At 46.6% G+C, this 461,373-nt stretch carries 319 protein-coding genes, 4 pseudogenes, 1 riboswitch and 1 other annotated feature (2 of these 325 running past the window's edge); of the genes and pseudogenes, 271 read left to right on the forward strand and 52 right to left on the reverse strand.

Annotated features, from left to right (window positions below):
• From ACFVS2_RS03000 to ACFVS2_RS03030, 7 genes are all read left to right on the forward strand, one after another.
• A protein-coding gene (locus ACFVS2_RS03000; protein WP_390230707.1) for a DMT family transporter crosses the window boundary here: on the forward strand, positions 1-507 show its 3' portion. Its footprint begins 348 nt before the window's first position; the window shows 507 of its 855 coding nt (coding positions 349-855); the start codon falls outside the window, past its left edge; it ends in the stop codon at positions 505-507.
• A gap of 101 nt (positions 508-608) precedes the next feature.
• Positions 609-1,493 (forward strand): YitT family protein, encoded by an 885-nt coding sequence (locus tag ACFVS2_RS03005; protein ID WP_390232380.1) that lies wholly within the window; start codon positions 609-611, stop codon positions 1,491-1,493.
• Between the two features lie 152 nt (positions 1,494-1,645).
• On the forward strand, positions 1,646-2,428 hold the full coding sequence (locus tag ACFVS2_RS03010; RefSeq protein ID WP_390230710.1) for an IclR family transcriptional regulator: 783 nt from the start codon (positions 1,646-1,648) through the stop codon (positions 2,426-2,428).
• A 12-nt stretch (positions 2,429-2,440) separates the two neighbouring features.
• Positions 2,441-3,088 (forward strand): pyroglutamyl-peptidase I, encoded by a 648-nt coding sequence (pcp, locus tag ACFVS2_RS03015; protein WP_390230713.1) that lies wholly within the window; start codon positions 2,441-2,443, stop codon positions 3,086-3,088.
• A gap of 16 nt (positions 3,089-3,104) precedes the next feature.
• The gene (gene pxpB, locus ACFVS2_RS03020; protein ID WP_173617795.1) at positions 3,105-3,821 is read left to right on the forward strand and encodes a 5-oxoprolinase subunit PxpB; all 717 of its coding nucleotides are present in this window, start codon (positions 3,105-3,107) and stop codon (positions 3,819-3,821) included.
• Positions 3,818-4,825 (forward strand): 5-oxoprolinase subunit C family protein, encoded by a 1,008-nt coding sequence (locus ACFVS2_RS03025; RefSeq protein ID WP_390230717.1) that lies wholly within the window; start codon positions 3,818-3,820, stop codon positions 4,823-4,825. Before pxpB ends, ACFVS2_RS03025 begins: the two co-directional genes overlap by 4 nt.
• 3 nt (positions 4,826-4,828) lie before the next feature.
• Positions 4,829-5,593, forward strand: a complete 765-nt coding sequence (locus ACFVS2_RS03030; RefSeq protein WP_390230719.1) for a LamB/YcsF family protein — start codon at positions 4,829-4,831, stop codon at positions 5,591-5,593.
• Between the two features lie 4 nt (positions 5,594-5,597).
• Here the strand turns inward: ACFVS2_RS03030 and ACFVS2_RS03035 are convergent, their stop codons facing one another.
• The 3 genes from ACFVS2_RS03035 to ACFVS2_RS03045 are packed head-to-tail and all read right to left on the reverse strand — an operon-like array spanning position 5,598 to position 9,322.
• Complete coding sequence (locus tag ACFVS2_RS03035; RefSeq protein ID WP_173617792.1) at positions 5,598-6,731, reverse strand: GerAB/ArcD/ProY family transporter; 1,134 nt, start codon at positions 6,729-6,731, stop codon at positions 5,598-5,600.
• Between the two features lie 21 nt (positions 6,732-6,752).
• Positions 6,753-7,796: a Ger(x)C family spore germination protein gene (locus ACFVS2_RS03040; RefSeq protein WP_390230722.1), complete on the reverse strand. Its 1,044-nt coding sequence runs from the start codon at positions 7,794-7,796 to the stop codon at positions 6,753-6,755.
• Positions 7,797-7,846: 50 nt separating this feature from the next.
• A complete protein-coding gene (locus ACFVS2_RS03045) occupies positions 7,847-9,322 on the reverse strand; it encodes a spore germination protein (protein WP_390230725.1) in 1,476 nt (491 codons plus the stop codon).
• A 155-nt stretch (positions 9,323-9,477) separates the two neighbouring features.
• Between ACFVS2_RS03045 and cdaS the strand changes: the two genes are divergently transcribed.
• The gene (gene cdaS, locus ACFVS2_RS03050; RefSeq protein ID WP_173617789.1) at positions 9,478-10,092 is read left to right on the forward strand and encodes a sporulation-specific diadenylate cyclase CdaS; all 615 of its coding nucleotides are present in this window, start codon (positions 9,478-9,480) and stop codon (positions 10,090-10,092) included.
• Positions 10,093-10,195: 103 nt separating this feature from the next.
• Here the strand turns inward: cdaS and ACFVS2_RS03055 are convergent, their stop codons facing one another.
• Positions 10,196-11,422, reverse strand: a complete 1,227-nt coding sequence (locus ACFVS2_RS03055; protein WP_390230729.1) for an aminopeptidase — start codon at positions 11,420-11,422, stop codon at positions 10,196-10,198.
• A gap of 247 nt (positions 11,423-11,669) precedes the next feature.
• Between ACFVS2_RS03055 and pepF the strand changes: the two genes are divergently transcribed.
• Positions 11,670-13,469 carry an oligoendopeptidase F gene (gene pepF / locus ACFVS2_RS03060; protein ID WP_390230732.1) on the forward strand — a complete coding sequence of 600 codons (1,800 nt, stop codon included), beginning with the start codon at positions 11,670-11,672 and terminating at the stop codon, positions 13,467-13,469.
• A gap of 80 nt (positions 13,470-13,549) precedes the next feature.
• Positions 13,550-13,879 (forward strand): MGMT family protein, encoded by a 330-nt coding sequence (locus tag ACFVS2_RS03065; RefSeq protein WP_390230735.1) that lies wholly within the window; start codon positions 13,550-13,552, stop codon positions 13,877-13,879.
• Here ACFVS2_RS03065 and ACFVS2_RS03070 read toward each other — a convergent pair.
• A complete protein-coding gene (locus ACFVS2_RS03070; RefSeq protein WP_048032795.1) occupies positions 13,876-14,235 on the reverse strand; it encodes a Lin0512 family protein in 360 nt (119 codons plus the stop codon). The two genes, ACFVS2_RS03065 and ACFVS2_RS03070, sit on opposite strands and share 4 nt — an antisense overlap.
• A gap of 167 nt (positions 14,236-14,402) precedes the next feature.
• On the opposite strand from ACFVS2_RS03070, the gene ACFVS2_RS03075 reads away from it, so the two are divergent.
• Complete coding sequence (locus ACFVS2_RS03075) at positions 14,403-16,367, forward strand: ATP-dependent DNA helicase (protein WP_390230739.1); 1,965 nt, start codon at positions 14,403-14,405, stop codon at positions 16,365-16,367.
• Between the two features lie 42 nt (positions 16,368-16,409).
• Here the strand turns inward: ACFVS2_RS03075 and ACFVS2_RS03080 are convergent, their stop codons facing one another.
• Positions 16,410-18,026, reverse strand: a complete 1,617-nt coding sequence (locus ACFVS2_RS03080; RefSeq protein WP_390230742.1) for a multicopper oxidase family protein — start codon at positions 18,024-18,026, stop codon at positions 16,410-16,412.
• A 117-nt stretch (positions 18,027-18,143) separates the two neighbouring features.
• On the opposite strand from ACFVS2_RS03080, the gene ACFVS2_RS03085 reads away from it, so the two are divergent.
• The 4 genes from ACFVS2_RS03085 (at position 18,144) to ACFVS2_RS03100 (ending at position 22,517) form a co-directional block, all read left to right on the forward strand.
• Positions 18,144-18,416 (forward strand): hypothetical protein, encoded by a 273-nt coding sequence (locus ACFVS2_RS03085; RefSeq protein ID WP_255322385.1) that lies wholly within the window; start codon positions 18,144-18,146, stop codon positions 18,414-18,416.
• 113 nt (positions 18,417-18,529) lie between these two features.
• Positions 18,530-18,724, forward strand: a complete 195-nt coding sequence (locus ACFVS2_RS03090) for a hypothetical protein (RefSeq protein ID WP_390230746.1) — start codon at positions 18,530-18,532, stop codon at positions 18,722-18,724.
• A 662-nt stretch (positions 18,725-19,386) separates the two neighbouring features.
• The gene (locus tag ACFVS2_RS03095; protein ID WP_390230749.1) at positions 19,387-21,456 is read left to right on the forward strand and encodes an acyltransferase family protein; all 2,070 of its coding nucleotides are present in this window, start codon (positions 19,387-19,389) and stop codon (positions 21,454-21,456) included.
• Between the two features lie 173 nt (positions 21,457-21,629).
• Entirely contained in the window at positions 21,630-22,517 is an 888-nt protein-coding gene (locus tag ACFVS2_RS03100) for a DMT family transporter (protein WP_173617781.1), read from the forward strand.
• 71 nt (positions 22,518-22,588) lie between these two features.
• Here ACFVS2_RS03100 and ACFVS2_RS03105 read toward each other — a convergent pair whose 3' ends face one another.
• From ACFVS2_RS03105 to ACFVS2_RS03115, 3 genes are all read right to left on the reverse strand, one after another.
• Positions 22,589-23,116, reverse strand: coding sequence for a GNAT family N-acetyltransferase (locus ACFVS2_RS03105; protein WP_390230753.1), 528 nt, complete (start codon positions 23,114-23,116; stop codon positions 22,589-22,591).
• A gap of 135 nt (positions 23,117-23,251) precedes the next feature.
• Positions 23,252-24,190: an alpha/beta hydrolase gene (locus ACFVS2_RS03110; protein ID WP_390230756.1), complete on the reverse strand. Its 939-nt coding sequence runs from the start codon at positions 24,188-24,190 to the stop codon at positions 23,252-23,254.
• A gap of 173 nt (positions 24,191-24,363) precedes the next feature.
• Entirely contained in the window at positions 24,364-25,674 is a 1,311-nt protein-coding gene (locus ACFVS2_RS03115; RefSeq protein ID WP_390230759.1) for a helix-turn-helix domain-containing protein, read from the reverse strand.
• 397 nt (positions 25,675-26,071) lie between these two features.
• Here ACFVS2_RS03115 and ACFVS2_RS03120 point away from each other — a divergent pair, with 397 nt between their 5' ends.
• The 23 genes from ACFVS2_RS03120 to ACFVS2_RS03230 all read left to right on the forward strand — a co-directional run bounded on the left by ACFVS2_RS03120 (position 26,072) and on the right by ACFVS2_RS03230 (position 55,518).
• Positions 26,072-27,004, forward strand: a complete 933-nt coding sequence (locus ACFVS2_RS03120; RefSeq protein WP_390230762.1) for an ABC transporter permease — start codon at positions 26,072-26,074, stop codon at positions 27,002-27,004.
• A gap of 3 nt (positions 27,005-27,007) precedes the next feature.
• Entirely contained in the window at positions 27,008-27,952 is a 945-nt protein-coding gene (locus ACFVS2_RS03125; protein WP_390230765.1) for an ABC transporter permease, read from the forward strand.
• A gap of 28 nt (positions 27,953-27,980) precedes the next feature.
• On the forward strand, positions 27,981-29,000 hold the full coding sequence (locus ACFVS2_RS03130; RefSeq protein WP_144615850.1) for an ABC transporter ATP-binding protein: 1,020 nt from the start codon (positions 27,981-27,983) through the stop codon (positions 28,998-29,000).
• Entirely contained in the window at positions 29,001-29,948 is a 948-nt protein-coding gene (locus ACFVS2_RS03135; protein ID WP_390230769.1) for an ABC transporter ATP-binding protein, read from the forward strand. It abuts the gene before it with no gap.
• A 36-nt stretch (positions 29,949-29,984) separates the two neighbouring features.
• The gene (locus ACFVS2_RS03140; protein ID WP_390230772.1) at positions 29,985-31,613 is read left to right on the forward strand and encodes a peptide ABC transporter substrate-binding protein; all 1,629 of its coding nucleotides are present in this window, start codon (positions 29,985-29,987) and stop codon (positions 31,611-31,613) included.
• A gap of 80 nt (positions 31,614-31,693) precedes the next feature.
• The gene (locus ACFVS2_RS03145; RefSeq protein ID WP_390230775.1) at positions 31,694-33,496 is read left to right on the forward strand and encodes a S9 family peptidase; all 1,803 of its coding nucleotides are present in this window, start codon (positions 31,694-31,696) and stop codon (positions 33,494-33,496) included.
• A 5-nt stretch (positions 33,497-33,501) separates the two neighbouring features.
• Positions 33,502-35,520 carry a S9 family peptidase gene (locus ACFVS2_RS03150; protein WP_390230778.1) on the forward strand — a complete coding sequence of 673 codons (2,019 nt, stop codon included), beginning with the start codon at positions 33,502-33,504 and terminating at the stop codon, positions 35,518-35,520.
• Positions 35,521-35,655: 135 nt separating this feature from the next.
• Entirely contained in the window at positions 35,656-37,005 is a 1,350-nt protein-coding gene (locus ACFVS2_RS03155) for a spore germination protein (RefSeq protein WP_390230781.1), read from the forward strand.
• Positions 37,002-38,072 carry a GerAB/ArcD/ProY family transporter gene (locus tag ACFVS2_RS03160; protein ID WP_390230784.1) on the forward strand — a complete coding sequence of 357 codons (1,071 nt, stop codon included), beginning with the start codon at positions 37,002-37,004 and terminating at the stop codon, positions 38,070-38,072. The genes ACFVS2_RS03155 and ACFVS2_RS03160 overlap by 4 nt, the downstream gene beginning before the upstream one ends.
• 1 nt (position 38,073) lies before the next feature.
• Positions 38,074-39,171: a Ger(x)C family spore germination protein gene (locus ACFVS2_RS03165; RefSeq protein ID WP_390230787.1), complete on the forward strand. Its 1,098-nt coding sequence runs from the start codon at positions 38,074-38,076 to the stop codon at positions 39,169-39,171.
• 298 nt (positions 39,172-39,469) lie between these two features.
• A complete protein-coding gene (locus ACFVS2_RS03170) occupies positions 39,470-40,849 on the forward strand; it encodes a M20/M25/M40 family metallo-hydrolase (protein WP_390230790.1) in 1,380 nt (459 codons plus the stop codon).
• A gap of 174 nt (positions 40,850-41,023) precedes the next feature.
• Positions 41,024-41,995, forward strand: a complete 972-nt coding sequence (msrA, locus tag ACFVS2_RS03175) for a peptide-methionine (S)-S-oxide reductase MsrA (protein WP_390230793.1) — start codon at positions 41,024-41,026, stop codon at positions 41,993-41,995.
• Between the two features lie 96 nt (positions 41,996-42,091).
• Positions 42,092-43,669 carry a glutathione ABC transporter substrate-binding protein gene (locus tag ACFVS2_RS03180; protein ID WP_390230795.1) on the forward strand — a complete coding sequence of 526 codons (1,578 nt, stop codon included), beginning with the start codon at positions 42,092-42,094 and terminating at the stop codon, positions 43,667-43,669.
• A gap of 96 nt (positions 43,670-43,765) precedes the next feature.
• Complete coding sequence (locus ACFVS2_RS03185; RefSeq protein ID WP_390230798.1) at positions 43,766-44,668, forward strand: M15 family metallopeptidase; 903 nt, start codon at positions 43,766-43,768, stop codon at positions 44,666-44,668.
• Positions 44,669-44,748: 80 nt separating this feature from the next.
• Positions 44,749-45,396 carry a TetR/AcrR family transcriptional regulator gene (locus ACFVS2_RS03190; RefSeq protein ID WP_007726477.1) on the forward strand — a complete coding sequence of 216 codons (648 nt, stop codon included), beginning with the start codon at positions 44,749-44,751 and terminating at the stop codon, positions 45,394-45,396.
• A gap of 240 nt (positions 45,397-45,636) precedes the next feature.
• Entirely contained in the window at positions 45,637-46,152 is a 516-nt protein-coding gene (accB, locus tag ACFVS2_RS03195) for an acetyl-CoA carboxylase biotin carboxyl carrier protein (protein WP_390230802.1), read from the forward strand.
• A 31-nt stretch (positions 46,153-46,183) separates the two neighbouring features.
• Positions 46,184-48,307, forward strand: coding sequence for a methylmalonyl-CoA mutase family protein (locus ACFVS2_RS03200; RefSeq protein ID WP_390230805.1), 2,124 nt, complete (start codon positions 46,184-46,186; stop codon positions 48,305-48,307).
• Positions 48,307-50,478: a methylmalonyl-CoA mutase gene (gene scpA / locus ACFVS2_RS03205; RefSeq protein WP_390230808.1), complete on the forward strand. Its 2,172-nt coding sequence runs from the start codon at positions 48,307-48,309 to the stop codon at positions 50,476-50,478. Before ACFVS2_RS03200 ends, scpA begins: the two co-directional genes overlap by 1 nt.
• Positions 50,475-51,527, forward strand: coding sequence for a methylmalonyl Co-A mutase-associated GTPase MeaB (meaB, locus tag ACFVS2_RS03210; RefSeq protein WP_390230811.1), 1,053 nt, complete (start codon positions 50,475-50,477; stop codon positions 51,525-51,527). The genes scpA and meaB overlap by 4 nt, the downstream gene beginning before the upstream one ends.
• A 4-nt stretch (positions 51,528-51,531) precedes the next feature.
• Complete coding sequence (locus ACFVS2_RS03215; protein ID WP_390230815.1) at positions 51,532-53,097, forward strand: acyl-CoA carboxylase subunit beta; 1,566 nt, start codon at positions 51,532-51,534, stop codon at positions 53,095-53,097.
• Between the two features lie 22 nt (positions 53,098-53,119).
• The gene (locus tag ACFVS2_RS03220) at positions 53,120-53,569 is read left to right on the forward strand and encodes an acetyl-CoA carboxylase biotin carboxyl carrier protein (protein WP_173617761.1); all 450 of its coding nucleotides are present in this window, start codon (positions 53,120-53,122) and stop codon (positions 53,567-53,569) included.
• A 14-nt stretch (positions 53,570-53,583) separates the two neighbouring features.
• Positions 53,584-54,930 (forward strand): acetyl-CoA carboxylase biotin carboxylase subunit, encoded by a 1,347-nt coding sequence (accC, locus tag ACFVS2_RS03225; protein ID WP_390230818.1) that lies wholly within the window; start codon positions 53,584-53,586, stop codon positions 54,928-54,930.
• A gap of 90 nt (positions 54,931-55,020) precedes the next feature.
• Entirely contained in the window at positions 55,021-55,518 is a 498-nt protein-coding gene (locus tag ACFVS2_RS03230; RefSeq protein ID WP_390230821.1) for an SRPBCC family protein, read from the forward strand.
• A 75-nt stretch (positions 55,519-55,593) separates the two neighbouring features.
• Here the strand turns inward: ACFVS2_RS03230 and ACFVS2_RS03235 are convergent.
• Positions 55,594-55,919 (reverse strand): annotated as a pseudogene (locus ACFVS2_RS03235) (alpha/beta fold hydrolase); the annotation flags it as partial.
• 195 nt (positions 55,920-56,114) lie between these two features.
• Here ACFVS2_RS03235 and ACFVS2_RS03240 point away from each other — a divergent pair.
• Genes ACFVS2_RS03240 through ACFVS2_RS03250 form a run of 3 tightly spaced genes read left to right on the forward strand, consistent with a single transcriptional unit; the run spans position 56,115 to position 58,070 of the window.
• Positions 56,115-56,450, forward strand: a complete 336-nt coding sequence (locus ACFVS2_RS03240; protein WP_390230824.1) for a hypothetical protein — start codon at positions 56,115-56,117, stop codon at positions 56,448-56,450.
• A gap of 25 nt (positions 56,451-56,475) precedes the next feature.
• Positions 56,476-56,850: a hypothetical protein gene (locus ACFVS2_RS03245; RefSeq protein ID WP_390230827.1), complete on the forward strand. Its 375-nt coding sequence runs from the start codon at positions 56,476-56,478 to the stop codon at positions 56,848-56,850.
• A 23-nt stretch (positions 56,851-56,873) separates the two neighbouring features.
• Positions 56,874-58,070, forward strand: coding sequence for an MFS transporter (locus ACFVS2_RS03250; protein WP_390230830.1), 1,197 nt, complete (start codon positions 56,874-56,876; stop codon positions 58,068-58,070).
• A gap of 13 nt (positions 58,071-58,083) precedes the next feature.
• Here ACFVS2_RS03250 and ACFVS2_RS03255 read toward each other — a convergent pair whose 3' ends face one another.
• On the reverse strand, positions 58,084-58,683 hold the full coding sequence (locus ACFVS2_RS03255; RefSeq protein ID WP_390230833.1) for a TetR/AcrR family transcriptional regulator: 600 nt from the start codon (positions 58,681-58,683) through the stop codon (positions 58,084-58,086).
• A 180-nt stretch (positions 58,684-58,863) separates the two neighbouring features.
• On the opposite strand from ACFVS2_RS03255, the gene cyoE reads away from it, so the two are divergent.
• The 5 genes from cyoE to ACFVS2_RS03280 all read left to right on the forward strand — a co-directional run bounded on the left by cyoE (position 58,864) and on the right by ACFVS2_RS03280 (position 65,866).
• Positions 58,864-59,787, forward strand: coding sequence for a heme o synthase (gene cyoE / locus ACFVS2_RS03260; protein ID WP_390230836.1), 924 nt, complete (start codon positions 58,864-58,866; stop codon positions 59,785-59,787).
• A 232-nt stretch (positions 59,788-60,019) separates the two neighbouring features.
• Positions 60,020-60,244, forward strand: coding sequence for a hypothetical protein (locus tag ACFVS2_RS03265; protein WP_390232383.1), 225 nt, complete (start codon positions 60,020-60,022; stop codon positions 60,242-60,244).
• A gap of 150 nt (positions 60,245-60,394) precedes the next feature.
• The gene (locus ACFVS2_RS03270; protein WP_390230839.1) at positions 60,395-62,299 is read left to right on the forward strand and encodes a putative thiazole-containing bacteriocin maturation protein; all 1,905 of its coding nucleotides are present in this window, start codon (positions 60,395-60,397) and stop codon (positions 62,297-62,299) included.
• Positions 62,296-64,236: a TOMM precursor leader peptide-binding protein gene (locus tag ACFVS2_RS03275; RefSeq protein ID WP_390230842.1), complete on the forward strand. Its 1,941-nt coding sequence runs from the start codon at positions 62,296-62,298 to the stop codon at positions 64,234-64,236. Before ACFVS2_RS03270 ends, ACFVS2_RS03275 begins: the two co-directional genes overlap by 4 nt.
• 22 nt (positions 64,237-64,258) lie before the next feature.
• Positions 64,259-65,866, forward strand: a complete 1,608-nt coding sequence (locus tag ACFVS2_RS03280; protein ID WP_390230845.1) for a SagB family peptide dehydrogenase — start codon at positions 64,259-64,261, stop codon at positions 65,864-65,866.
• 40 nt (positions 65,867-65,906) lie between these two features.
• On the opposite strand, the gene ACFVS2_RS03285 is transcribed toward ACFVS2_RS03280, so the two are convergent.
• Entirely contained in the window at positions 65,907-67,652 is a 1,746-nt protein-coding gene (locus ACFVS2_RS03285) for a cysteine desulfurase-like protein (RefSeq protein ID WP_390230848.1), read from the reverse strand.
• Between the two features lie 281 nt (positions 67,653-67,933).
• On the opposite strand from ACFVS2_RS03285, the gene ACFVS2_RS03290 reads away from it, so the two are divergent.
• Complete coding sequence (locus ACFVS2_RS03290; protein WP_390230851.1) at positions 67,934-68,440, forward strand: GNAT family N-acetyltransferase; 507 nt, start codon at positions 67,934-67,936, stop codon at positions 68,438-68,440.
• 82 nt (positions 68,441-68,522) lie between these two features.
• Here ACFVS2_RS03290 and ACFVS2_RS03295 read toward each other — a convergent pair whose 3' ends face one another.
• A complete protein-coding gene (locus ACFVS2_RS03295; protein WP_390230854.1) occupies positions 68,523-69,350 on the reverse strand; it encodes a DUF1308 domain-containing protein in 828 nt (275 codons plus the stop codon).
• Between the two features lie 256 nt (positions 69,351-69,606).
• On the opposite strand from ACFVS2_RS03295, the gene ACFVS2_RS03300 reads away from it, so the two are divergent.
• From ACFVS2_RS03300 to ybaK, 15 genes are all read left to right on the forward strand, one after another.
• Positions 69,607-70,218, forward strand: coding sequence for a DedA family protein (locus ACFVS2_RS03300; protein ID WP_390230857.1), 612 nt, complete (start codon positions 69,607-69,609; stop codon positions 70,216-70,218).
• Positions 70,219-70,402: 184 nt separating this feature from the next.
• Positions 70,403-71,887 (forward strand): amidohydrolase family protein, encoded by a 1,485-nt coding sequence (locus ACFVS2_RS03305; protein WP_390230859.1) that lies wholly within the window; start codon positions 70,403-70,405, stop codon positions 71,885-71,887.
• 184 nt (positions 71,888-72,071) lie between these two features.
• Positions 72,072-72,914 carry an ABC transporter ATP-binding protein gene (locus tag ACFVS2_RS03310; RefSeq protein WP_390230861.1) on the forward strand — a complete coding sequence of 281 codons (843 nt, stop codon included), beginning with the start codon at positions 72,072-72,074 and terminating at the stop codon, positions 72,912-72,914.
• Positions 72,847-73,602, forward strand: coding sequence for an ABC transporter permease (locus ACFVS2_RS03315; RefSeq protein ID WP_390230863.1), 756 nt, complete (start codon positions 72,847-72,849; stop codon positions 73,600-73,602). The genes ACFVS2_RS03310 and ACFVS2_RS03315 overlap by 68 nt, the downstream gene beginning before the upstream one ends.
• A gap of 30 nt (positions 73,603-73,632) precedes the next feature.
• Positions 73,633-74,628 carry an aliphatic sulfonate ABC transporter substrate-binding protein gene (locus ACFVS2_RS03320; protein ID WP_390230865.1) on the forward strand — a complete coding sequence of 332 codons (996 nt, stop codon included), beginning with the start codon at positions 73,633-73,635 and terminating at the stop codon, positions 74,626-74,628.
• An 80-nt stretch (positions 74,629-74,708) separates the two neighbouring features.
• Positions 74,709-75,569 carry a tryptophan 2,3-dioxygenase gene (kynA, locus tag ACFVS2_RS03325; protein WP_390230867.1) on the forward strand — a complete coding sequence of 287 codons (861 nt, stop codon included), beginning with the start codon at positions 74,709-74,711 and terminating at the stop codon, positions 75,567-75,569.
• Positions 75,570-75,769: 200 nt separating this feature from the next.
• Positions 75,770-76,870: an ATP-binding protein gene (locus tag ACFVS2_RS03330; protein WP_173617740.1), complete on the forward strand. Its 1,101-nt coding sequence runs from the start codon at positions 75,770-75,772 to the stop codon at positions 76,868-76,870.
• Positions 76,831-79,233: a DUF5682 family protein gene (locus tag ACFVS2_RS03335; RefSeq protein ID WP_390230869.1), complete on the forward strand. Its 2,403-nt coding sequence runs from the start codon at positions 76,831-76,833 to the stop codon at positions 79,231-79,233. The genes ACFVS2_RS03330 and ACFVS2_RS03335 overlap by 40 nt, the downstream gene beginning before the upstream one ends.
• A complete protein-coding gene (locus ACFVS2_RS03340; protein ID WP_390230871.1) occupies positions 79,218-80,357 on the forward strand; it encodes a VWA domain-containing protein in 1,140 nt (379 codons plus the stop codon). Before ACFVS2_RS03335 ends, ACFVS2_RS03340 begins: the two co-directional genes overlap by 16 nt.
• A 19-nt stretch (positions 80,358-80,376) precedes the next feature.
• Positions 80,377-83,844: a DUF4132 domain-containing protein gene (locus tag ACFVS2_RS03345; protein WP_390230873.1), complete on the forward strand. Its 3,468-nt coding sequence runs from the start codon at positions 80,377-80,379 to the stop codon at positions 83,842-83,844.
• Positions 83,845-83,846: 2 nt separating this feature from the next.
• Complete coding sequence (locus tag ACFVS2_RS03350; RefSeq protein WP_390230876.1) at positions 83,847-85,505, forward strand: hypothetical protein; 1,659 nt, start codon at positions 83,847-83,849, stop codon at positions 85,503-85,505.
• 24 nt (positions 85,506-85,529) lie between these two features.
• Positions 85,530-85,820 carry a hypothetical protein gene (locus ACFVS2_RS03355; protein ID WP_390230879.1) on the forward strand — a complete coding sequence of 97 codons (291 nt, stop codon included), beginning with the start codon at positions 85,530-85,532 and terminating at the stop codon, positions 85,818-85,820.
• Between the two features lie 148 nt (positions 85,821-85,968).
• Positions 85,969-87,909, forward strand: coding sequence for an ABC transporter substrate-binding protein (locus tag ACFVS2_RS03360; protein WP_390230882.1), 1,941 nt, complete (start codon positions 85,969-85,971; stop codon positions 87,907-87,909).
• A 301-nt stretch (positions 87,910-88,210) separates the two neighbouring features.
• The gene (locus ACFVS2_RS03365; protein ID WP_390230885.1) at positions 88,211-89,788 is read left to right on the forward strand and encodes a glutathione ABC transporter substrate-binding protein; all 1,578 of its coding nucleotides are present in this window, start codon (positions 88,211-88,213) and stop codon (positions 89,786-89,788) included.
• A gap of 115 nt (positions 89,789-89,903) precedes the next feature.
• The gene (gene ybaK, locus ACFVS2_RS03370) at positions 89,904-90,383 is read left to right on the forward strand and encodes a Cys-tRNA(Pro) deacylase (protein WP_390230888.1); all 480 of its coding nucleotides are present in this window, start codon (positions 89,904-89,906) and stop codon (positions 90,381-90,383) included.
• 39 nt (positions 90,384-90,422) lie between these two features.
• Here the strand turns inward: ybaK and ACFVS2_RS03375 are convergent, their stop codons facing one another.
• Positions 90,423-91,247 (reverse strand): hypothetical protein, encoded by an 825-nt coding sequence (locus ACFVS2_RS03375; protein WP_390230891.1) that lies wholly within the window; start codon positions 91,245-91,247, stop codon positions 90,423-90,425.
• A 387-nt stretch (positions 91,248-91,634) separates the two neighbouring features.
• On the opposite strand from ACFVS2_RS03375, the gene ACFVS2_RS03380 reads away from it, so the two are divergent.
• The 5 genes from ACFVS2_RS03380 to ACFVS2_RS03400 all read left to right on the forward strand — a co-directional run bounded on the left by ACFVS2_RS03380 (position 91,635) and on the right by ACFVS2_RS03400 (position 96,107).
• The gene (locus ACFVS2_RS03380) at positions 91,635-92,351 is read left to right on the forward strand and encodes a helix-turn-helix transcriptional regulator (protein ID WP_390230894.1); all 717 of its coding nucleotides are present in this window, start codon (positions 91,635-91,637) and stop codon (positions 92,349-92,351) included.
• Positions 92,352-92,496: 145 nt separating this feature from the next.
• Positions 92,497-93,477 (forward strand): ABC transporter substrate-binding protein, encoded by a 981-nt coding sequence (locus tag ACFVS2_RS03385; protein ID WP_390230897.1) that lies wholly within the window; start codon positions 92,497-92,499, stop codon positions 93,475-93,477.
• Between the two features lie 76 nt (positions 93,478-93,553).
• Complete coding sequence (locus ACFVS2_RS03390; RefSeq protein ID WP_390230900.1) at positions 93,554-94,579, forward strand: helix-turn-helix domain-containing protein; 1,026 nt, start codon at positions 93,554-93,556, stop codon at positions 94,577-94,579.
• A gap of 188 nt (positions 94,580-94,767) precedes the next feature.
• A complete protein-coding gene (locus tag ACFVS2_RS03395; protein ID WP_390230907.1) occupies positions 94,768-95,559 on the forward strand; it encodes an SDR family NAD(P)-dependent oxidoreductase in 792 nt (263 codons plus the stop codon).
• Between the two features lie 89 nt (positions 95,560-95,648).
• Positions 95,649-96,107 carry a VOC family protein gene (locus ACFVS2_RS03400; protein ID WP_390230910.1) on the forward strand — a complete coding sequence of 153 codons (459 nt, stop codon included), beginning with the start codon at positions 95,649-95,651 and terminating at the stop codon, positions 96,105-96,107.
• A 107-nt stretch (positions 96,108-96,214) separates the two neighbouring features.
• Here ACFVS2_RS03400 and ACFVS2_RS03405 read toward each other — a convergent pair whose 3' ends face one another.
• Positions 96,215-96,649 carry a VOC family protein gene (locus ACFVS2_RS03405; protein WP_390232386.1) on the reverse strand — a complete coding sequence of 145 codons (435 nt, stop codon included), beginning with the start codon at positions 96,647-96,649 and terminating at the stop codon, positions 96,215-96,217.
• A gap of 90 nt (positions 96,650-96,739) precedes the next feature.
• Positions 96,740-97,642, reverse strand: coding sequence for a glutamate biosynthesis transcriptional regulator GltC (gene gltC, locus ACFVS2_RS03410; protein ID WP_007718045.1), 903 nt, complete (start codon positions 97,640-97,642; stop codon positions 96,740-96,742).
• Positions 97,643-97,766: 124 nt separating this feature from the next.
• On the opposite strand from gltC, the gene gltB reads away from it, so the two are divergent.
• The 3 genes from gltB to ACFVS2_RS03425 all read left to right on the forward strand — a co-directional run bounded on the left by gltB (position 97,767) and on the right by ACFVS2_RS03425 (position 105,610).
• Entirely contained in the window at positions 97,767-102,380 is a 4,614-nt protein-coding gene (gltB, locus tag ACFVS2_RS03415) for a glutamate synthase large subunit (protein WP_390230914.1), read from the forward strand.
• A 127-nt stretch (positions 102,381-102,507) separates the two neighbouring features.
• The gene (locus tag ACFVS2_RS03420) at positions 102,508-103,587 is read left to right on the forward strand and encodes a WG repeat-containing protein (RefSeq protein WP_390230917.1); all 1,080 of its coding nucleotides are present in this window, start codon (positions 102,508-102,510) and stop codon (positions 103,585-103,587) included.
• 64 nt (positions 103,588-103,651) lie between these two features.
• Positions 103,652-105,610, forward strand: a complete 1,959-nt coding sequence (locus ACFVS2_RS03425) for a hypothetical protein (protein WP_390230920.1) — start codon at positions 103,652-103,654, stop codon at positions 105,608-105,610.
• 97 nt (positions 105,611-105,707) lie between these two features.
• Here the strand turns inward: ACFVS2_RS03425 and ACFVS2_RS03430 are convergent, their stop codons facing one another.
• Positions 105,708-105,920 (reverse strand): glycine zipper domain-containing protein, encoded by a 213-nt coding sequence (locus tag ACFVS2_RS03430; protein WP_370642742.1) that lies wholly within the window; start codon positions 105,918-105,920, stop codon positions 105,708-105,710.
• A 192-nt stretch (positions 105,921-106,112) separates the two neighbouring features.
• Between ACFVS2_RS03430 and ACFVS2_RS03435 the strand changes: the two genes are divergently transcribed.
• Positions 106,113-106,535: a VOC family protein gene (locus tag ACFVS2_RS03435; protein ID WP_173617723.1), complete on the forward strand. Its 423-nt coding sequence runs from the start codon at positions 106,113-106,115 to the stop codon at positions 106,533-106,535.
• Positions 106,536-106,610: 75 nt separating this feature from the next.
• Here the strand turns inward: ACFVS2_RS03435 and ACFVS2_RS03440 are convergent, their stop codons facing one another.
• From ACFVS2_RS03440 to ACFVS2_RS03450, 3 genes are all read right to left on the reverse strand, one after another.
• A complete protein-coding gene (locus ACFVS2_RS03440; RefSeq protein ID WP_390230923.1) occupies positions 106,611-107,939 on the reverse strand; it encodes a GntP family permease in 1,329 nt (442 codons plus the stop codon).
• Positions 107,940-107,964: 25 nt separating this feature from the next.
• Entirely contained in the window at positions 107,965-109,506 is a 1,542-nt protein-coding gene (gntK, locus tag ACFVS2_RS03445) for a gluconokinase (RefSeq protein ID WP_144615740.1), read from the reverse strand.
• A gap of 195 nt (positions 109,507-109,701) precedes the next feature.
• Positions 109,702-110,568 (reverse strand): MurR/RpiR family transcriptional regulator, encoded by an 867-nt coding sequence (locus tag ACFVS2_RS03450; protein ID WP_390230926.1) that lies wholly within the window; start codon positions 110,566-110,568, stop codon positions 109,702-109,704.
• A 171-nt stretch (positions 110,569-110,739) separates the two neighbouring features.
• On the opposite strand from ACFVS2_RS03450, the gene gnd reads away from it, so the two are divergent.
• Both gnd and ACFVS2_RS03460 read left to right on the forward strand, forming a co-directional pair.
• On the forward strand, positions 110,740-111,636 hold the full coding sequence (gnd, locus tag ACFVS2_RS03455; protein ID WP_069845130.1) for a phosphogluconate dehydrogenase (NAD(+)-dependent, decarboxylating): 897 nt from the start codon (positions 110,740-110,742) through the stop codon (positions 111,634-111,636).
• A 186-nt stretch (positions 111,637-111,822) separates the two neighbouring features.
• Entirely contained in the window at positions 111,823-112,608 is a 786-nt protein-coding gene (locus tag ACFVS2_RS03460; protein ID WP_390230929.1) for an enoyl-CoA hydratase/isomerase family protein, read from the forward strand.
• On the opposite strand, the gene ACFVS2_RS03465 is transcribed toward ACFVS2_RS03460, so the two are convergent.
• Positions 112,609-113,313 (reverse strand): MerR family transcriptional regulator, encoded by a 705-nt coding sequence (locus ACFVS2_RS03465; protein WP_390230931.1) that lies wholly within the window; start codon positions 113,311-113,313, stop codon positions 112,609-112,611.
• Positions 113,314-113,490: 177 nt separating this feature from the next.
• On the opposite strand from ACFVS2_RS03465, the gene ACFVS2_RS03470 reads away from it, so the two are divergent.
• Positions 113,491-114,756: a class I SAM-dependent methyltransferase gene (locus ACFVS2_RS03470; protein ID WP_390230934.1), complete on the forward strand. Its 1,266-nt coding sequence runs from the start codon at positions 113,491-113,493 to the stop codon at positions 114,754-114,756.
• Between the two features lie 5 nt (positions 114,757-114,761).
• Positions 114,762-117,347 carry a metallophosphoesterase gene (locus ACFVS2_RS03475; protein ID WP_390230938.1) on the forward strand — a complete coding sequence of 862 codons (2,586 nt, stop codon included), beginning with the start codon at positions 114,762-114,764 and terminating at the stop codon, positions 117,345-117,347.
• 53 nt (positions 117,348-117,400) lie between these two features.
• Here ACFVS2_RS03475 and ACFVS2_RS03480 read toward each other — a convergent pair whose 3' ends face one another.
• Both ACFVS2_RS03480 and ACFVS2_RS03485 read right to left on the reverse strand, forming a co-directional pair.
• On the reverse strand, positions 117,401-118,813 hold the full coding sequence (locus ACFVS2_RS03480) for an alanine/glycine:cation symporter family protein (RefSeq protein ID WP_390230941.1): 1,413 nt from the start codon (positions 118,811-118,813) through the stop codon (positions 117,401-117,403).
• 43 nt (positions 118,814-118,856) lie between these two features.
• Positions 118,857-119,834 (reverse strand): glutaminase, encoded by a 978-nt coding sequence (locus tag ACFVS2_RS03485; RefSeq protein WP_035291144.1) that lies wholly within the window; start codon positions 119,832-119,834, stop codon positions 118,857-118,859.
• A gap of 267 nt (positions 119,835-120,101) precedes the next feature.
• Here ACFVS2_RS03485 and ACFVS2_RS03490 point away from each other — a divergent pair, with 267 nt between their 5' ends.
• From ACFVS2_RS03490 to ACFVS2_RS03520, 7 genes are all read left to right on the forward strand, one after another.
• Positions 120,102-121,364 carry an ATP-binding protein gene (locus ACFVS2_RS03490; RefSeq protein ID WP_390232389.1) on the forward strand — a complete coding sequence of 421 codons (1,263 nt, stop codon included), beginning with the start codon at positions 120,102-120,104 and terminating at the stop codon, positions 121,362-121,364.
• A gap of 4 nt (positions 121,365-121,368) precedes the next feature.
• A complete protein-coding gene (locus ACFVS2_RS03495) occupies positions 121,369-122,301 on the forward strand; it encodes a response regulator (protein ID WP_390230944.1) in 933 nt (310 codons plus the stop codon).
• A gap of 151 nt (positions 122,302-122,452) precedes the next feature.
• Positions 122,453-123,202 (forward strand): alpha/beta fold hydrolase, encoded by a 750-nt coding sequence (locus ACFVS2_RS03500; RefSeq protein WP_390230947.1) that lies wholly within the window; start codon positions 122,453-122,455, stop codon positions 123,200-123,202.
• Positions 123,203-123,209: 7 nt separating this feature from the next.
• Entirely contained in the window at positions 123,210-123,809 is a 600-nt protein-coding gene (locus ACFVS2_RS03505; RefSeq protein WP_390230950.1) for a TetR/AcrR family transcriptional regulator, read from the forward strand.
• A 215-nt stretch (positions 123,810-124,024) separates the two neighbouring features.
• Entirely contained in the window at positions 124,025-124,687 is a 663-nt protein-coding gene (locus ACFVS2_RS03510) for a GntR family transcriptional regulator (protein WP_390230953.1), read from the forward strand.
• Positions 124,688-124,698: 11 nt separating this feature from the next.
• Positions 124,699-126,036 (forward strand): serine hydroxymethyltransferase, encoded by a 1,338-nt coding sequence (locus ACFVS2_RS03515; protein WP_390230956.1) that lies wholly within the window; start codon positions 124,699-124,701, stop codon positions 126,034-126,036.
• Positions 126,037-126,182: 146 nt separating this feature from the next.
• Positions 126,183-126,671 carry a MarR family winged helix-turn-helix transcriptional regulator gene (locus ACFVS2_RS03520; protein WP_390230959.1) on the forward strand — a complete coding sequence of 163 codons (489 nt, stop codon included), beginning with the start codon at positions 126,183-126,185 and terminating at the stop codon, positions 126,669-126,671.
• A 12-nt stretch (positions 126,672-126,683) separates the two neighbouring features.
• Here the strand turns inward: ACFVS2_RS03520 and ACFVS2_RS03525 are convergent, their stop codons facing one another.
• Positions 126,684-127,580 (reverse strand): NAD-dependent epimerase/dehydratase family protein, encoded by an 897-nt coding sequence (locus ACFVS2_RS03525; RefSeq protein WP_390230962.1) that lies wholly within the window; start codon positions 127,578-127,580, stop codon positions 126,684-126,686.
• A 189-nt stretch (positions 127,581-127,769) separates the two neighbouring features.
• On the opposite strand from ACFVS2_RS03525, the gene ACFVS2_RS03530 reads away from it, so the two are divergent.
• The 7 genes from ACFVS2_RS03530 (at position 127,770) to ACFVS2_RS03560 (ending at position 134,992) form a co-directional block, all read left to right on the forward strand.
• On the forward strand, positions 127,770-128,756 hold the full coding sequence (locus ACFVS2_RS03530) for a substrate-binding domain-containing protein (RefSeq protein ID WP_390232392.1): 987 nt from the start codon (positions 127,770-127,772) through the stop codon (positions 128,754-128,756).
• 64 nt (positions 128,757-128,820) lie between these two features.
• Complete coding sequence (locus tag ACFVS2_RS03535; RefSeq protein WP_390230965.1) at positions 128,821-129,789, forward strand: sugar phosphate isomerase/epimerase family protein; 969 nt, start codon at positions 128,821-128,823, stop codon at positions 129,787-129,789.
• Between the two features lie 11 nt (positions 129,790-129,800).
• Positions 129,801-130,859, forward strand: a complete 1,059-nt coding sequence (locus ACFVS2_RS03540) for a Gfo/Idh/MocA family protein (RefSeq protein ID WP_390230967.1) — start codon at positions 129,801-129,803, stop codon at positions 130,857-130,859.
• A gap of 23 nt (positions 130,860-130,882) precedes the next feature.
• The gene (locus tag ACFVS2_RS03545) at positions 130,883-132,220 is read left to right on the forward strand and encodes an extracellular solute-binding protein (protein WP_390230970.1); all 1,338 of its coding nucleotides are present in this window, start codon (positions 130,883-130,885) and stop codon (positions 132,218-132,220) included.
• 109 nt (positions 132,221-132,329) lie between these two features.
• The gene (locus tag ACFVS2_RS03550) at positions 132,330-133,640 is read left to right on the forward strand and encodes a carbohydrate ABC transporter permease (RefSeq protein WP_390230973.1); all 1,311 of its coding nucleotides are present in this window, start codon (positions 132,330-132,332) and stop codon (positions 133,638-133,640) included.
• A 12-nt stretch (positions 133,641-133,652) separates the two neighbouring features.
• Positions 133,653-134,480, forward strand: a complete 828-nt coding sequence (locus ACFVS2_RS03555) for a carbohydrate ABC transporter permease (protein ID WP_390230976.1) — start codon at positions 133,653-133,655, stop codon at positions 134,478-134,480.
• A 20-nt stretch (positions 134,481-134,500) separates the two neighbouring features.
• Positions 134,501-134,992, forward strand: coding sequence for an SRPBCC family protein (locus tag ACFVS2_RS03560; RefSeq protein WP_390230979.1), 492 nt, complete (start codon positions 134,501-134,503; stop codon positions 134,990-134,992).
• 78 nt (positions 134,993-135,070) lie between these two features.
• Here ACFVS2_RS03560 and ACFVS2_RS03565 read toward each other — a convergent pair whose 3' ends face one another.
• Complete coding sequence (locus ACFVS2_RS03565) at positions 135,071-136,480, reverse strand: sigma-54 interaction domain-containing protein (RefSeq protein ID WP_390230982.1); 1,410 nt, start codon at positions 136,478-136,480, stop codon at positions 135,071-135,073.
• Between the two features lie 231 nt (positions 136,481-136,711).
• On the opposite strand from ACFVS2_RS03565, the gene pdhA reads away from it, so the two are divergent.
• The 5 genes from pdhA (at position 136,712) to ACFVS2_RS03590 (ending at position 142,006) form a co-directional block, all read left to right on the forward strand.
• On the forward strand, positions 136,712-137,779 hold the full coding sequence (gene pdhA / locus ACFVS2_RS03570; protein ID WP_390230985.1) for a pyruvate dehydrogenase (acetyl-transferring) E1 component subunit alpha: 1,068 nt from the start codon (positions 136,712-136,714) through the stop codon (positions 137,777-137,779).
• Positions 137,776-138,759 (forward strand): alpha-ketoacid dehydrogenase subunit beta, encoded by a 984-nt coding sequence (locus tag ACFVS2_RS03575; protein WP_390230988.1) that lies wholly within the window; start codon positions 137,776-137,778, stop codon positions 138,757-138,759. The genes pdhA and ACFVS2_RS03575 overlap by 4 nt, the downstream gene beginning before the upstream one ends.
• Before the next feature lie 17 nt (positions 138,760-138,776).
• Positions 138,777-140,078 carry a dihydrolipoamide acetyltransferase family protein gene (locus ACFVS2_RS03580; RefSeq protein WP_390230991.1) on the forward strand — a complete coding sequence of 434 codons (1,302 nt, stop codon included), beginning with the start codon at positions 138,777-138,779 and terminating at the stop codon, positions 140,076-140,078.
• Positions 140,079-141,524, forward strand: a complete 1,446-nt coding sequence (gene lpdA, locus ACFVS2_RS03585) for a dihydrolipoyl dehydrogenase (RefSeq protein WP_390230993.1) — start codon at positions 140,079-140,081, stop codon at positions 141,522-141,524. It begins immediately after the preceding gene.
• Between the two features lie 131 nt (positions 141,525-141,655).
• Positions 141,656-142,006 carry a VOC family protein gene (locus ACFVS2_RS03590; protein ID WP_173617698.1) on the forward strand — a complete coding sequence of 117 codons (351 nt, stop codon included), beginning with the start codon at positions 141,656-141,658 and terminating at the stop codon, positions 142,004-142,006.
• A 141-nt stretch (positions 142,007-142,147) separates the two neighbouring features.
• Here the strand turns inward: ACFVS2_RS03590 and ACFVS2_RS03595 are convergent, their stop codons facing one another.
• Entirely contained in the window at positions 142,148-142,738 is a 591-nt protein-coding gene (locus ACFVS2_RS03595) for an NAD(P)H oxidoreductase (protein ID WP_390230996.1), read from the reverse strand.
• Between the two features lie 239 nt (positions 142,739-142,977).
• Here ACFVS2_RS03595 and ACFVS2_RS03600 point away from each other — a divergent pair, with 239 nt between their 5' ends.
• Positions 142,978-143,322: a winged helix-turn-helix transcriptional regulator gene (locus ACFVS2_RS03600; protein ID WP_047069284.1), complete on the forward strand. Its 345-nt coding sequence runs from the start codon at positions 142,978-142,980 to the stop codon at positions 143,320-143,322.
• Between the two features lie 30 nt (positions 143,323-143,352).
• Complete coding sequence (locus tag ACFVS2_RS03605) at positions 143,353-144,336, forward strand: serine hydrolase domain-containing protein (protein WP_390230999.1); 984 nt, start codon at positions 143,353-143,355, stop codon at positions 144,334-144,336.
• Positions 144,337-144,399: 63 nt separating this feature from the next.
• Here the strand turns inward: ACFVS2_RS03605 and ACFVS2_RS03610 are convergent, their stop codons facing one another.
• Positions 144,400-145,785, reverse strand: a complete 1,386-nt coding sequence (locus ACFVS2_RS03610; protein ID WP_390231002.1) for an MFS transporter — start codon at positions 145,783-145,785, stop codon at positions 144,400-144,402.
• Between the two features lie 210 nt (positions 145,786-145,995).
• On the opposite strand from ACFVS2_RS03610, the gene ACFVS2_RS03615 reads away from it, so the two are divergent.
• Positions 145,996-146,475 carry a MarR family winged helix-turn-helix transcriptional regulator gene (locus ACFVS2_RS03615; RefSeq protein ID WP_390231005.1) on the forward strand — a complete coding sequence of 160 codons (480 nt, stop codon included), beginning with the start codon at positions 145,996-145,998 and terminating at the stop codon, positions 146,473-146,475.
• A 109-nt stretch (positions 146,476-146,584) separates the two neighbouring features.
• Positions 146,585-147,079, forward strand: coding sequence for a YdhK family protein (locus ACFVS2_RS03620; RefSeq protein ID WP_390231008.1), 495 nt, complete (start codon positions 146,585-146,587; stop codon positions 147,077-147,079).
• A 91-nt stretch (positions 147,080-147,170) separates the two neighbouring features.
• Here ACFVS2_RS03620 and ACFVS2_RS03625 read toward each other — a convergent pair whose 3' ends face one another.
• The 3 genes from ACFVS2_RS03625 to ACFVS2_RS03635 all read right to left on the reverse strand — a co-directional run bounded on the left by ACFVS2_RS03625 (position 147,171) and on the right by ACFVS2_RS03635 (position 150,347).
• Positions 147,171-147,641 (reverse strand): GbsR/MarR family transcriptional regulator, encoded by a 471-nt coding sequence (locus tag ACFVS2_RS03625; protein ID WP_173617693.1) that lies wholly within the window; start codon positions 147,639-147,641, stop codon positions 147,171-147,173.
• Between the two features lie 125 nt (positions 147,642-147,766).
• The gene (locus ACFVS2_RS03630) at positions 147,767-149,161 is read right to left on the reverse strand and encodes a M14 family zinc carboxypeptidase (protein WP_390231011.1); all 1,395 of its coding nucleotides are present in this window, start codon (positions 149,159-149,161) and stop codon (positions 147,767-147,769) included.
• Positions 149,154-150,347, reverse strand: a complete 1,194-nt coding sequence (locus tag ACFVS2_RS03635) for an MFS transporter (RefSeq protein WP_390231014.1) — start codon at positions 150,345-150,347, stop codon at positions 149,154-149,156. Before ACFVS2_RS03635 ends, ACFVS2_RS03630 begins: the two co-directional genes overlap by 8 nt.
• Before the next feature lie 212 nt (positions 150,348-150,559).
• Here ACFVS2_RS03635 and ACFVS2_RS03640 point away from each other — a divergent pair, with 212 nt between their 5' ends.
• From ACFVS2_RS03640 to ACFVS2_RS03755, 24 genes are all read left to right on the forward strand, one after another.
• Positions 150,560-152,626 carry a sigma 54-interacting transcriptional regulator gene (locus ACFVS2_RS03640; RefSeq protein ID WP_390231017.1) on the forward strand — a complete coding sequence of 689 codons (2,067 nt, stop codon included), beginning with the start codon at positions 150,560-150,562 and terminating at the stop codon, positions 152,624-152,626.
• Positions 152,627-152,849: 223 nt separating this feature from the next.
• Entirely contained in the window at positions 152,850-154,100 is a 1,251-nt protein-coding gene (locus ACFVS2_RS03645; RefSeq protein WP_390231020.1) for an MFS transporter, read from the forward strand.
• A 162-nt stretch (positions 154,101-154,262) separates the two neighbouring features.
• Positions 154,263-155,039 (forward strand): enoyl-CoA hydratase/isomerase family protein, encoded by a 777-nt coding sequence (locus ACFVS2_RS03650; protein ID WP_390231023.1) that lies wholly within the window; start codon positions 154,263-154,265, stop codon positions 155,037-155,039.
• A 21-nt stretch (positions 155,040-155,060) separates the two neighbouring features.
• Complete coding sequence (locus ACFVS2_RS03655; RefSeq protein ID WP_390231025.1) at positions 155,061-155,828, forward strand: 3-hydroxyacyl-CoA dehydrogenase; 768 nt, start codon at positions 155,061-155,063, stop codon at positions 155,826-155,828.
• 34 nt (positions 155,829-155,862) lie between these two features.
• Positions 155,863-156,630 (forward strand): electron transfer flavoprotein subunit beta/FixA family protein, encoded by a 768-nt coding sequence (locus ACFVS2_RS03660; protein WP_390231028.1) that lies wholly within the window; start codon positions 155,863-155,865, stop codon positions 156,628-156,630.
• Between the two features lie 22 nt (positions 156,631-156,652).
• Positions 156,653-157,621, forward strand: coding sequence for an electron transfer flavoprotein subunit alpha/FixB family protein (locus tag ACFVS2_RS03665; protein ID WP_390231031.1), 969 nt, complete (start codon positions 156,653-156,655; stop codon positions 157,619-157,621).
• Between the two features lie 220 nt (positions 157,622-157,841).
• Positions 157,842-159,239, forward strand: coding sequence for an aldehyde dehydrogenase family protein (locus tag ACFVS2_RS03670; protein ID WP_390231034.1), 1,398 nt, complete (start codon positions 157,842-157,844; stop codon positions 159,237-159,239).
• 32 nt (positions 159,240-159,271) lie between these two features.
• Positions 159,272-160,873 carry a long-chain-fatty-acid--CoA ligase gene (locus ACFVS2_RS03675; protein WP_390231037.1) on the forward strand — a complete coding sequence of 534 codons (1,602 nt, stop codon included), beginning with the start codon at positions 159,272-159,274 and terminating at the stop codon, positions 160,871-160,873.
• 26 nt (positions 160,874-160,899) lie between these two features.
• Entirely contained in the window at positions 160,900-161,943 is a 1,044-nt protein-coding gene (locus tag ACFVS2_RS03680; protein WP_390231040.1) for a zinc-dependent alcohol dehydrogenase family protein, read from the forward strand.
• A 138-nt stretch (positions 161,944-162,081) separates the two neighbouring features.
• Positions 162,082-163,989 (forward strand): alkyl/aryl-sulfatase, encoded by a 1,908-nt coding sequence (locus tag ACFVS2_RS03685; RefSeq protein WP_390231043.1) that lies wholly within the window; start codon positions 162,082-162,084, stop codon positions 163,987-163,989.
• A gap of 232 nt (positions 163,990-164,221) precedes the next feature.
• Positions 164,222-164,638 (forward strand): PaaI family thioesterase, encoded by a 417-nt coding sequence (locus ACFVS2_RS03690; protein ID WP_390231046.1) that lies wholly within the window; start codon positions 164,222-164,224, stop codon positions 164,636-164,638.
• A complete protein-coding gene (locus tag ACFVS2_RS03695; RefSeq protein ID WP_390231049.1) occupies positions 164,635-165,816 on the forward strand; it encodes a CaiB/BaiF CoA transferase family protein in 1,182 nt (393 codons plus the stop codon). The genes ACFVS2_RS03690 and ACFVS2_RS03695 overlap by 4 nt, the downstream gene beginning before the upstream one ends.
• A 168-nt stretch (positions 165,817-165,984) precedes the next feature.
• On the forward strand, positions 165,985-167,166 hold the full coding sequence (locus tag ACFVS2_RS03700; protein WP_390231052.1) for a lipid-transfer protein: 1,182 nt from the start codon (positions 165,985-165,987) through the stop codon (positions 167,164-167,166).
• 25 nt (positions 167,167-167,191) lie between these two features.
• Positions 167,192-168,385 (forward strand): acyl-CoA dehydrogenase family protein, encoded by a 1,194-nt coding sequence (locus tag ACFVS2_RS03705; RefSeq protein ID WP_390231055.1) that lies wholly within the window; start codon positions 167,192-167,194, stop codon positions 168,383-168,385.
• A 55-nt stretch (positions 168,386-168,440) separates the two neighbouring features.
• Positions 168,441-170,045, forward strand: a complete 1,605-nt coding sequence (locus tag ACFVS2_RS03710) for a long-chain-fatty-acid--CoA ligase (RefSeq protein WP_390231058.1) — start codon at positions 168,441-168,443, stop codon at positions 170,043-170,045.
• Positions 170,042-170,449: an FAS1-like dehydratase domain-containing protein gene (locus tag ACFVS2_RS03715; RefSeq protein ID WP_390231061.1), complete on the forward strand. Its 408-nt coding sequence runs from the start codon at positions 170,042-170,044 to the stop codon at positions 170,447-170,449. Before ACFVS2_RS03710 ends, ACFVS2_RS03715 begins: the two co-directional genes overlap by 4 nt.
• 13 nt (positions 170,450-170,462) lie before the next feature.
• On the forward strand, positions 170,463-170,843 hold the full coding sequence (locus ACFVS2_RS03720) for a MaoC/PaaZ C-terminal domain-containing protein (RefSeq protein WP_390231064.1): 381 nt from the start codon (positions 170,463-170,465) through the stop codon (positions 170,841-170,843).
• Positions 170,844-170,861: 18 nt separating this feature from the next.
• A complete protein-coding gene (locus ACFVS2_RS03725; RefSeq protein WP_173617674.1) occupies positions 170,862-172,106 on the forward strand; it encodes an acyl-CoA dehydrogenase family protein in 1,245 nt (414 codons plus the stop codon).
• A gap of 15 nt (positions 172,107-172,121) precedes the next feature.
• Positions 172,122-172,865, forward strand: coding sequence for an SDR family NAD(P)-dependent oxidoreductase (locus ACFVS2_RS03730; RefSeq protein WP_390231068.1), 744 nt, complete (start codon positions 172,122-172,124; stop codon positions 172,863-172,865).
• 2 nt (positions 172,866-172,867) lie between these two features.
• Entirely contained in the window at positions 172,868-173,326 is a 459-nt protein-coding gene (locus tag ACFVS2_RS03735; RefSeq protein WP_390232395.1) for a MaoC family dehydratase, read from the forward strand.
• A gap of 28 nt (positions 173,327-173,354) precedes the next feature.
• The gene (locus ACFVS2_RS03740; RefSeq protein ID WP_390231071.1) at positions 173,355-174,506 is read left to right on the forward strand and encodes an acyl-CoA dehydrogenase family protein; all 1,152 of its coding nucleotides are present in this window, start codon (positions 173,355-173,357) and stop codon (positions 174,504-174,506) included.
• A gap of 36 nt (positions 174,507-174,542) precedes the next feature.
• Positions 174,543-175,358 (forward strand): SDR family NAD(P)-dependent oxidoreductase, encoded by an 816-nt coding sequence (locus ACFVS2_RS03745; protein ID WP_390231074.1) that lies wholly within the window; start codon positions 174,543-174,545, stop codon positions 175,356-175,358.
• An 84-nt stretch (positions 175,359-175,442) separates the two neighbouring features.
• Positions 175,443-177,488 (forward strand): (Fe-S)-binding protein, encoded by a 2,046-nt coding sequence (locus tag ACFVS2_RS03750; protein WP_390231077.1) that lies wholly within the window; start codon positions 175,443-175,445, stop codon positions 177,486-177,488.
• A 215-nt stretch (positions 177,489-177,703) separates the two neighbouring features.
• Positions 177,704-178,552 carry a VOC family protein gene (locus ACFVS2_RS03755; RefSeq protein WP_390231081.1) on the forward strand — a complete coding sequence of 283 codons (849 nt, stop codon included), beginning with the start codon at positions 177,704-177,706 and terminating at the stop codon, positions 178,550-178,552.
• Between the two features lie 129 nt (positions 178,553-178,681).
• On the opposite strand, the gene ACFVS2_RS03760 is transcribed toward ACFVS2_RS03755, so the two are convergent.
• Entirely contained in the window at positions 178,682-179,311 is a 630-nt protein-coding gene (locus ACFVS2_RS03760) for a hypothetical protein (RefSeq protein WP_390231084.1), read from the reverse strand.
• Positions 179,312-179,746: 435 nt separating this feature from the next.
• Here ACFVS2_RS03760 and ACFVS2_RS03765 point away from each other — a divergent pair, with 435 nt between their 5' ends.
• Positions 179,747-181,225, forward strand: a complete 1,479-nt coding sequence (locus tag ACFVS2_RS03765) for an Lsa family ABC-F type ribosomal protection protein (RefSeq protein WP_390231087.1) — start codon at positions 179,747-179,749, stop codon at positions 181,223-181,225.
• A 162-nt stretch (positions 181,226-181,387) separates the two neighbouring features.
• Positions 181,388-181,978: a dihydrofolate reductase family protein gene (locus ACFVS2_RS03770; RefSeq protein ID WP_390231090.1), complete on the forward strand. Its 591-nt coding sequence runs from the start codon at positions 181,388-181,390 to the stop codon at positions 181,976-181,978.
• A 61-nt stretch (positions 181,979-182,039) separates the two neighbouring features.
• Here the strand turns inward: ACFVS2_RS03770 and ACFVS2_RS03775 are convergent, their stop codons facing one another.
• Positions 182,040-183,005, reverse strand: a complete 966-nt coding sequence (locus ACFVS2_RS03775; protein ID WP_390231093.1) for a DHH family phosphoesterase — start codon at positions 183,003-183,005, stop codon at positions 182,040-182,042.
• Between the two features lie 86 nt (positions 183,006-183,091).
• Positions 183,092-185,104, reverse strand: coding sequence for a sigma-54 interaction domain-containing protein (locus ACFVS2_RS03780; protein WP_390231096.1), 2,013 nt, complete (start codon positions 185,102-185,104; stop codon positions 183,092-183,094).
• 249 nt (positions 185,105-185,353) lie between these two features.
• Between ACFVS2_RS03780 and ACFVS2_RS03785 the strand changes: the two genes are divergently transcribed.
• The 7 genes from ACFVS2_RS03785 to ACFVS2_RS03815 all read left to right on the forward strand — a co-directional run bounded on the left by ACFVS2_RS03785 (position 185,354) and on the right by ACFVS2_RS03815 (position 193,578).
• A complete protein-coding gene (locus ACFVS2_RS03785; RefSeq protein ID WP_390232398.1) occupies positions 185,354-186,964 on the forward strand; it encodes a glutathione ABC transporter substrate-binding protein in 1,611 nt (536 codons plus the stop codon).
• A gap of 29 nt (positions 186,965-186,993) precedes the next feature.
• On the forward strand, positions 186,994-187,914 hold the full coding sequence (gene nikB / locus ACFVS2_RS03790; protein ID WP_017248436.1) for a nickel ABC transporter permease: 921 nt from the start codon (positions 186,994-186,996) through the stop codon (positions 187,912-187,914).
• Positions 187,915-187,931: 17 nt separating this feature from the next.
• Entirely contained in the window at positions 187,932-189,476 is a 1,545-nt protein-coding gene (locus ACFVS2_RS03795; protein WP_390231099.1) for an ABC transporter permease, read from the forward strand.
• A 10-nt stretch (positions 189,477-189,486) separates the two neighbouring features.
• Entirely contained in the window at positions 189,487-190,452 is a 966-nt protein-coding gene (locus ACFVS2_RS03800; protein ID WP_390231102.1) for an ABC transporter ATP-binding protein, read from the forward strand.
• Positions 190,453-190,471: 19 nt separating this feature from the next.
• A complete protein-coding gene (locus tag ACFVS2_RS03805; RefSeq protein ID WP_390231105.1) occupies positions 190,472-191,437 on the forward strand; it encodes an ABC transporter ATP-binding protein in 966 nt (321 codons plus the stop codon).
• Positions 191,438-191,472: 35 nt separating this feature from the next.
• Positions 191,473-192,828, forward strand: a complete 1,356-nt coding sequence (locus tag ACFVS2_RS03810) for a M20/M25/M40 family metallo-hydrolase (RefSeq protein WP_173617659.1) — start codon at positions 191,473-191,475, stop codon at positions 192,826-192,828.
• Positions 192,829-193,002: 174 nt separating this feature from the next.
• Positions 193,003-193,578, forward strand: coding sequence for a hypothetical protein (locus ACFVS2_RS03815; RefSeq protein WP_390231108.1), 576 nt, complete (start codon positions 193,003-193,005; stop codon positions 193,576-193,578).
• A gap of 113 nt (positions 193,579-193,691) precedes the next feature.
• Here the strand turns inward: ACFVS2_RS03815 and ACFVS2_RS03820 are convergent, their stop codons facing one another.
• The 3 genes from ACFVS2_RS03820 to ACFVS2_RS03830 form a co-directional block, all read right to left on the reverse strand.
• Positions 193,692-194,063: an ArsR/SmtB family transcription factor gene (locus tag ACFVS2_RS03820; protein ID WP_017248440.1), complete on the reverse strand. Its 372-nt coding sequence runs from the start codon at positions 194,061-194,063 to the stop codon at positions 193,692-193,694.
• Positions 194,064-194,498, reverse strand: a complete 435-nt coding sequence (locus tag ACFVS2_RS03825; protein WP_173617657.1) for an SRPBCC family protein — start codon at positions 194,496-194,498, stop codon at positions 194,064-194,066.
• Positions 194,499-194,668: 170 nt separating this feature from the next.
• Positions 194,669-195,649, reverse strand: coding sequence for a LysR family transcriptional regulator (locus tag ACFVS2_RS03830; protein ID WP_390231113.1), 981 nt, complete (start codon positions 195,647-195,649; stop codon positions 194,669-194,671).
• A gap of 158 nt (positions 195,650-195,807) precedes the next feature.
• On the opposite strand from ACFVS2_RS03830, the gene ACFVS2_RS03835 reads away from it, so the two are divergent.
• The 8 genes from ACFVS2_RS03835 (at position 195,808) to ACFVS2_RS03870 (ending at position 204,159) form a co-directional block, all read left to right on the forward strand.
• The gene (locus ACFVS2_RS03835) at positions 195,808-196,590 is read left to right on the forward strand and encodes an enoyl-CoA hydratase/isomerase family protein (RefSeq protein ID WP_390231116.1); all 783 of its coding nucleotides are present in this window, start codon (positions 195,808-195,810) and stop codon (positions 196,588-196,590) included.
• A 33-nt stretch (positions 196,591-196,623) separates the two neighbouring features.
• Entirely contained in the window at positions 196,624-198,171 is a 1,548-nt protein-coding gene (locus tag ACFVS2_RS03840; protein ID WP_390231119.1) for a class I adenylate-forming enzyme family protein, read from the forward strand.
• 1 nt (position 198,172) lies between these two features.
• Positions 198,173-199,759: a long-chain-fatty-acid--CoA ligase gene (locus tag ACFVS2_RS03845; RefSeq protein ID WP_390231122.1), complete on the forward strand. Its 1,587-nt coding sequence runs from the start codon at positions 198,173-198,175 to the stop codon at positions 199,757-199,759.
• 131 nt (positions 199,760-199,890) lie between these two features.
• Entirely contained in the window at positions 199,891-201,069 is a 1,179-nt protein-coding gene (locus tag ACFVS2_RS03850) for a lipid-transfer protein (protein ID WP_390231125.1), read from the forward strand.
• Between the two features lie 25 nt (positions 201,070-201,094).
• Complete coding sequence (locus ACFVS2_RS03855) at positions 201,095-201,910, forward strand: SDR family NAD(P)-dependent oxidoreductase (protein ID WP_390231128.1); 816 nt, start codon at positions 201,095-201,097, stop codon at positions 201,908-201,910.
• A gap of 31 nt (positions 201,911-201,941) precedes the next feature.
• A complete protein-coding gene (locus ACFVS2_RS03860) occupies positions 201,942-202,400 on the forward strand; it encodes a MaoC family dehydratase N-terminal domain-containing protein (RefSeq protein WP_390231131.1) in 459 nt (152 codons plus the stop codon).
• A 27-nt stretch (positions 202,401-202,427) separates the two neighbouring features.
• Positions 202,428-202,835 carry a MaoC/PaaZ C-terminal domain-containing protein gene (locus ACFVS2_RS03865; RefSeq protein ID WP_017248449.1) on the forward strand — a complete coding sequence of 136 codons (408 nt, stop codon included), beginning with the start codon at positions 202,428-202,430 and terminating at the stop codon, positions 202,833-202,835.
• Positions 202,836-202,962: 127 nt separating this feature from the next.
• Positions 202,963-204,159 (forward strand): acyl-CoA dehydrogenase family protein, encoded by a 1,197-nt coding sequence (locus tag ACFVS2_RS03870; RefSeq protein WP_390231134.1) that lies wholly within the window; start codon positions 202,963-202,965, stop codon positions 204,157-204,159.
• Positions 204,160-204,236: 77 nt separating this feature from the next.
• On the opposite strand, the gene ACFVS2_RS03875 is transcribed toward ACFVS2_RS03870, so the two are convergent.
• Entirely contained in the window at positions 204,237-204,929 is a 693-nt protein-coding gene (locus ACFVS2_RS03875) for a response regulator transcription factor (RefSeq protein ID WP_390231137.1), read from the reverse strand.
• A gap of 151 nt (positions 204,930-205,080) precedes the next feature.
• Between ACFVS2_RS03875 and ACFVS2_RS03880 the strand changes: the two genes are divergently transcribed.
• From ACFVS2_RS03880 to tyrS, 14 genes are all read left to right on the forward strand, one after another.
• The gene (locus ACFVS2_RS03880; protein ID WP_390231140.1) at positions 205,081-206,025 is read left to right on the forward strand and encodes an alpha/beta hydrolase; all 945 of its coding nucleotides are present in this window, start codon (positions 205,081-205,083) and stop codon (positions 206,023-206,025) included.
• Between the two features lie 18 nt (positions 206,026-206,043).
• Positions 206,044-207,447, forward strand: a complete 1,404-nt coding sequence (locus tag ACFVS2_RS03885; RefSeq protein ID WP_390231143.1) for a DUF1254 domain-containing protein — start codon at positions 206,044-206,046, stop codon at positions 207,445-207,447.
• A 24-nt stretch (positions 207,448-207,471) separates the two neighbouring features.
• Positions 207,472-208,911 (forward strand): DUF1254 domain-containing protein, encoded by a 1,440-nt coding sequence (locus ACFVS2_RS03890; protein ID WP_390231146.1) that lies wholly within the window; start codon positions 207,472-207,474, stop codon positions 208,909-208,911.
• Positions 208,912-209,046: 135 nt separating this feature from the next.
• Complete coding sequence (locus ACFVS2_RS03895) at positions 209,047-210,705, forward strand: flavin-containing monooxygenase (protein ID WP_390231149.1); 1,659 nt, start codon at positions 209,047-209,049, stop codon at positions 210,703-210,705.
• A 46-nt stretch (positions 210,706-210,751) separates the two neighbouring features.
• Complete coding sequence (locus ACFVS2_RS03900; protein ID WP_390231152.1) at positions 210,752-212,251, forward strand: aldehyde dehydrogenase family protein; 1,500 nt, start codon at positions 210,752-210,754, stop codon at positions 212,249-212,251.
• Positions 212,252-212,283: 32 nt separating this feature from the next.
• Entirely contained in the window at positions 212,284-213,312 is a 1,029-nt protein-coding gene (locus ACFVS2_RS03905; RefSeq protein ID WP_390231155.1) for an alcohol dehydrogenase catalytic domain-containing protein, read from the forward strand.
• Between the two features lie 306 nt (positions 213,313-213,618).
• Positions 213,619-215,094, forward strand: a complete 1,476-nt coding sequence (locus ACFVS2_RS03910) for a protein adenylyltransferase SelO (RefSeq protein WP_390231158.1) — start codon at positions 213,619-213,621, stop codon at positions 215,092-215,094.
• A 109-nt stretch (positions 215,095-215,203) separates the two neighbouring features.
• A complete protein-coding gene (locus ACFVS2_RS03915; protein WP_390231161.1) occupies positions 215,204-216,022 on the forward strand; it encodes a hypothetical protein in 819 nt (272 codons plus the stop codon).
• Positions 216,023-216,132: 110 nt separating this feature from the next.
• Complete coding sequence (locus ACFVS2_RS03920; RefSeq protein WP_390231163.1) at positions 216,133-217,095, forward strand: AAA family ATPase; 963 nt, start codon at positions 216,133-216,135, stop codon at positions 217,093-217,095.
• Positions 217,096-217,109: 14 nt separating this feature from the next.
• Positions 217,110-217,748 (forward strand): RNA ligase family protein, encoded by a 639-nt coding sequence (locus tag ACFVS2_RS03925; protein WP_390231166.1) that lies wholly within the window; start codon positions 217,110-217,112, stop codon positions 217,746-217,748.
• A 135-nt stretch (positions 217,749-217,883) separates the two neighbouring features.
• Positions 217,884-218,945 carry a suppressor of fused domain protein gene (locus ACFVS2_RS03930; protein ID WP_390232401.1) on the forward strand — a complete coding sequence of 354 codons (1,062 nt, stop codon included), beginning with the start codon at positions 217,884-217,886 and terminating at the stop codon, positions 218,943-218,945.
• Positions 218,946-218,981: 36 nt separating this feature from the next.
• Positions 218,982-220,646 carry a DUF6138 family protein gene (locus ACFVS2_RS03935; RefSeq protein ID WP_390231169.1) on the forward strand — a complete coding sequence of 555 codons (1,665 nt, stop codon included), beginning with the start codon at positions 218,982-218,984 and terminating at the stop codon, positions 220,644-220,646.
• 276 nt (positions 220,647-220,922) lie between these two features.
• Positions 220,923-222,458: an ATP-binding cassette domain-containing protein gene (locus ACFVS2_RS03940; protein ID WP_390231172.1), complete on the forward strand. Its 1,536-nt coding sequence runs from the start codon at positions 220,923-220,925 to the stop codon at positions 222,456-222,458.
• A 75-nt stretch (positions 222,459-222,533) separates the two neighbouring features.
• Positions 222,534-222,763 (forward strand) — a binding site (T-box leader).
• Between the two features lie 57 nt (positions 222,764-222,820).
• A complete protein-coding gene (gene tyrS / locus ACFVS2_RS03945; protein ID WP_452101526.1) occupies positions 222,821-224,089 on the forward strand; it encodes a tyrosine--tRNA ligase in 1,269 nt (422 codons plus the stop codon).
• 58 nt (positions 224,090-224,147) lie between these two features.
• On the opposite strand, the gene ACFVS2_RS03950 is transcribed toward tyrS, so the two are convergent.
• The 4 genes from ACFVS2_RS03950 to ACFVS2_RS03965 all read right to left on the reverse strand — a co-directional run bounded on the left by ACFVS2_RS03950 (position 224,148) and on the right by ACFVS2_RS03965 (position 227,724).
• Entirely contained in the window at positions 224,148-225,359 is a 1,212-nt protein-coding gene (locus ACFVS2_RS03950; protein WP_390231176.1) for an MFS transporter, read from the reverse strand.
• 31 nt (positions 225,360-225,390) lie between these two features.
• Positions 225,391-226,206, reverse strand: a complete 816-nt coding sequence (locus ACFVS2_RS03955) for a MerR family transcriptional regulator (protein WP_390231179.1) — start codon at positions 226,204-226,206, stop codon at positions 225,391-225,393.
• A 140-nt stretch (positions 226,207-226,346) separates the two neighbouring features.
• Complete coding sequence (locus ACFVS2_RS03960) at positions 226,347-226,802, reverse strand: hypothetical protein (RefSeq protein ID WP_390231182.1); 456 nt, start codon at positions 226,800-226,802, stop codon at positions 226,347-226,349.
• Positions 226,738-227,724, reverse strand: a complete 987-nt coding sequence (locus tag ACFVS2_RS03965; protein ID WP_390231185.1) for a hypothetical protein — start codon at positions 227,722-227,724, stop codon at positions 226,738-226,740. The genes ACFVS2_RS03960 and ACFVS2_RS03965 overlap by 65 nt, the downstream gene beginning before the upstream one ends.
• A 74-nt stretch (positions 227,725-227,798) precedes the next feature.
• On the opposite strand from ACFVS2_RS03965, the gene ACFVS2_RS03970 reads away from it, so the two are divergent.
• The 19 genes from ACFVS2_RS03970 (at position 227,799) to ACFVS2_RS04060 (ending at position 282,598) form a co-directional block, all read left to right on the forward strand.
• The gene (locus tag ACFVS2_RS03970) at positions 227,799-228,215 is read left to right on the forward strand and encodes a MarR family winged helix-turn-helix transcriptional regulator (RefSeq protein ID WP_390231188.1); all 417 of its coding nucleotides are present in this window, start codon (positions 227,799-227,801) and stop codon (positions 228,213-228,215) included.
• Positions 228,216-228,218: 3 nt separating this feature from the next.
• Entirely contained in the window at positions 228,219-229,409 is a 1,191-nt protein-coding gene (locus tag ACFVS2_RS03975) for an MFS transporter (protein WP_390231191.1), read from the forward strand.
• A 259-nt stretch (positions 229,410-229,668) separates the two neighbouring features.
• Entirely contained in the window at positions 229,669-230,817 is a 1,149-nt protein-coding gene (locus tag ACFVS2_RS03980) for an AI-2E family transporter (RefSeq protein WP_390231194.1), read from the forward strand.
• A gap of 708 nt (positions 230,818-231,525) precedes the next feature.
• The gene (gene tycA, locus ACFVS2_RS03985) at positions 231,526-234,804 is read left to right on the forward strand and encodes a tyrocidine non-ribosomal peptide synthetase TycA (RefSeq protein WP_390231197.1); all 3,279 of its coding nucleotides are present in this window, start codon (positions 231,526-231,528) and stop codon (positions 234,802-234,804) included.
• A 93-nt stretch (positions 234,805-234,897) separates the two neighbouring features.
• The gene (gene tycB, locus ACFVS2_RS03990; protein ID WP_390231200.1) at positions 234,898-245,667 is read left to right on the forward strand and encodes a tyrocidine non-ribosomal peptide synthetase TycB; all 10,770 of its coding nucleotides are present in this window, start codon (positions 234,898-234,900) and stop codon (positions 245,665-245,667) included.
• A gap of 104 nt (positions 245,668-245,771) precedes the next feature.
• The gene (gene tycC, locus ACFVS2_RS03995) at positions 245,772-265,235 is read left to right on the forward strand and encodes a tyrocidine non-ribosomal peptide synthetase TycC (RefSeq protein ID WP_390231203.1); all 19,464 of its coding nucleotides are present in this window, start codon (positions 245,772-245,774) and stop codon (positions 265,233-265,235) included.
• Positions 265,236-265,318: 83 nt separating this feature from the next.
• Complete coding sequence (locus ACFVS2_RS04000; RefSeq protein WP_390231206.1) at positions 265,319-267,100, forward strand: ABC transporter ATP-binding protein; 1,782 nt, start codon at positions 265,319-265,321, stop codon at positions 267,098-267,100.
• A gap of 2 nt (positions 267,101-267,102) precedes the next feature.
• Positions 267,103-268,902 (forward strand): ABC transporter ATP-binding protein, encoded by a 1,800-nt coding sequence (locus ACFVS2_RS04005; protein ID WP_390231209.1) that lies wholly within the window; start codon positions 267,103-267,105, stop codon positions 268,900-268,902.
• Positions 268,899-269,606: a 4'-phosphopantetheinyl transferase family protein gene (locus tag ACFVS2_RS04010; RefSeq protein ID WP_390231212.1), complete on the forward strand. Its 708-nt coding sequence runs from the start codon at positions 268,899-268,901 to the stop codon at positions 269,604-269,606. Before ACFVS2_RS04005 ends, ACFVS2_RS04010 begins: the two co-directional genes overlap by 4 nt.
• 30 nt (positions 269,607-269,636) lie before the next feature.
• Entirely contained in the window at positions 269,637-270,365 is a 729-nt protein-coding gene (locus ACFVS2_RS04015) for a thioesterase II family protein (RefSeq protein ID WP_390231215.1), read from the forward strand.
• 51 nt (positions 270,366-270,416) lie between these two features.
• Positions 270,417-271,994 carry a proprotein convertase P-domain-containing protein gene (locus ACFVS2_RS04020; RefSeq protein WP_390231218.1) on the forward strand — a complete coding sequence of 526 codons (1,578 nt, stop codon included), beginning with the start codon at positions 270,417-270,419 and terminating at the stop codon, positions 271,992-271,994.
• A gap of 212 nt (positions 271,995-272,206) precedes the next feature.
• A complete protein-coding gene (locus tag ACFVS2_RS04025; RefSeq protein ID WP_173617623.1) occupies positions 272,207-272,635 on the forward strand; it encodes a MarR family winged helix-turn-helix transcriptional regulator in 429 nt (142 codons plus the stop codon).
• Between the two features lie 334 nt (positions 272,636-272,969).
• Positions 272,970-274,082 (forward strand): NADH:flavin oxidoreductase, encoded by a 1,113-nt coding sequence (locus tag ACFVS2_RS04030; RefSeq protein WP_390231221.1) that lies wholly within the window; start codon positions 272,970-272,972, stop codon positions 274,080-274,082.
• 271 nt (positions 274,083-274,353) lie between these two features.
• Positions 274,354-276,093: an ABC transporter ATP-binding protein gene (locus ACFVS2_RS04035; RefSeq protein WP_390231224.1), complete on the forward strand. Its 1,740-nt coding sequence runs from the start codon at positions 274,354-274,356 to the stop codon at positions 276,091-276,093.
• Positions 276,090-277,964 (forward strand): ABC transporter ATP-binding protein, encoded by a 1,875-nt coding sequence (locus ACFVS2_RS04040; protein ID WP_390231227.1) that lies wholly within the window; start codon positions 276,090-276,092, stop codon positions 277,962-277,964. Before ACFVS2_RS04035 ends, ACFVS2_RS04040 begins: the two co-directional genes overlap by 4 nt.
• A gap of 139 nt (positions 277,965-278,103) precedes the next feature.
• Positions 278,104-278,895: a citryl-CoA lyase gene (locus ACFVS2_RS04045; protein WP_390231231.1), complete on the forward strand. Its 792-nt coding sequence runs from the start codon at positions 278,104-278,106 to the stop codon at positions 278,893-278,895.
• 36 nt (positions 278,896-278,931) lie between these two features.
• Entirely contained in the window at positions 278,932-280,080 is a 1,149-nt protein-coding gene (locus ACFVS2_RS04050) for an acyl-CoA dehydrogenase family protein (protein WP_390231234.1), read from the forward strand.
• A 235-nt stretch (positions 280,081-280,315) separates the two neighbouring features.
• Positions 280,316-281,737, forward strand: a complete 1,422-nt coding sequence (locus ACFVS2_RS04055; protein ID WP_390231237.1) for a serine hydrolase domain-containing protein — start codon at positions 280,316-280,318, stop codon at positions 281,735-281,737.
• A 24-nt stretch (positions 281,738-281,761) separates the two neighbouring features.
• Positions 281,762-282,598, forward strand: a complete 837-nt coding sequence (locus ACFVS2_RS04060; protein WP_390231240.1) for a M55 family metallopeptidase — start codon at positions 281,762-281,764, stop codon at positions 282,596-282,598.
• A 52-nt stretch (positions 282,599-282,650) separates the two neighbouring features.
• Here the strand turns inward: ACFVS2_RS04060 and ACFVS2_RS04065 are convergent, their stop codons facing one another.
• Positions 282,651-283,313: an S-layer homology domain-containing protein gene (locus ACFVS2_RS04065; RefSeq protein ID WP_390231243.1), complete on the reverse strand. Its 663-nt coding sequence runs from the start codon at positions 283,311-283,313 to the stop codon at positions 282,651-282,653.
• Between the two features lie 149 nt (positions 283,314-283,462).
• Here ACFVS2_RS04065 and ACFVS2_RS04070 point away from each other — a divergent pair, with 149 nt between their 5' ends.
• The 4 genes from ACFVS2_RS04070 to ACFVS2_RS04085 all read left to right on the forward strand — a co-directional run bounded on the left by ACFVS2_RS04070 (position 283,463) and on the right by ACFVS2_RS04085 (position 287,906).
• Positions 283,463-285,178 (forward strand): helix-turn-helix domain-containing protein, encoded by a 1,716-nt coding sequence (locus ACFVS2_RS04070; protein ID WP_390231246.1) that lies wholly within the window; start codon positions 283,463-283,465, stop codon positions 285,176-285,178.
• A gap of 94 nt (positions 285,179-285,272) precedes the next feature.
• A complete protein-coding gene (locus ACFVS2_RS04075) occupies positions 285,273-286,259 on the forward strand; it encodes an ABC transporter substrate-binding protein (protein WP_390231249.1) in 987 nt (328 codons plus the stop codon).
• A gap of 34 nt (positions 286,260-286,293) precedes the next feature.
• A complete protein-coding gene (locus ACFVS2_RS04080; protein ID WP_390231252.1) occupies positions 286,294-286,869 on the forward strand; it encodes a nitroreductase family protein in 576 nt (191 codons plus the stop codon).
• A gap of 188 nt (positions 286,870-287,057) precedes the next feature.
• The gene (locus tag ACFVS2_RS04085; RefSeq protein WP_390231255.1) at positions 287,058-287,906 is read left to right on the forward strand and encodes a M15 family metallopeptidase; all 849 of its coding nucleotides are present in this window, start codon (positions 287,058-287,060) and stop codon (positions 287,904-287,906) included.
• Positions 287,907-287,987: 81 nt separating this feature from the next.
• Here ACFVS2_RS04085 and ACFVS2_RS04090 read toward each other — a convergent pair whose 3' ends face one another.
• Positions 287,988-288,647, reverse strand: a complete 660-nt coding sequence (locus ACFVS2_RS04090; protein ID WP_173617611.1) for a C40 family peptidase — start codon at positions 288,645-288,647, stop codon at positions 287,988-287,990.
• Positions 288,648-288,794: 147 nt separating this feature from the next.
• Between ACFVS2_RS04090 and ACFVS2_RS04095 the strand changes: the two genes are divergently transcribed.
• The 4 genes from ACFVS2_RS04095 to ACFVS2_RS04110 all read left to right on the forward strand — a co-directional run bounded on the left by ACFVS2_RS04095 (position 288,795) and on the right by ACFVS2_RS04110 (position 292,023).
• Positions 288,795-289,481: a response regulator transcription factor gene (locus tag ACFVS2_RS04095; RefSeq protein WP_390231258.1), complete on the forward strand. Its 687-nt coding sequence runs from the start codon at positions 288,795-288,797 to the stop codon at positions 289,479-289,481.
• Positions 289,482-289,493: 12 nt separating this feature from the next.
• A complete protein-coding gene (locus tag ACFVS2_RS04100) occupies positions 289,494-290,858 on the forward strand; it encodes a sensor histidine kinase (RefSeq protein WP_390231261.1) in 1,365 nt (454 codons plus the stop codon).
• 200 nt (positions 290,859-291,058) lie between these two features.
• Positions 291,059-291,298 (forward strand): glutaredoxin family protein, encoded by a 240-nt coding sequence (locus ACFVS2_RS04105; protein ID WP_390231264.1) that lies wholly within the window; start codon positions 291,059-291,061, stop codon positions 291,296-291,298.
• Between the two features lie 110 nt (positions 291,299-291,408).
• Positions 291,409-292,023 (forward strand): MarR family winged helix-turn-helix transcriptional regulator, encoded by a 615-nt coding sequence (locus ACFVS2_RS04110; protein WP_390231267.1) that lies wholly within the window; start codon positions 291,409-291,411, stop codon positions 292,021-292,023.
• An 88-nt stretch (positions 292,024-292,111) separates the two neighbouring features.
• Here the strand turns inward: ACFVS2_RS04110 and ACFVS2_RS04115 are convergent, their stop codons facing one another.
• Positions 292,112-293,008, reverse strand: a complete 897-nt coding sequence (locus ACFVS2_RS04115) for a LysR family transcriptional regulator (RefSeq protein ID WP_390231270.1) — start codon at positions 293,006-293,008, stop codon at positions 292,112-292,114.
• 103 nt (positions 293,009-293,111) lie between these two features.
• On the opposite strand from ACFVS2_RS04115, the gene ACFVS2_RS04120 reads away from it, so the two are divergent.
• The 4 genes and pseudogenes from ACFVS2_RS04120 to ACFVS2_RS04135 all read left to right on the forward strand — a co-directional run bounded on the left by ACFVS2_RS04120 (position 293,112) and on the right by ACFVS2_RS04135 (position 294,839).
• Positions 293,112-293,795 (forward strand): MOSC domain-containing protein, encoded by a 684-nt coding sequence (locus ACFVS2_RS04120; RefSeq protein ID WP_390231273.1) that lies wholly within the window; start codon positions 293,112-293,114, stop codon positions 293,793-293,795.
• Positions 293,796-293,831: 36 nt separating this feature from the next.
• Positions 293,832-294,056: pseudogene (locus tag ACFVS2_RS04125) on the forward strand (molybdopterin cofactor-binding domain-containing protein); the annotation flags it as partial.
• Positions 294,005-294,397, forward strand: a complete 393-nt coding sequence (locus ACFVS2_RS04130; RefSeq protein ID WP_390231276.1) for a glycosyltransferase family protein — start codon at positions 294,005-294,007, stop codon at positions 294,395-294,397. The pseudogene ACFVS2_RS04125 and the gene ACFVS2_RS04130, both read left to right, overlap by 52 nt.
• A gap of 23 nt (positions 294,398-294,420) precedes the next feature.
• A pseudogene (locus ACFVS2_RS04135) lies at positions 294,421-294,839 on the forward strand (ribosomal maturation YjgA family protein).
• On the opposite strand, the gene ACFVS2_RS04140 reads toward ACFVS2_RS04135, so the two are convergent.
• Positions 294,836-295,450: a flavin reductase family protein gene (locus ACFVS2_RS04140; RefSeq protein WP_390231279.1), complete on the reverse strand. Its 615-nt coding sequence runs from the start codon at positions 295,448-295,450 to the stop codon at positions 294,836-294,838. The pseudogene ACFVS2_RS04135 and the gene ACFVS2_RS04140 sit on opposite strands and share 4 nt — an antisense overlap.
• Before the next feature lie 118 nt (positions 295,451-295,568).
• Between ACFVS2_RS04140 and ACFVS2_RS04145 the strand changes: the two genes are divergently transcribed.
• The 4 genes from ACFVS2_RS04145 to ACFVS2_RS04160 all read left to right on the forward strand — a co-directional run bounded on the left by ACFVS2_RS04145 (position 295,569) and on the right by ACFVS2_RS04160 (position 299,325).
• Positions 295,569-295,895, forward strand: a complete 327-nt coding sequence (locus ACFVS2_RS04145; protein WP_390231282.1) for a winged helix-turn-helix transcriptional regulator — start codon at positions 295,569-295,571, stop codon at positions 295,893-295,895.
• A gap of 112 nt (positions 295,896-296,007) precedes the next feature.
• Positions 296,008-296,580 (forward strand): cupin domain-containing protein, encoded by a 573-nt coding sequence (locus tag ACFVS2_RS04150; protein ID WP_390231285.1) that lies wholly within the window; start codon positions 296,008-296,010, stop codon positions 296,578-296,580.
• Positions 296,581-296,764: 184 nt separating this feature from the next.
• Entirely contained in the window at positions 296,765-298,585 is a 1,821-nt protein-coding gene (locus ACFVS2_RS04155) for a PAS domain S-box protein (RefSeq protein ID WP_390231288.1), read from the forward strand.
• Between the two features lie 107 nt (positions 298,586-298,692).
• The gene (locus ACFVS2_RS04160) at positions 298,693-299,325 is read left to right on the forward strand and encodes a YczE/YyaS/YitT family protein (RefSeq protein WP_390231291.1); all 633 of its coding nucleotides are present in this window, start codon (positions 298,693-298,695) and stop codon (positions 299,323-299,325) included.
• Positions 299,326-299,348: 23 nt separating this feature from the next.
• Here ACFVS2_RS04160 and ACFVS2_RS04165 read toward each other — a convergent pair whose 3' ends face one another.
• Entirely contained in the window at positions 299,349-300,566 is a 1,218-nt protein-coding gene (locus ACFVS2_RS04165) for an MFS transporter (RefSeq protein ID WP_390231294.1), read from the reverse strand.
• A gap of 248 nt (positions 300,567-300,814) precedes the next feature.
• Here ACFVS2_RS04165 and ACFVS2_RS04170 point away from each other — a divergent pair, with 248 nt between their 5' ends.
• From ACFVS2_RS04170 to ACFVS2_RS04240, 15 genes are all read left to right on the forward strand, one after another.
• A complete protein-coding gene (locus ACFVS2_RS04170; protein WP_390231297.1) occupies positions 300,815-301,888 on the forward strand; it encodes a PAS domain-containing sensor histidine kinase in 1,074 nt (357 codons plus the stop codon).
• A complete protein-coding gene (locus tag ACFVS2_RS04175; RefSeq protein ID WP_390231300.1) occupies positions 301,885-302,529 on the forward strand; it encodes a response regulator in 645 nt (214 codons plus the stop codon). The genes ACFVS2_RS04170 and ACFVS2_RS04175 overlap by 4 nt, the downstream gene beginning before the upstream one ends.
• A gap of 132 nt (positions 302,530-302,661) precedes the next feature.
• Positions 302,662-303,861 carry an FAD/NAD(P)-binding oxidoreductase gene (locus ACFVS2_RS04180; protein WP_390231303.1) on the forward strand — a complete coding sequence of 400 codons (1,200 nt, stop codon included), beginning with the start codon at positions 302,662-302,664 and terminating at the stop codon, positions 303,859-303,861.
• Between the two features lie 66 nt (positions 303,862-303,927).
• Positions 303,928-304,470 (forward strand): DUF1641 domain-containing protein, encoded by a 543-nt coding sequence (locus ACFVS2_RS04185; RefSeq protein ID WP_390231307.1) that lies wholly within the window; start codon positions 303,928-303,930, stop codon positions 304,468-304,470.
• Between the two features lie 26 nt (positions 304,471-304,496).
• Positions 304,497-305,915 (forward strand): MBL fold metallo-hydrolase, encoded by a 1,419-nt coding sequence (locus tag ACFVS2_RS04190; RefSeq protein WP_390231310.1) that lies wholly within the window; start codon positions 304,497-304,499, stop codon positions 305,913-305,915.
• Positions 305,916-305,946: 31 nt separating this feature from the next.
• Positions 305,947-306,738, forward strand: coding sequence for a sulfite exporter TauE/SafE family protein (locus tag ACFVS2_RS04195; RefSeq protein WP_390231313.1), 792 nt, complete (start codon positions 305,947-305,949; stop codon positions 306,736-306,738).
• A 122-nt stretch (positions 306,739-306,860) separates the two neighbouring features.
• Positions 306,861-306,965: riboswitch (SAM riboswitch) on the forward strand.
• Positions 306,966-307,074: 109 nt separating this feature from the next.
• The gene (locus ACFVS2_RS04200) at positions 307,075-308,007 is read left to right on the forward strand and encodes an ABC transporter permease (protein WP_390231316.1); all 933 of its coding nucleotides are present in this window, start codon (positions 307,075-307,077) and stop codon (positions 308,005-308,007) included.
• Positions 308,008-308,011: 4 nt separating this feature from the next.
• Positions 308,012-308,959 carry an ABC transporter permease gene (locus tag ACFVS2_RS04205; RefSeq protein WP_390231319.1) on the forward strand — a complete coding sequence of 316 codons (948 nt, stop codon included), beginning with the start codon at positions 308,012-308,014 and terminating at the stop codon, positions 308,957-308,959.
• Positions 308,960-308,972: 13 nt separating this feature from the next.
• Positions 308,973-310,007: an ABC transporter ATP-binding protein gene (locus ACFVS2_RS04210; protein ID WP_390231322.1), complete on the forward strand. Its 1,035-nt coding sequence runs from the start codon at positions 308,973-308,975 to the stop codon at positions 310,005-310,007.
• Positions 309,989-310,945 (forward strand): ABC transporter ATP-binding protein, encoded by a 957-nt coding sequence (locus ACFVS2_RS04215; RefSeq protein WP_390231325.1) that lies wholly within the window; start codon positions 309,989-309,991, stop codon positions 310,943-310,945. The genes ACFVS2_RS04210 and ACFVS2_RS04215 overlap by 19 nt, the downstream gene beginning before the upstream one ends.
• Positions 310,946-310,972: 27 nt before the next feature.
• A complete protein-coding gene (locus ACFVS2_RS04220; protein WP_390231328.1) occupies positions 310,973-312,604 on the forward strand; it encodes a peptide ABC transporter substrate-binding protein in 1,632 nt (543 codons plus the stop codon).
• A 212-nt stretch (positions 312,605-312,816) separates the two neighbouring features.
• Complete coding sequence (locus tag ACFVS2_RS04225) at positions 312,817-314,079, forward strand: aminopeptidase P family protein (protein ID WP_390231331.1); 1,263 nt, start codon at positions 312,817-312,819, stop codon at positions 314,077-314,079.
• A 194-nt stretch (positions 314,080-314,273) separates the two neighbouring features.
• Positions 314,274-314,528: an aspartyl-phosphate phosphatase Spo0E family protein gene (locus tag ACFVS2_RS04230; protein ID WP_390231334.1), complete on the forward strand. Its 255-nt coding sequence runs from the start codon at positions 314,274-314,276 to the stop codon at positions 314,526-314,528.
• A 126-nt stretch (positions 314,529-314,654) separates the two neighbouring features.
• On the forward strand, positions 314,655-316,145 hold the full coding sequence (locus tag ACFVS2_RS04235) for an aminotransferase-like domain-containing protein (protein ID WP_390231336.1): 1,491 nt from the start codon (positions 314,655-314,657) through the stop codon (positions 316,143-316,145).
• 44 nt (positions 316,146-316,189) lie between these two features.
• A complete protein-coding gene (locus tag ACFVS2_RS04240; RefSeq protein WP_390231339.1) occupies positions 316,190-317,122 on the forward strand; it encodes a D-alanine--D-alanine ligase in 933 nt (310 codons plus the stop codon).
• A gap of 61 nt (positions 317,123-317,183) precedes the next feature.
• Here the strand turns inward: ACFVS2_RS04240 and ACFVS2_RS04245 are convergent, their stop codons facing one another.
• On the reverse strand, positions 317,184-317,741 hold the full coding sequence (locus ACFVS2_RS04245; protein ID WP_390231342.1) for a helix-turn-helix domain-containing protein: 558 nt from the start codon (positions 317,739-317,741) through the stop codon (positions 317,184-317,186).
• Positions 317,742-317,867: 126 nt separating this feature from the next.
• On the opposite strand from ACFVS2_RS04245, the gene ACFVS2_RS04250 reads away from it, so the two are divergent.
• From ACFVS2_RS04250 to ACFVS2_RS04270, 5 genes are all read left to right on the forward strand, one after another.
• Positions 317,868-318,824 (forward strand): PLP-dependent cysteine synthase family protein, encoded by a 957-nt coding sequence (locus ACFVS2_RS04250; RefSeq protein WP_390231344.1) that lies wholly within the window; start codon positions 317,868-317,870, stop codon positions 318,822-318,824.
• A 265-nt stretch (positions 318,825-319,089) separates the two neighbouring features.
• Complete coding sequence (locus ACFVS2_RS04255) at positions 319,090-320,022, forward strand: MerR family transcriptional regulator (RefSeq protein WP_390232407.1); 933 nt, start codon at positions 319,090-319,092, stop codon at positions 320,020-320,022.
• Positions 320,023-320,118: 96 nt separating this feature from the next.
• Positions 320,119-321,738, forward strand: a complete 1,620-nt coding sequence (locus ACFVS2_RS04260) for an ABC transporter substrate-binding protein (protein WP_390231347.1) — start codon at positions 320,119-320,121, stop codon at positions 321,736-321,738.
• Between the two features lie 27 nt (positions 321,739-321,765).
• The gene (locus ACFVS2_RS04265) at positions 321,766-323,214 is read left to right on the forward strand and encodes a serine hydrolase domain-containing protein (RefSeq protein WP_390231350.1); all 1,449 of its coding nucleotides are present in this window, start codon (positions 321,766-321,768) and stop codon (positions 323,212-323,214) included.
• Complete coding sequence (locus ACFVS2_RS04270) at positions 323,211-324,296, forward strand: serine hydrolase domain-containing protein (RefSeq protein WP_390231353.1); 1,086 nt, start codon at positions 323,211-323,213, stop codon at positions 324,294-324,296. Before ACFVS2_RS04265 ends, ACFVS2_RS04270 begins: the two co-directional genes overlap by 4 nt.
• Before the next feature lie 47 nt (positions 324,297-324,343).
• Here ACFVS2_RS04270 and ACFVS2_RS04275 read toward each other — a convergent pair whose 3' ends face one another.
• Positions 324,344-326,401 carry a LuxR C-terminal-related transcriptional regulator gene (locus ACFVS2_RS04275; protein WP_390231356.1) on the reverse strand — a complete coding sequence of 686 codons (2,058 nt, stop codon included), beginning with the start codon at positions 326,399-326,401 and terminating at the stop codon, positions 324,344-324,346.
• Between the two features lie 187 nt (positions 326,402-326,588).
• On the opposite strand from ACFVS2_RS04275, the gene ACFVS2_RS04280 reads away from it, so the two are divergent.
• From ACFVS2_RS04280 to ACFVS2_RS04415, 28 genes are all read left to right on the forward strand, one after another.
• Entirely contained in the window at positions 326,589-327,014 is a 426-nt protein-coding gene (locus ACFVS2_RS04280) for a VOC family protein (RefSeq protein WP_390231358.1), read from the forward strand.
• 69 nt (positions 327,015-327,083) lie between these two features.
• Positions 327,084-329,747 (forward strand): IPT/TIG domain-containing protein, encoded by a 2,664-nt coding sequence (locus ACFVS2_RS04285; RefSeq protein WP_390231361.1) that lies wholly within the window; start codon positions 327,084-327,086, stop codon positions 329,745-329,747.
• A 340-nt stretch (positions 329,748-330,087) separates the two neighbouring features.
• The gene (gene fdhF, locus ACFVS2_RS04290) at positions 330,088-333,039 is read left to right on the forward strand and encodes a formate dehydrogenase subunit alpha (RefSeq protein WP_390231363.1); all 2,952 of its coding nucleotides are present in this window, start codon (positions 330,088-330,090) and stop codon (positions 333,037-333,039) included.
• On the forward strand, positions 333,039-333,518 hold the full coding sequence (locus ACFVS2_RS04295) for a helical membrane plugin domain-containing protein (RefSeq protein ID WP_390231366.1): 480 nt from the start codon (positions 333,039-333,041) through the stop codon (positions 333,516-333,518). The genes fdhF and ACFVS2_RS04295 overlap by 1 nt, the downstream gene beginning before the upstream one ends.
• The gene (locus ACFVS2_RS04300; protein WP_173617570.1) at positions 333,515-333,910 is read left to right on the forward strand and encodes a phosphate-starvation-inducible protein PsiE; all 396 of its coding nucleotides are present in this window, start codon (positions 333,515-333,517) and stop codon (positions 333,908-333,910) included. Before ACFVS2_RS04295 ends, ACFVS2_RS04300 begins: the two co-directional genes overlap by 4 nt.
• 14 nt (positions 333,911-333,924) lie before the next feature.
• The gene (locus tag ACFVS2_RS04305; RefSeq protein ID WP_390231369.1) at positions 333,925-334,275 is read left to right on the forward strand and encodes a Na-translocating system protein MpsC family protein; all 351 of its coding nucleotides are present in this window, start codon (positions 333,925-333,927) and stop codon (positions 334,273-334,275) included.
• Between the two features lie 29 nt (positions 334,276-334,304).
• Positions 334,305-334,472 carry a hypothetical protein gene (locus ACFVS2_RS04310; protein ID WP_390231372.1) on the forward strand — a complete coding sequence of 56 codons (168 nt, stop codon included), beginning with the start codon at positions 334,305-334,307 and terminating at the stop codon, positions 334,470-334,472.
• Positions 334,473-334,497: 25 nt separating this feature from the next.
• A complete protein-coding gene (moaA, locus tag ACFVS2_RS04315) occupies positions 334,498-335,526 on the forward strand; it encodes a GTP 3',8-cyclase MoaA (protein ID WP_390231375.1) in 1,029 nt (342 codons plus the stop codon).
• Entirely contained in the window at positions 335,486-336,799 is a 1,314-nt protein-coding gene (locus ACFVS2_RS04320; RefSeq protein ID WP_390231378.1) for a molybdopterin molybdotransferase MoeA, read from the forward strand. Before moaA ends, ACFVS2_RS04320 begins: the two co-directional genes overlap by 41 nt.
• Before the next feature lie 164 nt (positions 336,800-336,963).
• Positions 336,964-339,216: an ATP-binding cassette domain-containing protein gene (locus ACFVS2_RS04325; RefSeq protein ID WP_390231381.1), complete on the forward strand. Its 2,253-nt coding sequence runs from the start codon at positions 336,964-336,966 to the stop codon at positions 339,214-339,216.
• Positions 339,217-339,481: 265 nt separating this feature from the next.
• Positions 339,482-340,144 carry a TetR/AcrR family transcriptional regulator gene (locus ACFVS2_RS04330; protein ID WP_390231384.1) on the forward strand — a complete coding sequence of 221 codons (663 nt, stop codon included), beginning with the start codon at positions 339,482-339,484 and terminating at the stop codon, positions 340,142-340,144.
• Positions 340,131-341,015 (forward strand): amidohydrolase family protein, encoded by an 885-nt coding sequence (locus ACFVS2_RS04335; protein ID WP_390231387.1) that lies wholly within the window; start codon positions 340,131-340,133, stop codon positions 341,013-341,015. Before ACFVS2_RS04330 ends, ACFVS2_RS04335 begins: the two co-directional genes overlap by 14 nt.
• Entirely contained in the window at positions 341,002-341,772 is a 771-nt protein-coding gene (locus tag ACFVS2_RS04340) for an enoyl-CoA hydratase/isomerase family protein (RefSeq protein ID WP_390231391.1), read from the forward strand. The genes ACFVS2_RS04335 and ACFVS2_RS04340 overlap by 14 nt, the downstream gene beginning before the upstream one ends.
• A 26-nt stretch (positions 341,773-341,798) precedes the next feature.
• Positions 341,799-343,364 carry an AMP-binding protein gene (locus ACFVS2_RS04345; protein WP_390232410.1) on the forward strand — a complete coding sequence of 522 codons (1,566 nt, stop codon included), beginning with the start codon at positions 341,799-341,801 and terminating at the stop codon, positions 343,362-343,364.
• A gap of 25 nt (positions 343,365-343,389) precedes the next feature.
• Entirely contained in the window at positions 343,390-344,469 is a 1,080-nt protein-coding gene (locus ACFVS2_RS04350) for a M42 family metallopeptidase (protein WP_173617562.1), read from the forward strand.
• Between the two features lie 42 nt (positions 344,470-344,511).
• On the forward strand, positions 344,512-346,155 hold the full coding sequence (locus ACFVS2_RS04355; protein ID WP_390231394.1) for an ABC transporter substrate-binding protein: 1,644 nt from the start codon (positions 344,512-344,514) through the stop codon (positions 346,153-346,155).
• 31 nt (positions 346,156-346,186) lie between these two features.
• The gene (locus ACFVS2_RS04360) at positions 346,187-347,488 is read left to right on the forward strand and encodes a serine hydrolase domain-containing protein (protein WP_390231397.1); all 1,302 of its coding nucleotides are present in this window, start codon (positions 346,187-346,189) and stop codon (positions 347,486-347,488) included.
• Between the two features lie 46 nt (positions 347,489-347,534).
• Positions 347,535-348,473, forward strand: coding sequence for a nickel ABC transporter permease (nikB, locus tag ACFVS2_RS04365; RefSeq protein WP_390231400.1), 939 nt, complete (start codon positions 347,535-347,537; stop codon positions 348,471-348,473).
• Position 348,474: 1 nt separating this feature from the next.
• A complete protein-coding gene (locus tag ACFVS2_RS04370) occupies positions 348,475-349,359 on the forward strand; it encodes an ABC transporter permease (protein WP_173617558.1) in 885 nt (294 codons plus the stop codon).
• Positions 349,360-349,395: 36 nt separating this feature from the next.
• Entirely contained in the window at positions 349,396-350,391 is a 996-nt protein-coding gene (locus ACFVS2_RS04375; protein ID WP_390231404.1) for an ABC transporter ATP-binding protein, read from the forward strand.
• Entirely contained in the window at positions 350,388-351,371 is a 984-nt protein-coding gene (locus ACFVS2_RS04380) for an ABC transporter ATP-binding protein (protein WP_390231407.1), read from the forward strand. The genes ACFVS2_RS04375 and ACFVS2_RS04380 overlap by 4 nt, the downstream gene beginning before the upstream one ends.
• Before the next feature lie 67 nt (positions 351,372-351,438).
• Positions 351,439-352,281, forward strand: a complete 843-nt coding sequence (gene dapF / locus ACFVS2_RS04385) for a diaminopimelate epimerase (protein ID WP_390231410.1) — start codon at positions 351,439-351,441, stop codon at positions 352,279-352,281.
• Between the two features lie 240 nt (positions 352,282-352,521).
• Positions 352,522-353,088: a dihydrofolate reductase family protein gene (locus tag ACFVS2_RS04390; protein WP_390231413.1), complete on the forward strand. Its 567-nt coding sequence runs from the start codon at positions 352,522-352,524 to the stop codon at positions 353,086-353,088.
• A 200-nt stretch (positions 353,089-353,288) separates the two neighbouring features.
• The gene (locus tag ACFVS2_RS04395) at positions 353,289-353,774 is read left to right on the forward strand and encodes an SRPBCC family protein (protein ID WP_390231416.1); all 486 of its coding nucleotides are present in this window, start codon (positions 353,289-353,291) and stop codon (positions 353,772-353,774) included.
• Between the two features lie 13 nt (positions 353,775-353,787).
• Positions 353,788-353,916 (forward strand): hypothetical protein, encoded by a 129-nt coding sequence (locus ACFVS2_RS04400; RefSeq protein ID WP_390231419.1) that lies wholly within the window; start codon positions 353,788-353,790, stop codon positions 353,914-353,916.
• Positions 353,917-353,930: 14 nt separating this feature from the next.
• The gene (locus ACFVS2_RS04405; protein ID WP_173617552.1) at positions 353,931-354,245 is read left to right on the forward strand and encodes an ArsR/SmtB family transcription factor; all 315 of its coding nucleotides are present in this window, start codon (positions 353,931-353,933) and stop codon (positions 354,243-354,245) included.
• A 241-nt stretch (positions 354,246-354,486) separates the two neighbouring features.
• Positions 354,487-355,719 carry a peptidase T gene (pepT, locus tag ACFVS2_RS04410; RefSeq protein ID WP_390231422.1) on the forward strand — a complete coding sequence of 411 codons (1,233 nt, stop codon included), beginning with the start codon at positions 354,487-354,489 and terminating at the stop codon, positions 355,717-355,719.
• Positions 355,720-355,809: 90 nt separating this feature from the next.
• Positions 355,810-356,865 (forward strand): NAD(P)/FAD-dependent oxidoreductase, encoded by a 1,056-nt coding sequence (locus ACFVS2_RS04415; protein ID WP_390231425.1) that lies wholly within the window; start codon positions 355,810-355,812, stop codon positions 356,863-356,865.
• Between the two features lie 133 nt (positions 356,866-356,998).
• Here ACFVS2_RS04415 and ACFVS2_RS04420 read toward each other — a convergent pair whose 3' ends face one another.
• Together ACFVS2_RS04420 and ACFVS2_RS04425 are read right to left on the reverse strand one after the other, a co-directional pair.
• Positions 356,999-357,619, reverse strand: a complete 621-nt coding sequence (locus tag ACFVS2_RS04420) for a GNAT family N-acetyltransferase (RefSeq protein ID WP_390231428.1) — start codon at positions 357,617-357,619, stop codon at positions 356,999-357,001.
• Positions 357,616-358,407, reverse strand: a complete 792-nt coding sequence (locus ACFVS2_RS04425; RefSeq protein ID WP_390231431.1) for a MerR family transcriptional regulator — start codon at positions 358,405-358,407, stop codon at positions 357,616-357,618. The genes ACFVS2_RS04420 and ACFVS2_RS04425 overlap by 4 nt, the downstream gene beginning before the upstream one ends.
• A gap of 198 nt (positions 358,408-358,605) precedes the next feature.
• On the opposite strand from ACFVS2_RS04425, the pseudogene ACFVS2_RS04430 reads away from it, so the two are divergent.
• The 31 genes and pseudogenes from ACFVS2_RS04430 to ACFVS2_RS04580 all read left to right on the forward strand — a co-directional run bounded on the left by ACFVS2_RS04430 (position 358,606) and on the right by ACFVS2_RS04580 (position 393,670).
• Positions 358,606-359,202, forward strand: a pseudogene (locus tag ACFVS2_RS04430) (class I SAM-dependent methyltransferase).
• Positions 359,203-359,497: 295 nt separating this feature from the next.
• The gene (locus ACFVS2_RS04435; protein WP_390231434.1) at positions 359,498-360,511 is read left to right on the forward strand and encodes an alpha/beta hydrolase family protein; all 1,014 of its coding nucleotides are present in this window, start codon (positions 359,498-359,500) and stop codon (positions 360,509-360,511) included.
• Positions 360,512-360,645: 134 nt separating this feature from the next.
• Positions 360,646-361,398 (forward strand): GNAT family N-acetyltransferase, encoded by a 753-nt coding sequence (locus tag ACFVS2_RS04440; protein ID WP_390231436.1) that lies wholly within the window; start codon positions 360,646-360,648, stop codon positions 361,396-361,398.
• Positions 361,399-361,488: 90 nt separating this feature from the next.
• Complete coding sequence (locus tag ACFVS2_RS04445) at positions 361,489-361,764, forward strand: hypothetical protein (RefSeq protein WP_390231438.1); 276 nt, start codon at positions 361,489-361,491, stop codon at positions 361,762-361,764.
• A 279-nt stretch (positions 361,765-362,043) separates the two neighbouring features.
• Positions 362,044-364,233 (forward strand): catalase/peroxidase HPI, encoded by a 2,190-nt coding sequence (gene katG / locus ACFVS2_RS04450; protein WP_390231440.1) that lies wholly within the window; start codon positions 362,044-362,046, stop codon positions 364,231-364,233.
• Positions 364,234-364,559: 326 nt separating this feature from the next.
• A complete protein-coding gene (locus ACFVS2_RS04455) occupies positions 364,560-365,354 on the forward strand; it encodes a hypothetical protein (protein ID WP_390231443.1) in 795 nt (264 codons plus the stop codon).
• A 91-nt stretch (positions 365,355-365,445) separates the two neighbouring features.
• Positions 365,446-366,099: a response regulator transcription factor gene (locus ACFVS2_RS04460; protein ID WP_173617542.1), complete on the forward strand. Its 654-nt coding sequence runs from the start codon at positions 365,446-365,448 to the stop codon at positions 366,097-366,099.
• A complete protein-coding gene (locus ACFVS2_RS04465) occupies positions 366,100-367,536 on the forward strand; it encodes a sensor histidine kinase (protein WP_390231447.1) in 1,437 nt (478 codons plus the stop codon). It begins immediately after the preceding gene.
• 265 nt (positions 367,537-367,801) lie between these two features.
• The gene (locus ACFVS2_RS04470; RefSeq protein ID WP_390231450.1) at positions 367,802-367,933 is read left to right on the forward strand and encodes an FDLD family class I lanthipeptide; all 132 of its coding nucleotides are present in this window, start codon (positions 367,802-367,804) and stop codon (positions 367,931-367,933) included.
• Between the two features lie 84 nt (positions 367,934-368,017).
• On the forward strand, positions 368,018-371,224 hold the full coding sequence (locus ACFVS2_RS04475; protein WP_390231453.1) for a lantibiotic dehydratase: 3,207 nt from the start codon (positions 368,018-368,020) through the stop codon (positions 371,222-371,224).
• Positions 371,205-373,079, forward strand: coding sequence for an ABC transporter ATP-binding protein (locus ACFVS2_RS04480; RefSeq protein WP_390231456.1), 1,875 nt, complete (start codon positions 371,205-371,207; stop codon positions 373,077-373,079). The genes ACFVS2_RS04475 and ACFVS2_RS04480 overlap by 20 nt, the downstream gene beginning before the upstream one ends.
• A 16-nt stretch (positions 373,080-373,095) precedes the next feature.
• A complete protein-coding gene (locus tag ACFVS2_RS04485; RefSeq protein ID WP_390231459.1) occupies positions 373,096-374,496 on the forward strand; it encodes a lanthionine synthetase C family protein in 1,401 nt (466 codons plus the stop codon).
• A gap of 18 nt (positions 374,497-374,514) precedes the next feature.
• A complete protein-coding gene (locus ACFVS2_RS04490; protein WP_390231462.1) occupies positions 374,515-375,108 on the forward strand; it encodes a flavoprotein in 594 nt (197 codons plus the stop codon).
• A gap of 189 nt (positions 375,109-375,297) precedes the next feature.
• The gene (locus tag ACFVS2_RS04495) at positions 375,298-376,017 is read left to right on the forward strand and encodes a lipoprotein BA_5634 family protein (protein ID WP_390231464.1); all 720 of its coding nucleotides are present in this window, start codon (positions 375,298-375,300) and stop codon (positions 376,015-376,017) included.
• Between the two features lie 26 nt (positions 376,018-376,043).
• Positions 376,044-376,730 (forward strand): ABC transporter ATP-binding protein, encoded by a 687-nt coding sequence (locus ACFVS2_RS04500; protein WP_173617539.1) that lies wholly within the window; start codon positions 376,044-376,046, stop codon positions 376,728-376,730.
• 24 nt (positions 376,731-376,754) lie between these two features.
• Complete coding sequence (locus tag ACFVS2_RS04505; protein WP_390231467.1) at positions 376,755-378,737, forward strand: ABC transporter permease; 1,983 nt, start codon at positions 376,755-376,757, stop codon at positions 378,735-378,737.
• A gap of 84 nt (positions 378,738-378,821) precedes the next feature.
• Complete coding sequence (locus ACFVS2_RS04510) at positions 378,822-379,520, forward strand: response regulator transcription factor (protein WP_390231470.1); 699 nt, start codon at positions 378,822-378,824, stop codon at positions 379,518-379,520.
• A 4-nt stretch (positions 379,521-379,524) separates the two neighbouring features.
• Entirely contained in the window at positions 379,525-380,760 is a 1,236-nt protein-coding gene (locus tag ACFVS2_RS04515) for a HAMP domain-containing sensor histidine kinase (protein ID WP_390231473.1), read from the forward strand.
• 430 nt (positions 380,761-381,190) lie between these two features.
• Entirely contained in the window at positions 381,191-381,520 is a 330-nt protein-coding gene (locus ACFVS2_RS04520; protein WP_390231476.1) for an ArsR/SmtB family transcription factor, read from the forward strand.
• On the forward strand, positions 381,517-381,915 hold the full coding sequence (locus ACFVS2_RS04525) for an SRPBCC family protein (RefSeq protein ID WP_173617535.1): 399 nt from the start codon (positions 381,517-381,519) through the stop codon (positions 381,913-381,915). The genes ACFVS2_RS04520 and ACFVS2_RS04525 overlap by 4 nt, the downstream gene beginning before the upstream one ends.
• Positions 381,916-381,931: 16 nt before the next feature.
• Positions 381,932-382,303, forward strand: coding sequence for an iron chaperone (locus ACFVS2_RS04530; protein ID WP_173617534.1), 372 nt, complete (start codon positions 381,932-381,934; stop codon positions 382,301-382,303).
• Between the two features lie 320 nt (positions 382,304-382,623).
• The gene (locus ACFVS2_RS04535; RefSeq protein WP_390232413.1) at positions 382,624-383,043 is read left to right on the forward strand and encodes a ribosomal maturation YjgA family protein; all 420 of its coding nucleotides are present in this window, start codon (positions 382,624-382,626) and stop codon (positions 383,041-383,043) included.
• Positions 383,044-383,087: 44 nt separating this feature from the next.
• Positions 383,088-383,696 (forward strand): DUF4304 domain-containing protein, encoded by a 609-nt coding sequence (locus ACFVS2_RS04540; RefSeq protein WP_390231480.1) that lies wholly within the window; start codon positions 383,088-383,090, stop codon positions 383,694-383,696.
• Positions 383,697-383,923: 227 nt separating this feature from the next.
• Positions 383,924-384,394: a hypothetical protein gene (locus ACFVS2_RS04545; protein ID WP_173617532.1), complete on the forward strand. Its 471-nt coding sequence runs from the start codon at positions 383,924-383,926 to the stop codon at positions 384,392-384,394.
• Between the two features lie 560 nt (positions 384,395-384,954).
• A complete protein-coding gene (locus ACFVS2_RS04550) occupies positions 384,955-385,212 on the forward strand; it encodes an autorepressor SdpR family transcription factor (protein WP_007729097.1) in 258 nt (85 codons plus the stop codon).
• 16 nt (positions 385,213-385,228) lie between these two features.
• Positions 385,229-385,852: an SdpI family protein gene (locus ACFVS2_RS04555; protein ID WP_173617531.1), complete on the forward strand. Its 624-nt coding sequence runs from the start codon at positions 385,229-385,231 to the stop codon at positions 385,850-385,852.
• A gap of 1 nt (position 385,853) precedes the next feature.
• Positions 385,854-386,609, forward strand: a complete 756-nt coding sequence (locus ACFVS2_RS04560) for a CPBP family intramembrane glutamic endopeptidase (protein ID WP_173617530.1) — start codon at positions 385,854-385,856, stop codon at positions 386,607-386,609.
• 237 nt (positions 386,610-386,846) lie between these two features.
• Entirely contained in the window at positions 386,847-389,966 is a 3,120-nt protein-coding gene (locus ACFVS2_RS04565; RefSeq protein ID WP_390231485.1) for an efflux RND transporter permease subunit, read from the forward strand.
• Between the two features lie 24 nt (positions 389,967-389,990).
• Positions 389,991-391,325: an efflux RND transporter periplasmic adaptor subunit gene (locus tag ACFVS2_RS04570; protein ID WP_390231488.1), complete on the forward strand. Its 1,335-nt coding sequence runs from the start codon at positions 389,991-389,993 to the stop codon at positions 391,323-391,325.
• Between the two features lie 21 nt (positions 391,326-391,346).
• Positions 391,347-392,129 (forward strand): linear gramicidin aldoreductase LgrE, encoded by a 783-nt coding sequence (gene lgrE / locus ACFVS2_RS04575; protein ID WP_173617527.1) that lies wholly within the window; start codon positions 391,347-391,349, stop codon positions 392,127-392,129.
• Entirely contained in the window at positions 392,129-393,670 is a 1,542-nt protein-coding gene (locus tag ACFVS2_RS04580) for an aldo/keto reductase (protein WP_390231491.1), read from the forward strand. The genes lgrE and ACFVS2_RS04580 overlap by 1 nt, the downstream gene beginning before the upstream one ends.
• An 84-nt stretch (positions 393,671-393,754) precedes the next feature.
• On the opposite strand, the gene ACFVS2_RS04585 is transcribed toward ACFVS2_RS04580, so the two are convergent.
• Both ACFVS2_RS04585 and ACFVS2_RS04590 read right to left on the reverse strand, forming a co-directional pair.
• Positions 393,755-394,519: an ABC transporter permease gene (locus ACFVS2_RS04585; protein ID WP_173617525.1), complete on the reverse strand. Its 765-nt coding sequence runs from the start codon at positions 394,517-394,519 to the stop codon at positions 393,755-393,757.
• A 1-nt stretch (position 394,520) separates the two neighbouring features.
• Positions 394,521-395,456 carry an ABC transporter ATP-binding protein gene (locus ACFVS2_RS04590; protein WP_007729116.1) on the reverse strand — a complete coding sequence of 312 codons (936 nt, stop codon included), beginning with the start codon at positions 395,454-395,456 and terminating at the stop codon, positions 394,521-394,523.
• Between the two features lie 499 nt (positions 395,457-395,955).
• Here ACFVS2_RS04590 and ACFVS2_RS04595 point away from each other — a divergent pair, with 499 nt between their 5' ends.
• From ACFVS2_RS04595 to lgrD, 4 genes are all read left to right on the forward strand, one after another.
• Entirely contained in the window at positions 395,956-402,786 is a 6,831-nt protein-coding gene (locus ACFVS2_RS04595) for an amino acid adenylation domain-containing protein (protein ID WP_390231495.1), read from the forward strand.
• 28 nt (positions 402,787-402,814) lie between these two features.
• Entirely contained in the window at positions 402,815-426,022 is a 23,208-nt protein-coding gene (gene lgrB, locus ACFVS2_RS04600; RefSeq protein WP_390231498.1) for a linear gramicidin non-ribosomal peptide synthetase LgrB, read from the forward strand.
• A 4-nt stretch (positions 426,023-426,026) separates the two neighbouring features.
• Positions 426,027-449,240, forward strand: coding sequence for a linear gramicidin non-ribosomal peptide synthetase LgrC (lgrC, locus tag ACFVS2_RS04605; RefSeq protein ID WP_390231501.1), 23,214 nt, complete (start codon positions 426,027-426,029; stop codon positions 449,238-449,240).
• Between the two features lie 74 nt (positions 449,241-449,314).
• Positions 449,315-461,373: the 5' portion of a linear gramicidin non-ribosomal peptide synthetase LgrD gene (lgrD, locus tag ACFVS2_RS04610; RefSeq protein WP_390231504.1), read on the forward strand. The gene runs 3,193 nt beyond the window's last position; only the first 12,059 of its 15,252 coding nucleotides appear in the window; the start codon lies at positions 449,315-449,317; the stop codon falls past the right edge of the window.

The following is a 461,373-nucleotide window of genomic DNA, read 5'->3' on the forward strand; positions in this document are numbered from 1 at the left end:
GTACCGGGATGGCTGGGGGTCATTTGCATCGTGATGGGAGTCTTCGCCATTAGTGGAATGATTGGCACAGATCGTCAGGCTCAACCAGTGAATCCGCTTGCCCTGCGATACGCTTTTGCTGTCGGACTATGCATTACAGGGTACACGTTAACCGACAAGCAAATCGTACAACAATTATCTCCATTCGCTTTATTGGAAATAACGAACTTTGCCTGTCTGATTGTCGCGGGGGGCTTCGTTTGGAAGAAGGGACTCATCCGCCGTGAGTGGCAAAAAAACTGGCGAACGATTGTACTCGGTGCCGTCCTTTCACCAGGCTCGTATTTGTTGTTTTTGTTTGCCATGACATTGGCACCACTGGCAGCTATCGCGCCCATTCGTGAGGTAAGTACGGTTTTTGGTACGCTGCTCGGGGTCTTCTTGTTAAAGGAGCGACAACGCGTATGGCGACTGTCCATGTCTTTGATGATCACGATTGGCATTATTTCCATTGCCGTTTGGGGCTAAAGGATGATGAAGAGTCGGCTGGGAGAAATCCTGGCTGGCTATTTTTTTTGCTACCAGGGAATGATGAAGTGGTAAGAAAAAAACGGCTAAGGATGATCAAAATGGATGCAAAAGCAATTGCTCCGATCACTCATAAGCGGACGAAAAAAAGAAGGATCGCAATAAGAGCTCTCGTAATCATCATTGGAGCTTTGTTGGTGGCAGTCGGACTGGAAATCTTTCTGGTCCCAAACAACATCATTGACGGTGGTGTAACCGGTGTTTCCATTATGGCCTCAAAGCTGACAGGAGGCCCTCTCGGATTATTTTTATTCCTGCTGAACCTGCCCTTTTTACTTATTGGCTACAAGCAAATTGGCAAGACATTTGCCATCTCTACGCTGTTCGGTGTCGTCGTGATGTCGTTGGGAACGAGCTACCTCCATCATGTCCCTAGCTTGACGGACGATTTGCTTCTCTCGGCGGTTTTTGGTGGGATTATCATCGGAATCGGAGTGGGACTCGTCATTCGCGCGGGCGGTTCCTTGGATGGAACGGAAATTGTTGCGATCCTGATGACGAGGAAAAGTCCGTTTTCGGTCGGCGAAATGGTCATGTTTTTTAACATTTTTATTTTAGGCAGTGCCGGCTTCATTTTTGGGTGGGACCGGGCCATGTACTCGTTAATTGCTTACTACATCGCTTATAAAATGATCGATATTACCATGGTCGGGCTCGAGCAATCAAGATCTGTATGGATCATCAGTGATTATCCAGTCGAAATTGGCGATGCGTTAACCGCGAGACTGGGGCGGGGAATTACCTATTTGAATGGAGAAGGAGGTTACTCCGGAGATGTCAAAAAGGTCATCTTCTGTGTCATCACCCGATTGGAAGAAGCGAAGCTGAAATCCATCGTGGAGGAAATCGATTCCTCTGCATTTTTGGCAATCGGTCATATTCATGATGTTTCTGGTGGACGGTTTAAGAAAAAGAATATTCATTAGCCAACGAGCTGAGCCCCCTTTTCCCGTAAGTTGAACGGCGAGAAGGGGGTTAAAAATGTATTGACCGCGATGACAGAATTATTTTACGATTACTTTATACCAAAATACAAAATGCCATTCCGTATTTTGGGACGAAAAAGTGGTGATGAAAAATGGAAAAAACAGCAAACCGAAGTGTGTTGAAAACACTGGAGTTTTTAGAGTACTTCATCGACAACACTGAATTGAGTCTGGCTGAACTCGTGGAATTGTCGCAAATGCCGAAAAGCACGGTATTTCGGATCATCCAGACCCTTGAAATGCGTGGTTTCGTCTCCAAAACAGCGAACCATCAACCACCCAAGTACCAATTGGGCTTGAAGTTGCTCGAATTTGGAAACATCGTGGCACAGCGATTGGAGATCAGAAAAATTGCGCTTCCGTACATGCTGCAATTACGTGATAGCGTCGAGGAAGCAGTTAATTTGATTATTCGGGATCAAGATGAAGGAGTTTACATTGAAAAAGTTGATACACGTGGCTACGTGCGGGTATATACCCAAGTGGGGCGAAGGGCGCCGCTGTATGCCGGAGCGTGCCCGCGGATTTTGTTATCATTCATGCCAGATGAGGAAATTACCGCTTTCTTGAAGCGGGTTGAATGGAAGAAGATCGCTCCAGGTACCAATACAGATGAGCAACTGTTGTGGAAATGGATACACGATGCGCGTGAGAGGGGTTACACCGTGAGCTACGGTGAACTGGAACCGGATTCTGCGGCTTTGGCAGTCCCCATTCGTGATTTTACGGGACAAGTTATTGCTGGCTTGAGCTTAGCTGGCGCCACTTCACGTTTTACGGAGGAGCGATTGGGATATTTGATCCAGGAGACGAAAGCAGCGGCGAAAAGCATCATGAGCCAGCTGGGATATACGGAAGCAATCACAGGCAAATAGGAGGAGTACGACATGAAAACGATTCTTGTAACAGGTTTTGATCCTTTTGGGGGTGAGTCTGTCAATCCAGCATGGGAGTCCGTAAAAGAGCTAGGAAAGATCGAGTCTGCGCATTATCAAGTGGAATTACGTCAAATCCCTACTGTTTTTGATAAGTCGATCGAACAGCTTTATGCAGCGATTGAGGAAACCAAGCCGGACATCGTGATTTGCATTGGACAAGCAGGCGGACGTGTCGATATTGCGGTGGAGCGCGTCGCAATTAATGTGAACGATGCTCGTATTCCAGACAATGAAGGAAATCAACCCATTGACACGCCGATTCGGGAAAATGGACCTGTTGCGTACTGGTCTACCTTGCCTATCAAGGCCATCGTCCATGAATTAAGAACGCAAGGGGTACCTGCATCCGTGTCACAAACGGCCGGAACATATGTGTGCAATCATCTTTTTTATGGATTGATGCACTATCTAGCCGAAAATCACGCATCAACACGCGGGGGATTCATCCATATTCCATACTTGCCCGAGCAGGCTGCAAAGCAGGCAGAACAGCCAAGCATGGCGCTGGAAACGATTGTGAAAGGGTTGCAAATTGCGATCGAGGCAACGATTGCGCATGAGCAGGATATGGTTGTGGGTGGCGGACAAATCAGTTGATCAAGAGGGGAAACGAATGAAGAACTATGAATTTTCTCCACTTAGCGATTCGGGTGTGATTGTCAAGCTAGGGGATGTGATTGATCAAAGGACGCATGAGATTGTCGTTATGTTCACGGATTATCTTCAGGAGAATCCTTTTCCGGGAATGCTGGAGATCGTCCCCGGTTTTACCACTGTTACGGTCTACTATGATCCGATCATTCTTGCACAGCAGTCTCCCCACGACCTGATGCCTTATGAGAGTGTTCTCGCAATCCTTGACCAAATGTTCCAAACGCTCACTGTCACATGCAAGGCAGAGTCTAGGCTTGTTGAGATTCCGGTTTGCTATGGCGGAAGCTTTGGACCGGATTTGGACATCGTCGCGCAACAGAACAGTCTCACACGAGAGGAAGTCATTGCGATTCATTCCTCTGCCGAATATTTGGTCTATATGATCGGATTTGCTCCCGGTTTTCCGTATCTCGGTGGAATGGATGAACGGTTGGCGACCCCACGTCGCTCCTCACCGCGCCTCTCGATTCCGAAAGGCAGTGTAGGAATTGGCGGATCGCAAACGGGTATATACTCAGTCGAGACTCCAGGCGGATGGCAAATTATCGGAAGAACACCACTCAGCTTATTTCAACCAAACGAGAGTCAGCCGAGTCTTTTGCGTGCTGGAGACAAAGTTCGTTTTCATCCAATCTCCGAGCAGGAGTATGAGGCTGGGAAGAAGGTGTTTCCATGAGCATAGAGGTTGTTTCGCCAGGGCTTTGTACAACCGTGCAAGATAGGGGCAGGTACGGGTATCAGCGGCACGGAGTCAATGTCGGTGGTGCCATGGACACGCTCGCCTTACAGATGGCTAATATGCTGGTCGGCAATCATCGCGATGAGGCAGTACTAGAGTTGACCATGAAGGGACCGACACTCTTGTTTCAAAAGGACATGCTGATTGCGATCTGTGGTGGCGATTTCAGTCCGACCATCAACAAGAATCCAATCAATTCCAATCGAGCGGTCTGGGTAAAGAGTGGAAGCAGGTTGCAGTTTGGCCACGCGAAACAAGGCTGTCGTGCCTATCTCGCCGTTGCTGGTGGATGGGATGTGCCGATCGTGATGGGTAGTCGCAGCACGAATCTGCGAGCGGGATTCGGGGGATTGGCAGGTAGAATGCTGCAAGCAGGTGATAGACTCGAACACAACCCACAAAGCTCGTTCAGTTTGTATCTCGCAAAGCAATTGGAACAAAAAGCACGAGGCGCTGCTTTTTCCAATACGAATTGGTTTATTCCTTTCGGTTACATGACAAAAAGTCGGGAAGGGATAGTCCGGGTCATTCGTGGCGATCAGTTCGATGATTTTACATCAGAAAGCCGTCAAAGCTTTTTCGAACAGGCTTTTCAAGTATCTCCTCAATCAGATCGGATGGGGTATCGCTTGACGGGACCGACTCTTGCCCTCACATCTCCACTTGAGCTGATTTCTGCTGCTGTTACGATGGGAACAATTCAGGTTCCCCCAGACGGTCAGCCGATCATCCTGATGGCAGACAGACAAACAATCGGCGGATATCCCAAGATCGGTTATGTGGCGACTGTCGATTTGCCGATCATCGCTCAGTTGCGACCGGGAGAAACGATGCGTTTCCAGGAGATTTCTCTACATGATGCGCAGCGGGCACTGTACGAACGAGAACGAACCATGAATGAGATCAAGTTGGGAATGGAACAGACTGTAGGGAGGAGGTAAAACATGAAGAGCGTAGATCTAAACTGTGATATGGGAGAGAGCTTTGGCGCTTACCGGATTGGAAATGACCAAGCCATCCTTCACTATGTCAGCTCGGCAAATGTCGCTTGTGGTTTCCATGCTGGAGACCCAGGAACGATGAGGAAAACGGTGCAAATGGCTTTGGAGGCAGGCGTCGCAATCGGTGCCCATCCCGGATTCGCTGATTTGGTCGGCTTCGGTCGCCGCAACATGGAGATTTCCCCTGAAGAGGCGTACGATTTAGTCGTGTACCAAATCGGCGCCCTGCAAGCGTTTGTACGGGCAGAAGGGGGCGTCATGCATCATGTGAAGCCTCATGGAGCCTTGTACAATATGGCAGCCACAAGACCCGCTCTGGCCGAGTCTATCGCGTTGGCCATCTACAAAGTAAATCCGGAACTGGTGTTGTATGGCTTGGCGGGAAGTGAGTTGACGCGTGCAGGGGAAAAAATCGGTCTTGCTACGGCGCACGAAGTGTTTGCCGACCGTACGTATCAGCAGGATGGTACGCTGACACCGCGCAGTCAGCCGAATGCGATGATTACGGACCAACAGCAATCCCTACAGCAAGTCATTCGTATGGTAAGCGAGGGACTCGTCCTGACCCAGAAAGGCGTGGATATCCCGATTCAGGCAGATTCGATTTGTATTCACGGCGACGGTGCTCATGCGTTGGAATTCGCGCAGAGCATCCGAGAAGCTTTGGCAGGAGCAGGCATTACAATCGCAGCACGATTTGCTCGATAGACATCTATCGGGCTTTTTCTGTTTCCGCCCCAGGAGTCTGGTATCGTGCGGTACTTCGTTTTTTTCCCCAGAGGAGGAAGAGCAAGAACAACAGCGGAATATAGCCATAAATGAAAACGAGACTAACTTTCCCATAAAAATCGAGTGCCAAGAGCAAAGGAGTGGTACCTTCGAGCAGATAGGAACCCATTGCCAATGATACTAGGATAAGCAAAAGGGCCCGGATTTGACTGATGCCAAATATCTGTTTCATTCCTCGGGTAACCCCCCATAGATTGAGACAAATGTTTGGCAAAATCACGAAGAGCCAAAGAGATATCACAATGAACTCCAATCGCTGCAAAATCGGAATTTCTACGATTTTGAGCATGGTCAAGGTCGGCCAAATAATCTTATCCAGTTCACCATGGCTAAACATGAGGAATGTCACGATAGCGACGGCTACATACAGGAGCGTGCTGAAAAGAACGCCAGCGTGGGCCCATTTTTGCGAGTGAGCTGCTCGTTTGATAAATGGGTAGTAGAAGAACAGTAATTCAAAGCCCATATAATTGATGACAGCGTCTTTGGCAGACGCGAATAAGGAGGGGAGGTTATGCGAAAACATCGGGAACAAGTTATTCGGGTGAGCGTACTCGAATGGGAATAAAAACAAAGGAAGCATCAAAATCGCCGGAATCACCACACCGAAAAAGCAGACGCCCGTAACCGTGCGAAAACCACCAGCGACAATGTACAGAATGAGGACCAAGATAATCAGCGTCGTGCTCCAGGTATGCATGAGAGGGAAAATAAATTGCTTCACAATACTGACGTAAGAACGCAAGATGAGAAAAGCAGCCATCCAGACGTAGATCAATACGACTAAGCTCATCAACTTGCCTAGCCATTTTCCAAAGCAGAGCTCGTGAAGGGAGAACAAATCATGGCTGCCCGCATTCAACATGGAATAGAGCATCCAAACAATGAGATGGATGCTTGCCCCGGCAAGTAGAAGGGAGATCCAGGCATCGTATCCGGCATGGGCTACGATTGTCCGTTGAAACCCTAGTATCCCGACCCCCACGATATTGGCATGCACGAGAAAGAATACAAAAAAAGGTGAAACCATAGCGCTTTCCCGAATGGAAGTACTCACCTGATCCCTCCTGGTTATTCATTACTCACCTGTTTGCTCCAGCTTAACCGAAGCTGTCACTGCGATTTTCATCTCTGGATAAATCTTTTTGAAGTGCGAGTAGTTCCACGAAGCGCTTCGACTACGAACCAAATCACCAAATCCAACCGGGTCAACTTCAAGCTTCTGTAAATGCTTCACAAAGCTCGTCGCCTCCTTTTGCAGGTACGAGGAAAGTTCTTTTTCCATTTGATATAGGACTTGTGGATTGGATAATTGCAGCCACTTCGAATAATCTTTGATTTGCCCATTTACCGTGAGCTTTACCATAATGCTTGGGACAGGCTCTGACGTCTTGATAGTGAATGCGGCATGGGAATGAAGATTTTTCAACAGTCCGGATTCTTTTCGATTGTTTATCGTCACTTCAAATGGAATTTGACCACTCTTGGCTTTTTCGACCATGATTTTTAACAAAAAGCTCTCTTTCGAATGGATGCGATGCACGAATTTGTCATCGCGAAAAAGCGCGAGACCATCCAGCTTCACTCTGTCGTTATGCATCACGAAATAGGGAAGGTAAGGATCACGGCCCTCGCCGTATAAATTGAACAAGAAAATATGCAGGTTGGTCTTGGGCAAATTCAGCGTTTTGATGTTTTGAGCGACACTATCAGAGATGAAAAAAGGGACTTGCATATGACGGATGCCCTTCAATATCGTCAATGCCTTTGGTTCCGCCACACCGAGTTGAAGGCGAAAACCAATAGAGGGATCGCGGCAAAGTGTATGTACCAGCGTTTCCACTCCGTTTTCAGCATATTTTGTCCCGACAATGACGGAGCGCAATTGTCCTAGCTCTACTTGAGAAGGCGTGATGGCATTAAAATCAGGGAGGATCGTAAATAAATTCGAGCTTTTTGTTTCCAGCAGCTCTACCTGTGTCTTTTCCTTTCCGTACACGTGAGTGATGGCCGCACCTTTAATCTTTTGATCTTCGATATCGAGCCCCAGTGAATGAATCAGCTGTACTTCGCTAACGATTCGAGTCGAAGAGCAGCCAGCCACGATCCATATCAATAACACCAGTATCCATTTCCTCTTTGCAACCATGGTTTCCTCGATGGCTCCTTCATCTATTCATCAATGTCTCTTTTCTGAGTGGCCTTGTCAGGATCGTATCTCCACTGTGAGATGACGCGCATAACAGCAGACCTTCTGGCCGTTCTGCTGTAGGAGGAGCGAATAAAGCTGTCCGCGAAACTACGTCTGCGAAAAGGGAAAAGCGGAGCCAGGTAAGGTGTTCCTAACGATTTAAGCTGAAGAAGATGAGTCAGCATGAACATGAGACCGATGGCAATCCCAAGCCCGCCCCAAATTCCAGACAAAATAATGAGCGGGAAGCGCAGGAAACGGATCGTATTTGACATTTTGTAAATGGGGGTGGTGAAAGAGGCGAGCGCCGACAGAGCAACGATGATCAGCAATATATTACTGGTCAAGGCTGCTTCTACAGATGCTTGACCAATGACGATTCCACCTACGATTCCAAGAGTCTGCCCGACCTTTGTCGGGAGCCGGGCACCTGCTTCTCGCAAGAACTCGATCGTCAGCTCCAAGAAAAGCACCTCTAAAACAGGGGGAAACGGGACGTATTTCCTCGATAAAATAATCGGAGCCAGCATGTCTTGCGGAATCATTTCCAAATGGAAAGTGAGAACCGCCGTATAGGCAGGTGTCATCAAAATAGAAAAAAGCACACCAAAAATGCGAATCAACCGAAAGAGGGACGATAAGATCCACGGTAAATAATAATCCTCGGGAGAAATGAAGAAATCAAAAATAGTAGTTGGACCTGTAATGACATACGGAGATGCATCGGAAATAATCACGATTTGTCCGAGAGTTAACGCATAGATGACCCGGTCAATCCTTTCTGTAGACAGAAACAATGGGAAAGGAGTATTCGAATTATCACTCATGATTTGATCGAGCTGTGATGAATCAAAAATAATATCGAAGTCGATCGTCTGTAGTCTTTGCTCAACGGTTTCAATGTGCTGAGGATTCGTAATACCAGACAAATAGACAACGGCGATGCGCGTATGAGAGAGCGTCCCTAAGGTTAACTCTCGAATGATTAATTTGGGTGTGCTGATTTGTTGACGGATGAGATGCAGGTTGATATCAATGTTTTCAACAAAGCCTACCTTTGGTCCAACGACACTAAACTCGTTTTCCGTGTCATTGTCAGTTCGCAGTCCTTCGGTCGGATTGGACAGATTGATGAGGGCGAAGAACTGTAGATTGTCTTTCGATTGGATGGCAGCATAACCCGTCATGATTTTGGAGACGACTGTCTGTATGTCGTCTGTATAAACAATATCCTCCACATAGATAAAGCGGGAAAAGTGGCGCAGGTCCGTGATCGATTCATTTGCTTCCATACGTTCTTGAAGGGGGCGCAAGAGATTTTTTTGCAGTAGCTCTGTTTTTATTAAGGTTTGATAGTACGAAATAATAAAAGGACATTCCTCGTTCAGCAGGGGATAATACTTAAAATCATTCGAGTCTTGTGCGATGGAAAGAAACTCATTCCATTCCGTTATCATCTCGGTTTCGCTCCATAAGCTGTTGATCATTTGTGTTTTACTATGTCCGGTTTGCAGTGGAATTATCATCTAGGAAATAGAATGATTTCCTATTGGGAGGGGAACAATCAAACAAAGAACGAAGCGTGAAGAGAAATTGAAATTGAGGGGTTCATATGCTGGAAGTTAATTGTGATACATCATCGCTGAAGGCTGAATTGCTGCAAGAGCTGAGGGGAATATCCGTTACGTTGGATGAGAGCATACATGCGTTAAAAGATGAAAACGAATGTGTGCTCGGGACGTTTGATCAAATACGGACGAAGTTTAGCCGACTCGAAACAGTAGCAGCCTCCTTTTATTTACAATGCTATCTATCACCCTATACGGAAAAATATCTGGATTTATCCAAGGCTGTGCAGCACTTGGCCAAAAGGCGCCAAGGAGCACTGATTGTCGTTGAGCGTGAGGACCCGCTTGATCTGCTGTTGCAAGCAGGCATACCGATTGGGGCCACGATGAGCCATTCCTTGCTGGAATCGATCTTTTATCCTGGAAGCCCTTTGCATGATGGGGCCGTCCTGATTCGGGAAAATCATATCGTTTCCGCGGCCAATGTACTGCCATTGTCACAGGTTGTGGTAGGGGAAAAAAAACTGGGAACCAGACATCGTGCTGCTTTGGGCTTGAGTGAGAAAAGCGATGCGCTGATCGTTGTGGTCTCTGAGGAAACGGGGAAAGCGTCCTTTGCCATGCAGGGACACTTGTATCCGATTATTTCCCCTTCATGAAAGCGCTCCACGAAAATCCGTTGTATCCGAGAAAAAAAGAGGCTGGATTTGTCATGGTGATGACATAAATCCAGCCTCTCGCTATGCCATTCTCAGGTTAGATTCAAGCCCAATTTCCGTTGCGGAAGAGTGGTTCACGCTTGCCGTCAGCTGTTTCTCCATCAATGTTCATCTCGGCGGAACCAATCATGAAATCGACGTGAGTGAGGCTGATATTGATACCGCGGCTAGCTAGTTCCTCATTGCTCATGTCAGCGCCACCTTCAATATTCACACTATAAGCGTTACCGATCGCCAAGTGGTTGGACGCATTCTCATCAAAGAGGGTGTTATAGAAAATGATATCTGATTGTGAGATAGGGGACAGATGAGGAACCAATGCCACTTCCCCCAAATAATGCGAGCCTTCATCTGTTTCAATTAATTGCTTTAGGGATTCTTCTCCCTTTTCAGCAGTTGCCGAGACAATTCTTCCTTTTTCAAAAGTCAGCGTAAAATTCTCGATCAAATTCCCATGATAGCTCAAAGGCTTGGTGCTGCGAACGGTTCCGTTGACGCCTTCTTTTAATGGCGCGGTGAATACTTCTTCTGTCGGCATATTGGCCATGAAGGAGGCACCGTCTTTATTTACGCTCCCGCCGCCAATCCAAATGTGATTGGAAGGAAGCTCAATCGTCAGGCTGGTACCAGGAGCTTCGTAATGAAGGTAGCGGTACTGTTTGGCATTGAGCTGATCCACCTTGCTGTTCAGTGTCGCATGATGGTCATGCCAAGCTTGGACAGGGTCATCCATATCTGCGCGAGTGGCGCGGAAGATCGCATCCCACAGGGCAAGCTCCTGTTCCTCTTGTGACAAATGCGGGAAGACCATAGCGGCCCATGCAGGTGATGGAACTGCAAGCACGCACCAGCTCACTTTATCGGACATGGTATAGCTGCGGAATTTATGGAGAGCTTGACCAGCTGTTTTGTTGGCAGTAGAAATGCGGTCAAGACTTACACCCTTCAGCAAATCGGGATTCGCTGCAGAAATGTAAAGAAATGCCGCGCCATTTTCCGCCATTTCCTCTAATCCCTGTACCTTCCATTGCGGGTATTCACGAAACGCTTCTTCAGGAGCCAAATCATATTTCATCCGTGTGAGTTCATCGTCGGTCCACTCAATATGTACGTGCTTGGCACCCGCTTCATACGCTTTTTTGGCTACCTTTCTCACAAAAGGAGCAGTAGATAGCGGAGCTGTTACTACTAACGTTTGCATAGGTTGTACGTTCACGCCGACTTTTACAGCGAGATCAGCGTAACGGTCAAACAAGGTTTCAAAAGACATGGTTCATTTCCTCCTTTTAAGAACAAAAGGCTTACTTGCACTCTATCTATTTTACCTTCCCCTCCGAAATCACCTGCTTATGATTTGAAAGAATTTCCTAGGAAAGCGCAGAAAAAGACAGATTACGGCCTAATTCGAGCAAGTTATCCACTTGTTTATTTTGGTTAATTGTAGGAAAATTCAAATGAAAAGGCAATTTTATTACATAAAAAATATTTTATTGGCCGAACTAAAGGAGGCAGTCAGAGTGAAGACAAGACAGACACGTGATCAAGTCGCTGTCGAGTATACGTGGAACCTGAACGATCTGTTTGAGAGCCAGGAAGCGTGGGAGCAAGAATTACTAGAAATTATACAGCATCTGCCTGTCGTCACTGCATTCAAAGGTCAGCTGCATACAAGTGGAGAGACGTTGTTGGCATGCTTGGAGGCAAACGAGGCGATCAATGTTCGGGCGAATATCGCAGCGACGTATGCCAGACTGCGGTCGTCTGAAGATGGGACGAATCCACAAAACCAAGCGAACTCTGCACGGGTAGGGGATGTATTGTCCCAGCTGAACGCTGCGCTTTCTTTTATACCTTCCGAGATTTTGGCTTTGCCTGAAGGAAAAATCGAGAGCTTCTTGAAGGAAGAACCAGGACTCGAAATTTTCCGCAAAAGCTTGAATGATTTGCTGGAAACAAAGCCGTACCGACTGTCTGCCGAGACGGAAGAAGCGTTTGCGGCGATGGGCGAGGTTTTCTCGGCACCATACAACATATATGCACGTGGAAAGCTTTCGGACATGTCATTTGCACCCGTCCATGATGGTGAGGGAAATGAACGTCCAGTATCCTTCGCGCTATTTGAGACCGATTATGAAATGTCGTCCGATACTGCGCTGCGCCGTGCTTCGTACGAATCTTTCTCGAAGACACTCGCTTCATACCAAAACTCCTTCGCTGCGGTATACGCGACAGAAGTGAAAAAACAAACCGTCATGTCTCGTCTGCGTGGCTATGAGACCGTAACGGACATGCTTCTTAAGCCACAGCAAGTTACACTGGATATGTACCACAACATCCTGGATATCATCGGGAATGAACTCGCTCCGCACATGCGACGCTATGCGAAGCTCAAAGCAAAAGAGCTCGGCCTCGAAAAACTTGCCTTTTGCGATTTGAAGGCACCGCTTGATCCAGAATTCAGCCCGCCGATTACGATTGAAGAAGCTGGGCAAAAGATATTGGCATCCTTGCAAGTGATGGGACCAGAGTACACAGCGATTATGGAAAAAGCACTGAATGAACGCTGGATCGACTACGTAGACAACGTGGGCAAATCGACAGGTGCTTTCTGCTCAACGACATACAGCAAGCACTCTTACATTCTCATTACGTGGTCAGGAAATATGCGTAGTGCTTTCACGCTGGCTCATGAGCTGGGGCACTGCGGACATTTTATGCTGGCGACAAGGGAGCAAAGCTTTACGAACTCTCGTCCATCGCTGTACTTTATCGAAGCGCCTTCTACACTCAATGAGCTCTTGCTCGCGCAGCACATCGTGGAGCAATCCGACGATCCTCGTCTGAAGCGTTGGGTCATTTTGCAATTGATGAACACGTATTACCACAACTTTGTCACGCATCTGCTAGAAGCGAGAATGCAACGAAAAGTGTACGAAGCAGCGCAAAAAGACGTACCATTGACTGCCAAACAGCTCTCCGAATGGAAAGGGCAAGTGCTCGCAGACTTCTGGGGTGATGCCGTTGATTTGGACGCTGCCGCGAGTCTTACATGGATGCGCCAACCGCACTATTACATGGGGCTGTATCCGTACACTTACGCAGCTGGTTTAACCGCTTCTACAGCAATGGCAGCGAGCATCAAGCAAGAGGGACAGCCTGCCGTTGATCGTTGGATCGAGGTGCTTAAAGCCGGGGGAACACTAACGCCGCTGGAGCTAATGAAAAAAGCTGGCGTGGATATGTCAGAACCGCAGCCAATCCGCGAGGCTGTCGCATATGTCGGCAGTCTGGTTGACGAGCTGGAAAGACTGTTTTAACCTGATAAAAGAAGAAAAGGCTTGTGATCGCGAGGAATCACAAGCCTTTTGATTTGATTAAGCAAGAAGGAGTAGTCATCATGACCGAATTTACGCAGCGCGCACTAAAAATCATTGCCGGGATTCCAGCGGGCCATGTCATGACGTATGGGCAAGTTGCTGCGTTGTCCGGGAGTCCGAGAGCTGCCAGACAAATCGTTCGCATCCTTCATTCCATGTCCAAAAAGCACAAGCTTCCTTGGCATCGGGTCATCAACGCCCAAGGAAAGATCGGATTGCAAGATTTGGATTCGTTCACGCTGCAAAAAATGGCGTTGGAAAGTGAAGGGATAGTCGTGTCAGCAGCAGGAGAAATAGAGTTGGAGCGTTATCAGTTTCACCCACATGTAGTGGATGAGCCGGTATTCTAGTATCCTACCTCTACGGAAGCAATGACGATATAGGCAAGGTCGTTCTTGTCCTCTTTTTCAGCGATCACGACGCCGCTGCTCGTCAGCATGCCGCCATCGACGATCTCGAAGGAGACTTCCCCGTAAGGCAGTGCTTTACGAACCGTTTCCAAGTCGAGCTTGTCCTTGTCAGCAGGAACGGCAAGTCTCACATTTACTTTCATGTTATGGATATCGTTTCCTGGCAGGACAGAACGCAGTCCAGGCATCGAATTATGATGGATGGCATTTTGAACAGCGCGGACTGCGGCTTTGGTGACGTTTTGTCCATGCATGTCGATACCCATTCCTATTTCAATAAACATTACTTTTTCCATTGGCTTGTTCACTCCTGTTTCATTCTACTTTTCTACCATCCTTATCTTACCACGAAAAGGAATGGTTTTTTCTCTCATCTGTATTGTGTTTATCGTCAAGACATGTCATCATAACATGTTGGCATCTATGCTTGACGATTCTTTTCATTATTGGAGGCCGGTCACAATTGGAACGTTATCCTTTTGCCTACGATCCGTCCCAGCCGTTCATCTCTCAGGTGAGTGATTGGGTAGCGGACGTTTTTTATGAAGTATTGCCTGAGGCTGGATTCGAGGTGCGTGATGAGCAAATCTACATGGCCTTTCAGCTTGAACGGGCTTTTATAGAAAAGCAAACGATTTTTGCAGAGGCGGGAGTAGGCACGGGAAAAACATTGGCTTACTTGCTGTACGCCATCTGCTATGCACGATATACGAGAAAGCCCGCCATCATTGCCTGTGCGAATGAGTCGCTGATTGAGCAGCTCGTAAAACCGGAAGGCGATATTGCCAAACTGGCTCGCCATCTCAACCTGACGATTGACGCGAGACTCGGAAAATCTCCGGACCAATATGTCTGTTTGCGCAAGCTGGATGAGGCGAGATTCCAGCCTGAGACAGGGGAAGCTTTCCAGCATATTTATCAAGAGCTGCCATCATTTGTTCATACACATGAGGCCTTGCAGTCGTTTTACCCGTACGGGGATCGAAGCACCTATCCTGACCTGGATGACCAAGAATGGGCGCAGATGAACTGGGATACTTTTCAGGATTGCTTTGTGTGCGACAGACAGCACCGCTGTGGGCAGACTCTTTCCAGAAATCATTACCGGCAATCAGCCGATTTGATCATTTGCTCCCATGACTTCTATATGGAGCACGTGTGGACCTATGAGATCCGCAAGCGCGGAGGTCAGCTACCATTGCTGCCACCGCATAGCTCGGTCATTTTTGACGAGGGTCATCTGCTGGAGCCTGCTGCCCAAAAAGCACTGACGTACAAGCTGAATCACTCCGTGTTCGAAGAAACGATTACACGTGTCTTGAAGGGTGAGATCAGGGAAGAGCTCGCTATTGCCATTGAAGAAGCCATTGCTCAGAGCGAGGAGATGTTCTCCCGATTGAACGAAGAGAGCAAGGCTGTGATGGGCTCCAACCGCAAAGAAATTCACTTTCATCCGGAACTCATTGCAACCATCCACCGTTTTACAAATCTCGTCAGTTGGATTGAAGAAGAGCTGGCGTTAGAGGGTGGTCTGTATACATTGGACGAGTTCCAACTGCGAATTGTCGAAGAGCATCTGGAAATGATGCAGCTAGCACTGGGACTTTTCCAAGACCCCGATCACGTCATTTCCTGGATGAGTGAAGAGATTACAGGGCCAACCTTGGTCGTCATGCCAAAAAAGGTGCAGGAAGTACTGGAAGAGCGCGTATTCTCTCAAAAGATGCCGATTGTCTTTTCGTCAGCGACTCTATCAGTTGATGGAACATTCAAGTATGTGGCGGACAGCTTGGGCATTGAGCAATACCTGTCGTTCTCGGTGGCTTCTCCGTACGAGTACGACAAGCAAATGGAGGTTTACGTACCGACACTCTCTGCGATCGACTCATTTGCGGAAAAAATGAGCCAGGCTACCCAATTGCTGCAAAAATCAGCGGGTAGTGCGCTGTTGTTGTTTTCCTCCATGGAGGAATTACAGCAATTCAAGGCGGCAATCAAAAACGAGCCTTCCTGTACGGATCTGCGATTCTTGTTTGAAGGAGATGCGGAAATCAGCCATCTGATCTCTCAGTTCCAAAACGACGAGAAAAGCAGCCTTTGTGCGGTGAGTCTGTGGGAAGGGCTAGATGTTCCGGGGCCATCGCTGTCCAATGTGATCATTTGGTCACTGCCATTCCCGCCGAATGATCCGGTGTTTACAGCAAAACGAAAAAGTGCAGCGAATCCTTTCGACGAGGTAGATATGCCTTACATGCTGCTGAGACTGCGTCAAGGCATCGGGCGTTTGATCCGTTCGAGAGAGGACAGCGGTTTGGTATCGATCTTGAGTCCGCAATTGAGCCAAAATGACCAGCTGAGACAGCAAGTTCAGGATGTTTTTCCGACTGGCGTAGAGTGGAAAACGTCTTTGAACGGTGTATTGGCGTAATAAAAAAGCAGGAGCCTGGGTGGCTTCCTGCTTTTTTTATGGTTATTCAGGCATGTTGCCGACAGTAGGGTCAACGACGAAATCTGGCTTGAAGCCTTCATATTTTACTTCGGATACCATTCCTTGCGCAGCATGGCCCAAATCGTGGCAGTGGAACATCCAGTCTCCTGGATTGTCAGCTTCAAAGGCGACTACATAAGATTCACCCGGCAAAATGTTCAGTGTATCTTTGACCAGAGGGGAGCCTGTGATAGGCTGTCCGTTTTTGCTTAATACTTGGAAGAAATGTCCGTGCAAATGCATCGGGTGGATATCTTTTGGTGATTTGTTCACCATCGTGACTTTGACCAGATTGCCTTTTTTGACGTTGAGTGGAGGGACATCCGGGAACGTTTTTCCATTGATGGTAAAGGCCATTTTTCCATCTGCCGTCTCCGTGTTCAAATCCATTTGATACGTGATGTCATACTTTTGCTCTAGTGTGAAGCTGCTTTTTGCCGCCTCGCCGTATTTGGTAATGTCTATCGTTGGCATGTCACCAGCTTCAGATTTGGCTGTTTTTGTTTCCGAGCCTTCGTAGACGATGGGTACGACAAGCGACTTGGCGCCTGGATTTGTGCTGCGCTCCTCTAATAACCATTTACCAGGATTGTTTGCGACAAATTCGAGATCATATCGTTCTCCTGGCCCGATATTGAGGAGTTGGCCTCCTACGAGGGGTGGATTATTGATGGGTTGCCCGTCTGTTGCTACGATTTTAAATTCATGACCTTGCAGGTTCAGCTTGTGGTTCAAGTATCCGGCATTGATCAGGCGGATTCTGACCTTCTCTCCCTCTTTAACAGATAGAGGCTGGATTGCCGGGCCTGTTTTTCCGTTCACTGAAAAGATCGTATACATCAACGGCATCATCTCAGCGTCACTCATAGGCATCTGCGTACCGGCCATGTTGTGACCACCAGAGGACGAGCTATCGGAAGAAGGGGCACTCATGCCGTGGCTCATACCACTTCCGTGCATTTCCGCCATGCTATCGTCCTGCATCCATTCATCCAGAACGAGGGTAAAGTCCTTATCAGCTGGCTCGGGGGTAGTCGGTTCTACCACTAGTGAACCATACAAGCCTTTGTCTACCTGCTTGGCGCTGTTTTGATGCGAGTGGTACCAGTATGTCCCGGCAACGTCCACCTTGAATTTGTAGGTGAAGCTTTCGTTTGGTTTTACGGCATTTTGGGTTACGCCAGGGATTCCGTCCATGTTATTCGGGACGGGTAAGCCATGCCAGTGAATGGTGACCGGCTCGGGCAATTCGTTTTTCAACGTTACACTGATGGTTTCCCCTTGTTTGACACGAAGCTGTGGACCTGGAACGGTGCCATTGTACGTCCATGCGTTTTTCATGGTCTTGTCATCAAGGTGGAGCATATTTTCTTTTGCCGTAAGGGTAAATGTATTGCCTGTAAGCACCTCCATCGACGAGTCGCTGGATGCAGACATTTGTTGCGGTTGCGTTTCTGTTGTTGTTTGTGGGGAAGAACTCATGTTGTGTCCGTTATGATCCATCGTGGTATTGTCAGTGGCAGTGGAGCATGCGGATAACAGCAAAACGCCACCTAGAACCAAGGGATAAGCCCATGGGCGTATTTTCCGTTTGTTCATGTGCACTTTTCCTCCTTTGAGCTGTTGGAGAAAGCGTACCAAACGATTGTGTAGAAAACATGAAGACGGGATGTATGACACTTCTGTTACGCATTGTGCAAAAATGGGAAAGTAAGCGTGAACAAATGCTATAATGGAGTATCGTACATACAAGTAATCAGTAGAATCGGACAGGGATGGTGTTCACGTTTGGGTAACGTAGATTTTGCGAGCTTGCCTTGGAATGTTTTTTGGGTTGGAGTCGCTTACTTTTTGGTCACAGGAGTCTTTTTCTGTCTTGGATTTATGCGGTTGCTTTCCGAACGGGTGAAAAGTGGCATCGTATGCATGGTGATTGCGGTTGTCAGCGGTGGTTTTTTCTTGAATTATTTGTTTACTCATCATATTTAACTTAGGATAATCAAGCGAAAATCCTCGTCGGTGCTGGTAATCGATGGGGATTTTATTTTTGTCTTGTGTTTCCCGTTTCGATTGGCGAAAATGGTAGTGATAGGGGAATGACCGTGGTTGATGTGCTTTACTTCGGGGGATACCGATTCCAAAGCAATTCCTCACAAATTGGAAGAGACGATACATACAAGCTTTTGGATTTGGCATTACATCAAGCAGAAACTTATTGGCTCAAAGGTTTATCAACTAATGACAATCAGGAATGTCAATACAACTCTCAAAAAATTAAAACGGATGCAGGCTATTGATCCGTAAATCTTTTGTGACAAGTAAACACGTTGCATTTTGCATCTGACAGTGGTGGTCTGCGATGATCTACATTCGTGAAGCTGATGGGGGAAAGTATACCAGCAGCTTCTTTTTTTGTCCCGCGTTTTTACCGGGAAAAAACATGTTCAGAATGTAAACAGTTTGTAACGAGTTATCCCCCGAAACCGTCATATAATCAGGTTACAAACAACTATTCAGCAAGAGTCTAACGTAAGACAAGGACCGGGTAATTTCCTTGTGAGACCATCCAATATAAGGAAGGTGTGGTGCATATATAAGGGAGTAAGTGACCAGAAAACAACGAGATAGTGAGTAGTTCATCACATCCTGAATACGGGCAACGATGATGGGAAGAATTCATTTTCCATAAAGATAATGAACGAGACCAACCCCGTTTTCGCACGATTCCAGAAACAGGGGTTTTTGCATTCATAGAGCACGCAATTCCCGATGTGTAATGACTGCCCCCAACAACAAATGATGAAAACAGAACGGAAGTAAAAGGGGAGAATGCAGATGTTTTGCATGGCGAGCACGAAGAATCACCATAAAAAAATGAAAAGGACGATGGGTACGAAAAGAATCAATAATCAGAACGAATTAATCACTCGCCAACATGCAACGATAGGAGGCCACCAGCATGCCTGAACCGATCAAAGGCTCCAGCAGCCGATACATGGCTGGGATCGACGGGCTTCGTGCACTGGCGGTACTCGCAGTCATTATTTATCACTTGAATTACGACTGGGCACCCGGGGGATTGCTGGGTGTCGGTATTTTCTTCGTTTTATCGGGATATTTAATTACAGACTTATTAATTGCAGAATGGAATCGGAATGGCAGACTCGACATGAAAGACTTTTGGTTGCGCCGTGCCAAAAGACTGCTCCCAGCGCTTTTCCTCATGCTGTTTGTGGTAGTGGCAGGGGTGGCTATCTTTTCGCCAGACCAGTTGGATACCATCCGCGGAGATGTTGGAGCAGCCGTTCTGTACGTGAGTAACTGGTGGCTTGTTTTTCATGACGTTTCTTATTTTGAAAAATTCGGTCCACCTTCACCATTAGGTCATCTGTGGTCATTGGCAGTAGAAGAACAATTTTATGTCATTTGGCCGCTGGTACTCGCTCTAGGACTAGGCTTCCTGAAGCGCAGGGGGCCAATCATGATCATTACTTTGGCGCTGGCTGCACTATCCGCCATCTCCATGGCCGTTTTGTATGAGCCAGGTCTTGATCCGAGTCGTGTTTATTACGGAACGGACACACGGGTATTCGGGTTGTTGATCGGTGCCGCACTCGCCATGATGTGGCCGAGTCGCTTGCTTACGACGAACATTTCACAAAAAGCGCGGATTACGCTTGATCTAAGCGGTCTCTTGAGCTTAGGGATTCTTTTGTACAGCATTTGGAACACGAATCAATATGATGATTATTTGTACGAGGGCGGGCTAGTCCTCTTGTCGGTTGTCAGTGCCGTGCTGGTCGCAGTACTCGCACATCCTGCAAGCAGCTTGGCAAAATGGATGGGCTGCAAGCCATTGCGTTGGATCGGCGTTCGTTCTTACGGGATTTATTTGTGGCACTACCCTGTTATCGTTTGGACGAATCCGTTTTTAGCGGAAAGGGAGTGGATGGCGGTACCTGGAGCGGTTTTGCAGCTCCTCGCGAGCATTTTGCTGGCATCGTTGTCATGGAAATATCTCGAAGAGCCTATTCGCTACGGTGCCTTAGGCAGAATCTGGCATCGTTCCAATAAGGCCGGACAGAAAACAAAACGGTTAAACCGTGTATTGGCTACTGGTTGCGCGATTGCTCTTTGTGTCACGTATTATGGGATCGCTTCGCTCACGTCAGATGCGACCGCTGGAAATGTGACGCAGCCAACGCAGACGGTCACTGAGACAAAGGTCCCCGACAAGCCACATGGTCCTGAGGTACCAATCGTAGAGAAGAAGCCGGAAACGGTTCAAAAACCAGCTACTCCACCTACAAAGCCGAAAAACGAGCAGAAGCCAAATAACAACGCACAAAAGCAGAAGCCTGTGGAGAAGCAGAAAGATTCGAATGCTTCCAAACAGCCTGACCAAAAACAGGAACCGCTAAAAGCGATAGGCTCCGGTAAAGGAATCACGGTGATTGGTGACTCTGTCATGCTTGATGTGGCTCCTCACCTGGAGAAGCTATTGCCAGGAATCGTCGTGGATGCCAAAATCGGAAGACAAATGTCGCAGGCTCCTGACCTGATTGCCCAGCTCAAGGCAAAAGGGCAATTGGGAAATCGCGTCGTGATTGAATTGGGCTCAAATGGCGCATTTAGTAAAGGGCAGCTCGATAAGCTGCTGCAATCGCTGGATGGTGTCGAGCAAATCATTCTCGTCAACTCTCGCGTACCTAAACCGTGGGAAAGCGTCGTGAATAAGATGCTGGCGGAAACTGCTGCATCCCATCCGCATGTCGTTCTTGTGGATTGGTATACGGCAAGTGAAGGGCAAAGCTCTTACTTTTACAAAGACGGTGTTCACCCGAATAAGGAAGGCTCGCAAAAATACGCGGCACTCGTGGCGAGTGCAATCGCGCCGACAGAGCCAGAGAAGAAGCCGGAAGTGAAAGAGGAAGAGAAAGCGGAAGAGACGGCAGTAGAAGAGGCAGGGCAGATGGAAGGGGCACTAGAGGCAACTGAGGAACCCCCTTTGGAAGAAATGGTACAATAAAACAAGGGAAGACCAGTGAACCAACTCGTTCGCTGGTCTTTTTTATGTGACAGTGCGTACAACCTAACATAATTTCCATCAAACTATAGCAGATCAGCTCATGGACTTTTTTCGCACTCTCCTGTACGATAACTAACGAAAGAATAATGCATCGGGTGAAAGAAGGAACATTCATGATTCGGTCGTACTTGCTGTTGCTTTTTTGTGTGACGCTGTGGGGCAGTAATTTTGTTTTTGGAAGCATGTTGGTCAAAGAGTTTCCTCCGCTATTTTTGGCAGATGTACGCTTGCTTTTCACATCTATGTTTCTGATCACTTACGCGTGGCTGACCAAAAAATTCGTAAAAATCACCGCTCGTGAGCTAGGACTTCTTGTATTGCTCGGATTGATCGGGACGCTGGCGAATCAAACGGCCTATTTCAACGGGCTCTTGACGACAGACGCGACAACGGCATCGTTGATTCTGTCCTTGGCGCCGATCGTCACCGCAGTGTTGGCCTCTTTGTTTTTGAAGGAGCAGTTTACCTTGCGTATGAAGATTGGGTCTGGCTTGGCTCTCTTGGGAACATTCTTCGTAGTCGGTATTGGGGCAGGACTCTCCATTTCCAAGGGAGTCTTTCTCATTGTGATTGCTATGGTCACATTCTCGTCTTCTATGATCATCATTCGCAAACTGACGCAAACCGTGCAGCCTTTTATTGCCACCGTGTACTCGACGACGGTTGGTACGTTGTTTTTGACTCCTGCGGCGCTGTTGACGATCGAGCCAGGGGCGCAGATCAGCCACGAAGTGTGGGCATGGGCGATGCTCATTTTGACCGCGATCCTCATGCAAGGAATATGTGGAATCGTCTGGAATCAACAATTAAAAGTGGTAGGGACCGGTAAAGCAGCTATTTTCCTAAACTTGCAGCCCTTTGTAGCGATGCTGGTCGGGTTTTTACTGCTTGGTTCGCAGGTGACGTCGATTCAAGTGGGAGGCTCCTTGTTGATTGTCGTGGGTGTGATTGTTGCCAGTGTTCAAAAGAAACAATCTGTTCAGCCATCTAAATCGGTATAGAGCTTACGTGCTCATAAGAAAAGGACCTGTTGCGCAGGTCCTTTTTTGCATGGAAGGAATACGAATGGACGCTATACGAATTTGTACATCAGGACATCATCTGCGTATTCATTCTCAGCCAGCTTGAATTCTTTCACTTTTCGTCCTTCTTCCACAAATCCAAGGCTTTTGTATAAAGCAATCGCTCTCAGATTGTTGGAGAACACCCCTAAGCTCACTTTTTCAATGAGCGGATGTTGCTCAGCCCAAGCTAACAACTCCTTCAATAAAACCTTGCCGATGCCCTTATTTCTGTGAGCTTTCTGGATCATCATCGTGATCGAACCTGTATGAGACAAACGGTTGCGAGCCGGAGAAACGAACACGACCATGCCAGCCAATTCATCGTTTATTTCTGCTACGAACATGGTTTCCCTGTCATTGGCGATGATGTTTTGTATCCACTCAAGCTGCTGCTCCAAGGTTTTGTCGAATTCTTCGGAAACAGCAATAAAATATTCCCCTTCATAAACCACATCACGCTGCAAAGATAAAATGGCTGCCGCATCCTCGATACGAACGAAGCGAATGGTCACTTGGTCGTCTGTATGTCTAATCAATGATTTCACCCTTCCCAAAGAAAATCCCCTTCTTTCCATCGAACATGGCTCTCTGGAAAAAGGAAGCGCAAGCAGTCGAGAAAGGAGAGGAACATCCCCTGTTCGCAGGCTTACGCTTTGTTTATCCAATATGGCCTACATTTTGAATGCTTTTCGTAATTGTGCCGACATCTCATCCAACGATTCTTGCGCTTGCTTGATGGAGGTATGGAATCCGATGAAGGAATGGATCAAGCCTTGTTCATTTCGATAGACGACATCGACACCGCTATCGCGTAGCTTGTCTGCATACGTTTTTCCGCCATCTCGCAAAGGGTCGTATTCGGCTGTAATCACCATGGCAGGAGGAAGACCAGTGAGATCGGCTCCGTTGATCGGATCAAGATATGGATTTTGGAGATCGACAGGTGGTAGATAATGAGAGAGGAACCAATTCAGCAATTCCACATCCATCAAATAGCCACTCGCATTTTCCTGCATGGATGGATAGGGAGCGGTGTCCACAATTCCTACCGCTGGATAGATTAATAATTGAAAAACGATAGGCGGGCCCTGACGCTCTTTAGCCATGAGACTCACGACTGTGGCAAAATTACCTCCGGCGCTGTCTCCGCCTACTGCTATCCGCGTTGGGTCAACCCCAAACTGATCAGCATGGTCAAAAATAAATAGGAGAGAATCATAGGCATCTTCCACTCCTGCAGGAAAAGGATGTTCAGGAGCGAGCCGATAATCGATAGAAATGACCACGCATTTTGCGTTATTTGCGAAGTTGCGACATACCGAGTCTACCGTTTCGAGATTGCCGATCACGAATCCGCCTCCATGATAGTACACGAGTGCAGGGAAGGGTGCATGTCCTTCTGGTGTGTATATACGAATCGGAATAGAACGACCTTCTAAGGGAAGCGATAGATCCTCTACCTTTTTTACCTGTTCACGTTCCTCGCCTGAAGCTCGGTTTTGATCAGTCGCCATTCGCATAATCTGTGGTGTCAATTGGTTGAAATCAACATCATGGCGTGAACGGTTGAAGACGTCTAATATTTGTTGAATCTGTGGATGAACGGGCATGTGTATGACCCCCTATTCGTATAGTATTTGGATAGCTTACATGCATGACCAGAATGGAAAGAGGAAAGAGCTGAACCTCTGAGAGAAATAACACGAGAAAAAAGCGCAAGCAATGATCCACAAAAGAAGTTTTCTGGAAATCACAAGCTTACGCCTTTCTCATGGAGAAACAATTAAGTAGTTTGTGGGGAGGGGAGTATGCGATAAATCTTCCGTGGGCGCCCCCGGTTCGTTGGCGTTTCTTCCCCAATGAGCTCAATGATGTTGTGCTCTGCAAGATCACTTAAAATTCTTCGCGCATTGCGAGGGGTCATGCCCATCCATTCTGCGATCATCGAAGCGCTGATATATTTTTGCCCCAGCGCTTTTTGGACAGAGAGGATTTTGTTAAAAGTCGTAATGCTGACACCGGCTTTTTTCAGATTTTCGCTGATTTCTTTGTCCTGTGTCCAATATTCGTAGCTGATACTGTTCGACTGACGCAGCGGTCCTTCAATCGAACCGTCATGGTCAACGAGGATCACGGCATCCTTATGGTTTTTGGCGTGACCGAGAGCGAGCTGTGCATTGCGCTCTGCAGACAATGCTGTGACACCAAAACCGATTCCCATATTCGCATGTGAATGGGTGAGCAGCTTGATTTTTTCCAATAGGATCGTGGGATGAAAATCTGGATTGTCTTCATACGATCCGCGGGTGGAAAAAATAATGAACTTGGAATTGCCGACCGCGACGAAGCTACCGGAAATCGACTCTGTGTAATCGAGTACGAGCTCTTGCAGCTTCAAGTCGAGGCGCCGTAGCTCGTACGCGTTTGCAGGTTCGTTTACGAGCTTTTCCATGTCGGATACCTCAATCAATTGAACAGCAATTTGGGAGCGCTTGAAGTGGAGCGTTTCACCCTCTTGCAGAATTTGCTTGAAAATCTCTCGAAATATAAAGCGCGTGAAGCCCATTCGGTATACTCTGATTCCTTGTCGCTTTAATTCTTCGGTGACGAAAAGCGTTCCCGTGACACAAGCGTCTACCTTGCCTTCTTGGATAAGGAGGGTGTGATAGGCTACCAATTCAGATCTCTTTCTGAATTCTTTATACGGCTTTAGGTATGGATTCTCACAGTGTAGGCCCAATTCCTCTAAAGTCTCACGAAAATGTGCTTCCGAAATGGTATCGAAGCTCACGCGATCTAAAGAAAAACCATCGCGGTATACCAATTCGAGCAATACTTTGGTCAGGACACTTGAATTGACTTGCGGATAAAAGGCTTTTTTCTTGCCGATATGCGCTTTTGCCATCGAGTAGGGGGCGACTCCAGAGAAGAACCAGATGTCTGTTTCCATATCATTTTCGGCTATATAGACAGGTACTTGTTCCACTCCTTGATAAATAAAGGAGGTGAGCAGGATGTGATCGGAAAACTCACGTCCCACAGCTACCATTGCATCTACTGAATCTTTTGGACCGACTATGCCAACTTTTATCATCAAAATGTCCTCCAAAAAAGTTAAACTACGGGATAAACAATTCGTCAGGAAGGAGACCCATCCTTTTTTCGGCATTCTAGTATGCCAGTCTTTCTTATATAGACTAAATATAACCCATCAAATGGGCATGCGAGCTGTAGCGACCACGAAATTTTAAATAGGGATGTTTTAGGGAAAAATTCCGTATTAATAGTTGTATATTTGACAACTTTCAGCAAATTCCTTTATGAATCGATGCAAAAAATAAAAAAATCAGAATTGACATTAAATAATTACGGCACTATATTGTTGAATTAAGGAATGTTTTAGGTTAATTTCCGTTAAAGGTTTCTTAAAAGGAGGGTACGTTGAATTTTCTTAATCTTTTTGCAAGTCTGGACTAGGGGGCTCTTATAAGATGTCACGTTATTTACTTAAAAGAATTCTGATGATGGTACTCACCTTGTGGATCATTGTAACGTTGACCTTTAGCCTGATGCATATGATCCCTGGTGATCCATTCGCGTCAGAGTCAGATCAGTTGCCCGAGCAAATTTTGCTGAATCTGCGTGCCAAATACAATCTAGATGAACCGCTGCCGATGCAGTATTTACTTTATCTAAAAAGTTTGGTCATGCTCGATTTAGGACCTTCTATTAAGTCGGAGACACGCGGTGTCAATGATATGATCAAAGATGGCTTCGGAGCATCTGCACTGATCGGTTTGCAAGCCATAGCGTTTGCCCTTTTTTTCGGACTTTTATTCGGAACAATTGCGGCATTAAACCGAAATACCTGGATTGATTATGCGGCAATGGTCATGGCCGTATTAGGAATTGCTGTACCCAGCTTCATTATGGCGCCATTGCTCATTAATTACTTGGCAATCAAATGGCCGTTATTCCCAGTAGCGACGCTTACCAGCTGGAAACACTCGGTTCTGCCTTCACTCGCACTTGCTTTTGGACCATTAGCCATCATTACACGCTATATGCGTACGAGTATGATCGACGTGATGAACCAGAATTACATACGGACCGCTGAGGCAAAAGGAATTCCGACTTTTCTGATAGTGATCAAGCATGGAATCCGCAACGCGATTTTGCCGATCGTTACGTTTATGGGACCGCTTATCGCGGGGTTGTTAACCGGAACGTTCGTCGTCGAAAAGATTTTTGCCGTACCGGGGATCGGCAAGTACTTCGTCGATGGTATTTTCAATCGAGATTATCCCGTTATTCTGGGAACGACAGTATTCTACAGTGCCATCTTGGTGCTCATTATCTTCTTGATTGATCTGGCCTATATGTTCATCGATCCACGAATCAAACTATCGAGCAGGGGGAGGTAGCCAATGGCGGTAGATCAATCAGTAAATGAGTTGTTTCGACCTAGAGCTCAAAAAGCAGATGGACAGATCGCTAAGATGCGACCGAGCCTGACTCATTTTCAACAAGTAACAAGAAAGCTCGTCAGAAACAAGCTGGCTATGGTGGGTTTGACCCTGATTGTTTTGCTGATGGCCATGGCGATAATTGGTCCACATCTCGTTTCGTACAGCTATTCCGATCAGAGTCTCTTGAATGCGAATCAGGAAATTTCGAGCGAGCATTGGTTCGGAACAGATGAGCTGGGGCGCGACATGTTTTCACGGACATGGTACGGAGCGCGAATTTCACTCATTATCGGAATATCGGCAGCGTTAATTGACTTGGTCATCGGAGTGACCGTTGGCGGTATTGCTGGATACATGGCCGGTCGAGGCAAAAAGGGAGACCGAATCGATACAATCATCATGCGATTGATCGAGGTCTTGTACGGTCTGCCGTACCTACTCGTGGTGATCATGCTGATGGTTGTCATGGAGCCTGGAATTGTTACCATCATCATCGCGTTGTCCGCAACCGGTTGGGTAGGGATGGCTCGTCTCGTTCGGGGGCAAATCCTGCAATTGAAAAACCAGGAGTTCATCATGGCTGCGCAAGTGCTGGGTGCCAAATTCCCTCGCATTCTGTTACGCCACCTGATTCCGAACACGATCGGAGTCATCATCGTGAACTTGACGTTTACCATTCCGTCGGCGATATTTGCAGAATCTTTCCTCAGTTTCTTGGGATTGGGTGTGCAAGCGCCAATCGCTAGCTGGGGTACGATGACTAACGATGCACTCGGCGTCATTTTGACAGGGGATTGGTGGAGACTTTTCTTCCCGGCCTTGATGATTTCTTTGACGATGTTTGCCTTCAACGTCTTCGGTGATGGCTTGCAGGACGCATTGGACCCAAGAATTCGCGAGTAACCTCGCCACGAAGATAGGAGGATCAGACATGGCGGATCATTTGCTACAAGTAGAAAACCTCCGCGTACATTTCAAAACGTACGGTGGAGAGGTACAGGCTGTACGGGGAGTTACCTTTCATGTTGATCGTGGCGAGACGCTTGCGGTAGTGGGAGAGAGCGGCTGTGGGAAGAGTGTAACCGCCCAAGCGATCATGGGCTTGATCCCGAACCCGCCGGGAAGAATCGTGGATGGTCAGATTCGTTTTGATGGAAAAGTCATCACGGGGATGAGCAAGAAGGAATTGCTTTCGGTTCGTGGAGCTGAGATTGGGATGGTCTTCCAGGACCCGATGACGGCACTGAACCCGACGATGAAGGTTGGCGCCCAGATCGTAGAGGGATTTGTTCGTACCCATCAGGTCAGCAAAGAAGAGGCACGTAAAAAAGCGATGGAGATGCTTCGACTGGTCGGTATCCCCGATCCGGAAAAACGAGTCGATCAATACCCGCATGAATTTTCCGGGGGAATGAGGCAACGTGTCGTCATCGCGATTGCACTCGCCAATAATCCAAAACTCGTCATTGCAGATGAACCGACGACAGCATTGGATGTAACGATTCAAGCACAAATATTGGACTTGCTCCGAGAATTACAGGAAAAGCAGCAGCTCTCCATCGTGATGATTACACATGATTTGGGTGTCGTAGCCGAAATCGCGCACCGGGCCGTGGTTATGTATGCAGGAATTGTGGTGGAAACAGGCAAGGTAGAGGACATTTTCGCAAATCCGAAGCATCCGTACACATGGGGCTTGATGCGCTCTCTGCCGCGGATCGATGGTGTGGAAAAGGAACGACTGGTACCGATTGAGGGAACGCCGCCAGATTTATTCCACCCGCCAAAAGGTTGTCCGTTCGCTCCGCGTTGTCAGTTTGCGATGGAAATATGCGAGCAGCAAATGCCGGACGCTTCCACATTCACCGAGGGTCACCAAGCTGCATGTTGGCTACATGATCCACGGGCACCGAAGCTGGAAGAATTGGTGGCAGCAGGGAGGCAGACTTAGATGAGCCAAGCGTTGGTTGAAGTCAAAAATCTAAAAAAGCATTTTGAGATCGGTAATGGGATTACGCTTAAGGCAGTCGACGGCGTGACCTTCACGATTAATCGCGGCGAGACGCTCGGATTAGTAGGCGAGAGTGGCTGTGGAAAGTCGACGTTGGGCAGAACGATGATTCGCCTCTATGAAAATACAGATGGAGAAGTTTTGTTCAAAGGCAAAAATGCACATCGCTTAAAAGGGAAAGAGGCAGAGCAGTTCCACCGCGACGTCCAAATGATTTTTCAAGACCCGCAAGCAAGTCTGAATCCGCGAATGACCGTCATGGACATTATTGCGGAGGGCTTGGATATTCACGGCTTGTCTCGTGGTGCAAGAGCGGATCGGGTCAAAGAATTGCTGGAGCTGGTTGGTTTGTCTAAGGAACATGCGAACCGATTCCCTCATGAATTCAGCGGTGGCCAAAGGCAGCGGATCGGGATTGCCCGGGCACTTGCGGTCGAACCGGAATTTATCATCGCGGATGAACCGATTTCAGCGCTTGATGTGTCGATTCAAGCGCAGGTCGTGAATCTATTAGAAGACTTACAGCAGGACAGGGGGCTGACTTACTTGTTTATTGCCCACGATCTGTCCATGGTGAAGCATATTTCCACTCGAATCGGAGTGATGTACCTCGGCAAAATGGTAGAAATGGCAAACAGCTTCGAGCTATACGCAAAGCCACTTCATCCATATACACAAGCGTTGCTGTCCTCCATTCCGATTCCTGATCCGACAATCAAGCGGGAGCGCATCATTTTGCAGGGCGATTTGCCGAGTCCTGCCAACGCTCCGAGCGGTTGTGTTTTCCGAACAAGATGCCCAAAGGCCATGGAGCAATGCGCGGCACAGATTCCTGAATGGCAGGAAGCCGCACCAAACCATTGGGTCGCTTGTCATCTCTATCAGTAGTTCGATTTTCTATCTTAAAATATAGGGGGAAACAACGTGAAGAAATTAGCTGCCTTTGCCCTGTCGCTCTCGCTCGTCATTCCGGCTCTAGCTGGTTGCGGCGGTAGTGGCGAGTCAACATCGACTGGAGGTACCACTACCCCAGGCGTTGCTGCCAAACAAGAAGTTGTGTTCAATTCCAAGTCCGAGCCACCAGATTTGAACCCACTCACGTCAACGGATACGACGTCCTTCTGGATCATGGATCACTTGGGGGAAGGTCTGTACACCAAGGACAAGGATGGCAATCCAATCTTGGGAGTAGCGAAGGAAGTGAAGCTGTCGGATGACAAGCTGAAGTATACGTTCATTTTGCGCGATGATGCGAAGTGGACCAATGGTGAGCCGGTTACCGCAGAGGATTTTGCCTACACGTATATGAAGCATCTTGATCCGGCAACAGCTTCGACCTCTGCTTATCTGCTCTACTACATCAAAGGTGGAGAAGCGTACAATAAGGGTACTGGAAAAGCAGAAGATGTAGGCATCAAGGCAGTCGATGCAAAAACGCTCGAAATCGAGCTGGTCGCACCTACCTCGTACTTTGACAAAATGCTGGCTACCCGTTACTGGCACCCAATCAACAAGAAGCAAGCAGAAGCGAATCCAAAATGGGCAGCAGATGCAGACAGCTACATCTCCAACGGCGCTTACAAGCTCGTTTCCTGGAAGCATGACTCCGAGCTCGTAATTGAAAAGAACGAGCATTATTGGAACAAAGCTGACGTAAAAATGGATAAGATCACATGGAAAATGGTGAATGACGCCACGACTGCCTATCAGATGTACAAGAGTGGCGAGCTCGACTTTAACAAAGAGATGCCGTCTGACATCCTCGCGCAAGAAAAATCGAGCCCAGATTTCAAATCCGTTCCTTACTATGGTACGTACATGTACATGTTTAACGTAACGAAAGAACCGTTTACGAATAAAAAGGTCCGTAAAGCTTTCGCAATGTCGCTCGACCGTAAAGCGCTGTCCGAAATGGTAAGCCAAGGCGGAGAGACACCAGCGTACTCCATGGTACCTCGCGGAGCGGTACAACCAAACGGAAAAGACTTCCGCGAAGAGGGCGGAGACTACTTCAAAGAAGATTACGAAGCGGCGAAGAAGTTGCTGGCTGAAGGTATGCAAGAAGAAGGCTGGTCCACACTGCCAGATGTTACACTCATGTACAACACCGATGAAAGCCACAAGAAAATAGCGCAAGCGATCCAAGAAATGCTCAAGAAAAACTTGGGCGTAGAAGTGAAAATGACAAACCAAGAGTGGAAAGTGTATCTGGATACAACGAAACAAAAGAACTATCAAATGGGCCGTATGGGCTGGGTAGGTCAAATCAACGACCCTGCGTTTAACCTTGACTACTATTTGGGTGAAAGCCCGAACAACCGTACTGGTTGGGTGAACAAAGAGTATGATCAGTTGAATATGGCGGCAAAAGTTGAGCAAGACCCGAACAAGCGTATGGAACTGCTTCACCAGGCAGAAGCCATTTTGATGGATGAAATGCCGTTCATTCCAGTTTACCACTACCAGCAAAACTATTTGGTGAAACCGAATCTGGAAGGTCTCAATTTCCCAGTTAACGCGTTCCCAAGCGCTCGCTGGGCAACCAAAAAATAGAAAAAAAGAGGAGCTTCTCCTCTTTTTTCTCTTTACATACTCCAAGGAACATCTAGTAAAGCAGGAAAGGATGATTTCTCGTGATTTTGGACTATCTGCAAGTGAAATCCGCGTATCAATTGAAGGTGGTACCGCAGCGTAGAGAGATTACCTTTTTAACGAAGCTGACAGGTATCGCGCAGTTGTGGCGCTGGAAGGAAGATTCCAACCGCTCGGAGCAAGTGACCTTTTTGCCTGATCGTGTGGTAGCAGTTGACCATTCCCCGTGCGGAACGAAAACGATTGTCGGTATGGACAACAAGGGAGACGAGCGGCAGCAGTTCTTTTTGCTAACGGAAAATGGTGCAGTTGTGAAGCCGCTGACAGATGCTCCTGATTATTTTCACTATTTGGGAGGCTGGTCTCCGTGTGGGAAAAAGATCGCGTGGTCCAGCAATCGTCGCAATCCGCGCAGCTTTGATATTTTTGTGCAGGATGTCGAGAGTGGTGCGTATGAGGAAGTCTTCCGCTACGATGGGCGCACAGATCCAATCGATTGGCTACCAGACGGGACAGGACTCATTTTCAGCGTGCAGGAGACCAACATTGACAATTGCCTGTATATGTTGAATCTACAAACGAAGGAAGCACAAAAGCTCGCCATTTGCAGCAAACATGCGCGCTACCATTCCTTGGTACTGTCTAAAGACGGCCAAACGGGATATCTCGTAACCGACCGCGATGAGAACACGAAAGCGTTGTGCCGCTTTTCACTGCGTACAGGAGAGCTGGACAAACTGGTGCACGACCCAAAATGGGACATCGAGGAGGCCAAATTATCTCCCGATGAGACGCTTCTTGCCTTCACTATCAATGAAGGAGGCTATTCCGTTCTTGCTCTCTATTCCTTGACAGAGCAACGCTGGGAGCGGGTGGAGGAAGCACCACGTGGAGTGATCTCTTCCTTGGCCTGGGTGAGTGATGATCAGCTCGCTTTTACGCTGAAAAGCCCTACACTTCCAGGAGACATCTGGACGTATACCATTTCGGAGCAAACCAGCCGACGTGTGACGAACATTGGTCAATCCGATGCTCTGGAAGATAAACTCATCGAGCCAGAATTGTGCACGTTTCGCTCTTTTGATGGCTTGGAAGTGCCGTATTTCCTCTATGCCAAAGATACATCCGAGAATGCCGAGAAAAAACCAGTCGTCGTCTACGTCCATGGCGGGCCAGAGAGCCAAATTCGACCGGAGTATCATCCTGTTTTTCAGTTTTTGGCGAACGAAGGCTTTACGGTGGTAGCACCGAATGTTCGCGGCAGCATGGGCTACGGTCGGGAATATGTCCAGCTCGATGATCGCCGCAAGCGAATGGATTCTGTAGCAGATTTGGCTTGGCTGGTCAAAGATTTAGGCAACCGTCCAAGTGTTGACCCGAATGCGATCGGTATCATGGGCCGTAGTTACGGAGGATTCATGACATTGGCAGCGCTTACGCATTACCCTGACCTGTGGACCGCAGGTGTTGATATTGTGGGGATTTCCCATTTCAAAACCTTTCTGGGGAACACCGGGGCATGGAGACGGAGATTGCGTGAGATGGAGTACGGGTTCCTCGGCGAAGACGATGACTTTTTTGAAGAAATTGCTCCTTTGAATCATTCCCATAAGATCACGGCTCCGCTTCTCGTATTCCACGGGCGCAATGATACGCGTGTTCCTGTCAGCGAAGCAGAACAGCTCGTAGCGGACATGCGAGGCAGGGGGCAAGAAGTCGATTTGCACATTTTTGAGGACGAAGGTCACTTTACCGAAAAGCTGGATAATCACATCACGTTAAATCAAAAGATTTCCCGGTTCTTTTTAGAGCAACTTGCATCCACCAATAAAATCGAGGAGTGATTAGGATGACGCAAGCAAAAAGAGGCATAACGGCTGAGGACTTGTATCAAATGCGGTACGCGAGCGATCCGCAGCTATCACCAGACGGAAAAACGCTTGCCTATGTGGAAAATCAAATCGATGAGTCCCACGCATACCAAAATCACTTATTTTTACGCAAATTGGATGTAGATGACCCACAACCATTGACGGCTGGCTCCCGCGACACCTTTCCGCGCTGGTCGCCAGATGGTTCAAAGATTAGCTTTGTTTCGAATCGATCTGGAAAATCACAGATTTGGCTGATCGATGCAAACGGAGGCGAAGCAAGGCAGCTCACGCGTTGCAAAAACGGCGTCAGCAATCCGACTTGGTCACCTGACGGCAAATACATTGTCTTCTCGTCGATTCTGGATGAAGGTGAAACATTCGCAGACCTCGAGGGAACTGAGGAGAAAGAAAATCCCAAAGCCATTCAAGTCGGAAGAATGAAGTACAAATCCGATGATCTTGGGTTCATTTACGAGAAAAACAAGCAGCTGGCCATTGTTCATGTAGAAACAGGCGAGGTTACTCCACTCAGCGATGGCCCGTACAATCATACAATTGGGTCCTGGTCGCCGGACGGAAAATGGCTCGCCGTTACTGCGAACCGAACAGAAGACCCTGATTTTCAGCATAGTGTTGACGTTTTTCTCATCCCTTCTGAAGGGGGAGAATGGAAAAAGCTGACCAACAGCAAAGGGATTTTTGCCTATCCAACCTGGTCACACGACGGTAAGAAGCTAGCGTATATCGGAAGTGAATTGGACACGCATTTGTACGCAGCACAGAAGCGCATCTGGGTATATGATTTTGAAAAGGGCAACTATACTTGCATCACAGATGATTGGGACGTTCAGGTGGGCGATTCCACCATCGGGGACATGCGCTCGCCAGGTCACCCGAATCCAGGCGCTGTATGGACAGCAGATGGAAGAGGTATGTATTTCATTGCAAGTGAGAGAGGAAATTCCGGCATTTATCACGTAACGCTGGACGGACAAGTCACGAATGTTGTAGCGGGCAATCGGAATATTTACGGCTTTTCGCTGCATGAAAACGAACAAACGGTGGTTGTTGCCATCAGTGACCCGTTTACGCCGGGCGACTTGTATCAAGTGTGCCTGAAAGACAGAGGAGAAAAACGTCTAACATCGCTGAACGAAGAGCTATTTGCTGGCATTGAGCTCCCTGTTCCAGAAGAAATGGAGTTTGTCGCGAAGGATGGCTGGAAGCTGCACGGTTGGATGCTCAAGCCTGTCGGTTTTGAAGAAGGAAAAAAATATCCGATGGTTCTGCAAATTCATGGCGGGCCTCACTCTATGTACGGAAATACGTTTTTCCACGAGTTCCAGCTGCTCGCTGCAAAAGGCTACGCCGTACTCTATACAAATCCGAGAGGGAGCTTTGGCTACGGAGAGCGTTTTGTCCAGGCTTGCTGCGGTGACTATGGAGGGAACGATTATAGCGATTTGATGACGGCCGTGCAATATGCATGCGATCAATACGATTTTGTCGATGAGGCTCGCTTGGGTGTCGCAGGCGGCAGCTACGGTGGCTTTATGACGAACTGGATCGTCGGTAAAACCAATCGATTCAAAGCGGGTGTAACAGATCGGAGTATTTGCAACTGGGTAAGCTTTTACGGTGTCAGTGATATCGGTTATTTCTTTACTGCCGAAGAGATTCAGGCAAATCCATTCACGAATCCGGAAAAAATGTGGCAGCATTCACCAATTCGCTTGGTAGAGAACATCGAGACGCCTCTGCTGATCATGCATGGAGAACATGACTACCGTTGCCCGATCGAACAGGCCGAGCAGCTTTATGTAACATTGAAGCATCAAGGTAAGGCACCGGTGTCATTTGTCCGTTTCCCGGGTGCCAGTCATGAACTATCCCGCAGTGGTGATCCTCGGCAACGCGTGTTGAGACTGCAATATACGTCGGATTGGTTTGACAGCTATTTGACTTTAGACAAGAAAGTAAAAATAGCGGAATAATCGTAAACCAGTCAAACACGTTATTTTGTGTTTTGACTGGTTATTTCTATGTCCATTTTAGAAAGGGATTACTTGAATGATATAAATAACAAGCGAGCATAATATGGAAAAAGAAACCACAAAGGAGTGTTTCCTTTGATTCAACTAGAGGAGATTGACAGTCAACTCCGAGAACTGAGTGAAACACAAGATTTTGAAATACAGCATCTTACTAATGGTGACCTTTCCATAGCATTATACTTTTATTCATCTTTGATTAATTCGAAGCTGATTCAGGAACGTATTTCGGAACCTTTCTCGACTTGTCATTCGTATAGTGAAATGAAAAACATCTTAGATGCGGAGCTTTTTTGTGAGCAGGTTCTAGACGAAAAGGAAGTGATACCGAAGCTTCTAGAGGGTTATTCTTTAATCACTATAAATGATACGTTTTATTCCTTTTACTCATCCAAGGTCATCAACGACAAAGTAGATTACGCTAAAAATGAAGCTTCTGTACAAGGGCCACCATTTGCGTTAACAGAAGATAGCTATGCAAACATCAACCTAATACGAAGACGTTATGCTTCCTCCAATCTAATGGTGAAGGAAAAAGAGGTTGGAAAAAAACCAAAAACAAAATTGTATGTTTTGTATGACAAGCATGTCGTGAAAGAAACAGTTTTGCAGGAGCTGTTACAAAAGATTGACGATATTCAAGATGAGTTTATTCAAGCTTCTGGACAGCTTGAAAATTTATTGTCTCAAAAGAAATTTAACTTTGTACCTTTGATGCTCGTCTCAGAAAGACCCGATCGAATTGTCTTCAGTCTCTCACAAGGAAAGATTGTCATTTTGGTCAATGGATCACCTTTTGCGTTAATAGCTCCCGCTGTATTTTACGATTTTATGTCTGCGATGGACGATCGGTATCAAACGTATTGGATAGGGATAGGTCTGGTCATCCTTCGCTATATTTCATTATTCCTCACCATATGTCTCCCTGCGATTTACATAGCAGTCATTTCTCATAATCCAGAGATCTTCCAAGTACAATTCGCATTGTCAATCGCAGGGAGCCGCGCTCCAGTCCCATATTCCTCATTCGTCGAAGTTCTATTTATGCTTTTCCTGATTGAGGTGCTAATCGAAGCCAGTATTCGTTTGCCAAAGTATATTGGTTCAACGGCTACAACGGTGGGTGGATTAATTTTAGGACAAGCAGCGCAAGAAGCAGGTCTGGTCAGCTCTGTCATGATCATTATTACATCAACTGTCGCGATTGCTAATTTTGTCGTGCCGATCAACGAGATGAGCTTTGCAATCAGGCTGGTAAAGTATCCATTAATCGTGTTTGCTACTTTATTCGGTATCCTGGGACTCATGTCAGGTGTTTTTTGTTTCTTGGTGTATTTAGTCAATCTGAGAAGCTATGGTGAACCCTTTTTTCGACTCCAATTCGGTGAGCATGCATCAACCAATTCGAAAAAGAGGATCTCTGGATGATGAATCGTTACTATTATTATCCATTTATTTTATGTATGCTGGTAAATACCATTTTTTATGTACCCGTAATGTTAGTGGAGTATCGATTTCAAGGTGCATGGCTAGCGATCCTCTTCGCGATTGTGTTTGGATCGACACTGGCTTATTTGTTTACTAGGACAATGGGTCAGTTCCCAGGTCAGGGGTTACCTGAAATTTTTGAACAACGATTACCTGTGATGCTAAGCTCCGTAATTAGCTTCTCTCTGGGACTCCTTTGGATAGTCGCTGGAGGGGTGGTTCTAATTGCATTTTCATATATTGCCAAAATGTTTCTGAATCCATCTATTCCCATTGAACAGCTCCTTTTCTGTTTAATTATCGTAAGCTGTTATGCAGCTACTCGCTCGACGGCAGCGATCAATTATTTATCCGAGATTATTCTGATATTCATTCTTCCAATCGTCGTTTTCATCTTATTTAAAGCACTCCAAAGTGAAACGTTTGAGTGGAATGCGATTATGGTCACGACGGAGTACATCTTTACGATTCCTTCTTGGAATACACTGTCAACAGCGATGTTTTGCTTTACAGGATATATGACACTGATTGTGTTAAACAGGTTTTTTACTTGGAGAATATCACTAACCCATTTTTGGTTAGTACCGGTTACAGGGGCGATCACATTGTTGAGCACCTTCCTTATTCCGATTGGTATTCATGGTACACAGGCTGTAGAAAATTACCTTTACCTTTGGGTGAATACAGTTGACTCGCTTCGAATGGAATTTGGATTTATTGAACGAGTCGTCTTCTATTATTTAATCGTTTACGTTGCGGTTACTCTCTTGTTTATCTCGATGAGCTGGCATATTGGTACAGAGTTAGTCGGTAGTATTTTTCGTGGCCAATCCAAACGATATCGATGGATCATTGTTGGAGTCGTGGGTATCGCAACTTGGTGGTACGGGCGTTTGACAAATGAAAAGCAGCTGATTATGGTAGCGGAGCAGTGGTTTATGGTTCGGTTTATGATGGAGCTCCTGTTGGTTCTTCTGATGGTTTTGATAGGAAGGAGGAAACAGTAACATGCGTAGAAGGATAGGTGTGCTTTTCGGTGTGCTTTTCGTTTTGCTTTTGTTTGGGCTGAGTGGATGTGGATTCAAAGATATAGATAAACGATTTTTTGTAGTAGCGATAGGAATCGATCAAGGTAAAGAAAAGCAGTACAAGGTCTCATTAAAACTGGCGATTCCCACACATCGAATAGAGCCGGGGCATGCTGCGTTTCAAATCATTTCACAGGAAGCTGACACCATTTCTGAGGCGTTAGAACTCATGAATTCCAACGTGGACAAAGAACTTGATTTGGGGCATTCAAAGATTTTTATTATCGGAAGGAATCTAGCGAATGACGAGATCCTCACAACAACAGATTGGATATTTAGAGGGAGTGATGTGCAGAGAATTGAGTATATGGCACTTGCGAATCCGTCAGCAGAAGAGATATTAGAAGCGAGTCCCAGATCTGAACGTGTTCCAGCAGACTCTCTTATTCTAAGCTTTGGACATGAGAAAATAGGATCGTCTTTAGCTGTAACAGAGTATTTATATGACTTTTACAATAGAATGTTCGAGTTGGGAAAAGACCCTTTTTTGCCTATTGTTTCAAAAAAAGGAAAGTCATTCGAAGTGAATCAAGTGGCTTTGTTCAACAAGAAAGAATTAAAGATGGTCATTCAACCAGGGCAAACAGAATTGTTTAGCCAGCTTGTTCGAAAACCATCTAATTTTGTAGTCAGCGTAAAAAAAGATCATCTTCGATACTCACTATTGATTCAAAGCTTTACATATCGCTATCAGATTCAGACCCCCAAACAGCAACCGCCAATTCTGCAAATGGACATTAAAGTAAGAGGGCGAATTCAGGAATCTAATCAAGCTTTATTTGATAAGAATTGGGGAGAAATAGAAAGGGTTGCGGAGAAGAATATTGAAAATCGATACAAGAACCTGTTGGAGAGTATGCAGAAGCATCAAATTGATCCGATTGGATTCGGACTACATTATATGGCTAGAAATCATTATGGCAAGAAGGAGTGGGAGTTGTGGCAGGAAATATATTCTAAAATGAGGTTTAACATTACAGTTGATTTGGAGATTGAAAGCACGGGAATCATTAAATGATGGGTGGCATACAAAACCTTGATTGAAACAGAAATCGAGGTTTTGTAAAAAATGATGGATTATCGTAATAATTCGAAACGTATTCTTTGGTCCTCAAAGGAAAAGCGGAGCCAAATTCTAATAAAAGGAAGGATAATTATCACTCTTTACAGAAGATTTGGAATCAGGATGTTCCGATCATCTCTCTTTATTCAGACAACGATTTTTCTGCGATATCGAAAAAGGTAATGCATGGAGAGCTACAAATGTTCGGATTCCATCATCAATTGGAAAAATGGTCAGTAGGAGGAGCGCAATAATGAACAAAGAACAAGTCGTAGGCATTGTGCAAGAAAACTTGCCACAAGCAATCGAGAAGCTGAAGCAATATTTGAGATTTCCTACCGTGTCCGCACAGCATAAGGCCATCCCAGAGACAGTTGAATACGTGGTCAAGATGATTCATGAGGTTGGCGGAGAGACAAAGGTACTCGACAATCTTGGCGGCAATCCAGTCGTGTATGCGTTTTTTGCTGCAGGCAGTGAAGGAGACGCCAGCAAAACGATCCTGTTTTACGATCACTATGATGTTCAACCACCTGAGCCGTTTCATGAGTGGAACACAGAGCCGTTTGACCCGACGATAATCGATGGAAAGCTGTATGCCCGTGGTGCTGCCGACAATAAAGGTGACCTCGTAGCGCGTCTGACGGCGATTCACATTTTGCAGCAGCAAGCAGGCGGTTTGCCTTGCAACATCAAGTTCCTGATCGAAGGAGAAGAAGAGATCGGCAGCCCGAATCTGGAGCCATATCTTCGAGAGTACAAGGATCTTTTCCAAGCGGATGCCTGCATTTGGGAATTCGGTGGAAAGGACGAAAATGAGCGAATCAGCATGGTTGCCGGGATCAAAGGAATGGCGTACCTAGAGCTGACATGCGTTGGGGCAGATATCGACATGCACTCCTCTGTCGGTGCGTATGTAGACAATGCAGCGTGGCGCTTGGTACAGGCATTGACGACGATGAAAAATCAGCAAAACGAGATTTTGGTCGAAGGCTTCTTCGATGGGATCGAGGAACCAACAGCGGATGAAAAGAAAGTCGTTTCTGAATTGCCGTTCAGTGAAGAGGCGACAGTAGCGCTATTCGGTTTGAAACGCCCACTGATTACCGCGGCAAACAATGTGGACCCACGAGAAGCCATGGTTTTTCATCCGACCATGACCATTTGTGGTCTGGATAGCGGCTATACAGGAGAGGGCGCGAAGACTGTTCTGCCGAAAAGCGCGAAGGCCAAGTTGGATTGCCGCCTTGTCCCAGGACAAGATCCACAGCACATCATGAATTGCATTGAGAATCATTTGGAGAAGCATGGTTTTACGGATATTACCGTCACCATGATCAACGGGCAAAAAGCGTATCGCTCCGATTTCCACCATCCATTTGTTTCTCACGTACTGGATTCAGCACGCGTCATTTACGATCATGAGCCAGTGCTTTCTCCAAACGCGGCAGGCACGGGTCCGATGTATATTTTCGGTGAGCAGCTGAAGCTTCCGGTTGTCAGTACAGGGGTAGGCTGGGTTGGCTGCAAAGTACATGCGCCGAACGAATCCATCCGTTTGAAAGACTTCGAGGAAGGAATTGCCCATATGGTTGTCATGCTCTCTGGATTTGCCAAAGCGCTGTCAGAGTAGCAACATACGAGTGAAGGATCAGGCAATTCTATAGCGAAAAGGGGACCTTTCGTGTAAAAAGGTCTCCTTTCCTTTTTGGAACCCTCTCGCAGCACTTCCAGAGTGGACTTTGCTTTTGTAAACCATGTACAATCGTAAATGATAGTGTACATACTTTTACAGGAGGCGAAATGCGTGAACAGCGATACACATCCATTCGAAATCGCAACCTTTGCAGGCGGATGCTTCTGGTGCATGGTCAGTCCGTTTGACAAGATGCCAGGCATTGAAAAAGTCGTCTCCGGCTATACAGGCGGTCATGTCGAAAACCCAACCTATGAACAGGTATGCTCTGATACGACGGGGCATTATGAAGCCATCCAAATCACATATGATCCGTCTCTCATCTCCTACGAGGAATTGCTGCAAATGTTCTGGAGACAAATCGACCCGACTGACGCAGGTGGTCAATTCGGTGATAGAGGTCAATCGTATGCGCCAGCGATCTTCTATCATAATGAAGAGCAAGAAAGTCTTGCGCTGAAATCAAAGCAAGAGCTGGATGCGAGCGGTCGTTTCCAAAAGCCCATTGCAACGCTGATTTTGCCAGCCAAGCCGTTCTATCCAGCGGAGGAATATCATCAGGACTACTATAAGAAAAATCCGGTCCGCTACCAATACTACCGCGCGGCATCAGGCAGAGCGAAATTCACCAAGGAAGCATGGCGCGACCGTACGAAGCAAGAAGAATTGAAAAAAATCTTGACCCCGCTCCAGTACGAGGTGACGCAAAATAACGGGACAGAACGTCCATTTACGAACGAATTCTGGGATCACAAGGAAGAGGGCATCTACGTAGACATCGTCTCCAACGAGCCTTTGTTCAGTTCCTTGGACAAGTTCGATTCCGGCTGCGGGTGGCCATCCTTTACCAAGCCATTGCAAGAGGAAACCGTAACCGAGCATGTGGATTTGACACATAATATGATTCGTACAGAGGTTCGTAGCAAAGATGCAGATTCTCATCTCGGCCACGTTTTCGAGGACGGTCCTGGAGAAAATGGATTGCGCTACTGCATCAATTCAGCCGCATTGCGCTTCATTCCGAAAGGTCGTTTGGAGGCAGAAGGCTTCGGGGAGTATAAACGATTATTTGAAAAAGAATAGAGTGTGGACCGCTACTCTCCGGGAAACATGGGAGAAGGGCGGTCTTTTTGCTAAACATACAACTAGGTAAACAGAAGAGAATGCAGGGAGGGTCCAATGTACACGCAGAAATCCTTTCACAGACTAATTGGACTGTTACTCGCAGCAATCATCGCCATATCAGCCTGTTCTTTCGGTCAGGAGCCGCCCCACAACAATCAAATCGTACCGACACCCCAAAACGTTGCTGAGGGTGGGACGTTAATCATTGCGCGTATGTCGGATGCCGCAAATCTCGATCCCCATTTTATTTTGACGATTAATGAGGCGAGTGTCGTCCAAGGAAAAGTGTATGAAGGGCTCGTCAAACGAGATAGGAACATGAACATTCAGCCACAGCTGGCAACGGCATGGAAACAAATCGACGATCTTACTTGGGAGTTTACTCTCCGACAAGGTGTTGTTTTTCACGATGGGACTCCCTTTCATGCACAGGCGGTCAAGAAAACATTTGATCGTGTATTAGATCCGGCGGTGGCTTCTCCACGGGCAGCCATGTTCGAAAAAGTAAAACAGGTAAGGGTCATCGACCCGTACAGAGTACAATTCATTCTTCATAAGCCATTTGCTCCTTTGCTTTCTATTTTGGCCAGTCACGAAGGGAGCATCATCAGCCCCACTGCGATCGATAAATACGGGCGGGAATTATCGCATCACCCGGTTGGTACTGGTCCTTATCAGTTCCAATCATGGGAGCCTGGCAGTCAAATTACCTTGAGCAAAAACCAGTCCTATTGGGGCGAGGCTGCTACGCTTGATCAAGTCGTCTTCAAGGTTGTTCCAGATGATGCGGCTCGCATTGCGATGGTCGAGAATGGAGAAGCACATATTGCAGAGTCCATCCCTGTCATGGAGCTGGATCGAATTCAAGCCTCCAATCAGATGCGTGTGTACCGCAGTGATGCGCTCGGGACGGAGTTTATCGGGTTTAATGTATCACGTCCACCACTGAATGATATCCGTGTGAGGAAAGCCATCAGTATGGCGATCGAGACGGGAGCGATCATTAAAGGGGTGTATAACAACGTGGGAACGAAGGCGAACTCACCGATTGGACCACATGTGTTCGGCTACAGTCCGACTGTGAAAAGCTACCCGTACGACATCAACCAAGCGCGTCGGTTGCTCGCAGAGGCGGGCTATCCAGATGGTTTTCCTATTCAAATGATTACCTACAACAGACGGGATCGAATCTTGGTTGCCCAAGTGATACGGTCGCAATTAAAAGGGATCGGCATCGACGCGGAGCTAAAAGTCGTCAGCTACGATGAGTTTGTCCGAACCATTGAGAAAACGAAGGATCATGAGATTTTTGTCAGTGGCTGGGCAAATGCAACCGGGGATGCCGACTACAATCAATACAATTTATTTCATACATCGGGTGGCGGGGCTGGTAACAGTTTTCAATACAGCAATCCCGAGCTGGATCGTCTCATCGAGGCTGGTCGTATCGAAACAGATCCTGCCAAAAGACTTTCCATCTACGCAAAAGCACAAGACGTGGAGCTGCAAGATGCTTTGGTCGTGCCGATTCGCAATCTGGAGAATTTGGCTGTGATTAGCAACCATATTCAGGGCTTCTCCATCAGTCCAGCGGGTTACTTAAATATCGAACAGGTCGTGATTTCTCGATAAATCATGTAACGAAACGCCGGTCAATTATGTCATAATAGGTACGTACTTTTATTACCTACATAATTGGATCAGCTCCAAAACGAAAGGAACGTTACAATGAGAAGTTTTCGACACCGACTTTTGCATCCGCTTGTACTCGTAACGGCAATGACATTTGTGTTGTCTGGATGTAACAGTACAGCTGCTCCACAAGAACCACAGACACCATCATCCGTGGAGACGCCAACTCCTCCAAAGAAAGAAGAAGAGAAGCCAAAGGAGGAGAACACGCCTCCACCGGCTGAAACACCAAAGCAAGAACAACCGGATCAACCCCAGAAAGCGAAGCCAACGGAAACGAAGCCGGCAGAAAAGCCACCAGCGGGTCAGCCACCTGAGCTGTCGTTCCCGGACATCGAGGTCGTGGGTGAGCCTGAGAGTGTTGCTGTACTGGTGAACAAACAACGCAAGCTTCCAGAGAACTATCAGCCAAATGATCTAGTGTTTCCAAACGTTCCTTACTTGCTCCCGGAAAAGAGCGAGAAACGCAAAATGCGCAAAGAAGCAGCTGGTGCGCTTGAGCAGTTATTTGCGGCAGCTCAGGCTGACGGTGTCCAGTTAGCTGGCGTATCTGCCTATCGCTCCCACGCCTACCAGAAAGCGCTGTTTAATCGCTATGTAAAAAAAGACGGCGTAGAGAAGGCACGGACTTACAGTGCCGTTCCTGGGACGAGTGAGCATGAAACGGGACTTGCGATTGACGTCTCCGGTAAGGATGGCAAATGTGCAGCAACGAGCTGCTTTGCCGGAACCAAAGAAGCGAATTGGCTGGATGAAAACGTCGAGAAATTTGGGTTTATCATTCGCTACCCAGAGGGAAAAGACGCGATTACTGGTTATATTTATGAGCCGTGGCATTTGCGTTATGTAGGGGCCGAGATCGCACAAGAAATCGGAGAAAAAGGGATTACGCTCGAAGAATATTCAGGTGCCGTTCCTGTTTCCACACCAACGAATTAAGGAAGAAACGCCGATCTCTCACCGAAGAGAATCGGCGTTTTTGCTATGTAGTTATGCTATAATGTTCACGGGTGAAGATAATGGTCGAAAAATCAATCAGAGAACGTATTATTGAAACATCCATGCGCTTGTTTGAAGCAAATGGCTACCACAAAGTGACTGTGGATCAAATTGTGAAAGAAAGCGGAACTTCGAAGGGAGGATTTTACCACAACTTCAAATCAAAAGATGAACTCCTCTACATCATTCATGATCAATTTATTACGTATGTGCTGGAAAAAGCGGAGGAAGCTTACGAGAAGTGGGATACTCCGACAGAACGTCTGCAAGCCATCGTAAAATCCTTTGTTATGATGATTGATCTGTACCGTTCGCAGGTTACGATTTTTTATCAGGAGAGTTTGTTTTTAGCTCCGGAGTACTACACGGATATTGAAACGAAACGGGATCGCTATAAAAAAATCATGTTCACCGTCATTTCGGACGGGATCGAATCGGGTGAGTTCCGCCCGGAGCTGCCTGTGCCGATTGTGTCCATGGCTATCTTTGGCATGGTGAACTGGATTTACAAATGGTATCAAAAGTCAGGGACGTACTCGATCGAGCAAATCGCGGATATTTATGCAGATATGGTTCTTCATTCCGTTTTGAAATCAGAATCGATGGAAAACCCGGCATTTCAACGTTTTTTCCTGCAATCACAAGAAAATCCCTTCAAGCCATTGTAGGGGTGCTAACAAGGATCATGCGGCTACACTCAAGCTTTTCGATAGGAGACAGGGGCATAGTCGCTTAATGGTCCCTTATTAAATACCTTGATCAGACCAACTAGTTGGTCTGTACTAGTATTCTGACATTTGTTATAATATCGAAAAGACCAACTGGTCGGTCTTGCGCAATCACATAAGACCAACTAGTCGGTTCGTGAGGTTGTGCCAGTCAGATTCGGGAATTGGGGAGGAATAGTCGTGCTTACCATTTACGAATTACGAGAACTTGTGAAGCTATTGGAGCAGACGGACATAGAATCTTTTGAGGTAAATGATGAAGATTCTTCTTTGCGTATCAAACGAAGAAATGGGAATCAAGTCACAGCCTTACATCAGACCCCCGTACAAAGTAAAAGCGCACCAATCGTGACGGCGGCACCCGTTGTTCCTTTGCCTAAAAAAGAAACGATTGAGCGTCCAGTCGAAAAAGTCCCTGTGGAAGTCCCTCAGAAATCGGCGGAAGTGACGGAAAACTTGTACAAAATCTCTTCACCCATGGTCGGTACCTTCTATGCAGCACCTGCAGTTGACGCAGCACCATACGTATCCGTAAACGATCGGGTAGAGCCAACTACCATTGTCTGTATTGTCGAGGCCATGAAGCTGTTTAACGAGATTGAAGCAGAAGTAAAAGGAGAGATTGTCCAAGTCTTGGTGGAAAACGGTCAGTTGGTCGAGCATGGACAGCCGTTATTCCTGGTGAAGCAAGCGTAATGGAGCAGCTTTTAAGGGGAGGACTGGAAGAGTGAGCAAACATATATGGTTCAAGGAATTCTCCGTTCCCACGTACGAGCAATGGCGGGAAGCGGCAGAAAAATCGCTAAAGGGTGCATCCTTTGATGCCAAGCTACTGACGTATTCGTACGAGGGGATTGTTCGCCAGCCAATCTATCGGCACGAAGATGTCGAAACATTGCCGCATCTGGAAGCGCTACCAGGTGAGGCGCCTTTTCATAGAGGGAATCAGCAACCTGACGAGCAAAAGGAACACAAATGGCATGTCTGTCAGGAAATCATCGCAATGAGTGCCGAGGCATTCAATCAGGCAGCCGTAGACGATTTAGGGCGCGGGCAAACGATGCTGCATCTGATGGTGGATCAAGCGACATTGGCTGGAGTTGATCCTGATGAAGCACTGTCAGATACGATTGGTCACAAAGGCGTATCTGTTTTTTGCCGAGAGGATGTAGAGCAGGCATTTCAAGGGGTGAAGCTTTCAGAGGTCCCTCTTTACGTGAACACGGGAGCGCTTGGCTTGCCTATATTTTCGCTCCTTTTGGCACATGTTGAAGCGACAGGCCAACAAGTCTCCGAGCTTCGCGGATGCATCGGGCAAGACCCTGTAGCGGTTCTGCTCACAGAGGGCAAGCTCCCTTGTTCCTTGCAGACAGCTTATAACGCCATGGCAAGCATGACGAAATGGGCAAAAAATCATGCGCCAGCGCTGAAAACGATCCTGGTTCAAAGCAATCCTTATCAGGATGGCGGCGGAAACGCCGTAACCGAGCTGGCTTTTTCACTGACCACAGGGGTCGACTATTTGCAAGCGATGCTTGAGCGGGGGCTGTCCATAGAGGATATCGCACCACGGATGCAGTTCTCATACTCGATCGGCTCAGATGTCTTCATGGAAATCGCGAAGCTGCGTGCTGCAAGAATGCTCTGGTCAAACATCGTGGAGGCCTACGGCGGATCAACGGAAGCTCAAAAGATGACGATTCACGCCAGAACTTCGGCCTGGACGAAGACGATTTACGATCCGTATGTCAACATGCTGCGTTCCACGACAGAAGCGTTCTCAGCCGTTATTGGTGGTGCAGACAGTCTGCATGTATCCGCATTTGACGAAGCGATCCGCCCTGCCAATGAGTTTTCAAGAAGAATTGCCAGAAATACGCAAATTATTTTGCAAGAAGAAGCGCATTTGGCAAAAGTGATCGATCCTGCGGGAGGTTCTTGGTACGTAGAATGGCTCACAGATGCAATAGCGAAAAAAGCATGGGAGCTGTTCCAGCAGGTAGAAGCGCAAGGTGGCATGCTGAGCGCATTAGAAGCAGGCTTCCCACAAGGCTTGATCGCCCAGATCGCGGACCAAAAAGCAGCGAGCATCGATACGCGTAAAAAGCGTTTGGTTGGAACGAACATGTATGCCAATACGGCTGAGCAGCCACTGCAGGCCGAGAGACTTCCGAACATTCACGAAGAGCGAGTAGCGGAAGCACGATCCCTTCGGATGAAACAGGACGCGACTCTCGTCTCCTCAGCGCTCGATGAGTTGGCGAAACATACGGATGAGCTCGTGGCACATGCAGTAAAAGCAGTGCTTCATGGAGCGACTGTGGGAGATATCGCCAAAGCCATGAGCCGAGATGATTCTGTGGAGACAATCATCCAGCCACTCCGTATTCACCGGGCATCTGAGCGCTTTGAAGCCTTGCGGATGCAGGCTGATGATTTTTTGAAAACAACAGGCAAAAGACCGACCGTGTTCTTGGCGACGATGGGGCCAGTGGCAAAGCATAAGGCCCGAGCAGATTTCGCGTCAGAGTTTTTTGCAGTTGGCGGCTTTGATGTATGGGGCAAGCAAGCATTCTCTACCACCGTAGAGGCGGCTGAAGCTGCGGTGGCATCGGGTGCGTTGATCACGGTCATTTGTTCGGACGATGCGAGTTATCCGGAGCAGGTACCGCCATTGGCGCAAGCAATCAAGCAACATGTACCACAGATGGTGGTTCTGTTGGCTGGCTTGCCTGACGTAGAGCAGATGGCTACTTATAAGGCGGCAGGTGTAGATGATTGCATCCACATGCGTTCCAATTGCTACGAGATGCTACGAGAACTTCAGGAGCGGATAGGAGTGGGCTCATAATGAAGCGACCTGATTTTTTAAATATGGCTTATCAGTCCAAACGAGATGTGTCTGACTTGTTTCCCCAACTGGGTGCAAACCCACAAGGAAAGGAGCAAATGTGGCAGACGCTGGAGCAGATCCCTGTAAAACCTCTTTACACAATGGAAGATGTGGAGGGCATGGATCACCTCGGCTACATGCCTGGTTTGCCCCCGTATACGCGCGGACCGTATCCGACGATGTACGTGACACAGCCGTGGACGGTTCGCCAATATGCCGGATTTTCTACGGCGGAAGAGAGTAACGCTTTTTACCGACGGAATTTGGCTGCGGGACAAAAAGGGCTGTCGATTGCCTTCGACCTCGCGACGCATCGCGGCTATGACTCGGATCATCCCCGGGTAGTCGGTGATGTCGGGAAAGCAGGCGTGGCAGTTGACTCCATTCTCGATATGAAAATTTTGTTCGATGGTATCCCTCTCGATAAAATGTCTGTCTCCATGACGATGAACGGAGCCGTTTTGCCTATTATGGCGTTCTATATCGTGGCAGCCGAAGAGCAAGGGGTATCGCAGTCGGAGCTTACCGGAACGATCCAAAATGACATTTTGAAGGAATACATGGTTCGGAATACTTACATTTATCCGCCAGAAGCGTCGATGAAGATCATTTCCGATATTTTTGCCTACACCTCCAAGCACATGCCCAAATTCAACAGCATCAGTATTTCAGGCTACCACCTGCAGGAAGCGGGTGCGACCGCGGATATTGAATTGGCCTACACGTTGGCAGATGGCTTGGAATACGTTCGTACTGGCCTTGCAGCAGGCATCGACATCGATGCGTTTGCGCCACGACTGTCATTTTTCTGGGCGATTGGTATGAACTACTTCATGGAAGTGGCGAAAATGCGGGCAGGCCGCTTGATTTGGGCCAATCTGATCAAGCAATTCCATCCAAAAAACGAAAAGTCGATGGCACTGCGGACGCATTCGCAAACGTCTGGATGGAGTTTGACGGAGCAGGACCCGTATAACAACGTGGTGCGGACGTGCATCGAGGCCATGGCCGCGGCTCTGGGGCATACCCAATCTCTTCATACGAACGCACTGGATGAAGCGATTGCGTTGCCGACAGACTTTTCGGCTCGGATCGCGCGGAATACGCAGTTGTTTTTGCAGGACGAAACAGAGATAACCAAGGTCGTCGATCCGTGGGCAGGTTCTTATTACGTCGAGTCCTTGACTGCGCAGCTCGTGGAAAAAGCGTGGGCGCACATCGAAGAGGTCGAAGCACTTGGCGGTATGGCAAAAGCAATTGAGACAGGATTGCCGAAAATGAAGATCGAGGAAGCGGCTGCACGCCGTCAGGCACATATCGATTCGGCGAAGGAAGCCATTATTGGTGTGAACAAATACCGTCTGGATAAGGAAGATCCGCTTGAAATCCTCGAAGTCGACAACACAGTTGTCCGCGAAGCGCAAATCAGACGTTTGCAGGAGCTGCGCAATAACCGGGATGAGGCGAGAGTGCAAGCTACTCTTCAAGCCATTACAGAATGTGCGAAAACGGGCGAGGGCAATCTGTTGGAGCTGGCCATTGAAGCGGCGCGAGCAAGAGCTTCTTTGGGAGAAATATCGGATGCCTATGAAAAGGTCGTGGGGAGGCACAAGGCGGTCATTCGCTCCATTAGCGGTGTCTACAGTTCCGAATACGCAGATGCCGATGAGGTAGCGGCTGTGCGCAAGATGGCAGACGAATTCGAGCAGTGGGAGGGCAGACGTCCCCGTATTATGATCGCGAAAATGGGTCAAGACGGACATGACAGGGGCGCGAAAGTGATTGCTACTGCTTTTGCGGATTTAGGCTTTGACGTCGATATCGGCCCGTTGTTCCAAACACCTGAGGAAACAGCGAAACAAGCAATAGAAAATGACGTGCACGTGATCGGCTTCAGCTCGCTTGCGGCAGGACATAAAACATTGCTGCCACAACTGGTGGAAGAGCTCAAGAAGCTGGGACGCGAGGATATTGTCGTCGTCATAGGTGGTGTGATACCGGCGCAGGATTACGCCTTTTTGCGAGAGCATGGTGCCGCAGCTATCTTTGGGCCAGGAACAGTCATTCCTGTAGCAGCCCAGCACGTTCTGCAAGAGATCGTGTATCGCCTGGAGGCTGCTGGACAATGACCGGGGGCAAGGCTGACAAGAATTTCTTGAACGTTTCCTCCAAGGCGCGCCTCCCACGCTTATCGGTGGAGCAATACGTCACAGGTGTACGGGAAAATAACCGAACCGTTTTGGCGCAGGCAATCACGCTGGTCGAGAGCAATGCTCCCGCTCATATGGATATGGCACAAGAGGTGATCAAACAGCTGCTTCCTCATACAGGTCAATCCGTACGCATAGGGATATCCGGTGTGCCAGGTGCGGGCAAGAGCACGTTCATTGAAGCATTCGGCAGTATGCTTTGTGAAAAAGGTCATCGAGTCGCTGTTTTGGCCGTTGATCCGAGCAGTACGGTTACTCGCGGGAGCATTCTCGGCGACAAGACGCGGATGGAGCTCTTGTCACGCAATCCACAGGCGTTCATCCGACCTTCTGCCACGGGTGGCACACTAGGTGGAGTCAATCGGAAGACGCGAGAAACGATGCTGATCTGTGAGGCAGCAGGCTATGATGTGATTTTGGTCGAGACGGTTGGAGTCGGACAGAGTGAGACGACAGTCAGGTCCATGGTGGATTTCTTTTTACTGCTGATGCTGACAGGCGCGGGCGATGAACTGCAAGGAATCAAAAAAGGCATCATGGAAATTGCGGATGCGCTTCTGATCAACAAAGCCGATGGTGAAAACCGCACGCGTGCCTTGATCGCCAAAGGTGAATACAATCGTGTTCTGCATTACTTGCAGCCGGCAACCACTGGCTGGGAGACGAAGGCATACATGTGTTCTTCGCTGACAGGGGAAGGCATTGAAGATATTTGGGAGGTCATCGGTCAATTTCGTGAAACCACAGTCCAATCAGGCGGCTTCGAGTCAAGACGCAAAGCGCAGCTACTCGATTGGATGCACAGTATGGCTCAGGACTACTTGCGCGCGACCTTTTTTGGCAATCAGCAAGTAGCCGAGCTGCTTCCCGCCATTGAGGGGGCCGTTGCGAGTGGCGAGATTTCACCGACGAGCGCCGTACAGCAATTAGTGGCGATCTATGAGAATGCGATCATGAAAAAGGAATAGAGAGATGGTGGCCCTTATGAGCAACAATATGTACGAAAAAATTGATGAATTGATGGAACGTAAATATAAAATCCAGCTTGGTGGCGGAGATGCTCGTATCGATGCACAACATAACCGCGGCAAGTTGACTGCACGTGAGCGGATCGAGCTTCTGCTTGACCCAGACACCTTTATGGAGCTGAACCCGTTTATTGAGCATCGTGCTACACATTTTGGTCTCGACCAGATGGAGGCACCGGGCGAAGGTGTCGTGACGGGCTACGGAAAAATCAACGGTCGTCCCGTCTATTTGTTCGCGCAGGATTTCACGGTATTTGGCGGTGCTCTGGGTGAGATGCACGCGATGAAAATTGCCAAGGTAATGGACTTGGCAGCGAAAAACGGCGCTCCCTTTATTGGTCTGAACGACTCTGGCGGCGCACGCATTCAAGAAGGGGTAAGCTCGCTGGATGGCTATGGCACGATTTTTTACCGCAATGCCATTTACTCCGGTGTGATTCCGCAAATCTCTGTCATTCTCGGACCGTGTGCGGGAGGAGCGGTTTACTCTCCAGCAATTACGGATTTCGTTTTCATGGTTGAGAAGACGAGTCAAATGTTCATCACAGGTCCAAAAGTGATCGAAACCGTTACCGGTGAAAAAATATCCGCGGAGGATCTAGGCGGAGCCAAAGTCCATTCGACGGTGAGCGGCAATGCCCATTTTACGGCAGAAACCGAACAGGAAGTATTGGAAGGAGTGCGCAGGCTACTCAGCTTCCTGCCACAAAACAATCGTGATCGCGCACCTGTGATAAAAGCAGAAGAGAATAATGGATGGCAAGAAGAGCTTCTGGAGCTCGTACCTGCTGAAAGCACCAAAGTATACGATGTGCGCAAGGTTATCGAAAAAATTGTGGATCACGGTGATTTCATGGAAGTTCAGCCGAACTTTGCCCGCAACATCGTCATCGGTCTGGCGCGTATCGATGGACACAGTGTTGGCATTATCGCCAACCAGCCGAAGGTCATGGCAGGAGGACTGGACATTCATTCATCGGATAAGCTGGCACGGTTCATCCGTTTTTGCGACTGCTTCAACATTCCGCTGCTGACCTTTGAAGATGTCTCTGGCTTTTTCCCGGGAATCAATCAGGAGCACGGAGGGATTATCCGTCATGGGGCGAAAATCTTGTATGCATACTCAGAAGCAACGGTTCCCAAAATCACCGTGATTCTGCGCAAAGCATACGGAGGGGCTTATGTGGCGCTCAACTCCAAGTCCATTGGAGCAGATGTCGTATATGCATGGCCGAATGCAGAAATCGCCGTCATGGGTCCCGAGGGGGCAGCCAACGTCATTTTTGCAAAGGAAATCGAACAAAGTGAGGACCCGGCTGCGACTCGCGCAGAGAAAATTGCCCTCTACCGAGAAAAGTTCGCCAATCCATATGTCGCGGCAAGTCTCGGGATGGTGGATGATGTCATCGATCCGCGCGAAACGCGCCAAAAGGTGGCGCAAGCCTTGGAAATGCTCAGAAACAAACAGGAAGATCGTCCGTACAAAAAGCACGGGAATATCCCACTTTAAAAAAAGGAGCTCTGATCTTGCTATGAAGCTGCATGAACTGCGTGAATTCATCAAGCTGGTGAATCAGTCTTCCATTGAGGAGCTGGAATGGGAGAAGGGCAAGACCCGCATCGTGATCAAAAAAAGCGCACCAGTCGAAGTTGTGGCTGTGAATGCGCCTGTACAGGTGGGCGAAGTGGAGCATGGCTATCAGGAGGCAGCCGCCACTGCTGAGTCCGTCAATGTCGTTGCTGAGGTGCCCAAGGAAGTGACACAGCAAGTTATGTCTCCGGGAGTAGGACTGTTCTATGCGGAAGTGACAGTAGGGCAGACTGTTCAAGTAGGCGAAAAAGTTGGACGCTGCACGGCTGATGCTCTTCAGCTTTCTGCCGACATTACATCCCCTGTTAGCGGCATCGTCACGGAAATTCTCGTCGTGGATGGTCAATTTGTCGATTACGGAAAAGCATTGCTCGTTGTCAAAACTAAGTAGGAAGGAGTGCGCCTATGTTTACGAAAGTATTGATTGCCAATCGCGGCGAAATCGCGGTCCGCATTATTCGCGCTTGTCAGGAACTAGGGATACGTACAGTCGCTGTCTTTTCTGAGGCGGACCGGGAAGCATTGCATGTAGAATTGGCGGATGAAGCGTATTGCATCGGACCTACGGCGTCCAAGGACAGTTATTTGAACATGGCACGGATTATGACAGTCGCTCTTCACACAAAGGCTGACGCTATCCATCCAGGCTATGGTTTCTTGGCGGAAAATGCTTCGTTTGCCCAACTTTGCCAAGATTGCTCGATTACCTTTATCGGTCCCGATCCCGAAGCGATCACCAAAATGGGTGACAAATCCGTAGCAAAAGCAACGATGAGTCAAGCGAATGTTCCCTTAGTTCCGGGCACAGACGGCTTGATTGATGACATCGATGAGGCATTGCAGGTGGCGGAGAAAACCGGCTATCCTGTCATCGTAAAAGCAACGGCTGGTGGCGGCGGCAGAGGCATGCGCGTCGCTTCTGACGCCGATGAGTTGTCCAAGGCGATTCGGCAAGCCCAGAAAGAAGCGGAGACGGCATTCGGTAACGCTGGCGTGTACTTGGAAAAATACGTGGAAGAGCCACGGCATGTGGAGATTCAAATCATGGGCGACAAGCACGGCAGCGCTGTGTACTTGGGAGAGCGGGATTGCTCCATCCAACGTCGTCATCAAAAGCTGGTAGAGGAAGCGCCATCTCCGGCGCTGGATCAAGCGCTACGCGAGCAAATGGGGCAAGCTGCGGTGGCGGCAGCCAAAGCGGTTTCGTACCACGGAGCGGGTACCGTTGAATTTTTGTTAGACAAGCATGGCCAATTTTACTTCATGGAAATGAATACACGGATTCAGGTAGAGCATCCCGTGACAGAGATGATCACAGGGATCGACTTGATTAAAGAACAAATATCTGTCGCAGCAGGCAATCCGTTATCCTTCTCACAAGAAGACGTGAAAATTAACGGATGGGCGATCGAATGCCGAATCAATGCGGAGAATCCTGCGAAAAACTTTATGCCATCACCAGGGAAGGTCATCAATTACTTGCCGCCTGGTGGTTACGGTGTGCGCGTGGACAGTGCGGTTTATCCCGGCTACGAAATCTCTCCCTTCTATGACTCAATGGTAGCCAAGCTGATCGTTTGGGGAACAGATCGAAACGAAGCATTGGCTCGTATGAAGCGGGCGCTAGGTGAGTTTGTCATCGAGGGCGTGCATACGACGGTTCCCTTCCATGAGAAGCTGATGGAGCACCCTGACTTTGTCGCAGGTAATTTCGCTACGAACTTCTTGGAGAAACATACGCTGGAATTGTAAAGAAAGAATAGATGGAACAAGCTGCGGGGTTATCGTGGCTTGTTTTTCTTTATAATAAAACGAGGAAAAACACAAAAAGGAGCCATGTAAATGAGGGAGTATTCAACGATTGCACTAAACATGACCAGAAATTTTGATGTCCCACCTGAAAAAGTGTTTGATGCATGGCTGAATCAAGAGATGATGAAGAAATGGTTTTTTACATTGGAGCGAACCAATAAAGTGGCACAAAATAACCCCCAGGTAGGAGGAACATGGGAAATTGTTGATCACCGAGACGGGAAAGATTATCGCGCGATAGGAGCGTACATTGAAATTAATCGTCCAACGAAAATCGTCTTTACTTTTCAGATGCCGCAGTTTAGCGATTCTACCGATACCTTAATCGTGGAGCTAAAAGAAACGCAGCAAGGCAGTGAAATGACTTTTACGCAAAACATCGTCGTTCCACATGAGGAAAATTGGACGCAGGCAGATATCGAACAAGCATTGAAAGAATACCACGATGGTTCGGAGCACGGCTGGAATCTCATGTTCATGGGACTAAAAGAATTAGTGGAAACAGGAAAAATTAGCTATCAAGGCTAAACAAGGTCATGCTTTAGAAAGGGGGGATCAGAGATTTTCTAATATCTCTTCCCCCTTTTGCGCGTGCATTGGCTATTATTTCAACTCGTCAAGAAAGCTTCTTACAGCCTGATACACGCAGCAAAGCTTGCAAGCTTTGTGTTTGGTCTTTGGGTCACCATGCGTTCCGAAAAATAATCGACCGCTCGAACGCCGACTTCTTCGAGAGATTTCCTTAGATCGTGTAAAGAAGGGGAGCGATGTGGGAGTTTTTCTGCAAAGGATAAGTCGGCCATCATTTCTACACCGATATCTTCCACAATGTCTGTGTTCACAAGCTCAGGATAATGAGCGGCAAATTGATAAGCGTTGACGCCTCCTAAAGAATGCCCGACGATCGTAACAGGAGCTCCATCCAACAAAAAGTACGAAGGTGTGCAGGCTTGCGAGGCTGAACTTTGGCTTGCATCCATGCTGCATGTGCGGCAGGATGGAAGTGGTTGGTTGGAAGGAAATGTAGCGAGAAGTGACTGTGCAGCATTCGACTGAAATATTGGACGGCATAAAAACTTATTTGGCAGAGCTGATAAACATTTACTCGCAATGAGGAGGTAGCTATGGCATTACCCAAAAAAGGAACGCGGGGGATAACGGTAGGAGAGCAGCGATATCGTTGGGTCATTAGCCCAGCAGCGAAGGGGCTGCTCGCGTTGACGATCCAGCACAATGAAGGTTTAGGGCAATTGATTCGGGTGTATGTAAAATCAGATGTGAATGACTTTTGGGCAGAGTTTCCACTTGTGCAGCATTTGGATATGAGAGTGTTAAAGCCAGCGGACGTCGCGGCTATCATTGAAGAGGCGATCAAGCTGGGGTGGCAGCCTGACAAAAAGGGGGCGCCTTTGAGCTTTGATTTCATTGGTAGTACGCTCGTCAAAAAAGGGGATACCTAGCAATACCGGGGAGGGGTTGATCAGCATGTGTCGATATGGGATGTATGGTCCGTATAAACAAATATACGCCTGTTTCGCTTGCCGAAAAGTGTTCAAGCAAACCTCCAAGTATGAGTTGACGGAGGAAGAATGGACCAAGATCAAGCATAGCTGTCCGCAATGTGGTGAGGGAATGAAGGATATGGGGCATGATTTCAAGGCCCCGAAACAAACGGATGTGAAGCAATGGAAAAAGGTTGAAATCCTCTATCAGCATGGGTTTACCTATCATTCCTGTGGTTGTGGTGGCCCAGGCTACCGACCAGCCCAATTAAATGAAGTGAACGAATTTCTCGAAAAGAACAAGCGGTTCAAAACAGAGGGAGAGAAATTGCTGAATAGACTCACAGTAAGAATGTAAAAGCGAGCAGGGGGCGGGGGATAGTGGCAACATTCTTTTTGATCATGATTTACTTGTCGTTTATCAGCTTGGGCCTTCCTGATTCGTTACTAGGGGCAGCTTGGCCGGTCATGCAAGCAGAATATGGTGCGGCATTTGGTATGGCAGGTGTGATTAACATTGTGATTGCGTCTGGAACGATCGTATCTAGCTTGATGAGTGGTGCATTAATAAAACGATTGGGGACAGGACAGATCACGCTGATTAGCTGTTTGATAACGGCGGCGGCCTTGCTCGGATTTTCTTTTGCCCCTTCGATTATATGGTTGATGGTATTGGCATTGCCGCTGGGACTAGGAGCTGGCTCTGTGGATGCTGCTCTGAATCATTATGTGGCCACGCATTATCATGCCCATCATATGAGCTGGCTGCATTGCTTCTGGGGTGTGGGTGCTACGCTTGGCCCCATTATTATGTCTGGCTTCATGCGCGATCATGATTTATGGCGGAATGGATACTTGACCATTTCTCTCATTCAATTTGCGTTAGTCGTACTTCTAGCGCTTACACTTCCTTTATGGAAACGAATGGAGAACGTGCAAAGTCATGCTGTCAAAGAGTCACAGGTTCAGCCGTCTCGTGGGCAGAGCGAACAACCGTTACGGACAAAAGGCGTCAAGCTGACTTTGCTAACCTTTCTCTTCTATTGTGGGGCTGAAGCCTCGGTGGGATTATGGGGGAGCAGCTTTTTGGTAAATGGGAAGGAGCTACCTGCGGCTGTAGCAGCGGTGTGGGTAGCCATGTATTACGGTGGCATTACTGTGGGGCGATTTATCACGGGCTTTGTTACCTTCAAAGTGAGCAACCGCGTCCTGATTCGAAGTGGGCTTCTCGTATCATTCGCTGGGGCAACGCTGTTGATGTTGCCATTACCGACCTTCAGTTCGCTAATCGGTTTTCTGTTGCTCGGGTTAGGCTTCGCTCCGATTTATCCCTGTATGCTGCATGATACCCCTGAACGCTTTGGGAAAGAGCAGACACAAAAGCTGATGGGCTATCAGATGGCGGTTGCGTACACGGGTGCCACACTTTTGCCTCCGTTGCTGGGGTGGCTTGCTGCACAGACGACCGTTTCTATTTTACCGTTTTTTACAGCCTTCTACATTGCGTTCATGCTATATGGTTCTGAGAGAGTCAATCGAATCATGAAGCAACGGGCTGCCCAATCAGAAACGTTCTAGCATGTGGCAATCGCTATTTTGATGATATCATGTTTTGCAAAGCTTTTCCGTATAAAGACTGGGGCACCTGGTCGCCGCTAATGTAAGAAAAGATGCTCATGCCATTCTCTAGAGCAAGAATCGTCCATGCCATTTCATCAGCGGATAGAGTAGGGCCACTTTCTTTTGGCATCAAGGTCTGTATCGCCTTGGAAAGATGCTGTACCGACTCTATGATCATGTTCGACCATCGCTTTCGAACAGACTCTTCGCGCATGGCGTAAAGCAAAAATTCCAGGTTCAGCATGTTCCACGTGCGATTTTGTTGCTGAACGGACATAAAATAGGCGTCCATGGCTTCTATAAAATGCGATAATGATGGCTGGTGATCAATTACGTGATGGATATTGGAGACATGTAATTGCATCTGACCTTCCAAAATAGCGAGAAAGAGATCTTCTTTGGACTGGAAATGAGCATAAACTGCTCCTTTGGTAAATCCAGCATGGTCTGCGATTTTATCAACGGAAGCCCCGTGGAAGCCTAACTGAGCAAAGGTCTCAATGGCTGCGTCAATGAGCAATTGCCGTGTTTCCTGTTTACGCTCTGCTTGGGTTAATCTGCGTCTGTTCATTCGCCCGCCTCCTTCTCTTGACAATCATACCATATAGAATTAACATTCCATGTAGTATTTAAATCCTTATTGGTATGTAAGATACAAATGGCAGTTTTGTAGGATTTAACCGTCTACTATGTCATGCTATTTTGGAGTACGATAGATATAGATCATCTAGTAAGAGGGGACAGTGTACGAATGCAGAGGGAAGAAAGCGTTGCAACGCGGAATCGGCCTATGTCCAATATTTTGGCGCAAACGGTTAAGACGGGGATTATCAAATCGAATCTGATTCCGATGTTTGCCGGATTAACATTGGCTTTATATACGTATCACTTCAGTCTATTAGATAAGCTACCAGAAATCTTATTTGCTACAATCGGCTCTATTTTAATCATGGGCGCAGCGGGTGCTTTTAATAACGTGTATGATCGCGATATCGATTCTGTCATGGAGAGGACGAAGAACAGACCTACGGTGACAGGAGACATATCAACGAAGACAGTTTTATGGCTAGCATCCCTAATGACGATTATTGGCTTGGTGGCTCTCGTCTTGGCATCACCGTTGGCTGCTATTATGGGTTTTCTCGGACTGTTTTTTTATGTCGTGCCTTATACGATGTGGACCAAAAGAAGAACGGTTTACAATACGGAGGTAGGAAGTATTTCTGGCGCAATGCCGCCGCTTATCGGTTGGGCTGCCATTCATCCAGATATCACGCATCCTGCGATCCTTGGTCTCTTTATCATCATGGTCATTTGGCAAATGCCTCACTTCTATGCGATTGCGATTCGCAAGCATGATGAGTACAAGGCGGCTGGGGTTCCTATGTTGCCCGTGGTCAAAGGTGCAAGACGTACCTACATTCAAACAAATGTGTATTTGGTTATATTAATTGCTAGCAGTTTTCTATTTTGGTCATTAAGTGCTGGTCTTACGTTTATGGCCCTGCTCCTGAATATTTTATGGCTGGTTCTGAGTGTTTTTGGATACCGGAAAATGGATTCACAGAAATGGTCGAAAACGATGTTTATTTATTCGCTGATTCATATGACGGTGCTGTTCTCGACGGTGATTATTTACTCACTCATGGGCATTATCTTCAAACTGTATCAGTGATCATCCAAGCTGCCTTCACTTTGAGGGCGGCTTCTTTTTTTGTCAGGGAACCTTGCAGCATAGCGGGTTTTTCTCATGTTCCACCAAAAATGGGCGCATGATCTGTGCACGAATACCCAACGTCACTTCATAAATCTAGAGTAGTTCCATGAAGTGGCGGAGGTGAAAATGAATGGATGAGTTCAAAAAAGAGCTAAAAAAATTGAAGTCTTCTGAAATAAAAGGGGATCGAATGCAGCGTTGGGACAAAGAAAAAATGAATGAAGCGACGCTAGTTCGAAGTAGATGTGGCGGATGTGGCAGATGCCACAGATGTAGTTGTGGTCGTTGCAGTCGCTGCTCTTGCTCCTGCAGCTGTAGCTGTTCCTGCTCCTGCAGTTGCTCTTGCAGTTGCTCTTGCTCTTGCAGCTGCTCTTGCTTCTTCCCATGCTTTATCGTGTTTAATGACGATTTATAATCCATACGTAAATGAAGCCCCTGCCCCAAATTGTGTCTTGGCAGGGGCTTTGTTTTTCCAACTGGAATGTGAGACAAAGAGTGATACATAAAATAGCTGTGACATGTCTTGTTGCAAATTGGTTTAGTTCACAACGTTAGGGGGAGGAGAATGGATAAGCTGAATCCTTCGATGCGCATAAAAGTGAAGCGGGATACAGTGTATGTACCCGATTCAGACGGAAGTGTGTATTTTCGCAATAACATCGGAACTTTCCGCATGAAGGGTGACATGATCGATCGATGGGTAGATCAGTTATTTCCCATGTTTAATGGTGTGCATACGTTGGAACAATTGACCGACGATTTGCCGGAAGAATACCAGCAACAAATTTTCCAAGTGGCCGGTACACTTTTAGAAAATGGATTCCTTCAAGATGTGAGCCTGGAGAAACCACATGAACTATCACCAGAGGTCATGTCGAGGTATGCAGCGCAGATTGAATATTTGGATCAGTTAGGTGGATCAGGAGGGCATCGGTTTCAAAAATATCGAACGGAAAAAGTATTGGTGATCGGGGCAGGTTCCTTTCTCCTTTCTGTCATCCATGCATTGCTGGAATCGGGATGCGTTCAATTCCATTACGCCATCACCAATGAGACTTCGACCAATCGTGAGCGGCTAGAGGCGATTATCGAACATTCGCGTAGGAAAGATCCACACGTGAAGCTGGATGAACGCAAGCCGACGTCGTGGGAGGGTGCCGATTGGTCAGCGACCATCGAGCCTTTCACTGGTATTTTGTACACATCAGCAAACGTAAACAAGGGCGAAGTAAGTGTGATCCAGTCCGCGTGCAGAGAGCGGGAGAAGGTGTTTGTTCCGGCGTTATTTGTCCAGCAAAAAGGTATGGTAGGGCCGCTGATTCATCCACAGTCAGAGGCTTGCTTTGAATCGGCTTGGCGTCGTTTACATCGACAGGCTTTGTGTGCGGACCCTGAGCAACATCCATATTCAATGACTGCAGCAGCCATGCTGGCGAACATCGCTGTTTTTGAATGGTTCAAATACGTTTCAGGTGTCAATGAAGCAGAGGACCCAAACAAAATTTATTTGTTAAATCTGGAGACGTTGGAAGGAAGCTGGCAGTCATACATGCCTCACCCAATGCGAAAAGAAGACATGAGCATGGAGGTATTGGATGAGAAGGAGCTTGAATTGCGGATATCCAAAGAGGCAGAACAGAAAGAAAGTCTATTGTCTCTGTTTCCGTCATGGACCTCCCCTGATACCGGAATTTTTCACAGCTGGGATGAGGGAGAGCTTACGCAGCTACCACTGACACAGTGTAGGGTGACAGCAGTCGATCCTGTGGCAGATGGTCCCGCAGAGCTATTGCCAACAGTTGTATGCGCAGGATATACCCATGACGAGGCGCGTAGAGAAGCAGGATTGCTTGGAGCAGAGATGTATGTGGAAAGAATGGTGAACCACCGCAACATCGGAATTGGAGCAGGGGAAACGGCAGCAGAAGGTTTATGTCGGGCGTTACAGCATTGTTTGACACTCACGTATGTGTCAGAAATGAAAGGACGACAACCAACGGCTAGACCTGTGCATGTTGACTCGATTGTGGATGAACAGTCTCAGTTTTATGTACGATCTTTCGCTACATTAGGTGAGAATCTGACGATTGCAAAAGGTCATGAGGTGTGCGGATTTCCGGTGTTTTGGGTGGAAACGCGCACGGGATGGTACGGGAGTATTGGCTTGCTAGAGCGAGATGCATTGCGAAAAGCGCTGATGTATGCCCTGCATCAGATTCAGATGCCAACAAATCATGTGTCCAAGTATGTACTGACAGCGCAATCTGTCGGCTTGACGGGTGAAGCCATCGAACTTGCACGCAGTAGCGTTCAGGAAGAATCGGAAAAAGAGGTCTGGAAACAAGCGGTTGAGGTACTGGCGCTTCAACAGCTTTCTCCTCGAGTCATGAATGCCGCGATAGAGCCTTTCCTAGAAGAAGACCTTGGCGGTGTATTCGCCTTGCTGCTTTCGCGGGAGGTGCTTCAATGAGCGTTGACATTCTTGTAGTTGGAGACGGAGTCCTGGCGGAGCTGGTTTCAGAACATTTGAGCAAGGACTATCGCGTGTGGCAGAGTGAAAACATGGAATCTGCGACAAGTGGAGCAGATTTGGCGCTCTTGTTGCACGATGCGTACGATCCTGCTTTGCATTTGCAGGCAGAAAAGCATTTCCGAAAAGCGAATATTCCATGGTTGCGCGGTTTCGTTTCGTTCGGGGAGGCAATCGTAGGCCCTTTGGTTCGTTCTGGTCAAACAGGGTGCTCCCAGTGTGCAGATATGCGGCGATTGATGGCGGGACGCGATCGCAAAGAGATGTGGAAGGTACAACATATGCTGAGGGAGAAAGGCGGCATACCCCGTGATCCATGGTCATCTCGCTCAGGGTTGTTACAAGTGGCATACCATGTCAGTGCGGAGGTTGAACGTATAGTAGAGGGCAGGCAAGCCCAGTTATCCGAACATATCCAGTTTATTGATTTGCAAACATTGACCAGCACGCGCCACTTCTTTTTGCCCAATCCTGTATGTCCGGTATGCAATCAGCTGCCTGAGGATTCTGAAGAGCAGGCAAGAATACGCTTGAAGCCTATTGTAAAGCAAAGTCCGGACAGCTACCGGACAAAATCCATAGCCTCTTTGAAGCAAGCTCTCACCAACGAATATTTGGATTCCCGAACTGGGTTTTTGAATGGGAAAGTACGTGATCTTGTCTCTGTGTTCGCAGATGTAAGTGTCAATCTGCCGTTATTTTCACATGACGAGGGCACGGCCGGCAGGTCTGTTTCATACGCGGATAGTGAGATAACGGCGATTTTGGAAGGAATGGAAAGATATTGCGGGCTGATGCCGCGTGGCAAGAGGACGATGGTGCGTGACTGCTATGCAAACCTTGCGCCGCATGCCCTTGATCCGACAACGGCGGGGACCCATTCAGAAGAGCAGTATGCCCTGCCAGATTTTCCTTTTCAGCCGTTTGATCCCAAGCGAGAGATGAACTGGGTATGGGGTTATTCCTTTAAAGAAGAGCGACCCATTCTTGTACCTGAGCTCATGGCCTACTACAGTATGGGATTCGGGGAGGGAGTTGTATTTGAGACCTCCAATGGCTGTGCGTTAGGCGGCAGTTTGGAGGAGGCGATTTTTTACGGAATCCTCGAAGTGGTTGAGCGAGATGCTTTCTTGTTGACCTGGTATGCTCAACTGCCATTACCACGTCTCGATCCCGCTACGGTCAATGACCAGGAATTGCTTCTTCTAATTGATCGGATGCAGACCGTTACCAATTACGATTTGTACTTGTTCGATGCGACAATGGAAAATGGAATTCCCGCTGTATGGACGATTGCGAAAAACCGCGGAGAAGAAGGCTTGCACCTCGTTTGTGCAGCAGGAGCGCATCCGGACCCCATCCGCGCTGTAAAAAGCTCCATTTACGAAACGGCTGCCATGCTCATGACTTTGACAGACAAGTACGAAACGAACCGAGACAAATATTTACACATGCTCCATGATTCGTCCCTAGTGAAAAAGATGGACGACCATGCGATGCTTTACAGCTTGCCGGAAGCAGCGGGGCGCTTATCCTTTCTTATGGATAATTCACGTCCGATGGTCTCTTTCGCTGAACAATTTCCTAGAAGAAACCAGCATCGTGATCTCACAGACGATTTGCGGGAGTTGCTCGGTGTGTTCCAAAAGGTAGATCTCGATGTCATTGTGGTAGATCAAACGACACCAGAGGTAGGGCGCCACGGCTTATCTTGCGTACGCGTATTGATTCCTGGCATGCTCCCGATGACTTTTGGCCAGCATCTCACGCGAGTAACGGGATTGAAAAGAGTATTGGAGGTCCCTGTGAAGCTGGGTTACACGAAACAACCACTACGTGTAGACGAGTTGAATCCTTTTCCACATCCGTTTCCATAACATGCATCTGGGAGTGAGCCGGATGAGTCTCGAAAATTTCTTGTACCGCCTTCATTTTGATACGGAAAACGCCAGGCCAAGTGATCTCGAAGTGGATTGGGGGGATGCGCCACTGACATACAAGCTGTACAGGGGCCTACCTGTTATCCCGCTTCCAGAAGACGTCCCTCTATCGCTCGCAGATCATACGGTTTCGCAAGAGATGTCTCTTCCTCAATTGGGCGCTTGGTTATGGTATAGTTATGGCCTCATCCAAATCAGCCAATCGTTGTTAACCACAACTCCGGCAGATGTAGGATCTGAGTCGTTTGTGTCGCTTGTAACCAATCGAAGACCAGTTCCGTCTGGAGGGGCGCTCTATCCGAGTGAGCTGTACGTGTATTTAAAGCTGTCTAGTATTCCTTCAGGTCTATACCACTACGATGTGGCCCATCACAGACTTGTACAATTGCGCGAAGGGAATTTTGATCACTTCCTAAGCCGAGCACTTGGCGGCAGTTGCCCGGTACATGCTTGCTTTGGAGTTGCGTTCGTATCCACCTATTTTTGGAAGAACTTTTTTAAGTATGATGAGTTTTCCTATCGACTGCAGGGCCTCGATGCTGGAGTACTGCTTGGACAATTGCACGAAATGGCAAACCAGTTCGGTGTAACGACTGCGGTACACTACCAGTTTCTAGATAGAGCGATGAATACACTTCTAGGATTGTCTGCCGATCAAGAGAGTGTATACGCAGTAGTTCCCTTATCGCTTCAAATAGAAGGGGAGAGGCATTCGCACTCAACCGCACATTGGGCAGAGCGAGGTGAGGAGACGGCAAGCGAGTTAATCCGAGAACTGCCTGAACAAAAGCATGTGCATATGATGCGCTCAAAAAGAATGAGAAAATATACTGCGCTCCTACAAATGAATCAAGCTGCCATGCAGGAATCTACCCATTCGATTACACGTTATTCAGATCAGTTGGAAAGCAAGTGGCTTCGTCGTTCCGATGAGCGAATTCTTCTCCCGCGTTTGCAGAAACCAAACTATGATCTGGCGCAATATTGCCGGGAGCGTTTTTCGCCGGAAATGGACTTTATCAGGAGAAAAACAGACCAGGATCAGGTAGCGCGTATCGTGGAAATGACGATGAGTGCTCTATCGTATGGCAATGATTTGGGGAAAAATCAAGAAGTAGCGTGGAGTAGGCTTTCTCTCTTTGTAAGCATTCATCAGGTAGAAGGGATACGAGATGGGGCATACGCTTACGAACCACTGGAGCACGCTCTTTATCCGATTGTCTATGGAGATTTACGAGCACGCCTTCAAGACGGAATGACCCTGGACAACGTGAATTTGTATCAAGTGCCGCTCTGCTTTCATGTGGCGGGTAAACGCGATCATTTGATCAATCAGCTAGGGCTTAGAGGGTATCGCATCCAGCATTTGGAGGCGGGAATCGTCGTGCATCACTTGCTATTAGCAGCGTTCACGTGTGGAATGGGTGGTCATCCGTTACTCGGATTTGACGTGGAAAATTGCGACGATCTATACAACCTAGAGACAGAAGAGAAAACCTGTTTGATCCAAATTCCGGTCGGGCATTATCGCCCCCGCGCCAGATTTCAGGGCGGGCTTCATGGATAAAAATGTGGAAGACCCGAGTCGCGTTGACCCGGGTCTTGAATTATGCCCTTATGATCGCTTTGATACCTTGAATGAAACGGTCAATTTCCTCGTGGGTACTGTACGGTGCCAGCCCTGCTCGTATCCAGCCGCCACTTTCACTGATTCTCAAACAATTGGCGAGTGTTGTCGCATAGAAGTCCCCGTCCGCAACGAATATGCTATGCTCCTCGCACAATCGCTCACATATTTCTTGGGGAGTAAACCCTTCGATCCTAAAAGCGATCGTTGGTGTTTTCGGAACATCTTCACACGCTTGATAGATGGTGACACCATTCATTGCGCCTAGTTCTTTTCGCAGCTTTTCAGCCAACTGATTTTCATAGGCTTCGATCACCTCATAACCAGAGCGGATTTTTTCAGCGAAGCTATCACCGAAACCAAGCGAAGCTACAAATTCGATAGCGGGTCTGATTCCAGCGATCCCTTCATGATTTTGTGTTCCGGTCTCCAGTTTATCTGGATAAGAAACGGGGGCAGGAACCAGTTTGTAAACATCGAGTGCTTCAAAAATTTCTTTGCAAATGACAGCAATTCCCACATGAGGGCCAAAAAACTTGTAAGCAGAACAGAGCAGGATATCGGCTCCAATTTCGTCACGATGGATAGAGAAGTGAGGGACTGCATGCACGGCGTCGACAGCGACAATGACTCCTTTTGCACGTGCTTTTTGGGAAAGGGTAGCGAGATCATGGATCGTTCCGACAGCATTGGAAGCAAGCCCGACTGCCACAAGTCTGGTCCTAGAAGTAAGTAGGGTATCGAGCTCATCTAGTGGTAACGTAAGTGTCTCTTTATTCACCTTTAACCACCGAACGGTCATTCCGCGATCAGCGGCAACAGTCAGCCACGGATCTACATTGGCGCGGTGATCCATTTCGGAGACGATGATCTCATCCCCTTCTTTCCAATGTCGACCTAATGCACGTGCAATCGCGAAGGTCAGGGTGGTCATATTCGCCCCGAAGGCTACCTCCAGCGGCTTCACGTGGAAAAGGTCTGCTACGGCTTGCTTCGCATCTGCAAGGATGGCTTCTGTCTCCTTGCTTGTTGGAAAAGAGCCGTGTAAATTCGCTCCACCTTTCGCCATATAGCGATAGATCGCGTCCATGGAGGATTTTACGACTTGCGAGCCGCCTGGACCATCGAGATAAACAACTGGTTTGCCTTTGTAAATTCGTTGTAGCGCGGGGAATTGCTCCCGGACTTTTTCAATGGGGAAATGTCCTGATGCAACTTCTAATCGCCAATCATTGGAGCGCATAAAACTTCCTGGAGGGTATTCAAAGATGCATTCTGACTGCAGAGTGAAACCGAGCTTACGGCAAATCGCATTGGAGGCAGGGTTGTCCACGGAGGGATAGGCATGAATAAACTTGTGTCTTCGTTCTTGGTTGATGCGTGTGATGAGTGAAGCTAAAGCCACAGAGGCAATTCCTTTCCCTTGAAAGGAGGGGAGGACGCTCCAGCCTACTTCGTATACGTTTTCCCCTTGCCAGATGCGGTCCCAATAGCCGATGCTTCCGACAGGGGTGTGATCTGGCAGCAGTACGATGCTGAACATCTTGCTCGTAAGCTGTCCGTCCTTATTGATGTATCGTTCGTGCCGAGCAAGGAGCTGCTCCTCCGTCTCCGGGCCTCCAAGATGCTCCATCATGGCAGGCGCATTCAAAAGGCGCAGCAAGGGAAGATCGTGATCCGCCCAGGGCTCAATGCGGACAAGCTCAGTGTTTAGCGTTGTGGACATGTTCTCACTCCTTACCAACTGGATTTCCGTGGTGTCCGTCATCATTCGTTATCTCTCATTATTCGGAAAAGATTCCAATTAATCAATCTTCAATTCATTCTGAGAAAAGGAGATGGAAAATTATGCTATAATGGTTGGTGCCCGATTGATTCTTACTATCGGAGTATGTATAAAGTAGCTGAGGTGTAGGAATAGACCCTTTCTGAAAAAACATATGGAAAAGTAAATCCAACGTAAATACCGTCACCGACAATGAAGGAAAGAGGAAGGGGTACCAGTCCATGAATGAAAAGAGCATTCATACACAACGGCTCATATTGATTCCATTTACACATAGAATAGCGACGAATATTTTGCAAGAAAATTACGAAGAGTTATTGGATATGGGGCTTACATTAGGCAAAGGATGGCCTGATGAGGATGCGATGGAAACGATACCCAAAATCATCAAAGCACTCGAACTCACAGGGGAACCGACAGGATTTGAATCGTGGATGATTATTACAAAAGATGGCATGAAGATCATCGGTGATGTAGGGTTCAAGGGAGGCCCGAATGCGGAGGGAGAAGTGGACATCGGCTATGGAATAATTGAAGCCGAGCGAAAAAAAGGCTACGCGTACGAGTCGGCAGAAGGCCTAGCGAAATGGGCGTTGTTGCAGCCAGATGTGAAAAAGATTACGGCGAAGTGCTTGCTAGATAACGTAGATTCCGCAAAAATATTAGTCAAAATGGGCTTTGCAGAAATAAAGAGGGACGACACATTGATTTACTGGTCTAAGCAGTAGGGAATAGCACGACAGAACAGAACCAGAGTGAAACACGAAAAAAAGGACGCACACATGGCAGTCCTTTTTTTCGTGGAGAACATTAGTTGCTGGAATTTTCTATGGGAATGTTGTAGATATGTTTCGTCCCATCTTTATACGTTAGCTCGAGTACACCTGATTGAAGGGATGGACCTTTTGCTTTTACTTTTTTCTTCGTGGTAAACTCTCCTGACTTCGAGTCAATTCGCAACGTAATGAGCGTATTAAAGACCTGAAGCGTTACGCGCTTGATTTCCTTATTAGAGACTTTTCCTGTCGCATTGATTTCGTAATACGATTTAGGAAGCTCACTCGCTTCAGCCTGGAGCTCAATCTCATCTGGATGGAGAGCTAGCCCTGCAAGAAATTGCGTCTGCATCTTTACGAGTTCCTCTTTGCGTTCCTTATCTTCCGGTCCAACGAGGATGCGCACAGAAGAATTCACTTGAAAATAGTCTGGCGTAAGATCATCCGGCAGTTCATCTGTTCGGAAATATTCATCTTGCTCGATCGTTCTCCCGGGCTTTAAGGTTCTCTCCTTGATGTCCGGGGTGCAGGCAGGTTCGTCTTCAGGGTAGGGAAGCTCCCAAGAGTCTCCAGAGGCATACGCTTCTAGTCGTGTTGTCACACCATAGCAATGAGCAGTCGTGTACGTGATCGGTTTCCGCGAAATATTGGTGACAACCGTATTTACGTGGTACATTGGTGAGTCGTATTTTGGATTGTCGATTTCAGTAACGGTCGTTTGAAACCGAAGTCCTTCTTTCTTGAATGGTTTCTCAATGTATAGTGTGCCAGTTACTTTTGGTGCGGCAGCGTTTACATCAACGGCACCAGCGGTCATAAACAGTAACAGACATACAAAGGAATAGACAAACTTGCGAAACATGCCGTTTTCACCTCCTAAAGATATCAACTTTGAGTTATGTGATGTGGTTGGTACCCTCCCAATATTCCACATATTCCCTTGAATTGCAATATTATTTAAAAAATAGTCTGCATGAAAATTTTCAATGGAAGGGTAACCCAAGACCTCCTTGTTTCGTATTGAAATAAAGGAAAAGATTATCGCTTTTCATTGAACTATGCAACGCGTGTCTCTATACTGGAGAGATAAGCATTGGTAGATAATTGTGAGGGATAGCATGCAGAACTGGATGACCCAAATTATTGAACAATATAGTTACTTCGGTATCTTACTGATGATGGCACTGGAAAACATCTTTCCACCCATACCTTCTGAGGTGATTTTGACCTTCGGTGGATTTATGACGACGCAATCATCCTTAACGGTTTTTGGCGTAATCTTGTCAGCTACAATCGGTTCGGTGATCGGGGCCATCATGCTCTATGGAATCGGTTATTACCTAGACGTCAAAAAAATAGAGAAGATCGTAGAGAGATGGGGGCATCTTCTGCGCATTAAATCGACAGATATCCATAAAGCGAATGAATGGTTCGACCGATACGGGTACTGGACGATCTTTTTTTGCCGCATGATCCCATTAATCAGAAGCCTGATTTCCATTCCTGCTGGTATGACCAAAATGAATTTCCCGCTGTTTTTGCTGTTTACAACACTCGGTACGCTTATTTGGAACATCGTCCTAGTGATGGCAGGTCACTTATTGGGGGAATCGTGGGAAGACATTCTGTACTATTTCGATCTCTATTCCAGTGTCGTTTATGCTGTACTCGCATTTGCGGGGATAGCGTTCCTCATTTTTTTCCTCCGCAAACGAAAAGCGGATGCCTAAAACCTCCAAACCATCTTTCCTTCAAGGGAAGGTGGTTTTTCCATTTGGAAGCAACAGGTAAACATATTATAAAAAGTTGTAATTTTCTTGCAAATACAAGTTGTCGAAATTGCAGTAAGGTGTAGGGAGGGGGAGTAGGTGACATAGGCACCGCCCTTATTCTTGAAGCTGGGGGAGATGCATCTTGATCGATTTGTTACTCGTAAACGGTGTAGTCATTACTATGGACAAAGATCGTCGGGTATTGCAGGACGGGGCTGTCGCTATTGATAAAGGGAGAATTTTGGAGGTAGGCGACTCTCAACTTCTAAAAGACAAGTATCCCGCGCAAAAGGTAGTCGACTGCGCGCATCATTGTATCATGCCAGGCTTCATTGACGCACATGGTCATGGCGGACATTCGTTGTTCAAAACGATTGCGACGGACAATATCAACGACTGGATGCCAATCATGACTAACACTTACAAGCACTACGTGACAGATGACTTCTGGTACTACGAGGGAAAGCTGTCAGCACTGGAGCGGCTTAAAGCTGGGATTACAACAGGTGTTAGCGTCCTGGGCTCGATGCCGCGCTCAGATGATCCGATCTTTGCCTTGAATCACGCCAAAGCGTACAACGAGGTTGGCGTTCGCGAAATCGTAGCGACAGGTCCATGTAATCCACCGTGGCCGCATCCCTTCAGCCGCTGGGTCGATGGACAAAAAGTAACGAAGGAAGTCACCTATGAGCAGGTTCTCGCTGGGGCAGAAGCCGTGATCGAAGCCTTGAATCATGCGAATAACGATAAAACCAGAGCATACATAACTCCATTTGTCATCGTGACCTCTGTCAATCCGTCCTATCCGACGCCTGCTGACCAATTGTTTGGCTTAACCGATTTTGACCGGTACCAAGCTCGGAAAATCAGGGAGATTGCGAAAAAGTACGACACGCGCATCCATTCCGATGCTTTTGGCGGCATGATTCACCTCGCGATTCAAGACAAAGAGTACGCACTGCTCGGTCCAGACGTACACTTGCAGCATTGTCGGGGAATATCTTTTGACGAGGCGAAAATTTTGGCCGAAACAGGAACGAATGTGAGCGCTTCTCCTGGTTTTGGTCAAATCAATGCACGCACCCCCATTACGGAATTGCTGGAGATGGGAGCGACCGTTGCGATCACGACGGATGGCACCTCGCCGATGACTCCTTTTGACATGTTCCAGGCCATGCGCAGAATGCAGCTGCTGCAACAAGCGGCGCTGCGTGATTATTATTACCTCCCGCCGGGCAAGCTGCTGGAAATGGTAACGATTGATGCGGCACGCTGTGTCGGCTGGGATGACGAGCTGGGGTCGCTTGAGGCTGGTAAAAAAGCGGATGTCATTACTGTAAATATGCATCAGGCCCACTTGAATCCAGAGAACATGCATGTCCATCGTGTTGTCTATCAGGCAGTCGGTGGAGATGTGAACCATGTCATCGTTGACGGTGAGCTGATCATGGACGAGCGCCGTGTTTTGACAGTGGATGAAAAGCAAATCCTCAAAGAAGCGAATGAAGAGGCGAATCGGACGATCGAGCGGGCAGGTCTGGAAATCTACATGCAGCCAAGTAAGTATTTCTGGGGGCATGCGCGAGCTTATTTGGATGAGAGAAGATTCGATCCGACGAAGTTGTAGGTAAGTAGTTAAAGAAGACGACGAAGTGTAATGTTGCACATAAAGCTTTGATACCGCATTGAATAGGAGAAGGTGCCCGCCGCCTTCCCTTTTTTATTGGATTATAGTTGACAAAAACGATAGGATTAATCATTATTTATTCATAATCCCCATCGACTAAGTTGGAATAAAAAGAGGTGCAGTCATGTATCTGACTATTAATAATGTTACGAAACATTTCGTGAATGAGCAGAAACAAAAAGTAAAGGTGCTGGATGATATCAATCTTGAAGTGGAAAAGGGCAGCTTCGTTTCCATTGTCGGCCCCTCTGGCTGTGGAAAGTCGACGCTGCTCTACTTAATAGCTGGATTGGATCAACCGGATAGCGGTGACATACACGTTGCTGGCAACAAAGTGAATAAGCCCGGTCCAGACAGAGTCGTGGTTTTTCAAGAAGCGGGATTATTTCCATGGCTGACGGTTTTGGAAAATGTTACATACGGGCTCAAGTTGAAAAAAATGTCTGCTGCGAAAGCCAACGAGAAGGCGCTGGAAGTGCTCAAAATGGTCCATTTAAGCAAGTATGTTCATTCCTATCCCCATCAGCTCTCAGGCGGGATGAAGCAACGTGTAGCCATAGCTCGGGCGCTTGTCATGGAACCTGACATTTTGCTGATGGATGAACCATTCTCGGCGTTGGATGAACAGACGCGGATGGTTCTTCATAAGGAGTTGCTTGAGATTTGGCGAACGACCAAGGTCACGATTTTTTTCGTCACCCATAATATCCGGGAGGCCGTTCAGCTTGCGGAGAGGATTGCCGTTTTTGCCACACGCCCCGGAAAAATCAAGGAGATCATTGCGGTTCCTGCCATGCGCGATGGAGTCATGCCGGACAGTGTGACATTAAACACGGAGCAGAAGGTGCTTTCGATCCTGCAAGAAGAGATAGAAAAGGTGCTGAAGGAGGAAATGGGCAATGACTACAGCTTTAAGACGGGTCATCTTCATCGCTATGATAGCGGCGATATGGGAAGTCACATCTAGATTATCTGGGTTGCCATCGTTCATGTTTCCCAGCTTGACCCAGATTTTCGAAACACTCGTAAATGGATTGATAAGCGGGCAAATTACCGCCGCGATTGGAAAAAGTTTGGGACGAATCCTGTTGGGCTTTTTCATTGCCATTATTCTCGGACTGATATTGGGTTACTTCATTTGGAGATACAAACTCGTAGAAGATACGCTTGGCTTTGTGGTGACAGCGCTTCAGTCTATCCCGAGCATTGTCTGGTTCCCGCTTGCGATAATCTGGTTTGGCTTAAATGACTTCTCCATTTTGTTCATCGTGACGATCGGGGCGACCTGGACGATGACGGTCAACGCGACCAGCGGTTTCAAAAATGTCCCACCGCTATATCAGCGGGTAGCCAAGACGTATGGTTCGACTGGCTTTCACTTTGTACGAACAGTCATTCTACCTGCATCCGTACCGCAGATTATCTCCGGACTTCGAATCGCATGGGCATTTTCCTGGCGGGCACTCATGGCTGGTGAATTGCTCGGGGGTGGCGGTGGTCTCGGTCAATTGCTCGAGATGGGACGTTCACTTGGACAAATGGATTTGGTGATATCTGTCATGATCATTATTGCGATCATCGGTACCATCGTTGATAATGTTGTCTTTTCACGCATCGAACGCAACGTTCAGATGAAGTGGGGAGTCCATTCATAAAAGAAAAATGGCTAAGGAGTGTGTCGTCACATGTTTAAAAAAGTGTTTAGTACCGTTGTCGCATCCCTATTATTGATGGGGATTGTGAGCGGGTGCTCTACTGGCGGAGCAGAATCCTCTGAGAAGGAAATAAGGATTGGATATTTCCCAAACTTGACCCATAGCGCAACGATCATCGCGCTGGAAAAAGGCTATTTTAAGGAAGCATTCGGTGCTGATATGAAGATTCAAACAAAAACGGTCGCCAATGGCGGATTGTTTATGGAAGCAATGGCAACGAAGGCGATTGACGTAGGGACGGTGGGGCCAGGGCCTCTTTTGAACTTTTATGTCAAGCATCCCGGGTATCGTTTGATTTCAGGTGCGGTCAATGGCGGAGCTGTGCTCGTCATGAATGGTTCAACCAATATTAGTGAACTAAAAGATTTAAAAGGCAAAAAAATCGCGATTCCGGTAATCGGCAGCACACAGGATGTCATGCTCAGAAAAGCACTAAATGAGGTTGGCCTCAAACCGACAACGAATGGTGGAGATGTGGAACTGTATGCGGCGGCGCCAGTAGATACGGCAGCATTATTCGTGCAAAAATCCGTTGATGGTGCAGCAACTCAGGAGCCGTGGGGATATGTACTTGAGAATCAGGCAGAAGGAAAATTGCTTCTGGACTGGGATCAATTCGCTTGGGGGAAAGAATCAACCAATACTGTGGTAGCAGCCAGCGATGAATTTTTGAAACGAGAAGGATTGGCAACCGCCTACCTGCAAGCACATAAAAAGGCCGTCAAATTCATTCAGGAAAATCCCGAAGAAAGCCAAGACCTGATCATCAAGCATTTGAAAAATCTGACTGGCAAAGAGTTGAGCAAAAAAGAAGTGCAGGCAGCCTTTTCTCGTCTGGAAGTAACAACGGAGGTCAATGAAAAAGTCATTCAGGAAATGGCAGATATTAGCCAGGAAGCCGGTTATATTTCCAGTAATAAAATCGATGGCTTAATCGATTTGAAATATTTAGAAGCAGCGAAATAAAATCGGGTGAGAAGGAGGGAGGTTCAGCAGGAGGAACGAGGGGTGGAAAGGAATTAGATGGGAAAGGAGGTCATGCCGCGATGAGACCACATGAACAAGGAAGTAATCAACCGAGCGACACTTCATTGGAGACACAGGTTCATACTGATTTCCAAAAAGAAATGAGTTACGGCGATTACTTACAGCTCGATCAAATCTTGTCGAGTCAACAATGTCAATCTACCCATCATGATGAAATGCTGTTTATTATCATTCATCAGGTGAGTGAGCTATGGATGAAACAAATTTTGCACGAACTGTCAGCAGCAAATGAGTGCATTTGCAACCACGATCTGGAGCCTGCTTTCAAAATGTTCGCGCGAGTCTCGCGTATCCAGCAGCAATTGATTAAATCGTGGGATGTCCTTTCTACATTGACGCCAGCTGACTACCTCCAGTTCCGTGACAAGCTGGGTCATTCGTCCGGTTTTCAATCCTATCAAAACAGATTCATCGAATTTACGCTAGGATATAAGAACCAGCATGTCCTAGCGGTGTATGCGCATCAACCAGAGCTGCACGCCCAAATGAGTGCGGCCTTGCAGCAGCCCAGCATTTACGATGCGGCGATCAGGGAGATGGCTGCTCGTGGCTTGCCGATTGATCCGGAATGTTTGAATCGCGACTGGTCACAGCCTTATCAACCAAATCAAAGTGTAGAGCAAGCCTGGCTGACCGTATATCGAAATGTGAACCAGTATTGGGATCTGTACGAGTTGGCAGAAAAGCTGGTGGATATCGCCAGCCAGCAACAACAATGGCGTTTTAACCATATGACGACAGTCGAACGCATTATAGGACAAAAGCCGGGAACAGGAGGGTCATCAGGCGTCATGTACTTACGCAGAGCACTCGATCACCGTTTTTTCCCGGAGCTTTGGAGCTTGCGGACGCTGTTATAAAAAAACTCTTCAAAAAAAGCGAGAAAAGCGTCTTGGGGACCCAGGGCGCTTTTTCGTATGTAGTACTCAATTCACATCTTTTCACATATCTTTCCTAATATTGGGTACAAATACCCTTCTTTTCCTAACAAACATATGTTTTCATTTTTTATAGTATACCTTATTTTTCAAGTACAACCAGAAATGGAGTGGGCATTTGGATGGAAACAATGAAGCCACCTATGGAAGTGTTATATGCTAAACAGCTGAATGCGCTGCGATCCCATGATACAGGGACAAAACCTCCCAATTGGCTGATGTCGCCCAGAGCTGTGCGCGACTTTATTTTAGGAACGGATGAACCTCTCTCTTATGAGGGCGAAAGTATACCGATTACGAAGAAGTTCTATGGAGACGATGTGCTTATTGAGCGTGCAATCGTCACATTGGCAGGCAATCGTGGCTTGATGCTCGTCGGTGAACCTGGAACGGCAAAGACGATGCTGTCTGAGCTGCTGTCTGCGGCCATCTCCGGTACGAGCACGAATACGATCCAAGGCACCGCAGGAACGACAGAGGATATGATCAAATACTCTTGGAACTACGCGATGCTGCTGGACAAAGGTCCTTCTCTGCAAGCGCTGGTTCCTTCGCCGCTATACACCGGTATGAGCAAGGGGATTATTACGCGATTCGAAGAAATTACCCGTTGTCCGTTTGAGGTTCAAGATGTGCTGATTAGTATTTTGAGCGACAAGGTGATGAACATTCCCGAGCTGGCAGACGGCATCGTGTTTGCGAAGCCCGGTTTTAATATCATTGCAACAGCGAACTTGCGGGACAAGGGCGTTAATGAAATGAGTAGCGCGCTCAAACGACGTTTTAACTTCGAGACAATCGCGCCGATTAATCATGTGAAAATGGAAGCACAAATTATCGAATCCCAAGCAAAAGTGATTCTGGAGCAAAGTGGCGTAAACATCGAAATCGATCGGGATGTGGTTGAGATATTGGCGACGACCTTCATGGAGTTACGTATGGGCGAGACTAAAGAAGGATTCAAAATCGATTCCCCTCAATCCGTGATGAGTACAGCCGAAGCCGTATCCGTCTATGTCCAAAGTGCAATGACGTCCCATTACTATGATGGCAGGCCAATATCCATGGATCGACTGGTACAGAACATGCTGGGAGCGGTCGTCAAGGAAAACCAAAAGGACGCAAATATCCTGAAAACCTACTTTACCAAAGTGGTCAAAGAACGGGCAAAGGAAGAGGGTCTATGGGGAACTTATTACAACGAGAAGAAATGGATCAAGTAAACGGTCAAGACCGCTTCATAAAGTCATTCGTCGAAGAAGAGGTCTACAACCTCAGCAAACAGGTCGTCTATTTCCCGGTTCGTCATCATAGTCCTGCCTGCGCATTTCATTTGAAAAAAACGATCGAAGAGTATCAACCGGAAATCATTCTGATTGAAGGCCCGGACCATAGCAATCATATCATTCCGATCTTGACGGATGAACGGACGAAGCCTCCTGTGAGCATTTATTACGCGTACGCCTCAGGAGAGCAAAAATACGTCTGTTACTTTCCGTTTCTTCTGTATTCGCCGGAATATGTAGCCTTGGTCGAAGCAAAACGTCGGCAGATACCTGCTGCTTTCATTGATCTAAGCTACGGAAGTCGCCTCGAAAGCTTGGAAGACGGTCATGATTTGAAAAAGAAGAATGAAAAGCTGTCCTATCACGATGAGCGCATGCTGGCAGGCTCGCAGTTTATTCAACGACTGTGCCAGACGATGAAATGCCGGAACTTCGATGAGCTGTGGGAAAAGGTTTTTGAGATTGATGGTATCCGCAAAAAGACGCAGGATTTCGTCAAGGATGTCTTTGCTTATTGCTACCTGTCTCGAAAATGCTATGATGACGCTGCTTTGGAAGCGGAAGGCGATTTGATTCGTGAGGCGCACATGCGTCAAAAAATTGCAGAGGCCAAGCAAAAGCATGCGAGAATTCTCGTGGTTACCGGGGGCTTTCATACATACGGACTCATCGAGGAACGTAAGACTTCCTATAAGATACAAAAGGTGCAGGAAGAAAAAATATATCCGATGGTGTACACGTACCAGGAAGCAGATCAGTTGAATGGATACGCAAGCGGGATGCCGTACGTTCACTACTACGAGAGTGTGTGGAAGGCTCTGGAGAAGAAGGAGCGTGCTCCTTTCTCGAAAAGCGCCTTGATGTACCTCCCGCAACTGCTCAAAAGACTGCGTGATAAGGGAGAAACGACGTCGACTGCGGATGCGATCGAAGCGTACAGCCTCATGAGCGGCTTGGCAGTCATGCGGGAAAAGGCCGAGGGCGGTGCCTATGAGTTGATCGATTCCGTTCTCTCTGCTTTTACAAAAGGCGAACGCTCGATTGCTACATCACAGCCGATCGAGATATTGCGAGAGTTGTTGACAGGAGACGGAATCGGTGAGGTTGCCCCAAATTCACTGGATGTGCCCATCGTTCGCGATTGCAAAGACAGATGTAAATCGCTAAAGCTTGCGATCACGACAACAGGGCGCAATCAGAAGGTGTTAGAGCTGTATGCCAAGAAGTCGCATCGCGAAGCCAGCCAGTTTTTTCATTGCATGCAGTTCTTGGGTACAGAATTTTGCGCTAAAGAAGCCGGACCAGACTGGATGAATAACCGAAATGTCAATCTTGTCCGAGAAACATGGCGCTACAGCTATTCCTCGTTCGTAGAAGCCCGTCTGATCGAGAGCTCGGTCTACGGTGGGACGGTGAAGGAGGCAGCTGCGCATAAGCTAGCCGATATGGTAAAAGAATTGCCGCAGCACCAGAGCCATGAGCTGGCAAAATGGCTTTTGATGGCGGTCGTTATGGGTTTGGAAGAGTTGTCGGAACGACTCTTTGAATCTGTACAAGAGTCCGTTAAGCAGGATGGACATTTTCTCTCTCTTTGCAAAACATTGAAGACACTCACGATTCTTTTGGAGCAAAAACGGTTGTTCGGTCTTATCGAGACAGAACGGCTGGAGAGCTTGGTGGAAGAAGTATATTACCAGGCTGTGACCAAAATCGTCGAGCAGGGAAACCCGAACCCCAACGAACTGGATGAGTTGGCTGATCAGCTCAAATTCCTCTACATGCTGAGTGAAAAGAGACAGGCGGATGATTCCCGAGAGATTTTCAGTGATCAACTTCTGGAGTTGCTGCGTAACGACAAGCTCCCCGCGAAACTGGAAGGGGTAGTGGTCGCGATCTTGTGCAATCTCGAAGTGATCGAACGCGCAGAAATCTCCAGACGTGCGCGTGCCTATATGTTCGGGTCGCCTGAGCAAATGCTGCATACCGCTGCGTATTTACATGGCGTTTTTATCGTGGCTCGTGACTACCTCTTTCATCAAGAAGAAATCTTGCGCGATCTGCATCAGATGATTACATCCTTGGCGTACGACGACTTTTTGCAAGTGGTGCCTGAACTACGATTGGCGTTTACATATTTTAGCCCAATGGAAATTAGTATGCTCTCGGAAAAAGTGGCAGCTCTCTTCCAAACGACGGTGGAACAAGTCACGAATCCAGTCATCGATGAGCGTACCTTGCGTGATGCCCGCATGCTCGATCAAGCGATCAAGGAGGAGTTTGCCAAATGGAACCTGATTTGAGCCGCGAAGCCTTGAACCGCTGGCGGTTGTTATTGGGCTCTCATGCCGAGGAATCATTGGAAGGCAGCGGGGTCTATCAATCATCCGAGTTTTCCTATCAGGAACTAGACTCGATTCTTGAATTTTTATACAACCGTGAATACGGAGAAGAGCAAGGCTATCGAAAAGAAGGTGGCAGGGGAGATTCGGCATTGACGGTTCCCTCCTGGCTGAATAAAATCCGCAAGCTGTTTCCCAAAAAAACGGTAGAAATCCTCGAGCGGCAAGCTCTGGACCGTTATAACATGACAGAGCTGTTGACAGATAAAAAAGTGTTGGAAAGCATGGAGCCCAACATGACCCTCTTGAAAAACATCCTCCAATTTAAAGGCAGGATGAAAGGAGAGGTCGTGAAAAGTGCAAAGGAAATTGTACGCAAGGTCGTAGACGATCTGCGGCGTCAGCTTGAAAATGAGGTGCAGACCAGCATTGTCGGCAAACGCAATCGCCACAAACGCGGCTATACGAAGTCGATGAAAAATCTGGATGTCCATAAAACGATTCGTAAAAATTTGAAAAACTATGATCGCAAAAATAGTCGTTTTATCATCGATGAGCTGTATTTCCACAGCAATATCCAGCATCACAACAAATGGAACATCGTCATTGTCGTGGACGAGAGCGGCAGTATGATGGACTCTGTAATTTACAGCTCCGTTATGGCAAGTATTTTTTACAAGCTCGCTGCCTTGAAGACGCATTTGGTTATTTTTGATACGAAGGTCGTTGATTTGAGCAGTAGACTGGATGATCCGGTCGATGTGCTGATGAGTGTGCAACTTGGTGGGGGGACTCATATTGCCCAAGCGCTCAAATACGGAAGAACACTGCTCGAAAATCCATCGAAGACGATATTTATCCTCGTCAGCGATTTGGAGGAAGGCTATCCGATCAAGGAAATGTATCGCCAAAGCAAGGAAATTATAGACGCGGGCTGCAAGTTTTTAGTGCTTACAGCTTTGGATTTCAATGGCAACGCTACGTACAACCAGCATGCTGCAAGGGTATTAAGCGATATGGGAGCAAATGTCGCCGCGATCACGCCCGATGAGCTCGCGCAATGGATTGGTAAGGTTATCAAATAGAGAGAAGGAGGAGTAAGGAATGGTTTTACGAAAGACAGATCTGAATCCAGTTACGAAGAAATTTGTGGAGGAGTTTATCAGTGCAAGTGATCGAAACAAGCATTTGTACGATCAAGTCGCTGATTACGTTGCAGGTGACACAGACGAATGCCCGGCAATCGCAGAGGACCCGCGGTTTTACAGCTATACGGTTCGATCCGAATTTGACAAGCTGAAAAAACGCGGCGAGGAGTTGGCCTTCTATCGAGCAGCTGTGCTGATCTACAAGGCTAGCAACCGTTTTTACGATAAGAAAAATGTGATGGATGAGTGCTTCCTAGATCAGATCGAACTTCAGGGGATGAAGGACATCGGTGATGCTGATATCCGAGCAAAAGATCAGAAAGCATTGGAGGCCATGAGAAAAACGATCGAGCATTTCGGACATGCGTTGTTTGCCGAATTTTTGTTAAAAGCCGCGGAGGATTATCGCGTAAGTATCAGCCGTGATTACTCCTCGACATTTGATCGGGCCGAATTTTTGCTATTCATTTCGTACGCGTACACGATTTCTCCGAGCTTATTGGAAGAAGCAAAAGAAAAGCTGATGCCGAGCTACTATTACCTGATTACAGGTGATACACGCGAATATATAAAAGAGCTGCATACCATTACAAAAGAAGTCGTGACAATGCAGTTTTCGAGCAACAATTTACTGACCAACGAGTCGTTGTACCCGTCATACGTCAAAGAGAAAAAGGCTGCGCTGCGGGAAAAGTATTATCCAGGAGAGCAAGTCAAGGAAGGCTCCCTTTTGAACCAGAAACATTTGAAGCGTTCTATGGAGCTGGTCAACAGCTTACTGTATTTCCGCATTCACGTCAAAGGCGGGATCAGTGCATTCCTGAAGAAGGAAGAGGAGATAGATCGGGAGCTGCACGATACCTTGCAAATCATTTTTGACATGTTCCCGCTTGATATCTTGTCCGAAGATAAGAGACTCGCTGACCTCGTACACATGGATGAGCCTTACGCTCTACTGCTGGGCCTGCGTGAGCATTTGCTATCCCCACCGACCAATTGGGAACAAGTGAAGCAGCTGGTACTGGAAGACGTAACCAAATCAAGACGAGCGCTTGAGATTGCTTCGATCCCGATGGTCAAGGGATTCTTACACAAAACGCTGGCGGCAGAAGGCGTGGATCTCTCTGATTTCCAGCCATCTTTGGAAGGGATTATTCAAGACGCGCTACGACGTGCGAAGGGCTCTACAAAGCTGGCGAACTACTTGGATGATAAAGCTGTCCTAGAGGATGTGCTCGAGCATGTGCATCTGGAGGACGTACAACTCGTAAGACAGCAGATGATCCTGCTGAGCTTCTTACCTGTGGACCATCCGTTTATTGCAAGACTGATTCCCTTCATGTGCCAATACAAAGACAAGTCCAATCGCAGAGTAGGTCATATGTGCTTCACTCATGCGTTCCAGGATCGATTGACCGCCTTCATCGATCATTACCGGAATGACAAAGCTGTAGATATTCAGACTCTTTTTAATCAGATTTTGTCAATCAAGGAGACACACTATTATTACACAGACGTCAATGAAGAGGTGTATCGTTCGTTGATCGTAGCGAATCCGGAAATGAGTCTGGCTCAATTTGACAAGCTGGAAACGGAGCTTCGCGTGTTTGTGACTCAAACCCTATTAGCGGCAAAGGAGACGCTGTCAGAGGAATTGCGCAACCAAGCGATTCTGCTCGGGGTGGCTGACAGCTCGAAGAAAGTGAGCGGCCTTGCTGGTGCAGCGTTTCTTCAGGCCAAAGACAAGGAACTATATTTGCACGTCTATCAAACGGAGAAAAAAGCAAAGGTCAAGGAAATGGCGCTGGATGCCATTCGCTCCCTGGACAATAACAAGGAGATTTTCCAGGAGCTACTGACAAATGAAAAAAGCAGCAAATTTAAAACGCTGCTGCAAACATTTATCGACGCCGAGGAGCAAGGGCCAGATGCGAGTTTGACCCATTTGGGCAACCTGACCGACAAGCGCAAACTCACACGGATAAAATGGATGCCACTGGAGCGCATGCCAGTCCTTCGCGACCAAGACGGCAACGAGCTGGGGCAGGAAGTAATGGAGTACATGCTCACCGCTTCGATCGATTTCCCGACAGCGCCAAACCAGTTGGTACTTGACTTGAAACCGTCTTTGCAAGCGGCATCTGTTGCTGACTTTACTACAGAAGTTTTGCGCTCATGGCTCGATAATGGGGCAGTCGCCAAAGAAAAATGGGTCATGCCACTCTGCGTCGCTTTCGGAGATCGACGTATAGTCGATACGATTGGTCAGTGGGTTAAGGAGTGGACAGATCACTCTCGCGGAGCTTTGGCTGCGGATGGCGTGCGTGCCCTGTCGTTCTCGAATGATTTGACTGCGCTGCGCCTAATCGACCAGATCAAGCGTACGATCAAAAACAGGCAAGTCAAATCAGCAGCAGAAGAGGCGCTTTCTATGGCGGCTGCGAATCAGAACATTTCCGCGATGGAGCTGGAAGACCGACTGGTCACCACGCTTGGCTTCGATGCGTCGGGCAAACAAGTGTTTGACTACGGCGACCGCACCTTCACGGTCAAAGTCAGCAATGAGCTGGAGCTGGAAGTCACGAACGACAGTACAGGAAAAGCGGTAAAAAATCTGCCTGCACCGTCCGCGAAAGACGATCAGGAAAAGGCAGAACAAGCGCGATTGACTTTTGCTCAATTGAAAAAAGACCTGAAAAATATGGTGAAAGTACAATCTCTTCGTCTGGAGGAGTCGCTGTCCAAATCGCGTTATTGGTCAACGGCAGCATGGAAACGTCTCTTTGTGGAGAACGTGTTGATGCAAAAATTCGCAATCGGGCTCATCTGGGGTGTATACGAGGACGGAAAGCTCGTAGATACGTTCCGCTATATGGACGATGGGACATTTAACACCGTGGACGAGGATGAGTATGAGTTGGCAGATGAGCAGCTCATTGGTTTGATTCACCCACTGGAGCTGGACGAAGAGTCGTTGAACGGCTGGCGTACCCAGCTAGAAGATTACGAAATTACCCAACCATTCGAGCAGTTGAATCGAGAAGCGTTCCTCCCAACGGAAGAAGAATTAAAAGCCAATGAATTGCTCCGACTGCCTGTTGAATCGTATTCACCTACCGCTTTTGCGAAAATGATGGAGAAATTCGGCTGGGTCAAAGGAACACCGCTTGATGCTGGTTATTATTATGAGTTTTACAAACTGTATGACGGAATGGTGGCTGAGCTGAAAATCAGCGGGGCGAGCATTTCGTATTGGGAGGGCATGGAGGATGTGAAGCTGGAAGCGATGGCTTTCTATCCGAATAAAGATGCCGAATACAAGCATTTTTACTTCAAACCAGTGGATCGGCTGAAGCTCACCGATATTCCAACACGCATTTTCAGCGAAACCGTCTACGATGTCATGCGTGCAGCAGGAAAATAACGATGGCGGATTTTACATCGGAATTTCATCGGTTTATCGCGCTGTGCAACGAAGAGTATCTGATCAAATACGCGAATAAAGGAATTTACAATCGTTCGATCAAGGAAATGGAAAAAGGAATGACCGTTTCCTACGAGTTCGGGGATGATTACGTCGAGTGTGCGCTGTCAGATGACAGCGTATGCCGACTTCATGCAGATATTAATCGTTTTTCCTGCTCATGTCCCTCTGACAAGATATGCAAGCATGTCATCATCGCCATCGTCAACTATGCTCAAAACCATTTGCAAGCAGGAGCAGAGAACGAGGAAGAGCTGGAGACCTACAAGCCTGACTTTAGCTGGCTGTTGCAATTGCAGCCGTCTCACATCAGTAAGGCCTTTACCCCAGCGCAGATAGAGGAAGTGCTGTTTCGCCTCGACTATTTCGAGGAGATGGAGGTCGTTGAAACATCCTTTTTAACGATCACATTGCGCACCCAAGATATATCCGTATCTTTTGACAGTGAATCGGAGATCGGGAAGAGTATGTGCACCTGCAAGGCGAAGGGCAATTGCTTGCACAAGCTAGAGGTCATTTTGCGCTATCGGGCCATGCATGAGCTACAGGATCGTGAGCAGTTACAAGCATCCGTAACCGATGTCAGCTACGAAACTGATGTCGTAGCTGAAGCCAAATCGCTGATCGCAGAGATTCTTGGCATCGGCTTGGCGAAGCTATCCCAGACGATTTGTACACGGCTGGAGCTGCTTGCTATTGCTGCGCATAACGGCAATCTTCCCCGCGTGGAAAAGGACATTCGCGGCGTTCATGGGGAGCTGAACTTATTTTTTCAGCGTCATGTCAAGTTTTCAACGGAAGCGCTGCTCGACCGACTTTCCCGGGTGTATCTTAGTTTGCTTGCTCTAGAGAAGACCGATCACACCGAAGCGAAAAAGCAGCTGCTCGGTAGCTTTAAGAGTAAGTACCATATGGTTCCACAGTTAAGTCTGTATGCTTTGGGAGCAAATCCATGGGAGACGCGGTCGGGGTACAAGGGGATTACGTATTACTTTTATTCGCTTTCTGATCAACACATCTATACGTATACAGAAGCGCGCCCCGTGTATTATGAAGGCATATCCTTTTCCTTTAAGGATAGCTATAAAGGCAAGGTACCTTGGGGCGGGTTGATCTCCATGGAGGAGCTCTCCCATTCACAGGTCATCCTGACACAGGCGAAGACGAACCGGGAGCAGCGCTTGTCTTCCAGTGAAGAGACGCGGCTAACTGTCGTTCCCAGAGACAATATCGAAGAGCTGGATCTCGGGAAGGTGTTCGTTCGCGACTGGTCGAGTGACTGGAAGGACGCGGCAGGCGATATGTTTGAAACTGCGTTGGACTCGGTTTTTCTATTGAAAGCGAACAAGTTCAACCAAGTCGATTTCGATCAGAAGACGCAGCAGTTGATTCTGACGATCGAAGACGAGCAATGTCATTCTCTCCAATTGAGCATTTCCTATCAGGGGGAATTCGCCCGCAATATACGTCATCTCGAACAAAACAAACGGCTGCTAGAGCTGCGCGATGTGTATTTGCTTGTGCAAAAAATAGGAGATGGACTTTATCCGATCAGCATCATGCAGGGGAAATCGCTGACGAGCTTTAAGTTAGATCTATAACGGTGAGGGAGAGGGCGTAAAATCATGGAGGAGTTATATTCCTTTACCGAAAAGCTGACTGATTGGCAGGAACGCTTGTTACTCAAAGGAATCCATAAACTTGACAAGCAAGATTTGCAGGAGCTGAAAAAACTGCAAGAGCTTGCGTCCGAATACGATATGAGCTTCCTCGGCTCATTGATAGAAGACCTACATGTGGAGGGCAATCGCTATTTGCAGGAAGTAAAAGCGGATGCGGAGTTGTTAACGCAGCAGTATTTGTATGTGGTGCAGTACGTCAATATGATGAAAAAGCCTTTGACTCGATCATCGTAATTCGGGTGTAGGATAAGGAAGAGAGATTCTTGAAGAGTCTCTCTTTTTTCTATGGTTTAAACGTAAATTTGACGGTGAGAATTATTATCAATAAAATGGTAGAAAAAGAGAGGGATGGGCAACCAGAAGGAAATGGAGGATAGATGGGATGAGGATAGAAGACTTCGCTCTATACTGGAATTATGCCACAATCAAAATCATAGATGTTCGAAAGCAGTATCAAAATGGAGGCGAAAAACTGGCATCGTATCGGTTACCGACGAGCGGGTTTCTCTATAGCACGAAGGGGAGTGCCCAAATTTATTTGGATGGTATGAATGTTGACGTCAAACCGTTTACGGTCTTGCATGCGGGCAAAGGTACTCGCTTGGACATTCATTTGACCGCCGAGGAGTTCACTTATTATCTCATTTTGTATAAGGCTGTCGTGTCTTTTCCTTGGCCATGGCGAAATGATCGTGTCATTCTACGGGAAGAAGCAAGCGCATTTCATCGAATCTATGAGCTAAAGCCAGATCATCCTTTAGAGATGTTTGACCTCGTGCATCAGATTTACGAGGAATGGCAGTGCTCCAGCCAATTGCAAAAGTTCCACGTTAAGGCGCTTTTTCACCTGTTTGTTCATCAGATCTTGCGACAATTGCAAGAGCAAGCAGGCCATACAGATAAGCCCGATGTGGTCGAGCTTGTCATTTCCCATATACATACTCACTACCAAGAGCCACTTACGCTTGATTCACTTGCGCAGCATTTTGGGTACAGTGCCAAGAATTTATCCAGGATCTTCAAAAAACAGACGGGTAACAGCTTAATTGACTTTGTGATCCAAGTGAGAATTCAAAAGGCCAAGGAGCTATTGCTTCATACAGAAGCACCGATCCAAGAAATTGCTGAAAAAATAGGCTATACGGACAGGCTATACTTCACGCGTATCTTTAAAAAGCTAACGGGAACTTCACCCGGACAATTCAGACAACGAGGTGCACGGGAGATAGATAAGGAAAAGCGTCCATACAGATTGCGTGGATTGTCCATTGTTATGACGGGTGCTCGACGGTATAGTAATGACGATTGTGAGAATCATTATCGTTATGGTGGAGAGGAAGATTCATCCATGTACAGTCGTAAAGTGCCTATGGTGGCTACCTTGTTGTTTTGCTTTGCGCTCGTATTGAGTGCATGCACCACGAGCTCAACTACAACCAGCACTACGGGAGTCGGACAAGCCGTTCAACAAACGGATGCAGTTGAAAACAACAACCTGACTCGAAAAGTTTCGACCATAAAAGGGGAAATCGAGATCCCAGCAGAACCGAAGCGAATCATCGTGGATCTGTATTTGGGAAGCTTCATCGCCTTGAATGTAAAGCCAATTGGAACGCCAGAGCTGAATCTAAAAAATCCGTACTTCGCTGAGGCTTTGGCAGGTGTAGAGAATATCGGGGAATACGAAAACATATCGCTGGAAAAAATGCTCGAGCTCCAGCCAGACTTAATTGTAACGGGAAATGAAGCAGCCTATGAGCAGTATAAAAAAATCGCGCCTACAGTAGTTGTTCCCTTTGGAGAACTGAAAAACGTCCATGAAGAGATTACCTTTGTAGGAAACCTGCTGGGGAAAGAAAAAGAGGCAGCAGCTTGGTTGGCTGAATACGATCAGCGTATTGCCAGCGCCCGAGAAAGGGTTGCAAAGGTAGTCCCATCAGACGCTACGTTCTCGATCATGCAGGATTGGGGTAAAAACACAGGCGTGTTTGGGGATAATTTCGGAAGAGGCGGACAAGCCGTTTATTCAGCGCTTGGATACAAACCACCCGCAGCGGTAGCCAAAGAGGTTATGGAGCAACAGTCCGTTGAAGTGTCGAGTGAGGTGCTGCCTACTTTTGCCGGCGATTACATCATCCTGACATCCGATGAACGAAGCATGGCCGATTTGCAGGCAGACCCTATTTGGGGAACACTTGATGCAGTAAAAAATAATCGCGTGTACATTTGGAAGAAAGATAAATCTTGGTATTTCGATCCGATTGCAACCTTATCGCAAACAGAGGAGCTAGCAGATTGGCTTGTGACCACGCAGAAGAAATAGGGTAAAGCTAGAACCCGGATAGTCGATTGTATCAACCTATATTATCCTTTTTTGGAAAAGGCTTGATGCCTGTGAACGTGTGGGACGGGAAGAAAGTCAGACTACGCGCCGGCGTTCATTTGTCAGATAATCTTTGAATCACTCTCTCGCTGCCAAAGGGGAGAGTTTTTTGTTTATATACAAAGTTGTAAAGAAACTGAAAATAAAGGTAAACAAAGTGAAAATATAATGACTGAATATTATCTAAAATAAAACATGTTTGAATGCTAAAACATTTGCAACAAGAATTGGGGGAACACAGATGAAAAAGAAGAGCTTTTATCACACGCTGATTGCCATGACAATCGCAGTATCTGCGGCTTTGGCTGGGTGTTCGTCGGGGCAGGATGCGTCCACTAGCGCGGGACAAGCAGGGGGTACTGCGGAAGCAGGTAAAACAGGAGGAACCCTCGTCATTGCTCGTCTGTCCGATGCGAACAACCTCGATCCGCATTTCCTGTCCCAAATCCCTTCAGCAGCAATCGTTCATCACAAAGTATACGAAGGGCTTGTCCGCATGGATAAAGAAAGCAAATACGTCCCATCCCTGGCAAGTGAGTGGAAGCAGCTCGATGACTTGACGTGGGAGTTCAAGCTGCGCCAAGGCGTGACGTTCCATGATGGCGCACCTTTCAATGCGGAAGCGGTAAAGGCAACGATCGCTCGCGTTCAGGACCCTGCCGTTGGCTCCAGCCGGATTAATATGTTTGAAGCAATTAAAGAAGTGAAAGTAGTAGATGAGTACACGGTACAGTTTCTTCTGAATTACCCGTACGCACCGCTCTTGTCTGTTTTGGCGAGTGCAGAGGGAAGCATCATCAGCCCGAAGGCCATTGAACAATATAGAAAAGATTTGAGCAAGCATCCAACCGGTACAGGCCCGTACAAATTCGAAAAATGGACGCCAGGTCAAGAAGTGGTTCTCGTGAGAAATGATAGCTACTATGGCGGTAAACCAAATCTGGATAAAGTCGTTTTCAAAACCGTACCGGAAGACACAACTCGCCTTGCCATGGTTGAGACAGGAGAAGTTCAAGTGGCAGAAAACCTGCCTGTGACTGACATCGATCGCGTACAAAATTCTCCATCAATGCAATTGGGTCGATACCCTGGGTTCTCTGTCGATCACATCGGATTGAATACAAAGAAAAAGCCTTTTGATGATGTGCGTGTCCGCCAAGCCATTGCCCACGCAATCGACAAGAAGACCATTATTGAAGGTGTTTACAACAGCGTGGGAACGCCAGCTCACTCCTCGATTACACCAGCGATGGTTGGGTACAGCCCGAATGTAAAAGACATTCCGTATGACGTCGAGAAAGCGAAGCAATTGCTCGCCGAGGCTGGATATCCAAACGGCTTCAAAGCAAAAATCGCGTTGAATGATAACAAAGCGCGGATTAGCGTAGCAGAGGTTTTGCAGCAACAGCTGAAGCCAATCGGTATTGACCTGCAACTGGATGTCATGGAATTCGGTGCGTATATTGAGGCAGCATCCAAAGGGGAGACTGACCTGTTCATGAGCGGATGGGGAAATGCTACGGGAGATGCCGACTACAACCAATCGAACCTGTATCACTCGAAAGCGCATGGCGCACCTGGTAATCATTCCTTCTACAACAATCCAGAAGTAGACAAGCTGATCGACGAAGGACGCAAAGAAACAGACGCAGAAAAACGGAAGCAACTCTATGAAAAAGCACAACAAATCGAAATGAACGAAGCACCGCTTATTCCGTTCCGATTCTCCGAGAACTTGGCGGCCATTCAAAAGAATGTACAGGGTGTATGGATTAGCCCGGCAGGCCATATCGAGATTGACGAAGTAACGATTCAATAATACGAGGCGCCGCTGACATGCTTGTGTCAGTGGCGTTTTTTGGTTGAAAAGTAGAACGCCATCCCCTAAGATAGATTATATTTTGTTGACCAGCGTGTAGCGGAGGTGGAATGGCGTGAAGCAAGGAAAAACGAATGCGATGCGGATATTGGATAAAGAAAAAATCGCATACACCATGCTGACATATGCAACGGATGATGGGAAAATCGACGGAATCGCTGTCGCCCAAAAGATCGGTCGCGAAGAGAACGTTGTCTATAAAACCTTGATTTCGCAAGGGACGAGCAAATCGTATTATGTATTTGTCATTCCCGTTGAAGCCGAGCTTGATCTCAAAAAAGCGGCGAAAGCAGTCGGAGAGAAGAAGATCGAGATGATTCCCGTGAAGGAGATCACCAAAGTATCTGGCTATATTCGTGGTGGCTGTTCGCCAGTGGGGATGAAGAAATTGTTTCCGACGGTGATCGATCAACGAGCACAATCGTTAGAGACGATCATCGTCAGTGGCGGAAACATTGGCGTCCAGATCGAAATGGCAGTAGAGGGCTTGTTACAAGCAACGAAAGGCTCCTTGGCAGATGTATCTACAATCTAAAGCAAAAAGGCCACGGCATTAGCTGTGGCCTTTTGTTGTTTAGGGAAAAAGTCCCTTCCAGACTTGAATAGGGGTGTCGCATGAGCAGCAGTTCAATTCACCAGCAAGATAAGGAAGGTGGGCAAGCAGCGTTTTATCCTCAATCACAAGCGCACGTTGGTATAATCCCTGAAGTCCGCTGTCGTTTGTCATGTCCGGTCTTTTGGAGATGATTAAAAATCGTTCCGTTGTACCGTGAGAAACGGGATCGTCTTCGTAAGCGAACAAAATCTCCTCTTCCTCATCTGGCCATAAGTAGATAGACTGATCGCACGTCGGACACACTGTTACATATTCGTCTCCCGCCGAAAAGGTGAGAAGCATGTTGGCAATGTCTTTGTCCCCACGAAATGCAGCGTCCGCAGCTAATATGTAGCGCTTGTCTGCATCATGCTCTCCCATCCGTGCTAGGTGAAGGATTGATTCTGTCTGCTCTGTCAGTGATAGAATGGCACATCGGTATTCACGATAGATCTCTCTGATGGTCTCTTGATCCAATAATGGTGTCTGATCTCGTAAAAACTCCGAGGGCACATCCATTTGAGTCGCATTTTCGCTACTGGCTTCGAAAATGCCACAGGTTATGAAAATGTCCAACAGAATATCGGGGCTCTCTGTTTTTAGAGCGATCTCTACTAAATAGGGAACTGAAGCATATGTACATGGATAAATGGTATTTTGATGATACAGAAGCTCCCAATACAACTCTTCTTTTTCCTCGGAAAAATAGTCGTGCTGAATATGCTGGATGAGCGCAGGGATACGATCAGAAAAACCATAAGGACCTTGTAGCTTATCCCATATAGAACTTGCGAAATCTAGCATAAGAACATCACCTCTCTTGCTGAAATGAGCTACTATTCCCATTATCATAGTAAAATTTTCCTCAATCCGCTATAATTTGAGAATGATTATCATATGCATTTTTCGCATCGGATGGGGTGAACAGCGTTGAGTTGGACAGATATTCAAGAAAACTTTCATCTTTTTTTCGACAGAATGAATCTGGAACCGCAAAATGTGGATCAGAAAACCAGTCTGACCCTTCACCCAGATATGGGGGAGGGGTATGTTCGTCGGTTTCTTCCTCGGTATGATATGGAAGTTGTTGTATCCGACTATACATTTTACCGATCACAGAGAATCTCTCTATCTACGAAAAGTCCTATGGTAGAGCTTAATTTTTGTTTAAAAGGGGAAAGAGGCATAAGCGTGCAAGGCAAAGAGCACCAGTTGCTGCCAGGACTTTGCTCACTTCAATTCATGTCAGAAGTGGAAGCGAGGTTTGAATATGTTGGAAATGAGCCGTTCTGCATGCTTGGCATCGGTATTCCTGTGTCGACCTTCCATTATTTTATGGAGGAGTCGAATGGAGGGCGTTCCATTGAATTCGGGCAAGTTCTTGGAAAACAATCGTTTCGTATCTTTCAGGAAAAGCTGTCTCCTGCCGCTTCCGTTGCACTCCAGCGTGTGATGCAGTACGTCGCCAAACCGGGAACGAAAAAGATCGAGATGGAAACAGGCGTTTTGGGACTGCTTTCGATGGCGTTTCAATCCTTTCTGCTTGATAGCAAAACGGAATCTGTTCCCTTATCGAAAAGAGACAAAGAAAAGATCGTGCAAGCAAGGGAGATCATGTTGGAATACATGGCAGACCCGCCTTCATTACTGGAGTTGTCCCGGATGATTGGTTTAAATGACTACAAGCTGAAGATAGGTTTTAAAGCAATGTTTGGTACGACCGTTTTTGGCTACTTGCGAGAAAAGAGGTTGGAAAAAGCCTTATTTTTACTTCAACAAGGGGAAATGAATGTGACGGAAACCTCGAGTGCCATCGGATATACGAATACAAGCTACTTTGCGGAAGCATTCCGGGAGAAATATGGTGTCAACCCAAACGTATTCGTGAGACGATCCACTAACAGGTAGGCTCAGTATCCCGATAACCAGCAAACTATTCCGTCTACAGGTAGTATGGCTAACCGACCAGTAGTATCATTTGGGTCGTTGATAACGAATCTCATTTGCATATTGGTTTATGTAAGAGAGCCTCAAAAAGGAGAGAAGACGGAGTATGCAGCGACAAGGTACAATTCTTATGGCCCTTGCTATCATTTTAGTCCTGATGATAACAGGATGCGGTGGAGGATCGAGCCAACAAACAAGTGCACCAACTACGAACAAACAAGTGGGACACCAAGACTCAACGCCTGTAAAGAGCGAAAGTGCTTTTCCGCGTACGATCTCGCATCTATCAGGTGAAACGATCATTCAGGAAAAACCAGTGAAAATCGCGACGCCGTACATTGCTTTTGTTGACTACTTGGCCGTTTTGGATGAGTATCCGATTGCTGCCCAAGGTGTATCGACCATTTCGGCGAATTTTCCCAGTCTCAGTAAACGAGTGGCGGATAAAAATATCATCGATCTAGGGATGGAGGTTGATCTGGAGAAGCTGCTGGCTGTTCAGCCTGATGTCATCATTGCCGCAGATGACATGCGCGACCAATACGAAAAATTATCGCAAATTGCACCAACTGTCATCTTGCCACAGGCTGGGGATTGGCGTGAAACCCTGCAACAAATGGCTACCATTATTGGAAAAGAGGAGAAGGCTACGAATGTGCTGGCTGAGTTTGATCGAAAATCGGGGGCATACAAAGAGCAGCTCGCTTTTCGCAGTCAAGAGTCAGTCATGTTCGTCATGTACAGAGGGAAAGAGCAGTTCATTACTTGGAATGATGGACGTTTCGATCCATTTTATGATGGACTTGGCTTAAGACGAACAGAAGGGGCCAATGAAAATGGACAGCTTTCACTGGAGAGCCTCGCGCAATTAAATCCAGACCATCTGTTCGTCATCAATAATTGGCAAGCGCCGATCCAAGGTGGAGTGAAAGAGGCCTTGAAAGGAAGCAACGTCTGGAATAGCTTGAATGCCGTCAAAAACAGCCGGGTCTATGAATTGGCAGACCCTTCGTTACCAGGACCGATGGCTCTAGCGAAAATAGACGGGATTGAAGAGATCATGAAAGCGATGGGGAAGCAAAAATAACGGGTACGTTTGCCTTCATGTATACTTAATCATAATCGGAACGAATCGGTAAGCAACTAAAGGAGATTCATACGTAATGAAATCAGACCGAATAAAATTCCCAGCGGGATTTTGGGCGGGATTACAACGACTAGGGATTGCTCCCCACGACCTAGTTTACAAAGCGCGCCTGCCGATCACCGTTCTTACAGAACCAGCCGTAGTCACCACTGCCCAATATTTCAGAATCTGGCAAGCTTACTCCGATCTAGTTGGTGACATTGCAACCGGAATCATCAAGCTTTCAACCAACTTTGAAACGGCACAATACCCACCGACTGTTTTAGCGACTTACCATGCTCGTGACTATCGCGACGCGCTTAATCGAATGGCCCGGTACAAACAACTGTGCCCTCCGGAAAGGTTGCGTATAACAGAGGAGGGCGAGCACTGTACAATCGAGTTGGAGTGGATGCACAGCGAGCAGCCCGGACCACCAGTTCTGGTTGGAACCACGCTAGCCTTTCTCCTAGAACTTGGGCGACGGGGCACGGGCAAGCGTTTAACTGCACAGTCCGTGGAATTTTCTCACTCGATGGGGGATGTAACTGTCCTTGAGGCTTACTTCGGTTGCTCGATTCCGATTGGTGCCACCGTTAACCGATTAACACTCTATCGACGCGATCTGGACCGCCTCTTTCTTTCGTATAACAAAGAATTGCTGGAGATTTTGACACCTGTATTGGACCGATCATTGGATGAAGAGAGCAGTCATTCAATTGCTGAGATGGTCAAGTGGATTTTGAAGCGAAGTCTAACTGGAGGCCGCCTTGATATTCGAGCTGTTGCGAGCGAACTGGGCATGAGCGATCGTACCTTGCAGCGCCGTCTTACGGATGAATGCACAACGTTCAAGCAACTGCTGACACAGGCTCGGCATGAACAGGCACGAGAATACTTGGCCGACCCCAAGCTAGATATAAAAGAAGTGGCTTTCTTAATTGGATATGAAGATCAGAACTCGTTTTACCGGGCCTTTCGCCTTTGGGAAGGCGATACACCCTCCAATTGGCGTTCCGAATATTTTCGGGTCAATCCCGCCGTCAAAGAATTTCCAAGCTGACCGATTTCAAGCAGGTCTACTATTTTCCGGGTTTCTATATTTGGCGGGTTCAGCAAGAAATTTGGCGTTGTACGCTAGTTACCGAACGATCCAGAACAAGTACGATAATCTCTATCCGGAGCACAAGGATGTTCCAAGATGAACTTCTAGTCAGCTTACCGTGAATGACTACAAAGGAGACAAGTGTTATGGATATGGGATTAAGGAGCAAAACTGCTTTCGTAACTGGATCGACGAAAGGGATTGGGAAAGCAATTGCCATTGAGCTCGCCAGAGAAGGCGTCAATGTCCTCGTAAATGGACGGAATGACGAAGAGGTAGAACGAATCGTAAATGAATTGAAGTCGGAATTCCCGGCTACTTCTCCACAGAATGCTACGGCCGATATTGTGGATAGGCAGCAAAGAGAAGCTTTATTTGAGAAATATCCTCACGTGGATATTCTTGTTAACAATATGGGTATTTATGAAATCATGTCCTATGAAGACGTTGACGATGAAGTATGGGAAAAATACTTCCGAACAAATGTCCTTGCCGCGAATGCATTATCTAAATTTTACTTACCTACCATGTTGAAGAACAATGATGGACGAATCATCTTTATAGCAAGTGAAGAAGCGATTATGCCTTCAGGGCAAATGCCTCAGTATTGCATGACGAAATCTATGCTATTATCACTGTCAAAAAGTCTATCTAAGCTAACGATAGGAACAGAAGTCACATCCAATACAATCATGCCAGGTCCAACACTTTCCGAAAATGTATATCAAATCATTGATAGTCTGTTTCCTGATGATATGGCATTTTCGGAAAAAGAGAATCAATTTATGGCTGCAAACCTGCCCCAATCCGAATTACAGCGGTTTATCAAGCCTTTTGAAATAGGTAGGCTGGTAGCGTTCGTATCCAGCCCTTATGCAACCGCATTTAAAGGTTCACCAATTCGTATGGACGGGGGCATGGTGCCAACTATTTTTTAACATGAATTCCATATTTGCGATCAGAATTGCCAATGTTTCCATACATATGATACGATAATGTTGAAAAAAGACAAGAGAGGATGTCCAGTATGATTAAAGGATTATACGAAGCGCATTTACCTGTCAAAAATCTCTTGAGATCCATTGAGTTTTACAAACAGTTGGATTTGGAACTCGCCCATCAGACTCCTACAATTGCTTTCTTTTGGATTGAAAAAGGGCGCAGCTGGTTAGGATTATGGGAGACAGACCGGGTAGATACTCCTTACCACGTTTCGTTACGTCATGTTGCCTTTCAAATTGATCGCAAAGATATGGATGAAGCGAAGAAGTGGTTGGAACAGAAGGGGATAGAGGTAACAACGAGCTTCGGTTTCCCACCAGAAAAACAGCCGCTTGTATTGCCAAATAACCCCCAAGCTCACGCTGCTATTTATTTTGAAGATCCTGATGGCAACTTACTGGAATTCATCGCACCCTTACGAATTGATTTTGAGGAAGCCTTCAAAATGATGACGCTAGAGGATTGGAATAAAAGGGAAGGATAGGAAAGATTTTTCAAACGGGGAGACACTTGTGAAAAGCTACTAGCTGCGACTGTAAGGAAGATACTCAAAAGTCCTGATGCATCTGTTCATCAGGACTTTTTCTTTGCTTACTCTGTTTGGAACGAACCGAAAATCTCCAGGTAGTGTGCATTGTACATGATGCCGAGGACATTCCCAAAAGGATCAAGGACAGAAGCCGTTATGAATCCGTCACCACGCTGGATCAGGGGTTCGTACTCTCTTGCTCCCATAGATAAGAGCTTATCCAGTACGAATTCGATATCGTCGACGTGCCAGTACATCACAGCGCCACCCGGACCAGGTACCGCCGCAGCAGGTGCGAAACGGCGATCAATGAGGCCAAGTTCGTGTTTGTAGTCTCCAATGCGAAACTCGACATAGGCGAGCTGTCCATCCGGCCCAGACCGCTCGAAGTACGGCGCAATGCCCAGTAGTTCCGTGTACCACTTTTTTGCCGCCTGCACATCATCCGCCCAATAACTAATCGTAGCAAAGCCCCGCAAGGTTTGGGTGTGACTCATCATCGAAATTCCTCCTTCAAATGGATGGTACTTCCGATTATAAGGATCGACTACTGACAACTGTCTGTCAGTAGTTTGAATTACTTTCCCTTAACTGTACTTACTCAGTACATCAAAAAACTCTTTCAGAAAATGATAAAAAAGCTTTTCAGAAGGGGGCAGCTCACGGTTGTTAGGAATGATAATGCCCACTGTTCGCGTCACCAATGGCTCACTTATCGGGATTTTCACGGTCTCACGGGGAACGTTATCTGTTAACGTTAGCTCCGGCAATAATGTGACGCCCAAGCCAGCCGCCACCAATCCTTTAATGGCATCGATATCTTCCCCTTCAAAAGCAACTTTAGGAGAAAAGCCCATTTGTGAGCAAGCATTGACTGCGATATTGCGGAGGATGAAACCGGGTGGAAACAACACGAATGTATCTTCCTGCAACTGACTGAGACGCAAGCTTGGCTGCTTGGACAGCGGGTGCTTCGCGGGCAACAACGCGACTATATTTTCAGCGAAGAAGATGTGGCTGCGCACATTTTTTTCCTGAGTGGGAACGGGTCCAAGAAAAGCCAAGTCGATTTCACCGTTGATGACCGAATCGATCAGTCCCTGATAAGAGCCTTGCTTTAATTGAAAGCCGATGTCCGGATACCTGGCGCGAAAACCAGAGATGACCGTCGGAAGGGGATTGGCAGCGAGGCTGCTCGTAAAGCCTACCCGAATCGTGCCGCGTGACGGGTCGAGGAACTCCTCAATCTTCTCCTTTGCCTTCTCGATTTCGTTCATCGCCATTTCGACGTGTTGCAAAAAGATTTTTCCAACTGCCGTTAGCTTGATATTGCGACCTTCACGAAGGAACAGCGACACACCGAGTTCTTCCTCCAGATTGGCGATTTGCCGACTGAGGGCAGATTGGGCGACGTGCAAATGATGTGAGGCTTCGGTGAAGTGCTCTCGTTTGGCAACCTCGATGAAGTATTGAATCTGTCGTAGCTCCATGAATACCCCCACCTTACCTATTGATCTCGATTTGAGATAGATTTTGCATAAATTATATATTGTTTGTATCGTTTCACTCAATCTAAAATTAACATACCAGAGAGAGCAAGGAGAGTGGAGATACATGACGACACAAGGAATGCCTGCTAAGCAAGGTCTGTACGATCCGATTTTCGAACATGACGCTTGCGGAATTGGTTTTATTGCCAATTTGAAATCGAAATCGACGCATGATATGGTCCGAAAGGGTCTGAAAATTCTGTGCAAACTGGAACACCGCGGCGGTCAAGGCAGTGATCCAGAAACGGGAGACGGTGCAGGGATTTTAACGCAAATTCCCCACGCCTTTTTCAAAAAGACCTGTAAAGAGCTGAATATCACGCTGCCGGCGCCAGGCAAATACGGTGTAGGTATGCTGTTTCTTCCGATGGATGAAACGAAACGGCAAAAGTATGAAGATCAGCTGGAGGCGATAGTCGCGGCAGAGGGACAAAAGCTACTCGGCTGGAGAACAGTACCTGTCGATGCGACGAAAATTGGCAAAACGGCTGTAGCGAGTCAGCCCTATGTCCGCCAAGTATTCATCGGAGCCAGCTCGAATATACAGGACCAACTGGCATTTGAACGGAAGCTATACGTTATTCGCAAGCAGGTGGAACAGGCAACAGGTGCTGATTTTTACGCCGCTTCCATGTCTTCGCGTACGATTGTCTATAAAGGATTGCTCACACCAGGACAGCTAGATGCTTTTTACCTTGATTTGCAAGATAATTCTTACACTTCTGTTTTCTCGGTCGTTCACTCGCGTTTCAGCACGAACACATTCCCTACATGGGAGAGGGCACACCCGAACCGTTATTTGATTCACAACGGGGAAATCAACACCTTGCAAGGAAACATTAACTGGATGATGGCTCGTGAAAAAATGTTCCAGTCCGATGCGTTTGGTGCTGATTTGGCAAAAGTGGTGCCAGTCATTGATATGGCGGGCAGTGATTCAGCGATTTTGGATAATTGTGTAGAGTTTTTCTCGCTGGCAGGCCGTTCCTTGCCGCATGTTGCGATGATGATGATTCCTGAACCGTGGGATCAGGATGAGCGAATCGACGAAAATAAGAAAGCTTTTTACGAGTATCATAGCTGCCTCATGGAGCCGTGGGACGGTCCAACAGCTATTTCTTTCACGGATGGCAGACATATCGGCGCGATTCTCGACCGAAACGGATTGCGACCAGCGAGATACTATGTGACATCAGATGATACGATTATTTTCTCATCAGAGGTTGGAGTTCTCGAAGTACCAGATGAAACAATTGTCCAGAAAGGACGGCTTAGCCCTGGACGAATGCTGCTTGTCGATCTCGAGGAAGGCAGAATCGTATCAGACGAGGAAATCAAGCAAAAAATCGCAAGCGAACAGCCATATCGGGAGTGGGTGAAAAACAACCTGCAGGCTATCGAGGATTTGCCGGTAGCAGGACGCACGGAGGAGTTGCAAGGAGATAGCCTGCTTGCGCACCAAAAAGCATTTGGCTATACACAGGAGGAAGTCGACAAGGTACTTGCCCCGATGGTGGCTGAGCAGAAAGACCCCATTGGTTCGATGGGCGTAGACACACCCCTCGCGGTATTGTCTGATCGCGCACAGCTTTTGTACCACTATTTCAAACAGTCCTTCGCCCAAGTCACGAATCCGCCGATTGATGCACTACGGGAGGCCTGCGTAACATCGACCCATACTGTGCTTGGCGCGGAAGGAAACCTCTTGGCACCGGATGCGAGCAATTGCCGCAGAATTCGTTTGACCAATCCTTTGATCTCCAATCAAGACCTGGCGAGGCTTCGCGCCAACCCATACCAAGAGTTCAAGGCGAAAACCTTGTCGATGCTCTTACCGGCACAAGGGGGAGAACAGGGGCTAGAGCTGGCACTTGATCAATTATTCGCTGCGGCGGATGAAGCGATTGCTGCTGGTTACTCCTTGCTGATTTTATCAGATCGCGGAATGAATCAAGATTTGGCTGCGATCCCCGCCTTGCTGGCTGGAAGTGGACTTCACCATCATCTCGTCCGCACAGGGACACGAACCAAAGCGAGCATCATCATCGAATCCGGAGAACCGCGTGATGTACATCAGTTCGCCATGCTGATTGGTTACGGTGCCGACGCGATCAACCCATACGTCGCCATCTCAACTGTAAACAATCTGGTTGTATCGTCTAAGCTGAAGGATCTCACTAGCGACGAAGCAGTCGAAGTGTATCTGCAAACAGCTGTAGAAGGTGTCGTAAAAGTCATGTCCAAGATGGGTATCTCGACCATTCAGAGCTACCGCGGCGCACAAATTTTTGAAGCAGTGGGCATCCATTCTGCCGTCATCGATCGCTATTTTAGCCGTACGCCTTCTCAGATTTCGGGGATTGGATTGGATGTAATTGCGCAAGAGACTTTGCTTCGCCATGCAAAAGCATTTTTGCCAGAGCATTCCGAGGAAGCATTGGAGGCAGGCAGCGATTTTCAGTTCCGCCGTGACGGTGAGTTCCACCTGTTCAATCCGAAGACGGTTCATGCCCTGCAAAAAGCTTGTCGGGAAGGCAGCTATGAGCAGTACAAAATCTATGCGGAGCAAGCGACAGCACAGCAATTCGTAGCCCTGCGACATTTGCTCGATTTCAAGTCCAATCGACAGCCGATCCCGCTGAACGAGGTAGAATCTGTTGACTCTATTGTTCATCGTTTTAAAACGGGGGCAATGTCATACGGCTCTCTTAGCAAGGAAGCGCATGAGACCTTAGCAATTGCCATGAACCGTTTGGGTGCGAAAAGCAACAGCGGGGAAGGTGGCGAAGATTCGGCACGTTACATCATGGATGAAAACGGAGATTTGCGACGCAGTTCGATTAAGCAGGTCGCATCAGGACGCTTTGGCGTATCCAGTCATTACTTGGTCAACGCCTCTGAGATCCAAATTAAGATGGCACAAGGAGCAAAGCCGGGCGAAGGCGGTCAATTGCCAGGAAGCAAAGTCTACCCATGGATTGCCGAAGTACGCGGATCGACACCAGGAGTTGGACTCATTTCGCCGCCGCCTCATCACGATATTTATTCGATCGAGGATTTGGCACAGCTGATTTTTGACTTAAAAAATGCGAATCCACGTGCACGAATCAGCGTGAAGCTCGTATCCAAGGCTGGAGTCGGAACGATTGCGGCTGGTGTCGCGAAAGGTCTCGCAGATGTCATTGTCGTCAGTGGACACGATGGCGGCACAGGCGCTTCCCCAAAATCAAGCATCAAGCACGCAGGACTGCCATGGGAGCTCGGACTTGCTGAGACACATCAGACGCTGTTGTTGAACCAGTTGCGTGACCGTGTGGTTCTGGAAACGGACGGCAAACTGATGACCGGACGCGATGTCGTCATTGCAGCTCTACTCGGTGCGGAGGAATTCGGCTTCGCAACGGCACCACTTGTTTCCATAGGGTGTGTCATGGCTCGCGTATGCCACCTGGATACATGCCCAGTGGGTGTGGCGACACAAAATCCCGAGCTGCGCAAACGGTTTAAGGGCGATCCGCAGCACGCCGTGAATTTCATGCGTCTCGTTGCCCGTGAAGTTCGTGAGATCATGGCGGAGTTGGGCTATCGCTCCATCGAGTCGATGGTCGGTCAGAGCCATGTGCTGAAGATGAGCGACAAGGCAAAAGGACACTGGAAAGCCAAGCATGTTGATTTGTCCGCGCTCTTGTTCCAACCGGATGTCTCCGAGGAAGTGGGCCGCTATCATCAACGCAACCAAGATCACAAGCTGGAAGAAACGCTGGACCGTCAAAAACTGCTCAAGCTGTGCAAGCCAGCATTGAATAAACAGCAGCAGGTAGAGGCAAAGCTCGCCATCACCAATACGAATCGCGTGGTTGGTACGATCCTGGGCAGCGAGGTAACCAAACGCTTTGGCGAGCACGGTCTGCCGGAGGATACAATCCGCCTGCATTTTACTGGCTCGGCAGGTCAAAGCTTCGGGGCATTTGTTCCACGAGGGATCACTCTTCATCTCGAGGGAGATGCGAACGACTACGTAGGAAAAGGGTTGTCAGGCGGCAAAATTGCGGTCGCACCATCGAAAAACAGCAAATTCGCTCCCGAGCACAACATGATTATCGGAAACGTTGCGTTCTACGGAGCGACGTCTGGTGAGGCGTATATCAACGGGATGGCTGGTGAGCGATTTTGCGTTCGCAACAGTGGAGTGACGGCAGTCGTTGAAGGAGTAGGCGACCATGGCTGCGAGTATATGACTGGAGGACGCGTCGTCGTTCTCGGCCCCGTCGGCAAAAACTTTGCAGCAGGGATGTCAGGCGGTACAGCGTACGTTCTGGCTGAGGATAAAGAGAAGTTTGCTGCGATGTGCAATCAAGAGATGGTACTCCTGGAGGCACTGGAAGATCAACGGGATATCGCTCGAGTCAAACGCTTGCTGGAAAACCACGTCAGCCACACAGGCAGCCGTCATGCACAAGCTTTGCTCGATGAGTGGGAACGTACCGTCCAACAGTTTGTCAAAGTCATTCCAAAAGATTACAAGCAAATCGTCTCCACGATGGAGGAGTTGGAGAAATCCGGTATGAAGCGTCAAGAGGCGATTTTGGCCGCTTTTGAAATGAGCCAGAAGAAAGGCGATGCCAAAGCACCGAAAAAGAAAGCGCCCGAGCAACCCTTTGTCTCTGTGGGCAAATAAGGAGGATAGCCGATGACTTATGTTGTGAGTCGTCGGCTTTTTCTTTTGGTAACCAATCCCTTGTCCATGACGTCATAGGTGTAGGTGTAAGATTTTGCTAATAAGCCAGCGAAAGAAGGGATCATGGATGAAACGATGCACCATCATGGCTGTATCCATCGCTGCTCTACTATTTTCGCCAGTCATCGCCTCCGCCAAGGAAGGCGTGATCAACAGCAAGGGAGAATGGAGCGTGGCACCTACGTTCGAGGAAGTGAAGGACACGGGTGGACTCTACGCTGCTACACTGGGAGACAGTCCAGCCAACCAATCTTGGGGTTTCATTGATCAAAGAGGAAAGTGGGTAATTAAGCCTCAATTCTCGTACGTGGGTTCCTTCGCTGCCAACGGACTTGCGCCTGCTACACAAAACCTGAAATACGGTTATATCAATAAAAAGGGAGAATGGGTCATCAAGCCACAGTTTGACTATGCCGCCGATTTTTCCTCGAATGGACTCGCTGAGGCTCGCATAAAAGGTAACACGGAATACGGTAAGATCGGTTATATCAACAACAAGGGAAAATGGGTCATCAAACCGCAGTTTCATCCCATCGAACAGGAGAAAACCATAGTAGCGGACCGTTCCTTCTCCTCGAATGGGTTAGCTTGGGCATACAAGGATGGAAAAGTCGGCTTTATCAATGCGAAAGGCCAATGGGCGATCAAACCGCAGTTTACATATGCGAGTTCGTTCGGTGCAGACGGCTTGGCAGTTGCGGATCAGAATGGAAAATTGGGCTTTATTGACGGAAAAGGAGGCTGGGTGATCAAGCCACAATTTGATCAAGCTAACAAATTCGTCAATGGGATAGCCAAGGTAATGATCAATGGTAAGGTGGCGTACATCAACGAAAAAGGGAAGACATTGCTCAAGACAGCCTATACCGATGCAGGCGACTTCCATCAAGGTCTGGCATGGATTGTGTCAAACGGAAAGGTTGGTTATATCGACACCAAGGGAAAACTAGTGATTAACCCTAGCTTTGAACCCGATTATGGAATGGATACGAGCGCAGGCGACTTTCAGTCAAATGGCTTGGCACCCGCCTTGTTAAACGGGAAATGGGGCTTTATCAACAGAAAAGGAGCATGGGTCATCAAGCCGCAGTTTGCTTGGGTGAGGAGCTATTCTCCAGCAGGCTTTGCGGTGGTCGGTGTCCAGTAACGATTTCTTTCAATCGGATTGGGAAAGTAGACAGATTTTGGTATGATAAGAAAAGATTCGATAAATGATCGTACTGGCAGGTGATGTGATGTTTTTCCAGAATCAAGATTCGCAATCAAGTTATCGCCAAACCCCTGAAAATTCTTCTCTATCCCCAAGCACTAAAAACTCAACGCCACATGTCTTGCAGCTCGCCAAAAAAATCGGAAACAAAGCCATGACCCATTTACTCCAAATGCAAAGAAATAACCAACCCGTCATACAAGGCAAATTCAAGGGTATTGAAGCAACCGATTACAAAGCAGATGGGTATAAAAACAATCAAAATAATGAAGGTCAGTTTACTGCTGTGCAAGCAGATAAAGGCCTGCCTACCTTTTTTGGCGTGTTGAAAGATACATATGGTGAGGACAACGTAAATAAAAGTTTCTTTTCCAAGACAGAAGTATTAGGAGATACATGTGATCGTCCTCATTCCGTTACGGCTATCGTAAAAAAAGGCACATCGAGAAAGGATCGTAAAGGCGATCCTGTTGTAAGTGCGATCGGCAATTTGGGTACAGAAGAGCGAATGATACGGGATGGAAAAAATGATGCAGCCAAAACCGCATACGATGGGGGGCACTTGGTCGGTTATCAGATTATCAGAGGAATCGAAGCGAACCAAGCGTGGAATATAGCCCCGCAAGATGTGAAAAATAACGAGCATTCTTATAATAATACGATTGAAAAAATGCTACGTGGAGCGGGGAAAGGTACAGAGTATACGTACTCTGTTGAGGTGAAATACGATCAATGGAACTTTAGTGTGGATCAAGAGCAATTGGTAAAGCTAGGTGCTTTGAAACAGGTTGATTCAACGAAGCCATGGGAAATTCAGCTACCAGTCCGGATTCCCTTTAAATGGGATGCAAAGGCGGATATGACCAAGAAAGATGAAAAGAAATGGAAATTTGCCAGTCCAACAGAGGGTGAATCTTCTTTCGAACAGTTTTCTCAAACAATGGATGAAGGTAATTTGGATTTTACAAGAAAAAGCCACACCGCAAGATTCAATCTCGCATTTTCCGATCAGGACGGCAATGAGGAGCTCTATGACATTGATTCCAATAATTTCGATTCAAAGAGTGTGAAAGGGATACGCTACTCCATGCATCAATCATTACCTACAGACTTTTTGAAAAATCAAAAACCGGTAGAATGGATGGGAGACGAAGCGAATGCAGTTGCTCATTTTGGTGAGGTTAATAAGGGGCAAGCTTCGTCCACGAATATTTTTGAAATCATGCCAGCCAAACTGAAACGAAACAAAATTCTTATCGATGAGATTGAAGAAATGGGTGATGTAGAAAAGCCTGAAAAAATGAGGTTTATTCCAGAAGGGATTTCTCAGTTAGATGGACGTGATGAGAAAAAATGTGTATTTATTTATCAATTAGATAAAAACAAAATTCGAAACGAATACATGACTCTTAAGAAAATAGAGGCGGATTACTACCCGTTTTTTGATGTACAACAAGAAGAAGAGGAAAAGTTTGAGAAAGAAAAGGAGGAGTTCGATAACATAGCATATGAGTTCGCTACATGTATGGAAGATTTAGACAATAAGAAAAAGGATGAGATTGAAAGTATTCAGCAAACGATGGCCCAGTATCGCAAAATACTAGAGGCACAGACCCTAACTCTAACACGGATAAAAAACCATCGAATAGGTAGGAATTTATATAAGGAAACAGTGAAAGAGATCTATCCACTATATAAAGAGAAAATATTGTGTAGCTTACAAGTATTACGAGCAATAACTGGTTATGATTCTGACATCGAATATGATAATGGTGATAAAAAATCAGATAGTAAAAACAAAACGAATATGAATGGTAAAAGAACGCTGGAGGCTAGGGAAGATAAGCGCAAAAAAAGAAAAGATGATAAGGAACAACAACAAGAATATAAAAAGATAATCGAAAAAGCGACAGGGAAGTATTTGCGAAAATCAGTAGAAGATTATTTAAATAAGAAGTAAAGAGGAGTAAAGCAATGAGTATGTACGGTGAGAAATGGGAAGAGGTGCAGGTTTTTGCCCCTGCACCCCGATTTGTCAAGCCTAGTAGAAGCTTGCTTTATTCTGCTCGGTCCCTATCGGCATCATTTTTCGCAACATCCCACGTGTCATTGCCGTCAGCCGCCACATTTTCTCCCATTTCGTTGCCAAGTGCACCCCCGGCAACCGCACCTGCAATGGTACCCAGAGGCCCTAAAATAGAACCTACGGCAGCACCTACTGCCGCACCGCCAACTGTTCCTACAGCTTCAGTAGCTCCACCGCCTGACATGTTCGCTTCGTTGTTGTCAGCGTTGTCAACAGCATCGTTGTGATTGCGTTCGTTGTTAGTAGCCAAGATTGTCACTCCTTTGATTAGTGTTGGGAAGCTCTGCTATAGTATTCGTGCAGCCCCAAGGAATAGGTTTCCCTAAATACATCATTTAATTCCAAAAATAACCTTGTAGCTGGAGGTACCAAGAAAATGATTCAATCCATCGTCAATATCACTTTAGTCGTCAAAGATTATGATGAAGCCATTGAGTTTTATACCAAGAAGCTCCATTTTACCTTAGTGGAAGATACGTATCAGCCAGAACAGGATAAGCGGTGGGTTGTCGTAGCTCCACCTGGTTCTGTTGGCACGACGATCTTGCTTGCAAAAGCATCCAAACCTGAACAAGAGCTATTTATCGGGAATCAGACTGGTGGGAGAGTTTTTCTCTTTTTAAACACAGATGATTTTTGGAGAGATTATCATGAGATGGTCGCAAGAGGAATCCAATTTGTGAGAGAGCCAAAAGAACAGCCGTATGGAATGGTGGCGGTCTTTCAGGATTTATATGGCAACCTGTGGGATTTGCTAGAGCTGAATGAAGATCATCCGATTGCCAAACGAATGAAGTAGCGAGTTACCCAGCCAGACAAAAAACAGGTCTTACCTCCAGCGAAGTGGATGGAAAGACCTGTTTTTCATTTCATGTTATACGATATAGGACAGTCCCATGATCAAAATGATTGCCACAACAGAAAGAATGGTCTCCATTACTGTCCATGTTTTCAATGTATCTTGCACAGACATATTGAAGTATTCTTTGATCAGCCAAAATCCGGAATCATTTACGTGAGACAGGATGAGGGAGCCAGAACCTGTTGCCAGTACCAAAAGCTCTGGGCTTGTTCCAGGGACTTGCAGCGCGATCGGACCTACGATACCTGCTGCCGTCATCATGGAGACGGTTGCAGAACCAGTTGCCACACGGATCAAGGCAGCGATCAGCCAGCCTAGGAAAATAGGGGAGATCGCAGACGCAGTAGCGAGCTCAGCAATATAGTCACCCACACCGCTGTTCAGCAGTACTTTGTTAAATGCGCCACCTGCACCGATGACGAGCAAGATTGTCGCGGTTGGGGCCAAGCAATCATTTGTGAATTTGAGAATATCGTCTTTAGTAAAACCACGATTGAACCCGAGCGTCCAGAAGGAAACAATCACGGCAATCAACAGAGACGTAATCGGGCTTCCGATAAAATCAGCCCATTGGCGAATGGTATTTTCTTTTGGTAGAGTCACATCTGCAACCGTAGCAGACAACATCAACAGCACAGGGAGCAGGACGGTGAAGACGGTGATCCCAAAGCTAGGCAAATCACGCTCGGATTTTGGCTCAGCCAACTGGGAAGCGAGCTCTGGAGAGATGCTGGTCTTGACTCGTTTGCTAATCCAACTGCCGTAGAGCGGTCCTGCAATGATCGCGGAAGGTAGCGCGACAATGATCGAGAGCAAAATCGTTTTACCGACGTCCGCCTGGAACAGATCGACAGCGGCCATAGCAGCAGGGTGCGGCGGCACGATTCCGTGAACGATAGACAGGCCAGCTACGAGCGGAATTCCGATTTTGACAAGCGAGACACCTGTTTGTCTCGCAATCGTAAACACGAGTGGAATCAAGAGAACAAAACCAACCTGGAAAAATACCGGAATCCCTACGATAAACGCGACGAACATCATGGCCCAGTGTACGTTTTTCTCACCGAAGCGATTGATGAGAGTACGGGCAATGCGTTCGGCACCGCCAGATTCTGCCATCATTTTGCCAAGCATAGTTCCCAAGGCAAGCACGATCGCGATAAAGCCGAGAGTGCCACCCATTCCATCCTTGATCGAATCCACAACTTTTACAAGCGGCATGCCAGATGCGATTCCCACAAATCCAGCGGCCAATAACAACGCAATAAATGGGTTCAGTTTGAAGCGAGTAATGAGAACGAGCAGAAAGATGATGGACAGCAGTGTAATGACGAGTGGCATGACGAACCCTCCCTAGTTGTTGTCTCTAGTTGTTCAACCGCTTTTGGAATTCGGCTATCAGCTTGTACTCTTCCAGCAGGTTGTAATAAACACGCTCGTATATATAGAAAAGCTCCAAATAGACACTGGATCGTTCCAAATCAGGCTCATGGCGATGCGAAATATGAATCATCTTTTTCACATCTTGCAAATGATCCATTGCCCCCAATGCATGCATTGCCAAGAGAGCGGCACCAAAGCTCGAGCTTTCATGACTCTCCGGAATCAGCACTTCATAGCCGAACATATCGGACATAATCTGGCGCCATTCCCGCGAACGTGCGAATCCACCCGATGCACGGATTTCCTTGGCTCCACCTGCCAGGTCGCGCAGGGCGATACCGATGCTGTAGACGCTAAACAAGATTCCTTCGAGAACAGCTCGGATAAAATGCTCGCGCTTGTGATGGAGGCCGATACCGAAGAAGGAGCCTCTTGCTTGGGCGTTCCAGTACGGAGCTCGTTCGCCGGATAGGAAGGGGAGAAAGAGCAACCCGTCTGCACCAGCTCGAACATGCTCAGCAGCTTGAATCATGACTTCATAGGGATCAACGCCGAGCTGTTTGGCTTTTTCCACTTCGGGCCAACTGAATTCGTCACGGAACCAGCGAAGCATGATCCCACCGTTGTTCGAGGGTCCGCCAATCACCCAATGGTTTTCCGTCAGCACGTAGCAGAAAGTCCGTCCTTTTGGATCGGTGATCGGCTCTGGAACTACGGTTCTTACAGCGCCACTCGTGCCAATGGTGATGGCTACTTGTCCGTGATCAATGGCACCGATGCCGAGGTTGGCCAAAACTCCATCACTGGCACCGACAACGAAAGGCGTATCTGGATCGATCCCGATCTCTTCCGCATAACGAATCTTCATTCCTCGCAGGATATGAGTAGTTGGTACAGGCTCACTGAGATGTTGCTTGGAAATGCCTGCGACTTGCAGCGCCTCCTCATCCCAGTCGAGCTTTCTCAGATTGAACAGCCCCGTAGCGGAAGCAATGGAGTAATCGACGATATACTCACCAAAAAGTCGATAAATGACATACTCCTTGATCGAAATAAACTTGGCTGCCCGCCGAAACGTATCTGGCAAGTTCTCCCGTAGCCACATGATTTTGGGCAGTGGAGACATGGGATGGATGGGCGTGCCCGTCGCTAAGTAAATCTGATGACCGACACCGTCCGCTTTTAGTCGATCTGCTTGTGCCACGCTCCGATTGTCAGCCCAGATAATGCTGTTCGTCAGAGGATTGCCACTCGGGTCGACAGCGATCAGACTGTGCATGGCAGTAGAGAAGCCAATACCACCGATCTCGCTTTTGGCAATGCCTGCATGCTCCAGTGCTTGCTTCAATGCTTGGATGACAGCAGCAAAAATCGTCTCCGGCTCTTGCTCAGCCCAAGACGGCTGGGGAACGAGTAGCTGATAATCGATATTTCCCGTACCACGGATGGCGCCGGAAGGAGTGAAAACAATTGCTTTGGTACTGGTTGTCCCGATATCAAGCCCGATAAAGTAGGTTTGCGTCATAGAAGTCACCCCTAATTGAATACGCTTTCAACGTGTTGTCATGGAGATAACGCGATTATATAGAAATTTTTTTCATTTGTTAAGCATTAAGAAAAAAATTATTTCATAATTGAACACTTCACACGTTGCTTGTATGATTTGCATTTTTCTCCTGCAAGTTGCAAGAGGAGGCAAGCAAAAGAAAAAACGCCTGATTTACAGGCGTTTGAGTGAGATGGCTTCGCGGATGTGCTGGATATTGGCGATCGTATCATCCTGCCGCCGTAAGGATACGGCTACATAGAGCAGATCAATTAAGCTGAGCTGAGCAAGCCTGGAGGACAGGGCTTCTGTACGAAATACCGTTTCGCGTGAAGTCGTGTATAAGCACATGTCTGCCAGACGCACGAGAGGAGATTTCCCATAGCTGGTGATGCCGATTGTTTTTGCTCCGGCTTCCTTGGCAACCTGTAGGGCTGCCAAAATATCTTTATTGGAGCCAGAGTGGGAGATGCCTACGACGACAGCACCTTTGCTAAGGAGAGAGGCGGACATCACTTGATAGTGTGCATCAGAATGATAGAGACAAGGGATGCCTGTCCGCATAAATTTGTGGTACGCATCCTGCGCGATGACGGCTGAGCCTCCGGAGCCATAAAACTCGATCCGGCTTGCGTTTTCCAAACAGGAGACGATTTTCATTAACTCATCTTTATTGATAATCTGCTGTGTGTCCCGAATCGTCTCGATATTCGCTGTGAAAATTTTTTCAGCAATCGCACTGACGTCATCGTCGTCGAGATTGATTTCTTGGTGAATCGTTTGCTTCGGATTCGTGACTTCACTCGCCAAGGCGATTTTGAATGCTTGGTAGCCGCGAAAGCCAAGTCTGCGACACAGACGAAATACGGTAGCATCTGCACACTGGCATTGGTCGGCTAGCTCCGTGATAGAGAAGTGAATAATTTCACTGGCATGCTCCAAAATATAGTCGGCGATCTGTTGTTCTTTCCCGCTTAATTGCGTATAGATGGCGCGTAATTGCGTGAGCACCCGAGGAGCATGCGGGGTGGAAGCGTTCATCAATAGGTACCTCCTAACGTTCCATTGTGAATCTGTACTGATAGTATAAGGAAAACAAGACTCCTTTTCATAGGTTCGAAAAAATTTTCTTCATTTTTGATGAAAGATGAAAATTTTTGTCTTATAATACGTGGTAATGGATATGATCCAAAAAGGAGTGACGTACACGATATGAAACTGGCGATCCTCGGATTAGGAAAAATGGGGTACAATCTCACGCTTAATTTGCTCTCGCATCAGCATGAGGTCGTAGCCTATGATGTAGATTCTACGCGTGCAGAAGAGTTGAGTCATGAAGGTGCGATTCCAGCATTTTCGGTGGAAGACGCTGTGGCGAAGCTGCCGACACCTCGCGTAATATGGCTGATGGTACCTGCAGGCGAGATTGTGGATCAATTGGTTGATCAACTCTCTACCTTGCTAGCTGCCGGAGATATCGTCATTGACGGTGGAAACTCTCATTACAAGCAATCGTTAGATCGCTATGCTCGCTTAAAGGAAAAGGGCATTCACTTCATGGATGCAGGTACGAGCGGAGGCATGGAGGGAGCGCGCCACGGAGCATGTATGATGATTGGTGGAGATCGGGAAGCATTCACTCATATTGAGCCGATGATTCGGGACATTAACGTCGAAAACGGATATTTATACGCAGGGGAAGCGGGCAGCGGCCACTTCTTAAAAATGATTCATAACGGAATCGAGTACGGCATGATGCAGGCGATCGGGGAAGGCTTTGAGGTACTTGCGAAAAGTCAGTATAACTACGATTTTGCTGAGGTCGCACGCGTGTGGGCAAATGGTTCCGTCATTCGAGGCTGGCTGATGGATTTAACAGAGCGAGCTTTTCGAAAAGACGCCAAGCTCGATGAAATCCGTGGGGTCATGCATTCTTCCGGGGAAGGAAAATGGACGCTGGAAACCGCGCTGGATCTACAGGCAGCTACACCTGTGATTGCGATGTCCTTGCTGATGCGTTACCGTTCGTTGGACGAGGATACTTTCCACGGAAAAGTGGTCGCAGCCTTGCGCAATGAATTTGGCGGACATGCCGTAGAAAAGAAATAAGAAATGGGATGACCGTAAAGGTGCTTCGGTGGTTGGAGCTCCGGGGTCATCCTTTTTTGTTTTGCATATGGAAGAAGAAGGAATTTTCAATCGTATAGCAAAGTATGCAGGTATCGCCCAAAAGTTTGCCTGGTCGAAAAGTGCTTTTTTATTCAGTAGCTTCTAAAACGATGGGAGGATGGAAAGATGAGCGTTGAAGAGGTTGTTTTGTACAAGAATGAGAAAGGAATCGTGACCCTTACGCTAAACAGGCCAGAGGCATTGAATGCATTGAACCGAGATATCCTTAATCAGCTTTCGACCATCTTAGACAGGATCAAAACTGATCCCAGTGTGAAAGCGGTCATCCTTACAGGGGCGGGAGAAAAAGCTTTTTCGGCCGGCGCCGACATCTCGTATCTGCATCAGGCGACACCGCTGGAAGTAAGGGATTTTGCTCAGTTGGCCGTTTCAGTGACCAGTCAAATCGAATCGTTGGGAAAAGTAGTCGTTGCTGCAATGAACGGCTATGCGTTAGGCGGGGGCCTTGAGATCGCAGAATCGTGCACGCTGCGTATTGCGGTTCATCATGCCAAAATGGGACATCCCGAAGTACGAATTGGAGCAGTGGCGGGCTTTGGTGGAACAACCAGACTCCCTAGGTTAATAGGAAAAGGCCGTGCAGCGGAGTTGCTCCTTACAGGATCAGCGATAGATGCGGATGAAGCATACCGAATGGGACTGGTAAATCGGGTCGTTTCGCGTGAGCGGCTACTGGCAGAAACAGAGGAGGTTCTCCAAGAAATTTTGTCTCAGTCTCCGCTGGCAGTGAAACTAACGTGGGATGCGATTCATCGAGGGAGTAACCTGACAGTAGAGGAGTCCGCACTTCTAGGCGCAGACTACTTCGGACTCGTGGCATCCACTGAAGACTTCCGGGAAGGAACCAAAGCTTTCTTAGACAAGACTCCACCGCGTTTTACAGGGAGATAATCACAAGAGCTTCAATACCTCACACAATTCAACCAACCGTCTAACACCGTACATCTGATGGCGATTGCGATCGTGAATGCTCCTGATCGCATCTGCCGTCACTTTTTTTGCTTGCTCAATACTTTGATTTTCTACTGCTTGTACAATTTCTTTCATATTCGTTAAAAAATACACCGTATTGCGCAATGTGCGGATAAGCAAAATCTTCCGTATATCCATGGGAGTGAATTGGCGGTAGCCATTCTCAGGATCGCGTGGCAGTACAAGCAAGCCTTCTTTTTCCCAATGGCGGATCGCAGACGTTGTGACTCCTGTGTAAGCAGCGACTTCACCAATCGTCATGCGGTTTCGCCACTTTTTGTTTGGAGGCAAGGAGAGATCGAGATTTTCCAAAAGTTCGAGTGTTTGGTCGGCTGCGACCTTTTCTTGTTGGAGGTTGGCCTGTTCTTTATTCACGAGCCAAAATGCAGCATCCATATCCGCTTTTTGAAGCGATCGAAGGACTTCACAGGTGACAGCGACTCCAAAGCCGGGAAACATGGCGCGCAGGCAACGAAAATAGGCAAGATGGATTTCTGTATATAGTCGATAACCATTGTCTGCACGATCAGGAGCAGGAACGACTCCCCATGATTCATAATGGCGCAAAGCACTCGTGCTAATATGTAGCTCGCGAGCGATCTCAATCGGCTTGTAATAAGGCATCTGACGCACCTCCCGCTGGTTAGTTATCGCGGATTTCACTATACCAAGAACAACATGTTGAATCAAATGCTTCTGTTAATTGGAAAGTCGTAATACTTTTACCCTGTTCAGTATGGGATGGAAAAGCGAATATTGTCAGTAGATATTGATTCTTCTTTTTCAGAGGTGAGACAATGTATGGCCATTGTTCAGCTACAATCAGAGAACCCGGACTTTTCGTACATGATCAAAAAAAATCCGAATTCCGGACTGAGTTTACGATCCATTCGAAAAGGCATCGCATACGGGTGGTTTTCTAATACGGATACATATAACGTTTACTTTAAAGATGCAGAAAATGAGGTTTCCTACAAACAATCCGAACAGGAGCATTTTGAATATTTGAATGTCTCCCGGTACAATACACCCTTGTTTCCGTTAAATGCGATCAATGAATTTTTTTCCGCTCCGATGAAGCAACACGACGAACGGGATGTTGAAGGGTACGAGCATGTTTTTTTCATTAATATGATTCACATCGAACGACTGCTGTATCTGACATTTTTTGAGAAGCACCTCAAGGATTTCACCTTTGAACTCAAGCACCACGCCGATAAAAGCTACGCTTTGACCATCACAACGAAAACGAGTCTGCATCAGCTTCTCCACGTCGTGAGCGTGTTCTGTCTATTCTTGAGTATGTTTGGAAAAGAGTACATCGATATATCCGATAACATCCTGGATAAATACATCAAAAGCTTCCATGTTATCGACGCACCTTTTTACATACGAAGCCTGTTCGCTCGCAACTTCCTGACAACCAGAGAGCGCTATCGCAAGTACAAGGCTGAGATCGAGAAGACAAGCCGCTACCCCATTCAATTGGAGTATGGCAGCACCGGTTTGCAGAGAAGGAACTACATCGCGAGTAAGCTTCCTTTTACGAAATCCATTGTGGATATCGGATGCGGAGAAGGCTTTTATGCGATCCCGTTCGCTACCAAGCTGCCGCAGTATTACTATGCGATCGATATCGATGAACAATCACTGGAATTAGTCAGACGCAGGGCAGGGGAAAAAGAAATCTCGAATCTGATTTTGTTCCGCTCGCTTGATCAGTTTTTACAGGATTATAACGGTGAGCAGGTAGATGTCATTTTAACTGAAGTCATTGAGCATATGAGCAAAGAAGAAGCGAGAGCTTTCATTAAGCAAATCTGTAGTCGATTGGATTTTGACCATTTTATCATTACGACACCGAACGCGGATTTTAATCAGTTCTATGAGCTGGAAGGCTATCGCCACGACGATCATAAATGGGAAATGGGACAAGAAGAGTTCCAGGCATGGATGACCGAGATTATGGAAGAAGCCGGGGTGCAGGGGCAATTTGTATCCATAGGTGACGGCGTGAATGACATACACACCACACAAGGCGTCATTGCCCAGAGAAAGGGGGCGTAACGACGATGCTGATACAGACGCAGGTTCACACGATTTTTATGCTCGTCGGTCCCACCGAATGTGGGAAAACGACTTTTGCCAAGGAAGTACTCATGCCGAGGCTTTCTTTTGCAGATGAACAAAAAAACGTAAAAGCAATTGTCCAATATATTTCCTCGGATAGCATTCGCCAGGAACTGTTGGGCTATGATTACGACAAGTATGATCAGGTGATGCTGGAGGCTAGTGAGCAGGCATTTCAGCTCCTGTTTGAAAAGCTGCGCTTGGTGACTTCGTTTCCGATCAACGCCGAATTCGTGGTTGTAGATACAACAGGGCTAGCAGAAGACTTCCGCTCGAAAGTCCGCGAAATTGCAGCAGAGAACAATTACCGCTTGGAAGTGATCCTCTTTGATTATCGCAATCGGGATGATTACTACGCATCCGAGCGGTCAAAAAAACTGATTACCAACCATATTCTCCGGTTGAAGCAAGAAGTGCTCCGAGCATTATCCAAGGAAGGGTACCACGACATTCACCGGATACGGCACAAAGATTTTTATGTACTAGCTGATGGGGTGGCTAATCCTCGTTATGAGGTCTTGATCGAAAATAAGGATGCATATCTGGCTACGATCCTTCCCAAAGACCAAACATACATCATCATCGGAGACATTCACGAATGCGTCCATGAATTGAAAGGTCTCCTGCAAAACTACGGATTCAAGCTCGAAGACAATCGTCTCATCTCGACGGACAAGGTGCAGCATACCAAAATCATTGTCGCAGGGGACTGGATCGACAAAGGAGCGCAAACCAAGGAGATCATCGAGTTTCTATACGAAAATCAAAAGCATTTCTTGTTTGTTCTCGGGAATCACGAAAATTTTGTCTACAAGTACTTGCGCAAGGAACTAAAAGGGGTAGACCCACAGTTACTGGATACTTATTTTGATTCCACACACGTCTTGGAAAAAGACGCTGATTTAACAGCGATGTTCAATCACCTGTATACGCTGGCTCAGCCGTTTTACCGATCTAACGCACTGACTGGCCCGTCCTATTATGTAACACACGCTCCCTGCAAAAAGAAGTACATTGGAAAGCTTGATACGAATTCGATGCGGCGCCAACGCAATTTTCGGATAGACCGAACAGCTTCTTTGGAAGAGCAACTCGCATTTTTGACGGATGAAGCAGTCAGTAACCATCCGTACCATATTTTTGGACATATCGCGGCACAAAAAACGTTTCGCCTGAAGAACAAGCTCCATCTCGATACCGGATGTGTGCACGGAAATGCTTTGACCTCCATCGTGATCGCACACAAGCCGTTTTTCAAGTCGTTTCAGTCTGAGCATCGGGTGATGACAGAGGAACTACCGATCTTGTTCCATGCAGAAAAACAAGTATCCATGGGAGATTTGGAAGAGGAAGAACTTCATCGACTCCGTTACTGCTCGCAAAATAAGGTCAATTTTATTTCCGGAACGATGCCTCCGGCGGATAAGGATGAGGCGACTCAGGAGTTGGAGTCGTTGAAGGCGGGGCTGGACTATTTCGCAAATCGAGGTATTCATCAAGTCGTGTTGCAGCCGAAATACATGGGTTCGAGATGCAATCTCTATCTCCATCATGAACGCGACAAATGCTTTGCGATCAGCAGAAATGGCTATGCCATCAATCAGGTTGATTTGACACCGATTTATGACAAGTTACATGTAAGGTTCGGCGAATACATGGAGCAGAATGAAATGGCGATGCTCATCTTGGACGGCGAATTGTTGCCGTGGAGTGCAATAGGGAAGGGCTTGATTGAAAAGCAGTTCAAACCAATCGAATCCGCGCTGCGCAGTGAATTTGCATTTTTGCAGGAAAGCGGTTTTGAAGAGGCGCTTCACCAACTCGTTCACAACTATGACGAGAGCGGATTCGAAAAAGACCAGTTCCACCTATCCAAGAGTGCGCTCACGGAAAAATTCGGTTCACTCTTGTATCAAAACTACAAGTATGTGCGAGAAATCAAAGAGAGTTACGTTCCTGTCGACAAGCATTTGGAGGCCTATCACATTTACCAAAAACAGATGGAGCTCTATGCAGGAGAAGGGGAGCTTGACTACAAGCCTTTTTCCATTCTAAAGGCCGTCTATTTGAATGGAGACGAGCAATTGCCGAATTGGAAAACATCCGATATGTATCGCTTCGTAAATGACGATCATATTCTCGCCATCGATTTGTCTGAGCCGAATGCGTATGATCAAGCGGCACGTTACTTTTCCACGATTACACTGGAAAACAAAATGGAAGGCATCGTGATCAAGCCAGAGTTGATCGATCAGAAGGTCGTGCCTGCCATGAAGATTCGCAATCCGGAGTACTTGGCAATTATTTATGGCTACGATTACCGTTTCCCACACAAGTATCGCAAGCTTTTCAATCAGAAAAATATTACGAAAAAGCTCAAGACTTCGATGCAGGAACACAGGCTGGGTGAGCGGATGCTTGGTTTCAAATTCGACGACATTTCTCCAGAAAATACGGAGTATCAAACAGCAGTCGCAACGATGCTCTTTGAAGTGGCGAAGGAAAAAGAGATCGATCCACGGTTGTAAATGAAAAACGAGAAGCTGCTGACTGAGCAAGCTTCTCGTTTTGATTTGCAGAGCTATTTCTTGGACGATGGAGCAGCATCCCATGCTTCGATATTATCGACGCCTTCAATACTGTCCTTGTAGAACACAGGATCTTTTCCTGCTTTTTTCTGTTCCAAATAATCATGTAGCGCAGCATACGCGACTTTTGATAACATGGCGATCGCAATCAGGTTGACAATGACCATGAAGCCCATGAACAAATCGGCCAAATCCCATACGAGCTGTACCTTTGCCACTGATCCGAACAACACCATGGCAAGTACACTTAAACGATACAGCATGAGCCATGCTTTGCTTGTCTTTAAAAACTCGATGTTGGTCTCGCCGTAATAGTAGTTCCCGATCAAAGTACTGAAGGCGAACAGGAAAACCATAATGGCAAGGAAGCCAGAAGCCCAAGAACCGATATGAATGCTCAGTGCTGCTTGGGACAGCTCAATGCCACTCAATCCTTGTTGCGTGTACGCACCGGACAGCAAAATGATGAAAGCTGTGCTTGTACAAATCACGAGGGTATCGAATAGAACACCGAATGCTTGAATCAGACCTTGCTTCACTGGATGGCTCGTTGTTGCCGTTGCCGCAGCATTCGGTGCACTACCCATACCAGCTTCGTTAGAGAACAAACCACGCTTGATGCCGTGCATCAGGGCTGCACCCAGGGTTCCACCAGCGAATTGCTCGAATCCAAACGCGTTTTTCACAATCAACGCGATCATTGCAGGCATCTCAGTGATGTTCATCATCACAATAAACAGGGCCATACCTATGTACAACACAGCCAAGACAATCACGATGTACTCAGACATTTTTGCGATGCGTTTCACACCACCGAAAATAATCAATGCAAATGCGATAGTCATGATAATTCCGATTGTCAATCGGTCGGTACCGAACGAATTTTCAAAGGCAATCGTGATGGTGTTGGATTGCACGGCGTTAAATACGAGACCAAACGAAAGCGTGATGAGGACAGCAAACAGCGCGCCCATCCAACGTTTGTTCAGCCCTTTTTCCATGTAATAAGCCGGACCGCCACGAAAACCGTTCTTATCCTTGATTTTATAAATCTGAGCGAGCGTACTCTCAACAAAACTGGATGCCGAACCGATAATCGCAATGACCCACATCCAGAATACGGCGCCAGGACCACCTAATGCGATCGCAATAGCAATTCCCGTAATGTTCCCTGTACCGACACGCGCGGCCATACTAATAGCGAAAGCTTGGAAAGGGGAGATGCCGCCATCGTCTTTCGCTCTCCCTTCTTTAATGGAACGGATCATTTCCGGCAACATACGTACTTGCAAAAATTTACCCCGGAAGGTAAAGAACAAGCCTAACGCGATTAGCATGACAATGATAATATAGGACCACAAAAAATCGTTTACGGAAGTTGTTACATCGAGTAGGAATTGTTGCATCGTGTCACCTCGAATTTTCTTATGAATTTTTCCTTAGTATTCTCTAAAAAATCGTTACATCCCATTCCTGAGCCATATGTTTTAACAAAGAAACGCCCGCTACACTGTTTCCACAACCGTCAATAGAAGGTCCAAAAATACCGATTCCACAACCATCTTGAAACGGTGAATGTGGTTTGCGGTTAGGAGGAACCAGTGTCATGATACCGCCTGAGACACCACTTTTTGCTGGCAAGCCAACATTCGCGGCGAATTTGCCCGATGCATCGTACATGCCACAGGTGAGCATCAGTGCTTTGGCTAAACGGACGACATCTTTCGGGAGAACTTGTTCGTTGCGCATCGGATGGTAGCCATCGAGTGCCAAAAGGAGACCGATCAAGGCAATTTGCTCGGTGGTTACTTCAATCGAGCATTGGGTGAGATAGACCTCCAAAGCGTCCTCCACTTCGCACGCTAAATAGCCGGTATCCTTTAAATAGTGGGCGAGTGCCCGGTTTCTGTGAGAGTTTTCCCATTCGGAAAGAAACACTTCCTCGTTCACCGTGGGTGTAACACCTGTAATTTTACTGAAAAATGCATACAAGTAGCGCAGTTTATGATCCGGTGTTTGACCAGGGAGGAGTGAAGATGTCGTAATCGCTCCCGCATTGATCATCGGATTAAAAGGCTTACCTGGTTTGTTCATTTCCAGACGGATAATGGAGTTGAATGCATCTCCAGTCGGTTCTACATCTACCCGATCCAACACGTAAGGGATGCCATGGTAGCAGCAAGCAGCAATAAAACTGATTACTTTGGAAATACTTTGCATCGTGAAAGGAACTTCCCAGTCACCCGCCGTGTGCATTTTTCCTGTAGGCTCGATGATACAAATACCTAACTGATTCGGATCCGTTCTGTCCAAAGCAGGGATATAACTGGCACATTTTCCTTCAGATGCCTTGGAACGATATTGTTCCACCCATTGCTGTAATTCATCCACGAGTAAAACCTGTTGAATCAACGCCTTTCCCCCCAAAAATCGAATACACTGCTCTTACGCGAAGAGGAAGAGAAAGCGCTTCCATGCATCGCGAAATACATATAATGAACACTTTACAACCACCCTACAAAATAAAACAAAAACTCACAGATTGATTCATGTGAGTGTTACATTTTTTTTTGAGACTTGTCCTACATGCCTATCCTCGGTAAAAATAGATAGGGGCATCAAGAAACAACATGGGATGTGAAAGGCGTGCGTGTACAAACACAAGTAAAACGAGATTGGTATATATTGGCGCTCATGCTGATTACGGTCCCGTTGGCAGGAGAGTTGAAATTTTATCCCGTCAATGAGACATTTCGCATTAGCTTTGGAGCTCCTACCTTTTTCTTCTTTTTATTACTGTTTCAAAGAATTCCATCTGTTCTCGCTGGCTTTTTGACGGGGATTACGGTCGTATGCTTCCGGATTGTGATTGACCTTATCGCCGGGAATCATACAGCATGGGAGGCTTCTCTCCAAGCGCATTATTCTAGCTTTTTCTTTTATTTCGCTTATTCTGTTCTGTTTTATCTAACCGGAATGCGCCGTTTTCACAACAGGACGATTTTGGTTGGATTGATGGGAATGGTTATCGAGGTATTGGCTGACCTAGTAGAGGTTCTATCCCAATATGTGCTGCTGGATACTGTCCTCACTTGGGGAGCGGTGCAAGAGATGCTCGTCATCGCCCTATCCCACAGCTTTATCGTGATTAGTTTTCTCAATATGATGAAGCTATACGAAGCACAGTCGCGGGAGCAACAGACAAGAAAACAGAACGAGCATATGCTGATGCTGATTTCAAACCTGTATGAGGAATCGATTCATCTGAAAAAAACACTACAAAATGCCGAGAGTATTAGTATGAAGTCTTTCGAGCTATACCAGGGCTTGCATGAGCTTCATAAGGAACAGGTAGTATCAGCGAATGTAGAGAGCTTTGCCAAGCGAGCGTTGATTGTCGCAGGCGAGGTTCACGAGATTAAAAAGGACAACCAACGCATTTTTGCAGGGCTTCACAAGCTGATATCCGACGAAAGCATTTCCGATTACATGGACATCCATCAGCTCGTGGACATTATCAATCGAAGCAATATGAAGTATGCAACCTTGTTGGAGAAGGACATACAAATCACAGCTTCCATTTCGGGCACACATCCGCTCTACCACGTTTTCATGATGCTTTCTCTGATCAATAATCTGGTGGCAAATGCCGTGGAAGCCATCCAGCAAACAGGAGCCATTTCCATTGAAATCGATCGGATAGGCGATCTTGTGGAAATCAGAATCAACGATGACGGACCGGGAGTACCTCCACGGCGAAAGGCTTTGCTGTTCAAGCCTGGCTTTACTACGAAATACGATCAAACCGGCAACCCCTCTACAGGGATCGGACTGTCTTATGTACAACAATTGGTGGAACAATGGCAAGGGGAAATCTCCCTACAGGATGGAGTAGATGGGAAGGGGACAACATTTCTCATGCGATTACCAATTGATCCGATAACGAAGAAAGAGTGAGAAGATGCTGTTTTATTTAGTTGATGACGATGATGCTGTACGTCTCATGTTGACGGAAATCATAGAAGACGAGAATCTGGGCGAAGTCGTGGGGGAAGCAGCTGACGGCTCGATGGTAGACGGACATACGTTAACCGCACGCAACGTAGATATTTTGCTGATCGATTTGTTCATGCCCAACCGGGATGGGATTGAGACGATTCGCCAAGTGAAGCCGACATTCACAGGAAAGATCGTCATGATTTCTCAGGCAGAAACGAAAGACTTGATTGCCCAAGCGTACGCCCTTGGAAGCGAATACTACATTATCAAGCCTGTAAACAAGATCGAAGTCGTAACGATCCTCCAAAAAGTGATCGAGAAAATTCGCCTAGAGCGTTCGATACGGGACATTCACAAATCGCTGAATGCAGTCATGCAGGTGGACCAGCAGCCTTCCGGACAACTTCGTCCGTCACAGGGCAAACCACTTCGCGAGGCGGGGCAGTTTCTGTTAACGGAGTTGGGTATCGCGGGAGACAATGGAAGCAATGACTTGTTAGATATTTTGGACTTCTTGCATGGATACGAACAGACGCATACGTTTAAAAATGGATTCCCAGCTCTGAAAGAGATCTTTGTGGCAGTAGCACAGGACAGGATCGGAGTAGCTGTGGACGATCCACAAGTCGCCAAGGTTGTCAAAGCTTCTGAGCAGAGAGTCCGTCGAGCGATCTATCAGTCGCTGAATCATTTGGCGTCACTTGGGCTTGCGGACCTCTCGAATTGGAAGTTCGAAAATTACGCTTCACAGTTTTTTGATTTTACGTATGTGTGGAAGAAGATGGCGGAGTTAAAGAGCAATGCTGCATCGCCTGGTTCAGATATTCGGATCAATATGAAAAAGTTCATTCAAGTGCTGTATGCTGAGGCGAAGCGCATTCAGTCGGAGGCGTGATTGTCCTGTGTCTGACGTGTAGAGGTAAGTCCTGATCATGTTGATTAGGGCTTTTTGTTTTGTATGGGAATGTGTTTTTTATTGACTAAACGTTCATTCAATAATAAACTGGGATCATATACCAAATCTACAATTCACGGAGGGATCACCGATGGATTTGTACTATGAGGTTTCAGGGGAAGGAAAACCACTCATTCTATTGCACAGTGGCGGTGCTGATTTGCGAGATTGGATGTATGTCGCGCCGATTCTGGCGAAGCATTATCAGGTCATCGCTTTCGACGGACGCGGATGCGGAAAATCGCCGTCTCCAACAGAGACAGCCAACTACGTCGCTGATTTGCTTTCCGTCATGGACCATTTCCAGCTGGACGAAGCCACGCTCGTAGGGCACTCAATAGGCGGACGAATTGCAACGGATTTTACGCTGACTTATCCGCAGCGAGTGAGTAAGCTCGTGCTGATTGCTCCTGATTTGACAGGGTATATACCGAGTCAGCCATTCACGGAATGGATGGAGAAAATCCAAGTAGCACCGGATGTTGACCGTATGGTAGAGCTTTCCTTATCCGCCTGCCCGTACCGCCACGTGATGGCAAGTCCACAGAAGGACCTTCTGGTAGAGATGGCGAAGCATAATTTAGCAAAAATATTCGAGTGGGCGACATGGGAGTCCGTCTGGCCACAGCCGCCTGCCATTGAGCGGCTCGAAGAATTAGCCAATCAAACATGCTTGATAATCGGCAAGGAAGATGCCCTAGATGCGAAACGGATTGCTGAATATTTTAAAGAAGTATTACCAGAGAGAAGGTTTATTGAGATAACGGGTGCCGATCATAAACCAACGTTGACGCATCCTGAAGAAATCGCTCGCGCTATCACTGAATTTTTGGAGGATTGACTGAACCGTGCCCCGTACCCCAGCTGAAAATGAACGCATTCGCCAAGCTGCAAAAGACAAAATCCATGCAGCCGCGATGACGCTTTTCATAAAAAAAGGCTACCACGCGACCTCAATCGACGATGTAGCCAAACAGGCCCAGATATCGAAGGGACTGCTTTACAATTATTACAAAGGCAAAGAAGAGCTTCTCGCCGCGATGGTCCAGATACGGATCGAGGAAGTAAAAGAAGTGATGGAGGCTGCTACGAAGCTTGCAACGCCGCACGAACAGCTGCGCCATATTGTCGACGGTGCGCTTGATAACGTCTACCAGCGACCAGATGTCTATCGTTTTTACTTGAATTTGCAAACGCAGCCCGAAGATGATCGGGTACTTGCTTCTTACAGAGAGCAATTAAATGAGGAGTCACGCAGGCAGTTTGAAGTGCAGTGCCGGATCTTCAAACAGTTAGGCGTAAAGCAGCCCAGATTGAGATCGCTCTATTTTTCTTCGGCGCTCCAAGGCGCAATGCTGATGATTAGGACTTATCCAGAAGGCTTTCCGGTTGAAGAGATGAAGGAGCAGATGATTCGGGAGTATTGTAGCCCTCCGGCAGAATCATAGAGTTACGTTCGTTCAAAAATGAAGAGGCTATCCCATTCGTAAATGATACTGGTGGGGTAACCTCTTTTTCTGTACGTTTGGTATAACTGCTAATAGTTCGAGGGGGGAAAATCATTCGCTTTTCAAAATCATGCACGCGGAAGAAGACTAAACCATCTAGATATATCTAAATATTTAAAATTGACAGAAATCCATAAAACCAATATATTGGTTTTATGGATACAAACCTACTCAAACAAATCGAACGCCCCTCATTACGCGAACAGGTATACCAAGGCTTGAAGAAAGCGATCATCATGCTAGAGCTAAAGCCAGGACAACGAGTCAACGACAACGAATTGGCAGCTTTATTTGGCGTGAGTCGAACACCTGTGAGAGAAGCGCTCAAGCGGTTGGAGGACGAAGGCCTTATTGAATCCGTTCCCGGCTCTCTAACACGGGTGACACCCTTACTTGAAAAGGAGGCGAAGCACGCTTTTCCTGTCGTTGCGGCCTTGCACGGGTTGGCAGCACGATTGGCGATGCCATTTGAGTCAGAAATTATCCGTAGTTTGGAGCAGTGGAGTGAAAAGCTGCAGATCGCACTCGAACAGCAAGATGTGATCAAAGCGATTGAAGCAGATGATGGCTTTCACGACGTGATTCTCGAGGCTGCGGGGAATCGTGAAATCTACCTGGCACTTGAGCGAGTTGTACCGAAAATTCGGCGTTTGGAATTTGCTCGGTTCGGTTCCTTAGAAGGGGTGGAATCAGTAGAACAGCACCGCAGAATCATCGAAGCGATTCGAGACAACAACAGTCAGCTTGCCTCTTCTTTGATGGAAGAAAACTGGATCAACCTTGGCAGATTGCTTACGGACCATTCCAATGATGAATAGGGGGTAATAGCATGAGTACGGTTGAACTGAAGGGGGAAGTACATGATTCGCGTGTTTTGCAATGGGCGCGATCCATTATTGAAGAGAGCCCGTCACACCGTCTGATTCAGCAAGAGATTGTGAATGCGGTAAACCGCAATGCGATTTGGCGAGGCGAGGAATGCTTGAATTTGCTCGCACCAGAAGCACCTACCACGCCTATCGTACGTCAACTGCTCGCTTCTGAGGTTGGTACTCGCGCTGCGGAGGGACATATCGGCAGCACGCAGAGATGGTTCGCTGGCACGAAATATATCGATGAAATCGAAGCGTTATGTGTTGAGCTATTGAAAAAAGTATTCCACGCCAATTTTGCTGACCATCGATTGGTAGCGAGCATGGTCGGGAACATGACAGTCTACGCGTCGTTAACGCAACCGGGCGATACGATTATGACGATCGCACAACCGTTTGGGGGACATTCCAGCAACCGGGTGGACGGGCCTGCTGGCATCCGCGGTTTGCAAATTGTCGATGTGCCAATGGACCCCGTTGAGCTTACCGTTGATCTGGACGAGTTCGCCAAAGTCGCACGGCAAGTTAGGCCAAAGCTCGTTACTTTAGGCGCGTCCATGACCTTATTTCCATTTCCACTGAAAGAAATGGCTGAGATCGTGAAAGAATGGGGCGGGCGTATTTATTTTGATGGCGCACACCAGTTGGGGTTGATCGGTGGCGGTCAATTTCAGGACCCCTTACGAGAAGGGGCATGTGTGATGACCGGCTCGGCTGGGAAAACGTTTAGCGGTCCACAAAGCGGTATCATTATCTGGAATGACCCGGAACTATCGGTACCGATTACAGATGCCATCTTCCCAGCACTTGCCGCAACACATCAAGTCAACCGGGTAGCGGCATTGGCTGCAGCGGCGGCAGAGTTTTTGGCATTTGGCAAGGAATACATGGCACAAATTGTGACGAATGCACAAGCACTGGGAAAAGCATTCGATGAACGGGGAATTCGGGTGCTTTGCGCGCATAAAGGCTATACACGTACACATCAAGTCATTCTGGACGTGAAAGAGTTTGGCGGCGGTTACGAGGTAGGCAAGCGATTGGCAGAAGCGAATATCATCACGAACAAAAATTTGATTCCAGGTGACGGACCAGAGGATTGGGACTTCCCAAGCGGTCTGCGTATCGGGACGACAGAAGTCACTCGCTTTGGCATGAAGGAACAAGAGATGGACATGATTGCAGAGCTGATTGTAAGTGTGTTGTCAGGTAGGGAAAAGCCCGAGGTTGTCCAGTCTAAGGTGATCGAATTGCGCAGATCGTTTAGCAAGATGCAGTTCTGCTTCCCAGAATAGAGTAGGTAGGATAAACACCGTATGCCGGAGTTCAAAACTTGGCATACGGTGATTTTTCGAGTCGTAAGTGGACTCTCATTCTTGACAATGTCATTTCATTTCGTAAATAATCGATGGATACCATCAAAGAATGGGAGTCTAAACGGATGAGTACAGACCATACAAACTCGGATGTTACCATTGATCAAACGACGAAAGAGCTGGCTCTCGCATTTGGTCAGTTAAAGCGGATCGGACATGTTTTCAGTCCTTCGAAAGACCTCCGTCAGAGCGAATTGAATTTGCTTGTTCACTTGACCTACGTAAGTCCGCCAGGCTCGAACGGCATCAGAGTTTCCGAGCTAGGCAAGCAGTTGAAAATAACGTCAGCAGCCGTGACGCATGTCATTCAATCACTCGAACAGCTTGGGTTTATCACCCGTACCGTAGGCCCAAAGGATCGACGCTCTATTCTCGTAGCCCCTACGAAAGAGGGATTTGAATTTGTGGCAGCGAGAGAACAAGAACTGTTTAATCGTTTTCAGCAATTGCATGAGCATCTTGGTACGGATGATGCGCAGGCACTCATACGGATATTAACGAAATCAATCAGATTCCTGCATACTTATCAGGATAACGATGAAGCACGACCATAGTTCGATGATGGACTATGGTTTTTTATTGTTTTGATAAGAACCTTGCTCCAGCTCTTTGAGGAGCGAGTTCGCAGAGGGGCTCCATTGTAGCTGTTGTTCCGCACGCAATCCAGATATCCTCTGGTTGATGCTCGCCCCCCAAGCGGCTGGCCCTAATGCTTTGGTCGCATCCTCATAGCTCCATGATTCCACTTTTTCTACCCCAGCTATTTTGGCAATCGAAGTCATGAGCTCTTTCGTCGTGATTATTTCCTTGGAAGTTGCATTGAATAATGATCCTGGCTGTGCTCGTAAAAAAGCGCATTCGTAAAGTCTAGCCAAGTCATCAACAGCGATAGTAGACCATGCTGTTTGTCCGTCATCGATATAGTTGGCTGATTGAGATAGCTTCGTCCTTTGAATCGTTGCTTGGACGAGTCCACCACCTCGACCGTATACAAGTGTAGGACGTATGACGATCGTACGAATAGTGCGCTTAGCTGCTCCTAAAACTTCCTGCTCCTGGTTCGCTTTCCATTGGAGAAAAGGCAAAGGGTTGAGAGGGGAGTTCTCATCCACCACATTGTCGTACGTATCGTTATAGATCAGCGTTCCACTCGTATAAATGAATGGCTTCCCAGTATCTTCCAAACCATCCAGCATTGCTTGAACCGCTGCTACATCCAGTTTTTCCATATCAGGTGTGTGCGAGATCGCCATATGAATGACACCATCGAATTTTTTAACACTTTCTGTTAGCAGTGTGGTATCCGCAAGATCACCAACAATAGGGGTGAACCCTTGTGAGAGCAACAGCTCCGCTTTCTCTTCTGATCGAACAAGTCCAGCAACCTGATGCCCCAGAGACTGAAAATGCTCGGCGACTACAGACCCGACATACCCTGTTATGCCTGTAAGGAAAACATTCATGACAAAACCTCCTTCATATATAATTAATTTACTAACTAAATTATTTAATAATCATTTTGCAAAGTCAACAGTGTTTATAATTAACTGAATATTGACAAAACAAAAACTGGGTGTTATTTTCACATTAGGAAAACGTTTACCCGTTACATAGAAAGTGAGTGAAGAACCATTACTGTAACCATTAAAGACATCGCACAACTCGCCAACGTTTCCATCGCGACTGTTTCGCGCGTACTGAACAATTCCAAGCCAGTCCGACCAGAGCTGCGAGAAAGAGTCTTGAAAATCGTGCAAGAGACGGGCTTTCAGCCGAACGCGATTGCCAGGAGCTTGGTTAGCAAGGAAACCCGCATCATCGGGGTGATGATTCCCGATATCTCCAACAATTTTTACTCCAATCTCATTTACGGAATTGACAGCGTCATTAGCGAGTACGACTACAGCATGTTCTTGGCGATATCCGATGAAGTGGTGGACAAAGAGCTGAAGTACTTGCGACTGTTCAAAGAAAAACAAATCGATGGTGTCATTATCGCGAGTATTCATTTTTTGGAGGGCAATATCCAGACGCTACAAGAGATTCAGGTTCCCCTTGTTGTTACCGGCCACGATTTGCCCGGCTATCAGATTCCGACTGTCAACGTCAACAACGTGCAAGCCTCCTATGATGCTACTGCCTATCTCATCTCGCAAGGTCATACAAAAATCGCGTGTATATCTGGTCCATTGTGGGACCCGCCGTGCGGTCTGGATCGCATGGGCGGTTACCGAAAAGCCATGCGGGCACATGATTTGCTCATCCATGAAGGATTCGTCGTAGAAGGAGAATTCACAGCCAAGAGCGGTTACGAAGCCATGCGCCGTATTTGTGAAGAAAAAATTCGTCCGACAGCCGTTTTTGTCGCAACAGACCTGATGGCGGTTGGCGTCCTCAATTACTTGTACGACCATGGCATTCGTGTACCAGAAGACATCTCCGTCATGGGCTTCGACAATTTGGAGCTTGCCTCACTTTCCCGCCCCATGCTCACCACCGTACACAATGACCCGTTCATGTACGGAAAAGCCGCAGCAGAGCAGTTACTCAGACAAATCCGCAATGAACCCGTAGAGAGAATGAGCACAGTTCCACACCATCTCGTGATACGCCAAACTGTAAGCGCTTTACTGGAGTGAGGTAACAAGTCTTACCATATAGAGGAAGCAAACGAGTTTATGCATTCAAAAGGGGTGAAGAAATATGAAGCTTGGCGTATTTACCGTTCTTTTTAGCGAGAAGTCGTTCGAAGAAATGCTGGATCATGTGAAGGCAGCAGGTTTGGAGGCCGTGGAAATCGGCACAGGCTGCTATCCGGGCAATTCGCACTGCAATCTCGATGAGCTGTTGGAAAGCCCGGAAAAAAGACGAGCGTACAAAAAAGCAGTAGAGGATCGGGGATTGATAATCAGCGCGCTCAGTTGTCACGGCAACCCGTTGACACCAGATAAAAGCTTTGCGCATCAGTCCCACGATACGTTTGTGAAAACGGTACAGCTAGCCGAGATGCTGGAGGTGCCTGTGGTCAATTGCTTTTCTGGCACGGCAGGCGACCACGAAGGAGCGAAGTACCCGAGCTGGCCCGTTGCTCCTTGGCCCAATGAGTATCGAGACGTGCTCCATTGGCAATGGAACGAGAAGCTCATCCCGTACTGGCGCGAATGGACTGCGTATGCGACTGAGCACCATGTCAAGGTTGCATTGGAACTGCATGGCGGCTTTCTCGTTCACACACCAGGGACGCTACTAAAACTGCGGGAACAGGTAGGCGAGGGGATTGGGGCAAACTTCGATCCAAGTCACATGTGGTGGCAAGGGATTGATCCGGTAGCTGCGATCAAAATCTTGGGCAAAGAAAAAGCCATCTATCATTTCCATGCCAAAGACACGTATATTGACCAGGAAAAAGTGAACATGTACGGGCTGACAGATATGAATTCCTACGCCAATCTACATGAACGTGCTTGGTATTTCCGAACCGTAGGCTATGGGCATTCACAGCAGACGTGGGCGGATATGATGAGCGCACTGCGCATGAATGGATACGATCATGTCGTGAGCATCGAGCACGAGGATGCCATCATGTCGATTGAGGAAGGCTTTCAGCGCGCTGTTCAAAACCTGCAGCAAGTCATCTTGCGGGAACCAGTCCAGAATCTATGGTGGGTGTAGGAGGGGAGAAAATGACGAATCAACGCAAATGGAAAATCGGAATCATCGGTGCAGGGGGGATTACAGAAGCACACTTGGAGGCGATCAAGGAAGAGCCGCGAGCAGAGGTAGTTGCCATTGCAGATATTTCCGCAGAAATGGCTTCCTATCGTGCGAAACGGCATGACATTCCGCAGGTTTTCACCGAATACGAGACGATGCTTCAAGAGTCTGATACAGACGCGATCATTGTTTGTGTCCCGAACTACTTGCATGCAGAAGCAACCAAAAGTGCGCTTGCAGCAGGTAAGCACTTGCTGTGCGAAAAGCCGATGGCGATGAATGCCCAGGAAGCAGAAGAAATGATCGAAGCCGCGAAGAAAGCAGACAAAATCCTCATGGTAGCACAAAACAACCGATTCCGTAGCGATTCCCTGCAAGTCAAAACATGGCTGAAGGAAGGAAAGCTGGGAAATATTTATCACGCCAAAACCGGTTGGGTCAGACGAAATGGGATTCCAGGATGGGGGAGCTGGTTTACGCAAAAAGAATGGGCAGGCGGGGGTCCGTTGATTGATATCGGCGTACATATGCTCGATTTGACCTTATGGCTCTTGGACCATCCAAAGCCAGTATCCGTCCTCGGGCAAACGTACGCGCAATTCGGGCCTCACAAACGCGGCTTGTCAGAGTGGGGCAGGATCGATGATAGCGGGAAGTTTGACGTGGAAGATATGGCAGTGGCGATGATCACCTTTGAAAATGGATTGTCGCTTACGCTCGATGCAAGCTGGGCTTCTCACATCGAAGAGGAAAACGTTTTCCTTCAACTATATGGACAAGAGGGTGGGGCATCCATTCGTTTATTGGAGAACCAGTTCACGCTTTACCACGAATGGAACGGCGTAGCTGCCTCGACAGAATTAACACCAAAACCTCAAAAAGAACGCGTACTCTTATTCCGTAATTTCATCGACGCCATCGAAGGGAAGGCAGAGATTCTCTGCACACCGGAACAAGCCTTGTACATCAACAGATTGATCGAAGCCATCTACACATCCGCACAAAAAGGTGAAGCAGTCCGTTTATAACATGAGCATAGGGGGTTACTTAGATGAAAGTTGCGAAAAGACTTACATCCGTTGGACTTACCTTATTAATGGCCTTTTCATTGGTAGCATGTTCTTCCACACCTCAGCAAGCCTCTACAGATACAACCCCATCACAGCCTGCAACACCAACCGCACCCAAAACAGAGCCAGCACAGCAACCAGCAGAGAAAATCAAGCTCGTCTACGCACGGGGCAAAGACTTAACAGATTCCACTGTCAAGCTCGTGGAGGCATTCCAAAAAGCAAATCCAAACATCGAGATAGAGATTCGCGAAATGCCTGCGGATACAGGACAAAGCCATGACCAGTACGTCACGATGTTCAGTGCACAGTCGTCCGAGATCGACGTGTTTGACCTCGATGTCATTTGGCCGGCTGAATTCGCACAAGCGGGTTATCTCCTGCCGCTCGACCGCCTGATGGAACAAGATGGAGTCGAAACCGGAAAATATATCAAAGGGGCCATGGATGCAGGGAACTTTGGCGGTCAGCAATGGACTATGCCCAAGTTTATCGACGCGGGTCTCTTGTTCTACCGCAAAGATCTTGTAACCGAAGCTCCAAAGACGTGGGATGACTTGATTGCCCAAGCAAAAGCAACGAAGGGTAAGGGCGGCACGAAGTTTGGTTACTTGATGCAAGCCAAGCAATATGAAGGATTGGTTTGTAACTTTGTCGAGTTCAGTGCATCGTACGGTGGAAAAATTTTAGATGAACAAGGCAAAGTAGCGGTCAACAATCCAGCTACGATCAAAGGATTGAAAAAAATGATCGAGGTCGTCAAATCCGATTTTGTCCCAACCAATATCACCACATTCATGGAGCCGGAATCACATACGGCATTCCTCGAGGGGCAGGCACCTTTTATCCGCAACTGGCCGTATCAGTTCGCGTTAGCGCAGGATCAGGCTCAGTCGAAAATCGTCGATCAAGTCGCGATCGCTCCACTGCCAGCAGGCGATGCAGGCTCCGCAGCAGCACTCGGCGGTTGGATGGGCGGAATCAACAAGTTCTCGAAGCACCCAAAAGAAGCATGGGAATTCCTCAAATTCATGACAGGTCCAGAGGGTCAGAAAATATCCGCGGTAGAAGGTGGGCTCGCTCCAACCTACCTGCCAGCCTACGATGATGCTGATGTTCAAAAAGCCAGTCCGTTGTTTGCCAACAAAGATTTCGTCGATGGCGTAAGCGCTGCTGTATCTCGTCCAACGACTCCGATCTATCCAAAAATTTCGGAAGTGATCCAGATCGAAGTGTCCAAAGCGCTCGCAGGGCAGCAAACAGCTGAGCAAGCAGTGCAAAACATGGAAACGCAGATGAACGACTTGATGAAAAAATAAGCTGGAAAAACGTGGGGCTTCCAAGGGAGTCTAATCAGCTTCCTTGGAAATTGCACTACGATCTGGCAAGCACAAGCAAGCTTCTAGCGGGAAGGAAGGTGGTGAACGGATGAATCGATCATCCAAAATGTCTCTCTCAGAAAAACAGATGGGGTATTTGCTGATTTTTCCTGCACTGCTCATCATACTTATTATCGCGATTTGGCCTGTCATGCGATCCTTTTGGATCAGTCTACACGATATCCGGTTGAACGACCCGACGAAATCAGAGATTCACTCTACATACGGACTAGATATGGAGCGCTACGTCAGCACGTTACCCAATCTGCTTCGGTATGTGAAGAGGGAGGCAGAGTCTGCCGAAGGGTCATCAAAGGAAAAATTGAATGCGCTCCAAGCGCAAATCGAACAAATGAACACTTCCCTCAACCAAACAGGCGAGATCGCGAGCAGATACCAAATGATCGACCAGCTATTGCTGGACTTTAAACCAGTCCCCACAGAACTCAAATATGTGAGCCTCTCGAATGAACAAACAGATTCAATCAAAACCAGCTTGGCAGAAGTCAGAGCAGTCCTTTTGCAAATGAGTGAACAAAAGCTGCTTTCGAAGCCAGAGGGTGCACTTGGCGTGATCCAAGGCATTGAAGCTTCGATTATCGAGCCCAACTTTGTTGGTTTTGCCTACTACAAGAAGTTTTTAACGGACGCTCGGATGTGGGAGTCTCTGTACAATACGGCGTTTTTTACCGTTATCTCCGTTGCCATTGAATTGGTGCTCGGCATCTTGATTGCATTGTTGATCAATCGACCTTTTCGTGGAAGGAGTCTTGTTCGAGCAACCGTGTTAATACCGTGGGCGATTCCGACTGTGATTTCCGCGATGATGTGGAAGTTTTTGTACGACGGGCAAAATGGCATCGTGGCCTATCTTTTTGAGCAGGCAGGGTTGATCTCAGATATGGGGATGCTCCTGACGACAAAGGCTGGAGCCATGTTTTCCGTCATTTTGGCAGATGTGTGGAAGACGACGCCATTCATGGCTTTGCTCTTATTCGCAGGCCTGCAAACGATCCCGCAAAGCTTGTATGAAGCAGCTTCTGTGGACGGTGCCACCCGCACCCAGCAATTTTTTCGTATTACGCTTCCGATGCTGAAATCAACCATTCTGGTGGCGTTATTGTTCCGTACACTTGATGCATTCCGTGTATTTGATTTGGTTTACACGCTGACAGGTGGGGCACCTGGGAACTCGACCGAGACCATTTCCATCTACGCGTATAAAACGATGTTTGCTCAAATGAGCTTTGGGGAAGGCTCCGCGCTCGCAGTCATTGTCTTTTTGTGTGTGGCATTGATCTCTATCGGCTATGTCAAAATATTGGGAGCTGATCTGCTGAGCGATGGCAGTGGCAAATAAGGAGGTGATTGGATGCGCAAACATACGGGTCCCTTGTTTTACGTGGGTCTACTTCTATTTGTTTTTCTTGTGATGTTCCCGTTTTTATGGATTCTCCTCGCAGCATTGAAGCCACCAGCGGAGCTGTTTGGAGAGCGAGCCTTTCATTTTATCATCCAAAATCCTTCGTTTGACAACTTTATCCGCGTCTTCACGGAAAGACCATTTGCCCGGTACTTGTGGAATTCAACTGTCGTGGCGACGTTAACCACGCTCTACTCCATTACGATCGCTTCTTTTGCTGCATATGCGATTGCCTGGCTGTCCTTTCGGGGAAAAACGATTATTTTGGGTGTCGTACTGGCTGTGTCCATGTTTCCGCAGATTGCTACCATTTCACCTATTTTTATGTTCATGCAATCGATGGGCTTAACGAACAGCTACATAGGTCTGATCATTCCTTATACAACTTTTGCGCTGCCGCTTGCGATCTGGAATCTGACCATCTTTTTCCGCAAAATACCGAGTGATTTGGGCGAAGCAGCCAAAGTAGACGGCGCGAGCATTTGGCAGACGATGACCAAAGTGTTTTTCCCACTCGCCATGCCTGGGGTTTTTACGACGGCCATTCTCATTTTTATAGCAGCGTGGAACGAATTTTTGTTCGCCTTGACGTTGAATACACAGGAAGCGATGAAGACTGTACCTGTGGGAATCGTTATGTTTCAGGGAATGTTTACAATCCCATGGGGAGAAATATCTGCGGCCTCTATCATCGTGACGATCCCGCTCGTGTGGATGGTATTGATTTTCCAGAAGCGGATTATCTCAGGATTGACTTCTGGGGCAGTAAAAGAATAAAAGGGGATTCATTCTAGCGTTTGTCTCGCAAATGTGATTATGATACGGTGGAAACAGCAATCAGAAAGAGAGTTGACGGACGCATGAATAATCTTACAAAATTTCAGATGAACAGGCCTGCCCATGAAGTGTTCGAAGCTTTCGTGGACCCGGCGAAAATCGGCAACTTCTGGTTCTCTTCCAGCTCGGCAAGGTGGGAAAAAGGGAAGAACATTACGTTATTCTACGATATTTACAACGCAGAAGTAGGGATTACGGTTCACGAAATCGAAGTGAACAAACGAATCTTTTTCCAGTGGGCTGGAGAAGAAAATACCGTAACGATTACGTTAAAAGAGTTGGATGAAGACACGACGATCATTGAAGTGAACGAAGAGGGTTTTCAAGAAAATGATCCTGCGCTCGTACAAAAAATGGTCGACAATAAAGAAGGCTGGGTTTACGTCTTAAGCTGTTTGAAGGGGTATCTGGAGCATGGGATCAACACATTAAGAGAAGGGCTTGTGAGATAGCCCCCGGATGTTTGCGAGATCATACTCTGAAATAACGAGAAAGCCCGAACTTAAGTGTATCGGGCTTTTACTATTGCATTATTTAATTCCGAGGCTGCGTTTTTTTCGCACGAGCGTGGATATGTTCACTTGCAGCTTATCCGCACACTGCTGCATGGTGTCTGTCTCTATTAAAAGTCGTTGGATATACGCACGTTCAAACCGTTCGACCGCCTCTTTTAACGGCAACAGCTCATCCATTTTGGCTAGGTGGAGCGGCAGGGCTGTCTGCTGAGTATTGCGAATGGACGCCGGCAACTGATCAAATGTAATTCGCCCATTTTCACACATGTGGAAAGAGCGTTCCACCACATTTTTCAGCTCACGTGTATTCCCTGGCCAATCATAATCCATCAGCGCCTCCAACGCATCTGTTTCGATGCGCATTTCTTGCTGGTACTTCCATTCGAGCTTTTTCAAATAGTAGAAAATAAGAGCCGGAATATCCTCGCGGCGCTCACGCAAGGGGGGAATGGTGAGGGCAAGTACGTTTAGCCGGTAGAACAGATCCTGTCGAAACCGTTTTTGTTCGACCATCGCTTCCAAGTCGCTATTGGTGGCAGCGATGATACGCATATTAACCTGACGCGATGTTTTTCCCCCGAGTCTGCGAATCCGTCCATCCTGTAACACATTCAAGAGCTTCACCTGTAAAGGAAAAGGGAGGTCTCCAATCTCATCGAGAAAAATGGTTCCTCGATCCGCTAGCTCAAACAATCCCTCCTTCGATTGACTTGCCCCCGTAAAGGCGCCTTTCTCATATCCAAACAATTCGGACTCGAGTAAATGCTCGGGAATAGCCCCACAGTTAATCTTAATGAAGCCCCCTGTACGTCCGCTTTGGGCGTGAATGTAGTTCGCTATGACATCCTTACCGACACCAGACTCGCCTAGCAAAAGGACGGGGGAGTCGTTGGTCGCAAAGCGTTTGGCGAGTGAAGCTATTCGATGCATGAGTCCACTACGATAAATAATCTGCTCGTCAAAGTCACCATCGGTTTGGATATGCTCCAAAGCCCTTTGATACGCCGAACTGATTTGACGTGTTTCCTCCAGCTCCTTCTGAAGCTGATTCAGCTCCGTGACGTCACGCACATTTCCCACCACGAACAATAATTCCTTGTTTGGATCGAGCAGCGGGGTAGCCGTATTGATCGCTTGCCGACCGTTCGCATAATCGATCACGACACTATGCGTTTGTTTTGTCAAAATCGTACGTACAGCTGAAGAATCAGGAACCAGATGCATTTCTTTTTGCTCCATAAAGCTAAAATTGTTCAAGATGTCGGCGGGAACTCCCGTGATGTTCAAGTACGCCTCGTTGTAAAGCAGGACGTAGCCGTTACGGTCACAGATCGCCAATCCATCGTGGGACGTACTGAAGATGGTTGTCAGCAATTTAGCAAGCTCATGATTGTCACTGGTCTGGAAATACTTGGTTTGATACATCGGAGTCCTCCTCAGTAGGCTTGTAAACGGAATAATCAGAATTAATCATCTATGTGCAATAATGCATATGCAAAAATGATCATTTTCGAATTGTTTTGTTGTGAAATCGCTTTCAATTGTTTGGCATGCTACTTGCTTTTCTATAGGGATGAAAGCAGAAGCAAGACGAGCAGAACCACATTATCGAAAGACACCGCGGTGTTTTTCATTGAAAAAGAGAGGGATGTTTCCATGTCTTCATTATATCAGGTATTGAGTCCAGCGGGTGAGCTGGTAGGCGATCTCAAGGGGCGATTGGACGAGGCGACGATGATCAAGATGTATGAAAATATGGTGCTGGTTCGCCAGTTTGACCGCAAGTCTATTAACCTGCAACGACAAGGAAGAATGGGCACGTATGCTCCCTTTGAAGGGCAGGAAGCTTCGCAAGTAGGCAGCGCGATGGCATTAACACCTGGAGATTGGCTTTTCCCAACCTACCGAGACCATGCGGCAGCGATCGTCCATGGTCAATCCATGGCACGGGTGTTCCTCTATTGGATGGGCCACATGGAAGGAAGTATCAGCCCGAAACATTTGAACATCATGCCGCCATGTGTACCGATCGCTACTCAAATGGTTCATGCGGTAGGGACTGCTTGGGCGAGCAAGCTGCAAAACGAAAAGCATGTCAGTATCGCCTACTTTGGTGACGGGGCAAGCTCAGAAGGCGATTTTCATGAGGCATTGAATTTTGCAGGCGTGTTTCAAACACCGACCATCTTCTTCTGTCAAAACAATGGCTTCGCGATCAGCGTTCCGTTTTCACAGCAGTCTGCATCGAAAACGATTGCACAACGGTCGGCTGCTTATGACATCCCTGGGGTTCGGATAGACGGCAATGATATCTTCGCTGTTTGGCTGACCATGAAAGAAGCTATGCAACGTGGGTTAGAAGGTAAGGGACCGACATTAATCGAAGCGGTCACATTCCGCTATGGTGCACACACAACCGCAGATGATCCGAAGAAATACCGCGATCAAGAGAGCTTGTCAGAGGAATGGCGTCAAGAACGCGATCCACTCCAAAGGTTACGTGTGTATCTGGAGAATCAAGGGTTGTGGAATGAAACGAAGGAAACAGAGCTGGTTGCACGGGTGAATGAACAGATCGACACAGCTCTTGTCGAAGCAGAGAGCTATCCGAAGTCCAAACCGGAAGACATGTTCAAGCACGTCTACGCTGAACCATCGTGGATGGCAACGGAGCAGGAGAGCGAGCTCGTCAAGCCATCGAAGCAGGAGGGAATCCCAGCATGAAACGCAAACTGACGATGATTCAAGCAATCACGGAGGCCATGGATCAAAAATTGGCAGATGATTCACGCATAATGCTGCTCGGCGAGGATATCGGCGTGAATGGTGGCGTGTTCCGGGCGACCGAAGATTTGATTCACAAATACGGTCCAGACCGTGTAGTGGACACGCCGCTAGCGGAGGCGGGAATCATCGGGGCGGCAATTGGTCTTGCTATGAACGGAAAAATTCCTGTGGTCGAGATTCAATTCCTGGCCTTTATTTATCCGGGCTTTGAACAAATTGTTTCTCATGCTGCGCGCATGCGCTATCGGACACGCGGACAGTATCATGTACCAATGGTCATACGCACGCCGTACGGGGCAGGGATTCGCGGTCCTGAGCTGCATTCGGAGAGTGTCGAAACGTTTTTTGCCCATGTCCCTGGCTTAAAGGTTGTGGCACCAAGCACACCTTATGATGCAAAAGGCTTGCTGATTGCAGCGATGGAAGATCCTGACCCAGTCATTTTTTTGGAGCCGACCAAGCTCTATCGCGCATTTAAACAAGAGGTTCCGGAAGAAATGTATCGTGTGCCCATCGGAAAAGCGAAGGTCGTGCAGGAAGGCTCAGATGTATCCATTTTTGCTTGGGGAGCGATGCTTCGTGTCGCAGAGGATGCTGCGAAACAAATCGAGCGTGAAAACGGCTTGAGCTGTGAAGTCATTGATCTGCGCACGCTCTATCCATTGGATCGGGATACGATCATAGCCTCGGTCAAAAAGACGGGACGTGCAGTTGTCGTACACGAAGCGCATAAGACTGCTGGGTTGGGTGCAGAGATCATCTCCATAATCAATGATGAAGCATTGATCTACATGAAGGCTCCCGTGAAACGGATTACCGGATATGACGTGCCCGTCCCGCAATTTAGCATCGAGGATGACTACTTGCCAACGGCTGAACGTGTGAAGGACGGAATTATGGAAACGGCTACGTTTTAAGAGAAGGAGCGAGTCATATGGTTGAGTTCAAGCTTCCTGATGTGGGAGAAGGTATGCATGAAGGAGAAATCGTAAAAGTACTGGTTCGCAGAGGTGAATCTGTTCAACAGGATCAGCCACTCTTGGAGGTGCAGACAGACAAGGTGAATGCCGAGTTGTCTGCGCCAGTGACTGGCATCATTCGTGAAATTTTGATAGCGGAAGGGGAAACGGTAGAGGTCGGAACTACCCTTCTCGTGATAGATGCAGGTACGGATGCAAAGAAGGAAGAGACAAAGCTTCCAGAAAAGGTCGTAAACCCGGATAAGACAGTCAATTTTGCACCAGCTCGTGCTGATCACCGCCGCTCGTTGGCCACGCCATACGTTCGGCAGCTAGCGCGGGAAATGAAGCTGGATATCGAGTTGATCACGGGTACAGGAGCAGCAGGGCGTGTGACGGAAGAAGATTTGCGCCAATTCTCCAATCGACTGCAAAAATCAGCACCAGCTAAGTTTCCGACGACGGCTCCTGGCAATGAGCGCCTGTTGGAGGCAAGTACAGTGGGGGTTGAGGCTGAACCAGTTGTTCAGCCAAAAACAGGAAGCGCTACTCGTGCAGCCACTTCGTCGCAGGGAGATATCGAACGACTACCGCTAAAAGGCATCCGGAAAAAGATTGCCGAGCATATGGTGAAATCAGTCACAATCATCCCGCATGTTACTTCTGTCGATGAGCTGGAGATGGATCAGCTGCGTGCTTTGCGTGAAAAGTTAAAGCCACATGCGGATAAACGGAATATCAAGCTGACCTTCCTGCCGTTCTTTATCAAGGCGCTGGTCATTGCACTGAAGGAATTCCCGACGCTGAACGCATCGATTGACGATCGTACGAATGAAATTTTGCTCAAGCGTTTTTACCATATAGGTATTGCAACCGATACGCCTGAGGGCTTGATCGTACCAGTCATCAAGGATGCAGATCACAAATCGATTTTTCAACTCGCAGAAGAAATCGATCAACTGGCACGCTTGGCTCGAGAAGCCAAATTGACGATGGAGCACATAACAGGTGGCACCTTCACGATCAGCAATGTAGGACCAATCGGGGGGCTGCAAGCAACTCCCATCATTAATCACCCCGAAGTGGCGATTATCAGTTTGCACAAAATGGAGAAGCGCTGGGTCGTGCGTGAGGATGAAGGGGTTATTCGCTGGATGATGAACCTGTCACTTTCGTTTGATCATCGCCTGATCGATGGCGTGACGGCGGTACGTTTTACCAACCGGATCAAGGAGCTGCTGGAAGATCCGAATCTATTGTTTGCGGAGATGGTATAGATGGTAGTCGGCGAAGTAGCAGTCGAAACAGATGTGGTTGTCATCGGTGGTGGTCCAGGAGGTTATTCAGCCGCTATTCGTCTCGGACAGCTGGGGAAATCGGTCGTTCTGATTGAAAAAGAAGTACTGGGTGGGGTCTGCCTGAATCGCGGATGCATTCCGTCGAAAGCGTTGATTCATACAGCAGGCGAATTTCACAAGCTAAGTAGTCTGAATAAGCTTGGAATCCAACTGCCGGCAGGGAATTCGACCTTCCATATGCCGAGCTGGCAGACGTGGAAGTCCTCAGTCGTTGCTCAACTGAACAAAGGGGTCGATTATCTCTGTCAGGCCAATGGGGTTACAGTCGTGAAAGGGACAGCGACATTTCTCTCGAGTGATCGGATTGGCGTAGAGACGGGTGGCGACTTTGAAACGTACAAATTCAAACAAGCGATTATCGCGACAGGATCACGTCCATTCATTCCATCGTTTTTGAAAACAGATGGAGAATATATTCTGGATTCTACCGATATGCTGGCATTGGATGAAGTACCGGAAACACTGGCCATTATCGGTGGTGGCTATATTGGAATGGAACTCGGGATGGCGTTCGCCAAGCTTGGAGCGCAGGTGACCGTTATTGAGGCAGCGGAGCGCATTTTGCCACAAACAGCTGCCCATCTCTCTCAGGAAGTGCTCAAGCAGGCAAAACAGCTCGGGATGACGATAAAGATCGCGACAAAAGTAGAGAAGACTGAGGTAGCGAACGGAAGAGTCACGCTCGTATGCACTTCGGAAAAGAACGGTTCCCAAAGTATCACCGCACATAAAACGCTCGTCACTATAGGGCGCGTGCCTAACACAGGCGAACTCGGACTTGCGCAGGCGGGAGTAGAAATGGACGAGCGCGGCAATATTCCTGTGACCGCAACAGGTTGTACGAACAAGTCGCACATTTATGCCATCGGAGATGTAACACCTGGCCCTGCGTTAGCCCATCGTGCGACGAAGCAAGGGATTGTGGCAGCCGAGGTGATCGCAGGGCTGCCTAGCAGCGTAGACTCCCCGTATGTACCTTATGTGATTTTTACCGAGCCGCAAATAGCGGGTGTGGGGATGACACGCGAAGAGGCAGAGCTTCAAGGGTACAAAGTCAAGACAGCGACGTTCCCTTATCGAGCGAATGGCAGAGCACTCGCCATGGATGAAGGAGAAGGTTTTGCAGAGGTGATTGTGGATCAAGAAAGCCATTTATTGTTGGGAATGCACGTTGTAGGTGCTGATGCATCGAACCTGATCGGGGAGGGTGTGCTGGCACTTGAGCTTGCTGCACGTGTAGAAGATGTGGCGTTAACCATGCATCCGCATCCCACTTTAAGCGAGGTATGGCTGGAGGCTGCCGAAGCGGTGTTAGGTCATGCCATTCATATCGTAAACAAATCAAAAGTAGCTGTAAGCAAATAGGTTTATCGTGAAACCTTAAGGAATAGTGACGGATACTTATGACAATGATCAGCCTCTGAGCCTAACAAGATTAGCACTTGCATGAATGTGCTACGCTTGAATTAATCTCGTGCAAAGGATGTGTGGTCATTATGAAATTGAATCACGTCAATCTTACCGTTACAGATGTTCCAGCTGCTTCTGATTTCTTGGAGAAATATTTTGGCCTGAAAAAGCTAGATACGTCGGAAGATGCCCGTGGCGATAATTTTGGGGTCCTATTTGATGATAACGGCCTGGTGTTTACCTTAATGAAGGGTGCCGAAGTCCAATATCCCAAGACATTTCATATCGGCTTCATCCAGGAGAGCGAAGAGAAAGTAAATGAAATCAATCAACGCTTAAAAGAAGATGGTTACAAAGTAGCATCGCCAGTAAGATCGCATGGTTGGACGTTTTATGTGAAAGCTCCTGGTGGATTTACGGTTGAGGTACTTGCGTAACGCGTATACACATAGTCGAAAGCCTTCTTTTTCGCATAAGAAAAGGGGGCTTTCTTTTTTATTGTTTAAACATCCAGTAAGTCAGAAGGGGTGGGCGATAAAGTTGCAACGCCCACCTTTGGATTCGATAGAATGACATTTTTATACCTGAAGGCTTTCTTTCTTCCCATAATGGAATCCCAGGTGATATGCACGGTGCAACAGCTGCTCAAAATGCGCAGGATTTTGCGCCAAGGTGTCATAAAGGAATTCAACTCTCGAATCGTCGATTCCGACGTAACTAGAGATTCCGACATTGAGGTGATGCGCCATCATTTGGTCATAATTTCTTTTTTGAAAATGATCTTCTGGAGCAGCTGCGAGACCGATCCACAGTGCATGCGTATGATGCAGTTTACGTGAACCATAGGCAAACCCGTTGTTCCAGACGCGATCGATATATCCTTTTAACATAGCTGGCATGCTGAACCACCAGATCGGAAAAATGAAGGCTAACGCGTCGTGCTTTTTCATGCGCTCCATTTCAAACTCGACCTCTGCGGAATATTTCTTATCACCATTGTTCCAATCTGGTTCATCTTCCTCCCATAAAACAGGGTGAAAACCACTGCGATGCAAATCCAAAACTTCAACCTCATGTCCTGCATCTTTTAGGCCCTGAACGAAACGTTCTGCAACGGCAAAGGTCAAGGAATTGGTTCGTGGATGAGTAACAACTGTCAGTACTTTCATTTTCATACCGCCTCTATTTCTGTAGTAATTTGTACGCCAAAGCCTCCCGCGGTCAGTAGGCGATTCGCCATGTTCCTTCCCTCCTGTTTTACAAGTAAGGTGCTGGTATATCCGAATCATGCACCATATAATGGAATGTGAAAAGTACGCACTTTTTTGTTCTTTCGATACCAAAAAGTAACATAGGAACAAAAAGGTTCCTGGAAAAATCGTAAGGAATGAGGGAGGTTAGCCAATCGATGAGGCCAAAACTCAAACATACATACCAGATTCCTTCTGAAGCAACGCTAGATGTTTTAGGGGGCAAGTGGAAAACCTTGATTTTATGTCAGTTATACTACGGCCCAAAAAGAACGAGCGAATTGAAAAAACAAATGCCGGACATTAGCCAAAAAATCCTGACACAGCAGCTTCGCGAGCTAGAAGAGGACGGAATTGTCATCAGGACCGTGTACAGCCAAGTACCGCCAAAGGTCGAGTATGAATTGAGTGAATTGGGTGAATCGCTCAAACCAATCATGGATCTCATGTGTGAATGGGGCGAACGTTACCTTCGGGGGGAAATACCGGGGAAAGAATCTTAAATACCGATCGGTCGAAGGAGGAACAATCACGTGCATTCACCCTTGTTTCCACTTGCAGACCCTGCAAAAACGCGGTTAGATACAGAGCTTTTCAATGAATTTGACAGAAAGATCAGAAAAGAAAAGGTCGTCAGCTGCCTCGTCATTCAAGACGGTTATCTCGTATACGAATATCATAAAAACAAGAAGCAAGCGCAAAAACTTCAAAAGATCAATTCTTGCACCAAAAGCTTTATCTCGGCGCTCATCGGGATTGCATTGGATCAAGGACTGATTGCTGGTTTAGATACACCTATCACTTCCTACTTTCCCTGTTTAGAGCAAAAGTCCGTCGATCCCGTTAAACGTTCCATTACCTTGTTTCATTTGCTCACGATGACACCCGGCTTTGATTGGCCAGAGTTCGGCGAGTGGGAATCATTTCCCCGGATGCTCTATAGTCCGGATTGGGTGCGATTTGTGCTGGATCGGCCGCTGCTTGACCAACCGGGAGAGAAGATGAATTACAATTCTGGTTGTTCGCATTTATTGTCTGCCATCCTGCAAAAGGCAACAGGAATGAGCACCTATGATTTTGCCAAAAAGCATCTCTTTCAGCCTCTAAACATCGAAGATTCGTACTGGTATGCAGATGGACAGGGGATTCATAACGGAGGAGACGGATTACGCCTAACGTCGCGTGATATGGCGAAGCTAGGATTGCTCTATCTGCAAGGCGGTCAATGGCAAGAAAAGCAGATTGTTTCAGCAGCATGGGTTCAAGAATCGATTCAGCCAAAATATCGGACATACGAGAGGATTGGCTCTTACGGCTTGCATTGGTGGAGTGACAGAATCGATTTAAGCAAGGAGTGGACAGAGGATAACTGGTACTATTTTGCCCTTGGCTTTGGAGGGCAGAACATCATTGTCGTCCCATCTACTGATCTAACCGTTGTTTTTAGTAGTGAGCTGTACGATCATTCATTGTGGCCGCTTGCATTATTCAGACAGTACATACTTGCAGCGGAATAGAACGAAAACCAGTTCAGGACACGAGGAGGTCCTTAGAACTGGTTTCTTTTTACATGAAACATTTTACTTGGATGGTTCGTCTGTATGGACAAGAGTTTTACTGGCATGGAATTGCAGGCGATACAGCATCCAAACTCCCATGATGAGAATGGCTAGCAGGAGGAAGATATTGCTGTACACAGCTGCTGCCGGATTTGCCAGCGGATTGATCTTCATCGTTGCCGTTTGATTGTCTAGTGCTTTTCCAATCAGGCTCATAGCAACGGCACCTGAGATGAAGTTCAGCATCGAAAATAGTCCCATACCGACACCTGTCTGTTCCTTCACGAGCGTTCTCGAAAGTGTATTGGACAAGGCAATTTGCATGAAGGTTTGACCTACATTGCTCAAAATGAGAATGACAGCAATGGTGATTGGCGAGATGCCGACGAAGGTCGAGAGCAGGCTGAAGCATACGAGCATTAAGAAAGCAGCTAGCGAGACAACAAAGAAGTTCCCGCGTTCATCTGCAAGCAAACCACCTTTGCGTCCTAAGAGTGCAGAGGCAATTGCGGCAGGGAAAAGTACAAAGCCGATGTTTCCGGCAGACAACTGATTGATTGCGCTCAAAAATTGCGGGGTCATGAACATGACACTAAAGCTCAGGGCTGTCGATAGAAAAGCGATGAACAAGCCTACTGAAAAGCTTCGGTTGCGGAATAATGCAAGTTGAATAAAGGGATGTTCGGCAGTCCGAATTCGGACGATGAACATGGCCAACAGCACAATTCCCCCTACGAATAACAGTCCGCTACTCTCAGTAATCGACAGGAGAAACAAAGCAACCGTTGAAGCCAGTAGTCCTCCTCCGAGAAAGTCTATCGATCCAGGAGCTCCCTTTTCATCGTCCAAATATTTGCGAAAGAATGGGAGAGTAAAGAGCGGTAGCAAAGAAATAAGAAACAGCATGCGCCAGCTTCCAAAGCTAGCCATTAGGCCCGCCACCACCGGACCAAACGCATTTCCCAAGGCGAGTCCGACAGCAGACGTACCAAGTGCTCGTCCTCGTTGTTCAGGAGCGAAATAGCGAATCGGAATAATCATGGCGGTCGCTGGCAGAACCGATGCTCCAGAGGCTTGCAAGATACGTCCAAGAATGATCATCCAATATTCGCTGGCGAGCATCCCTGCAATGGAACCGACTGAGAAAATAAGGAGACCGTATGTCAGAAGGTCCTTGAGCCTATATTGGTCAGCGAGCTTGCCAAAAACAACCGAGCCGATGGCATAGACGGTCATGTATCCTGTCATAATCCAACTAACCTGCGAAGGCATCAGATTGAATTCCTGTGCAATTTCCGGTAAAGCTACATTAAACATCGTTCCATTCATGACCGAAAAAATCAAGGTGACGACAAGGACTCGAAGGAGCTTGTTGCTATTCTCCATGGCAAAATCGGAGTGATTCATGTGTATTCCTCCATTTCCAGGGTAGTTCTCAAAAGGCATTCAGACCGCTCGAATTTGCAAATAGCGTAAGATTCGCTACAATAATGAGAATACCGATGAAATTAGTGTACTTCCTCATAGTGAGCTTCCTCACTAATTAACTATAAAATAGTGAGTAACCTCTGTAGTAGAGGGTATTCGTTTTTCGCACAATTGTCAAGGAGGTCTACCATGTTTCCCAATCAAATGAGTCCACCAGCGATTGATATCATTCACATCCTGATTCGTGCCACCAATTCTATTCAGCGAGAATTCGAGACCAAATTGGCTGCGCTTGATATTCCATACCATATCTCTGGGCCAAGGCTACGTTTGCTTTCTATCGTTTCAGAAGCTGGAAAAATTCGCATGAGCGAGCTCGCCGCAAAATTGGGTGTAAAGCCGCGCACCGTCACAGATTTTATTGATGCCTTGGAGCGTGACAAGCTGCTGGTGCGGATCCCTGATCCGACTGATCGCCGTGCCACCTTGATCCAGCTCACGGAATTAGCCCAATCCAGCATTGATCAAGTTTTGGCACTGCAAACGGATATTGCCGAAAATATACTCGAGGATTTGCCAATTGAGCAGCGGAAGCAATTCTACGCTCTGCTTTTACAGTTGATTGAAAACAAGGATTTGTCAATCCCGTCCAAGGATGCATTTAAGTAAAGCAACGCACAGGATGAAAGTGGATAAGGAAGGTCTTGTGTACCCATAATACCTTACATCAAGAGGAAATCGACTACGGACATACAACAAAGAATTCGAGGTGTTTGGAATGAAAAAATGGAAACTGATATCACTTATGCTGATTACCGCGATGGGGTTAAGTGCATGTGGCGGTCCTGCTGCACCGGATGTACTGGAGCAAGTAGAGGTTGTACCGAAACCTACGTTTACAGTAGGGAGTGAAGTCACCTTGAAAGCAAGTCACCAACCGGGAATGCAAGGAGCAAAAGCAAAAATTGTGGGGGCTTACGTCACAACGGCCTATTCAGTGACCTATACGCCTACAACGGGTGAGCCCCCTGTGAAGGGTTATAAATGGATCATTCAAGAAGAAATCAAGAACCATATCAAGCAACCGTATAATCCGGGAACGGAAGTCGTTTTGAAGGCGGATCATGTGAAAGGGATGCTCGATGCATCAGCCAAGCTTGATACGGCAAATACAACGACTGTCTATATGATCGATTACACTCCCACGACAGGGGGAGGAGAAGTGAAGAACTACAAATGGGTGACGGAAAACGAGCTATCACCAGTCAAATGATCGATGCCATCTCTTATGAAAAAAGGCAGCAGTGGCTTTTTCAGCGCCAAAGCTGCCTTTCTACTTTTCCATTGATACGAGCTGTTTGATGTTACATGCGACGAGACTTCCACTCAGCGAGCATTTGGTTGAGAGATTCCCTGTATAGCTCAATTGCTTCCAGCGTCTCATGGAATCGCTGCATAACTAGCTCACTTTGCTTCAAACTATCAATTTGCATTCCTTTTTCTATGACATTCTTTAATGATAGGATTCGCTCTAACCCCTGTATAAGCTCTTCTTCGATTGCGTCAGGTGCCATGATGTAATAGCTCACACGGTCGCCTGTCACACTCTTTTTTTCCGCGAATCCAATTTTTAAAAGAATGCGCATATTGGTTGACACACTTCCTAGACTGACTTGCAATGTAGTGGCTATCTGTTCGGATGAAAGGGGTTCCTGAGAGACCATCAACAGTCCTATAATCCGGCCAGCAATTCTGGATAATCCTTGATTTTCGTGATGGAGAGCCATTTCTTCAATCAATTGCATCGTTTCCACCGTTAATTTGTCCAACTTCATGACTCCTTTTTCCTCGTTTTGCCCGATTTCCATGCTTTTGTCTATTATACTACCAATAGTCAGCGCTTTCTTCAGAAAATACCAAAAGAAAATGCGCCTGTTCTGCTGAAAGGCGCTCACGTCATTCATGATTTTAGTGGCGTCGCAGTGCTATCATGGGTTTGTCGAAGGTGCTCCATGATCATCAAGGCAGAACCTAGCTGGACACCGCACAATTCGCGCAGCGGACGCATCGACCAGTTAAAAAAGGAGAGTAGCTCTTGTAAGCCTTGATCCAGCCATTTTTCTGAATCTGCTCGAATCTCTGAAAGGGTGATGTTGTCGGGCTGGGCGTCCAGCATACGGATCATCATGCTGCAGCAGCATAGAGAGCTCCATAAACTGCGTAGTTTCAAGTCAAACATTTCAGCAACTGTTGCGAAGCGCGCTAAAGCTGCATCACTTTCAGCTGATTTTAAATGATGGGATCGATTTTCCTCCATACCGATCAGAAAATCCTCTACAGATCGCTGAAATTTGGTTGGTACCGTTATGAATGCTTGTGCGCTTTGATACTGTTTGGATAAAAAAGTAATCTGTTCACCTTCCAGTTTGGCTATGTCCAGCGTAGCATCCTTGTAGCTATGAGTGGTTTCAGATTTATCTCCCATCCTTGGATCCGTAAATAACGATAATTCCGAAACAAGGCAAAAGGTATGATAACGTGCCCCGGCATAATCGCGGGAGGAGCCTCCCATGAGGATTGCTTTCGCAGGGTCTTCTCCAGCAGGCAGGATACTTTCGTAGTAATCATACATAGTAGACAGCTCAGGCAGCTGATAAAAACCGTCTTGGATAGGGGGCATGAATGGTGCCTCAGGTTCGCCGATCATCAGCGGTAATTGATGATCATGCGTCAGTTTTATGATCTGTTGGCACAAAGCGTCGGGAAGAGGAGTCGATACATAATAAAACGTTCCAGTTTGATCGGAGCTGTGCAAGCTGTTGAGGAAATGCGGCTTGGCTTCATCAATCGCTCGCATAAATGCTACGGTTTCAGGAATGGGCTCACTGAATCTGAACGTTTTATACGCATATGGGAATGTCCATTCAACTTGTTCGAGCATACTAGGACGATAGTAGCTGCGGATGTAACGGTCTGGAGAAAAGGGGCCGCCGTACCATCCTTCATTCAATCGGCAACCATCTACATCGATTTCTTTGATGATATAAAAGGTATAATCCATTTGCTCTAATAGGGCAGTATCCTCACATAGCTTTTTGCTGAGATACTCTAGCGATAGAGCTCCAATCGGCTCATTTGGATGCGGACAACCGACGAACAACGCGCGGTGCTGGCCATTTCCAATTCGCAGCATGAGGATGCGGTGTCCTTCTGTTGAGTGACCGATGGTACTGAGGGTAACAAGATGTGGATAGGCGGCTGCTAATTCACGGGAAGAGGCGTCCAATTCCTCAATGGTTAGAAAATGTGAGAAATCAGGCATTTCTTGCAGCAGTTTTTGTATGAAATCAGTCAAGCTCCTCACTCCTTTTGAGATGGATAAGAAAGGATGAAACAAAAGCGATTCCTGCACCTACTAGCAACAGGGAAAAACCGGCTTGAAAGGAGTACGCCTGAATGAATGCGCCCATCGCGATTGGTGTAAAAATACTTGCCAGTTTTCCTCCGGTTAACAGAATTCCACTAGCAGTGCCCAAAGCATCTGAGGGAATGATACGCATGGTAAGTCCAAGAATGGGTTGAGTGGTAAGGGAGAGAAAAAACAAAGAGATCGACTCAAACAACAGAAACTGGTTGACATTGTCAGATAGGATCATAAGCGTAAGGAAAATCGTCGAGAACAGAAGGGACGGAATGACCATCGTTCGAAACTTTTGATGAAAATAACGGTCAAACAACCAACCGCCTACCAAGTAGCCAAGCATCGAAATGAGAAGAGGAAGAGATGCATATAAGCCTGATTGGGTAATAGCGAGATGTTTTTCAGTTGTTAAGTAGGTAGGTACCCATGTCAAGCATCCAACCATCACGATTTGAATTCCGCAGAGCATACTTGTTAGTTTCCACAAATGCCCATTACGTAAAAGAGAGAGGAAAGGGATAGGTTTCGATTTTAATGCTGAGCCTGAAGGTGGTTCAATTACGAAAGGACGGGGAAGGAATATCCAGAGAATGGGGGCCAAGAGCAGGCCGATTGATGCTGTAACAAAAGTAGCTTCTTGCCATCCCAGTATCGCAATCAATGGTGCTACGAGAAAAGGGGCAAGTCCAGTCCCAATAGGTTCGGCTGATGAAACGATGGATAAAGTGGTCGTACGGATGTTTGCAGGTGTTCGCTCGGCAATTGCTTTTAACATAGCAGGCATAAGTGGGGCATCGATAAACCCCAACAAAAAACGGACAACCAGTAAGGCTGCAAAACCAGTGACCGCCCCTGTAAGCGCAGTCAATATTGCCCACAGTACCAAGCTGATTACAATAATTTGCTTCGATCCTCGTTTATCAGCAATGATCCCTCCCGGAATGGTAAAAATCGCGAAGCCTAAAAAATAAACACTGACGATCGCACCTTGCTCCACTGGATTCAGATGAAATTCCTCTCCAATAAGTGGTAGTGCAATAATGATGCTGTACGAGCCAAGAACCCCTATGAGTATAGTGACAAACAAGAGCACAGCACTAATCGAAGCAGACTTTTTCATGTGCATCACTTCCTAAAAGATGTTATGTGTATTATTTTAATTATTTTCAGTTATTTTAGTCAATACTGAAATTACTGAAATGAGTGTCGTTTGAAAAAACTCCTTAGCCAACAGGGAAACCATGTTACAATATGAAAAGGGATTTGTTTCCACTATAAAAAATGTGATAGAAATGAAAACAGCCCCTAAATATATGTATGGAGTTGAAGGAAATGCCCCAGCTTAGGGATATCATTACTCCCGTACATGAGTGTCTTTCACCCGAACATACCTTGTCTGATGCTATTCAATTCGTACAGCGGACCAAATGGGATACGATTCCTGTTACCGATGAGCATCAAAAATTGCGTGGAGTATTGACCAGAAGCAGCCTCAATCAAGCGATTCTGGATGGACAACCATTGACGAGCGCCATTCATTCACTCATTAAAAAAGACGTCATTTGGACTCACATTGACAGTTCAGTAGGCGACATCCAAGAAATCATTCAAAAATCAGAAGTGGGGAACATTGTCATTTTGAATGATGACCACCAAGTAACTGGAATGCTTACCAAAACGGACATCATTTTCACATTGTTTCGAGCAACGAGTTCTTTGAAGGATCAACTGGAAGAAATTCTGGTTCGATCAGAGCTCGGCGCGATTATCACGGATGATTCCGAACGGATCACTTTCGCCAATCAGAAAATTTGCAATATGACAGGGCTGACACAAGCAGAATTGCTCCAGCGTGAGGTAACTTCGCTCATTTCAGGTATTCAATTAGAGTCCATGGAGCCTTCTGATCATTATCGGCTGCAACTAGGGAATAGTCACGCCGTTACCCGTATTTCTCGCTTTGGGAAAAAAGGGTGCATCCTTCTGTTTCAAGATGTATCGCAAGTGGAAAAAATGGCCCAGGAGCTACAGAGCGTAGTCAAATGGAAGAGTATTTTGCAGACGGTCATCGATAATGCGTACGAAGGTCTGATCATGATCAATGAATGGAAAGAAGTTAACTTCGTGAGTCCATCTTTACTTGAGCTTTTTGAGTTTGAAGAATCGCAAATTTTATATAAGCCAATCCAAGACGTTCTCCCTCAATTGGGACTCGACCGCGTCATGAAATCAGGTCTACCAGAATATAGCGAGATGATGCAGGTAAAAGGCATTCGATATACTGTGCATCGCGTCCCCATTATGCAAGACAACGAAATCATTGGGGTTATCGGGAAAATCTCGTTCCGTGGCCTGCACGAAATGAAAGAAGTCGTACGTAGACTGGAAAAGAGTGAAAAAGAAGAGAAGCAAGCCCCACACGCGCAGCACGAGACCTCCCGATTCTCGTTTGAGCAGATTCTCACACAGGACCCTCAGATGGAGAAAATTATACGCAGCGCCATGAAGACGGCCAAAGGAAACTCGACTGTTCTGATCAGAGGCGAGAGTGGAACCGGAAAAGAGTTGTTCGCCCATGCGATTCACAGCATGAGCTGGCGTAGCAATGGCCCATTTGTAACAGTCAATTGTGCCGCGATCCCGGAGCATTTATTAGAATCAGAATTTTTTGGATATGAAGAAGGTGCCTTCTCGGGGGCAAGGCAAAAAGGGAAAAAAGGAAAGTTTGATTTGGCAAATGGGGGAACCCTGTTTCTAGATGAAGTGGGAGATATGTCGCTGCAGCTTCAGGCGAAAATGCTTCGTGTCCTCCAAGAAAAGGAATTTTACCGTGTGGGTGGAACAGAGCGTATCCAGGTCGATGTGCGCATTATAGCAGCAACGCATCGTTCCCTGGAGGAAATGGTCCGAAATGGGGAATTCCGAAACGATTTGTTTTATCGATTAAACGTCATCTCTTTTGAAATTCCGCCACTGGCGAAAAGGAAAAAAGATATTTTGTTGTTTATTCCTTTCTTCATGGAAGAATTAAATCGCCTGAACGGGACAAGCATTATCGGAATTGACCCGCTGGCGGAAAAAGCCATGGTCGACTATGATTGGCCTGGCAACGTACGTGAACTTCGAAACGTAATGGAGCGCGCAATGCTGTTCAGTGAACACGGAAAAGTTGAGCTAGCGGATTTGCCCGAATACATGTTGGGTCATGGAAAAAATGAAATGACCGCATTCTCATTTGATTCAGAGAGCACCCTTATGGAAAAGGCAGAAAGAGCTGCTGTACAGCAAGCGTTGGAGCAATCGGGCGGCAACAAATCCAAGGCAGCTAAATTACTGGGAGTAAGCAGATCTGTGTTATATGATCGTCTGAAAAAATACCAATTAAGTGTACAAGAGTAAATGATGGATGACTTCTGGATGAAACGGAAGTCATTTTTTTATGGCTACGTGTCTGTATTTTTTACATCTGTCTGTAAAGGGTGTTTAGTCGCCATACATAACAACATCCATCCAAACGGTAAGGAAGAATAAGAAAAGACTCATGTGTGATTGGCATAACACTTGCTTTTTCTGAATTTTGTGTTTAATTATCATTTCTACTATGAAGGAGGGGAGTTTTGGGATGAGATGGATAGTTCTAGCACTCTTGTTTTTTGCCTACGTCATTAACTATGCGGATAAGGCGATCATTGGGTATGCAGCAGACCCTTTGATGAAGGAGCTTGGCTTAAATAATGCCCAATGGGGGATGGTCGGAAGCAGTTTTTACTGGTTATTTGCCATCGCAGCTTTACTTGGAGGGACATGGTCAGATCGGATCGGGACTTCGAAAATGATTGTAATTCTATTGCTTGCCTGGACCGTTCTGCAGTTTGGCTCCTATGCCATCATGACCTTGCCGATGCTGATCTTGTATCGGTTATTGTTGGGGGCGTTTGAGGGGCCATTTGGGCCGGTTGTGATGAGCCATGCTGCCAAATGGTTTCCTCCCGAAAAACGAGGAATAGCCTTTGCAGTCATCGTCTCTGGTGCCAGTGTTGGCGGAATTATTTCAGCGCCCATCCTTGTCTTGATGATAGAAAAGTATGGCTGGCGGTTGACCTTTGCACTCTTAGGTGTAGTGAGTCTGGTTTTGGCTTTCGTCTGGTTGTTTGTTGATCGAAAAAACAAGAATCACCCGAGTAATCAAATGGCTCTATCCAAGGTGAAAAAATTGAGATGGGCAGATATTTCTCCCGTTTTGCGCAATCCAGCATGTTTTCTCACCCTTGCATTGGCGTTCTCTGCTTTTTGGCTATCCACTTGGCTGCTTATTTGGCTTCCACTGTACTTGACAAAAGTACTGCACTTAGAGCCGATGAACATGGCGTATGCCGTCGCCGGAAGCGGTGTTGCAGCTACAGTCATGGTATTGGTGCTATCATCCTTTTCCGATCATCTTTATAAGAAGTCCAAGAGCGATTTCAAATCGCGGGTTCTGGTTTCAGGGATCGTCACGCTTATTGGTGGACTATCTCTTGCCTTTATGCCGGTATTTGATTCTTTTATCTGGATATTTGTTGCTTTGTGTTTAGCAAAAACATCGAGTTACAGCATTGCCACAGTTGGACCGCAAATACTGATTAAGCTCATGCCAGAACGAGCTGGTTTCATGACGAGTATCTATTCGTTTATTACCAATATAGCCTCCATCATTGCTCCGGTCATAACAGGAATCTTAGTGCAAGCAGCGGGCAATAACTTTGTGCTCGGTTTTCATTACTCGCTTTACGTCATCGTGGGCCTCTTCATTGTAACGGGGATTCTCTTTTTGGTGTTTGTCAGGCCGGATCAATCGTCCAAAGATATTCCGCTTCAAGTGGAGTCTGTGTAGGTGTCTGAAAACAAGATAATTGCGTTGAATTACCTGTTTGAAAATCAAACAATCCGACATTTTTCGTGTTGATTTTGTATAAGGAACTACTTTTTTGGTGTTGGCATGACATTTGCTTTTCTCTTTTTACAAAACAAAATCGACATGGAAGGAGAGACAGCGATGAGTCTGGTCAATGTTGAAAAACGGGGAAGAATCGCGATTGTCACCATCGACAATCCACCGATGAACGCATTGAGTGCTGGGGTCAAAGAAGAATTGCAAGTCATATTCGCTGAGCTCCATGCAAACGCCGACGTGCTGGCAATCATTTTGACAGGAGCTGGGCAAAAAGCATTTGTGGCGGGAGCCGACATCAAAGAGCTGCCAAAACGAATCGGAAATCCAAATTTGCTTCCTCAATTTATGGAGAATCACAACTTTTTTAACAGCATTGATTATTCTCCGAAACTGACGATTGCTGTTATAAATGGATACGCACTGGGAGGTGGCTGCGAGCTTGCCTTGACATGTGATCTACGCATTGCGGAACAGCACGCATTGATTGGGGTGCCAGAAGTGAAGCTTGGGCTGCTCCCCGGGGCAGGCGGTACACAGCGTTTACCGCGCCTGATTGGAGAGGCGACAGCAAAAGAATTGTTGTTTACAGGTGAGCATATTACCGCAGATGAAGCCATGCGGATTGGCTTGGTCAATCGTGTCGTACCCACTGGCGAGGGACTGGGAGCAGCGCTGACTCTTGCGCAAAAAATTTGCCAAAACTCGCCTTCTGCTCTTCAGCATATTAAAAAAGCGGTGGATGAAGGAATGGAGCTCCCTTTTCAGCAGGCACTCAAGCTTGAGGCTGAGTTATTCCAAGATTTGTTCTTGAAAGAAGACGTAAAAGAAGGCGTACAAGCGTTTTTAGAAAAAAGGAGCCCGCAATTTCAAGGGAACTAGACAATAAAGGAGAGAAGGGGAATGGATTTCAAAAACAGTGTGGTAGCAGTTACCGGCGGTGCTTCAGGTCTGGGAGAGGCAACCGTGAAAAATATCGTAGCGCATGGTGGAAAAGCACTCATGATGGATGTCAATGATGAGAAGGGAACCCAGCTCACCGAAGCACTAGGCGACCAGGTTCTTTATGTGAATACAAACGTCGTCGAAGAAGCGGATGTCAGGTCAGCATTAGACCAAGCGGTTGAAAAATTCGGTAAAATAACAGCGGCTGTGAACTGCGCAGGTATCGGCGGTTCACAAAAAACGTATGGAAAAAACGGCCCGTTCGATCTCACACTTTTTACAAAGATTATTCATGTCAACTTGATCGGAACCTTCAATGTCATTCGTTTAGCAGCAGAGAAAATGAGCGAGAACGAACCGAACGAGCTAGGGGAAAGAGGGGTTATCGTTAATACGGCATCTGCTGCTGCCTTTGAAGGGCAAATGGGTCAAGCTGCTTACAGTGCATCAAAGGGGGGAGTCGTTGGGATGACGCTTCCCATTGCAAGGGATCTATCCTCGCTTGGCATTCGTGTCGTTACGATCGCGCCAGGTCTTTTTGAGACGCCGATGCTAGGCAGGGCTCCCGAGCATGTTAAGCAAGCACTAAGCGCTATGGTGCCGTTTCCCCAGCGGTTGGGGCAGCCGAATGAGTTTGCCCATCTCGTTCGAAGCATTATCGAAAACCCGATGTTAAACGGGGAAGTCATCCGTTTAGATGGTGCACTGCGTATGCAGCCAAAGTAATCGAAAATAAAACGAAGTCCGGAGGAGAATGCAGATGAACATTTTAGTCTTGTTGAAACAAACATTTGATACCGAAGAAAAAATCGTGATTCACAACGGTCAGATCAATGAAGAAGGCATCGAGTTTATCGTGAATCCTTATGACGAGTATGCTGTCGAGGAAGCAGTCAAGCTCAAGGAAGAAAACGGAGCAGAGGTCACCGTGATCACCGTTGGCCCAGAGCGTGCGGAGGGTGCTCTCCGAACCGCTCTTGCGATGGGAGCAGATAAAGCGATACTCGTCGATCCAGGTGAAAACGAAGCGGATGAATACACCATTGCTAGTTTGATTACGGCAGCGATTAAGGATCTATCATTCGATTTGATTCTCGGGGGCAATATGTCTGTAGATAGCGGGGGAGGACAGGTTGCGATTCGGGTTGCAGAGGCATTAGGTATCCCACACGTATCTACGATTACAAAGCTTACAATCGATGGCGACAAAGCAACAGTCGAAAGAGACGTAGAAGGCGATATGGAGATCATCGAAGTCGGTCTCCCACTCTTGTCGACAGCTCAGCAAGGGTTAAACGAGCCGCGCTACCCGTCTTTGCCAGGCATTATGAAAGCAAAGAAAAAGCCAATGGAGCGTTTGACTCTGGAAGATTTGGCTCTTGCAAACGATGTGAGAAAGGCCCGCACAACGATTGTCGAGCAGTATTTGCCTGCCAAGAAGCAAGCAGGTCGCCTATTGAGCGGAGAAATCAAGGAACAGGTAATCGAATTGGCACTACTGCTGCGTACAGAAGCGAAGGTCATCTAAAGTAAAAAGGAGAGGATTAACCGTGAGCAAAAAGGTTCTGGTACTTACCGAAGTAAAGGATGCAAAATTACGTAATGTATCTCTCGAGGCATTAACTGTCGCGAATCAGGTCGCGGCAGGGGGAGAAGTCATCGCGGCGTTGTTCTCGCCGAATGCGGAAGCGTATGTGCAGGATATCAGCAAATACGGAGCCAGTACCTTGTATGTAACGAAAACCCAAGCGCTATCTACTGGCACAACCGAGGCGTATAGCCAAGCATTTACGCAACTCATTCATGAAGTTCAGCCAGATGTTGTCTTGGTCGGCCATACTTCATTGGGAAAAGATATCTCACCAAGAGTAGCGGCCAAATGTGGAGCGGGACTCATTTCAGATTGTACGGCTGTAGAGACAAACGGAGAGCAAATCAGGTTTGTTCGTCCGATCTATGCGGGGAAAGCGTTTCAAAAAAAGAACTTCCAAGAAGGAATGGTGTTCGCAACCCTGCGCCCCAATAATTTTGAAATCATAGAGACAGCTGTGCAAACCGTGATCGTAGATTTTCAGCCAGAAATCACTGATCTTCGTACCATCATCAAGGAAGTCGTGCGAAAAACAGCAAGTGGAATCGATCTCAGCGAAGCCAAGATCATCGTCGCTGGTGGACGCGGTGTGAAAAGCGTGGAAGGCTTTCAACCCCTGCAAGAATTGGCTCAGGCACTTGGCGGTGCAGTGGGAGCGTCCCGTGGAGCTTGCGACGCCGATTACTGCGATTACTCCTTGCAAATCGGACAAACAGGAAAAGTAGTGACACCCGATCTGTATATTGCGTGCGGCATCTCAGGGGCTATTCAACACTTGGCGGGAATGTCCAACTCAAAAATTATCGTGGCCATTAACAAAGACCCGGAAGCACCGATCTTTCAAATTGCCGACTACGGAATCGTTGGAGACTTGTTTGAAGTCGTTCCACTGCTGACAGAAGAATTGAAGAAAGTTCTCGTATCATAATCCCAGGAACTGTCTGGAAAATACACTCCGTGTGTCTGGTATCGTAGCAATTTCAAACAACTTCGCTCCATTCCATGACGATAAATCTAAGCAAGACAGTGATTTTCTTTTGGTATGATACTTGCTGGTTGATAGAAGTGTTTTCCAGATATCCTTTCCTCACCAAGATCGACATTCTGATGATGAAAATGCGTCAACGAATGATCGGAGGGCTTTCTTGATGGTTGATGTTACGGATCAAATTCAACAAGTATTCGAGTTACAAAAGAAACATCAGCATGTTGTCAAAAGAACCAGTGCCGCAGAACGTATACAAAAATTACAGAAACTAAAAACAATCATTCGTACGCAAACTCCTGCTATTTTACAAGCGCTTCAACAAGATTTGGAGAAGCCTTCTTTTGAAGCCGTCACAACAGAAGTGCTCGGTGTCATTCATGAGATTGATCGTTTTATCGCCAGCTTGGAACAATGGATGCAGCCTGTCGAAGTCGCTACACAAAGCGTGGGAGCAACTGCGAGAATTATGTGGGAGCCAAAAGGACAGTGCCTGATTTTCTCGGCGTGGAATTTTCCATTTTACTTGCTGTTTCTTCCGTTAATTCCTGCGATTGGGGCAGGGAATGTATGTATCTTGAAGCCTTCTGAAATGGCGCCAGCAACCAGCCGACTTGCGACGAAAATCGTTCGCGAGGTGTTCGAGGAATCTGAGGTTGCCATCTTTGAAGGGGGAGTGGATGTTGCAGAAGCTTTGCTAGCCCTTCCATTTCACCATATCTTCTTTACGGGGAGTACTTCGATTGGCAAGCATGTCATGCAGGCAGCTGCGAAACATCTGGCATCCGTTACATTGGAGCTGGGCGGCAAATGCCCTGTGGTTGTCGATGAGCATGTTGATTTGGAGAAAATGACTCCTCGCATCGCATTTGGCAAATTTGCGAATGCCGGACAAATTTGTCTTGCTCCAGACTATGTTTTTGTCAAAGAGCATCAACTCGAAGAATTTGTTCAGCATGTGGAAGCATATGTCCAACGTAGCTATTTTGAAAATGGACAGCTTACCCAAACAGATATGGCCAAAATTATGAATGAACGTAATTTGCAGCGTTTGCAAGATTTGTTGGAGGATGCTGTCTCCAGAGGGGCGAAAGTACGATTTGGTGGTACGATTGAAGATGGAAGAATTCACCCAACACTCTTAACGGACGTCCCTCTGGAAGCGAAAATCATGCAAGAAGAAATATTTGGACCGATTATGCCAGTCCTGACGTACACCGATTTGGATGAAGTGATCGAGTATATTGATTCAAAGCCCAAGCCTTTAGCTTTGTACATCTTCAGTGATCATCAACGTATTGTGGATAATCTGCTTGCCAGAACAACTTCTGGAGGAGCAACCGTGAATGATGTCATGCGGCATATGGCGGAACCGAATCTGCCTTTTGGCGGAATCAATGAGAGCGGGATTGGACGATATACAGGAGTTTATGGATTCAAGGAGTTTTCGCACGAACGGGGTGTTCTCTTCCAAGCACCAGTGGGAAGCAATCCAATGGAGGAATTTGCACGTGCTCCCTATAAAGGAAAGCTAGAGACGTTGATGCAAAGATTGAAATAATCGGATCTGCATGATTACGTTCTTTTCGAGGGGTGAGTGGCTTGAATAAACCTTGGCTCGCATTTTATCCTCCAGAAGTTTCGCACGAAGTAGAGATTCCATCCATAACCATTTATGATGTGCTAGAACGAACGGCTCGTCTACATTCTTCCAATATCGCAATCTCTGACGGCGAGAGAGAAATCACTTATTCACAACTAAAGGAAGCGTGTGAACGGATTGCTTCTGCCCTTTATCGACGCGGTTATCGAAAGGGTGATCGCATCGGGATCATGGTTCCAAACAGCATGGAATATGGGCTATCCTTTTTTGCTATTCAGCGTTTAGGGGGAGTGGTTGTTCAGATCAACCCGAATTTTCAGCCTGCCGAGTTGGAACATCTGCTCAAAGATTCAGAAGCGACAGGGGTCATAGCCTTTCGAGAACAGAAAGAGAAGCTGAAGAAAACCGGATTAGCTGATCAAGTGACATTCATCGCAGCAGATCGGGAAATTTTTGAGGAAGATAATCTGCATCATTGGATTCTTCATGAGAGTCTCGACTTGCCGGAAAAGGATGTACAACCTGAAGAGCTTGCTGTCCTAACGTATACAGGAGGAACCACCGGCAGATCAAAAGGCGTCATGATCACACACACAAATATGATAGCGAATCTCTATCAATCATACGAAACAAATAAGTCCGTTTTAAGTAAAGCTGGACACTGCCAGCTAGGAATTAGTCCACTCTACCACGGTATGGGGCTGTTCAGCTTCATTCAATTTGTCAAAATGGGGGCGAAGTACGTCCCTGTCGCAAAGTTTGAGATGGATCGTATTCTGGAATTGATCCGCAAGCATCGGCCTACTTATTTTACGGGTTCTCCTACGATGTATATTGCTATCTTAAATCACCCGGACTTACAGAAAGACGACCTCTCGTGCTTTCAAATGTGTATAGGCGGTTCAGCTCCTCTGCCTATTGAAGTGATGAAAAATTTTGAACAAAAAACAGGTGTTCCGATTATCGAGGGTTATGGCCTTTCGGAAGCGACATGTGCAGTGATGCGCAATCCACTGATTGGTCAACGAAAAGTAGGGAGTATCGGTCTGCCGATTCCAAATACAGATGTAAAAATTGTAGACACAGCTACCGGAACAAAAGAGATGCCGATAGGAGAATCAGGGGAACTGATTGTAAAAGGCCCACAAGTCATGAAAGGATACTGGAAGAATCAACAAGAGACAGAGCGTACGATACGCGACGGTTGGCTGTATACAGGTGATATCGGGACCATGGACAGTGAGGGCTATTTTTATATTGTAGGGCGCAAAAAAGATATGATCATCACGGGTGGCTTTAATGTATACCCGGTAGAAGTAGAAGAGGTCATTTACCAGCATCCGGCAGTGTTGGAGGCTTGCGTCTACGGTGTTCCTGATCCATATCGTGGCGAGACGATCAAGGCCGTCATTGTTCTCGTTAGACAAGCAAACGTGACGGAAGAAGATATTCAGAGCTGGTGCAGAGAACGCCTGACCAGATATAAGGTTCCTCGCTTGATCGAATTTAGGGAAGCGCTTCCAAAAACGCATGTAGGTAAAATCCTGCGTAGCAAATTGGTAGAAGAAGAACGGAACAAACAAAATATCTGATCAATAGAAATGAGAGGTGCCTGCACATGAGAGCTGCCGTTTTAGAAGCGTTTAACGAGCCTTTGGTCGTACGAGAAATCGCAGATCCGACACTGACTTCGGATGGGGTCATCACCAGATTAGAAGCAACAGGCGTATGCCGGAGTGACTGGCATGGGTGGACAGGACATATGAGTATGATTCAATCTTTTCCGCATATTTTAGGGCACGAGATGAGTGGAGTGGTGGAAGAGGTCGGAAAAAACATACGCAATTTCAAAAAGGGTGACCGAGTGATTGTCCCGTTTAATATCGGCGATGGGGTATGTCCGCATTGCGTCGCAGGTCACCACAATGTATGCGATAACCTCAAATTGGTAGGCTTCGACTTGAATGGCGGGTTTGCGCAGTATATTCATATCGGAGAGGCAGACCAAAACCTCATGCATTTACCTGAAAACATTGATTTTGTTGAAGCAAGTGCAATGGGATGTCGCTTCATGACTGCCTACCATGGAGTCATCACGCAAGGAAATGTGCGTCCTGGTGAATGGGTAGCCGTATATGGGGCTGGTGGTGTAGGGCTATCTGCTGTTCAAATTGCTGCTGCTGCAGGAGCGAATGTCATTGCGGTGGACATCGCGGATGATAAACTGGCCTTTGCGAAAGAGCTGGGGGCAGTGGCTGCCGTAAATAGCAAGCAAGTGAACGCTCCAGAGGCTGTGCGGGAAATAACAAAGGGTGGTGCGAACGTCTCTATTGAAGCGCTCGGTATCCAGGAAACGTTTTTGAATGCTCTCCTGAGTCTCACGAAGCGAGGAAGACATGTCCAGATTGGCATGAGTTCGAATCCGAATGGAGGTCTTACTTCCGTCCCCATTAACTTTTTACTCCGGCAAGAAGCGCAGATTATTGGATCGATCGGCATGCCTTTGCCTGAATTTTCAACGATGCTGCGCTTAGTAGAAAGCGGGCGCCTTTCACCCGGGAGATTGGTAACAAAAACCATCTCCTTGGAAGAAATCAATACGGCTTTGGAAGAAATGAATACGTATGCCGGTGTAGGAGTTACGGTGATTAACAAGTTCTAGGACGAACCGTCACGCTTTACGGGCCATCGCTCTTGCCGTAGTGATGGTCTTGCTGCTTTTACCAAATGCATACAAATAGGAGCCCATGGACAAAATATCCAATGAAAATTCAAAAAATAAACATCTGGAGGTATATAAATGGCAGATTTGAAAGTCAATCAGTCATTACCTGCCACGACTTTTACGAAAAAGGCACAGGAGGCCGTTTATGCCTCTCTCCCATTTGAAGACAAGCAAGATTTCGAGGATGCAAATAGAGGTTTCCTCGCCCCCATAGAAGCAAAAGTCATAAAAAATGAGGCTGGAAAAGTTGTTTGGGACATCGAAAAGCTCGGATTCCTTGATCAGCCTGCACCCGATACAGTCAATCCTAGCTTGTGGAGAAATTCGCAGTTACATGCAATTACAGGGTTGTTCAAGGTAGTAGAGGGCGTTTATCAAATACGTGGACAATCCATCGTCACGACTTTTTTCATCGAAGGAAAAGAGGGAGTTATTGTTGTTGATACATTAGCTGGTGTAGAATCCATGCAAGCCGCGATGGAGTTATATTATCAGCATCGACCTAAAAGACCGGTTACCGCGATTATTATCAGCCAGAGTCACGGTGACCATTTTGCAGGTACCGAAGCAGCACTTCAGTATGCGAAAAATCCCGAAATCCCCATTATCGCACCACAACATTTTACAAAAGAAGCGTTGAGCGAAAATGTACTGCTTGGTACGATCATGGCCCGTCGCGCAGGGTATCAATTCGGGAAAAATCTACCGGTTAACGCTACAGGAACGGTTTCTGTAGGGATTGGCCCCGTGACGAATTCGGGTAAGTTCAGCTTTGCGCTGCCTACGGTTGAGATCGTAAGCGAGACGCAGACTATGGAAATTGACGGAATGACCTTCGAATTTTTACTAACCCCCAATACAGAAGCACCTGCCGAAATGCACTTCTACATCCGCGATTACAAAGCGTTGTTTGTCTCGGAAAATGCCAACAAATCTATGCATCAAATCTACACCGTAAGAGGAGCAAAAACGCGAGATGCTTTGCTATGGGCAAACGCCCTGGATAAGACGATTGACTTGTTTGAGGCAGAAGAAGTGGATGCCCTGTTGATGATCCATGCTTGGCCAGTATGGGGCAAAGAAAACGCCATTGCCCATTTGAAAATGCAACGTGATCTGTATAAATATATGCACGATCAAACGGTGCGTTTAGCCAATCATGGATATACGATGGATGAAATAGCAGAAACAATCAAGCTTCCGGACACACTGGATAAATACTGGGGAAATCGAGGGTACTATGGAACGTTAAAGCATAACGTTAAAGGAATCTACAACTTTTATCTCGGCTATTACAGTGCGCATCCTTCTGATTTGGATCCGCTGCCACAGGTGGAAGCCGCCGAGAAATATGTTCAGTACATGGGTGGCGCAAGTAACATTTTGCAGCAGGCAAAGGCTGATTTTGAAAAAGGAGAGTATCGTTGGGTTGCGCAAGTAGTAAAGCATGTGGTCATGGCTGATCCCACTCATACAGAAGCGAAAAATTTGCTGGCCAATGCATTTGAACAATTGGGGTACCAAGCGGAATCCGCGAACTGGCGAAATATGTATTTGGTCGGAGCTACTGAACTGCGTAATGGGGTAAATAAGGACAACTCTCCAACTGATGTATCAGGGATCATTACCTACATGCCCATTTCGGATTTCTTAACACTGCTAGCTGTGAAACTCAACGGTCCGAAAGCAGAAGGCAAAAAGTTCACGATGAATGTAACGATCACAGATTCAGACCAATCCTTTGCTATGTACCTGGAAAATTCGGTTCTCGTGAACAAAGTAAATAAGCATGACGCTCATCCAAACGTTTCGTTTGTAACGGATCGAATGACTTTCTTTGCATTGATGCTTGGTCGTCTATCACTTGAGCAAGCCATGGCAACGGGAAAAATAGAAGTAATCGGTGACACGACGCCAATTAACGCGTTTCTAGCATTATTGGACGAATTTGATCCATTTCCCGCTATTGTGACACCTGAATAAAGGCTCAGCGAGTTGACCCTTGAGAAATCAAGGGTTTCTATTTTTTCTTCCAGTGTTGATGTGTATAGATTTCATACAACTGTTCTAGATGTATACGATTTGCTTACGCATAAAATTTACATCGCATGCATTTCATTCAAATAAGAACGGAAGGTTCCTTGGCACGGCATTTGCATTTCAGATAAATCAACACAGATGGATTCACAGTGCAACTGCAAAGCGAGGTGAGAGTATGTCCATTACGGAACCCCCAAAAAGGATACCACCGGGATTTGAGCGGCATCTTGGCATTCAAATTACGAATAGGGAAGAAGGACATGTGGTAGTTGAACTGCCAATTACATCTGAATTGTTGAACGCCGGTAATTTGTTGCACGGAGGTGTCATAGCGAGCTTACTCGACCACGTGATGGGTTTGACTATCCGAACTCAGACGGAGTACAGCCTGGTAACGGTTAATTTAAACATTCATTATTTGGCCTCTGCCAAAGAGGGTGATCTCGTTGTTGGAACAGCAAAAATTCGCCATATAGGCAAAAGCCTTGCCACAGGTGAAGGAGAGGTACGAGACCGTGCAGGCAAACTTCTGGCGATAGCGAGTGCTACCTTTAAGCTTTTATCAACCAATTTGAATGAGGTGAAACAATGAGCTTGTTGCGTGGCTATAAAGTTCTCGATTTCTCAACTTTACTGCCGGGGCCTTTTGCAACGACGATGCTAGCAGATCTGGGAGCAGAAGTGCTTCGCGTGGAATCGTTCACCCGACCGGACAGTATCAGGCAAGGTAAACAAGTAGATGGGGGGGTAACGGCAGCCCATGGCTACTTGAATCGCTCGAAATCATCCATCGCGCTTGACCTCAAAAAACAAGAAGCCGTAGATATCGTAAAAGAGCTCGTGAAAGAATACGACATTGTCCTTGAACAGTTCCGTCCGGGGGTCATGGAACGACTCGGCCTTGGATTTGAGGCACTGCGAGCGATTAATCCGCGACTGATCTACTGTTCCATCACCGGATATGGTCAAACTGGCCCGTATCGTAATCGACCTGGGCATGACAACAACTACTTGTCTATTGCAGGAATCAATGATTACTCCCGGCGAAAAGGATCGCCTCCGTCTCCGCATGGTTTTCATATCGCAGATATTGCGGGTGGTTCACTCCACTCCGTGATTGGAATGCTGGCTGCTTTGTTGCATCGCGAGCGGACGGGCGAAGGTCAATACATTGACATCAGCATGACGGATGCTGCATTCGTATTAAATACCATCCATGGCGCTGGTTATCTTGCGTGCGGGGTAGAGCCTCAGGCGGAGGCCATGCGGTTAAACGGCGGTATTTTTTACGACTACTATGAAACAAAAGATGGACGGTATTTTTCAGTAGGCAGCCTTGAACCTCAATTCCGTAAGCTGTTGTGCGAGGCAATTGGGGGATCGGATCTGTTGCCATTGTCTTTCAGTGAATCACCAGATGATGTCCAAACTTTTAAAGATTACGTTCGTAACGCGTTTCGAGCGAAAACCTTCGCGGAATGGACAGCCATTTTTCAGGAGATAGAAGCGTGTGTTGAACCAGTGCTCACATTTGCTGAAGCGTGCGAGCATCCGCAATTGAAGGCGCGCGAGATGATTGTGGATGTTCGGAAGCCGGACGGAACCACACAGCGACAATTCGGTTTTCCGATCAAATTTTCCGCAGCTCAACCAGAATATAAGCATATCGGAAGCAAACTCGGTGAGCATTCGATTCTCGTACTGAAATCGCTGGGTTATACCGACGAGCAAATTGCAGCACTTAAGGGAAAAGAGGTTTTTGCGCAATAGAAGTGTATGAATTTTATACAGTCGTATCAGGTTTGTGTATTTAACGCATACACAATGAGCGAAGAGACTTTGACAGACTCGATCATAGGCGAACAAACGTATTGGCACGACATTTGCTACACCTACTAGTTGTGTAAAGGTCTGTGATCGTCCAAAGGAGGAAGAAGCATGAGTCGAAAAACAAAAGTCATCGGTGTAAATATGGTACCGTTTACAAAGCCTGGCTCGCATGAACCGTATGAAGTGATGGCATCGAAAGCAGTCAAAGGCGCATTGGAAGATGCGGGCATTCACTATTCGGACATCCAACAAGCGTATGCGAGCTATGTATATGGAGACAGTACTTGTGGTCAACGAGCCTTGTATATGGTCGGGATGACAGGGATTCCGATCATTAACGTCAACAATAACTGCTCTTCCGGTTCTACTGCACTATTTTTGGCGAGGCAAGCAGTCGAATCGGGTATGGTAGATTGCGCACTGGCAGTTGGTTTTGAAGAAATGAAACCAGGCGCATTAGCAAGTGTCTGGACAGATCGGACTCCTCCGTTAGGCTGGACACAAAATCGCTTGAAAGAGCTGTGGGCAGACGTGCCGGATTCTGCTTCGAATGCGATCAAGATTTTTGGTTCAGCAGGAAAGGAATACCTTGAAAAGTATGGAGCGAACCCAGACATTTTTGCCAAAGTATCTGTGAAAACGAGAAGTCACGCGATTCAAAACCCGTATTCTCTTTTTCATAAGCCGCTGAGCGTGGAAGAGGTATTGAACGCCCCGGCCTTAATGCCTCATTTGACACGTCTGATGGCTTGCCCCCCAACCTGCGGAGCAGCGGCAGCGATTGTATGCAGTGAAGCCTTCGCGATCAAGCACGGGATTACGAATGCCGTAGAAATTGTTGGTCAGGCGCTCACAACAGATACCGATGTTACACATGAATCTATCCTCAATCTAGTTGGTGCTGATATGACTCGACGTGCAGCGGAACAAGTCTATGAAATGGCCGGGATCGGTCCGGATGAGGTAAACGTGGTAGAGCTACACGATTGCTTCACTCCCAATGAGGTCATCACTTACGAAGGCTTGGGCTTGTGTGAAGAAGGCGGGGCCGAGAAGTTCATCCTCGATGGCAATAACACATACGGCGGAACCTACGTTGTCAATCCATCTGGCGGTTTAATGTCAAAAGGTCATCCGTTGGGAGCAACCGGTCTCGCACAATGCACAGAGCTAGTTTGGCAGTTGCGAGGTCAGGCAGACAAACGTCAGGTAGAAGGGGCGCGTGTCGCTCTCCAACATAACTTGGGCCTTGGCGGAGCATGTGTGGTTACGATGTATCGTATCTGCTAATCCATACAAATCGGAGGGATTATTCATGTCTCAAACCATTCCAGCATCGAAACCAGCGACGTTCGATTTATTCAAAAGAAATCGACCTTTTCTCACGCAAGAGCATGAAATGTTTCGCACCTCTCTTCGCAAGTTTTTGGAAAAGGAAGCCGTACCGAACATTGAGAAATGGGAGGAAGAGCAATTCACTCCACGCGAGTTTTATCAAAAAATGGGCGAACAAGGATTCCTCTGCCCGCAAGTTGCTCCTGAGTACGGCGGACTTGGGCTCGATTTTGGCTTTAACATGGTTCTGGCAGAAGAATTGAGTCGGGTTGGAGTAGGCGGCTTGGCAAGTATGAGCAGTTCGATCATCGTTCCCTATTTGGAACGCTACGGTACCGAGGAGCAGAAGAAAAACTACTTGCCCAAATGCGTATCTGGTGAGATTACGACAGCGATCGGCATGACGGAACCAGGCATCGGCTCCGACTTGGCGGGAATGCGGACAACGGCCGTGCGAGACGGAGACCACTATATCATCAACGGACAAAAAACGTTTATCTCCAATGGATTCAATGCAGGACTATTCTTCATTTGCGTCAAGACAGACCCAACAGCCACTCCTGCTCACAAAGGGATCAGCATCATCTTAGTGGAGGAGGGTACACCTGGTTTTTCTCGCGGTCGCAAATTGAAGAAATTGGGTCAGCATTCAACTGATACAGCAGAGCTGATCTTTGAGGATGCACGTGTGCCTGTGGCCAATCTGCTCGGGGAGGAAGGCAAGGGCTTCTACTACCTGATGGATAAGCTGCAACAAGAGCGGATTATGATTGCAATTGGAGCGTTGGTTGTGGCTGAAGAGATGATCAAGACGACCATGACATATGTTAAAGAGAGACACGCCTTCGGTAAGCCAATCAGTTCCTTTCAAAATACGCAATTCGAGATGGCGGAGATGGCTACGGAAGTTTCCATGGCGCAGACCTTTATCGACGATCTGACAAACCGGCATATGAAGGGCGAAAATGTAACGACGCAAGTCTCTATGGCAAAGTGGTCGATCACCGAAATGGCGCGGCGTATGTCTGTCCGCTGCCTACAGCTTCATGGCGGATACGGCTTCATGGAAGAGTACGCCATTGCCCGGCGTTACCGTGATGTCGCTGTCATGCCGATCTACGGTGGTACGACAGAAATTATGAAAAACATCATCGCGAAAAATCTCGGGTTGTAGGCAAAACACTGTTAGACTTAACCACCTGAAAATCGCTTTAGGAGGAGAAGTTAGCATGAAGGAAGCTGAGAATCGACCCTGGCATGCGTTTTATCCAGACGGAGTTTCCCCGCTCGTGGAAATCCCGTCCATCTCCTTGTATGAATTTTTCAAGCGGACGGCAAGTCAGTATCCCGATGAAAAAGCAGTAATAGACGGAGAAAAAACGTTTACCTACTCCCAATTGAAAGAGGTCGTGGATCGGCTGGCAGCAGCCCTCCAGTACCGGGGTTTTCAAAAGGGAGATCGACTAGCCATCATGCTACCCAACAGCGTCGAGTATGTGATTTCCTTATTCGCTACACTCCGATTGGGCGGAATCGTGGTACAGGTAAATCCGATGTATACGACTCACGAACTGAAGCACATCCTGGAAGATTCCGGTTCGATTTGGTTCGTGAGCGAGGGCGTGCAAGGAGCCAAACTGGAGCAAACCGGAATGGCTGAATCGATCACCTTCCTTCAAGTTGACACTCTGTCCGATGAGAGCGGAACCTTCTACCAATGGATTTCGGAAAACCACGCAGACGCTACAAATGTGGAGATTACGCCAAGTGAAGATGTAGCGCTCCTGCAATATACAGGTGGAACGACTGGCCGCTCCAAGGGTGTCATGCTCACTCACTCCAATCTGATCAGCAATGTTTTTCAAAACTTTCCTGTTATTTCAAAGCAATTGCAAATTCCCGGCGAAAGATTGTTAGGTATTGCACCTTTGTTTCATATATTTGGCATCGTGACCTTAAACAGAATCATGATGTTAGCGGGCACGTATATCATCGTACGTCGTTTCAAAGTCGATCAAGCATTAGAAGTCATCCGTCAGTACCGCCCGACCATTTTTCCGGGCATGCCTACTCTCTATGTTGCGCTGCTCCAACATCCAGAATTGAACAAAGATGACCTGTCCAGCTTCAAACTGTGCCAATCCGGAACAGCGCCATTGCCGATCGAGGTGGCGCAACAATTCAAGAGAAAGACCGGACTAAACATCATAGAAGGGTATGGATTGTCAGAGGGGCTGGTCACGCATGGCACACCGACTACAGGCGCCATACGAGTAGGGACGATTGGCATTCCGCTCCCAGAGTGTGATGCAAAGATCGTGGATGTAGCAACAGGTAGGCACGAATTGCCCCCAGGCGAAACGGGGGAATTGATAGTCAAAGCGCCAAGCATCATGAAGGGCTATTGGCGAAATCCACAGGAAACAGCGGCTGTATTGAAGGACGGATGGCTCTTCACAGGTGACTTGGCAACGATGGGGGAAGATGGCTTCTTTTCGATTGTGGGACGAAAAAAAGAGATGATCATCGCGAGCGGTTACAACGTATATCCCTCGGAAATTGAAGAAGTGCTTTACCAGCATGAGGCAGTCAGCGAAGCTTGCGTTTTCGGCATACCAGACGAATACCGAGGAGAAACGGTAAAAGCAGTCATCGTACGGAAGTATCCAGGTGTCACAGAAGAGGAGATTCTCGAGTGGTGTAATCATAGGCTGGCTCGTTATAAAGTACCGCGCATCATCCAATTTCGAGATGAGTTGCCAAAATCGGCTGTCGGGAAGATTCTCCGCAGAGTTTTGGTGGACGAAGAAGTCAGAACGGGAGGAGACTCATGAACAAACAAAAAGACGATCGAGTTGGGATCAAGCTAGAACCCTTTACTTATAAAGTGGAGCATTGCAAAGTCAGGGAGCTATTGTGCGCACTCGATAATCATCAGTCTGTTGACGTTGAGGAAGGGGTCATTCCGCCAACTTTTCCTACTGTCATCGAATTTTGGGGTTCTCAAACGTCCATTTCGAAGACTTTGGGTCTGAAAATTGAAAAAGTTCTCCACGGAGGACAGGAATATGAGTACCGAGGCAAAATCAGAATCGGGGATGATATAACTGTTTATGGAGAAGTGGAGGACGTATACACAAAAGCGGCCATGACCTTTGTCGTCATCAAAAAAGAGTTCGTCAATCAACATGGTGAAACCGTCGTCGTTGGACGCTCGACCATCATCGAAAAGCACTAGGGGGTGAATGAGCATGATCGGTAAACCATTCGAACCGCTATATAAAGAAGAAATCACGCATAGCCAACTGGTACGATATGCCGGGGCTTCAGGTGATTTCAATCCTATTCATACGGTAGTGCCCGTTGCCGAAACAGTGGGGCTTGGTGGCGTCATCGCACATGGCATGATGATCATGGGTTTTGTCGGGCAAGCCATCCATACGTGGTTTCAAGCAGACGATCTCCTGAAGTTCTCCGTTCGGTTTCGAGGCATGACGCGACCGGGAGAAAAAATCATCGTAAATGGCTCCGCAGTAGCCGAAAAGGAAGATCGCTGGCTATGTGAAGCAGAAGCCGTCAATGAAGTAGGAGAAGTAAAGGTCAGTGCCCAGTTCGAAGTTAGAAAAGGGTAACAAAGGAGGATATCACTCATGATCAGTTTTCAAGTTTCGGAGGAAATCAAAGAGGTCATCTCTGCGATTTATCGATTCGTTGAAGTAGAAATTGACCCGCTTCGTAAGAAATATCAAAAAGAGCTGGAAAATGAAAGATATTTTTACGACGAAAACGGCTTGTATTCACCGGGGATACAAGAAGCGTTAAAACAAGTTCGCTTAAAATCAGCCGAAGCCGGATTTTACACGATGTTTGGTGATCCTGAGCTGGGTGGAACGGGAGATGAATTTGGACCGATCGCTGTTGCTTTGATTCATGAAGCCATCTTGAAAAAATACGGGCTAGATCCATTAGTCATGGAGATTTTCCCGGCTGGTCTGTTTACAGGCGGACTGACACCTGTGCTGTTGGGGATGCACCCTGATACCAAGGCAGAGCTATTACCCAGTATCGCAAAAGGTGAGGCTACCTTATGCTTTGGTCTGAGTGAACCAGACGCAGGCTCAGATGTATGGGCCATCAAAACGAAAGCGGTGAAGGATGGTGACTACTGGGTTCTGAATGGTACGAAGCAGTGGATTACGAATGCACATTACGCCAAATACGCGATTATTTTCGCTGTGACTGATCCGGATTTGGTGGAAAAAAGAAAGGGCGGAATTACCTGCTTCCTTGTCCCGTTTGATGGCAAAACATGCGTAGCTACCTCATCTATTCCGTATATGGGACACTTAGGCTCGCGCATCGGCATCATCTCCATGGAAAATGCGAGAGTACATGAAAAGTTTATTATCGGGGACTTGCATCAAGGGTTCGGCAAAGCCTTGCACGGCGTTGATCTCGGAAGGATCGTCATGGCAGCGTTATGTGTGGGTGCAGCACAATGGGCGTTGGACAAAGCGATCCAATACGCCAATGAACGAAAGACGTTTGGCGTCACGATCGGGAACCATCAGGCGATCCAAATCATGCTTGCAGATTGCGCAATGGAGATCTATGCAGCTCGAAATATGCTGCTTCACTGCGCGTGGAAAATGGAAAATCAAGAAAAGCTCCCGCTTAAGGAAATCTCGATGATCAAAGCCTATTGCACAGAAATGGTGCAAAACGTTGTGGACAGATGCATGCAAATCCACGGCGGCATGGGCTTAACGAATGAAATGAAGCTGGAAAAAGTATGGAGATGGGCAAGAACCTTGCGAATTCCAGACGGTACGACGGAAATCCAAAAGCGTACGATTGCCAGACGCTTGCTCCAAGGCGATCAAAGCTTTCAGTAGAACGGGAGGAACGAAATGAGATTTCAAGGGAAAGTAGCTATCGTCACTGGCGCAGGAAAAGGAATTGGCAAAGCGATCATCCAAAAATTCGCCCAAGAGGGAGCACTGGTTACTGTAGCTGATATTCATAACCAACTTTGTGAAGAGACTTCTTTCGAAATCAACCGGGCTGGGGGACGTGCCATCACTTCGGTAGTGGATGTAACCAAAGCCGAGGATACCGAAAAGTTAATCGAAAAGACCGTACAGGCGTATGGCAGAGTGGACATACTCATCAACAACGCAGGAATCGTACGGGATATGAAAATCACAGACATGCATGAGGATGATTGGGATCAAGTACTGGATGTATGTCTGAAAGGAGCCTTCCTTTGCGCGAAATATGCTGCGCCATATATGATCGAGCAGCAATACGGGAAGATAGTCAATATTTCATCCCGTGCCTACCTGGGAAATCCAGGCCAAGCAAACTACTCCTCCGCAAAGGCAGGAATCATTGGCTTAACCCGATCACTCGCCAAGGAGCTAGGAAAGCACAACATAAATGTGAATGCGATTGCACCTGGTCTTATTGAAACAGACGCGCTAAAAAGCCATCCCAAATACGAAAAGATCAAGGAATTACAAAAAAGAGACACGCCGATTCCACGAGTTGGCTTACCTGATGATGTAGCGAACGCCGTCCTGTTTTTCTCTTCTGACGAGTCTTCCTATATTTCAGGTGATATTCTGCATGTGTCCGGAGGACGATTCGGTTGAATATGTCAGAACAAATCTTATATTTTGAAGACTTTGAGGTGGGAACATGCTTTACATCCCCCGCTCGAACCATTACGGAAGCCGATGTGGTCAATTTTGCTGGTTTGTCAGGGGACTATAATGCACTCCATGTGGACGCGGAATACGCCAAGAGCACGATTTATGGTGAACGCATTGCTCATGGTCTGTTAGGATTGGCAGTTTCCTCCGGATTGTTTACGAGGACGGAGCTGAATAGAAGGATAGCCCCGTCCCTGCTCGCTTTATTAGGTATTCAATCCTGGCGTTTTCTCGGACCGCTCAAAATAGGAGACACCATCCATTTGGAAGTCGAAATTGTAGAAAAAGAACAAACGAGCAAGCCTGATCGTGGGATTGTGTATTTCAAACGCAAGATGCTCAATCAGCGAGGAGAGGTTGTCCAAGAAGGAACCACGCCGATGTTGATTCGAAGAAAGTAGACCAACTTGATGCAAAGAGGTGAATATAATGTCTCTCGCATTAACCGATGAGCAAACGATGATTCGAGATACGGTGCGCAAATTTTTGGAAAAAGAAATACTTCCTATGGTTGACAGCTATGAGAAATCAGGTAAGGCGGTATCCAAAGAAATCGTCCAAAGACTCGTCCCATTTGGGTATCTCGGGGGGCAACTTCCTGAGGAAGCAGGTGGGCACGGGCTTACTTACACGACGTACTTCACGATGATCGAGGAGCTATCCAGAGTCTGGCCGTCGTTGCGCGCAACAGTGGGACTCTCCAACTCGGTGTTGACGCACATTTACGAATACGGAACAGAAGAACAGCGTAAGAAGTTTTTAGGACCATTACTGAAGGGTGAAAAATTTGGGTTCTTTGCCTTGACTGAGCCGAATGTCGGTTCCGATACATCCAGCATTCAAACCCGGGCAGAGCGACGAGGAGACAAATGGGTCCTGAATGGCTCCAAAATGTTTATCACGAACGGTGTAGAAGGGGAAATCGGCATCGTCATTGTTCAAACGGACAAAACCAAAGGGAATAAAGGGATTGCCGCTTTCATCATTGAAAAAGAAATCTCTCCTTATCAAGCCAAGCCGATTGAAAAAATGGGAACAACGAGCTGCCCGTTTGCTGAGCTCATTTTCGAGGATTGTGAGATTCCGGCAGAAAACCTACTGGGTACCGTCGGAGATGGTTTGAGACAGGGGCTGAAATTCCTCAATGGAGCACGGGCGATGGTTGCCTTTATCTCCACTGGAATTGCTCAAGCATGTGTAGATGCTTCCGTGAAGTATGCCAAGGAACGCGTTCAATTCGGAAAACCGATCGGCAGCTTTCAACTGATTCAAGCCAAAATCAGTGAAATGGTGACACTGACGAGTGCTATGCGTCTGCTCGGCCTCCAAGCGAGTCATTTACTCGATGAAGGAAAACCGTGCAAAGTAGAATGCTCGATGGCCAAATACTTCGCGACAGAAAAGGTATTGAAAGTCGCTGAAGAAGCGATGCAAATTCACGGTGGCTACGGCTATACAAAAGAATTTCCGGTTGAACGCTACTACCGCGATATCCGTTATTTCACGATCGCGGAAGGAACGAATGAGATTCAAAAACTGATCATGGGAAGAGAGATCCTAGGGATATCGGCATTTTCATAAAGGGGAGTTCATTTTACATACCAAAAGGAGGTCTCTATGAAGAATATGCTAGAAAATCAAGTGGCGATCGTTACAGGGTCGGGACGCGGTGTCGGACGAGAAACTGCCTTGATGCTTGCAGAACAGGGAGCTCGCGTTGTCGTTAGCGATAAAGACGAAGCGCCAGCGGCCGAAGTCGTCTCAGAAATCAAGCAAAAAGGCGGAGAAGCGGTCTTGTTTTGCGGGGATGTAACGGAAGCAGATTTCGCGAAAAAGATAACCGAAACAAGCATCTCTGCATTTGGAAGACTAGACATTTTAGTCAACAATGCCGGACTTACCTTAGACAACATGATTCATAACATGACGGATGAACAATTTTATACCATTCTGGATATCCATCTCGTGGCGCCTTTCCGTCTGATCCGCGAAGCGGCCCCCTATATGCGGGATGCAGCCAAAGAAGAGATCGAACAAGGCATTACTCATCACAGAAAAATTATCAACGTTTCGTCCGTTGCAGGAATACGGGGGAATGTGGGACAAGCCAATTATGCATCTGCCAAGGCTGGCGTTATCGGTTTAACAAAAGTCGTTGCCCTTGAGTGGGGAAAATTCAACATCAATGCTAACGCGGTTGCCTTTGGTTTTATTGATACACGCCTGACAAAACCGAAGGAAGAGGCTGAGGTCATTGACGGTGTACAGCTAGGTATTCCGGAGAAAGTCCGAAATATGTTTATCGATAAAATTCCGCAAAAGCGTCCTGGAGATGCGAAGGAAGCTGCCGCCGGCATTTTGTATCTGGCTTCTCCGCTTTCCAATTATGTCAACGGTCAAGTCCTGCAAATCAACGGCGGTTCTTATACGTAAGGAGAAATAGGCTTCCCAAGCAAATAATCGATGCATGAAAAGAGGCTCCGATTATTTGCCCGTCCTACTTGAGGAGGTTCATCGATGTTATCCTTCCTAAACTTTGTAGCATTTCTCGCCATAACAGGGTATGCCACATACTTATTCGTACAAATCGTGTACAGCCGAATCGTCTTTATCAAGCTCGGCAAAAAAGCAATCCTGAAGAAGGATGCTGCGATACGGATCAATGAATTTCTCACGCAAGTATTCGGCCAAACAAAGCTGCTGAAAGACCCGAAAAGCGGTGTCATGCATATCATCATGTTTTACGGCTTCATCATTCTTCAGTTTGGGGCGATTGAACTCATTATCAAAGGGTTCGTCAAGGGCTTTGAATACCCGATAGGAGAGGCTCACAAGTATTTCAGTCTCAGTCAGGAGATAACGACTTTTCTCGTGCTACTCGCCGTTGGTTATGCCTACTATCGTCGCTATATCGAGAAAGTAAAGCGTCTGAAACGAGGGTTTAAATCAGGGCTCGTGATTATCTTTTTAACATCACTGATGCTCTCGATTTTCTTTACCTTGGCCTTTGAGCATCTATGGCTGGGAGATTTAGGTGGGGCTTATGCTCCCATCTCATCGTTGATCGCTAGCTTGTTCGCTGGCATGCATCCTGAAATAGCTGGTGCACTGTTCTATCTGTTTTGGTGGGTTCATCTACTTACGCTACTTGCGTTTATGGTCTATGTCCCGCAATCCAAGCACGCGCATGTACTATTCGCTCCTGTAAATATCATGCTGCGCGATACCAAACCTGTCGGGAAGCTTACATCCATTGATTTTGAGGATGAAAAGCAAGAGACTTATGGCGTCGGAAAGATCGAGGATTTCCGGCAAAATCAGCTGATCGACCTGTACGCTTGCGTGGAATGCGGCAGATGCACCAATATGTGTCCTGCTTCCGGTACAGGCAAAACGTTATCGCCGATGGATCTGATTGTAAAAATGCGTGATCATTTGACGGAAAAAGGCACATCGATTACATCACGTACAGCATGGATGCCATCCTTTGTGTTTGCGCAGGCAAGAGGGAGCTTTCCCATGCACGATGAAGTGGCTGTTACCGTAGAACAAGCGCCCGAGTTGATTGGGGACGTCATTACAGAAGAAGTGCTATGGGCTTGTACGACGTGCAGAAATTGCGAGGACCAATGTCCGGTTGCGAATGAGCATGTGGAAAAAATTATTGATATGCGTCGTTATCTCGTGTTAACGGAAGGTAGTATGCCGCATGAAGCATCTCGCTATTTCCAAAATATCGAACGACAAAGCAATCCGTGGGGAATTAACCGTAAAGAACGGTTGAAGTGGCGAGAGGGGCGGGAAGACATCCATGTGCCTACCGTGAGTGAGATAGAGGAGTTCGAATATTTATTCTTTGTCGGCTCCATGGGATCGTTTGATCTTCGCAGCCAAAAGATCGCACAGGCTTTCGTTAAAATTATGAATACGGCAGGTATTTCCTTTGCTGTTCTGGGCAATGAGGAACGGAATTCCGGGGATACAGCCCGCCGGATGGGGAACGAGTTTTTATTCCAGCAGCTCTGCCAGGAAAACATCGCGAACTTCCAAGTATATGGCGTAAAGAAGATCGTCACGATTTGCCCACATACGTACAACACGTTTAAGCATGAATATCCAGAATTCGGTTTGGAGGCAGAAGTCTATCATCATACAGAATTGATCTGGAAGTGGATACAGGAAGGGCGGATCAAGCCGACGAAGGAAGTCGAAGAATCCATCGCTTATCACGACTCCTGTTACATTGGACGCTATAACGATATTTACGATATCCCGCGGCAAATCCTTACCCACATTCCGGGCGTTCAAGTGCTGGAGATGGCGCGCAACAAAAAAGATGCGATGTGCTGCGGGGCAGGTGGCGGGATGATGTGGATGGAAGAAACACAAGGAAAACGGGTCAATATTGAGCGTACGGAGCAGGCACTCCGTCTGAATCCAACGACAATCGGCAGTAACTGTCCATACTGTCTCACGATGATGAGTGACGGGATAAAGGCAAAAGAAATGGAGCACCTCGTCAAAACTCTGGACATTGCAGAAATCGTAGAGAAAGCGATCTAAAAGATAAAAGAACGTCAAAGAAAAGAGCGAGAGACCGCTCTTTTTTTGTTTGGGGAGGATTTTTCGTGACAATTGGCATCAGATGTATTATGGTAACTTTATTACGAATAGTAAGTTACAGCGCAACTCCATCACTGAATAGATACAGTCGTTTATGGTCAGCTTGACAGTAGTACGAAGAACGCTCATGTATATAAACGAGGAGGAACACGCTTATGAATTTTCATCAAAGTCCCCATACGTTTGTCCGACAAGTCAATCTCAAGGTGCAAAACCTGGATCGCTCCCTGGCTTATTATCAGGAAGTGATCGGATTCAAAATCTTGAACCAATCTGCCACAAAGGCGGAACTGACAACGGACGGCAAAACCGCGTTGCTTTCTATCGAGCAACTCCATGATGCATTACCGAAACAAAATCATACGACAGGTTTGTATCATTTTGCGCTATTGTTGCCAAAACGCTCTGATTTGGCAAACGTAGTGAGACACTTCTCTGCGTTGAATATGCGTATCGGGTCTTCGGATCATCTCGTTAGTGAAGCGCTATACTTATCGGACCCGGATGGAAATGGGATTGAAATTTATGCCGATCGTGATTCTGATCAATGGAGCTGGCATGAGGGCACCGTAGACATGGCAACGGAACCATTGAATTTTACAGATTTGTTGTCCAGTGGGGAAGAAAGCGCGTGGAAGGGTCTGCCTGCTGGTACCATCATGGGACATATTCATCTGCATGTATCGAGGTTGAATGCAGCTGAACATTTTTATACCAAAGGACTTGGCTTTGAGGTAGTGAACCGATATGGAGAACAGGCACTGTTCATTTCCACTGGAAAGTACCATCATCATATCGCGTTGAACACGTGGGCGGGTGTTGGTGCTCCACCGCCACATCCTAAGAGCCCAGGACTTGAATCGTTTGTCATGGTGTTCCCGAATGAGGAAGCGAGACATCGTGTAATCACTCAGTTAAGAGAAATCGGCGCATCTGTTCAGGAGGAGAGCGGTCATTTTGTTACGGAGGATCCTTCTGGCAATCGGATTCAACTGCACATTTGATTGGAAGCCGCAGGAGAGTTTTCCTTTCGAATAACGAAAACGACCTGTGGGTTGCACGAATGGTTTTCCATCGGGCTACCTACAGGTCGTTTCATTATCTCAATTCGTAACAGATTGTATCCGTTATGATTAGTACTTTCTTGTAAGAATTCGAGAATGCTCTCCATCTACAGTGATTTCCCAGCCTCTTGGGATTTCATAAGCAAAGGCTGGCGAAGGATGCTTGACTGCTTCAATGCTGGATTCAGTAGGGATACTGGTGATATTTACGATATGTTTTTCATAGAGACTAACATTTACCACGACCCAGCCATATGGTACAGGCTGGCCGGTACCGACCCATTTATTCTCCAGCTCTTGAGGTTGGTAGCGTTTTTTATTCTCATTTCTGATATCTATATAAGCCTGTCTCTTGCTGTTATAACCTCGACCGATTTCTACCCAACCAGAAGGGATGTTAAAGCTTAAGCTTCTTTCCACTTGCCCATAATTAGCGCCAACAATATATTTTGCTATTTCATATCCACGCTGTGTTCCACGATGTGGCTCTTTTTCAATCGAAATCCATCCATTCGGAAAGAAAGTATCGTATGCCACTACTAACGTATCACCGTACCGCCAGTTTCCTTCAAAGATATATTTTTGTGGACGGACGATAGAGTCTTTTCCTTTTCCTACCGCATCTACTGCTTGAGTCGGGACGAACAGGAATGATGATGCCAAGACGAGAATACCCAGACTTCTTACCACTTTTTTCATAGCTGTACTCCTCCATATGAATGCAATAAGTAAAAAATGAATTTCAATAAGTATGAGAATTCAAAACAAAATTTAAAATTCCTTCTTTTTATGGAAAAATATTCTTGGTCCTAAGTGGTCGAGGGAGTCGTGCCGTCAGAATTATAAAAAGCGAAACCTGTTGAAACTAAAATTTGGATATGATACAATGCTGGTAACTTAATGACGGGAGCTGAAAGGTATAATGGATTCTTTTCTTGCCTAAAAAATAAAACAAAAAAGCGAAATCCTTCGCATGTTTTATTCTTTATACGCAAGAAAGTTACATTATCTTTTCACTCAATCAATATATCCATATCTAACTCTTGTTTGAGTTGGATTTGCTGTATTTATTTGAGCTACAAGAGAGGGTAACTTTCTTGTAGCTTTTCTATTTTTATACAGGAGGACGATTGTATGTCATTAATCAATGTAAATAACTTGACGTTTGCCTATGAAGGCAGTTTCGATAACATTTTTGAAAACGTGAGCTTCCAAATCGATACGGATTGGAAATTGGGCTTTACGGGAAGAAACGGGAGAGGGAAGACGACCTTTCTCAATCTGTTGCTTGGTAAATATGAATACAGTGGAAAGATTAGTGCTCATGTCAGCTTTGAATACTTTCCTTTCCAAGTCGAGAACAAAGAATATCTGACCATTGATATCGTTCAAGACATTGTCCCTGACTATCAGTTATGGGAATTAATGCGCGAGTTCTCCCTCTTAAAGGTTTCTGAGGATGTTCTCTATCGTCCCTTTGAATCTTTGTCTAACGGGGAGCAAACGAAAGTGATGTTAGCCGCCTTATTTCTAAAGGAAAACAGTTTTTTGTTAATTGATGAGCCAACCAATCATCTCGACATGCATGCAAGGGAGCTCGTCAGTGATTATCTTCATTCCAAAAGCGGTTATATTTTGGTGTCTCACGACCGGGCATTTCTAGACAACTGTGTCGATCACATCCTGTCCATCAACAAGACGAACATCGAGGTGCAAAAAGGGAATTTCTCTGATTGGTGGGAAAATAAACAGAGACAGGATAACTATGAACTCGCTGAGAATGAGAAGCTCAAAAAAGACATTAAACGCTTGTCGGACGCAGCCAAACGTACAAGCAACTGGTCGGACGCTGTGGAAAAGACAAAAAACGGGACATTAAATTCTGGTTCCAAAGTAGACAAAGGGTATATTGGACACAAGGCTGCGAAAATGATGCAACGCTCCAAGTCGATTGAGAAACGACAGCATTCCGCGATTGATGACAAATCGAAGCTGTTGAAAAACATTGAAAACCAGGATAGCTTAAAAATTGCACAGCTTGCTTATCATAAAAATCAACTAGCCGAACTGGAGAAGGTCTCGATTTATTACGGAGAGAAGCTCGTTTGCGCAGATGTCAACTTTACGATTGAGCAAGGAGAGCGCATTGCGCTGGCGGGAAAGAACGGTTCTGGAAAATCCAGCATTCTCAAGCTCATTTGCGGAGAGAACATCCAACAAACGGGGACCTTCAGAAAGGGGAGTCAATTGAAAATCTCGTATGTTTCTCAAGACACTTCCCATCTAAAGGGCAATCTCACTGACTTTGCGCGAGACAACGGGATCGAAGAGAGCTTGTTTAAATCAATATTGCGCAAGCTGGATTTTTCCCGGGTGCAATTCGAGAAGGATATCTCCGCTTTTAGTGGCGGGCAGAAGAAGAAAGTACTCATTGCGAAAAGTCTTTGCGAGAAAGCACATCTTCATATTTGGGATGAGCCGCTAAACTTTATTGACGTCATTTCTCGCATGCAAATCGAGGAGCTGCTCCTCGAACATTCGCCAACGATTCTTTTTGTAGAGCATGACAGGGAATTTTGCAATAACATCGCTACAAAGATTGTTGAACTGTAATAGGACGAAAAGTGTCTAAAAGAAAGAAGGTGGGGAGAACCGTTTCGTTTTCCTACCTTCTTTTTTTGTCGGAAGGGAAATTTGAGCAATCGAGAAGAAATACTAAGTAGTGAAATGTGTTAATTTTTAGATAATACTATATGAAAGAATGGCGGAGATCCGATGGGGAAAATAATTGCAAATGTAAGCAGCACATTGAATGGTATCTATACGGGGCCGACAGGAGAAGAAGACAATATGGTTAGCTGGGCGTTGCCTGGAATCATGGACGCCACAGAGGATGGTCTTGCGTTCTTCCAGAAGGTCGACGCAATCTTGATGGGGCGAGTCACCTATGAAGGTTTTGCAAGCTATTGGCCGTTCCAAGAGGGAGAGTGGGCTGATGCTATGAATAAGACACAAAAGTTTGTAGCAACCAATAATAGTGAGCTAACGGAAGTTCATTGGGGGGACTACGCCGCTACGGTTACACTCCTTCATTCTGATGTCATGACGAAAATAAAGGAGCTAAAAAAACAAATCAAGGGTGATATCATTGTTCCTGCAAGCGCGGGTCTTGTTCAAAGTTTGATCAATGCTGGTTTGCTGGATGAACTCCGAATCATTATTCATCCGGTCTTAATGGGCAGCGGCAAATATTATTTTGACAACATCCATACACGTCACGACATGAAGCTGATAGAAACAAAGCTTTACGGAAAAAGTGGTTCCATTCAACTGCGATATGAGATCGGAGAGGCACAAGGAGAATAAAACAAAAAAAGTCCAATTTCTCATTTCACGGATGGAGAAATTGGACTTATTGTTTTTTGCTCTAATTCGTACGTAAAGCAGGGTACACGAAAGCCTTTAACGTAACACCCGTAAAGGAACATCCAGAAGCCTTTGGATGACCACCACCACCGTAATGCTGGGCGATCACAGACAGATTCACGTCTTCGCGAATGGTTCGAAAGCTGATTCTGCCTTTCCCAGGATCGAGCATCGCGACGAAATCAATCATTTCCGCATTCTTACATAAGAAATTGCCTGTTGTGGAGTGATATTGTTCGAGGAAAACCACGCCCACTTGATACGTTTTTGGCTCGTCTAAATCGATTTCTACCGGAATCAGCTTCATTTGCTTCAGCTTTTTTTGCTCAAATTCATCAATTCGTTTTTCTTCTGTATAGATGAGGATCGATTCTACTTCGTCAAATACAAATTGATCCGTATCAGCACCTTCACCACGCAAGCGTCCCAGCACGTTTTGAACAAACGTGTCTCGCTCGACCATATAGAATAAAATGTTCAGCTGATTGGCTTGAACAGTACCGGTTGCATCCCAGTCCCACGTATCAAAGGCACGAACCAGCTCCACATAGTCAGAGAGAACGTCAGTAGGAGTCAAATATCCCTGGGTTACTAGGTAATCATAATAAAGGCTCGTTGCCGAGGTCTTTTTCCCCGCTTCTTCCGTGATAACGTTTGCCCATTCGTACTTGGAAGCCAGTGGCAGGGCGGTTGGGTGATGATCGATCAAAACAAACGCATGTCCCTGATCGACCTTTTTCTGAATGAGTGTGGCGACCTCGTCATTGACACTCACATCGGTAATTACAACATACATATCGGAGGTAAGTTCTTCTTCGATAAACTTCTGTACTTCTTGATTGACCGTGTAAGGAGTTACCCCACGCGAATCGACTTCTTGACTGGAAAAAGCAATCTGGCTCAGGATCGCACATGATACGCCATCCAAGTCCTTGTCACTAAAATGAATGATTTTTTGATGATTCATCAGGCATCTCCTTACTAAATGAGTCCGTATTTCGTATTTCACTACCATGAATCATTTTTCCCATGACTGCAATAGTTAGACCCTCTTTATTTCAATACCCTTAATCCAGCTTCGGTTAACCTCGTCCCAAAAGGCCCTCGGCTTTTCACAATATATCCTCTCGATTCCAGCACATCCAATCGGCTGCGAATCTGCTGCTCGCTCAGTGGCTTTGCCCAATCTGTGCTCATTTCAGTTATTTTCCGTCGATTTGGCCTTTCACCACGTTCAGCGATGGTTTGAATACTCCGTAAGATAAGCAGCAGCTCGTCTTCTTCATCAGGAATGACCGGCGCTTCGGTATGTGAATGATCGCTTTTTAAAAAGCTATTTTCCCACGGCATGTCCTCAATTTGGATGATATCCTCGTCACAGACAGCCAGCATGTAATCGATGGTGTTCTTTAACTCCCGCACATTTCCAAACCACGGTAGGGTAGTGAGCCTCTCGATGACTTCCGGCTTGATAGTCACTTGTGGGTGTACGCTTTGTCGGATAAAATGCCGAACGAGCAGCGGGATGTCATCGGTTCGAGTTCGCAGGGAGGGGAGATCGACAAAGAGAACACGTAGCCGATGATACAAATCTTCCCGAAAAGTCCCTTGTTCGATCATATGCAGCAAATTTTTGTTAGTGGCAGCAATGATCCGAACATCGATTGGAATGATTTGGCTTCCCCCGATGCGCATAATCTCTTTTTCCTGCAGGACCCGCAGAAGTCGTGCCTGTAGCTTCAGGCTACTGTCACCGATTTCGTCCAAAAAGATCGTGCCGCCGTTTGCTTGCTCGAACAAGCCAACTTTTCCACCTTTTTTAGCCCCTGTGAATGCACCGTCATCATAGCCGAACAGCTCGCTTTCCATCAAATCCTCAGAAATGGCGCTGAAATTGACAGCGAGAAAAGGCCTCTTATCCCGCAGCGATGCGTTGTGGATGGCACTCGCAAAAAGTTCCTTGCCCGTGCCGCTCTCTCCTTGGATCAGGAGGGTGAGGTCTGTTTTTGCCAGTTTTTTTGCCTTTTCCTTTGTGCACGTGAGGATTGAGCTTTCCCCAATCATATCGTCAAATGTGTATTTGGCCACAAAGCCTTTCTTTTTCAATTCGGAGCGCAGCGATCTTTCCAACTCGATTGTCTTTCTCGCATTCTTGAACGTAGCGACGAGTGATTGGTCATTGTTTAAAGGGAAGCGGTGAACAATGACTTCAACCTCACCGAACGTAAACCAGCGATCCTCTTCCTGTGAGAGGGTAAATAAAAAGTCGATGAGCTCAGGATGACCCATGACATCACGAATATGTCTGCCAATAACACGCTTGGCAGAGACACCGAGCAGAAGGCCGAGCTCCTCATTGAAGACCGTGATCTTGCCATCTTGCGTAATTGTCAAGATCCCGTCGTTTACGCCATCCAGCACCTCATTCAAATGCTTATTCAAATCTGTGGCGATCTGGTTGGCATCAGCCAGCCGCTTGCTCAATTGAATGATTTTACGCAAATAGCGCTGAGAGATCACATCTCCTGGCCCGTTCAGTTGGAAATGGTCGAGTATTTGATGAATCGTCGAGATGTCCATCAGGCGGGGACCGATACTCACTACATCTTGAACATGGTCAGGGATTAGCTCGAACGCCCCTGGTGTCACTGCGAGATCAATTTTTTCTACGTGCGGAATGCCGGGATAATACGGTATGTAATGAATGTGGTCAATCCCCAGCTTTTTCAGTGATTCAATGGACTCCAAACATGTTTCTAAGGAGTCATTGACGTAATAAGCTTTGGTTCCAGCTGGTAAGTATAAGAGCCTGTCGATGTTTTCGTAATTGATGATCCTATTGGCGATGATGAGCTTGCAATTTGTTCCAAGGCATGCTCTTATTTTTGGCTCTTCTAATACGAGCGGGTGGGAGAGGACGACCAATTGATTATGAAGGGATGTTGGAAGCTTCTCCTCGACGGAATAACTACTCATCCGCACATACCCGTCCATAATCTCCTGAAGTTGATTGACAAGCGCGATTCGGGTGTCTTTGCTGCCAGCTAGTAAAATGAATTCGTTCATCATGCCTTCCTCGCTTTTGGTTATTTGGGTGTGTTTGGTTGAATTAATTGCAAGAAATAACCGAATATTCTATATCGTAAACCAAATAGTATTTCATTGCACGATTAATTGATGGAGAAAACCAGCAAATATCAACGGTTCAGGACGAGGAAGCAGCATAGACTGCTGCCTATTTTTTTTGGCATAGATCATGCTAATTAATTCAGTAGTTTCACTTTATTGATAGAAAGGGGAGAGATTTACGTGCAGATGAGAAGAAGAGTGTGCTTACTCACAGTCAGCTTTTTGATGGCAACAGCCATGCTATCCGCCTGTACGAGCAATTCTGGTCAACCCCCGCCAACAAGCGGATCAGCGCCTGGAAATGCTCAACAACAAGAAGTACCAGCAAAGGCAGTACGAAATGCGGAATTAATAGTGGCTCTTGAAGCGGAGGCCACCTCACTTGATCCTTGGAATTCCACGGATAGCAACACGCTACACATTTTGTCCACGATGTTCGAAGGACTGCTTACGCTGAATGAAAACGGAGAGGTTGTCCCTGTTCTTGCAACCGATTACGAATTAAACGCTAATGCAACAACCCTTACTTTTCACTTGCGAAAAGGAATTCTTTTTCATGACGGCACAGTCTTTGATGCTGATGTAGTGAAAAAGAATCTGGATTACGTGCGTAACAAGGAGAATGGCATGGCGCGAGCGAGCTTCTTTGGATTTATCAAGGAGGTTACCGTCGTAGACCCGTACACGATAACGGTTACGGCGAACGAACCCAACTCAGCGATGGTAGCCTATATGGCACATCCTTCAGCCAGCTTTAAATCGCTGAAAGAATTGCAAAAAAAGATCGATGATCCGAAATACAATTTGGACCGGAATCCAGTGGGTACTGGGCAGTATCAATTCCGCGAATGGAAGAACGGGCAGTTTGTGAAGGTAGTTGCTTTTGATGGTTACTGGGATAAAGAGAAACCGGCAAAGCTAGCAGCGATTCTGTTTAAGCCTGTGACGGAGGCGAGTACGAGGGTCAATATGCTAAAAGTTGGAGAAGTAGACATCGTGACAAGTTTGCCGACACTGGATGCACGAACGATAGGGAAAGACGCGAATCTGGATGTTTACTCTGGTCCATCGCTCAATATGATTTATGTCGGTATGAATACAAAGCTGGATAAGTACAAGGACAAGCGGGTGCGGCAGGCGATGAACTACGCGATAAACAAAGAACAGTTGATTAGTCAGGTTGCTGACGGATATGGCACAGCTGCCGACTCACCGCTTTCGCCATTGGTGAAAGGCTACGCGAAACAGCAAAGCTATCTGTACAACGTTGACAAAGCGAAACAACTATTGACGGAAGCGGGTTATTCAGATGGTTTCGCAGCTACGTTGTGGACGCGCAATTCAACGGAATTCGTCGCGATTGCTGAAAATATCAAGATGCAGCTACAAGCTGTAGGGATCAAAGTAGAGGTGCAAGCTTACGAGAGCGGCACGCTATTTGAAAGGCTGGATGCCGGAGAGGGTACTGACTTGTATATCGGGCGATGGGGTACGGGTACTGCTGAAGCGGATTGGGGAATGAGACCAAACTTTGCCTCTGACAGAATTCCACCGAACTATAATAACTCTGGCTATTATCAGAACCAACAAGTCGATCAGCTGCTAAATGAAGCATTAAAAGCAACGGACAACAGCATGGCACAGAAAAAATACATCGAAGCACAAAAAGTTATCATGGATGAGGCTCCATGGATATTCCTGTACGTCCCGGATGTGGTGATCGCAAAACGGAAAAATGTCTTGGATGTTGGGGTTACTCTTGATACAGTTCGTCTCCAGGCTGCATACAAACAATAAGTTAGTTTTCTAAAGAGAAGGTGTAGGAAATGGCTAGATATATTTTTGGTCGCATATTGGGCATGATTCCCATTTTAGTGATCATCTCGATCCTTTCTTTTTTGTTCGTACATCTTACCCCTGGCGACCCGATCCGTATCATGTACGGTGCGGAAATGGATATGGCCACCTATGAGAAAGTAAAAGCGAATCTAGGCTTTCATGATCCACTCTATGTGCAGTACGGTCGTTATCTTCAGCAAATTTTGTCCGGCGATTTCGGTGTTTCCTATAAAACAAAGACCAATGTGTCTGACGAGATCGGTAAGCGGTTCTTATACACGCTTGGATTAACGTTTGCCGCCATGTTCTGGGCGCTGATTATAGGCCTGGTTGTCGGAATTTATTCAGCGGCTCGGCGCAAGTCGATTTGGGATCGCATCGGGATTATCTCAACCACGACGATCATTAGCATTCCGGAGTTTTGGTTCGGACTCATGCTCATGCAAATGTTTGCCGTGCAGTTGGGGTGGTTCCCTACCAGTGGCAGCGGAACCTTTGCGCACCTTCTGCTTCCGTCGATAACACTAGGATTCGGAGTGTCTGCGATCATTGCCCGCTTTACACGCTCCAGTGTCCTTGAAGTATTACAGGAAGATTTTGTACGCACAGCTAAGGCAAAAGGGCAGCGAGAGTCAGTCATCATTTGGACGCATGTATTGCGTAATGCGCTGATTCCCGTGATCACGATGACTGGGTTGCAATTTGGCTTTTTGCTCGGAGGAGCAGTCGTAGTTGAGCAAGTTTTTGCCTGGCCAGGGCTGGGATCGTATTTGATTGATTCCGTTCTCGCTCGCGATTATCCGGCCATGCAAGCGCTCATTCTGCTCTTTTCCGTCCAGTTTCTCATCGTCAATCTTCTTGTAGATATCAGCTACAGTCTTGTGAATCCGCAAATCCGTTATGAATAACAAAGAGGAGCAGACGAATGAAAAGTCAGAATACTCACTCTCCCTTTCAGCTATTTTTGAAAAAGTTCAAGAAACAGACGATGGCGGTAGTAGCCTTCTGGATATTAATCGGCATCTTTCTGCTAGGGTTGGCAGGGCCATGGATCACACCCTATGATCCGAATCGGCCTGTGACAGAGCAGTATGAGGAAAAGGGAATCGACAAAACGAAAGAATTGACCGGATCGATTCAAATAAGCGGGATCATGAGTGATGGTACAAAACGCCCTGTGTCTGAGCTTATGCTGCAAAGTACGAACCGACAGATTTCCACCGTCAGTGAATCGAATGGCTCGATCACCATAACACCAGTCGGGCAAGGAAGCACAACGGTGCTGATGGCAAAAGGAGATGTCGCTACGCAGATCAAGCTAGACGTTTCTGCAGAGGACTCCCCACCGATTCTTACGCAGCTGCTGCTTCAAGGTCCGGCAGGCATGGTAAAGAAGGGGGACATCTTCCAGCTTGAGCTAGAGGCCAGACTTTCAAATGATGTTAAGCTGATCGGCTTTGAACAAATTCGTAGCAACCTGAAACAAGTAGTGGGGGCGAACAAGGCTGTCTCACAAGAAAACAACGGGTTCGTAACAGCCAAGAAAAAGCAATCGGAAGAGGACGGACAAATTCATTACCAGTCGACAGATGAAAAAGTAGTACGTGTAACGCCTGATGGGATGGTGACCGCGCTTGGTCAGGGTATCGGGCAAGTGAAAGTATCAATCGGGCCTGTATCTACCATTGTCCCGATAGCTGTTGAAACATCGATGCAAGAGCCTGTACTCGTCCAAATACAGCCTAGTCAGACGCATATCGCACTTATGGACAATAGGAAACATCAACAGCCATCCCTACTGCACTGGTTCGGAACCGATCATCAAAATCGGGATATCTTCAGTCGTGTCTTGGCTGGGACTCGTGAAACACTGTTCATTGGTTTCGTGTCTGTCGGGATCGGTGCTGTTATTGGGACGCTCCTTGGCCTATTAGCTGGATATTACGGAAGGTGGATTGACTCGATCATTACGCGTCTAACCGATATTTTGTTGGCGTTTCCGGGGATATTGCTCGCGATCGCAGTGATTGCCGTGCTAGGGGCTGGGATGGTTAACATTATTTTTGCAGTAGCAGTTTTTACGGTTCCCATCTTCATCCGCATCGTCAGAGGGAGTGCTTTAGCGTTAAAGCAAATGACGTATGTGGAAGCGGCTAAATCAATCGGTGTGCAGGATTTTGTGATTATCATACGGCATATTTTGCCCGGTATGCTTCCTGTGGTCATGGTTTATTTGACGATGAGAATTGGTACAGCGATTCTGCTTGGTGCTGCTCTTAGCTTTCTCGGTCTGGGTGGTGACATAACAGCTCCGGAATGGGGGGCGATGTTGAGCGCAGCCAAAGACAACAGCCGGAATTTTTTCTACCCAACATTTTTTCCTGGGATCGCCATTGTACTGACTGTCGTCTGCTTCAATTTGTTTGGTGATGGTCTGCGAGACACGCTCGATCCCAAGCTAAAGGAGTAGAAGTAAACGAATGAATACGCCTATTTTAGAGGTCAACCAGTTACAGGTTTCTTTTAAAAAAGAAAAGGAAGAGATAACTGTCGTTAACGGTATTTCCTTTATTGTTCATGCGGGTGAAACCTTGGGGATCGTTGGAGAATCCGGTTGCGGTAAAAGCATCACGTCCCTATCGATCATGCGCCTGATCAGCCCACCCGGCCGCATTACGAATGGACAAATCGTTTATAACAACAGGGATTTGACCCAACTCTCCGAGGAAGAAATGCGTGTGGTCCGAGGAAACGAGATCTCGATGATTTTCCAGGAGCCGATGACCTCCTTAAACCCTGTTTTTACGATCGGCCGACAAATCGATGAGATTATTCTACTGCATACGTGCGCATCCAAACAGGAAGCAAAAGAACAATCCATCGAGATGCTAAAGCGCGTCGGTATATCCCGTGCTGAGCAAATCTACCGGAGCTATCCATTTGAATTGTCGGGTGGAATGCGGCAACGGGTAATGATTGCGATTGGGATGGCATGCCAGCCAAAGCTGTTGATTGCGGATGAACCAACAACGGCGCTGGATGTAACGATTCAATTGCAAATCTTAGACCTGATGAAAAAATTGCAAGAAAAAGAAAACACAGCCATCATGCTAATCACTCATGACCTGGGGGTGGTCGCTGAGATGTGTGATCGCGTTCTGGTGATGTATGCAGGAGAAGTCGTGGAAGAAGCTGACGTCGATGATTTATTCCATAATCCTAAGCATCCTTATACCATTGGTCTGCTGCAATCCATGCCCTCTTCAGTAGAAAAGAGAAGCCGCTTATATACGATCAAAGGGCAAGTCCCGCCAGCAGGGTCGATCACCAAGGGTTGTCGCTTTGCAGAACGGTGCGATCGTGTTATTGACCGTTGCTGGGGGGAAGACCCCGCGATCATTTCGGTCGGCAATAAGCATACTTGCCGCTGCTGGTTACATGCCTAGGAGAACGGGAGGTGTTGGGATGGAGCCATTAGTAGAAGTACAACAGTTACAGGTGTTTTATCCAGGGAAGAGCAAGCTGCTGCAAAAAACGAAGAGTGTAGTGAAGGCCGTCGACCATGTTTCGTTTACCATCAATCAAGGAGAGACGCTCGGTCTGGTAGGAGAATCCGGATGTGGAAAATCGACGATGGGCAGGGCGATTTTGCAACTGATAAAACCAACTTCAGGGGATATCAGCTTTGCAGGCAGGAGTCTGTCTTCCTTATCAGCGAGTGAACTGAGGCAACAGCGCAAGCATTTTCAAATGGTGTTCCAAGATCCATTCTCGTCGCTTAATCCACGATTGACGGTAAAGGAAATTCTGGATGAGCCGCTAAAAGCCCATAGATTGGGTGATGAACATCAGCGTTTGGAAAAAGTACATCATATGATGGAGGTTTGCGGGTTAAATCGCACGTATGCTGAGCGGTATGCTCATGAATTTTCGGGAGGGCAGCGGCAACGAATTGGCATTGCTCGTGCACTGATTCTTCAACCACAGCTAGTAGTGGCTGATGAACCCGTCTCTGCACTAGATGTATCGATCCAGTCGCAAATCTTAAATCTCATGCAGGATTTACAAGAAGAATTTCAACTGACTTACTTGTTCATTTCCCATGATCTCGGGGTAGTTCGGCATATATGCAATCGTGTCGGAGTCATGTATTTAGGGAGAATGGCGGAGCTTGCGACAACGGAACAATTGTACGCCAATCCTTTACACCCTTATACCAAGACGTTGTTATCCGCCATCCCAGTGGCAGATCCCCGATTGAGGAAGGAACGAATCATTTTGCAAGGGGACGTGCCTTCACCAGCCAACTCTCCACTGGGCTGCGCTTTTGCCAGTAGATGTCCGAATGTGATGGAGATATGCAAAGTAATCAGACCAGATATGCAACAAGTGACCGATTCACATAGTGTGGCTTGTCATCTCTATGTCTGATCAAAAAGGAAACCATAGATAGGAGAGAATATAGCATGAGCTTGGCTACTGTTCAGCGTCTAATAGAGGAGCGTAAAGAACATTATTTACAGCAACTGTTTGCCTTGTTGAAACAGAAAAGCATAAGTACAACCAATGTAGGGGTACGAGAATGTGCGGAGCTGTTGAATGAGATGATGCAGGCATGTGGGATACAGAGTCGCCTAATGGAAACAGCGGGACATCCTGTTGTATATGGAGAATGGATAAAGGCTGAGAATGCATTCACAGTATTGATCTATGGTCATTATGATGTCCAGCCCCCTGAGCCGCTCGAGGAATGGCTGTCGCCACCCTTTGAACCGACCATACGAGACGGAAGGATTTATTGTCGAGGAGTAGGAGACAACAAAGGTCAGTTAATGGCTCAGGTACTGGCGATTCAAACGTATTTGGACAGCTTTGGTGAGTTGCCAGTCAATGTGAAGCTGGTACTTGAAGGGGAGGAGGAAAACAGTAGTCCTCATCTCGCTACTTTCGTTGAAGAGAATAAAGAGCTATTGGCATGTGACCTTGTTTACACATCAGATGGGCCCATGCATGGAAGCGGTATTCCTTCTGTTGAGTTAGGTGTCAGGGGTATTCTTGGTGTCGAACTGGTAGCACACGGAGCAAAATGGGATCATCATTCGGGAAATATGGGAAATATCGCACCCAATCCGGCATGGATGCTAATTGACTTGTTAAAAACGATGCGTGATGAGCAGGGGAGGGTGCTAATCGAAGGATTTTACGATAACATCCGCCAACCGACTCCCTATGAGCTGGATTTGCTTCGCAAGCTTCCTTTTGAACGCGAGGTGTTAATCGAGCAGATCGGATATCCAGATATCGAAGCGGACGCCGAAACCTTTTATCGCTTGGTATCCTTGGAACCGACTTTCAATATTTGCGGCTTTCACAGTGGATACGGGGGAGACGGATCCAAGACGATTATTCCTGCTACTGCGCGTGTGAAAATGGATATACGGCTAGTCATCGATCAAGACCCAGACGATATTTTTCAAAAGCTTTGCGAACATGTGAAAAAACACAATCCATCCATAGAGGTTTTGCATCAAGGAGATATGAAACCTTCTCGTACTTCTGCTGAACTGGAGATCGTGAAAGTGGTTACACAGGCAGTCAGAGATGCGTACAGAGTAGATCCTCTTCTTGTACCTGGAGTCGGCGGGAGCCTCCCCGATTATGTCTGGACCCAGATTCTCGGAGTCCCATCCGTGATGGTCCCGTATGCGAATGCAGATGAGGCGAATCATGCACCGAATGAAAATATGAAAGTGGCCCTTTTTTATCAGGGCATTTCATGTACATGCCATGTGATTCATCGATTAGGGGAGCTTTCAAAGTAAGAATCAATAAGTAGTAATTTGCTATTCATATCCATATGTAATATAATGCTTGGGTTAATAGCACTCCACGTATCAGTAACGGCACGGGCGTGTTCGCGATTGTTCGCGACCGCCCTTATTTCTAATAAGCGAGTAAAACAGTGGAGAGAGAATATGGAAAAGGTGGTCCTCAACATGAAAAAGTCTACATTGATCCCAGCTGCACTTCTGTTAGCAGTTCTGACTGCTTGCGGCAACACGCAAACTGCAGAGCAACCAGCAAAACAAAATCAAGCGGCAACAGGTACCCAACAACCAGCGGGTGAAGCAACTACGCAAAAACCTGAAGAAGCGAAAAAAGAAGAGCAACAAGTGATCGTTGCTCCACAAGAAATCGTTGTGTACAAGCAAGGGGAAAAAACATCCCTGAAGCCGGAAGATGACAAGTTCAAGGAAATTCTTGCGCTCATGAATAAACGTTTTGAAACACCTGCGGACCAAATGCGTTTTGATGACAGCACCCAAGCGGTGGAGAAGGACAAGAAAGAGGCTTTGGCAGTTGAATTCAACTACGCTGAAGTAACGACAAACACTTTGCCAGCGACTGTTGGTACAGATGACAAAGCAGAAGTAAAGGCGAAGACACTGTTCTTCGTATTGAGCGGAGACAACAAAAACCATATGTTTGATTCAGAAGATGGCAAAGCTTATGGAACGGCACCGTTGCACTTGACCGAATCCACTGAACTGAACGAGCTGTTGAATAAGTAAGCCAACTACCCAGACTGTCGAGCAATCGGCAGTCTTTTTGCATAAGAAATGCCTGATTAAAGAAAACCCTCTTGATTTTGGGTCAATCGATCAAGAGGGAAGGGCATGATAAACTATTTTCTTTTTTGATCCGGTTCCGATTGCACGACAGTTAATGCCGTATCGCCATCGGTTTCCACCAGATGCTTCAACATAGAGAGCTTATTGTTCCAAAACTGCTCGTAAAAGGAAAGCCACTGCTTTACTTCTGTCAGGGGACCGGGATGCAACCGATAGATTTTCTCGCGACCTACCTTATGTCCCGTAACCAAATCTGCGTCAGCAAGTATATGAAGATGCTTAACCACAGCAGTTCGGCTTATGGGGAAATGAGAGGTAATGGCAGAGATAGGCAATTCTTTTTCAGCTAGCAAGCGAAGTACTTCTCGACGAGTAGGGTCAGCGATCGCTTGAAATACATCCACCTTTTCTGCTGAAGCAGACATTTAACCCTCCACAACCTTTTTCAGACGCTCGTGTACAATTCCAACCCAACCTTGATTCATCTTCTCACGAATCATTGCGCTCTTCGCGTTTGCTTTTCCGATGATCTCATCTGCCGCTTTCCATCCACCATGAATGAGGGTAAACTCCGTTTTATCTCCCAGGTCTTTTAAAAGAAACGAGACTACCCAACCGTCTGTATCCCAAGCAAAAGAAAGGCGATGAGGTGCTTCTACTTCCAACACTTTGCATGGGGACGGTCCAAAAGGGGATTGGATATGAAACTCGTGACCTACCACTGGTTGAAAATCATTCGGCATAAACCAAGCAGAAATGGCTTCCGCAGTGGATACTTTTTCCCATACCTTTTGAATAGGGGCTTCGAAAACAATGGTTTGTTTAATATCTTCTACGGTTTGTTGATTGTTCTGTTCCACGGTAAATCTCTCCGTTTCGTAGTGAAAATATAACACCTTTTGGTTTTACTTCATGATGATATAACACCTTTTGGTTATATGTAAATGGTATTTTTCCTCCAATGATCAAAGACTATACAAAAAAGGAGATCAGATTTACTGAAGCTCCTTTGTAACTATCATGTATCGACTCATTGTCTACTTATTTCTTTATATTGATTCGCTTGGGCTTGCAGTTCCTTTAAAAATTCCTTACCGGGTACTGAAACGTATTGGTTTTTTAATTTGATGCAATAATAGGAGACCACAGGTTCTTTTGCAATGAGGGGCTTGCAAATAATATCTTCCCTTTGAAAAAAGGGATCGGTTTTCGTTGTTAGGCGAGTTTCAAACCCCAATGCCATTCCTTGCGAGATGAAATGTTTTTTTGTTTCATAGTTTTGCGATTGAACGGAGAAGTTAATTTTGTGAAATTCCCCAAATAGATAGGAATAGAATTTTTTTGTATCACTCAAATTGGTGGATGCAACAATCGGATAGTTATATAAATCCTCCATGTAAATGATCTCTTTGCTAGCCAATTCCGAGTCCTTTCGAAAACAGACCATCATGGAGCTATCTGTGATATGGGTAGTAGTAAGCAACTTGTTTTCTTCATGGGAGGAGGGAAAAGAGTAGATGACGCCAATGTCAACATCCCCATTCAAAACATCTTTTCGAACTTGCATAAGATGTGCTTCTTTCACATGAAGATGGACCTTTGGGAATTTTGTAGTAATCGCAGCCAAGGTTTTCGGAATGAGTGTTCGACAGATGCCTGGGACTATGGAGATGGATAACTGTCCTTCCAACTCGGAAGAATCACATTTCGCCTCATTTTTGAATTCTTCAATGTGGTTCAATACTTCCTGGGCGCGTAAGATCAGCTTTCTTCCTACTTCAGTGGGCTCTAATCCAGTACGTGAGCGTTCAAAAATTTTTACGCCGAGCTCTTCTTCCAAACTGCTAATCGCAAGGCTTATACCTGGAGAAGACACAAAAAGTCGTTCGGCTGTGTTCGCAATCGATCCTGTTTTTGCTATTTCGGTTATGTAGATAAGTTGCTCGATACGCATTGTTTCACCCCAGTAACATTGATTTTCATGGAAAATGTGTTTAGGAATGCTTACCAATATGAGCCATTAATATTTACATAACGTACCTTTTCATTTCTAAACTTTAAAAATAGATAATACCAGAATATCATGAATACAAGATTCTGAACAATCTGAATTATAATTTTCATGAAATCTGACCATACTCGGTCCGAGTACGAAAAGAGGTGAGTCGTATGAAGGGAAAAAACATCGTGACCACGATTGAAAACAAAATCTGCATCATCAAATTGAACAGGCCAGAAATCAGAAATCCTTTAACGGAAGCGGCATGGGAACTACTCGATACCTTTAGGGAAATTCAATATGACGACCAAGTCAAAGCGGTTATCATCACGGGTACAGAACGTGCGTTTAGTGCTGGTGGCAATTTGAATAACGTTCAGGGCGATACTTCGAATGCCTTTTCTACCCGTAAAAGAATGAAACAGTATTATGAGCTACTCCACATGATGAGAAAAGTGGAAAAGCCCATGATAGCAGCGGTGAATGGCGCCGCAGCAGGAGCAGGAGTCAGTCTGGCATTGGCCTGCGACTTGGTGATTGCAGCCCGTTCCGCTTTCTTCATTCAAAGTTTCGTGAAAGTGGGGGCCCTTCCCGATTTCGGTGGGATTCATTTTTTGACACAATCATTGGGGCCTCACCGTGCCAAAGAACTCATGATGTTGGGAGAGCGCATCTCGGCAGAACAAGCATACCAACTCGGGATGGTGAATGAAGTAGTCGATGATGGCAGCTTGCTGGAGCGGGCATGTTCCATCGCGCAAAAGATTGCAGAAGGGCCAAGCTTGTCAATTGGACTGATCAAACAACTCGTTCACTATAGCGCAAATGTCAGTTTAGAAGAATTTTTGGAGTTGGAAGCCTTTGGTCAAGGAGTATGTTTTCAGACGGAAGATTTGAAAGAAGGAGTTACTGCATTTTTTGAAAAACGGGCTCCACAATTTAAAGGGAAATAATGTGAGATTTCCTTGTTGGTGAGGTGCGTCATCGTGAATATTGGGAGTTCACTTGTCAGAAACGCGAATATGATGCCGGATAGAGTCGCGATTATCTATCAGGATCAGACATACACGTATGAACAGCTAAATCGAATCGTAAATCGACTGGCACATGGCTTGCTTTCACTTGGGATCACGAAAGGTGAAAAAATATGCTTCATGATGAAAAACTCCAATATCTTCCCGATCGCTTTGTTTGCGGCCGCTAAGATCGGTGCTGTCACAGTTCCGATCAACGTTCGCCTGACGAAATCAGAAGCAGCATATCTCATCGATCATTCGGATGCCAAGCTAGTCATTTATGATGAAGAGTTTGGAGCGTTGATTGAACAGGCTCGATCTGCCAAGGTCGCTCATTGTATTGCTGTTCATCATGCGCAAGCAGAAGGACATTTGTCTTTGCAACAGGTTCTGACTGAAAATGTAAATGATCCTGATGTAGTGGTTGAACAGCATGATGATTCTCACATCCTGTATACATCCGGAACGACAGGAAGACCCAAAGGAGCCGTATTCGATCATCATCGAGCAATTTTGTTCATTTTTCATTCGCTTGGGTTGAGTGGGGAAACAATGAACAGCCGAATCTTGCATTTCATGCCTTTCTTTCACGGTGCAGGATTCAGTATCCTCTTCAAGGATTTATTTTTGGGACAAACAGTTGTCATTCAACAAAAATTTGATCCTGTTGAAGTTCTAAAAGCAATTGATCATTACAAAATTCAATCATTTATTGCCGTTCCAACGATGTATAACATGATGCTGCAAGTCCCAGATGCCGCCCAATACGATTTATCCTCGATTGAAAGTCTAAGGTATGGTGGAGCACCGATGTCTCCCGAACTCATCAAGAAAAGTATGGAACTGTTTAAGACGGATCAGTTTAACAACCGTTGTGGATTGACAGAAGGCGGACCTTCCGGGATTTACTTATATCCGGAGGAACACAAGGAAAAGCTGGGGACAAGCGGAAAGGCAAGATTCTTGACGGAAGCCAAAGTCGTTGACAAGGATGGAAAAGAAATTGCCCCAGGAGAAATTGGGGAATTGCTTCTTCGGAGCGACATGATCATGAAGGGGTATTATAAAAATTCAGAGGCTACTGCTGAGGCAATTCGTGACGGGTGGCTGTATACGGGAGACTTGTGTTCCGTTGATGTAGATGGCTTCATAACACTTGTTGATCGCAAAAAAGATATGATTATTTCGGGTGGCAGCAACATCTATTCCGTTGAAGTAGAGAACATTCTGTACGCTTTTGATGGTGTATTGGAAGCAGCTGTGATAGGAGTTCCTGATGAGAAGTGGGGAGAAATAGTGGCAGCGGTAATCGTCGCAAAACCTGGTTATACCATCGATAGAACAGAGTTAATAGAATTCTGTCGGAAGCATCTCGCTGGTTACAAGATTCCTCGCGCAGTAATCTTCACGGACGTTTTGCCAAGAAATCCTTCTGGGAAAATACTGAAATATGAATTGCGGAGCCGTTACATAAAACATCAATCCGAATCCACTTCTTCAAATGAAAGGAGTCGGTAGTTTGAAAAAGCCATGGCATGCCTTTTATCCGAAAACGATCCCTGTTGAAATGGAAATTCCTCTGTGCTCCATCTACCATTTCCTTGAGCGAGCTGCACAAGATTTTCCTCATCACCCAGCTATTATCGAAGCGGATCTGGCGTTTACTTATACCGAACTGAAGCACGCAGTGGATCGTTTTGCCGGTGCCTTGCATCGACGTGGATGCAAGAAGGGAGATCGCTTGGGAATCATGCTGTACAATTGCAAAGAATATATCATCGCCTATTTCGCAGTTCAGCGAATAGGGGGGATTGTCGTCCAACTGAATCCCATGTTTCAGCAGCGGGAATTGCTTATCATGCTGGATGACTCGGAGCCGAGCTGGTTGATTTGTGATAGCAGTCAGATTGAGAAACTAGAAAGTACCAACTATCACAATAAGCTGACGATCGTAACCACAGATCACAATCCAAATGGATATGCCAACTTCTATCAGTGGATCGAAGAACAAAACGATACACTCCCTCCTTTGCAAATCAATAGCAAGGAAGATATTGCCGTCCTACAGTACACAGGGGGGACGACAGGAACACCTAAAGGGGTAATGATTACGCATTACAACACGGTAGCGACCACGTACCATACCTCGATCACAGACGAAGGGGCACTTCAGCGTCCTAGCGAACGGTTTCTTGGTGTTTTCCCATTGTTCCATGGTGCAGGCCTGATGGTCATGATGGCCTCTATCTTCCATGCAGGTGTCTACATTCCCATCATGCATTTTCGCATCCACGACGCTCTTCCCATCATCCGCAAGTATCGTCCCTCTCATCTCTCAGCCTCACCAACTGTCTTTGTAGCATTAGTGAATCATCCTGACTTTCGGGACGATGATCTGCGTTCGTTGAAAATATGCAGATCAGGTGCTGCTCCGATCCCGTTAGAAGTATTGCGAGCCTTTGAACATAAGTCGGGCGTCCGTATTTCTGAAGCGTATGGACTTACAGAATCCAACGCTGTTATCGTTCGGGTATTTGGAAAAGGTATTCGAAAAACAGGAAGCGTAGGGATACCAGTTCCAAATGCCGATGTAAAAATCGTGGATATTGAAACAGGTTTGGAAGAATTGCCACCAGGAGCAACGGGTGAAATTGTTCTGAAAGGTCCGCAAATCATGAAAGGATATTGGAAAAAACCAGAAGAGACAGCGCAAACGATACGTGATGGATGGCTCTATACGGGTGACACGGGCATGCTGGATGAGGATGGCTTCTTGTATGTTGTCGGAAGAAAGAAGGAAATGATCATCGCAGGAGGATACAATATTTATCCCAACGAGATTGATGAGGTCCTGTACATGCATCCAGCCGTTGCAGAAGCGTGTACATTCGGTGTCCCGGATGCCTACCGGGGAGAAACCGTCAAAGCAGCCATTGTTGTGAAGAATGACCATTCGCTGACAGAAGAAGAAATTGTGGAATGGTGTAAAGAACGGTTGGCGAAATACAAAGTGCCCAGATTGATCGAATTCAGGGAGCAATTGCCGAAATCGGCAGTGGGCAAAATATTGCGCCGTACATTGGTTGAGGAAAATCGTACCCATTAATATTTACTTAATGTACCTTTTGCTTTCTAAACTTTATTAAATACAAGCATAAATTTATCATTAATTTAAAGATTCTAATTATTCATAAATATATTGAGCGACTTCACCATTCTGCAAAGGAGGCGAGACTATTGGGTAAAAAAGTAAAAGTAATCGGCGTCAATATGATACCGTTTACAAAACCGGGGGCACACGAGCCCTATGAAGTCATGGCAGCGAAAGCGGTAAAAGGTGCACTGGAAGATGCGGGAATTGACTATTCCGAAATCCAGCAAGCATATGCAAGTTACGTTTACGGTGACAGCACGTGTGGTCAAAGAGCGTTATATCAGGTGGGGATGACCGGGATTCCGATTTTTAATATCAACAACAACTGCTCCTCTGGTTCCAATGCGCTGTTCTTGGCACGACAAGCAGTAGAGTCTGGCGCTGTAGAGTGCGCACTGGCAGTTGGCTTTGAAGAAATGAAGCCGGGCGCATTGAAATCTCATTGGGATGATCGAACACCAGCAACAGGCTGGTTGCAGGATCGATTGAAGGAATTGTGGCCGGAAGTTCCGCAAGCACCAAATGCCATTCGTTTGTTTGGTTCAGCAGGTAAGGAGTATCTGGAGAAGTATGGAGCAAATCCAGACATTTTTGCAAAAGTGTCCGTGAAAACAAGGAATCATGCCGTTCAAAATCCGTACTCGCTATTCACACAAACACTGACAATAGAAGAGGTCATGAGTGCGCCGGAGTTGATGCCTAAATTGACTCGTCTCATGGCGTGCCCTCCTACGTGTGGTGCAGCAGCCGCTATTGTTTGCAGTGAGGAATTCGCCAAAAAGCACGGGATTTCCAACGCAGTCGAGATTGTGGCACAAGCACTGACAACGGATATGAATGTTAGTCACGACAATATCCTCAATCTGGTGGGAGCCGATATGACCCGTCGTGCCGCCAAACAGGTCTATGAGGCGGCAGGCATCGGCCCAGAAGAAGTAGATGTCTTGGAACTCCATGACTGCTTCACCCCAAATGAGGTCATTACCTATGAGAGCCTGGGGATATGTGAGGAAGGTGGAGCAGAGAAATTGATCAATGATGGCGATAACACATACGGTGGCAAAGTGGTTGTCAATCCTTCTGGTGGCTTGATGTCAAAAGGACATCCCATCGGAGCAACGGGTCTTGCCCAGTGCACGGAGCTTGTCTGGCAGCTTCGCGGGCAGGCACAGAAACGGCAAGTGGAAAATGCAAGAGTTGCCTTGCATCACAACTTGGGTCTTGGTGGTGCTTGCGTCGTAACTATGTATCGAGTTGGATAAAAACGAAATGGAAGGAAGAGTGGAAATGGCGAAAATGTTGGAAAACCAAGTAGCGATTGTTACAGGGGCTGGACGTGGAATCGGCCGTGAAACGGCATTGGTATTAGCTGAAAATGGCGCGCGAGTCGTTGTGGCAGATCGAGATGAAGAACCGGCAGCAGAAGTAGTTTCTACGATCAAGGATCTCGGAAGCGATGCGATCGCATTTTGCGGAAACGTAACAGATCCAGTCTATCCGAAGCAATTGGTAGATGCGACGATTTCTGCCTTTGGCCGACTGGATATTTTGGTGAACAATGCTGGCTATTGTATTGACGGCCTTCTTCATAAAATGACGGACGAAGCATTCCAAGCAATGCTAGACATCCATCTGATCGCTCCCTTCCGATTGATTCGTGAAGCATCCCCATACATGCGCGATGTCGCCAAAAAAGAGATCGAACAAGGCATCGTTCATCACCGCAAGATTATCAATGTTTCCTCCGGGTCCGGGGTAAGAGGAAACATGGGCCAAGCTAACTATTCGTCTGCGAAAGCAGGAGTCATCGGATTAACCAAGGTGGTAGCGAAAGAGTGGGGGCAATTCAACATCAACAGCAATGCAGTAGCATTCGGGTTCATTGATACACGGCTTACACGACCGAAAGAAGAAGGATTGATTGTCAATGGGGAAGCAGCGGGCATTCCAGAAAAAGTACGGCACCTGTTAATCAACAATATCCCTCAAAAACGCGTTGGCAGTGCAAGGGAAGCAGCCGAAAGCATCCTATTCCTGGCTTCCCCATTGTCTAACTACATTAATGGACAAGTGCTTGGGGTAAACGGCGGTTCCTTGACGTAATCATTCCGTCCAATTTATGCAGATGAGGTGAATGAACGTGTCAAATGTGAAAGATTTGATCGGGCTGGAGTTTAAACCTTACACCATGCCCGTAGAAAAAGGAAAAATAAAAGAATTGGCCCTCGCCATTGGTGATGACAACCCGATCTATTACGATCTGGAGGTTGCCAAAAAAGAAGGCTACGATGGAATCCCGATCCCGCCAACCTTTTTGCAGGTTATTGACTTGTGGGGCGGCATGGGTTCCGTTGAAAAAATGGAGAAGTTGGGATTAAAACTGGCGAGAGTTTTGCATGGACAGCAATCCTATGAATACTTGGGTGACATTGTCGCGGGAGATGTGCTGTCAGTCACGAGCAAGGTTGTCGATGCCGAAACGAAGACAGGAAGCAGCGGATCGATGGACTTGGTCACATCTGAAAATCAGTATCGAAATCAGCGAGGCGAACTGGTAGCCATTACGAGAAACACGATCGTGCATCGTCATTAACGGGGCATGAGAAGAAAGGAGAACGCCATGATATTTTATGAGGATGTAAGCGAAGGATACGAGTTCCCTGTTCTGGAAAAAGAACCGATCACCCGCGTGCAGCTCGTTCGGTTTGCAGGTGCTTCCGGCGATTTTCACCCGCTGCATCTGGTGGAAGAGTTCGCAGAGAAAGCAGGCATGAAGATCATCGCTCACGGAATGCTGGTCATGGGGATGCTGTCCCAAGGAGTTACTTCCTGGGTTTCTCGAAAAAACATTCAGAAAATTCAAGTTCGTTTTAGCAAAATGACACTGCCTGGCGAATCGATCCAGATTGTCGGAAAAGTTCTGGAGAAAAAGTTGGATAACACTGTAGTAGGAGAAGTGCTAGCCAAGAACAGCGAAGGAGAAGTCAAAGTTTCAGGCATCTTTGAGGCGAAATTGCCATCAAGGTAATAGATTTGTCTGCGTTTCCTAACTGACCGGCTTGAGTACCGTGGAATTGGTTGCCACTATAGCCCTCCCGGTTCTCATAGACGGTCTTTCCTATATGTATGAACAATCCAAAAAAGAGGAGGGGTGCATGGTGTCAAATTCAATGATTTCATCTAAACCAAATACATTTGATTTATTTAGAAGAGAGAGACGTTTTCTCACCCATGAACATGATATGTTCCGAACTTCTTTGCAAAAATTTCTCGAAAAAGAAGCTGTCCCTTCCATCGAGAAATGGGAAGAAGAAAAATACACGCCACGAGAATTTTATGAGAAGCTGGGTGCGCAAGGGTTTCTTTGTCCGCAGGTGCAGCCTGAATATGGTGGTCTTGGCCTCGACTTCGGCTTTAATCTCGTCTTGGCGGAAGAGTTACATCGTGTAGGCGTAGGTACGTTGGCAAGCACGAGCTCTTCGATTATCGTCCCTTACCTCGAAAGATTTGGAAACGAAGAGCAAAAGAAAAGGTATTTGCCCAAATGTGTGAGTGGAGAGGTAACAACGTCAGTGGCGATGACAGAGCCTGGGATCGGATCGGACTTGGCGAGTATGAGTACAACGGCTATTCGTGATGGCGATCACTATATCGTAAACGGGCAGAAAACCTTTATCTCCAACGGTATCAATGCATCGCTGTTTTTTGTTGCAGTCAAAACCGATCCAAAAGCAACTCCAGCTCGGAAAGGTGTCAGCATCCTCTTGGTGGATGCGGATACACCCGGATTTTCCCGCGGACGCAAATTGAAAAAGCTGGGCCAGCATTCTACAGATACCGTTGAGTTGATTTTTGAGGATGCGCGTGTTCCCGTTGGTAATCTGCTAGGTGAAGAAGGCCAGGGCTTCTACTACTTGATGGAAAAATTGCAGCAGGAACGGTTGTTGATTGCTTTGGGTGCAATGGTCATAGCAGAAGAGATGCTCAAGACAACCATGAGCTATGTAAAAGAAAGGCATGCTTTCGGGAAACCGATCAGTTCCTTTCAGAACACGCAATTTGAGATTGCAGAAATGGCAACCGAATTAAAAATGGCCCAGACCTTCCTTGATGATTTAACCGAAAAACATATGCAAGGAGAAAATATCGTTACCCAAATTTCCATGGCAAAATGGTTTATTACAGAAATGGCAAGGAAGATGTCAGCCCGCTGCTTGCAGCTTCATGGCGGATACGGATTTATGGAAGAATATCCGATTGCCCGTCGTTATCGGGATGTTGCCGTGATGCCTATCTATGGTGGTACAACGGAAATTATGAAAAATATTATTGCCAAAAACCTTGGTCTATAGGGGAAAGAATTATTACGAAGAACAGACTGCCGACAGAAAACCTCTGTCGGCTTTTATGTATCCTTCCACTAATTCGATTAAATAATTCCTTGGCGGTAGAGCTCTCCAACAGCATGGGAACGATTGTTGGCGCCCAGCTTTTGAATCGCAGATTTTACGTATTGTTTGACGGTTAATTCACTGATATTCAGGGAATCTGCCATTTCCTTCGTACTCTCACCCCACGCGATTTTTTTCATCACTTCCAGTTCTCGTTTGCTTAGTTGCAAAGAGTTTTCTACCCGCTGATAGTCTTCAATGAACTTTCCAACGAGCTTGCCATACAGAGTGACAGACGCAAGGATATTGTCATCAATGATTGCTCCCGTATGGAATTCTTTGGAGGATATAAAGCCAATGACGACCGAACCGTAGCAAATGGGGGAAACTAAAACGGCATGCGCATTTGAGGAATGAGGGTAATTGCTGCTGGTTTGTTTGAAGAACTCAATGCCAGAACAGTACTTGGCCTTTCTTTCACGGATGACATCCTGCAAAAAGCTGTATCCCCGAATATCATCACGTTTTTCCCGTATATGACTTAATCCTCTTGCTGAGAGAGAGATAATTCCTTCTCCGAAATATCCAATAGGCGAATATCGATATAAAGAAGCGTCCTGAGTTGGAAATAGCTCCAGGTATAATTCAAGAATTTTATATAATTTTTCTTCATGATTCGTTATGGCATCCAGCTTTCGAACTTGTTCTTCAATGGTATAGATTGCAGTCACTTTGTCATCTCCTTTTGGGGGAATCGATATACGACAAAATGGGAATATTCCAATTATACAGAAAAAAGTAGGCTTAAGATAAGGATTATAGCTCTTCTCTGAATCTATTTCCTTCAAGTATACATCAAATCAAGGGAAGGATGGATGCTTCGTGGCAAATTTAGATCCAAGAGCAAAAGTTTATTTGGAAAGGATTAACCAATTACCGCCCCTTCATAAATTGGAGCCGCAAGCAGTAAGAGATATATTTGCACAGATCCCTGCTGTCGAGGTAGAGCTTGCGCCGCTCGCAAAAGTTGAGGACAAGCTGATTCCGGCTGGAGCGGATGCCGAAATAAACATCAGGATCTACACACCGGAGGGGCAAGGGCCGTTTCCGCTTTTTGTCTATTATCACGGTGGCGGTTGGGTAATCGGTGATCTTGAAACCGTAGATGCTAGCTGCCGGATGCTGGCTCATCTATCAGGAAGAATCGTCGTATCGGTCGATTATCGATTGGCGCCGGAGCATAAGTTTCCTGTTCCCGTCGCTGATTCCTATGCAGCGTTAAAGTGGGTGAGTGAAAATGCTTCCTCTATTAATGGAAGCGCTTCCGATTTGGTAGTTGGCGGTGATAGTGCAGGAGGAAATCTTTCCGCCGTTCTCTCGCTTCTTGCAAAAGACCAAAACGGCCCGGCAATAAAGGCACAGGTCCTTATTTACCCAGTGACGGACATGCGCTTTGACACTCCATCTTACATGGAATTTCAAGAAGGGTTCGGTCTGAATCGGGACCTGATGTTGTGGTTTTCCAACCATTATATCAATCATGAGTATGATAAAGGCAATCCGTATGTAGCTCCACTATCAGCGAGAGATTTGAGCAATCTCCCTCCTGCTATCGTGATCACTGCCGAATGTGATGTATTGCGCAATGAGGGAATGGCATATGCCGAACGCTTGAAGAATGCAGGAGTAAAGGTCGAAGCGGTATGCGAGAAGGGGTTAGTACACGGATATTTTACGAATATGGCCGTATTTCCGGAGCAGATAAAAGCAACGGTTTCTCGCATAACGGAATTTTTGCATACAATCGATCAGATTGTAACCAAGTAGGGTAGGGGGCTTGGAACGATGTTGAAAGGAAAACGATTGATTTTATCACTGGCTACTGTTCTGACAACGCTATCCTTTTCTGCTAGTATCCCTGCTGTAACAGCTCATGCACAGGCTAACGCTATGGCATCGCAGGGAACGGTATCAACGAAACAGTCACGTGAGAATCTTGCGTACAGCCTGGGTATCCAAGCCTACATTTACGGCTATCCTCTTGTGACATTGGAAAAAAAGAAGAGGAGTGCTTTACAAGACAAAAGGCCCTTGAATCAGTTTTTTCATCTTCAAGCGCTGCCTGCTGCTGATTATAGAGGCGTGGTCTCCCCGAATCACGATACGTTGTACTCGGCTGCCTATCTTGATCTTGCGCAAGGTCCACTGGTTCTGCACGTACCTGATTTCGGAAAAAGATATTATACCATCCAATTGATGGACGCTTGGACAAATTCTTTTGACTATATCGGGACGAGAACCACTGGCACAAAAGAAGGCAAATTCGTCATCGTCGGACCAAACTGGAAAGGCGATCTGCCAGCAAATATGAAAGTCATTAAGTCCCCAACCAATACTGTGCTTGCTGGTGGGCGGATTTTAATAGATGGAGAAACAGATATACCGAATGTAACTGCGCTGCAAAAACAGATGACGCTTACACCCCTTGTCCAATCAACGAAGATCAGCTCTTCCTCGAATGCATCTGAAGCGATATTGGACGAAAAGAACCCGCTGTCGTTCTTTCGCCTCCTGACCAGCTCCATGAAATCCAATCAGCCAGCTTCAGCGGATGAAGCTCACGCCAAGCAGTTCGAACAAATTGGAATTTCCCCTTTCCATGATTTTGATGAAACTGCGTTGGGTGAAGCCACTCTGTCAGGATTAAGACGCGCTGTAAAAGATGGGGAAGAAATCATTGCAATGGCAAGTGCTGTCAAAGGACAAGGACAAAATACATGGAGTCTAAACCTCGATTACGGAACATATGGGGTGGATTACCTAAAGCGAGCAGTTGTCGCTCGTTCGGCCTTCGGTGCCAACATCCCGAGTGAGAGCGTATACCAAAGGACGGATGTGGATCGCGATGGAAACCCACTATCCGGAGAGAATCGTTATGTCATTCGCTTTTCAAAAGATAACCTTCCTCCTGTTGATGCTTTTTGGTCATTAACCCTGTATGGAGCAGATTATTACTTCGTACCAAACCGTCTCAACCGTTATGCCATTGGCGACCGCACGAGGGAACTGAAATACAATGCAGACGGCTCTCTCGATATTTACCTCCAGAAAGATCCGCCTGCAGGAAAAGAATCGAACTGGCTACCGACTCCAGCAGAAGATTTTAACTTGATGCTCAGACTGTATTTACCCAAGCCGATTGTTCTGGAAGGCAATTACGAAATTCCCAATGTGCAAAAAGTAAACTGACAAAAAGCAAAGGAGGAAGTGCTTGTGAAAAAGGCAGGACTGTTCATTACAGCATTGAGTGTACTGACATCAATGGCAACGGGTAGTGCATATGCAAACGAAAACAAGCAATATCATGCGGGAAGTGTTCAGCCACAAGCTTCGGCTACACCAAATTCCGCGCCACTCGTGCAAGCTCCGTACCGAACCAATTTGGCGTACAGTGTAGGGGTTGATGCATATATTTACGGTTATACCCTAGTGGAAATGGCAAGAACGATGCAGCAGTTCACAGAGAAAACCCCTTTAAACACATTCCATCACGACAAGGTGTTGGCAGATGCAAGTTTCAAAGATTTTGTCAAACCGAACAATGACACGTTGTACTCGACAGCATGGCTGGATTTATCAAAAGGTCCGCAAGTGTTGAGCTATCCCAAAATTGATCGATACTTCACCTTGCAAATGATGGATGCCTACAGCAACTCCTTCAAGTATATTGGTGGGTCCAATCTGGATGAATATAAAGGAGGAAAAGTAGTAATTGTGGGACCGAAGTGGGAAGGAAAGCTGCCAAGTAACGTAGAGGTCGTTCGGGCGCCTACTGACATGCTTTGGATCCTCGGGAGAACATTTGTGAATGGCGAAAAAGACTTGCCCAACGTTTATAAAATTCAAGAAGGGTATACGCTAGCGCCCTTGGATGCTAACCAGAAACCGGGGGCGATCGATCTGCCCAAAATAGAATCGGCGGATTTCGATGATCCGTCAAAATTTTACCCATTACTTGCCGAATTGATGAAGCTTAACCCGCCACCACAAAGGGACGAGGCTTTCCTAAGCAAGCTGGAGTTCATCCGCTTGGATTATCAGGCAGGGACATTTCACGCAAACAATGATCCTGTTGTATGGGAAGGGTTGACGAAAGCAGTAAAAGATGCAAAAGAGATCATAAAAAATTCCATCGGTATTCTGCAAAGACCCAACAATGGAAATTGGCGAGTAAACAATGAGCGAGTGGGTATTTATGATACCTATTATTTAAATAGAGCCATGGTTGCCATGCATGGAATTGGTGCCAATACACCGGAAGAAGCTGTTTATGCATCAACTCGTGTGGATGATGGCGGGACTTCGTTGGTCGGACAGAAAAAATACGTGATTCATTTTGAAAAAGAGCAGATCCCTCCGACAAAATCGTTCTGGTCGCTTAGCCTATACAATTTTGAAAATCACTTTATCGATAATGAGTTGGACCGCTATTCCATTGGCGATCGCACGGAAGGGCTGAAATACAATGAGGATGGTTCGCTGGATATCTACATTCAAAGCACACCACCGAAGGGCAAAGAGACTAACTGGCTGCCATCGCCTACCTCAACGACAGCTCCAAATTTTAGTTTGGTAGTAAGAATCTACACCCCGGATGAATCTTTACAGGAGAATACCTTTGTCATACCGGCTATCAAAGTAGTGAATGAGTAAAGCGTTGAACCTCTCCTTTTGAGGGAATGTTCACGTGTGTAATTGGGAATATTCGGATAACTAAGAAAGCCATAAACTTTAAGTAGTTGCTTCAACTATTCTACTAAATGATTTCATTGGGAGGTTGGAACAAGAATGACATCAATTCAGCACAAAGCCCAGGTGAACTCGAGTAACGACTTCGACGCGGTGATCATCGGCGCAGGATTCTCAGGGTTATACATGCTCTATCGCTTACGTGAAGCAGGATTTTCTGTACAAGTCTACGAGGCCGCTCCAGATGTTGGAGGCGTATGGTATGCCAATCGTTATCCGGGAGCGAAATGCGACTCGGAAAGCATCATTTACAATTACATGTTTTCTGAGGAGCTCTATCAGGAATGGACTTGGTCCTCCAGATATCCAGAGCAGGCAGAAATCCTGAGTTACCTCAACTATGTAGCGGACAAATTCGATTTGCGACGTAACATCCAGTTCAAAACGCGCATGACGGCGGCCTATTACGATGAGGTACATAACAGGTGGAGACTCCAAATGGAAGACGGCACACATGTAACGGCGACGTATTTTATTACGGGGGTCGGTAATCTCTCCTCCTCCAATATCCCCAAGTTCAAGGGCTTTGATAGCTTCGAAGGCGAGTGGTACCACACCGGACATTGGCCACATGAAAAAGTAGAATTCAAGGGGAAGCGAGTTGGAGTGATCGGTACAGGTTCAAGCGGCATCCAGTCGATCCCCGTCATTGCCGAGGAGGCAGAGCATCTGTTTGTCTTTCAGCGGACACCAGGGTATTGCACGCCAGCGAGAAACCATCCCTATGATCCGGAATTTATACGCCAGACGAAATCTAACTATAGTGAGATAAAACGGCAAACACGTGAATCTGCAACTGGCTATCTTCACAAAGTGCAAAATGATCGATCTGCGTTGGAAGATACACCGGAAGAACGCCAGCGGGAATATCAAAAGGTCTGGGATCGGGGAGGCTTTGGGTTAGGTAGCACTTACAATGACTTGATAATAAACGCAGAAGCCAACGAAACAGCAGCCGATTTTATTCGCTCCAAAATAAGTGAAGTTGTAAAAGACACCAAGGTGGCCGAGCTTTTGAAACCAACTTATTATTTCGCTGCGAAACGGCCTGTTCTGGACACCAATTATTATGAGACATACAACCGCCATAATGTCACGCTAGTCGATGTGAAGAGTGCGCCGATTACCGAGATAACACCCAAGGGACTCAAAACGACGGAAGAAGAGTATGAACTGGATATCCTCATTTTTGCAACTGGTTACGATGCGATGACTGGGCCGTTGTTTAAGATCGATATTCGTGGAAAAGACGGAATCTCACTCAAAGAAAAATGGGCGGGAGGTCCGCAAACTAGAACGTACCTTGGCATCGCAAACGCTGGTTTCCCGAACATGTTTATGATTACTGGTCCTGAGAGTCCTTCCTCCTTGTCCAACGTTCCTGTTTCCATTGAGCAGCATGTGGAATGGATTGGCGATTGCATAGAATATTTGCGCGAACATAGGATTGCATCTATTGAGGCGAAAGTGGAGGCAGAGGAGGCTTGGAACAAGCATTGTAGTGAAGTGGCGGATTCGACACTCTACACGAAAACAGATTCCTGGTACACAGGTGCAAATATAGAGGGCAAACCACGTGGATTCCTCATCTATGTAGGCGGTGTTGGAGCTTATCGCAAAATTTGCGACGAGGTCGCAGCCAAGGGCTATGAGGGCTTCTCCTTAACACCGTCGTCCACTAGAGAAACCATATCCTAGAAGTAGATGCAAATGAAGAAAAGCAAATTGACAGGAGATGAAAAACATGTCCAAAGTTTTGGGTGTACCGCAAGAAAGCGTAGCACAGTTCCTTTCCGGCACAAAACTAATGCTGATCAACGGTGAATGGGTTCCTTCTCTCTCCGGCAAAACCTATGAATCTATCAATCCAGCAAATGGGGAGGTCATTGCGAAAATTTATGAAGGAGACGAGGCAGACGTAGATCAGGCAGTTCGTGCAGCAAGAGCAGCATTTAACGGGCCTTGGTCCAAAACTTCTCCTGCAGAACGAACAAAATTCCTCAATAAGCTCGCCGATTTGCTGGAACAACGCGTCGAAGAATTTGCTTATCTCGAGACGCTGGATGGCGGAAATACGATTACGCTAACACGACACGGCTTCGTCCCAAGTGCAGTCGCTCACTTGCGCTATTATGCAGGATGGGCGACAAAATTAACAGGACAAACGATACCGCTTACATCAGGTGGCAATTTTCATGCCTATACACGAAGAGAGCCTTTAGGGGTTTGCGGACAAATCACACCATGGAACTATCCTTTGCTGGGGACAGTCTGGAAGTTAGCTGCTCCGCTCGCCGCAGGGAATACCGTGATTTTGAAGCCTTCCCAGCAAACCACCCTAACAACTTTGTTACTTGGTGAACTGATCATGGAAGCGGGTTTCCCCGCAGGAGTGGTGAACATTGTAACAGGCTCCGGCCGTAAAATTGGGGAAGCGATCACGAGTCACCCTGATATCGACAAAATCGGTTTTACAGGGTCAACGGAAGTGGGCAAAGGCATCATGAGAAAATCCGCTGACACTCTGAAAAAAATGACACTGGAATTAGGCGGAAAATCACCAAACATTATTTTTGCGGATGCTGACCTGGACAAAGCGATTCAAGGCGCGTTTATGGGAATGTTTACAAACCAGGGCCAGATATGTGTGGCAGGGACTCGACTCTATGTGGAAAAGTCAGTTTTTCAACAGGTCACAGAAAAATTGGTTGAAATGGCACAAAAAATGAAAGTGGGGAACCCACTAGACCCAGCTACACAGATGGGACCGCTGATTTCCAAAGAGCACTTGCAATCGGTGAAAAATTATATTGAAATCGCCCAAAAAGAAGGAGCTACCGTTTTAACAGGTGGGAACGTTCTACAAGAGGGCGAGCTGGCAGGAGGTAATTATTTGGAGCCTACCATTCTTACTGATCTCGAAGAAAATTGCACTGCCGTAAAAGAGGAGATATTCGGCCCGGTCTTGTGCGTCATGCCGTTTGAACAGATAGAGGAAGTCATTGAAAGAGCGAACGAAACAGAATACGGATTGGCTGCCGGTGTATGGACCCAAAACTTGACAACTGCGCATAAAGTCATCGATGCATTAGAAGCAGGAACTGTCTGGGTAAATACGTACCTCAAATCGGATAATGGTCTTCCCTTTGGTGGACATAAGCAAAGCGGAATTGGCGTGGAAATGGGCTATCAAGGTATTGAAGCATACACGAAAACGAAAAGTGTCTTAATCAGCCTCAATTAGATCAATCAAAACCATATCAGGGGGTAAACAGAATGAAGGCACTGGTACTCGTAGATAAACAGAAATGTGAAGTGAAAAATGTTCAAGATCCCACACCTGATAAAGACGGGATTCTTATTAAAGTAATGGCAAATGGAGTATGCCGGAGTGACTTGCATTTTTGGCTGCATGGACAACCGGCAAACCGTATTTTGGGTCATGAATTCTGCGGCGTCGTAGAAGAAGTGGGTAGGGAAGTGACTCACTTTAAAAAGGGAGATCGGGTAGTTGTCCCATTTATCGGAAGTGATGGAACTTGCCCTTTCTGTCTCAGTGGGAAGTCAAACCTGTGTGACTCCAGGTCATTCCCCGGGATGTCCTATGATGGCGGCTACGCAGAATACGTCGCCGTTCCAAAAGGAGACCGGAATGTCATCCACTTGCCAGAGGAAATTGACTTCCTCGATGCTTCTGCCTTGGGCTGCCGCTTCATGACCGCGTTCCATGGTCTGGTCGATCGGGCACAAGTTATGCCTGGGGAGTGGGTGGCTATTTATGGATGTGGTGGACTCGGACTTTCTGCGATCAACATTGCCTCAGCAATGGGGGCAAATGTAATCGGTGTGGACATTCAAGATACGAATTTGGCGTTAGCCAAGCAGATGGGAGCAGCTTATATCATTAACAGCCGTAAAACGACCCCCGTCGAAGCCATCATGGAACTCACGAAGGGTGGAGCGGACGTGTCTGTTGATGCACTGGGCCATTCTGAAACATGTGTAAACTCGATTCTCAGCCTCAAAAAGGACGGACGTCACTTGCAAGGGGGGCTTATTACACACGATGGTGGAAATGTTACGATCCCTGTGACTGATATGGTCAAGAAAGAAATTCGCTTCCTTTCTACCTTTGGTATGCCGGTTCATGGTTACTCGTCTTTGCTCTCTTTTGTGTTGCAAGGAAAACTTTCTCCTAGCAAAATGGTGAATCGCGAGGTTTCTCTTTCTGAAGTGAACGACATTTTTGAAGGGATGACCCAAAATACGCTGACCGGAACATTTGTTGTCACAAAATTCGAATAAGACAAGCTAGTCATTGCAAACATTGGGAATGGTCTGCTGGTCATCATAGCAGACTCTTTTTAGCTGCCAGTAATGGGCAGAGTACTGATAGAAAACGAACACAAGTTACCATGGTTCTCATGGTTTTAGTGAGCATCATATTGTTAACACCGAACGAAAACGTCGAGGGGAAAACCGGCGTTTTTTTGTTTTTTTACCTGACCAATGTGCTCCAATCTTGCGTGAAAAGGGTATAATAAACTGGCAAAATGTATCAAGTGTACAGTTACTTCCATTCAAATACACCAATCGATAAAAGGAGATACAATGACAGACAAAAAAACAACGATCGAACCGGGATGGAACTTCGACAACAGCTATACAACGCTGCCGAAATCATTTTATTCCCGACTGAGCCCACCTCCTGTGCATTTACCGAAGCTTGCCATTCTAAACGAGTCATTGGCAAAGTCTCTCGGGCTGAACGCCGAAGCCCTTCAAAGTGCCGATACTGTAGCCATGCTCGCGGGAAACGAGGCACCAGAAGGCGCAATGCCTCTCGCGCAAGCATATGCCGGACATCAATTCGGTCACTTTACCATGCTGGGCGACGGACGGGCCCTTCTGCTTGGAGAGCAGATTACCCCTTCCGGAGAGCGATTTGATATCCAACTGAAAGGTTCAGGCAGAACACCTTATTCACGCGGCGGCGATGGTAGAGCAGCGCTTGGCCCGATGCTACGCGAATACATCATTAGCGAGGCCATGCATGGACTCGGAATTCCTACCACTCGGAGCCTTGCAGTAGTGACAACCGGCGAGTCTATCTATCGCGAAGCTGAGCTGCCTGGTGCCATTTTGACACGTGTCGCTGCCAGTCATATCAGAGTAGGCACGTTCCAATTCGCGGCAAGATGGTGCTCCATAGAAGATCTCCGCGCGTTAGCTGATTACACGTTGAAAAGACATTTTCCAGAGATCGAAGCAGAAGAAAACCGCTATCTCCTCCTACTGAAGAGAGTCATCCAGCGTCAGGCTGCGTTGATTGCCAAATGGCAACTCGCGGGCTTTATTCACGGGGTCATGAACACCGACAACATGGCGATCAGCGGCGAAACCATTGATTACGGTCCTTGTGCTTTCATGGACACCTATGATCCTGCAACCGTATTTAGCTCCATTGATGTTCAGGGTCGCTATGCTTACGGAAATCAGCCGTACATTGCTGTGTGGAATCTTTCTCGTTTTGCGGAAAGCTTATTGCCGTTGCTGCATGACAACGAAGCGCAGGCTGTGAAAATGGCCGAAGATGCTCTCGCCGAATTTAGCAAGCTGTATCATAGCCATTGGCTTGCAGGAATGCGGGCAAAGCTCGGCTTGTTTAACGAAGAGGAACAAGACGAAGCGTTGATCGAGGGTCTGCTCAACATGATGAAGGAGCATCGTGCAGACTATACGAATACATTCCGTGCTTTCACGCTCAATCAACCAGAAGATACCGCGCTGTTTGGCACGAGCGATTTCACGGAATGGTATGAGCAGTGGAAAGCACGACTAACAAGACAGCCAGAAGACACCGAAGCGGTACAACAATTAATGAAAAAGAGTAATCCGGCAGTCATCCCTCGGAACCATCGTGTAGAAGAAGCATTGGAAGCAGCTTGGAAAGAGGGCGACTACACGGTGATGGAACGGCTCCTGGCAGTTCTTTCTGATCCATATGCTTACACGCCTGAACAGGTAGAATACACGACTTTACCAGCGGAATCGGCACGTCCTTACCAAACGTTTTGCGGTACGTGATAGAAGCATTCAATCAGAGTCCAACGATCTTTCACACGTTGGACTCTTTTTACATACGTCCGATTCGCGCTAAAATATGGAAAGCAAAGAAAAAAGGAGCAATCGTTTTATGGATAAAAAAGCAAAGCAAATCTTGATGAAAACATTTTGGAGCAGCAACGGGTGGAAGAGCCGCCCATACGATTTTACGGGTGCAGATTTTGAATACGCCAAAAGCAAAGGTCTCATGTTTGACCCGCTAACGATCAGTCACGAGGAGTGCATAGACAAAATCATTGCTCTGAAAAAAAAAGTGACGAAAGAGCAAGTCGCCGCAGCATTTTTGCACAGTCTCTCGACGCGAAAGGTGTACCTGCGCAGCGCCTTGTCCAGTTGGGCTTTGACAGAGTCTTTGAAAGTACATGCATTCGAAAGTAACGCCGGGAAGTATACGAATCCAGAAAACGGCACGTACTTCGCCATGTACGGAGACTGCCATAAATGCGACCGTTACTATATCGCTGGACGAGAGCTATATACGGATGAAGATTTGAATGTCCTGAATTTTGAAAGAATCAAGTGGGGGGGTATCCGTCTGAACTATCTACCGTACGTCATGCTTGATCTGGAGCTATTACGTACAGAAGAAAATCTTACGGTACAGGAAGAAGATGTAGCCATCCTCCGTCAAGTGCTAGGCATCATCGCGAGCAGTGAACCAACTGATGCCGCCCGGCAATTGGAGAAGCGCCTCCATGGTGTCTTTCCATCTAGCAAGAACGAACGGGATGTCTTCATGGAAATCCTTGCATCCGCTGGGATCTTGGCTCCAAGCAAGGACAGACCAGGGCGTGGCGGGAAGAACGACTTTTTTGCCGTCGTGAATTGGCGGGGGGAAGATAGCTATTGCGAGCAAGCTGTCCAGAGCTTCTTTGGTCCGTGGCTGTAAAGAAGGGGAAATCTAGGAACAAAGAAGGGTGCCATCTATACGCGAAGTGTGTATAATATTGGAAAAGTAAGTCGAAAAGTTAGTTTCTATTGAAAGGAGGTGAGATATAAGTGAAAAAGAAATTAATCGTCCTGTCAGGCATTGCGGGCAGTGGCAAAAGCAAGTGGGCACAAGAAATTGCCAAAAAGGAACGGGCAACCATCGTGTCTACGGATGAAATTCGCCAGAACTTATTTGGTGATGAGCGAAAACAAAAAAAGTCAGCGCAAGTATTTTTTGAGGTTTATTCGAAAATCGCAACGGAGCTGGCGAATGGAAAGAATGTCATCTTAGATGCAACCAATATTGACAGAGAGAAAAGAATGAAGGTCCTTGCCAAATTTCCCGATGTCCAAAAAGAATGCTATTACGTCGATGTTCCCTATTCTGTTTGCTTAGAGCGCAATCGATCCCGAAAGAGAACCGTAGACGAATACATCGTGGCAAAGATGCGGAAGAACTTCCATTTTCCCATTAAGAATGAAGGCTGGGATCACATTCATCTCTTGCACGAACCAGTTCCTTATGCCATTGAAAAAGAAGAGTTCGTTCAATTGCTTCAAAATGAACCCTCCTATGAAGAGTTGTTCGCCAGATTGAATGCTATTCCGATCTTCAAAGAGATGTATCAGTTTAATCAGGAAAACCCTTATCATCAGTACCCTTTGTGCAAGCATACCTATCATGTTTTCGATTATGTAAACGCCTTTTACACGGAAGAAGACAAATTTCTCATGCAAGTGGTCGCCTTGTTTCACGATACAGGAAAACCATTTTGCAAAACCTACAAACCGATGAAAGGCCATTACTCCTACTACGGACATGAGCATGTTTCTGCGCAAATTGCTTGCCATTTCTTAAAAGAATTAGGATTCGAAGATGATTTTATCTTCGAAGTCGTCAATCTGATTCAAATGCACATGAAGATTAACTACGGAACGCAGCAAGATATTTCCGAGATTTATCATTTGTTGGGCGATGAGTACCTATGGAAGCTGTACTTCTTTAAGGAAGGTGATGCCTATGCCAAATAAGGAGGTGAATAACGATGTTGAAAAAATACCCGAGAACCTTTCATTTACCCTGGTCAAGAAGTAGAACCGACGATGATAAAATCTTGCGAACGGTTAGTCATTTCGAGGGAAAAGAAGTAGTCGTGACAGAGAAGCTGGATGGCGAAAATACCACGCTGTACCGAAATCATATCCACGCAAGGTCACTGGATAGCAAAGATCATGCATCTAGACATTGGGTAAAGATGCTGCACGGGACGATTTCGTTTCATATTCCGGAAGGCTGGAGAATTTGTGGGGAAAATGTATATGCGCTGCACTCCATCTATTACGAACACCTAACGAGCTATTTCTACGTGTTCTCGATCTGGAATGAAAACAATGAATGCTTGTCGTGGGATGAAACGGTAGAATGGGCCGAATTACTTGGCTTTAAAACAGCACCTGTCTTATACAGAGGGATTTGGAAGGAAGAGACCGTAAAAAGTTGCTACACCAAACAATCTGTCTTCGGCGGAGAACAAGAGGGGTATGTGGTACGAATAACGGAGAGGTTTCCGTACGAAGATTTTAAACAATCTGCCTCCAAGTTTGTGCGTAAAAATCATGTACAAACCGACCAGCACTGGTTATCGAAGCCAGTCGTTCCGAATGGGATAGCACAAACCGATTAAAGACTTTTGAATAGAAGGGAATGAGAACGATGTAATTTGCTAAGTGGTATTGACCGTCTAATAGAGTATCCAAATTTCATTTTGGCTATTGTTAAGACAGTCATTACATAGGAGGCGAGAGAGATGAACGAAGAAATGGATGAAGAAATGTTGTCAGTGGGCTGGGATGCCATTGATCAGGAGATGAGAAAGATTTATGGAGAGCAGGAGCCTAAGCATTACGGGACGCTCATCTCGTATGCGCTGGGTGGTCACGATCCATTGGATGGGATAAGCGCCTACAAATCAGACGAGCCATACCCGCATTGGCATTTTGTGACCTATGGATTTACCGAGTTGTATGAAAAAGAGTCCGAGAATGAAGAGGAAAGCGGTTTTGGCTTTGAATTGACGTTTCGATTGGCGCGAAAGGACGACGAGGAAGAACCGCCTGCCTGGGCGCTGAATCTTCTTCAAAATATGGGACGTTACGTATTCAACACCGGGAATGTTTTTCAGGCAGGGGATCATTTGGATGCAAACGGTCCGATATGCTTGGACGCCGATACCCAACTGACTGCGCTCGCTTTTGTCACAGACCCACAGCTTGCCGAAATCGATACGCCGAATGGTCGGGTGCAATTCTTGCAAATGGTCGGGATCACAGGTGATGAACTCGATGCGATGATGGCTTGGAATACACGTGGCGTACTCCAATCTGGATTGCCATACATGCCTTCCTACATAACCGATCTCGAGCGGGATTCTCTCCTTCGCAACTCTACAGTTACAGATGCTGTTCAAAAAGGAATGGAACAAGAAGGCTCCAACACTGCCTATTTGTTTGTCAGCCAGCTTGGCTGGGAGCCAGGTAAAAAGGGCTTCTTAAAAAAAACGCCTTCGACCCTGAGGCTAGGAGCTAAGCAAGCGGAAGTCATCGGGAAAATTCTCCGAGGACGTATGCGCAAAGGGGAAAGCCTGAGTTTGGTGGGACCTGATGTTCGAGTTGTATTTGAGGCAGGAGAAAAGCCTGAATGTATTCCAGGAGATGACGTTATTCGCTTTGTTCTCGATGATGCGACAACGATTGCGCTTACCAAGCAGTTACTTCCAAAGGAATGCAACTTTGAGATCCCATCTCTGAAAGGAATTGCCATCAACATTGTGAAAACCAATATTACCGATAGCGAGGGCAATGTCGTCAAGGTCATCGGTTAAGACGGTAGCGCTGTTTTGGTGAGGAGGAGTCAGTCAATGAATCAGGCAGCAGAAGTATTTCTAAACGAAGTATGGACTTCCATCCAAGAAATTTACAAGAAAGAGAACCAGCGGATCAACGAGATCAAAGACTGGAGTCAACTGCAGGCGGGGATCAAAGACTACCTGAGAGTGGCATGGAGAAAAGGAAAACTCAATTGGGCCAATGGCAAAATCCACGTGGATGTCCATGAACCTTTCAAATGGAGTGACGACTCGTACAAATACGACGCGGGTCCTTACATTGAGGAGCTTACAGAGGAAATTCTCATGCAAGAGTTTTTCCCCGCACTGTGTGAACGAATGGAATCCCTTTTCCATTCCACCGACTATGATTCTCACTTTTTTGATTACCGCTTCGAGCTCGTCTTTGAATTCGAGTGGAAACAATCGGTGCAATGCCATTCTCACCATTTCGTAAACGAACGAAAACTCGAGAGTCTAAAACAAGCACTAGATCAATTTATCGAGACCAAAATCAAGCAGGAGCTTCCTGTACGTCCGAAAGAAAAAGACGATTTTTTCTTCGCTCATTGTCTCGTCAATCCCGATTTGATGGAACAAAAGCAGGAGGTTATCGAACCGCTCATCCAGCGTCTTAGCGAAAAGCTGCGTTCCAATAAAGAACGCAGTGATTCGTGGATATACCACTCTACTTTGGCTTTAAAAGGCTGGGCGGATGAGCGTTTTTTAGTTAAATTTTTTGATCGTACCGGGCATTATGGATTGGATTGGGTTATGAAACCTGAGCAGGAACGTCAAGAACCAAAAACAGAGGAGCTGGACTTTTTCCTGTACGTTGCTCTCGCAATAGGTAACAAGGAACCGGACACCCGCAAGATGTTTCTCGACCTCGCTGTTCAGCTTGGCTCCAAGCAGGCTGCGGACTATGTAAAACGGGGCAGCGGTCGTTTTGAAAACGAGTATAAAAGCAGTCTGATTCAAGCGACCGCCAATGACGTTTTGCAAGCGATCGACATCCGGATCGTATCTGAGGAAGAAGCTGCCTACGGTGAGGCCATCAATTTTATCAACGGCCTTTTGCGTGAAGGTTTTCCCAATGGGTACAAGCTCAAGCTGAAGAGCAGCGAAAAGCACTACCTGCCAGTAAAAAAACTGGCAAAGTCAGGTCTCCACCAGTTTTTTGCGAATGCGTCCCGTTACCCTGCCTTATACCCGAAAATCGCAGAATATGCCGAGCTAGCGATGGAGGAGTTTGCGTGGTACGGAGATGTAGAGCCTAGTGAGAAATCAGTCATGCCTGGCACTTATGCGGTATTGGCTCTCGGCTTGTCTAGCAACGATTATTTTCCACTTGTTCGTCGTTATATGGAGCTGGTCGACACGGAGCATCAGTCTGCCCAAGACGATTTTGCCATGGCTTTTATGGAGGCGCATGGTGTAACTGTAGAGAATATGCCAGTACTCGTCTCTCTGGTGCTTGGCAGTAGCGACTCGGCGAAGCCTTTGAAAAATATCACCATCGATCGTGCAGAACTGGTGGATGCCCTCATAGGAGAGCTTGCGGCGATGGAAGATTACCAGCGGGAAACCGTTATTTATCGCCTTTTCGGCGGGAATAAGAAGCTCGCACAGGCTGTAAAAAAGGAATCTTCCCCCATCAAAGACAAGCTTGCACAAGTGCTAGCCTTGGTCGAATAGCTTGATTGACATTATTTAGAAGGCCATGCTATATTGAAGTCAACTAATTGGAACGGAGGGTGAATCATTTGCGCAATTGTTTATTTATTGGAAAAGCCAATCCTATAATAAATAAACAAGAAGCCAAATTCACCCGCAAATGTATATCTTGAATCCCTGTATGGTCTATTTTTCATATAGCGATTTCTAGTACGAGAGCAAGATGCTTCTGTTTATTGGACAGAAGCATCTTTTTTGTTGTCAAAAAAGGGGGTGATACAGATGAACAAAGAGTAAATGACGAGAAACGTAAAAACGAAATGGGGAATCCAAATGGTAGAACTGCACAATATCACGATTACCACCAAAAAAGACGACAGGACGCTCATTCACAATTTGCATCTCACCCTGCAACTCAGCGACAAGATTGCTATCATCGGGGAAGAAGGAAATGGCAAAAGCAGCTTATTAAAATTGATATACGCGGAACAAATGATTGCCGAGTACTGCACATTTGAAGGTAACGTGTTGAGAAACGAATGTTCCATGGGTTATCTTGCACAGGAGCTATCGGACGAAGAGAAACAAATGACCATTGCCGACTTTTTTGCCGAAAATCAATGGAGCAAAGAACTGGTGAGAGCGATGGATGACCTCGGCATTCATGCATTGGATTCAGATAAAAAGATGGGTGTTCTGTCCGGTGGTGAGCGTTTCAAATACCGCTTTTTAAGTCTGCTGGCACAGAAGCCGGATGTTCTATTGCTGGATGAACCCACGAATGATTTGGATATTCAAACGATGGAGTGGCTGGAAGAATTTATTCAACAGACGGCTATTCCTGTTATCTATGTATCGCATGACGAAACATTTATTGCGAATACAGCAAACGGTATCCTTCATATGGAACTGACGAAGCGCAAACAAGTACCCAAATATACGTTTTCAAGAGAACCATATGAGAATTACCTCGCGAATCGCGAGAGCCACTTGAGCAAACAAGAAACGATAGCCAGGAAGCAAGCTTCTGATCATAGAAAGCAAATGGAGAAATGGCATGACGTTTGGAATAAGGCAGAACATCAACATCGGAATGTATCCCGGTCAGACCCGCGACTGCAAAAGAAAATCAAGTCTCTGAAAAATCAAAGAGAGCGCATGGAGAAAGCATCGCAAACGTTTGTAGAGGCACCAAGTGTAGAAGAAGCAAGCAAATTCCGGTTTGATTCTGCGGTGCATGTGCCCGGCAGTAGGCAAATCCTCGACTTTTCATTGGATGTACTGCAAATAGCGAACAAACAGCTATCGAAACAGATTCACTTATCGATCAAGGGGCCAGAAAAAGTCGCGATTATTGGGGAAAATGGGGTGGGAAAAACGACGTTGTTGAAAAAGATCATGGATGAGCTAATCCAGTACTCCTCATTAAAGATCGGGTACATGCCCCAAAACTATGAAGACCGGCTGGATTCGACCAAAACACCGATTGAATACTTGGAAACAACGGGTGTTAAAGATGCGATTACAAAAGCGTATACGCATTTAGGTAGTATGAAATTTACAAAAGATGAGATGCATCAACCCATTATAAACTTGTCTGGGGGACAGAAAGCGAAATTGCTCCTTGTAAAAATGATTTTGGATCAGTGCGAAATATTGATACTGGATGAACCGACCCGAAACTTCAGTCCTTTGACGACTCCTGTTCTGTGCCGCGCCTTAACGGCTTTTGACGGTGTGATTATCAGTATTTCGCATGATCGACGGTATTTACATGAAGTCGCAACAACTGTTTATGAACTAACTTCTGAGGGGCTCACGAAAATAAACTAAGGGATAGTCGCGGAATCATTGCTACATGGTTGACATTGCTATTTGAATTCAATATACTGACTTTAATTTCATATGAAACATACGTTGAAAGAGCCCAGTAGCAGCTTATTCCCTGTTCTAGAAAGCCGGGGGTTGATGGAACCCGGTACACAATAAGCGAGCGAATTACACTCTGGAGTATCTCGGGTAATGCCGAGCGGAATCGCGAACGATAACTCGCTACGAGTGGCATGAATGGCCTGCGCAAGCGCTTGGGTCCATTAGTGCAAGATGGGTGGTAACACGGTTATTCAATCGTCCCTATGTCTACAATAGACAAGGGGCGATTTTTTGTTTTTTACCATAGGAGATTGAAGGAGTGTATGGCAGTGAATATTATCGACGAACTCGAATGGCGCGAAGCCATCAATCAGCAAACAGATGCAGAAGGACTGCGAGAATTAACGAATGAAAAAGCAGTCTCGTTATATTGTGGTGTCGATCCAACAGGTGACAGCATGCATATCGGTCACTTGATTCCTTTCATGGTACTGAAACGCTTCCAGCTCGCTGGTCATCGTCCGGTCATTTTGATCGGTGGTGCAACAGGTACGATTGGCGATCCGAGCGGCCGTCAATCCGAGCGCTCTTTGCAAACACTGGAACAAATTCAGGAGAACGTAGATGCGCTCACAGCACAAATGAAGAAGCTGTTCGTAACAGAAGGCGACAACCAAATCCGTTTGGTGAACAACTACGACTGGACGCACAAAATCAATGTCATTGAATTTTTGCGGGATTACGGGAAAAACTTCAGCATTAATACGATGCTTGCCAAGGATGTTGTGTCGAGCAGACTGGAAAGCGGCATTTCGTTTACGGAGTTTTCCTATCAAATTCTGCAATCGCTGGATTACCTGCATCTGTACAAACATGAAGATGTTCAGCTGCAAATCGGCGGTTCCGACCAATGGGGCAACATTACTAGCGGCCTCGATCTGATCCGCAAAAAAGAAGGACCAGAAGCAAAAGCATTCGGACTCACTATTCCTCTCATGCTGAAGGCAGATGGTACGAAATTCGGGAAGACAGCAGGAGGAGCTATCTGGCTCGATCCAAACAAAACAACACCATTCGAATTCTACCAATTCTGGGCGAATACCGATGACCGCGATGTTGTGAAATACTTGAAATACTTTACGTTCCTCTCCAAAGAACAGATTGAAGAGCTGGCTGAAAAAGTACAGTCTGAGCCACATAAACGCGAGGCGCAAAAAGCGCTGGCTGAAGAAATGACGAAATTTGTGCACGGCGAGGAATTGCTGGAGCAGGCGAAGCGCATTACAGCTGCTTTGTTTACTGGTGATATTAAATCGCTATCGGCAGATGAGATCGAGCAAGGCTTCAAAGAAATGCCGACGTTCGAATCTACCCTCGACACGAAGAACATTGTCGACTGGCTCGTTGAGATCGGCATTGAGCCATCCAAGCGTCAAGCACGTGAGGATATTACAAAAGGCGCTATCTCCATGAATGGCGAGCGCGTTACCGATCTGGAACTGGAAGTTACGCCAAGTCTCGCTATCGGCGGCCGCTTCATCATTATCCGCAAAGGCAAGAAAAACTACAGCTTGGTAAAATTGTCTCAATAGATGAAGGAATAAGAAGCTTCCCTGGAAACATGAAGGGAAGCTTCTTCTTGTATTTGCATTATTTTCGTGTTTGACAGTCCTCCAACGTATGAGTGGGGAAGGACATCGCCTTGCGATCTAAACTGTAGCTGATAAAAGTCAACAACGATGCAACGATCGCGACAATCGCACCGACCCAGGAAACATCAATGAGTTCTCGGTTTGTCGTGATAAATCCACCCAATGCTGATCCGAGGGCGATCCCGACATTGACTGACACGGGAGTTAATGAGGAAGCCAAATCTCTGGCAGCCGGGAAATGTTTATCGGCCAAATCAATAAAATACAATTGCATCGTGGAATTCATGATATAAACGACCAAGGCCATCAATGATAAGCTGATGAATCCACCGAGATGGGAATGGGACGAAACATAAAGAGAGGCGAGAATAACAGCTTGCATCAGATACACATACCCGAGCTTTCCTATCCCGTTGTGAGCTGCTAGTTTTCCACCAATCAACGTGCTAAAGATCGAAATGACCCCGTACAATAAAAATACGAGACTAATATATTCGTTCGGTACGAAGAGCACTTCTTGCAGCAAAGGAGTTAAATACGTGTATACCGTGTAGGTTGCCGCGATACTTAATGCCGGGATAAAGAACGCGATGATGATACGTTTATTGGTCAGTAACCCGATTTGTTTTTGCAAGGAGCTGTTCGACCCCATCAATCCTTTTGGGATGGTCGCCGCACTTGCTAGGAGAGCTAGGACGCCTAGTAGAGCCGCAAACCAAAAGGCCATTTGCCAACCGCCCCATTGCCCAATAAAAGTACCAAGGGGCACCCCGACAACGCTGGCAATCGTGAAGCCCGCAAAAATGATAGAAATAGCAGCCCCTCTCTTCTCAGCAGGCATCGTTTCACTGGCAACCGCCATGGCAAGTGCAATCAAAACCCCGGTAACAACGGCAGTCAAGATCCTGGAAACAAGAAGCAACACATATGTCTCGGATAGGGCAGTAAGGATATTCCCAATAATAAAGATGCCTATCAATGTAAGCATGAGTGGATACTTGGCAAATCGGCTGAATATCGCCGTTAAGATTGGTGTACCGATGGCAAACGAAATGGCAAAGGCTGATACGAGCGATCCTACTGTTGAAATCGATATTCCCAACTCAGTTGCCACATCACTAAGCAGCGAGATGATCACAAATTCACTCGTACCCAGAACGAAGGTCAATAAAAATAAGGCGAAAGTTAGGAACTTTTGCTGTCTGTTCAATTGCCGAATCTCCTCTCCACATGTTCGAACGTTACGCTTTTTCTACGGCAATCTGAAGCTCGGCGACATAAGAGTCCGGATCTTCGGGATTTTCACGACGAACACAAATTTCACGACGCGGTTCATTCTCTTTGATCCGATATCCATTTCGTTCAATCCACATCGCCAATTCGACACTCGCAGTGCAACGGCACGTCGTCCGGCAATGATGGATGAGCGTAGCCATCAACGGAATTTCCGGCAATTGTTTAACGGTGAAAGGGGGTTTGGTCTGCAAATCGTGAGAAAGCAGACGTGCCACTTCCACATCCATGCTGTCATCGCATTCCTCACAACCATGCCAAAGAACCAATCTGGAAAGAGAAGATTGACCTAAACGCCCCAAGGAATCGTCCAACATTTGAAATAGCTCCGGAATTTTATTGAACGGAGTTCTTTGACGATAGGATAGGACAAGCTGAGGTTCTACTTTTTTGAGAATAACATCATGCGAAGGCAGGCTTTTCTCTTCATTTTCGATGGCGTACAGACGATCCTTGATGAGATTCAGTCTTGCTTGCTCCTTATCCAAAATGGATTGAATCTCGCTTTGCTTGATTCGAAACATCCCCCTGATTTGTTCGAGTGGGATTTGCTCGCTCATCATCTGACGAATTTGATCCAAGGAGAAACCCAATTCTTTATAAGCCATAATCCGATTAAGCTGAAACATTTGATCAGCCGAATAATACCGATAGCCTGAAAATTTGTCGGTATGAGCTGGCTTGAGCAAATGAACTTGGTCATAGTAACGAAGTGTTTTGACGGAGACTTGACTAATCTTCGCAAATTCACTGATTTTAAACATAGTGCAACCTCCTTACTGACGTTTTTTCTGTACCGAGTATAACTTTCCAGTTAAGGGGAGAGTCAAGCGGCAAGCGAAGGGGAATGGGCAATGAAAAAACCGGTGGGTTTGGATACCACCGGGTGTGACTGATTTTTATTTTATTTCAGGAGTGCAATACTATCCACTTTGTTGGTAGCAATAACAGCGACTGCATTCGGCTCCAGATCGAACCAAAAAATAAGATCGCCATCCGCTTTCTTCTGCGATGGCTTCATCCCGTTCACATAGACTTCCGAAGCTGTTGTCGCCATGGAAAGACCAGAAATCTTGCGCATGCCATCATTGTGCAGAACAATCGAGCCGTTTGGTGCATATTCCATTCTGACTTGAGAGAGGGCGAGCCAATAATCCATGATTTCACCTACGGTTGTCAAATGCAATGTGCCTTGATCGCGCAGCACATCCATTCGTTTCGATAAGCGGTCAAAATCGGGATGAATGATCCAGTTACCTTTGGCATCTCGAATGACAAATTTCCCACCTTGCTTTTTAGAAGGAATTCTTCCCAAGTAGGTATGGTTGATAAAAACCTTGCTGAACGTATCTGTGATCATTCATGTGATCCAGATTCACGATGAGTTGTTTTTGCGTTGCATTCAATTCAAGTGACGACACGTTGGGGGCATGGTACAAAAAAGCTGTTTGCTTCCCTTGACCAAATTTCGCACCTTGGCGATCCAGCCAGTAAGAAGCTTGGAATTTCTGTGTGTCCACTTGCCGGTTCTTGCGGTATACCTCTGTTACTTTTGGCTTGAATTGCAGGGCAAACGCCTCTCGAAAAACCTTTGCCACTTGCTTGTAGCTCGTTTTTACGGTGACATCGATGGTAGGGCTATTTTTTTGCAATTTATATTGTGTAGTAACCACTGAAATTGGAGTATGACCTGTGACGATGACCGTGTTACCAGTAGCCGTCTCCTGTTGTTCCACTTTTGCGTCATCCCATTTGCGAACCCAGTGGCTGCCCCGTTTGATAAATATGTTCCGGTCAATGACTTTCGTCGTAGCAGGAGAGAAATACACGTCATTTCCACGGATGGCAGTCACTTTAGCCTGATGAACAAGCGGTGCATTCATTCTGCCGCCAAACGATTCGGAGCGAATTTCGATGGCTGCCCCAGGCTGAAATGGTGGACTTTGATCCAACGTTATGTGATTGGCTCCTTTCGGAAGGGAAGGAGTCATTGCATTGTAGATGGAGCCATATTCGGCTTGGTACTGAATAGAAGAGAGGATTTCATTTTTCGCAAGATCGGTAATGCGGACATTGCCTGCCTCATCCCAGCTAAACACATAGTACGGATTTTGAAAGGAGGATTCCTTCGCAAGCGTAGGTATTGGAAAATAAAATACCAAGAAAAGCAATAATAAGAAGGGAATGGCGGAAAACCTTTTTGCCAGCATGATTTTCTCCTTTTGTATGATGATATAGGTTAGACGATCGTGCACCGAAAAAGCCACAAGGTAACCCATCATGATTTAGACCTTCTCAAACAGCAAGAAAAGATATATAATTAATTAAATTAATTAACTAATACAAAGGAGCTAACATGTACCCGTTCTTTTCAAAAGTCGCATTCACACATCGTATATACAATAACCAATTGCAAGAGGAGTTACTTCCATTCGGTATATCCGTCACGCAATGGGCGCTAATTCGTTATCTGAAAAATAACGGTTCTGCTACTTTTAGCGACGTCGCCGATTATTGGCAAGTAGAGAAGCCAGCCATTACACCCATTGCGCAAAAATTAGCTGCGCGTGAAATCATTTCGATTTCATCAGGTGCAGACAAACGGCAAAAAATTATGTATTTGTCAGAGAAAGGTGAAGCGCTACATAAGACAATTATGGAAGCGACTGATCCGTTCTTGGAAGAAATATTGGAGGGTATCTCACCAGAGGAAAGAGACGCAGCTGCCGCAACTCTAGAAAAAATAATCATGAACCTAAAGAGAAGAGGGTAAGCAGTGAAAAAGGATAGGCTTTGGACGAAAGAGTTCGTTATTGTTTCTTTCATCAATTTTCTTTTGACACTTATGTTTTTCTTACTAATGGTTACGATTGCTTCGTATGCCAAAACAGAATTTCACGCTTCAACCAGTTTAGCCGGATTGGTCTCTAGTATCTTTATCATTGGCGCATTGATTGGCCGACTACTCACGGGTAGAGCCATTAGTCATATTGGTACGAAAAAAACGCTTTGGATTGGGTTAGCATTTTTTGCTGTCACGTCGTTGCTTTACTTTTTTGCTGTCCATATCAGTTTGCTACTGGTAAATCGATTGCTGCAAGGGATTGCCGTTGGTATTGCGAGTACAGCTACAGGAACGATTATTGCTCAAATCTTACCAGCGTCTCGAAAGGGAGAGGGGATTGGCTATTACAGTTTAAGTGCGATTTTAGCCACTGCGATTGGTCCTTTTCTCGGCATAATCTTATTGCGGCTTGAAAATGGTTTCACCTGGATCTTTACGATGAATGTTGTGTTTTCCCTGATTTGTTTGATGTTTTATGCCATGGCAAAAATCAATGTTCCGCTTCCTTCCGTAAGTGTGAAAGAGGAAGCAAAAGGTTCTCTGCTTTCGAAATTCATCGAACCGAAAGCCTTGCCGATTTCATTCATTGCTTTATTAATCGGATTCAGCTATTCGGGTGTCTTGTCATTTCTATCGTTTTATGCGGAAGAAATTAATCTATCCTCAGCTTCCAGTTATTTCTTCTTGGTGTATGCCATTGTTATTATCCTCTCGCGACCATTCTCAGGAAAGCTAATGGACGCAAGAGGGGCGAACATCGTGACATACCCCAGCTTGGTGATATTTGCGCTTGGGATGCTTCTATTCAGTCAAGCCTCAACTTCCTGGATGCTGCTGCTATCTGCTGCATTAATTGGAGTAGGCTTCGGAAACTTTAACTCCATTGCCCAAACGGTAGCTGTGAAGGTGACAGCTCCGCATCGCTTTGGATTAGCAACCTCTACTTACTACATTTTGTATGATCTAGGATTAGGAATCGGGCCCTATCTGCTCGGATTTATCGTACCGCATACAGGATACCGTGCGATTTTCGTCGGGATGGTTGCCTTCATCCTTTTCAGTATCCCGCTTTATCACTGGCTACACGGCAAACGAGATCGGGAATTGATACGTGCTACCTAACTCATGCAAGTAAAAAAGGGGGAGTTTGGCCCCCTATAGTAGAAATGCAGGCTGCCCTTAGTCGGTAGCCTGTTATCTTTTCCAGCAGTGTTTTTGTTACCATGATTGTGGAAAGTTAGAGGGAAGTTTTAGTAAAAGTAGAAAAATGATAACGAACGGTTGAAAAACATAGTATACTTTTGAGTGGACATATTAATGGAAAAGTTTATGAACAAACAGGTCAACTTAGAACTCACAAAGGTTAGGAGTCAGCTAGAAAATGATGGAGAAAATACACTGGCGAGATATAAAGAAATACATAATGATCGCGACTTACACCGTATTGCTGTTTGCTCTGGTCTGGAATTTTCCTTCTGTAAAGTCATTTATCTATGAAATATTTGACTTATTAGATCCTGTGATTTATGGGATTGCCATTGCTTACATCTTGAACATTTTAATGAGATTTTATGAAGAAAGACTCTTCTCACCCTTTAACCGCGCTAACAATCGAATTTGGTTAAAAGTAAGGCGTCCTTTTTCAATGCTGTTAACTCTGGCGACTGTCCTGGTCTTTTTTACATTTCTCATGTGGTTTATTGTCCCACAGCTTCTCACGAGTGTTTCCATGCTCGCGGCAAGTATTCCGAATGACATGCAATCATTAAAGGCTTTCGTCGATGGGTTTGCAGAGAGGTTTAACTTGTCCGGTGATTTATGGAATACACTTATGGAGAAGTGGAATGAAATCGTAAATAAGTTAGGCCATTTTTTCCTGACTTCCATCCCTGTATTACTGACGTACACGAAAATGTTTACCGTTAGCTTTATCGATGTCATCATGGGGCTGATGTTGTCCGTCTATTTGCTTCTCTATAAGGAAAAGTTGACGCTCATTGCGAAAAAACTCGTTTATGCCTATTCGTCAAAAGCAAAGGCGGATCGGGCTGTAGAAATTGGACAAATCACCAATCGCGCATTTAGTGGCTTTATCTCAGGCCAGCTAACAGAGGCTCTCATTCTTGGCGGGCTTTGTTTTGTAGGTATGTGGGCGTTTAACATGCCGTATGCACTGCTTGTGAGTGTGATCATTGGCGTAACGAGCATCATTCCGATTTTTGGTGCTTATATCGGGACGATTCCGAGTGCCTTTATTATTTTAATGATCGATCCCGTGAAGGCTATTTGGTTCATTGTCTTTATTCTTGTCTTGCAGCAAATTGAAGGTAATTTTATCTATCCAAGAGTGGTAGGTAATTCAATTGGATTGGATGGCTTATGGGTGATAGTAGCCTTATTGGTTGGGGGAGCATTGTTCGGTTTGATGGGAATGCTGCTTGGAATCCCAGCTTTTGCCGTCGTATATACCCTCGTCAGAAGCACGACGAACAAGCGACTGAAGGACAAGAATGTTATCCTGAAAGAATAGGTGTCCACCGTTTCGATTCCTCAATGAAATCGTAAATCAAAAGGCTCACACTTTCGAATGAACCTAGAAAGTGTGAGCTTTTTTTGTAAGGATTGAAGAACGCTTTAGGTAAAAAGTAGTGTGATTAACAAAAATTTCCTATTTTTTAACTGATTTCCAAAACACTCTCTGTTATAATGAATAACAGTTTCTCAAACAGGTGCATATGAATACGTTATTCTGCTGGATTGTAAGGAGGTGTGCAGGCCAGCACAATTGTTTTCAGGTAACGTATTTACATTGTTCGAAATGGTCAGTAATCATGTCCTGAATCCATTAGGCTAGAGGGCTAGAGTACACGTTTTAATTAAAAAATGGAAGGTGACTTTTGTCCTGAAAACTGCATTGAGCAAACAGGGAATTATCCCCATTGTGAAAAAATGTAAAATCAAGGAGAATTTGTAGGTGAAAATTGGTTCATGACCATAGTAATATGAATATGGGTAATACTTACAGAAAAGATACAAAAACCCACATATTTTGTTACATTGGGCCATTATATTAAATGGTGTTGATGAGGGAGTTTCCAATGTGAGCCATTCGTCACTGAGGCTTCATCTTCAGATTTAGCGGACCATTTCCTTGTAGTGTCGTTCACTTGTTTGGCCATCACATTGTATTGTCACACTTCATGATAGACAAAAGTTTGCCAATTATCGGAGGGGACATATGTTAGCAAATCAGGCCAATCTCATCGACTTGGAGTGGGAAAAAGAACAGGTAGCCTTGTTTAATGATACAAAGGTTGAATACCCACAGGATAAGTCGATTCATCAGTTGTTCGAAGAGCAGGCAGAAGCTGTGCCACACCGAGTTGCTATCGTTTATGAAAATGAGCGCTTAACTTACCAGGAGCTCAACAGGAAGGCCAACCAATTAGCAAGAGCACTGATCGAAAAAGGGATTACAACAGACAGCATCATCGGTGTGATGATGGAGAAATCCATTGAAAATGTTACAGCTATTCTGGCCATCCTCAAGGCTGGCGGAGCGTATGTTCCTATCGATATCGAATATCCCCGAGATCGGATTCAATATATCCTGCAAGACAGTCAAACCAAAATCGTCATCACCCAGAAAAACGTCAGCCAACTTGTTTATGATGTCGGATACCGTGGTCCTGTAGTCGTACTCGAGGAAGAACAGCTGGATTCTCGCTCGGATTCCAACCTTCACTTGCCAAGCAAACCTACTGACATGGCGTATGTCATTTATACTTCAGGCACAACCGGCAAGCCGAAAGGAACCATGCTGGAGCATAAAGGGATCGCTAATTTGCAATCATTCTTTCAAAATACGTTCGGAGTAACACCTGCAGACAGGATTGGACAGTTTGCCAGCATGTCTTTTGACGCATCGGTATGGGAAATGTTCATGGCTTTACTAACCGGTGCCAGCCTCTACATCCTTTCCAAACAGACGATTCATGATTTCATCAGTTTTGAAAAATATTTGAATGAAAATGAATTGACTATCATCACGTTGCCACCCACTTATTTGACCCACCTCACCCCAGATCATTTTACTACACTTCGCATCATGATTACGGCAGGTTCAGCTGCCAACTTCCCTTTAGTGAATAGATGGAAAAACAAAGTCAGGTACGTGAATGCATACGGACCTACGGAAACAAGCATTTGCGCGACGATTTGGGAGGCACCTTCCAATGTGCTCGTCAACCAAACGATCCCAATCGGGAAACCGATTCAAAATACGTCCACTTATATTGTCAATGAAGAGCTACAATTGCAGCCAATTGGAAGTGAAGGCGAATTATGCATAGGTGGAGTAGGTCTAGCCAGGGGATACTGGAATCGTCCAGATTTGACCGCCGAAAAATTTGTGGATAATCCGTTCGTACCAGGAGAGAAAATGTACAGGACAGGAGACCTGGCCAAATGGCTGCCGAATGGAGAAATCGAGTTTCTCGGCAGAATCGACCATCAGGTGAAAATCAGGGGTCATCGGATCGAGTTGGGAGAAATCGAGTCCGTTTTGTTGAAACATGAACAAATAAAAGAGGCAGTAGTAATCGCTAGAGAAGACCAACATGCTCAACCTTATTTGTGCGCTTATTTTATTTCGCAACTGGAAGTAACTCCTGCGCAGATCAGAGAATATGCGGCTCAAAAGCTTCCTGCGTACATGCTTCCTTCTTATTTCGTGAAGCTGGATAAAATGCCACTCACGCCGAATGACAAAATTGATCGCAAAGCTTTGCCAGAACCTGATGTTACTGCTGAGACAAATCCTGCATACGAACCTCCTAGAAATCAGACAGAATCGATTCTCGCAACCGTGTGGCAAGAAGTATTGGGAATTGAGAAAATTGGGATTCGCGACAATTTTTACTCGCTCGGTGGGGATTCCATTCAAGCGATCCAGGTCGCTGCTCGTTTGCATGCCTATCAACTAAAGCTAGACACGAGAGATTTACTGAATTACCCGACAATTTCACAAGTTGCTCTCTATGTCAAAAGTACGACGAGGAGAAGCGAGCAGGGAATCATCGAAGGCCCTGTTACCTTAACGCCGATTCAACAATGGTTCTTTGAAAAGAATTTTACGAATATGTTCCATTGGAATCAATCGTATGTGTTGTACCGCGAACAGGGATTTGATCCTGAAGCTATCCGAAAGACCTTGGATAAAATCCTTTCGCATCATGACGCGCTACGCATGGTCTATCGGAACGAGAATGGGAGAATCGTTCAACAGAATCGTGGATTGGATAGCGAATTATACCATTTCCTTCAATATGATCTGACCTCGCATTCGGATGCCCAGCAAGCAATCGAAGAAGAGACAAAACGATTGCATGGCAGCATGAATTTACAAGAGGGACAGCTGGTAAAGGCAGCTCTATTCCATACGCGCCAAGGCGATCATTTGTTTTTGGCCATCCATCATTTAGTCATGGATGGAATCTCTTGGCGCATTCTGTTTGAGGATCTAGCAACTGCATACAGTCAGGTACTAGCAGGAAAAGAAATCGTTCTCCCAGAAAAAACGGATTCTTTTAAAAATTGGGCAGTATGGCTGAATGAGTATGCGAATAGTGATGCATTGATGAGAGAAATCCCGTATTGGGAGAATCTCGAATCAGGAGCTAGGAATGCTTCCCTCCCAAAAGATTATGACACGGTGGGCAGCAAACAGAAGAGTATCCGCAACATACAGGTCGGATTGCTAGCAGAGGAAACCGAACAATTGTTGAAGCAGGCAAATTCTGCTTATCAAACAGAAATCAATGATTTGTTACTGGCAGCATTGGGGCTGGCCGTTGCAGAGTGGAGCAGGCTTGACCAAATCGTGATTAATCTGGAAGGGCACGGGCGCGAGGATGTGATCGAACACGCTAACGTGACAAGAACAGTTGGATGGTTTACGTCCCAATATCCAGTTTTACTAGATTTGAGTCAAATGAATCACTTACCTGACCATATCAAATGCACGAAAGAAAACCTGAGGAAGATCCCTAATAAAGGCATTGGCTATGAAATTTTAAAATATATGACAGAACCGGAAAAACGACGTTCCTTGTCCTTTTTCTTGCAACCCGAAGTGACGTTTAACTACTTGGGGCAATTTGACTCAGGCCTTAACAACGAATTGTTTACCCGTTCTCCGTATAGTTCAGGTAACACGCTTGGTGCGGATGGAAAGAACAATCTGAGTCCTGATTCCGAGATTTATACCGCCTTGAATATTACAGGAAGAATTGAAGGTGGCGAGCTTCTCATCACGTTTACGTACAGCGAGGAGCAGTTTAGAGAAGAGTCCATTCATCAACTGAGTGAGAACTATCGAAAACATCTCCGGGAGATCATCACTCATTGCTCGCAGAAAAAAGAAGTTGAACGGACTCCTAGTGACTTTAGTCTAAAAGGACTTGAAATGGAAGAAATGGACGACATCTTCGAATTACTTAACAGTACGCTTAACTAAATAAGTACTTGCTACTATTTTTAGGGTTAAACATACTCTTGACTTACATTTTTATGTAAATATGACAAATAATGTGGATATCGAGGTGCCGGAATGAGTGTTTTTAGCAAAGAACAAGTACAAGATATGTATTTATTGACGCCCATGCAAGAGGGAATGTTATTTCACGCCTTGCTAGACGAAGAACATAACTCTCATCTTGTACAGATGTCGATTTCGATTCAGGGCAATCTTGATGTTGGTTTGTTTACCAATAGCTTGCATGTGCTGGTAGAGAGATATGATGTGTTCCGCACGCTGTTTCTCTATGAAAAATTAAAGCAGCCTTTGCAGGTTGTCTTGAAGGAACGACCCATTCCCATCCTATTTTGCGATTTAACTGCATACGACGAGCAAGAAAAACAGCAGCGCTACACACAGTACAAAAGGAATGACCAAGAGAAAACCTTTCATCTGGCGAAAGATTCGTTGATGAGAGTGGCTATTTTCCAAATGACGGAGAGCGAATACCAAATCATCTGGAGTTTTCATCACATACTCATGGATGGTTGGTGCTTTAGCATTATTTTTGATGACTTGCTTTCCGTCTATTTATCCTTAAAGAACGGGGCTCCGATTTCCCTTGACCCGGTGCAGCCTTACAGCCAATTTATTCGTTGGCTGGAAAAGCAAGATAAAGAGGCTGCCCTCGCATATTGGAGAGGCTATCTGGAACAATTTGAACAGCAAACTTCCTTGCCGAAATTTGGGAAGTCTTCTAGCAATGCCTTTCTACCAGCACAATATCGTTTTGTGCTGGACCGCATGCTGACGCAGCAGCTTTCTGCGATCGCAAGTCAAAATCAAGTGACATTGCCGACTGTGATTCAAACCATATGGGGGATTCTCCTCCAATCCTATAACGGTACGAATGATGCGCTATTCGGCTCTGTTGTATCCGGCCGACCAACTGAAATCGTTGGAATCGATAAAATGGTTGGGTTGTTCATCAATACCATTCCATTCCGCATTCAAGCGAAAAACGATCAAACCTTTGCCGACTTGATACAAGATGTGCACCAAAGAACACTGCAATCCCAATCGTATGAGCATGTGCCTTTGTACGATATTCAAAACGATTCCGTATTGAAGCAAGATTTGATCGATCACTTGATGGTCATCGAAAACTACCCGTTAGTCGAGGCCTTGCAGAAAAAAGTAGCGACGCAGCAAGTAGGCTTCACCATTTCTGATGTCGAGATGTTTGAGCCTACCAATTATGACATGACCGTCATGGTAATGCCCAAAGAAGAGATTGCGATGCGGTTTGATTATAATGCTGCTGTTTTCGATGAAGCCTTTATTCAAAAAATGGCTGGCCACCTCAAGCAGATCGCGGCTTGCGTGGCAAACAATCCGAAGGTCAACCTACAACAGGTTACCTTGCTGACAGAAACTGAAAAACAACAGCTAATGGCCAGAAACCTTGATACTTCCGCTGCCTATCCAACGAAAACCATGCACGAGCTTTTTATGGAACAAGTGGAAAGGACACCTGATCAGGTTGCTGTTGTATTCGGAGAACAGCAGTTGACGTATCGGGAGCTAGATGAAAAGTCCAATCAGCTCGCCAGATTTTTGAGAGGAAATGGGATTGCAGCAGACAGTCTGGTTGGTACGATGATGGATCGTTCGATCGAGATGATTGTTGGAATTCTTGGGGTTTTGAAAGCTGGCGGTGCGTTTGTACCGATTGATCCAGAGCTACCAGAAGAACGAATTGCCTACATGCTTGAGCATAGCGGGATTCGATTGGTAGTGACCCAGCAGCATCTACTAGAGAAAGTCTCTGCCTCTACTGAAAAAATAGATATCAACGCTCCAGCCATCTGGGAAGAGAGTAGTGCGTCTGTAGAAACGATCAATCATCCAGATGACTTGTTTTATATTATCTACACTTCAGGAACGACAGGTAAACCAAAAGGCGTCATGCTTGAGCATAAAAACATGGCAAATCTGATGCACTTTACGTTTGCCAAGACCAACATCGATTTTCATGAAAAAGTATTGCAGTATACCACATGCAGCTTTGATGTTTGCTATCAGGAGATTTTCTCTACGCTGCTTTCTGGGGGACAGCTCTATCTCATCACGAATGAGATGAGACGTCATGTAGAAAAACTGTTTGCATTTATCCAGGAAAAACAGATCAGCATTTTGTCCCTCCCTGTATCCTTCTTGAAATTTATCTTTAACGAAAAAGATTATGCGCAAAGCTTCCCGCGTTGCGTCAAGCATATTATCACAGCAGGGGAACAGCTCGTCGTTACTCATGAGCTACAGAAATATCTGCGGAACCATCACGTATTTTTGCACAATCATTACGGGCCGTCGGAGACACATGTGGTAACCACCTACACCATGGACCCAAGCCTGGATATACCAGAGCTGCCACCCATCGGAAAACCGATCAGCAACACTGGCATTTATATCCTGGATGAAAAGCTCCAGATGAAACCAGAGGGCATTGTTGGGGAGCTGTATATCTCTGGTGCGAACGTAGGAAGAGGGTATTTGCACAATCCGGAGCTGACTGCGGAGAAGTTTCTCGAAAACCCGTATCAATCAGGAGAAAGAATGTATCGAACGGGTGACCTCGCTCGTTGGATGCCAGATGGCAATATCGAGTTTTTAGGGCGAATCGACCATCAGGTAAAAATCAGGGGTCATCGTATTGAGCTGGGAGAGATCGAATCACACTTGCTCAACCACGCCTTAATTAAGGAAGCCGTGGTCATCGATAGAACGGATGAGACTGGCGGTAAGTATTTGTGCGCCTATGTCGTTTTGACAGAGGAAGTGAGCAACGAGGAACTGCGTGCGTACTTATCACGAACGCTGCCTGAGTATATGATCCCTTCCTTCTTTATGAAGCTGGAGCGGATTCCGGTCACACCAAATGGAAAAACAGACAGAAGAGCCTTGCCCATACCTGAAGGGAATGCTTTTAAGGGAGCAGATTACCTTGCTCCGACAACCGAACTGGAACAGAAAATGGCAGCGATTTGGGAAAGCGTACTCGGCGTGTCCCCGATTGGCATTCAGGATAATTTTTTCACACTGGGGGGCCATTCGCTAAAAGCGATTCACCTCATTTCCCGGATGCAAAAAGACTGCCAAGCAGATGTTCCGCTTCGCGTGTTGTTTGAGAGACCAACCATTCAAGAAATCGCCAAGTATGTGGAAGGCGAAGAGGAAGTAACCTATCTCGCTATTCCGCGGGTCGTCATGCAAGAACATTATCCTGTATCCTCTGCGCAAAAACGCATGCTCATTTTAAACCAGCTTGATCCGGCTAGTACGGTGTACAATCTGCCCGTTGTGACGGTACTCGATGGGGAATTGAATGTGCAGCAGCTGGAGCAATCCATTTCCAATCTGGTGAGTCGTCATGAATCGCTGCGAACCTCCTTCCATACCATCAACGGTGAGCTGGTTCAACGCATCCATCAGGAATGCAAATTACCAATCGCCTACATGGAAACGACAGAAGATGGTTTGAATCAAGTCATCACGGATTTCATGCGTCCGTTTGATTTGGAAAAAGCGCCATTAAGTCGGGTTGGACTGGTCAAACTGGGAGAGCGGCGCCATGTCATGATCATCGATATGCACCATATCATCTCGGATGGAGTGTCATCGCAAATCATCCTGAATGATCTTGCGCAGCTCTATCAAGGTAAATCCTTGCCAGAGCAACGCATTCAATATAAAGACTTCGCGGTTTGGGAAAAAGGTCTGGCACAGACAGACGAATACAGAAAACAGGAAGCGTATTGGACCGAGCGATTCGCTGGTGAAGTTCCTGTCTTGAACCTGCCTTTGGACTACTCTCGACCGTCTGTTCAAAGCTTTGAGGGTGAACGTTATCTATTCCGCTCTGAAAAACAGCTGCTGGATGGCTTGCAACGAGTGGCGGCCGATACTGGTACTACGCTCTACATGGTGCTCATGGCTGCCTATCATGTTTTGCTCGCAAAATACTCCGGGCAAGAAGACATGGTAGTCGGAACCGTGACAGCTGGAAGAACGCATCCTGACACAGAAAGCATTACGGGTATGTTCGTCAACACGCTGGCAATGAGAAATCAGCCAGTGGCAACCAAAAGCTTCAAGCAATTTTTACGAGAAGTGAAGGACAATACACTCTCTGCATTTGAGCATGGGGAGTACCCGTTTGAGGAACTAGTCGAAAAGCTGGCGGTCAATCGAAATCGAAGCCGTAATCCATTGTTTGACACATTGTTCATTTTGCAAAACATGGATGCCGATCCGATCAAGATCGAAGGCATGACAGTGACGCCTTACGTGCCAGAGGGCAAAATGGCGAAATTCGATTTGTCGCTCGAAGCAACCCAAGACCACGCAGGTCTCATGTTCTGCTTCGAATTTTGCACCAAGCTGTTCAAGCAGGAGACCATCGAACGCATGTCGCGTCATTACATCCAAATCTTGCAAGAAGTCACTGGGAACTCGGACTTGGCTCTCTATCAGATGGAGATGCTCACCGAGAAAGAAAAGCAGGAATTGCTGGTCCAGTTCAATGACACATTCAAGCCTGTTCAATTGGAAAGCACACTTCCACAGCTATTTGAAGAACAAGTAGGGAAAACCCCTGATCAAATCGCGCTGGTTTGCGGGGACAAAAAGTTGACATATCAGGAGCTCAATAAGAAAGCCAATCAGCTTGCTCGTACATTACGGAAAAAAGGAGTAAAGGCTGACCAACGAGTTGGGATTATGGCAAATCGTTCCTTGGAGATGGTGATTGGAATCCTTGCCATTCACAAGGCTGGCGGAGCATACGTGCCTATCGATCCAGAATATCCGAATGATCGCATTGCCTATATGCTGGAAGATTGCGAAGCCCGTCTGGTGCTTACTCACGAGCATCTTGGAGCAAAGGTTGCTGTTGGAGTGGAATGCCTGTATCTGGAGGATAAGAGTAACTATTCTCGTATCACGACAAACCTTGACCCGATTCATACGGCTACCAATCTGGCTTATATCATTTACACATCGGGTACGACAGGCAAGCCAAAAGGGGTCATGGTGGAGCACCGAGGTATTGTCAACAGTGTGACATGGAACAAAGAAGAGTTTGCCTTATCTGTCCATGACAGAGGCTTGTTGGCTCTATCCTTTGCTTTTGATGGTTTTGTCCTTACCTTCTTTGCGTTGATTCTATCCGGTTCAACTGTTGTCTTAACGAAGGATGAAGAAGCCAAAGATCCGATCGCGCTCAAAAACCTGATCTCAACATGGAGTTGCAGCTACACGTTGTGCGTGCCGAGTTTGTTCCAGGCGATTTTGGAATGCAGCACCACCGAAGAGATCAGTCCGATGAAAATGGCCGTGCTCGGGGGAGAAAAACTATCGCCGAAGTTGGTTGAGATGTGCAAAGAGATGAATCCGCAGATGATTGCTGTCAATGCGTACGGTCCGACAGAAAGCAGTGTTATCGCCACCTATCTGTGCGATACGCTCCCGGATTCTCCGATCACCATTGGACGGCCAATAGCAAACACAAGCATATACATCGTGGACCATTCGCACCAACTGCTACCAATCGGGGTAGTGGGAGAGATATGCATAGGCGGACTCGGTTTGGCACGTGGATATTGGAACAAACCAGAGCTTACCGAGGAGAAGTTTGTTTCCAATCCATTTGAGCCAGGTGAACGCATGTACAAGACGGGCGACCTTGGCAGATGGCTCCCTGACGGTACGATTGAATTCGCAGGACGCCTGGATGAACAAGTAAAAGTGAGAGGATACCGGATTGAGATCGGGGAGATAGAATCGGTTCTTCTCAGCTATGAAACGACAAATGAAGCGATTGTCGTTGCTTATCAGGATGGAAGCGGGGACGCGTATCTGACCGCCTATTTCACCGGGAAAGACAACATCTCGGAAGCGGCGCTTCGAACCCATCTATCTCAAGAACTGCCAGCGTATATGGTACCGCCCTATCTGATTCAACTGGATGCTTTCCCGCTCACGCCAAATGGCAAGATCGATCGCAAAGCGCTGCCGAAGCCGGAAGGAAAGCCTACAACAGGTGTGGAGTATGTCGCCCCTGCCAATGAAGTAGAGGCAACACTAGCAAAGATTTGGGAAAACGTCCTTGGCATCTCCGGCATCGGAGTGATGGATAACTTTTTTGAGCTGGGCGGACATTCCTTGAAAGCTATGACGGTAGTGGCGCATGTGCATCGGGAGTTTCAAACCGATCTTCCTTTGAAGCATTTCTTTGAACAGCCTACCGTTCGAGCCTTGTCCAGGCTGATAGCAAACAGTGAGAATGCACCAGATGAATCGATTCAACCAGCAGAACCACAAGATTACTACCCGGTATCATCTGCCCAGCAGCGGATGTACGTGCTCCATCAGTTGGAAGGCGCGGGTATCAGCTACAATACGCCTGGGATGATCATGCTAGAGGGTCAACTGGATCGCGATCAATTGGTGCAAGCGCTACAAGCATTGGTAGATCGTCACGAAATCTGGAGAACCTCCTTTGAGATGGTAGGAGATCAGTTGGTCCAAAAAATTCATGACCACGTGGAAGTGGAAATGGAGTATCGGAGTGCAGAAGAACATCAGATCGATGAAATTTTCCATGCGTTTGTCCGTCCATTTGATCTGTCTGTTCCGCCACTGCTGCGCATGGGTCTCGTGCAAATCTCGGATGAACGTCATCTTCTCTTGTATGACATGCATCATATTGCTTCGGATGCCTCGTCCGTCACGATTATCTTCAATGAACTAGCGGAATTGTACCAAGGCAGACAATTGCCAGAGCTGCGTATCCAATACAAAGATTTTTCTGTCTGGCAAAAACGCTTTAACGAGTCAGATAACTTTAAGAAGCAGGAAGAGTATTGGCGCTACGCGTTTGAGGGACATAACACTGTCTTGGAGATCCCGACAGATTATCCACGCCCAGCTGTGAAAAGCTTTGAGGGTGATCAAATCGTACTCGCTACCGATAGACCTCTGCTGGAAGCTTTACACGCGCTGGCTGCAGAAACGAAAACGACCTTGTTTATGGTCTTGCTTGCCGCCTACAATTTGCTGCTCTCGAAGTATACAGGGCAGGAGGATATCGTTGTCGGAACACCAATCTCCGGCAAGACGCGCGCTGAGCTCGAACCGATTGTCGGTATGTTCGTCAATACGCTAGCAATCAGAAACAAACCGACAGCAGAGAAGACCTTCAAGGAGTTTCTGATGGAAGTCAAGCAGAATGCCCTGGATGCCTATGATCATCAGGATTATCCGCTGGAAAGTCTGGTTGAAAAGCTTGGCATTCAACGTGATCCGGGACGCAATCCACTTTTTGATACCATGTTCATTCTGCAAACCGACGAACTGTACCAAAAAACAATGGGTCAACTGACTTATCATCCCTATGAATCGACGAGCGCACTTGCCATTTCAAAGTTCGACCTGTCTTTTCACCTGACTGAACGGGAAACAGACCTGTTGCTGCGACTGGAGTACAGCACCAAGCTGTTTAGAAGAGACACCGTAGACAGAATGTCGCGTCATTTCATGCAAATTGTACGCAACGTTACGGTAGAACCTGACATGCCGCTTCAAGCGATTGAGATGCTGACGGCAGAAGAAAAGCAGTTGTTACTAGTGGAGTTCAATCATACAGACAGAGAGTTCACGGAAGACCAGACCATACAACAGCTCTTTGAGGAACTGGCAGCGAACACGCCTGATCAAACGGCTATTGTATTTGAAGAGAAGAGCATGTCATACCAAGAGCTCAATGAAAGAGCGAACCAGCTAGCCGCGGTTTTGCGGGAAAAAGGGGTAGGTCCTTCTCAAATCGTCGTCATGATGGTAGAGCGTTCCTTGGAAATGGTCATTGCAACACTCGCCATTTTAAAAGCTGGCGGAGCCTTTTTGCCTGTCGATCCTGACTATCCCGAAGAAAGAGTTCGCTATATGATCGAGGACAGTCAGTCGAAGCTCGTGCTTACCCATTCTCACTTGATCCACAAGGTGTCCAGTCAGGCAGAAATTATCGATTTGGACGACGCAGGGAGCTATTCGTCGCATTCAGACAATTTGCTTTGCATCAACAAGCCGTCTGATCTTGCCTATATCATTTACACGTCCGGTACCACTGGCAATCCAAAAGGAGTCATGCTGGAGCACAAAGGGGCAGCCAATCTACAGGCGGTTTTCAAGAATCAATTCGGCGTAACCCCACAAGATCGGCCAGGACATTTTGCGAGTATCTCTTTTGATGCATCGGTGTGGGATATGTTTATGGCTCTATTGACAGGGGCGACCTTGTATATTATCTCGCGTGATACGATCAACGATTTCCGCAAATTTGAGGAGTACGTCAACAAAAACGGAATTACCATTCTCACGTTGCCGCCGACGTATGCCATTTATCTTGAGCCTGACCGTATGCCGTCATTGCGTATCCTGATTACTGCTGGATCGGCAGCATCTACCGCGTTGGTAGAGCAATGGAAAGAGAAAGTGACCTATGTCAATGGCTACGGTCCCACAGAGAGTACGGTTTGCGCGACACTCTGGAAAGCTTTGCCGCATGAACCAGTTGGTCAGACAATTACGATTGGCAAACCGATTCAGAATACGAAGCTGTTCATCGTGGATGAACAAATGCAATTGAAGACAGTTGGTCAAATAGGTGAATTGTGCATCAGCGGGGTGGCGCTAGCTAGAGGATATTGGAATCGACCAGAATTGACGGCAGAAAAATTTGTCGACAATCCGTTTGTGCCTGGAGAGAAGATGTATCGCACCGGGGATCTAGCCAAATGGCTTCCGGACGGAAATATCGAGTATCTCGGCAGAATCGATCATCAGGTGAAGGTACGCGGTCATCGGGTAGAGCTGGGCGAAGTCGAGAGTGTTCTGTTGCGATATGAGTCGATTATTGAGGCAGCAGCCATCACACATTTGGATGACCAGGGGCAACCTTACCTGTGCGCATACTATGTAGCCGATGGGGAAGCAAGTCCGGCACAACTGCGAGAATTTATGGGAAAAGAATTGCCAAATTATATGGTTCCCTCCTTCTTTGTTCAGTTGGATAAGATGCCGTTGACACCGAATGACAAAATTGACCGCAAAGCATTGCCGAAGCCAAGCCACGAAGAAAAATCGGGCAGAGAATATGAAGCACCGCAAAACGAACTGGAACACTTACTTGCAAAGACCTGGGCAGAGGTATTGGGAATTCAGCAAGTGGGAATGAAAGACAACTTCTTTGAATTGGGCGGAGATTCCATCAAAGCGATTCAGGTATCCACGCGTTTGCACGCATCAGGCTGGACGCTAGCGATGAAGGAACTGTTCCAATATCCGACCATTGAACAAGTTGCTGCCCATGTCATACCGAACAACAGAGAGAGCGATCAGGGAGTAGTAGAAGGCGAGATTGGCTTGACGCCCATTCAGAAGTGGTTCTTCGAGTGCAATTTCACAGACCGTCACCACTGGAATCAGGCTGTCATGCTGTTCCGAGAGGATGGCTTTGATCCGGGACTTGTTCAGCAGGCATTCTATAAGATTGTCGAGCACCACGATGCGTTGCGCATGATATACAAACAGGAAAATGAGTCAATCACACAAATCAATCGAACGCTGACAGGTGAGCGATTCCGCTTCCACTCGTATGACTTGAAAGACCATGCAAATAGCGCAGCTCATATTTTGGAGTTGTCTGATCACATCCAAAGCAGTATCGACTTGGAACAGGGACCACTCGTCCACTTGGCACTCTTCTCCACTACTGAAGGGGATCATTTACTGATTGCCATTCATCATCTGGTCGTGGATGGCGTCTCTTGGCGCATCTTGTTTGAAGATTTTTCATCTGCTTATTCGCAGGCTCTCCGCAATCAGGAGCTCGTCTTGCCGAAAAAGACAGATTCATTCAAGGATTGGTCGACTCAATTGCAAAACTATGCGGAGAGTGACGAGCTTTTACGTGAAGCTGCGTACTGGCACAACCTCGAGAGCACGAGCACGGCAGAAAAGTTGCCAACCGATTTTGTTACAGCAGATCGTAAACAAAAGCACACCCGTACAGCGAAGGTCGAGTTGACAGCGCAAGAGACAGAAAACCTTTTACGTCACGTTCATCATGCCTATCACACAGAAATGAATGACCTGTTGCTGACTGCGTTGGGATTAACCGTGAAAGAGTGGGCGAATACCGACTACGCTGTCATTAACCTGGAAGGTCACGGGCGCGAAGATATTCAGAATGAAATGAATGTGACCAGAACGATTGGGTGGTTCACATCCCAGTTCCCTGTCGTGCTTGATATGGAAAAATCAAAGGACTTGTCATATCAAATCAAGCAAATCAAAGAAAGCTTGCGCCATATTCCGAAAAAAGGAATTGGCTACGAGATTTTACGCACGATGACGGCGGAACAACTGCGTCCATCCCTGCAATTTAGCCTGCAACCGGAAATCAGCTTTAACTACCTCGGGCAATTTGATTCGGATGTAAAATCTGGCGGATTTACTTTCTCACCACTGGGTACGGGTCAGCTTTTCAGTCCAGAATCGGAGAGAGTATTCTTGTTGGATATTTCCGGCATGATCGAGGATGGAAAGCTCCAGATCAGTTTTGGCTACAGCAGTCTCCAGTATAAGGAAGAAACCATCGCGAAATTGGCAGACAGCTATCGGAATCACTTGCTCAGCATTATTGAGCACTGCATGTCAAAAGAAAATGGAGAATTGACCCCGAGTGATCTGGGTGATGATGACCTTTCCATGGAAGAACTGGAGAACATCCTGGAATTAATCTAATCGGGCGACATGAGAAATGCTATTCCTCCAATAAAAGCTGGGACATTTCGCTTTTATTGGAGGAACCCTCTTTAAATCGATAAATCACAGAGTTGAGGTGCAGAATGAATAAGCAGGAAAATATTGCGAAAATTTATCCGTTAACCCCATTGCAAGAGGGTATGTTGTTTCATGCTGTCAAAGATACAGACAGCAGCGCCTACTGCCTCCAGATGTCCGCAAAGCTCCAAGGTGATTTTCACCTGCCTATTTTTGAAGAGAGCATGAACAAGCTCGTAGAGAACTATGAGGTTTTGCGCACTGTGTTTGTATATCAAAACCTGCAGCGACCTCGACAGGTTGTTTTTAAAGAGAGAAAAGTTACCGTTCATTTCGAAAACATTGCTCATTTACCTATAGATGATCAGAACGATTACATAAAAGCGTATACCAACCAGCATCATACGTTTGAGCTGACGAAAGACGTCTTGATGAAAGGAGCCATTTTCCAAACGGGGGAGAACCAGTATCAATTCGTTTGGGCATTCCACCATATCATCGTCGACGGTTGGTCGTTGGGCGTATTGCTTCATAAGCTGCTCGCGTACTATGCCGCCATTCGTAAGGGCGAGGCTGTTCCGCGGGAAGCGACCAAACCATACAGCGAATATATCAAATGGCTGGATAAGCAAAACAAAGAAGAAGCACTTACTTACTGGCAGAACTACCTGGAAGGCTATGACCATCAGTCTGATTTCCCTAAAAAGAAGAATGTAGCGGAAGATGGCAATTATGTACATGTGGAGAATCTTTTCACGGTCGCACCTGAGAAGACTCAGCAGCTGATGCAGATTGCCAATCAGAATCAGGCTACGATGAGCAGCGTGTTTCAATCTCTTTGGGGAATTTTGGCGAGCAAGTACAAAAATTCGGATGATGTGGTATTCGGTTCTGTTGTGTCAGGTCGTCCGCCAGGGATCCAGGGGATTGAGAGCATGGTTGGATTGTTCATTAACACGATCCCAACCCGCGTGCAAACGAACAGAAAACAAACCTTCAGTGGGCTGCTAAAAACAGTTCAGAAGCAAGCCTTGGCTTCTGCTTCTTATGATTTCGCTCCGCTGTACGAAATTCAGAGCAAGACGGTACTGAAACAGGAGTTAATCGATCATTTGGTGACGTATGAAAACTACCCGGATCAAGCTTCGAATGATCGGGAGGATTCCTTAGGCTTTCAATTCAATGTGGAAAATGGGGAAGAACAGACTTCCTATGATTTTAACGTTGTGGTAGCAGTCGCACCTTCGAATGAGATGTATGTGAAGTTGAGCTATAATGCATCGGTTTATGAGGAATCATTCATGAACCGAGTAGAAGGGCACTTGAAAACGATCATTGAGCAGGTCATTCACAATCCGAATGTACTGCTTGAAGATATCGGAATCATCACGGATGAAGAAAAACAGCAATTGCTGGTAGCTTATAACGACACGACTGCCGATTATCCACGCGATAAAATGATTTTCGAGCTGATCGCGGAGCAAGCAAGACAGACACCTTCGAAAGTTGCGGTTGTTTGCGGGGAAGATCGCCTTACTTACCAGGAGCTTCAGGAGCGTTCCAACCAGTTGGCTAGAGCTCTGCGTGGGAAAGGAATTACCCAAGGCAGTTTCGTCTCCATTATGGCAGAGCATTCACTCGAGCTGATCGTGGCTATTATGGCAGTTCTAAAATCAGGCGGTGCCTATTTGCCGATTGATCCCGAGTATCCGATAGAGAGAATTCAGTATTTACTGGATGACAGTCAGACCACGATTCTCTTGACACAGTCTCATCTTCAGGAAAAAGTCGAGTTTGAAGGCGACATTCTCTACCTAGACAATCCTTTCTTGTTTGAAGGAGATAGTACAGATCTTGACACAGCATTCACTCCGGACGATTTGGCGTACATGATCTATACTTCCGGATCCACGGGGAATCCAAAAGGCGCGATGATTACCCACCGAGGTCTAGTCAATTACATTTGGTGGGCGAACAAGGAGTATGTCCAAGGGGAAGCTGTAGACTTTCCGCTGTACTCTTCCATTTCGTTTGATTTGACTGTCACCTCGATCTTCACGCCGCTTCTATCAGGCAATACGATCTATGTCTACAGAGGAACAGATAAGGTACAGGTCATTTTAGACATTATCCAAGATAATCAAGTGGGCATCATCAAGCTGACGCCAACACATTTGAAGCTGATTGAAGAAATAGATGGAACAAACAGCAGCATCCGACGGTTTATTGTCGGTGGTGAGAACTTGCCAACCCAATTGGCGAAGAGAATCTATGAGAACTTCGGACAGAATGTCAAGATTTTCAATGAGTATGGACCTACCGAAACGGTTGTGGGCTGCATGATTTATTTGTATGACCCTAAAAAACCGATCCAAGAATCGGTACCGATTGGCGTACCGGCAGACAACGTTCAGCTTTATTTACTTGATTCCTCTATGCAGCCAATACCCGTTGGCTCCATTGGCGAGATGTATATATCCGGAGATGGCGTAGCCAAAGGATATTTCAATAGACCAGAGCTGACCCAGGAAAAGTTCATCGAAAATCCGTTCCGTCCGGGGACCAAAATGTATCGAACAGGCGATCTGGCGAAATGGCTCCCAGATGGCAATATGGAATATTTGGGAAGAATCGACCATCAAGTCAAAATTCGTGGGCATCGGATTGAGATGGGCGAAATTGAGACGCGTTTGACGCAGCATGAATGGATCAAGGAAGCCGTCGTCATCGCTGAAAAGGATGACAGTGGTCAAAATGTGCTCTATGCCTACATCGTTTCCGAGCAGGAGTCGACCGTGTCGGAATTGAGAGAGCATCTGGGAAGTACACTTCCTTCCTACATGATCCCGTCCTTCTTTGTCCGTTTGGAGGAAATTCCGCTGACAGCCAATGGAAAAGTAGAGCGGAAGAAATTGCCGAAGCCTGACGGTGCAGTTGTAACGGGAACAGCGTACGTCGCTCCTCAGAATGAAACGGAAACAAAATTGGCTGAGATTTGGCAGCAGGCCCTGGGAGTTAGCCGTGTAGGCGTTCACGATCATTTCTTTGATTTGGGCGGACATTCACTGAAGGCTATGACAGTCATCTTTCAAGTTTCTAAAGCGTTGGAAGTGGATTTGCCAGTAAAGGCACTGTTCGAGAATCCGACCGTATCCCAGCTCGCTGCTTTTATCTCGAAATCGGGGAAAAGCAAGTACACAGCCATTCAACCGGTTGAGGTAAAAGAATTTTATCCCGTATCTTCTGCTCAAAAAAGAATGTACATCCTTCAGCAATTTGAAGGAAGTGGCATCAGTTATAACATTTCGGGAGCAATGTTGCTGGAAGGAAAGCTGGATTACAATCGCTTTGCTAGCACGGTCCAACGATTGGCGGAGCGCCACGAAGCCTTGCGCACCTCCTTCCACCGTATCGATGGTGAGCCTGTACAGAAAGTGGATGATGAGGTAGAAGTACCAATCCTGATGCTGAAGTCTACGGAAGACAAGGCGGAGCAGATCATGCGCGATTTTGTCCGTCCATTTGACCTCGGAATCGCTCCGTTGATTCGAACAGGCTTGGTCAAGTTAGGCAAAGACCGTCATTTGTTCCTGCTAGACATGCACCATATCATCTCGGACGGTGTTTCGTCCCAAATTTTACTGAGTGAATTTGCCAAGTTGTACCAAGGGAAAGCCTTGCAGCCTCTTTCTCTCCAATACAAGGATTTCGCTGCTTGGCAAAATGAGCTGTTCCAGACGGACGTGTACAAGAAGCAGGAGCTCCACTGGTTAAATACGTTTGCTGATGAAATACCTTTGCTGAATCTGCCGACTGATTATTCGCGTCCAACCATTCAAAGCTTTGAAGGGGATCTTGTTCTTTTTGACACAGGAAAAGAATTGGTCGAGCGTTTGCGCAAGGTAGCAGCAGATACGGGTACAACCCTGTATATGGTCTTGCTCGCGGCTTACCATGTACTGCTGTCCAAGTATTCCGGCCAAGAGGATATCATTGTCGGTACGCCTGTCGCTGGTCGTTCTCATGCCGATGTGGAAAACATCATGGGGATCTTCGTGAATACGTTGGCGATGAGAAATCATCCTACGAGCGACAAAACCTTTACCCAATTCTTGCAAGAAGTCAAACAAAATGCGCTGGCGGCCTATGACAATCAGGATTATCCATTTGAAGAGCTGGTGGAAAAGCTGGCGATTCAACGTGACATTAGCCGAAATCCATTGTTTGACACCATGTTTTCTTTGGAAAATGCGAATCAGCAGACGCTGGAAATCGAGCAGCTTACAGCAGCTCCGTATGAGATATTTAACAAAATTTCAAAGTTCGATCTTGCTTTGAATGCGAGTGAATCGCAGTCCGACATTCAATTCCAATTCGCATTTGGAACGAAGCTGTTCAAGAAGGAAACCATCCAAAGAATGGCCCATCATTATCTGGAAATTCTGCGTACTATTAGTGCACAAACGAATGCCAAGTTAGCAGAAATCGACATGATGACGGAAGCAGAAAAACGTGCTCTCATTCTGAACGTCAACGATACTTTTGTCGAACGTTCCGCTGATCAGATATTGCATCAATTGTTTGAAGAGCAAGTATTGCTGACCCCAGATCAAGTTGCAGTAGCCTATGACGGATACACCTTGAGCTATCGCCAGTTGAACGCCCGGGCCAATCAAGTAGCTCGTTTGCTGCGGAGCAAAGGAACTCAACCAGATACGATGATCGGAATTATGGTAGACCGTTCTATCGGGATGGTCGTGAGCATGTTGGCCGTGTTAAAAGCAGGTGGTTCGTATACGCCAATTGATCCTACCTACCCGCCTGAAAGAATTCAATACATGCTCAGCGACAGCAAAGCTCCGATTCTACTGACACAGCGTCATTTGAAAAAGACAGTAGAGTATGCAGGAGAAATCATCGACGTAGACGATGAAGCGATTTATACAGGTGACGACACCAATCTTGACAATATCTCTGGCAGGGATGACTTGGCTTATGTCATCTATACATCTGGTTCGACCGGAAATCCCAAAGGGGTTATGATCGCGCATCAAGCGATTTGCAATCACATGCTTTGGATGAAGAATGCCTTCCCACTGACTACAGAGGATGCTGTCTTGCAAAAAACGCCGTTTTCCTTCGATGCTTCCGTATGGGAATTTTATTTGCCACTGATCACGGGAGGACGCCTGGTACTGGCAAAGCCGGACGGACATCGCGACATCGAGTACATGACTCGCATGATCAGAGAAGAGAAGATCACGACTTTACAGATGGTTCCTTCCTTGCTGGACCTGATCATGACCGAACCGGGATGGAGCTCTTGCACGAGCTTGCAACGCGTTTTCTGCGGTGGAGAAGCATTGGCACCTGCACTTGTTTCGCGCTTTTACCAGACGCAAACGGCACAGTTGATTAACCTCTATGGCCCTACAGAATCCACGATTGATGCGACATACTGGATTTGCCCTCGTTTGCCGGAGTATGGTGTGATTCCCATTGGCAAACCGATTGATAACGTCCGTTTGTACGTCGTAAATGCGAGCAACCAGCTCCAGCCTGTAGGAGTTGCAGGAGAACTGTGCATTGCTGGCGATGGTTTGGCCCGCGGCTACTGGAATCGTGAAGAACTGACAACAGCCAGCTTTATTGACAATCCGTTTGAACCGGGTAGTAGGATGTACCGAACTGGAGACATGGTCAGGTACCTAGCCTGCGGCAACGTGGAATATCTCGGACGCATCGACCATCAGGTCAAAATCAGAGGCCACCGGATCGAGCTGGGTGAGATCGAAGCAAGGCTTTTGCAGTTTGAATGGATAAAAACGGCCATTGTCCTTGCCCGTCCAGATGAAAAAGGGCAAAACAACTTGTACGCCTATATCGTTGCCGATCAGGAAATCAAGACAGCCGACCTGAGAGCTTACATTGGTTCCCATTTGCCATCTTATATGATTCCTTCTTATTTTGTTTATTTGGAGAATCTGCCGCTCACGGCAAATGGCAAGGTAGATCGCAAAGCATTGCCTCAACCTGAGGGAGCATCCTCATCTGAAACCGTGTATGTAGCGCCACGCAATGAAGTGGAAGCTACGCTCGCAGACATTTGGCAAAGTGTACTTGGCGTGAACCAAATCGGGGTCCACGATCATTTCTTCGAGTTGGGCGGTCACTCCTTGAAGGCGATGAACGTCATCTCTTTGATCCATCGCACCCTTCAAGTAGATGTGCCGTTGAAAACACTGTTTGAATCGCCTACGATCGCTGACTTGTCGGCATACATCGCTACTGCGAGCAAAGGCAAGTATACGACGATTGAACCTGTCCAAAAGCAGGAGTATTACTCGGTGTCTTCTGCACAAAAGAGAATGTTTATTCTCCGACAAATGGAAGGTGCAGACATCAGCTACAACATGCCGGGCATCCTGTACATTGATGGCAAGCTGGATACAGAGCGTTTGCAGCAAGCGCTCAAGCGTCTGGTGAGACGCCATGAATCTCTGCGTACCTCGTTCCACTCCATGAAAGGAGAGACTGTTCAGCGCGTACATGAAGATGTCGAGCTGGAAATCTCGTTGATGGAGTCAACAGAGGGAGAGCTCAAACAAATCGTCGAGCAATTTATTCAACCGTTCGATTTGGAAAAAGCTCCACTGATTCGCGCTGGACTGGTCAAACTGGCTCCGGAACGCCATCTTTTCATGCTGGATTTGCACCATATTGTGGTGGATGGTGTATCGATTGGCATTCTTGTTCAAGAGCTTGCTCAGCTTTATCACGGGGAAGAGCTGCCAGAACTGAGCATTCAGTACAAGGACTTTGCCCAATGGCAGAATCAATGGTTCGAGACGGAAGAGTTTGTTGCTCAGGAAGCCTATTGGATCGATACCTTTACGGGAGAAATTCCTGTATTGAATCTTGCAACGGATTATCCGAGACCTTCTGTGAAAAGCTTCGAGGGTGAGCGATTTGTTTTCAGCTCTGGTGCCCTTTTGAAAAAAGAATTGAATCGACTTGCTCATGGTACAGGAGCTACGCTCTACATGGTTCTGCTGGCTGCCTACAATGTACTTCTCTCCAAATACTCTGGACAAGAGGACATTATTGTTGGTGCACCTACTGCTGGCAGGTCCCATGCAGAAACGGATTCGATCATCGGTATGTTTGTCAATACACTGGCATTGCGAAACGAGCCTGTGGGGGGTAAGTCCTTCCTTAGCTTTTTAGCAGAAGTGAAAAACAATACGCTGAAAGCCTTTGATAATCAGGATTATCCACTTGATGAGCTGATCGATAAGCTGAACATTCAACGGGATTTGAGCCGTAATCCTTTGTTTGACACCGTATTTATCTTGCAAAATATGGATCAGAAGCCGTTCGAAATGGAGCAATTGACGTTTACACCCTATATGGCAGACGTGAATCAGGCCAAGTTTGATCTGTCATTAGAGGCGTACGAAGAAGATGAGGAGATCATCTTTAGCCTTGATTACTGCACCAAATTGTTTACAAGAGTGACGATTGAAAAAATAGCGGCACATTTCATCCGAATCCTTCATGCCGTTATTGAGCAACAAGCTATTACCTTGTCGGAAATCACTATGCTGTCCGATGAAGAAAAGCATCGCTTGTTAGTAGAATTCAACCAGACGCATAAGGAATATCCACAGAACAAGACACTTCATGAGCTATTTGAGGAGCAAGTGGAAAAAACACCACAGGTTGATGCTGTTGTAATCGGCGATAAGCAGATGTCCTATCACGAACTGAATGAGCGAGCAAACCAGCTTGCGGTTACCTTGCGTGAACGGGGAGTAAAGGCTAACCAATTCGTAGGAATCATGGCAAACCGTTCTGTAGAAATGGTTGTGGGAATCATGGCCATTTTGAAAGCAGGTGGAGCCTACGTGCCTATCGATCCCGAATATCCGGACGATCGTGTGGCCTACATGCTGGAGGATTGCGAAGCCCGTCTGGTGCTTACCCAAAAACATCTTGGAGCTAAGCTGGCTTCTAGTGTGAGCGTGGAATGCCTGTATCTGGAGGAGGAGAAGAACTATTCTCCCAACCGTTCGAATCTCGAGCTGATTCAAACCGCTTCCGATTTGGCATATGTCATCTACACATCAGGGACAACAGGCAAGCCAAAAGGCGTAATGATTGAGCATCGTGGTATTGTCAACAGCGTGTTGTGGAAGAAAGAGGAGTATCAGTTTAGCGTCCAAGATAGAAGTCTGGTGCCCTTATCCTTTGCGTTTGATGCCTTTGTTCTTTCCTTCTTTACTCCGATCCTTTCCGGTTCAACCGTCGTCTTGGCGGAGGATGAAGAAGCCAAAGACCCTGTATCTCTCAGAAACCTCATTGCAGCTGCGAGATGCACCCAAATGACATGCGTGCCAAGTTTGTTCCAAGCGATATTGGAATGCGGCACTGCTGCGGATATCAGCTCCTTGCAAACCGTCACTCTTGGGGGCGAAAAAGTATCAGCTCAGCTCGTTGAGAAGAGCAATCAGCAGAATCCGCAATTGGTCATCGTCAATGAATACGGTCCGACAGAAAGCAGTGTCGTCGCTACCTGGCAGCGAATTTCGCAACTGGATTCTGCGATAACGATCGGACGTCCCATTGCCAACACCAGCATCTATATCGTGGACAAATTCCATCAGCTACAGCCAATCGGCGTTGTCGGGGAAATTTGCATCGGTGGCCACGGTTTGGCACGTGGATATTGGAACAAGCCGGAACTCACAGCAGAGAAGTTTGTTTCTCATCCCTATTCGGAAGGCGAGCGCATGTACAAGACTGGCGATCTAGGAAAGTGGCTCCCTGACGGAACGATTGAATTTGTCGGTCGCTTGGATGAACAGGTAAAAGTAAGGGGATATCGGATTGAAATCGGCGAGATTGAGTCGGTTATGCTCTCCTTTGAAAAGCTGACTGCAGCTGTCGTGATTGTCCATGAGGATCAACAGGGCCAATCGTCGCTTGCTGCTTATTACACGGCGGAAGAAAAGCTTGAAGTCTCGAATCTTTGGTCGTATTTGTCGCAAAGCTTGCCGTCTTACATGATTCCTGCGTACCTGGTCCAGCTCGATCTTCTCCCGCTTACGCCTAATGGAAAGATCGACAGGAAAGCCTTGCCGAAACCAGAAGGCAGACCTGTAACGGGAGCAGAATATGTGGCGCCAGCAAGTCCTGTGGAAAACAGGCTGGTAGAGATTTGGGAACGTGTGCTTGGGGTAAACGACATCGGTGTTCTCGACAACTTCTTCCAGCTAGGTGGGCATTCCTTGAAAGCCATGTCGCTCGCCGCACAGATCCATCGAGAGTATCAAGTCGAGATTCCACTCAGAGTACTCTTTGCGACGCCTACCATCCAGGCATTGGCACAGTATATCGAGACAAGTGGAAAAGACACACATGTACCGATTCAGCCTGTGCCGCGGCAAGTGTATTATCCCGTTTCTTCTGCACAAAAGAGGATGTTTGTCCTGCGCCAGTTTGAAGGCACTGGCACAGTCTATAACATGCCAAGCGTGATGTATATCGTGGGCGAACTGGATCATGCACGCTTTGAAACCGCGATACATGGGCTAGTCAAGCGACACGAATCGTTGCGGACATCCTTCCACACAGTGAATGGCGAGCCTGTTCAGCGTGTACATGAGGCAGTCGAACTAGATGTGCACTATGAGGATTTGACGGAAGACCAAGTCGAGCAAACCATCGAATCATTTGTGCAAGCATTTGATCTGGAGAAGGCTCCGTTGTTGAGAGTCGGACTCTTCAGCTTGGGGGAGAAGCGACATCTCTTCCTGATGGATATGCATCACATCATTTCGGATGGCGTCTCTGTCGGAATCATCATGGAAGAATTCTCCAAGCTATATCGAAACGAATATTTGCCAGAGCTGGCTGTTCAATACAAAGATTTTGCTGTCTGGCAAACGGATCTGTTCCAAACAGACATTTATACAAAGCACGAGAACTACTGGTTGAATTCCTTCGCGGGTGACATTCCGGTACTGAATCTGCCCGCCGATTTTTCTCGCCCGCTGGTTCAAAGCTTTGAGGGAGATTGCATTTCGTTCCAAACAGACAAAACGTTGATGGACGATTTATACAAACTCGCTCAGGAGAACCAAACCACGCTGTTTATGGTCTTGCTGGCGGCTTACAATGTGCTCCTATCTAAATACAGCGGCCAAGAAGACATCGTAGTGGGAACGCCGATTGCTGGTAGATCTCATGCGGATGTAGAAAAAATCTTGGGGATGTTTGTCAATACATTGGCTTTGCGAAACTACCCTGATGGAACGAAATCGTTCCAGGCATTTTTGGAAGATGTCAAACAGAATACGCTGCACGCATACGCCCACCAGGATTATCCGTTTGAAGCACTGGTCGAAAAACTGGAAATCCAGAGGGATCTCAGCAGAAATCCACTGTTTGACACCATGTTTATTTTGCAAAACCTGGACAAAAAAGCTTATGAGCTGGATGGGCTGAAATTTGAAGCCTACTCCGGGGATGGGCAGCAAGGCAACGCTAAATTCGATCTCACACTGGAAGCGCATGAAGATGAGACAGGAATTCATTTTGGTCTCGTTTACTCCACGAAATTGTTCCAAAGAGACACGATGGAAAGAATGGCAGGGCATTTCCTCCAGGTGCTACGAGGAGTCATTGCAGACCAAACAGCGGCGTTGCGTGAAATCAACTTGCTCGGTGAGGAAGAAAAACACATCGTAACTGTTGCATTCAACAATACGTTTGCCGCGTATCCACGCGAAAGCACGATTCAGGAGCTGTTCGAGGAGCAAGTGGAAAGAACGCCCGAGCATACTGCAGTTGTGATGAACGAACAGATGCTGACGTATCGGGAGCTGAACCAAAAAGCGAATCAGATCGCAAGTGCTCTTCGCCGATTGGAAGTAGGAAGAGACAGCGTTGTAGGTATGTTGGCAGATCGTTCTCTCGAGATGATCACAGGCATTATGGGGATCATCAAAGCGGGAGGCGCCTACCTGGGGATTGATCCAGAGCATCCATCCGAGCGTATTTCTTACATGCTCGAAGATGGCGGCGTGAAGGTTGTCCTTGTTCAAAGACATCTGTTGCATCTCGTCGAAGAAGGTCTCATTCCAATCGTTTTGGAAGACGAGAGCCTGGAGCAAGAGAATGCCAGCAATCTGACCAACCACAATGACGCCAAGGACTTGGCCTATGTGATGTACACGTCGGGTTCAACGGGCAAACCAAAAGGAGTCATGGTCGGGCATCGCAATGTCACCCGATTGGTGAAACATACGAACTACGTTCAGGTACGCGAAGAAGATCGCATGATTCAAACGGGCGCTATTGGCTTCGACGCCATGACGTTCGAGATTTTCGGAGCTCTGTTGCATGGTGCTAGCTTGTTCCTGGTTAGCAAGGATGTTCTGTTAGATGCGGAGAGGCTGGGCAGCTTCCTGCGAGAGAATCGGATTACAACGATGTGGTTAACTTCACCACTGTTTAACCAGCTTTCGCAAGACAACCCAGCGATGTTTGATGGCTTGCGTGCGTTAATCGTCGGTGGCGAAGCACTGTCTCCGAGACACATCAACAAAGTTAACAGCGCCCATCCCGCTCTGGAAATTTGGAACGGATACGGCCCGACAGAAAACACAACCTTCTCTACATGCTATTTGATTGAGAAGGAATTCGAAGACAATATTCCGATTGGGAAGCCGATCACGAACTCCACTGCTTATATCGTGGATCGCTACAATCAGCCGCAGCCAATTGGGGTGCCGGGTGAATTGTGCGTAGGTGGAGACGGGGTAGCCAGAGGCTATTTGAACAAGCCAGAATTGACTGCCGAGATGTTTGTTCCGAATCCGTTTGTTTCTGGTGAAAACATGTACCGCACAGGGGATTTGGCGAGATGGAAGGCGGATGGAACGATTGAGTATTTGGGACGTATCGACCAACAGGTAAAGATCAGAGGCTATCGGATCGAGCTTGGGGAAATCGAGACCGTTCTCACCAATCTAGAAAAGGTAAAAGAAGCTGTCGTTACGGTAATGGATGATACGAACGGTCAAAAAGCTCTCTGCGCTTATTTTGTTCCAGAAACGGAACTCGACGCAGCAGAGTTGAGAGAAGCGATTTCCAAAGAATTGCCTAGCTACATGGTGCCATCCTTCTATGTCCAAATGGATAAACTGCCTTTGACTGCAAACGGAAAGCTCGATCGCAGAGCATTGCCTGAACCAACTGGTGATCGGGTTCAAAGCTCCACATATGTCGCCCCACAAAGCGCGACTGAGACGAAGCTGGCTGAAATTTGGCAAGAAGTACTGGGTATTCATGCGATAGGCATTCACGACAACTTCTTTGAACTGGGCGGACATTCCCTGAAGGCTATGAATGTGATCACGCAGGTGCACAAAGCATTTCAGGTAGAGCTTCCGTTAAAAGCACTGTTTGAATCTCCTACGATCCATGAACTGGCTGCTTATATCAGCTCGAGTGAGATTGAACAGTTCGAGACCATTCAACCAGTAGAGCAAGCAGACGTTTACCCAGTCTCGTTTGCTCAAAAAAGAATGTACATCCTGCATGAGTTTGAAGGAAGCGGGATCAGCTACAACGTGCCGAATGTGCTGATAATAGATGGCCATCTGGATTACGAACGCTTTGAATATGCGATCCGAACGCTGGTAAAACGCCATGAATCCTTGCGAACATCCTTCCATTCGAAAAATGGGCAACCAGTGCAACGAGTACATGAGGATGTCACGCTGCTCATCGGTATTTCCGAGGCGACAGAAGACCAAGTAGAGCAACGCATTCAGGAGTTGGTCCAGCCGTTTGATCTGGAAGTGGCTCCGCTGTTCCGGGTTGACTTGATCAAACTGGGGGCAGAACGACATTTGTTCTTCATGGATATGCACCACATTATCTCGGATGGGGTATCGCTTGCAGTCATCGCTAAGGAGTTTGCGAGCTTGTACGAAGAAAAGCAGCTCCCTGACTTGCGCATCCAGTACAAAGATTTTGCTGCTTGGCAAACGAAGCTGTCCCAGTCTGAACGTTTCCAAAAACAGGAGGATTATTGGACGAATGTCTTCGCAGGGGAGATCCCGTTACTCAATCTGCCAAATGACTTCCCAAGACCTACTGTTCAAAGCTTCGAAGGCGACACAGTAGCGATCGGTACAGGAAATCAAATGCTTGCGGAGTTGCGGCAACTCGCTGCAAATACGGGCTCAACACTGTTCTTGGTGCTTTTGGCAGCCTACAATGTGTTGCTGTCCAAATATGCAGGACAGGAAGAAATCGTAGTCGGCACACCGATTGCAGGTCGATCCCACGCAGATGTGGAACGAATCGTCGGCATGTTTGTCAACACGCTTGCCTTGAAAAATGTGGCAGGGGGCAACTTGACCTTCCGCGAGTTTTTGGGTGACGTGAGACAAAATGCGCTACATGCGTTTGAACATCAGGATTATCCGTTTGAACATCTCGTAGATAAGCTGCAAGTGCGGCGGGATTTAAGCCGAAATCCGCTGTTTGATACGATGTTCAGTCTGGGGCTTGCGGACTCATCTGCCTTAGAAATTGCAGGACTCAACATGTCCGCATATCCGGTAGATGGCAAGATCGCGAAATTCGATATCGCTCTGGATGCGATGGAACAACAGGATGAGCTTCTCGTACAGTTCAGCTATTGCACGAAGTTGTTTGCCAAAGAATCGATCGATCGCCTGGCAACTCATTACGTCAATCTTCTAAAGACGATCATTGCCAATCCAGATTGCAAGCTGGCAGAGATCAGTGTCTTGTCAAAAGATGAGATGGGGCAAATGCTGCATGATTTCAATGCAACAAAGGCCACTTATCCAACGAATAAAACGTTTCAGGAGCTATTCGAAGAGCAGGTTGAAAAAACACCGAACCAGGTAGCTGTAATCTTCGAGGATGAACAGCTAACGTATCGGGAATTAAATGAAAAAGCAAACCAGCTCGCACGTGTTTTGCGCCAAAAGGGAGTCAAGCCAGAGAGCACTGTCGGCATCATGGTAGACCGCTCCTTGCACATGGTAGTAGGGACGCTCGGTATTTTGAAAGCCGGCGGCGCCTACGTTCCGATTGATCCAGACTATCCATTGGAGCGTCAAGCATTCATTTTGGAAGATAGCGATGCGAAGCTGTTCCTTACCTTGCAAAAGTTGAATACGCAGCTTGCATTCCCTCACGAAACTCTCTATCTGGAAGCAGAGGGGCTGTATCAAGGAGAAGTGAGCAATCTGGAGCCTGTGGCACTGCCGGAACACGCCGCTTACATCATTTATACTTCCGGTACGACTGGCAAGCCAAAAGGGGTCGTGATCGAGCACCGGAGCTATGCGAATGTAGCGTTTGCATGGCAGGATGAGTATCACTTGGATACCTTCCCGGTTCGCTTGCTGCAAATGGCGAGCTTCGCCTTCGACGTATCGACTGGTGATTTTGCCAGAGCATTGCTCACAGGAGGGCAGCTGGTAATTTGCCCGAATGAGGTCAAAATGGACCCTGCTTCCTTGTACGAAATCATCAAGCGGTATGAAATTACGATTTTCGAAGCGACACCAGCTTTGATTATGCCGTTGATGCATTACATTTACGAAAACCAGCTCGACATCAGTCAGATGAAGCTCCTGATTCTCGGAGCAGACAGTTGTCCAGCAGAAGACTTCAAGACCTTGCTCGCGAGATTCAGCCAGACGTTGCGCATCGTTAATAGTTATGGCGTAACAGAGGCGTGCATCGATTCCAGCTATTACGAAGAAACAGATGTCTCATCCATTCGCTCGGGAACGGTACCAATCGGAAAACCGCTACCGAATATGCAGATGTATGTGATGGATCAACAATTGAATCTTCAGCCTGTTGGAGTCGTGGGTGAGTTGTGCATCGGGGGAGCAGGGGTCGCTCGCGGTTATTTGAACAGACCTGAGCTGACACTGGAGAAGTTCGTACCGAATCCATTCGCTCCAGATGAGCTGCTGTATCGTACTGGTGATCTGGCGAAGTGGCGCGCGGATGGTAATGTGGAATTCCTGGGTCGTAACGATCATCAAGTGAAAATCAGGGGTGTCCGTATCGAGCTGGGCGAAATCGAGACACAGCTACGCAAGCTGGACGGAATCTTGGAAGCAGTCGTCATGGCAAGAGAGGATCACAGACAAGAAAAGTATTTATGCGCGTACATGGTGGCAGACCATGAGATCGACACTGCACAATTACGCCAGGAATTGCTAAAAGAATTACCTCAAGCGATGATTCCATCGTATTTCGTATCTCTTGAAGCGCTGCCGCTTACCGCAAATGGGAAGATCGATAGACGTTCCTTGCCGGCGCCTGATGTATCCATGCTTAGAACGACGGAGTACGTAGCACCTCGTACGGAGTTGGAAACACAATTGGCCCGCGTATGGGAGCAAGTACTGAATATGGAGCAAGTAGGGATTCTGGATGATTTCTTTGCAATTGGCGGTCACTCCCTGCGTGCGATGAGTGTGATTTCGAGCATGCATAACGAATATCAAGTCGATATTCCGCTTCGTGTTTTGTTCGAAAAACCGACGATTCAACAGTTGGCTGCACACATCGAAGAGACAGCAAGAGGATATGTCATTTCGATTCAACCAGCACCTGAGCAAGCGTATTATCCTGTTTCATCGGCTCAAAAGCGCATGTATATCCTCCATCAATTTGAGGGAGTCGGCATCAGCTACAATATGCCTTCGACCATGCTGATCGAAGGGAAGCTGGAACCGGAACGATTAGAGACAGCGTTCAAGCAATTGATAGAGCGACATGAGAGTCTTCGTACGTCTTTTGCCGTTGTAAATGGAGAGCCTGTTCAGAAGGTTCACGAGGAAGTTTCTTTTGAACTTTCGTATACAACGATCACAGAAGACCAAGCACAAGAGGTCCTTTCAACCCTCATTCAACCATTCGATCTGGGGGTAGCGCCGTTGCTTCGCGTCCGTCTTTTGCATATCGGAGAAGATCGTCATGTGCTCTTTACCGACATGCATCATAGTATTTCCGACGGTGTATCTTCTGGTATTCTCCTGTCTGACTTAGTGCAGCTGTACCAAGGGGATGTTTTGCCAGAGCTACGAATTCAGTACAAGGACTTCTCCGTATGGCAACAGGAGCTTTTCCAATCCGATGCCTTCAACAAGCAAGAAGAGTACTGGGCTCAAGTGTTTGCAGACGAAATCCCAGTGCTAAACCTGCAAACGGATTTCACCCGACCGAGCATCCAAAATTTCGCAGGGGATCAGTATACCATCGGAACCGGTAAACAACTCATGGAAGGCTTGAACCAGCTGGCTCGAGAAACGGGAACGACACTGTACATGGTGCTTCTCGCGACGTACAACGTACTGCTTTCCAAGTATTCCGGGCAAGAGGACATCATTGTCGGCTCACCGATTACGGGTAGATCCCATGCTGATCTGGAGCCAATCGTCGGTATGTTTGTAAACACATTGGCGATGAGAAACAAGCCGTATGCTGGGAAAACATTCACCGAGTTGTTGCTGGAAGTCAAGCAAAATGCACTGGACGCTTACGTTCATCAGGATTATCCGTTTGAGGAACTGGTGGAAAAACTAGACATTCCGCGAGACTTAAGCAGAAACCCGCTCTTCGACACGATGTTTACTGTGCAGAACAACACGGATGAGTCCATCGACCTGCTCGGCTTGACACTTGCTCCTTTCATATCTGATCAGGCTGGCAACCATTCCAAATTCGATTTGACGCTGATTGCCACAGAAGAGCGTGAAGAGATCAGCATTGGCGTGGAGTACAGCACAAGCTTGTTTACGCGAGAAACGATTGAACGGTTAAGCAACCACTTCATGGCTATTGCACAAATCGTTGTGCAAAATCCGCATATCCGATTGCGTGAGATCGACATGCTCGCGACGGAGGAGAAGCGACAAATTTTCGAGAAGTTCAATGATACAGCTGTCAGTTATGTACAAGACAAAACGGTGCATCAATTATTCGAAGAGCAAGTATCGAAGACGCCAGATCAGGAAGCTATTCTCTTTAACGGTCAGTCACTGACGTACAGTGAGCTCAATGAGCGAGCCAACAGACTAGCAAGAGTTCTGCGCACCAAAGGAATTGGACCTGATCGTCTTGTAGCAGTCATGACGGAGCGTTCACCAGAGATGATCGTTGGCATCCTTGGTATTTTAAAGGCAGGCGGTGCGTATGTTCCGATCGACCCGGCGTATCCGCAAGAACGCATTCAGTATTTGCTTGCGGACAGCAACGCAGCACTGCTTCTCTGCCAATCTCATCTGTCAGAACTATTGTCTAGCGTGTCGAGCGGGCTTGACTGGCTTGATCTGAACGCAGAGCATGACGTCGAGATGGATGGTACCAATCTCGTATCACTCAATCAACCGACTGATCTTGCCTATGTGATCTATACATCAGGTACGACCGGTAAGCCGAAGGGCGTCATGATTCCACATCAGGGAATCGTCAATTGCTTGCAGTGGAGAAGAGATGAGTATGGATTCGGACCGGGAGACAAGGCGTTACAGGTATTCTCTTTTGCCTTCGATGGGTTTGTAGCCAGCTTGTTCGCTCCGCTTCTCGGAGGTGCTACTTGCGTCTTGCCGAGAGAGGAAGAAGCCAAAGATCCGGTAGCGCTGAAAAAGCTGATTGTCTCAACGGAAGTCACACATTATTACGGTGTACCGAGTCTATTCCAAGCGATTCTGGATTGCTCGACTGCTGCAGATTTCTCTCCTCTGCGTTGCGTAACATTGGGAGGCGAGAAACTACCTCCGCAGCTTGTGCAAAAAACAAAAGAAAAGCATCCAGCAATCGAGATCAACAATGAATACGGTCCAACCGAAAACAGCGTCGTCACCACCATCTCTCGTTCGATTGAAGTAGGTCAAGACATCACGATTGGGCGGCCGCTAGCCAATGTACAGGTTTACATCGTAGATACACAACATCATTTGCAACCGATCGGCGTAGTGGGAGAGCTATGCATCGGAGGACCCGGGCTTGCAAGAGGCTATTTGAACAAACCAGATCTCACACAAGAAAAGTTCGTTCCAAATCCGTTTGTGCCAGGAGAGCTCATGTATAAAACGGGTGACTTGGTGAAATGGCGGACAGATGGCACGATCGATTACATCGGTCGGGCTGACGAACAGGTGAAGGTGCGAGGGTACCGCATCGAGATCGGGGAAATCGAAAGCACCATACTCGCTTACGATGGCATCGATCAAGCGGTGGTAGTTGTGCAAGAGGACGAATTAACGGCCGGACAGTTCCTATGCGCCTATCTCGTCCCAGCAGCAGAAGTATCTGTTTCCGAGCTGAGAAGGCATCTGGTGAAGGAACTGCCTGCTTACATGGTTCCAAGCTATTTTGTTCAGTTGGATCAACTGCCGCTTTCGGCCAATGGAAAAGTGGATCGCAAAGCGTTGCCGAAGCCACAGCCATCGGATGCGACCACACGTGAGTTCGTGGCACCAAGAACTGCGACCGAGCATCAATTGGCTGCCATTTGGCAGGAAGTTTTGGGGATCGAACCGATCGGTATCACTGACCATTTCTTTGAAATGGGTGGACATTCATTGAAAGCAACGCTGCTGGTTGCAAAGGTGTATGAGTACATGCAGATTGAACTGCCGTTGAACCTCATCTTCCAGCATCCAACCATTGAGAAGGTAGCGGATTTCATCACGAACAAGAACTTCGAGGGCAACTCCGGCAGAGCCATTCTCTTAAATGAAGAGTCGGCGAGAAAGGTATTCTGCTTTACGCCAATTGGTGCCCAGAGTGTCTATTATCAGAAGCTTGCTGATGAAATCAAGGGCGTTTCCCTGCATAGCTTTGATTTCATCGAAGAAGACAATCGACTTGAGCAGTACATCGAAGCCATCGTCGCGATTGATCCAAAAGGACCCTATACGCTCATGGGATATTCATCGGGAGGCAACCTGGCGTTTGATGTTGCAAAAGAACTGGAGAACCAAGGATATGTCGTGACCGACCTCATCTTGTTCGATTCGTACTGGAAAGACAAGGTGATGGAGAGGACTCTGGCGGAAACAGAGAGTGACATTGCCCAGTTATTTGCCGAAATTGGAGAAAACATCGAGATGTTCAACATGACACAAGAAGACTTCAATTTGTACGCTGCCAATGAATTCGTCAAGCAGAGCTTCATTCGAAAAACGGTCAGCTACGTCATGCACCACAATCAACTGATCAATACGGGTGCGACGACTGCAGCGATCCATCTCATTCAATCAGAGCTGGAATCGGGCGAGGAAGATCTAGTCGCAGTCAAATGGAATGAAGCCGCTTGGGCACAGGCTACGAAACGACTGATGACGTACGAAGGGTACGGAATCCACTCCAGAATGTTGGGAGGAAATTACGTGTCGATGAATGCCTCCATCCTCCGAGACATCCTGCAAGAGCTGTTCATTCTGAAATAAGATCGCGGCTTTGTGATGATTCCCCTTGGGAACACGTTTTCCAAGGGGAGATCATCCATTACATCCTTGGAGAGGAGCAGCAAATGATTTTTACCAAGCAAGCTCAGCACAGAAAGAAAGAGCCCGTGTTTGGCTGGGTACTCTCATATGTAAAGCCTTATCGAGGTTGGGTCATAATCTGTATCATTGCCTCGCTTCTTGTGGCTGTGGCAAACATTTGGATGGGAATCCTGATCAAAACCATGGTCGAACATACGAACAACTTCGACAAGCTGGTCAGTATTGCTCTCATCATTTTTTGTCTGACCATCGTCGGTTTTCTCTCAAAATATTTCATCACGTATTCGGCAGCTAGATTCAGTTCAAGAGCCATGAGAGATTTGAAAAACAGCATGGCGTCTCATCTCGAAAAAGTCCCCATGTCCACCATGGATAAATATCATTCCGGCGATCTCGTTTCTCGCTTAACAACGGATGCCCAAATCTTGCAAAGCTTTTTGCAAAAGCATTTTTTCCAGCTTTTTTATCTGCCAGTTGTTTTTGTGGGAGCTCTTGGACTGTTGTTGACGATCAATTGGAAGTTAATCATCTTCAGCGTCGCGATCCTTCCCATCGCCATCGTTATCACAGGGTGGATGAGCAGACCGCTTCAAAAATATTCGGAGCAAATGCAGGACCATCTGGGTCAAACGAACGCTATCGCTCAGGATACTCTTTCAGGGATTCACATGGTCAAAGCTTTTCAATTGGAAGGCGTTCTGTATCGTAAATACCATGCGGGTATGAAACAGGTATTGAAAAATGCGTTCCAGGCAGAGAAGAAACGCGCGTGGATGACAGCACCAGGGATTTTATTGTTTTCTTCCCCCATCCTGTTTTTTGTTGCTTATGGTGGGTACTTGATTCAGGCGGGAGAATTGGATCTGGGAAGCTTGGTCATCTTCAGCTATTTGCTTCACTTTATTATCGAACCACTTTCACTCGCACCCGTGTTGTTTGCCCAAGTACAAGAGACATCAGGTGCGGCAAAGCGACTGCAAGAAATTTTTTTACAGCCAGTCGAACAAAATGATCAGCCTGCCATTCCTGTCGATCGAGAGGCGATTCCTGTACAGTTTGAAAACGTTACGTTTGCCTACGATCAGGCAAGGATTCTTGATAACGTTAGCTTTACGTTACATCGGAACAAGACCGTTGCGTTAGTAGGCGCCAGTGGGAGTGGAAAGAGTACCATCATGAAATTGCTGTGCGGGTTTTATCCAATGGAGCAGGGCAACGGAAGACTGAATGTTTTCGGGCATTCCATGGCTGATTGGAATATGACGGACATGCGGAGCTATCTTTCCATGGTTTCTCAGGATACGACGCTATTCCCCGTGTCTATTGCGGAAAATATCTCGTATGGCCGCATTCAAGCGACACAAGACGAGATTATCGCAGCGGCAAAAGCGGCCAATGCGCATGACTTCATTATGGAGCTACCACAAGGATATCAAACAAAAGTAGGGGAACGAGGCTCTCGTTTATCTGGCGGACAGAAACAGCGCATCGCGATTGCCCGAGCAATTTTGAAGGATACCCCGATTCTACTTCTGGATGAACCAACGTCTGCCTTGGATACAGAATCGGAAGCTTTGGTCCAGGAAGCGTTGGAAAATGTGATGAAAAATCGGACTGTTCTCGTCATTGCTCATCGACTGTCTACGATAAAAGACGCGGATGAAGTGCTTGTATTGGAGCAAGGACAAATTGTTGAACGTGGTACACACTACGATTTGCTTGCCCAAGGCGGCGTTTACACCAGATTGTATCAAAAACAGTTTGCCACAGAGATGCACAGCTCGCTGGCTGCAGGGGGGGTATAGGCATGTTCATCCAGAATTTAATGCGGGAACTACTTCAACTGCTGTCGTTTATGAAATCGAAAAAGCGAGCGTATATTTTGGGACTCGTGGGTGATGGAATCGGTCAAGCAGCTGTATTGGTATCTTTACCTTTCGTGTTCAAGGATCTGACGGATTTTGCGAACACAAAAGACCCTGCTTTATTAACCAGAGCGATTGCCACCATGGCTGTGATGTTCCTCTTGCTAAGTATCTTGTCTCCATTTTTTAGCTACATCTATCGACGATGCGTCCGCGAGCTCATTGCCAACATTCGGCTTCAAGTCTATCAACGATTGAGCAAGCTGCCTTTCGATTACTATGAGCAGCACCATTCGGGAGATACGATGTCGAGACTGGGCAACGATGTTGTCCTCATGGAAAACGCGTACGCGGAGCAATTGAAAACATTAAGCATCATCCTGCTGTCGCTGATTGGTTCGATCATAGGGATGTTTGCTATGGATTGGAAAATTGCCGTCGTCCTGTTGCTCGTAAGCGCATTGACTCTTTATGTGAATACGCTGTTTGCCAAGTCAGTCCGGCGCATTGGAGACCGAATGCAGCAGCAGATGGGAATTGGGACAGAAAGATTAAACGATTTTTTGTCTGGGTTGCCCATCATTAAAATGTTTCATTTACATAACGTTGTCACCGCACGTTACACGGAAGCAAACGAAGAAGTAGCTTCGTCTGCCATCAAGCAAGGTCATAAACACGGATTATTGGAAGGGACCAATTTTTTCATCCAATTCGTAAGCTTCGGGGGAATGCTTGTTTTTGGAATCATGATGGTATCCAAACAAATAATCGGGTTGGGCGTGCTGGTCGCTTTGGTTCAGCAACAGATGCTTGTGACACTGGCATTTCTGCAGCTTGGCCAAGTCATCACAGCGTTGCAAAGTTCGCTAGCAGGCGCTTCTCGGGTCGTCGATTTTCTGAATGAACCTCTCGAACCAGAAGAGTATCAGAAGAGCTCCGACAAACACCAGCTATGCGAAAGCATGCTGAAGTTGGAGCAGGTCGTTTTCGGATACAACGAAGATACAAACGTGCTGGATGGTGTTTCGTTGCGAGTCGAGAAAGGCCAAATGGCTGGGCTAGTCGGAACGAGTGGAAGTGGAAAAAGCACCGTCATGAAACTTCTGTTGGGGTATTACCCACCTGCGAGCGGCGCTCTTTATTTACTTGGCAAGCCCATGGGAGCGTATTCTCTTGCAGAAATTAGAAGCTTGATCTCGTACGTGCCTCAGGATGCCTTTTTGTTCGAAGGAACCATCGAAGACAATATTCGTTACGGATGCCTAGATGCTTCGGAAGAGGATGTCATCAACGCAAGCAAAGCAGCGTATGCGCATGATTTTATTATGGAACTGTCAGATGGCTACCAGACAAAAACAGGAGAACGCGGTGCCAAGCTATCTGGCGGACAGCGTCAGCGAATTGCCATTGCCAGAGCCATCCTGAAAAATGCGCCGATTCTTCTACTGGATGAAGCAACCTCCGCTTTGGATGCAGAATCGGAATATTGGGTGCAGCAAGCATTAACCGCACTGATGAAAGATAAAACGGTACTCGTTATCGCTCATCGCTTGTCGACTGTTGAGGATGCCGATGTGATTTACGTGATGGATCAAGGAAAAGTCATCGAGCAAGGTCACCATGTTGAGTTAATGGAGCACAACGGCACGTATGCCAAATTGTATGAAGTGCAGCAGCGAAAGGATCGAGCAGAACAAGTCAGTAGTCTTGAATTGACAGAAAGAAGAGTGAGCGCTACATGATTGCCATCTACGCTTTGAAATGTCCTGCTGTCATGGAAAAAGAGTTGTTCAACCGATTTTTGCAAGCACTACCCGAAGAAAAGCGGGAACGGGTCAACCGTTTCAGAAATCCGGCTGATTCCTATCGGGCGTTGCTCGCGGACGTGCTCGTACGCTCTCTCATTTGTGAAGCCTACGAGATTTCCAATGACGAAATCGAGTATGACTACAATGCATACGGAAAACCTTTTTTGAAATCATTTCCCAACTTCTGCTTTAACGTCTCGCATTCCGGAGACTGGGTGGTCTGCGCCACGCATGACTCGCAAGTGGGGATTGATGTGGAGCAAATATGTCCGATTGACTTGGATATTGCCACTCATTATTTTGCACCAGCCGAAGTAGAAGATCTCTTGGCAAAACATCCGGATGAACAGCTTCCGTATTTCTTCGACCTTTGGACTTTGAAGGAGAGCTATATAAAAGCGAGAGGAATGGGGCTGTCTATCCCACTACAATCATTCGCCATTAGAAAAAGCCTAGACCAATCGATTACGATATCGCAAAATGATTCGCGCGATGCTTGGGCATTTCATCAGTATGAGATCGATCCAGGCTACAAATTGTCAGTATGCGCGACTACCGATCAGTTTGCTGCTCAAGTCGTCATGAAGGATTTACAAGATTTGTATCAGGCCATTTTTCATAGAAAGATATCGAGGTAATTACGTAATGAAGAAAGGGCGGGGAAAGAGATGAAATTGTTCTGCTTTCCGTACGCAGGTGGACTTCCCAGCATCTATTACAGTTGGAAGCGAGTATTGTCCCCAGCGTTATTGGAAATTGATCCATTCGAGGTAAGGCCTTCACTCCAAAGCGATAGCGTGGTTCTTTCCACCTCGTTTTATGAGGTCTTGGAGGATGTATACAAACGGATCACACCAGAGCTGGGGGAAGAACCTTTTGCCTTTTATGGCCACAGCATGGGCGGATTAATTGCGTTTGAACTGACGCGAAAGTTGTTGCAGAATGGAAAGCCACTGCCCCAGCACTTGTTCCTGTCTGCATCCCGCGTACCACATGCGTATCACAAACTGGTGAAAACATACAACCTGCCGCATAACGAATTCATCGAATCGCTACGCACACTTGGGGGCACCCCCAATGAAGTTTTGGATAATCACGAGCTCTTGGAGTTATTTTTGCCTAATATTCGCGCTGATTTCCAGGCCGTGCAAACTTACGAAATGAATAACGAGCTTCCTCAGCAAATCCCTGTCAACATGACGGTTTTGTTTGGGAAAGAAGATTCTATTGAAATCCAAGATATTGTGGCATGGCGAGACTATTGCGGGCGAGAATGCAAATTCTACCCAATGCTTGGTGGGCATTTCTTTATTCATCACCAAATGAATACGATCCTAACGATCATTCAAGACACATTGAATGTAGAACGGGCAGTTGCAACCCGTGCACAATTCTAACGATTGTGCACGGCAACAATAAATCCTAAGGTGAAGGTTGGTGTTCTTTTCATGAATCAGAAAGCACTATCTCGTTTGCTGGCGGCCGTTACATTATCAACGGCGCTGGTCTACCCGCAAGCTGCAAGCGCAGCGGCTCCTCCTCCGGCTTTGCATGACGACAATCCAAGTGGTCATTTTGGTGACTGGTACACAGGTGCGGTTCCTCCCAATGCATCCAAAGACAAGCCTGTGATCCTGTTTGTCCAAGGTCTGCACTCCACCTACAAAACTTGGTATACAACAGACGGATTTTATGATGCAGCCTATAACGCTGGGTATCGTACCGCATTTGTGCAACTGAAGGACGCGGATGGTACTGGCGGAAACATGTGGACAAACGGTGCCAAGCTAGCCGAAGTCATTAAAAAGGTTGCAGATTATTACGGTGTTTCCAAAATCAATATCATTGCACATTCCAAAGGTGGCATCGATACACAGACAGCACTCGTCCACTACGGCGCACATCAGTATGTTAACGTCGTTCACCAGATTGCTACGCCAAACAAAGGTTCAGAATTGGCTGACTTAGCGTACAGCAATTGGGCAGGATGGCTTGCTGACATTCTTGGCAAAAAAGACGATGCGGTGTATTCCCTGCAAACGTCATACATGGCCAACTTCCGTTCCCAGACTGACAACCGTACCGAAATTCGTTCAACCAAGACATACATGGCTGCCGGAACAGGGGACGATGGCATGTTTAGTCCTACCTGGTTTGGTCATGCGGCTATTCCAGGTGAAGATGATGGCGCTGTTTCCGTAGAATCTGCCTTCGGTTTGCCTTATGGGATTAAGAGCTTTACCAAAGACATTTCCCACGGTCAAATAGTGAAAGCCTCGAATACATGGAATCTGGTCGAACCGAAATTGCAAAAGGCCTCTGTTCGCAGTGCAAATAAAGTAAGCGAAGACAAGTCAAAATCAAGAACTTTGGAAGAGAGCTCCGTCATTCTCCGTGGGGGCGAAGTGGAAGACACTGTCTCGGAAACATTTTTCCTGGAGAGCGGAATCAATCAGTTCAACCTAGATACGATGACCTCGTCGGAAGACACTGCTGTGACCCTGATCAGTCCGTCTGGCAAAAAGTATGAAGCGGACCGCAGTGAAAAAAGCGAATCGGAGGATGAATCCGAGATATTCCAAGATGCTGTTCATCACTTCATTGAAGTAGAGGAGCCGGAAGCAGGCGAATGGACACTTGAAGTGGAGGGCTCTGACGATGCCTTTTTCATGGTGGGTTCCGTGGATGGTGGAGAAGAAGCGAAAGTAAAGGCGAGCAAAAAGGTATTCAAGAAAGGCGACAAAGCGAAGATTTCCGTCGACCTGGGCAAAAACGAAATTGATCAATCGCTACTGGAAAAAGCAAACCTGACTCGCTCGCTGAACGGCGAAAAAGCAAGCGTCCTTGATGAAGTGAAGTTTGCCATAAAAGAAGATGAGCTTACTGGCAATTTTACCGTGCCGACTAAGCCAGGCGTTTATAATCTCTCCTTTGACGTAACCGGTATCAATGAGGACGGCGAACCATTTACACGCTCTATTAATTACAACTTTGCGGTAACAGATCGTGATGGAGAAATCGAATAAGAATAAGAAGCATCTTCAGCTATTGGCGATACTTGAACGAGTTAAACGAGTCTCGATTTCGCTTTCATTTTTTTACAGCCCTCGCGGAAAGTGAGGGCTTTTTTGTTTTGGCGGAAGAAGTATTCGTGACGAGAGTTTGGAGCGTGATACCTTTCTGTATTATAATGAAACGAATTAGCATGACATATAGTCTAGAACAGGTGGAATTTACTATGAAAACCGACCCTAATCATGAACTTATAAACGATTGGTTGGCTCTTACTCACATTACTGAAAGTATTTCCAATATGCTTGAAAAAGATTTACGAGAAAATTACAATCTTTCTTTAAAAGAGTTTTACGTCCTTTACTTTTTATCGAAAGAAAGTAATAAAACACTGAGATTACAACAATTACAGGAACGGGTTGGATTAAGTCAAAGTGCGATATCAAGGCTGGTTGGAAGACTGGAGGCAAAAAACTGCAGAGCTTTACAGAGGAATGTATGTGAAGACGACCGTAGAGGCGTTTATACTCAGCTAACCGAATTAGGTGAAGAAAAACTCCAGAGATACCTCGTGACGATGAATGAAATTCTCCAATCTGCTTTTTCAGATGGAAAATTTAATGAAGCATTACAATTGTTAGTGCAAAAGAAGTAATGGCAAAAAGCCACCATTTCCAAACCAACGGGAATAGCGGCTTTTTTTCGTATCAGGATCGCCGTTACACTTATCGGTTGACAGGTGAAAAAGGATAATGGTAAATTAAATGCGTGCGCATGCATTTAAAAACACAAAACTTTACTCACAAAAATCAGTAAAGGAGTGGGGGTTTCAAAGGTTTAGAGTTAAAAAATCGTATGATGATGTATCCTATGTGCATGTATTCAGATGCATGATGTAACTCATTAACGATGTGATTGTTACAACTACTGCTCAAGAGTGGTATGGAAAAATTAGAATGAAAAAATAGTGAAAAGAAAGAGGGAAGCACATGAATTCATCAAAATCTGTAACAGCGTTATTCACCCCGTTTGAATACAAAGGACTGAAACTTGAAAATCGGTTTGTTATGGCACCCATGACCCGCAGTTTTTCACCGAAAGGGATTCCAGGGCCCAATGTAGCTGACTATTACCGTCGCCGCGCAGAGAACGAGGTGGGCTTAATCATCACCGAAGGAACGCTAATCGAGCATCCAGCTGCGGGTGCAGATCAGAATGTCCCACATTTCTATGGAGAGGAAGCACTCGACGGATGGGCACGCGTTGTTCGAGAAGTACATGAGGCGGGCGGAAAAATTGCTCCGCAGATTTGGCATACCGGCATGGCTCGCCAAAAGGAGAAATTCCCAGAATCAGATGCCGAACCAATCGGTCCTTCTGGTCTAAGTCTTACTGGTGAAAAGGTATCAGAACCACTCAGCATCGAAGAAATCAACGATCTCATTCGGGCTTACGCACAAGCTGCGTCTCAAGCTAAGAAAATTGGTTTTGACGCAGTGGAAATTCACGGAGCACATGGCTACCTGATTGACCAGTTCTTCTGGGACGTCACCAACAAGCGTACAGATGAATATGGCGGTGATCTCGTAGGTCGCACCAAATTTGCTGTAGAGGTGATTAAGGCTGTACGGGAAGCAGTCGGTCCTGACTTCCCGATTATTTTCCGATTTTCCCAATGGAAACCGAGCGATTATCAATCCAAACTGGCAAAGACGCCTGAGGAATTGGAGCTTTTCCTTGCACCTCTGTCCGAAGCCGGTGTGGACATCTTCCATGCTTCCACTCGACGCTTCTGGGAGCCGGAGTTTGAAGGCTCTGATCTAAACCTGGCAGGCTGGACTCGTAAACTGACGGGAAAACCAACCATCACCGTTGGATCTGTTGGATTGGACTCAGAGTTCCTGAGTCTATTCACCGAAGGCAAGGGTAGTCAGCCCGCTAACATCGATAATCTGATTGAGCGTATCGAGCAAGAAGAGTTTGATCTTGTGGCAGTTGGACGTGCGCTACTGAGCGATCCGACTTGGGTATCAAAAATTCGTAATGGCAATACCGAAGAACTTCAACCATTTACGCGAGAAGCATTAACAACATTGAGCTGATCGCACAAACAGATTCATTGAGCTCCCGCTTCTCTTCACGATTGGTTTTTCCCCTTCCGAACTCAAAAAAGGAAGTGGGCTGAAAAGAACGATGTAGTTCCATTCATAAGAACAAACTACGATAGGGCGACCCAGTTACATAATGGGCTTGCCCTCTTTTTTTTGATAGAAAACGGGGTGGCTGCGGATACCGTTCGTAAATAGATGCATACAACCGTAAGGCGATTGGAATTGTAGTATGGAAGAGGCAGGAAAGGGAGCGTGTATCCGTATGATGAGGCTGTTTCGATACTTGACGTCCTACAAATGGCCGATCGCAGCGATATTGGTGCTTGTATTCGTCCAATCGTTATCCGATTTGTACTTACCAACATTAATGGCGGATATCGTTGATGTCGGGATTGTGCAGGGCGATACCTTCTTTATTTGGAAGGTTGGCGGTTTTATGCTGCTCGTCGCTGCGGGTGGGGGCTTTTGTGCCATCGGAGCCAGTTACTTCTCATCCAAGGTTGCTATGAGCTTTGGTCGTGAGCTGCGTGCTAAGGTATTTAACCAAGTAGAACACTATTCCATGCAGGAGATCGACCAAATCGGCACAGCCTCGCTCATTACGAGGACAACGAACGATATCAATCAAGTACAGCAGGTTTTAATCATGATTTTGCGTATCATGGTGGCTGCTCCCATGATGTGTATCGGTGGAATTATCATGGCTTCATCTAAGGATGCCAAGCTGACGCTTGTTCTTGCAGTAGTTGTTCCCATTCTAGCTTTAGCCATTTTCCTGATCGCACGCAAGGGGATGCCTCTTTTCAAAGTCATGCAAAAGAAGCTGGATAAGCTGAATTTAGTCGTGAGGGAAGGCTTGACGGGAATTCGTGTGATCCGCTCATTTAACCGCATGGATGTGGAGAAAAGGCGTTTTAACGAAGCGAATACCGATTTGACGCAGACAGCGATTAACGTAAATCGAATCATGGCAGCCTTGATGCCGATTATGATGTTGACTTTTAACTTGTCTGCTGTTGCCATTCTTTGGTTTGGTGGCATTCGCGTCAGTAATATGGACCTGCAAGTTGGTGATCTCATGGCGTTCATCCAATATGCGACACAGATTATGTTCTCATTGGTTATGCTGTCCATGATCTTCGTCATGGTTCCGCGTGCTTCTGCATCCGCTATCCGAATTAACGAAGTGTTGGATTTACATTCGACCATTTATGATCGCCCTGAGCCTGTGACGCAAACGAAAACAACAACTCCAGGCACGGTGGAGTTTCAGGATGTCACATTTTCTTACCCGGGTGCAGAGCATCCCGCATTGACCTCGATCACCTTTACAGCTCATCCGGGGCAGACTACTGCGATTATCGGAGGAACAGGCTCCGGTAAATCGACGATACTCAATCTGGTTGAGCGATTCTACGATGTGACTTCCGGAGCCATTCGAGTGGACGGCCTTGACATACGTGACCTGCCTCTCGAGCATTTGCGAGCAAAAATTGGCTATGTCCCACAAAAAGTGCTGCTCTTTTCAGGCTCGATCTCTGCCAATATTCGCTTCGGTAAAGAAGACGCGACGGATGCCGAAATCGAGAATGCCGTCAAAATTGCGCAGGCAAGCGATTTTATTGCGAGTATGAAGGGCGAATACGAGGCACACATTTCCCAAGGCGGTACGAACGTGTCCGGTGGACAAAAACAACGGTTATCGATTGCGCGGGCAATTGTCCGTCAACCGGCCATCTACATGTTTGATGACAGTTTTTCTGCGTTGGATTTCAAAACAGATGCGTTATTGAGAGGCGCATTAAAAGAAGAGATCGAGAAGAACCAATCCACGTTAATCATCGTGGCTCAGCGGGTTAGCAGCGTGATGGACGCAGACCAGATTATCGTGTTGGATGAAGGCTCGATTGCGGGTATGGGGACACATGAAGAACTCATGAAAAACTGCGAAGTCTATCAGGAAATCGTACGATCCCAACTGACAGAGGAGGAGATCGCATGAGTGAGCCGCGAGGGGGTAAGCAAGCGCCAAAGGGTGGCGGCCACATGGGTGGTCCGATGGGAATGGCAATGCCAGGTGCGAAAGCAAAGGACTTTAAAGGTACACTCAAGCGCTTGATTGGCTACTTTCGGCCACACCGTGTACAGCTAATCATTGTTCTTCTGGCTGCCATTTTGAGTACGATCTTTGCTATTGTTAGTCCCAAACTGATGGGGAAGGCGACGACGAGTCTTTTCGCAGGCATGATTGGTCTTATGCAGGGACAGCCAAAGGAAATCGTATTTGACTTTGCGTATATCGCAAATATCCTGCTCCTTTTGATCGGATTGTATGTCATCAGTGCGCTGTTCAGCTATTTGCAGCAATATGTGATGGCCGGAGTATCGCAGAAGATCGTCTATGACATGCGTGAGCAGGTAAATGAGAAATTGTCCCGCCTGCCGCTGAAATACTTTGATTCGAAAATGCATGGGGATATTTTGAGCCGTGTCACGAACGACATTGATAATATCAGCAACACGCTCCAGCAAAGTCTGACACAGCTCATCACTTCCATCGTGACGATCGTTGGTGTCATCATTATGATGCTGACGATTAGCCCATTATTGACTCTCATTCTGATTTTAACGTTGCCGCTCAGTGCCATTGCTACGAAACAGATCGCCTCGAAGTCTCAAAAGCATTTCATCGGACAGCAGAGCTCGCTTGGTGAATTGAATGGGCATGTGGAAGAAATGTTTACGGGACACCAGGTTGTAAAGGCGTTTGGATACGAGAAAAAGTCACAGCAGACATTTGATCAAATCAACGCAAAGCTGTATGAAGCCGGATGGAGAGCGCAATTTATATCAGGGATTATCATGCCGGTAATGAGCTTCATCGGAAATATTGGCTACGTGCTCGTCTGCATTGTCGGCGGGATTCTCGCTACGAACGGTTCCATTGAAATTGGGGATATCCAAGCCTTTATCCAATATACTCGTCAGTTCACGATGCCCATTGCGCAGACGGCGAACATCGCCAACCTGATCCAGTCGACGATCGCTTCAGCGGAGCGGGTCTTTGAGGTTTTGGATGAAGAAGAGGAAGTGCCTGAAAGCAAAGAGCCAGTCACGATCGCAGCGCCTAAAGGCAAAGTGGAATTTCAGCATGTCAAGTTTGGTTATAAAGAAGGGCATTTGCTGATGCAAGATATCAATCTCGTAGTAGAGCCTGGACAAAAGATTGCGATCGTGGGCCCAACAGGTGCGGGTAAGACGACCATGATTAATTTGCTTATGCGCTTTTATGAGCTCAATGGCGGAGCGATTCTGATCGATGACGTCGATATTACACGCATGAAACGAAGCGATCTTCGCTCCCTGTTCGGCATGGTCTTGCAAGATACATGGCTGTTTAACGGAACGATCCATGATAATTTGACCTATGCACATCCTGACGCTTCTGATACGGATATCATTCGCGCGGCGAAGGCAGCTCGCGCCGATCACTTTATTCGTACGCTACCAGATGGATACAAGACGGTGTTAAATGAAGAAGCCTCCAATATCTCCCAAGGGCAAAAACAGCTGTTGACCATCGCTCGTGCTATTTTGGCAGATCCTACGATTCTGATTTTGGATGAAGCAACAAGCAGCGTTGATACACGTACCGAGGTGCATATCCAGGAAGCGATGAATGAGCTGATGAAGGGGCGTACCAGCTTCGTGATCGCACATCGACTTTCTACGATCAGAAATGCAGACTTGATCCTCGTCATGACCAAGGGAACGATCATTGAACAAGGAACACATGACGAGTTGATGGAGCAAGATGGTTTTTATGCGGATTTATACAACAGTCAGTTCGCAGAGGCCACATCAGCAGGCTAAAAATGATGCTTTACACGAAACCGCCAAGCAAGGGCGGTTTTATTGTTGGGAGAGGAAATGTGCAAGATGGCACGGTAATTGCTTGTAAATAAATCAAGCAGGTAAACCAGTTCTATGAATACGAAAGCGAGGGAAGAGAATGGGATTCCAGACAAACATCGGTGTATCAAAATCAGACAAGATTTATGTTCATGGCTATGATTTGACGGAAGATTTAATGGGACAGATCACGTTAGCGGATATGGCATTTTTGGGAGCAGCACATAGGAAGCCTACCCAGAATGAATCAAAGATGCTGAATGCGTGCATGGTTGCCATATGTGAACATGGATTTACACCCAGCTCGATTTCCGCACGCTTGACCTATCTGGGAGCTCCGGAGGCTGTGCAAGCTGCAGTCGCAGCCGGATTGTTGGGGGCTGGTTCAGTCTATCTAGGAGCCATGGAATACGTTGCTCAAATGCTTCAAGAGGCGTTGCAAAAGTACGGTGCTGATTGCGACAGAAAAGAGATCGCCAAACGAATCCTGGAGGAACGTGAAGAAAAAGGACTGCAAATGCCAGGGTTCGGACATCCGATTCATAGACCTGTTGATCCACGCTCAGAAAAATTGTTTGCATTGGCAGAGGAGCTAGGGTTTGCCGGAAACCATACGGCTATCATGAAAGAAATTCACGAGCAATTCAGCACGAAAAAAGGCAAACGGATCACACTAAATGCGGCAGGCGCGATTGGAGCTGTGCTGTCGGATATGGGGTTGCACTACAGTGTCGTGAAATCATTTGCCGTCGCGGCGAGGGCAGTCGGACTAATTGCCCACATTGTGGAAGAAATCGAATCCGGCAGGAAAGATTGCATGGCCCAAAAACTGTACGACTTTGTGGAGGAGAATACCCTCTACACGAATCGCATACCAGACGAAGTGAAGTAGTAAACCGACGTCACAGTAAGAAGGGGAGCGGATGACATGAACGTTACATTCAGCAGTGAAATAGAAGAGCTGCGGAAAGCTGTACGGAGTTTTATCAGCGAGAAGGTCGAACCAGTCGCTGATCAAATTGAACGTGAAGATCATATACCAGATCAAATCGTGGATATGTGCAAAGAAGTGGGATTGTTTGGACTGAGCATCCCTGAACAATACGGCGGACTGGGTATTGATATGTTTGGAAAATGCGCCATTTTTGAAGAAGTAGGGAAAACAAGCAATGGATTTACGACCGTCATTGGTTGCCATAATGGCATCGGTTCTGTAGGGATTGTCGAGATGGGCACGGAGGAGCAAAAAGGCAAATATTTGCCGCGCATGGCTACCGGTGAAATGATTGGGGCTTTTGCTTTAACAGAACCAAGTGCAGGTTCGAATGCGACTAATTTAAAGACAAGGGCTGTACGAAAAGCAGACAAGTTCATCTTGAATGGCTCCAAACATTACATCACGAATGCGCCCATCGCTGGTATTTTCACGGTCATGGCTGTCACCGATCCTTCCAAGGGAGCAAAAGGGATCACGTCCTTTTTAGTCGAGAAAGATTTCCAAGGCTTCCAGATCGGAAAAATAGAAGAAAAGATGGGCTTAAGGGGCTCCCATTCGGCTGAGATATTCTTTGAAGATTGTGAAGTGCCTGTAGAGAATGTCCTTGGCCATGAGGGAATGGGCTATACCAATGCTCTTAAAATCCTGGCGAATGGACGGGCGGGATTGGCAGCCAGAAACCTCGGTTCTTGCCAAAAGCTACTGGATATGTCCATGAAATATGCAATGGAGCGCATCCAATTTGACAAGCCGATTTTTGAACAACAAATTATCCAGCACTACTTGGCAGAAATAGCACTGGACTGCGAAACACTGCGAGCGTTTACGTATCATGTCGCTTCGCTCGTTGATCAAGGCAAAAATGTAATCAAAGAAGCCGCGATGGTGAAACTGTTTGCCTCTGAAGTCTATAACCGTGTGGCAGATAAAGCGGTACAAATACATGGGGGGATCGGATACATCAAAGAATACCCGATCGAGCGTTATTACAGGGACGCCAGAATTACCAAGATTTATGAAGGCACCTCGGAAATCCAAAAGAACATCATCGCAGGTCGTTTACGTAAGGAATACACGTGACCAGCGACATTTCCGGGCCCGGCGTCATACAAGACGAAGGGCCATTTTTTATTTGACTGTACTTTGTTATCAATATTTTTTATTTTCAGAATTATTTATTGTTGTTTTTTCATCTGCCGCTTATAATTCTACTAGTGCATGAACTTCATATCCTCGTTTTTTTGAAGTGTATACTTCGGAAGCGAAACTGAAATTGCTTTCCTGTTTGGAAGTAATGAACCTAAGGAGGCATGACATGAAGATGAATGAGTGGGAAGCGTCGTTTGAAGCATACGTCCAAAGGCTGATGGATGATTTTCAAGTTCCCGGTGCGATCATTGCTGTAGCCAAAGACGGAGAACTCACTTATGAAAAAGCATTTGGTTATCGGGACCGCGAAAAGCAAGCTCCCATCGATCTGGATACGGTATTTGGGATCGGATCGATTACGAAGTCGTTTACATGCATGGCGATCATGCAGCTTCAGGAAGAAGGAAAGCTTTCCGTTCATGATCCGGTTATCACCTATTTGCCTGAGTTTCGGACACCGGGCGAAGCCCAAACGAAGAGCATCACCATTCATCATTTCATGACACATACCCTCGGATTTCCACCACTCCCATCTCTCATTCCTGCAATGCTACCCAGCTTACAAGCCGATCCGACAGCAAAAGAATTACTCCAACATTTTGAAGCGCAATGTAAACATCCAATCGATACCTTCGAAGACCTCATGGCCTATATAGAGAAGCTGCCCTTTGAATTGTTGGGACCTACTGGGACAGAATTCAGCTATTCGAACGAAGCTTTTGGCTTGCTTGGAGCGATTATTGAGCGGGTCAGCGGCAAAACATACGAAGCCTATGTCCAAGAGCATATTTTACAGCCACTTGGCATGGAACGCACGGTTTTTCATGTGGAGGAATTAGGCGAGGACGACAATACGACCATGTTGTACACACCGCGCATGAATGATGGAGTTCGTGAAGTAGTACGTGCCCCCGGTTGGTGGGATGCTCCCTCCATGCGTGCAGCAGGCTTCCTCAAATCGTCCGCACGTGACATGCTTCGGTATGCGGATGTTTATCGGACATTAGGGCTTTCAAATGGAGCGAGAATCGTCTCGGGAGATAGCGCCTCACAAATGACTGCCCCTCATGTCCGGATTGATTTGAGCCGCAGCTATGGTTACGGACTCGGCGTGTTTCCATTTTCCGAAGATTACACCTTACTTACCCATACCGGCGGTTTAAAAGGGATGACCGCGCAAATGTTCATCGTCCCAGAGACGGGAGTAACTGGCATTCTTTTGACCAACATGGATGATGCCCCTATATCCAATCTGACATTAGGTTTGTTAAACAGCATGTTCGGTCGCCCGCTCGATACGCAGTTTGCCACGTTTTCCGAATGTGAAGTGCCGCTTGCTTACTTGCAGCAATGTCCCGGTAGATATAAATCCGGAGAAGGTGACGTAGTAGAGATCAGATTCGATGAAGCACAGAGACAGCTCGTACTCGTTTTAGGTAGTGATGCGTTCCCACTGCGTTCCGTTGGCGAAGATACGTTTTTGTTCACGCGCCACAACATCGATTCACTCATCCGCTTTGTTCGCCATCCAGACGGTGAGATCAAGCGCTTGGCGTTTGGTTCGCGTCAATTGTCGAAAGCAATCTAATCAAAGATAGGGAGGCAGTTTCGCATGAAGGTGTTTATTTCGTTGGACATGGAAGGGATCTCTGGACTAAGCGAATGGGAGGATGTGATCCCCGGTCGCAGACATTACGAAGCGGGGAGAAGACTACTGACACAAGATGTAAATGCGGCGATTGAGGGTGCACTGGAAGCAGGAGCTACCGAAATTATCGTCAATGAGTCTCATGGACCGATGAACAATATCATTCTGGAAGAATTGCATCCACAGGCAGATGTCATCCGTGGCTTTTTCAAGCCTCTCTGTATGATGCAGGGAATCGACAGTAGCTGCGATGCCGCATTTTTCATCGGTTATCATGGAAAAGCGGGAACAGGAGATGCGGTACTCAATCATACATTGTCTGGCCTCGCTATCCATCGGCTTATCTTAAATGGCAAAGAGGTGGGCGAAGCAGGTTTAAATGCAGCAATCGCCGGAGCCTTTGGTGTCCCTGTCGTACTCGTTACCGGAGATTCCCAAACGGCCAAAGAGGTCGAAGAAGATATCCCTGGAGTCTATACGGTCGCTGTGAAAACAGGGATAACGGGCCTCTCGTCGCAAGCGATGCATCCCGTTCGTGCGAGAGAGCTGATCCGTCAGCAAGCAAAAGAGGCATTGCTCCATCGCAGTACAGTTAAGCCGCTTGCACAAAGAGTAGAGAATACGATAGAAGTCGAGTTTACGAAATCACAATTTGCCACAGCAGTCAGCTGGATGCCAGGAATTGAACTCATCGAAGGACGAACGGTACGCTTCCATTCGCCTGATCTTGTTAGCATGATGCCCGTCCTGCAAGCGATGTTGTTGATAACTGGGCAAGTAAATCGAATGATTACTGGTTAAGTAAACCAAAAATGCAGCTCCTCATCACGAGGATCGCTGCATTTTTTTCGTTTTAGTTCAGAGGCTTATGGCTTTTCAAATACGCAAGGGCATTATAGATCATTTCGGCTGCTTCTTCACGCGTGATGGGCTTTTGCGGATGAAGCTTGTTTTCCTTATCCAATTCGATAATATCTCTTGCCAAAGCTCGTTGAATGGAGCCTTGGTAATCCACGGTGAGTTCATGATTATCTTGGATTTCTACCGGTACTAGTTTGATCATGGGCAGATTACCCTTAGTCTCCATGACTCTCATTAGCTGGTGAATGAACTGCTCTTTGGTCCATTCTGCGTTCGGATCGAGATCAGCTGGTAGCTCCAATCCGTTCGCAGCCGCTATGATCAGACTCTCTGCATACCAAGCATTGTTATCGGCTTTGGAAAAAAAGTCAGTAGCTTGTGGTGCCTTTACAAAACGGATCGCTGCCAGACTCAAATCAAAGGCATTTACAATCAGTTGTACACCTTGAGCAGCCGTTATCGTTTCGTTAGGCGCAAATTGGCTATCATCTACGCCTTTTATCACACCTTGTTGCTGTAAGGAAAGAATTTTATCTTTCGCTCCCGATTGGGCAAGGTCCGTAAAAGGAGTCGTTGCAGCAAAGCTTGGTTGGGCGAATGACACGGTTAACAAAGCAATGATAGAAAGAGACATCATATTTTGTCTGACATTCATGGTAGTCACCTCGTCAATTTTTGAAGTTTCACTCCATTTGACGAAGAACAATTAGCAACGTTTCATCTTTCCTTTTATCTGCTTTTGAGCAATCATATCCTATGATAATATTGAGATAATGATAATCGTTATCAAAGGAGGGGTTACTTATGTTCAATGCACCCGATAGCATATGTAGTACTAGCAAAGAGAGAACAGATCAATCAGTGACGATTTCTTTCGTACTTCTATCAACTTACAAAGGACCACTGCCTTCTCATTTTGGTACCCAAACATCGAATACACATCTTCTCTTGTTTGTCGAATCTGGGAAAGGTTCTATCTGTATAGGAGAACAAGAATACCGATTATTCCCTGGACGATGCTTCCTTAAGCCGCCGGGTATGACCATACAAACGGTGGCAGATGAAGGCGAAATAGTGACCGTTTCTGAACTTGAGTTCAGCGGGTACAAAGTAACATCCGTTCGTGAGGTTGAAAATGTTCATGTGGTAACAGAGCCTTTTGGCTTGCCCGTTTCGGGAGAGTTAAATGAGAGCGAACTAGGACAAGCGATCCGCAACTTATGTGAACGGCATGAAAATCCAGGAGATCGTGATCGATTTTCGTCCCATTGTCAGTTACTATCCTTGGTGGAACGAATCTGGGAAGCAAATGAAAGATGGCGGGGCAACGAAAATCTGAAAGCGGTAGAGCATACGATCCGCCTAATGGAACAAGACTATTTCAAGCCTCTCAGTCGTGAAATGCTGTCAAAAGAGGCCGGAATGAGCCCAAGTCATTATTCGACTGTATTTCGCAAAGTGAAGGGTAAAAGCCCGATGGAATATTTGTCTGAGATTCGTCTCGAGAAAGCAAAGGACAAGCTGTTGACATCAAACGCGCGGATTCGCGATATCGCTCTGGGGGTTGGATATGCCAGCGAGTTTTATTTTAGTAACAAGTTCAAGAAGATGACAGGCATTTCCCCCAGAGAATTTATCAGCCAGAATCTTAGTAAAAAGCTGCTAGTGTCGCACCCTGAGGCATTTAGCATGACGGAAACAGTGCCGAGTCGTGTGATTGGACTATTTGTGGAGGATCACTTGAAAGTGTTTGGGATCAAGCCTTTGGTCCAATTCGCTTCTGGAGGATTTCAACAACGCTATCTGGGATCATTTTTGCGTGAGGTACGACATTTTGATCCCTATGAATCTGATTTTCAAGCCATTCAACAGGAGAAACCGGATATCATTTTGCTGGGGATTCCACAATTTGCTGAGGAGGGACGGTTCGATCGGTTGGCAAACATTGCTCCCACATACCTGTTTGAAAACCCCGTTGATGATTGGCGACAAACGCTGCGCACTGTCGGCAAATTACTAGGCAAAGCATCCGAGGCTGAACGAGCCATCCATGAATATAATCAGAAGGCTGAAGTAGCGAGAAGTATCCTCAAACATTCGCTTGGAGATCGGTCGGTCGCATTGGTTCGTGTCTACGCAGATGGTGACATTCGTCTGTATGGAGGACCAAACGGCTATACCGGGTCTGTACTATATGGCGACCTCGGTTTACGCCCACCGACGCTTGTACGTGACCTCATCTGGGGTTCTTCCGAATGGATGAAGAAAATTACGTTTGACATGCTAAGCGAATTGGATGCACAACGTTTGCTAATTGTTGTAGACGAGGCTGGGAGGCAGGAGGCATGGAAAATGACGAGCAGTGAACAGTGGAAAAGCGTTCCCGCCGTACGCGAAGGAAACGTGTATGAAGTGAGGTCGGACATATGGATGACGTACGGCCTGCATGCGCATTGCGCAAAAATTGATAACGTACTGGCAGTATTGACAAGTGAGGGAACATACCGTACAAAAGTGTAAAAAACATCGAACATTTCAGCATGTCACTTCTATTGATGGCATGCTAAAATTCTCTTTGTTAATGAGAATCACTATCAACAACAGGGGGATTTATATGCAGAGCCAATCGAAAAGATGGTTGTTCAGCTTTGGTTTCGTTCTGTCCGTTTTACTTGCTGGTTGCGGAGGTGGTTCCGGCAACATAGCCACCACGGAGCCGACTGTCTCATCGGACACAAGCGCCCAATCCGCATCAACGGTACGCAAGTTCACACACATGATTGGTGAGATCGAAGTGCCAGCAGAGCCGAAGCAAATTATCGGGTTGTATATGGAGGATTTTCTTGTCTCCTTGGGGATTAAACCTGCAGCGCAGACCACAATTGGCGCTTTCACCTTGAAATATTTGCATGAGAACATCGGAGATCTTCCGAAGCTTGATACGAGTGCGATGAATTTCGAAGCGATCTTGGAGATGGAGCCGGATCTGATATTACTTGGTCTTCCCAATTATGCGCAAAATGACAATTATGCAAAATACGCCAAGATCGCCCCTACTTATGTATTCGAGGCAGAGGCAGCCAATGATTGGCGAAATACGTTGCGCAAGGTCGGGGACTTAGTCGGCAAGCGTGAAACTGCGGAGAAAGTGCTGACGGACTATGAACAAAAAATCACTGAAGGAAAACAAAAGCTTGAAAAAGCGGTCGGGAAACAAACCGTAGCGTTAGTCCGCGTACGCAGCAATAAAGAAATTCGATTATACGGTGGCCCACAAGGCTACGCTGGGTCGGTACTCTATCAAGATCTTGGGCTCGAGCCTCCAGCTTTAGTGAAAGAGCTTGCCTGGGGCGATAATGCTGGGCATGCAACCATTTCCGCTGAGGTGCTGCCAAAGCTTGATGTCGATCATTTGTTTGTCGTAGTTGATGACGGTGGGAAAGAGCTTGCTGAGGAGATATTCTCGACCAGCATTTGGAAGTCACTTCCAGCTGTTCGTTCTGGCCACGTTTACAATGTGGCGCCAGATCACTGGATGACGTTTGGACCTATTGCTTACAATCGCAAGGTCGACGATGTGTTAAATGCACTAGTGAAATAAGTGGCTTGAAAACAAGCAGAGGAGTGTTGGACTCATGAGTCAGGAAACCGTATCGGATATGACAGCAACGATCCGGAATCGCAGGACGATCCGGGATTTTAACGGGGAGCCTATGACGGAAGAAACGGTCGTCGAATTATTGCAAGACGCGGCTTGGGCACCGTTTCACTCCGCAAAAGAGCCTTGGCGGTTTATCTTGTTTATGGAAGAAGGGCGCCGAACGTTTGCTGAGGCGGTCATGCTGGCTTACTCCAAGGAAGAGGTTGAAAAGTGGGGCGAAAAGATGATGCATCAATATTGCGAGCTCATGCAAGCACATCTTTTGATTGTCATCGAAGCAGATCCGCGCCAAAAACAGTTCGAAGATGCTTTCTCGGCGGCAGCAGCGTTCATACAAAATTTGCAGCTGCTAGCTTGGGAGAGAAAGGTCGGAGTAGTCTGGAAGACGAACGATTACAATTGGCATCCGAAGTTTCTGCAAGCCGTTGGTGTTAAGCAAGGAGAGAGAGTTGTGGGCACATTACATCTCGGTTATTTCAACGACAACAAAGTCCCGCGACCGAAGATGCGTACACCGATTCGTGAGCTGCTTACTGTCCATCACGAATAGGTGCCTATCCCAATACTTCATAGAAAAAACAATCGGTCCTCCACGTGAGACCGGTTGTTTTTTCTATTTGTTTACAATTAAATGATTTAAAGAAAATTTTATCTTTTGATTACTATTTCATTTAACATTACCTATTATCATCAGATTGAAAAAGAACAACGTGTGTTCGAACCATGGAGGAAATGGAAATGAAAAAGCGATTTCTCTTACTAGGTATTCTTTTATTGCTACTGGGTTATCCATTCTTGCGACCGATCGTAGAGGATGTATGGCAAAAACAGCCGGATGCTACAGCTTTCCCGAAATACAAAGAAATTCGCGTTGAACAAGATCAGATTTATCAGGGCGATCTGTTACTGGTCAACAAGAACGATCCGATCCATTCAGAGGCGGTGCCATCCGATGTGATTCATTTGTCTTCGCATAATTATTTAGTGGAGGGTTATCGCTTGCAAGACAATTCCATTGAATTGTCTGAGAACGCAGCGGAGGCGTTCAACGAGATGGTCCATGCAGCAAGCAGTGACAACGTCAATCATTTTATGATCAAGAGCGGCTATCGAAGTTTGGAAAAACCGGGAAAACTGGCTGAAGAGAAGGGACATGCCCACGATACATTGCCAGATTGTTTTAACGAACATCATCTGGGTACAGCCGTGGACGTTACATCCACACAAATGAAAATCGACCAATCCCCAGAAGGGAAATGGCTACAAGAAAACGCTTGGAAATACGGGTTCATTTTGCGCTATCCGAGGGAAAAGGTCACAAGCACTGGCGTTCCTTACAATCCTATGCATTACCGATTTGTAGGTTTGCCGCACAGCGCCATTATGCGAGAGCGTCAATTATCCTTGGAGGAGTACGTGAATTACTTGCGAGAGAAAAAGGCAGTGTCAGGGACGATAAATGGTGGAGACTACAAAATTTATTATTATCCAGTGGCGACTAGCATCATGATTCAAGTGCCTACCAATGGGAAGTATGTGATTTCTGGCGACAATCAGGGTGGTGTCATTGTGACAGAGTTTTTGTAGTTTGGTCATTCTTTTGCACAGCGTGCGAAAAAGGCTGCTGAAGCACTCAGCAGCCTTTTTTTGTTGCGCCCAAGAAGATGATTAAATCACACGTCTTCCAAGCTCAAAACGTTTTTCCCAGGAAGTCCCTTTGAATTTGGTTGTCGTAACTCCCGGCTTACCGTACGTATGCAGTAGCTTATTGTCTCCAGCGTAGATGGCAACATGGGTAATGCGAGAAGAAGAGCTGCCATAGCTGCGGAAGAAAACGAGATCTCCTTTTTGCAGCTGATTCTTCGAGACTTTTTGACCGACTTTGGACTGTTGACGTGAGTCTCGAGGCAGATTCACTCCGACCTCTTTAAACACTCGCTGTGTAAAGGAAGAGCAATCAAATGTACGCGTTGTTTTTTTGCTCGAACCAAATTTATAAGGTACGCCTTTATACTTCAATCCTTCTGAAATGACCTGATCGGCAATGTCGGAAGAGGAAGCAGTGCTACTATCTGACTGTTTATTCTGATTACTAACAGTAGTACTTTCCTCATTGGCTGTCAGGTCGATATTCGTACCATCTTGCAGCATTTGATCCAATTGCTCATTTTCAGCCTGTTGATTCTGCTGTTTATCTTGATTAAGTGTAGTTGTGGAGGTGAGGCTTGTCTCAGAAGCCGCATAGGCTTGTCCGTTCATGAGAAGAGAAGTCCCCATTAGAATAGCTACGACCGTAGTAGTTGTACCTTTCCAGTTTCGCTTTGTCATGATGTTCCTCCTTCTGAATGGTTGATCTTGATGTGTGTTTCTCATCCACGCTCTTATCGTACAGAACAAAACTAAGATTCCCGGTAGAATTTCATGAGAGTTTCCTGAGAAAACTGTTGGTAAGATATTCAAACGGAGATGATATACATGCCTACACCAGATGGAAAAGGCTATTTGCTACTCGTGGAAGATGAGCATAACTTGGCAAGATACTTACAATTGGAGTTGGAGAATGAAGGATTTTCGACGGATATTGAATACGACGGGCTTTGCGGATTAGAAAAGGCACTAACGATTGAGTACGACCTCATCCTCCTGGATGTCATGCTGCCCGAATTATCGGGGATAGAATTATGCCGACGAATTCGGGAAACCAAAGATGTCCCCATTATCATGATCACGGCTCGTGGAGAGGTTCCGGATATCGTGACGGGATTAGACAGTGGAGCCAATGACTACTTGGCGAAGCCGTTTGCCATCGAGGAGTTATTTGCCCGGATTCGTGCCTTATTGCGTCAGCGGGAATCAAAAGCGAACCAGGAGATAGTGGTTGGCCGATTGCGTATCCAGCCCAACGCGCGGCGAGTGTTCCTCGATGAAGAGGAGATCATGTTGACACCACGCGAATTTGATTTGCTTTATTATCTGGTTCAAAACAAAGAGCAAGCGGTCTCGCGAGAACAAATTCTCACAGCCGTTTGGGGTTTTGACTTTATGGGGAATACCAACATCGTGGATGTGTATATCCGATATTTACGGAACAAGATTGAAAGTGATCCAACCGTCAAACTGATTCATACCGTGCGAGGAATTGGATATACACTACGAGATTAAAAGGAGAACGCAGTGCTTACACATCGCAGATACTCGCTCAAATGGAGACTCACGCTGTTTTTTAGCTCCGGCATGCTGGTCTTGCTTCTCTTTTTGTCCATATTTATTTTTTTCAGCACCTCTAATCTCGTCCATCAACATGAGCAAAAATTGCTTAATCAGAAAGCAACGGCCATCGCAGCCGATTTGAAAACGGAAATCACCGAAGAAGCATCGCTGACGATTACCTATTTGACGCGTTTGTTAATCAATTACGCTGACGTCAATCAATTCATAAACATTAGCGACCAAAACGGCAAGGAAATCGCTTCGATACAGGGAGCCAATTGGACAAAAGAGCCAGAAGACTATTATGAAAGGACCTTGGTCGCTAAAGAACCAGTGCAGCTGCCGTTCACATCCGAGCTTTTGTTTGTGCAAATTTCTACTACGACAGAAGCGCTTGAATGGTATTTTTCCATCTTGCTGACGATTCTTTTTCTCTCTTCCTTTTTTACTTTGCTACTTTCGGCAATTGGAGGCTATTGGTTGAGTAACTGGGGACTTAAGCCTCTCGATCATCTTATCCAGCAAATCCATTCCATTTTCCCTCAACGGCTCTCCCAACGTATTCACCATCATCACGTAGAGACTGAAATCTACGAGCTGATCCATGCCTTTAATCTGTTGTTAGATCGTATGGAAGAAGCAATGGTCTATCAGCAGCGATTCGTCACAGATGCATCTCACGAGTTGCGAACACCACTCTCGATTATTGAAGGGTATGTAAGTCTTCTGCAAAGATGGGGGCAGCACAAGCCAGAAGTAAGGGACGAAGCACTCGCAGCTGTTCAACAGGAGTGTAAACGACTTTTCAAACTGATTGATGACCTGTTGGCGCTAGCCAAATTGCAGCATACCTCACAACTAGGCTCAACGAAAGTCGTGCAGCCATTAACCCCTCTGCTCCTTGAAGTAAAGCAAGCGTGGGTACCGATTTTTCCTCCACAAATTAAGCTGCTTTTTGAATGGGAGGAAGCTCTTGTCCTTTTGATGGATCGAGAGCGGATTCGACAGTTATTGGACATCCTTTTGGACAATGCACGGAAATACACAGATGAAGGACAAGTGAAGGTACGAGCATATGGGGATGAAGAGACCGTGCACATTGTGGTAGAGGATACAGGGATCGGTATTCAAGCAAAAGAGATTCCCCACCTTTTTAAGCGATTTTATCGTGTGGACAAATCCCGTACACGAAAAAGGGGAGGTAGCGGGATCGGTCTGGCCATCGCCCAAGCGATTGTTGCGGATCACGAAGGAAGCATCTCCATTGCTCCTTCCGCGGAAAGAGGCTTGATCGTTCATGTTTTGTTGAAAAAAGCGGGAATGGATTAACGACACGAATGAATAACGATGGGGCTCTGTTCGCATTTTTGCTCGAAACAGGTTGGAACAGGCGTTCATTCCAGAACCTTCGTTTCTCATTGTGATTCCCTATGATAATCATAGGGAATTTGTAATTGTTTCGAAAGATGGTCGCTCCTATAATCAAATACGTAGCAATGCTACATAAAATCGATAGGAGCTGATTTCAAATGTTAAAAGCCATTTTTTATCATGCAGGTTGCCCAGTATGTGTAGATGCGGAGCAAGTCGTCCTTGATTACCTGGATCAAACAAAAATCGATATTGAAATTGTCCACCTTGGTACAGAGCGGAATCGCCTTGAGGAAGCAGAGAAGGCTGGTATTCAATCAGTTCCTGCTCTCGTGATTGGCGGGAACGTCTACCACATTAACTTTGGTGCAAGCTTGGAAGATGTGAAAAACGGCTAAATGAGAAAAGGAGGTGCTTTTGAGGCGCCTCCTTTTTCCTATGCTTTTACACGACCATGTTTCCATTTACAATGGATAGAAGAATGGAACAGGGAAGGTAAGATACGATCATGATGTTTGATCCTCAACAACGTAAGGAAAATCGCTCAGCTCGTATCATGATGGCTCTATTTCGAATGTCCCAAGCGATTAAAAAGGTGACCCAGGCAGAGAGTGATGAACAGGGACTGTCACCCGTACAAATTCAGGCGTTACTGTTCGCTTTGTATACGAGAAGAGACGTGGCTTCCATTGGTAACTTTGCCAAAGCAATCGGAACGACGCATGTGACAGCTGTTAAGATCATCAATGGACTCGTAACGAAAGGACACATGACGAAAGTACCTAAAAAAGAAGATCGACGAGTGACGCTGCTTCAACTGACTGCAAAAGGGGAAGAAGCTGCATCGAATCTTGAAAAATGGGGGCATACACTGGAGGAAGCCCTTCATTCTATTCCACATGAGATACTGGAAGATTTCGAGATCGGGCTCGGCTCCGTGATAACAGCGATGCAAAGACGTGGTCATCTCGTTGTAGCGGAGCCCTGTCTAGGCTGCATTCATTTTCGGCCGAATACAGGTGATTCCCATACACCTCATTATTGCGCGTTCATGGAAAAGTACCTCACGCATGAAGCATCCTTGAAAGAATGCCCCGAGCATATTTCCACTGGGAATAACTAAATAATGATAGGCAATACCTATCGAAATGATAACAACGCTGCTATTGAACAATGATTTGCCTCGTCATAAACTGATCTTGACTCTCGCATCATCGAACATCATCGCGTTTTACCGTGGCAATTAACTGCTCCATAAAGACTCGGCTTGCTGCACACAAATACTTGTTTTTCCGGTAAACGATACCGATTTGCGCCGTGATAGTGGGCTGTTGGATCGGAATCGTTCGAATCCGTTTATCATCGATATAGTCGAGGTAGCCTTTCGAAAGTACCGTGACACCAACACCTTGCCCGACCATATTCGTAATCGATTCCATTGTGGTCATCTCCAAAACAGGCTGAGGCGCGAAGCCCAGCTCCTGACACTTTTCATCAATCAACTGACGCAAAAAGTACGTGTTGGGCAATAAAATGGAGGGGGTTTCTTTCAAAATCGCAAGCGAAACAAACGGTTCCTTTGCGATCGGAAGATCCACAGGTACGCCTAGGGCCAGATTTTCTGTATAGAGCGGAATGGTTTCTAGATCGTCATGCTCCATAGGCAAAAAAACAATGCCGAGATCGAGTTCGTTTTTCAGAAGTCCTTCATAAATATCACCGGTTCTCAACCCAAAAATAGACAATTCAACCTTCGGATAACGCTGGTGAAACTCGATAACAGTAGGCGGGAGCAAGTAATTGACAACTGTCAGCAGTACGCCAATTTTTAATGCGCCTCTGCTTAAGCCTTGCAGCTCACTAATCGCTGCACGTGCCTGTGACAACTCATGAAACACATTATAGCTATGGTGAAGCAATGTTTTTCCTGCTTCCGTCATAACCGTTCGTTTGCCGACGCGATCAAACAAGGGCATACCGATTTCATGCTCAAGCAGGCGGATTTGCTGACTGAGTGAAGGCTGCGCAATGCCCAATTTCTCCGCTGCGCGAGTAAAATTCAACTCTTGGCACAGTGCCATAAAGTATTCTAATTGCTTGAGCTCCAACGACTATCCCTCCGGCGATTTATGATCGAACAATAGGTTTTTCCTATCATTATAGAACAAACCATTATGGATTTGTATGGATAAAAGAATGAGGTGATCGCTTGTGGATATCGAAATCATTTCACTGAATGTAGGTAAACCCAAACAAGTACAGTATCAAAACAAAGAGGTTTCTACCGGCATTTTCAAAAGCCCTGCAACAAAAGCTCTATATCTATCCTTTTTGAATTTCGAGGGAGATGGACAGGCAGATCTGGTCCACCATGGGGGCAAGGAGAAGGCCGTATGCGTCTATCCGTATGAACACTACCCATTCTGGGAAGCTGAATTACAGAGAGAGCTGGCAATCGGTGCCTTCGGAGAAAATCTGACGATTCGGGGATTAGTTGAGACGGACGTATGCATCGGCGATACCTTTCAGCTAGGGGGAGCGATCGTACAGGTCAGTCAACCGAGACAGCCTTGTTATAAATTATCCGTGCGTTACGGTGTGCCTGAAATGTTGGTTAAGGTCCAAGAGACCGGCTATACTGGCTTTTATTTTCGCGTGCTAAAAGAAGGGCTTGTATCTTATACGGATGGATTGATAAGACTCTCATGTCATCCAAAAGCGATAACGGTCTCCTATGCAAACCGAATCATGCATCAAGAAAAAGAGAATATCGACGGCATGAAAAAGCTGTTGGAAGTAGAGGAGCTGTCCTCCAATTGGCGAGCGACCTTTACCAAACGATTATCCGGCATAGAAATTGATACGCGCGAAAGGCTGACAGGCAACCAATCATAGCTACAGCATTTCATTAATACGGACAACAAGTGTTGTAACTCCCGGGAAGTGGATATGATCTCTTCCCCAGTACATATCGGACTGGATGCCAAAATTAAGCTAGGCTGTACCCGAGATGGAAAACTAATGGCCGCCGAAATATTGCATTTGTATGACGGCGGTGCGTATTCCGATCGGGGTGCGGTCATGAGCCTAGCCGGAGCCTCCGATTGTACGGGGCCATATCGCATCGACAACGTTCAATGCGATTCTTTTTGCATTCCATTGGGCTCTATGCATTTGGGAAGTTATACGTTGGCAGCGGCTTTACACTCCAAATTGGATTATGTCGAATCGTATCTGGCGACGGTACGGCAGATTGGATCGATCGTACATTTTATCAGGAGCCCATTCATCGGAGTTGGGCGGTATTTCACTGCTCGGAAGCGCACTTGGGGCAATCGTACCCGCTGCGTTGCGGCGTAGTGGCTGCACAAGCGATGCACGCGGCAGCCCTTATGATTTTGTTAGCGGATCAACCATTGATTACAACAGGGATGATCAATGAACTGCTCTTTCACTATCAGGCTACGACCGATGTGGGTTTGGTGGTTTTATTTTGAAGAAATATCAAAAGGGCCTAGAGATTTGGACAAGTTTATGGTCCGCACCATACACGAACGCTCGATTTGCCTATGTCGTAGCCGTTTTCGCTGCTATAGAGTTGGGCTTGGGGTCAAGAGCGTTCACCGACCATCTGCCAATCTTTGTAGCAGAGCATTTTGGCGATGGCTTATGGGCCTCCATGATCTACTTCGGTTTTCGTGCTTGCTTTACGCATAAGAAGATTTTTTCGCGCTGTGGTGCAGCATCGCGATTTGCTTTGCAATCGAGTTCAGCCAGTTGTACCAGGCGGTTTGGATCAATCAGATCCGGGGGACAACTCTTGGAGCGTTGGTATTGGGAAAAGGCTTTTTGGTGGAAGATCTCGTGAGGTATAGTGCTGGGATTGCCGTCTCTTCACTGTTTGATCTGGCTTGTCTATGGCGCAAGCGCTCTTCCTAGCGTTCAAAGGTAAAAGGTCGACTAATCGTAGCAAAATCACCGGCTAAACTGGCAAGTGGCTCCCACGATTCAATGGCGAGCTTGAAATCTCCTGCGTACGCAGCCGGATCGATATGGACGCATTCCACTGTACCCAATACCACATGATCGCTTCCAAGAGGGATGATTTGATTCAGGCTTAATTCAAAGGCGATCGGGGCTTGTCTCACTGCTGGAACCTGTACACGAGTACCAGGACGCGGTGTAACGCCGGCAAGCTCAAATTCATTTATACCTGCATCTACGTTGGCAGCTGAGCGAATCATCGCTTCGCCTAATGGACGAGAAACCATATTGATGACAAATTCCTTTGCCTCCCGGATATTTGTAAGGGTATCTTTTTCAGTTCCTTTACGCTCTTCTACCCCGGGACCGATTGAAATCATGAGGGTGGGAGGCTGTCGAGAAGCGATCGTAAAAAAACTGAACGGAGCCAAATTCAAAACTCCACCCTTGCTTATCGTTGAGACCCATGCGATCGGTCTTGGTACTACCGATCCGATCATGAGTTTATACATATGGAATTCACTGATTTCGTTAGTATGAAAAGTGATGGTATCGCGATCTGACATCATTTATCTCTCCCGACTGATTGATTTACGCAGCAATCCTCTTCAGTATAGAGAGAAAGAGATAGAAAGCTAGTACGCACAATTTTGTGAGCGACTAACAAATGGGAGAGTGACATCAATGACTTCTGAAATTTCAGCAACCAAGAAGCTAACGCCTTTTGACTATACGCTATCAATCATTGGTGGGAAATGGAAAATGAAAATCATGTATCAATTAAAAAGCAACGAAGTTTTACGGTATGGTGATTTGAAAAGGAATATCCCAGGAATTACGCATAAGATGCTTAGCTTGCATTTAAGCGACCTCGAACAAGACGGCATCGTCCAGAGAGTGGAATATCCTCAAATCCCGCCAAAAGTAGAGTATTCGTTAACAGCTCAAGGTCAGTCTTTACTGCCGATTTTGGAGGCAATGTGCTTGTGGGGGGTAAAAAATCAACCCTAATTGCACAACGCAACTCAACTCAGTTCAGAGAATTGGCTCTTCAGGGAGTTACCTGTCATTAGGTAACCACATAGGCTAAAGGGTAAAGCCTTTTACTGGAGAGGAGATTGAGATGTACAACAACTATTACTATTACAATAATCAATGGCATTATCCCATGTTTGCCGGATGGAATAACAACCATTTTCACTATGGGTGGAGTCCTCATTATTACAGCTGGAGCCATGCGAATGGAAATCGATACTGGAATCGTGATCAGAATACCATCGAATTGAGAGATTATGGACCAAAGCCATTTGTCGTGAATATTGAGCAAGCTACAAAGCAAAACAACACATTCCGTACGGCATTATGGACAGGGAAGCACTTGCAGGTGACGCTAATGAGTATAAATGTTGGAGACGACATCGGTTTAGAAAATCATCCGGATACGGATCAATTCATCCGAGTGGAAGAAGGCCAAGGACTTGTTCGGATGGGGGATCGACAAGATCATTTAGATTTTGAACAAAGAGTAAATGATAACGATGCCATCATGGTCCCCGCGGGCAAATGGCATAATGTTATCAATACGGGTAATACGCCGCTAAAAGTATATTCCATCTACGCGCCACCTCATCATCCATTTGGCACCGTTCATGAGACGAAAGCCAGTGCCATGGCTTCTGAGCAAAGCACTCAATAAGAATCGAGTCGATAGGAAATGGTGCCAGACATTGAGGGAGCGACTAAAAAGATAGGGGAAGTTATGCCGCTCCTTTTAAGGGGCGGGATTTTTTTAGTGGGATAGATATTTTCCCAAGGATATTTTCAACAAGCATAGAATATTATCATTATTCACAATCTTCGTTTAAGGAAGGTATAAACCTATGGATAAAGAAGCTCAGAGAATCGACCTTAGACAAGAACAGTTCAACATGAAAGAGCTGCTTCAGTCACTTGTTGAAACGACTACGGACGCGATTTCAGTTAGGGACATGCAGGGTAAAATACTTTTTGTGAATAGTGCTTTTGAAAAAATCTATGGTTGGACGTATCAAGACCTCCGGAATGACCCGTACTGTCTCGTACCTGAAGATCTTATTGACGAGACAAAGGAAATTTTCCACGAGGTTAAATATGAAGGGAAAAATATTACGGGCTATGAGACCGTGCGTCAACGAAAAAATGGCCAGATCGTGCAGGTTGGTCTAACAGCTTCCCCTATAAGAGATACAGAAGGAACGATCATAGGCACTTCCGTCATCGCAAGAGATATTACGGACCGCAAAATGGCGGAAGAGGCTCTCGTGACAAGCGAGGCAAAGTACCGTATCCTCGTAGAAAATACAAGCGATGTTATTTGTCAACATGATGTACACATGAATAACCTTTTTGTATCTCCTTCTATCGAACACCATTTGGGATACACACCGGATGAATTTCTGCAAACGAATAGTTTTGATCTCATTCACCCCGATGATGTGAAAATCGTGAAAGACCTGCGTTCCTTACTCTCCACGAATCCCCAAAATGTACAAATGGAGATCAGAATACGCCATAAAAATGGATCGTGGGTGTACTGGGAGTCGCGTTGTGTTCCGATCATGTCTGAGAACAAAGAGGTTGATAGCTTTCTATTCGTTTCACGCAGTATCACCGAGCGAAAACAGTCTGAAGAAGCTTTGCGCAAGAGCGAGGAACAGTATCGATTCATTGCCGAACACACAGCAGACTTCATATCCGTGATTGATAAGAACGGTCACGTATCGTATGGTTCACCTTCACATCTGAAGAAATTAGGTACGAACCAAATTATCATTGAAAACATTCATCCAGAAGATGCATCACTCGTCTTTGAGCGATTTTCCACTATGCTTCAATTCGATATACCTATTACATGTGAGTATCGATACAAAGTGGAAAACGAGAAATGGATCTACCTCGAATCAAAAGGAATGCCTTTTTTCAGCTCGGATGGCGAAAGTCAATACTTTATCAACGTTACACGTGATATTACGGAGAGGAAGCAGAACGAAGAACTTCTCCGCAGAACAGAGAAGCTGTCCGTAATCGGTGAATTGGCTGCAAGTATCGCGCATGAAATAAGGAATCCTCTTACGTCATTGAAAGGCTTTATCCAGTACTTGCGGCCAACGCTATCGGAAGGCGTCATTTTTACAGACATTATGTTGTCCGAGCTAGATCGCATCAACTTTATCGTGAGTGAGCTGCTTGTATTGGCCAAACCGCAAACTCTGAATGTGAAGCGGATTCTTTTACACCCTCTCATTGAAAGTGTGGTAAAGTTTCTCGAATCAGAAGCGAATCTCAACAACATTTCGATCAACACCATATTCAGCCATATACCGATAGCGATTAAAGGAGAAGAAAATCAAGTAAAACAAGTCTTTATCAATATATTGAAGAATTCCCTGGATGCTATCACGGCGAATGGCGAAATCAGCATAGAAACCACATGCCTTCATAATAACCAAGTGCTGATTCGTTTTACCGATAATGGTTGTGGCATTTCCCAAGAGCTGCTGCCTAGGCTTGGTGAACCTTTTTATACCACGAAAGAGAAAGGAACAGGCTTAGGTTTACTTATCAGCAATAAAATAATCAAAGACCATCAAGGCACCATCACCATCTCAAGTGAGGTTAACAAGGGTACCATCGTGGAAATCATGTTGCCCATTTCGAAATAGGAAGGTGATCCTAATGAATACTCAAATCGTTGGCAGTAAGGTAACATTCACCAAATCCCCACCTACGTGTGCTGAAAAAGCCAGAATTATTAGAGGGGGAGAAAATCATGTGGAGGAAGTTACAGCTTCATCCGCTTGCAGTTCGATACAGTGTGTTTATGATCGGACTGGCGGTTATGGCGTTTGGCATTGGCATGATGATTGAGGCGCATTTAGGTGTTGCGCCGTGGGATACATTGCATATCGGATTACAGAAAACATTTGGACTGACCATCGGCATATGGTCGCAAATCGTGGGAGCCATGATCATTCTCGCTTCCTACATCATTGGCAAGATCCGGCCTAACGTGGGTATGTTTTTAAACATGTTTTTCTTCGGGCTGTTTATTGACTTATTCATGTGGCTGAACTGGATTCCTACAGGAAAAACCGTTATAGAACGAGCCATTTTGTTCGTTGTCGGATTGCTCATCTATACGGTCGGCACGGGTATGTATATTTCACCGCGATTGGGAGCCGGTCCACGTGATAGTTTTATGTTAGCTCTGCATGAACGAATGGGATGGGGCATCGGTAAAGTTAGGATCGGTATAGAGTGCACGGTCATGGTGTTGGGCTTGTTGCTTGGTGGACCCGTTTCTGTGGGAACCTTTGTGACGGCCCTTGCGAGCGGACCGCTGATCAAGCAGTTTATTCCGATGTGGGAGCGAATCCTGGCAAAACCGTACGGAACGGCTTAAACAGCGCAAAAGAAAAAGGGTGCTCAAATTGAGTACCCTTTTTCACTTTGTTGCTGCTTGCGTTCAGCCATATAGGATGCGATTCCTAAAATCAGACCCAGTGCTACGAGCACAGCGCCGACCCATGGGAGAGAGGTAATATGAAGATGAGTAATAACCCATCCGCCAATGAAAGCACCAGCTGCATTTCCTAGATTTCCGGCAGAATGACTGGAGGTAGAAGCAAGCGCTGGCGCATTCTGTGCGAGATTCATCACACGCACTTGCAGCCCTGGAAATACAGCGAAAGAAGCAGCGCCCCATAGAAAAATGGTCAATACGGCAGCTATTGGACTGTACAGGGTAAGCGTAAAGAGCGTGAGAATGATGCAAATAGTAAAGTAAAGTCCAAGTATGGATGGCATCAGCTTCCAATCCGCAAGCTTTCCGCCCACGATATTGCCGATGGTCACTCCACAGCCAAAGAGGACAAGAATCCACGTTACATGATACTCAGCAAAACCGGTAATTTGCGTCAACAGAGGCGCAATATACGTAAATACGGTGAATAGGCCCGCATTGCCCAGTGCTCCGATCAGGAGGTACAGAAGGAGCTTGGGCTTGAGAAGAGCGGTAATTTGCCCAGTGATACTTCCGGTGTTTTTTTGCCGCATGTTTGGGACGAAAACGAGTATTCCGATCAGTGCTATTACTCCCATGATTGCTATAGTGCCAAATGAGGCTCGCCACCCCATGTGTTGACCGATGAAAGTCCCCAAAGGTACACCAATAATATTGGCGATCGTCAGGCCGGCCATCATAATGGAAACGGCTGCGGCACGTTTGTCAGGACTTACAAGACTAGAGGCTACAACAGCCCCAACTCCAAAGAATGTCCCGTGTGTCAAAGCGGTGATCAGGCGTGCCCCCATCAGTATTTCGTAGTTGGGAGCAAAAACAGAGATTCCGTTCCCGAGAATAAATAGAACCATTAGTAGACAGAGTAGCTTCTTTTGGGGAATTCGGTGGGTGAGGATTGTTAGTATCGGTGCACCGATGGCTACCCCTAGAGCATACATGGTAATGAGTTGACCCGCAGAAGAGATACTAACATCTAAATCCTCTGCAACATTCGGCAGTAGACCCATAATGACAAATTCCGTCATCCCAATGCAAAAAGAGCCCACTGTAAGAGAGAGCAAAGAGATAGAAGACTTTTCCTTTTTGGTCTGTTTCTTGGTAGTAGTGTGAGATAACTCCATGAAGTCAATACAACCTTTCTGCATTATAAAATCCCGTTTGTGGTGCGGGTAAAGATTACCTGTTCTACTTTGTTAAGTCAAGGCATTATTTTTACGCTTTATTCGTTATCAAGCGAACCTTCAATCATCCATCTGGCATTCGTATTGTGTCAGAAACCCACTAAGATAGGGGAAGGTACCTATTTGAAACACTCCCTCTGTCTCTTACGATTAGATAAAAACAAAACTTGTAGCTTGGAGGACCAATGATGGATCAAAGTCCAACTTATTTTGAATGCTATGGAGATGAAGGGAAGGTGATGGATAACGGTTATCTGAAGCAAATCTTCGACCACTTGCAGGACGGGATTATTCTCATGGATCAGGAACGAAAAATTATGGTGATGAATCCATCCGCAGAAAAAATGACCGGTTGGAAGCGAGGAGAAAAGGTGCCGTTCTGCTCCTACTGCCAGAGCAGAGAGCTGGAAGAGGGAGAAGAACGATGTTATTTGCTCGCCAAACGGGAGGTTCCCTATTTTCTTTCTGCGATGCCCACGTATGAAGGACGGTACGTTGACATGGAAATGAGCACGGCTGTCATCTATGAAAATGGTGAACAAAACATGCAGGATGTACTTCTGGTCTTGAAAGATATGACGGTCAAGAAAAAAGAAGAGGAGGTCAGAATCTCCAAGCAGGTGCTGCAAAAAACGCTAGAAGCTCAGGAAAACGAACATAAGCGTCTGGCCCAGGAGCTGCACGACGGCGTAGGACAGTCCTTGTATTCCGTTTCGGTTGGCATTCAAGCGATTCAAACGCGTCTCAACCAAGAAGGACAATTCCGGGAATTCATGCAAGAGATCGTGAATGAGCTGGAAAAAGCGATACAAGACGTCAAGCTCTATTCACTTCAGCTACGTCCGCATAGTCTCGATCAACTGGGGCTGATTCCTACGGTTCGGCATCTTGTTTCTAGCTTGAACAAAGCACATCAGGATGTTTCCATTACCTTTTCTTACAGCAATGTCAGCGATCATTTTCAGCCAATCTTGGAAATTAATCTGTACCGTGTCATCCAAGAAGCCTTACATAATGCACTAAAATACGCGAAGGCGACACTCATTGAAGTCATCTTGTACAACGAAGAGGACCAACTGACTTTGCTGATTCAGGACAACGGAATCGGATTTGTTCGCGATCAGGTTCAGGTCGGTCTGGGTCTCAAACATATGGAAGAGCGAGTGGATCAGATGGAGGGAATTCTTCATATTCAATCCGTGCTCCACGAAGGTACATCGATCAAGGTAACGGTAGTGGGAGAAGGAGGGAGAGCAGAGTGATACGAGTGCTTTTGGTTGATGATCACACGATGATTCGGAAGGGATTGCGTGTGCTTCTCGAAAGTTACTCTCAAATAAAAATTGTCGGAGAGAGCCATACAGGCAACGATGCTATCCTTAAAGCGAATCAGCTGGAACCCGATGTAGTGCTGATGGATTTGTCATTGCCCAATGGGCTGGATGGGTTTACAGCGAGCAATGAGATTCGCAAGTCGAATCCTTTCGTGAAAATTGTCATATTGACCATGCATGACGAGGAGATTTTTGTCCAGAAGGCTATTACCGTCGGAGCTCATGGGTACATTTTAAAAAACAGCCATGGCGAGTTGCTGTTTCAAGCCATTGCGGAAGTCTACAGAGGTAAGCGCTTTTACAAGACTTCCGTATCGCAAGAGATCATCAATCTATGGCTGAAATCGGATGCCAAAACGATGCCTTCTGTTTTAACGCTACGTGAAAAGGAGCTTGTCAGACTCATTGTGCTTGGCTATACGAATAAGGAAATGGCAGATAAGCTGTTGATCAGCGTCAAAACCGTGGAGAACCACAAAACGAATATCATGCAGAAACTAGGACTGGATTCCAAGCATCAATTGATCCAATACGCCATTAAAAATAGATATCTCGATCTGGCATTTTAATCGCATAGATCAAAAAGTAGGGGACTTCCCCTATATGGAAAAAATAACAGAGGAATAAACTGAATAGAGAGACTACACCTCATGAACCATCATCGTACGATTGGAAACCATATCGTCGTCGAAGGAGGAACTATGGCAAAACAAGTTCATTATACGGTTGTCATCGTGGGAGCAGGCTCAGCCGGTATCTCTGTTGCTACCCGTATCGTCCGGGCTTCCAAAAGGCTCAAGGGACAAGTCGCCATCATCGATCCCGCGTCCAAGCATTATTATCAGCCTTTGTGGACATTAGTCGGAGGTGGTGCCGCGAAAAAGGAGGAATCCGAGCGCGACCTCTCCTCTCTGATTCCCGCAGGCGTCGACTGGATTTGCGATGCGGTCACCATGTTTCAGCCGGAACAACACACGCTCAGTACGAAGCAAGGAACCATCTTTTCCTATGACTACCTCGTTGTTGCTGCTGGTTTGCAAATAGATTGGGAGGGGGTAAAGGGCCTGAGGGATGCCGTCGGCAAGAACGGCGTTTGCAGCAACTACGCTTACCAAACAGTAGAAAGTACATGGGAAGCGATCCGGAGCTTTAAAGGCGGCACTGCCATTTTTACTCACCCGAATTCACCCGTAAAGTGCGGTGGAGCCCCTCAGAAAATCATGTATCTGGCTGATGATTACTTTCGTAAGTTACATGTTCGCAACCAGTCAGAGATCATTTTTGCATCGGCGAAGGGAAGTATTTTTGACGTTCCCACGTATGCCAATACCCTCAATAACGTCATTCGTCGCAAGAACATCGAAACCAGATACAAGCATAATCTAATGGAAGTGCGAGCGGATTCCAAAGAAGCGGTATTCGAGAATCTGGACACGAAAGAGCAGATAGTATGGAAGTATGACATGCTTCATGTGACCCCTCCCATGAAAGCGCCTGATTTCATTGCAAACAGCGCATTGGCAGACACAGGAGGCTGGGTCGATGTCGATCCGTTTACGCTTGCGCACAAAAGATTTCCCACTATTTTCGGCATAGGCGATTGCACGAATCTTCCCACGTCGAAAACCGGAGCTGCTATTCGCAAACAGGCGCCTGTCGTCGAGAAAAACCTCCTCGCGCTGATCAATGGTAATCCATTGGTTGCCAAGTATGACGGTTATACATCCTGCCCACTCGTAACGGGGTACAACAAACTAGTACTAGCCGAATTTGATTACAACCTGACGCCGTGTGAAACCTTTCCTTTTGACCAATCTGAAGAGAGATTCAGTATGTACTTGATGAAAAGAGAACTGCTTCCCATCCTTTATTGGAATGGCATGCTTAAAGGATTGATGTAAGGCAGTCTTGAAAGAGAGGAGGAGAGCAACATTTCGAACGCCAGGAAGGTACAGAGAAGCTCTGACATGTTTTTAGAGGATTTGTCTGATCCAGAAGTTCAGGAAGCAATCACCATATTGATCCGAAAGCTCCCGAAGATAAAAGATACCGTCCTTGCAGTCGAAGAGGGACTTGAAGTAGCCACATCGATCTTACGCGATCAGGAATCACTACGGTATTTGTTTGAGCGCGTAGATGGTCATCTGTCCCGTTTCTTTGTGGAAAAAGAATCGGTAGATGCCCTGTTTACTTTGCTTGATAAGATGCCAAAGCTCGTTAAATATGTCAGCGTTCTCGAACAAGCTGCTGATTTTTTGGAAAGCCTTGGAGAGGATAAGCAATCGCAACAATACTTGCTAAACGGTATGAAGGCGTACATCGCTCCTGTGTCCGCAAAAGTGGAGCATGGAGTGGCTGTCTTCCAGGAAGCAAAAGTACGAGCCGAACATAATAGCGAACCCGTTTCCGTGTTCACGCTTTACAAGCTCATGAAAGATCCCACCGTCCAAAAGACACTTCGCTTTACCCAATCGCTGCTCGAAGTACTCGCGGAAAAATCAAACAAATAACAGACGTGTTAAAGGAGGAATGTATCATGTTGTTGCGTTACTTTTATGATGAAAAACTGGCCCATGCATCTTATCTGGTCGGCTGCCAAAAAACCGGGGAGGCGATTGTAATCGATCCCGCCCGCAATCTGGCTCCTTATTTTCAAGTCGCCAAAGCAGAGGGGGTTACCATTGTAGCCGCAACGGAAACCCACATTCACGCTGATTTTGTCTCTGGTGCCAGGGAACTGGGCGCAGCCTATCAGGCGAAGCTGTTTTTATCCAATGAGGGCGATGAAGATTGGAAATATCAATACTTGGAAGGTTTGAACCATCAGCTTGTCCACGATGGGGATCGCTTTTTTATCGGGAACTTGCTATTTGAAGTTATGCATACGCCTGGCCATACACCCGAAAGCATCTCCTTCCTTTTGACAGACCTCGGAGGGAATGCAGATCGCCCCATCGGGATCTTTACGGGAGATTTTGTCTTTGTCGGCGATATCGGCAGACCGGACTTGCTCGAAAAAGCAGCGGGAATGAAGGGTACGTCCGAGTCAGGTGCAAGAGCCATGTTCCAGTCCCTCCAAAAATTCAAGCAACTGCCGGATTATATGCAGGTATGGCCAGCTCATGGCGCAGGAAGTGCTTGCGGCAAAGCACTGGGGGCCGTGCCGTCTTCTACCGTCGGTTATGAAAAGCTCTTTAACTGGGCGATGGCACACTCCAGTGAAGAGGAATTCGTCAAGGCACTCCTGGATGGACAACCAGAGCCACCAACGTATTTTGCAGTGATGAAACGAGTGAATAAGGAAGGTCCTGCCTTGCTCAACGAACTCCCTGTTGTTCAAGAGTTCAACTCGTTTGAACAGGTAAAGGAATCGCTGGAAAACGGACAGATTATCGATACGCGTCCTTTCCAGAATTTTGCGAAGGGGCATCTGGAGGGAACACTTCACATTCCTTTTAACAAGTCATTCGCCAACTGGGCGGGCTGGATCGTTGATTACAATCGTCCGGTACATATTCTGGCCACACCAGATCAGCTGGACGAGATTTTGCTAGCCTTACATTCCGTAGGGATTGATCATGTTACAGGCTTTATCGACAGCGGCAAGCTGATGGAAAGTGAAGTGTCTTCGCTCGAGACAATCGAAGAGGTAACACCGTTGGAGATTGCAGAACGGGTGGGAAAGGGAGAGGTTCACGTAGTAGATGTACGTAATCTGACTGAGTGGAAGGAAGGACACATTCCGGATGCACAGCACATCATGCTCGGTACGCTCGCCATGCGGCTGGATGAGATTCCTCACGATAAGCCTCTTCTCGTACAGTGCCGTTCCGGTGCCCGATCCGCTATTGGCGCAAGCATTCTTCAGGCAAATGGATTCAAGGATGTCATGAATTTGAGCGGCGGAATCTTGAAATGGCAAAAAGACGGCTTGGCAGTCGTAGAACGAGGGTAAAACGAATCGAGGTGTTGCAAAGGGTGAGCGTATGACTATCGACCTTGTGATCACACTGTTTGTTATCGGTTTCGCGGGATCATTTATTTCTGGTCTCGTCGGAATCGGGGGCTCCATCATCAAGTATCCGATGCTTCTGTACATTCCGCCCGCCCTTGGATTCGTTGCTTACACAGCTCACGAAGTATCCGGAATAAGTGCAATCCAAGTATTTTTTGCCACCCTAGCTGCTGTTTGGACTCTGCGAAAAGATAAGCTTATTCATTACCAGCTCGTTCGGTACATGGGAAGTGCCATTATCGTAGGAAGCTTGCTTGGAGGGTATGGAGGAAAATATCTCTCGGCAGAAGCCATCAATATCGTTTACGCCATCCTGGCCACTATTGCTGTAATCTTGATGTTCCTGCCAAAAAAGCGAATGGACGAACGTGAACAGTACGAGGTTATCTTTCATAAACCAACAGCCGTATTATCCGCTTTGATTGTCGGAGGCGCTTCCGGAATTGTCGGGGCAGCTGGCGCTTTTATTTTGGTTCCCATCATGTTGATCATTCTCAAGATCCCGACAAGAGTTACGATTGCTTCATCTCTTGCCATTACCTTTCTTTCTTCCATCGGTTCGACTGCAGGGAAATGGATGGCGGGCGACATATTACTGTGGCCATCCGTGATCATGGTAATCGCCAGTATCATGGCAGCGCCGCTCGGTACGAAGGTCAGCAAACGTTTGGATACACGGGTTCTCCAAACCATTCTGGCCTTGTTGATCCTAGCCACCACGATTAAGATCTGGGCTGATATCCTCATATTCATACGTGTGTGAAGATTTACTTTTTTCATAAATAAAATAAAGAAAAATCAATTGTTATGGAACAGGATTGACATATCCGAGTAAAATGATAAGATAAAAAAGAATTTTACGATGAAATTAAATTTCATAGAACATTCTTATCTAGAGTGGTGGAGGGACTGGCCCGATGAAACCCGGCAACCTTGGTCTGATTGACCTTACGGTGCCAATTCCTGCGGAGTTATTCTGCGAGATGAGAAGGTGGGAACCGTGTAATTGCCCCTCTTCTTTTCGGAGAGGGGTTTTCTATATTTATAATTCATAGTATTCATATCTTTTTACTTTGTATTATGTGAAGGAGGAAACAACGTGCTTCATTATGCGGTCAAGCGTGGCTTTCTCATGATCGTTACCCTTTGGATTATTGTCACGGTAACGTTTGTGACCATGCACCTGATTCCGGGTGACCCGTTCGCGTCTGACGCCAAAATGCTTCCAGAAGAAGTGGTAAAGAACATGCGGGCGGAGTACAACCTGGATCAGCCAATCACGGTACAGTACCTGCTCTATCTGAAAGGATTGCTGCAATTTGACTTGGGGCCCTCTATCCAGTCCAAGACGAGGGATGTGAACACGCTGATTGCAGAGGGATTCCCCGCATCGGCTGTTCTGGGACTCCAGTCCTTTATTGTCGCACTGGCAGGTGGAATCACACTGGGAATCGTAGCGGCACTCTATCACAATCGAACCTTGGATTTCTTGTCTATGTTTGCAGCCATCATTGGGATCTCCGTCCCCAGTTTTATTCTGGCGCCACTTTTGATCAAGTACATGGCGGTCAAATGGGAGCTTCTTCCCGTTGCTGCGTGGGGGAGCTGGGAGCATTCGATACTTCCAACGCTTGCGCTCGCTATCGGTCCGCTCGCCATTATCGCCCGTTTCGTACGAGCCAGCATGCTTGAGGTTTGGCAACAGGAATACATAAGCACGGCGGAGGCGAAAGGGCTTGGCACCTTTTCTATTGTCGTTAGACACGGGATGCGCAATGCCATCCTGCCGGTTCTTACCTTTATCGGTCCGCTGTTTGCCAACCTGATGACGGGAACCTTTGTGGTGGAAAAGATTTTCGCCATTCCCGGGCTCGGCAAATACTTCGTGGAAAGTATTTTTAACCGCGATTATCCCGTTATTTTGGGAACGACAGTGTTTTACAGCTTTGTGCTCATTTTTACTTTGTACATCATCGACCTACTGTATCGGGTGATTGACCCGCGCATCAGATTGACGAGTGGAGGGAAGTAGCGTTATGGCCAATCAGGCAACACAACTGGATAGCCTGTTTCGACCAGTAGACCGAAACAGGCTATCCGAAGAAATTCGGGAACGTCCCAGTCTTGGGTATTGGCAGGAGGTATTGCAGCGGGTATGCCGCAACAAGCTGGCAATGCTTGGGTTCTTCCTGCTCATGGCAGTGGTAACCCTCTCGATCATCGGTCCGATTCTCGTTCCCCACAGCCCGCATGAACAGTCATTGACGAAGGGTAATCTGCCGTTGTCGGGCGAGCATTGGTTTGGAACAGATGACTTGGGTCGGGACATGTGGGCACGTACCTGGGTAGGCGGTCAAATCTCTTTGTTTATTGGTGTGGCGGCAGCTGCTATCGACCTAGTGATCGGTGTATGCGTCGGCGGGATTTCCGGTTACATGGCAGGGAGGAACAAGCTGGGCGACCGTGTGGACAACATCCTGATGCGATTGGCTGAAATTCTGTACAGCATTCCGTATCTGCTGGTGGTAATTCTACTGATGGTGGTTCTGGAGCCTGGTCTCACAACGATTATTATTGCCCTTTCACTAACTGGTTGGGTCGGAATGGCCCGCCTGGTCAGAGGACAAATCATGCAGATCAAGCGTCAGGAGTTTGTGCTGGCTGCAGAAAAGTTGGGTACCTCTCATGCCAAAATTATCATCAAACATCTGCTGCCAAATACGATCGGCGTCATCATCGTCAACCTGACCTTTACGATACCGCATGCGATTTTTGCCGAATCGTTTCTCAGCTTTCTTGGGCTGGGTGTGCAAGCGCCAACCGCCAGCTGGGGAACCATGGCCAACGACGCGCTAGCGGTTATGCTGAGCGGACAGTGGTGGCGGCTGTTTTTTCCGGGATTCATGATTTCCCTTACCATGTTCGCGTGCAACGCGCTCGGGGATGGTTTGCAGGACGCACTGGACCCGCGGATTAGGAAATGAGGGGGAGTACATCGTGAAGCCATTGTTGGAAGTAGATCAGCTGCGCGTCTCCTTTCGCACGTACGGCGGAGAGGTGCAGGCAGTAAGAGGGGTTTCCTTTTCTGTAAAGGAGGGGGAGACGTTGGCAATTGTCGGGGAAAGCGGCTGTGGAAAAAGTGTGACCGCTCGGGCATTGATGGGGATGATTCCTCCGCGATCCGGTCAGGTAAAAGGCGGTAGCATTCGGTTTCGTAGGCGTGAACTGACGGGGCTGACGAAGCTGGAATGGCAGCAGGTTCGTGGCTCGCAGATCGGTATGATCTTTCAAGACCCGATGACCTCACTGAACCCCACGATGAAAATCGGTCAGCAGATTGCGGAAGGGCTAATCAAACATCTTAAGCAGACGAAGACGGAAGCAAAGGAAGAGGCGTTGAAACTGCTGGAGAGGGTAGGCATTTCGGAGGCGGCGAGGCGATTTGAACAATATCCGCATGAGCTAAGCGGAGGTATGCGGCAGCGTGTCGGAATCGCCATGGCGCTTGCCTGCCAACCGCAGTTGGTTATCGCCGACGAGCCGACGACAGCGCTCGACGTGACCATTCAGGCGCAGATCCTTCGTCTGATGAAAGAGTTGCAAGAGCAGTTGAACACTTCGGTCATTTTGATCACACACGATTTGGGCGTCGTCGCAGAGGTGGCCGATCATGTCGCGGTAATGTACGCAGGCGTAGTGGTGGAGAGCGGCCCAGTTGGAGAAATATTTGACAACCCGCGCCACCCATACACACAAGGACTGTTGCAGTCTGTGCCACGTCTCGATGCAGGTAAAAAAGAGCGGCTGATCCCCATCGAAGGGACACCACCGGATCTGTTTCGTCCGCCTGCCGGTTGCCCGTTCGCTACACGTTGCCGATTTGCCATGGAAATTTGCGTAGAGCATATGCCGCAATCGAATTCGTTTTTTAATCAGCATGAGGCGAGCTGCTGGCTGAACGACCCGCGTGCCCAAAAGAGCAGAAGCGTGGATGGTAGCAGGGAGGGAGACACATGGTTGACAACATTGTAGGGGTGGAGAATCTCGCTAAATCGTTTGAGATTGGCGGAGGCCAACGGGTTAGAGCTGTTGACCGAGTCTCTTTTGAAATCAGGCGAGGGGAGACGCTCGGAATCGTTGGGGAAAGCGGCTGCGGCAAGTCTACGCTGGGCAGGACGATCGTGGGCCTGTACCCGGCTACTGCGGGTCGCATTCTGTTTCAAGGCAAAGACATCGCCACGATGGATAGACGTGAGCGATGGGAAGCAAACCGCCACATGCAGCTGATCTTCCAGGATCCGCAGGCCTCACTCAATCCGCGTTTACGGGTGGGCGACATCATCGCCGAAGGAATCGACTCCTATGGTTTGGCAAAAGGAAAAGAGCGAGAAGAACGCATCTATCGGCTGCTGGAGCTAGTAGGATTGCAACCAAGCCACGCAAAACGCTTTCCGCATGAATTCAGCGGCGGTCAGCGACAACGGATCGGAATCGCCCGTGCGCTTGCGGTGGAGCCCAGCTTTATCGTGGCAGACGAGTCCATCTCCGCACTAGATGTGTCCATTCAGGCGCAAATCGTCAATCTTTTAGCCGATCTCCAGGCAGAGCGGTCCATCACCTATTTGTTTATCGCCCATGACCTGTCGATGGTGAAGCACATCAGCGACCGGATTGGTGTGATGTATCTGGGGCAGATGATGGAGCTTGCCCCGAGCGAGGAGTTGTTTGCCACGCCGATACATCCGTACACGCAGGCGTTGATCTCGGCCATGCCGATCTCCCATCCTGCCCAGCGCGAAGAGCGGGAGCAGATTGTACTGACCGGAGAACCGCCCAGCCCGATTCATCCGCCAAGCGGTTGCCCGTTTCGCACCAGATGTCCGGTTGCCCAAGGCGTTTGCGCCGAAACAGCGCCGGATTGGAAGGAGGTGAGGGACGGACACTGGATCGCTTGCCATCTTGTACAGTAGACAGAGGAGAACAAGGAGGAAATCATAATGAAAAAGGGATTGCTCGCTTTTGCCGCATTGCTGGCGCTCGCTGTACCTGCGCTTTCTGCGTGCGGCAGCGATAAACCGGCTACGTCTTCCGATCAACAGACGGGAGCAGCCGTCAAACAAGTCATTACCGCTAACCTGCGGGGCGAACCGTACACTTTAGACCCGGCATTCGCTTCCGATACCACCTCGTACTGGGTGATTGACCATCTGTACGAAGGATTGTACCGATACAGCCAAAATGGAGACATCAGCGAAGGGGCAACAGAAAAGGTGGAAGTCTCCCCGGACGGAAAAACCTACACGTTTACCCTGCGCCCCGAGATGAAATGGTCGAACGGCGATCCGTTGACGGCGCATGACTACGAATACTCATGGAAACGCGTGCTGAATCCGCAGACTGCCGCCTATGAACCATCCGCACTCTACTACATACAAGGCGCGGAGGCATACAACACGGGCAAAGGTAGCGTGGATGACGTTCAGATTAAGGCAAAGGATGACCGCACACTCATCGTTGGATTGAAAGACCCGATCACCTATTTCCCGAAAATCATGATGAGTCGCGCCTATTTGCCGGTGAACAAAAAAGTCGTGGATGCAGACAAAAACTGGGCGGCCGAAGCGAAAGGCATCGTGACCAATGGCCCGTACACCGTGGAGAGCTGGGAACACAACAGTCAACTGACAATCGCCAAAAGTCAGAGCTACTGGGAGAAAGAAAAGGTAACGATGGAAACCGTCCACTTCAAGATGGTCAACGAAGCAACTACCTACTACCAGATGTTCAAAACAGGAGCGCTCGACCTGATTGACTCCCTGCCGATCGACGTAATTGAGCAAGAAAAAGAAAAAGAAGAGTACAAATCATTCCCGGACTACAGCATTTATACGTACACGTTCAACGTAGAGGAAAAGCCATTCACTAATGCGAAAATTCGTCAGGCCTTTTCCTACGCGATCGATCGGGACATCCTGACGAAAAACGTGACCAAGGGAGGCCAGCTCCCGGCGTACGGTTATACTCCATTTGGGGTAAAAACTCCTTCCGGCAAGGACTTCCGAGAAGAAGTAGCGCCTTACTATCAGTTTGATCCGGCTAAGGCGAAGCAGCTCCTGGCTGAAGGCTTGAAGGAAGAAGGCTGGACAGAGCTTCCGCCAATTACACTGAAATACAGCACCGCGGAAAACCATAAGAAGATCGCCGAAGCGCTACAAGAAATGTTCAAGCAAAACTTAGGTGTGCAAGTGAAGCTGGAAAATCAAGAATGGAAAACGTACATCGATACGTTCAAGCAGAAAAACTTCCAGATTGCCCGCATGGGTTGGGGCGGCGATTACCTCGATCCGCTCGCGATGCTGGAGCTGTATACAGGGAAAAGCTCCCGCAACTTCACCAACTGGGCCAATCCGAAGTTTGACGAGCTGATCGAAAAAGCAAAGGTTGAGCAAAACGAGGAAGCACGCATGAAGCTTCTGCACGACGCTGAAACCATTTTGATGCAGGACATGCCCGTCATCCCGGTTTATTTCAATAACGAAAACTACCTCAACAGCAAAAAGGTCGAAGGCATCCGCTTCAGTGTAACCGGGACACCGGACCTGCGTTGGGCGAAAAGAGTGGCAGAGTAACGATTAATAAAATGCGGTCGTCATTTACTAGAACAAAGAGCAGATTGCCTAAAGCATCTGCTCTTTGTTTTATGAACGCAATAATAGGTTTATTGCGAAACTCGTTTCCCAAATGATGAAAGTATCCTAAAATATAGAAGAAAGGATAAGAGCGCCTTTCCTATGCTGGATCAAGCGATGAAGAAATTCACGAATGAAGGGGTCTACTACAAATGACAATAACTATGGATTCAAAAGAGTTTATCAATCGCCGTCAAAGACTCGCGGAAAAAATGCCTGATCACAGCGCACTTGTCCTATTTTCAGGGGTTGTCAAGACACGCAGCAATGACGATAAATATCCGTTTTCACCGAACCGCAACTTCTATTATCTAACCGGTATTGCGCGAAGCAATCTCATTCTCATGATCACGAAACGCGCTGGCATCGTGACCGAAACGTTATTTCTTCAGCGCCCAAATGAGCTGGAAGCGAAATGGACAGGGGCCGTCTTATCAGATCAAGAGGCGAAAGAGCAGTCTGGTATCGAACACTTTGACTATCTCGATGAGTGGCTGGAGTCATTTGGAACCTTTATGAGGCGCTGTGAAGGCAAGTACTCGCTCTATCTCGACTTGTATCGCTATCTGTGGAGCGACGAGCAGACTCCTGCAGAGACTTTTGCCGAAGACGCACAGAAGAAATACCGGACCCTGCAGATTCACGATGCGGGCCCATGGCTGAAAGAACTGCGTATGGTGAAAAGTCCGGCAGAGATCGAAGAAATCAGACGTGCGATTGCGATCACAGATGAAGCAATCCGGCGCATGTGGTCGCATGCACGTCCTGGAAGCATGGAATATGAGCTAGAGGCGCACTATGATTTCACGTTGAAGTCGCATGGTGTTCGCGAGCTGCCTTATTTACCTATTATCGCTAGCGGAATCAATGCTACTGTCTTGCACTATGAAGCGAATAATCAGCGTGCGGAAGATGGTGACTTGGTCCTCCTTGACCTCGGTGCAACATCGAACTACTATTCGGCTGATATTTCGCGAACGTTTCCCGTGAATGGTCGCTTTACAGAACGTCAGAAAGCGATCTATCAACTCGTGCTCGAAGCAGAAATCAAGACCATCGAAGCAGTCAAGCCTGGTATCACACTCACACAACTCAATGATGTCACGAAACAAGTCCTGACAGACGGCTTGCTGCGCCTCGGCCTCATCGAAGAAAGCAGTGAGCTCCCCAAATACTACTATCATTCCGTGGCTCATCACCTTGGACTGGATACGCACGATGTCTCGGATTACAGTGCTGCTTTGCAACCTGGTATGGTGATCACGATTGAACCTGGTCTGTACATAGAGGAAGAAGCGATTGGGATTCGGATTGAAGATAATGTGTTAGTAACAGAAGACGGCTGCGAGGTGCTCTCACCGCAGATCCCGAAGGAAATCGAAGACGTGGAATTGTTGATTGGCAAAAAGGAATAGCGAACGCTTACGAGCGAATGGATTCATCCATTACAGAAAAAACATCCTTTCGATAGGATGTTTTTTTCTATTCAATTTTTTCTTAGTTGTTGAATTCTTGCATATTCATTTATACTTGTTAATGTAATAATTTGTAAAAACAGGAGGTGCTTAACATAAAAGCTCTCGCCAGTTCATTAGAAAGGGACGTCCCTGTGCACCTAGGAACATCCCCGAAAAGAGAATTAGAAGGTGCCCCGAAAAGTAAGTGCACGATCTGGGGCGCGGGAATAGAAGCAAGTCGCCATCACTTAGATTTAGAAACAAGCATCGAACAACTACGACAACAAATGATTGAATTGGCAGGAACACATGGTCTTACTAGTGACGCAGTTTTGGATGTAAGCCAGCAATTGGACAAATATATTGTGATGGCACAAAACACCCATAAAGCAGATAGCATCTGGTGAAGAATTCTATCGGCCTACTAAAAAATGATCGCAAAAGAGGAACCACCGAAGGATGAAAAATCCAGTGCGGTGGTTCTTTTTTTCTCTCGTCTCCCATGCCATCATTATAGACGGGGGCGATGAAGGATGTTCCAGGATTTCAAGCTTGTTGGTGACCGTCCAGTCGCGATACAAGTGAAAGAATACGTCAAACGTTTAATAATCAAAGGCGCGCTTCAGGCGGATCAAAAGCTGCCCTCCACACGAGAAATGAGCAGTCTACTAAAGGTGAGCCGCAATACAGTGATTGCAGCCTATGAAGGCCTAGCGGATGACGGATTTGCGTATGCGATTCCCGGCAAAGGCAGCTATGTTACCGCTATGGAGGGCCATTTGGCTGCGGATAAAGGAGGAGCTGACGGCTCCGACTCCTGGCAGATCGACTGGAAGGCTCGAATGAACGAATATGCTGTATCCGCTGCAGAGCTGGACATGATGAAGCAGGGCATTCGCGCCAAAAAAGGAACTATTTCGTTCACAAGCATCGCGCCGGATGAGCAGTTGTTTGATCTGGGGGATGTAAGGCGAGCCTTTATGGATCGGATGGCAATCGAAGGGCAAGTGCTGCTCAATTACGGGTATGCCAAGGGCTACAAGCCACTAATCGATTACTTGATGCGTTATATGGAGAATAAGGGCGTCGATTTAAGCGGCAAGGATATGCTGATTACAAGCGGGTTTACAGAAGGTTTTGACATAGTACTGTCAGCACTGCGCCCTTCTGCTCGCCGTGGAGCAGCCATTTGTGAAAATCCAACTCATCATACAGCGATCAAGAATTTAAAGCTGCAGGGATTTGAGATTACCGGCATTCCGATGGAGAGTGATGGTATTGATGTAGAGCAGCTTGATGCTTTATTGCAGAAGCAGACAAACAGCTTCGATCTGGCCTATTTGACTCCTTCCTATCACAATCCGACAGGTATTGTCATGTCGCCTGCGAAGCGTAGTGCCGTTATGAAATTACTGATGCGCTATCAGATTCCGGTGATTGAGGATGGATTCAATGAGGAGCTGCGCTACTCGGGAGCGCATGTTGCGCCATTAATCGCGACAGCAGGTCAAGGGAACGGAGTCATCTATATTGGTAGCTTCTCCAAAGTGCTGTTCCCTGGATTGCGAGTGGGTTGGGTGCTCGGAGACAAGGCACTAATCGATAATCTGGAAAGCATTAAGCGTGCACGCACCATTCATACATCAACCATCGATCAATCGATACTCTATCAATATTTGCTGAATGGAAATTTCGATAAATATGTAAAAAAGGCCCGTATGGAATATAAGCGCAAATATGAGCTGACGAAGGCATGCTGTGAAGCACATCTCCCCGAGGCGCAACTGTCTGGCGACGGGGGCTTGCATTTGTTTCTTACCTTTCCGATAGCGGTAAATACACGCCAACTGCTAGAAGCTTGCACAGAGCACGGTGTCATTTTTACACCGGGGGACAAATTTTTTATTCAAGAAGGAACAGGGACGAATACCTTGCGACTTGGTTTTTCACGAGTAACGGATGAAAATATCGAGCGGGGGATTCAGATCATCGGCAAACAGGCGCGTCGCTTTCTTGAGACATAACGATTACAAGCCGCACAACCATTTGAGAAAAATGAGGTGTCATCATGAAGATAGGCGTTATTATGGGTGGTATTTCTTCTGAGCGTGAGGTTTCTCTGAAGACTGGTCAAGAGATGATCAATCATTTGGATCGCACTCGTTATGAGGCAGTTCCCATTGTCGTTTCGCAGCGAGCGGATTTAATCACTCAGATTCAGCAGGAAGGCATCGATTTCGCGCTATTGGCGCTGCATGGCCAATATGGTGAGGATGGCACGGTACAGGGAGCGCTGGAGACACTGGGTATTCCATATACAGGAAGCGGTGTCCTGGCAAGTAGCCTATGTATGAATAAGCAACTGTCCAAAATGCTGCTGAAGGAGGCAGGCATTCAAACGCCTGCAGGACTTTACTGGAAGGACGTTTATGATCCTCAGGCCGTAGAGCAATTAAGTTACCCGGTGATTGTGAAGCCGAACATGGGAGGATCCAGCATCGGTGTCCAGCTCGTGCATAATGAGAAGGAGCTGCTGTCAGCAGTTCAGGAAGCCCGCCATTTGGATCAGGGAATCTTAATTGAGCCCTATTTGAAAGGGACGGAGCTTACCTGCGCAATTCTGGATGGCGAAGTACTACCGATTATCGGCATTCGCTCCGCGCATTCAGAGTGGTTCGACTACCGAGCGAAATATGAGGACGGCGGCGCGGAGGAGAAGGTGATCGAGCTTCCTTCCGTTACTCAGCAGCGTGTACGCGAGGCGGCGCTCGCCAGCTACCGACTGCTGCAGTGCAAGGTCTATGCAAGGGTCGATATGATTTTGTGTGAAGATATGCCTTACGTGCTAGAAGTGAACACCTTACCGGGGATGACTGCCAACAGCCTGTTTCCAAAGAGTGCAGCTGCAGCAGGTATGACTTTTACACAGCTGCTGGACCGTATTATTGCGAGCTCTCTCCATGAGCGGAAACAGCAATGGGGGAACACTGCTAACGACTAGCAATTATGCTAGTGACCTAACGGAAGAGAAACCCTACATGTAGTGGGGTTTCTCTTTGTTTTCATTGACTAGAGTAGTGAATGACTACGGAACACTTTACGATACGATCTCCGTTGTTTCGATAAATGTGAGGCCTGTCTGCTTTAAAAATAAGAGTATCCTCTGGCTCAACTATATAAACTTGTTCATTGACAACAACCTCTAGCGTGCCTTCATTTACGAGAATGAATTCCTCAACCCCTGTTGAATGCGGTTCTGCTATATGCTCGCATCCTGGTTCAAGGATTACCGAGAAGATCTCAAACTGTTGTTCTGGATTGTACGGTACCAGTGGATATACACGATACTGTCCGTTATTTTCAATAATCGGATTTACTTCCTTCTTTTTTACGATCGTAACATTCGGCTTGTATTGACTAACGAGTGAAGAAAAGGATAAGCGCAACCCGCTAGCAATTTTCCAAAGGGTTGTGATAGTTGGAGCCGACTTGCCTCTTTCAATTTGTCCTAACATTGTTTTGCTAACTCCTGTTATTTCAGAAGTTTTATCCAAGCTCAAGTTTCTTTCTTTCCGAATACGCTTTATGTTCTCTCCAATATTTGTCTGAAATTCTTCCATTAAATACCCTCCATCGAGTACGGACGCTATATTGCACGCATGTACGTTATACTTTACAATCGAGCTATATATAGTTTGAAGCAGACACTATATAGTCCAAAATATACGAAAAGAGGCGCTATGTCTATGGAGAACACGATTTTATCGGGCGTTCATCAAGCGATTGGTAACACTCCCATGGTTCATCTTTCTAGGCTAACAGAAAATCTCGATGGAAATATTTTCGCCAAACTGGAATATTTAAATCCAGGCTTTAGCAAAAAGGATAGAATCGCCTTGCAGATCATTGAAGAGGCTGAGAAGGCTGGAATACTAAATCCAAATGATACTGTGGTGGAATTAACGAGTGGCAATACAGGGACAGGGCTTGCGATTGTTTGCGGAGTCAAAGGGTATAAATTCGTTGCTGTCATGTCAAAAGGAAATTCACTGGAAAGAGCGAGGATGATGCAAGCACTGGGAGCAGAAGTTGTTTTAGTAGACCAAGCGCCTGGTTCTCCAATAGGGCAAGTTTCTGGAGAAGATCTTGCTAAAGTGGAAGAAGTTGCGCAGCAAATAACAAAAGAAAGAAATGCGTTCCGTGCAGACCAATTTCATCACATTGGCAATATTCATGCTCATGAATTTCACACGGGGGAAGAAATTTGGAAACAAACGAATGGAAAAGTAGACGTTTTCCTTGATTTTGCAGGTTCTGGTGGCACTTTTACAGGTTGTGCAAAAACGTTAAAAAAGTATAATCCCAACATTCGGTGTTATTTAGTTGAACCAAACACCGCACCGTTCTACTCTGGTAAAGCTGCTACTAACCTCAATCACAAGATCCAAGGTGGGGGATATTCCATGGATTTACCTCTTCTGGATAAAAACTTGGTTACAGACTACATCCATGTTACAGATGAAGAAGCGACACAAGTTACAAGAGAACTAGCAAGAAAAGAAGGAATATTCGCAGGATTTTCTTCAGGAGCAAATGTTGCGGCTGCCTTACATCTTTTGAAAGGGAAAGAAAAAGGAGCAGATATTGTGTTGACGATTAATGATTCAGGGCTCAAATATCTAAGCACAGATCTCTATGAATAACCTTCAACCGTCCGATCATGTAAACCTTACGAGTTTAAGAAGCCAGGTGACAACAAGCACCAGGCTTTTTCATGTTCAAATTACACTACGGTGAACGCATGATCATCAGTTGACATATTGCCCCTTGAATCTCAAGTTACTAGAGGTTTTATAATTGGTTAGGAGGTGTTGTAACGTGCACGGAAAGGCGAGGAACAGATTAGACACCACACAAAATCAACAAACTGATCGAACAACGAAGGACGTGAAGTTCTTCATCGGACAAGTGGCGAAAATGACAGGATCTTCTGTACCCACTGTTCGTTATTATGACGAGATCGGCCTGCTTTCACCTGCTGAGATAACTCCTGGAGGTCATCGTATGTATACGGCAGAGGAAATATGGCGGTTAAAACTGATCCTAACCCTTCGCTATTTAAACTTTGGGATTGATGAGATCAAGAGAATGTTAGCTGGGGATATACCTGTTGATATGGCGATAGAATGGCAAATTGAAGCTTTGGACATCCAAATGCGTACTCTTGCCAGCATGAAATCCATTTTGGAACAAACAAAGGAGAGTAAGGGTGGCAGTGATTCTTTGAGCTATATGCACGAGCTAATTGAATCCATTTCTACAGATGCATTGGAACGAGAAAAGTTTATTTTGGAAAAAATGGTTTCGTCCGTTTTTCCTGAACAATTCCCAGTTGAATGGCGAGAGATATTTTTGTTAGGGGTTAACGTCTCTTCGTTGCTGGAAGGCAAGCTTTCGGCAGCACAAACGGCTGCATTAGATGAGTTGGAGGAAATGTTTAATGATCCACAGATTGTCCAGGAGATGCAGCAAGATGTTATGTCCTTCCTAGAAGTAGTTCACCTACCTAAGATCAGTGTGGAGATGTGGAGCGCCAGAATGCTTAAAAACCTTAAACAGTTGTTGAAAGCAGCGGAGCAACATGCAACTCCAGACAGTCCTGTCGTACAGGCGAATATTCAAGAGTATGTCTTGCTGTTTGCCGATGTTGACGAACTCCCTGTCTCGCAGTCATTTTTCCGTCGATTTGCGGAAAGGTTGCTTTCAAACCAATCAGAAAATCTCGAACGCTTCAGAAGAATTTGTTCAATCCTGTACCCAGGTCTGCAAGCGTATATGAAAACAAATGAATTATTCTACCAAGGATTACAGTGGAAGCTTCAACAACTGGATGAAGAGTAATGCACTCTTTGTTACAGCTTGCGAAGGAGGTGAAATCATCTGTCATCATCGGAACTTGTTTCCAAAAGAAAAGGCTAGGAGGTGGCATGCTGACACATGAAGAGAAACAAGCGAAAAACGTACAGTGTCTTTTGGAGGGGATTTGTCACTCTATGTTTGTTCTTGGTGGTTGGTTGCAGCACGCAAACAACTGTGCCAGCCGAGCAACAGGAGAGTGCTGAACCTAAAACGGGTGGAACCATTACAGTAGCGTACCCTTATGAACCGGATACGTTAGATGCTCACATGTCTGCTGGATCTGCTGGGGTCTATACCTGGTTGCTCGGTGGATCACTGCTATATAAGGATCCTGCCTCAAACGAATACAAGCCCTCTCTGGCTAGTGACTATAAAATTTCTGAGGATGGCAAAACGTGGACCTTCACCATTCGTTCCGGGATTACCTTTCACGATGGAACACCTCTGACTGCAAAAAGTTTTAAGGAAACCTTCGATCGTGTTCTCAATCCGCAGACAAAAGCAAAAACAGCCGCTGAAGTAATGGCTCCAATAAAAAGCGTGAAAGCGCCAGACGATCAGACCCTCGTTCTGGAACTACATGAACCTAATACTGCCTTTCTCGATTCGCTAGGGAATTATGTAACACAGCCGCTATCGTTAAAAGCGATTGAAAAGGCAGGAGAGGACTATAGCCGGAGTCCTGTCGGAGTAGGCCCGTGGAAGTTTGAGAGCTGGAAAACGGGCGAAGGTGTCACCTATGTTAGAAATGAAGCTTTTCAGTGGGGAGAGCCATATTATGAAAATCAAGGTCCTCCAAGAGCAGACAAACTTGTCATAAAAGCGATTGCTGACAGCCAACTCAGGTTGTTATCGCTAGAGAGTGGTGCTATCGATGTAGCCACGGAAATACCTGTGAAAGATGCAAGTTATTATCGGAATAATTCGAAATATGAAGTGATAGAGCGCTTACGCCCTGGTCTGGGATTATTGATGGAGATGAATCTGAAGAGACCACCATTTGAAGATATTCAGGTGCGAAAAGCATTTCAAATGCTCGTCAATAAAGAAGCCATTATCCAAGCTGTTACGCAGGGAGAAGGCGAAGTAGCCCATACACCGTTATCTCCATCGACGCTAGGGTATGACAAATCTTTAGAGAAGTACGGATACGCGTATAGTGTGGACGAAGCAAAGAAATTGTTGGACGATGCTGGTTGGAGAGTAAACGGAAATGGTGTGAGAGAAAAAGACGGAAAAACACTGAGTCTGAAGTTACTCAGTACCGCAGATTTTGACAAAGAAGCCCAATTGCTCCAAGCCATGCTGAGAGAGGCTGGTATCAACATAATGATTCAGAATCTGGAAATAGCAGGGTACATGCAGGAAGTCGTAAAAGGAAATTTTGATGTAACGTTGATATCCGGCGCCTATGATGACCCTGATATTTTATACTTTTATTTTCATTCCAGCGGTGTCTACAACCTGTCTGGTGTAAAAGATGACAAGCTGGATGCCCTCCTTTTAAAAGGGCGTACAACCATACAGACTGATGCCAGAAAGCAAGTGTATATGGATGTACAAAAGCAACTGATTGAGCAAGCGTATGTTGTCCCTCTCTATTACGAGAAGGCCTTTACTGTCATAAACGCTCGAGTAAAAGGAGTAAAGTGGACATCTGTCATGCCGACATATAATGACAGCTGGGTCGAGAACTAACTACATGTCAACAAAGGAGAGAAGCGCATGCAAAATATCGGATGGATTGATTCTTTTGAAAAATATGCTCAAAAAATGATAACAGACGGTCAGGTTCCTGGTGTTTGTATGGGATTAGCAAAAGATGGTCAAATCTTCTATAGTAACGAAATTGGCTTCCGTGACGTGGAACGGCAGTTAGGAGTTACAATCGATACGGTCTTTGGAATAGGATCGATAACAAAATCCTTTACCTGTGTGGCGGTCATGCAATTACAAGAAGCTGGTAAGTTATCCGTACATGACCCTGTTGTCAAATACTTGCCGGAATTCCGTCTGAAAAATATTGATGTGGGGCAGATCACGATTCATCATTTTATGACGAATACGAGTGGAATTCCTCCCTTGCCAACATTTTTTGCAAGTGTAATGCGAAGCTTGGAAGCGAAGGAGTTAGAAGACTTTCCATTCCTGCAAAACCAGACAGATGAAACGGTACCAATCGATACGTACGAAGACCTGATGAGTGTTATTTCTACATTAGATTTAGAGCTTTTAGGGCCACCAGGTACAGAGTTCAGTTATTCCAATGATTGTTTTGCCTTGCTGGGAGCGATCATTACGCGCGTCAGCGGGATGTCGTATGAGGCTTATGTTAAGGAGCATATCATAGATCCAATCGGGATGGAGCACACGAGCTTTTTTCTGGAAGAGCTGAATGGCTATGAGAATATTACAAATCTGTATATCAAGCAAGACAGAGGTGATCACAAGGAAGTGGTTCCATCTCTGAATTGGTGGGATACTCCCGCTTCTCGTGCGGCGGGATTCCTAAAATCAACGGTGCGGGATATGCTGCAATATACGGACATGTTCTGCAAAGGTGGGCTTATAGCAGGGGGAAAACGTATCCTGACACCTGAAAGTGTACAACAAATGATGACCCCTTATTTTCCGACTGATATGGCACCTGGTCAATTTTACGGGTATGGCTTGGTCATAACTACTGACTACTACGGAAAAACGCTAGTTGAACATAGTGGTGGTATTAAAGGGGTTACGGCTCAGATGTGCTTCTTTCCCGAAACAGGACTGGCCGGAGTGGCACTGTCCAATCTAGAATTGTCGCCGGTTTTGGCGGTTATGGTGGGTGCGCTAAATAGTCTGGAAAACCGCCCTCCAGAAACCTCTCATCTGGTTAGCAAGATTGATTTCCTAACCGAGGAAGCGATGAATCAATTCGTGGGGGACTATCACTCTAGTGAGTTTGGGACATTGCCGATCCGATTGGAAGATGGTCAACTGATGCTCTCCTTTTTGGGAGAAAACTACGTAATGAGACCATTTGCTGAAGATATCTTTGTAGTCCGGGCTTTTGGAACAGATTGCTCTGCACGGTTTATTAGATTAGAAAATAATAAGATTGCTCGAATGGCTTTTGCTGGAAGACAATTTACTATTCAAGATAAAAAAACGAGTGGGGGAAACGAAAAATGACCCAGCAAGCCAATGTAAGTGATGCGAGATGCCGCCAGCTTGATGAGCTTTTATCAACGATTGCTGAACAAAACAATTGGAACGGTAACATCCTGATTTTGGAAGAAGGGAAACCTTTTTATCAAAATTCCATAGGATTCGCCAATCTGGAAACGGCTGAGAGATTGTCACCGCATTCGGTATTTGAACTCGCATCAGTTTCCAAGGCGTTTACAGCAATGGGCATCATGATCCTGCAAGAGCAAGGGAAGCTCGACTATACAGATAAAGTCGACAAATTCTTTCCGGATTTCCCTTATGCTGATATTACTGTAGAGAATCTACTTGTGCACACATCCGGTTTGCCAGATTACATGGAGTTGTTTTCTCAATATTGGGATAAATCTCAAATCGCTACGAATCAAGACATGCTCGAACAGCTAATCAAGCATCGGCCCGACGTGTTGTTTCAACCCAATGAAAGGTATGAGTACAGTAATACCGGCTATGCTTTATTGGCTTCTATCGTAGAACACGTAGCTGATACACGATTTGTCGATTTCTTGCAGCAACAAATTTTTCAACCATTAGGTATGCAAAACACGAAAGTGTACAACCGAAGATATTCTCCTGAGTTGATCCAGCATTACGCCTATGGATACGTATATTCTCCTCAATCTGAAGCATTTGTGTTACCAGATCAATCAAGTGAGCACGATTTTGTTATTTATCTGGATGGCATTCAGGGAGACGGTGCGGTCAGTTCAACACTGGATGACTTGCGTAAGTGGGACAGAGCTCTTTACACAGAAAAGCTGGTAAAAAAAGAAACGTTAGAGAGAGCGTTTTCCCCCGTGCAGCTAACTGACAACAGCATATCTCATTATGGTTATGGCTGGCGTCTGCGTGAAGGTCAGGTGACAGGAAAAGTCGTGCATCACAGTGGAGGCTGGCCGGGGTATCGAAGCTACTTGATACGATATATTCAAACAGATAAAACGATTATTTATCTCACAAACGTGGATCAGGAACGTGAATTGACGGAAAAGGCAGTAGGGGCAATCGAGAATATTTTATTTGAACGACCTTATGTTATGCCCTAGCCATTTAAAAAAGAGGAGCCGCCATCTACGGTTCCTCTTTTTTCGTCCTACACAAGCATTTTTTTCACCAACTGTGTCCGGTTGCTGACATCCATCTTTTCAAAAATCGATTTCAAATGCTTTTTTACAGTGACTTCACTCAAATACAAGCGGGCAGCGATTTGCGCGTTCGTCAATCCCTCCAGCACAAGGGTGGCTACTTCTTGTTCTCGCGCCGTCAGCATGCTCATGTCCAGTGTTGTGACTATGCCCGGTGATGTCGGTGGAGCAGCAGCTGGAATCGCTTCTTCTTCCAGGGGCAAATCCGCATCCAATCCGGATCGTTTGAGTAGCTTTTGCAAATAAGCGGGGAGATGCTCTCCTTGCGTATCACGGAAAAATACGAGGGAGGGTGTTACTCCGTCATAGTTGGTGTGGGTGGCGAATTCAGCTATATCAAATCCCAAACTTTCGTGAGCGGCTTTGAAAAAAGGAAATGGTGCAGGGGAACACAACAAAAATTCTCCGGTGAACATCAAACCGTGCAGCATATGGCCAATGGCTGTATGTTGAGAAACATCCTCGTAATCGTCTTGATGAATCGTGTGAATGAACCAGCCAGCCCGTGTGTGTTCCGGCACGCTAAACCGTTCTAGCTCTTGTTTGGATAGAGCGGTGAAATAGGAACGGGAGCCAGAATGCTCCATCAGGTAAGGAAGGGTTTTTTCGTTGATGGGAACAACTGCGGCAAGTGCCGAGATCGCTCCGTTTTCATTACGCAGAACGCGAAGCACGTCGTACCCCAGCGAGAATAAACGGTCATGATCAAGCCAATTCAACGGGTACAAGGTTTGCTCCGCTGTCAGGTGAAAATCAAAATGGCGGTTTGTGTGCGGATCAAACAGCTTGATCGTTTTAGGGGAGGGAGAGTGCCGCTGATTGCGGATATACTCCAGCAGTTCTTCTCGATGACTAGTATGGATCGATTCGAACGGTTTGGGTAATGGATCGAACCAATTTAAAAAGGCGCGAATGAGTGCGTCACCTAAAAAGAAGGTAAGCTCCAAAGCTTCTGGTGTGCGGACCGAATGCGCTGATTTGGTGAACTTCTCATAATAGTAGTGAACGGCCCGCTTCTGCAAATCTGCAAAATGAAGCGGAGTCCGTGCCCGCATATCCTGGGCAATGGATTCTCTCATCAAGGAATGAATCGTCCAGCCGCTGTCCACTTTCCGTACAAATGAAAATCGGATCAATTGGAAAAACTCGGACGCCGTGATTTCCCTTTTCAATAAAAAAGACAGATTATCCTGATTGAAGTGACGCAATACAGCAGCTGCTTCCACGAGCGGACGCAAATGCTCGCCGGGAACTTCGCGCAGCCATTGACTTACGACAAACGGCAGCGTATCCATTTCCTCATGAAAAGCACCGTTTCCTTCTTGATCTTTCGGTTGCAAGGTAAAGGACAGCAATGAAAGGGTAAGGGGATGCCCTTTGGAGCGACGCCACATTTCTTGGATGATAGGCGGTTCAAAAATGTGACAGTAATGCGCATAGCGCTCAACAGCATCGTAAGGAAGATGGGACAAAGGGACCCTACTGATGAAGTGCCGCCAACCGGGAGAAAGAAGCCAAGCTTCAGACAGCGGATGCCGCCCTGCGATCACGATCAGGATATTCGAGCTTAATCGCTTGAAAAAATATTCGCGCAACCAATGGTCCAAGCCGTCCAAGTTCTCGTAAATGTCGAGAAAGAGGACGAGTCTCTGATCAGCCGCTTTTTCATTCAGCTTCGAAACACAATCCTCCAACAATTGGGAAGGATGGTGCTCTTTTCCCTTATGATAAACGTGCAATGCCTGCAAAATATGCAGGCAAAAATCAGAGGGCGTGTGCCAAAATTGCTCGCTGTCCAAAGAGAGTGTAGCTGCTTGACGCAGATGAGCCTGCCGCCTGAGCTCGTCGAGCAAATAGCTTTTTCCTACGCCTGCGGTCCCGAAGAGATTCATGATTTTTTTGGAGCGCCGCTCATCCGCAAGCAACTTCAAAAAATGAAGGACTTCCTCGGTTCTTCCCACCAATAGACGACTTTCCAGCTCTTCAAGGCTATCCTGATAATTCATAGCATCACCTGCTCCATCACAAGGTTTTCCTTTTTCTTCCTACGATTTTACTACGCTTCTTTTATACTGGGTACTCATATTTATCGCACGGGTATCCTTTTGGATGCATCCTTTCGAGTAATATCGAGACCCGTATTCTCGGTGTTAGGATGAAACAGGCGAGTCAATACGAAAGGATGGAGGGAACATGTCAAAGCTAAGCCGCTTGGGTCACATTTCCCTATATGCGCATGATGTTCGCAGATTGGCCTCTTTTTATGAAACCGCACTTGAATTGGCAGTAGTGAACCCTGGCGACGAAACGGCATGCTTGGCGATTGATCCGCAATCGGGCAGGCATGATTTGCTCATCCTGAACAATCCGCATCATGTGCATCTGGCTTTTTGGGTGGATACGTTGGATCACTTCAAGGAAGTGTGGAGGAGGCTGACGGATCACGGTATTTTGGCACATGGTCCGTATGTGGAGAGCGAATATGCACGTTTTTCTTTTCTTGATCCGGAAGGCAATCATGTGGAGATCATTTGGGAGCATCGAGGAGAAACAAGACATCCACAAAGAAGAAAAATCAGCTTTCGGGAGTTAGAGGAATTCGGCGTTAGCCAAGAATGATCGTCCGTGCAATGGAGACTGGCTCGCACAAACTATTTCATTCATTGTGATAAGGGAGAGGGAAAAAGAATGTCAACTTCTACAAACACTTTCAATGCAGGGGGAAATACGCTCGGGATTACGACGATGGCTGTGAATCCGGCTTCCTTCCAAGCAGCACCCCAAATGGTTCAGGATCGAATGACGTATCATAAAGCGGTGCTAGAGTCATTCGGGATTACGTCCCTGTCCAGTCTGGGGGCGCTCAAGATCCGCGGAACGGTTGTACCTCAGTCGGGATTGACGAAACCAACCCCCACGCTCGTCAGTGGGAATACCATGATTCAGTCTGCGTATCGAATCGACTCAACCAAATCTACACCAACGTTGCAAATGTTGAGTGGAAAAGCAGAACTGTTGCAAACCATCCCGTTCCCTAAAAAAATGATGGCTACACTAGCTGTTCCGTCTCCTGCATCGGCCTTGAATATATCGGTCGACACTGCCTATTGGGCCGCATCAGAAATTTATATCGAGGATGGAACCAATGTTATTTTGAAATATCCGCAGCGCTACTTGATCATCATCGCCGAAAAGTTGACGGTCGGACAAAATGTAACGTTTACATGGGAGCGTCCTTACCGCTATGTTCCAGCTAAACGACAAAAACCAATAACACCGCCTGATGCACCGATGTCTTCGACGCTCTCCGGCATTCCGGGGACACCTGGAACACATGGATTGCCTGGAGACCGTGGATTCGACGGCGCTGCTGCTCCTGAACTCGAATTATGGGTACTCAATATGGCGGGACGCCCTCATTTTGACTTGAAAGGGCAAGATGGCACACAAGGTGGGTTTGGGCAAGACGGTGGAGATGGTGGCAGAGGAGGAAAAGGCAAGCCGGCCGAATTGGATTGGGCAGGTTTCTGCAAAGCTGGAGCAGGAGCAGGTGGAAATGGAGGAAGTGGCGGTGCAGCTGGCTACGGAGGCCCGGGTGGCAATGGGGGCGCTGGCGGTCGGCTGACTCTGTACGCACCACAAACGATCATCCAAAACTATTCCCAGGGCTTTGCGATCACGATTGAGGGAGGCAGCCCGGGGGCAGGGGGAATTCCTGGCAATCCTGGAGCAGGCGGACCGGGTGGCGCCGTGGGTGACACCAAGAATGGAAAATTCGGTACGGCATGTGGTCCCGGGCCAAGAACAGCAGGTCAACCGGGAGTGCAGGGTTCATTTGCCGATGCTGGACGTGTCGGATATGCGGGAGGCAGATTGTCTGATCCTGTGAGCTTTCGAGCCATCGACGCAGATGAATTCAGACGCAAGCTCCTGGAGCCGTCGATTAGCCATGTTTCTCCGCTCTATGCATTCGCAGGTGATACAGTGACGCTGGAAGGAAGTCGGTATACCAAAACCGATGTCGTTTTGATCGATGGCACGGAAACGAAAACCCAGGTAGTAAGTGATACGATGCTCCATTTTGTCTTGCCTTTTGTGACAGGAGGCTCTCATACACTTCAGGTTCGACAATCAGATATGACTCTTTCCAGCAAGGCATCCGTCTTCGTGAATCCACGAGTCATTTCCGCCCAGCAAGAAAATCAAGTGAAAACGCGTGTGAGACCTGGACAAAAAGTGATCGTGAACGGAAGCGGCTTTTCCGAAGGGTCACGCGTCTTGGTAAACAACCAAGAAATGCCCGAAGTACGGATGGTAAGCTCGACTCAAATGGAATTTACCATGATTCGACCTGCTGATGTGGAGAGCAATCCAGCGGGTGAGCATGTGACGCTGAAAGTATGGCTATCCGATGGCACACCTTCCAATGAAATTCCACTGACACTAGAAACCTTCCATATGCTCGTGATGGGCGATTCCGTGAGCTGGGGGCAAGGCTTACAAGAGCATGAGAAGTTTTATTCCATCGTGGGTGCAGCCGTTCAGGCCAGAGAAGGAAATATCAAGCAATATACACAAGTACTCGCTCATTCCGGCGCCATTATTGGAGAGGGTAAGGATGACGTAGTGGCCCCGGTAGACGGCGAGGTACCTAAATCATTCCCATCAATCCTGCAGCAATGTGCGTTCTTCAATGGCGAGGCTGACTTGGTGGATTTGATTCTTTTGGATGGAGGTATGAACGATGTCGATGTTCGGACAGTTCTGAATCCTTTCCATCCAGCCGATTTGGGGAAATTACATTATGACTATTTCTTTGTGAGCATGAAGAAATTGCTGGTAGAGGTGACGAATAAATTTACACAAGCCAAAGTCATCGTTACCGGTTATTATCCACCTGTGTCTGAAAAGAGCGATATGGCTGTGGTAGAAGCACTGTTGATCGGCGTAGGGGCCATTGTCGGGGGAGTCGGCGGCGGTGCAGCCGGAGGAATTCTCGGTATAGCTGAGTTGGAAAAGGTATACAAGCGCTGTGCCCAGCTAGAAGCAGAATCAAAGCTCTACCTGCGCAAAGCAATCGATGAGAGAAATGCGGAGCTCGATAAACCGCGTATCTTTTTCGCCGATCCGAATTTTGGTCCCGAGCACGCTGCCCTGACGGATGACCCCTATGTATTCGGCATCAATTTGGACCTGACACCACAAGACCTGATCGCAGCTGAACGCCTCGTTTCTTGCACAGAAGCAGGGTGCACGGGCTTGGATTTCGAGATTTGCAAGCGTGCCTCCATCGGTCATCCAAATCAAAAGGGAGCCCAGGCGTACGCAAACGCAATCTTGCCTCTTCTGTAAGTAAGCAATAGAATCATAGGATGATTGACACAGATACTACGCTGTCGAAGGAACTGATGTTCCCTGACAGCTTTTTCATGTGCACAATCCTTCCATAAAAAAAGTTGGATTACCATGTAGATCCGGTGATATAATGTACCCGTAGCTGATCATTGATGGTTAGTAATGATGAATTGCTCAATCATCCTGATCTCACTTATATGTACGTTGGGACGGATAACGAGTATCCTTGGATGCTTAGGAATTAGCCCACCATTAAACAATTTGCGCATGTTCATGTGTTCATGCTCAGTTTGTTTGATGGTGGGCTTTTATTATTTTCTTGGAGGTTTTAAAGAAGATGAAAAAAATAAGCTTTGAACTAAATGGAGTGAAGCATGAAGCGAAGGAAGGAACCCGTATCCTGGATTATTTGCTGCAACAAGAAATAGAGCATCCTCACATCTGCTACTCACCCATATTAGGGCCCATTCAAACTTGTGATACGTGCATGTGTGAAATTGACGGAAAAATGATGCGGGCGTGCTCGACTCCTATCGAGGAAGGGATGCACATCCTTACATCCTCTGAACGGGCAAAAGGTGCACAGGCAGAAGCAATGGATCGGATCTTGGAAAACCACATGCTGTATTGTACCGTCTGCGACAACAACAACGGAAATTGTCGGGTTCACAATACGGCAGAGCTGCTCGAAGTTGACCACCAAACACGCCCGTTCCGAGAAAAAAAGGAAGAGGTGGATATGTCGCATCCGTTCTATCGTTATGATCCCGATCAATGCATTCTCTGTGGACGTTGCACGGAGGTTTGTCAGGATTTACAGGTAAATGAAACGCTCACCATCGATTGGGAGCGAGAGATTCCTAGAGTGATATGGGATGACAATCAATCAATTAACGAATCATCTTGTGTGTCATGTGGTCAGTGTGTGACAGTCTGTCCGTGCAACGCGCTGATAGAGAAATCCATGCTCGGTGAAGCTGGCTTTCTGTCAGGGATTAAAAAAGACTTGTTGAATCCGATGATCGATCTCATTAAAGAAGTCGAGCCAGGTTACAGCAGCATTTTTGCTATCTCTGAAGTAGAGGCGGCGATGCGGGAAACACGGACCAAGAAAACGAAAACCGTATGTACGTTCTGTGGGGTAGGCTGTTCATTTGAGGTATGGACCAAAGGCCGCCACATTCTGAAAGTCGAACCAACGGAAGACTCCCCAGTCAACAGTGTCTCTACTTGTGTGAAAGGAAAGTTCGGTTGGGATTTTGTTAACAGTGACCAACGCTTGACCACACCCTTGATTCGAAAAGGAGACGCATTTGTACCAGCTACGTGGGATGAGGCACTATCACTGATCGCTGAGAGAATGGGTTCCATCAAGCAAAACTACGGAGGCAACGCGCTGGGATTTGTAAGCTCATCCAAAACAACCAACGAAGATGCTTACCTCATGCAAAAACTGGCGCGGCAGGTATTTGAATCAAACAATATTGATAACTGCTCCAGGTATTGCCAGTCACCAGCTACTGACGGATTGCTGGCAACGGTAGGATACGGTGGGGACTCGGGAACCATTCAGGATATCGCAAGTGCCGGACTAGTCATCATCGTCGGGGCGAATCCAACTGAGGGTCATCCCGTTTTGGCAACCCGCGTGAAACGGGCAAAGAAATTATACGGTCAAAAACTGATTGTCTCTGATCTGCGCAAGCATGAAATGGCCGAACGTTCTGATCTCTTTCTGCATCCAAAACAAGGGACCGATTTTGTCTGGCTGACGGCAGTCGCGAAGTACATCATCGATCAAGGCTGGCATAACGAAGCCTTTCTCCAAAATCGAGTAAACGATTTTGAGGCTTATCGGAAAATGCTTGAAAATTACACGCTGGATTACGCTGTGGAAGTAACCGGGCTGATAAAAGAACAGTTGATTCAAACAGCCAAAATGATTGTCGAGGCAGATGGTACTTGCATCTTGTGGGGAATGGGTGTGACGCAGAATATCGCGGGTTCGCATACGTCAGCCGCTATCTCTAATCTCTTGCTGGTAACAGGAAACTACGGTCGACCAGGAGCAGGAGCCTATCCATTGCGTGGACACAACAACGTACAAGGCGCATGCGACATGGGAACACTCCCTACATGGCTTCCAGGTTATCAGCCTATTACGGATGATCAGGCGAGGTTCAAATTTGAAGAAGCATATGGCGTAACGATCTCGAACAAACCAGGCCTAACCAATATTGAAATGCTGGAAGCAGTGGAGAAAGGTGAACTGAAAGCCATGTATCTGATGGGGGAAGACATGGCTTGGGTCGACTCCAACGCCAACCACGTGCATGATACGCTCAGCAAGCTTGATTTCTTTGTCGTACAAGACGTATTCCTGACCAAAACGGCTCAATTTGCCGATGTCGTTTTACCTGCGTCTCCATCCCTGGAAAAAGAGGGTACCTTTGTGAATACGGAGAGACGTATCCAGCGGTTGTATCAAGTAATGGAACCACTGGGAGAATCAAAACCAGACTGGTCGATCATCCAACTGATTGCACAACGCATGGGCGCAAACTGGAGTTACGAACACCCTGCTGAAATCATGGACGAAATTGCGAGCCTGGCACCCATTTATGCTGGAGTCTCATACAATCATTTAGAAGGATGGAGTAGCTTACTTTGGCCCGTGCAACAAGATGGTACCGACGAGCCGCTTCTGTACAAAGAACAATTCAACTTCCCAGACGGTAAAGCAAGACTTTCTCTCGTCGAATATGTTCCGCCTATGGAGTATCCAACGGAATTTGATCTTACCTTAAATAATGGACGACTACTGGAGCATTTCCATGAAGGTAACATGACGAATAAATCAAAAGGCATCCAATATAAGCTACCGGAAGTTTTTGTGGAGGTTTCCCCTGAGCTTGCCAGCGAGCGGGGGCTAAAAGACGGTTCATTGGTTCGTCTAGTCTCTCCATACGGTGCCATTACGCTTCGTGTTCTCGTGACAGATCGAGTCAGCGGCAAAGAGTTGTATGTACCCATGCACTCTGTTAGCCATGAAAATGCCATTAACCTTTTAACCGGAAGCGTCGGGGACGTTCGCACGCAAACCCCTGCCTACAAGCAAGCAAAGGTACGTATGGAGTTTCTTAATGAAGAAGGAATGACTCCGCTACCTATGTACAATCCCCGTTATGCGAAGCGAAATCCTCAGATGGGTGTCCAAGTAGAGCGCAAATGGGCCAGAGATGATTATGAACCGATTGCAGATGTAAACATGGTGGGAGGTAAAAAATAATGGCAAGACCGATTTCAAAAGTGGAAGAACCTGTTCTTACCGAAAAAGAAAAACAAGATCAATCGGTAGAAAGTGTCATACAAGCGCTCGCCAAAAATCCGGAAGGGATCCAGGCAACGATCAAGCTGCTCCAGGAACTCCATGCAAGTGGAATTCTTGGAGCACTCAACGCCGCAGTCGAGGCGAAGGAGGATATTGCCAAAATTGTCGTAGGGCAAATGGTACGTCCTCCTGTCACTCATATGATCAACAATGCGATGGCTGCCGCAGGTGGGTTAACTGAGCTAGATCCTGAAATGACAAAAAAGCTGATTGGCGGTGTTACAAAGGGTCTACAAAGGGCAGATGATGTTCTTCGCTCTGGAAAAAAGGTAGGTGTCTTCGATTTGATGAAAGCTCTGCGTGATCCAGACATCAATCGGGCGATGGGTTTTGGCATAAACCTGCTGAAAGGATTAGGAGCGGGCTTAAAGGAATGATGAAAGAGACATCGATCGTGCACTTCTATCAACGGATATTAAATACTTCACTCATCATTCTGGGGCTTGTGTTGAGCTTTTATCTGGTACGCGAACTGTATTTCATTGTGACAGCTGCACTTCTTGGTAATACTAACGTTCATGATATTTTGGAGGAAGTCTTAGCCTTTTTTCTGTACTTTGTTTTTGTTTCTATGATCGTCAAATATTTTAAGGAAGAGTACCATTTTCCGCTACGTTACCTCGTCTATATCGGCATTACCGGCACGATACGTTTTATCATCGTCAATCGTGATGATGCTATGAATAATCTGATTCTATCGCTAGTTATTCTTATCCTGATCATTTGTTACCTACTGTTGGCTCCTCGTAAGAACAAACTGGGAGAATGAAAGGAGAACATCGAATGACGAAAAATCTCGAACATCAATTCAGTATGCTAGTTCGTGAGATTCGAAAAGAATACGTCGGTAACGGCCCAAAAGAAATCGTTACACGCTTTTGTGGTCCATGGGTGATCTGTGAAATGAAAGGGAACCTGACCAATGTAGAAAAATTTATGATTCTATCTGATGAAGGCAAACGAATGGTACACGATGCACGCACGAAGCTCGTGAAGAATATTTACAACGACCCTGCGGTAGTAGAAAAACTCGAGGATATCATCCACGCAAAGGTCCTGCGGATTTTTTCAGATATCAGTATTGAAGAGGATATTGCCATGACTGTCTATGTATTAGATAGATCAATTTCTTGATCCGTATGGTAGGAAGGGGGGAAACGCTCGTGATTCAACCGGTGTGCGTTTCATCACATGTCCTGCATGATGAATATGGTACGTTGAAGGCAGTGGAAGATTCCATCGTGACAGAGTCACCGATAATTAAGGTTTCACCCGAAAAGATACGTTTCTTCCTATTGTGGGAAAAGTCGGCAAAGTTTTTACTTTTATAATGATGCGAACAAGGGGGCGTTCATAATGCTGAAAGGGGGAAGTCCAGTGATTCCAAGTGAATTGGTGGACGCTTTTGGTCGTGTCCATGACTATCTACGCATTTCAGTAACGGATCGTTGCAACTTGCGGTGTGTTTACTGCATGCCTGCTGATGGAATGGAATTTGAACCGGATGAAAATATCTTGTCTATGAAAGAAATAACAGAGGTTGTGAGGGTTTTGGCCGAAATGGGGGTCAAAAAAGTAAGACTGACAGGTGGAGAACCATTGGTCCGCAAAGGCATTGAAAATTTGGTATCGACGATAGCGGAAATTCCAGGAATCGAAGATATCGCTATGACTACCAATGGGATTTTCTTGGCGAGAAAGGCCCAAAAATTAAAAGAAGCCGGCTTGAACCGTGTGAATATCAGTCTGGATACGTTGAAAGCGGATCGTTTTTCGTTGATTACCCGCGGTGGAGATGTCCATCGAGTTCTGGATAGTATAGCTGCATGCCAACAAGTAGGGATAGAACCGATTAAGTTGAACGTCGTACTTATGAAGGGGATCAATGATGACGAAATAGAAGATTTTCTTCAGCTCACGATCGATAGTCAGTTACAAGTTCGCTTTATTGAGTACATGCCCATCGGCCACAACGATATGAGATGGAAGCAATCCTATCTACCTTTGTCCACTGTTTTGGACCGCTGTCATCAATTGGGCTGGAAAGTGGCTGAGAGTCATCATGTGCGAGGCAACGGACCCGCACAAACGTTTCGGATAGAAGGCGCCAAGGGGAGTTTTGGGCTTATTCATCCCGTGAGCGATCATTTCTGCGAAACTTGCAACCGACTTCGTTTGACAGCAGATGGAAATATAAAGCCATGCCTATATTGGTCGGATGAGTTTAACGTTCGTAAGTGTATTGGAAATGATGAAGCAGTACGCGACCTCTTTTTCCGAGCATTGCATATCAAACCACTGAATCACGAAATGGCTAAAGCTTTCGTCGATGAGAGTCAAACGCATGTACCAACAGTTAGGCGCATGTCTCAAATTGGAGGGTAGTGTAGACGACATGGATAAAGTAGAAAGCGTGAATCGATTTCACCGCAATGCGGTTCAAGTCTTGGAAGCACAGCGCAGAATTGAGCAACATCTGAACCATCTCGGTGTAGAAGAAGTCTCATTGGAAAATGCCTACAGACGTACATTGGCGGAGGATATCATTGCGTCTGACAACATGCCTCATTTCCGGCGTTCCGGGATGGATGGTTTTGCGATCATATCCAGTTCAACTCGCGGAGCATCCCCTGAGTCTCCCGTCCTTTTGGAAGTGATCGACAATATTCCGTGTGGTGCTCTTCCTACAAAAAAATTATCGCAAAAAACAGCCTCCCGAATCATGACGGGAGCCATGGTACCTGAAAATGCAGACGCAGTCATCATGCTGGAAATGACAGACGACTTTGAAGAGCAGGGCAAAACATACATTTCGATTAAAAAAGAAGTCCATCCTGGGAAGAACCTGACTCTGATCGGTCACGAAATCACAATGGGCGCTTGCGTCCTGCAAAAAGGTACAGAAATCCTCGCTGGTGAGACCGCCTTGTTGGCTACATTCGGTTTCTCCCGCGTCAAAGTATATAATCGCCCAACCATCGCGATATTTGCAACAGGTTCAGAGCTTTTACCTGTAGATGCGCCACTTTGTTCAGGGAAAATTCGAAACAGTAACTCTTACATGCTGGCGGCACTTATTCGGGGGGCAGGAGGGATTCCATTACTGATGGGTTCCATCCCGGACGAAGCGGACCAAGCACAAGCTCTTATTCTTGAAGCATTTTCCGTTGCAGATTTCGTGATTACATCAGGTGGGGTATCGGTAGGTGACTACGACATTCTCGTAGATATTTTTGAAAAATGGAATGGGAAGGTCCTGTTTAACAAAGTAGCGATGCGACCCGGAAGCCCTACGTCAGCAGGGATTTGGAATGATCAATATTTGTTTGCCTTGTCAGGTAATCCGGGAGCGTGCTTTGTTGGTTTTGAGCTATTCGTTCGTCCTGTGATTTTGGGTATGCAGGGTATTCAAAATCGTTACTTGCAGGACTTTACTGCTTTTCTAGGCGAAGACTTTACAAAGGTAAATGCGTATTCTCGGTATGTCCGGGGAAAGTCGTATGTAGTCGATGGCAAAGTATTCGTAAAACCTGTCGGGATGGATCAATCAAGCGTTACGGTCTCCATTAAAGATTCCGATTGCTTAATCAAGATTCCACCTGGAGGGAAGGGAATGCTACAGGGGGAGCTTGTCTCCGCCTTGATGCTTAGAGGATAATACTAACCTTGCGGGCGTTATGGTGAAAGTAACGACCGTCCCTTGGAAATAATAGGTAGGAGAGCGCGGGTTGGAAGCGAGAACAGTCAGGTACGAAAGATCTCCTTCTGAATGGTACAATGTAAATATAAGTAGAAATGAATACTATCGGAAGGATGTTTGGCATGAGCGAATCTAATCAGGAGTATATCGTAATCTCCGGTGCGAGGGAAAACAATCTCAAGAACGTATCCTTGCGCATTCCTAAGCGGAAGATTACGATCTTCACCGGTGTATCTGGATCCGGCAAGTCATCGATCGTCTTCGATACGATCGCCGCAGAATCCACACGATTGCTGAATGAGAACTTCAGCATGTTCGTGCGCAATTTCCTGCCCCGCTATCCGCAGCCGGATACAGACGCGATCGAGAACCTCAGCATGGCGGTTATCGTAGACCAGAAGCGACTGGGGGGCGGTTCCCATTCTACGATGGGCACGATTACCGATATTTCTCCCATTCTCCGCCTGCTCTTCTCCCGAGTGGGCCAGCCTTATGTTGGACAAGCACGTACGTTCTCTTTTAACGATCCACAAGGCATGTGTCCCGAATGTAACGGTATCGGTCGCAAATTAGGCGTCGACATCAGCAAAGCGGTTGACATGTCAAAGTCGTTGAATGAAGGGGCAATCATGCTGCCGGACTATAAGGTAGACGGCATGGAATGGAATATGCTCGTGCAGACGGGCTTCGATCCTGACAAGAAGCTGAGCGATTATTCAGATGAGGAGCTTGAACAGTTGTTGTACGCCAAGGCGAGGAAAGTGGAGATGCAATTCGCAGGGAAAGCCGTGAATATTACAGTAGAAGGCGTTCTTGAGAAGTTCACCAACAAATACATCAAGCAGGATGTAAAGACGAAGTCTGAGCGTACACAAAAAGCTGTTGCGCCGTTCATCACTGAAGGTCCCTGCCCATGCTGCCACGGCGCAAGACTTAGCAAGGCTGCACTCAACTGCAAAATCAATGGCCTCAACATTGCAGAGATGTCCTCCATGGAGGTCGGTCGGCTCATCCGGGTCATTCAGGAGATTGACGATTCGGTCGCCGCACCGATGGTCAAGTCGCTGACGGAGCGGTTGCAGCATCTAGTGGATATCGGACTAGACTACTTGACGCTGGACCGTGAGACGGATACCTTGTCCGGCGGCGAGTCGCAGCGTGTCAAGATGGTGAAGCATCTGAGTGGCAGTCTGGTGGATGTTACTTACATTTTTGATGAGCCCAGCGTTGGTTTACACCCCCGTGATGTACACCGGTTAAATGAATTGCTTCAGAAGCTGCGAGACAAGGGCAATACCGTCATTGTCGTCGAGCATGATCCCGATGTGATCAAAGTGGCAGATCATATCGTCGACGTCGGGCCTCACGCCGGCAGCCACGGCGGTACCATCGTGTATGAAGGAAACTTCCAAGGCCTGCTTGAATCAGGGACACTGACAGGCACCCATATGAAGCGGCCGATCCAACTGAAGCAAGATTCCAGGAAGCAGTCGGGCAAGCTGTCCATCGAGGATGCCACACTGCACAATCTGCGGAACGTGAGTGTAGATATTCCAACTGGAGTGCTGACAGTAGTTACGGGTGTCGCAGGCTCAGGTAAGAGTACGCTGATTAACGATGTATTCCTCAGCAACCATCCGGATGCGATCGTCATCGACCAATCGGCGGTAGGCGTGTCCACGCGCTCGAATCCAGCGACTTACACAGGGATCATGGATGATGTGCGCAAGGCGTTTGCTTCTGCGAACAAGGTCAATCAAGGCTTGTTCAGCTTCAACTCCAAGGGGGCTTGTGAGAACTGCCAAGGTCTAGGTGTTGTGTATACAGACCTTGCATTCCTTGAAAGCGTAAAGCTGCCGTGCGAAGTCTGCGGAGGTAGACGGTTTAAGGAAGAGGTGCTCGCGTACAAGCTGAATGGCAAGTCAATTGCAGAAGTGTTAGAGATGACGGTGGAGCAGGCATTGGAATTTTTTGAGCTAAAAGAGGTAATGCGCAAGCTCCAGGCGATGAGTGATGTAGGGCTGAACTATATTACACTCGGCCAACCACTCAGCACACTCTCCGGCGGGGAATGCCAGCGCATCAAGCTGGCAAGCGAACTGCACAAGAAAGGCAGCATCTACGTGATGGACGAGCCGACGACTGGCTTACATATGTCTGATATCGGTCACCTTCTGGAGATCATGAACCGCCTCGTAGATGCAGGCAATACGGTAATCGTCATCGAGCACAACCTCGATGTGATCAGCCAAGCGGATTGGATTATCGATATGGGACCGGACGGAGGAAGCAACGGCGGTCAGGTGGTCTTCGAGGGCACACCTCCGCAGATCATTCATGCGGAACAGTCGATCACGGGAAGATACTTGAAGTAATGCATCAAATCCACTTTCGTAATGTATGGGATTCCGACGTAAAAGCTGCTATGTCATAACGAATTCAGATCTCCTCATGGGAAACCGGGGGAGATTTTTGTTATGTCAAAGTAAATATCAGAAAATAAAAAATAATCTTGACATTGAATGGGGTGATTAGTAAAGTGGTGATTACAAGCAACCAATCGATCGATCGATCGACAAAATCCAAAAAGCAAATGATGTAACCGCCACATGTAAATGGACATGAAAGGAGCGCGCTTTTTTGACCAAAGAAAAAATATTTCAAGCAGCATTACGGCTATTCGCAAGAAAAGGTTTTGAAGCAACCAGCATACGTGATATCGCTCTAGAAGCAGAGGTAACCTCCTCCACTCTCTATCATTACATGAAGACAAAAGAGGATCTGCTCGTTGCCATCATGCAAGAAGGCTTACAGACCCTTCTTGGAAATGCAAAGGAAGTGCTCGCTGAGCTTGAAGCACCCGAACAACAATTGGCAGCGTTTGTACAGCTTCATGTTACCAGCCATGCCATTGACAAGCTAACAGCGCTAGTAGTAGATACCGAGTTCCGTGCGCTGACAGGAGATACGCGCGTAGAAATTGCCAGGTTGCGCAGTGAATATGAGCTGCTCTGGCAGCGTATTTTAACGGGCGGATTAGAGCAGGGCGTATTTACGATAGAAAATACCAAGCTTGCCGTCCTGGCTTTGCTTCAAATGTGCACGGGTGTCGCCCATTGGTACTCGCCTGATGGGCCAAATTCATTGGAAGAAATCAGCTTGAATTTTTCCGATATGGCGCTTGCACTCGTTCAGGCAAAGCGGAACGGACAGCAACTGACTGTCTCCGATTTGGAGCTGCCTGAACCCGGTCGTTTTTTTATGAAACCATGGCTGGGGGCTGCTGCGCATGAACATTCTTGATGCTCGTGTCCGCTTGCCACAGCAGTTCCGTGAGGCACGCATAGGTGAAATGCGAAATGAGTACGTCGCTCAATATGATGCGGTGTTACAAGTAAGATCGACTATCGCGAAAACGCTCGACGATTTGATTCAAGAAATGAAAGAATCAGGAGTAGACCACGCCATTATGCATGCAGAATACGAATTCGGCGAGGATGGGGATGCGCTGAATGAAGCATTGGCAAAAGTCATATCCGCTCACACCGAGCTCTTCTCAGGGTTCGGTACGATTTCAATGGAGCATTTCAGACCGATGCGCGCTGTCCAACAAGTGAGCCGCATCAAAGAGCTGGGTTTTCTGGGAGTAAACATCCAGCCTGCATTTTTTGAGATGCCGATCGATGATCGCAAATTATATCCCGTATACGCAAAGGCTGCCGAGTTAGGCTTGGCAGTTGCTATTCATACGGGAATTAATTATTCGATGATTCATCCCATCCGGAATGAACACCCGCTGTTGCTGGATCAAGTCGCCTGTGATTTTCCGGAATTAACATTGATCGCGTGTCATGGGGGGTGGCCCTGGGTGCCAGAAATGGTTGCTGTAGCGCGCAAGCACCCCAATGTTCTGATAGATTTGGGCGGGCTTTCTCCAAGGTATTTGGGGGTGCAAGGAGCAGGGTGGGAGATGATGTACAGGTTAGCAAACAACCTCTTGCAAGATCAAATCCTCTTTGCAACAGACTGGCCTGTATTTCCTCTAAAACGCGCGATTGCAGAATGGAAGGAATTAAGCATAAAGCCCGAGGTGCTAGAGAAGGTGCTTGGTTCGAATGCAAAAGCATTGTTTTCCAAAATAAAGGCGGAGGTAAAAAAGAATGACAACACGTAAGGCGGTGGTAGAGTGTGAGATCCATCAAGAGATAGGCTGGATTCACCTGAATCGCCCCGAGCGGTTAAATGCGGTGATTCCACAATTGGTAGAGGAGCTGTATGGATCGCTCGATAAGTTGGAACGGGAAGGAGTAAGGGCAGCAATACTGGCTGGTCGCGGGAATGCTTTTTGTGCAGGACATGATTTGCGTCATGAAGAAAAGCCTGCAAGTGAGGCTGAGCTTCGTCTTAATTTACAGAAAATCCAAGATATAACACGAAAGATCCAGCGTGTTCCTTTCCCGGTGATCGCTGCGGTCCATGGTTATGCATTAGGAGCAGGCTGTGAGTTTGCGCTCGGATGCGATTTGATCATCGCCGCTCAAGATGCCGAATTCGGCTTTCCGGAAGTGAGTGTGGGACTTAGTGTTACCGGAGGAATCTCGCATATCCTTCCCATCGCAATCGGACTGGTCCGGGCGAAAGAATTGCTGTTTTCGGGCGAAAGGTTCGGTGCATCGCAAGCACTGCATCTAGGACTCATCAACAAGGTAGTGGATCATAAAGTGTTAGCTGAAGAAGCTGACAAGTGGGCGAAACGGTTAGCTGAGCTCCCGCAAGTAGCGCTTGCAAAAGCCAAATTTGCGCTAAATCGCGGGGCACAATGCGATCTGGAGGCAGCTTTTGAATTGGAGATCGAGCATGCGCTGGCAACCGTGCAAACGATCGAATCCAAGCAGGCGGCTGAAGGGTTCCGAAAAAAAAGATCGGTATAGAGAAGGAGGGCTGAAACCTTTTGGACATGCAAGAAATCAAGTCTTTGACGGCACGGGCGGCCAAACGATGGGGAGAAAAAATCGGGCTTGTCTTTGATGAATGGAATGAACAACTGTCATTTAAGGAGATAGAAGACCGTTCCAACCAGATCGCCAACATGCTCCAAGTGCTGGGCGTAGGCTATGGGGATCGGGTAGCCGTCATGCTGAGGAACCAGCCGGAATTCCCGCTTACCTGGCTGGCGTTGGCAAAACTGGGCGCGACTATCGTGCCGATAAATGTAAATTACAAAGAGTACGATGCACAGTATATCCTCCACCACTCCGAAGCAATCATTATTGTAACTTCACAGGAATTTATATCCCTGCTACAGAAGATCAGACCTTCCTTACAAACCCTCAAAACAATCCTCTCAGTAGACCAATCAGACGATCCCAATGTTGTCGATTTCAGAACGATGTGTGAAACCGCGCCCACGACTCCAACAGCGCTTACCGTTTTTCCTGAAACTTTAGTCAACATCCAATATACATCTGGTACGACAGGCTTACCCAAGGGGTGTATGCTTTCACATGAATATTGGATCACCATAGCAAAAAAGATGGTCGAGCAGCATCCCAATTTGACCAATTCAGATGTACTGTTAACGGCGCAGCCCTTTTACTATATGGACCCGCAATGGAATTTGCTGGGTGTGATCGCTGTGGGGGCAAAGCTTGTGGTTCTCGATCGATTTCATCCCTCTACATTTTGGCAGAAAGTAAGGCAATATGGCGTTACCTTTTTCTACTGCCTGGGGATCATGCCCACGCTAATGGTCAAAGCACCACGCTCGCCAGTAGACAAGGAAAATAACGTTCGCACCATCTTTTGCTCGGCCATTCCCCCGCATCTGCATCGCGAATTGGAAGAGCGATGGGGCGCGCCGTGGTATGAGGTTTTTGGCATGACAGAGACAGGTGGAGATATTTCGGTAAAACCACCCGATCATGACCGATTGCTCGGAACAGGCTGCATCGGAAAACCGGATAAAGACCGGACCGTCCGCATTGTTGATATTCACAACCGCCCCGTTTCGAGGGGAGAGGTTGGCGAGCTCCTCCTACGGGGCTTGGGGATGATGGACGGCTACTATAAAGATCCTGATGCGACTTTCGCTGCCTTTCAGGGCGGCTGGTTCCACACCGGAGATTTGGTGCGAATGGACGAAGACGGATACATCTATTATGTCGGCAGAAAAAAGGAGATGATTCGCCGGAGTGGGGAAAATATTTCGGCTGCTGAGGTTGAGGAAGTCATGAAAATGCATCCGGCCGTGCAATATGCTGCCTGCCTTCCAGTGAAAGACGAAATACGCGGGGAAGAAATCAAGGCATACGTGGTAGTGAAAGCGGGCCAAACGGTGCCTCCTCATGAATTGATCTCTTATTGCACCGAGCATCTTGCTTACTACAAGGTTCCACGATATTGGGAATACCGCAGTGAATTGCCTCGTACCCCATCTGAGCGTATAGCCAAGCATGTACTGGCGAACGAAAAAGCAGATCTTCGCATCGGTTCCTATGATCGCATGGATGATAGCTGGAGATAACATGCAAATGGAGAGGAAGATATGGATGAATAGTTGGGTAAAGGTACTGAAAGAGCTGACAGAGGCGGCCGGAGTTCCCGGACAAGAACAGGAAGTGCGAGAATTAATGCACACGTATTTGGAACCGCTTACAGAAGAAGTGTTCACAGATAATCTGGGAAGCATAATCGGGCGAAAAACAGGCCTGGCCAATGGACCCAAAATCATGATGATGGGCCATATGGATGAAGTGGGGTTCATGGTAACGCGTGTCATGAAGGATGGATTCATCGCCTTCCAGCCGCTTGGTGGCTGGTGGTCGCAGGTGATGTTGGCACAGCGCGTGAACATTAAAACAAGCAAAGGGGATATTGTCGGCGTAATCGGGTCAAAACCGCCGCATCTGCTGTCTTCGGAAGAACGAAAGAAAGTGGTTGAGATCGAGCGGATGTTCATCGATATCGGAGCATCCAGTGCAGAACAAGCAAAGGAGCTGGGAATTCGCCCAGGTGATCCGATTGTGCCGATCTGCCCTTTCACGGTGATGGCGAATGACAAGATGTATATGGCAAAAGCGCTCGATAATCGCGGCGGTTGCCTGACAGCCATTGAAGTAATGAAACAGTTGCAAGAAACGGATCACCCCAACATCGTATTTAGCGGCGCTACTGCACAAGAAGAAGTGGGATGCCGCGGCGCATTCACGAGCACGTATATGGTGCAGCCAGATATATTTATTGCATTGGAGACAGGGATAACGTTTGACACGCCGGGAAGCGCCGACTCTCCTAATTTGCCTGATATCAAGTGCGGTGGCGGGCCTACGATTGGTCTATTCGACGGCTCTCTCGTGCCCAATCGGAAATTGCGGGATCTGTTATTTGATACGGCTGAAGAGGAAGGCATCCCTTATCAATATGCTGCTATTGCAGGTGCGGGTACGGACGCAGGAGCTGCTCATATGGTTGGCAAAGGGGCTCCATCCATCGTCATCGCAATCCCAGCGCGTTACATTCACAGCCACGCTTCGATTCTCCATCATGATGATGTAGAAAATACGGTGAAATTACTGACGGCTCTCGTCAAAAAGCTGGATCAAAAAACGGTTGAATGGCTCAGATCGTAGGAGGCAAGGATATGTTCCAAACATGGGAGAGTGGTGTCATTCATGGGGATAAGAAAGCGGGAAACCGCCACGTTTGTGAGCATTGTCCTTTCTTGTTTCGTACTGCTGGGAGGCGTGGCCGGCTGCGGTACGCTAGCCACGAAACCAGATACTGATGAAGGAAAAAGAGATGCCAATATATCCGAGAAAAAGGGCGGAACGATCACTGTTGCGATCGGCAGTGAACCAGATACACTGGATGTCCACAAATCGACAGCGTTAAGCACGGAGGCGGTCGCACTCAATCTAGGGGGGGCTCTGCTTTACAGAGACCCCCAAACACATGAGGTCAAGCCTCATCTGGCCGAATCGTACTCCATTTCGGAAGATGGGAAGACATGGACATTTCGCATTCGCCAAGGCGTTACCTTTCATGATGGGACACTGCTTACTGCACAGGCGTACAAGCGAACGTTTGAGCGGGCCATGTCTCCGGAAATCGCTCCCAAAGGCGTAGGGATGGTTCTTGGCATCTTCAAATCGATCAAAACACCAGATGATCAGACCCTTATTTTGGAGTTGAATGAACCGTCTGCCACGCTCCTCACCTATTTCACTTCCGCGAGCTGGATGCAGCCGCTCTCGGTGGACGCGGTGCAAAAGTTTGGGGATCAATACGGAAGGAATCCGGTCGGTGTCGGTCCATGGAAGATGGAGAGCTGGAAATCAGGAGACTCTATCACGCTGATTCAAAATGATGCGTATCGCTGGGCAACGCCCTTCTTTAAAAATCAAGGACCACCGAGGCCAGACAAATTAGTTCTGAAATTGATTCGAAATCCGCAAACGGCTGTCGCTGCTTTGGAAAGTGGAACCATCGACATCGCTGATCTGCCTGCGAAAGATGCGAAGAAATTCAAGAACAACAATGGTTTTACGGTACTTGAGCAGACAAAGCGCGGCTTGGGGCTGTTTGTCGAGCTGAACTTGAATAACGAGATTTTACAAGATAAAAACGTACGCAAAGCGTTACAAATGGCAGTAAAGAAAGATGTTATCGTGCAGTCGCATCTGCAAGGCGAAGGAATTGTTGCAGATGGTCCGCTGCCAGCAAATTTGTTCGGATACGATCAATCCATTGCCCAATATGCATACAAATACAACCCCGAGGAAGCGGTGAAGCTCCTGGAAGAAGCCGGATGGAAACTGAATGCACAAGGGATAAGGGAGAAAGCAGGAAAACCGCTTCATCTCGAAATGTTGAGTATGGAAGTATGGTCTCAACCTGCCCAGTTGATGCAAGGAATGTTCAAAGCGATTGGGGTAGACGTGAAAATCATTACTCTGGAAGGTAGCGCAGTTGACCAGTTAACTGCTGCCGGCACATTTGACTTGGCGCTGGATGGATACGTCGCTGATGACCCTGATATCTTGTTTCCGTTCATGCATTCAACTCAGATCGGTGGGATGAATCGTTCAGCCATCCATGACAAAACGATCGATTCCTTGCTGGAAAAGGGACAGGTGACGATGAAGAGCGACGATAGAGCGAAAATCTATGAAGATCTTCAGAAGCGCTCTGTGGAGGAGGCTTTTTGGATTCCCATTTACACGGAAAAACGATTTGTCGTGGTAAACAACCGTGTTCAGGGTCTGATGCTTGATCCATCCGGACTGAAATTGTATCAGGACGTGTGGGTTAAGTAAGCGTGGAAACAAAAAACAAGGAGAACAGGTCATGAACAATCAGGAATGGATCGTGAGTTATGAGGAGTTTGTCCGAGAAACAATGATGGGAAGCAAGGTGCCTGGAGCTGCAATAGGAGTGGCCAAAAACGGACAGCTCGTTTATGCCAAAGGCTTCGGCTATCGTGATGCCGAGCAATGTCAGGTAGCGACAGTTGATACGATATTCGGAATCGCTTCGATTACGAAATCGTTCACAGCTATTGCGATCATGCAGCTACAGGAAGCCGGAAAACTGTCGGTTGCCGATCCTGTTTCCCGCTTTTTGCCAGAGTTTCATGTGAAAACGGGAAGTGGAACGGAAGCAATCACCATTCACAACTTTCTAACCCATTCCTCCGGTTTGCCGCCATTATCTTGCGTCGATGAAGCACTCAAGCATGGAATGAACACCTATGAGGAATTGATGACCTATCTGGCACAACTGGAATTTACTTTATTGGGCGCACCAGGTACGGAGTTCAGTTATTCCAATGATTGCTATACGCTACTGGGAGCAATTGTTGAGCGGGCAAGCGGCAAGCCATATTCGACGTACGTGAAGGAGCATATCCTCCAACCAGCGGGAATGCAGCATAGTTGCTTTTCTTTGGTGGAGTTGCACGGGTACGAGGATAGGACACCGCTATTTGAGACACCGCCGTTTCAATCATCCGGCGGATTAAAATCAACGCTCACCGACATGATGAGATACACCGAGCTGTTTCGAACGAAAGGTTTGATTGGCAAGGAACGAATTCTTCGCACGGAAAGTGTGCAGCAGATGACCACCCCTTATTTCCGATGCGAACATAACCAATATTACGGGTATGGTGTAGCGATTACACCCAATTTCTACGGTGCTTTGATGCTGGGCCATAGCGGCAGAGAGAAAGGGATCCAAGCCTACATGAGCATCATCCCCGAGAACGGATTGGCTGCCGTGGCGCTCACCAATCTCAGCGGTTCGCCGGCTGCCGCATTGGCACATGGCACGTTTCACTGCATCGAGAATCGTCCTGCGAAATCAACGCATGTCACGTATAAGGAATATGACCTCCCGACAGATTGTCTGCTTGAATATGCGGGCGAGTACGGCTCTATGGAAGGAATTCATCTACAGGTAAGCGTGGATGCAGGCACGCTGATCGTAACGGTCGATCATTCGGACTCATTCTCTTTAAAAGCTATCGACGAAGACGTTTTTCTCACGAACGTTGAAGGGTCGGATCAAACCGTACGCTTTATACGAGACGGAAGTCAAACGGTAATTCGCATGATGGGCTCCTATCGCCAAATTCCCAAGCGAGTTTAGCCGTAAGCAATGAATACGCATTCTGGAAGAGAGGAGTGAACGAATCATGAAACAGTATTTGTTAAATCGGATGCTATCAGGAGTGATTGTCCTCCTCGGCATTTCCATCTTTTCGTTTGCGCTCGTTCATTTTATTCCTGGAGATCCGGTACGGATCATGTTAGGGGAAAAGGCTACAAAAGCACAAGTGGAACAGTTACGTGAACAAATGGGGCTAAATCAGCCCCTTCCTCATCAGTACCTGACCTACATGGAAAAAGTCATCCAAGGGGATTTCGGGACTTCCTTACAAACAGAAAGACCTGTCATCGTGGAAATTATGGAACGGTTTCCGGCAACGGCCAAGCTAGCCTTCGCTGGGATTGGCATCGCGGTCGCGATTGGCTTAGCGATGGGAATTATCGCTGCGAAATACAAAAATACGCTCGTGGACTTTATGCTGATGGCGGTAGCTTCGATCGGATTATCGCTGCCGAGCTTCTGGCTGGGGTTAATCGTAATCATGTTTTTTTCCGTTCAATTAGGCTGGTTTCCAATCGCGGGCGGTACGGGATGGAAGGATCTTGTTTTGCCTGCTTGTACCTTGGGTATTTTATCTTCCGCGATGATCAGTCGCCTGACGCGTTCCGGTATGGTCGAAGTGCTTTCCCATGATTACATTCGAACGGCACGGGCCAAGGGATTGAGAGAGTCGATCATCCTATTCCGACACGCCTTGTGCAATGTCATGATTCCTGTTGTTACGGTGGTAGGCTTGCAAATCGCGACTCTGCTGGGCGGGGCGGTGATAATCGAACAAGTGTTCAACTGGCCTGGAATCGGCACATTGGCTATCCGTGCGATTTCAGCCCGTGATTTTCCGATGATTCAGGGCATTGTGCTGCTTATGGGCTTTGTCTATGTCTTGGTAAATATGATGGTCGACCTCCTCTATGGTTTGATTGATCCGCGTGTCGACCTCATTACGGAAAAGGAGGGGCGGTAACTTGAATGAGGTGAGCAAAACCGTCGCGCCGCAAGCCAAGTCCCCGATTTTTCCCAAGCTTGCCTTTTGGGGAAAAATCAAGAAACAACGAGCAGCAAAACTAAGCTTGGTGGTGCTTTTACTCATTTCTGCGATCGGAATCGTCGGGCCTTGGATCGCTCCTTATGACCCTACTGAAAGTAATTACGAAGCCTTTTTGCAAGGCCCGTCTGCCAAGCATGTTCTCGGAACGGATGCGATCGGCCGCGATTTGTTTTCCCGTATTTTATACGGAACGCGCGTTACGCTTGTGGTTGCTGTCATGGCGGTCGGCATCACAGTATCGGCAGGAACGATGATTGGTGTCATCAGTGCGTATGTGGGAGGATTTATTGATCACCTGCTCATGCGGATTATGGATATTTTGCTCGCCTTGCCGGGGATCATTTTGGCCTTGGCCATTGTCGCGGCGCTTGGACCGAGTCAAACCAATGCGATGATCGCAATCGGTATTTCTTCGATTCCCAGCTTTGCTCGTCTGATCAGGGCAGCGACGCTCGTGATCATGTCTTCTGGATATGTGGAAGCCAGCAGATCGATCGGGACGCCGAGTTGGTGGATCATTCTTTTCCAGGTTCTCCCCAATATTACGAATGTATTGTTCGTTTACATGACACTGTTCGTGGGGGGAGCGATTCTCGATACGGCTGCGTTGGGCTTTATCGGCTTGGGCGCGCAGCCGCCGACTCCCGAATGGGGGACCATGTTGAACGAAGGAAAAGATTATTTGTCCGATGCCTGGTGGCTTGCGACATACCCGGGATTGGCCATCACCATTGTCGTGTTGGCAGTAAACCGACTGGGAGATGCCTTGCGTGATATTTTTGATCCTCGTACGCAAAAGTAAAAGGGCAATAAGAGGATTGGAGAGGGGACTCCATTTATGGACAATGTATTGGAAGTCACAGGGCTGACAACCCGGTTCTCGAAAGAGTCGGGTACGATTACGGTTGTTGATCAGCTTGATTTACATGTGAAAAAAGGGGAGACGCTGGGAATTGTCGGAGAGTCGGGGTGCGGCAAGAGCGTCACTTCGCTCTCGCTCATGCGACTGTTGGACAATACGGCCACTTTGACTGGAAGCATTCGATTCAACGGGAAAGAAGTGCTTGCGATGAGTGAAGCCGAGATGCGCAGTCTCAGAGGCAAGGAAATGGCGATGATTTTTCAGGAACCGATGCATTCGTTAAATCCGGTGTTGAAGATCGGCAGACAAATCAGTGAGGTACTGCACGAGCATGAGGGTGAAAACAAAGCGGCGGTAAAGCAACGGGTACTGGATTTGCTTACCTTGGTGGGCATCTCCCGAGCGGAAGAGATTTACAGGGATTACCCGCACCGTTTGTCAGGAGGAATGAGGCAGCGGGTGATGATTGCCATGGCGATCGCATGCAATCCGTCATTACTGATCGCTGATGAACCGACGACCGCATTGGATGTGACAATTCAAGCGCAAATCTTGAATCTGATCAAAAAAATCAGAAGGGATATTGGCATGTCAGTGATCATGATTACGCATGATTTAGGGGTGGTCGCTGAAGTGTGCGACCGCGTCATGGTGATGTATGCGGGACAAGCGATTGAAACAGCGGACGTACGCTCGTTGCTGCGCAATCCGAAGCACCCTTACACCGTAGGTTTGCTCCAATCGACACCAAGGAAACGCGCAAAGAGGCTTCACAGCATAGAAGGCAGTGTGCCGACACCGGAAAACAAACCCAATGGGTGCCGGTTTGCCCCGCGATGCGATAGAGTGATGGCGATGTGCTGGGAGCGAAATCCTGTGCTCCAACCAGTGGATCAGCATTCTTCTTGTCGATGCTGGTTATTTACCCAAGACAAGGATTATGAACAGGAAAGCTCGGTGGTAGGTGGATGACGACTCCAATCCTGGAAGTGAAAGGGCTACGCAAGCTGTTTCGCATGAAAAAAGGGTGGCTTCAACAACCGCATTATGTTCATGCCCTAAACGGGATTGATGTGAGTGTCTATGAAGGAGAAACGCTGGGGATTGTCGGGGAGTCAGGCTGCGGAAAGTCTACATTGGGAAAATGTATTCTGCGTTTGCTGGATCCGGTCCAAGGCGAAATTCGTTTTCAAGGTAACGAAATAGGAAAAATGAACAAAAATGAAATGCGTGCACTAAGGCGAAATATGCAAATGGTTTTTCAAAATCCATTTGAAACATTGAACCCGAAATTAACGATCGGGCACATCTTGACGGAGCCGCTGATCTCGCACTGTATTCCCCGAGAGCAGCGACAAGCGCTACTGGAAGAAACGATTGAGATTGTCGGCATGAGCAAGCAGCATCTATCTCGCTATCCTCACGAATTTTCCGGAGGGCAAAGACAACGAATTGGCATCGCACGCGCCCTGATTCTTCGGCCCAAGCTGATTATCGCAGATGAGCCAGTCTCCGCCCTAGATGTGTCGATTCAATCGCAAATCCTTAATTTGCTGCAGGATTTGCAAGAACAATTTTCCTTGACCTATGTCTTCATTTCGCATGATTTGAGCGTAGTTGAGCACATTGCCGATAAAGTGGCGGTCATGTATTTAGGTGAAATCATCGAGTATGCTGAGAAAGAGAAGCTGTTTGACCGACCGCTGCATCCCTATACACAAGCATTGCTTTCAGCCAAACCCATTACCGATCCTGATGATACGCGCGAGCAAATTGTGTTGACGGGCGATCTCCCGTCTCCGTCTAATCCGCCGGAGGGATGTAAATTCCATCCGCGCTGCCGTTCTAGGATGGAAATATGCAAAGTCGAGTTGCCAAAGCTGTGTGAAATAGAAGGGCAATCGGTCGCTTGTCATCTCTATCAATCATTTCCCGCAATCGATCCTTCTTAAAGCAAGGTGACTGCTCCATAATACTGGAACTTTTTTGCACGGTACATCGGATAAAAGGAGGAGTGAAATGTTTGATCTTGGGATCCCGTTTAAAAAAATGAATGGCTGTGGCAACGACTTTATTGTAGTAGACAATCGCGATGGCCTGTTGAACGAGGTTGCGCTTTCAGCCTTTGTCCAAAATGTATGCAGGCGGGGCACTTCAATCGGTGCGGATGGGTTCATGCTGCTGGAGAACTCCAACATCGCCGATTTTAAGATGAGGTATTTTAACGCAGATGGCAGTGAAGGAGAAATGTGCGGCAATGGTGCAAGGTGCATGTCGCGCTTTGCTTACCACATCGGAGCAGCCAAGAGGAAGATGAGTTTCGAAACGATGGCCGGCATCTATCAGGCAGAGCTCAATCAGAACGGCGTGAATGTCAAGTTCCCCGACGTTCAATTGCAAGCGCTGAAGCTGAATCAACCATATGAGTGGGACGGACCGAACGGCGTCTACCATTACGGTGTTGTCGGAGTTCCCCACACGGTCTGGTTTGTCGAAAATGTTTTCGCGATAGCGGACGACCAGCTCAGAGAATGGGGACGAATGGTCAGAAATGATCAGCAGCAGTTTCCCAATGGTACGAATGTAAATTTTGTGGAACTGATTGATAGGCAAACGCTTAGCATCAGAACCTATGAGCGCGGAGTAGAGGCAGAGACCTACGCGTGCGGTTCCGGATCGACTGCTGCAGCAATCATTGCCGGTATTTTAGGACATGTAGACACCTCTGTGAACCTGCTCACTCGAGGGGGACCCCTTAAAATTTCTTACCATCTCACAGATTATGCTGCCGAATCCATTTACTTGGAAGGCAACTCGAAGCTGGTAGCAGAAGGACATTTGTTGCCCGATGCATGGACATGAGAACGCCACACAATATCATCCATGTGGAACAGTCGATCAGGGGAAGATACTTGAAGTAATCCATCAAATCCACTTTCGTTGCATGGAGCACGATAATGAAATAGCCGTACCTCATAAAACAGCTCACTCAATGGCATCTATCGCCAATGAAGTGAGCTGTTTTTACACTAGGAATAAGACACAAGATGACATATTTAAAAGTCTAAAATGGGTGGTAGATCAACGAAAGGAGAACTATTTATGAAGCGAAAAATCATTTTAGATTTAGCCGTTACTTTAGATGGTTTTATTGAAGGGAAAAATGGGGAAGTTGATTGGTGCATAATGGACGACGAAATGGGGTTTGTTCATTTCTTACATCAAATCGACACTATTCTTTATGGAAGAAAAAGTTATGATTTATGGGGACAATTTACGCCAGAAATAGAACATACGGATACGGAAAAAGAGATTTGGGCATTGGTTCATAGTAAAGAAAAATATGTGTTTTCCAAGACACAAAAAGGGACTGATCATAAAGCAATATTCATCAACGATCATATTCTTGAAGTAGTCAATCAATTAAAGAACATGCCTGGCAAAGACATCTGGCTATATGGTGGAGCCAGTCTTATTACAACTTTTATCAATTTAGGGCTTGTCGATGAATTTCGATTATCTGTTCACCCTGTTATTTTGGGAGAAGGAAAACCGTTGTTTATAGATATAAAACAGAGGTTGAATTTGAGTTTGGTGAATACAAAAACGTTCTCCTCTGGCGTTGTGCAACTCATCTATCATTTGAATGGGAAATCATATACTGGATAGATATTTCAATCAAAACAGCGGTGAGTCCAAGACTGCATTTTCAGGTCTTGAGTCGCCGCTGTTTTATTTTTCAGAGTCAGTCCAAAGCCAATTTTTATGGGGCTGGAGGTTACATTATTCATTTCATCACTTTACAGTTATATAACCAAATGGTAATATAATAACCAATAACAGTAAATTTGAAGTCTCGGAGGGATTGTATGGACGGAAAGATTATACAGATGGATGGACGCCGTGTCGTTAGCTTCGAGCGTTATTTGAACCATCCGGTAGAAAAAGTATGGAGAGCGATCACGAGCCCAGAGCAACTTGCCAAATGGCTAACCGTGCAGACTGAGTTGGATTTGAATGTGGACGGCAAACTTGCATTTCGGTGGGAGAATGGAGATCTCGTACATGGCCATTTCACTAAAGTCGATCCCCCTTACGAGTTGGAGTACACATGGCTAGAGCAAACATCGGGACACTCCATAGTGCGATGGAGTCTAAAGGAAGAAGGGGAAGGGTGCCTTCTACATCTCACACACACATTTAACGGACCCGCTATTGTTCCCGATTTTTTGGCGGGCTGGCATGTGCATCTTGATGTGTTGGATATCGTCCTTCATGAACAGTTTCGCCAGTTTCCTTGGGAACGCATGAAGGAAATACGCGACAAATATGCTTCTAATTCTAATTTAAGTTGAATGGGGTGAAGCATTGACTTTACTGAAATATTACTTGGAGCATGGGCTTACTTATGGATTTGTCCCACGGCATGATTTGGAGATACCGATGACAGAGCAGTACGCAAAAAGAACGGCCAACTTCACGAAATTACAACAATAAAAGCAGGGATTACAATGAAAACCATGAATATATTTGAAATTTTGGCTGAGCCGCACAGACGGACTATGCTTGATTTCCTGCGTATCCGTGATCGCTCAGTTGGTGAGCTCGTAGACAAGTGTCAGTTAAGTCAACCGGGTGTTTCCAAACATTTGCGAATCATGCGGGAAGCTGGTTTGGTAACTGTGCGATCGGTTGCGCAAAAAAGCATCTATTCGATACGGCCGGAACCTCTCCAAGAGGTCGATCAATGGCTGGAGTCATATCGACACTTCTGGTCGAGCAAGCTGGATGAGCTTGAGACATTTCTTGACCACACGGAAGAATAAATAAGCGAAGACAATTTGAAACCTTGAATAGCCCACTCCTCCTGTTACGGAGAGCATAGTGGGCTATTTGTGCAGTCCGTTCGTTTGAACTGGAAGCATGAAAACAACTGGCTGTATACCATGGACAACCGAGTTCAATCGTTCTATATGGCGTACGGATTGAAGAATAGACGGGGATCGTGGTAGAATTTGTCTCGAGATTGCCTCTTTTGACTAATTGTACTGGAGTTGAGATAAGACCATGAAAACGGAAATCATGAATAGATTCATCTCTTACGCACAAGTTGATACACAATCCGATGAGAACAGCGAAACTTGCCCCTCTACACCAGGGCAGCTAGTGCTTGCCCAAATGCTCGTAGACGAGCTGAAAACCATAGGGATGCAGGAAGTTACCATGGATTCGAACGGTTATGTAATGGCGACCCTACCGTCCAATACAGACAAAGTAATTCCAACAATCGGTTTTCTTGCTCATATGGATACGGCCACCGATTTTACCGGCGCTGGCGTGAAGCCGCAAGTCATTGAAAATTATAACGGACAAGACATTGTCTTGAATGAAGTACTGAATATTGTCCTTACGCCGCGCGAGTTTTCAGAGCTGGCTGGCTACAAAGGCCATACCTTAATCACGACAGATGGTACCACATTACTTGGCGCGGATGATAAAGCCGGTATTGCCGAAATCATGACCGCTATGGCTTATCTGATTCGACATCCAGAACTAAAACACGGGAAAGTAAGAGTAGCTTTTACCCCTGATGAAGAAATCGGCAGAGGCCCAGACAAGTTTGATGTGTCCGCCTTCGACGCAGTATATGCCTACACGATGGATGGTGGCCCTCTTGGCGGGATCGAGTACGAGAGCTTTAATGCTGCATCAGCCGTCATTACCTGTAAAGGGAAGAATGTTCACCCCGGCTCAGCCAAAGGTAAAATGGTCAACGCTGCTAAAATAGCCATGGAGCTGCATGGAAGGCTGCCAGCTAATGAAACTCCTGAGGAGACGGAGGGTTACGAAGGCTTCTATCATCTGTCTTCCATTCAAGGTGACGTCGAACAAACTCAGCTTCGTTATTTGATCCGGGATCACGATTGTAATCGGTTTCAGGAACGAAAGTCCGAACTGACTCGTATTGTGGAAGAATTACAGAAAAAATACGGAGAGAAGCGAATTGAGCTCGAAATCAAAGACGAATACTTCAATATGCGGGAAAAGATTGAGCCTGTAATGGAAGTAGTGGACATCGCTACACAAGCACTAGAAAACCTCGGAATCGTGCCGATTATTCAGCCGATTCGCGGTGGCACGGATGGCTCCCAGCTATCCTACATGGGGTTGCCAACACCGAATATATTCACAGGTGGAGAAAACTACCACGGGCGGTTCGAGTATGTTTCCGTTGACAATATGGTGAAGGCTGTAAAAACCATCATCGAGATTGTTAAGCTGTATGAGCAAAGATCCTGAAGACGGCTATCCTTCATGTGTAGCATTTTTACGTGGATGTCCTAGGGGTAGCAATTGCATAGGGGATGTTATCAGGAGGGGGCTCTCACGATGAAGAAACAAAAAATTGTAGTGGTTGGTGCTGGTATTGTTGGTGCATCCATGGCCTATTATTTATCAAAGCAGAATCAGAATGTCACTTTACTAGAGACGAATTCAACTGCTGCATGTGAAGTCACTAATAAATCTTTCGCTTGGATTAATCCATCGGGCCGGGTATTAGAAAAATTTCGACATTTGTATGATGCATCGATAGCCGAATATCATGAATTAGAAAAAGAGATACCTGATCTAGAAATAAAATGGGATGGATCACTGACTTGGGAAACCCCTACAGATTATGACGAGTCTCGTAAACAACCATTAAAACGGCAGCAAATCATAGAATTAGAACCGAATTTAAAGGAATACCCCGAGGAAGCTTATTATGCGAACGAAGAAGGCGCACTAGATCCAATTTTGACTACAAAACTTTTAGTGAAAAAAGCAGAAGAAAATGGAGCGAACATACTGTTTGATACAAAATTGATGCAAATAATCACAGAGGGTTCTAAGGTTGTTGGGGTAAACACCTCCCATGGTTTTATAGAATCAGATGTGATTGTATTAGCAACTGGCACAGCTATATCCGAACTCTGTAAGCCAGTAGGCTTCGATGTTCCTGTCGCTCCTTCGCCTTCTATACTGATCCGAATGAAATCGAAAGAAAAGCTGATCCACACCTTAGTTTCCAATTCTATGTTTGAAGCGAGACAACTAACCGATGATACGTTACTAGCAGCGGAAGATTATATCGATGAGTCTGAACAAAATGGACCAGAGGCAGTTGGAAAGCGGGCGTTTGAAATTCTACGGCACAATTTAAAAGGAGGAGAAAAGTTGGAGCTGGAAAGCATCACAGTAGGCTTGCGACCCATGCCTGAAGACGGTTACCCCATTGTGGGATTTCATGACCAAGTAAAGGGTCTTTATCTGACCGTTATGCATTCAGCTGTTACACTAGCTCCCATCATTAGCCGCTTAGCTGCGAAGGAGATAATAAACAACGTACAGATGAAAGAATTAGAGTGCTGTCGACTAATCCGATTTTCTCGTGAAATAGATTAATTGAAAGACACCTTTCGTTCAGAGATTACCTTCGCGAACAGCCAGATATATGTAAGAAATACGGAGAATGAAAGAGGAAGCTAGCGAGCAAAGGGCGGATGTCTAGTAGAGACGATTCGCCCTTTGTCATGAGTTATTTTAATCTCATCACCATGTAACTCCATTTTTTCTCTTTGAATAAAATTTGTGATAGGAAGTTGCTTTCTCGCAATTGCGTATGGAACGCTAATCGCTGGTAAAGCTGCTCTGCCCGGGGGTTTTTGCCTGCGACGTACAAGCTTAACTTGTCTAGGCTAGGTTGTGTTTGTGCGAAATTCTGCGCCCACTGCAATAGCAGGTTTCCAATTCCTTTGCCTTGATGATCCGGATGGACAACAACGTCTGTAATATAACATTCTCCAGCCTCTGGTTTATGGTCTAAGAAAGATAACCCGATGAGCATTTTCAGGAGATTCCATTTTCCAAAACGATGGAAGTTCTTCCATCCAGGAAATGTTTTCATGCTAGTAGATTCGGTCTTCCACTTGATGGATATCGTCCCGATAACTTCTCCCTCTTGTAGCGCGACCATTCGTTGACTTGCAGGATCTGAAGGAACATGATCAAATAACTTTTCGAAAAAAAGGGCGAGATCGCCATCATTGAGCTTCGTAAGGGTTTGGAATTTTCCACGAAACCCGTGAACAAGAAGTTGACCAATCTGTTGATTGAACATAGAATGCATAGGTTCTATCGTAATTGGTGATACAGTCATGATCGGTTTCCCCTTTCGGAATGGGTAGTCGGTTCGATCATAGCTTGTAGTTCATAATGCAGCTGGCTTTGACTAAATAGGGATAAGTAAGATCTTTCAATGAGAATCAAGGGTCCCTGTATAACATGAGACTGGGCTGCGGCATAGGCGTAAAACTGTTCAATCACTTGTTCAAGCTCATCCTCTTCATGGACCAGCCTCTGGGTAGACAGATAGTTGCCGCTGGGTATTGAAAAATCGCCAGGCGCTTCTGTTTCCGTGTATAACGTAAGGGTACTGGAACCATCCTCGATAAAATGAATGTCCGATTCGAACAAGTTCGGGACAGACTTGGCCTGTTCAGCCAACAGTTTGGCGTTAAGCGTCATTTGTGAACTCATTTCCATCCACCGTGCCAAATAAGTGGTTTCGCGCCACTTTATTTGGTAGGGATTCGTGTGAGATTGAAAATTCTTTTGTTCATGCAAAACCTTTGTTATGAATTGCTGAAGCTCTTGAAGGCGAAGCAACTCTTTATTTATTTCTCTCAAAGAACGATTGAGTAGCTGCCCGTATTGATCAGCAGAATAGGAAGTCATGCATTCTTTAATCGACTGGACAGGCACTCCCAATTTGCGAAGCAACAGAATATGGGCTAGCTGGTAAACTTGATCCATGCTATACATTCGATACTGATTGTTATCTAAGTAAGCAGGTAGAAGAACCCCTTTCTCTTCAAAATAACGAATCTGATGAACAGACACATTCATAAGCTTAGCTAATTCGCTAATGGTGATTTCACTCTTCATAAATGTTACTCCCTTGGGATGTGGTAGAATATCTTAACCATACACCTTAGGTCAGACCTAAGGTCAAGAGGTACGTTCAAAGGTAGACTCTTTTTTAGATGCTCTCGATACCACGGGATATTGACACATCCATGTCTTTGGAGATATTGTAGATATAATAAATCTACAATGGATTTTAATGACAGGAGGCCGATGAGTATGGCGAATATTTGGAATGAGCGCTTTCATTCGGAAGAATATTATTATGGGGAAGAACCTAACGTTTTTATTCAACAACAAGCTTTTCGATTAGAACAAGGTCAAAAAGTGATCGCGTTTGCAGAGGGTGAAGGCCGGAATGCAGTTTTTTTAGCAAAAAGAAATCTTGAAGTGACAGCCATTGACTATGCGGAGAGCGGATTGTAAAAAACGAAAAAACTGGCTCGGAAGCATTCCGTTGACGTACAAACCCAAAAAATAGACCTTTTGGAAGAGGATGTGCCGAGCGAAGAGTATGATACCGCGATTATGGTATATGGACATTTTCATAAAAATGCTCAGACGATGGTTCTGAATAAAATGAAAAAGGCAATAAAGCCCAAAGGAATTCTCATGCTTGAGGTATTTTCGGAGGAACAATTAAAGTATGGTACAGGCGGCCCCCAGGAACTTGACATGCTTTATGATCCAAAAGAAATTCTTGCTTGGTGCAAAGGTCATGAGGTGATCCATTTCTTCTATGGCGAACAAGAGCGTGTGGCAGGAAAGGCGCACACCGGATTAGCCCATGTCATTCAACTGGTAGTAAGAAAATGATGGGTATCTGCCCCAATCTCTTTATCCCAATTTTCTTCAATCCGCAGCTTCTTACCAAGTACCGTACCGTCCACACAAATCTTGCATTTTAAATGTTATCAACTCAAAAACCTCTTTCTAAGCTCAAGTTACAATCATCTGACCATTCAGGCGGGAGCAAAGATAACTTGTCACACCTTTCGAAGACTTAATATGCCTATAATGACTTCTTCTAATATTACTTGAGCTTAGGTCTGACCTAAGGTGTATGGTTGGAGATATTCACTATGAAATCTTTTCAAGAGGAGAAGGGTAGATGAAAAAGAAAATAATGATTTCCATGATGATTATCGTCCTGCTATTTGGCGGTGCAGGACTATACATATTGGAGCAAAACAGCTTTGATATGATTGAGCAAGCCGTTGAAATCCAGACATCTGAAGGCAAATTGACCGGTACGTTCGTACTGCCTAAAAACTACACGAACAAATTGGGCTTAGTCTTGTTTATACATGGTGATGGACCTATTGATGCCACGCATGATGATGGCTATAAGCCGCTATGGGAGCGGTTAGCCTCTCTTGGTTACGCCTCCTTGTCCCTTAATAAGAGAGGAATGAACGGTTCCGAGGGCAATTGGTTACATCAGAGTATAGATGACCGCGTGGAAGAAGCGCGTGAGGCTATTGCTTGGGCAAAAGAGCAGCCAATGATTGACGAGAAACAGATTGGGGTTTGGGGAGCAAGCCAGGCAGGATGGGTCATTCCAAAACTCGCCAAGAAGGAACCGCTCGCATTCAGCCTTCTTCTATCGCCCGCCATTAATTGGGTAAGTCAAGGGCAATACCATACACGCAAAAAAATGGTGATAGACGGGTACTCAGAAGCGGAAATTCAAGACAAAGAGGCGTATGACTTGAAAGTACTCACCCTTTTGGAAAAACAGGTCTCCTATGAGGAGTATGTAAAAACCGCTCGCGAAAATAATTTGATGTCAAAAGAAAGATGGACATTTGTGAGCAAAAATTTCTTGTCAGATGCCACTGATGACCTTCGAAATTTCAATTCGCCTGTGCTTCTGATTCTAGGGGAAGAAGATATACATGTCGATGTGAAGGATACAGAAAGGGTATATCGCGATATCGTAAAACCTGAGCTACTGACCGTATCGGTCTTCCCTGACGCTGATCACTCCATGTTAAGCAAGCAAACGGCTAATTCAAATATACGTGCAGTCCTCATTAGTCTTTTCGCTCCCAGACAAATTACGATACCGGGTTATATGGATGCAATCGATCAATTTCTAAAGAAACTTCCGAAGCATACATAATGGCGGAAGAATTGTTCAATGAGTCTAAACAATGAAGGTGATGCATTCCAATGGTGTTTTGTTGTTGACCTTGACACTATATCAGGGTATAGAATGTGCTTCACATAAGTCTAACGTATAAGGAAGTGAACATAATGACAAATCCAGTAAGAAGTGCGCCTGTATTTTCACAAACGATCACTGACTTTTGGCGGGAGCAATTTTTGAACGGTGACGTCCTCTATAGCAATGAATCTTTTACTGTTGCTATAAACCCTGCACTTGACGAAGATAGTCGGGTCATGGTGTTGGAAACCTCCGACGGACGTGTTATGGCGGTCTTGACGCCTGCGCTGGCTGATAAGATAGGCCTCTCTCCACGACAATCCTTGTCTGAGTCGATCTTTCGCCAGAAATTGAATGAAGCGGGCGTCACACTGCATGGCGCAGACTATCTTTTTTATTTTTCAAAAGCCGATAAGAACGTATTGCTGCAAGAAAACCTCGAAGGTGACTTACGCCGGTTAACCGTGCATGATGAGGCGGTTTTCTCCGAGTTCGCATTCTCCGCCTCGGAACAAGATTTGGATGACGCTTATGTGGAATTGGATCATTGGGCGGTGTTCGGTTCTTTTGAGCTAAATCGCTTAGTCAGCGCTGCCAGTATGTATCCATGGGAGGAGGAAGCGCAAATTGCGGATCTTGGGGTACTGACGCTGACATCCTTTAGAGGAAAAGGTCACGCCCGCAAAGTGGTGCGCTCCATCTGCAACTACGCCTATGGTCAGGGATACGAACCGCAGTATCGATGCCAAATCGATAACCATACGTCTACGGCTTTGGCGAAAGCAGCGGGTTTCACGCTGTTTGGAAAGTGGGAAGTGATTTCTCCCGACTGCATGGAATGAGAGTCCCATGTCTCGTCTCATATTGATTGAATCATTCATTTGCACAGATGGCAGAGACATTATCATGAAGAAAATGGGGGCTTACTTGCTTTGACTGTGATGGCACCAACCGGAGCAACGGCTGCAAGCGTCGCCCCTGCGATTGCGGATGGCCAAGGATTGGAGAAAATCGCGGCAGAAGCAATAGGCAAAACGATGACGGTCAAGCTACCAAAGGAGGGGGCTTTCGCGGTATATGATGAGGAAGGAAAATACCCTCTCAACTATTCCATCGTCAGTGGGAACAACAAAGTGACTCTGCCGAAGAGCGGAACAATGGTATTCACCGGTGCTCCAGGCTCGGAATTTCAAGTAACAATCAAGTAAGCCAGTTACGCCCAAAAAGCCCACACATTCCGTTACGCGGATAATAGTGGGCTTTTTGTGATGGATCGAATAGAAGGCGAACAATGGAGTTTGACAAGATCATAATCTACACGGTCCATGCATAGGTTAGAATCAACCTTTCGGAAATGAAAGAGTTCATATATTTTAATCCTCAGGAGGAAAAAACAAAAAGATGTTGATTTCTCTTGTTAACTGCTATATAAATTAATTAGAAGTATTATTATGTAATACTTAATTTAAATGACGGGAGAGGGACAAATGGACTCTATGGCAACCGCTAACACTGGAAAGTGCCCGTTTTCGCACGGTAGCACTACGAATCACAACCCTAGTGCTACGTCGAACAAACACTGGTGGCCCAACCAGTTGAACTTGAACATCCTGCATCAGCATGACAGAAAATCTAACCCTATGGGCGAAGAGTTCAATTATGCAGAAGAGTTCCAAAAGTTGGACTACCAGGCTTTAAAACAGGATCTTTATGATCTAATGACAAACAGCCAAGATTGGTGGCCTGCCGACTACGGACATTACGGGCCATTATTTATCCGTATGGCTTGGCACTCCGCTGGTACATATCGTACAGCAGACGGACGTGGAGGTGCTGGAACCGGCACACAGCGTTTTGCTCCACTTAACAGCTGGCCAGACAATGCCAACCTTGATAAAGCTCGTCGACTTCTATGGCCGATCAAGCAAAAATATGGCAACAAGATCTCTTGGGCAGACTTGTACATTCTAGCAGGTAATGCTGCTATTGAATCCATGGGTGGGAAGACAAGCGGTTTTGGGGGCGGACGCGCGGATGTTTGGCATCCAGAAGAAGATATTTACTGGGGCGCTGAAAAGGAATGGCTAGGCGATAAGCGTTACTCCGGCGATCGTGAGCTCGAGAATCCGCTTGCTGCTGTTCAAATGGGTCTGATTTATGTGAACCCAGAAGGTCCGAACGGGAATCCAGATCCGCTTGCCAGTGCTCGCGACATTCGCGAAACCTTCAAACGCATGGGAATGAACGATGAAGAAACCGTTGCACTCGTGGCAGGCGGCCATACATTTGGGAAGGCTCACGGTGCAGGAGATGCTGCTCTTGTAGGCCCAGAGCCGGAAGCTGCTCCTTTGGAAACAATGGGCTTAGGATGGCAGAGCACACACGGTTCCGGTAAAGGTCGCGACACCATCAGCAGCGGTATAGAAGGTGCCTGGACTGCGAATCCAACACAATGGGATAATGGTTTCTTTGAACTACTGTTCGGATATGAATGGGAGCTGACTAAGAGCCCGGCAGGTGCCCACCAGTGGATTGCTGTAAATCCTGCTGATGAGCATCTTGCACCAGATGCAGAAGATGCATCCGTTCGTGTTCCAACGATGATGACCACTGCGGATATGGCCTTGCGTATGGATCCCGCATACGAAAAGATTTCTCGTCGTTACTATGAGAATCCAGAGGAGTTTGCAGATGCATTTGCAAGTGCATGGTTCAAACTCACACACCGCGACATGGGGCCTCGCTCAAGATATTTAGGTCCAGAAGTTCCAGCAGAAGATTTTATTTGGCAAGATCCTATACCCGCTGCTGATTATGATTTGACAGATGCAGATGTAGCAGAGCTGAAAACAAGGATCTTAGACTCTGGCCTTACCGTTAGTGAGCTGGTAACAACGGCTTGGGCTTCCGCTTGTACCTTCCGTGGCTCGGATATGCGTGGTGGCGCTAATGGTGCTCGCATCCGTCTTGCTCCACAGAAGGAGTGGGAAGTGAATGAGCCGAAAAAACTTGAAAAGGTGCTTACGATCCTGGGAGTCATTCAAGAGGACTTTGCTAAAAAAGTCAGCATGGCCGATTTGATTGTACTCGGCGGTAGTGCCGCAGTAGAAAAAGCTGCACTAGATGCTGGCTTTGATGTAACGGTTCCATTTGCTCCTGGACGTGGCGATGCAACACAAGAGCAAACCGATGCAGAAAGCTTCGACGTACTCGAGCCAATCGCTGATGGTTTCCGGAACTACCAGAAGAAGCAATATCGTGTCAGTCCTGCGGAACTCCTGATAGACAAGGCACAGCTACTAAATCTTACTGCTCCAGAAATGACTGCACTCGTTGGCGGTATGCGTGTTATCGGTACAAACCACGGTGGCACACAACACGGTGTATTCACGGATCGCGTAGGTACACTCACGAACGACTTCTTCGTTAACTTGCTAGACATGGGCGTACAGTGGAAGCCTGTAGACGGCGGTGTATTTGAAGGACGTGATGGCAAAACCGGTGAAGTCATGCGTACAGCGACTGCTGTTGACCTCGTGTTCGGATCAAACTCTGTTCTGCGTGCCATTGCAGAAGTTTATGCGCAAGACGATAACAAAGAAAAGTTTGTGAGTGACTTCATTACTGCATGGGTGAAGGTAATGAATGCAGATCGTTTCGATCTTAAAAAAGCATAATCTGAAATGTAAAGCAAAGAACAGTATTTGTTGTTGGATACTGTTCTTTGCTTTTCTTTTCTATAGTAATATTAGAAATTGAATCGGTTACGATGTTCTAATCTCATTCAATGGTAGGAATGTGAAACCCGCTCTTGAAAACCATCTGAAGCAAGCCTCCAGGTGGTTTTCAATCTTCCCTGTGACAACGAACGAAATGGTTTTTATAGAATTTACAACTTGGAGACAACTGAAAGATACTTTTAACATATGAACGCTATATTCTATTAACTGTAACAAGGGTTTCGTGCCCAAACCAAAAACAAAAAATTTCAGGAGGCATTACCATGAACAAAAAAAATATTCTCGTTTTGTCAATGGCACTAACAATTGTAGGCGGTGCTACAGCAGCTGTATTTGCAAGCGATAACGCAATTAATTCTACTAAAAACAAAGTCGTAACGTTGGCAAGCAAAGAAGGAAATGGCACAAATCAAACCACTACAAATGATGTAGTCAAAGTAGCAAATGGAAAGATTAGTGATGAAGAAGCGGTAAAAATGGCAACCAAAGCTCTAAATGACTATATGGGGCTTGACGCGAAATCTTTTGGTGAGGCGCGTGTAAATCGAACGAACAACCAAGATAACTTTAAGTTCTTTATGGATTTATATTCAAAAGAAGATGCAGCTGTATTAAAAGAAAACGCCAAAAAAGATACGGCAGATGTTATCGTTGTACAGTTTGTTCGTGCTGAAGACTTAAACCAGCCCATGGCCGCTTCAAATCAGATTGTCATAAATGAAAAAACAGGTGAAATTGTTTCTTTAACTGCTTTCACTAATGAAGCTCAAAGCTCAGAGACAACAATCGATGATGAGAAAGTTAAATCTGCGGTTATCAACTTTTTTGATAAACAACAGAAAAATGTTAAGGAAAATACGATGAAGGTTAGTAAGAATGCTAGTTCCGGAACTGTACGTGTTCTTTGCAACCTGGAAGATGGAAGAGATGTAGATATGACAATTAGTCTGAAGAATTATTCAGTATCTAGATATGAGATTAATTATGACAGACTAATCCCTCTACCTTCCGAAGAAAAAGATTACCGTGAGAATTTCAGAGAACTGAAAGTGAATTAAAATTGATTTTGTAGGACTGGTTAGATGGAGTAAGTGCCCAAAATGGCACTTACTCCATCTAACCGTTACAAAAGGAATGAGGTAAAAACAGATGATAAAAATTTTAGTTGTAGAAGATGATATCGCAGTAGCAAATTTAATAAAATTGAATTTAAATACCGCTAATTATGAGAGTTCAATCGTTTTTAATGGAGAGGAAGCCCTGAGTGTAATTGAAAGCGATCGTTTTGATCTCATACTTTTGGATGTCATGCTTCCAAAAGTTGATGGATTTACTTTATTTGAAAAAATAAAACCTTTAGGGATACCTGTCATTTTTTTAACTGCGAAAAGTTCAGTTGCGGATAAGGTGTATGGATTAAAAGCGGGAGTAGATGACTATATGACGAAACCCTTTGAAGGGATTGAATTACTGGCCAGAATTGAAAATGTATTAAGGCATTACAATAAAAAAAGCAACATCATAAATTTTAAAGACACAGAAGTATACTTGCAAGAAATGCAGGTGAAAAAGAACGGTGAAATGATTGAGCTTACCTTGAAAGAGTTCGAGTTATTGGTGTTTTTAGTACAAAATAAAAACATCGTATTAACGAGGGAAAAAATCATAGAAAAAATTTGGGGATATGACTACATTGGCGAAACTCGGACGATAGACAATCATATACAAAAGCTAAGAAAAAAGCTGGGATGGAAAGATGAAATTAAAACAGTATTTAAATTGGGGTATAGGCTGGAGGAATAAATGAAATTTTGGCAGAGGATATTTTTATGTACATTAATCATATTTGAGATCTTTTTTGTACCAGCATCCATTTACCTGATTAATAGCAGCTTTGAACTCAATCTCAATATGGAGATCCGTTCCGGGATAAGTGAACAGGATCGATTTGCTAACTCTTTAGAATCAAATCTATATCTACTTAAAGTTCAAAAATCTTCAAACCCGGATGCTGAAGGAGTTGGCAAACCAAACATAGATTCCATGATTCGTACGTACTTGGACAACCTCGGAGAACAAGATGTGTATTTGGATGTAATAGATGAAAGTAACAAAGTTGTTTTTAGTCATTTTAAAAACAATAAGATTACTCTTACTAATCGAGAAGAATTAAACATCCCATCCGATAAAGTAAATTACATCATACGGGATCTAGGGGAAAAGACTTACTTATTTATAGCTAAGAATATTTATTTGGAAAATAATCACTATAAGCTTTCTTATGTGAAAGATATTTCGAGTGTTTATGAAAATAGAGAAGACTTATTAAGCCTTTTAATCAAGTTAAATGCTCTTGTTTCAGCAATTTTGGTCATTGTTACCATAATCATGAGCATGTTTATCGTAAAACCGATTAATAAACTGATCCAGTCAACAAGAATAATTGCAGGCGGGAATTTCAGCGAAAGAGTAAAGGTGAAATCGAATGATGAAATCGGGTTGTTAGCGGAAAATTTCAATTTGATGGCCGCTGATGTAGAAGATAAAGTAAACCAGCTTAAAAAAACTTCAGAAGACAAGCAAAGGTTTATCGATAACCTGGTACATGAACTTCGGACTCCTTTAACTTCGATCATAGGCTATGCGGATTATTTACGAACGAATAAACATGATGAAGAGACTTATATCAACTCATTAAGCTTTATCTATGAAGAAGGAAAGCGGCTAGAGAAACTGACATTTAAGCTTATGGAGCTCATTGTTTTGCGAGAAGAAGATTTTGAGTTAAAAAAGGGAAAACTTGACGAACTTTTTGTGGAAATCAAACATTCCTTTATTCCAAAGCTGAACATAAAGAATATGGATCTGGAAATATCGACGGAGCATCTGAGTGTTTTAATGGATAAGGATTTGATGAAAATTTTACTTGCAAACCTGATAGACAATGCGATTAAAGCATCGAAGAACAACGATAAAATACTTGTACGTTCATACAGAGATACGGAGTCAAAAATCATTCTTGAAGTGAAAGATACAGGGATCGGTATTCCTGATGACGACATAACAAAAGTCTTTGAGCCATTCTTTATGTCCGACAAATCGAGATCGAGAGCGAATGGAGGAGGCCTCGGGCTCGGGCTTTCATTATGTAAGGAGATAGCTAAAATTCATGACGCTGAAATAAGAATAGAAAGTAAGCTCGGTGAAGGTACAATTATCCAATTGGTTTTTAATTGTTAACACCCGGGAGCGAGTGTAAATTCTAGAGACAACTTCTTTGTTACGAGAAACTAGCCATTTTTCATTAGAGTTTTCAATGAGAAATGGTTTTTTCTGTTTAAAAAATCAATATGGATAAAAATGTAAAAAAACTATAAAGATTATTAAAATTATCCTTTACTGGAAATTATTTCTATTCTATTATTGATTTGTGATCGTAACCAAGCACTAACAGACGCGCGTGAAGTTCTGGCTACGAACAAAAAAATTAGAGGAGGAACAAAAAATGCAAAAAGATCTGTTTGATTTGGATGTTCAAGTAAAAGAGGTAAATCAAGCACAATCAGATTCAGTATTGAGCGACCTCATTTGCACTACATTCTGCTCAACTACTTGGTGCGAAAGCAACTGCTGCTAATTTAGTTTGACGCTGGAGGAGCATCGCGATAAGCGATGTTCTTCCTTTATAGTCTCACTACTTGCATGGGAAAGAGGGTTATGAATGGCTAAGCAAATAATAGAGAGGGAGCTGACTACTCGCTACCATGAGAACAAAAAGGAGGGAAACCTATATACCTCAGAAGACTTTTTTATGCTGCGGGTACCCCTGTTTCCAATCGAGGTCTTCTATGAATCAAATAAAACCAGTGATTATCTAGCTGCTATAAAGGAATATGCGAGGGACGAAAAAGTACGGGAAGCTATTCACATTTCTAGTCCATCTCTGTACGAAGCATTGCCGAATCTAGAAGGCGATCCTACTTCTCGAAAGACCAAGCAGGCACTTTCTAGTTTTGTTCGTTTTTTGTTAAGGATGAGTACCCGTGCCACTCCATATGGCTTATTCGCAGGTGTTGCTCTGGGCTCATTCACTGACAAGACAAACGTTTCATTAAAAGACTCGCATTTTCATCAAAAACGTACACGTCCAGACATGGAATGGTTGCTTGCAATCGTTCAGAGAGTTGAGCAACGACTTGATATAGTAAAACAGTTGAAAGTACAACGAAATCACGCTTCGGTGCAGGTCGGCGGGCGAATGGAGCTTACCTTTGCCACTGAATACGGTCAATTGAAACGGTTAGATGGTTTACAAAAAGAGAGAATTTCAATCCGTGCTACAGAAGTTGTGCATGCTGTGTTTGATTTGGCAAAACATCCGATCCTATTTGAACAATTAATGATTAGATTGATGGAAAAGTACCCTGAAGCGGGGGAACAAAAAGTAACCGGACTGCTGTGGCAATTATTCTCTCGAGAGTTTTTAATTAGCGAATTACGTCCACCACTCACAGTAGCCACTCCCTTTGATTATGTGATGGAGCGCCTTGCGTTACTTGATGGTGTACAGGATATATATACGGAATTAGCTGCGATTCAAGCAAGAATGAAACAATACGATGGACTTCCAATTGGAACGGGCATACAAGACTTTCAAGACTTAATTGCGCAGATGAAGGCTCTTGAAGCAAGCGTGATGCCAGTACAAGTAGACCTCCATGTAGGTACTAGCAAAGTATCTTTACACAACAGAATAGGCGAAGAAGTAGCGAAAGCGCTGGAATGTCTATGGCGACTGTCTTTACCACAACGAGGAGCGTCTCATCTAAGAAGCTACCATAAGGACTTTTTGGAGAAATACGGAACGTCAAGAGAAGTCCCCGTTTTGGAGCTTCTTAGTGATGAGGTTGGTTTAGGAGCGCCGGCAGGATATATGTTTCCACAAAGCAGCAGAAGAGAGCCAGTATCGCCTCTCAAGTATTCTGATAAGCGTGAAGCCAGTTTGATGAGAAAAGTAGTTCATGCGATTGCAACAAAAACGAGAGAGATAGAAATTACGAATGATCTTCTCGATCAGCTAGAAACAGAGCCAGTAGATACGAAATACGCACCAGATTCCTTGGAAATGTACGTGGAGGTAATCGCACCCTCAAAGGAAGCAATCGATCAAGGTGACTATCTGCTAGAGGTAGCACCAATGCCTGGTTCAGCTAAGGTAGGTCAATCGTTTGGGCGATTCCTCGATATACTTGGACCAGAAGCGCTAGAGAAACATGAACAGATTCATAATCAAATACAGGAACAGCATGAAGATGTGATCTTTGTCGAGGCCAATTATCTTTCTTCCGTTGGACGACATGCCAATATCGTTCTTCATCCGTCCATCAGCCAATATGAACTGTCCATTGGCACGAATTGTTCAGAGAAGACACAGCATGCCCTTCAACTGGAGGATATTGTGGTTGGTGCCACAATAGAGCATTTCTATCTGAAATCCCGTACACATGGAAAGAAATTAATTATTTCAGCGGATAATATGCTTAATTTCAAGAATGCCCCAAATATTTATCGTTTCTTGCGAGAAGTCTCTATGGAAAATGTACGTCTTTGGAACCCATTCTCTTGGGGAAATATGGATGCATCACCGTATTTGCCACGTGTTCGCTATGGAAAAACCATCTTGTCGCCTGCTATATGGAAGGTGATACCCGAATCTCTGGGGCTGAAGGGAGATCCGAAAGAAGACAAGATCTGGAATGAGGCTTTTGCTGCGTGGAGAATGGAGTGGGATCTACCACGATATGTGTACATGGCTTTCGGTGACAATCGTATTTTGTTAGATTTGGATAATCCTTATCATGTAGAAGAGTTGCGTACAGAATTGTTTAAGTCAAAAAACATTCAACTCCGTGAAAAAATCGGGGGTACAGAAGAGTATTGGGTCACTGGACCAGAGGGTCATTTTTCCATGGAATGTGTAGTTCCATTACTGAAGAGACCACCTATAGAGAAGAAAAAAAATATCCCCTTCAATAGAAATGAAAATGTTCTAACTAAGGAGCAATACATAAAACTCCCTGGAAGTGATTGGCTGTTTTTAAAACTGTATGGAGGCAACCAGAGACAGGATGAATTTATCGTTGATCAGATCCATTCGTTTGCGGATTCCATGGTTAAAAAAGGAGTAGCAGATGAATGGTTTTTCATGCGATATATAGACCCTGACCATCATATTCGCCTCCGTTTTCACGGTAAGCCTGAGAAGCTTATGAAGGAGATTTTTCCAGAACTTTACCCTTGGATTCAAGAATGTCAGCGAGAAGGATTTATTCAAAGAATGGTAATTGATACGTATGATCGCGAAGTAGAAAGATACGGTGGACCATCGATCATGGCTGATGCGGAGCGAGTATTTGCTAAAGATAGCCAGACGACTGCGAATCTTTTGAGATTGTTGCGGTCGCATCAAACGAATCTACCTGACTATGTTTTAGCAACGATTAGTATTATTGACATAATGACTAGATTCGGACTTAGTTTTGAACAGCAACTGGCTTGGATGGACATGCGTGTGAAAAAGGATGCCCAGAGAGAAGAGTTCCGAAAATGGCGGAAACCATTGCTCACTCTGGCTGATCCGCGGAACGATTGGCAAGGATTGCGAAGTCATCCGAGTGGCGAAGCCATTCGTGAAGCGATGGCCTTGAGAGTGGATGTATTGCAGGATTTCGGAAGGCTAGTAGCAGAGGGTGAACAAAACCATTCGCTGTGGAGTTCCCCATCGATGATCATGGGTAGCTTGATCCATTTGCATTGCAATCGCTTATTTGGAGTAAGGCGAGAGATGGAAGATAAAGCGATGGCCTTTGTACGCCATACTTTACACAGCCAGCTTCACTGGAGGGAGAATGCTGGTGACTCCAATTAAGGCAAACAGCAATCGATTAGAAACGATTCGAAACGTATTTGCTTCCTTCTCTCATTGGCCAAGTGTTTTTCGTTTACTGTATCAAACAAATCCTCGCTACTTTGTGATTGTTATGATATTGACGATTATAAGTAGCCTGATACCTGTAGGAGTGATTATTGCCACGCAATCATTAATTAATGCGGCAGTAGCCATCTCAGCCGGTGGGGGAATCGTTCCGCTTTTCATCGCGTTTGGTCTTTTCGCGTTTCTAGCCGTGATTCGCGATACTCTCAAACATATTGACCTGGTCTACAAAACGTTGTATCAAGAACTGTTAGCCAATCATGTCAATCTGTTGATCATGAAAAAAGCTACGCGACTTCCTTATTCCAGTTTTGAGGATGCAGGAATTTACGACCAGCTTCAACGGGCAAAGCAAGATTCCACGTTTCGCCCGTATCAGTTATTTCAACAGGTGATAAGTATTATTAGTAATGTGATTGTGCTACTATCTGTTTCCGCTATGCTGATCACTTGGAAGTGGTGGCTAGCACTTATATTGCTCTTGCTACCTATCTGTTCTACTTTCTCTTTTATTCGATTAGGACAAGAGGAATTCATGATTGACCACAACCGCGCTTCCGATCGTCGTAAGCAATATTATCTGATGCATTTATTGACGAGTGATTCATCAGTAAAAGAGCTAAAAACTTTTCAGCTAGGCCCATTTCTGGTCGATAGATATCGTAAATATTACGAGCGATTTTTTCAGCAGGACAAAGCAATGGTGATAAAAAGGACAAAGGTGGCGCTTGGGTTTCAGGCCCTGTCACTCCTTGCTGTCGTATCGATGCAGTCGTATGTAGTATGGGAAACGATGTTAGGAACGATTGCAGTTGGCAGCTTAATTGCGTTTATCCAAGCGATATCTTACACCCAAACAACCTCCACAGATCTTATGCAAACGATTTTCAACATGTATCAAAACAATCTGTACATTAGTCAGTTATTTACATTTTTAGCTGTGCCAGATGAGAAAAAATTAGCAATTGCCGAAAGCGATCCTTGTGAGAAGAATGCGTCTGGTTTAGAGTTTCGCAATGTCTCGTTCAAATATCAAGGTGTCGATGCCTACGCGCTACGGAATGTAAGTTTCGCCATTCGTCCAGGAGAAACGATGGCGTTAGTAGGAGAGAATGGTTCGGGAAAATCGACAATCGTAAAATTAATTACGCAATTGTATCAACCGACGGAAGGCGAGATTTTGTTTAATGGTAAACCAATTTACCAGTATGAGGAAAATGAATGGCGCCAAAAAATGAGCGCCTTGTTCCAAGATTTTATTAAATATGAAATGGCAGTCAATGAAAATATTGGCTTTGGTAACTATCTAAAAGCTGATGATGAAGCAGCCATTATCGAGGCAAGCAAACAGGCTGGAGCAGATGAAATGATTAAACGTTTTCCGCAACAATTCCATACACAGCTTGGCAAATGGTTTGCGGAGGGGTATCAGATTTCGGGGGGACAGTGGCAGCGTATTGCCATCTCCCGCGCTTACATGCGCGATGCGGATTTATACATACTTGACGAGCCGACAGCAGCACTAGACCCTCAAGCAGAGCAAGAAGTATTCACTCGGTTCCGTGAATTGACCCAGAATAAAATGGGATTATTTATTTCCCATCGATTTTCAACTGTTCGATATGCCAACCAGATTCTTGTCCTAAAACAAGGAGAAATCATTGAAACAGGCACGCATAAGGACCTACTAGCAGTAGACGGCGTTTATGCATCTCTTTTTCATATGCAGGCTTCTTTTTATCTGGAAGAAACGGATGAATCGACAAGACAGATGGTCGGACAAATATAAAAGAGAGAGGGAAAGTATGGAGACAAATAAAGCAGTGGTAACAACTAAGCATGCATGGAAAGGGATTAAAAATGAAGAGTTAAGAACAAAGGCTTTATCTACTGCACTCAAGGTGGCTGCGTATTTACGAGATCCGATTCAGGTAGAAAAGGTCGTAATGGATAAAGATAACATAAGTGTCGCAGGACCGATTCATCAACATCCTTGGGGGGCTGCTACTCTTTCTCACGGATATCCGGGTACGATACTCTTTTTTGCTGAGTTGGATAGACATTTCCCTGATCAAGGTTGGAATATCGTTGCTCATGAACATCTCCTTGCTCTTCAAGAAAAAATTAAGGCAGTAGGGATTTCAAGTGAGTCCATGTGTGGTGGAGTAGCAGGTATTTGCTTTGCTACGCTAGTAGCTTCACGCAATCGAGAGCATTATCAACGCTTTCTTGGACAACTGGATCAATTGCTCGCTACACGAACAGCGGTCATTATTGAAGACGAGTATGTCCTTGATAAAAAAAGAGGAGGAAGTAATCCTCATATCTATGATGCTATTAAAGGTGTAGCAGGCATTGGACGGTACTTACTGGCAAGTAAGCAAATCGATGTTCTTCATGCCGCCTTACAGGATGTTTTGCGATATCTCGTACATATAAGCCAGCCTAGGGATTATGAAGATGGTAGAAAAATACCAGGGTGGTACTTGACTCAGGAGATGCAATATTTAGACATTGATAAAGAGATGTATCCGAAAGGAAATTTTAACGTAGGTCTTGCTCATGGGATTCCTGGACCATTAGCCTTATTATCACTTGCTTTGAGAGAAGGCGTAGAAGTAACTGGTCAGAGGGAGGCAATACGAAGCATCGCTGACTGGTTGGTGCGGTGGAAGGAAAAGGACGCTTGCGGGATTATGTGGAGAGGTAGAGTGAAATTAGAAGAAGAGCTAGGGGAAGAAATGCTATCCCAACAGCCGTTTCGACGCGATGCATGGTGCTATGGCACGCCAGGAGTAGCTCGTTCACTCTATCTAGCGGGTGAAGCTCTGCAAGATTCATCTTATTGTAATCTTGCCATTCAAGCTTACGATGATGTTTTCAAGAGATCAGAAAGCGATTGGAATCTGTATGCAGATACGTTTTGTCATGGAAAAGCAGGACTTTTGCAAATGACGCTTAGAATGGCAACGACTACAGATGACGAACGCTATCAATCACATATCGAGTATTTAACTAAGTGCCTCGTAGATAATTTTAATCCGTCGCTTCCTTTTGGTTACCAAGATATAGAACCAAATGGTGATGGAAAAGTAGGACTCAATAAGGCAGGTGCACTTGAAGGTGCAGCCGGTATTGGTCTTGCCCTCCTTTCTGCAAGCAGTAATCAAGAGCCACTATGGGATCAGTCATTCCTGTTGGCCTAAAAGAGGAGAAATCGAGAGATGACACACGATCCATTTCTGAAGGAGAAGAAACTTTTGGTCGGTATATCAGGCTCGATTGCTGTTATAGGTGCGTCTGCTTATCTTAGTATGTTTCGAGCCCTGTTCAAAGAGGTAAAAGTAGTGATGACAGAACAGGCCGCAACGCTGATCCCGCCGTCTACGTTTTTGTTTTACTGTGACGAGATATTTATAGATGAAGAGCCTGGTCTTGAGAAAAAAATGAACCACGTTGAGTTAGCACGTTGGGCAGATCTGTTCGTTGTTTTGCCAGCGACGGCGAATGTAATTGGACAAGCTGCTAACGGGATTGCCCCAAACTTGCTAACCTCCACTATTCTTGCTCATCCAAAACCAGTTATGTTTTTTCCAAATATGAATCGCCTAATGTGGACGAAAAAAGCGGTTCAGCGTAATGTAACTCAGCTTCGAGAGGACGGTCACATCGTTGTGAATCCAGTAGAAGCTATGGCTTATGAAGTAGCATCTGGCACCACGCAGCCTAACTTCGTCTTGCCTCAGGGACCAGCGGTGATGCAGGAAATGAGAAATGTATTACTTGAACGAGAAGAAAACACAACCACATTTGTATAAGAGAAAGGACTGCTTCGGCTGCTTGTGCCAGTGAAGCAGTCCTTTTTTGTATTTACCCTGCGTGAGAAGACGCACCATTCTTACTAAATTGTAAGAAAGAAGGTCAAAATCGTTAGACAAAAGTCATTCAATTACATGAAAGTCTCGTCTATAATCCAGACATAAATAGTTTATAAGGGAGCAATTAAGATGAAAAAAGTAATAGGTTTCTTGTTGGTTATTGTTATTTTTGCAGGGATTGGATTCGGAGTAAAACGATTTGTAGAAGGTCCATCGCAAGCGGTCGATGGCGTGCTCGTTATTGGCACAGAAAACGACGCGAATAAGGTCAAAGAGTTGTATAAAGATGACACCAAACAAACGATGGACTACAAAATGAAATTGGTTACAACGAAAAAAATTACGAAATTGTCAGAGCAAGATCAGAAAGAAACAGGTCAAGAATTTGATACTAGAGATATCAAATATTCGGTTGTTACTCGATCCACCGCAGAGCAATTCGTCAAGAAGGGGATTCTCAGAGCCAGACAAGATCCAGACAGCACGTCTATTATTTCAGACCCTGTTACCAGCATCAAAGAATTATCGAATGGTCAAAATCTGTTTTACTCTATAATTGATGCAGAAATGAAGAATAACCAAATCGATTTGAACGGCAAGATGGTACCTGTAGCGTATGTGAAGCATCAGATGTGGATCGGGTATATACCACAAGCGGATCTTGTTATTGTTGACGAACAGACTTACAACCAATTAACCGAAGCAGAGTCAACGCTCTCCTTGATCCAGTTTGAAAATCGCAGCTTCGATTATAAGAAGAAAGATCAGGTGAACCAAGTCTTACAAGAAATCGGGAACGTATACGCAAATAGTGAAGACAAAGTAAACTTCGTAGACGTACAAGATTGAGTTTGGGTGATGAGAGGGTGAGCTGTATGGAAGTTGTACGGATGGAAAACGTAGTAAAAAGTTATGGGGAAGGTAATAACAAGGTAGATGCGTTAAAAGGGATTCACCTTTCGATTCAGCAAGGAGAGTTTGTTTCCATCGTTGGTGTTTCCGGCTCAGGTAAAAGTACACTGCTGCATATTTTAGGCGGGTTGGATCGTCCAACTTCAGGACAAGTATTCATTGGGGATCATAATATTTACGATTATACAGATGATGAGCTTTCGATATTCAGAAGAAGAAAAGTCGGGTTTATTTTTCAATTTTTTAATTTGATCCCGGTATTGAATGTCCAGGAAAATATCGCGTTGCCCATGTTATTGGATGATGAACCGATAGATATGACATATTTGGATGAACTGATTGAAATCCTGGGTCTCCATGAACGGAAAGACCACTTGCCTTCCGAATTATCGGGCGGTCAACAGCAACGCGTCTCCATCGGCAGAGCCTTAATGAATCGACCGCATTTGATTTTGGCGGATGAGCCCACAGGTAATCTGGATACGCGAAATACGAAGGAAGTCATAGATTTATTACGATTGACTGCTAGAAAATACAATCAAACCATTGTCTTGATTACGCACGATCTTGCGATTGCTTCGGCTTCTGACCGGATCATCACGATAGAAGACGGTACGATCATTTCAGATCAACGGCTTGCTGCGAATTAGCCAAAAGACTGGAGGAGAATGATTTTGATCAGCAGTTATAAACAATTAAGCAGCAAGTATTTAAAGGGGAATATGAAACGAACGATTTTGACTTTGATCGGAATCATACTCTCTGTAGCGTTAATTTCCACAGTCGGCCTTTTTATGAAAGGATCACAACTATCCCAAATCGAGAACATCAAGAAGATAAACGGGTTTTCTTTTCATCTCGGTATTTCAAATTACGATGAAGCACTATTAAACAAAATCAAATATAATCCACAAATAGCATCGTATGGCTTGATGTCTCAGGGCGGGATCGTTCCGGTTGGAGAGGTTTCTGTTCAAAAGAATTTCGCTGATCATAGCGCCATGGAGTTTTTAACCTACAGTCTCATTGATGGCAGATTACCGGCCAATGACCGTGAAGCAGCTGTCGATTCATGGACGCTGCCTTATATGAAAAAGGGTCTTCAGATCGGCGACTCATTTGTATTGGATGGTCAAACCTATCAACTAGTTGGTTTACTAGATAATCGGGCGTTCACTCAGATAAATAAAGTGGGACGTTTACTAACCTATAAACATGATTTTGCTATCGGAGAGGGTAGGATCTTAGCCGAAATAAACGAGAAGGCGGACTTTAAAGCGGTTGTAGAGGAGATAAAATCACTTACGAAAGACGAGAATCTGGTTATCAATGAGGAATTGATCAAAGTTTTGAAACCGGGATCGAATCAATCGATTTTGGCTGTTCTCGTCATCGTCGTTAGTATTGTTGTGATCGCGACAGTCGTGGTGATTTACAACGCTTTTCAAATCAACGTCGTAGAGCGAATGAAGCAGTTCGGCTTGCTCCGAAGCATCGGCGCTACGCGAAAGCAAATTAGACAAATCGTGATGAGAGAAGCTGCTGTGCTGGCTGTTATCGCCATACCGGTTGGGCTTGTATGTAGCATATTGGCGGTTGCTGCACTCCAATCCATTTTCTCGATCATTTTAGAAGATGGTGCAGGTGTTTCGTTCTTCCATATCGATTGGCAGATTTTATTCATCAGTTCGATCATTACGCTGACGGCCGTACTAGCGTCCAGTTATTATCCGGCTTTTTTTGCGGGCAGAATATCCCCACTGCTGGCAATCAGCAGCAGGCTATCCATTAAAAAAGAGGCGATCAAAAAACACAAGAATAGCGTGTTGAGAAAGCCGTTATCTTTTCCCTTGAGCCTAGCCTTGAAAAATGTCAAAAGAAATAAAAATCGTTATACCATTACGATTCTATCTATCATTATATCCAGTGTATTGTTTATTACTTTCTCGTCTATGATGGATATCGCATTTGCATCCAAATATATGAAGGACTTATCCACGAAATCAGATCTATCCATCTATCTGGAACAAGATCATGATGATTCTTCAGCTGAAAGACAGCAAATGTTGGAGCTTTTGAAGTCGGTTGAAAATGTATCCGGAGTGAAGGAACAGGACCTCCATTTTGAAATCGATTTGAAGGATAAGACACAATCTCTTGCAACAGTTACTCACATCGAGGAGTCTGTTGGTAAAAAACACGCCATTACTATTGTGAATCACATCGAAGAGAATAAAGTGAAGAAAGATTCGGAGCTCGTCATAAAAGTGCTGGTATACAGTTTTATCACAGTCATTTCTTTGATTGGCAGTCTCAATATCCTTAATACGATTACGATCAGCATCATCATCAGACGAAAAGAACTGGCTGCGTTAAAATCCATAGGCATGTCACAAAGGAATTTGAAAAAAATGATCATCTATGAAGCGCTGATTTACGGTTTTTCTGGAAGTTTGCAAGGGATCTTTTTCGGTTGTATACTTTCTTATATTATCTATTTGGCGGCTTCCGGTGTCTTGAGGGTCGAATGGACGATCCCCTACGAAGCTTGTCTCATTACGTTTGCTTCAGCTTTGATCATCAGCTTTTTATCTGTTCTATTACCACTGAGAAAAATCCAAAAAGATAATCTTATCGATGTTATCAGGGAACAATGATAGAATGGGCCTGGCTATTTTATAGTCGGGCTATTCGGATTTGGTTAATAGCTGAAATGGAATGATGATAGGGAGAGGACAACCTTGCATAAAATATTGCTTGTGGAAGATGATGAGGCGCTAGGTCTAGCCATCGAATTCTCATTGCGAAATGAAGGCTATGAGGTGGTCAGAGCCTCTAGTGTAAAAGAAGCGAAACGCCAGTTTGATCATCAACCTTTTGATTTGGCGATCCTAGATGTCGGCCTTCCAGATGGAAACGGCTATGATTTATGTCTGCATTTCAAAAAACAAAACGATTCATCGGTTATTATCTTCTTAACGGCCTTGGATGAAGAAGCAAATGTAGTAATGGGCTTGGATATTGGCGGGGACGATTATATAACGAAGCCTTTCCGAGTCAAGGAATTCATATCCAGAGTGAAAGTGCAATTACGTAAACGTGGGCGGTTGGAGACTTCCTCCATCACCTTAGCATCTGAAAATATAAAAATGGATACGAACCTCGTCAAGGCTTTTAAAAATCAGGAAAACATTCCATTAACCAATCTTGAATACAAGCTTCTGTTAACTTTCATGATGAACGCCCATAAAGTACTAAAAAGAGATGATCTCTTGATGAAAGTATCGGAAGGAGAAGATGCTTTTTTTGATGAAAATACGCTATCTGTATACATTAAGCGTCTAAGAGATAAAGTGGAAGATGACCCCAAAAATCCGCAGTTTATCGTCACCCAAAGAGGATTAGGTTATCGGTGGAATAAGGATGTGAGTAGAGAGTAAGATGATGAAGAATACCGAATTGAAAGGGTATATGACGATACTGGCCGTTCTGTTATCACTATTTACCATTCACCAGTTTATTGCACATCAACTGTTTTATGATGCTTTGAAAAGCGACTCTATTGCAACCTGGAGTGAAATTACGGCTAGATTGGTTGAACAAAATCCCGAGAATGAAGCGGAAATTATGAAAGTCTTAACAAGTCACGCATCTAATTCAAGTGTGTATCAGGAAAAAGGAAGAGAGATCTTTAGACAGTATGGATTATATGAAGGTTTGGAATCAGAGCTTTTTCCCCTATTAAATAAACATATTGCCAGCCATAATCAATGGATTTATTGGGGATTGATTTGTTTCGGATTGATATTGCTTGGGGCAAGCTATTTGCAATACAAGATGGTCTTCCATAAAATTAGACAACTTACTTCCGCAGCAAAAAAAATAATCGATGGGGACTACACGGTAGTCATCAATGAAAATAAAGAAGGGGATCTCGCCAAACTAGCGGCTTCCTTTCGTTCCATGAAAGATATCATTCGAAAAAGCATGCAGGATCTTCTGGAAGAGAAAGAGTTTTTAGCACTAATGCTGCAAGATATCTCCCATCAATTAAAAACGCCTCTTTCAACGATATCCATCTACAATGAAATGTTGTTGAATGCAGAGCTGCCTCGTCAGCAGCAAGTTCAACTCCTGCAAAATAATGAAGTTCAAATCGCGAGAATGAATGTCTTAATTCAAAATTTGTTAAAAGTAGCGAAAATCGATGCCAGAGCTATTTCATTTGATAAAGAGCCAGCCAATTTGGTGGAGACGATCGAGGAAGTTCTGGATCGCTTGGCAAGCATGATCAGTGATAAGCATATAGCGATTGACTGGGATGCGCCGAAGGAAATCGTCGTTGCCCACGATAAACTATGGATGCAGGAGGCTTTGTTGAACCTGCTGAAGAATGCGATCGAGCATTCCAAACCAAGCAGTACTATCATCATTCAGGTAAAAGATACGCCGATCTATACGGAGTTGGTGATTCAAGACTTTGGAGAAGGAATTGCTCCTGAGGAATTGTCCCATATTTTTGATCGATTTTACAAAGCAACAGGTTCTAAAAAGCATGATTCGACTGGGATTGGATTGGCGCTAGTCAAAGCCATTATCGAAGCACATCATGCCTTGATTAAAGTGGAGAGTGAGAAAGACAGCTTTACAAGATTTACGATTACTTTCATGAAGTTTTAAGTACAGAAGAAAAAGAGTAGTGGAGAAGTTAAATTCTTCCTTACGCTTAATTGACCGTCCGATAGTGTTTTATGGATAGAAGCGCCGCAGGCAGCCCAAAATGGCTGCCTTTTTGCATTTTAGGGGAAAGAACTGTTCAAAAAGGCGAACCAATTTATTTAATTGGCTCCGCCAACTCTAAAACAATTCCCTCTGGCCCACGACAGTAGGACCTCAAGGCCAAAATCGAGAAAAAACTCTTTTTCATGTGGAGTTTAAAATAATGTTGACACGACACTAAATGGTGTCATAAAATTAAAGCGTCACCAAATGGTGTCCTATAATCAATGAGACACGAAAAGTGGTCCATTTTGGGGTCCGCGCCTCGTGGGCACTAGACCCGAAGACGTGAATGGCTGCCCCTTGGTAAAAATATTAAGGAGCGGGTGATGTGAGCGAGAACAACCAGTTGCGGGATGTGTTCGCCGCGATTGCAGATCCTACTAGGCGCCGACTGATTCGTCTGTTAGCAGAGGCAGAGGAGGTGCCGCTTCACGAGTTGACGTCGCAGTTTCCAATGGGCCGTACAGCGGTATCCAAGCATTTGACGATTCTCAAAGAGGCTGGACTGGTACTTGATCGAAAAGTCGGCAGAGAAACGCGTTTTAGGCTCAACGCCTCTCCACTCAAAGAAATTCAAGATTGGGTGGCTTTCTACAGCAAGTACTGGAGTATGAATATGTTGCGCTTGAACCAACTATTTGAGGAGGAAGAAGAATGAGTTTAGCATTGTCCTTGGATTTTCAGTACACGACATCGATTGAGAAGGCTTGGTCCGCACTGACCGATTCAAGCAAGTTAGCAAAGTGGATCGCGGAAAATGATTTTAAACCCGTCGTGGGGCATCGCTTTCAGTTTCGCCATCAGCCATCCGAATATTGGGATGGAATCGTTGACGGTGAAGTGCTTGTCGTGGAAGCACCACACCGGTTGTCCTATTCTTGGGCTACCGGAGACGAGCGGCATACGGTCACCTGGACGCTGCAGGATTTAGGGGACGGAAAGGTTAACCTTCATCTCGAACAAACTGGATTCTCAAATGTTCACGGACTCGAAGGCGCCAAGTATGGCTGGAGTGCATGGTTCGGCAAGTTTGAAACGGTATTGGAACAATAACCGCGGAGGAAACAACATGGAAGTTTTTGAAGAATATTTAGCGCGTATTGATAACCCGCAACATCATGCCCGAACGGAAGAAGTTTTGGGGTGGGTAACTAAGAAATTTCCAAATTTAATGCCAAAAATTGCGTGGAATCAGCCTATGTTTACCGATCACGGCACATTTATTATTGGCTTTAGCGTTGCCAAACATCATTTGGCTGTTTCCCCAGAAAGGGTAGGGATTTCTCGTTTTTCTGATGAAATTGTACAGGCTGGCTATGATCACACCAAAGAGTTGGTACGTATCCGGTGGGATAGTCCGGTTGATTTCGCATTACTTGAGAAAATGATCGAATTTAATATCTTGGATAAGGCAGATTGTTCAACTTTTTGGCGGAAATAGCTCACCATCATAAAACAGATCACTTGATTGGCCTAGATACCATTCAGTGATCTGTTTTTATATGTTTCTCTAATCCTAGCTTTTCAAGCAAAAATCCAAAAAGGTCTCAACGCAAAGTGAACAACTTGAGAAGCTATAAAGTAGACGAAAGAACGTATTGACGAGAACGTAGCTCAATCTAGTTGTTCACTAAAAATAATGTTTTAGATTCAATATGAAAGTGTTAGACTGTGAAAAAATAGACTTAGATTACTCTCTCTGTAGAGGAAGATTGATGGTATATGCACAAAACCGAATGGAAGTACTACCGAACGATACCTATGAGCACATGTAACAAGCACTCCGCATGTCGATGGAGAGAGAGGCTCGCCTATTTCGTGGCCGTTTTTGTTGTCATGGCTTTGGGCTTAGGGTCCAGAGCGTTCGCCGATGTGTTGCCTGTCTTTGTAGCTGAGCATTTTGGCGATGCATTATGGGCGTGTATGATCTACTTCGGCTTTCGCACCTGTTATGCTCATAAAAAGATTTCTTTCGCGCTGTGGTGCAGCCTCGCGTTTTGCTTTGCGATCGAGGCCAGCCAATTGTATCAGGCCGGTTGGATCAATTACCTCCGGGCGACAACTATTGGGGCGTTGGTATTAGGAAAAGGATTTTTGACGGCGGACCTTGTACGGTACACTGCGGGGTCTGCCGTCGCTGCCCTGCTCGATCTAGCTTGGCCTTGGCGTAAGCGCTCGTGATTTTTGGAGGATGTAACTATCGTAAACTTCTAGGAGGGATCAAGTTGCAGCAGATCTTTACCGATATGATTAAACAGGATGTAAAGCCGTTCCTTTCTAAGCGTGGCTTCGCAAAGAAGAGTTTGAATTTTACTAAGAGAACAGAAAGCCTCATCTACATGTTCAACTTCCAAAAATCTGCAGGCAATGCAGCGGACAATGTAATGTTTTATGTGAACTGTGGTATTTATGCAGCGGAGTTGGCACAAATACAATCGAGAGAGATTCTAACAGCACCTCAAGAAGCGGAGTGTCACTTCAGAGCAAGAATTGGGGAAATTGTTGAGTCTGTTCCAGATCGATTTTCAATCACTCTTGATACAAATATGGATGATATAAGAAAAACGTTGCTAAGTGGATTAGATGAGGTTATTCAGTTTTATGATACTATGACCAGTGCCAGATCCATTGTTGATTATTACACTTCAGGTCCATTTTTACATCTGAGCGAAGAGAGCTTTCATTTGCTCTTACAATCCAATAATGTAGTAGAGGCGAAAAAATTTTTGAAGGCTTTGCAGGAAAAGTACGGAACAGAAAAGCGATGGACCATATTTGAGAATAAATACTCGGCCATCTTCAATAAATACGGAGTGGAAATTGATAACCGATAAGTCAGCACAAAGGGGTCTCACCCATTCCTCGGGCTATGACATGAACCTAACGGGAACGTTCGTTTAATAATAACAGCGGTCAGTCTAAGACTTGATTTTCAGGTCTTAGGTGGCCGTTGTTTCATTTCGTGGAGTTAGTATAAAACCAATTTATGGTAAAATGGGCGAACAAATAGGCGGAAAAACCATAACCTAAAGTGTATCAAAGCCAATAGAGGAGGGAATTTATGTACGGGTGGTATCCACAAGAGGGTTATTATCCAATTTCGGCGGGAGAAGGCAGACAATACAACGATTACGAATTACTGAGACACATTGCCAGATTAGAGCGACGTCTGGCGGAAGTACAAGAAGCCTTGTCAGCATGTACGAAAAAGAATGACGCATTAAAAAAGGATTTAGAAGTTGTTAGACAGCAAAGCTCAATGCAAACTCAAAATGATCAAACCTATCAACAACCAGCAGTAGATAAAGTAAATGTCAAATGTATAGCAGCTACAGGGACATCGGTAACCTTTGAAATATCGGGAAGAAGATTAACATTTGATAGCGATTATTATGGTAATTATGTAGGCGAATATACCCCTGGAAAAGTATACGTAGCCATGGCGGATTATGGAGCGGGGCAAATCTATCTAACCATTCAGGATGATAATGGAATTTGGCATACATTTCGATATTCACGTATCCAATCGTAATTGACAAGTTGTGCTCATGTGTCGAGTGATATAACCAAGGAATACTGACTGCGTGTTGCTAGAAAATGCTTATGTCACTCGACATTATACATACTTCGGAAAGTGCTATGTAAGCAAATATTTAGCCCAAACCAAAAAAGTGGCAGACTGATGTCATTTTGATGGTTGAGAATAATAGCCTATAAAAAGAGACTTGAATATTCAGTGAAAGTGTAATTAAATGTAATTGTGCGTATAAGTTGGGATAAATTGTATATTTGCAAACTCCTCATGAAACGTCCCTTTATTCACGAAATGGAAAATGGAGGAACTCACTGATTTGGAGATCACGGGCATAGAAGATGGCTGCTTATAGTCGATTTCATTGACGAATTACTTACCATGTGCAAATTATTGGAGGAATTTTGAATTTATGGTAGAATTGATAAACTACACGAATATCCTAAAACTCCCTCCATCCAGTGGTTACTTACGAGCTGGCACAAGGCATTTCTAAACGCGATATTTAGATAAATTCCTAAATATCTAAAAATGATGGATGAAAGTAGGATGGATTGATTATGTCAATGAATTACGCATTTAAGGCACTCTCTGATCCCACAAGAAGAAAAATTCTTGACCTGTTGAGGGAGAAAGATATGACGGCTGGAGAGATAGCCGACCATTTTCAAATGACAAAGCCCAGCATCTCCCACCACCTCAGTTTGTTGAAACAGGCACAAATGGTTTACGACGAACGAAAGGGGCAAAACATCTACTACTCACTTAATACGACCGTTTTTCAAGACTTATTAAAATGGTTTATCCAATTCCATTAGAAAGTGAGGTAATCACATGAATAAATCGAATTTGTCTATTTTATTTTTTTTCATCAGTGTTGTCTTGGGCGTCATTTGTTATCCCTCCATGCCAGATCAGATGGTAATTCATTGGGGACCAAATGGCGAACCGAATGGTTTTGCGCCTAAGTTTGTGGGTGTATCCTTTATTCCGGTTGTGATGCTGTTTATTTTCGTGGCTGTTCGCAGTCAAAAACAGTATTACCAAAAGTTCCAAAGCAGTCACGATACAATCTTGAATACATTAATGATCGTACTTCTCGTCATCCATAGCGTGATAATCGCATATGGATATGGATATATGTTAAATATTGGGATTTTTGTCACGCTTATTTTAGGAATTCTCTTTGTAACGATAGGAAATTTTATGCCTCGTTTTCGACATAACTATCTGATTGGGATACGCACGCCATGGTCACTCGCTAGTGAAGAGGTCTGGAAAAATACCCACCTATTGAGTTCCCGTGTGTTCTTCTTCGGAGGAATCCTCATCATGCTCACCTCATTTTTACCAACGACCATTCATTATGTCCTGATGTTAATCATTGTATTGGTGACGATTCTGATTTCTTTCGGAAGCAGCCACTACTATTACAAAAGAACAGGAAGGGGAAAGTAGAATGAAAAACTTAAAAATAGCAATTCTGTTATCATTGGTGAGCGCTATTGGTTTTATCGCAGCTATTCCATATATGCTGGCAATCGGTGGGGATGCATTGGCAATGATACCTCTCCCGATACCGGTTGCAATGGCAATTTTCGTCTTGCAAGGAAGCATTATGGCATTTTTGTTTTCGTGGATTGGATTGACCTTTGCAATCAAGGTGGGGCTGGATGCCCCTGTCATTCGGAAGTGGCTATATAAAACAGGTGGAGAATCCTTCAACAAAAAGGGAATCATTCAGGCAGTCATCTTTGGATTTGCAGCAACAGGTCTTCTCCTCATACTGGAACTCGCTGTTTTCCAACCATTACTGCCAATCTTGGCGGAAAAAGCCCAAGACGTAGAAGTGTCGACTTGGGCAGGTATCCTGACATCCATTCAAGGCGGAGTATACGAGGAAGTCATGGTTCGCTTGTTCATGATGACAATGATCGTGTGGATTTTGAGCAAGTTATTCGGACGTAAAGCCTCCCCTAAGCCCTGGATGTACTGGGCAGGCATCATTGGGGCAGCCCTTATATTTGGGCTTGGTCATCTCCCTGCGGCAAATGTCTATTTTGGTGAGATTACCCCGCTGTTGTTCATTCGCACGATGGCTCTTAACGGGGTGGCAGGAATATTATTTGGTTACCTCTATTGGAAGCGCGGGCTGGAGTACGCAATGATTGCTCACGCGATAGGGGATATCATCCTTCATGGTTTCATTAAATAAGACCGCCTCGCATACGATTCTGTTGTGTGTAGAAACATACAATTTCTTTACATTTCGAGAGATGATTCGAGTAAGTAGATCAAAAACTCCGTCACAAGGGGTTTTTGGTCTTCTTTCCTGTTTCGTAAAAAAGCGGAATGAAAAACAAATTTTAATTTTTATGGAAATTTATTGAATACCAAAAAAATGAGCGGTAATATAGAGAATGGAATTTATTAGGAATGAGGGGGGCATGCCTTGCGTTTTCTAACGAATTTTTCTCTCAGAAACTCAACAGCTATTATTATTATGAGCCTGCTTGTCGTAGTCAGTGGAATCATTGCCGCCATGTCTCTCAAGGTAGAGAACATGCCAGATGTCACTTTCCCTGTGCTTCTAGTCAATACTACTTATCCGGATGCATCACCAGAAGATGTTCTCGATGATGTAACGAAGCCATTGGAACGTGAAATTGCGCATGTAACAGGCGTTAAGGCAGTGGAGTCATACTCAAGCAACAATAGTTCCACGCTACAGGTCTACTTGGAGACTGGTTCAGATGTACAAGCTGTCAGGGACGAGCTGGAAAGAAAAATTTCCAGTATCGCGCTTCCTAGCAAAGTAAGCAGACCACAAGTGATGATTCAGGGCTTCAGCAATCAACCCGTCTATTATTTGTTTGTGACAGGACAGGATAAGGAGAGTGGACTCGATCATTTTGACAACGATGTGAAAGAAACACTGCTCAAAGAGTTAGAAGGTATTGAAAGTGTTGATAAAGTATCGACAATAGGCGGACAATTCAAAGAAATGAAAATCCTGCCAAATATAGATGCGCTAAACTACTACGGAATCACTCCGTTGCAGTTGAAACAACTTTTACTAGACAATCACGTAGCTCTGCCAATCGGTTCGATCACCGAGGATGGGGAAGAGCGCGTCATTCGCGTGGTGAGCCGTTACCTCAATGTGGAGGATATCCGTAACACCAAGATATTCCTCCCAAGTGACCCCAAAAATGGGCTTACCTACGTCAGGCTCGGCGATATCGCAGAAGTTAATTTTGATCAGGTCATTAATTCGATCAGCCGCTTTAACGGCCAGAATGGAATTAACATCAATATTTACAAAACACGTGACGCCAATGCAGTAGAAACCGGTGATGCCATCAATGAAAAACTATCCCTATTAAAAGAAGAGTATCCGAACTTAACCTTTACCACGATTTATGACACCTCTGTCGATATCAAGAATTCGATTAACGGCATGCTCAAGGAAGGCATGCTCGGAGCTATTATGGCTTCTGTAGTCATCTTGCTGTTTTTGCGTCATGTGAATGCAACCCTCATCGTCCTAGTCTCTATCCCAACATCCATCCTAGTGAGTATGATCTTCATGTCCTGGATGGGCATTACTCTCAATATGATCACACTGTTCGGGATGGCAGTGGCTGTAGGACGAGTAGTGGATGACAGTATCGTCGTCATCGAGAATATTTTCCGCCATTTGCAATTGAACAAAGAGCGCAAGGAAAACTTGATTCAAATTGCCACCCACGAAGTGCTACATGCAATTACCTCATCGACTTTTACGACAACTGCCGTATTTTTACCCATTGTGTTTGTTGGAGGGATGATCGGAGAAGTATTCCGCCCATTTGCACTAACCGTCGTCTGCTCGTTGTTTGCCTCACTATTAGTAGCCGTGACGATTGTTCCACTGTTAGCGAAGCTGTTGATCCTAAAAGACCACAAGATCAAGGAATATGAACATGGGAAAGGGTCTGATACGTACAGGAAGTTACTGCACTGGGCGCTCAACCGCAAGCCTGCTGTCGGATTTCTGGCACTCGTTCTATTTGTCGCAAGTCTAGCGCTTCTCCCGTATATGAAATACGGATTGTTTCCTGATCCAGAAGCGAAGTTCATATTCGCGCAAGTAACTATGCCAAAAGGTACTCAACTAGATGGTCTCGATCAAACGGTTGCCCAGGTCGAAAGTAAATTGCTGGAGCAGCCTGAAGTAGAGTACATAGAAATCAATCTTGGCTCTGAAAATGAAGCGGAAATACGCCAATCGAACCAAGCCCTCTTAATAATCAAAACAGGGCCAGATGTGAATCTCGACCAAACCATCAAGAAATTTGAGGGAATCGTCAAACCAATGATTCCACTAGGATCTGAAATGGCCTTGACTAAACCTGGTAGCAGCGATACCAACAAGTTCAAGGTAATCCTGTACGGGCCAGATCTGGATCGTTTGAAAGAGGCAAGCGAAATAGTCAAATCAAACTTGAAAGTAAGTCCTCTGTTGACCAACGTGAAGGACAATTTGAACGATTTCAAAAATGAAGTTGTCATCAAAGTCGATAGAGACAAAGCCTCGGAGCTGGGAGTTTCCCCTGTACAGGTGGCTCAAGAGGTCAACCTCCTAGTCTCGGATACTCAAATTGGCAAAATCAAAGTCGACGACAAAGACTATAGTCTTTTCTTTGGACTCGGTCAAAACCATGCGAAATCGCTAGAGGAACTGAACAATATCTACATTCAAACGCCAAGCAAGCAACAAGTGCGTTTGGTGGACTTTGCTGAGATTGATCAAGAAAAAGTTCAATCACAAATCATGCGCAAAGAGGAAAAACAATTCGTACAAATTACAGCAGATATCACGAGCGACAACAAAGGAGGAGCGAGTAATTTCCTGTTTGCGATGTTGCAAGCGGAAAAATTACCTGCTGGAGTTACATTGTCATCTGAAGGTGTCTCAAGTGACATGGAAAAAAGCTTTAAAGATATGCTCTTAGCTATTGGAGCAGCCATTTTTATCGTCTATATTGTCATGCTCATCACTTTTGGCAATGCTACGGCTCCGCTCGCGATTCTACTGTCCCTACCACTTGCTGTGATCGGCGGATTATTTGGCCTGTTCATTTCGGATACCGTTCTCGATATAACGGCACTTATCGGCTTTTTGATGCTGGTCGGAATTGTTGTTACCAATGCAATCGTGTATGTGGACAATATCCAGCATCGAAGACTGGAAGGGACTTCTATGCGTGAGGCAGTTGTCGAAGCTGGCGTTACCCGATTACGCCCCATCATTATGACAGCAGTTGCGACAGTCAGCGCGCTCTTGCCGCTTTACCTCGGCTTTTCTGAAGGAGCCTTGATGACCAAAAGCTTGGCGATTGTGGTTATTGGTGGACTTGTTACTTCGACGATCCTGACCTTAATCGTTGTTCCTATCGGGTATGAATTACTGTATCGGATCAAAAAAGAGTTTTTTGCCCCGGATACCAAAGAAGCAGAGATCGAGCCAAGTGAGGATATGTTTATTTCCGTGCTGAGAAGTTTACGCGATATGAAAAAGTCTGGATAAGGCAGAGGGAGGAATTTACTAAAAATGAAGAAGACGAAGCTAATCAGCTCAGTTGTGACATGTCTTTTAGGCTTGGCGATCATCTCGGGATGCAATTCTCAATCCGCAGAAAAGACCAATTCTAATGAAGGAAGAACACAAATCGAAAGCCCGTCGAGTACTGAAATTGAAACCATTAAAGTGGAGAATTCCGTTGATGTTCAAGTAGAGGAAGTAATAGAAGGAGAACTCAAAGAATCCAACAGGTTACTGGCGGAGGTATTCGCTAACACGGATGTGAGTATTTACGGCAAAACTACCGGGACTGTCTCGCAAATCCTAGTGAAAAAAGGGGACACAGTCAAAAAAGGACAAGTCATCGGAAAGCTGGATCAAACCGAAGCGCAATTGAAACTACGTCAAGCTGAGGCGGCATTAGCAGTCGCCAACGCAAATCTAGAGCATTCCAACAAAATGGGGACGTCCAGTCAATTGGCAAACAGTCAACTGAAGCAGGCGGAGCAAACCTTTGCGAATGCCAATCGTACGATTGCACAAGGATTGACGCTGGCGAAAGCAAATTACGACCGCGCTAAAAAGCTGTTTGAAGAGAAAGCATTGTCCAAAAGTGAGCTTGACAATGCAGAAAACGCATATCTGCAAGCAAAAAATCAGTATCAAAGCCAGCTAGATCAGGCACAAATCGCTTTAATTAATGCTCGGACGCAAGTGAATACAGCCGATAAAAATGGACGAGTCACGCAAGCAAATGTTCAACAAGGAAAGGTTGAAGTGGATATTTCCAGAAATGCGTTGGAAAACACACTGATCAAATCAACAGTAGACGGCATTGTCACCGATATACAAGTCCAAGAAGGTGATACGATCAACCCGCAAAAGCCTGTTGCAACGGTAATTAACCTTGACCCGATGATTGTGAAGGTGAATGTGTCAGAAAAAGCGTTGGCAAGCTTCCAAAAAGGAATACAACTAGATTTGCAGGTTCCATCTCAAAATATCAAGGTCAAAGGTAGTATTACCTACGTGGGACTAAAGGCCTCTGACCAATCTAAGCTTTTCCCTGTGGAAATAGAAGTGCCAAATCCAAAAGGTACGCTACTTCCTGGAATGAAGGCGGATGTGTCTTCAATCAAAGGACAAGCAGGTATTCTCATACCGACAGATGCCATCCTTGAGCGAAATGGGAAATCGGTTGCCTACGTCGTGAATGGTGAAAGAGTAGCTGAGAAGGAAATCTCGATCGCTTCAAAAGGAACTGAGAAGACGCTTATCGGCTCTGGAGTGAAATCAGGAGACAAGGTAGTTATCAAAGGACAATCACAATTAAAAGATGGCGCAAAAATTCGCATTGTTCCCTAAGTAATATCGAGGAGGATACCTATGCAAAAGATGTACGCTTCCCAGAATCGATGGCTACTCTCTGCAAAAATGACAGCAGAGGCAGAAGTGCTATTATTTTGCTTTCACTATGCTGGTGGTCATGCGGGTATTTATCGGGATTGGCAAAAAAAGCTGCCCGTTCAGATTGGCGTTTGTCCTGTGCAGCTACCAGGGAGAAGTAATCGCTTTTTAGAGCCTTGCTACACGGATTTGTCTGTAATGATTCGTGATCTGGCAGAAGCGCTACTTCCCTATCTGAATCGACCGTTTGCCTTTTTTGGACATAGCATGGGAACACTGGTCAGCTTTGAGCTGGCCAGATATTTACGCAAACATTACGACCTCAAGCCGCAGCACCTGTTTGCATCCGGATACCATGCCCCGCATCTGCCAGATCCGGGTGAAGCCATCCATCATCTCCCAGATCATGAGTTTCTGGAGGGCGTACGAACGATGAATGGCACGCCAAAGGAAGTTTTTGAGGACAAGGAGATTCTGAACATGCTTCTCCCTACGCTTCGGGCTGATTTCACGATATGCGAGACGTATCGCTATCAAGACGATCAACCGCTGGAGTTCGGACTGACGGCCATTGGCGGTTGGCAGGACCCGGATTTTTCCGTAACCCATCTCGAAGCCTGGAGAGATCACACGAACGCTTCTTTTCAAACGCACATACTAGAAGGGGACCATTTTTTCATCCATTCTCAACAGGACCAAGTCCTTACTATTGTCGGGTCAACTCTTCAAAATTATCTTGCTGGGTACAGGGGGATAGGATGATGACTGGAAAAGCAACGCGAGAGGGGACACAGCGCCTAGCACAGGCCAATACCCATCTTTTCTATAAGCAATTTGGTAGCTTCGATGTGTGGATCAGTCAGGTTGGATTCGGAACGTACCGGATTGATGAACAAGATGAGCAGTACCAGCAAGCTCTCCGTAAGGCACTGCTCGAAGGAATCAATCTAATAGACACGAGTAGTATGTATACAAATGGTAGCGCTGAGAAAGTCATCGGTCATGTGCTGAAGCAGCTGATAAGTGAAGAAAAAATAAAGCGGGAAGAGCTTGTAATCGTGTCCAAGGCTGGTATCGTCCAAGGCGAGGATTCCGAAGAGACGACGAAGAGGACAGCGGAAGGCAAACCGTATCAAGACTTCACAACGGTACATGATGGAATGTCGATATGTATCCACCCAGAATACCTTCAAGATCAGCTGACACGCAGTCTGCAGCGCCTACAGGTGGACACGATTGATTGCTACATGCTGCACAATCCTGAGTGGTATTTGTTATGGGCAAAGATGAAAAAGATCAAACAACAGGAAGCGTATGATGAATTATTAGAGCGAATGGAGAAGGCTTTTCGACATCTGGAGAAAGAAGTAGAATCAGGCCGGATTCAATGCTATGGAGTCAGTGCCAATTCGTTTGTCAGCAATGGCAAGGAATTTGATTTTGTTGCGCTGGATACCCTCTGGGAGATTGCAGAAAAGATTACGCCGAATCACCATTTTCGCGTCATACAGTTTCCAATGAACATGTACGAATCCGGTGCCATGCTGGAAAAAAGCCATGCGCAAGGCAAGAGTGCCTTGTTATTTGCCAAGGAAAAAGGACTTGGTGTAATGACCAACCGGACGCTAGATGTGACAGCGAAGGAAAAAATCTTCCGCCTGACGAACTTCCAACTAGATCAGAGCACAGTCATTGACGAAAAAGAAGCCATTCGTCAAATCAAGGATTGTCTGAATCGTGTAGATGATGTAGAGGATCAGATCGTCTATCGCGTCTTGCCATTACTTAAAATGGAGAAAGAAGATGTGAAAGAGCTGAAGAAAAAAATATCATCTGGAGCTACACTCCGCAAATACTGGAAAAAGCTATACTCTACCACAAATGTGCAAAATGTGAGAAGCTTCTTGTTTGAGCCGGTCATCGAAGATATTCGCAATACGATTAAACAACATGAGGGCTTGGACGAGCAGACGCAGCAATGGCTGGATAGCTACAAGGCAACTCTCATGGAGACAGCTGAAGCTTTGAAGAACTACTACGCCCCGAAAGACTACCAGCGTTCACTGGATATCTCGAAAGAGGTGACGAGGGTGAAACCGCATTTGATGACAACAGATAACCTCAGCCAAGCAGCAATTAGAACGATGCGCGCCACTCCAGAGGTACACAGCGTCCTTGTGGGGATGAGACGTGAGCATTATGTAGATGATGTACTCATGGAATTGAAGAGACCTTTGGATACGATCATGCAAGAAGAGGACTGGCATACAATGACCCAAACCCTTAAAGCGGTTATTGGCTAAAAACACTCCCCAAATAGTAAAACCACCTGATGAAATCGTGTGACAACAACGATTTCATCAGGTGGTTATTTTTCATACTTTCGGTTATTTCCACTTGCTGATGATATGCTCACGATCAAACACCTTAATACTTATCTGGAACATGATCAGGGCAACCACCGCACAAATCGTGACCATTCCCAGATAGATTACCGGATTGCTCATCATGGAGAGGAAGATGACCTGACTGACAGCAAGTCCGATGATCGGCAGAACCAGTATGGCACCAAATTGTTGGGCTGCTGCGACATTGTCAACTTTGGAGGAAACAATGACGCTCATGGATACGCTGATGATCGAAATAAATGGGACGAGCAGGAGCATCGCGAGAATAAATACGATGGAAAAATACTCGCTAGCATTGTCAAAGGTTGCAAAGATGAACCCTAGAAAGATTAGCTGGACCACCCAGGTCAGAGCGATGGAAGGCAAGGAGTAAGCTAGGACCTTACCAAGCAAAAACTCCTTGGTGGAAATCGGGGTGACCAGTACGCTTTCTAATGTTCCTGTCATTTTTTCCATGATGATGCTCGTCGTGGCAAATGTTAAGGGGATCATCGCCGGTACGATCAGGAACAAGAGGAAATAGAAGCGGGCAATGGCAATATGACCATCTTCACCTGCCATGTTAAGGAGGGGATTAGTCAATTTCATTAGATTAAGGATGAACTCCATCTTACCGTTTTGGGCAAATACAGTTGTGATCAGAGCTACAACCAATATAACGAATGGTGCAGCAAGATTCGTAATCAATACGGAACGGGCTGCGAAAAGCTCTTTCCATTCCCGGATAATAACAAATCCCGGCATCCTAGATCGCCTCCTTTTCTTGATTCAACAAGCTGAGATAGGAGTCCTCCAGTGACACGGAGATGGGGGCTATGTAATTGACGGTAATATCCGCTGCGACCAGCTTTTTGATCAGCTGTGGGTTCGAGGTCTTTGGATTGGCTACCCTTAGGTGGAACTGATCTTCGGTGCGCTGATACGTCTCCACTTCCTCGGCGGCTTTAATAATCTGTTCTGACTTTTGTGAATCCGATCCTACATCAAGAAGCACATTGTAGGTGGTCCACTCTTCGCGGAACTTCTGTGGGGTAGTTAAACGAATCACCTCACCCTTAATGATGGCGAATTCATGACATAACTCATCAATTTCTGCCAGGATATGTGAACAAAAAATGATCGTTTTTCCAGCGGCAGCCCACTCGCGAATCAGATCTTTCAGCTTCCGAGTGCTGACAGGATCGAGATTGGCTGTGACCTCGTCTAAGAAAAGCACTTCTGGATCGTGTAAAATCGCGCAAACAATCGAAAGTTTTTGTTTCATTCCTTTAGACAATCTGCCAGCAGGATCGTTTCTTCTGTCCCACAAATCGAACTGGCGAAGCAAATACTCGATGCGTGAAGCACGCTTGGCTTTGGGAATCTGGTAGCAGGAGGCGAAGAATTCCAGGTTGTCCAACAGAGAAAGCTTGTCATACACCCCGGGAGATTCTGTTACACAACCAATTTTTTTGCGAATCTCTTCTTTATTCTTGCTGATTTGATGACCGAGGATGGTGACTTCTCCTGACGTAGGCTCAATGAGGCAGGACAGGATTCGGAGGGAGGTTGTTTTTCCAGCTCCATTAGGCCCAAGTAGACCAAAAATAGTACCTTTGGGAATCGAGAGGGAAATGCCATCGAGAACTTTTTTGTCTCCGAACGACTTTTTGAGATCCTTAATTACGATTGCAGGCTCCATAAAAAAATCTCCTTTTCTAGACTTTTCTGTGACTCCGATTGAGTGTACAACTCCCATATTAACTTTTTTATCCAATTCAGAATATTGAATGTTTGTAAATATATTGAGTTCATTACAAAAATGGGCAGAAACAACTGGAGATTGAGAAGGAAATTCCTTGTGGCAATTTCATATCAGAGTGATATGTCATGTTGAACGAAGTGCAGCATTGAAAATGGAAGTTGTCAAAGATTGTCATTTTTTACCAGTTCTGTACTTACCTCCTTTCATCCCTTAAAAACCAGCAGAGTATTGCCTTTTGGCATTCTTTACTCTAATTGTTGGGAACCAAAAAATAAAAAAATTTACATACAACCACTTGCAGAAAACCATATTTTTGAGTTATATGTAAAATCATGTAACAAAAAGTAAAATTGTGGAACGACTTCCATCTAAAACAATTTTCAATCGAAGTCAACTTTTTGTCAACGAAATTATGAGAAATGCTGGTGATGTTTTTTTGAGAATATTATTCCTAACAACATTCATGAGCAAAGAAAACAAGATTGTGCAGTACTTGGAATCAAGAAACCATGAAGTCATCGTGTGCGAGAAAAAATGGGAGCAACAACAAGCTGAATATTTTGAACAAATCGACTATATTGTCAGTTACGCGTACGGCTATATTCTGAGTAAGGATATCGTTTCCCGTTTCAAAGGGCGCATTATCAATCTACATACATCCCTCTTGCCCTGGAACAAGGGGAGAGACCCTGTTTTCTGGAGTATTTGGGATGAGACACCAAAAGGGGTTACGCTACACCTCATAGACGAGAACATAGATACAGGCGATATCCTTATTCAAGAAGAGATTGCTTTTGATGACGCAGATACACTGATCGATTGTTACAACAAAGCGAATCAGGTGATTGAAGACCTGTTCATCCGAGAGTGGGAGAATATTGTAAGTGGGCGGATCACACCATTTCCGCAACCATCTGGTGGAACGATTCACTACAAAAAAGACCGAGATTTCTACAAAAACCTGAATATGACCTCCGTAAACGAGCTGCTGGCATTAAAGCGTTTTTGTGGAGAACGAACACAAGTAGAGATGCAGAGCGATAAAACCTACCATCAGTTGTTTGAACGACAAGTAGATATGTCACCGGACAGTCTAGCAGCTGTATGGCAAGACCAGTCTCTGACATACAAAGAGCTTAATGAGCGAGCCAATCAGTTAGCCCATAATCTTTGTGCCAAAGGAGTTAAGTCTGACGATTTTGTGGCGCTCATGATGGATAGATCACTAGACATGCTGGTGAGTATTCTCGCCGTTCTAAAGGCCGGAGCAGCATATCTCCCTATCGATCTGGATTATCCGGATGAACGAATTGCTTATATGCTACACGACAGTAGCGCACCCGTTTTATTGACACAGACTTCCCTTATTGAGAAGGCGAAAAGTATTTGCGAAGTAGAAGTGATCGACGTGTGTGACCCTGGTAGCTTTAGCGACAGAAAAGAAAATCTACCGCACGTCAATCGATCAACAGATCTCGTCTATGTCATGTATACATCGGGATCGACAGGTTTGGCCAAGGGCGTGATGATCGAGCATCGCAACTTGGTAAATTTTTGCGAATGGCATCGCCAGTACTTTGAAGTGAGCGCTGAAGACAAAGCCCTTGTCTATTCCAGTTTTTCATTTGATGGGTCTGTATTGGAAATGTTCCCCTATCTACTCACGGGCGCATCGTTACACATCGTGCCAACTACACTGAAGTATGATCTGATTGCCTTGAATGATTATTGCAACCAAGAAGGCATTACGATCAGCTTTTTTCCGACGGGAGCAGCTGAACAGTTCATGCAAATGGATAATCGTTCTTTTCGAGCGATGCTCACAGGCGGGGATGTGCTAAAAAAGGTTGATCGGCACGGTGCATACAAGCTGTACAACTTGTATGGACCAACAGAGTGCACGATTGTTGCTACTATTTTTGAGGTGGACAAGCAATACCAGAGCATTCCGATTGGCAAGCCTATCGCTCATACCTACATCTTCATTTTGGACGAAAAGCTGGCATTACAACCGATTGGGGTAGTGGGCGAGGTATTTATCCTCGGTGAAGGGCTGGGACGAGGATATGTGAACCGACCAGATTTGACCGCAGAGAAATACATCATTCATCCACAGACGGGCGAGCGCATGTACCGCACGGGAGACAGAGCACGCTGGTTGCCTGACGGGAACATCGAGTTTTTGGGCCGCCTCGATAATTTGGTAAAAATTCGCGGATATCGGATCGAGCCAGGAGAAATTGAACCTTTCCTCATGAATCATCCAATGGTCGAAATGGCAACGGTTATCGCCAAAGAACGGGAGGATGGCCGCAAATACTTAGTTAGCTATTACGTTGCTCCTGATGAAATCCCTTTTCACGAGCTGAGGGAATGGCTCGGAAATGATCTTCCTGATTACATGATCCCGACGCACTTTGTTCACATGGAGACTTTACCGCTCACCACGAATGGAAAGGTAGACAAGCGGGCATTGCCAGATGTACAGGGAGATGAGGAGCTGCTGAGGGAAGATTATGTCGCGCCCACTGATGAGCTTGAACAACAATTGGCTCAGGTGTGGGGCAACGTGCTAGGAAATTTGCAGGTGGGAATCGACGACCATTTTCTTGAAAGCGGTGGGGACTCGATCAAGGCCATGCAGCTCATTTCCCAGTTCAAGAATATCGGATTCGATTTGAGATATGACCAGCTTTTTAAGCATCCAACGATTCGCCAATTGAAACGTTTGTTCACAGAGCAAGAGCAAACGAACATACAACCATTGCAGGAGCTGATCGTGCAACAGGAATACGAAACATCCGCGGTGGAGAAACGAATGTACATCATCCAGCAGCAGGATGTCGAATCGATCGCATACAATGTGACATTCACGGTTGACTTTCCCCAATCCGTAGATGTGGAGCATATCCAGACGGCCTTGCAGCAGCTGGTGATGCGCCACGAAGGATTACGAAGCACGTATCACATGCATCATGATGAAATCGTAAAACGAATTGTCCCGTGGTCCGAACTATCATTAGTCCGTCAAACGGGTGCAGAAGAGGTGCTACACAGCCTACTTGCAGAGCACATCAAGCCATTCGATTTGGCAAAAGCGCCATTGCTCCGGGCTGGAATCATTGAAACTTCTGACAAACAGGTTCTCTGGCTCGACTCCCATCACATCCTCATGGATGGCTTATCCAAGTCGATTTTGTTGCGAGAATTACAGACTTTACTCGAACGACAGCAGCTTCTCCCTTTAAAGAATACCTATAAGTCGTTTGCGCGATGGCAAAATGACTGGCATTCAAGCGAGGAATACAAACAGCAAGCTGCTTACTGGAAAACCCTTCTAGAGGGCGAGCTTCCTGTTGTCCAACTTCCTACACGAAAACGTCCGCCGCAACTGACATTTGATGGGGCTACGATCACGTATCGCGCAAACAAAGAACTCACTAGAAAGCTCAAAACCACAGCAACAAAACATGATGTAACCCTCTATATGCTGATGCTCACCATTGTAGCTGTATGGCTATCCAAAATGAATAACGACAGCAAGCAAGTCATACTAGGTACCGTAACAGATGGAAGACAGCATCCAGATACGCGAGAGATACTTGGGATGTTCGTTAATACGTTGCCACTTCTACTCTCGATTGAGCATGAAGAAAGCTTTTTACATAACCTGCAACAGGTAAAGCAAGAGCTTTTGGCTGCTTTGCAAAACCAGTACGTTCCCTTTGATAAAATTCTCGAGGGCTCTGGCGCCAAACGCGACGGGAATCGTCATCCCTTGTTTGATGTGATGTTCATGATGCAAAGCTCACCGGAGACAGGGTTGGAAAACCAAACGCATCATATCAACAACAGGATTAGCAAGTTCGACCTGACACTAGAAGCAGTGGAGCGGGAGAACGAGCTGCACATTGTTTTTGAATACAACACACTGTTGTTTGATGAACGCATGATCCACCGTATGATTGCACAGTTTGAACATCTCCTTTTGCAAGCTGTTCACGGTTTGGAGGAGCAAGTTAAAACGTTTGAACTAATGACCCAAGCACAGCGCCTCGATTTGTTTCTAGGGGTAAACGATACATCCAAAACATACCCCGACAAATTGATCATGCAGTTGTTAGAAGAATGGGCTACTGCTACACCTGACAAGAGCGCATTGGTACTCCGCGAAGAGTGCATGACGTATCGAGAGCTGAACGAACGAGCAAATCAACTGGCACATACCCTCCGTACAAAAGGGGTGAAACCAGACGATCTGGTGATGCTTATAACGGAACGATCCTTCGAGATGATAGTGGCAATTTTCGCCGTGTTGAAAGCAGGTGGAGCCTATCTGCCGATCGATCCGAACAGTCCAACTGACCGAATTTCCTACATTTTCACAGATAGCGGCGCCAAGATGGTGGTAGCACAGTCTCGTTTCGTTGAAAAAGCAAGCTTTACAGCGGATGTTATTGATTTGAACAGCGAGAGTAGCTTTTCCCCAGATACAAGCAATCTACCGCTGGTTAACAAACCGGATGACCTTGCGTATGTTATGTACACATCTGGCTCAACCGGGAAGCCAAAAGGCGTGATGATTGAACACGAGGCGCTGCTCAATGTACTCCATGCCATGCAAGACGAATATCCGCTTATGTGTGAAGATGCATTCCTGCTGAAGACGACCTACATTTTTGATATCTCTGTAGCGGAAATTTTCGGGTGGATTCCTGGGAATGGCAGATTGGTAATTCTCGAGCCAGAGGCAGAAAAGAATCCCGAAGAAATATGGCAAGCGGTAGTCCAAGAAGGAATAAGTCACATCAATTTTGTGCCATCCATGTTGAATCCGTTCGTCGAATATCTGGAGGGGCGAAACGAAGCCAACCGTTTGCGTTACATTCTTGCTTGCGGGGAAGCGATGCCAGATGATCTCGTGCCAAAAGTATATGAAGTACTGCCGGAGGTGAAATTGGAAAACATCTACGGGCCAACAGAAGCGACTATATATACTTCCCGCTATTCGCTCGAAAAAGACTCACTGGAGAATCCTGTTCCCATCGGAAAGCCACTGCCTAACTATCGCATGCATATCGTCAATCAGTACGGACAATTGCAGCCAATAGGAGTACCGGGCGAACTATGTATTGCCGGAATTAGCTTGGCGAGAGGATATTTGAACAACAAAGAGCTGACAGCGGAAAAATTTGTTGCCCATCCATTAGAGGCTGGTAAGCGTATCTATCGCACAGGCGACCTGGCACGCTATCGTGAGGATGGCAATATCGAGTATCTCGGACGCATGGACCATCAGGTAAAAATTCGTGGATACCGCATCGAGTTGGATGAAATTCGTAGCAAACTGATTCAGGAAGAGTCCATTTATGATGCGGTGGTTATGGCCCGAACCGACCAGAACAATCAGGCATACTTGTGCGCCTATCTGCTTTCCGCAAAGGAATGGACAGTCAGTCAATTGCGCGACCTGCTTCGCCGTGAATTGCCAGAATATATGGTACCTGCCCACTTCGTTCTCATGAAGGAGTTTCCGCTTACATCCAACGGTAAGCTGGATCGCAAGGCCCTGCCTGAACCGGATGGAAGTGTGAGAAGCGAAGTGGAATACGTAGCACCGCGCTCTGAAATGGAAGAGATTCTTGCCGGAATTTGGGGAGAAGTATTAGGCATCGAGAGGGTAGGGATTCAAGACAGCTTTTTCGAGCTTGGTGGAGATTCGATCAAGAGTTTGCAGATCGCGTCTCGTCTGCAACGGATGAATCTCATGATGGAAGTCAATCACCTATTTAAATATCCGACGATCGAACGAATTGCACCGTTTGTCATTTCCGAGAGGATCACTATTGATCAGGGATTGGTAACAGGGCCTGTCTTACTTACACCAATCCAACACTACTTCTTTGAACGGATTACAACAAGCAGACATCACTGGAATCAAGCAATGATGATTTTCAGTAAAGAGGGCTTCCATAGCGAACGACTGATGGAGTCTCTAACTGCGCTTGTGCTTCATCATGATGCCCTGCGCATGAGTTTTACCGAATCGGATGAGGGATTTGTCCAGTTTAATCGGGGAGACGATGGTTATCTGTTCGAATTCCATGTGTTTGATTTTACAGAAGAGCTGGACGCTCGAAACAAAGTGGAAGAAGAAGCAAACCGCCTGCAAGCCAGTATGAATTTACAGGAGGGACCGCTGGTTCAAGTAGCGCTCTTCAAGACAAGAGTAGGTGACCATCTGCTTTTTGCGATTCACCATCTGGTTGTTGACGGTGTTTCCTGGCGCATCATTCTGGAAGACTTCCGAATCGCCTATCAACAAGTAGCCTCAGGTAATCCAATTGCTTTACCGGAAAAAACACATTCTTATCAAAAATGGGCGAAAGAGCTAAAAAACGTAGCCAATAGCAAAAAGCTTGTAAACGAACTAGCTTATTGGAAAAAAGTCGAATCCATTCCGACTCGTCCGTTGCCAAAAGATCAGGAGACCATTTACCAGACCGAAATGGAGACGATAACAGCTTCGGTTCGTTTCTCCAAAATGGAGACTGAAAAATTACTGCGCCATACCAATCACGCCTACCAAACAGAAACGCAAGAGATCCTGTTGACTGCCTTGGGAATGGCGATGCAGGAATGGACAGGGGCAAACGATGTTAGGGTCTTTTTGGAAGGACACGGACGTGAAGAGATTGTCAAAGGCTTGAATGTCTCCCGGACGGTAGGTTGGTTCACTTCCCTTTTCCCAGTAATCCTGCCTGCTACCAAATCGGGCCAATTGGCGGAGCAGATCAAGCAGGTCAAAGAAATGATGCGCGCTATTCCTAATAAAGGAATCGGGTATTCCATCTTAAAGCATCTCACAGAGACAGAGCACAAACGAGACATCCATTTCACACACCAGCCCGAGGTTGTGTTCAATTATTTGGGACAGTACGATGCCGATCTGGACAATGATCTATTCACGCCATCGAATCTACCAGAGGGTAGAGTACTAGGACCTCATACCGAACGCATGCATCCGTTAGATATCTATGCCAAGATTATCGGTGGAGAGCTGGTTATCTCTATGAATTACAATCGCCATGAGTATCACAAAACGACGATAGACAGGCTCATGGGACTCTATCAAATTCATTTGAACGCTATTATTGTACATTGTATACAAAAGAAGGATTCTGAGTTAACACCGAGTGATTTTGTGGATAAGAAGCTCTCTCTGGAAGAACTCGATGACATTATGGACTTGATAGGCGATTTGTAAGTAAATGTAGCTCAGGAGGAGAGTAGACGTGTCAAGTAAAAAGATCGCCAATATATATCCGTTATCTCCCATGCAAGAGGGAATGTTATTTCATTCCCTCCTGGACGAAGGAACAGAGTCCTATTTTGAACAATTGCGATTTACCATTAGAGGACTCATCGATCCAGCTATTCTCGAACAAAGCTTAAACGCGCTGATCGAGCGACACGATATTCTCCGAACTGTCTTTATCCTTGAAAAGGTTCAAAAGCCGCGACAAATTGTACTCAAGGAAAGAAAGACAAACGTGCAGGTGATAGATATCACACACCTCTCTGAAGACGAGCAAGCTGTCTTTTTGGAGGACTTTGCTAAAAGAGAACGTCAGAAAAACTTTGATTTGGCAAAAGATGTGCTCATTCGCCTCACTCTTGTCCAAACCGCTTCTGATGCCTATACACTGATCTGGAGTCACCATCACATTTTGCTCGACGGTTGGTGCATTCCGATTGTGTTACATGACTTTTTCCAAATCTATCAACAATTAAAAGACGAACGACCTGTAAATCTCGGCCAAGTTTATCCGTACAGCACCTACATAAGCTGGTTAGGGGAACAGGATGCAGAAGAGGCAAAAGTCAACTGGTCACGGTATTTAAGTGGCTATGAGCCGAGCACATTTATTCAAAAGCAGGGTACCGGAATCAAATACAATCAAGCAGAGCTGGTCTTCACGATTGGTCAGTCGTTGACGAGCCACTTGAATAAAATCGCAAAACAATTGCAAGTGACTGTAAACAATCTCTTTCGTACCATCTGGGGTCTCATGTTGCAGCGCCAAAGCAATATCGATGACGTTGTATTCGGATCGGTTGTCTCTGGCCGTCCAATCGATATCCCGAATGTCGAGCAGATGGTTGGACTTTTTATCAATACCATACCTATCCGTGTTCAGATGAGAGAGAATCAAACGTTTTCTGATCTGGTGAAACAAGTACAAGAAGAGTCGATTTCGCTGGAAAAATATCATTATCTTTCCCTCGCGGACATTCAGAAAAATCAACAACTGATCGATCATATTATTCTGTTCCAAAACTATCCGATGGGCGCAGAGCTTTTGACCCGTCTGAACCAATATAACCAAGAATTCACTCTCACAAATCTGCATGCTTTTGAACAAACCAACTACGACCTAAACATAATGGTCACCTCAGACGATACCCTCACAGTTACGTATATATACAATGCATCTGTATTTACGGAAGATCAACTCCAGCACCTCAACCAACAACTCACAACGATCATGACGCAAGTGACAAATACACCGGATATCCTTCTGAAAAATCTAGAAGTGGTAAATTCCGAAGAGAAGCACCTTCAGCTCCATACTTTTAATGATACATATCGCAATTATCCTATTGATTATCTGATTCACCAGATTTTTGAAGAGCGTGCAGAGAAACAACCACACTTCATTACGTTGGTCATGGGAGAGCAAAAGCTTACTTACCGTGAGCTGAACGAAAAGGCAAATCAACTTGCTACATTTTTACGTGCAAAAGGGGTCGGACCAGAAAGTATTGTCAGCTTGCTCACAGAACGCTCACCGGAAATGATCATTGCCATTCTTGCGATTTTTAAAGCAGGCGGAGCATATTTACCAATAGACCCGGCTCATCCGAAGGAACGCATCGAATACATTTTACAGGATAGCGGCAGTGTGCTACTTCTTACAAAAAAACGCTTTTTAGAGACAATTGATTTTGCAAATAGGATCTTTGATCTAGAGGCGGAGGAGCTTTATCAGGGAGCACCGGGTAATCTTGCGAATGTTGCCCAAACGAGTAATCTTGCATACGTCATCTATACATCGGGTTCGACAGGTAAACCGAAAGGCGTCATGATCGAGCATGCGAGTCTATTGAATCAAATCTTCGCACTGCAAGAGAAATATCCGCTACAAGAAAAAGATGCGTATTTGTTAAAAACGACCTATACCTTCGACGTATCTATCGCAGAAATCTTCGGCTGGATTCCCGGCAACGGCAGACTGGTGATTCTCGAACCTGGCGCTGAGAAAGAACCTGACAAAATTTGGGAATCTGTTGTAAATTATGACGTAACTCACGTCAATTTTGTTCCATCTATGCTCATTCCTTTTGTCGAGTATCTAGAGGGGCGAAAAGAGGGAAACCGCCTGCGATACATCATGGCTGCCGGGGAAGCAATGCCGAATGATCTTGCGCCAAAAGTATATAACGTATTGCCAGAAGTGAAAGTGGAGAACATCTATGGTCCGACAGAAGCTACCATTTATGCTTCCTGCTACTCACTCACGGTAGACTTGATAGAAAATCCTGTGCCTATTGGAAAGCCATTGGCCAACTATCAAATGCATATCGTCAATCAATATGGTCAATTGCAGCCAATCGGAGTGCCTGGTGAATTATGCATTGCCGGAGCTGGATTGGCGAGAGGATATCTAAATAATGAAGAATTGACGAACGAAAAGTTTGTTCCCCATCCGTTTGAAGCAGGCAAACGCATGTACCGTACAGGCGACCTGGCTCGTTTTCGCAAGGATGGAAACATCGAATACCTCGGACGTATTGACCATCAAGTGAAAATTCGTGGCTTTCGGATTGAGTTGAACGAAATTCGTAGCCAGTTGATTGAAGAAGAATCGATTCGTGATGCAGTGGTTGTGGCACATACAGATCATAACAATCAAGCGTATCTATGCGCGTATATCATCGCCGATCAGGTGTGGACTGTTGCCTCATTACGTACACTGCTTCGCGAAACGCTTCCTGATTACATGGTTCCGTCTCATTTTATTCAAATGGAAGAGTTCCCTCTGACCTCGAGCGGGAAAATTGATCGCAAAGCTTTGCCGCTCCCAGATGGCAATGTGCAAACAGGCAACGCGTACAGTGCGCCGCGCAATCCGATTGAGGAATTGCTCGCCCGGATTTGGGAGGAGGTTCTTGGTGTATCACAGGTCGGGATCCACGATAACTTTTTCGAATTGGGAGGGCATTCGCTTTTAGCGACACAATTGCTGTCCCGTACATCCAAACTATTTCAAACTCAGCTTCAGATGCGTGAGATTTTTACCTATCAGACGGTAGCAGAATTGGCTGAACGTATTCAATTCACTCGCCAAGGTGCGGAGCCGATAAAGCAAAGTCCGATAAAACCGCTTTCATTGGACAGTTCTCAAGAGTTACCGCTGTCTTACGCCCAACAACGTCTATGGTTCCTTGATCGGCTTATCCCGAATAGCGCCATGTACAACATTCCGGTCGGATTCCATCTGCGTGGAGCAGTCGATACGAATGTAATGGAACGTGCTTTGAATGAAATCATCAAACGGCATGAATCCCTTCGAACAACGGTTAAGGACATAGAAGGACGAGCGGTTCAAGTGATTCAAACGAATGTACATTTGTCACTTCCTGTCACTGACCTGCGCGACATGCCAGCAGCGGAAAAAGGCGCTATATGGATGAGTATGGTGGAAGAAGATGGCGCGACTCCATTCCAACTGGATCAATGGCCGCTGATGAGAGCAGCGTTGATTCGACTGGAGGAACAAGAGTCCGTTCTCTGGATGAATATGCATCACATCATCTCAGACGGTTGGTCTATGGATGTATTGGTAAACGAGCTAAGCACAGTGTATGAAGCATTCGTTAAAGAAGCTGAAGTACCGCTTGCCGATTTACCCATTCAATATCGCGATTACGCAATCTGGCAACGAGAGAACTGGCAAGACAATGTATGGGAGCAGCAACTCAGTTACTGGAAAAAGAAGCTGGCCCAGAGTGAACCACTTTTGCCACTTCCGACCGATCGACCACGGACAGTCGTGCAAAGCTATCGCGGTGACAATTATTCTTTCTTCGTGCCAGGTGAAGTGGGGCAAAAGCTACGCGAGCTTGGGCGACAAGAAGGCGCGACACTGTTCATGACGCTCTTAGCGGCATTCAAGCACTTCATGTACCGCTATACGCATACCACCGATATTCTGATAGGCACACCTGTTGCGGGACGTAATCGTCAGGAAATAGAAAACCTAATCGGGTTCTTTGTCAACATGCTGGTTCTTCGTACTGACCTGTCTAACGAGCCTACATTCGTTGAGCTGTTACGACGTGTTCGTGAGACGGCATTTGATGCTTTTGCCAATCAGGATATTCCTTTTGAAAGATTGGTCGATGAATTACAAATTGAGCGCAGTCTTAGCTACTCGCCGCTATTCCAGGTGCTTTTCTCCGTACAGGGAATGTCAACGGGTGTACGGAAAGGCGAGACGCTCTCCATTACACCTAATGAAGTCAATCTCAACAAGACGACCAAATTTGATTTGACTCTCACCATGATTGAAGACGAGGATTACGGATTCAAGTGTGTGTTTGAATACAGTACAGATTTATTTGATCGTACGACGATTGAGCGCATGGCTGAGCATTTCCGTAATCTTTTGCAAGCTATTGCGACCAACCCAGCACAGAAAATAACGGAAGTGGAACTGTTAGGCGATGTGGAACGAGATCAGCTACTCGTCGGTTGGAATGATACTGAGGTTGATTATTCCCGCGATCTTTGCGTGCACGAACGTGTTGCCCAACTGGCACAAACGTTGCCTGATCAGATTGCAGTTTCGGGTGAGCAAGGTGCAATCACCTATGCAGACCTGGATGCGAAGGCTAATCAGCTCGCTCATTTCTTGCTAAAACAAGGGATTGGCTCGGAAGACTTGGTAGGAATCTGCGTGGAGCGTTCCATCGAGATGGTGATCGGTCAACTCGCGATTCTCAAAGCAGGTGCCGCTTATGTGCCGATGGACCCTGCATACCCGCAAGAACGACTCGCTTTTATGATCAGGAACTCACAGATGTCATTGGTCTTAACCCAAGAGCGGTTGGTAGGTGCATTACCAGAAGACGCTGCAACTTTCCTTTGCTTGGATCGAGATTGGCATGTCATTGCTGAGATGAGTTCGGTTGCGCCAGCGGTTACGGCCAAAGCAGAACAACTCGCCTATGTCATCTATACGTCAGGTTCTACAGGAACACCAAAGGGAGTGGAGATCGAGCACGGATCACTCTTGAATCTAGTCAATTGGCATCAGCGAGCGTACAACGTAATCGCTGCGGACCGTGCATCGCAAATAGCAGGTACAGCTTTTGATGCTTCGGTGTGGGAGATTTGGCCGTATTTGACGGCAGGTGCTACGATTTGCTTGCCACAGGAAGAGATTCGTCTTGTACCGGAAAAACTGCGTACTTGGTTAGTCGAATCAGGCATCACAATAAGCTTTTTACCAACGCCTTTGGCAGAGAGCCTGCTTACCTTGAATTGGCCAGCCGAATCAGCATTGCGCTACATGTTGACGGGTGGTGATACCTTGCACCAGTACCCGTCTGCAAATGTACCGTTTACGTTGGTAAACCAGTACGGACCAACAGAAAATACTGTCGTTGCTACTGCTGGCATCGTGCCCGTGCAGGGAACACGAGAAGCGGCTCCTTCCATTGGACGTCCCATTGACAACGTATCTATCTATGTACTCGACGCAAGCAGAAAGCCTGTGCCTGTAGGAGTTGTCGGGGAACTTTACATCGCGGGGAAAAGCTTAGCACGCGGCTATCTGAACCGTCCTGATCTGACGGAAGCCAGCTTTGTACCCAATCCGTTCTCTACAGATGAAGGGGCACGGATGTATCGCACTGGCGACTTGGTTCGCTATTTGGTAGATGGCAATTTGGAGTTTATTGGACGCGCCGATGATCAAGTAAGCATTCGGGGATTCAGGGTTGAGCTGGGGGAAATAGAGTCGGCCTTGTATGCACATGCAGCTGTTTCGGAAGCAGTGGTGATCGTCAGGGAAGACTTGACGCCTGGAGTGAAACGACTGGTGGCTTATGCCGTGCTTCATGAGGGAGAAGAGGTACAGACGAATGAATTGCGTCAGTCTTTGAAAGATAGACTTCCAGACTACATGGTGCCATCTGTCATCATACTGATGGATGCCCTGCCTCTCACTCCAAACGGAAAAGTTGATCGCCGTGCTTTGCCGGTACCCGATGCCTTGCGAGCTCAATGGGAAGATTGCTTTGTTGCCCCACAAACAGAAATAGAACACAAGCTGGCCGAAATCTGGCAAGGAGTTCTAGGTGTAGAGTCAATCGGGATTCACGATAACTTTTTCGAACTGGGCGGCGATTCGATTCTGACTATTCAAATTGTGTCGCGTGCCAATCAGGCGGGTATCAGATTTACACCAAAGCACTTGTTTGACTCTCAAACATTGGCAGAATTGGCCGCAAGTGTCGTTGTTCTTGAGGATGCACCACAAGTGCATATGGAGCAGGGTGTTGTTACAGGCGAATTGCCTCTGACACCCATTCAGACGTGGTTCTTTGAGCAGGAAATTTGCCATGTCAACCACTGGAATCAATCTGTCATGCTTGCTGTGCGTGAAGAGATGGATGCAAGTTTATTGGCAAAAGCTTTTGCGACGATTCTTGCTCACCATGATGCCTTGCGCCTGCGTTTTCGGAACGTCAACGGAAAATGGGAGCAATATCATGATGTCGTTTCGGATGAGGACGTGTTTCAGGTAGTAGATTTGACAGCTGTACTTGAAACGGACATAGAGGAACAAATGCAAGCCATTGCAGACCAGCTACAAGAAAGTCTGGATATCGAAAAAGGACCATTGCTTCGTGCTGCATACTTCCAATGCGGGGCCAAACAGCGTCTGTTCATTGCGATTCATCATCTCGCTGTCGATGGTGTTTCTTGGAGAATTATTCTGGAAGACTTGCAAATGGCCTATCAACAATTGACAGGGTTACAACAGCTGAATTTGCCTCAGAAAACGACTTCTTTCAAGCAATGGTCGGAACAGTTGACACAGTACGCAGAGCAAAGCGTAGTCGACGATTACTGGGCGAATCTGGATACCAGTCATGTACTCAACCTGCCTGTTGACCATCCAAATGGAAAGAACACAGAAAGTCTGGCCGTTCAAGTAAAGATAAAACTGGATGTGGACGAGACTCGTGCCTTATTGCAGGAGGTACCAGCCGCTTACCGTACTCAGATTAACGACGTGTTACTCAGTGCTTTGATCCGAGCCTATAACGACTGGACGGGGCAACAGACACTCTATGTTTCAGTGGAGGGACACGGGCGTGAAGAGATCATCGATGGCGTGGACATTTCTCGTACAGTAGGCTGGTTCACAAGCATGTACCCGGTCTTGCTGGAAATGGAGCCAAAGACGCCTTGGGGTTCCCTGATAAAATCAGTCAAAGAACAATTGCGCACGATTCCTGACAAAGGGATTGGCTACGGCATTCATCGTTATGTAAGCAAAGATGAACAAACGTTAAATACCCTGCAAGCTTATCCGCAACCTGAGATTAGCTTCAATTATTTAGGACAATTTGATCAGGATCAAACGGCTGATTCTTCCTTGTTCCAGATCATTCCGAACTGGTCAGCATCAAATCTGAGCAAGGATGAAGCCCGACTCCATAAACTTGATTTCCAGAGCATGGTGGCGGGAGATCAGTTAGAAATGACCTGGACGTACAGCGGCGATATGTACGAACAACAAACGATTGAAGAGCTTGCTCGTGACTATGTGCAATCATTGCAAGCGATCATTGCCCATTGTCGCTCTGAAAAGGCAGGTGGCTATACACCTTCCGATTTCCCGTTGGCGGAGTTGGATCAAAAAAGCCTCGACAAGTTCATCGGAAACAATCGTCTGATCGAGAACATTTACACGCTCACCCCGTTACAAGAGGGGATGCTGTTCCACTCTCTTTATGAGCAAGAAGGCGGGGACTACGTCGTTCAACTGGTCGTGAATTTGGATCACTTGAATGTGGCGATGTTTTCAGAAGCATGGCAAAAAGTTGTTGAGCGTCATGCCATCCTCCGAACCTCCTTCTTATGGAGCGGATTAGAAAAACCACATCAGGTTGTTCATACAAATGTAAAAGCACATGTCGAACAACTGGACTGGAGTCACGTAACGAAAGAAAAGCAAGAAGCGAACTTGCAAACCTATCTCGAACAAGATCGCAAGCTAGGCTTTGATCTCGCTCACCCGCCATTGATGCGTTGGGCGTTAATTCGTCTCGATTCGAAAACCACTCAGCTCGTTTGGAGCTTTCACCATATGTTGTTGGATGGTTGGAGTACACCGATCGTCCTAAACGATTGGCTGGCCTATTATCAGGCATCTGTTGATGGTACCGAAGCAAAACTGTCTGTCGCTCCTCCGTTTTCCTCTTATATTGCCTGGTTAAAGCAGCAGAGTCTTGAGGCATCAGAGCAGTATTGGCGAAATCATCTGCGGGGCTTCCGAATACCAACTCCCCTTAGCATGGGGAACCCGGGTGGAAGGGCTGTGCAACAAAAAGAATACGCAGATCATATGACTCTTTTATCGAAGGAAACAACTGCGAGTCTGCAAGCTTTTGCCCGTAGGCATCAACTGACGATGAATACGCTGGTCCAAGGTGCGTGGGCGTTGATTTTAAGTCGTTACGCAGGTGAGTCGGAAGTGGTATTTGGGACAACCAACCTGGGACGTCCTACAGATTTGCGTGGAGTGGACTCCATGGTGGGTCTGTTTATCAATACTCTGCCTGTTCGCGTACTTTTCTCGGAACAAATGACGGTGATCGACTGGCTGCAGAACATCCTACAGGAACAGAGTGAGATACGTCAGTACGAGTTCACGCCGCTCGTTGACATTCAAAGCTGGAGCGAAGTGCCACTTGGACAGGCGTTGTTTGACAGCATACTCGTTTTCGAGAACTACATGTCTGGTGCAAAAACAAATGCGAATACAGACATGTCGCTAAACGCAATCAAAGCAGTTGAGCAGACGAACTATCCATTGACATTGGTGGCAGCGCCTGGCGAAGAGCTAATGCTCAAGCTAATTTATGAAACCAATCGATTCGAGCAGTTCACCATGGATAAGGTATTGGCTCAATTGATCAAAGTATTAGAGTCAATGATGGCTCAGCCTACGGAACATCTCTCTACCATTTCATTCATCACAGACGAGGAACGCCACAAGCTGGTAGTGGAATGGAATGCAACGGAAACGGAATATGCTCGTGACGCAGTGATGCACCAACTATTTGAAGCACAAGTAGTCGCAACACCGGATGCCGAGGCTTTAATCGTCGGAGAAGAAAGACTGACGTACGCCGAGCTGAACCGCCGAGCAAACCAGTTGGCTCACTATCTACGCGCGCAAGGGATCGGCCCAGAGGTCTTGGTGGCTGTTCTCATGGAACGCACGACCGAGATGATCGTTGCAATGATGGGGATTCTCAAAGCTGGTGGGGCGTATGTACCGATTGATCCCGCGTATCCACAGGAGAGAATCGGCTATACGTTGGAGGATTCGCAAGCGGCGATCCTGTTGACCCAAGGAAGCTTGCTGTCGATGCTGCCTGAACATCCAGCACAAGTGATCTGCCTGGATCGTGACTGGGAGCTCATCGCGGAGCAAAGCGAAGAGAACCTGCCAAATTTGGCGTTACCAACGAGCCTTTCGTATGTCATTTACACCTCGGGCTCGACAGGTCTGCCCAAAGGAGTAGCGATTCAGCACAGCAGTGTCCTTGCCTTTATCGCCTGGGCGAAAACCGTCTTTTCGGCTGAAGAAATGAGTGGGGTGCTCGCCTCCACTTCCATCTGCTTCGATCTGTCTGTCTATGAAATATTCGTGACCTTAAGCTACGGCGGGAAAGTCATCTTGGCTGACAACGCCTTGCATGTACCGAGCCTGCCAGCAGCCAACGAGGTGACATTAATTAATACCGTTCCATCTGCGGCGAAAGAACTGGTGCGGATGAACGCGATCCCGTCGACGGTACGAGTGGTCAACCTAGCTGGAGAGCCACTGCCAAACACATTGGTGCAAAGTCTTTATGCACTGGGGCATGTGGAAAAAGTCTTTAATCTGTATGGTCCGTCTGAAGATACGACCTACTCCACGTATGTAGAGGTCACCAAAGGCGCCACGTCAGAACCGACGATTGGCCGTCCTTTGTCCAACACACAAGCGTATATTCTCGATGCCAACCTGCAACCTGTACCGTTGGGTTTACCTGGGGAACTGTATCTTGGCGGGGAAGGATTGGCTCGCGGGTACCTGAATCGTCCAGAGCTGACAGCAGAACGATTCTTGTCCAATCCATTCCACGCTGACCCGCATGCACGGATGTACAGCACCGGCGACTTAGTCCGTTATCTCCCAGATGGAGAAATCGAGTATTTGGGACGAATTGACCATCAGGTAAAGATTCGCGGCTATCGGATCGAGTTGGGAGAGTTGGAGGCTGTCCTTCGAACCCATCCAGCTGTCAAGGAAGCCGTGGTGATGGCAAGAGAAGATAAGCTGGGTGACAAACGTCTGGCAGCGTATGTGACGACAGAAGAGGAAAGTAGGGAAGACGGCACTGACTTTGCGGCCTGGGCAAAAGCAAAATTACCGGAGTTTATGGTTCCATCAGTCTTTGTCTGGCTGGACGCTATGCCACTCACACCGAACGGCAAGATCGACCGGAAGCAACTGCCAGAGCCGGAGTGGGGGCAAATCGCTTCTACACAAGAGTATGTAGCGCCACGCACGCAAACGGAGGAGCTGGTCGCCACAATCTGGTCGCACGTGCTCGGTATCGAAAAAGTCGGGATTCATGACAACTTCTTCGAGTTGGGCGGGCATTCTCTCTTAGCAACACGGGTCATTTCCCGTTTTCGTGACATGTTTGCAGGAGAAGTACCTATCCGTACGCTTTTCGAAAACCCAACCGTTGCAGAACTGTCCGAAGCACTCGGAAGCTTTTTGCAAGAAACAACCGGAGCTTCGATCGTACCAGTTTCACGGGAAGGTCATCTGCCATTGTCCTTTGCGCAGCAGCGCCTGTGGTTCCTGGATCGTCTGATGCCAGATAGCGCCTTGTACAACATCCCGTCAGCGATGCGATTGCACGGGGATCTGAATCTGGAGGCTTGGAACAAGAGCTTGCAGGTACTGATCCAGCGCCACGAAAGCTTGCGGACAACCTTTGACCACGTAGATGGGCAAGCCGTTCAAATCATTCACCCTTACCAAGAGCAGTCGCTACGTGTAATCGACTTGAGCGAGCTACCAACGGACGAGTGTGAAGCAGAAACACAGCGTCTGGCAGGAATAGAGGCAGCTACGCCATTCAACCTGAGCGAAGGTCCGTTGTTCCGTACCACCTTGATTCGCATAAGCGAGCAAGAGGCCGTCTTCTTATTTAACATGCACCATATTATTTTCGATGGCTGGTCTATCGGTATTTTCATCAAAGAAATGCGAGCACTGTACGAGGCATTTGTTCACGGCAAAGAACCTGCATTAGCTGATCTGACATTGCAGTACGCCGATTACGCTGTATGGCAACGGAAGTGGATGGAAGAAGATGTGCTTACGCAACAGCTAGCGTACTGGAAAGAAAAGCTAGTCGATGCCGAACCACTATTAGCTTTGCCGACAGATCGTCCGCGTCCAGCCGTTCAAGGCCACGTTGGCGCGATGCATACCATTACACTTTCAGCTGAACTGTTAGCAAAGTTGAATTTGCTCAGCCGTGAAGAAGGATCGACGCTGTTCATGACACTGCTGACTGCCTTCCAAACTTTGCTCTACCGCTACAGTGGACAGGAAGACATCCTCGTCGGAAGCCCGGTTGCAGGACGAAATCGGGAGGAGACCGAGTCGCTCATCGGTTTCTTCATTAATACATTAGTGCTACGTACGGATCTGTCAGGGGAACCGACATTCCGTGATTTGCTGGCGAAAGTGAAAGAGACGGCGCTAGAAGCTTATGCTCATCAGGATCTTCCGTTTGAAAAATTGGTCGATGAACTAACGCTAGAGCGTAGTCTCAGCTACTCGCCGCTGTTCCAAGTGATGTTTGTCCTCCAAAACTTCCACCTAGATTTAGACGAAAAGGCTGGCATTCGCGTATCGGAATTCGATATGGACAAACACCTCGTCACTGCTAAGTTCGACCTGACGTTGACCATGGCAGAAAGACAAAACGGATTGATCGCAACGTTTGAGTACAATACAGCGCTGTTTGATGAAACGACGATTGTGCGAATGTCACAGCACTTCCATCACTTACTCGAAGCCATCGTTCAGATGCCGGAGCAGACCATTACTCAATTGCCGTTTTTGCCTCAGGCAGAACGGGAGCAACTGCTGGTGGAATGGAACGACACCACGTCGGCTTACCCACGGGATCAACGCGTGGATCAATTGTTCCAGCAGACCGCGATGCTTTACCCGAATCGCATAGCATTGGTAGCGGGAGACCAGAGTCTCACTTACTCCCAGTTAGAGACACGAGCCAACCAAGTGGCCAACTACCTGCAAAAGCAAGGCGTTCGCCCAGGTTCACTCGTGGGTATCTGCGTGAAGCGTTCTCTCGAAATGCTGATCGGGGTACTCGGGATTCTCAAAGCTGGTGGGGCTTATGTACCGCTCGATTCGGATTATCCAAAAGAACGTCTGGCCTACATGATGGACGACGCGCAAGTCACTGTTTTGCTCACACAGGAGCAGCTTCTACCGTCACTTCCATCTGGAGAGCATACCGTGATTTGCCTGGATCGCGACTGGGCGATGATTGCCGAAGAAAGTGAACGCGCACCTGACATTGACACCACAGCGGAAAGTCTCGCTTACGTGATCTACACCTCTGGTTCTACCGGGTTGCCAAAAGGAACGCTTGTCATCCATCGAGGCATTGCCCGTCTCTTCAAAGAAACTGACTACGTGACGATCACAGAGCAGGACGTTTTCCTGCAAGCATCGACAGTATCGTTCGATGCGGCGACCTTTGAGATTTGGGGCAGCTTGCTGAATGGGGCAAAGCTAGTGCTGATGCCGCCTGATCTGCCTTCCCTGGAAGAACTGGGACAGGCCATTCAGACGCATAAGGTTACGACGCTTTGGCTGACGGCGGGACTGTTCACACTGATGGTGGATCATCACAAAGAATACCTGACGGGGGTTCGGCAACTGCTCGTGGGTGGAGATGTCGTCTCGGTTCCTCACGTAAGAAAAGCGTTGGAAATCGAAGGACTAACGATTATCAACGGGTACGGTCCAACGGAAAACACGACATTCACCTGCTGCTATCCGGTCACGGAGTTGCCAGAGACGATTAGTTCTTTCCCGATTGGCCGTCCCATCAAGAATACGACTGTGTACGTTCTTGATGGCAAAATGCACCCCGTCCCAATTGGTGTAACAGGTGAGCTGTACATCGGTGGAGATGGTCTGGCTACAGGATATTTGAATCGTCCTGATTTGACGGAAGAACGTTTTGTACCCAACCCGTTCTCAACCGATCCGCAGGCACGACTCTATCGAACGGGTGACTTGGTTCGTTATCTGCCCGATGGTCTTATCGAATTCATCGGCCGAATCGATAATCAGGTGAAAATCCGCGGATTCCGTATCGAGCTAAGTGAAGTAGAGGCAGTTTTAGCCAAACACCCTGCACTTGCCGCATCCGTTGTCATTGTTCGAGAAGATGAACCGGGCAAGAAACAGCTCGTAGCTTATGCGGTCAAAGAAGCGGAGCAAGAAATGGATACAGCCGAACTACGCAAGCACTTCAAAGCACATGTTCCGGATTATATGGTGCCATCTGCTTTCGTCATGCTGGATGAATTGCCGCTTACGCCAAACGGGAAAGTAGACCGTAGGGCCCTGCCAAAACCTGACTATGCGAACACAAGTGATGAGCACTACGTTGCACCACATACCAATATCGAGCGCAAACTGTCTGAGATTTGGCAAGACGTTCTCAGAATCGAAGAAATCAGTATCAACTCCAACTTCTTCGAACTCGGAGGAGACTCGATCCTGAGTATCCAAATCGTCTCTCGGGCTAACCAAGCAGGGATTCGTCTTACACCTAAACAGATCTTTGAAAACCAAACAATCGCTGAACTGGCAGCTCTCGTTTCAACCACTGGAAACGGGGAAAACGCTATTCAACTGGCGGAGCAAGGCATTGTGACCGGAAATGTGTTGCTTACACCAATCCAGAAGTGGTTCTTTGCCGCAAATCAACCGTCTATCCATCACTGGAATCAATCCTTCTTGTTGACAGTCGAGGAACCGGTGGATACGGACGCATTGAAGCGTGCCATTACCGAGTTGCTTGCACACCACGATGCTTTACGCATGCGTTATACCAACAACGACGGTTTATGGTCACAACACATCGAGGGCTTGGGCGAACCTGCACCTTTCGATTTGGTTGATTTGACTGACATCTCACCAGAGGAACAATTCACGCGATTGGAAGAAATTGCAGGCGAGAAGCAGGCGAGTCTGAACATCACAGAAGGCCCGATGTTCCGAGCAGTGTACTTCCACCTTGGAAAAGAACGCGCGGGACGACTCCTGCTCGTTATTCATCACTTGGTAGTCGACGGGGTATCCTGGCGCATTTTGCTGGAAGACTTGCAGGCGGCTTATGAGCAAGCTGTAAATGGTCAGGCGGTGCAATTGCCGTCAAAAACGACCTCGTTTAAGGCATGGGCTGAACAGTTACACGCTTATGCCAACTCTGATGCGCTCGAAATGGAAAAAACCTTTTGGACAAATCAAGCGTATGAAGTGGAGCCACTTCCTGTAGACCGTACGTATGAGTCAGCCCAAAACACCGAGGCATCCACGAAACAGATTACACTTACGCTGACCGCCGAAGAGACGCGCAACTTGCTTCACGAAACGCTCCCTTCCTACCGTCTGCAAATCAATGACGTATTGCTTGCTTCCTTAGCAAAAGCACTGAATCAATGGACAAGAAAAGAGACGATGGTCGTACTTCTGGAAGGGCATGGACGCGAGGAGATTATCGAAGGGGCAGATTTATCCCATACGGTTGGCTGGTTCACAAGTATGTACCCGATACAGATCTCTATCGAGCAAGAAAAAACTTGGGGACATACGCTGAAGACAGTCAAGGAACAGCTCCGCCAGATTCCAAATAAGGGTGTTGGCTATGGAATTTTGCGCTATCTAAGTGATGATCTTGAACTACAACACCACCTGAACGCCCAACCGAAACCGCAAATCAGCTTCAACTATCTTGGGCAATTTGATCAGACGGTGGCCGTTTCCTCTACGTTTGGCATAGCGTCTGAATGCAGTGGAGCCAATCTTGCCCCTGATTCGATTCGAGAGAACTTGCTAGATATCATTAGTGCGGTTACAGGAGATCAGCTACACGTCACCTGGTTGTACAACGAAAACATCCATGAGGAACAGACGATTGCGGCGGTTGCTGATGATTATATGGAAGCACTGCGAGAGATTATGTCTTACACTCAATCGGCAGAAGAAATCGGCTACACACCGTCAGACTTCCCACTGGCTAATCTAAATCAGCAGTCTATCGACAAATACATCGCTTCGGATCGTCAGATCGAAAGTGTATACTCGCTGACTCCACTGCAAGAGGGGATGCTGTTCCACTCTCTGTATGAACAAGAGGGTGGCGATTATGTTGTACAGTTCCTCATGACAATGCGAAATATTAGCTTGGAAGCATTCGAGCAAGCATGGCAGAAAATAGTCGACCGTCATTCGATTCTTCGTACCTCCTTTATATGGGAAGGTTTGGAACAACCGCATCAAATCGTCCGAAAACAAGTAAAAGTAAGCGTAGAAAAAATCGACCTACGCCATGTGGATGTCGCTAAGCAGGAAGCTGAAATCCAAGCGTACATGGAAAAAGACCGCGCGCGAAACTTCCAGTTTAATCAGGCGCCATTAATGCGTTGGACATTGTTTTCCACAAACGATAATACGTATCGCTTCTTATGGAGCTTTCATCATATCTTGCTAGATGGCTGGAGTATGCCACTTATCTTGCAAGATTGGCAGGCAAGTTACCAAGCGATCTATAAAGGCGAAGAAGAAAAATTAGAAGCAGTCCAACCATTCAGTCGCTATATCGCATGGCTCAATAAGCAAGATAAACAAGTTGCGGAGCGCTATTGGCGCGAGCAGTTAAAAGGCTTCTGCGAGTCAACACCACTTGCTATGGGAAAAGCAGGCAGTCATGCCATACAGCCTAAAGCCTACAGAGATCGAACCGTTTACTTATCCAAGGAAGTAACGGTCCACCTGCAAGCTTTTGCCCGCAAGCAGCAGTTGACGCTAAATACGTTAGTGCAAGGGGCATGGGCACTCATCCTGAGCGGTTACAGCGGATCAGACGATGTTGTCTTTGGAACGACAGTTTCTGGTCGTCCAGCAGAGCTGCCAGGAGTGGAAAACATGGTAGGACTCTTTATTAATACGTTACCTGTCCGCGTCATGTTTGATCCAAGCCAAACGATACAGGAATGGTTACAACACTTGCAAAAGACACAATTAGACATCCGTCAGTATGAATACACACCACTTGTAGACGTCCAAGGCTGGAGTGAGGTTCCACATGGACAATCGTTGTTTGACAGTATTCTCGTTTTTGAGAACTACTTGAACAGCACGAGTGAAGATTCAGATTCTGGGGTGTCGCTGAGTGAAGTCCAAGCAGTGGAGCAAACCAATTACCCACTGACATTGGTGGTGGCTCCTGGCGATGAACTTGCTCTCAAATTGATCTATGAGCAAGGACGTTTTGATACGAAAGTGATTGTTAAGGTATTAGAACAGATGTCGCAGGTTTTACATGCCCTAACTGCACAAGTGGAACAGCCGCTGACTACACTTTCATTTATTACGGATGAGGAACGCCACAAGCTGGTAGTGGAATGGAACGCAACAGAAACAGAATATGCTCGTGATGCAGTGATGCACCAGCTGTTTGAAGCTCAAGTAGTCGCAACACCGGATGCCGAGGCTTTAATCGTCGGAGAAGAAAGACTGACGTACGCCGAGCTGAACCGACGAGCAAACCAGTTGGCTCACTATCTACGCGCGCAAGGGATCGGCCCAGAGGTCTTGGTCGCTGTTCTCATGGAACGCACGACTGAGATGATCGTTGCAATGATGGGGATTCTCAAAGCTGGTGGGGCGTATGTACCGATTGATCCCGCCTATCCACAAGAGAGAATCGGCTATACCTTGGAGGATTCGCAAGCGGCGATCCTGTTGACCCAAGAAAGCCTGCTATCCATGCTGCCTGAACATCCAGCACAAGTGATCTGCCTAGATCGTGACTGGGAGCTTATTGCAGAGAAAAGCGAAGAGAACTTGCTCAATCTGGTAGAGCCAACGAACCTTTCGTATGTCATTTACACCTCGGGCTCAACAGGTCTGCCCAAAGGGGTAGCGATTCAGCACAGTAGTGTCCTTGCCTTCATCGCTTGGGCGAAAACCGTCTTTTCGGCTGAAGAAATGAGTGGAGTGCTCGCTTCCACTTCCATCTGCTTCGATCTGTCTGTCTATGAAATATTCGTGACCTTAAGCTACGGCGGGAAAGTCATCTTGGCTGACAACGCCTTACATGTACCGAGTCTGCCAGCAGTCAACGAAGTGACCTTAATCAATACCGTTCCATCTGCGGCGAAAGAACTGGTGCGGATGAACGCGATCCCGTCGACGGTACGAGTGGTCAATCTAGCTGGAGAGCCCCTGCCAAATACATTGGTGCAAAGTCTATATGCACTGGAGCATGTGGAAAAAGTCTTTAATCTTTATGGTCCGTCTGAAGATACGACGTACTCCACGTATGTAGAGGTCACCAAAGGCGCGACGTCAGAACCGACAATTGGCCGTCCTTTGTCCAACACACAAGCGTATATTCTCGATACCAACCTACAACCTGTACCGTTGGGCTTACCTGGGGAACTGTATCTTGGCGGTGAGGGATTGGCTCGCGGGTACCTGAATCGCCCCGAGCTGACAGCAGAACGATTCTTGTCCAATCCATTCCACGCTGACCCGCATGCACGGATGTACGGCACGGGTGACTTGGTCCGGTATCTCCCAGATGGTCAAATCGAGTATTTGGGACGAATTGACCACCAGGTGAAGATTCGCGGCTATCGGATCGAGTTGGGAGAGTTGGAGGCTGTCCTTCGCACCCATCCGGCTGTCAAGGAAGCCGTGGTGATGGCGAGAGAAGACAAGCTGGGTGACAAACGTCTGGCGGCGTATGTGACCACAAAAGACGAAAGTAGCGAAGAGGCCACTGACTTAGCGGTCTGGGCAAAAGCAAAATTGCCAGAGTTTATGGTTCCATCAGTCTTTGTCTGGCTTGACGCTATGCCGCTCACACCGAACGGAAAGATTGACCGGAAGCAACTGCCAGAGCCGGAGTGGGGGCAGATGGCTTCTACTCAAGAGTATGTAGCGCCACGCAACCAAACGGAGGAGCTGGTCGCCACGAGCTGGTCGCATGTGCTCGGTATCGAAAAAGTCGGGATTCATGACAACTTCTTCGAGTTGGGCGGGCATTCTCTCTTAGCGACACGGGTCATTTCCCGTCTTCGTGACATGTTTGCAGGGGAAGTACCTATCCGTACGCTTTTCGAAAACCCAACCGTTGCAGAACTGTCCGAAGCACTCGGAAGCTTTTTGCAAGAAACAACCGGAGCTTCGATTGTACCTGTTTCACGAGAAGGTCATCTGCCATTGTCCTTTGCGCAACAACGTCTGTGGTTCCTGGATCGTCTGATGCCAGATAGCGCCTTGTACAACATCCCGTCCGCGATGCGATTGCACGGGGACCTGAATCTGGAGGCTTGGAACAAGAGCTTGCAGGTACTGATCCAGCGCCATGAAAGCTTGCGGACAACCTTTGACCACGTAGATGGGCAAGCCGTACAAATGATTCACGCTTACCAAGAACAGTCGCTACGTGTAATCGACTTGCGGGAGCTACCAACGGACGAGTCCGAAGCAGAAACACAGCGTCTGGCAGGAATAGAGGCAGCTACACCATTCAACCTGAGCGAAGGTCCGTTGTTCCGTACCACCTTGATTCGCATAAGCGAGCAAGAAACAGTCTTCCTTTTGAACATGCATCACATCATCTCTGACGGTTGGTCGATGGGAGTATTCATTCGCGAATGGTTCACCTCCTACGAAGCGATTAGCCAAAACGATATACCAGCATTGGCTGATTTACCTGTGCAGTATGCTGACTACGCGGCTTGGCAACGTGAGTGGCTCCAAGGTTCGGTATTAGACGAACAACTTTCTTACTGGAGTGGAAAATTAGGTGGTGCTGAACCGCTGCTCACCTTGCCAACAGACCGTTCACGTCCTGCTGTACAAACGTACGAGGGAGCGATTTACTCAACGACGCTCGCAGGTGAACTTCTCGACAAATTACAAACACTTAGCCGTAAAGAAGAATCGACGCTGTTCATGACCTTGCTGGCTGCCTTCCAAACTCTTCTCTACCGCTACAGTGGACAGGAAGACATCCTTGTCGGAAGCCCTGTCGCAGGACGCAATAGACAAGAGACGGAACAATTGATTGGATTCTTCATTAATACATTGGTGCTCCGTACGAACATGTCAGGGGAACCGACATTCCGTGACTTGCTGGCGAGAGTGAAGGAGACGGCGCTCGAAGCTTATGCTCATCAGGATCTTCCGTTTGAAAAATTGGTCGATGAACTAGCGCTAGAGCGTAGTCTCAGTTACTCGCCGCTGTTCCAAGTGATGTTTGTCCTCCAAAACTTCCAGCTAGATTTAGACGAAAAGGCTGGCATTCGCGTATCGGAATTCGATATGGACAAACACCTCGTCACCGCCAAGTTCGACCTGACGTTGACCATGGCAGAAAAACAAGATGAACTGATCGCAACGTTTGAGTACAATACAGCGTTGTTTGATGAAACGACGATTGTGCGAATGTCACAGTACTTCCATCACTTACTCGAAGCCATCGTTCAGATGCCGGAGCAGACCATTACTCAATTGCCGTTTTTGCCTCAGGCAGAACGGGAGCAACTGCTGCTGGAATGGAACGACACCACGACGGCTTACCCACGGGATCAACGCGTGGATCAATTGTTCCAACAGACCGCGATGCTTTACCCGAATCGCATTGCAGTGGTAGCGGGAGACCAGAGCCTCACTTACTCCCAGTTAGAGACACGGGCCAACCAAGTAGCGAACTACCTGCAAAAGCAAGGCGTTCGCCCAGGCTCACTCGTGGGTATCTGCGTGAAGCGTTCTCTCGAAATGCTGATCGGGGTGCTCGGGATTCTCAAAGCTGGTGGGGCTTATGTACCGCTCGATTCGGATTATCCAAAAGAACGTCTGGCCTACATGATGGACGACGCGCAAGTCACTGTTTTGCTCACACAGGAGCAGCTTCTACCGTCACTTCCATCTGGAGAGCATACCGTGATTTGCCTGGATCGCGACTGGGCGATGATTGCCGAAGAAAGTGAACGCGCACCTGACATTGACACCACAGCGGAAAGTCTCGCTTACGTGATCTACACCTCTGGTTCTACCGGGTTGCCAAAAGGAACGCTTGTCATCCATCGAGGCATTGCCCGTCTCGTCAAAGAAACTGACTACGTGACGATCACAGAGCAGGACGTTTTCCTGCAAGCATCGACAGTATCGTTCGATGCGGCGACCTTTGAGATTTGGGGCAGCTTGCTGAATGGGGCAAAGCTAGTGCTGATGCCGCCTGATCTGCCTTCCCTGGAAGAACTGGGACAGGCCATTCAGACGCATAAGGTTACGACGCTTTGGCTGACGGCGGGACTGTTCACACTGATGGTCGATCATTCCAAAGAATACCTGACGGGGGTTCGGCAACTGCTCGTGGGTGGAGATGTCGTCTCAGTTCCTCACGTAAGAAAAGCGTTGGAAATCGAAGGGATCACGATTATCAACGGGTACGGTCCAACGGAAAACACGACATTCACCTGCTGCTATCCGGTCACGGAGTTGCCAGAGACGATTAGTTCTTTCCCGATTGGCCGTCCCATCAAGAATACGACTGTGTACGTTCTTGATGGCAAAATGCAGCCCGTCCCGATTGGCGTAACAGGTGAGCTGTACATCGGTGGAGATGGTCTGGCTACAGGATATTTGAATCGTCCTGATTTGACGGAAGAACGCTTTGTACCCAACCCGTTCTCAACCGATCCGCAGGCACGACTCTATCGGACTGGTGACTTGGTTCGTTACCTGCCAGATGGCCTCATCGAATTCATCGGCCGAATCGATAATCAGGTGAAAATCCGTGGATTCCGCATCGAGCTGAGTGAAGTAGAGGCAGTTTTAGCCAAACACCCTGCTCTTGCCGCATCCGTTGTCATTGTCCGCGAGGATGAACCGGGCAAGAAACAGCTCATAGCTTATGCTGTCAAGCAAGCCGAGTACGAGGTTGACACAGCCGAACTGCGCCAACACTTCAAAGCACATGTTCCGGATTATATGGTGCCATCTGCTTTTATCATGCTGAATGAAATGCCGCTTACGCCAAACGGAAAAGTAGACAGAAAAGCACTTCCAGTCCCTGTCTATGATCGCAGCCAAGATGTTCATTCGTTTGCACAGGCTACGAGCCTAATCGAACAAAGACTGACGGAAATCTGGTGCGCTGTTCTCCGAATGGATCGCATCGGCATTCACGATAACTTTTTTGAGCTTGGGGGCGACTCCATCCTCAGCATTCAAATCATCGCGCGTGCAAACACAGCTGGCATCCATCTAACTCCGAAAAATCTTTTTGACCATCAAACGATTGCAGAGTTGGCAAAGGTTGCAGGCCATAGCACGAAAATGGAAGCAGAGCAAGGAATGGTAACAGGTGAAGCTCCGATATTGCCGATCCAAAAATGGTTCTTCGAGCAAGAGCAACCAACACCACATCACTGGAACCAATCGATGCTCCTGCAAGTGAACGAACAATTGGACGAAGAGCATCTGGAGCAAGCTATTACCCACCTGCTCGCTCACCACGACGCACTCCGCCTGCGTTATACCTACACAGATGGACAGTGGAAGCAGACACACGCAGAAGTCGAATCGGAAGGTTTGCTCATGGTGGAGGATCTTAGCATGGTCTCGCCAGCTCAGCACATGAGAAGAATCGAAAAACTTTCACACCAAGCACAAGCGAGCCTAGATTTAGAAAACGGACCGCTCATGAAGATCGTGTACTTCGATCTCGGATATGATCGACCGGGCCGCTTGCTGATTGTCATCCACCATTTGGCGGTAGACGGCGTATCGTGGCGAGTTCTGATCGAAGACTTGCAAACGGCATACAGACAGGCTGCGGAGGGAACAGAGATTCAATTGCCAGCTAAAACAACCTCCTACAAAGCATGGGCAGTAAAAATGAATGAGTACGCATCTTCTGAACGTATTGTCGCTGAAAAGGAGTACTGGATAACTGCAGCAGACGAGATGGTCTCCTTTACACCGCCAATCCATGACGGTGAGTTGAACACAGAAGGGAACTGCCGGACGATTACGATTTCACTGGAAGAAGAAGAGACGGAAACCCTGCTACAGAAAGTACCGTCCCGTTATCGCGCGCAAATCAATGATGTTCTATTGACCTCGTTAGCATTGGCACACGCCAAGTGGACGGGAGAACAGTCCCTACTAGTCAACCTAGAAGGTCACGGTCGAGAAGAATTGTTCTCGGAGGTCGATCTCTCCCGCACGGTCGGCTGGTTTACGTCCATGTATCCACTCCTGATTCGACTGGATCAGAACATGTCTCAGGAAAATGCGCTGGTAATAGTCAAAGAGAAGCTTCAAAAAATTCCGAACAAAGGCCTTGGATACGGCATCCTGCGCTACCTGACGAAAGATAACGAGGTGTCCGAAAAGCTAGCGGCTATTCCGCAACCACCGATTAGCTTCAACTATCTGGGACAATTCAATCAGGCGGGAGAAGGAGATTCCCTGTTTGGATTTGCGACAGGAGAAAGAGGCTCCAACATCAGTCCGGACAACAGACGGGCTCATCTGATTGATGTGGTAGGGGCAGTCACAGGAGGCAAGCTGAACCTAAGCTTCCTCTACAGCGAGACATTGCATAGTGAAGCGAGCGTCGAGACTTTTGCCCATCAGTTCACGGAAATCCTGCGTTCACTGATACAAGCGGAGAAACAAAGCTATAGAGTCGAAGACTTCGAGGATGCAGACTTGAGTCAGACGGAGTTAAACAAGGTTCTCTCCAAGCTGAAGAAAAGAAAGGGGAATTAATCCAATGGGGGATTTTACTGATCTATACACCTTATCCCCGCTGCAAGAAGGGATGTTGTTCCATTCGCTGTACTCTGAGGGTTCAGCCTATATGGTGCAGAACATTGCCATTCTTACAGGCGAGCTTGACATCGTCAACTTTGAAAAAGCCTGGAACAAAGTGGTTCAAAGACATTCCATTTTGCGTACTGGATTCCTTTGGGAAGAAGTGGAGAAGCCGCTTCAGGTGGTCTTCGAAAGTGTTCCTTTTTCCATACGTCAGGATGACTGGTCACATCACACCGATGAAGAGCAGGAAACCATGCTGACATCGTTTTTGCAAAAAGAAAAAGAGGCGGGCTTCGATTTGAGCGAAGCCCCCCTCATGCAAGTAACGGTCATCAAAAAGGCCAACGATGTGCACCAGTTCATCTGGACCTTTCACCATTTGCTGTTGGATGGATGGAGCAGCCCCATTCTTTTTCAGGAAGTCCTCGACTTCTATGAGGCGTACTGCCAAGGCAAGGACTTGAGACTTCCACAGCCAAAGCCATTCAAAGATTATATCTCCTGGCTTCGCCGTCAGGACAACACGGAGTCTGAAAAGTTCTGGCGCGAGTTCCTAACGTCCGTCGAGAGTCCCACACCGCTTCCCTTTGAATCTCATCCCTTGAGAGGTTCGGAGCAGGAAAAAGGGATTCATGAATCGACTCGAACCTTAACTGATGAGGTCTCGAAAGCTCTCTTAAAATTAGCTCGAACGTATAAGGTTACGATCAATACTATCGTGCAAGGAGCATGGGCCATTCTCCTCAGCCGTTTGAGCGGAGAAGAAAGCGTGGTATACGGCGTAACTGGTTCCGGGCGCCCGAGCGATCTGCCAGGTGTAGAGCAGATGGTTGGAATGTTTATCAACACGTTGCCGATGAAAACGAAAGTCGAGCCTGAGCAAACGTTGGATCAGTGGTTCAAAGAGCTACAGGATCAGCAATCGAGAGTCCGACAGTATGAATACTCTCCATTGGTGGATATCCAGGGCTGGACGGATGTACCGCGTGGACTACCACTGTTTGAAAGTATTTTCGTATTCGAGAACTATCCGCTGGGAGAAGGGGAAGAGAAGGAATTCGGTTTTTCCATCTCTAATGTACAGCACTTCCAAGAAGTAGATAATCCGCTCACGATTGTCGGGATTCCGGGCGAACAGTTTAGCATCAAAATGATATACAGGACAGACCGCTTTGAGCAGGCGGCAATCGAACGGACACTTGACCGAATGGCATCCATTCTAGTGGCCATCGTCGAGAATCCGAAACAACGCCTGTCCTCTATCTCTTTTATCAGTCAAGAAGAAAGACAGCATCTCCTGGTCGGGCTAAACGATACTACGAGCGACTACCCTGGGGATAAAACCGTTCAACAACTGTTTGCCGAAACAGCGGCCCAATACCCAGATCGTATCGCCATCGTAGGAGGGGAAGAACAGTTGACCTACGCCGAGCTGGAGGCAAAAGCCAACCAGCTTGCCAACTACTTGCAAAAGCAAGGAGTAGCAACAGGTACTTTTGTCGGACTTTGCGTAGAACGCTCGTTAGATATGCTCGTTGGTATGCTCGGGATTCTCAAAGCAGGTGGAGTGTATGTGCCACTCGACCCTGCGTATCCAGAAGAACGTCTGGCTTTCATGCTGGCAGATGCCCAGATTTCCATTTTATTGACACAGGAGCATTTGTCTGACAAGTGGCAAGGACAAGAGCTTACCATTCTCAATCTTGACCATGCTGGGGAAAAATGGGCGGAAGAGAGCACACTTGCTCCCCAGGTAGATATGACAGCTGACAGCCTCGCGTATGTCATTTACACATCTGGATCAACAGGTACACCAAAAGGAGTGCTGGTCGTTCATCGCGGAATTGTTCGCCTGATCAAAAACACGAACTACGTGACCATTACAGAAGAGGACGTGTTCCTGCAAGCCTCTACCGTATCGTTCGATGCTGCTACCTTTGAAATTTGGGGTGCGTTGTTAAACGGAGCGAAGCTGGTGTTGATGCCGCCACATCAGCCTTCACTCGATGAACTGGGAGAGACAATTCAGAATCATAAGGTGACGACACTTTGGCTGACGGCTGGTCTGTTTACGGTCATGGTTGACTACAAGGTGGAGTACTTGCGCGGCGTGCGCCAACTACTTGTCGGTGGGGATGTGGTCTCCGCATCCCATGTACGCAAGGTACTTTCGCTTGACGGTATCACGGTGATTAACGGCTATGGCCCGACGGAAAACACGACATTTACTTGCTGCAATCCCGTCACGGAGCTTCCAGAAGGCGTCAACTCCTTCCCGATCGGCCGACCGATCAGCAATACCACGGTGTACGTATTAGACAAACATCAACAGCCTGTCTCTCTGGGTGCGGCAGGCGAATTATATATAGGCGGAGATGGTCTCGCTCTTGGCTATTTGAACAATCCGGAGTTAACCGCAGAACGTTTTGTGGAGAATCCGTTTGACCCACATGGGGGTTCTCGCCTGTACCGTACTGGTGACTTGGTTCGTTATTTGCCTCATGGCACGATTGAGTTTATCGGTCGTATCGACAATCAGGTGAAAATCCGCGGCTTCCGCATCGAATTAGGTGAGGTGGAAGCAGCACTCAGCTTGCATCCGTCTGTGAACGAAGTTGTGGTCATGGTCCGTGAGATTACGCCGGGCGAGAAGCATTTAACTGCGTATGCTACCGTTTCAGGAGATATCACGCTCGAAACTTCTGATTTGCGTGCATGGACAAAAACGAAACTACCAGAATTCATGAGGCCTTCATTTTATATTTTCCTTGATGCGATGCCTTTGACGGCAAATGGTAAAATCGACCGCAAACAACTGCCGGAACCGGAATGGACAAATCCAGCTTCCGCCAAAGGCTACATGGAGCCGCGCAATCAGGTAGAAGAATTGATTGCCAACATATGGTCGCAGGTGCTTGGAGTCGAAAAAGTGGGGATTCACGATAACTTTTTCGAGCTTGGTGGACATTCACTTTTGGCGACACGAGTCATTTCACGTCTACGAGAGGCGTTTGGAATAGAGCAGACGGTGCGCTCCATTTTTGAACATCCGACCATTGCAGCATGGAGTGAACAGGGAGCAGCACTTCATTTGGGAGAGAAAGAAGCGATTGGTGGATCGATTCAACCTGTATCAAGACAGAGCAATCTCCCGTTGTCTTTTGCCCAGCAGCGATTGTGGTTCTTTGATCAATTCATGCCAGAAAGTCCGATGTACAACATTCCATCTGCCCTTCGCTTGCAAGGCGAACTCGACGTAGTGGCATGGGAGAAGAGTATACAGGCGATCGTTTTGCGTCACGAAAGCTTGCGTACCACGTTCCACGAAATAGACGGACAATCCATCCAAGTGATTCATCCGCATATGGACTGGAAAATGGACATTTTGGACTTACGCGATCGATCAGCTGAAAAGAAAGAACAAAAGATAGAGCAATTGGCTGAAGCCGAAACGGCCCGAGCTTTTGCCCTTGGACAAGGGCCGCTGATACGCGCGACGATGATCCAAACAGATGATCACGCATATGTCTTTTTGATCAACATGCACCACATCATCTCTGATGGTTGGTCGATGGGCATATTTTATCGCGAATTGCTTGCCAATTACGAAGCCTTCAGTAAACAAGAAACACCAGAGCTGGCAGACCTACCGATTCAATATGCGGATTTTGCTACATGGCAGCGTGAGTGGCTCGATGGCGAAATCTTAGAGCAGCAGGTTACGTATTGGAAAGAAAAACTGAGTGGAGCAGAACCGCTTCTAACACTGCCGACAGAACGTTCGCGCCCTGCTGTGCAATCCTATCAAGGAGCCATTTACACTGAGACATTTTCTGCGGACTTGCTCGCCAAATTGAAAGTACTTAGCCAGGAGTCCAGTTCTACCTTGTTTATGACGTTGCTGGCTGCATTCCAAACCCTTCTTTATCGCTATAGTGGTCAAGAAGACATCGTTGTGGGAAGTCCGGTAGCTGGACGCAATCGTCAAGAAATAGAGAATTTGATTGGATTCTTCGTCAATACTTTGGCACTCCGAACCAACGTAACAGGAGATGTAACATTTACAGAATTACTGGCACGCGTTCGCGAAACAGCGTTGGAGGCATATGCACATCAAGATTTACCTTTTGAAAAATTGGTCGATGAGCTACAGCTAGAGCGTAGCCTCAGCTACTCGCAGTTGTTCCAGGTCATGTTTGTCCTGCAAAACTTCCCGCTGGAGGAAGCAGTAACGTCTGGCATTCAGCTCACACCATTGGATTCTGAGCGACATTTGACGACTTCCAAGTTTGATCTCACATTGACAATGAGAGAGCAGGCAGACGGACTCGTAGCTTCCTTTGAGTACAGCACAGATTTGTTCGACAGATCAACGATAGAGCGAATGACTGGACATTTGCAAAATCTGCTTGAGGCTATCATCTCCCAACCAGAGGAGTCGATTGAAAAACTTGATCTTCTAAGGGAGAGCGAACGAAATAAACAGGTGGTAGAGCTTAACAACACAGCGAGCGACTACCCTCGGGACCAAACTGTTCCACTACTGTTTGCCGAAACAGCGGCCCAATACCCAGATCGTATCGCCATCGTTGCAGGGGAAGAACAGTTGACCTACGCCGAGCTGGAGGCAAAAGCCAATCAGCTTGCCAACTACTTGCAAAAGCAAGGAGTAGAAACGGGTACTTTTGTCGGGCTTTGCGTAGATCGCTCGTTAGATATGTTCGTTGGTATGCTCGGGATTCTCAAAGCAGGTGGAGCGTATGTGCCACTTGACCCTGCGTATCCAGAAGAACGTCTGGCTTTCATGCTGGCAGATGCCCAGATTTCCATTTTATTGACACAGAAGCATTTGTCTGACAAGTGGCAAGAACAAGAGCTTAGCATTATCAATCTCGACCATGCTTGGGAGAAATGGGCAGAAGAAAGTACACTTGCTCCTCAAGTAGAAATGACCGCCGACAGCCTCGCCTACGTCATTTACACATCGGGGTCAACAGGTACACCAAAAGGAGTGCTGGTCGTCCATCGCGGAATTGTTCGCCTGATCAAAAACACGAATTACGTGACCATTTCGGAAGAGGACGTATTCTTGCAAGCCTCCACCGTATCGTTTGATGCTGCTACCTTTGAAATTTGGGGTGCGTTGTTAAACGGAGCGAAGCTGGTGTTGATGCCGCCACATCAGCCTTCACTCGATGAACTGGGAGAGGCGATTCAGAATCACAAGGTGACGACACTTTGGCTGACGGCTGGTCTGTTTACAGTCATGGTTGACCACAAAGTAGAGTACTTGCGCGGCGTGCGCCAACTACTTGTCGGTGGGGATGTGGTCTCCGCATCACATGTACGCAAGGTACTTTCGCTTGACGGTATCACGGTGATTAACGGCTATGGCCCGACGGAAAACACGACGTTTACTTGCTGCAATCCCGTCACGGAGCTTCCAGAAGGCGTCAATTCCTTCCCGATTGGCCGACCGATTAGCAATACCACGGTGTACGTATTGGACAAACATCAACAACCTGTCCCACTGGGTACCGCAGGCGAATTGTATATAGGCGGAGATGGTCTCGCTCTTGGCTATTTGAACAATCCGGAGTTAACTGCAGAGCGATTTGTGGAGAATCCATTTGACCCACAAGGGGGTTCTCGCCTATACCGTACCGGTGATTTGGTTCGTTATTTGCCTGATGGCACGATTGAATTTATCGGGCGTATCGACAATCAGGTGAAAATCCGCGGCTTCCGTATTGAGCTAGGCGAAATCGAGACGGTGTTGCAGAGCCACCCGGCTGTAAAAGAAACCGTACTCATGGTGAGAGAGGAAACTCCTGGAGACAAGCGCCTAGCTGCCTACCTCGTTTTTGCAGAAGAAAAAGAGGTTACTCACATCGAGATGCGATCCTATCTCAAGGATAAGTTGCCAGAGTACATGATCCCATCCGCCTTCATGAAGTTGGACAGCTTCCCGCTGACACCAAACGGAAAAGTGGATCGCCGGGCGCTACCAATCCCAGACTATTCCCGAAATGAGGCGGATAGCGGTTTTGTAGCACCTGCAACGGATCTGGAAATGAAATTGGCGGAAATCTGGAAAAGTGTGCTGGGTGTTGCGAACATCGGCATCTACGACAACTTTTTTGAATTGGGCGGCGACTCCATTCTCAGTATCCAGATCGTCGCAAGAGCCAATCATTCCGGAATTCGCTTCACACCCAAGCAACTTTTTGAAAATCAAACCATTGCAGAATTGCTACGCGTTGTTACTGATTTGAGCCAAGCAACAGATACAAAATGGAAAAATGAGCAGGGCACTGTTACTGGAAATGTACCGCTCACTCCCATCCAAAAATGGTTCTTTGACTCCAATCAACCGTCGCTGCACCACTGGAATCAGTCGGTACTTCTGACTGTTCAGCAACCAGTAGACCTTGTTGTCCTGGAGCAAACAATCGAGAGCCTGCTGGCTCATCATGATGCGTTGCGTATGCGCTTTTCACACTATGACGGCATGTGGACACAAATGATGGAAGGTCTTGAAGAGAATGTTCCATTCCGTAGCGTGGATCTTTCTAATCTTCCAAAACAGGAACAGGAGTCCAGGCTGGAGGAAATCTCACAAGAAGTACAAGCGAGCCTAAATATCACAGAAGGTCCCGTCGTACAGGCTGTGTACTTCAACATGGGCGAAGAGCAAGCTGGCCGACTGTTGCTCGTCATTCACCACTTAGTTGTTGACGGTGTATCGTGGCGTATTTTACTGGAGGATCTGCAACATACCTATGACCAAATAGCAAACAGTCAAGACGTACAAATGCCAGCAAAGACGACTTCGTTCAAGATGTGGGCTGAGCAATTAGTCGAGTATGCCAATTCAGACGCCATCCTGCAAGAAAAAGAGTACTGGCTCAAACAAGCTCATGAAGTGAGTCCGATCCCGATTGATCACCTTTATGAACCGAGTCAGAACACGGAAGCGACAACCAAACAAGTAACATTCTCGTTAAACGCAGGAGAAACCCGTGCCTTGTTGCAGGAAACACTTTCTCCATACCGTTTGAAAATAAATGATGTATTACTCTCTGCCTTAACAAAAGCGATGCACCGCTGGACAGGGAAACAGACGTTATCTTTCCATCTCGAGGGGCATGGACGCGAAGATATTTTGGAAGGAGCAGATTTATCCCGCACAGTTGGCTGGTTTACGAGTATGTATCCTGTACAGCTTACACTTGACCAGACGAAACCGTGGAGCGAACTGCTGAAAGCAGTCAAAGAACAGCTTCGAGCTATTCCGCAAAATGGGGTTGGCTATGGTATCCTGCACTACTTACGTCAGGATGACGAGCTGAAAGAGCAGTTGAAGTCTCGAATGAAGCCAGAGATCAGCTTCAACTACCTCGGCCAGTTTGATCAGGTAGTTTCGTCTAACGCTACGTTTGGCATGGCTGCTGAATCGAGAGGCTCGAATCTTGCACCTGATTCCGTTCGCACGCATTTAATCGATGTAAACAGCGTCATTTCCGGAGAACAACTGCATATCACTTGGTTTTACAACGAAAACATCCACGAGAAAAGTACGGTGGAAGCAGTTGCTCGCGATTATATGGACGCCTTGCGTGAGATTATGGCACATTGCCGCTCCGAAGAAGCAGGAGGCTATACTCCTTCTGACTTCCCGCTGTCTCGTCTAGATCAGCGTACACTTGACACCTATGTGGGTAGAGATCACTCCATCGAGAACATATATCCACTGACGCCGTTGCAGGAAGGAATGCTTTTCCATTCGCTATACGAACAAGAGGGCGGAGACTATGTGGTTCAATTCTCCATGACGATCCATCATTTGCAGGTCGATGCACTCCAACAAGCATGGCAAAAAGTCATCGATCGTCATTCTATTCTGCGCACCTCCTTTATCTGGGATGGGGTAGTCAATCCGCATCAAATTGTCCGCAAGCACGTACGGGTGACTGTTGATGAAAGAGATCTGCGACATTTACCAATTGATAGGCAGAAAGCAGCGCTAGACGCATTTTTGGAAGAGGATCGCAAGCGGAACTTCTCTATTACTGAGCCACCTCTCATGCGTTTGACTTTGTTCAGGATTAGCAACGAAGCATATCGCTTTATCTGGAGCTTCCACCACGTATTACTGGACGGTTGGAGCTTGCCGCTTGTCCTAAAAGACTGGTTTGCCGCTTATCTAGCGCTCGCAGAAGGAAGAGACGTTCAGCTTGGAGCTGTACAGCCTTTTTCCCAGTATGTTGCGTGGATTCAGCGTCAAGACTTGCAAGCTGCAGAACGCTTTTGGCGCAACCATTTGAAAGGGATATACGGGCCGACACCAATCAATCTCGGACAAGCTCTCCAATCCATTGGAGAACCGAAAACCTACGACGAGCGCTTTATCCGATTCTCGCCCGAGTTTACAGAACATCTGCAATCATTTGCTCGTCAGCATCAGGTAACGCTAAATACATTCATACAAAGTGCGTGGGGCATGATCCTCGGAGCTTACAGTGGTGAAGAAGATGTCGTATTCGGGGCAACTGGTTCAGGCCGTCCAGCCGATTTGCATGGCGTAGAAAATATGGTTGGTCTGTTCATCAATACGCTTCCGGTTCGAATCACACTTGATCCAAGCAAAACCGTTCGGGTATGGCTGCGCGAATTGCAAGAAATGCAATTGGAGATTCGCCAATATGAGTACACGCCGCTAGTTGACATCCAGAGCTGGAGCGAATTCGAGCGCAACACCTCTCTGTTCGAAAGTATTTTTATCTTTGAGAACTACCCGATTGACGAGTCTGTAAAAGAAGTGGACAACAGTATTCAGATTTCTGATGTAGACTCTGCGGAGCAAACCAACTATCCACTTACCGTAGTATGTGGCCCTGGCAAAGAATTTGTCCTCAAAATCGTTTTTGATCAAAACCGATTCGATCATGTACGTATCGAACGTGTCCTAGAGCAAATGACTCTTCTGCTCCAATCGATGACAGCGAATCCTGATCAAACTTTGGCTGATGTGCGCATGATCAGCGAAATGGAACAAGAGCAGGTTTTGGGCGAGTGGAACGAAACGAAGGTGGATTATCCAACCGGGCTTTGCATTCATCAAGCATTTGAATACCAAGTAAGAAAGACGCCAGATGCCATCGGACTCATGTACAAAGAGATGGAAATGACGTATGCCGAACTGAACCAGCGAGCGAACCAATTGGCGCATCATCTCCTTGCCCAAGGCGTGAAATCAGATACGCTCGTCGGTATTTGCATCGAGCGCTCTCCAGAAATGATCGTCGGGATTCTCGGTGTGATGAAAGCAGGTGCCGCCTATGTTCCAATTGACCCGGCACATCCGCTAGAGCGTATTGCCTACATGATCGAGGATTCGCAGGCAAACATCGTGTTGACCCAGCAATCTCTGGTAAACCATTTGCTTACAACGCAGGCTCAGGTAATTTGCCTTGATAGTAATGCTCTAGAGAATGAACCTGTTCACGATGTGGTGAGTGGGATTACAGAACAAAATCTTGCTTATGTCATTTACACATCTGGTTCCACTGGCTTGCCGAAAGGCGTAATGGTCGAACACCATAGTGCGGTGAATATGGCTTATTACCTGATCGATTTGTTCCAAGTCCAGCCGTCTAGCCGCGTCCTGCAGTTATGTTCGTTTAGCTTCGATGTTTCTGTCGCTGAGATCGTCATGGCTTTGATTTCGGGTGCGACCTTAGTCATTGAGGATCGAGAAATGCTCTTGCCAGGCCCTGAACTCATCTCAGTCTTGCAAGAAAAACAAATTACGACTGTGATGACGGTTCCTGCTGTACTTGCGGCATTACCTAACGCAGACCTACCTGATCTGAATACATTAGTGATCGGTGGCGAAGCACCAGGCTATGAGCTCATCACTCGCTATGCAAATCATCGTCAATTTTTCAATTGCTACGGACCAACGGAGGCAACTGTTTGCACCACGTTAATGCTTATGGATACGAATCTCACGAACACGCCAATTGGCCGCCCAATCGCCAATGCGACCATCTACGTATTAGATGCCAATCTGAAGCCTGTCCCTATAGGCGTACCAGGTGAGCTGTATATTGGTGGAAAAGGTTTGGCACGCGGTTACTGGAATCGTCCAGAGCTTACAGCGGAACGCTTTATCACTCATCCGTTTGGAGCGGAAGGCGAACGTCTCTATCGCACAGGCGATCAGGTGCGCTATCTGGAAGACGGTAACCTTGAATTCCTCGGACGTATCGATAATCAGGTGAAAATTCGCGGCTTCCGCATCGAATTAGGCGAAATCGAAAACGCAATGAGAAAGCACTCTGCGATTCGGGAAGCTGTTATTACCGTACGAGAAAATCGTTTGGCTGCTTATTTGATTGCAATAGGTGAAGAGAAGCCGGCTACAGAGGAGCTCGCTCGCTATCTGAAAGAGACATTGCCAGATTACATGATTCCAGCAGGCATAGTCTGGATGGATGCTATTCCGCTTACGGTTAACGGAAAAGTAGACCACCGGGCACTGCCTACACCGGATTGGGGACTTTTGACCACACAACAAGAGTATGTCGTACCTCGCACACCAACAGAAGAAATAGTGACTAACATTTGGACACAGGTGCTTTCCGTAGAGCAAGTCGGGATTCACGACGATTTCTTTGAACGAGGGGGACATTCCCTCTTAGCTACCCAGGCGATTTCCCGTATGCGTCAAACTTTTGGCGTAGACATGCCGCTTCGTACGCTGTTTGATTATCCGACAACGGCTGCGATCAGTGAAAAAATTACGACATTGTTACGAGGGGAAGCGGGTCACACTAACATCCCACTTGTGCCCGTGTCGCGTGACGGACACTTGCCGCTCTCGTTTGCGCAACAACGTTTGTGGTTTTTGGACAAGTTGTTGCCAGACAGTTCCGTATACAACATCCCATCTGCTGTTCGACTGAAGGGTGAGCTAGACGTCGATGCGTGGGAACGTAGTCTCAAGCAGATCATCCAACGTCATGAGAGCTTGCGTACAACTTTCTCCGATATCAATGGAGAAGCCGTTCAAGTCATTCATCCGGAGATCGAGTGGAACCTGGGACGAATCGACTTACGAGACTGGAACGAAGAGGAGCGAGAAGTGGAAGCATTGCGTCTCGCCATAGAAGATGCTGAACAATCGTTTCATCTGAATCAAGGGCCGTTGTTGCGCGCCAAACTGATTTGCATGGATGAACAAGCGTATGTATTTTTGCTCAACTTACATCACATCATTGCGGATGGCTGGTCCATGAGTGTATTCATGGGTGAGTTAGTCTCCATCTACGAAGCGTTATCTGCTGGAGAAACACCACAGCTTGCCGAAATGCCGCTTCAATATGCAGACTACGCCACATGGCAACGCAATTGGTTGCAAGGAGAGGTACTGGAGCAACAATTGGCGTACTGGAAAAAACAATTAGGCGATGCAGAACCACTTCTGATATTGCCGACAGATCGTCCACGCCCTGCCGTTCAGAGCCATAAAGGGGCAATGCATACAATTAGGCTCCCAGAAAAACTGCTTGCCGACCTAAAAGCACTCAGTCGTGAAGAAGGATCAACCTTATTCATGACCTTGCTAGCTGCCTTTCAGACCCTGCTCTATCGTTACAGTGGTCAAAAAGACATCCTCGTCGGAAGTCCGGTCGCAGGACGTAATAGACAGGAAATGGAGTCGCTTATTGGTTTCTTCATTAACACCTTGGTAATGCGTACGGATATGTCCGGGGAACCAACCTTCCGAGACTTGCTTGCAAAAGTACGAGAAACTGCACTGGAAGCTTATGCGCATCAAGACCTGCCGTTTGAAAAACTGGTAGATGAACTGGAGCTGGAAAGAAGCCTAAGCTACTCACCGTTGTTCCAAGTGATGTTCGTACTGCAAAACATCCCGATGGACGTACAAGAATTGTCCCAGATCCGCATCGAGCCTTTCCACAGAGGTCAGGAGGGCGTAAGCGCCAAGTTTGACATCACCTTGACCACCGTAGAAGCACCTGATGGACTTATCGCAACATTCGAGTACAATACCGATCTTTTTGATCCAGCAACGATCGAGCGCATGGGGAACCATTTCTCGAACCTGCTAGAGGCGATTTCGGCAAATCCGATGCAACCAGTCACAGCCATACCTCTCCTGAGCGATATGGAAAAGGAGCAGCTTCTCCATCAATGGAATGATACGAATGTACCTTTTGAACGTGAAACATGCGTGCATGAAAGGGTTGCAAGGATTGCACAAGCGTTGCCAAATCAATTAGCAGTTGTTTCCGAAGAAGGGCAGATCACCTATGCAGAACTAGATGCCAAAGCGAATCAGGTAGCGAACTACCTGCAAAAACAGGGAGTATCCTCTGAAACACTTGTCGGCATTTGCGTAGAACGTTCCATCGATATGCTCATCGGTCAACTGGGAATACTCAAAGCTGGCGGTGCTTATGTCCCAATGGACACGGCGTATCCACAAGAGCGTCTTGCTTTCATGATGAAAGATGCGAATATGCCAGTTGTATTAACCCAAGAACGACTGTTAGGGCGATTGCCGGAAGGACCTGTAACATTCATCTGCTTGGATCGTGATTGGAATATCATTTCAGAAGAGAGCAGCGAGGCACCAAACATTGCAATGACAACAGAGAATCTTGCGTATGTCATCTATACGTCTGGCTCTACTGGAACGCCAAAAGGGGTAGAGATCGAGCATGCCGCCTTGTTAAATCTCATTTTCTGGCACCAACGGTCGTACAGCGTAGATTCAAATGATCGAGCCTCACAAATCGCCGGGACCGCCTTTGATGCATCTGTTTGGGAAATCTGGCCGTACCTAACAAAGGGAGCAACGCTTTATCTCCCATCCGAAGAAATTCGTCTTGTACCTGAGGAACTCAGAGATTGGCTTGTTACATCGGGAATCACGATTAGCTTTTTGCCAACGCCATTGGCGGAAAGATTGCTTACCTTGGAATGGCCTATCAACACGAAGCTGCGCTATATGCTCACAGGGGGCGATAAGCTACATGATTACCCACCAGCAACCATGCCGTTTACTCTTGTGAACCAATACGGTCCAACCGAAAACGCGGTTGTCGCCACAGCAGGTGCCGTTCCGACAGAAGCTACTCATGTATTCGCACCATCAATCGGACGTCCAATAGACAATGTGCAAGTATACGTCCTTGATGAAAAGCTGCAACCTGTGCCGATTGGTGTAGCCGGAGAGCTCTATATCGCTGGAGACAGTTTGGCACGTGGCTATCTGAAGCGCCCTGATCTAACCAAAGAGAGGTTCGTAGCCAATCCATACTCTCAAAAACAGGGAGCCCGCATGTACCGAACTGGAGACCTGGTTCGTTACCTGCCAGATGGAAACATAGATTTCATTGGTCGTGCAGACGATCAGGTGAGCATTCGAGGATTCAGGGTCGAACTGGGTGAAATTGAAACGGCTCTGTACACTCATCCAGCGGTAAAAGAAACCATCGTACTCGTACTTGAGGATATTCCTGGCATTAAACGACTCGCTGCCTACGTCGTACTTGGAGAAAAACAAGAGATTCAAGCAAGTGACTTCCGTAGCTATCTAAAGGATAAGCTGCCTGAGTATATGGTGCCAGCTGCCTTTGTCATCATGGGTAACCTGCCGCTGACTCCAAACGGGAAGGTAGATCGACAAGCATTGCCTGTACCTGATTTATTACACACTGAAACAGAAGGCAGATTTGCAGCCCCGACAACTGCAATAGAGGCTACGCTTGCAGATATATGGAAAAATGTTCTAAGAATTGACAAAGTTAGTATTTATGACAACTTTTTCGAGTTGGGTGGAGACTCCATCTTGAGTATCCAAATTGTTTCTCGAGCCAATCAGGCTGGAATTCGTTTGACACCGAAACAGCTCTTGAGAAATCAAACCATCGCGGAACTGGCAAGTGTCGTGACAGCGGCTGACGGCATACAAACAGGAAAAATCCAAGCAGAACAAGGTATCTTGACGGGAGAGGTGCCGCTCACGCCAATTCAATCGTGGTTCTTCACGACTGAACAACCGTCGATCCATCATTGGAACCAATCCTTGCTTTTGACGGTTCAACAACCCGTTGACCTAACTGTTCTAGAGCGTGTCGTCGAGAGTCTACTCACTCATCATGACGCATTACGTATGCGTTTTAACCATACGGAGCAAGATTGGACCCAATATATGGAAGGGCAGCCTGAGATTATTCCATTCCGTAGTGTGGACCTGTCCGCTGTTCTAGATGAAGAACAAGCCGATCGTCTGGAGCAAATCGCAAACGAGGTGCAATCAAGTCTACATGTAAGTGAGGGACCCGTTTTCCAAGTCGTTTACTTCCATCTTGGTGCGGACCAACCTGGTCGTCTACTGATTGTTGCCCACCATCTGGTGATAGACGGTGTATCCTGGCGCATTTTGCTAGAGGATCTACAAACTGCTTACGGGCAACTTGTAAACGATCAAGAGGTGCAATTCCCAGCGAAGACGACTTCATTCAAGTCATGGGGAGAGCAATTGCAATCCTATGCGAATTCCGAAGCGATCGAGCCGGAAAAAGTGTTCTGGCTGGGCCAAAATGATGAAGTGAGTCCACTTCCAATTGACCGTGCCTTCGATCCAAGCCAAAACACAGATGCAACCTCCAAACAAGTCAGTCTTGCGCTTACTATTGATGAAACTCGCGCGTTGTTGCAGGATACGCTTTCGCCTTACCGTCTGCAAATCAATGATGTATTGCTTACCGCTTTAACCAAAGCAATGAATCGTTGGACAGGCGAAAAGCTAGTATCCGTTCATCTGGAAGGGCACGGACGTGAGGAGATTATCGAAGGAGTGGACTTATCCCGTACGGTTGGCTGGTTTACGAGCATGTACCCGGTACAGCTTTCGATTGACCCTTCAAAGCCGTGGGGTGACGCTTTGAAAGCGGTCAAGGAACAGCTTCGTCGCATTCCAAAGAAAGGTGTCGGCTACGGCATTTTCCGATACCTCAGTCAGAATGAGGAGTTGAAAAAACTCCTAGATGAAAAGCCGAAGCCAGAAATCAGCTTCAACTACCTCGGACAGTTTGATCAGATCGTTCAAGCCGAATCGAGATTTGGCATGGCGCAAGAATCAAGAGGCTCCAATCTGGGGAAAGACACAATACGTCAGCACCTGATTGATGTAAACAGTGTCATAACCGGAGAACAACTCCATGTCACATGGATCTATAGCGAAAACATTCACGAACAAAGCACGATCCAAGAGCTTGCTTGCAACTATCTGGAAGCTTTGCGTGAGATCATTGCGCACTGCCAGTCCGAAGAAGCAGGCGGCTATACGCCATCTGACTTTCCACTAGCGCGAATGGATCAACGTGCTATCGACAAGCATCTGGGACAGGATCGCCTGATCGAAAACGTCTATCCGCTCAGTCCATTGCAAGGTGGCATGCTGTTCCACTCCCTGTACGAGCAAGAGGGGGGAGACTATATTGTTCACTTTGCCATGACGATGGAGGGCTTGTACGTCGATGCGTTTGAACAGGCGTGGCAAAAGGTAGTGGATCGCCATCCGATTCTACGTACCTACTTTGTTTGGGAAGGTTCAGAGGCTCATCAGATTGTACGCAAACAAGTAAAAGCAACAGTAGAAAAAATCGACCTTCGTCATTTGACGACGGAGCAGCAAAAAACGGAACTGGCTCACTATCTAGAAGCTGATCGAAGACGAAATTTCGAGATTGCTTCTCCACCACTCATGCGTTGGACGTTATTCCATTTACGTGAGGGAGTTTATCGCTTCACTTGGAGCTTCCATCATGTATTGCTTGATGGTTGGAGCGTACCCATTGTACTAAAAGACTGGTTTAGTGCTTATGTGTCCATAGCAGAAGATAGAGAGGTTTCGTACAGCTTCGTCCAACCATTCTCAGCCTACATCGATTGGGTACAGCGCCAAGACTTGAAAGCCGCCGAACATTTTTGGCGCGAGCAGCTTAAAGACTTCCACGAGTCTACACCATTAGCGATGAGTAGCTACTCTGGCGGCCGGGAACATATGCCGAAAGTGTACGAAGAAAAAGAAATTCGCTTATCGGTGGACATGACTTCACGTTTGCAAGCCTTTGTCCGTACACACCAGTTGACATTGAATACGCTTGTCCAAGGAGCATGGGCTCTCATCCTGAGCCGTTACGGCGCAACGGATGATGTCGTCTTCGGTGCAACAGTTTCCGGTCGTCCGGCAGATCTACCTACTGTAGAGGGCATGGTAGGTCTCTTCATCAACACCCTGCCGATTCGTGTTTTGATCGATGCGAACAAATCGGTGCGGGAATGGCTACGCGAGATTCAAGAACATCAAGTGGAGCTTCGCCAGTTTGAGTACACGCCGTTGGTTGACATCCAAGGCTGGAGTGAAATGGCGCGGAATGCTGCCCTGTTCGAGAGCATCTTCATTTTTGAGAACTACCCGATTGGTGAATCGGTAAAAGATGAGCATTATCAGCTGCAATTATCCGACGTAGAAACGATGGAACAAACGAATTATCCAATCACCGTCGTCTGCGGTCCGGGTAAAGAGTTCATCCTTAAGATCAAATACGACCAAAACCGATTCGCGTCTGAAAATATCGAACGTGTATTGCACCAGATGTCTTCCTTGCTCGAATCCATGATGGCAAAACCTGAACAGTGCCTCGCAGAGGTATCGATGATCAGTGAAAGCGAGCTCCAGCAGGTATTAGTCGAATGGAATGACACGAGCGTAGATTATCCGGCACAGCTTTGCATCCATCAGGCATTCGAGAAACAAGTGGAAAAGACACCCGATGCTATTGCACTCGTCTACAAGAAGATGGAGTTGACCTATGCTGAGCTAAACAAACGTGCAAATCAGCTGGCACACAGGCTGATTGCATGCGGTGTACAACCGGATAAGCTAGTTGGCATTTGCGTCGAGCGTTCTCCAGAGATGATCATCGCTTTCCTTGGTGTAATGAAGGCAGGTGCTGCTTATGTGCCTATTGATCCAGCGCATCCGCAAGATCGCATTGCCTATATGATCGAAGATTCGCAAGCGAACATTTTGTTGACGCAAGTATCGCTGAAAGACATGCTACCAGTTCCTTCTAAACAGGTCATTTGCCTCGATAGCGATGAACTGGCAGATGAGCCAACCACAAACGTGGATAGCAGCGTCAATGAACATCATCTCGCTTACGTAATCTATACTTCTGGATCAACCGGATTGCCCAAAGGGGTGATGGTCGAGCACCACTCCGTGATCAATTTGACACATGCCCTGATCCATTCGTTCCAAATCGATGCGACGAGCCGGGTTTTGCAATTCACATCATTTAGCTTTGATGTTTCTGTCTCCGAGATCGCCATGACCCTGCTCGCTGGTGCCACGCTAGTCATTGAGGATCGCGAATTACTTTTACCTGGTCCGGAGTTGATCCAAGTCTTGCAGGAACAACGCATTACGATCGTGACAATGGCTTCTTCTGTAGTATCGGCCTTGCCACAAGCGGATTTGCCAGACCTGAAGACTCTGATTGTCGGTGGGGAAGCGTTAAGCCGTGAGCTTGTCGCCCGTCACGCGAAGGATCTCCAGTTCTTTAACTGCTACGGACCAACAGAAACAACCGTTACTGCTACGCTCATACGTTGTGAGAATAACGGTCAAAATCCATCAATCGGCCGACCCCTCGCCAATGTGGAAGTGTATGTACTGGATGCAAACCGGCAACCTGTGCCAATAGGCGTACCAGGCGAGCTGTACATCGGCGGAAAAGGAATAGCCAGAGGGTACTGGAATCGTCCTGAGCTTACGAAAGAACGCTTTATCAATCATCCGTTCGGCAAGGAAGGAGAACGCCTCTACCGGACTGGTGACCTAGTTCGCTATACGGAAGACGGACAGCTCGAATTCCTCGGACGAATCGACGACCAAGTCAAGATTCGCGGTTATCGAATCGAACTGGGCGAAATCGAAAATAGACTCAGACAGCATCCAGCCGTTCAAAATGTCGTCGTTATCGCGCGTGAGGAGCGAGAAGGAGACAAGCGTTTGGCAGCTTATCTCGTTGCAGCAAACGAACAACAACCGGGAGATGCTGAGCTTATCCACTACCTGAAAGAGACCCTACCGGAATACATGGTTCCAGCAGGGTATGTATGGATGGCAGAGATTCCACTCACGGTCAACGGGAAAGTAAATCGCCGCGCCCTTCCAGCACCGGATTGGGGACAAGGGGAGTCAGGGAAGGAATATGTGGCGCCGCGTACACCAACAGAGGAAATCGTCGCCCATATTTGGTCGCAGGTACTTTCTGTTGAGGGAATTGGAATCCACGATGACTTCTTTCATCTGGGTGGACATTCGCTCTTGGCTACCCAAACCGTTTCCCGCCTGAAAGAAACATTTGGTGTGGAAGTCCCACTCCGTGCCTTGTTCGAAAATCCTAGCGTGGCACAAATGAGCGAAAAATTAACCGGTTTACTGGAAGCCAAATCGAAAGTGGCCAGCATTCCACTCACACCGGTTTCTCGCGATCAGCATCTACCGCTCTCATTTGCACAGCAACGCTTGTGGTTCTTGGATCGTTTAATGCCGAACAGCGCCTTGTACAACATCCCGTCTGCCATGCGGATGCAAGGACACCTCAACATCCTTGCATGGGAACGCAGTCTGCAGATGATCATCGAGCGACACGAGAGTTTGCGAACAACCTTCACTGACATCAACGGGGAAGCAATACAAGTCATTCACCCAGAAATCGCGTGGAGCCTGGGCAAGATTGATTTGCGTGATCTACCAGAAGAGGAGCGCGACACCGAGGTCCATCGCCTGGAGAGAGAAGAGGCAAACAACCCATTTGACCTACGTACAGGACCGTTACTGCGGGCCACGATCATCCAGATCGGCGAAGTGAATTTCGTCTTCCTGCTTAACATGCACCATATCGTATCTGACGGTTGGTCGATGAACATTTTCATACGTGAGCTGGTTACGATTTATGAAGCGCTTCGCAAGGAAGAAACGCCGCAACTCACCGAGATGCCACTACAATATGCAGACTTTGCAGCTTGGCAGCGTGAATGGCTACAAGGAGAGGCGCTGGAGCAACAACTCGCATACTGGAAAGTGAAACTCGGTGGCAGTGAGCCGCTATTGGCCTTACCGACAGATCGTCCGCGTCCACCTGTACAGACATATAACGGAGCCTTATACACGACGAGTTTCCCAACGGAGCTTGTGGAAAAATTACACACGCTCAGCCGACAAGAAGGCGCCACGCTCTTTATGACATTGCTCGCTGCATTCCAAATCCTGCTTCATCGCTACAGCGGTCAAGACGACATTATCGTAGGAAGTCCGGTTGCTGGACGCAATAGACAAGAAACGGAGTCATTAATTGGCTTCTTCATCAACACGCTGGCGATGAGAACCGATATGTCTGGCGCTCCAACCTTCCGTGAACTACTTGCAAGAGTGCGCGAGTCTGCACTGGAAGCGTATACCCATCAAGACCTGCCCTTTGAAAAGTTGATAGATGAGCTGGAGTTGGAACGTAGCCTCAGCTATTCGCCGCTCTACCAAGTTATGTTTGCTCTGCAAAACTTCCAAATGCAGACTCATGAACTTGAGGGCATTCGGATTGCTCCGTTTGAAAGCAAGAACCAAGAAGTGATGTCCAAATACGACATCAGCTTGACTATGGCAGAAACGCCAAACGGCCTGATCGCTACATTTGATTACAATACAGATTTGTTCGACCAAACAACGATGGAGCGAATCGTGAATCATTTCCATCATTTACTGGAGGGAATAGTCGCCCAACCTGATCGCTCGATCATGGCGTTACCACTGCTTCGTCCGGATGAACGTGAACAGCTTATACTCGCGTGGAACAACACAGCTGCAAATTACACATATGAGAAGACAGTGCACGAGCTAGTCGCTGAAATGACAAGGAAAATGCCGGATCAACTGGCAGTCGTCTCCAAGGAAGGCTCGCTCACCTACGCAGAGCTGGATTCAAAAGCGAATCAACTGGCGAACTACTTGCAACAACAGGGGGTAACGACAGAGACTCTCGTCGGCATTTGCGTCGAACGCTCCGTCGGGATGCTGATCGGCCAATTAGGGATTCTCAAAGCAGGCGGCGCGTTTGTTCCGATGGACCCATCTTATCCAAAAGAGCGCCTTGCCTTCATGATGAATGACACGAACATGCCGATCGTATTGACCCAAGAAAGCTTGCTTGAAGCATTGCCAACAGGTGATGCAACGTTTATTTGTCTCGATATCGATTGGGATTTGGTTGCCAATGAGAGCACGGAATCACCCGAAATCACGACGACAACGAACAATCTCGCCTATGTCATTTACACGTCCGGTTCTACTGGAACACCAAAAGGAGTGGAAATCGAGCAACGCGCTCTATTGAATCTCATCTATTGGCACCAGCATGCTTACAACGTCACGCCAGAAGATAAAGCATCACAAATCGCCGGAACAGCCTTTGACGCCGCTGTCTGGGAAATCTGGCCGTATCTGACGGCAGGAGCGACGCTATATCTGCCACAAGAAGAGATTCGTCTCGTACCGGAAAAACTGCGTGATTGGCTCGTCGACTCAGGAATCACGATCAGCTTCCTACCAACGCCATTAGCAGAGAGCTTGATGTCTGTTGAATGGCCGACCGATTCAGATTTGCGTTACATGCTGACTGGCGGTGACAAACTGCATCACTATCCATCGGCTCATCTGCCATTTACATTGGTAAATCAGTATGGGCCAACGGAAAATGCCGTCGTAGCTACAGCAGGCATCGTTCCTGTACAGGCTGGTCAGGTAGCTGCACCGACAATCGGACGCCCAATCGACAATGTGCAAGTATACGTTCTTGATGCAAAGCTGCAACCTGTGCCGATCGGTGTTGCAGGCGAACTGTACATCGCAGGGAACAGCTTGGGTCGCGGGTATCTCAAACGTCCTGATCTGACACAAGAACGCTTCGTCGAAAATCCGTTCGCGCACATTCGAGGGGCAAAAATGTACCGAACAGGAGACCTTGTCCGCTACCTGCCGGACGGCAACATCGAGTTTATCGGTCGTGCCGACGATCAGGTGAGTATCCGTGGTTTCCGCGTCGAGCTGGGCGAGATTGAAACCGCCCTGTACACTCATCCTTCTGTCAAAGAAACGATAGTCCTTGCCCGTGAAGACATGCCAGGTGTGAAACGACTGGCCGCGTATGTCGTGCTAGAAGAAGGAGTAGAGGATCAAGCTGGCAACTTCGACAGCTACCTCAAAGAATTACTGCCGGAGTACATGGTACCAGCCGCATTCGTAATTATGGATGCTCTGCCACTCACTCCAAATGGCAAAGTAGACCGTCGTGCATTACCTATACCGGAGTACACGGTGAGGAACGGAGAATTCGTTGCTCCAGAGACGTTTGTCGAGAGAGTATTGGCCGAAATATGGAAAAAGGTTCTAGGAGTAGAGCAAGTCGGAATTCACGATAACTTCTTCGAACTCGGTGGTGATTCGATTCTAAGCATTCAGATCGTGGCTCGCGCAGCCCAATCTGGAATTCGCTTGTCACCAAAGCTCTTGTTCGAAAATCAGTCGATTGCTGAGTTGACTCATGCGATTGGGGAGTCGGTTAACATTTTTGCCGAGCAAGGCATCGTCACAGGGGAAGTGCCACTCCTGCCGATTCAGCGCTGGTTCTTCGAGCAAAAATTGGCAGATCGCAACCACTGGAACCAATCTGTACTTTTAACTGTCAAACCGATCGACCCAGAAATTTTGAGACAAGCTTTCTATCACTTGCTCGGACACCATGATGCCCTCCGCCTCCGCTTCTACCATCAGGATGGAAAATGGAAGCAAATTAAGGAGGATTGGACAGATATTATTCCATTTACCGTAGAGGAATTGGGTCATTTGCCGTATGAACAGCAAGTAAAGCGAATCGAGGAAATTTCCGAGGAAGCTCAGGCAAGCTTACATCTCTCGGAAGGTCCGTTGCTCCGTGCCGTCTACTTCGATTTGGGCAGTGAACAGGAAGGCCGTTTGCTAATCGTCATTCACCACTTGGCAGTCGATGGTGTGTCTTGGCGCATCATCACGGAAGACTTGAATAAGGCCAGCAGCCAACTGCTACAAGGCAAGCAGGTGCAACTGCCGCCAAAGACCAGCTCCTACAAGTATTGGGCTGAAAAATTGACGGAGTACGCTCAATCGGACAGCCTGCGAGAGGAAGCGGATTATTGGCTAAGCACCTTCGATACAGGAGTAAACGCTCTGCCAAAAGATTATGAGAACGGAAAGAACCGAGAGCATACTGCTAGGATGGTTTCTGTTGCACTTACGCAGGAAGAAACCAAAGTACTCTTACAGGAATTGCCTTCGATCTACCAAACTCAGATCAATGACGTCTTGCTCACTGCATTGGCAGAAGCGATCTTCGTCTGGACTGGAAATCAAACCTCCCTCGTCCATTTGGAAGGACACGGACGTGAAGAGCTCTTCGACGATGTCGATCTGTCCCGTACCTTGGGGTGGTTCACGAGCATGTATACCATCCTCTTGGATACGAGTGGAACGACCTCTCTCAAAGAAGCGCTACAAACGACCAAAGAACAGCTGCGTAGCATTCCGAACAAGGGTATCGGCTATGGTATTCTCCGTTACCTGAACGAGGAAATGACTGAAAAGTTCAAGTCCTTGCCAAAAGCAGAGATTAGCTTCAACTACCTCGGTCAGCTTGATCAGTCAGTCGATGACACAGAATCCTTGTTTGGCTTTGCAAACGAAGCAAGAGGCGACAACTTCAACCGCAACTCAGAACGTCAGCACCTGCTGGATTTCGGTAGCTCTGTCGTTGGAGGACAATTGATTGTAACGATCGCCTTCAGTGAAGAGATTTATCGCAAAGAAACTGTCAAAGATTTGGTGGATTACTATGTAAACGCACTACGACAATTGATCGAGCTAGGTCAGACGGAGACGGCCACAACACCAGCTACAAGTGATCTGTCCGAATTCGGTTGGGATGATGAAGAGATTGCCGACTTACTTGATCTCATCCAAGACAAGTAATGAATACAAACTGCATAGAGGCGTCAAACACGGCGCCTCTATGGCAAATTTTTTATGGGAGTGGGCAGGAGAAGATGAATAACATTGAAACGTATTATCCCGTTACTCCTTTGCAGCAAGGACTCATTTTCCACAGCTTGTTGGAACCAGAGTCCGGAGCCTATATCGTACAGATGGGGTTGAAGCTGCAAGGTCCCTTGAACATTCCGTTATTCGAACAGGCATGGCAATGCCTCGTAGACAGACACGCTATTTTTCGCACCAGGTTTATTGGCGGGAAAGTAAAAGAATACGTCCAGGTTGTCTTGAAAGAGCTGAAGGTTTCCCTGGTGGAACATGACATTATTCATCTTTCTTCTTCCGAACAAGAAGCGTTTCTTCATACCTTTACCAAAGATGATCGCAAACGTGGTTTCAATATCGAAGAAGCACCATTGATGAGATTAAATCTGTTCCGTTTGAATAGGAATACCTTTCAATTCTCGTGGACTTTGCACCACGTACTGATAGACGGGTGGAGTATGCCGTTAGTATTCGGGGAAGTGTTTGCGGCTTACAACATGCTCTGCAATGGGCAGCCTGTACAACTTCCTCCGGTTAAATCTTACCGTGACTACATCGTCTGGCTGAAAAAGCAGGACTTGAAGCAAGCGGAGGCGTTTTGGCGCACGTATCTACAAGGCTTTACGGAAACCACGCCACTTTCATTCGGTCGAGCTTATAAAAACCCGTACCTTGATCAGAAAAATTATCGGGAGCTAGATCTGACCGTTTCCGAGCCAATCTCCAAATCATTACAGACATTGGCCCGTCAACATCGCCTGACGGTCAACACGATTGTGCAAGGCGCATGGGCACTGCTGTTGAATCGCTACAGTGGACAGGACGATATTATTTTTGGTGCCACTGTATCCGGACGTCCTGCCGATTTGCCTGGAGTCGAGACGATGATTGGTCTGTTTATTAATACACTCCCTGTCCGCGTGCAGGTAAAAGCAGAGGAGAGCGTTATCAATTGGCTCAAATCTCTGCAACAACAGCAAGCCGACTTCCGCCAGTACGAATATACCCCACTGGTGGAAATTCAAGGCTGGAGCGACTTGCCGCGTGGACAATCTCTGTTTGAGAGCATTCTCGTCTTTGAAAATACTCCTGTCGGTAATTCTAGTGGCGGTAGTGGAGAGAGTGAGCTTTCGATCGTGGATGTACATGCCGAGGAGCAAACCAATTATCCATTTACTCTGGTTGCGGCATCAGGCAAAACAATCGACATCAAAGTCAAATTTGATGAAAGTCAGTTTGAGCTCCCATCTATTGAGCGAGTTCTTGATCAGCTTCATTCACTACTAATCTCTATCGCCAAAAACGCCAAGCAACGGATTGCCGACCTTTCTATGATCAGCGAAAACGAACGTGAACAGGTTCTCGTTCAGTGGAACCAGACGGCGGAGGAATATCCGAGCGGCCTGTGCGTTCATCAGGCGTTTGAACAACAAGTGGAGAAATCACCAGATGCGATTGCCGTTACCTTTAAAAACGTAGAGCTCACCTACAAGGAACTAAACGAGCGAGCAAACCAACTGGCCCATCAGCTCGTAAGCAAAGGCGTAAAACCGGATACACTCGTAGGCATATGCGTACATCGTTCCCCTGAAATGATCATCGGTATTCTCGGCGTCTTAAAATCAGGAGCTGCCTACGTACCGATTGACCCGGCTTACCCGCAAGAACGCATCGCCTATATGATCGAAGATTCACAAACAAATGTGTTGCTGACCCAGCAATCTCTCATGGACATCTTGCCAGCAACACAGGCGACTGTCATTTGTGTAGACGGCAATCCTTTAATAAATGAACCTATCGCCAACGTTGCTTGCAAGGTTACAGAACATAACCTTGCCTACGTTATCTATACATCTGGTTCAACAGGACAGCCAAAAGGGGTAATGGTCGAGCACCACAGTGTGATAAACATGGCTCATGCCTTGATCCATGCTTTTGATATTCAGCCAACCAGTCGTGTTCTGCAATTTACCTCGTTTAGCTTCGACGTATCGGTGTCCGAGATGGTTATGGCCTTACTCGCTGGTGCGACGCTGGTCATCGAGGATCGAGAGTCCCTTTTGCCAGGCCCTGAGCTGATCCAGGTTTTGCAAGAACAACGCATTACCACCGTATCCATGGTTTCTTCCGTACTGGCAGCACTACCTGAAGCAGACCTGCCTGACCTTTGCACCTTGATTGTAGGCGGAGAAGCTCCGAGCCGTGAACTTGTGGCACGCTATGCGACGAATCGCCAGTTCTTCAACTGCTACGGTCCAACGGAAGCAACGGTCTGCTCCACTATGATGCGTTGCGAGGTTGGAATGAGTAATCCGCCTATCGGTCGGCCAATTGCCAACGCGACGATGTACGTTCTGGATGCTAACAGGCAGCCCGTGCCTATCGGTGTACCAGGTGAACTGTATATCGGAGGAAAAGGCTTGGCTCGCGGCTACTGGAATCGTCCAGAACAAACAGAAGAGCGCTTTATCACTCATCCGTTCGGCAAAGAAGGAGAGCTACTCTATCGGACGGGCGACCTTGTTCGCTATCTGCAAGACGGCAACCTCGAATTCCTTGGACGTATGGATGATCAAGTCAAAATTCGCGGTTTCCGCATTGAATTGGGGGAAATTGAAAATTCACTCAGACAGCATTCTGCCGTCCATGAAGCTGTGGTCATCGTCCGTGAAGAAAAAGCCGGAGGCAAACGCTTGGCCGCATATCTGGTAGCAACGGGAGACAAGCCAACCGCCGAGGAGCTCGTTCTTTTCCTGAAAGAATCGTTGCCTGAATACATGATACCAGCGGGCTTTGTATGGCTAGAGACGATTCCGCTCACGGTTAATGGAAAAGTAGATCGACGAGCACTACCAGTACCAGATTGGGGACAACTTTCCACGCAGCGTAATTATGTTGCCCCCCGTACTCCTACAGAGGAGCTGGTAGCCAACATCTGGTCGCAGGTTCTCTCGGTAGAACGAATCGGTAGCTACGACGATTTCTTTGAGCTTGGAGGCCATTCTCTTTTGGCTACGCAAACCATCTCTCGCTTAAAAGAAGCGTTTAGCATAGATTTACCGCTCCGTGCCTTGTTCGAATATTCAACAGTCAACAGACTCAGTGAATTGATTGTATCCATGAACGAGGACAATTCTGGACTTTCCAGCATTCCGCTCGTACCAGTTTCACGTGATCGACATTTGCCGCTTTCCTTTGCACAGCAGCGCTTATGGTTCTTTGACCGCTTGATGCCAAACAGTGCGCTCTACAACATCCCAACTGCTGTTCGTTTGCAAGGAGAGCTTAACATTGAAGCACTAGAGCAAAGCTTGCAGATGATTATCTGCCGTCACGAGAGCTTGCGTACAACGTTCTCCGATATCAACGGGGAAGCCGTTCAGGTGATTCATCCAGAGATTGATTGGAAACTGAGCAGAATGGATATACGAGAGCTGCCAGAAGATAGACGAGACGACGAAGGACAACGCTTGACCAAAGAAGATGCGAATAAGCCGTTTGACCTCGTCACAGGACCGCTCATGCGTGCGACGATTATTCAAACAGGAGAGCAGGATTTCATCTTCCTGCTGAACGTACACCATATCATCGCCGATGGTTGGTCAGCGGGTGTTTTACTCAGTGAATTATTTACCTGCTATCAGGCATTTAGCAAATCAGAAGTACCGCAACTAACCAACCTGCCTATACAATACGCAGATTATGCGGCATGGCAGCGCGAATGGCTTACAGGAGACGTTTTGGAAAAACAACTGTCCTACTGGCGTGCAAAGCTGGGTGCAGCAGAACCGCTTCTCGCCTTGCCGACAGATCGTCCTCGTCCTGCTGTACAGTCCTACGAAGGAAACAGCATCACACTGATGTTTGACAAGGAATTGATGACGGATCTGCTTTCCTTGAGCAAACGCGAAGGTACGACGTTGTTTATGACGTTGCTCGCCGCATTCCAAGTATTTCTGTATCGATATACAGGACAAGACGACATCCTCGTCGGTACTCCTGTAGCAGGACGCAGTCACCAAGAGACAGAAGGATTAATTGGATTTTTCATCAACACATTGGCCATGCGAACAGATTTGTCAGGCGACCCTAGTTTCAGAGAGGTACTAAGCCGTGTGCGAGAAACAGCCTTGGGAGCCTATTCCCATCAAGATCTACCCTTTGAAAAGCTCGTAGACGAGCTGCAATTAGAGCGCAGTCTCAGCTACTCACCATTGTTCCAAGTGATGTTCGTTCTGCAAAATATTCCGGTTCAGGTAGAAGCGCTTGAAGGGATTCGCATTTTGCCACCAAAAGGGAATCAACAGGTAGAGACAACCAAGTTTGATCTCACCTTGACGATGGCAGAGACGGTAGAGGGTCTGTCCGCTACATTCGAGTACAACACATCACTATTTAATCAGAACACAGTAGAACGAATGATCGAACACTTTACCCAGCTGCTCAAAGCCGTTGCTGCGAACGCAAATCAAGACATCACCGCTCTACAACTGATGGGGGAGACGGAGCAGCAGCAGGTAGTATCTGAATGGAACAACACCGTAGTTGCTTACTCCAAGGATCTTTGCGTGCATGAACTGGTGGATCAGCTCGCTCATGAAATGCCCGACCAGCCGGCTGTTCTCACACGCGACCAATCTATTACCTGCGCGGAATTGAATGCCAAAGCGAATCAACTGGCGCATTATCTGCAGAAACAGGGAATTGGTCAGGAAAATCTGGTAGGGATCTGCGTTGAGCGCTCTATCGAGATGCTGATCGGTCAACTGGCAATCATGAAAGCTGGCGGTGCCTACGTACCAATGGACCCAGCATATCCCAAGGATCGTCTCGCCTTCATGATGCAGGATGCAGGTATGTCGATTGTACTTACACAAGCCAGACTCGCAGAAAAACTCCCTGCGGGTACGAGCCAATTGATTTGCCTAGACTCAGACTGGGAGTCGATCTCCCGAGAAAATACGACGACTCCAATGAACTTGACTACGACGAACCAGCTTGCTTACGTCATCTATACATCTGGTTCGACAGGCACGCCAAAAGGGGTTGAGATCGAGCACGTCGCGCTTCTCAATCTAATTTCTTGGCATCAACGCGTATATAATGTCACGTCCGCAGATCGTGCGTCGCAGATCTCCGGGACGGCATTTGACGCATCTGTATGGGAAATTTGGCCTTATTTGACAAAAGGAGCCACACTTTATTTACCAGAAGAGGAAATCCGTCTTGTACCGGAAAAACTCCGTGATTGGATCATCCATTCTGAGATCACCATCAGCTTTTTGCCGACGCCTTTAACAGAGAGCTTGCTGGCTCTGGATTGGCCGAGCCATACCAAGCTTCGTTACATGCTGACAGGAGGAGACAAGCTCCATCACTATCCAAGTGCGAATCTGCCGTTTACCCTGGTGAACCAATACGGTCCAACCGAAAACGCAGTTGTTGCCACAGCTGGTATCGTTCCGATAGGGACTGGACAAAGCTTTGCACCATCCATTGGACGTCCTATTGACAACGTGCAAGTCTATATTCTCGATGCGCGTATGCAGCCAGCACCCGTAGGAGTCACTGGTGAGCTATACATTGGTGGAAGTTCCTTGGCGCGCGGCTACCTGAACCGTCCCGAACTGACACAAGAGCGCTTTGTCACTCATCCTTTTAGTGAAATAGAAGGAGCACGTCTCTACCGTACAGGGGATTTGGTGCGCTACCTGGAGGACAGCAACATTGAGTTCATTGGTCGTGCAGATGATCAGACGAGTATTCGTGGATTCCGCGTCGAACTGGGGGAAGTAGAAACAGCCATTCTCGCTCACGCTGCGGTAAAAGAAGCAGTGGTCACTGTCTGCACGGATCATCAAGGAACAAAGCGTCTTGCTTCCTACCTGGTTTTAGAAGCGGACACGGAGATTGCCACAAGTGACATCCGCAAAGCGCTAAAGGAAGTACTGCCTGATTACATGGTTCCTGCGTTTTTCATCCCGTTAGATTATCTGCCGCTCACACCAAATGGAAAGGTAGATCGCAAAAATTTGCCTGCACCTGATTTCAATCGTCCTGAGTTGGAAGGACAATTTGTTTCACCAACTACGGAGAAGGAGCAACACCTTGCCGCTATATGGAAAGAAGTTCTCGGTATTGACCAAATTGGAATACACGATAATTTCTTCGAGCTAGGCGGTGATTCGATTCTCAGTATCCAGATTGTGTCACGTGCCAATCAATCAGGTCTAAGGCTCACACCGAAGCAATTATTCGAATACCAAACCATCGCTGAATTAGCAGAGGTCGTAGAGGAAAAAGAAGCGATATTTGCTGAACAAGGTCCTATTATCGGCGAATTGCCACTCTTGCCGATTCAGAAGTGGTTCTTCCAGCTTCCGTTGAAGAACAGACATCACTGGAATCAATCCGTGCTGCTCTCCATCCAGGCAGGCATTGATCAGGAAGCACTGAAACAAGCGGTAGGGCACTTACTCCTTCAGCACGATGCTTTACGCATGCGCTATACACAGACAGAGTTCGGCTGGAAGCAAGAGATGGATGCGCCAAGTGATACGATTCCATTCCGGATCGAAAATCTGTCCCACCTTACACCAGATGAGCAATTCAAGGCCATCGAAAAGATTGCAGATGAGACGCAGGGAAGTCTGAATTTGTTTGAAGGGCATGTGGTTCAGTCCATTTATTTCGATTTGGGTCAAGATCAACCCAATCGTTTGTTGATCGTCGCTCACCACTTAGTCATAGACGGGGTATCGTGGCGCATCATTCTCGAGGACTTGCAAAACGCCTACCAACAAATTGCCGCAGGGCAAGAGGTGAAACTACCAGCGAAAACTACCTCCTACAAAGAATGGGCGGATGAACTGGAGCGCTACGCGAATTCAGATGCTTTGCAAAACGAAAAAAAATACTGGATGAGCAAATCCTCCGTCGATTCAGCACAACTACCTGTGGACGTGACAGATGATGGGGAAAATACAGAAGCAACGACAAAGTCCGTCAGCGCTACATTGACCAGCGAAGAAACCAAAGCACTCCTGCAAAACGTACCGCAGGCATACCGCACTCAGATCAATGACGTCCTGCTAACCGCTTTGGCGAAGTCACTTACTAGGTGGACGGGTAATCGATCTGTGTTCGTAAACGTAGAAGGGCATGGCCGTGAAGAATTGTCAGAGAGAATCGATTTGTCCCGTACCATCGGCTGGTTCACCAGCATGTATCCGGTGCACCTTCAATGGGACGAAACATTCTCCGTAGGAAAAGCACTTTTGACGACCAAAGAAGAATTGCGTGCGATCCCAAACAAAGGGCTTGGTTACGGCGTTCTTCGTTACCTCCATGCGGATCAGAATATTGTCGATGAAATTTCCCATATTCAAGCACAAGTGCTGTTCAACTACATGGGCAAAATCGATCAGATTGTCGATGGCGATTCCTTATTTGGCTGGGCACCTGAGTCCAGCGGTTCCAACCTTAGCCCAGCCGCTGGGCGACACCACCTGATCGACGTAAATAGTGTCGTTGCAGGGGAACAACTGCATGTGACTTGGCGATACAGTGAGAAGATTCATCTAGAGAGCACGATTACAGCAGTCGCGAAGGACTTTATGGATGCGCTTCGTGAGATTATTGCCCATTGTGCGACAGAGGAAGCTGGCGGTTACTCACCATCCGATTTTCCTCTGGCAGAATTGGAGCAGAAGAACATCGACAAGCACATCGGTTCTGACCGACATATCGAGGATATCTATACACTTTCACCGCTCCAACAGGGGATGCTGTTCCACTCCCTGTATGCAAGCGACAGCGGGGATTACGTCGTTCAATTTGCCATTCATTTCAAGAACCTGAATGTGCCGGTATTCGAGCAAGCATGGCAAAAAGTTATGGACCGCCATTCCATTCTGAGAACGTACTTCATCTGGGAAGGTCTGAATCAAGCACATCAAATTGTCCGCAAAGAGGTAAACGTATCTCTTTGTCAGGAAGATTGGCGCCATTTGCATTCGGATGTACAGGATGAGATGTTTACCGCTTTTCTAGAGGAAGACCGTAGACGAAGCTTCGATATTACACATGCACCTTTGTCACGATGGGTTGTCTTCCGAACAGGAGAAGAAAGTTATCGCTTCGTTTGGAGCTTCCATCACGTTCTACTTGATGGTTGGAGCGTTCCTTTGGTACTGAATGAACTGTTTGCCTATTATGCCTCGATCAGCGAAGGGCAAGAAGTTAAGCTTGGACATCCTCAGCCGTTTTCCCAGTACATTGCTTGGTTGAAACGTCAGGATATGCAGGAAGCCAAGCAATTCTGGGTAAACCAACTAAAAGGCTTCCACGAACCAACCACCTTGGGAATGAGCAAAACAGTAGTCACTGCGGGACCGAAGCAATACTCAGAGAAGAGCATCCTCTTAACAGAAGAAACAAGCGAGCATTTGCAAAAATTCGTACGCGAACACCAGTTAACACTCAATACCTTGGTACAAGCGGCGTGGGGCTGGATTCTGGGAAGCTACAGCGGGGAAGAGGAAGTCATTTTTGGGGCGACAGGTTCAGGGCGTCCGGCAGACCTCTCCAATGTTGAGACGATCGTAGGCTCCTTCATCAATACCTTACCTGTACGGATATCATTGCAGACGAACGCGACCATGCTAGAGTGGCTGAGAGACTTGCAGCACAGACAGCTAGAGATACGCCAATATGAATACACTCCGCTGTTCGACATCCAAGGATGGAGCGAACTGCCGCGTGGATCTGCGCTGTTTGAATCGATACTCGTATTTGAGAACTATCCGGCTGTACAAGCAGCAGGGCAAGAAACAGACGAGTCCAATTCGGCTATACCCAGTGTTTCTTTGGAAATTCACGACGTAGCAGCCGTCGAACAAACGAATTATCCACTTACCTTGGTGGCAGCACCAGGCAAACAAGTGGCCATCAAACTCAAGTATGAACAAAACCGTTTTGATGACGCGATGATCGACCGGGTCTTGAGCCAAATTACCCAACTCATGGTCACTATGAGCAAGTCTCCGGAGATGCTTCTGAGTGACGTGACGTTGATAGATGATATCGAGCGCGAGCAGGTACTCATCGAGTGGAATCGCACGGAGAAGGAGTATCCACGCGATCTTTGCATCCATGCAGCATTTGAACAACAAGTCGCGAAAACTCCTGAAAACATCGCACTTGAGTATAACCAACAAGCCTTAACGTATGCGGAGCTGAACCAAAAAGCCAACCAGATAGCACATCTGCTTCTCGCGCAAGGAGTGCAGCCTGATACGACTGTTGCCATCTGCGTGGAGCGCTCCATGGAAATGATCATTGGCATTCTTGGTGTGTTAAAAGCGGGAGCAGCCTATGTACCAGTTGACCCAGCTCATCCCGAAGAAAGAATGGCCTTCATGCTGGAAGATTCACAAGCAGCTGTCGTGCTGACACAAGCGAGACTTGCAGAGCCATTCACAAAAACGAACGCGAACGTCATCTGCCTGGATGAACTGTTCTACGAGCAGATGTCCGTAGAAAACGCACAAAGCGGTGTCGTATCAACCAATCTCGCCTATGTCATCTACACATCCGGTACCACTGGATTGCCGAAAGGGGTAGCTGTTGAGCATCGCAGTGTGATGAACATGGTGCAGGCTTACATGAATTACTTCGAAATAAACGAGTTCAGCCGTGTCCTGCAATTTACGTCATTTGGCTTCGACGTTTCCATTTCCGAGATTCTACAGGCTCTGCTCTCTGGAGGAACGTTAATCATCGAAGATCGTGAGTCTCTGTTACCAGGTCCAGACCTCGTTCGCACCCTTCGTGAACGTCGCATCACCAAGGTATCGATGGCATCTTCGGTACTCGCGTCACTACCTGTTGAAGAGTACCCGGATCTGGTCTGCCTTGAGGTCGGAGGAGACGCATGCAGCCGTGAACTGGTTGCCCACTATGCAAAAGGACGAAAATTTTATAACTGCTACGGACCGACGGAAGCAACAGTTGGTACGGTCATCGCTCTTTTAACGGATGCTGACGATGCCCTGACTATTGGTCGTCCATTCCCGAATACCAAGCTGTACGTGTTAGATCGAAATCTTCAGCCAGTCCCTATCGGTGTTCCGGGAGAGCTGTACATTGGTGGCGAGAGTCTTTCGCGTGGTTATTGGAATCGTCCAGAGCTTACAGCAGAGCGTTTTATTCCGAATCCATTCGGTCAACCGGGAGAACGACTCTATCGAACAGGCGACCTCGTTCGTTATCTGCCAGATGGCAACGTGGACTACATCGGTCGTGTCGACGATCAGGTAAAAATCCGTGGGTTCCGTATCGAGTTAGGTGAAATTGCAGAGGCATTGAGACAACATGAGGCAATCAAAGAAGCAGTCGTTATTGCGCGAGAAGCTCGACCTGGTGACAAACGATTGGTAGCCTATCTGACCAATGCTTTGGAGCAGGAGACGTCCATAGACGAAATCAAGCTCTGGCTCAAAGAGAAACTTCCCGAGTACATGATCCCGTCGCATTTCATGTGGCTTCCGGAAATCCGCCTTACGGTCAACGGAAAAATTGACCGCAAAGCATTACCTACGCCAGATTGGGGCCAGTTTACAGCCGTATATGTCGCGCCACGTACCCCAGTAGAAGAAATGGTCGCCAACGTCTTTACTGAAATCCTCTCCATAGAGAAAGTGGGCGTACACGACAACTTTTTCGAGTTAGGCGGACACTCCCTGCTCGCAACGCAGACCGTTTCTCGCCTGCGGGAAATCTTTGGGGTAGAGTTGCAAATTCGTACGCTGTTTGAATACCCAACAGTCGAAGGGCTTAGTGAACAGCTGGTTATGCTCACCAAGCAAACATCCATCAAGATGGCTCCACCGATTGTGAAAGTATCTCGCAAAGAACCGCTCCCATTGTCATTTACCCAGCAGCGTTTGTGGTTCCTGGAGCAGTTCAATCAAGGAAGCTCAGTCAACAATATTCCATCCTTCCTACGTATCCAAGGGGACCTCAACATATCCGCGTGGGAAGAAAGCTTGAAAGCCATCATACAGCGTCACGAGAGCTTGCGTACTCGTTTTGAGGTTCGTGACGGACGACCTGTTCAAGTGATTCACCCTCAGGACGATTGGATAATGAGCCATACCGATCTGCGGGCTATGGACCCTGCTGAAAGGGAAGCAGAAGTCAAACGCCTTGCCGAGCAGGCCACACTCAAGCCATTTGACCTAACCAAAGGTCCGTTGCTCCGTGCAAATCTGGTTCAGCTCGACGAAAAAGACTTTGTGTTCCTGTTCGTGATGCACCACATTGCTGCAGACGGTTGGTCGATGGGAATTTTCATGAGCGAATTAATGACCAATTACAAAGCGTTTAGTCAAGGAGTGGCATCGCCATTTACGGAATTGCCGATCCAATATGCAGATTTTGCCGTCTGGCAACGTGAATGGTTAAGTGGAGAGGTTCTTGATGGACAGCTCGAGTACTGGAGAGAAAAACTCAAGGGCAGCGAACCATTACTGCAACTGCCAACAGATCGACCGCGGCCACCTGTACAGACATACGAAGGAGAGAAGCTCTCCATTCAGTTTGGAGCCGACCTCTTGGAAGAATTGCGTAATCTGAGCGGAAAAGAAACGACGACACTCTTCATGACATTGGTTGCAGCCTTCCAAACTCTGTTGTACCGCTATACGAATCAAGAAGATATTCTCGTCGGTACTCCGATTGCGGGACGTAACAAACAAGAGACGGAGCAGTTGATCGGTTACTTCATCAATACACTCGTTTTACGCACAGATATGTCAGGTCAACCAAGCTTCCGCGAATTGCTTGCACGCGTTCGTGAAACAGCCCTGGGAGCTTATGCACACCAAGACGTACCGTTTGAAAAATTGTTAGATGAACTGCAGCTGGAGCGTAGCATGAGCTACTCGCCACTATTCCAGGTGATGTTTATTCTGCAAAACATCCCGATGCAGATAGATCCTGTTCATGATATTCAAATGAGCAGCTTTGACGTCGGCGCGGAAGCCGTGACCTCGAAGTTCGATTTGAC

The sequence above is a fragment of the Brevibacillus sp. NPDC058079 genome (assembly GCF_042885155.1).
GTDB lineage: Bacteria > Bacillota > Bacilli > Brevibacillales > Brevibacillaceae > Brevibacillus.

Bases quoted from the DNA above. Each gene is read 5' to 3' on its own strand.
- ACFVS2_RS03005 (WP_390232380.1), top strand. From the start codon at position 609: ATGGATGCAAAAGCAATTGCTCCGATCACTCATAAGCGGACGAAAAAA.
- ACFVS2_RS03010 (WP_390230710.1), top strand. From the start codon at position 1,646: ATGGAAAAAACAGCAAACCGAAGTGTGTTGAAAACACTGGAGTTTTTA.
- pcp (WP_390230713.1), top strand. From the start codon at position 2,441: ATGAAAACGATTCTTGTAACAGGTTTTGATCCTTTTGGGGGTGAGTCT.
- pxpB (WP_173617795.1), top strand. From the start codon at position 3,105: ATGAAGAACTATGAATTTTCTCCACTTAGCGATTCGGGTGTGATTGTC.
- ACFVS2_RS03025 (WP_390230717.1), top strand. From the start codon at position 3,818: ATGAGCATAGAGGTTGTTTCGCCAGGGCTTTGTACAACCGTGCAAGAT.
- ACFVS2_RS03030 (WP_390230719.1), top strand. From the start codon at position 4,829: ATGAAGAGCGTAGATCTAAACTGTGATATGGGAGAGAGCTTTGGCGCT.
- ACFVS2_RS03045 (WP_390230725.1), bottom strand. From the start codon at position 9,322: ATGATAACGGAATGGAATGAGTTTCTTTCCATCGCACAAGACTCGAAT.
- cdaS (WP_173617789.1), top strand. From the start codon at position 9,478: ATGCTGGAAGTTAATTGTGATACATCATCGCTGAAGGCTGAATTGCTG.
- ACFVS2_RS03055 (WP_390230729.1), bottom strand. From the start codon at position 11,422: ATGTCTTTTGAAACCTTGTTTGACCGTTACGCTGATCTCGCTGTAAAA.
- ACFVS2_RS03065 (WP_390230735.1), top strand. From the start codon at position 13,550: ATGACCGAATTTACGCAGCGCGCACTAAAAATCATTGCCGGGATTCCA.
- ACFVS2_RS03070 (WP_048032795.1), bottom strand. From the start codon at position 14,235: ATGGAAAAAGTAATGTTTATTGAAATAGGAATGGGTATCGACATGCAT.
- ACFVS2_RS03080 (WP_390230742.1), bottom strand. From the start codon at position 18,026: ATGAACAAACGGAAAATACGCCCATGGGCTTATCCCTTGGTTCTAGGT.
- ACFVS2_RS03095 (WP_390230749.1), top strand. From the start codon at position 19,387: ATGCCTGAACCGATCAAAGGCTCCAGCAGCCGATACATGGCTGGGATC.
- ACFVS2_RS03100 (WP_173617781.1), top strand. From the start codon at position 21,630: ATGATTCGGTCGTACTTGCTGTTGCTTTTTTGTGTGACGCTGTGGGGC.
- ACFVS2_RS03110 (WP_390230756.1), bottom strand. From the start codon at position 24,190: ATGCCCGTTCATCCACAGATTCAACAAATATTAGACGTCTTCAACCGT.
- ACFVS2_RS03115 (WP_390230759.1), bottom strand. From the start codon at position 25,674: ATGATAAAAGTTGGCATAGTCGGTCCAAAAGATTCAGTAGATGCAATG.
- ACFVS2_RS03120 (WP_390230762.1), top strand. From the start codon at position 26,072: ATGTCACGTTATTTACTTAAAAGAATTCTGATGATGGTACTCACCTTG.
- ACFVS2_RS03125 (WP_390230765.1), top strand. From the start codon at position 27,008: ATGGCGGTAGATCAATCAGTAAATGAGTTGTTTCGACCTAGAGCTCAA.
- ACFVS2_RS03130 (WP_144615850.1), top strand. From the start codon at position 27,981: ATGGCGGATCATTTGCTACAAGTAGAAAACCTCCGCGTACATTTCAAA.
- ACFVS2_RS03135 (WP_390230769.1), top strand. From the start codon at position 29,001: ATGAGCCAAGCGTTGGTTGAAGTCAAAAATCTAAAAAAGCATTTTGAG.
- ACFVS2_RS03150 (WP_390230778.1), top strand. From the start codon at position 33,502: ATGACGCAAGCAAAAAGAGGCATAACGGCTGAGGACTTGTATCAAATG.
- ACFVS2_RS03160 (WP_390230784.1), top strand. From the start codon at position 37,002: ATGATGAATCGTTACTATTATTATCCATTTATTTTATGTATGCTGGTA.
- ACFVS2_RS03165 (WP_390230787.1), top strand. From the start codon at position 38,074: ATGCGTAGAAGGATAGGTGTGCTTTTCGGTGTGCTTTTCGTTTTGCTT.
- ACFVS2_RS03170 (WP_390230790.1), top strand. From the start codon at position 39,470: ATGAACAAAGAACAAGTCGTAGGCATTGTGCAAGAAAACTTGCCACAA.
- ACFVS2_RS03180 (WP_390230795.1), top strand. From the start codon at position 42,092: ATGTACACGCAGAAATCCTTTCACAGACTAATTGGACTGTTACTCGCA.
- ACFVS2_RS03185 (WP_390230798.1), top strand. From the start codon at position 43,766: ATGAGAAGTTTTCGACACCGACTTTTGCATCCGCTTGTACTCGTAACG.
- ACFVS2_RS03190 (WP_007726477.1), top strand. From the start codon at position 44,749: ATGGTCGAAAAATCAATCAGAGAACGTATTATTGAAACATCCATGCGC.
- scpA (WP_390230808.1), top strand. From the start codon at position 48,307: ATGAAGCGACCTGATTTTTTAAATATGGCTTATCAGTCCAAACGAGAT.
- meaB (WP_390230811.1), top strand. From the start codon at position 50,475: ATGACCGGGGGCAAGGCTGACAAGAATTTCTTGAACGTTTCCTCCAAG.
- ACFVS2_RS03215 (WP_390230815.1), top strand. From the start codon at position 51,532: ATGGTGGCCCTTATGAGCAACAATATGTACGAAAAAATTGATGAATTG.
- ACFVS2_RS03220 (WP_173617761.1), top strand. From the start codon at position 53,120: ATGAAGCTGCATGAACTGCGTGAATTCATCAAGCTGGTGAATCAGTCT.
- accC (WP_390230818.1), top strand. From the start codon at position 53,584: ATGTTTACGAAAGTATTGATTGCCAATCGCGGCGAAATCGCGGTCCGC.
- ACFVS2_RS03230 (WP_390230821.1), top strand. From the start codon at position 55,021: ATGAGGGAGTATTCAACGATTGCACTAAACATGACCAGAAATTTTGAT.
- ACFVS2_RS03240 (WP_390230824.1), top strand. From the start codon at position 56,115: ATGGCATTACCCAAAAAAGGAACGCGGGGGATAACGGTAGGAGAGCAG.
- ACFVS2_RS03245 (WP_390230827.1), top strand. From the start codon at position 56,476: ATGTGTCGATATGGGATGTATGGTCCGTATAAACAAATATACGCCTGT.
- ACFVS2_RS03255 (WP_390230833.1), bottom strand. From the start codon at position 58,683: ATGAACAGACGCAGATTAACCCAAGCAGAGCGTAAACAGGAAACACGG.
- cyoE (WP_390230836.1), top strand. From the start codon at position 58,864: ATGCAGAGGGAAGAAAGCGTTGCAACGCGGAATCGGCCTATGTCCAAT.
- ACFVS2_RS03265 (WP_390232383.1), top strand. From the start codon at position 60,020: ATGCAGCGTTGGGACAAAGAAAAAATGAATGAAGCGACGCTAGTTCGA.
- ACFVS2_RS03270 (WP_390230839.1), top strand. From the start codon at position 60,395: ATGGATAAGCTGAATCCTTCGATGCGCATAAAAGTGAAGCGGGATACA.
- ACFVS2_RS03275 (WP_390230842.1), top strand. From the start codon at position 62,296: ATGAGCGTTGACATTCTTGTAGTTGGAGACGGAGTCCTGGCGGAGCTG.
- ACFVS2_RS03280 (WP_390230845.1), top strand. From the start codon at position 64,259: ATGAGTCTCGAAAATTTCTTGTACCGCCTTCATTTTGATACGGAAAAC.
- ACFVS2_RS03285 (WP_390230848.1), bottom strand. From the start codon at position 67,652: ATGTCCACAACGCTAAACACTGAGCTTGTCCGCATTGAGCCCTGGGCG.
- ACFVS2_RS03290 (WP_390230851.1), top strand. From the start codon at position 67,934: ATGAATGAAAAGAGCATTCATACACAACGGCTCATATTGATTCCATTT.
- ACFVS2_RS03295 (WP_390230854.1), bottom strand. From the start codon at position 69,350: ATGTTTCGCAAGTTTGTCTATTCCTTTGTATGTCTGTTACTGTTTATG.
- ACFVS2_RS03300 (WP_390230857.1), top strand. From the start codon at position 69,607: ATGCAGAACTGGATGACCCAAATTATTGAACAATATAGTTACTTCGGT.
- ACFVS2_RS03310 (WP_390230861.1), top strand. From the start codon at position 72,072: ATGTATCTGACTATTAATAATGTTACGAAACATTTCGTGAATGAGCAG.
- ACFVS2_RS03315 (WP_390230863.1), top strand. From the start codon at position 72,847: ATGACTACAGCTTTAAGACGGGTCATCTTCATCGCTATGATAGCGGCG.
- ACFVS2_RS03320 (WP_390230865.1), top strand. From the start codon at position 73,633: ATGTTTAAAAAAGTGTTTAGTACCGTTGTCGCATCCCTATTATTGATG.
- kynA (WP_390230867.1), top strand. From the start codon at position 74,709: ATGAGACCACATGAACAAGGAAGTAATCAACCGAGCGACACTTCATTG.
- ACFVS2_RS03330 (WP_173617740.1), top strand. From the start codon at position 75,770: ATGGAAACAATGAAGCCACCTATGGAAGTGTTATATGCTAAACAGCTG.
- ACFVS2_RS03335 (WP_390230869.1), top strand. From the start codon at position 76,831: ATGGGGAACTTATTACAACGAGAAGAAATGGATCAAGTAAACGGTCAA.
- ACFVS2_RS03340 (WP_390230871.1), top strand. From the start codon at position 79,218: ATGGAACCTGATTTGAGCCGCGAAGCCTTGAACCGCTGGCGGTTGTTA.
- ACFVS2_RS03345 (WP_390230873.1), top strand. From the start codon at position 80,377: ATGGTTTTACGAAAGACAGATCTGAATCCAGTTACGAAGAAATTTGTG.
- ACFVS2_RS03350 (WP_390230876.1), top strand. From the start codon at position 83,847: ATGGCGGATTTTACATCGGAATTTCATCGGTTTATCGCGCTGTGCAAC.
- ACFVS2_RS03355 (WP_390230879.1), top strand. From the start codon at position 85,530: ATGGAGGAGTTATATTCCTTTACCGAAAAGCTGACTGATTGGCAGGAA.
- ACFVS2_RS03360 (WP_390230882.1), top strand. From the start codon at position 85,969: ATGAGGATAGAAGACTTCGCTCTATACTGGAATTATGCCACAATCAAA.
- ACFVS2_RS03365 (WP_390230885.1), top strand. From the start codon at position 88,211: ATGAAAAAGAAGAGCTTTTATCACACGCTGATTGCCATGACAATCGCA.
- ACFVS2_RS03375 (WP_390230891.1), bottom strand. From the start codon at position 91,247: ATGCTAGATTTCGCAAGTTCTATATGGGATAAGCTACAAGGTCCTTAT.
- ACFVS2_RS03385 (WP_390230897.1), top strand. From the start codon at position 92,497: ATGCAGCGACAAGGTACAATTCTTATGGCCCTTGCTATCATTTTAGTC.
- ACFVS2_RS03390 (WP_390230900.1), top strand. From the start codon at position 93,554: ATGAAATCAGACCGAATAAAATTCCCAGCGGGATTTTGGGCGGGATTA.
- ACFVS2_RS03395 (WP_390230907.1), top strand. From the start codon at position 94,768: ATGGATATGGGATTAAGGAGCAAAACTGCTTTCGTAACTGGATCGACG.
- ACFVS2_RS03400 (WP_390230910.1), top strand. From the start codon at position 95,649: ATGATTAAAGGATTATACGAAGCGCATTTACCTGTCAAAAATCTCTTG.
- ACFVS2_RS03405 (WP_390232386.1), bottom strand. From the start codon at position 96,649: ATGAGTCACACCCAAACCTTGCGGGGCTTTGCTACGATTAGTTATTGG.
- gltC (WP_007718045.1), bottom strand. From the start codon at position 97,642: ATGGAGCTACGACAGATTCAATACTTCATCGAGGTTGCCAAACGAGAG.
- gltB (WP_390230914.1), top strand. From the start codon at position 97,767: ATGACGACACAAGGAATGCCTGCTAAGCAAGGTCTGTACGATCCGATT.
- ACFVS2_RS03420 (WP_390230917.1), top strand. From the start codon at position 102,508: ATGAAACGATGCACCATCATGGCTGTATCCATCGCTGCTCTACTATTT.
- ACFVS2_RS03425 (WP_390230920.1), top strand. From the start codon at position 103,652: ATGATCGTACTGGCAGGTGATGTGATGTTTTTCCAGAATCAAGATTCG.
- ACFVS2_RS03430 (WP_370642742.1), bottom strand. From the start codon at position 105,920: ATGTCAGGCGGTGGAGCTACTGAAGCTGTAGGAACAGTTGGCGGTGCG.
- ACFVS2_RS03435 (WP_173617723.1), top strand. From the start codon at position 106,113: ATGATTCAATCCATCGTCAATATCACTTTAGTCGTCAAAGATTATGAT.
- ACFVS2_RS03440 (WP_390230923.1), bottom strand. From the start codon at position 107,939: ATGCCACTCGTCATTACACTGCTGTCCATCATCTTTCTGCTCGTTCTC.
- gntK (WP_144615740.1), bottom strand. From the start codon at position 109,506: ATGACGCAAACCTACTTTATCGGGCTTGATATCGGGACAACCAGTACC.
- ACFVS2_RS03450 (WP_390230926.1), bottom strand. From the start codon at position 110,568: ATGAACGCTTCCACCCCGCATGCTCCTCGGGTGCTCACGCAATTACGC.
- gnd (WP_069845130.1), top strand. From the start codon at position 110,740: ATGAAACTGGCGATCCTCGGATTAGGAAAAATGGGGTACAATCTCACG.
- ACFVS2_RS03460 (WP_390230929.1), top strand. From the start codon at position 111,823: ATGAGCGTTGAAGAGGTTGTTTTGTACAAGAATGAGAAAGGAATCGTG.
- ACFVS2_RS03465 (WP_390230931.1), bottom strand. From the start codon at position 113,313: ATGCCTTATTACAAGCCGATTGAGATCGCTCGCGAGCTACATATTAGC.
- ACFVS2_RS03470 (WP_390230934.1), top strand. From the start codon at position 113,491: ATGGCCATTGTTCAGCTACAATCAGAGAACCCGGACTTTTCGTACATG.
- ACFVS2_RS03475 (WP_390230938.1), top strand. From the start codon at position 114,762: ATGCTGATACAGACGCAGGTTCACACGATTTTTATGCTCGTCGGTCCC.
- ACFVS2_RS03480 (WP_390230941.1), bottom strand. From the start codon at position 118,813: ATGCAACAATTCCTACTCGATGTAACAACTTCCGTAAACGATTTTTTG.
- ACFVS2_RS03490 (WP_390232389.1), top strand. From the start codon at position 120,102: ATGCTGATTACGGTCCCGTTGGCAGGAGAGTTGAAATTTTATCCCGTC.
- ACFVS2_RS03495 (WP_390230944.1), top strand. From the start codon at position 121,369: ATGCTGTTTTATTTAGTTGATGACGATGATGCTGTACGTCTCATGTTG.
- ACFVS2_RS03500 (WP_390230947.1), top strand. From the start codon at position 122,453: ATGGATTTGTACTATGAGGTTTCAGGGGAAGGAAAACCACTCATTCTA.
- ACFVS2_RS03510 (WP_390230953.1), top strand. From the start codon at position 124,025: ATGGATACAAACCTACTCAAACAAATCGAACGCCCCTCATTACGCGAA.
- ACFVS2_RS03515 (WP_390230956.1), top strand. From the start codon at position 124,699: ATGAGTACGGTTGAACTGAAGGGGGAAGTACATGATTCGCGTGTTTTG.
- ACFVS2_RS03520 (WP_390230959.1), top strand. From the start codon at position 126,183: ATGAGTACAGACCATACAAACTCGGATGTTACCATTGATCAAACGACG.
- ACFVS2_RS03525 (WP_390230962.1), bottom strand. From the start codon at position 127,580: ATGAATGTTTTCCTTACAGGCATAACAGGGTATGTCGGGTCTGTAGTC.
- ACFVS2_RS03535 (WP_390230965.1), top strand. From the start codon at position 128,821: ATGAAGCTTGGCGTATTTACCGTTCTTTTTAGCGAGAAGTCGTTCGAA.
- ACFVS2_RS03540 (WP_390230967.1), top strand. From the start codon at position 129,801: ATGACGAATCAACGCAAATGGAAAATCGGAATCATCGGTGCAGGGGGG.
- ACFVS2_RS03545 (WP_390230970.1), top strand. From the start codon at position 130,883: ATGAAAGTTGCGAAAAGACTTACATCCGTTGGACTTACCTTATTAATG.
- ACFVS2_RS03550 (WP_390230973.1), top strand. From the start codon at position 132,330: ATGAATCGATCATCCAAAATGTCTCTCTCAGAAAAACAGATGGGGTAT.
- ACFVS2_RS03555 (WP_390230976.1), top strand. From the start codon at position 133,653: ATGCGCAAACATACGGGTCCCTTGTTTTACGTGGGTCTACTTCTATTT.
- ACFVS2_RS03565 (WP_390230982.1), bottom strand. From the start codon at position 136,480: ATGTATCAAACCAAGTATTTCCAGACCAGTGACAATCATGAGCTTGCT.
- pdhA (WP_390230985.1), top strand. From the start codon at position 136,712: ATGTCTTCATTATATCAGGTATTGAGTCCAGCGGGTGAGCTGGTAGGC.
- ACFVS2_RS03575 (WP_390230988.1), top strand. From the start codon at position 137,776: ATGAAACGCAAACTGACGATGATTCAAGCAATCACGGAGGCCATGGAT.
- ACFVS2_RS03580 (WP_390230991.1), top strand. From the start codon at position 138,777: ATGGTTGAGTTCAAGCTTCCTGATGTGGGAGAAGGTATGCATGAAGGA.
- lpdA (WP_390230993.1), top strand. From the start codon at position 140,079: ATGGTAGTCGGCGAAGTAGCAGTCGAAACAGATGTGGTTGTCATCGGT.
- ACFVS2_RS03590 (WP_173617698.1), top strand. From the start codon at position 141,656: ATGAAATTGAATCACGTCAATCTTACCGTTACAGATGTTCCAGCTGCT.
- ACFVS2_RS03595 (WP_390230996.1), bottom strand. From the start codon at position 142,738: ATGAAAGTACTGACAGTTGTTACTCATCCACGAACCAATTCCTTGACC.
- ACFVS2_RS03600 (WP_047069284.1), top strand. From the start codon at position 142,978: ATGAGGCCAAAACTCAAACATACATACCAGATTCCTTCTGAAGCAACG.
- ACFVS2_RS03610 (WP_390231002.1), bottom strand. From the start codon at position 145,785: ATGAATCACTCCGATTTTGCCATGGAGAATAGCAACAAGCTCCTTCGA.
- ACFVS2_RS03615 (WP_390231005.1), top strand. From the start codon at position 145,996: ATGTTTCCCAATCAAATGAGTCCACCAGCGATTGATATCATTCACATC.
- ACFVS2_RS03620 (WP_390231008.1), top strand. From the start codon at position 146,585: ATGAAAAAATGGAAACTGATATCACTTATGCTGATTACCGCGATGGGG.
- ACFVS2_RS03625 (WP_173617693.1), bottom strand. From the start codon at position 147,641: ATGAAGTTGGACAAATTAACGGTGGAAACGATGCAATTGATTGAAGAA.
- ACFVS2_RS03635 (WP_390231014.1), bottom strand. From the start codon at position 150,347: ATGAAAAAGTCTGCTTCGATTAGTGCTGTGCTCTTGTTTGTCACTATA.
- ACFVS2_RS03640 (WP_390231017.1), top strand. From the start codon at position 150,560: ATGCCCCAGCTTAGGGATATCATTACTCCCGTACATGAGTGTCTTTCA.
- ACFVS2_RS03645 (WP_390231020.1), top strand. From the start codon at position 152,850: ATGAGATGGATAGTTCTAGCACTCTTGTTTTTTGCCTACGTCATTAAC.
- ACFVS2_RS03650 (WP_390231023.1), top strand. From the start codon at position 154,263: ATGAGTCTGGTCAATGTTGAAAAACGGGGAAGAATCGCGATTGTCACC.
- ACFVS2_RS03655 (WP_390231025.1), top strand. From the start codon at position 155,061: ATGGATTTCAAAAACAGTGTGGTAGCAGTTACCGGCGGTGCTTCAGGT.
- ACFVS2_RS03660 (WP_390231028.1), top strand. From the start codon at position 155,863: ATGAACATTTTAGTCTTGTTGAAACAAACATTTGATACCGAAGAAAAA.
- ACFVS2_RS03670 (WP_390231034.1), top strand. From the start codon at position 157,842: ATGGTTGATGTTACGGATCAAATTCAACAAGTATTCGAGTTACAAAAG.
- ACFVS2_RS03680 (WP_390231040.1), top strand. From the start codon at position 160,900: ATGAGAGCTGCCGTTTTAGAAGCGTTTAACGAGCCTTTGGTCGTACGA.
- ACFVS2_RS03685 (WP_390231043.1), top strand. From the start codon at position 162,082: ATGGCAGATTTGAAAGTCAATCAGTCATTACCTGCCACGACTTTTACG.
- ACFVS2_RS03690 (WP_390231046.1), top strand. From the start codon at position 164,222: ATGTCCATTACGGAACCCCCAAAAAGGATACCACCGGGATTTGAGCGG.
- ACFVS2_RS03695 (WP_390231049.1), top strand. From the start codon at position 164,635: ATGAGCTTGTTGCGTGGCTATAAAGTTCTCGATTTCTCAACTTTACTG.
- ACFVS2_RS03700 (WP_390231052.1), top strand. From the start codon at position 165,985: ATGAGTCGAAAAACAAAAGTCATCGGTGTAAATATGGTACCGTTTACA.
- ACFVS2_RS03705 (WP_390231055.1), top strand. From the start codon at position 167,192: ATGTCTCAAACCATTCCAGCATCGAAACCAGCGACGTTCGATTTATTC.
- ACFVS2_RS03710 (WP_390231058.1), top strand. From the start codon at position 168,441: ATGAAGGAAGCTGAGAATCGACCCTGGCATGCGTTTTATCCAGACGGA.
- ACFVS2_RS03715 (WP_390231061.1), top strand. From the start codon at position 170,042: ATGAACAAACAAAAAGACGATCGAGTTGGGATCAAGCTAGAACCCTTT.
- ACFVS2_RS03720 (WP_390231064.1), top strand. From the start codon at position 170,463: ATGATCGGTAAACCATTCGAACCGCTATATAAAGAAGAAATCACGCAT.
- ACFVS2_RS03725 (WP_173617674.1), top strand. From the start codon at position 170,862: ATGATCAGTTTTCAAGTTTCGGAGGAAATCAAAGAGGTCATCTCTGCG.
- ACFVS2_RS03730 (WP_390231068.1), top strand. From the start codon at position 172,122: ATGAGATTTCAAGGGAAAGTAGCTATCGTCACTGGCGCAGGAAAAGGA.
- ACFVS2_RS03735 (WP_390232395.1), top strand. From the start codon at position 172,868: ATGTCAGAACAAATCTTATATTTTGAAGACTTTGAGGTGGGAACATGC.
- ACFVS2_RS03740 (WP_390231071.1), top strand. From the start codon at position 173,355: ATGTCTCTCGCATTAACCGATGAGCAAACGATGATTCGAGATACGGTG.
- ACFVS2_RS03745 (WP_390231074.1), top strand. From the start codon at position 174,543: ATGAAGAATATGCTAGAAAATCAAGTGGCGATCGTTACAGGGTCGGGA.
- ACFVS2_RS03750 (WP_390231077.1), top strand. From the start codon at position 175,443: ATGTTATCCTTCCTAAACTTTGTAGCATTTCTCGCCATAACAGGGTAT.
- ACFVS2_RS03755 (WP_390231081.1), top strand. From the start codon at position 177,704: ATGAATTTTCATCAAAGTCCCCATACGTTTGTCCGACAAGTCAATCTC.
- ACFVS2_RS03760 (WP_390231084.1), bottom strand. From the start codon at position 179,311: ATGAAAAAAGTGGTAAGAAGTCTGGGTATTCTCGTCTTGGCATCATCA.
- ACFVS2_RS03765 (WP_390231087.1), top strand. From the start codon at position 179,747: ATGTCATTAATCAATGTAAATAACTTGACGTTTGCCTATGAAGGCAGT.
- ACFVS2_RS03770 (WP_390231090.1), top strand. From the start codon at position 181,388: ATGGGGAAAATAATTGCAAATGTAAGCAGCACATTGAATGGTATCTAT.
- ACFVS2_RS03775 (WP_390231093.1), bottom strand. From the start codon at position 183,005: ATGAATCATCAAAAAATCATTCATTTTAGTGACAAGGACTTGGATGGC.
- ACFVS2_RS03780 (WP_390231096.1), bottom strand. From the start codon at position 185,104: ATGAACGAATTCATTTTACTAGCTGGCAGCAAAGACACCCGAATCGCG.
- ACFVS2_RS03785 (WP_390232398.1), top strand. From the start codon at position 185,354: ATGAGAAGAAGAGTGTGCTTACTCACAGTCAGCTTTTTGATGGCAACA.
- nikB (WP_017248436.1), top strand. From the start codon at position 186,994: ATGGCTAGATATATTTTTGGTCGCATATTGGGCATGATTCCCATTTTA.
- ACFVS2_RS03795 (WP_390231099.1), top strand. From the start codon at position 187,932: ATGAAAAGTCAGAATACTCACTCTCCCTTTCAGCTATTTTTGAAAAAG.
- ACFVS2_RS03800 (WP_390231102.1), top strand. From the start codon at position 189,487: ATGAATACGCCTATTTTAGAGGTCAACCAGTTACAGGTTTCTTTTAAA.
- ACFVS2_RS03805 (WP_390231105.1), top strand. From the start codon at position 190,472: ATGGAGCCATTAGTAGAAGTACAACAGTTACAGGTGTTTTATCCAGGG.
- ACFVS2_RS03810 (WP_173617659.1), top strand. From the start codon at position 191,473: ATGAGCTTGGCTACTGTTCAGCGTCTAATAGAGGAGCGTAAAGAACAT.
- ACFVS2_RS03815 (WP_390231108.1), top strand. From the start codon at position 193,003: ATGAAAAAGTCTACATTGATCCCAGCTGCACTTCTGTTAGCAGTTCTG.
- ACFVS2_RS03820 (WP_017248440.1), bottom strand. From the start codon at position 194,063: ATGTCTGCTTCAGCAGAAAAGGTGGATGTATTTCAAGCGATCGCTGAC.
- ACFVS2_RS03835 (WP_390231116.1), top strand. From the start codon at position 195,808: ATGAAGGGAAAAAACATCGTGACCACGATTGAAAACAAAATCTGCATC.
- ACFVS2_RS03855 (WP_390231128.1), top strand. From the start codon at position 201,095: ATGGCGAAAATGTTGGAAAACCAAGTAGCGATTGTTACAGGGGCTGGA.
- ACFVS2_RS03860 (WP_390231131.1), top strand. From the start codon at position 201,942: ATGAACGTGTCAAATGTGAAAGATTTGATCGGGCTGGAGTTTAAACCT.
- ACFVS2_RS03865 (WP_017248449.1), top strand. From the start codon at position 202,428: ATGATATTTTATGAGGATGTAAGCGAAGGATACGAGTTCCCTGTTCTG.
- ACFVS2_RS03870 (WP_390231134.1), top strand. From the start codon at position 202,963: ATGGTGTCAAATTCAATGATTTCATCTAAACCAAATACATTTGATTTA.
- ACFVS2_RS03885 (WP_390231143.1), top strand. From the start codon at position 206,044: ATGTTGAAAGGAAAACGATTGATTTTATCACTGGCTACTGTTCTGACA.
- ACFVS2_RS03895 (WP_390231149.1), top strand. From the start codon at position 209,047: ATGACATCAATTCAGCACAAAGCCCAGGTGAACTCGAGTAACGACTTC.
- ACFVS2_RS03900 (WP_390231152.1), top strand. From the start codon at position 210,752: ATGTCCAAAGTTTTGGGTGTACCGCAAGAAAGCGTAGCACAGTTCCTT.
- ACFVS2_RS03905 (WP_390231155.1), top strand. From the start codon at position 212,284: ATGAAGGCACTGGTACTCGTAGATAAACAGAAATGTGAAGTGAAAAAT.
- ACFVS2_RS03910 (WP_390231158.1), top strand. From the start codon at position 213,619: ATGACAGACAAAAAAACAACGATCGAACCGGGATGGAACTTCGACAAC.
- ACFVS2_RS03915 (WP_390231161.1), top strand. From the start codon at position 215,204: ATGGATAAAAAAGCAAAGCAAATCTTGATGAAAACATTTTGGAGCAGC.
- ACFVS2_RS03925 (WP_390231166.1), top strand. From the start codon at position 217,110: ATGTTGAAAAAATACCCGAGAACCTTTCATTTACCCTGGTCAAGAAGT.
- ACFVS2_RS03930 (WP_390232401.1), top strand. From the start codon at position 217,884: ATGGATGAAGAAATGTTGTCAGTGGGCTGGGATGCCATTGATCAGGAG.
- ACFVS2_RS03935 (WP_390231169.1), top strand. From the start codon at position 218,982: ATGAATCAGGCAGCAGAAGTATTTCTAAACGAAGTATGGACTTCCATC.
- ACFVS2_RS03940 (WP_390231172.1), top strand. From the start codon at position 220,923: ATGACGAGAAACGTAAAAACGAAATGGGGAATCCAAATGGTAGAACTG.
- tyrS (WP_452101526.1), top strand. From the start codon at position 222,821: ATGGCAGTGAATATTATCGACGAACTCGAATGGCGCGAAGCCATCAAT.
- ACFVS2_RS03955 (WP_390231179.1), bottom strand. From the start codon at position 226,206: ATGTTTAAAATCAGTGAATTTGCGAAGATTAGTCAAGTCTCCGTCAAA.
- ACFVS2_RS03960 (WP_390231182.1), bottom strand. From the start codon at position 226,802: ATGATCACAGATACGTTCAGCAAGGTTTTTATCAACCATACCTACTTG.
- ACFVS2_RS03965 (WP_390231185.1), bottom strand. From the start codon at position 227,724: ATGATGGGTTACCTTGTGGCTTTTTCGGTGCACGATCGTCTAACCTAT.
- ACFVS2_RS03970 (WP_390231188.1), top strand. From the start codon at position 227,799: ATGTACCCGTTCTTTTCAAAAGTCGCATTCACACATCGTATATACAAT.
- ACFVS2_RS03980 (WP_390231194.1), top strand. From the start codon at position 229,669: ATGATGGAGAAAATACACTGGCGAGATATAAAGAAATACATAATGATC.
- tycA (WP_390231197.1), top strand. From the start codon at position 231,526: ATGTTAGCAAATCAGGCCAATCTCATCGACTTGGAGTGGGAAAAAGAA.
- tycB (WP_390231200.1), top strand. From the start codon at position 234,898: ATGAGTGTTTTTAGCAAAGAACAAGTACAAGATATGTATTTATTGACG.
- tycC (WP_390231203.1), top strand. From the start codon at position 245,772: ATGAATAAGCAGGAAAATATTGCGAAAATTTATCCGTTAACCCCATTG.
- ACFVS2_RS04000 (WP_390231206.1), top strand. From the start codon at position 265,319: ATGATTTTTACCAAGCAAGCTCAGCACAGAAAGAAAGAGCCCGTGTTT.
- ACFVS2_RS04005 (WP_390231209.1), top strand. From the start codon at position 267,103: ATGTTCATCCAGAATTTAATGCGGGAACTACTTCAACTGCTGTCGTTT.
- ACFVS2_RS04010 (WP_390231212.1), top strand. From the start codon at position 268,899: ATGATTGCCATCTACGCTTTGAAATGTCCTGCTGTCATGGAAAAAGAG.
- ACFVS2_RS04015 (WP_390231215.1), top strand. From the start codon at position 269,637: ATGAAATTGTTCTGCTTTCCGTACGCAGGTGGACTTCCCAGCATCTAT.
- ACFVS2_RS04020 (WP_390231218.1), top strand. From the start codon at position 270,417: ATGAATCAGAAAGCACTATCTCGTTTGCTGGCGGCCGTTACATTATCA.
- ACFVS2_RS04025 (WP_173617623.1), top strand. From the start codon at position 272,207: ATGAAAACCGACCCTAATCATGAACTTATAAACGATTGGTTGGCTCTT.
- ACFVS2_RS04030 (WP_390231221.1), top strand. From the start codon at position 272,970: ATGAATTCATCAAAATCTGTAACAGCGTTATTCACCCCGTTTGAATAC.
- ACFVS2_RS04035 (WP_390231224.1), top strand. From the start codon at position 274,354: ATGATGAGGCTGTTTCGATACTTGACGTCCTACAAATGGCCGATCGCA.
- ACFVS2_RS04040 (WP_390231227.1), top strand. From the start codon at position 276,090: ATGAGTGAGCCGCGAGGGGGTAAGCAAGCGCCAAAGGGTGGCGGCCAC.
- ACFVS2_RS04045 (WP_390231231.1), top strand. From the start codon at position 278,104: ATGGGATTCCAGACAAACATCGGTGTATCAAAATCAGACAAGATTTAT.
- ACFVS2_RS04050 (WP_390231234.1), top strand. From the start codon at position 278,932: ATGAACGTTACATTCAGCAGTGAAATAGAAGAGCTGCGGAAAGCTGTA.
- ACFVS2_RS04055 (WP_390231237.1), top strand. From the start codon at position 280,316: ATGAAGATGAATGAGTGGGAAGCGTCGTTTGAAGCATACGTCCAAAGG.
- ACFVS2_RS04060 (WP_390231240.1), top strand. From the start codon at position 281,762: ATGAAGGTGTTTATTTCGTTGGACATGGAAGGGATCTCTGGACTAAGC.
- ACFVS2_RS04065 (WP_390231243.1), bottom strand. From the start codon at position 283,313: ATGAATGTCAGACAAAATATGATGTCTCTTTCTATCATTGCTTTGTTA.
- ACFVS2_RS04070 (WP_390231246.1), top strand. From the start codon at position 283,463: ATGTTCAATGCACCCGATAGCATATGTAGTACTAGCAAAGAGAGAACA.
- ACFVS2_RS04075 (WP_390231249.1), top strand. From the start codon at position 285,273: ATGCAGAGCCAATCGAAAAGATGGTTGTTCAGCTTTGGTTTCGTTCTG.
- ACFVS2_RS04080 (WP_390231252.1), top strand. From the start codon at position 286,294: ATGAGTCAGGAAACCGTATCGGATATGACAGCAACGATCCGGAATCGC.
- ACFVS2_RS04085 (WP_390231255.1), top strand. From the start codon at position 287,058: ATGAAAAAGCGATTTCTCTTACTAGGTATTCTTTTATTGCTACTGGGT.
- ACFVS2_RS04090 (WP_173617611.1), bottom strand. From the start codon at position 288,647: ATGACAAAGCGAAACTGGAAAGGTACAACTACTACGGTCGTAGCTATT.
- ACFVS2_RS04095 (WP_390231258.1), top strand. From the start codon at position 288,795: ATGCCTACACCAGATGGAAAAGGCTATTTGCTACTCGTGGAAGATGAG.
- ACFVS2_RS04105 (WP_390231264.1), top strand. From the start codon at position 291,059: ATGTTAAAAGCCATTTTTTATCATGCAGGTTGCCCAGTATGTGTAGAT.
- ACFVS2_RS04110 (WP_390231267.1), top strand. From the start codon at position 291,409: ATGATGTTTGATCCTCAACAACGTAAGGAAAATCGCTCAGCTCGTATC.
- ACFVS2_RS04140 (WP_390231279.1), bottom strand. From the start codon at position 295,450: ATGTCAGATCGCGATACCATCACTTTTCATACTAACGAAATCAGTGAA.
- ACFVS2_RS04145 (WP_390231282.1), top strand. From the start codon at position 295,569: ATGACTTCTGAAATTTCAGCAACCAAGAAGCTAACGCCTTTTGACTAT.
- ACFVS2_RS04150 (WP_390231285.1), top strand. From the start codon at position 296,008: ATGTACAACAACTATTACTATTACAATAATCAATGGCATTATCCCATG.
- ACFVS2_RS04155 (WP_390231288.1), top strand. From the start codon at position 296,765: ATGGATAAAGAAGCTCAGAGAATCGACCTTAGACAAGAACAGTTCAAC.
- ACFVS2_RS04160 (WP_390231291.1), top strand. From the start codon at position 298,693: ATGTGGAGGAAGTTACAGCTTCATCCGCTTGCAGTTCGATACAGTGTG.
- ACFVS2_RS04165 (WP_390231294.1), bottom strand. From the start codon at position 300,566: ATGGAGTTATCTCACACTACTACCAAGAAACAGACCAAAAAGGAAAAG.
- ACFVS2_RS04170 (WP_390231297.1), top strand. From the start codon at position 300,815: ATGGATCAAAGTCCAACTTATTTTGAATGCTATGGAGATGAAGGGAAG.
- ACFVS2_RS04180 (WP_390231303.1), top strand. From the start codon at position 302,662: ATGGCAAAACAAGTTCATTATACGGTTGTCATCGTGGGAGCAGGCTCA.
- ACFVS2_RS04185 (WP_390231307.1), top strand. From the start codon at position 303,928: ATGTTTTTAGAGGATTTGTCTGATCCAGAAGTTCAGGAAGCAATCACC.
- ACFVS2_RS04190 (WP_390231310.1), top strand. From the start codon at position 304,497: ATGTTGTTGCGTTACTTTTATGATGAAAAACTGGCCCATGCATCTTAT.
- ACFVS2_RS04195 (WP_390231313.1), top strand. From the start codon at position 305,947: ATGACTATCGACCTTGTGATCACACTGTTTGTTATCGGTTTCGCGGGA.
- ACFVS2_RS04205 (WP_390231319.1), top strand. From the start codon at position 308,012: ATGGCCAATCAGGCAACACAACTGGATAGCCTGTTTCGACCAGTAGAC.
- ACFVS2_RS04215 (WP_390231325.1), top strand. From the start codon at position 309,989: ATGGTTGACAACATTGTAGGGGTGGAGAATCTCGCTAAATCGTTTGAG.
- ACFVS2_RS04220 (WP_390231328.1), top strand. From the start codon at position 310,973: ATGAAAAAGGGATTGCTCGCTTTTGCCGCATTGCTGGCGCTCGCTGTA.
- ACFVS2_RS04225 (WP_390231331.1), top strand. From the start codon at position 312,817: ATGACAATAACTATGGATTCAAAAGAGTTTATCAATCGCCGTCAAAGA.
- ACFVS2_RS04235 (WP_390231336.1), top strand. From the start codon at position 314,655: ATGTTCCAGGATTTCAAGCTTGTTGGTGACCGTCCAGTCGCGATACAA.
- ACFVS2_RS04240 (WP_390231339.1), top strand. From the start codon at position 316,190: ATGAAGATAGGCGTTATTATGGGTGGTATTTCTTCTGAGCGTGAGGTT.
- ACFVS2_RS04245 (WP_390231342.1), bottom strand. From the start codon at position 317,741: ATGGAAGAATTTCAGACAAATATTGGAGAGAACATAAAGCGTATTCGG.
- ACFVS2_RS04250 (WP_390231344.1), top strand. From the start codon at position 317,868: ATGGAGAACACGATTTTATCGGGCGTTCATCAAGCGATTGGTAACACT.
- ACFVS2_RS04260 (WP_390231347.1), top strand. From the start codon at position 320,119: ATGAAGAGAAACAAGCGAAAAACGTACAGTGTCTTTTGGAGGGGATTT.
- ACFVS2_RS04265 (WP_390231350.1), top strand. From the start codon at position 321,766: ATGCAAAATATCGGATGGATTGATTCTTTTGAAAAATATGCTCAAAAA.
- ACFVS2_RS04270 (WP_390231353.1), top strand. From the start codon at position 323,211: ATGACCCAGCAAGCCAATGTAAGTGATGCGAGATGCCGCCAGCTTGAT.
- ACFVS2_RS04275 (WP_390231356.1), bottom strand. From the start codon at position 326,401: ATGAATTATCAGGATAGCCTTGAAGAGCTGGAAAGTCGTCTATTGGTG.
- ACFVS2_RS04280 (WP_390231358.1), top strand. From the start codon at position 326,589: ATGTCAAAGCTAAGCCGCTTGGGTCACATTTCCCTATATGCGCATGAT.
- ACFVS2_RS04285 (WP_390231361.1), top strand. From the start codon at position 327,084: ATGTCAACTTCTACAAACACTTTCAATGCAGGGGGAAATACGCTCGGG.
- fdhF (WP_390231363.1), top strand. From the start codon at position 330,088: ATGAAAAAAATAAGCTTTGAACTAAATGGAGTGAAGCATGAAGCGAAG.
- ACFVS2_RS04295 (WP_390231366.1), top strand. From the start codon at position 333,039: ATGGCAAGACCGATTTCAAAAGTGGAAGAACCTGTTCTTACCGAAAAA.
- ACFVS2_RS04300 (WP_173617570.1), top strand. From the start codon at position 333,515: ATGATGAAAGAGACATCGATCGTGCACTTCTATCAACGGATATTAAAT.
- ACFVS2_RS04305 (WP_390231369.1), top strand. From the start codon at position 333,925: ATGACGAAAAATCTCGAACATCAATTCAGTATGCTAGTTCGTGAGATT.
- moaA (WP_390231375.1), top strand. From the start codon at position 334,498: ATGCTGAAAGGGGGAAGTCCAGTGATTCCAAGTGAATTGGTGGACGCT.
- ACFVS2_RS04320 (WP_390231378.1), top strand. From the start codon at position 335,486: ATGTACCAACAGTTAGGCGCATGTCTCAAATTGGAGGGTAGTGTAGAC.
- ACFVS2_RS04325 (WP_390231381.1), top strand. From the start codon at position 336,964: ATGAGCGAATCTAATCAGGAGTATATCGTAATCTCCGGTGCGAGGGAA.
- ACFVS2_RS04335 (WP_390231387.1), top strand. From the start codon at position 340,131: ATGAACATTCTTGATGCTCGTGTCCGCTTGCCACAGCAGTTCCGTGAG.
- ACFVS2_RS04340 (WP_390231391.1), top strand. From the start codon at position 341,002: ATGACAACACGTAAGGCGGTGGTAGAGTGTGAGATCCATCAAGAGATA.
- ACFVS2_RS04345 (WP_390232410.1), top strand. From the start codon at position 341,799: ATGCAAGAAATCAAGTCTTTGACGGCACGGGCGGCCAAACGATGGGGA.
- ACFVS2_RS04350 (WP_173617562.1), top strand. From the start codon at position 343,390: ATGAATAGTTGGGTAAAGGTACTGAAAGAGCTGACAGAGGCGGCCGGA.
- ACFVS2_RS04355 (WP_390231394.1), top strand. From the start codon at position 344,512: ATGGGGATAAGAAAGCGGGAAACCGCCACGTTTGTGAGCATTGTCCTT.
- ACFVS2_RS04360 (WP_390231397.1), top strand. From the start codon at position 346,187: ATGAACAATCAGGAATGGATCGTGAGTTATGAGGAGTTTGTCCGAGAA.
- nikB (WP_390231400.1), top strand. From the start codon at position 347,535: ATGAAACAGTATTTGTTAAATCGGATGCTATCAGGAGTGATTGTCCTC.
- ACFVS2_RS04375 (WP_390231404.1), top strand. From the start codon at position 349,396: ATGGACAATGTATTGGAAGTCACAGGGCTGACAACCCGGTTCTCGAAA.
- ACFVS2_RS04380 (WP_390231407.1), top strand. From the start codon at position 350,388: ATGACGACTCCAATCCTGGAAGTGAAAGGGCTACGCAAGCTGTTTCGC.
- dapF (WP_390231410.1), top strand. From the start codon at position 351,439: ATGTTTGATCTTGGGATCCCGTTTAAAAAAATGAATGGCTGTGGCAAC.
- ACFVS2_RS04390 (WP_390231413.1), top strand. From the start codon at position 352,522: ATGAAGCGAAAAATCATTTTAGATTTAGCCGTTACTTTAGATGGTTTT.
- ACFVS2_RS04395 (WP_390231416.1), top strand. From the start codon at position 353,289: ATGGACGGAAAGATTATACAGATGGATGGACGCCGTGTCGTTAGCTTC.
- ACFVS2_RS04405 (WP_173617552.1), top strand. From the start codon at position 353,931: ATGAAAACCATGAATATATTTGAAATTTTGGCTGAGCCGCACAGACGG.
- pepT (WP_390231422.1), top strand. From the start codon at position 354,487: ATGAAAACGGAAATCATGAATAGATTCATCTCTTACGCACAAGTTGAT.
- ACFVS2_RS04415 (WP_390231425.1), top strand. From the start codon at position 355,810: ATGAAGAAACAAAAAATTGTAGTGGTTGGTGCTGGTATTGTTGGTGCA.
- ACFVS2_RS04420 (WP_390231428.1), bottom strand. From the start codon at position 357,619: ATGACTGTATCACCAATTACGATAGAACCTATGCATTCTATGTTCAAT.
- ACFVS2_RS04425 (WP_390231431.1), bottom strand. From the start codon at position 358,407: ATGAAGAGTGAAATCACCATTAGCGAATTAGCTAAGCTTATGAATGTG.
- ACFVS2_RS04435 (WP_390231434.1), top strand. From the start codon at position 359,498: ATGAAAAAGAAAATAATGATTTCCATGATGATTATCGTCCTGCTATTT.
- ACFVS2_RS04440 (WP_390231436.1), top strand. From the start codon at position 360,646: ATGACAAATCCAGTAAGAAGTGCGCCTGTATTTTCACAAACGATCACT.
- katG (WP_390231440.1), top strand. From the start codon at position 362,044: ATGGACTCTATGGCAACCGCTAACACTGGAAAGTGCCCGTTTTCGCAC.
- ACFVS2_RS04455 (WP_390231443.1), top strand. From the start codon at position 364,560: ATGAACAAAAAAAATATTCTCGTTTTGTCAATGGCACTAACAATTGTA.
- ACFVS2_RS04460 (WP_173617542.1), top strand. From the start codon at position 365,446: ATGATAAAAATTTTAGTTGTAGAAGATGATATCGCAGTAGCAAATTTA.
- ACFVS2_RS04465 (WP_390231447.1), top strand. From the start codon at position 366,100: ATGAAATTTTGGCAGAGGATATTTTTATGTACATTAATCATATTTGAG.
- ACFVS2_RS04470 (WP_390231450.1), top strand. From the start codon at position 367,802: ATGCAAAAAGATCTGTTTGATTTGGATGTTCAAGTAAAAGAGGTAAAT.
- ACFVS2_RS04475 (WP_390231453.1), top strand. From the start codon at position 368,018: ATGGCTAAGCAAATAATAGAGAGGGAGCTGACTACTCGCTACCATGAG.
- ACFVS2_RS04480 (WP_390231456.1), top strand. From the start codon at position 371,205: ATGCTGGTGACTCCAATTAAGGCAAACAGCAATCGATTAGAAACGATT.
- ACFVS2_RS04485 (WP_390231459.1), top strand. From the start codon at position 373,096: ATGGAGACAAATAAAGCAGTGGTAACAACTAAGCATGCATGGAAAGGG.
- ACFVS2_RS04490 (WP_390231462.1), top strand. From the start codon at position 374,515: ATGACACACGATCCATTTCTGAAGGAGAAGAAACTTTTGGTCGGTATA.
- ACFVS2_RS04495 (WP_390231464.1), top strand. From the start codon at position 375,298: ATGAAAAAAGTAATAGGTTTCTTGTTGGTTATTGTTATTTTTGCAGGG.
- ACFVS2_RS04500 (WP_173617539.1), top strand. From the start codon at position 376,044: ATGGAAGTTGTACGGATGGAAAACGTAGTAAAAAGTTATGGGGAAGGT.
- ACFVS2_RS04515 (WP_390231473.1), top strand. From the start codon at position 379,525: ATGAAGAATACCGAATTGAAAGGGTATATGACGATACTGGCCGTTCTG.
- ACFVS2_RS04525 (WP_173617535.1), top strand. From the start codon at position 381,517: ATGAGTTTAGCATTGTCCTTGGATTTTCAGTACACGACATCGATTGAG.
- ACFVS2_RS04530 (WP_173617534.1), top strand. From the start codon at position 381,932: ATGGAAGTTTTTGAAGAATATTTAGCGCGTATTGATAACCCGCAACAT.
- ACFVS2_RS04535 (WP_390232413.1), top strand. From the start codon at position 382,624: ATGAGCACATGTAACAAGCACTCCGCATGTCGATGGAGAGAGAGGCTC.
- ACFVS2_RS04545 (WP_173617532.1), top strand. From the start codon at position 383,924: ATGTACGGGTGGTATCCACAAGAGGGTTATTATCCAATTTCGGCGGGA.
- ACFVS2_RS04550 (WP_007729097.1), top strand. From the start codon at position 384,955: ATGTCAATGAATTACGCATTTAAGGCACTCTCTGATCCCACAAGAAGA.
- ACFVS2_RS04555 (WP_173617531.1), top strand. From the start codon at position 385,229: ATGAATAAATCGAATTTGTCTATTTTATTTTTTTTCATCAGTGTTGTC.
- ACFVS2_RS04560 (WP_173617530.1), top strand. From the start codon at position 385,854: ATGAAAAACTTAAAAATAGCAATTCTGTTATCATTGGTGAGCGCTATT.
- ACFVS2_RS04570 (WP_390231488.1), top strand. From the start codon at position 389,991: ATGAAGAAGACGAAGCTAATCAGCTCAGTTGTGACATGTCTTTTAGGC.
- lgrE (WP_173617527.1), top strand. From the start codon at position 391,347: ATGCAAAAGATGTACGCTTCCCAGAATCGATGGCTACTCTCTGCAAAA.
- ACFVS2_RS04580 (WP_390231491.1), top strand. From the start codon at position 392,129: ATGACTGGAAAAGCAACGCGAGAGGGGACACAGCGCCTAGCACAGGCC.
- ACFVS2_RS04585 (WP_173617525.1), bottom strand. From the start codon at position 394,519: ATGCCGGGATTTGTTATTATCCGGGAATGGAAAGAGCTTTTCGCAGCC.
- ACFVS2_RS04590 (WP_007729116.1), bottom strand. From the start codon at position 395,456: ATGGAGCCTGCAATCGTAATTAAGGATCTCAAAAAGTCGTTCGGAGAC.
- lgrC (WP_390231501.1), top strand. From the start codon at position 426,027: ATGGGGGATTTTACTGATCTATACACCTTATCCCCGCTGCAAGAAGGG.